The organism is Homoserinimonas aerilata (assembly GCF_006716125.1).
GTDB lineage: Bacteria > Actinomycetota > Actinomycetes > Actinomycetales > Microbacteriaceae > Homoserinimonas > Homoserinimonas aerilata.
In genome coordinates this window covers 169774-631146 of the sequence record NZ_VFOM01000001.1, presented here as the reverse complement: position 1 = coordinate 631146, position 461373 = coordinate 169774, and the positions used below count along the sequence as shown (strand labels likewise).

Below are 461373 nucleotides of genomic sequence, written 5' to 3'. Positions count from 1 at the left end.
GTTGGAGCGGCCCCGCACCTCGAAGGGGGTGTGGCCGGCCAGCAGCGTGTAGAGGGTCGCGGCGAGCGAGAACACGTCCGCCCGAACATCCGGATTCGGGTCGTCTTCGAACATCTCCGGCGGAGACCACGGCACCGACATGCCCACAGAAGCGCTGCCCGTCGTGCCCGAGGTGTCTTCTCCGCGCAGCGAGCTGAGGCTCGACGTCTGCAGCGGAACCTCATCATCGACTGTCGACGAGATGCCGAAATCGGTGAGGGCCGGCCAGCCGTAGTCATTCGTGAGGATGTTCGCCGGTTTGATGTCACGGTGCAGGATGCCCGCCGCATGAGCGGTTGCCACAGCGCCCGACACGCGCACGCCCGTGCGCAGAACATCGACGACCGACATCGGCTCGCGCTTGTACCGCTCGGCGAGGCTCGGCCCGGAGCAGTACTCCATGACGAAATAGGGGCGGTCGTCGGCCGCGACATCGGCGTGGAAGATCGAGACGATGTACGGATGCGCAGAAAGCTGCGCCATCAGGTTCGCCTCCGCCACGAAGGCGGCCCGGTTGGCGTCGGTGAGCTCCTCGGTGAGCAGCACCTTCACCGCCACCCGGCGCTTCGGCAGATGCTGCTCATACAGAAAGACATCGCTGAAACCGCCCGAGCCGAGCAACCTCACGTGGGTGTAGCCGGGCAGCTCCGGCGACACCGACGTCACTCGGCGCATCAAGCCTCCTCGCGGACGGTCAGGGTGACGCCGCCGCCAAGATCAACGACCGTGCCCACGATCACCGTCGTCGGCTCGCCCTGGCGCAGCTGCTGGGGCGACTTGCCCGGCAGAACGACCTGAGTGCCATTGCGGGAGTGCAGATCGGTGACCACAACCGAATCGCCCTCCACCGCGAGCTGCACATGATTGCGCGAGATGTCCTTGTCACCGGGAATCGTGACAAGCGCCGGCAGCGCACCCCCCGCGACCTTGGTGGCCGTCGGGGCGCGGCCCACCAGCACCGGCTGGCTCCCCAGCTCCTGGCGGCCACCCGTCGACAGTTCGAGGAACAGCGACGACTGCTTCGGCGCGGCGGGCGCAGGGGCGGCCGACTTCTCGCCGCGACGGGCCCGCATCTTCTTCAGGTCGCTCGTCACGATCGTCATGCCGTCGTGGTCGCCCTCCGGAACATCCGAAACCTCATCTTCTTCACCTTCGGCCGCCTCACGTACCGCAGCGCTCGACACGGTGCGGTACATGGTCTCGCCGAAGAGATAGTCGTAGCCCTCATCGGTCGGCAGCACCACGTCACCGCCGTGCGCCTGCACCGTGTCGGAGGAGACCACCGTGTCGACCGCGACAGCGGCGGGAGCGGCCGGCTTCTGGGCGGGCTTCTGCTGTGCTTTCTGCGCTGCCTTCTCTGCTGGGGGCTGCTTCTGTTCGGCGGGCTGCTTCTGTTCGGCGGGCTGCTTCGCGGCGGGATCCTCGGCGGGCTTGCCGGCCGACGCGGCTGACTTCTTGACCGTCTTCTCCGGGGCGGATGCGCCCCTCTCCCCCGCCGCGACGCGCGACACGAACGCCGCGCCCCGCTCCAACGGCAACCACGGCTCCGCTTCAGACCCGGATGCCGAACCGACGACGAGATCGAAGCCCGAAGCATCCGGAACCACCTGCTCAGACCAGGTCGTCACGCCGGCGCCCTCGACACGGCGGTCGCCTGCCGCAGAAGACACCGACACGGACACATCGCCGCGCACGATCACCCTCAGGGTCTCGCCATCGCCCGACCACTCGATCAGCGCGAACGACGGAGCCGCCGAAACACCGCCCCGCGTCAGCTCGTCGAGCGCAGCACCGAAGCCGCCACCTAGCGACGGCCACGACGCCGCCACCGCCTCCGCGGCAGGCCGATGAACCACCTGAAGAAGACTGGCGTTGGCAAGGGCAAGCCAGCCGGAATCACCGGCCGGGGAATAGCTCAGCAGTGTCACAGGGGCTACTTTCTGGGTCGAGTCTCTTCGAGATGGCCAGGCATCCCGCGGTCGTTCGTGTCTTCATCGGCGCTGTGGGCGGTGTCCGCGAGCTCGGCCTCGACCACGATCACCGTCACATTGTCGGAACCGCCCGCCGCGAGCGCCGCCTGCACGAGCCTGTCGGCAACCGACTGCCCCTCCGGCAGCGAGAAGCGGTCGGCGAGGATGCTCGCAATCTGGTCGTCGTCGAGCTCCTTTGTGAGCCCATCGGAGCACACCAGGAACAGCTGGTGGCCGCCCACCGGCAGCAGCCAGACATCCGGCTCAACCGAATCGTCGATGCCGATCGCCCGCGTCACCACATTGCGGTACGGATGATCGATGGCCTCCAGCGCGGAGATCTGGCCCAGATCGAGCATCTCCTGCACCGCCGAGTGGTCGACGGTGACCTGCTCGAGCGCGCGGCCGTCCCAACTGTAGACGCGGCTGTCGCCGACGTTGAAAGCCATCCAGTGATAGGACGAATGGGCCGCCACCAGCGCCAGTCCCGACAGGGTCGTGCCCGAGACGGTCTCCTCATCGGAGAGGGCCACGACGGCCTCATTGGCGGCGCGGATCGTCTCCACCACAAGCTCGGGGCTCGGCAACCCATCGGTGCCCACCGCGGCCGAGAACGCCTCCACGACCGCGCGACTCGCCCTGTCACCGAAGGAATGGCCGCCCATCCCATCGGCCACCAGGAACAGGGGCGGCTCGGCCAGAAAGCTGTCTTCATTGACGCGGCGCACGCGGCCGAGATCGGTGCAGGCGGCCACGGCCAGCCTCAACGGACCCTCGGGGAGCGTCACCTCAAGCTCCATACGGTCCACCCGCCGCCCTCTCGAACCACTCCGCCGCTGCCCCCCGAACGGGTAGCGATCACTGCAGATTAGCAATCATTGCAGCACGGCGTGTACGCGGGCGTCTACTGGCGCGTGCCGTCGCGCCCCTCGGCATCCGCATCGCCCGCAGCGAGCGTCGTGTCGGCATCCGTCTCATGGGCAGCAGGCTCGACCACATCATCGTGCTCGTAGCGCGGCGCTCCGATCGGCATCTCCAGCGGGCTGCGGTGCAGCTTCACGAGACTCGCAATCGTGGCAACAGCCATGGCCGCGACAATCACGCCCAGCGACATCCACGTGTTGAACACCGGGATCCACTCGACCGGGTTGCCGCCGTTGATGAAGAACACCTCGTTCTCGTGCAGAGCATGGAACACCAGCTTCACGCCGATGAACGCCAGGATGAACGCAATGCCGTACTTGAGGTACACGAGGCGGTCGATCAGGTCGCCGAGCAGGAAGTACAGCTGACGCAGGCCCATGAGCGCGAACACGTTCGCCGCGAACACGATGAACGGGCTCTGCGTGATGCCGAAGATCGCCGGAATCGAATCGATCGCGAACACCAGATCGGTCGTGCCCAGGGCGAGGATGACCACCAGGATCGGTGTGAACGTCTTGCGTCCGTCGACCATCGTGCGCAGCTTGCCGCCGTCGAACTCCTCGGTGATGTGGATGCGCTTGCGCAGGAAGCCGATGATGCGGTTCTCCGACTCCTCCTCATCGTCATGCGAGGTGAAGGCCTGATTCCACGCCGTGTACAGCAGGAACAGCCCGAAGATGTAGAAGATCCAGCTGAGGTTCTCGATCAGCGCGGCACCGATCAGGATGAAGATCGCGCGAAGCACCAGCGCGATGATGATGCCGATCATCAGCACCTCCTGCTGGTACTTCTTCGGCACCTTGAAGCGCGCCATGATGATGATGAACACGAACAGGTTGTCGATGCTGAGGCTGTACTCGGTCAGCCAGCCGGCGATGAACTGCCCGCCGTGCTCCGCATCGCCCAGAAGGAACATGAGCCCCGCGAAGACCAGCGCGAGCGTCACATAGAAGCCGATCCACAGGCTCGACTCCTTCACGGAGGGGATGTGCGGGCGCCGGTACGCGATGATCAGGTCGAAGACGATGATCAGCGTCAGCACGACAAGCGAGCCGATCTCGAACCAGACGGGAAGAGCGAGTTCCATGGAAATCCATTCGTGGGGAGGGTACGACAAGGCCCGAAAGTCTCTCCCGCACCGATCTGAACTCGGCACCACCGCATCCGGGACATCGATCTCGACATCCGTACTGACGACTGCGGCATGGGGCGCACCACAGCACAACCCCTAGGGATACTCCCCTTCGCGGAGTTAATGGTAGTCGATCATCGGACTTCGCCTCACAGAAACGGCAACCGGATGCCCCGGCCGGGTGCGAAGACCCTGCGGCGATCATCATTTTCAGAATGACCCGCACCCTCGATCTCGAAGCCGCGACGAGGGCTGCGCTGGCGCTCCTGCTGCCGATGCTCGTGCTGCTCGCCGTCGGCCGCATCGAGCTGGCCGTGTACGCATCCTTCGGCGCCTTCACCGCCCTGTTCGGGCGCAGTGAGCCCTACCGCGTGCGCCTGCTCTCGGTGAGTGCGGCGGCCATCGCGCTCACCGCCAGCATCAGCGCGGGCGTCGTGATCGCCTGCCTCGGCACACCGCTGCCCCTCCTCACTGTCGCGCTCGTCGTCGTCATCGTGCTCGGGGTCATGGCGACCGCCGTCATCGGCTGGATCCCCGGGCAGCCCGTGTTCTTCGTGTTCGCCCTGCTCGTCTGCGCGGTCGTTCCCACGACCTGGCAACAGGCGCCGCTCGCCATCGGGGTCGCCGCGTCATCCGCCGTTCTCGCCTGGCTCATCTGCATGAGCGGTTGGATGCTGCGCCGCCTCGCAGGAACACGGCATGCGCACAGATTCCGCAACCTGCAGCGCCGGCCCACCCGCACCATCGCCGCCGCGTTCGACTCCCAGGTGCTGCAGACAGCGACCATGACCACAATCGCCGCCCTCGCCTCCGGCGCCATCGCACTCAGCCTCGGAATCGGCCGCCCCTACTGGGCGGCGCTCCTCATGATCACCCCGCTCGCGCTCAGCATGAGCAGCCTGAGCATCCCCATGCCCATCGGCCCCATGCTGGTCGACCGCCTCATCGAGACCTTCATCGGCTGCGCGGTCGCCGTGGCCGCGCTGCTGCTTCGCCGGTGGTGGGCGGCGCGGCGCCAGGCCGCCTGAAGCCCGGGCTGTCGGAAGCCTCGGCTTTCTGAAACTCGGGTTTCTGAAACTCGGCTTCCTGAAACGAAGAAACCCGCTCGCGATTGCGAGCGGGTTTCGTGTGGTGACCCCAACCGGATTCGAACCGGTGTTACCGCCGTGAGAGGGCAGCGTACTAGGCCGCTATACGATGGGGCCGCACCTGGCTGCGCAGCGTGCTGCGCAACTCAGAAAGTATGTCATATGGAACAGGACTTGCCAAAACGGAGCAGCCCTCACGCATCCGTTCTCCCCCGTCAGAGGATCGGTGCGAGCAGCCGCAGCGCCCCCGGAACGACCTCGACATCAAGCGGAAGCGGCCCGACTCTTTCGCCGTCCGCGTAGGCGACCACAGCATCCGCCTCCACCCGGATGCTCCTGCCGCGCACAATCGACACGGCAGGGTGCCCCAGATGCCGACCGGCGAAGACGGAGGGGAAGATGCGGATGAACTCCAGCCGCGACAGAGACCCCACCACGAAAACGTCAAGCAGCCCGTCATCGAAACGCGCATCAGGGGTGATCAGCATGCCGCCGCCGATGGAGGTTCCGTTCGCGACCGAAACCAGCATTCCGCGCGTCTCGCGCACGACCCCGTCGACCGTGAGCCGGTACGAGATGGGCTTGAACCGCAGCAGCTCCGCCACCATCGCCAGCGTGTAGCGGCGCGGGCCCCGCGGCCACCGCATCCGGTTCGCCCGATCATTGACGATCGCGTCGAAGCCTGCCGACAGCACGCCCGCGAACCAGACGGTCGACCCGTCGGCACGCGTGACGCGGCCCGCATCGATCACGCGGGGGCCGTGATCGAGGGCGGCCAACAGCATCCGCAACGCCGCCTCCGTGTTGCCCACCGGGATGCCGAGCCCGCGAGCGACATCATTGCCTGTGCCGGAGGGCACGATCCCGAGCGGTGTGGGCGTGCCGGCCAGCAGGTTCGCGCCCAGGCTGGCCATGCCGTCGCCGCCGACGACGATGAGCGCGTCGGCACCGCGCGCGAGCTCTGCCGCGGATGCCGCGCGCAGCTCGTCGAAACCCGATTCGCTCAGCGTGACCACATCGTGCCCGGCCGCCGCGAGCGCCCCGGCGACCTCGTCGCCCGTGCCGCCGCCCGCCCCGAACGATGCGCTCGGGTTGACGGCCACGACGAGTCGCTGGGGCCGGGTCGTCATCATCCCCCGATTATGGCGGAGCCGCGCCACGCACCCCGCGCGACACCCGCCCGAGCGCCCGCCGAAAACGAAGGACGAACGGATGCGATCTGCCGCATCCGGCGCATTCGGGGCACGGATGCGCAGAATCTCCTTCGTTTTCAGCGAGCCGTTTCGCGAGCCGTTTCGGGCTCGGCTGCGGCAGAGCCCAACCGGGGGGTCAGCGGGGCTCGAAGCGCAGCAGCCGCAGCAGCTGCGCGTTGAGCGCGACCACGATCGTCGACACCGCCATGAGCGCGGCACCCACCGCGGGCGGCATGACGAAGCCGACCCCATACAGCACGCCCGCCGCCAGCGGGATGCCCACGATGTTGTAGCCGGCCGCCCACCACAGGTTCTGCAGCTCCTTGCGATATGTCGCCTGCGAGAGCCGGATGATGTCATCCACGCCGCGCGGATCGCTCGAGGCCAACACGATACCGGCCGACTCGATGGCGACATCCGTGCCCGCGCCGATCGCGATGCCCACATCGGCGCTCGCCAGGGCGGGGGCGTCGTTCACGCCGTCGCCGACCATCGCCACCCGGCTGCCGTCCGCCTGGAGGCGTGCCACAGCATCCGCCTTCTGACCCGGAAGCACCTCGGCGAAGACCTCGTCGATGCCGAGCTGCTTCGCCACCCAGTGCGCGACCTCATGCGAGTCGCCCGTGAGCATGGCGACGCGAACGCCGCGACGCCGCAGCGCCGAGACGGCCTGCGCCGACTCGGGACGCACCACATCGGCGAGCGCCACCAGCCCCAGCACCTGCTCGCCGTCGATGACGAAGACGATGCCCTTGCCCTCCGCCGCGTGGTCACGGGCGGCATGCACCAGCTCGACCTCGAGATTCAGCCCGCGCTCCGTGACGGTGCGCCTGCTGGCGACCGTCACCTCGCGCCCGCCGATCCGTGCGGTCACCCCACGCCCGGAGAGGGCCTCGAAGTCGCTCGCCCGCTCGACCGTCAGCCCGCGCTGCTCCGCCTCGGCGACGATGGCCCGGCCGATCGGATGCTCCGCACGAGCCTCCACGGATGCCGCGACCGCGAGCACCTCGTCAGCGTCGTGGCCTCCCGACGGCACAACCGCTACGACGCCCTGGCGGCCCTCCGTGAGGGTTCCCGTCTTGTCGAACAGCACGACGTCGATGCGCCGCGCATCCTCCAACGCCTGCCGGCGGCGGAACAGCAGCCCGCGGCGGGCGCCCAACGCCGTCGAGATCTGCGCGACCAGCGGGATGGCGAGGCCGAGCGCGTGCGGGCACGCGATGACGAGCACCGTGACGACGCGTTCGAGCACGAAGGTGGGGTCATCAGGTTTGATGAACCACCACACCGCGAGGGTGATCAGCGCCGCCGCCACCGACACGTAGAAGAGCAGCGCGGCCGCCCGGTCGGCGAGTAGCTGTGCGCCAGACCTGCCCTGCTGCGCCTCCGCGACGAGCTTCATGATGCCGGCGATCGCCGTCTCACCGCCCGTCTTCGTCACGCGCACCGTCAGCGCCCCCGCAGCCGAGTTGATGCTGCCCGCGATGACCTGATCGCCGGGGCTCTTCGCCACCGACGTCGACTCCCCCGTGAGCAGCGCCTCGTTGACCTCCGATTCGCCCTCCGTGACCTCACCGTCGACAGGAACGGATGCGCCCGGCCGCACCAGCACGAGGTCGCCGAGCTTCAGATGGTCGACAGGATGCGTCATGGTGCTGTCACCATGGACGACCTCGGCCTCATCTGGCAGCAGCTTCGCCAACTCGCCCAGAGCATCCTGCGCACCGCCCACCGCGGCCATCTCGATCCAGTGGCCCAGCAGCATGATCGTGATGAGGGTCGCCAGCTCCCACCAGAAGTCCATGCCGGGCAGGCCCAGCGTGACGGCGAGGCTGTACAGCAGCGACACGATGATCGCGAGCGAGATGAGGGTCATCATGCCCGGCTGCTTCGCCCGCAGCTCCTGCAGGCCGCCCTTCAAAAACACCATGCCGCCGTAGAAGAACAGCGCGATGCCGAAGGCGGCGGGAATGAACTCGCTGCCCGCGAAACGCGGCCCGTCGAGCCCCAGGATCTCCTGCAACCCGTGCGAGAACACGAGCGTCGGGATCGTCAACACGAGGCTCAGCCAGAACTTGCGCTTGAACATGTCAGGGTCGTGGTGGGAGTGGTCGTGGCCTTCGTGACCGGCGTGGCCTTCGTGACCGGCGTGGCCTTCGTGACCGGCGTGGCCTTCGTGACCGGTGTGCTCGGCGTGCTCGTGCTCGCCGTGACCCTCGTGACCGTGCGGCTGCTCGGGCGCAGCAGGCTCGTGGCCGTGGTGCTCGTGGCCGCTCATGCGCGATCCGCCCTGTTCTTGGTCAGCTCGTACACCTTGAGCAGTTCTTCGATGGCCTGCTCGCGCTGCTCTCCGCCCGCTTCGTACATGTGGGTGACGTGGGTGCGCAGGTGATTTTCGACGAGCAGCTTGTTGAGCGAGCCAAGTGATTTCTGGATCGACAGCGACTGCGTGATGATGTCCATGCAGTAGTCCTCGTTGTCGATCATCTTCTCGAGGCCGCGCAGTTGTCCTTCGAGGATGCGTGCGCGGTGCAGTGCCCGTTTCTTGATGTCTGCGATCATGCCTCGATAGTACCCCCCGGGGGTACTCAAGCCAAGTGTCGTGGTTCTAGTCTTGACGCATGCTGATCACCAAGCACGAACACGCCTGCCTCGTCATCGAGAAGAACGGCGAGCACCTCGTCATCGATCCGGGCAACTTCACGACCCCCCTCGGCGGTCTCTCCTCTGTTGTCGGCGTCGTGATCACCCATGAGCATCCGGATCATTGGACGCCCGAGCATCTCGCCCGCCTACTCGACCTGAGCCCGGATGCGCGCATCTATGGCCCCGCGGGCGTCGTCGCGGCGGCATCCGACTTCGAGGTGACCGAGGTGTCGGAGGGTGACCGCGTGGCTGCGGGCGGCTTCACGCTCGAGTTCTTCGGCAGCACGCATGCCGTCATCCACTCCTCCATCCCCGTGATCGACAACGTCGGCGTTCTGGTCGACGAGACCCTCTACTACCCGGGCGACTCCTTCACGGTGCCGACCGTGCCCGTCAACACGCTCGCGGTTCCGGCCGGGGCGCCGTGGTTGAAGCTCAGCGAGGCCATGGATTTCGTGACCGCCATCGCACCGCAGCACGCGTTCCCCACGCACCAGATGGTGCTGTCCAAGATCGGCCAGGGCATGGTGAATGGGCGGCTCGGCGCAATGACGCAGGCCGGCGGCGGCGAGTTCCACGCGCTCGAACCGGGCGACACCCTCGAGGTCTGAAGCTCAGGAGCGGATGCTGCGGCGCTGCAGGCCGAAGCTGACCGTCGCGATGGCGAGGCCCACGATGGCGAGCAGCAGCCCTGCCCACGCGGGCGAGAGGTAGCCGAAACCGGCCGCGATGGTCGCGCCGCCGATGAACGCTCCCAGGCTGTTGCCGATGTTCAGGGCCGAGTGGTTCAGCGCCGCCGCAAGCGACTTGGCCTCCCCCGCGATATCCATGAGTCGCGACTGCACGGTCGGCGAGATCGCCGAGGATGACAGCCCGACGAGCGCGGAGAACAGAACCAGGCCGACGACCGTGTGGGCGGTCAGAGCGAAGCCCAGCAGCGACAGGATCAGCACGGCGAAGCCCGAATAGAGGGTGAGCCGCACGTCGACATCCGTCAGCCAGCCGCCGAGCAGGTTGCCGATGGTCATGCCGATTCCGATACCTGCGAGAACCCACGGCACGACGCCCTCGCCGAGCCCGGCGACATGCGTGACGGCGGGCGCGATGTAGGAGTAGACGGCGAAGAAGCCGCCGAATCCGATTGCCGCGAGCGCGATCGTCAGCCACAGCTGCGGCCGACGGAACGCCGTCAGCTCACGCCGGAACGAACCCGTGTGGTCGCCCGGCTGCAACGGAACGGTCGCCGCCACCGCGGCAAAGGTCGCCGCGAAGATGAGGGCCACCACGACGTACGCCGCACGCCACCCGGCCACCTGCCCCAGCCAGGTGATCGACGGCACGCCCACGACGTTCGCGATCGTGAGCCCGCTCAGCACGAGCGCGACACCCTTGCCGCGGTTGCCCGGGCCCATGATGTCGGCCGCCACGATCGAGGCGATGCCGAAGTAGGCGCCGTGCGGCAGAGCGGCAACGAAGCGGGCGACGAGCACGAGCCCGAAGCTCGGCAGCAGGGCGGATGCGATGGTTCCGACGGTGAAGGCGGCCAGCAGCCACAGCAGCAGTCGCTTGCGGGGCAGATGCGTCGTGGCCGCCGCGATGGTCGGCGCGCCCACGACGACGCCGAGCGCGTAGGCGCTGATCAGCCAGCCGGCCTGCGCGATGCCCTCCTCCGGCGATGCCGTGTAGAGCCCCGGCAGCAGCTCTGCCGCGAGATTCGGCAGCAGACCCATTGCGACGAATTCGGTCGCGCCGATGCCGAAACCGCCGAGGGCGAGCGACAGCAGCGCCAGACGGCGACGAGAGGGGGAGAGCTCAGACACGTACGGCCGTTCATGATCGAGGGCGAGGATGCTCACCGTCGAGCAGCAGGAGGAAGACCCCTCAAGCCTAGATCCCTGAGGGTGCTCGCGCTGCCGCGATCAGGCGCCCGTGCCCTTCGGCTCGTCACCGTCGTGCTCACTGACCTCCGGAGGCCCGGCAGGGTCGAAGGCGCCGCCCTCGTTCACCCAGTCGGCGAGATCCTCCGCCTCCTGAGGCGTGACCGGCTTGCGTCGCCTGAACATGCCCTTGACGGCATCCGTGAACCTGCCCATAGCCGCACCATAGCCCGCTTCAGCGCAGAACTCGACCCGCAGACAAGTGCCCGTGCGCCGCCGTCACCGAGAACGAGCCGCGGGCACAGCGGCGACGAGCTCCTCAGCGCCCTCGTCACCGAACGTCATCTGCAGAAGGAGGCGAAGGCGGATGCGATCTGCTTCTTCGATTCGACCGTAAGCGAAGCGTTCGGCCCCGGTCGTGGCTTCGCGCGCCTGCTCGAACAGGGCGCGGCCGCTGGGCGTGGCCACCACGATCTTGACCCGGCGGTCCGACGAGTCGGGCTGCCGCTCCACGAGCCCTTTCTCCTCCAGGGCATCGACCAGGGCAACGACCTGACTCGGATCAAGCTCGAGCAGGGAGGCGAGCTCCCGCTGCGAAGCGGGAATCGTCGAGGCCGCAATCGCCAGCACGGAGTACGAACGCACCTTCAGATCGAGTGGCGCCAGGGCCCGGTTCGCTGCGGCGTTTGCTCGGGCGCTTGCACGCGCAAGCAGGAACCCGATGTCGGTGTGGAGCTCGGTGGCGCGCAGTCGGTCGCTGGTCATAACGTGATGCTATCAATAGATAGCTATTTCAATAGTTGACATTTTCAATGAACGAGTGTTCTATGTCGACTAACAGAAGGAGCTATCCCATGTCTCTCGACGGCAAAGTAGCCATCGTCACAGGTTCGGGCCGCGGTCTCGGGCTCGCCTACGCTCAGGAGCTCGCCAGACTCGGCGCCTCCGTCGTGATCAACGATGTGGATGCCACCATCGCCGACGAAGCGGTCGCTTCGATTCGCGCAGCAGGCGGCACAGCGATATCGGTCGTCGCCCCGGTCGGGCCGACCGAGACCGCCCGTGAACTCGTGAAAGCCGCGGTCGACACCTTCGGCCGCCTCGACATCCTGGTCACCAACGCCGGCGTTCTGCGCGACACCGTGCTCTGGAAGATGAGCGACGACGACTTCGACACGGTCATAGGCGTTCACCTTCGCGGCACCTTCACCTGCGTGCGGGAGGCGGCGACGCACATGCGCGAGACCGGCACCGCGGGGCGCATCATCTGCATCGGTTCACCCACCGGCCAGCGTGGCAACTTCGGCCAGACCAACTATGCCGCCGCGAAGGCCGGCATCGTCGGAATGGTGCGCACCTGGGCCCTAGAACTCAAGAAGGCCGCGATCACCGTCAACGCCGTCGTGCCCGTGGCAGCGACGGCGATGACCGCCACCGTGCCGTACTTCGCGGCCGCGGTCGAGGCCGACAATGCCGGCGAGCCCATGCCCTCCTTCTTCCGTCACGATCTCGGCTTCGGAACATCCGCCGATGTCGCCGGCATGGTCGCCTACCTCGCCTCCGATGCCGCAGCGGATGTCTCCGGCCAGGTCATCGGGGTCGGCGGCGACCGACTCCAGATCTGGTCGCATCCCGAAGCGGTCGTCTCCGAATATCACGAGGGCGGTTGGTCGTACGAGGCGCTTGGCGCCGACTTCGCCGAGATCATCGCCGGCAATCGGCAGTCGATCGGCGAGAAGTTCCCTCCGCTGCCCGAAGACCTCCAGCGCCCGGCACCCACTGCCTGAGCTCACGACGCCATGACCCGCTACGAAGCAGCACTCGATGTCGCATCGCTCACCGCGATCGACATGCACGTTCACATTGAGGTGAGCCACGACGGGCACGCCTCGCTGCCCGACGATCTGGGTGAGGCCGCGTCGCGCTACTTCAGCACCGACGGGCCGCGGCCCGATCTTGATTCCGTGGCTGCCCACTACCGCGAGCGGCGGATGGCTGCGGTCGTCTTCACGGTCGACGCCGAGACGAATCTGGGGCACCCGCCCCTCTCCAGTGCGGAGATCGCCGAGGGTGCGGCGCGCAACAACGATGTGCTCATCCCGTTCGGCTCGGTGGACCCGCATCGGCCCACCGCGGTCGACGACATTTGGCGTCTCGTCGAGGAGAGCGGCGTGCGGGGCTTCAAGTTCCACCCGACCGTTCAGGGCTTCGACCCGAGTGAGGAGCGGTGGCATCCGCTCTATGAGGCCATTCAGGATGCGGGGGTGCCGGCCCTGTTCCACACGGGGCAGACGGGCATCGGCGCCGGCCTTCCCGGGGGTCGTGGTCTTCGACTCGCCCTCTCGAACCCGATGCTGCTCGACCCCGTGGCGGCGCTCTTTCCTGAGCTGCAGATCATCATGGCCCACCCCTCCGTGCCGTGGCAGGACGAGGCTCTCTCCGTCGCCACCCACAAGCACAACACCTGGATTGACCTCTCGGGCTGGAGCCCGAAGTACTTTCCGACTGAGCTCGTGCGCTACGCCAACACGATTCTGAAGGATCGCGTGCTGTTCGGCTCCGACTTCCCCATGCTGACGCCCGATCGGTGGCTCGACGACGCGGCCATGACCGCGCTGAAGCCCGAGCGCATGCCTGCGATCCTCAAGGGCAATGCCATCCGACTGCTCGGGTTGGAGTGACGTGATGCCTGCCATCGACAGCACCTCACTCATCGGCATCGACCCGTTCGGGTTCGCGGAGACCCATCTGAGCGAAGCCGCAATGAAGGCCCTCCGTGCCCTCACCGTGACGCTCGAGCGAGACATCCGCCCGCTGATGACGGATGCCTGGGAGACCGCGACAATGCCCGATGCGGTACTCGAGGCGCTTGTGCCGCTGCAGCTCATGTCACCGGAGGGTGTGTCCGAGGTCGAGGCCGCATCGAGCATGTTCTCCGGCTTCCGCAACTACCTACTGGCCCGCACCGACGTCTCCGTCGCGACGCTCTACAACGGGCAGTCCGGGCTCTTCCGCACCGCGGTGCGGCTCGGCGGCTCATCGGAGCAGGCGGCGCGACTCGACCCTCTTGTGCGGGACTTCTCGCTCAGCGGCGTGTTCGCTCTCACCGAGCCAGAGCACGGCTCCGACATCGCCCGCGGGCTCGCGACGACCGCTCGGCGCGACGGCGACCAATGGGTGATCGACGGCGCGAAGCACTGGATCGGCGGGGCCGCGAGCGCCGATGTGCTCGCCGTCTTCGCGCGCGATGTCGACGACGCCAATGTGAAGGCGTTCCTCGTGCCGCGCGACGCATCCGGCGTCTCCCTCACGACGATGACGGGCAAGATCTCGCTGCGCCCCATGCAGAATGCGAGCATCACGCTCGACGGGGTGCGCGTTCACGAGAACGACAGGCTGCAGGGAGTCGACAGCTGGCGCGACGTGACGCGGTTGCTCCGCGCCATGCGCTCAGACGTCGCGTGGATCGCCACGGGTCTTCAGGCCGGCGCGCTCGAGGCGACGCTGCGATATGTGCGCCAGCGTGAGCAGTTCGGCCGACCGATCGCCGGATTCCAACTCGTCCAGGAGAAGCTGGCCCGGATGCTCGGAAACGTCACGGCGTCGCTCGGCATGGTCGTGCAGCTCTCCGCCCGCCAAGATGCTGGCGACATCCGCGACGAGAACTCCTCGCTCGCCAAGATGCACACGGCCCGCATGGCGCGGGAGACCGCCGCACTCGGGCGGGAGCTGCTCGGCGGCAACGGAATCCTCCTCGACAACGACGTCGCACGCTTCTTCGCGGATGCCGAAGCCGTCTACTCCTACGAGGGCACCCACGAAGTCAACTCCCTCATCGTCGGTCGCGCGTTGACCGGCACATCCGCTTTCGTCTGAACAAAGGAAAAGGCCCCTATGAGCACAACCGTCAGCTACGACGCCATCGCCGACCTTGCCGGCACCGACCTCGGCTACACCGAGTGGCTCGAGATCACGCAGGACCGCATCAACCTGTTCGCCGACGCGACGGATGACCACCAGTGGATCCATGTCGACCCCGAGCGTGCCGCCGACGGCCCCTTCGGAGATGCCATCGCGCACGGATTCCTCAGCCTCTCGCTCGCCGTGAAGTTCTGGTCGGAGCTGCTCGAAACCGAGGGCGTGACCACCAAGGTGAACTACGGCCTCGACAAGGTGCGCTTCGTCTCACCCGTGAAGGTGGGAGCGCGCGTTCGCATGAACGCTGTCATCGTCGAGGTCACCGAGGTGAAGGGCGGCTACCAGCTCCACGTCGACCAGACCATCGAGATCGAGGGCGCCCCGAAGCCGGCGGTGGTCGCCCGCGGACTCTACCGTTTCTACGCCTGACCCAGTTCTACCCGCATTACCCGCACCCTGCATCACCCGCCTCGGCGGTCCATTCAAATAACAAAGGAGTCATTTCCATGGAACGTATCGCTAAATTCAGTTCACTTGCAGCGCTGGCGGCGATCACGCTCGCGCTCACCGGCTGCGCGAGCGGCTCCCCCAGCGGTGAGACCGCCACACCCGGCGCAGACTCGGGTGACCTCATCCCGATCACCGTCGGGCTGCTGCCCATCGCGCCTGCCGCGATGGTGCAGTACGGAATCGACCAGGGCATCTTCGAAGAGCACGGACTCGACGTCACCACCCAGATCGCACAGGGCGGTGCAGCCATGCTGCCGGCGGTCTCGACGGGCCAGCTCGACTTCGGAGTCGGCAACCCGCTCTCCGTTCTCGTCGCGGCCGGCCAGGGCGTCGACGTGCGCGTTGCGAGCGGTTACTCGTTCTCGCTCGCAGACGGCGTCGACATCAACGCGGTCGTCACGCGAGCCGGCGACGGCATCGATTCGTGGGCCGATCTGGAGGGCAAGCGCGTGTCGGTGAACGCCGTCAACACGCAGGGTGACCTCACGATCAAGGACGCCATCGACGGCGACGGCGGAGACTCCAGCACGGTCGAGTTCATCGAGATCGCGTTCCCGGATGCTCTCGCCCAGCTCGACAGCAACAACGTCGACGCCGTGTGGATCCCCGAGCCCTTCCTCTCGCGCGCGGTCGCCGCACCCGAGACGTACTCGGTTCTCGGCTACCCGAACCAGGTCGCCATCCCCGGCCTGCCGACAATGGTCACGTTCACCTCTGGCGCGATCGCGGACGAGCAGGTCGAGACGGTACAGAAGTGGCGCGAGGCCATCGATGCCGTCATCGCCGCCGCAGAAGCAGACAAGGACGGCTTCGCTGCGACCATCGCCGAGTTCACCGGCATGCCGCTGGAGGCCGCGCAGTCCCTGCGACTGGAGCGATTCTCTGCAGATCTCGACCCGAAGCTCCTCTCGGATCTGACGGAGATGGCATCCGAGTATGGCTTCATGGACAACGCGCCTGACCTGAAGACCGTTCTCATCCCGTAAGACCGCGGAGGGAGCATCCCGCGGGATGCTCCCTCCCGCCCCGCCTTCCCCCTGACTGCAATGAGGCATCACATGAAGAACTCTGGACTCGGCACCTGGATCTCCAGGCGTCGCGCAAAGTCCCGTGGCGACATCGCGATCATCTCCTCTGGCGGAACCCTTCGCTACGAAGAGTTCTCGGAGCGAATCGCGCGGCTGTCGACAATGCTGCAGAGCCGAGGCGTCACCGCGGGCGACCGCGTCGTGTTCCTCGGCGACAACCATCCAGACTTTCTGACCACCTTCTTCGCGTGCGGAGCCATCGGCGCGATCTTCGTGCCCCTCAACACCCGCCTCGCGCCGCGCGAGCTCGAGTACATGATCGAAGACTCCGGCGCCACCACCCTGATCACCCATCACGCCATGCGCGATCTCGCACGCGCCGCAGCCTGGTCAAGCGGCATCACCCGACGCTTCGTCATCGAGGGCCCGGCCGAACCGCCCACCGTCGAATCCTTTGAGGATGCCCTCGCCGCGGCATCCGCAGAGCAGCCAGAGGTCGAGGTGTCGCTCGATGACCCGGCGATGATCCTCTACACCTCCGGCACCACCGGCCGGCCCAAGGGTGCCGTGCTCACGCACGGAAACCTCACCTGGAACTCGATCAACGCCCTCGTCGACTACGACGTGACCTCAGAGGAGGTCGCGCTGCTGATCGCCCCGATGTTCCATGTCGCGTCGCTGAGCATGGGGGCCCTGCCGACGCTGCTCAAGGGCGGAACAGTCGTGCTGCACCAGAAATTCGACGCCGGCGCTGTGCTCGAAGCGATCGAGACGCACGGCATCACCAGCCTCTCCGGGGTGCCCACCACCTTCCAGATGATCGCCGAACATCCGGCGTGGGCGACAACCGACCTCTCCTCCGTGCGCAAGCTCACCTGCGGCGGATCGAGCGTGCCGCTCCGGGTCATCGAGGCGTACGAGAAGCGCGGTCTGAGCTTCTCATCCGGCTACGGTATGACCGAGACGGCCCCTGGCGCCACCGCGCTGCCGTACCGCAAATCGCGGGAGCATGTCGGCTCATCCGGCATCGCCCACTTCTTCACCGATGTGCGCGTTGTCGGCCCGGACGGCCGCGAGCTGCCCGCCGGCGAGGCAGGCGAGATTCAGATCAGCGGCCCGAACGTCATCACCGAATACTGGAATCGACCAGATGCGATCCGCGAGGCGGTCGACGGCGAATGGTTCCGCTCCGGCGACATCGGCACGCTCGACGAAGACGGGTATCTGGTGGTCAGCGACCGCCTCAAGGACATGGTCATCTCCGGCGGGGAGAACATCTACCCCGCAGAGATCGAACAGTTGATCATGGAGATCGCAGACATCACGTCCGCCGCCGTCATCGGCGTGCCCGACGAGCGATGGGGTGAGGTGCCCATCGCGATCGTCGCCCAGAACAGTGGCGCACACCTCGCCGCCGACGACATCCTGAGCCACCTGAACGGCCGCCTGGCCAAGTACAAGATTCCGCGCGCCGTGATCTTCGTCGACGAGCTGCCGCGCACCGCCACCGGAAAAGTGCGCAAAGCAGAACTGCGAGAGCGCTTCAGCGCCTTACCGGAACCCCACGGAGAGGTGACATCATGAGCACTCCCCCCGCACCCATCGACACGATCACCAGAAGTGTCGCTGTGGCAGAGGCGCGCCAACGCCGGAGGCCGTTCCGCCCCCGCCGCATGCTGCTCGGCCTCGCCGGCGTGCTGACCTTCCTGCTGATCTGGGAGATCGCATCCCGAACAGGCCTCGTCGGCCCCACCTACCTGCCGCCCGCCTCAGTGTCGGTGCTGACGATGTTCACGAACGCGGGCCTCTCAGGCTTCTGGGTGGCCGTCGGGCAGACCATCACATCGTGGGGGCTCGGCATGCTGCTCGCCCTGGCCCTCTCCGTGCCGCTCGGAGTGTTCATCGGGTTGTCGCCGCTGCTGCAGAAGGCGACCCGGTCGACTGTGGAGTTCCTCCGGCCGATCCCCTCCGTCGGCCTCATCCCTCTGGCCGTCCTGCTCTTCGCAGTACCGCTTCAGCAGAGCCTGCTCATTGTCACCTACGGGGCGTTCTGGCAGGTGTTCATCCAGGTTCTCTACGGTGTCGCCGATGTGGACTCCGTCGCGATGAGCACCGCCCGCAGCTTCGGATTCACCCGATGGCAGCGGATTCGGGATGTCGTGTTCCCGACGATGCTCCCGTATCTGCTCACGGGCATCCGCCTCGCCGCCTCTGTCGCGCTCATCCTCGCGATCACCGCAGAACTTGTCATCGGCACACCCGGGCTCGGAAACCAGATTGCGTTGGCGAAGGAAGCAGGCCTCTACGCCTCCACCTATGCCCTCGTGCTCGCCACCGGGCTGCTGGGCATGATCATCAACGTCGGCGTGCGCGCACTCGAACACCGCCTCCTCGGATGGCACCAGTCAGTGCGTGGGGAGGTTGCAGCATGAGAAAGATACTCACCGCGATCGGCTTCGCGCTCGCGCTGCCCGTGATCCTCATCCTGATCTGGTGGCTCATAAGTCTGGGCACGACAAGCATCTTCATGCCGAAGCCTGACCAGCTCCTCCGGGAGTTCTTCGAGACCTGGGTCGGTGACCGCTTCTTCACCGATGTGCTGCCCAGTCTGGCGCGATTCGCGATAGGCACCGGCGTTGCCATCGTGTTCGGAATCCTCATCGGCCTGCTCGTCGGGCTCAGCCGCAACCTTCGCGACTACACGGAGCCCATCTTCGAGTTCTTCCGCGCCATCCCGCCGCCCGTGCTGATCCCCGTGTTCGGTCTCCTGATCGGCGTCAGCGACCAGATGAAGGTCGTCGTCATCGCGGCCGGAGCGATCTGGCCGGTGCTGCTCAACACGATCGAGGGCGTGCGGGGCGTCGACTCCGTGCAGAGCGAGACGTCACGGTCGTACGGGATTCACGGAATCGCGCGCGTGCGCTTCCAGGTTATGCCGGCCGCAGCTCCCAGCATCCTCGCCGGCGTTCGGCAGGCCCTCCCGATCGGCATCATCCTCATGGTGATCAGTGAGATGTTCTTCTCCTCGTCAGGGTTGGGCTTCTCGATCATCCAGTTCCAGCGACGCTTCGCGATCCCCGAGATGTGGTCGGGAATCCTGATGCTGGGGCTGATCGGGTACGCCGTCTCGATGATCTTCAAGGTCGTCGAACGTCGTCTCCTCCACTGGTACTACGGACTGAAGGACATCGAAAATGCAGCATGAGAGCACGCCCGACACCTCCCCCATCCCTCGCGGGCGCAGCCTCCCGCCCGAGCAGACGCTGCTGTCTGTTCGCGGGCTCCAAAAGATCTACAGGACGGATGCGGGTGACATCGAGGCGGTCCGCAACCTGACATTCGACCTCGGCAAGAACGAGCTCACCTGCCTCGTGGGGCCATCCGGCTCAGGAAAGACGACACTGCTCAAGTGCATCGCCGGGCTGCTCGAACCGACCAGCGGAACCGTGATGCTGGACGGCAAGGCGGTCACCGGGCCGCCGAAGAAGATGGCCGTCGTGTTCCAGGAGTACGGTCGCTCGCTCTACCCGTGGCTTCGCGTGGACGCGAACGTCGAGCTTCCCCTTCGAAACGCGGGGGTGCCGAAGGCGGAACGCAGACAACTCGTGGCGGAAGCACTCGAGAGCGTGGGGCTGTCGCATGTGCCGAAGTCGTACCCCTGGCAGCTCTCCGGCGGCATGCAGCAGCGCGTCGCGATCGCGCGCGCCATCGCCTACAAGCCCGAGATCCTCCTCATGGATGAGCCGTTCGCGGCAGTCGACGCGCAGACCCGTGCGGACCTCGAAGACCTGGTGCGCTCGATCCGCAAGCAGCTGGGTGTGACCGTGCTGTTCGTGACCCACGACATCGACGAGTCGGTGTACCTGGCCGAACGCGTGATCATCCTGTCGTCGTCACCGACCGTCGTGCAGGAGGATCTCGTCATCGACCTCCCGGAGCAGCGCGATCAGCTCGAGACGCGCGCCCTGCCGCGGTTCACCGAGCTGCGGCACCACGTCTACGAGCAGATCCAGCTCGCCAAGAAGGGCTTCCGCCCAGACGCGGCACAAGCCCAGGCCCCGGTGCGGTAGCCGCCCGCTGGACGTGCCGCTGCGCCGGACCTGCGTGCGCGCCCGTTCGGGGCATCCGCTACCGCTCGAGCGGGTGCGGACACCCCAAATGGGCGCGCACACCGCTCGAACTCCTCGCCACGAGCGCGGGTCGAGACATCAAGGTCGGAGGTGGCCCGGGTTCCGCGTTCACCCAGCCGCAGCTTGACACCCATCCCGCCCTTGATCGCGACGGCGTCGGGGAGCATCTGTGAAACGACGAGCGTGCACAGCATCACCCGCGCACGGGCGACCGGGATGCCCAGCGCTCCCGCGACCTGCGCGAGGCGATCATTGAGCTGCGGAACATTCAGCGGTGGCATCACACCGGTCACTCCGGGATCTCCTTCAGCACGACAGCATCATGGTCACCGATCAGGTCCCGCCGCATTGCCTCTTCGACCAGAACCTCCCACCGTTCACGGGGCATCCGCTGCTTCATGTCTCGCAGTGCGCGCAGGATCGTCGTCGCCGGGATGCCCTCGTACCGCGTGATATCGCTGTCGGGAACGTCAAACCTGTTCTCCAGGGCCACCCATTCCGGGAGAGCGCGCCGCACCCGCCGACGGGTGCCCACCCGCACCTTCTTCGGGTTGAAATGCCCCACCCCGAGCAGGTCAAACACCGCCTCGCGATGCAGGAACGCGCCCTCACCCGCGAGCGCCACAGCCACCGTCGGCTCCGTCAAAGCCGTTGTCGGTACGTCGCGATGCGTGTAGACGCCCTGCCCATACGCGCGGAGAGCCCCGCGTGCGGCGAGCTTTCGCACCTCCACGGCCGGGGTGCCCACGTCTTCGGCATCGGAGACGGTCACCACGCCGTTGCGGGACGCTGCCACCTCCCATAAATCGTGTCGGTACCCCACAACACCACCTCCTTACTGCCAATACCGTACCACTATTGGTACAGTATTGGCAGAGTGGTGACATGCCCCGCACCAACTGGCGTGCGCGAAAACGCGAAGACAACATGCCTGAATCGACCCGCCGGGCTTACCTAAGTACATCAATAACCCGAAATAGCGAGACCGTTATTCCGAGTTAATTGTTCCGAGTTACGCGCCATCGGCGTGAGATCCCCAAGTTTTTAGCGCCGCACCTGGAGGCGCAGGGCACCGCAACCGCCGGGCCTGCGAAACAAGAAAACCCCCGGATCTCCGGGGGCTTATCGCTGGGGTACCTGGACTCGAACCAAGAACAAAAGAATCAGAATCTTCCGTGTTGCCAATTACACCATACCCCAATGGTTCCGACCGTGATCGGCACCGAGAAACCACTTTACCCTACGCGCCGACGTGGGTCGAACCGGCGCGAGGTGGGCGGGGGCGTCAGCGGCCGTGGGCCGTGGGCACTCCGATGAGGTCGCGGTTGATGGTCGCTGCAACGCGGCCACCCGCGCCCGCCGCGACGATGAGCTGCTGCGGCCCCGGTGACGTGATGTCGCCCGCCGCATAGACGCCCGCGTGGTTGGTGCGGCCGTCGCGGTCGACCGTGAGCAGACCCCAGCCATCCGTGTCGAGACCGAGCGTCGACGCGAACTCCAGCTGCGCGTGCCAGCGCGGCCGCACGAAACCACCCGACACGGGCACGACCTCGCCGTCCTCCAGCCGCACACCGCTGACGCCCTCCCGGGTACCCTCCACATCGGCGATGGGGCGTCGCTCGATGGCGACCCCGCGCTCGACCAACAGCTGCTCCTGGCCGGGAGTCACAGCATCCGACCCATTCGTGAACACCGTCAGGTGGTCACTCCACTGCGCGATCAGCATCGCCCGCCACGCCACATCGGATGTCTCGCCGATGAGCGCGATCGGCCGGTCGCTGTACTCGTAGCCGTCGCACGCGACACAACTGAACAGGCCCATGCCGTAGAACGAACGGATGCTCGGAAACGCCGGCAGCTCCTCCCGCAGGCCCGTCGCCAGCAGCACGGTGCTCGTGGTGACGGTGCGGTCGGGCTGCCCGTTCACGCCCTTCGCGGAGACCTCGAAGAGCCCCGTCGAACCGATCGTGTGCGTCTCGCTCAGATGCACATGCTCGCCCGGCTCCGCCAGCGAGGTGATCGACAGCACCTTCGCCAGCTGGTGCTCCGCCTCCGGGTAGGCGAGATACTCCTCGCGCCCCAGCCTGCGCAGCTCGTGCGGCGGCGTGTTGTCGCGCGTGAGGAAGCCGTGCGAGATGAGCGTCGCCGAATGCCGCGGACGGTTGCTGTCGAGCACCAGAACGCGACGGCGCGCCCGCACCAGATTGAGGGCCGCACTCAGCCCCGCAGGGCCCGCGCCCACCACGACGACGTCGTACTCGGGCGACGCCCCCTCTGCAGTCATAGGCGTTCGGCGAGCCTCTGCAGGCGCGCCAGGGTGCTCGTCTTGCCGAGCAGCTCCATCGACTCGAACAGGGGCGGGCTGATGCGCCGACCGGAGACGGCCGTGCGCAGCGCACCGAAGGCGTTGCGCGGCTTCAGGCCGAGCCCGTCGATGAGAGCCTCGCGCAGTGCCGCCTCGATGGCCTCATGGGTCCAGGCGTCGAGGCCGGCCAGAGCATCCGTCGCCGCCGCAAGCACGGCAGCGCCCTCCTCGCCGGGCATCGCGTTCGCGTCGAACTCGATCGCGTCATTCGCCGTGAACAGGAACGCCAGCAGGCCGCGCGCCTCACCCAGCAGCTGCATGCGCTCCTGCACGAGGGGCGCAGCCTTCGCCAGCAGCACACGGTGCTCGCCGCTGACGACAATGTCGTCGAGGTACGGCAGCAGGCGCTCCGCAAAGTCATTCACCTCGAGCAGGCGGATGTGATCGCCGTTGATCGACTCCGCCTTCTTCTGATCGAAGCGGGCCGGGTTCGGGTTCACATCCGACACCTCGAACGCGGCAACCATCTCATCGATCGAGAACACATCCCGGTCGGCGCTCAGCGACCAGCCGAGCAGCGCCAGATAGTTGATGAGCCCCTCGGGGATGAAACCGCGGTCGCGGTGGTGGAACAGATTCGCCTCGGGGTCGCGCTTGGAGAGCTTCTTGTTGCCCTCCCCCATCACATACGGCAGATGACCGAACTGCGGAATCGCATCCGCAACACCCACCTCGATGAGTGCCGTGTACAGGGCGATCTGGCGCGGCGTGCTGCTCAGCAGGTCCTCACCGCGCAGCACATGCGTGATGCCCATCAGCGCATCATCGACCGGGTTCACGAAGGTGTACAGCGGGATGCCGTTCGGCCGCACCACCACAAAGTCGGTGAAGCTGCCGGCCGGGAACGTGATCTCGCCGCGCACCAGATCGGTGAAGCTGAGATCGGTGTCGGGCACGCGCAGGCGCAGCGCCGGCTGGCGGCCCTCCACCTTGTAGGCCGCGCGCTGCTCCTCGGTGAGGTCACGCTCGAAGTTGTCGTAGCCCTGCTTCGGGTCGCGACCGTTGGCCACATTGCGCGCCTCGATCTCCTCACCCGTCGCAAACGACTCATACAGGTGACCGGATGCCGTCAGCTTCTCGATCACGCCCTGATAGATCTCGCTACGCTGCGACTGGCGGTACGGCCCGTGCGGCCCGCCCACGTCGATGCCCTCATCCCAGTCGATCTTCAGCCACCGCAGCGCCTCGAGCAGTTGCAGGTAGCTCTCCTCGCTGTCGCGCGCAGCATCCGTGTCTTCGATCCTGAAGATCAGTTTGCCGCCCGTGTGCCGCGCATAAGCCCAGTTGAACAGGGCAGTGCGGATCAGCCCGACATGGGGCGTGCCGGTCGGCGACGGGCAGAAGCGGACGCGCACATCGGCGCCGGAAGCAGAAGAGAATGAGGCAGACATTGCTTAGATTCTAGGCCGGATGCCTGCTCCCGCGGCGCAGGGGCGAACGGTCAGACGCGGTTGCGGGCCGGGTTGCTGAGCGTGCCGATGCCCTCGATGGTGATGTCGACCGTCTGGCCGTCCACGAAACCGCCCAGGCCAGCCGGCGTGCCCGTGAGGATGATGTCGCCGGGCAGCAGAGTCCAGACGTCCGAGATGTACTCGATCAGCTCAGGCACCTTGTGCAGCATGTCGCGGGTGTTGCCGTGCCGGCGCGGCTCTCCGTCGACGAAAGTCTGGATCGACAGCTCCGAAACGTCGAGCTCAGTCTCGATCACCGGGCCGATCGGGCAGAACGTGTCGTAGCCCTTCGCGCGCGCCCACTGGCCATCGGCGAACATCTGATCGCGGGCCGAAATGTCGTTCGCGATCGTGTAGCCGAAGATGTAATCGGAGGCGTCCTCCGCCTTCACGCGCTTCGCGATGCGGCCGATCACGATCGCCAACTCGCCCTCATGAACGATGCGCCCCTCCACCGGAGGAATCTGGATCATCTCGTTCGGCCCGATGACAGCCGTGTTCGGCTTCAAGAAGATCAGCGGATTCGTCGGCGCAGCGATCTCCATCTCCGCTTTGTGCTCGGCGTAGTTGAGACCCACGCAGACCACCTTCGAGCGCGGGATGACCGGCGCGAGCAGGCGGGCATCCGCAAGCGGCACACGCTCCCCCGTCGTGTCGAACCCGCTGAACATCGGATCACCCGTCAGCACAACGAGCTCGTCGTCGTCGACGATTCCGAAACGGGGGTCACCACCGGCAGTAGAGAAACGCGCAACCTTCACGGGTTCGAGTCTAGTGCTGCGGCCCGAGCGGGCTCCGCTCCGTCACCCATTCAATGGGCAATGGGTGGTATTGGCGGTGGTCTCGAGACTGTCGCACCAGAGCGCGACACCTCGACCAGCAGATCGAGCTACGCGTCGAGGCGGGTCAGCCAGCCGTGGCGGTCCTCGGAGCGACCGTACTGGATGTCGGTGAGCTCCTTGCGCAGCGACATCGTCAACTCGCCGGCCACAGCATCCGCCGACCCGATCTCGAAGTCCTTCGCCTTCACCAGGCCGATGGGCGTGATCACGGCAGCGGTTCCGCAGGCGAAGACCTCGGCGAGTTCGCCCGACGCCTGAGCCTCACGCCACTCGTCGATGCTCACATGGCGGCGCTCGACCCGGTGCCCGCGGTCCTCCGCGAGCTGCAGCACGCTGTCACGCGTCACACCCTCCAGGATGCTGTCGGATTCTGGGGTGACGAGCGTTCCGTCCTTGTAGACGAGCACGACGTTCATGCCGCCGAGCTCCTCGATGTACTTGCCCTCAGACGAGTCAAGGAACAGAACCTGGTCGCATCCGTTCTCGTAGGCCTCCGCCTGGGCGAGCAGCGATGCGGCGTAGTTGCCGCCCGTCTTCGCCGCACCCGTACCGCCGCGACCCGCACGCGTGTACTCGCTCGACAGCCAGATGCTGATCGGCGACACCCCGCCCGTGAAGTAGGCGCCAGCGGGGCTCGCGATGACATAGAAGGCGACCTTGTTCGCGGGGCGCACGCCCAGGAAGGCCTCCTTCGCGAACATGAACGGCCGGATGTACAGGCAGGTCTCATCGGCGTCGGGCACCCAGTCGGCGTCGACGGCCACGAGCTGCTTCAGCGACTCGATGAAGTACTCGGTGGGTAGCTCGGGCAGGGCCAGCCGGCGCGCGGAACGCTGCATGCGGGCAGCGTTCGCCTCGGGGCGGAACGTCCAGATCGAACCGTCCGCGTGACGGTAGGCCTTCATGCCCTCGAAGATCTCCTGGCCGTAGTGCAACACTGCGGCAGCCGGGTCGAGCTCGATGGGGCCGTACGGCTGCACGCGCGGGCGGTGCCATCCGCCCTTCTCCGACCAGCACAGGTCGACCATGTGGTCGGTGAAGAACTTGCCGAAACCGGGGTTCGCCAGAATCTCCTCGCGCTCCTGCGCGCTGCGGGCCGCATCGTTCCTGGTGACGGCGAAGCTGAGCTCTGTGGGGGCGAGGAGGTTGTTGATCATGGCGAGTCCTTACTGGTGTTGTCTAATTCTGCGCGCGAGACAGCGACGCCGCAATCGCATCGCCGACCTCTGAGGTGGACCTCTTCGCATCGCCGCGGGAGGCGAGGTCGGCCTCAACGGCCGAACGCACGCGGGCCGCGGCATCCGCAAGCTGCAGGTGGTCGAGCAGGAGAGCAGCGGAGAGGATCGCTGCGGTCGGGTCGGCGAGTTGCCGACCAGCGATGTCGGGGGCGGAACCGTGAACCGGCTCGAACATGCTGGGGAAGGTGCCATCCGGGTTGATGTTTGCGGAGGCTGCCAGCCCGATTCCGCCGCTGATCGCGGCCGCCAGGTCGGTGATGATGTCACCGAAGAGGTTGTCCGTGACGATTGTATCGAAGCGCGACGGATTCACGACCATGTGGATGGTGGCGGCGTCGATGTGCTGGTAATCGACCGCAACATCCGGGTATTCGCCACTGACGGCATCCACCGTGCGCTGCCACAGGCCGCCGGCGTGCACGAGCACATTCGTCTTGTGCACGAGCGTGAGCTTCTTCGCAGGGCGCGAATTCGCCGTCTCGAAGCCGAAACGCACAAGTCGCTCCACACCGAACGCCGTGTTGACGCTCACCTCGTTGGCCACCTCATTGACGGTGCCGCGCCGGATGCTGCCGCCGTTGCCGACATACGGCCCCTCTGTGCCCTCCCGCACGACAACGAAGTCGACGTCACCGGGGTTCGCCAGAGGCGAGGCAACCGAGGGGAACAGCTGGGTGGGCCGCAGGTTCACGTAATGGTCGAAGGCGAAACGCAGCTTCAGCAGCAGCCCGCGCTCGATGATGCCACCGGCGAGGCGCGGGTCACGCGGGTCACCGCCGACCGCCCCCAGCAGGATCGCATCGTGCCCAGCGAGCGCCGTCAGGTCGTCGTCACCGAGGATCTCGCCCGTCTCCAGAAAGTGCCCGGCACCGAACGGGAAGGGCGTCGTCTCGAGCTCGACATCACCCGGAAGCACCGCTTTCAGCACCTTCACAGCCTCGGCCGTGACCTCCGGGCCGATGCCATCGCCTGCGATGACTGCGAGCTTGATTCTTCGGGGCATTCGCGCACTCCTGTTGTCTGCCGTGCGGGTGGATGAACCCAGCGTACCGGGTGACGGATGCTCCGAAACTGCTGCCCCGAAAGGGTCACTTTGCTAGCCTGAGAGCGAAATACCGGCATCCGGATCGCCCGGTTCGCCGGCCAGTGGCCTCGCCACTCGACCGAAAGGCAGCACAGAATGGGTATCGGAACAGGAATCTTTCTCTTCGTCGTCGGCGCCATTGTCACGTTCGCGCTGAACTTCGAGGTCGAGTGGGCCAATCTGGACCTCATCGGCTACATCCTCATGGGTGCCGGCTTCATCGTCTTCGTCATCTCCCTCATCCTCGTGATGCGCAAGCGCTCGTCGGTGGAGACAGTGCGCCGGGTCGACGGAGCGGGCGAGCAGGTCGTGGAGCGGGAGACGCGCAGCGACTCGGGCACCACAGAGCTTCACTGACCGCAGGGTCTGACCGACAGCAGGGTTGCTGACTTCTACGTCAGGTAGACTCTCCACATGGAGATCCTGCGCGACGTACTCGTCATCCTTCACTTCATCGGCCTCGCCTCACTGTTGGGCGGCTTCCTCACCCAGATGAAGTCCTTCAAGACGAAGTCGGCGGTGATCAACCCGGCGATCCTGCACGGTGCGCTCACCCAGCTCGTCACCGGCCTGCTCCTCACCGGGCTCGCCGAGATGGGCGACGGCGACGTCAACCACATGAAGATCGGCATCAAGCTCCTCGTTGTGGTTGTCATCTACGTGCTCGCGCTCGTGAACCGCAAGAAGAAGCCGGTCTCCAACGCCGTGCTCGGCATCATCGGGCTTCTCACGATCGTCAACATCGTTGTCGCCGTCGTCGTGCCCGGCATGGTCTAGACCGGCACCCCACCTCAGCCGAAACGGCCCGGACTCCCCCAAGGGGTCCGGGCCGTTTCCGTTGCCGACAGCCGCGGCTGCCGTCAGTCACTGGTGCCGTCAGCCCCCGACGTACGCCGCAAGATGCTTGCCGGTGAGTGTGCTGCGGTCGGCGACGAGTTCGGCGGGCGTTCCCTCGAACACGAGCCTCCCGCCGTCGTGGCCCGCACCAGGGCCGAGATCGATGATCCAGTCGGAGTGGGCCATGACGGCCTGGTGATGCTCGATCACGATCACCGATCTGCCCGAATCGACAAGCCTGTCGAGCAGGGCCAACAGCTGCTCCACATCCGCCAGATGCAGTCCGGTCGTCGGCTCGTCGAGCACATAGACGTCGCCCTTCTCGCCCATGTGCGTCGCCAGCTTGAGCCGCTGCCGCTCACCGCCCGACAGCGTCGTCAGCGGCTGGCCGAGGCTGATGTAGCCGAGCCCGACATCCGCAAGCCTCTCCAGAATGGCGTGCGCTGCGGGGATGCGCGCCTCCCCTGCGGCGAAGAACTCCACAGCCTCCGACACTGGCATCGCGAGGACCTCGCTGATGTCGCGCCCGCCGAAGTGGTAGTCGAGAACGGATGTGTCGAAGCGTTTGCCCTCGCACACCTCGCACACGGTGGAGACACCCGCCATCACGCCCAGGTCGGTGTAGATGACGCCGGCGCCCTTGCAGTTGGGGCAGGCGCCCTCCGAGTTGGCGCTGAACAGGGCCGGCTTCACGCCGTTCGCCTTCGCGAAGGCCTTGCGGATGGGCTCCAGCAGGCCCGTATAGGTGGCCGGATTGCTTCTCCGCGAACCACGGATGGCGCCCTGGTCGATGGAGACGACGCCGTCGCGGCCCGACACCGAGCCGTGGATCAGCGAGCTCTTACCCGAACCGGCGACACCCGTGACCGTGACCAGAACGCCGAGCGGGATGTCGACGTCGACGTCCTGCAGATTGTGGGTGCCGGCTGCCCGCACCTCCAGCTTCGCCGACGGAGTGCGCACCGACGGTTTCAGCGTTGCCCGGTCATCCAGATGCCGCCCAGTGAGCGTGCCGCTGGCGCGCAGCCCCTCCACGGTGCCCTCGAACATCACCTCTCCCCCGCCTGTTCCCGCGCCGGGGCCCAGATCGACGACGCGGTCGGCGATGGTGATCATCTCCGGCTTGTGCTCCACGACGAGAACGGTGTTGCCCTTGTCGCGCAGCTGCAGCAGCAGCTCATTCATGCGCTGGATGTCGTGCGGATGCAGGCCCACCGTCGGCTCGTCGAAGACATACGTCACATCGGTGAGAGACGAGCCCAGATGCCGGATCATCTTGGTGCGTTGCGCCTCGCCGCCGGAGAGCGTGCCCGACGAGCGGTCGAGGCTCAGATATCCGAGGCCGATGTCGACGAAGGAGTCGAGCGTCTCCCTGAGGGAGGTCAGGAGCGGCGCGACAGACGGCTCGTCGAGGCCGCGCACCCACCCGGCGAGGTCGCTGATCTGCATGGCACAGGCATCCGCAATGTTGATGCCGTTGACCTTCGATGAGCGGGCGCCCTCATTGAGGCGGGTTCCGCCGCACTCGGGGCAGGTGGCGAACGTGATCACCCGGTCGACGAAAGCGCGGATGTGCGGCTGCATCGCCTCGCGATCCTTCGACAGGTAGGACTTCTGGATTCGCGGGATCAGGCCCTCATAGGTCAGGTTGATGCCCTCGACCTTGATCTTCGTCGGCTCCTTGTGGAGCAGGTCGGCCAGCTCCTTCTTCGTGAACGCGCTGATCGGCTTGTCCATGTCGAAGAAGCCGCTGCCGCCGAAGATGCGGCCGTACCAGCCCTCCATGCTGTAGCCGGGAACCGTCAGCGCGCCCTCATTCAGCGACTTGCTGTCGTCATACAGCTCGCTCAGGTCGAAATCACTGACCGCGCCCATGCCCTCACAACGCGGGCACATGCCCCCGATCACGCTGAAGTCGCGTCGCTCCTTGACCGTCTCGCCGCCGCGCTCGAACTTGACCGCGCCGGCGCCGCTGATGGATGCCACATTGAACGAGAATGCCTGAGGGGAACCGATATGCGGATGCCCCAGCCGGCTGAACAGGATGCGCAGCATCGCATTCGCATCGGTGGCCGTGCCCACAGTGGAACGCGAATTGGCCCCCATCCGCTCCTGGTCGACGATGATCGCCGTCGTCAGGCCCGAGAGCACATCGACATCGGGCCTGGCGAGCGTCGGCATGAAACCCTGCACGAAGGTGCTGTAGGTCTCATTGATCATCCGCTGCGACTCCGCGGCGATCGTGCCGAACACGAGCGAACTCTTGCCCGAACCGGAGACGCCCGTGAAGACGGTCAGCCTGCGCTTCGGCAGATCGACGCTGACATCCTTGAGGTTGTTCTCCCGCGCACCAATGACCCGGATGACATCGTGGCTGTCTGCGGCGGCACGCCCCGCAGCCGCATTCGTGCCCACATCCGCGCTCGTCGAACCGCTGCCCATGGTGCCTCCCTCAGTCGCGCAGGCCACACCCCCGCAACCGCGGTCGGCATCGCCCGACCCGACAATGTTACGGGCGGGCAGGCATCCGCTACGCCTCCGTGATGTCGATCTCCTGCAGAACCTCGGCGTCGATCGCAGAGCGGACCGCCTCGAGCAGACCGTCAGGTGCCGGCGAGTCGATCGTCAGAACGCTGAGCGCCTGGCCACCGGCCGCACGGCGGCTGATCTGCATGCCCGCGATGTTGATGCCGGCCTCGCCGAACTCCTTACCGAACACCGCCACAATGCCGGGGCGGTCGGTGTAGACCATCACGATGTGGTGCTTCGCGATGGGCAGCTCCACGTCGTAGCCATTGATCTCGACGATCTTCTCGACCTGCTTCGTGCCCGTCAGCGTGCCCGAGACAGACACCTGAGTGCCATCGGTCAGCCCGCCACGGATCGTCAGAAGGTTGCGGTATTCGTCGCTCACGGCATCCGTCACCAGGCGAACCTCGATGCCGCGCTGCTCCGCCAGAAGCGGCGCATTCACATACGACACCGACTCGCTCACGACATTCGTGAAGATGCCCTTGAGCGCCGCAAGCTTGAGAACCTTGACGTCGAGCTCGGCGATCTCGCCGCGGATCTCGATGTCGACACTGCTGACCGGGCCCTGCGCGAGGCCGCTGAAGACCTGGCCCAGCTTCTCCATGAGCGGGATGCCGGGGCGCACCGTCTCGTCGATGACACCACCGGCGACGTTCACCGCGTCGGGGACGAGCTCGCCGTCGAGCGCCAGACGCACAGACTTGGCAACCGAGACGCCCGCCTTCTCCTGCGCCTCATCGGTCGACGCACCCAGGTGCGGGGTCAGAACGATGTTCTCGAGCGTCGACAGAGGAGAATCCTTCGGCGGCTCGTTCACGAACACATCGAGACCGGCCGCCGCAATGCGCTTCGTCGACAGCGCCTCGAACAGCGCCTCCTCGTCGATGATGCCGCCACGGCTGCAGTTGACGATGCGCAGGGTCGGCTTCGCCTTCGCGAACTCGGCCGCGCCGAACAGCCCCGTCGTCTCGGGGGTCTTCGGGATGTGGATCGTGATGAAGTCAGACTGCTCGATGAGCTCGTCGAGGCTCACAACCTGCACACCCAACTGCTGCGCGCGCGTCGGCGTCACATAGGGGTCATAGGCGATGAGGTTCGCGCCGAAGCCCGCCAGACGCTGCGCGACCAGGGTGCCGATGCGGCCCAGACCGACAATGCCGATCGTCTTCTCGAACAACTCGATGCCGGTGTACTTGGAGCGCTTCCACTCCCCCGCCTTCATCGACTGGTTCGCCTCAGGGATGAACCGGGCGAGACTCAGAATGTGACCGACCGCAAGCTCCGCCGCCGAGATCACATTCGAGGTGGGCGCGTTCACGACCATGACGCCAGCCGTGGTCGCCGCCTTGATGTCGACATTGTCGAGCCCCACACCGGCACGGGCGATGACCTTCAACTGCTTGCCCGCAGCGATCGCCTCCTCGTCCATCTTCGTGGCCGAACGGATCAACACGGCGGATGCCTCGGCCAGCGCCGCAAGAAGCGCCGGACGGTCAGTGCCATCCACGGATCGGATGTCGAAATCGGGGCCCAAGGCCTCGACAGTTGCAGGAGAGAGCTCTTCAGCGATCAGCACGACCGGCTTTGCCACGAATCGGATCCATTCGTCGGGGGTGGGGGTGGATGCCGCGGCGCACGCGGGCGCGGTGCCGCCAGTTTAGTGCACCGAATATGCCGCGCCGACGATGTGACGCCAGGACTGCGGATGCTCAGACCAGGGCGGTCAGGGTGAGGCTCAGTGCCGCGACGACGGCCAGCCCGAGCGCGAAGAGCAGCACCTGCATCAGCACGCCCCTGCGACGCCCCAGCAGCCACGCCGCGACATAGGCGATCGGCGGCAACAGCAGATTGGCGACGAGCACAGCCCACGGCACCGGCTGTGGCTCGACATCGTTCTCGATGAGGAACCTGTTGAACTCGGCGATCTGCGCCGGAACCCCGACCACGTTCGACACGGCCTCGAACAGGTCGTAGGCATAGAACAGACCGAAAGCGATCATGATGACGGCGGTGAGCCATCCGGCCCTCCTCGTCACCACCGGCTTCTCCTGCTGCTCGCTCATGATGCGGCCCCCAGAATGAACGGCCACGGCGCGACCAGCACAAGACCGAGCAGCAGCCACAGGATGCGCCACACCGGCCGTGCGCCGCGCGTCAGCAGCAGCACCGTGCCCAGCCAGATCGCGGGCGACGCGATCGCCAGGAACTCGCCGAACTGGTACATGATCTCGAAGAACAGATTGCCGAGCGAGACGCTGCTCTGCCCGACCGCGATGATCCAGCCCACCACGAAGAGCAGGTAGGCGCCCGCGAAGATGCCGTACACGACCAGGAGAGCCGACCCCGTGGCCGGCGCGATCGCATCCGCCGTCGCTGCGGTGGCGGTATCGGGGCGCGCCGCAATGTGATCGACCTCGTCGCCGTCCCAGCGCAGGGCCTCGTCGTCGTCATCCGGATGCCTGCTCACGCCTCGACTCTACCGCCGCCGGGACGGGGCAGACTGTGACGATGCTCGAAACCGTTCAGACGATCATCCGCATCGCCCTCGCCCTCGTGTTCATCGGAATGGGCGCATCCCACTTCGTGCCCACCGTGAAGCGCACCATGGCGGCGATGATCCCGCCGCGGCTGCGCTGGGCCGGGATGCTCAGCCCCCGCAATCTCGTCGTGATCACCGGCGTGCTCGAGATCGCCGGAGGCATCGGCCTACTTATCCCGGCTACGACAGTCACCGCCGGGGTCTGCCTCGCGTTGCTCCTCATCGCTGTGTTCCCCGCCAACTCCTACGCGGCGAGACGCCCCGAGAAGTTCGGCAGAGTCGCTGTGCCACTCGTGCCGCGACTGATCGGCCAGATCGTGCTCATCGCGCTCGTGCTGTTCGCCGTCTGGCCGCTCTGAACGATGTGCAGGTTTTGTGTCAATATGCGTGCCCGTAGGCGCACATCCACATAAAAGCCGCACATTGTCGGCGCGCGTGGGGCGGCGGGGCTCAGCGCACCTTGGTGCGCAGGAACTCGACCGCTCGCGACCAGGCCAGGCTCGCCGCATCCGCGTTGTAGTTGCCTGACGGGTTCGCGTCGTTGTGGAACGCATGCGCGGCGTCATAGTAGAAGAACTCGACCTCGGCGCCCGACTCGTCGCGGATCTGCTGCTCCTGAAGCCGCGCCTTCTCCACCGGATAGCCGCGATCGTGCTCCGCGTAGTGCCCCTGCACGGCCGCCCGCACGCCCTCATATGACGACGGCACACCCTGCCCCACACCGTAGAAGGGAACAGCCGCACCGATGCGCTCGCCCTGCTGCGCCGCCAACGCGAGAACAAAACCGCCGCCCATGCAGAAGCCCGTCGCCCCAACAGTGGCGCTCGTCACAGCATCGGATGCGAGCAGGTAGTCGACCGCACCGGCCAACAACCGTGCGCCCTCCTCCTCGGGCAGCTGCTTCATCATCCGCCCCGCCTCCTCCGCATCGTGCGCGACCCTGCCGCCGTAGAGGTCAGGGGCGAGCGCGACAAAACCCTCCGAAGCGAGCCTGTCGGCGACATCGCGGATGTGCTCGGTCAGCCCCCACCACTCCTGAATGACGATAACGCCGGGGCCGCTGCCCGACTCGGGAAGCGACAGGTACCCGTGAGCCTCGCCGCCCGCCGACTCGAAGGTCACATTCTGGAAAGAGATCTCAGCCATCCGCTCATCCTAGGCACGGCAAAGGGCCGCACGCGCTCGGCGTGCGGCCCTTCGGGTATTGGGTTTCGAGACGGCCGCGGGCGGCCTCCTCAACCCGCGTACAACTAGCGGGCGGCGCTGCCGTCCGTGTAGTCCGCGTCCTGCTGCTTCCAGGCGAAGAGAGCGCGAAGCTCCTTGCCCGTGGCCTCGATCGGGTGCTGGGCACCCTTCTCGCGCAATGCCAGGAACTCGGTACCGCCGTTGTCCTGGTCCTCGATGAAACGCTTCGCGAAGGCACCCGACTGGATGTCCGCGAGAACGGCCTTCATGTTCTCCTTCACGTCGGGCGTGATGACGCGCGGGCCGGAGACGTAGTCGCCGTACTCCGCCGTGTCGGAGACCGACCAGCGCTGCTTGGCGATGCCGCCCTCCCACATGAGGTCGACGATGAGCTTGAGCTCGTGCAGCACCTCGAAGTAGGCGATCTGCGGCTGGTAGCCAGCCTCGATGAGCGTCTCGAAACCGTACTGGACCAGCTGCGAGGTGCCACCACAGAGAACAGCCTGCTCACCGAACAGGTCGGTCTCGGTCTCCTCCGTGAACGTGGTCTTGATGCCGCCGGCGCGCAGGCCGCCGATCGCCTTCGCGTACGACCAGGCGAGAGCCCAGGCGCTGCCCGAAGCATCCGCCTCGACGGCGACGATCACGGGAACACCGCGACCGGCCTCGTACTCGCGGCGCACGGTGTGACCCGGGCCCTTCGGGGCGACCATGATCACGTCGACACCCTCAGGCGCCTCGATGTAGCCGAAACGGATGTTGAAGCCGTGGCCGAACAGGATGGCCTTGCCCGCGGCCAGGTGCGGCTTGATGTCGTCCGCGAAGATGTGGCGCTGGTACTGGTCGGGCGCGAGGATGACGATGACGTCAGCCCACTCCGCGGCCTCAGCCGAACGGAGAACCTTGAAACCGGCCTCCTCCGCCTTCGCGATCGACTTCGAGCCCTCCTTCAGGCCGACGACGACCTCGACGCCCGAGTCGCGCAGGTTCTGCGCGTGGGCGTGGCCCTGCGAGCCATAGCCGATGACAGCGACCTTGCGGCCCTGGATGATCGACAGGTCTGCATCCTTGTCGTAGAAGATTTCGGTCACTTGTGTTTCTCCTTGTTGTTGTCTGTCAGGCAGATCGTTGGTGAAGATTTCGATACGGCCGCGGGCGGCCCACTCAATCCGCGGGGCGGGGCGCCCCTAGCTCTTGAAGACTCTTTCGGTGATGCTCTTGCCGCCGCGCCCGATGGCCAGCAGGCCGGACTGCGCGATCTCCTTGATGCCATACGGCTCAAGCACGCGCAGCAGGGCCTGCGTCTTGGCGGTGTCGCCGGTCACCTCGATGACCACGGCATCCGTGGCCACATCGACGATGCGTGCCCGGAACAGCGTAGCCGCCTCCAGGATCTGGCTGCGGGACGAGTTGTCGACCTTCACCTTGATCAGCATGTGCTCACGCTGCACCGTCTGGCCGGGGTCGAGCTCGACGACCTTGATCACGTTGATCAGCTTGTTGAGCTGCTTGGTGACCTGCTCGAGCGGGGCCTCCTCGACATCCACCACAACGGTGATGCGCGACAGGCCGGGGATCTCGCTCTTGCCGACGGCGAGGCTCTCGATGTTGAACCCGCGACGGGCGAAGAGGCCCGCGACGCGCGTGAGCAGGCCGGGCTTGTCTTCTACGAGAAGTGACAGGACGTGACTCATGGCCTTACTCCTCTTCCCATGCCGGCGCGTTGTCACGCGCATACTGCACCGACGAATTGCCGACGCCCTGCGGCACCATCGGCCACACCATCGCGTCGCGACTGACGATGAAGTCGATCACCACGGGGCGGTCGTTGGTCTCGTTCGCGAGCTTGATCGCCGCGTCGACCTCTTCTTTCTTGGTGACGCGGATGGCTAGGGCACCGTACGCCTCAGCCAGCTTCACGAAGTCGGGCACCATAACGGTGTCATGACCGGTGTTCAGGTCGGTGAAGGAGTGGCGGCCGTTGTAGAACAGCGTCTGCCACTGGCGCACCATGCCCAGCGAGGAGTTGTTGATGATCGCGACCTTGATGGGGATCTCGTTGATCGTGCAGGTCGCAAGCTCCTGATTGGTCATCTGGAAGCATCCGTCGCCGTCGATCGCCCAGACCGTGCGGTCAGGGTTGGCGACCTTCGCACCCATCGCCGCAGGCACGCCGTAGCCCATCGTTCCCGCGCCGCCCGAGTTGAGCCACGCATTCGGCCGCTCGTATTTGATGAACTGCGCGGCCCACATCTGGTGCTGGCCGACACCCGCCGCGTAGATGCCCTCGGGGCCGGTGATGGCACCGACACGCTCGATCACGTACTGCGGAGAGAGCAGGCCGTCCTCCGGCTCGTCATAGCCGAGCGGATACTGCTCCCGCAGCGCATTCAGGCGGGCCCACCATGCCGAGATGTCCGGCGTGGCGGAGGCGCTCGCCTGTGCGAACGCTGCGGTCAGATCGACGATGACATCCTTGGCATCGCCGACGATGGGAACATCCGCCGCACGGATCTTGCCGATCTCTGCGGGGTCGATGTCGACATGCACGATCTTGGCGTGCGGGGCGAACTCGCTCGGCTTGCCGGTGACGCGGTCGTCGAAGCGGGCCCCGAGCGACACGATCAGGTCGGACTCCTGCAGCGCGAGCACCGCCGGAACCGTTCCGTGCATTCCGGGCATACCCAGGTGCTGCTCGTGCGAATCGGGGAACGCGCCGCGAGCCATGAGCGTCGTCACGACGGGCGCGCCCGTCGCCTCCGCAAGAACCTTCAGCTCAGCGGATGCCTCGGCACGGATGACGCCGCCGCCGACATAGAGCACCGGCCGCTTCGCCTCGACGAGCAGTTGTGCCGCCGCCTGGATCTGCTTGCCGTGCGCCTTGCTCACCGGGCGGTAGCCGGGCAGGTCGACCTTCGGCGGCCACACGAAGGGCGCCAGATTCTGCTGGCAGTCCTTGGTGACGTCGATCAGCACAGGGCCGGGGCGGCCCGTCGTGGCGATCTGGTACGCGGCCGCGATCGTCGCCGGCACATCCTCAGGCTTGGACACCAGGAAGGAGTGCTTGGTGATCGGCATGGTGATGCCGACGATGTCGACCTCCTGGAACGCATCCGTGCCCATGAGGGTCGAGAAGACCTGACCCGTGATCGCGAGCAGCGGCACCGAATCCATGTAGGCGTCGGCGATTGCGGTGACCAGGTTGGTCGCACCGGGGCCGGAGGTGGCGATCGCGACGCCGACCCTGCCGGTGGATGATGCGTAACCCTCGGCAGCGTGACCGGCACCCTGCTCGTGGCGGACCAGGATGTGGCGGATGGCGGTGGATGACATCAGCTCGTCGTAGAACGGCATGATGGCGCCCCCCGGGAGGCCGAAGACGTCGGTGACGCCCAGCTTCTCGAGCGAACGGAGGATGGCGCCAGACCCTGTGAGGATCTCAGGCGTCGGTGATGTGGGGGTGGGAATGGGCGGCGAATCCGCTGACATGAGTCGGTTCCTAATGTGTCGGCACGAATGGTTGGAAGCGCGAAGCTACCCCGTGACCGCGCCCTCCGACGCGGAGCGCACGAGCTTGGAATACTTTGCGAGGACGCCACGGGTGTAGCGCGGGGGAAGGGGAGCCCAGCCGTCACGGCGGGCTGCCAGCTCAGCTTCATCGACAAGTAAGTCGAGCGAGCGAGCTGCGATATCGACCCGTATCAGATCACCATCGCGCACGAATGCGATCGGACCTGCGTCGACCGCTTCGGGTGCTATGTGGCCGATGCACAGGCCGGTTGTGCCGCCTGAGAATCTACCGTCTGTCAAGAGTAGTACATCTTGACCGAGCCCTGCGCCCTTGATGGCCGCCGTGATGGCGAGCATCTCGCGCATTCCGGGGCCGCCCTTGGGGCCCTCATAGCGGATGACGACGATGTCGCCCTTGCCGATGCGCCCCTCCGTGAGGGCATCCATGGCGGCGCGCTCGCGCTCGAACACCCGTGCCGGTCCCTCGAAGACGGCGGCGTCGAATCCGGCGGTCTTGACGACGGCACCCTCGGGGGCGAACGAACCCTTGAGCACGGCCAGACCACCCGTCGCGTGGATGGGGTTGTCGAGCGTGCGCAGCACCTCACCGTCGAGCGGGTCGATGTCCATCTCGGCCAGGTTCTCGGCCATCGTCTTGCCCGTCACCGTGAGGGCGTCTCCGTGCATGAGGCCGGCGTCGAGCAGCGCCTTCATGAGAACAGGCAGACCGCCGTGGCGGTCGACGTCGTTCATGACGTACGCGCCGAAGGGCTTGAGATCGCCGATGTGAGGCACCTTGTCGCCGATGCGGTTGAAGTCGTCGAGGGTGAGCTCGACGCCCGCCTCGTTCGCGATAGCGAGCAGGTGCAGGATGATGTTCGTCGAGCCACCGAGGGCCATACCGACCGCGATCGCGTTCTCGAACGCCTTCTTGGTCAGGATGTCGCCCGTCGTGATGCCGAGACGCAGCATGTTGACGACGGCCTCACCACTGCGGTGCGCGTAGTAGTCGCGGCGCCGATCGGCCGCAGCCGGGGATGCAGAACCCGGCAGGCTCATGCCGAGAGCCTCGGCGACGCTCGCCATGGTGTTGGCGGTGTACATGCCACCACACGCACCCTCGCCCGGGGCGAAGGCGCACTCGATGCGCTTGGCGTCGGCCTCGGACATCCGGCCTGCCTTGACCGCGCCGACCGCCTCGAAGGAGTCGATGATCGTGATGTCCTTCTCGGTGCCGTCGCTGAGCTTGACCCAGCCCGGAGCGATCGAACCCGCGTAGAGGAACACGGATGCGAGGTTCAGCCGTGCGGCCGCCATCAGCATTCCGGGGATCGACTTGTCGCATCCGGCAAGCACGACCGAGCCGTCGAGGCGCTCCGCCATCATGACGGTCTCGACCGAGTCGGCGATGACCTCACGGGAGACGAGGGAGAAGTGCATGCCCTCATGGCCCATGGAGATGCCGTCGGAGACGGAGATGGTGCCGAACTGCAGCGGATAGCCACCGCCGCCGTGCACGCCCTCCTTGGCTGCCTGCGCGAGGCGGCCGAGGCTGAGGTTGCACGGCGTGATCTCGTTCCAGGAGCTCGCAATGCCGATCTGAGGCTTATCCCAGTCGGCGTCGCCCATCCCGACGGCGCGGAGCATCCCGCGGGAGGTCATCGCCTCGATTCCGTCGGTGACGGTGCGGCTGCGGGGCTTCATGTCGTTCTCTGGCATGGCCCAAGTTTAGGCCGTAACCGCGAGAGGCATGCCCGCCACCTCACTTCAGTCGTCGCGGCCGCGCTGCTCGCGTTCGGAGAGCTCCCGCTCCTCCTTCTCGCGCTGGTCCTGGGCGCGGTCGATCGCCTCATCGAGCTCATCGGTGAAGAGGTAGCGCTCGTCCACATTCCCGGCACGGTATGCGGCCCGGCCGATCATGTGCGCCGAGACGGGAGCCGTGAGCATCTGGAACAGCAGGATCGGCGCCAGCGTGAGCAGAACCGCCCAGCTGCGCTCACTCAGCGCGATCGCCAGCAGCACCAGGATGAGGCCGAGCACCTGCGGCTTGGTGGCCGCGTGCATCCTGCTGAGAGCATCCGGAAATCTGATCAGTCCGATGCCAGCCGCCAGCGAGAACGCGGCGCCCAGAATCAGACACACGCTGGCGGCGACGTCGAGGATCATGTCGATGCTCACCTCTTCTTCACCCGGCCCTTCGCCTTGGGGCGCTGCCTCGCCTGTGGGCTGCGACCGGCAGGGCGAATATCGGCGGACTGCTTGGAGACGTAACGGGCGACGCTGATACTCGCGAACACGGCGACGAGCGCCAGAACGAGCATGATCGGGATGGTGCGCGTGTGCTCGTTATAGACCATCTCGACCCCAAGCACGCAGATGACCGTGGTCACGAGCATGTCGGAGGCGATCATGCGATCGAGGATGGCCGGACCGCGAACGATGCGGTAGACGGATGCCCCTGCCGCGCCCGTGAAGAGAAGCCCCACAACCGCAATGACGATGTCGTTCATACGTTCCCCCTCGGGGCCTCGCACAGTTGCATGTCCGAGCGCGAGCCGATCACGCGCACGATGCGACGCTCGGCCGTGAACACCGTCTGCCGGAATGCCTCCACATCGGCGTCGCTCTCCGTGTCGAGCGCGTGCACGTACAGCACCGAGCGGAAGCGGTCGGCCTCGACGACGAGCGAGCCGGGGATGAGCGAGATGTTGATGGAGACGAGCAGCATGATCAGATCGGACTTGCTGTGCAGTTGCACGGCGATGACCGAGCTGTGTGGCACCGAGCGAGGGTTGATCGCCTTCCAGGCGACATGCACGGAGCCGCGCAGGATGTCCCAGGCGAAGGTGGCCACGAAGACGAGCGCCCACCAGAGGTTGAAGCGACCCGAGAGCTCCACCGGGGGCAGATAGAAGATGCGGGTGACGGCGAGCGCGATGATGATGCCCGTCAGCAGGTTCAGCCATGAGAGCGACCCCCACAGGAGCATCCAGAGCACGACAAGCCACACCAGCAGGGGCAGCTGGTGGAGGACGCCGACGCGGGGCCGTTCTGAGGTGCCGTCTGGCATCACTCCACCCCCTCGGGGAACACGATCCGCACGTAGTTCTCGGGGCCGCTGAGGTTGTCGCCCGCGCGCGATGCGAGACCGTAGAGCGGCCCGGCGAACAGCGTGAGCCCGACGCTCAGGGCGACCATGCCGGCGGTCGCGCCGATCATGAGCCGAGGCGAGTTGCGGGTCTCCTTGAGGGTGCCGACGGAACCGGGCGCCTCGCTCAGCTGTTCGAGCAGCGCCGACTCGTAGTGCTCGACCTCGGATGCGGGCCGCCAGAACGCCATGTTCCACACGCGGGCGAGGGCGTAGAGGGTGAGCAGCGAGGTCAGCGCACCGGCGCCGATCACGCTGTACACGAGCCAGGAGGGCTGCGCCGCCCCCGCCTCGAACAGTGCCAGCTTGCCGAGGAACCCGGAGAACGGCGGGATGCCGCCCAGGTTGAGCGCGGGGATGAAGAAGAGCACCGCGATGACGGGAGAGGCCTTGAGGAGCCCGCCCAGCCTGTTGATCGACGTCGAGCCCCCCTGACGTTCGATCAGCCCCGTCGTGAGGAACAGCGTCGTCTGCACCGTGATGTGGTGAACGATGTAGTAGATCGTGGCGCTCAGCCCCGCGACGGTGCCGATCGCGATTCCGAAGATCATGTAGCCGATGTGACTGACGAGCGTGAACGAGAGCAGACGTTTGATGTCGGCCTGCGCGACCGCACCGAGGATTCCGACGATCATCGTCAGCAATGCCACGACCATCAGTAGATCGCCGAGCTGGTTGCCCGGGAAGAGGATCGTCTCGGTGCGGATGATCGCGTACACGCCGACCTTCGTCAGCAGGCCGGCGAACACGGCCGTGACCGGTGCGGGTGCCGTCGGATAGGAGTCGGGAAGCCAGAACGACAGCGGGAACACGGCCGCCTTGATGCCGAAGGCGACAAGCAGCATCACATGCAGGATCAGCTGCACATCCGGCGCGATCTCCGCCATGCGCACCGAGATCTGCGCGATGTTCACGGTGCCGAGGGCCCCGTAGATCATGGCGATGGATGCGAGGAACAGAACGGATGAGACGAGGCTCACGACGACATAGGTCACCCCGGCGCGGATGCGGGCGCCCGTGCCCCCGAGCGTGAGCAGCACATAGCTCGCCACCAGAAGGATCTCGAAGCCGACGTAGAGGTTGAACAGATCGCCCGCGATGAAGGCGTTGAAGACGCCGGCCGCGAGGACCATATAAGTCGGATGGTAGATGGAGACGGGGGTCTCGTCGTCACCGTCTGCCATACCCTGGCCGACGGAGAACACGAGGACGGCGAGCAGCACCGCCGCCGAGATGATGAGCATGAGGGCCGAGAGCCGATCGACGACGAGCACGATCCCGAAGGGGGCAGCCCAGCCGCCGACCTCCATGACCAGGGCGCCCCGCGCATCCACTTCAAGAAGAAGCACCACGCTGACCGCCATGACCGCGACCAGAGCCAGAACGGTGACGGCGACCTGAAGCCTCTTGCGGCGACCTGCGATGAGCGCGCCCGCCGCTCCGATGAGCGGCAGCATCACGACGAGGGGAACGAGTTCTTTCATCCTTCCTCCTCCCCTGTCTCGGCCAGTTCGTGCGCTGCGGTCAGCTCGTCGAGGTGATCGACCTCCGGGTCGTGCGGATCGGGGTTCGCGTGCTCCGCATCGAGCTCCGCGTCGCGCTGGGCGATCGCCAGGTCCTCGGCGTCATCCTGCACCTCATCGACCTTCGACAACCGCCAGGAGCGGTAGATGAGCCCCAGCATGAACGCAGAGACGCCGAAGGTGATGACGATCGAGGTGAGGATGAACGCCTGCGGCAGCGGATCGGCGATGTCGTCGACCGAGGTCGAGCCGTCGAGGATCGGGGCCAGACCCTGCCCACCTCCCATGATCAGGATGAGCAGATTGGTCGCGTTGCCGACGAGCATGAAGCCCAGCAGGACCCGCGTGAGGCTCCTCTCGAGCATGAGATAGAAGCCGCAGGCATACAGCACCGCCATCACGGCGACGAGGATGAGGGTCGCACTCATGAAGCCCCCCTCTCGTGCAACTGCTCATTGGGAGTGTTGGGGTCTTCTTCCTCCTGCTGGCGGTCGACCTCTCCTCCGAGGCTGCGCAGCACGTCGAGCACGAGACCGATCACGACCAGATAGACGCCGATGTCGAAGATCGTGGAGGTGACGAACTCGATGTGGCCCAGCACGGGCAGCTCCGTCTCGAACCAGGTCGAGGTGAGAGCATCCGCACCGAACAGCAGCGGGGCTGCGGCCGTGCCGACCGCGAGCACGAGGCCCGTGCCGAGCAGCTTGCCCGCGTCGATCGTGACGGCGGCCGCCAGCTCGTAGCGTCCGCCGGCGAGATAGCGCGCGACGAGGGCCATGCCCGCGACGAGGCCCGCAGCGAAGCCGCCGCCGGGCGCATTGTGCCCGCTGAACAGCACGAACAGCGAGACGACGATGATGCTGTGGAACAGCAGGCGCACCGTCATCTCGAGCAGGATGGACCGGTTCTCAGGCGCGAGCGTACGACCGGCGAGGAGCCAGGAGAGCGTCGTCTCGCCCGTCTCGCGACCCCGAGCCCTGGCCGGTTCGGTCACGGCACGCTGGCCCAGCAGGAAGCCGCGCCTGCCGCGCACGATCTGCGGCCTGTCGAGATCGTCGGTGCGGCGGTCGAGGAAGATGAGACTCGCAACGCCGGTCGCCGCCACGATCACGACCGAGAGCTCCCCCATGGTGTCCCAGCCACGCACATCCACGAGCGCCACATTCACCACATTCGCGCCGTGGCCGCCCTCGACGGCGAGCCTGGCGAACTCGAGATAGATGGGGTCGGCGATGCGGGAACCGAGCGCCACCACGGCGACGATCGCCATCGTGAGACCGACCGCGATCGCCAGCACCGCCCGAAGCGCGCGATAACGCGGCGCTCCGTGGGCGACGCCGATGCGCTGCGGCAGCCGGCGCAGCACCAGCACCACGGCGACGAGCGTGACCGTCTCGATGAGCAGCTGGGTGAACGCCAGATCGGGAGCCCCCTGCAGGGCGAAGAGCATCGCCATGCCATAGCCCGTGACGCCCACGAGCACGACCGCCGTGAAGCGCTTGTCGGCCCGCACCGCGGCGACGGCCGCGATCATCATGATGACGCCGATGACCAGCTGTGCCGGATAATCCCACAGCCTGACCTCATCCGGCCACTGCCTGTTCTGCACGATCGTCACGCCCACGCCCGCGACCATCACGAACAGGATGATGCCGAGATAGAGCGGCAGGGAGCCTCGCTGCGTCGCCGAGGTGACCCTGGCCGCGCTCCGGTCGATGAAGCGCATCACCCGCCAGTAGCCATCGGCCGCGTTGACAACAGGAGGGAGCGCCGCCTGCATCTTCGAGACGCGCTCCTTCTTCCAGAACAGCAGCAAGCCGAGTGCGAGCGTGAGAGCGGAGATGACGAGGGCCGGCTCCACACCGTGCCAGAGAGCCAGATGATAGTCATGCTCGCCCGCGGGGAACAGCTCGGAATAGCCGCTCAGCCAGCCGTCGACGACCGGCGCCATAAGGCCCAGGACGACCCCGGCAAGAGAGAGGAGAACAGGCGAGAACAGGGCATCGGGCCGGTCGTGGCGAACCTCGATCGCCTCGACGCCCTTCTTCGTCGCCAAGGCGCCCCAGACGAAGCGTGCACTGTAGGCGACCGTGAACATCGAGCCGAGGCCCACACCGACGACGGCCACAAGACCCAGCACGCTGCCGTCGGCGAGCAGCGCCGTCAGCACGGCCTCCTTCGCAACGAAACCGAGCGTCGGGGGAAGACCCACCATGGAGGCGATGGCGATCGTCGCCACTGTTGCCAGAACCGGGCGGCTGCGGCCGAGCCCGCTCAGCTTGCGCAGATCGCGGGTGCCCGTCGAATGGTCGATGAGACCGACCACGAGGAACAGCGTCGATTTGAACAGCGCATGAGCCAGAAGCAGAGCCAGAGCCGAAAGCGCCGCATCTCGCGTGCCGAACCCGGCGATGACGGTGAGGAAGCCCAGCTGGCTCACCGTGCCATAGGCCAACAGCAGCTTGATGTCGGTCTGACGGAGGGCGCGCCATCCGCCGACCAACATCGTGGCGACGCCGAGCACGACAAGCGATTCGCGCCAGCCCGGGATGGAGGCGAAGCCGGGAGCGAGGGCTGCGATCAGGTAGATGCCGGCCTTCACCATCGCCGCGGCATGGAGATAGGCGCTGACGGGAGTCGGGGCTGCCATCGCTGCGGGAAGCCAGAAGTGGAACGGCACGAGCGCCGACTTCGACACCGCTCCGATGAGGACCAGGAAGACCGCCACGATCACGAGGCCGCCACCATTGGGCGGATCGGCCATGATCGCGGTGAAACTCGTGGTGCCCGCCGAGGCGGAGAGGATGACGAGGCCCACCAGCATCGCCAGGCCACCGGCCGTCGTGACCAGAAGCGCCTGCAGCGCCGCACCACGGCTCGCCTTGCGATCGGTGTAGTGGCCGATCAGCAGATAGGAGAAGACCGTCGTGGCCTCCCAGAACATGAACATGAGGAAGACGTCGTCGGCGATGACGAGGCCGTACATGGCACCGCTGAACGCCGTGAAGTTGCCGGCGAAGCGCCCCAGCGCCGGCTCATCCGGCCCGAAGTAGCGCTCGCAGTAGATGAGAACGAGGGCGCCGACGCCCAGCACGACCAGACTCATCACCCACGAGAGCGTGTCGAGGCGGAAGCCCAGCTCGAGCCCGATCTCGGGAATCCAGGGCAGGGTCTCCCTCAGCGTTCCGCCACCCAGAACCTGGGGTGCTGCCGAGATCGTGAACACCAACGACCCGATCGGCACCAGCGCGACCATGTAGAAGACACGCGGCCCGAACCAGCGGGTCAAGAGCGGCGCGAGAAAGGCTGCGAGCACGAAAAAGGCCAACGAGAAAAGCACGTGACCTCCGTCTCAATGGGCGGGCGGTGCGCGTACGCCGAGAACGTAGGCAACCAAGATGAACCGATTCTACCGAACGGTACACACTGCCCAACGCCGTTCAGGGCCGCAGAAATTCCGAATCAAGAATATTTCTGCTCGCGAGCATCGGCGAGTTCATGCAGAACCGCCGCGACCGCCGCAGGATCAGCCACAGAGAACTCCGCCGCCGTCGGCCCCGCACCACACTTCAGGCCGAGATCACCCGGCCCCAGCACCGCGAAACCGTCTTCATCCGTCACGTCGTCGCCGGCGAAGAGAACGGATGCCGCCCCGGCGAAATCGCGCAGCATCCGCACCGCATCGCCCTTGGTCGTGGAGCGCACCGAGAACTCGAGAACATTGCTGCCGGAACGGACCGTCAGCCCGTCGATCGCCGCAGTTCCCTCGCGCGCCCGCCGCTGCGCCTCGGCCGCGCCCTCCGGCGCGACCAACCGCGTGTGCAGGGCGAAGCCCGCTGGCTTCACCTCGACGAACGCGTTCTCGACGGAGTCGGCGACACCGTCAAGAACCGCGCGCAACGCATACAGCCGCTGCCGTTCACCATCATCGAGCGTGACCCGCGGTTCCGCGTCGAGCCGTGACTCGACACCGTGCGAGCCGCTCAGCAGAACGGATGCCGGCGGGTCGGCGACATGCACGAGGCTGTCGAGGCTGCGCCCCGAGATGAGCGCGACCCGGGTCTCGGGCAGCCCGGCAAGCCGCAGCATCGCCGCACGCGCCTCCGGGATCGCCCGGGCGTCCTCCGGCCTGTCGACCAGCGGCGCCATCGTGCCATCGAAGTCGAGGGCGACGAGCAGCAGCGGGCTCGCCGCCAGCTCGTGCACCGCAGCCCTGAGATCGCGATCAGCCATCGGCGGCGGCACTCCCCTCGGGCTGCACGCCCTCATCCTGCGCAGCCCCAACATCCGCGGTTTCAAACTGCTTCGTCTTCGAGTGACCGTTCTTGAGCAGCACGTCGATGAACTCCGACGACCACCGCGCCACATCGTGCTCGAACACCCGCTTGCGCAGCGAACGCATGCGCGACATCCGCTCGCTCTTCGGCATCGACACGGCCCGCACGATCGTGGCCTTGAGGCCGTCGATGTCGTGCGGGTTCACCAGCAGCGCCTTCTTCATCTCATCGGATGCGCCCGCGAACTCACTCAGGATGAGCACGCCGTCATTGTCGGTACGGGTGGCCACATACTCCTTCGCGACGAGGTTCATGCCGTCGCGCAATGCCGTGACGAGCATGACGTCGGCCGCCAGGTAGAGCGCCACCATCTCCTCCCGCGGATAACTGGCGTGATGGTAGTTGATGGGGGTGTGGCGGATGGTGCCGTAGTCGCCGTTGATGCGGCCGACCATGAGCTCCACCTCGTCGCGCAACTGCATGTACGCGTCGACGCGTTCGCGGCTCGGGCTGGCCACCTGCACGAGTGTGACATCCTCCACGCTCACCGTGCCGTCGCGCAGCAGCTCGCCGAAGGCCTTCAGCCGGTGCGCGATGCCCTTCGTGTAGTCGAGCCTGTCGACGCCCAGGATGATCGTGCCCGGGTTGCCGAGATCTTCGCGGATCTGCTTCGCCCTGGCCTGGACATCCGCACGCTTCGCCATCTCCTCGAATCCGCGCGAGTCGATCGAGATCGGAAAGTGGCGTGCGATGACGCGGCGGGTGGGCTTGCCGCCCGCGATCGGCGCATGCACCCGAACCCCCGGCGACTCGTCCACGAGCGGCACATCGATGGAGGAGCCCCGCGTCGTGAAGCCCTTGAGGCGTCGCACCGCACGCGAGAAGTTGTTGGCGTCAGCCAGCCGCTGGAAGCCGATCACATCAGCGCCGAGCAGCCCCTCGATGATGGGGGTGCGCCACGGCAGCTGCGAGTAGATGCCATACGGCGGGAACGGGATGTGGTTGAAGAAGCCGATCGTGAGATCGGGGCGCTGCTCACGCAGGAGCTTCGGCACTAACTGCAACTGGTAGTCCTGCACCCACACGACTGCGCCGTCATCGGCGACCGCCGCCGCGGCATCCGCGAATCTCCTGTTGACGCGCACATACGCCTCCCACCACTCACGGTGATAGCCGGGAGGGGCGATCACATCGTGATAGAGCGGCCAGAGCGTGTCATTGGAGAAGCCCTCGTAGTAGCGGGCCACCTCCTCCGTGCTCAACGGAACAGGGACGATTCGGATGCCGTCGCTCTCGAAACGCTCGATGTCGACATCCGGCTGGCCGACCCAGCCCACCCACGCGCCGTCATTGCTGCGCATAACAGGCTCGAGCGCGGTGACGAGCCCGCCCGGCGAATGCCGCCAGACGACCTCGCCGGCGTCATCGATCGTGCGATCCACAGGGAGCCTGTTGGAGACGACGATGAAGGAATGTCGGTCTCCCTGGGGCCCAGATTCGCTGGCTTTACCAGCACTTGCTGTCATGAGTCGCCTACCCGGTTCGTCTTGCATATTCGTCTGTGAAAGCCTCAGAATCAGCGTAGCAGCGGCACATCAGGATGCCCTGTGCATCCGCACGACGACGAACGGCAACCGGGCGTTCACCCCGCAAACGGCGTCGGCTGTCTAGAATCGAGCCGATGATCCGCGTCGGCCTCAGCACCTCCAGTGTCTACCCGCTGTCGCTGGAGCACGCCTTCAGGCTGGCCGGTGTGCTCGGCTACGACGGCGTCGAGGTCATGGTCACCAACGACGAACGCACCCGCGACGCGAGCGAGCTTCTGCGCCTGTCGATGAAGTACGAGCTGCCGATCCTGTCGATCCACGCGCCCGTTCTGCTGCTCACCACCTTCGTGTGGGGCCGCGACCCGCAGGTGAAACTCGAGAAGTCGGCAGAGCTGGCCCGCGCGGTCGGCGCCTCGACCGTCGTCGTGCATCCGCCGTTCCGCTGGCAGGCGGCGTATGCGAAGGACTTTCTGCGCATCGTGCGCAGCACCGCCGCGGAGTACGGGGTCGAGATCGCCGTCGAGAACATGTTCCCGTGGAAGGTCGGCTCGCGCAGCCTCGGCGCCTACTCACCCGGCTACGACCCGACCCTCATGGACTGCGACGCCATGACGCTCGACTTCTCGCACGCCTCACTCTCGGGCCGCGACTCGCTCGAACTCGCGCACGCGATGGGCGGCAGGCTGCGCCACGTGCACCTGTGCGACGGCTCCGGCTCTATGGACGAGGGCAGGGTCTTCGACGAGCACCTGCTGCCGGGCCGCGGCAGTGAGCCGGTCGCCGAAGTGCTGCAGTACCTCTCCGGCCGACATTGGAAGGGCTCCGTCGTCGCCGAGGTCAACACCCGCCGGTGCCGCACAGAGGAGCAGCGGCTCGAGCTTCTGTCCGAGACGCTCGCCTTCGCGCGCAGCGCCCTCGGGCAGCGCGACCGGCGCCCCGTCATGCATCGCCCGCTCGGCACGGTTCTTTCGCGCATCCGCCGCCGTGCCCGCAGGGGTGGCAGGGTCGTCACAGGCTCAACCGAGTAGGCGCCAAACGCAGATGCGCCCGCCCTGTGGGGTGGACGCATCCGTCGTTCCGAGGCCGACCGCTATGCGGTGGCCGGGAGCATGGCCAGTGACCGGATGCGACGAATCCGCCGCAGCGACGCGTAGCCGAGCAGAGCAGCCAGCAGGCCGAAGCCGAGCAGCGCGAATGCCGAGCCGACGGCCACGGAGGGGGCGCCGCCCGCCACGATGGCCTGCATTCCCGAGACCCCGTAGCCGAGCGGCAGCAGAGGGTTGAGCCACTGCAGCGACTCTGACACCAGCTGGATCGGGTAGATGCCGCCCGTCGTGGTCGCCTGCAGCGCCAACAGCAGCAGCGAGACGACGAGGCCGGCACGACCGAACGCCACCGCGAGCAGCTGGTGGATCGCCGTGAACGCGAGTGCCATGAGCACGGCGAAGCCGAGCGTTGCGGGCAGCGCAGACCAGGCGACGCCGAGCGTGAGATGCAGCAGACCGACGAGCAGCAGCGCCTGGCCGACGGTCACCGCGGCGGCCTTCGCGAATGCCGCCGCAAGGAGGCGCCCGTGCGTGGCCGTGGAGGTCAGCGCCCGCCACGAGACGGGGCGCATCACGAGGAACACCGCGAACGCGCCCAGCCACAGCCCGAGGGGCACGAAGAAGGAGGAGACCCCCACCCCGAGATCGGCGATGCGGTTGTCGCGGTCGCTCGTGACGAGAACCGGCTCGGCGATGACCTTCGCCGTCGCATCCGCCGCCCCCGTGTCGACCGCGGGAACCTGCTCTGCGCCGCTGCGCAGGCCGGATGCCAGCTCGCCAGCCCCTGAGGCCAGCTCGCCCGCGCCGCCGGCAGCGCCCGAGGCACCCTCCTGCAGCTGGCCGAGCCCGCCCGCGAGCTGGCTCGCACCGGACCGCAGACCGGCCGAGCCCGCGGCGAGCTGAGCTGCCCCGGATGCGCTCTGCGAGATTCCGCCCTGGATGCCGGCGATGGCGCCGGATGCCTGCTGGCTGAGGGCTGTGCCCCCGGCCGCGGCCCCGCTCAGTTGCTGAGTCAGGTACCCGATCGTGGCGAGGTCGGGAACAGGCTTGGCCATCTCGGCCGAGAGCGCCGCGCTCAACTGCGACACACCACCCGTGTACTGGGCGACCCCGCCGGAGAGGGCGGTGAGCCCGCCGGCGCCCTGGTTGAGCTGGGCGAGGCCCGAACTCAGGGAGTCGACGCCGCCCGTGTACTGGTTCACGCCGCTCGACAGCTTTGTGGCACCCGACTGCGAGGCAGCCAGCCCGTCGGAGAGCTGCGTGAGCCCGCCTCCGAGCGAGGTCGCGCCATCGGAGAGCTTGTCTGCGCCGTCTGCGGCGGTGCCGAGCGAGCCGCCCAGATCGCCGAGGCCCGAGTACAGGCCGGAGACGAACTGCTCGGTGACGTTCTTGCCGAACGTGGCCGCCATGGTGTCGCCGAGCGCCCCCGAGAGCTCACCGGTGAGGTAGCTGTGTGAGTCGTCGGTGCGGATGCTGATCTCGGCAGCCTGCGGATCGTCGCCCTGCAGCGACGACAGTGCCTTCGAGAAGTTCTTGGGGATCGTGACGACCGCGTAGACGTCGCCCGCGGCGAGCGCCTTCTCTGCCGCATCCGAGTTGGTGATGACCCAGTCGAATCCGTCGTCGGCGCCGGTCAGTTCTGTGACGAGCCCGCGGCCGGCGAAGAACGGTGTCTCGGTGCCGTCCTCGGCGGTCTGGTAGAGGAGTTCGTCGTTGTTGACGAGCGCCGCCGGGATGCGGCTCGTGGCCGTGTCGGCGTTCGCCACAGCGGCCACGATGAGACCGGCGAAGGCGAGCGGCACGAGCACGACGGCCGCGATCACGACGGCCTTCAGCCCGCCGCGGGAGGCGATGGAGGTGCGGAGGCGGTTCATGCGAGCACGTCCGTTCTGTCGGTGTCGGTATGGGCGGCATCGTCAGCCGCTGAGGGCTCGGATGCGGTGCCGTAGAGGTCGATCGGCACGATGTGGCGGCCACCCGCCTGCAGCTCGCCCAGGCCGCGCAGCGGGATGGGTGTTCCGATGACGATCGTTGTGGAGCTCGGCGCGAGCCTGCTGACGGCGGCCACGAATGCGGCCTCGTCGCCCGCGTCGGCGAATGCGTCGAACAGGTCGAGCATGACGATGGGGGTGCCCTCCGCGATGGCGACGGTCGACAGCGCGATCCCGCGCTCCAGTTGCGGCAGCTGCCGCACCACCGAGTCGGCGGAGAGGCGCGAGGAGGTGACCGTGTCGCCGGCGCGCGACGCCCAGCGGCGAGCCGTGCGCCGCACCGACGTCGCCCGATACCAGGGCACGGTCACGGTGATGCGCTCACGCAGCAGCTGGCCGAAGGTGACCGCGAGGTCGCCGTCGTCGGCACCCGCGGCATCCGCCATCGCCACGATCCGCGAGACGCTCGGCGCCTCGGAGGGCAGCGGATGCCCCAGCACCTGCGCGCGACCCGAGACCGGCGCGATTCTGCCTGCGAGTGTTGCTGCGAGCATCCGGCGCGCTGCGGGGTCGCCGCTCGCGAGCACGACGGCTCCGCGCGGCACGCTCAGCTGGAACGGCCCGACGGTCGTGCTGTCGACCCCGACCACGAGGCTCTCGGCGCTGATCGCGGCGTCACCCTGGGTGCGGGTCCACTCGATCGCGTCACGGTGGTCGCGCAGGTGAACGCCCTCGATATCGGCGTGCGGCAGGATGCGCGCCAGCCAGGCGGGGAGCCACCAGGCCCTGCGCCCGAGCAGCGTCATGACGGCGGGAACGAGCGTCATGCGTACCAGGAAGGCGTCGAAGGCGATGCCCGTCGCGAGTCCGAGCGCAATCGGTTTGATCATTCCCGCGCCCTCGGGCACGAAGGCGAAGAAGACGAAGAACATGATGAGGGCCGCGGCGGTCACCACACGGGCTCCCCCGGCGAAACCGCGCTCGACGGCACGCCGCGCATTGCCCGTGTGCACGAACTCCTCGCGCATACCCGAGACGAGGAACACCTCGTAGTCCATGGCCAGGCCGAACAGCACCGCCATCACCAGGATGGGCATGAAGCTCAGGATGGGGCCCAGATGGTCGACATGGATGAGCTCGGCACCCCACCCCCACTGGAACACCGCGACCGTGACGCCGAGCGCCGCGAACACCGACAGCAGGAAGCCCAGCGCCGCCTTGATGGGCACCAGAACGGAACGGAACACGATCATGAGCAGCACGATCGACAGCCCGACCACGATGAGCGCGAACGGGATGAGCGCGTCGGTGAGGCGCTGCGAGATGTCGATGCCGATCGCGGTGAAGCCCGTCACCGACACCGCGGTGCCGTATTCGCGCTCGAGCTGCGGGGCCAGATCGCGGATGGCCTGAACGAGCTCCTTGGTACTGGTGGCGGAGGGCTCGCCCGACGGCGTCACCTGCACGATGGCCGTGTCGAGAGTCGCGTCGGGGATGCCCTGGCTGACGTACGCGACATCGTCGAGGCCGCGCAGCTCATCGGCGATGCCCTCGAGGTCGTCGAGCACATCGGTCGTCTGGGTGATGTCGATCGACACGATCAGCGGGCCGTTGAAGCCGGGGCCGAAACCGTCCGCAATCAGGTCGTAGGCCTTGCGCTGCGTGCTGTCGGCCGCCTCCGCGCCGTTGTCGGGCAGGTTCAGTTCGAGACTCAACGCCGGCACCGCGAGCACCCCGAGAAGGCCGACGACGCCGACGGTCGCCAGCACCGGAACCTTCATGACGCCGCGCACCCAGCGCAGCCCCATCGACGGCTTCGCGTTCGGGTCGTTCAGCGCGTTGGCGCGGCGGTGCGAGCGCGAGCCGGGCTTGGGCGCGAGCCGTGCGCCCGCCAGCCCGAGAAGCGCCGGCAACAGGGTCACTGCGACGCCGATCGCCACCAGCACGGCGAAGGCGGCGCCGATGCCCATGATGCTGAGGAACGGGATGTTCACCACGAGCAGGCCGAGCAGCGCGATGATCACGGTGACACCGGCGAACACGACGGCGCTGCCCGCGGTGCCGACGGCCATGCCCGCCGACTCCTCCGGGTCGTCACCGAGAGCCAGCTGGGTCCTGTGGCGCGACAGGATGAACAGGGCGTAGTCGATACCGACAGCCAGACCGATCATGAGGGCGAGCAGGGGCGCCGAGTTCGACACCGTCGTCACCTCTGAGGCGAGCAGGATGCCGCCGATCGTGATGCCGACACCGATGAGGGCACTCAGCAGCGGCATGCCGGCGGCCATCAGCGAGCCGAAGGTGATGAGCAGCACGACCGCGGCGAAGACGACGCCGAAGACCTCCACGATCGTGACGCCGAAGCTGCTCTGCTGGAAGACCTGACCGCCGAACTCGACCTGCATGCCGGCGTCCTCGCCGATCTCGGCCGTCGCGGTCAGCTCGGCGAGCATTGCATCCGTCACCTCTGCCGAGCTGCCGTCGAACTGCACCTGGATGCGCGCCGTGCCCTTGTCATCCGAGACGGCCTCACCCGCATACTCGTCGAACGGGCCCATGACGCTGTCGACGAAACCGAGCCTGCCGATCTCGGCCACCATCTCGTCGATCGCCGCCCTGTTCGCCTCATCGGCGACGGATGTGCCATCCGGGGCCACCACGACGGCCTGCGCGCTCGCACCCGCAACCTGCGGGAACACCGCCTCGAGGTGATCGAGCGCCTCCTGAGACTCGGTGCCGGGGATCGCGAACGACTCCTGCATGTTGCCGCCGAGCGCGAAGCCGCCGCCCAGGATGGCGAGCAGGATGACCGCCCAGGCCGCGATGACGGTCCAGGCGCGCCGGTACGAGAACCGGCCGAGGCGGTAGAGCAGGGTGGCCACAGGTGTACTCCAGTGAGAGGGGTCCGGGTGAGTGCTATTCCGAGATGGGGTCGAGCAGTTCTGTCATGACGGTGATGAGAGCGGCCCTGGTCTCATCGATCGGCAGGGGGTCGGTGTCGAGTTCGAAGCCCGACACGAGCAGGTAGGCGGCACCGCCGAGGGCGATACCGAAGCGCATGTGATCCACGGTGCTGGTCGCGGAGGTGTGGAAGAACGCGGCAATGCGCCCGACGAGCTGGGATGCGCTCACCATTACCGGAACATCCTCAAGCGACTTCGCCTGGTTGATGAACAGGTGCACCTCGAGCCGGTACTGCAGCAGGAAGTCGACGAACTCCTCGATGAAGGCGCGGCGACGAGCCCGGCTGAGAGGACGCCCTGCGACAGAGTCGAGGATGACGGCCATGCGTTCGATCGCGGGGGTCACTGCGGCTTCGAGCAGCAGCTCCTTGCTGGCGTAGTGATACAGCACGCTCGACTTGGAGAGGCCCGCGATCTCGGCGATGCGCGCGATCGAGGTGCCCGTGTATCCGGCTGTGGCGAACTCGGCGAGTGCTATCGCCTGGAGATCGGATGCGCTGGACATGGAATCAGCGTAACTGACCGATCGGTCAGAGATTGACCGATCGGTCAGGATTCCCAGCATTCTTGAAGCTCCCAGCCGGATGTTCCGGCGAACGAGTAGCGTGGAAGCCGACCGTACAGCAGGCACACCCGGGAGACGACAATGCGCAAGTTCATCTTCAGCAGCACCATGCTCAGCGCCATCTTCGGCGGGCTCGGCACAGTGCAGGCCACCGCGCGCGGGCCGCGCGACTGGCGCCTCATACTCATGTGGATCAGCTGGGGACTCACCGTCGCCATCGCCGCAGGAACAGTCATCAAAAACACACAGGAACGCGAAAACGAACTCGGAGAATACTGATCATGGGCTACGGATTCGGCTTCGGCCACGGCTTCCTCGCAACAGGCGCCATCGTGCTGCAACTCTTCATCGCCTTCATCGCATTCGCGGTGGTCGCGGGGCTCGTCTTCCTGCTCGTACGCTTCCTGCTGGTCGCGACCAGGGCGGCACAGATCTACGTGAACAAGAACGACGACGTGCGCCTGCCCGCCGCGCTGGCGGCGCAGCCCGCGCCGCCAGCAGATCTCACGCCGCCTGCGCCGCCCGTCGGGGCGGAAGACATCGTGCCGCCAGCCACGACGAAGCCCGACGAGGAGCCGCCCGCCGCACCCTCAACCACCCGACCCAAGAAGCCCAAGGCCTGATGCCGGCACAGACAGAGGCGGGAGCCCGCCTCGAGCTCGACGCTGTCGGCTACGGCGCCATGTCGCTCAGCGACGCCTACGGGGCCATCGACGACGCATCCGGGCTCGCCGTACTGCGCGCCGCAGTCGACGCCGGAATCACCCACATCGACACCGCCAACATCTACGGCGACGGCCGCAGCGAGACCATCATCGGCCGCTTCATCGCCGAACGCGGGCGCGACGCCATAACCCTCGCCAGCAAGGTCGGAATCATTCGCGGCGCCGACGGCAAGCGAGGCATCCGCGGTGATCGCGAATACATCCACCAGCAGGTGGAGCTGAGCCTCGCCCGGCTCGGAACCGAGCACCTCGACCTGTACTACCAGCACAGGGTCGACCCGGCCATCCCCATCGAGGAGACCGTGGGTGCGCTCGCCGAACTCGTGCAGGCCGGCAAGGTGCTGCACATCGGGCTCTCTGAGGCCACCGGCGAGGAGCTGCGACGAGCCCACGCCGTGCATCCGATCGCCGCCGTGCAATCGGAATGGAACCTGCTCAGCCGCGACGTCGAGACCTACGTCGCCCCGGCCGCCGCCGAGCTGGGCGTCACCTTCGTCGCCTTCTCTCCGCTCTCGCGCGGCCTGCTGACCGATGGTTTCGACGCATCCGTCGTCGGCACCGACCTGCGCCGCACCTTTCCGCGCTTCTGGCCCGAGAACCTGCCCGCCAACATGGCCCTCGCCCGCGAGGTGACGGCTGTCGCCGAGAAGCGCTCCGGCACGACAGAGGAGGTCGCGCTGGCCTGGCTGCGCGAGAGAGCGCGCCGCATCGGGGTCGAACTCTCGGTCATCCCCGGCACGCGCAGCATCGAGCACCTCCTGCGCAATCTGCGCTCCCAGCAGCTGCAGCTCGACGACACCGACATGGACGCCCTCGACGGGGTCGCCGCCCGCGCCGCCGGCTCGAGGTCGGCCGAAGCAGCCTGGGTCTCCGGCTCGCGCGAAGGGCTGCTCTGATCACGGCCCCTCCTATCGCGGCCCGTTTGATTGCCGTCTCACCGTCACAGTGCGCAACAAACTTTGCGGAATACGGCTCCCGAGCGGAGAGTTGCATCCACCGCACAGGAGACGGCGCGGGCACCCAGCACGAGGAAGGCAGCCGATGAGCACGAGCGCAGCACTGCAGCCGCAAGGCCAGCGGATCGACGACAGCATCGAAGAGCCTCAGGATGCGCGCCACCGCTTCGAAGGCCTCACCGCCAGCGAATTCAAGACCGTGTTCCGCAACCACCCCGCCGGCGTCGCCGTGATCACGGCCGACGCAGGAGACGGGCCCGTCGGGCTGACCGCGACCTCCGTGTTCTCGGTGAGCGCCGAGCCGCCGCTGCTCGTCTTCTCGGTGTCATCGCAGTCGTCGAGCGCCCCCACCATCCTCGCCGCCGACACCGTCGTCGTTCACCTCCTCGGCGCCGAGCAGCTCGACATCGCCACACTGTGCGCCACAAGCGACATCGACCGCTTCGCCGACACCACCATCTGGGACACCCTGCCGAGCGGCGAGCCGTACTTCACCGCCTCAGACACCTGGATCCGCGGTCGCGTCGTCTCGCGCATGGAGGCCGGCAACTCGACCGTCGTCGCCGTGCACGCGCTCGAGGCCAGCGTGCCCGACGACCTCAGCGACGCCGACCCGCTCGTCTACCACAACCGCACGTGGCACTCGCTCGGGGAGCATTCGCGCATCTAGCGCGTCCCACTCGGCGCCGCGCCTGCAGCTTGCGCGCAGGGCAGAATGGTCGCATGATCGCCGACACCGCCCGCTGCCCCTGCCTGAGCGGCGACACGTACGGCGACTGCTGCGGGCGCCTCCACCGCGGTGAGGCGCACGCGCCAACAGCGGAGCGACTCATGCGCTCCCGCTTCTCCGCATTCGCGGTCGGTGACGCCGCCTACCTGCTCGCCTCATGGCATCCGTCGACCAGGCCGACCTCGCTCGAACTCGACCCGGGCATCCGCTGGTACCGGCTCGACATCGACGGCACCGAGCGCGGCGGCATGCTCGACAGCAGCGGAACCGTAGAATTCACGGCGCACTACCGATCGGATGCGGGAGCCGGCGAACAGCACGAGACCAGCAACTTCGCGAAGGTCGACGGCCGCTGGTACTACGTCGACGGCGCCTAACCGTCGGAAGAGGCTGCCGCGTGCAGCACATCGAGCGCCACCCGCAGATCGGCTGCGGCCAGCTGACCGGGCGCACTCACGGTGCCGACCGCGCCGAACGTCAGGCATGAGCCGAAGACCTCGCCGGCGACGCGCGAAGCAACACCGAGCGGCCCCATCGACATGGTGATGGCGGGGCGCGCAGCGGTGGCGGTGAACTCCTCCGTCGCATCCAGCAGCGTGACCACGTCGCGCGGGCTGCGCGGCATGACCGCGATCTTCACAACATCGGCGCCGAGCTCCTGCTGGCGGCGCAGCCTGCCCACGATCTCCTCGCGCGGCGGGGTGGCGTCGAAGTCGTGCGACGACATGACGACCGGAACGCCTGCGTCGTGCGCGTGCGCAACGATGCGGCCCAGCGCATCCGCCGGCGTGAACATCTCCACGTCGACGGCATCGACCAGGCCGGAATCGGCGGCGAGCGCGATGAGCGCCTCATAGTCTCCTGTGGCGAGTTCTCGCTGCCCGCCCTCACGCAGCGAACGGAACGTGAACAGCACCGGCACGCCATCGGGCAGCGCCGAGCGCACCCTGCTGAGGGCATCCGTCACCGCGTCGGCATCGCCGATCTCGTCAAAGAAGTCGATGCGCAGCTCGACCAGGTCGAGCACATCGAAGGGCAGAGCGGATGCGGTGGCCGCCAACGCGTCGGCCGTCGCGTCGATGAGCGGCACGCAGATCTTGGGTGCGCCCTCCCCCAGCGTCACGCCCCGCAGCTGTACCGTCGCCGTCGCCATCTCGCCCATGCTCATGTCGCCTCCCGCTCGCATCCGACCTCCCCGAGTCTAGGGCGATCGGGCCCGCCGAAAACGAAGGACATCCGCGCCGATTGTGCCGCTGCGGGCGCGATCGGGGTCGTTATTGCGCGGATGTCCTTCGTTTTGTGCGGCGACGCGCGGGTACGCTGGCTGCATGCCAGAAGAGCTCGCCTTCTCCGCCACGATCGTGAACCCCGAATGGATGCCCGCCTGGTCGGTGATCGAAGTGCCCGGCTCGAAGGAGTTCTTCGGAACCGGCAACTCCGTGAAAGCGGATGCGACAGTCGACGGCGTCGCCGTGACATCCGCGCTCATGCCCACAGGGCAGGGCCACCACTTCATCTCGGTGAGCGCCGCGCTGCGCAAGAAGCTCGGCAAAGGCGTCGGCGACGACGTGCAGGTGCGCATCGCCCGCCGCGGTTGAGAAGGAACACGATGGAACTCGACGATCTTCTCGACGCACTGAACGCCGGCGACACCATCACGGGCGACTCACCCCTGCACGAGATCATGCACCGGATCAGTCAGGATGCCCTGCGCATCACCGGCGAGCTCAACGGCGTTTACCCCAACGCAAACATGACTGGATTCGTCGGAACGTACTAGCGGAATCAGCGTGTGACGTGCCCTCGACAACAACAAGGATCACAGCCGCCACAGGTGCGGCGGCGGCTGTGGTCGTTTACGTCAGTCAATCTTTGCTAGGTGCCCTCACGGCCGGGCCCGAGTATGGTGAGTCCGCCCCCAGCTGGGGTTCACCGTGGTGGATCGGGGCGGCGGGGCTCTTTGGTCTGGCCCTCTTCGTCTGCCTCCGTCGACTCTCCAGCGGCTTGACGATTGCGATCTCGGTGTCCGCTTGGTTATTGCCTCCGATCATCGCCGCATTGCTGATGTCGGGATCTGCGGTGGCGGCCGTCAACGTCGCGACATTGTCGATCCTGTTCGCGTTCACGCTCCACCTCTCGGGGTGGGTGGCGCTAATCGTCGCATCGTGTGCCGTCGTGCTTCGTTTTTGGTTTGGCACCGGATTGCACGTCTATATTCGCCAAATGAAAAAGACCCGGTGAAAACTCTCTTCCGACCAGGTCTTTCTTTGGTACACCCCCCGGGACTTGAACCCGGAACCCACTGATTAAGAGTCAGTTGCTCTGCCAATTGAGCTAGAGGTGCATGGCCGCTGCGGTGAAAGCTGCAGCCGAGGATCAAGATTAGCATGAGATCGAGCCCGTCGAAAACGCGAGGGCCCGACCCGAGGAGAAGCATTGGCAGAGACGACGACCACGCCGGCCGAAGGCAGCGCCGCCCCCGCATTCACGCTGGGCGATCAGGACGGCAAGCAGGTGTCCCTCTCCGATTTTCGCGGCCAGAAGGTCATCGTCTACTTCTACCCGGCGGCCAGCACTCCCGGCTGCACGAAGCAGGCCTGCGACTTCCGCGACAGTCTCGGTTCACTCTCATCCGCCGGCTATCAGGTGATCGGGGTGTCGAAGGACTCCCCCGAGAAGCTGAAGAAGTTCCAGCAGGAGGAGGCCCTCCCCTTCCCGCTGTTGAGCGATGTCAGCCTCGAGGTGCACCGCGCGTACGGCGCCTGGGGTGAGAAGAACAGCTACGGCCGCATCATCGAGGGCACCATCCGCTCCACCTTCGTCATCGATGAGCAGGGTGTGATCGAGCACGCGCTGCACAACGTGAAGGCCACAGGCCACGTGGCACGACTGCGCAAGATGCTCGACGTCGACGCGTAACGGCGCCGCTCAGGAACGGTAGCCGGTGGCCTCACGAACCGGGCGGGTGAACACCAGCACGATCACGACGACCGCAGGAACGATAAGCCCCCAGGCCATGTCCGGGCGCGCGTAGTCACCCTGCAGGAACCCGACGCCGACCGAGATCTGCAGCACCTGCCACACGATCGCCGCACCGCGCACCCACGAGCGCGCCTGCAGGGTCTGCCCCGCGAGCACCGCCAGGAACACGGTCGCCAGAACGCTGATCACCAGAATCGCCACAGCAGAGGCGTACGAGGCGGGCACCTCGACGAACAGTTCGACAGCCAGAAACACGGATGCTGCGGCGAGGAGCGCGCACTCGGCGAAGAGCACAACAGCCAACAGGATCAACAGTGCGGGCCTGCGCGGCGACGGGACCGCATCCGCCGAACCACCCCCATTGGGGTGTAGAACATCATTCACAGCGAGATCCCATACAAAAATCGTTGATTTGGCACAACCGATATGAGAGTCTATTGGAGGTCGATTTAGTTCTCACAAGGCCGTGAGCGAATCCCGAGAAACCCCCACTCTCATTACCTCCCAAGGTATCTCTGCACCCCCTGCGCGGGTATCGTTCCCGCGCGCTCACATAAGGAGTCCTATTTTGGATTGGCGCGATAACGCTGCATGTCTCACGGCCGACCCTGAGCTGTTCTTCCCTGTTGGGAACACCGGCCCGGCTGTCGACCAGATCGAGAAGGCCAAGTCCGTCTGCGGTCGTTGCAATGTGACCGAGATGTGCCTGCAGTACGCGCTCGAGACCAATCAGGACTCCGGCGTCTGGGGCGGCCTCAGCGAAGACGAGCGCCGCGCCCTCAAGCGTCGCGCCGCCCGCGCACGCCGCGCCTCCTGAACCTCTGCAACACGCACACAACAGCAGAACGTAAAACCAGCAGCACCTAGCACCAGGGAACCGGCACCCTCCCAGGCCGGTGACCACAGGCATCCGCCCCGCACATCAGCAGGGCGGATGTTCTGCTTAACGCTCGCAGTGAAGTTAAGTCCGCAACGACGTTACGACTGGCAGCGACAGCGAAGCGAGCCGCCCGTCAGTCGCGGTTGAGCCACACGAGCGGGATCTCGATGGTGACCTCGGTGCCGCTGCCCATGAGCGTGTGCCAGTCGATCGTTCCGCTCAGCTCGCCCTGGATGAGGGTGCGCACGATCTGCGTGCCGAGGCCGGTGCCCACCTTGCCCTCGGGCAGACCGCTGCCGTTGTCGCGCACCTGCACGCGCAGAACCTCGTCGTCGCGCCGCGCCTCGATCTCCACATTGCCTTCGCGGCCGGCGAGCCCATGCTCGACCGCATTCGTCACCAGCTCGGTGAGCGCAAGAGCGAGCGGCGTCGCGTAGGCGCTCGGCAGCGCGCCGAAGCTGCCGGTGAAGGTGGGGTGCACCTTCGTGTTGTGGTTGGAGGCGACCTCGGCGATGAGCAGCAGCACCCGCTCGAACACCACATCGAAGTCGACGTTCTGGCTGAGCCCCTCGCTGAGCGTGTCGTGCACGACCGCGATCGCCTCGACGCGGCGCATCGCCTGGCTGAGTGACTCGCGCGCCTCGTCGGTGTGCGAGCGACGCGCCTGGATGCGCAGAAGCGACGCCACAGTCTGCAGGTTGTTCTTCACCCGGTGGTGGATCTCGCGGATCGTCGCATCCTTCGTGATCAGTTCGCGCTCCTGGTGGCGCAGCTCCGTCACGTCGCGGCACAGCACGATCGCGCCGACCCGCTCGCCGCGCTCCCGGATGGGGATCGCCCGCAGCGTCACCGTCACCCCGCGCGCCTCTATGTCGGTGCGCCACGGCGCGCGACCCGTCACCACAAGCGGCAGCGACTCGTCGATGATGAGCTTGCCGCTGAGCAGCAGCGTGGTCACCTCGGCGAGGGACTCGCCCTCCAGCTCGCCCGAGAACCCCATGCGGTTGAAGGCGGAGAGACCGTTCGGGCTCGCAAAGGTGACGGTGCCGTCGACATCGAGCCGAACAAGACCATCGGATGCGCGGGGCGCGCCACGACGCGGGCCCGTCGGAGCCGCCAGGTCAGGGAAGTCGCCGTCGGCGATCATGCGGAACAGCTCGTTCGCGCACTCGTTGAAGGTGAGCTCCTGCCGGCTCGGTGTGCGCGCCTCGCTGAGGTTCGTGTGCCGCGTGATGACGGCGATCGGATGCTTCGTCGTCGCCGGGCTGTTCACCGCGAGCCGCCGGAACACCGGCACGGCGCGCACGCGCGTTGGCGTCTCCTCGTACCAGTCGGGGGCTGAGGAGTCGACGATCTGGCCGCTCTCGAAGGCATCCGTCACCTGCTTGATCCACTCCGGCTTGACCTCCTGGCCGACGAAGTCACGGTAGAAGAGGGTCGCCGAGCTCGACGGGCGCGCATGCGAGACTGCCACGAAACTGTTCTCGGGGGTCGGAACCCACAGCACGATGTCGGCGAAGGCGAGGTCGGCGAGCAGCTGCCAGTCACCGACGAGCTGATGGAGCCACTCGATGTCGGCCTCGCTGGAGCGGCCCTGGGCGGTTACGAGTTCAGAAAGCGTCGACACGCCTCTTAGATTAGCTCGCACGGATGCGCCTGAGACGCCGCACGACGGCGCGCAGCGGAACCCCCACCAGCCACGCGAGTGAACCACTGATCGAATGGTCGTAGGTGCCGAGCGCCTTGCGCCTGTCCCACGCCCTGCGCAGGCCGCCGCCGACGACCGTCTCCCGCGCCATCCGCCATGGCAGCGTCGCCCGCGCGTTCGCCGCGACCAGCTCGTCGAGCATCCCCACCCAGCTGTCGTGCTCGCGACCGTGCAGATAGTTGTCGTCGCACCACTCCGGGGCAGCCTGGTGGAACTCGCCCGCCATCAGCTGCTCGCTGTCACCGAACAGCCCGCTGCCCTCGAATACCACATTGATCAGGTGCGGGGAGACGCCGAAATCGTTGGGCAACAGCACCGGGATGCCCGCAGCAACGGCCTCGATGGCCGCCGTCGAACTCACGGTGACGAGCGCACCCGCCCGGGCCAGATGCTGCCCCATGGGCCCGCCCTCGACCACCAGATTGGAGGGTGCCGGCGGGTCGAGCTCGCGCATCAGCTCGGCGAAGTCGTAGGTCTCGGCGTGCGTCTGCGCCTCGCCGCCGACCGCCCGCACCTTCACGACCACGCGACGCTCGGGGCCGCGCCGGGCAAGCTCGGCGAGCCAACCGAGCAGCAGCAGGCGGTCCTCCCGCTCGCGTGGCACGATCGCCTGCGAGGCGAAGATCACATCCGTGCCTGACGGAGCAGAGCCCGATGGCGCAGAACCGGCCGGCGCAGAGCCAGACGCCGCAGGACCGGCCGGATGCGCATCCGCCGGAATGAACGGAAGCGTCGCCAACCCGAACCGCTGCGTCGACCCCATCTCCGCGGCGAGCGCCGAGAACTCGCGCACCTCACGTCTGCTGTGCAGCACCACCATGTCGACATGCGAACGGTAGGTGACAGCCTTGCGCGCGGCGGGGATGGTGATGCCGGGCAGTCCGCTGAGCAGCACCGGGCGGTGGCCGAGCACACCCCTCACGGCTCTGGCGACCACGCGCACGACGGGGCCGCGCAGGGCGGCGAGCACGACATCCGGTCGCTCCTGCTCGATGAGCTGCTGCAGCTCGGCCAGCGGCACCTCGCGCGCATCCGCCGAACAGAAGTCGGTCGCCGCGAGCGCCGCCTCAAGCTGCGCCGGGCTGGGCTTCACCGGGGAGGCGAGCACGACGAGCTGCTTCTGCCATTCGGGGCCGAGCGTCGAGGCGAGTGCCGCACCCCATTTGATGTACGAGTCGGAGTCCCCGACGACGAGGAATCTCACCCCTCAGGCCGTGGGCGCGGGCACCCGGCGCAGCTTCGCCAGAGGTGCCAGCTCGCCCGGGAAGACGCGCTTGACGCCGTCACCCATGGCCTCGCCGATGATGCGGATGTCGCGAACCAGGTGCTCGAAGCCCTGCGGCTCGAGTGACGCGGCGTGATCGGAGCCCCACATGGTGCGGTCGAGCGTGATGTGCCGCTCCACCGCGACAGCGCCCAGCGCGACCGCGGCGAGCGAGATCTGCAGGCCGCGCTCATGACCCGAGTAGCCGATCGGCACATTCCGGTAGCGCTGCTGGAGGGTGAGGATCGTGCGCAGGTTCGCCTCCTCGGGCGGCAGCGGGTACGTCGACGTCGCGTGCAGCATCACGAGCTTCTCGGTGCCGAGCACCTCCACGGCAGCGTCGATCTCCTGCAGGGTCGACATGCCCGTCGACAGGATGATGGTCTTGCCCGTCTGCGCCAGCCGCGCGAGCAGGCCATGGTCGGTGACGGATGCCGAGGCCACCTTGTGCGCGCCGACACCGAGATCCTCCAGAAAGTCGACGGAGGGCTCGTCCCACGGCGAAGCGAACCAGTCCAGGCCGCGGAGGGTCGCGTAGTCGCCGATCTCGACATACTGCTCACGGTCGAACTCGACGCGGTAGCGGTAGTCGAGGTAGCTCATGGTGCCCCACGGCGTCTCACGCGGCACCTGCTTCATGTGCTCCGGCGTGGAGATCTCGGGCGTGCGCTTCTGGAACTTGACCGCCTGGGCGCCCGCCTCAGCAGCCACGTCGATGAGCTTCTTGGCGAGCTCGACGTCACCATTGTGGTTGAGCCCGATCTCCGCGATCACATAGACCGGGTGGCCGGCCCCGATGGGGGTGCCCTGGATCGAAACGGTCATCTGCGTTCTCCTGTCGTGGTGGTGACGTCGTGCGAGGGCACGACGTCGGTGGTGCTGAAGGATGCCCGAGCGGCGAGCACCCGGTCGGCCAGTTCGCGCACGGCACCCGAACCGCCGGGCGTGGCCAGCACGATGCGGGCCGCCGCGAGGGCATCGGGGTGGGCGTCGGGAACGGCGACCGGCCATCCGACTGCTGCGAAGCATCCGAGGTCATTGACGTCATTGCCCAGGTAGGCGACCCGATCGAGCGAGAGTCCTCGGTCGGCAGCCCAGACGCGCAGAGCTGCAGCCTTGTCGTCGGATGCCTGGATGACGTCGACGCCGAGCTTGGCCGCCCGCGCCGTCACCACCGGGTTCGTCTCGGTCGAGAGGATGAGCACGGGCACGCCCGCGCGGCGCAGCAGCGAAACTCCCATGCCGTCGCCGCGGTGCACCGTGACGCGTTCGACGCCGTCGGCGGAGACGGATGCCCGATTGTCGGTGTGCACGCCGTCGAAGTCGGTGACGACGGCGTCGACGTCGAGCTCGACGACCCTCGGGGTTGCCCCGTGGCGTGCGGTCCACAGCGGTTCGATGGCCTCGGCGAGCCGCAGCTCGTCCTCCGTGTCGATCTCGATGGAGCCGAGCTCGTCGACCTCGGCCACGCCCACGCGCCCGAAGAAGCGGTGGCCGGCCTCACGAAAGCCGTCGGCCCGCATCACATAGAAGGCGCCCGTCTCGCGGAAATGCGGTTCGCGGTCCTGCCGACGCGGCCTGAACGTCGGGTCGTGATTGATTCCGGATGCCTCGCCGTCGTTCTGCCCCCACAGGAACTCATACGTCGGCACCGCAGAGAACACCACATCGCATTCGCCCTCATCGACGCGGCGGATGGCCTCATCGAGCACGGTCGGGTCGATGAACGGCGAAGTCGCCTGAATGAAGACGACGATGCGCGGCTGCTCGTCGAGCTGGTCGAGCGCATGCAGCAGCGCCGACTCGGATGACGCGGTCGCGCCAGAAAGCTCGGCCGGCCGGTCGATCACCTCAGCGCCAGCGGAGCGGGCGACCTGTGCGATCTCGACATCATCGGTCGTGACAATCACACGGTCTACGCGCAAACCCCCGTTTGCTGCCCGCACCGCCCGCGCGACGAGCGGAAACCCCCCGATACGTCGCAGGTTCTTTCCCGGTACCCCCTGGGAACCGCCACGGGCAGGTACCAGCGCCACAACAGTCACAGCCGGTACCTCCTCCGCTCGACTCAGCGAAGGTAACTTTCGGATTCGACCGGCAGGTGGAGAGCAGGTTAACGACAGACGACGAGCGGGAAGACGGCTTCTCTCCTAGCCGCGAAGCCTGCTCACGGTGGGTGCTGCGGGCACCTCGGCAGCCCTCATGGTGTTTCGAGCCCGCGATGGCCAGCGGATGCCGCGACGGCGGTCTGGCAGCGCAGCTGCCGGCGGCAGGATGCGCTGGGTGACGAGGGCTCCGATGGCCACCCGCGCAGGAGACTTCGCCGCGACGTCGTACAGTGTCGCGCCGGTCAGCACCGCGGCATCCGTCGCCTGCCTGTCGTACGGCACCATCACCGGCGCGGTGATGCCGCCGAAACGCTCGAGGGACTGCGTGACCTGAGCCGCCGGGGACGAACCGATCGCCGAAGAGCGCAACCTGTTCATGACAACGAGGATGCGCTCGGTGACGATCGTCTCGAGCAGATCGACGTGGGCGCGCAGGAAGCGCGACAGCCCGACCGGGTCAGCCGAACCCACTGCGACGACCTGATCGGCCTCCCGGAGCGCGGCGATCGTCGCTGCATTGCGGCGCGGCGCGGCCAGATCGCTCACGATCTCCTCGTCACCCTCAAGGTTGAAACCCGTGTCGACGACGGTGTAGTCGACCCACTTGCGGCACTCCGCGAGCGTCGCCACAACCCTCTCCGCGGAGAGCTCGGGCCACCTGCTCGGCCTGCCGATTCCGGTGAGCACCCAGAAACTGCCATGCGGTGAGGAATAACGCTGGCCTATGCGCTCCAGCTCGGCGCGCGTGAGGGCGCCGCTGCCTGCGAGCCTGCAGGCGGCCGCGAAGCCGGGCGCCTCGTCGAGCAACCCCAGCGTGGGAGCGACGGAACCGCTGTGCGTGTCGACATCGGCGAGCGCGACCGTGTGCCCTGCCGACGCCAGCTCGGCGGCGATGTTGATGGCGAGCGTCGTACGGCCGGGAGCCCCGGCAGGCCCCCAGACGGCGATGACATTGCCACGCCCGCCGGTGGGGCCCGGCAGCGCCTCCGCCCGGAGCGGGGCGCCGAGCAGCACGGCCTCGATGCGAGCCCAGTCGGCGTCGCCCTCGACGACCTCATGCAGACCGATGTTCGCCGCATGCCGGCGCCCCGCATCCGTCTCGGCAATGGCGACGATGCGCACGCCCGCGGCATCCGCCTCGGCGACCAGGCGCGGGTTGAGGTAGCGCTCGACGGAGGAGACGATGGCGAAGTCGCTGCGGGATGCCGCGAGCACGGATGCCAGTTCGTCGGCACTCGAGCAGCGGGCCGTCACGTCGTAGCCGTGGGCTGCGACATCGTCGATGAGCCCGCCCTCACGCCCCGGCACGACCGCGAGGGCGATGCGGCCGACGCCGCTCATTCGCTCGCCTGGCCGCTCGAGGCGATGATCGAGAGCACATCGCCGTCGGCCTTCGCCTCGAGGATGCGCGCCGTCAGACCGCGCGGCACCATGAGTTCGACCATCACCGAGGCTCCGCCCGAGACGATGCCCTCCTGCTCCGCGATGCGCACCACGGTCGCCGCGGAGGCCACAAGAACGGGCGTCTCGTACTCGCCGCGCTCCCCCGCGCCGGCCGCCCACAGGTCGACGAGCGAGCCCTCTCCCACCGAGCGTGGCAACTGCCCCAGCACGGGCACGACGATGGATGCGGAGGTCACGTCGTCGGCGCTGCCCACGGCGGAGATCGGCACGAGCTCGCCCTTCACGACCGTGCGGGTGATGACGACGCCGTCGTCCACGACGCCGCCCGGCGCAAGATAACTGCCGGTGAGCTCACCCAGACGCACCCTGCGCTCGACCAGATCACCCGACGTCACCACATCCCCTGCCGCAAGCGTGCCATCAGCCGCGTAGACGGTGACGGTGTCGTCGGCCGCAGTGACGATCGCCATGACGCCGACGACGGATGCGACGACCAGGCCGAGACCGATGGCCAGGCGTGGGTCGAACCACCGCGAACGGGTGCGACGGCCACTCGGCTGCCTGTCGTGGGCTGTCAGCGAGCTCATGGGTCTCCTCGGGGGTCACGGATGTGCGGTGCCAAACTCAATAGTGGAGACATTCCGCCACAGGCCTCGAAAGTTATCCACAGGCCCGTTCGACGGCTCTGTCTGCGTCCATAATCGAACTATGACTGGCACCGACCACACCCCGGACTCGACCCCGCTGGGCCGTTTCCTGACGCTGGCCGACGTGGCCGAGGTCCTGAACATCTCGGCGAGTCAGGCCTATGCGCTCGTGCGCAGCGCGGAGCTTCCGGCGATCAAGGTCGGGGCGGGAGGGCACTGGCGCGTCGAGCGATCCGTGCTCGAGTCGTACATCGAGGCGAAGTATGAAGAGGCGCGGCGCATGAACCTGTGGAACCAGGCCGAGTTCGCCGACATCCCCGAGCTGACGATCGCACCGCGCGGGCAGTGACCCCGACAGGGACGTGCGCTAGATCCTGACGAGCTCGATCGCCTCGAAGGGGATGACCCTGTACTGGGTCACATCGCGCTCCCGGCGGGCGACGCCCGCATCGTGCAGCGCCATGTCGAAATGGTCACGCCCGACCCGATCGATCGTGCCCTGCAGCCGCATGCCCGTGGCGAGATGCAGCTCGATGGCACGGCGGCGGCGACACAGGTCTCGCAGAACATAACCGAGCCCGAGGCGGGCCGACAGAGAACTGCCGGCCCCCGCATCCGGAACCCCCACGGGTCGCACCGGCACGACTTCGGAGCCGGCGACGGGGCGCAGGCTCAGTTCGACCTGCTGACGGGTGAGCACGAGCCCCGCGACGGCGGCGAGCGGCACGACGCACTGCGAGCGCCTGCCCGAGAGTTCGACCAGCTCTGCGGCGAACCAGTCGCGGCCGAATGTGATCGCCCGCACATCGATCATGCGCTCGCCGGCCAGAAGCAGGCGCAGGAGAGGAACGGATGCCTCACCCCTGGCCTCCTGCACGGCAAGGATGCGATCGCGGAGGGATAGCCGTGCGAGCCTCAGCCGCTCCTCTTCGGCGCGCAGATCGATCTCTTCGGCGGTCAGCTCGTGTTCGAGCTGACTTTCGAGATCGTCGAAGAGATTGTCCCAGCGCATGGGGAGACGTTACGGCGAATCGTCTTCTCCGCGTGGAAGTTTTCCACAGCCCCGAATCGGGGGCGTGGACTATTTCTCGGATCAATGGTTTAGTCACTCGAGGCACCCCCCATTACGGGGGTAGACGGTCCCCCCGAATCGTCAGCCGAAAATCCCGAACCGTTACCCCACGGAGCCCCCATGAGCACAGCCCTGGCCGCATCCGGCCCCCAGCAGGCGCATCCCCCGCATCGACGCCCCCTCACCCTCGCAGCGCAGACGCTTCCGAGCAAGGTGATCCGCGCCCCCTACGAGCCCGACGCCTACTTCGGCAAGCAGCCCGCAGCATCCGCGGCCCTTCCCGACCCGCGCCCGCTGCTCGAGAACCTCACCCGCTGTGTCATCGAGATCCTTGCGGGAGCGCGTGACCTGCAGCAGATCGCCCGCTGGGTCGACGATGGCGTCTACAAGAACCTGCTCAAGCGGGTCGTGCTCTCCGACAGGGCGCGCCGGGCCAAGGGTCAGGCTGCGACCCGGCCCAGCTTCTCCATCGGCTCCGTCACGATCGACGAGCCCCGCGATGGGGCCGTCGAGGCGGTCGTGATCGTGCGCGGCAGGGCCCGTACGCGCGCCGTCGCCATCAGGCTGGAGGGCTTCGACAACAGATGGCGTGCCGTCGCCATCAACGTGCTCTGAGTCGGACATGCGCGACATCGCCGCCGCTTGCTGACGGCAGCGTCGGCAAATGTTCCTGACACTTGTGTCAGTATAATAGACTGGGCTCATGCCCCGCATTTCCGCACCCACCGTCGCCGAGCATCGCAGGCACCAACGCGAGGCACTCCTCGCCGCCGCGACCGAGCTGCTCGTCGAAGGGGGCGTCTCGGCAGTCACCCCGGGTGCCGTCGGTGCGGCCGCCGGGCTCTCCCGCCCGGCCGTCTACCAATACTTCGCGTCGGGGCCGGCCATCCTGGGCGCCATCATCGAAGACGCCTTCCCCAAAGCCAACGCGGCACTGCTCGAGGTGCTCGATTCGGATGCTCCGCCAGCGGAACGCATCGACACCTACCTTCGTGAGACGCTCCGCCTGGCCGCCGACGGCGCACACCGTGCCGCCGCCGCGCTCTCGGGCGCGCAACTCCCCGAGGAGTTCCGCGGCCGGCTGCGCGAACTGCACCGCGAACAGGCGGCACCTCTGATGTCCGCGCTGCGCGAACTCGCGGCAGAGAACCCGTCGGCGATCGGCAATGTGGATCTCACCGCCATGCTGCTCGGCGGCGTGGTCGAGGCGGCGATGCGCGCCCTCGAGCACGGGGCGCCGCTCGCCGCCGTGACTCGGCACACCATCGCGCATGTGCGCGGATCCCTGCACCTCTGACGCCTGCCCGGCCGCCCGCATCCGCCGCTCTGGTTAGACTGGTCACCGCTCGCGGGAGTGGTGAAATTGGTATACACGCCAGATTTAGGTTCTGGTGCCGAAAGGCGTGAGGGTTCAAGTCCCTTCTCCCGTACTTTTTTCGGGGTCGATTCGGGGGTTAACCCTGAGGGTTCCTGTGAGCGGCGCGCGGTACTCTGTGTGAGTGCCGCTCGGCGCATCCACCAGGCCTGATCGACTGGAGTCACCCGCTTTTGCTTCCCCTCGCACTCATCCCGTGGCTCGACCCTGAGACCATCATCCAGTCCGCAGGCCCGTGGGCCCTGCTCATCGTGTGCCTCATCGTCTTCTCCGAGACCGGGCTGCTCGTGGGCTTCCTGCTGCCCGGCGACACGCTGCTCGTCATCTCCGGCCTGCTCACGCACACCTCGCTCGTCTTCGGGCTCGAGATCTGGTGGGTGGGCATCCTGATCGGGGTCGCCGCATTCGCGGGCGGTGAGGTCGGCTACCTGATCGGCCACAGGTTCGGCCCGAGCGTGTTCGAGCGCAAGGAGAGCGGGCTGTTCAGTCGCGAGAACGTCGAACGCACCAACCGCTTCTTCGAGCGCTTCGGCGGCATCTCGGTCATCCTCGCCCGCTTCGTGCCCATCCTGCGCACCTTCGTGCCGGTCGCCGCAGGCGTCGGCCACATGAACTACAAGAAGTACTCGCTGTACAACCTCATCGGCGCCGTGCTCTGGGGCTTCGGGCTCACCTTCTTCGGGTACCTCATCGGTTACATCCCGCCCGTCGCCGACTTCGTCAAGGAGTACATCGACGTCATCCTCATCGGCGCCGTCACCATCACCGCCATCCCGACCGTGTGGCACTACCTGCAGTCGAGCAGCAAGGCGCGCAAGGCCCGCCTGGCAGGGGTTCCGCCGCTCACGGCCGACGAGGCCGTCGTCGACCCGGCCTACTTCGATCAGGACCCCAGCAACGACCCCAAATAGTCATCGGGCTGCGATTCAGAGCGGCGACACCCAGACGGATGCCGCGGCAGCGTCACCGAGATCGTGTTCAGTGGCGCCGACCCGCACCGTGAGCGCGCCGCCGAACGGCCGCCGCCCGACCACCGCGATGGGGGCATCCAGCTCCACCGCCTCCGCCGTGAGGTAGCGCAGCAGCATCGGATCGCTGTCGCTGATCCGCGCAATGCGGCCCTCGAAGCCGTCGGGGGCCTCCGACAGGAGCACGGCATCCGGCCTCTGCACTGTGCCATCCGCCGAGGGGATCGGGTCGCCGTGCGGGTCACGGCTCGGCTGCCCGAGCTGCTCCGCGATCGCCTCCAACAGGCGGTCGGAGAGGCTGTGCTCGAGCACCTCCGCCTCATCGTGAACCTCATCCCAGCCGTAACCGAAGGAGCTCACCAACCAGGTCTCGATCAGCCGGTGCCGGCGCACCATGCGCAGGGCGAGCATCCGCCCCTCCTCGGTCAGCGTCACCGCGCCATACGGAACATGCGTCACCAGGCCGGCCACCGCAAGCTTCTTGACCATCTCGGTGACCGTCGACGCGGCCAGACCCAGCTTCGCGGCGAGCACCGACGGCGTCACCGGCACCGGCTGCCACTCGGTATGCGCATAGATGACCTTCACGTAGTCCTCGACGACGGATGTCGGGGCGCCGGGTTTCTTCACGACTCTCCTCCCGCCAGCGTCAACACGATCAGTGCCAGATTCAGCGCCACCACCAGCAGTACGACGATACCGAGCGCCCAGCTCACCCAGCGACGATTCACCGCCTCGCCCATCAGCGAGCGATCATTCGTGAGGCGCAGCAGCGGCACAAGCGCGAACGGGATGCCGAAACTGAGAAACACCTGGCTCACCACGAGCGCCCAGGTGGGGCTCACGCCCAGCCCCAAAACGATGAGCGCAGGAATCATGGTCACCACCCGACGCACGAAGATGGGGATGCGCCTGTGCAGCAGGCCCTCCATGATGGTGGCGCCCGCATAGCTGCCGACGGCGGTCGACGCGAGGCCGGATGCGAGCAGGCCGATCGCGAAGACAAGCGCCACCCCCGGGCCGAGCGCGCCCTCAATGGCGGCATGCGCGCCGTCGATCGTGTCGGTGCCGTCGATGTCACGCAGGTTCACTGCGGCGAGCAGCAGCATGCCGATGTTCACGACACCCGCCACACCCAGCGCTATGACGACGTCCCAGCGGGTGGCCTTCAGAAGGCGAGCGCGATCATCCGCCCCCTTCGCCTTTCCGTGGCGGTCGCGGGCGAGCGCCGAGTGCACGTAGATGGCGTGCGGCATGACCGTCGCGCCGAGCATGCTGGCCGCCAGCAGCACCGATTCGGTTCCGTCGAAACGGGGCAGCAACCCGTCGAGCACGGCGCCGCCATCGGGTGGGCGCACGACGAGCCCGGCGAGGAAGCCGATGGCGACCACCGCGAGCATGCCCACGATCACGAACTCGAACGGGCGCTGACCGTAGCGGCTCTGCAGACCCAGCATGATCATGGAGACGGCGCCGACGATGACGCCGCCGAGCACGAGCGGGAGCCCGAACAGCAGCTGCAACGCGATCGCACCGCCGATGACCTCTGCGACATCGGTGGCGACGGCGACAAGCTCGGCCTGCGCCCAGAACAGGCGCCGCGGATGCTTCGAGAGCCGCTCCCCCAGCAGCTGCGGCATGGTGCGCCCCGTGACGATGCCGAGCTTCGCCGACTGGTACTGCACGAGCGCGGCCATGAGGTTGGCGGCGACGAGCACCCACACGAGCAGGTAGCCGAATTTGGCGCCGCCGGTGAGATTCGCGGCGACGTTGCCGGGGTCGACGTAGGCGATCGCGGCGACGAATGCGGGGCCGAGGAGGAACATCCCTCGACGGATGCGACCCTTTCGAATCACCGGCTGATCAAATTTCGGCATACCGAAACTATAGCCGGATGCGAAACCACAGCCCCTCACTCAGGGCCGGGTCGACCTACGCCAGAAGGCGCCCGCGCACGACAGGCATGAGCGCCGCGAACGCGCGCGACCGATGGCTGATCGCGTTCTTCTCATCGGCGCTCAGCTCGGCCGACGCCACCTCGAGCCCCTCCGGCCGGAAGATCGGGTCATAGCCGAAGCCGCCCGCGCCGACCGGCTGCTGCAGGATCGTGCCCTTCCAGACGCCAAGCTCCGCATGCTCAAAATCGCCATCGACGAACGCCGCAGCGCACATGAAGTCGGCTCTGCGATCCGTCGCATCGCCCAGGTTCTTCAGCAACAGACGGTAGTTGTCGACATCATCGCGAGTGCCGGCATAGCGAGCCGAATGGATGCCGGGCGCGCCAGCGAGCGCCAGCACACTGATGCCAGAATCGTCGGCGATGGCGGGCAGCCCGGTGTGAGCATGCGCCGCCCGCGCCTTGATCAGCGCGTTCGCCTCGAAGGTGTCGCCATCCTCAACCGGCTCCGGCCCGTCGTAGCCGAGCAGTTCGATGCCGTCGAGCTGCGGGCCCAGGATGCGGCGCAGCTCGGCAACCTTGTGGTCGTTGTGCGTCGCCAGAACGAGAGTGCGGGTCATCGAGCGAGGGCCTGCCGCTGCAGCTCCGTCAGCGAGTTCGTGCCCGCAATTGCGAGATCGAGCAGCCCGTCAAGCTCAGCGCGATCGAACGGGGCGCCCTCCGCAGTGCCCTGTACCTCCACGAAGGTGCCCGACCCTGTGGCGACGACGTTCATGTCCGTGCCGGCACGGACATCCTCGGTGTAAGCCAGATCGAGCATCGGAACACCATCGATGATTCCCACAGAAACGGCCGCCAGACTGTCGAGCAGCGGGGTCGCCTTCTGCGCGATGAACTTGCGCTCACGGCCCCACTCCAGCGCCTCGGCGAGCGCCAGATAGGCGCCCGTGATCGCCGCCGTGCGGGTGCCACCATCGGCCTGCAGCACATCGCAGTCGATCACGATCGTGTTCTCGCCAAGCGCTTTCATGTCGACGACGGCCCGCAGACTGCGGCCGATCAGGCGCGAGATCTCGTGCGTGCGACCGCCGACCTTGCCCTTCACCGACTCGCGGTCGGTGCGGCTGTTCGTCGCGCGCGGCAGCATCGAGTACTCGGCGGTCACCCACCCCTTGCCCTTGCCTGCCATCCAGCGCGGCACGCCATTCGTGAACGACGCCGTGCACAGCACCTTCGTGTCGCCGAAGCTCACCAGGCAGCTGCCCTCAGCCTGCTTGCTCCAGCCACGCTCGAACGTGACGGGGCGGAGCTTGTCGGGGGTGCGGCCATCGATGCGAAGTTCAGTCATGTGACCATCCTTCCATGCCTCCACCCTCGAACGAGGGCCGCGGCGCGCGGAACGCCGGAGCGGGGCGAGTCGCGAGTGCCTCCACCTCCGGATGCGCTCACCCGACACTTCGCGACACAGCTGCACACGTCTGAGTGGCAGGTGTGTCGCGAAGTGTCCGATGAGCGAGGTCAGGAGCGGAGGGAGGGCCGAGGCGCGCGGGGCTCGAGACGATCGCGCTGGGGCGCGACCCCGCGACCAGCGGGACCCTCCAGTTCGAGCATCCCGCGACCCCGAGACCAGCGGGTCGCGAGTGGTCACTTGTGGCCCCAAGCACAGACACGTGGGGCGAACTTTGACCCCTCACGGTTCGGCGGGCAGATCACTCTGACCCCATGCCCTGTCGGGAGTGGTCAATTCTGATCCCTACGACGAATTCTTGGGGCCGAATGTGGCCTCTCGCGACGAGCTACGAGCTACGAGCACGAGCTACGAGCCACGAGCCACGAGCGCGAGCCATCCCGCGAGGATGCTCCGTCAGGGCGCGGTCGCGGCGATCGCGGCGCGGAAGTCTGCTGCACGCTCCGCATAGTTGTTGTAGAGGCCGTAGCTGGGGGCGGCCGGCGACAACAGCACGCATCCACCGGCCGGGGTCATCCTGCGGGCGGCGGCCACCGCATCCGCCATCGACGCAGCGACCGCGTGCGGCTGGCCCGCGGGCAGCGCCTCCACGATGTGCGCGCCACTGCCGGGAAGGCCGATGACGGCGGCGATCGGATGCTCCGCCAGGTAGTCGCCGAGGGGCGCGTAGTCGACGCCACGATCCTGGCCGCCGACGAGCAGCGCGAGCGGGGCACCCTCGTAAGCGCGGAGGGCCTCCACCGCGGCGTAGGGACTGGTCGACAGGGAGTCGTCGACGAAGGTGAGGCCCGAAGCATCCGGGATCTCCTCAAGCCTGTGCTCGAGGGCGTGGAACGATGCGAGCGCCTCAGCCACCTCGGCAGCGTGCTCGGCGATCTGGTACCCGTCGGACTGGATCGCGGCGAGCGCGAGGCACGCATTCACCCCGTTGTGCTCACCGCGCAGCGCGAGCGTGGTGCGCGGGAACAGCCGGGCGGGGCCGTGCATGAACCAGCCGTCGGCGACATGAAAACCGTCGGGCCCACCGACCCGCTCGACCTCGAGGCGCGGAAAGCGGGCGGCGAGCTCCGCCATGAGTCGCGGGTCGAGCGCGTTCACGATCACGCGCTCGGGCCCGTGCGCGACGATGTTCAGTTTGTCGGAGAAATAGTCGCCCTCGCTGCCGTGCCAGTCGAGATGCTCCGGAAACAGCGAGGTCAGCACGACCGTTCCGGGCGACACCGTCAGCCCGGAGCACTGATAGCTCGACAGCTCGACCACGTAGCGTGGCGCCTCCGGCAGCGACAGCAGCGGGATGCCGATGTTGCCACCCAGCACCGCCTCACCGCGCAGCGCCGAGAACAGGTGCTGGATGATGCTGCTCGTCGTCGATTTGCCCTTGCTGCCCGTCACCGCGATGGTGTGCGCTGCATGCCCGGCCATCCACAGGCTGGTGCCGCTCGTGACGGCGACGCCCGCAGACCTCAGCGCGCGCACGAGCGGGTGATTCTTGCTGACGCCGGGCGACACGACGGCGACGTCCACATCGAGTTCGTCCGCCGAACCGCCGACGACCACGGGGGCGCGGTCACCCCACTCCTCGCGCCACTGCGTGACGGCGGGGCCATCGGCGTCTGTGAATGCGGTGACGGATGCTGCGGCCGGCACCGCGAGATCGGCGATCGAGTGCCCCTCCCGGCCGATGCCGACGACGAGCACGCGACGGCCACCCAAAGCCTCGGCGACGGAGGCCGCGGTGCGAGCGTCAGTCGAAGGCACGACGGGCTTCCTCATACACGGCAGGCACCTGCGGGGCGGGCCTCGTCTCGAACAGCTCCCCGGTCATCCGCTCGTCGCCGACCGCCAGCTCGGGGGCGAGCTCGAGCATCCGCCTGACCACCGCCGTGTCGCGCCACTCGGGTGAGCGCACGGCGAGACTCATGGCGACGGTCGACTCCGCCTCCTCACCCACGCACTCCCACGGCTTGTGCGCATCGAGGCCGAGCAGCGAGCGGAAGCCTTCGACGAGAGCCTCATTCTCGAACATGTTCGTTCCGACGATGCCCACCAGACGCTCGCGGCTCATGAACGGCGAGAAGGCGAGAAAGACGAACTGGCACTTCGCGCACTCCCCGCACCAGCCGGGGTCGGCGCCGCTGATGCGGAACGCCCTGTTGCAACTGACGATCGCGTGATCGTAGCCGATGGTCTGTGCGAATTTGCGGGCGATGCGCAGTTCGGTGAACGGCCGCAGAAGCGAGAAATAGCCGCCACGGATGCCCGTCTGCGCCTCGATCGCCGACGCCAGCAGCACCTCCGCCTCGAGACTCTTCGACCACTGGTGGTTGACGGGCAGGCCATCCCACACGAGCGTCGGCTCGGCAGCCGAATTCTCGTTCGACATGACGACAGTGCCCAGCCCGAGCAGCCGCGCCTGCGCGACCGCGATGAGCGAGTTCATGGCCGTCACGGGCACATGCCCGTTGCGGGCACCGCGCGAGTTCAGGGCGATCAGCAGCGGGTCGATCGTGCGGCGCGCCTCCACGAACGGCACCCCCGCGGCCTCCGCGACACGACGCATGATCGCGTTCGGGTTCACCGAGAACTGGGTGACCTCGAGCCCGGCAGCCTTGAGAGACTCGACCGTCACAACCGAATCCTTGCCACCGCCGACAGGAGCGAGCGGGCGACGCAGCCTCTCCTCACCCAGGTCGTGCGGCTCGGCACGCTGCGCGAGCGGCCGCAGCGGCACGATCTCCGTGTCGAGCAGGCCCGGCAGCCCAGCGCGGTACGCGAACTCGCCCAGGCCATGCCGCAGCGCATCCTCCAAGAACGCGACAGCGGATGCGGTGACGCCGTCGACATCGAGTTCATAGCGAGGCGGGGCGGCAGCCTTGTAATAGCTGAGCCCGATCACAGCGCCCAGCAGCGGCAGAACCGGGCGGACGGCAACCCAGTCGCCGGATGCGCCATCCTGCGGCAACGCCAACGTCACCGTCTCGACAAAGTCGACCGGTGCGACCGAGCCGGCCCCGAGCATCCGAAATTCAAAATCGATGATGCCCGTCGCCTCATCAAGCTCGAAACCGACGAAACGGAACGCCACAAAATCGGAGGGAACGAACACCGACGGCTCGGACTCGTCAGGCAGGAGTTGGTTCGACACGGCACCCTTCTGGCGGCCGAGACATGCCCGTCACCGCCCAGAAATTCTAACGCACGAGGCCCGACGAATCATTTGAGCAGAAACGGAGAAGCGCCCCGCCGCCGTCATGAATAGCCTTGACTCACACACACGGAGGAAAACCATGGCAGACAAGAAATCAGACGGACTGAGCGCCGACGAACGCGAAGCCGTCAAGCAGCGCGCGAAAGAACTGCGCGAGCAGGAGAAGGCCGGCAAGAACCGCGCCGCCGGCGAGAAGTCAGTGCAGGATGCCATCGCCGCACTCGAACCCGAAGACAAGGTGCTCGCGGACGGTTTCTACAAGGTCGTCAGCACCGTCGCACCCGAGCTCGTGCCCAAGACGTACTACGGGATGCCCGGCTTCGCCAACGCGGACGGCAAGATCGTCGTCTTCATGCAGGCGTCCCAGAAGTTCAAGACGCGCTACTCGACCATCGGCTTCGAAGGCACCGCGAATCTCGACGATGGCGACATGTGGCCCACCTCGTTCGCCGTGCTCGCCTGGACGCCCGCCGTCGAGAAGAAGGTCACCGAGCTGGTCGCCCAGGCCGCCAGCTGAGCCGCGAAAACCGGGTTGCACGTAGGTGAGGTTTCGAGACGGCCGCGGGCGGCCTCCTCAACCCGCAGGTTCGTGCGGGCATTAACCTCCTCAACCCGCGAGTTGCCCGCGGTCGCTAGGCTGTCGCCATGCGGAGCACCAGCACGGCCCTGTTCACCGATCGCTACGAGCTGACCATGCTCGACGCCGCCATGAAGGCGGGCACGCACGACCGCCCCTGCGTGTTCGAGGCGTTCGCCCGCAGGCTGCCCGGCGCCCGCCGCTACGGCATCGTCGCCGGAACCGGCCGGCTTCTGCAGGAGATCGCCGACTTCAGATTCACGGATGCCGAACTCGGCTGGCTGAGTGACGAGAACGTCGTCAGCAAAGCCACCCTCGAATGGCTGGCCGACTACCGCTTCACGGGGAGCATCCACGGCTATCGGGAAGGCGAGGTCTACTTTCCCGGCTCGCCGCTGCTCGTCGTCGAAGGCAGCTTCGCGGAGGCCGTCATCCTCGAGACGCTCATCCTCAGCGTGCTCAACTACGACTCCGCCGTCGCCACGGCCGCCTCCCGCATGGTGAGCGCCGCGAACGGCCGGCCACTCGCCGAGATGGGCTCACGCCGCGTCGGTGAGCACAGCGCCGTCGCTGCCGCCCGCGCCGCCTACATCGCAGGCTTCGCAGCGACAAGCAACCTTGAGGCGGGTCGCAGCTGGGGCGTGCCCACGATGGGCACCGCCGCGCACTCGTTCACGCTGCTGCACGACACGGAAGAGCAGGCGTTCCGCGCCCAGGTCGACGCGCTCGGCCCGGAGACGACGCTACTCGTCGACACCTACGACGTGCACACCGCCGTCGCACTGGCCGTGAAAGTGGCCGGCCCGAAACTCGGCGCGGTGCGCATCGACAGCGGCGACCTGCCAGAACTCGTCGCCGCCGTGCGCCGCCAGCTCGACGACCTCGGCGCCACCGAAACGAAGATCACCGTCACCAACGACCTCGACGAATTCACCATCGCCGCCCTGCGCGCGGTGCCCGTCGACTCGTATGGGGTGGGCACCTCCGTCGTGACCGGCTCCGGCTCACCCGCCTCCGGCATGGTCTACAAACTCGTCTCCCGGCAGGATGCCGACGGCGAATGGGTGGCCGTCGCCAAGACATCCGTCGGCAAAGCCAGCCCGGGTGGTCGCAAGTTCCCCCTTCGCGTGCTCGACGCATCCGGAACCGCCGTCGAAGAGCGCATCCACGTCGAAAGCACCGAAGCGGACGGGCGGGCGCTTCACGTTGCGCTCATGACCGACGGCGTCACCGGCGCAGCACACCTCGGGGCCGCCGGCACGAAGGCGGCACGCGACCACCGGGAGGCCGCCGTCGCCGAACTGCCGGCCGAAGCATTCCGGCTCAGCCGCGGAGACCCGGCGCTGCCGACGGTATTCGCGTAGCGCGGGGGCCGGTCTCGAGACTGGCGCGGCAGACCGCACCACCTCGACCAGCAGAAGAAGCACGGGGGCCGGTCTCGAGACGGCACTCCGTGCCCCTCGACCAGCAGAATCGAGGCGCGGCACTCCGTGCCTCTCGACCAGCAGAATCGAGGCGCGGCAGACCGCATCACCTCGACCGGCAGAATCGGGGCGCGGCAGACCGCACCATCTCGACCAGCAGAGACGACCGTGGTCAGCTCGGGGCGTGCGCCTCCAGGAAGCCGTACACCTCGGTCTGGTCGATGCCCGTGAACGACCCCGTCGGCACGGCCGACAGCAGTGACGACTGCAGCCGGGCGCTCGGCAGCGAGTTGTGCGCCCACCGCTCCGCGAGCGCCTGCGGTGGCCTGCGGCAGCACTCCGGGTCGGGGCATCCTGACACCTGCCGGTTCGGGGTGTCGCGCCCCCTGAACCACTTCACGTGCGCGAACGGCGTGCCGACGCTGACCGAGAATGCGCCCTGCGCGGTCGACTGGATGCTCGAGGTGCACCAGTAGGTTCCGCCCGGTTTGTCGGTGTACTGGTGGTACGGGCTGAAGCGGTCCTCGACCTCGAACACCTGTCTGGCGCTCCAGAAGCGGCATACCATCTGCCCTTCGACCGCGCCCAGAACATCCGTCGGGAATGCGGCGTTGTCGTTCTCGTAGGCCTTCGAGATGGTGCCCGATTCGTGCACCTTCAGAAAGTGCACGGGCACGCCCAGATGCTCGGTGGCCAGGTTCGTGAAGCGGTGCGCGGCCGTCTCGTAGCTGACCGCAAAGGCGTCGCGCAGGTCCTCGACGGACAGCTCTCGCGCATCCTTCGCCTGCGTCAGAAATTCGACCGCGCCCTGCTGCGGCACCATGAGCGCCGCCGCCAGATAGTTCGTCTCGACGCGCTGACGCAGGAACTCGCCGTAATCCTTCGGCTCGGCGACACCGAGAACATGCCCGGCGAGCGCCTGCAGCAACGCGGTGCGCGGGTCGCCGCCCGCGTTCAGGCGCAGGTAGATGCGCCCGTTCTCGAGGTCGGTGACGGAGCGGGTGGATGCGGGCAGGTCTTTTGTGTAGTGCAGCGAGAACCCGAGATGGCTGGCCAGGTCGGATGCGACCCGCTGCGACAGCGGGCCGCCCGCATGCCCGACAGTGGCGAGCAGTTTCGCCGCCGTCTCCTCCAGTTCGGGAAAGTGGTTGTTCTGTTTGCGCATCTGCCGGCGCAGCTCGGTGTTGGCGCGGCGCAGCTCCTCCGGTGTGGCCGCCCGCTCGCGGTGCAGGCGCTCCAGTTCGGCGTGCAGGCCCAGGATCGTCTCGATCGCCTCATCGCTGAGCGTCTTGCGGATGGGAAGCGCCGGCAGCCCCAACGCACCGAACAGAGGGCCGCGCTGGGCACGCTCGAGCGCGATCTCGAGGCCCGCCCGCTGCGACGGCGCTTCTGCGGCGAGCAGTTGCTCGAGCGGCACGCCGAGTGCCTTCGCTAGCGTCTGCAGGTCACTGAGCCGAGGCTCGCGTTTGCCGTTCTCAAGCACGCTCACCTGTGACGGCGCGCGCCCGATGGCCGCGCCGAGGGCGTCGAGGGTCATGCCGCGGTCGGTGCGCAGCTGTCGGATGCGTTTGCCGATGGTGAGTGAGTCGAGCATGTCTTCATCGTCGGTCGCGGCAGGCAGGTGCGGGGTCATCCCGACAGGCTTGCACATCCGCTTCTTCTGAACAACAGAAGAATCAGAAAACTTCTGCCCACTTTGCCACTGAAGAGCCGCCGAAGTTGCAAGAGAGTGGGTTCCACGCATCCGATTCACCGGAGAACGACCAGAAGAAAGGCGACACCATGAACGCACGCATCGAGATCACCGGCCCTCTCGCCGAGCGCTTCGACGAGATCCTCAGCGACGACGCGCTCGAGTTCGTCGCCGAGCTGCACGCCCGCTTCAGCGGCCTGCGCCACGACCGCCTCGCCGAGCGCATGCAGCGCCGCTTCGACCTGGGCAACGGGCGCGACCTGGGCTTTCTGCCCGAGACGGAGCACATCCGCTCGGATGCCACCTGGCGCGTCGCCGGCGCCGGCCCCGGCCTCGAGAACCGCCGCGTCGAGATCACAGGCCCGACCGACCGCAAGATGGCCATCAACGCGCTCAACTCGGGAGCCAATGTGTGGCTCGCCGACCAGGAGGACGCCACGAGCCCCACCTGGGCGAACGTCATCGGCGGCCAACTGAGCCTGTTCGACGCAGTGCGCGGGCAGCTCGACTTCACGAGCCCCGAGGGCAGGACATATTCGGTGACCGCCGAGCGCACCCCCACCATCGTGATGCGCCCGCGCGGCTGGCACCTCGTCGAGAAGCACCTGCGCTACATCGACCGCACGGGCACGAGCATGGCGGCATCCGGCAGTCTCGTCGACTTCGGTCTCTACTTCTTCCACAACGCGAAGAAGCTCATCGAGCAGGGCCGCGGGCCCTACTTCTACCTGCCGAAACTCGAGTCGGCGAGCGAGGCGCGCCTGTGGGATGACGTCTTCAGCTTCTCCGAGGAGTTCATCGGCATCCCGCACGGCACCATCCGCGCGACCGTGCTGATCGAGACGATCGGCGCCGCCTTCGAGATGGACGAGATCCTCTACGAGCTGCGCGATCACTGCGCCGGCCTCAACGCGGGCCGCTGGGACTACATCTTCTCCATCATCAAGAACTACCGCGGCCGCGGCCAGTGGTTCGTCATGCCCGACCGCAAGCAGATCACGATGACGGTGCCGTTCATGCGGGCCTACACCGAGCTGCTCGTGAGCACCTGCCACAAGCGTGGTGCCTTCGCGATCGGCGGCATGAGCGCGTTCATCCCGAACCGCCGCGACCCCGAGGTCACGGCCCGCGCCCTCGAGCAGGTCGCCGCCGACAAGCGCCGCGAGGCCACCGACGGCTTCGACGGCACCTGGGTCGCGCATCCCGACCTGATCCCCACGGCCCGCGCCGAGTTCGACGCGGTGCTCGGCGAGCGCCCCAACCAGCTCGACCGCCTGCGCGACGATGTGCACGTCACGCGCGACCAGCTGCTCGACATCCGATCGATCGGGGGGACGGTGACGGATGCGGGGCTGCGCGACAACGTGGCCATCGGCATCCGCTACATCGAGTCATGGCTGCGAGGTGTCGGCGCCGCCGCGATCGACAACCTCATGGAGGACGCCGCCACCGCGGAGATCAGCCGCTCGCAGATCTGGCAGTGGATCCACCAGGGCACCGTCACGGAGCAGGGCACCGTGATCTCGGTCGAGGTCGTGGAGGGCATCATCGAGCGCCTCGGCCTGGAGCGCTTCGAGGGCGACCGCTTCGACGACGCCACCGAGGTGTTCCGCGAGGTTGCCCTGCGCGAGGAGTACCCCACCTTCCTCACGATCTGCGCCTACACGCGCTACCTCGTCGAAGAGCCGACGCCGGCCGCCGCCTGAACCCGACCACCCGACCTTCGTAAAGGACTCAGAACAATGACCACCTACAGCAACGACATCGACGCCATCGAAACCCTGAAACAGCAGTTCGGCAGCAGCTGGGATGCGATCAATCCCGAATCCGTCGCCCGGATGCGCACCCAGAACCGGTTCAGGACCGGCCTGGAGATCGCTCAGTACACCGCCGACATCATGCGGCGCGACATGGCCGAATACGACGCGGATTCCTCGGTCTACACGCAGTCGCTCGGCGTGTGGCACGGCTTCATCGGCCAGCAGAAGCTCATCTCCATCAAGAAGCATCTCAAGACGACCAACAAGCGCTACCTCTACCTCTCCGGCTGGATGGTCGCCGCGCTGCGCTCCGAGTTCGGGCCGCTGCCCGACCAGTCGATGCACGAGAAGACGGTCGTGCCCGCGCTGATCCAGGAGCTCTACACGTTCCTGCGGCAGGCCGACGCCCGCGAACTCGACCTGCTCTTCACGCGGCTGGATGCGGCGCGCCTCGCCGGCGACGAAACATCCGTCGAGCTCATCCAGAACCAGATCGACAACTTTGAGACGCACGTCGTGCCGATCATCGCCGACATCGACGCCGGCTTCGGCAACCCCGAGGCCACATACCTGCTGGCGAAGAAGATGATCGAGGCGGGCGCGTGCGCCATCCAGATCGAGAACCAGGTGTCGGATGAGAAGCAGTGCGGCCATCAGGACGGCAAGGTGACGGTGCCCCACGAGGATTTCATCGCCAAGCTGAACGCGGTGCGTTACGCGTTCCTTGAACTCGGCATCGACAACGGCGTCATCGTCTCGCGCACCGACTCGCTCGGCGCCGGCCTCACCCAGAAGATCGCGGTCAGCCAGACGCCCGGCGACCTCGGCGACCAGTACAACTCCTTCCTCGATGTGGAGGAGATCACCGAGGGTGCTCTGGGCAACGGCGACGTCGTCATCAAGCGCGACGGCAAGCTGGTGCGCCCCAAGCGTCTCGCCAGCAACCTGTACCGGTTCCGCCAGGGCACGGGCGAGGACCGCTGCGTGCTCGACAGCATCACCTCGCTGCAGAACGGCGCCGACCTGCTGTGGATCGAGACCGAGAAGCCGCACATCGGCCAGATCGCGGGCATGATGAACCGGGTTCGCGAGGTCATCCCGAACGCGAAGCTCGTCTACAACAACAGCCCGTCGTTCAACTGGACCCAGAATTTCAGGCAGCAGGCCTACGACATCCTGCTGGCTGAGGGGTCGGATGTCTCGGCCTACGACCGCACAAAGCTCATGAGCGTCGAATACGACGACACCGAGCTCGGGCGTCTCGCCGACGAGAAGATCCGCACCTTCCAGCGCGACAGCTCTGCCGAGGCGGGAATCTTCCACCACCTCATCACCCTGCCCACCTACCACACGGCCGCGCTGTCGACGGATGATCTGGCGAAGGACTACTTCGCCGAGGAGGGCATGCTCGCCTACGTGAAGGGCGTGCAGCGTCGCGAGATCCGTGAAGGCATCGCCACCGTCAAGCACCAGAACATGGCCGGCTCCGATATCGGCGACAACCACAAGGAGTACTTCGCGGGCGACGCCGCCCTCAAGGCCGGCGGCAAGGACAACACGATGAACCAGTTCTGAGGCCCACCCCTCCGAACCCTGTTTCGCGGCGTGCGCGCCCGCTCGGGACGTGAGTGCCTGCTCGAGCGGGCACGCACGTCCCGAGCGGGCGCGCACATCCGATCGCGGGGCGGTGTGCACGTCTACTGCGCGACGACCGCCTGCCAGAACTCGAGCGCGACACCGGTGACTGCGCCATCCGCAGTGACAATGCTGAGCGTTCCAGACAAGACGGCGTCGTTGAGCCAGGCGTAGTCCCCGTCGGGCGCTTCGATCTGCGGCCGGGTGATGCCGGAGAAGGAACCGCCGACACCACACAAGACGCCCTCGTTGTAGATGCTCAGCAGGGCTCCATCGGTCGTGCGCACAACGTAGCGGGCACTGGCCGTCTCGCGTCCATCGTGCGCGCGAAGGTTCCAGTCGGCGCCGAGCGGGAGCACATCCCCGGTGATCCGCGGCCCCGACGCCACCCCGCCGCTGATGGGGATGATCCGACGGTGGCCACCGATCACCTCCCCCGCCTCGATCGGTTCTGTGATGTCCACACGGATCCTCGCGATCAGCTCAAGACCCAGGCGCGGGTTCGATGTCACGATGCCGCCTCCTCATCTGTCGCACCAGGCTGGCCCTGATGCAGGTGCAGCGCTCGATACTGTCTAGGGGATGATCCGAATTGGCGGCGGAACGCCCGGCTGAATGACGCAGGGTCGGCGAGCCCCCAGCGCTCGGCGACTGAGCTGATCGAGTGCCGAGCCATGCGCGGGTCAAGAAGTTCGTCGCGCACACGCTCAAGTCGTCGCTGTCGCACCATCGCGGTGATCGTGGTGCCGTTGGCGGCAAAAATGCGTCGAACGTAGCGAGTGGACAAGAAGTGCACAGCGGCAATGCGGTCGGCAGAGAGATCAGGGTCGGCGAGGTTGTCTTCGATCCAGAGCACGAAGGTCGTGAACAGCGATATCGATTCGGCTGAGCCGGCGGGCCTAGCATCGGCGATCACGGCGTGAGCGGCAGCAAGCACGGCGTCGCCGACGTGCACGCTCGCCGCAAGCGACGGAACAGAATCTGGTCGGCTCAGGCCCGCAAGAATGCCGCGAAGCACCGCGGCAGACGGAAGACGCGAAAGATCGGTGGCAACCACATCAGAGAACGCGCTGTAGCGCAGGGCAATCGAGGCGATCGGGATGCGCACAACAAGGTACTCGTGATACCCGGGAGAAGTGATTCTGTAGCGCTGCGCAGGGGTATAGAACACGAAGTCGCCCACCCCGAGCTGCACGGTCTGCTCACCCTGGCTCACCGACAGATGCCCTGCCGTGACAAAACCGAGCACGACCCCCTTCCACCGGCGTGCCGTCAGCAACGGTTCGACATCGACACGATCGCCAGAAATGTGGGCAACGTCGAGGGTGCCGATGCGAAAATGCCGGGTGACGCGGGGGTTGGCTCCGTCTGTGCGCACGACCACAGCATCCGAGGTGTGCTGCGGGCGGTCCTCGCCCAGACTTTCGGTCTCGAGCCACCCGTAGAGCAGCATCTCGTGTTCTGCCCCGCGCATCTCTACCGACTTCTCCATCGAACCCCTGTCTCTGTGCCCATCCTGCCCGAGTTCAGGCACGGCGGGGAGCCGTGCCTGTGCGCTGCTTGGCCAGCCGGGCCACCCCCACAGCGATGAGCAGGGCGGCGCCATTGAACATCTGGTTGACCCACGACGGCGTTCCGATGAGCGTCAGGCCGCTCACCGTGATGGCGATGAACAGGATCGCGATGACAACCCCCGGCACCGAGGGGCGCCCGATGTCGATGACGATGGTGCTGAGCAGCACTGCTGTGAGCGCGGGGAACAGCATCATCATTCCGTTGTCTGAGGTGGCGCCGCCGTTGCGCGCCAGCAGGAGAACCCCGCCGATTCCGGCGAGCGTGCCCGAGGCCACGAATGCGAGCAACTGGATGCGCTTGACGTCGGCCCCGAGAAGCTGCGTTGCGCGCGCGTTAGACCCGATGGCGAACAGGCGACGACCGAAGACCGTCTGCGAGAGAAGCCACCAGGCGACGAACGCGATGACACCCGCCACGATGACGATGCGTGGGATGCCGAACCAGTCACGCGATCCCAGATCCGTCCACTCAGGCGGGATGCCTGTGATGCGCAACCCGCCGGTGTAAGCGAAAATCCCGCCGCCGATCAGGGTTGCCACGCCGAGCGTCGCGATGAATGGGTTCACACCGCCGTAGGCGATCATCAGCCCGAGCAGGCACCCGACGATGCTGCCGAACACAACACCGAGCGCGACCGCCACGGGCACCGGGAGCCCGAAGTTCACGATCGCAGCGCCAGCGACGACGGATGACGACGCGGCTACGGCACCAACAGAGAAGTCAAAGATTCCTGCAGCGAGCGGGAACACGAGTGCGACCGCGATCATGAGCGCAACGCCCTGGTTCGCTATGAGGGTGCGCAGGTTGAGAGCGCTGACGAAGATGTCGCCAGAGACCGGGTTGAGAGCAAACACCAGAAATTCTGCGATGACGAGCGCGAGGAGCGCATAGCGTTCGATGATCGAACGCCACGCGAGGGGCTGGCGCGCGAGGGCAGATTCGGACGACTTCACGATGGGACTCCTGTTTCGTGCATGGCTGTGGTGATCAGGCCGCGGTTGACGTCGCTGCCGGTGAGTTCGCGGGCGATGCGCCCGTCGACGAGCACGAGCACTCGATCGCTCAACTCTTCGAGCTCATCCAGGTCGCTCGACACCACGACAACGGCGGTGCCCCGCCGGGCGGCGGCGCGCACCAACTCATGGATCTCGTCACGGGCGACAGCGTCGACGCCCTGGGTGGGTTCATCCAGCAGCAGCACTCTGGGGTCGGCGCTCATCCACCGGGCGACGATGACTTTCTGCTGGTTGCCGCCCGAGAGTGCCGCGAGCGATATGGCTGGCGATGGAGCTCGCACCCGGTACTCGTGCATGATCGCCGGGGCGTCACTGCGCTCCTGCCGCGCTGAGAGGCGACCCCATCGGCGGTAGCGCGTGAGCACCGCAGCGCTCAGGTTCTCCCATACGGGGCGGTCGAGAAACGCGGCGTCCCGTTGGCGATCTTCTGGCACGAGGGCGATGCGGGCGCGCACCGCGTCACCGGTCGATCGAATGCTGGTGGGCACGCCATCCACAGCGATTGCGCCGGCGCCGTCGAGATCGCCGAAGATCGCTCGAAGCAGAGAGGAGCGCCCCGAGCCGACCAGCCCGGCAAGTCCGACGATCTCGCCGGATCGCACCGTAATATCGACGCCCTTCAGCGGGCCGGCGAGAATGTCTGTGGCCACGAGAGCTGCGTGCCCATCGTTGCGCGCGTGACCAAGGTGCGTTGTGCGCTCCCCGCGAACATGCCCCGCGATCAGTTCGACGATGCGGGATTCGCTGAACTCGGCGATCGGCCCGCGACCCACAACCCTGCCGTCACGGAGGATCGTGACATCGTCGGCAATCTCAGCAACCTCCGACAGCCGGTGGCTGACAAAGACGACACTGTGCCCGCCGTCACGCAGTGCACGAATCGAATCGAACAGCCGCACCACCTCATCGATCGGCAGGCTCGCTGTCGGTTCGTCGAGCACGAGGGTGGTCGGGCCGTCACCGATTCCGTCGAGAGCCCGGGCGATGGCGACAAGCGTGCGGTCTGCCGATCGCAGTGAAGCGACCGGAAGCCGAGGGTCGAGGTCAAGCCCGCGCTTGGCGAGCTCGGATGCGACATGGGTGACGAGCGCACGATCGTCGATGCGCCCCAGCCGCGAGCGTGGAAACTCTCGTGCAAGCCCGAAGTTGTCGGCGATCGACAGGTCGTCGACCAGGGCGAGATCCTGATGCACGAAGCGAAGCGCACGCGAGGCGTGCGGCCCGTACTTCTCACTGTCGTAGCGCTGGCCGAGCAGTTCGATCTCGCCGCCAGGATCGGCGGGCACCACCCCGGCGATCATCTTCAGAAGTGTCGACTTGCCCGAACCGTTGCCGCCGAGGAGCGCATGGACTCGCCCAGCCTCGAGCTGCCAGTCAACCGAATTCACCACGGTCGTGCTGTACGTCTTGGAGAGTCGGGTGACCCGGAGCACAGGCTCCGGGCCCCCCGTTGTTGTTGTCACTGGTCAGACACCCCAGTCAGCCCGCTGCAGTCCACAGGGCCGAGTAGCCCTTGCTGTAGTCGATGGGGCCCTCAAAGGGCTCACCCTCAGCCGGCCAGACCTCGGGATTGGTGGCATCCATGAGCTGCCAACCAATCGTCGACACCGCAGGGGCGTCTCCATTGCGGAACCGGTTGATCCCGTCGAGGAGAGACCACGCGGTGCGGCCGTTCGAGAAGCCGATGCACGAGTTCGCGCCTCCACCCGAGCGCATGAACGCAATGGTGTCGACGGTGCACTCTCCGCCGAGAACAACGGTGTCACTGCTGATTCCGGCCGCTTCGAGGGCAGGCTGCACACCGAGGGCGAGCATGAAGTCGAGATCCGCGACAATCACGTTGGCCTTCGCCGACTTGAGCAGCCCGGTCTCGAACATCTGTCGGAGGTTCGGCACGTCGGCCGGCCCGACGGCCACGGTCTCGACAATCTCGCATCCGGAGCAGCTCGCAAGCTGATCGACGAAGCCCTTCGCCAGGTAGTCCCCGATCGAAACGCCTTGGAACGCCACATGGAGAACCTTGGCGTTACCGTTCGTCGTCGAGATGATGTAGTCGGCCCGAAGCTCACCCAGGCGGGTGAAGAAATCAGCGGTTGTGGCGAAATCCTCGCTATAGCTGGGCTCAACATCGAACAGCGACGCCGAACCTCCCTGAGTCGGGTCGTCGCAGTCGAATGCCGAGATTCCCGCGATCACGACGCCGGCTTCTTTGGCCTCGGTCACAGCCTGGGCGACAGGCGCGCAGTCGACCCCGGCGAGGATGATCGTGTCTGCGCCTGCTGCAGTCGCCTGGCGTACACACGTCGCCCACACGTTCGGGTCATTCTGGCCGTCGCACACTGACGACTTCCAGCCGAGAACATCCGCCCCCTTCTCAACCTCGGATGCGATCTTTGCCAGCCCGCTGATCTGCTGGAAGGCCGACACGACCCACACATTGTGATCGGGCGAGATCACCGTGGGCGTTTCGGGAAGGGGGCCGGATGTTCCGGCATACGCGGCATCCACGGCTGCCTGAACCTCGGTGGAGATCCCGGCGGTGCCGGACTCTGACGGGTCAGTCGGGGCGCCCGCCGTACATCCGGCCAGCAGAAGGGCCGCTGCGGCAAGCGCGATGATCCGCCACGGGGCGCGGGGCGCCCCACGAAGAGCAGTTGTCTTCATTGACTTCTTCTTTCTCTTGGGTTGGGTAAGGGCTACTGAAAACCATCAGGGAACCGAGTGGTCCACCCGAAGTACTCCTCGACGGAGGAGGCGACACGAATCAGCTCGGCCTCGCCGAACGGGCGGCCGATCAGCTGCGCTCCGACCGGCAGACCGAGCTGCGAGGTGTGAACGGGCAGCGATATGGCAGGCAGCCCCGCGATGTTGCAGAACGCAGTGAATGCGACCATCTGGTTCTCGGTCACGCGCGGCCCCGAGAAATCACGGTTCGCCTCGTCGAGCACCGTGCCGGCCAACGGTGGTGTCGTCGCCATGGTCGGAGTCAACAACAGGTCGAAATCGCGGCCCCACTGCACCGTGATCGATGCGGACTCCGCGTAGAGGCGAGCCGCAGCGATCGCGTACTGCCCGGCATGAAACTCGGTCGCCTTGTGGCGGCGCTCCCTGATGTATTTCTCCGCAAGCTCGGGATTGTCGTACGGGTTCGCCCACAGCCACGAGTTGATGATGATGTCGAGGAACCCGGTGATCGCCTCAAAGCTGAACAGGGTCGGGTTAACGGTCTCCACCCTGTGGCCGAGCTTCTCGAGTTGCGCCGCAAGTTTCTCTGCCGCAACGACACACTCCGGGTCGACGGCATGCCCGGTCGGGGATTCCAGCATGAGCCCGATCCGACGAGCAGGACCCGCAGCCCCAACCTCATCGGCAAACGGCCGCTCGGGCTCTGGCGCCGTGTACGGCGCAGACGAGTGAGTACCGGCGATGACATCGAGAATTGCCGCCGTGTCGATCATGTGTCGGGTGATGACCCCATCGATGATCGAATGCTCCCAGGTGGGCACGTACGAAGGGACTCGCCCTCGCGCCGGCTTCAGACCAAGCAGTCCGGTAGCGGACGCCGGCATGCGAATCGAGCCTCCACCGTCAGTGGCCTGGGCTACCGGCGTGATTCCTGCCGCAACCGCCACCGCCGCGCCGCCCGAAGACCCCGCAGGCGAAAAATCGGGGTTCCAAGGGTTGCGGGTGATACCGAAACGCTGATTCTCGGTGACCGACATCGGCCCGGCCTCCGGCGAATTGCTGCGACCGAACAGAACGAAGCCCGCATCGACAAGTCGCTCGACGATGATCTCGCTGTGCTCGCGGGGCGCGTCAGAGATGCCCAGCGAGCCGAGCGTGGCCGGCTGACCTGCCACCATGGTGAGCTCTTTGATCGGGATGGGCACTCCCGCGAACGGCCCGACATCGTCACCCCGAGCGATCGCGTCGTCAACCTCACGAGCCCTCGCGAGCGCATCCAAATCGTTGCGCCAGATGATCGCGTTGAGCTCCTGTGCCGCATCTGTGGCGCGGATTGCTTCGGTCACGAGCTCGACCGAGGAGACCTCACCCTCACGGATGGCTGCGGCAAGCGAAACCGCGGAACGGTGCATCAGCGTCACGGACAACTCCTTTGTTCGTGACGACCTTCCCAAGCAAAGAGCCCCACCACTTGACCACGACGGCCCCAATGTTGATGCAGACGGCACGCGCAGCCCGGCAGTTGCGCGTGCGCGCACATCCGATCGCGGGGCGGGCGCGGATGTCAGGGGCGCAGCGCGGCACGCACCCACTCGAGTGCAGCATCCGAGTCCACGCCGAGGCTGCGGATGCGGTCGACGTAGTCGCGCGCGGCCTGTTGCGCCCCGCGCTCAGCCGGGTCACCCTGCGCGGCAACGAAGGTTCCGGCCCGGCCGCGGGTCTCGATGATGCCGAGGGTCTCGAGCTCACGGTAGGTGCGCGCGACGGTACCGGGAGCCAGCCCGAGGTCCTCCGCCAACTTGCGCACGGTCGGCAGTTTTGCGCCGGCCGCAAGATGGCCCGACTGCACCTGCTCGAGCAGCTGCACCCGCAACTGCTCGAACGGCGGCACAGCCGACGCCGGATCGATGCGAAGCATCATGCGGATGCGCCCCTCACGACCCCGGTCTCGAAGTCGGTGTCAGGCCACAGACGCAGCAGGAAGTGTCGCCGCGCCCCGACAAGCTGCGCATCCAAACTGACGATGATCAGCCCCCACGTGAACAGGAGATTCACGATGGTGTCGGGCCACGTGACATCCGGATCGGAGAACGTGACGGAAAGCATGAGGTGCAGGGATGCGACGAGCGACACCCAGCAGAGCATGGTCATCGCCGACGTGAGCCGGAGCAGCGTGTCAGCCCGCAGTGCATCATCCCAGGCGAGCTCGCCCGGGCCGCCCGCTGGCTGGCCCCGAGAGAGTACACGACGACTGAGCATCCGTGCGGCGACCCAGCCGACGACGGCGACGACGAAGACCGGCAGCGCGGGAGCGGTCACGAGAGCTGCCGCGTCAGTCCGCCCCAGGATGACGAGAACCACGGCGATTCCGGTGGCGGCAGCAGCAAAGAGCAGCAGGATGCTCGGCGTCATTCGACGACGAGCGTCCACATAGTCGGCCTCTGTCGGCGAGATCGCCCTCGCGATGCGCGAGGCATCCGCATCCTGCTGAAAGAGTGACTCGTGCAGCGTCACGACCACCCCGCCACCGATGAGGCCGAGCAGCAGGAGCGGCGTGACCACCAGAAAGACCGTGGTGGACGACTGCCATTCCGGGACGAGAAGAAGCACCCCCACTGCCGCCCCGAACCCGACAGCGGCTCCGAGTACTGCCGCGATACTCACCCTGCTCGTGCGACGCTCGACGGCCGCCCGGATCTTCGCGTCACCCGGGTCGAGTCGCACCTTGCGCACGAAGTCGTCGACGGCACGCATCCGAGAACGCGGCGTCGCCGCGAAGATGATCACGACCACGAGCATCAGCGCGATGAAACCCATGAACCCCCACGCCAGCATCCGCTCGAAGTCCATGCGCCCCACCTTTCGATCTTCTGTTCAAGCTATGCATGATTGTATCAATACATAACTCTGAGATCAACAGGCCAGAGCTACTGCTTCATCTTCTCGTAGATCTCCTTGCAGGTGGGGCAGACAGGGAACTTCTCGGGGTCACGACCCGGGGTCCACTTCTTGCCGCACAGCGCGATGACAGGCTTGCCACTGAGCGCCGACTTGAGGATCTTGTCCTTCTGCACATAGTGCGAGAAGCGCTCGTGGTCGCCATCCTCGAGCTGCTCCTGCTGAAGCAGTTCCTCGAGTTCGCGATCCAGGACATCCGTACCGCCGCCGCTGTGTTCAGTGTCACTCATGCGTTCAATGGTAGGCGCTCAGCGTCAATTGCGCAGAGTGAAAGCGAGCAGCTCCGGAGCCTGCCGCGTGAACACACGGCCGCCAGCCCACACGCCCAGCAGCAGCACAAGCAGCCCCAGCACGAGGCCGCCCAGCAGGGTCAGCATGGGCCAATCGCCGCCCTCCGCGAGGCCCAGACCGGCCAGCCACAGCACCGGCAACGAGACGACGATGGTTCCGAAGAATGCGACAGCCTGACCACTCGAACCGGATGACGACTGCGGCTGCGAGAACGGGCTCGCCCCCGGCCGCACAGCCGCATACGGCATACGGGCGGAGGTGTAACTGGAGATGCCGATACCGGAGAGGAGCACGCACACGCTCACCCCGAACACCGACGGCAGCACCGACCAATCGCCGTACCCCCACGCGCTCAGGGGCGCGAACACCGCGATCATCGGAACGCCGAGCACGAGCACAGGCACGATTCGGCCGATGCGATCCGCCCAGCCCGGAGTGTCCGCCGCGACATGCAACCACAACGCCGTGTTGTCGTGCGCGAGATCGTTGTGCAGCAACCAGCCCAAGAACAGACACATGACCGGCAGCGGGATGAGCGCCAGATTCTGCCACCACACGCCGACCACGGCGAACGGCACCACCACCAGCACGGCAACCACCGGGATGACGGCAAGCGCGAACTTGTAGCGACCATCGCGCATCCAGTAACTGAAGCTGCGCCCCGCGATCGCCCCCACCAGAGTCGCCGGCATCACATCGAACCAGCCCAGGCCGGCCTCGCGGGCCGGAGAACCGTCGAGCCGCGGCGCCGGCATGCGCTGCATGCGGAGCGCCAGCAGATGCCATGCGACCGCCACGACACCGAGCACCAGCGCAGCCATGCCCAGACGCTGCCACGCCACATCCGAGTCACCCGCGGCCGCAGCCACAGGCGCCGCCCACGCGAACCCGAGCGGAGAGTCAGAGAGCCCCGCCGCCCACTCACCCAGCCGAGACTGCAACTGAGGGTCGTCGCCCCCCAGCAGCAACATGAGCACGAAAGGTGTCGCCGCCAGAAGCACCAGCAGCAGCACGATGCCGGCAGCCTCACGCAGGCCGCGCGTCATGAGCACGACGGCGCCGAAGGAACGAGCGAGCCGCGCACCCAGCACACCGGTCAGCACAATCAGGACAGCCGCGAGAGAAGCGATGGGCGCAGCATCCGGATTCCATGCCCAGGAATGCGCGAAGCCCGCAGCGACGACGATCAGCAGAATCGTCGGAACGCCGATGACGGCCGCGAGCGCCAAGCCCCAGACCACGCCGGCACGAGGGCGACCGAGGGGGGTGAAGGAGCGAGCATCGAGAGGATCATCGCCCGGAAGGAGCAACGGAACCAGCACGAAGCCGAGCGTGACCACCGAACCGATCAGAACCGTTCCCGTTGCCGCATCCGCCGCGGAAGCCGACGCGAGGGCGCCGAACGCGTCGAGCAGATAGCCGGTGAGCGCAACGCCGAACGCCAGCAGAACGACGAGACCGAGCAGTTGCACACCGCCGCGACGCAGCCCGTTGGAGAGCTGGGCGAGCCTCAGTCGGAGAACGAGCGCAACCACTCCATGTCCTCCCCCGGTCGCACGTCGCCGATAAGGTCGATGAACCGCTCCTCCAGGGAGGCGTCGCCGCGCACCTCCTCGGTGGTGCCGACGGTGAGGATGCGACCCTCCGCGATCACGGCGACCGAGTCACAGAAGTGCTCGATCAGGTCCATGCTGTGGCTCGACAGCACGACCGTGCCGCCCGCGGCCGCGTACCGGCGCAGCACCGCGAGCACTGCCTCCACCGACACCATGTCGACGGACTCGAAAGGCTCGTCGAGGATGAGCAGGCGCGGCGAATGGATCATGGCTGCGGCGAGTGCGACCTTGCGCGTCATACCCGCCGAATAGTCGGTGACGAGGCGATCCTGGGCATCCTCGAGCCCGAACGCGGCGATGAGATCAGCACTGCGCGACTTGACCGTCTGACGGTCGAGGCCCCGCAGCAGGCCCGAGTAGAACAGCAACTGGCGACCCGTCAGGCGATCGAAGAGCATGAGACGGTCAGGCAGGATGCCCATGGCACGCTTCGCCTGGGCGGGGCTGCTCCAGACATCGGCACCACCGACCGTCACCACGCCGTCATCCGGCCGCAGCACGCCCGTGACCATCGACAGTGTCGTCGTCTTGCCCGCACCGTTCGGCCCGACGATCCCGAAGATCTGCCCCGCACGCACGGAGAGATCGATGCCGTCGACAGCGGCCACATCGCCGAAGCGCTTCACGAGGCCGGCGATCTCGAGGATGACGGGGGCGTCATCCGGAACACGGGGCGCGGAACGCTTCACCGCAGGAGCCCTCTTCGGTTTGGCCTTCGCCCGGGGGGCGGCCTTGGTCGTCGGCCTGGCCTTCGTCGTTGCGGTGACCGTCGCCACAGAACTCGCCGCAAAGGCGGGCTCGAGCGCGGGCTCCGGCTCGGGCTCGGGCTCCGGCTCCGGCTCGACGACGACCTCGGAGGCGTCCGTTGCTGTCACGCCATCGTCCGGATCGGCCGCGACATCCACCGCCGTTTCGACCTCGTCAGGCGCAGGGGTAGACAGCTCCGCAGGCTCGGGAGTAGACAGATCGGCCTCGGTGAGCCTGTCGATGAGCACGTCGAAGCGCGAAAGGGCCTTCTCGATCGAGAAATCGCCTGATCCGGTCGCCTGCTTGTGTGTCACCGATCAACCGTACCAATGCGCGGTGGGTGCCGCAGCCGCATGTCGCCCCGCATCACGAATTGGACACAGACTGCTGAGAGAGCACGACAAAAGGTCGACCCACAGGCGCAGCTGTAGTTAGCTTGTATGTAATCACAAAGAGGTGACTTGCCAATGCTCGTCGGGTGAACAGTCAGTGAACGCTGATCCGACGACCCTAGACTCATAGCAAGGAGAACTCTCGTGAGCACACAGATCGTCATTCTGGCCGCCGGAATGGGCAGCCGACTCGGCCGAAGCCTGCCGAAGTCCCTCACCGAACTCAGCGATGGCCGCACCATCATGCAGCAGCAGTTCGACAACATCCACCAGGCGTTCGGCAAGGACGCGAAGGTCACCATCGTCGTCGGCTACAAGCTCGAGTACATCATCGACGCGTTCCCCGAGGCGTCGTTCGTGTACAACGAGCAGTACGACCAGACCAACACCTCCAAGAGCCTGATGCGCGCCCTCCGCGCCTCCTCCTCCGGTGGCGTGCTGTGGATGAACGGCGACGTCGTCTTCGACCCGGTGGCCCTCGAGCGCGCCGCGAAGGTGGTCGCCCGCGACCAGTCGTTCGTCTCCGTCAACACCGCGAAGGTGTCGGATGAAGAGGTCAAGTACACGACGGACGCCGAAGGTTACATCCGTGAGCTGTCGAAGACGGTCAAGGGTGGTCTCGGCGAGGCCGTCGGCATCAACTACGTCTCCAGCCGCGACAAGGCCGCGCTGGTGCGCCAGCTGGCCCGCGTCGACGACCAGGACTACTTCGAGCGCGGCATCGAGCTGGCCATCGAGCAGAACGGCCTTCTCGTCGAGCCGATCGACATCTCTGACCTGTACGCGGTCGAGGTCGACTTCGCCGAGGACCTCGAGCGGGCGAACCTGCTCTTCAGCTAGCGCCACCTGCTCGTCAGTTGGCGCCGCCGACGGCGGCGTTCCGCAGCTTTGCAGCCGCTGACCCGTACGATGGTGCTCGTGTCAGTTTCCGTTCCGTTGCGCCCTGCGCGGTCGCCATTCGAGCGGTACCGCAGCTCGCTCTGGTTGCTGACGCTGCGCGATCTGCGCGTGCGGTACTCGACGTCGGCCCTCGGCTATGTGTGGTCGATCCTCGACCCGCTGGTGATGGCATCCATCTACTGGTTCGTCTTCACGCAGGTGTTCGACCGCTCGGTCGGCTCGACTCCGTACATCGTGTTCCTGCTGGCGGCGCTGCTGCCATGGATGTGGTTCAACGGCGCGGTCAGCGACAGCACTCGGGCGTTCATCCGCGAGGCGAAGCTGGTGCGCTCGACGAAGATTCCGCGCACCATCTGGGTGAACCGCATCGCGCTCTCGAAGGGCATTGAGTTCCTCGCGAGCATCCCGGTGATCGCCGTGTTCGCGATCGCCACAGGTGCCCAGCTGCAGTGGCAGGTCGTGTTCTTCCCGCTCGCGGTGCTGCTGCAGGCCATCCTGGTCGTCGGGGTGAGCCTCATCGTTGCGCCGCTCGTCGTGTTCTTCAGAGACCTGGAACGCGCCACCAAGCTCGCCCTGCGCTTTCTCTTCTACGCCTCCCCCATCATCTACGGCATCACCGACCTGCCGGAGGGGCTGCACCTGTGGGCGTCGTTCAACCCACTCGCGGGCATCTTCTCGCTGTACCGTGCCGCATTCTTCCCTGAGCAACTCGACTGGATGGCCGTCGGCATCGGCGCTGGCGTGAGCGTTCTCCTGCTCGGGCTCGGGATGCTCGTCTTCCGGCGCACCATCCGCGCCGTGCTGAAGGAGATCTGATGACAGCCGCAGCAGTCGCCCCCCGGCCCGTCGATGCAGGCACCGTGATCTCGGTACGGGATGCGGGCATCCGATTCAAACGCAACCGCCGTTCGCGCCGCTCCTTCAAAGACCTCTTCGCCGGCAGCCGCCGCCGCACCCGGCCCGGCGAATTCTGGGCGCTGCGCGGTGTCAGCTTCGACGTCATCTCCGGCGAAGCCATCGGCGTCGTCGGCCGCAATGGACAGGGCAAGTCGACACTGCTGAAACTCGTCGCAGAGGTCATCCTGCCCGACGAGGGAACCGTCGGCGTCCACGCCGGGGTGGCCCCGCTCATCGAGATCACAGGCGGCTTCGTCGACGAGCTCTCCGTGCGCGACAACGTCTTTCTCACGGCGGGGCTGCACGGGATGAAGCGCACCGAGATCGAGGAACGCTTCGACGAGATCATCGACTTCGCCGAAATCGGCGACTTTCTCGACACCCCCTACAAGCACCTGTCGAGCGGGATGCGCGTGCGCATCGCCTTCGCCGTGATCTCCCGCCTCGAAGAGCCCGTCATCCTCGTCGACGAGGTGCTCGCCGTCGGCGACAAGGCCTTCCGCGAGAAATGCTACCGACGCATCGAGGAGCTACTCGCCGGCGGCCGCACCCTGTTCTTCGTGTCACACAACGAGAAGGACCTGCGCCGCTTCTGCACGCGCGGCCTGTACCTCGACAAAGGCGAACTCGTGCTCGACTCCACCATCGACGAGGTGCTCGACCGCTACAACGCCGACTACGGGGTCTAGGAGACCTCGCGGGGCGGGTCTCGAGACGGCACTCCGTGCCCCTCGACCAGCAGGCAGGGCAGGCACCTCGTGCCGCTCGACCCGCAGAGCAAGGCAGGCACTTCGTGCCCCTCGACCAGAGGGAAGGGCAGGCACTTCGTGCCCCTCTGCCGGCGGGGTTCTCGCTACATGTCGCGGTAGCGCTTCGCCTGCGCGACGGCATCCGCAAGCCCGTCACGGTCAAAACGCTTGACGTACCCGGCGGTGTCACGCTGGATGCGCCAGCCCTCCGCGAGAACGCCCAGGTCGAGCGTGTCGAAGCCGATCGCGTCGATGAAGGCGGCCACAGCATCCTTCGCCGTCTGGTCGTCGCCTGCGATGGCGAGCGCACGACGCCCCGCCTGACCGGAGGCGAGCGCATCCTCGACGATCTGCTTCGCGCCGATGTGATTGAACGCCTTCACGACCTTCGAGTCAGGTAAGCGCCGCTGCAGCAGCTCCGCCGTGGTGGTCGACTCGTCGTCCAGTTCGGCGATGTGGCCGTCGCGCTGCGGGTAGTAGTTGTTCGCGTCGATGACGGTCTTGCCCGCCAGCGGAGCCGGGTCGATGTCGCCGATCGCCTTCAGCGGGATGGCGACGAGTACCAGCTCACCGCGCTCCGACGCCTCTGCGACGGTGCCAGCAGTCGCGCCGTCGCCCAGTTCGGCGACGAGCTCCGAGAGCGTCTCCGGGCCCCGCGAGTTGGAGATCACCACCTCGTAGCCGTGGGCGAGAGCCGCCTTGGCCACGTTGCTGCCGATGTTTCCTGCTCCGATGATTCCGATGGTTGTCATGACTGTCAGAACCGGATGCCCGGCAACACTATTCCTGTGTGACGCGAAACGTGCGCGGGGTGCACAGCGGGTGCGCACGAGCATGCGCCTACACTTGTACTCCCCGACAGGCCAGCAGACATAGGAGCCCGGATGAGCGCATCGCCAAGCCAGGATGAGGAGATCACACCGCACCCCATGATGGTGCGCGGCTTCGACCGGCTGCTGACGACGCAACGACCCGCCGTGCTCGACCATGTGCGCAATGTGCGCCGCAGGCATCCGGGGGCCAGCCCTGAACAGGTGATCCGCATCCTCGAACGGCACTACCTGACCGCCGTCACCACGGGTGGGGCAGGGGTCGGGGCCGCCGCCATCATTCCGGGCGTCGGCACGGGCATCAGCCTCGCGCTCACAGGGGTGGAGACGGCCGTGTTCCTCGAGGCGAGTGCCCTGTTCGCACAGTCGATCACCGAGATCCACGGCATCGCCGTCACCGACCCCGACAGGGCCCGAACCATCGTGATGGCGATGATGCTGGGCAATTCGGGTGCCGAGCTCGTGCGCAGCCTCGCCGCGCAGGCCACCGGCCAGGCGGTGCCCCGCACTCGTTTCTGGGGCGACGTCATCGGCCGCAACGTTCCGCAGGCCTTCATGGGCCCCATCGCCGACAGGGTCAAGAGGGCGTTCCTGCAGCGCTTCGCCCGCAACACCACGACGGGCGCCATCGGTCGCATCCTTCCGTTCGGCATCGGCGCCGTCGTCGGCGGCACCGCGAGTCACATCCTCGGCCGCCGCATCGTCGCCGCGTCGAAGGATGCGTTCGGGCCGGCACCCGAGTACTTTCCGGCGAACCTCGAGCAGCTCAAGCCGCCGCGCACACCCCTTGTCGCCTATGTGTCACGCGGGGGCGCAGCGCTGCGCGATGGCGCGCGACGCCTCCCCGTGCCGCTCCGCAAGCAGCTACCGGCTGGCCCGTCCGCTGCCGCGCCGGGCGACGCATCCGCGCCGCCTGCCCCTACGACACTGCCGATGACGCCGCCGAGTGGTCAATAGCCGCCCCACGGATGCCACCTTCGGGCACGAAGTGACCAGTCACGGCGCTCCGGCGCCACTCACTCGGTCGTCGGATCCTCGTCATCGTCGTCGACGAAGGGGTCGGCCTCGCTCATCTGGCGATCGCCCAGATGGATCGCCGCATGCTCGTGCCACACTCCCACAAGACGTTCGACGGCGTCATGGAATCGCGCCGTCGCAGCACCCGGCGAGGTGTCACCGAAGTGCCGTTCCACCCAGTAGTGCAGGCGATCGAGCGCTTCGACGTCACCGCGCACCCGCTCGACCTGCGCGATGATGTCGCCCGCCGCATCCGCCGTCAGCCATTCGGCAGCGCCCAGGAAGCCCGCCTCGTCGACGTCGGTCAGCGGAGAGACAGGCCTGGTCACGATGAGCGGTTTGCCCGTCGCGAGCCTGTCGTAGACCATCGCCGAGACATCCGTCACCGCGACATCCGCCGCGGCGAGCTGCCAGCCGAGCGAAGGGCCGTCGTCATAGACGTGCTGGGCCGACGGATCAGCCTGGTTCGCCGCCGCGATCTCGGCGATGATCGACTCATTGGCGCGCTTGAAATCAGGATCGATGACACCGCTGCGGGGGTGCGGCCGGTAGATGAGGCGAAAACGGCGGTCGGCCAGCAGGGCCGAACTGAGCGCAACCCCGTGCGATGCGACAGAACCGTAGGCGGCAGCCGCCCTGTCGCCCTCCCAAGTGGGCGAATACAGCACCACGACCCGATCATCGGGCGTGTACGGCAGCTCGCCGGCGAAATGGTCGGCCTGGGGGCGCCCGATCTGAATGGTGCGGTTGTCGACGTCGAAGTTCCACAGCTTCTGGCGAAGCCTGTCGTAGGCTGCACGACCCGCGATGAAACTGTAGTCGTAGGCCTTGAACTGGTTGGTCGTCATGTACATCTTGTCGCTCTCACCGTGGTTGATGAAAACATGCCACATGCGGCCGTAGCGGAACATCTGGAAGTTGCGCGCGTTCTGGTTGACGTAGAACACGATCTTGATGTCCTGCTGCTCGACGAAATGCTCCAGATCGGCCACCTTGCGCAGGTACTGCACCGGAACAGGCGCCTCGTCGGCGAGCTTCAGCATCGCGCTGGGCGAGCGCGAGATGATCGCGACCGGCCACTTCTTCGCCAACGCCGCCAGAGGGCCATACCACTGCCGGATCTGGTACAGATTGACGCGCGAATCCGCGAAATACACGGCGATCTGGATGCTCCGCGGCGGCGGCGACGCGACCCCCGGCAGTCGGCGGGCCAACTCATGGCGCGTGCGACGCGAACGGAGGAGGCTCGTGACCAGTCGCCGGGCCGTCTTGAGGTCTTTGATCACGGGCATCAACCCATTAAATCAGCCTCAGACGATGGGCGGCCGCCCTGAACGCGTCATGCGCCAAACCGTTACCCAGCCGATAGGGCGGCGCTCGCCCGCAGGCTCACGCCAGCCCTCGCGCCAGCCCGCGAACCAGGCGGCGAGCAGCCGGGGCTGCCGCGCCCAGCGCAGCAGTTGGATGCCCGTCCACGAGCCCACATACAGAACGGCGAACACCCACGGCAGATTGCGCTTCGCCAACCACACGCGGTTGCGGGCGTTGAGCCGGTAGTAGTAGTCGTGCCTGCTCGGTTCGATCGCAGGATGATGGGCCACGAGCTCGCCCGCGTACCAGCTGCGCAGGCCCTGATCCCACACCCGCCAGGCCAGCTCGATTCCCTCGTGCGCGTAGAAGAACGGCTCCGCCCATCCGCCCGTCCTGTCGAACACGGCACGCGGCATGACGAGCGCCCCCTCCCAGACGGAGAAGACCGGGCTCGACTCGGTGGGGTCACCCTTGCGGATGCGCGGAACCCAGCGACGGGGGTTCGTCACGCCAGAGGGGTCGACGACACGCGGCTGGACGAGGCCGATCGTGGGGTCCGCGACCATCAGGCGGATCGCATCCGTCACAAAATCTGGCGACGGCACGCTCGCGTCGTCGTCGAGGAAGAACAGCCACTCCCCCGACACCTGCTCGACGCCACGATTGCGGCCCGCCGGGATGCCGAGATTCTCGGGCAGGCCGTGAGCCCGCACACCCTCGGGGAGCCCTGTGGGCTGCCAGCCGTTGCCGACGACGACGACATCGAGCGCGACGCCCTGCTGCGCGAGCACGCTCTCGAGCCCGCGCATGAGGTCGTCGGGTCTGGTGCCCTGCGTGAGCACCACCACGCCGACGGTCGGCAGCTTCTGCACGACTATGCCCGCACCCGCTTGGACGCCATGATCGCCACGAAGTGGCCCGCGAGGGCAAGCGCGGCAAGGGGAACGAGCGCAACGAGGAGCACCCTGTCGGCGAGTTCCGAACCGATGGCGAGGCCGACGATCGCGGCCGCGAAGGCGAGCATGGTCAGCTCGACCGAGTGGTACAGGCGGTGGAACGGCACGAAACGGGCCGCCCTGCGCAGCTTCGCGACGAGGCGACGGTCGGGCTCCAACTCGCCCTTGCGGTCGGCGAGCTTCGGCAGCCCCGCGTTGGCCCGCGCCACATGCACCATGTCGTTGAGGGCCTTGTTGAGGATGATGAGCACGGCGAGCAGGCACCCGAGCGTCGTCCAGAAGAAGTCCTCGGGAACGTCGAACGGGAAGCCGGCGGCACGGATGCCCAGCACGATCGGGATCAGCCCCTCCGTCGTGTAATGCCCCACCTTGTCGAGAAAGACACCTGCGGGCGAGCTCGTTCCGCGCCAGCGCGCGACCTCACCGTCGCAGCAGTCGACGAGCATCTGCAGCTGCCCCATGACGAGCGCGAGCGCCGCACCCGCGAGACCGGGAACCAGCAGGCTGAACGCCGTGCACCAGCCGACGAGGATCATGAGCCCTGTGACGCCATTGGCGGAGACGCTCGTCTTGAGCAGCATCCACGTGAGATACGGCGAGAGATTGCGCAGATAGAGCGATGCCGTCCAGTGCTCGGCGTTGGCACGCAGCCGAACCTCGGGCGGCTGCGCGACGGCGCGCAGCTCAGCGATGGAGGAGGGCCGCCCTCGTGGTGCTTCGGTGCTCATGGTCATCTTCCGATCTGGGCCGTGATGTTGCGGCTGAGCTTGAGGAAGCCGAGCACGAAGCCCGCGCCCCACCCGAAATGGATGCACGGCAGCACGAGCAGATACCAGAGGGCGCTGCGCGGCCCCTCCGATCGCAGCACCGGGACGGCCGCGCCGAGCACGAAGAGCGCATACACGGCGGGCACGGCGAAAGCCCACACGAGCCAGCTCGCGGTGACCGCCCCGATGACGCCCAGCACGATGCCGAGAAGGATGCCGAGAACGGCGACAGGAGGAACGAAATAGCGGATGCCGTTCTCCCGCGTGAAGCGCCGGGCCAGTTCGCCGCGCCAGATGCCGGTGGCGACGAACTGCCGCACGAGTTTGACCACGCTGGAGCGCGGTCGGTAGACGACGGTGAGTTCCGGCGTGAACCACACGGTTCCGCCGGTTGCCCGCAGCCGCCTGTTGAGCTCCCAGTCCTGACCGCGCTTGATGCCCTCGTCGAAGAGGCCGACCTCGAGCAGGCGGTGCCGCTGGAAGGTGCCGAGGTAGGCGGTGTCGGTGGGGCCCTCCTGCCCTCCCACGTGGTGCGGCGTGCCGCCGAGACCGGCGCGGGCCCCATAGGCGTGGGCGACGGCCCGCTCGAAGGCGGTAACGCCCTCAGCCTTCATGATGCCGCCGACATTGTCGGCCCCCGTGCGCAGCAGCGTCTCGACGGCGATGCGCGTGTAGTCGACAGGCAGGACCGAGTGGGCGTCGACGCGCACCACGATCGGAAAGTGCGACGCCCTGATCGCCGCATTCAGCCCTCCCGGTGTTGAACCGAGCTCATTGGGGATGCTGCGGATGCGCGGATCGGCCTCGGCGAGCTGCTCGATGACCCTGTTGGTGCCGTCGACGCTCGGGCCCAGCGCGAGCACGATCTCGCATTCGCCCGGATAGTCCTGGGCGGTGAGGCTGAGCACCGCGGCCTCGATGTGATCCACCTCGTTGAGCACGGGCATGACATACGAGACACCGGGGTACTCTGAGGTCTCTCGCGCCATGCTGTCCAGTCGTCGAATCGGCGAATCCAAGGCCCTCCAGACTAGCGGAGAGCTCGGCTGAGCCTAGCAGCCCACGACTGTGCGCATCCGGAGCACGCATGCGAAAAGCCCCGACGATCATCGTGACCGTCGGGGCTTTTCGGTGCTTCGCTAGAGCGAACCCAGCGTGACGCTCTCGGTGTAGCTCTTGCCTCCGCGCACGTAGACGATCTCGGCCTTGTCGCCGCCCGCGAGCACGCGGACCTGAGCCGTCAGATCGGTCTTGCCGGTGATGGGCAGGCCGTTGAATGAGGTGACGACGTCGCCCTTCTTGAGCCCTGCGGCCGCTGCGGCCCCGCCGGAGGAGACGCTGTCGATCGCCGCACCGACGACCGAGCTGTCGGCGAGCTCCTGCACCTCGGTGACATCCGCCACCGTCGCGCCGAGCAGGCCGTGTGTCGCCGTGCCGCTGTCGATGATCTCGAACGCGACACGCTTGGCGTAGTTCGCCGGGATGGCGAAGCCGACGCCGATGTTGCCGGCGCCCGACGAGGAACTGCTGCCCGTGCTCGCGATGGCCACGTTGATGCCAATGACCTTGCCATCGTCGTTGAGCAGCGCGCCGCCCGAGTTGCCGGGGTTGATGGCGGCATCCGTCTGGATCACCGGAAGAGAGATCACCGAGGAGACGGGCGCGCTGCTGCCGCTGTCGCCCTGACCGTTGTCGAAGCGCCACGGGCCGAACGGGTCATAGCCATTGCCGTCGGGTGCCGTCGTGTCACCCTCAGCTGCCTTGTCTGGCACCGCAGAGGAAGCCACCGTGATGCTGCGGTTGAGGGCGCTCACGACGCCGCTCGTCACCGTGTTGCTCAGCCCGAGGGGGGCGCCGATGGCGATCGCCGTGTCGCCGACGTTCAACTTGCCGGAGTTGGCGAAATCGGCAGGCTGGAACACGACATCGCTGTCGATCTTGACAACTGCGAGATCGGCGATGGGGTCGCTGCCCACAAGCTTCGCGTCGAAGAGCCGCCCATCATAGGTCTGCACCTTGATGGTGGGTTCGGATGTCGCCCCCTCGAGGGTGGCCACATGGGCGTTGGTGAGAATGTAGCCGTCCTCGCTCAGCACGACGCCCGAGCCGGTGCCCGCCGCCGTGCCGCCGGTGACCGACAGCGTCACAACAGAGGGGGCGACGGATGCGGCGACGCCGGTGACCACGGTGGCCGTGTCGACGTCATTGACCATCAGATTGGTGCCCACCGTGCCGGAGCCGGCGACCGGGGTGCCGCCGTCGTTTCCGACGAGCGCGTACACCCCGATGCCGCCGACCGCTCCCCCGACGAGAGCGGCGATGGCGACAGCGGCGACCAAGCCGACACCCGCAGTGCGGCGCTTCGGTGCGGCCTCAGGCCTCACGAACGCGGCGCCGGCCTCAGCAGCGGGAACACCCTCGGCCGCGGTGGCGGACGGGACGGGCTCGGATGCGACAGAGGCGGATGCGAGGGGCTCAGGTGACGCGGGGGTTGCGCTCTCGGGGACCACGGTCGTGTCCTTGTCTGCGTCATCGGCGGGCTTCGGGGCCTCAGTGGGGTTGTCGGTCATGGGATGCTCCTTCCAAAGCGAAGCCAGCATCCATCCCGAAGCTGTGCGATTTCTATGCGCTGGCTTCGAGCCTGCCGACCCTTGTTCCTGACGTGGGGTGTAACGCCGCAACCGGCCGAAGATTCCCCCGCAGTACCCTGTCAAGTATGGCGAAGGCGGCGACATCATGACGGCCACGGGCAGCAGGGTCAGCGGCGCGTGGGCGCGCACCGCGGAGGGCGCCATGCTGCTCTCGGACGACGGAACACTGAATCAGACCGTCTTCGCCGAGATGACAGCACTCGCCACGCGCACCGGCGCGATCAACCTGGGCCAGGGCTTTCCCGACGGCGACGGCCCCGCAGAGGTTCTCGCCGCCGCCAAACGTGCCATCGGCGACGGCACCAACCAGTACCCGCCCGGAATCGGCAACCCCGTGCTGAGGGCCGCGATCGCCGCCCACCAGGAGCGCTTCTACGGCATCGAGCTCGACCCCGACACGGAGGTGCTCGTGACCGCGGGCGCCACAGAGGCCCTCGCCGCCACCATCCTCGCGCTCACCGACGACGGCGACGAGGTCGTCACCTTCGAACCGTTCTACGACTCCTACGCCGCAGCCATCGCGCTCGGCAGGGCCATCCACCGCACGGTGCCGCTGCGCGCACCCGACTTCCAGCCCGATCTGGACGAGCTGCGGGCGGCCGTCACCGATCGCACCCGCATCATCCTCATCAACGACCCGCACAATCCCACCGGTGCCACCTTCAGCCGCGAGACGCTCGAACTGATCGTCGAGCTCGCCCATGAGCACGACGCCGTCATCGTCACCGACGAGGTGTACGAGCACCTCACCTTCGACGCGCCGCACACACCCATCGCCTCACTGCCGGGCGCCCGCGAGCGCACGATCAGCATTTCGAGCGGCGGCAAGACGTTCAGCACCACCGGCTGGAAGGTCGGCTGGGCGACAGGCCCCCGCGAACTGCTGAGCGCCGTGCTCGCCGTCAAGCAGTACCTCACGTACAGCAACGCCGCGCCCTTCCAACCGGCCATCGCCGCCGGACTCGGGCTCGGCGACGACTTCTTCACCGACCTCAGGGAGGGGCTGCGCGCCAAACGCGACATCCTCGCTGACGGTCTCAGAGCATCCGGATTCACGGTCATGACGCCCAGCGCAGGCTACTTCATCGTCGCGGATGCCTCGCCTCTCGGCTTCGACGATGCCCAGGAACTCTGCCTCCGCATGCCGGAGCTCGTGGGGGTCGCCGCTGTGCCCATCACCGCGTTCGTGCGCCCCCAGAACCGTGCAGGCCACGAATCGCTCGTGCGCTTCGCGTTCTGCAAGCAGAAGGAGGTGCTGCGCAGGGCATCCGCCCAGCTGCAGCAGCTGCGCCGAGCCTGAGCCCCGGCACCGACATCCGGTCAGGACGCCTCGTGCACCTGCCTGCCATCGGACTCGGTCTCGCCGACCCGCAGCAGCGGAAGCGTGAACGCGAACGTCGTGCCGACGCCCACCTCACTGTCGGCCGACAGCTCGCCGCCATGGGCCGTCACGATCGCCTTCGTGATGCTGAGGCCGAGCCCCACCCCCTGCACCGCGCTGCGCGTGGCAGTGGATGCGCGGAAGAAGCGCGTCGACAGCTGGGCGATCTCATCGGGCGGGATGCCCATGCCCGTGTCGCGCACCGCGACCCTCGCGAATGAACCCTCCGCCCCTGAGGTCACAGAGACCGAGACCGTCACGGTGCCGCCGCGCGGCGTGAACTTGATGGCGTTCGACAGCAGGTTGTCGCAGGCCTGCGCGATGCGGGTCGCGTCGCCGTGCACGATCGGCGCGGCGGCGGCAGGCTTCGACAGCAGAAGGACATTACCGCGCTTCGACACTGGCCTGGCCGATTCCACTGCGGCCTCGACGAGCGCGTTCACGTCGACCTCGGCCGCCTCGATCGGGAACTTGTGGGCCGTCACCTGTGCTGTGAACAGCAGGTCACCGACGAGCCTCAGAAGCCTGTGCGCGTTGCGTTCCGCAACGCCGAGATAGTGCCGCTGCTCGTCCGAGAGGGGCGCATCCGTGTCGTCGCGCATCAACTCGAGATAACCGAGAATCGAACTGATCGGGGTACGCAGCTCATGCGACACCAGACCCACGAACTCGTCCTGCAGACGCGACAGCTCCTTGCGTTCGCTGATGTCGGTTCCGACGAAGATGTACCCCACCGTACGGCCGTTCTCATCGACGCGCGGCGTGACCGTCACATGCACGGGGGTGGCCGAGCCGTCGTCGCGCACATAGTGCCAGTCGCGATCCTCCGAACCGCCCAGCCGCGCATACTCGACCAGCGCGGAGAAGCCGGGATTCAGCACGGTCGCACCCGCCGGGTAGCCGAGCTCGCGGGCCCTGTCGTCGAGCTCCTCGCCGCGATGAAACTCGTGAATGTGCCGCCAGCCGACAGCCTCCTTCGCGCGCAGGCCGAGGATCGTCTCGGCGCCCGTGTTCCACACATCGATGAGGCCCGTCAGATCGGTGCCGATCACCGACTGGCGACTCACCGAGTCGAGCACGCTGCGCAACAGATGCCCTGAGGCCTGCAGACGACCCTCGTTCTCCTTCAGCTGCGCCTCGTTCGCGCGCAGCTGCCCGACCAGGTCGACCGCCTCATCCAGCATCGACTCGCGCTGCCGCGTCAACTGCTCATTGACCGAGGCGCTGCGCCTGTTCTCCCCCGCGATACGGTTCACGGTCGCGGCCACGATCATCAGCGCCAGCGGCGTGAACACGACCGAAAGCATCCCCTCGATGGAGCCGACGGATGCCCCTGGCCAGGTGAATTCCAGCGCGAGCGCCCCCACAGCAGCCAGCCCCGCCACGACGACCCAGCGCACGCCCTCCGACGTCGCCAACCAGATGATCGGAAGCACCAGAACGGGCGTCATGAAGGAGCCGATGCCCACCCGCGCCACCGCGATCGCGAGCATCGCCACCAGCGGCACCAACTGCACCCAGTGCATGTTCGGGCGCAGCGAGTAGAGCACGGCCAGCACGACGGCGAGCGCCATGAACACGCAGGAGAGCCAGACGGCCAGCCCGTCGAGCAGCTCGAACTCGGGTACGACCACCGCGACGACGAGCGCCACCACGAACAGCAGCGCCGTCGGCAGCAGGCGCACCAGCACGGAGTCAAAGGTGACCGCGCGCAGGGTACGCAGGAGGATCATCAGCCGCTTCATCACGACACGAAAATCGCCCAGCTACTGCGCGAGCTGGCGCGCACGCTGCTCGCGGTGGGCGCGCAACGCCTGCGCCACATCCACGGGGGCGTTCGACACATCGCCGGAGTCGCGCACGATCTCAAGCGGCTCAGCAGCCGCGCCGTCACCGAAGCGCGACCAGTATCGGGCCGTCGCCGCCAGGAAGTCCGGCGCGTGGTAGCGGCTGGCGGAGAGCTGCGAGCGGTGCGTCTGCACGAGCGCGAGCTTGCCCTCCAGGTAGCCGTCGATGTTCACGAAGCGGTTGGGGCGGAAGTCCACCGTCGCCGAAGCGCTCTGGTAGCAGCTGACCGATCGCACCGCACGGGTCGCCACCAGGGCGGCCTTGTGCACGGCCCTGTGGTCCTGGTGCATGTCGTGGTCGCTGTGCACGTAGACGATCGACGGCCGAACCTCGTCGACGACCTTCTGGATGAGCGCCTGCGTGGGGTCGACCTCGGGGATCTCCGTGTCGGGCAGGTCCTCCAGGTGCAGCGTCGCGTCCAGCAGCCGTGCCGCCTCGAATGCCTCGCCCTGCCGCTCCGTCACATGGCCACCACGGCCGCCGCGCGAGAGGGTGAGGATGTGCACGGCGTCGCCTGCCGCGCGGTGGGCGAGCAGGATGCCGCCGACCCCGATCTCGACATCGTCCGGGTGGGCGCCGATCGCGAGAACAACCTCGCGCTCGCGCACATTCGCCTTCGCATTGCGGAACTCGTTGGCCAGCCTCGTCACGATGCTGATCAGGTCGGCGGATGCGATGGGCTTGGTCAGGAACTCGTCGGCGTTGTGACGCAGAGCCTCCACCGCGTAGTCGACCGAGACGTGCGCCGTCATGACCACGACGGGCGTTCCCGGGCGCACCGCCCGCACCTGGTCGATCAGTTCGATTCCGGTGATGCCGGGCATCTCGATGTCGGTGATGACGACATCCGGTTCATACAGGAGCATCGCCTGACGCGCGAACGACGGGTCGGTGAACGTCTGAACGATGCACCCCTGCTTCGTCAGAACCGTCTTGATGTAGAAGGCGACGTCCTCGTCGTCCTCGACGACGATGACACGATATGGCTCCGCCATGATGATGCTCCCCCCGAACTGCTGTACAGGGATACTCTACGTTCCCGGGAGCACTTCTCCTAGCGCTCCTGTACCCCGAATCTGCGCAGCTGAAGTGCCGGATTCACGGCCCGCACGTCAAGTACCCGCTGTCTTGTCACCCAATTGAGGGTGACGCCGCTGCCATCGCCGATCGCCGCGACGACAACTCCCATGGGGTCCACGATCATGCTGTTGCCGACGCCGACGGGTGGCGCATGGTCGGCCGCCGCGACGAACAGCGTGTTCTCGAGCGCCCGGGCGGTGACGAGGGTGCGCCAGTGGTGCTCCTTCAGCGGGCCGCGCACCCACTCGCTGGGGCAGGCGACGATATCGGCCCCCGCATCCGCCAGACGCCTCGTCATCTCAGGGAAGCGCAGGTCGTAGCAGGTCTGCAGGGCGACCGTCAGGCCATCCACGACGAAGGTCTCGGGCGGCTCGACCGCGCCAGGCACGACCCAGTCGGACTCCTTCTGGCCGAAGGCGTCATAGAGGTGCAGCTTGCGGTATACGGCGAGCCGCTCGCCCGCCGGCCCCACCGCGACGACCGTGTTGTAGACGCGGTCGCCGCCCATCGTCTGCTCGACCATGCCCGCGACGATGAACACCCCGAGCACCTTCGCGAGGGCGGCGACACTCACGCCGAAATGCCCGTCGAGCGGCTCGGCGGCCGCGACGGTCGACTCCCCCAGCTCCGGCACGAAGAATGACGAGTACTCGGGGAACACGATCAGCCGGGCACCCCGAGCGGCAGCGGCCGTGGCAAGGGTGCGGATGCTCGCCAGATTCGCGTCGACGTCGTCACCCGGCGCGAACTGTGCGACGGCGACACCCACCCCAGCGTCGGCGCCCCGCTCGATGTCATGGCTCATGCGGCCAGCCTACGACCCCTGGACTGCGGTTCTCCAACCTCGCCGAATTGCCCACTTTCGCCCTGAATCGATGGAATCTGGGGCGAAAGTGGGCAATTCGGCGACACGGATGCGTCGAATCACTCAGCGCAGCGCCGTCACCTCAGGCGCGCGCCGGCTGAGCACCAGCATTGGGATCGCGAACACCAGACCAAGGATGACCGGCACGATGGATGCCTCCAGCCCGAAGTCGCCGCCTGTCAGCAGCGCAGGGCCGGCGACGTCGACAGTGAACAGGCCACCGGCGGCGTGCCCCGAGACGGACACACCCAGCAGCGCGAGGCCGACATTCCACGCGAAGTGGATTCCCACGGCAAACCAGAGGTTGCGGCGCCAGAGGAATGCGGCGCCCAGCAGAACCCCGGCCTGGATGGCGATGGCCACACCACTCCAGAGAGTCGCACCGGGGTTGCCGAGGTGGATGATCCCGAAGAGCGCCGAGGTGATGGCGAGGGCGACCCAGCGACCACCGAGCTGCTCGACCGCCTGCAGCACGAGCCCCCGGAACACGAACTCCTCCACGATGGCTGCGCCCAGATTCACCACGATGATCGGCACCACCACCCCCAGCACGTCGTCCGGTGACCAGTGGAAGGAGAATCCGCCCAGCGCCACGACGATGAGCACCGAAATCCCTATGAACGCGGTGCCGATCGCGATACCGAATGCGGCCTCGCCGGCGAGTCGACGAACCGCCATCTCGGGCACCGCACGGCGGGCGAGCATCCGCATCACGACGCGGTAGATAAAGGGGGCAGCCAGCGAACCGAGCAGCCCCAGGGCGAGTGCCCAGGGCACCGGCCCTGCCGCTTTGCTCGGGGCGAGAAGGAGTGCGTTGACGACGACGATGCTCGCGGCGCCCACCACCATCCAGGTGAGGGGGAATCGCGCGATGCGGGAGATCAGGGACGGACGGGTTGGAGCCGCGGTTGCGGAGATGTTGTGTTCAGTCATGCTCCAACGCTACGAACGCCGGCGATCGGGGTCGTCACCCGCGCGGGGTGAATCCGTGTAGCTCGCTCGGGGGATCTCGGAGCCCTGCGCGGGGCTGACCAGACCGGACTCATGCGCGAAGACGACCGCGTGCACCCGATCGCGCAGACCCAGTTTTGTGAGCACCCGAGACACATGCGTTTTGACGGTCTCGGGGCTCAGAGTGAACGCGGATGCGATCTCGCCGTTGGAAAGACCCCGGCTGAGCGCCGAGAACACCTCACGCTCGCGTGGCGTCAACGCGCTCAGCGCATCCGACACTCGCCGCTCGTCGAGTTTCTGGGCTGCGGGGGTGACGCGTTGCGCAAAACTGCCGATGAGGCGCGCGGTGACCGCCGGATCGACGATGGAATCCCCCGCGGCGACAACCCGCACCGAGCGGATGAGATCGGCCGGGGTGGCATCCTTGAGCAGATAGCCGCTGGCACCCGCCCTGAGCGACTCGTAGACGTACTCATCCGCACTGAACGTGGTGAGCACCAGAACCTTGAGCGCGCCATCACTGCCCGGCCCGACGAGCGCACGCGTCGCCTCGATTCCATCCAGAAGAGGCATCCTGATATCCATCAGGACTACGTCGGGCCGAAGCCGTTGCGCGAGTGCCACGGCTTCTCGCCCATTCGCCGCCTCGCCCACGACCTCGATGTCAGGCTGTGCCGACAGGATCGTCGCAAACCCCGAGCGCACCAATTCCTGGTCGTCGGCCAGAACCACGCGGATCACGCTCATTGCTCACTCCTCGTCGGGATGTGCGCGGTGACACGGAACCCGCCATCCGTGCCGGGCCCGGCATACAGCTCGCCACCCAGCAGGCCGACACGCGCCTCAAGACCGCGGATGCCCCGCCCGGCACGGAATCGGCCCGGCACCGGCGACGAAGCCGGTGCTGTCATCACCTCGACCGTGATCGCATCCGTACCATGGTGGATGTTCACAGTGCTGAGCGAGCCGGGTGCGTGCTTCCGAGCATTGGTGAGCGACTCCTGCACGACGCGGTACATCGCCAGGCGCACAGACCCGGCCAGCTCGCGCGGCTCACCTGTCTCGACCAGACTCACCGGCATCCCCAGCGAGGATGCCGTGGCCACGATCTCCTCGACGCTGCCTGCGAGAGGAAGCGACACCGGCTCCCCGGGGTCGATCGTGCCGAGCAGGTACCGCAGCTCACCCAGCGCACGCCGACCGGTGCCACTGATCGCGGCGAGGCTCTCGCCGAGCCGACCGGATGGCGGCGGCGCGATGAACTGTGCCGCATCCGCTTGGACCACCATCGCCGTGACGTGATGCGTGACAATGTCGTGCAGCTCGCGGGCGATGCGGGCCCGCTCCTCGGAGAGGGCCGCCTCGGCGAGGAGTCGTTGCTGGGCGAGCCGAGAAACCGCCAACGCCCGAGCCCCGGCACCCACCGCCCAGGCGGCAGCGACGACCACAAAGAAGGTCGCGAAATCGAACGGCTGATCCGGTGAGCCGGAAAGGGACATCGCGACCGCGAGCCCGACATACCCGACGATGCCCAGCCCAGCGACGACCGCGCGCCACTCCCGCTGGTGTCGGCCCACGGAGTAGACCGCCACGAAGAGCCCGAGCCCGGCAATGGTCGGCGGGTACCCGAGCAGCTGATGAGCGGCGAACGCGCTGCTGACGAGCACCAGGCTGATGCCCGGCCGATTCACGCGCATCGCCAGGGGGAGGCATTGCGCAAGGGTCAGAAGCACCGCGAACAGGTCGCTCGGACGCGGGGGCATGTCGCCGAACTCGACCCCGTACGCCCCCAACGCAGGGATGAGCGCCACTGCGGCGAACAACACCGCGCCGACGATGTTCTTCTGAAGAGAACCGGCGGCCCGCCACGGATCGAAGATCGACGCATCGGCGACCCTTCGAGCCCCGCTAAGCATCCGCACGGCACCGAGTCTAGAACGTCCCGCGCGGCAGCCGTACGGAGTGTGCGCGCACGCGCAGGACGCGGCGGGCCGGGCCTCCGCAGCGGATGCGGAAACGAAAAAGTCCCCGGAATCCGTGAGGATTCCGGGGACATCGGTGGGTGGTTCCGGATATCCCAGAACGCTCGAGAACATTGGCCACTTCTACGGTGGCCGGATGGCCGTTCCAGGCTAAGCACGATAATTTTCCAGCGTGGTCCAGGCTGCTGGATGGCACTCGGAGTTCACCGTCGCAGGCTGGTCCGTGTGGAGGTCGGATCCTCGACGATTAGGAACCACGCGACGGCATCGGACAGGCAACATTCCGTCGGGACCGGAGCTTCTACTCACGTGGACGATGAGTTGCCAGGAGTTATACAGTTCCTCAACCCCGAACCTCGAATTGGTATCGAAGGTAACTCGGTGAACTCCGCCCGCTGGGAGTTAATACAGCCCGTGATGTATAGTCAGCGAATGCTGACCATTACCAACCGTCTCGACGTGATGAACAGGCTTGGCCGTGCGATGGCTGACCCGACACGTTCTCGCATCCTCATGACCCTGCTCGAGAGCCCGAACTACCCCGCCGTGCTCTCACGCGACCTGGGCCTCAGCCGCTCGAACGTCTCCAACCACCTAACCTGCCTGCGCGACTGCGGCATCGTCGTGGCCGAACCGGAAGGCCGCCAGACGCGCTACGAGATCGCGGATCCGCACCTGGCGAACGCACTCACGGCGCTGATCGATGTCACCCTGGCCGTCGACGAGAGCGTGCCATGTCTCGACGACGCATGCACGGTGCCCGGCTGCTGCGAGGAGGTAGCCTCATGACCGCCGCCCTCACCGACACGCGCCGCGCCACTCTGCACCGCCGGGTTCGCTTCATCGTCGGCTTCACGATCAGCTACAACGTCATCGAAGCCATCGTCGCGATCTGGGCCGGCACCATGGCCTCCTCCGCCGCGCTCATCGGCTTCGGCCTCGACTCCATCGTCGAGGTGCTCTCAGCCCTCGCCGTGGCCTGGCAGTTCACGCGGAAGGATCCCGAACGCTGGGAGAAGGTCACCGTGCGGGCGATCGGTATCGCCTTCTTCGCTCTGGCCGCCTACGTCATCATCGACTCGGTACTCTCGCTCACCGGGGCCGTCGAGGTCGACCACAGCCCGCTGGGCATCGGCATCGCAACCCTGAGTCTGCTCGTCATGCCGCTGCTGGCCTGGTTTGAGTTCCGCACCGGGAGAGAACTGGGCTCCAAGAGCGTCATGGCTGACGCCAAGCAACTCCTGCTGTGCATCTACCTCTCCGGGACCGTCCTCATCGGACTGCTGCTCAACAGCTTGTTCGGGTGGGCGTGGGCCGATTCCGTCGCGGCACTCGTCGTCGCGGTGCTCGCCATCCGCGAAGGCATCGAGGCATGGCGCGGTGACGTCGAATCGCCCTTCGGAGTACTAGGCGAAATGGGTAAGGAGGAGCAGTCTCCCTCATCCCCGGCTGACGGACGAGAAGCTATACGGCCGGTACAGTCGAGAGGTCCTGCGTCATTCTGAGGCGTACCGGTCGAGGATTGTTTCCATCTGGCTGATCTCTTCCTGCTGTGTCTCCACGATGGTCTCGCACAGTTCGATGATCTCTGGGTCCGTGATGTTTGACTCTTCGCACACCAGGATCGCTCGCGAGTGGTGGGGGATCATCGACTGCAAGAATTGTTCGTTGCCCACGAAGGTCTCGGTTCTCCCAAGCGCGAAGACTCCCACAGCCAGCACCGCAAATCCGGCTAGCAGGGCGATGTTCGTCTTCGTGCTTTTGAACATGGTCCACATGCCGATCAGCATCACGATTGCCATTGCGGCCACCATGAGAAGCGCCATCCAGAAGTTGCTCAAATTGAAGTAGAAATGGTCGATCGAGCGCACCATCGACATGGAGAGCACCCACATCAGCCCGAGGCTCACGAGGAGTATTGCGCCGAACTTCAGGTACATCTTGGCTGAGCCACCGTGCCCAGGATGTTTTCCGTCGCCATGATCCGATTTGGCCTTAGCACTGCCCGTGGCGCTCTCGGGGGTGTTGGTGCCGTCGTGTGATGTGGTGTTCCTGCCGTCGTTTCGTTCTTCGTGTTCCGAGGCGGTCATCTGGAGCTCCTTTCGTTGAGGTGCTTAGCCCAGCGAGGAGAGCAGGTCTGCGCAGGCTTTCTCGCAGCGGCGGCAGGCTTCCGCGCAGACGCGGCAGTGCTCGTGCATCTCGGCGTGGCGCTCACATTCGTCGGCGCAGGCCGCACAGGCGGTACGGCACGCCTCGAGCGCTGCGCGGGTGACGTTCGCGTCGTAGCCGGTGTGACGGGAAAGGATCGCCCCCGTGGTGGCGCAGAGATCGGCGCAGTCCAGGTTGGTGCGGATGCACTTGGTGAGTTCCGCGACCATGTCCTCGCTCAGGCACGCATCGGCACACGCGGTGCACGCTTGCGCGCACTCCAAGCAGGCAGCGATGCACTCCGCGAGCTTGGCGCGGTCTACTCCGCCCAGATCCTTGGGGTACGTGTTCAGCACTTCTTCGATGACGGGCATTTTCTGTCTCCTTGTTCGGTCGTCCCTGTCACCGCCTCGTCTGCGACGCTACGTCGGGATGCAGAAGATGAGAAGGGCATCCCGAAGTGCACTGGAAACGCGGAGGTTCGAGCAGGACTGCTGCGGAGGAATGGAGGGGCCGCCGCGTCGAGGCGGTGGATGACGCGACGACCCCAGTCGTGGGGCAGCTTCCCCGAGGTGCAGCTGCCAAAGTTTCAGCTCGGCTTACTCCGCCGGCCGCAGGACCTCCCAGGTGTCTCCGTAGTCGTCGGTGGCGACGATGCCGCGGTCATCCGCGATGATCACTCGGCCGTTGGCAGCATCGACGGTCATGGCTTGCGGCACCCCGTCTGTGACCCCTCCCTGAGACCATGGCCCGCCTTCGAGCGGCTGGTACCAGAGGGTCCCGTCGACATCGATGCCCACAAGCCAGTCGTCCCCGCCGGATGCAATGAGGTAAAGAAGTGGGGCGAGCCGATCCAAAATGAACGACTCTCCACCATCCGTGCTGACAGAAAGCCCCTCCTCTGTTGTGGCGTAGAGCAGGTCAGGGTTCTCATCGGGAGCGAGTATGTCGCGGGCGGCAAGGGCTGCTCCGTCGGTCCACGTCTGGCCGTCGTCGGTTTTTCGCACAGTTCCAGAGCTGGAATCCAGCCCGTAGATACGCTTGTGGTGGCCCAGAGAGATGGTCAGATCGTGGAAGTCGGTCGTGCCGGTCAGTGAGACGTTCACCCAGCTTCGGCCCAGGTCCGGGCTTCTAATCAGTCCGAGATGGGGTGAGCCGAATGTGTCGGGCGTGCCCGGTCCTGGGTGACCCGACGCGTAGGCCACTCCATTGTTCAGAGTGAAGCCCATTGCGTCGATGTCGAGGCCGCCGAGAGGGCCGCTCAATTCAGTACCGTCGGCGGCCTCGGTCAGCTGGAATATTCCCCCGTGTGTAGCGACCAGAAGAGCGCCGCTTTCGGGGTCGACCTCGAGGCCGTGGATGTGCTCGAATGCTGCCGCCACGTCCGCAGGTGCCGGAACAGGTTCTGTCGCGGCGGTAGAACAGCCGCTCAGTAACGCTGCCGCAGCGGCCCCGGCGAGCACCGACACTCCGATGCGCGAGCGGCCGCTCATCGGACACTCATCAGGTACAGCGCGATCACGGTGGCGCCAAGCAGGACGGCCAACAGCACGGCGGCCGCCAAGAGGAGAAATGTGTTTCGTGTGCTCATCGAACACCAATCGTTGAATAGGTAGCCGCCACGGTGAGACGGCACGGAAAACGAGGAAGTCGGTGTGCTGCAGCGGTAAACGTCGGCTCCAGCACGTGACCGGCCGCTACAGGGTGTCGAGCAGCTGCTGCATCTCAGTGATCTCGGCGTTCTGGTCGTCGACGATCTTCTGAGCCAAGTCGAGCGCGTCGGCGTTCGTGCCGGTGTCCAACTCGTCCTGTGCCATTTGGATCGCACCCTCGTGGTGTTCGATCATCTGCTCGAGGAAGAGGCTTGATGCCTCGGGCCCTGTCGCCTGTTCGAGTGCGGCCATGTCGTCTTCCGACATCATGCCGCCGTGATCCATGCCGCCCATCTCGGTGTCGGCACCCCACTCTTCGAGCCAGGTGTTCATGGTCTGAATCTCGGGCGCCTGGGCCGCTTTGATGTCTTCGGCGAGGGCGGCGACACGTTCATCGACGCCGTCCTTCGCCAGCAGGGTTTCGGACATTTCGATGGCCTGCTCATGGTGGACCGCCATGCCCATGGCGAAGTTCACATCGGCATCGTTGAACTCGGCGTTGCTGGAGTCGTCTGCAGGTGAGGTGCTCGACCCGTGGTCCATGCCCTCCATCCCGGTGTCGCCGGTGGTGGAGCAGCCTGCGAGCACGAGTGCTGCGGCGAGCACGCCGGTTGCGAGGGTCAGTGTACGAATTTTCATGATCGTCTTTCGGTCAATAGGAAGGTTGATTGAGCCGCTTGGAGGCGGCAGGGCTGTGCCGGCATTGCCGGCGCGGCCGCAATCAGGTCCTACTGATCGAAAGAACGTGGAGAGAAGGCGGGACTGCTGGAGCGAGGGTCGCTTTGAGCTCCAGTACAGGGGAAAGCAGCCGCAGGATGCCGGCGCTGATGGATGTCGCGCGAGAGGCCCCGAGAACGATCAGCGTGACCATCAGGGCCAGGATGCAGGCCATGACGGTCATTGAGTGTTCACAGTCGCTATCGCACCCGGCGGGGCTGGCCAGCGGGTCAACCGCTGCGGCGTCTGCGGCACCCGCATCCGCATGGTGATCTGCGGATGCGGCGACAGGGCTGCTTGCCGCGTGCCCCGAGTGTCCTCCCTCGATATTGAGGGAGTGCATGGCCACCAGCCCAACGAGAATCGCACCGATCGCAGCCAGGGAGAAGACCAGAGTGCGCCACAGGCTGCGGCGTGGACGAAGGGCGCGACCTACATCGATCATGCTCATAGCCGCTCCTCCTCCCGTCCCACAGTAGCTCCCTAAGGCTGCACGCCTGCAGGCAGCTTCGCAGCTCGACTGTCCGAGGGCTGCTGCTCGCTGAGCCTACGGGCGCTGGCCTCAGGCCGCAGGTCGAGGCGACGCAGAAGTTGAGCGTTGAGGGCGACCACCAGGGTGGAGATCGACATCAGGATCGCTCCAACCGACATGGGGAGCACGAAGCCGATGGGGGCCAGCACGCCGGCCGCCAGAGGCACGGAGATGAGGTTGTACCCGGCCGCCCACCACAGGTTCTGCTTCATCTTGCGGTAGCTGGCGCGGGACAGTTCGATGATCGAGAGCACCGAGCGCGGGTCGTCGCTGGCGAGGATCACCCCGGCCGAGGCGATCGCCACGTCGGTGCCGGCCCCGATCGCGATGCCGACGTCCGCCTGGGCGAGGGCGGGTGCGTCATTGACGCCGTCACCGACCATCGCCACAGTGCGACCTTCGTCCTGCAGCTGCTTGATGGTGGCCGCCTTGTCTTCGGGTCGCACCCCCGCGAAATACCGCTCGATGCCGAGTTCGTCTGCGACCGACTTGGCGACAGCGTCCGCGTCCCCTGTGATCATGACCGTCTGCACACCAATCGCCCGCAGGGCGTCGACAGCTTCGCGGGATTCGGGTCTGATCTCATCGGCGAGCTTGAGCGCGCCGACGACCTCGCCGTCGATCAGCACGTGGAGGATGATCGCTCCGTCCGCGCGCCACCGGTCCGCGACCGGCAACTCGCTCCCGTGCTCCTGCTCGAGTAGGTACGGGCCGCCGACCTGCACATGCTGCGCCCCGACCTGGGCGGAGACGCCCACCGCTGGCGACGACTCGAAGGCACTCGTCTTCTCGAGGGCGAGCTGCCGTTCGGTGGCGGCGTTGACGATCGCACGGGCGAGAGGATGCTCGGAGTCGGCTTCGGCGGATGCCGCGAGCCTGAGGAGCTGCGACTCGTCCATGCCCGCAGTGGCGTGAATCTCGGTGACCGTCGGAGCGCCCTTGGTCAGCGTTCCGGTCTTGTCGAACAGTACGGCGCTGACCGTGCGCATGCTCTCCAGTGCCAGCCGGTCCTTGATGAGCACTCCCCCGCGCGCGGCCCTCTCGGTGGCGATCGAGACGACGAGCGGGATTGCCAGGCCGAGCGCATGGGGGCAGGCGATCACCAGCACGGTGATGGTGCGCACGACGGCGGCATCCGGAAGCCCCAGGAGCGTCCACACCACCGCCGTGATAACGCCGGCACCGAGGGCGAACCAGAACAGCCAACCGGCTGCGGTGTCGGCGATCCGCTGCGCACGGGAAGAGGAGTTCTGGGCATCGGCCACCAGGCGCTGGATGCCCGCGAGGGCCGTGTCATCGCCCGTGGCCGAGATCTCGATGCGGATGCCCGAGTCAGTCGCCACCGTTCCGGCCACGACCTGCTCGCCTGCGCCGCGCCGCACGGCCTGCGACTCCCCTGTGATCATCGCCTCGTTCATGCTGGCCGAGCCGTCGACGATCCGGCCGTCGGCCGGCACTCGACCGCCGGGTCGCACGACGACGAGGTCGCCGACACGAAGCTCGGAAGGATGGACGGTGACGGTGAGATCACCCTCGATTCGCTCGGCTTCATCCGGGAGCAGAGCGGCGAGAGAGTCGAGAGCCGAAGTCGTCTGCGCCAGCGAACGCATCTCGATCCAATGCCCCAACAGCATGATGACGATCAGAAGCGCCAACTCCCACCAGAAGTCCAGCTCATGGTCGAGAAGACCGAGAGTTGCCCCCCAGGATGCGAAGAACGCCACCGTAATCGCCAGGCCGATGAGAAGCATCATCCCGGGCTTGCGCGCCTTGATTTCACCGATCGCGCCGGTGAGGAACGGTGCACCGCCCCAGACATACATGACGGTACCGAGCAACGGCGAGATCCACCCGGCCCAGGCGGCATCCGGGAGCGAGTAGCCAAGGATCATGGCAAACATTCCCGAGAAGCCCACCACGGGCACGGAGAGCACGAGCATGATCCAGAACAACCGCCGGAACTGACCCACGTGATCGCCATGCCCGGAATGCCCGCCGCCGTGGCCGCCATGAGAGCCGTGGCCATCGTGCACGGGGGCCGAGGCATGGCCTTCGTGAGCCGACACCGCAGTGTGGTCATCGTGTCCGGCGTGTGCCTCGGGGCTCGGCCGAGCCGCACCGTGTACCTGGTCGCCGCGGTCGTGGTGATGGGTGTGCTCATCATCGCGACGGGCGGGTGTACTGGACGGGTGGTGATGCTCAGCCATTCGTTCCTCCTTGAAGCAAACCAAGCGGCGCGCTGTGCGGGCCTACCGGCACTGGTCGTGGATTGATTATGGGTCTACACGCATGTGCCTGATGCGCAGCGCGCATGAGGAGCACGTCACGCCCTCACCCGCCGCCGCTTCCATCAGGCCCCGACGAGTGAGTACCCTGCCTCGTCCAGTGCCGAGCGCACGGTGGTGGGGTCGAGCATCGAGTCGCTGGCGACGCTCACAGAAGAGACTCCGCCGGCGTTGAGCTGCACGTTGACCGACTGAACCCCGTCGATCGCGCTGAGTTCCTCCGTGACGGTGGACACACAGTGTCCACAGGTCATCCCGGAGACGGCGAGCGTGGTCGTCACCGCCTTCTCGGAAAGAGCGGTCTCAACAGGGGTGGAGTGACCGGCGCCACACGCACAGCCGCTGCTCCCCTTTTCGGCCAGGCCGAGATCGTTGACAATGTGAATGCTGCACATAGCTTGCTCCTTGCGATTGATAGTGAACGGTCTAGTCAGGAACGAACGAGCCGCGCGATGGCGGCCGAGACTTCGCGGATCTTCTCGTCGGCTACAGCACCGCCTTGGCGCGTAGCGTCTGCCACGCAGTGGCTGAGGTGATCCTCGAGCAGAAGAAGGGCAACAGACTCCAACGCCTTGGTCGTTGCGGAGACCTGCGTGAGGATGTCCATGCAGTAGGTGTCGTCTTCCACCATCCTCTGAATACCGCGCACTTGACCCTCCGTGCGGCGCAACCGCTTGACCAGCGCATCCTTGTTGCCGACGTATCCATGGGTCGTAACGTTGTGCTCCATCGTTCCTCCGCTCGCAGACAACACTATACCCCCCAGGGGTATAGCGCCAAGAGACTCACCAATGACCTTCGGATCTTGCGGCGCCAGTTGCCGAGAGCCACATGCCCGCCCCCTGCACGGTAGATGGCGCGGTTTTCACAAGGCAGGCTCGCCCAAGTCACCCGTCACCTCTGAAGGGTCACCGGCTCGTAAACTCGGAGTGCACCCTGAGCCGCCGCGAACCCCGCGTCGCGCCGATTCACCCTTGGAGCTTGTAAACCAATGTCGCAGTCCCCGCGTGGTGAACGTTTTTTCGGTCTGTTCCTCTCAGTCGCAGGCTCGCTGGGCCTGATCGCATCGCTCGCGTTGGCGATCGAGAAGATCGAGGCGCTGATCAACCCGGCCGAGGCTCTGAGCTGTGACATCTCCGTCCTCGTGCAGTGCTCGGCGAATCTCGAGAGCGCACAGGGCGCCGTCTTGGGGTTCCCGAATCCATTTCTCGGCTTGGCGGGCTTCTCCCTCGTCCTCTGCGTGGGCGTCTCCGTGTGGGCGGTACCCCGCTTCGCCCGATGGTTCTGGATTCTGTTCAACCTCGGGGTTGGGGCAGCTTTCGTCCTAGTCGTGTGGCTCATCCACCAGAGCATCTATGCGCTCGGCACACTGTGCCCATGGTGTCTCGTGGTGTGGGTGACGACGATTCCACTCTTCCTCTTCGTGACCGGCCGAAACGCGCGAGCGGGTGTCTTCGGGCCTGTCGCCGCACGAATCGGTGCCGCGGTGTGGCCTTGGCTGACACTGGCGACCGTCTGTGCGTACGTCGCCGTCGCAGTGCTTGCACAGTTGCGCCTGAATGTGCTCGCCACCATCGTCTAACGAGCCGATGCAAGGTGGCTGGTGGATCTACTCCGCCGACCGCTCCGACACTTCGGCACGCTGTTGTGGTTGCTCGCTGCGCATCGAGAGGAGGATGCCGAGTCCGACACCGACTCCGAGGGCGATGTCGGCGAGGTTGCCAATGAAGAGGTTTGCGTATGCGAGGAAGTCAGTGACGTGCCCTCGACCAAATCCAGGGGCAGCGAGCAGACGATCGGTCAGGTTCCCAACCGCTCCGCCCCACACGAACCCGATGGCGACGGCCCACGGAGTAGAAGGTGCCCGCGCAGCGGCGACGAATAGTGCAATCGAAGCGAGGATCCCGAGGAGCGTGAAGACCCACGTCGTGTTCGATCCGAGCGACATGACAGTCCCGGGGTTGAAGGCGAGCTGCAAGCCGAGGAGGTCACCAAGAAGGGGAATGCGTTCGTTCTCACTGAGATACATGAGTGCGGCTGCCTTGGTGGCTTGATCAATCAGGGCTATTGCGACCGCGACGAGAGAGGCGATCGCAAATCGTCGTCGACGGCCACCTGAACGCGACATTCCGTGGGCTGACATCTGGGACCCGGCCGAACTCCAGCGCCCGAGGAAACGACGTGTGGATTCCAGGGGCATAACTCTCCTTGGGGACGGGTGATGCGAACAAGCAGACGGGGCCGAGTTCAGAATCGCCCCCCGGAACGAAAAAACGTTCCGGAAGACGGTTGTGTCAGGTGTAGCTTTCGGCGGCTATCGAGAGCGATCCTCGCCGTCCTCGACCATCTCTTCGAGGACTTCGAAGGGTGACTCGATGTCGCCGCGCCATGCTTCGATGCCCTCGCGGATAGCGAATATCGCGACGACGAGGGCTGCGATGGGGTCGGCCCAGGCCCACCCGAACAGGACGGTGCCCGAAATGCGATGCGATGACTATACATCATTCGCTGTACCATTATCTCGTTGCCGCGCTGAAGTTCTTCGAGCGGCGGGTGGAGACTGCACAGCACACTGCTGGGGTCAGGTACCATTTTTGCGGAAGAGCGTTCGCTGTTTCCGTCGTCTTAGGAGAGGAGAGCCGCGTCCTCATGCGCTACGCCGCTGCGCTCCTTTTGCTCCTCGTCACACTCGTGGCCACGCTTGCCACGCATCATGCGCAAGACGGCGTTGAGGTCGCTTCCGTCTCGCCCACGGACGCCGTTTCGGTGATGGACGACACGGTTTCATTCTCTGCAGACATTTCGCGCGCAGACGCAGCTACGGGTCTCGTCGGATTTGAAGCAGCGACGACGATCGATATTTTGGTCGGGGTGTGCGCCGCAATTCTTGTCTGTTGCATGATCGCGCTTCTCGCGTTTCGTCTCCGCATGAGGATCGGCCGTTCTCTTGGACTGAGCGAGCGTCTAATGCTGCCCCGTCTCGACGCTGCAGGCACTCTCCGCATGAGTGCTACGCCGTCGCTCATAGTTCTCTCAATCAGTCGAATCTGAAGCCCACTCGCCCCAGCTGATCGCTCTCTAGGCGACCTTGGTGCGCGACCGTTTCAACACGACCTGCGCCGTCCCGGCGCTCTATTTCATCGACCCCCGCCGAGTGCGCGGTCGAGTTTTTGGAGAACCCCTGTGAACACAAACGCCAAGATTTCCGGCATCATCACGATCCTGGCCCTGCTCGTCATCGTCATCATCATTGCCGCGATCGCCCTCACGCAGAACACCTCGAACGACGTTCAGAACAGCGATGAAGCGTTCCCGTCCGCGATCCGCAAGGATACCCACCGGCTCACCACAGCCGAGAACGAAGAAGTTGTGGTGGTCGAGTTTCTCGATTTCGAGTGCGAGTCCTGTGGGGCCGCGCATCCCTATGTGGAAGACCTGCGGGAGCGGTATGGGGACCGTGTCACTTTCGCACTTCGCTACTTTCCGCTCCCCGGCCACTTCAATTCCAAGAATGCCGCTGTCGCCGCTGAAGCTGCCGCCCAGCAGGGAGAACTGGAAGCCATGTACAACCGGCTCTTCTCGACTCAGCTCGAGTGGGGCGAGGCAAGCGAATCCCACGCACCGCTGTTCCGCACTTTCGCCGAGGACCTAGGCCTCGATATGGACCAGTATGACGAGGCGGTGGCTGACCCCGAGACCTTAGAACGGGTTGAGAGCGACTTCAACGACGGCCGTCAGCTCGGGGTTGAATCCACACCCACATTCTTCGTAAACGATACGAAGGTCGAATTGAGGTCGTTTGAGGACCTGGAAGCGGCTATTCGTGCGGAGCTCCAGTGACCTCGCTGACGGTGAATGCTGGCTCCGTGTGGCAAGGAGGGCTGCGGAAGAGAACGTTCATGGCGGTCGTTGGGCTGCTGACTGTCGCGCTCTTCGTGTCTGCATGCTCCTCAGGCCCTACCGGCGACACCGTCGCCGGGATGAGTTCGACCTACACCTCCTCAGACAAGACCGTCTCAGAGTATGCGCCCGCCGACCGCGGCGAGCCGGTGGAGTTCGAAGGGACCACTGACACCGGCATTGTCGTGTCCAATGAGGACTATGCGGGCCAAGTGCTCGTTGTCAACTTCTGGTATGCCGCGTGCGGTCCTTGCCGCGCGGAGGCGCCGGATCTTCGCGAACTCCACGAGGAGTACCAAGACAAGGGCGTGAAATTCCTTGGTGTGAACGTCTATGACGAACCGGAGACGGCGCTTGCGTTCGCCCGGAAATACGGCATTACCTACCCATCGGTCATTGACAAAGACGACGGAGACGTAAGGCTTGCATTCGCCGGGCACGCTCCGCCGAGTGCCGTGCCAACCACTCTGGTGCTTGACAAGGCCGGCCGAGTTGCAGCCCGCTTCGTTGGACAGATTCAAGCCCCATCAAGCCTTGCAGCAATCATCCGCAAGCTCACCGAGGAGGCCTAGTGGAATCCATCGGTGATGTGATCATCGGCGGCAGCCTTCTGGCCGCAATGCCGCTTGCGCTCCTGGCCGGGCTGGTGTCGTTCGCATCGCCCTGTGTTCTCCCGCTGATCCCCGGGTATCTCGGATACATCGGTGGACTCACCGATGGCGGCGACAGTCGCCGTCGAATGATGATCGGCGTCACACTCTTCATCCTGGGCTTCAGTACCATCTTCGTCACCCTGGGGTTACTGTTCGGGGTCGCGGGGCTGCTCCTGGTGCGCTGGATGGATGTGATCACGGCAGTTGCAGGAGTGATCATCATCCTGATGGGACTTGTCTTCATCGGAAAAGTTACCCCTCTGCAGCGCACGATCAAGCCGCGCTGGCAGGCAACGACCGGTCTCGCGGGCGCCCCGTTCCTCGGCATCGTCTTCGGCCTCGGCTGGGCACCCTGCATCGGCCCCACCCTCGCCGCAGTCCTCGCTCTGAGCCTCAACGGCGGGTCACCCGCCCGCGGAGCGCTGCTCGGGGCCGCCTACTGCCTCGGCCTGGGCATCCCCTTCGTGCTCGTCGCCCTCGGCTTCGGCTGGGCAACCGGCTCGGTCGCGTGGCTCAAGCGCAACATCCGCATCGTCAACCTCGTGGGCGGTGGCATGCTCGTGCTCATCGGCGTCGCGATGGTGACGGGGCTCTGGACGGCGTTCATCTCGAGCCTCGGGGCGGTGATCGGCAGTTTTGTCCCGGCCATCTGATCATTTTGACTCGCCGCCGCCGAAGCCTTCTGACACCTCGCAGCCTGCGCTGGGCTTCATTGGCTACCTGCGGTTCTTCTGGCGGCAGATCACGAGCATGCGCACGGCAATCGTGTTGCTGTTGCTCCTCGCACTTGCGGCGATCCCTGGGTCCCTCATGCCCCAGCGCTCCGCCGACCCGAACGGGGTCACCCAGTACTTCGACAAGAATCCTGATCTTGCGCCGGTTCTCGACGGCCTGCAGCTGTTCGACGTGTTCGGTTCGGTGTGGTTCTCGGCCATCTACCTCCTTCTGTTCGTGTCGCTCGTTGGCTGCGTCATCCCGCGGACCACGCACCACCTGAAGGCGTTGCGCACCCCGCCGCCGAGGACGCCGGCACGACTTGCGCGGCTTGAAGCGTATCGGCGCGTTGACGCCCCCGAGAGGGTGTCCGCGGCATCCGCCGTCGAGTCGGCGCGGTCGCTGCTGCGCCGCTCCGGCTACCGGGTGCAAGTGTTCCATCGCCCTCGTGAACTCTCGGTCTCCGCCGAGCGTGGTTACCTGCGCGAGACCGGAAACCTGGTGTTCCACACGGCGCTCATCGGCGTGCTCGTGTCGGTGGGGATAATCGGCGGAGGATTCTCCCACTATGGGCAGAAAGCCATTGTGGAAGGGCAACCGTTCGTCAACGTGCTCAGTGACTACGACAGCTTCACGCCTGGCCGTTTCTTTGACGAGACGACCCTGCCGTCGTATCGCCTTGTGCTCGATGAGTTCTCCGCGAAGTACGAGACGGAGAACGTGGACGCGTTCGGCTTCGGCACCGACTATCTCGCGGAGGTCACGGTGTACGAGGACGGTGCTGAGCCCTACGAGGCCGAGGTCCGCGTCAATGAGCCGCTCAACATCATGGGGCTTGACACCTACCTACTCGGCAACGGTTATGCGCCCCACATCACTGTGACGGATGCGGATGGCAACACCGCATTCACCGGTGCAGTGCCATTCCTGCCACAGGACAACAACCTCACCTCTCTCGGCGTCATCAAAGTTCCGGATGCCCTGCCCGAGCAGATCGGCATGCGCGGCTTCTTCTACCCTTCTGCGGCGGAACTGGAGTCGGGGGCGCTCACATCGACGTTCCCGGACCTGCTCAACCCGGTGCTGACCTTGAATGTGTATACCGGCGACCTGGGCATCGACGACGGCACGCCGCGATCGGTGTACTCGCTCAACGTGGACGGTATGGAGGAGGTTGTCGGCGGCGATTCGGGGCTGGAGGCGATCACGCTGCGTCCGGGCGAGACCTATGAGTTGCCGGATGGTCTCGGCACGGTCACGTTCGATGATGTCTCAGAGGCGGGCCCGGCGGACGAGAGCGTTGCCCGTTTCGCCTCCTTCGACGTGCACTACGATCCGAGCGGTGGGTGGGTACTCGGCTTCGTCATCCTCGTCATCCTCGGCCTGATGGCCGGCCTGTTCGTGCCGCGGCGCAGGCTGTGGGTGAAAGCAGTGGAGACCGACGAGGGGCTGCAGATCGAGTACGCAGGTCTGGCCCGCGGTGACGATCCCCGCCTCGACACTGCGATCGACGACTTCGTCGGACGCCATCAGATTGCAATGCAAGAGAGGCACACACCGTGACTGCAACACTCGACTCCTACTCGCTCGTCGCGATCTACTCCGCCATGGCGATATATGTGCTCGCCTTCGTCCTGTTCGCGGTGGATCTGGCGAAGCGCTCGGCCAACTCGCACGTTTCCTCCGACCAACTCGGCATGTCGGAGAAACAGCTTGCCGCCGCCAGCGGTTCCGTCGCCACGCTCGAGAGGACGCGGGTCGCAGCATCCGTGCCCAGCTACGGACTCGAGCGCATTGCGTTCGCGCTCACGGTGCTCGCCACCGTGCTGCACGTCGCCGCAGTCGTGCTCCGCGGTGTCGCCCAGGGCTTCGTGCCGTGGGCCAACATGTTCGAGTTCTCGCTCACCTCCTCCGCCATCGTGGCGGTCGTGTTCGTGCTGCTGCAGTTCTGGCAAGACCTACGGTTCCTGGGCGCATACATCGTCGGTGGCCTGCTCATCACGCTCGGTGTCGCCACTGTCAACTTCTACGTGCCCGTCAAGCCGCTGCCCGATGCGCTCGACTCCTACTGGCTCGTCATCCACGTCTTCGTCGCGGCGAGCGGCACCGCACTCTTCGCGATCGGCGCTGCGCTCTCCCTCCTGCAGTTACTGCAGGCCCGTCGCGAGTCGTCGGGCAAGGGCATCGGCTTCCTGCGCACCCTGCCCAGGGCGGTGCGCCTCGAGAACTCCGCCTACCTCGTCACGGTCGTGGGCTTCGTCTTCTGGACCTTCACCCTCGTCGCTGGTGCCATCTGGGCCGAACGTGCCTGGGGCCGCTACTGGGGTTGGGATACCAAGGAGGTGTGGACGTTCATCATCTGGGTCGTCTACGCCGGCTACATCCACGCCCGGGCGACCCGTGGCTGGCGCGGCACCCGCTCCGCCTGGCTGGCGCTCATCGGCTTCGCCTCGGTTCTCTTCAACTACATCGTCGTCAATCAGTTCTTCAAGGGACTGCACAGCTACAGCGGGCTGTAGACCTTCAGTTACTGACGACTGTCGTGGTGGAGGAGACGGTCACCCCATTCCATGCAGGGAAAAACCAACCGTTAGGCCCGATCTTCCTCACCGTCGGTCGCGCGCTGTTCGGCCTCATCACCCTCTACCTCGATCTTGACCTCGAAACTGGTCGGAACGTGGGCTGATGACTGTCGCCGCGGGCCGGTTATGACGCGAATCAGGCTACGCAGCGCTCGTCCACTTCGTGCCCGTGGAGCCATAGACACAGCTGAGAATGCGGGCGAGGCTTACGCGTACACGCTCGTATTCGCGTAAGCCGCCGCATCAGAGACCGAATGCTCCGCCGCTGACCAGAATGAAGATGCCGAGGCCTATAAGGACGATGGGGAACAGGATGTGTTCCCAGCGCTCGAGACGTTCGGCGATCGGCTGGCGCGTGGCGACGAACTTAGCCAGCACGACCAGAACCACGACGAGCGCGAGAAAGACGATGCAGTACGCCACCACGGCTGCGGGCTCCAAGCTGAGGAAGACGGGGACGTAAACGCCGATGTTGTCCCCACCATTGGCGAAGGTCACTCCGGCGACAGTCCAAACCCCGACCCTCTTGCCCGCGATCTTGGCATCATCGTCATCGTCGTCATCTCCGCGCCACGCCTGCCAGGCGGCCCACAGCCCCAGAGCCAGCGGGATAAGCCCGAAGTACGGAATGACTTCCGATGGAAGAAACGCTCCGGCACCCAGGGTGACGAGCACGGCCGCGCCGAGAATGGCCGCGAATCCCAGGTACTGGCCGGCGGTGATCCGTGCCGTCGTCCCACGCTGCCCCGCACCGCGGGCGAAGAACAGCGAGAGCACGATGATGTCGTCAATGTTGGTGGCGATGAACAGGCCAATCGCCTGCAGGACCGAAGACAGGATCACGCGACCACCTCTGCGTTGTAGCATCCAGAAACCGAGCAGGCAGGATCAATGCACCGAGCGTTCTCGTCGACTGCGAGGGTCACGTCGACCAGCGCGGTGAGCGCCTGCGCCAGGTGCGGATCCGCGATCTCATAGCGCACTTGGCGCCCCTCGGGTTCGGCGACCACGATGCCGCAGTCACGCAGACACGCCAGATGGTTCGACACGTTCGAGCGCGTCAATTCCAGGTCGCGAGCAAGCTCCGCAGGGTAAGCCGGTCGATCCAGCAACATCAGAAGAAGTCGCGATCTGGTCGGGTCGGCGATCGCCCGGCCCACCCGGTTCATGACGTCCAAACGAGAAGTAGTATTCAGCATGCACTGAACAATACAGTATTGACTGAACCTTTTTCGGCACGCCTAAAACGCACCGCGGCATCGTTCGCGAGGCGACAACGAGCGCTCAACCCGTCCGAGACACAGCCGGGCCGACCGCGTCCATCACGAATCCACTCTCCGGCAGGGCGGGGAAGCGCCGGAGGCTCACCCGGAGGTCCTGCGGCGGGACTGCGTAATGCGTCGCCCTGCTCAACAGGTGGACCGCCTCCTCCATCAGTTCAATGGTCGCCCGCTCACCGGGGCAACGGTGTCCATCGATCAGATCGCCGCCACCCTGCGGGATCAGCGTGTTGGGGTCGCCCGTCCAGTCCCGGAATCGCTCGGGCTGGAACCGCCCGGGATCCGACCAGCTGCGCTCATCACGGTTCGTCGCGAAGAGGTCGAGCAACACCCAGTCTCCAATCTCGAACCGATGCCCGTGCCACTCAAATCCGTGCTGAGCGCGCCCGCCGATCACAGGAAAGAACGGGTAGTAACGGCGGACTTCCTGAACGAAGTTGCCGACGTCAGCGGTGTCACCGCTGGCGAAGACCCTCCTCCAAGAAGGCCACACGTGCAACGCCAGCGCGGCGAAGACGATGAACCGGCCAACGGCCACGATGGGGCGCAGCAGATTGATGAGTTCGACCGCGGCGGCCGCCTGATCCAGCCGGGAACCGTCGAGCTCGGTGTGGTGCGCGAGCTGCGCGAGCGGAGAGCCAGGGTCAACGAGGACGTCTCCGTTCCAGATGCCGGCGATCAACTCGCCCGCCCACCGTTCGGTTCTGTGTCGCCGTTGCCGAGCAAGCCAATTGGGCGGACCGAACTTGCCCGCGTTCTCGATCATCCCGGCGAGTTCACCAGCGCGCGCCGGAATGTCCACCGTGTCGGGGTTGATGCCCACCCAGCGGACGGCGACTCGTGTCAGCACAGTGATGAGCTTCTCGTGGAGGATGACCGCAGCTGACCAGTCCGCCATCGCGCGGAACCATTCGTCGGCATAGAGTTCGCGCAGGCGGCGGAGCGCGTCGTCATCTGTGAGCATCCGAGCGAACAGGGACTTCCGGTGATGATGCACCGCGCCGGCGAGTGACTGGACGCTGCCTTCGTCCTGAAGCAGGTGAAGGACCGAGGTCGGCATGGCTCGGTCCCGAGTGAACCGGTCCCCTTCATAGAAGATCCGGGCCGCTTCCGAACCGTGCATGACGACCGCCGGGCGGCCCATGATCCGGGTCCGGAACGCGTCGCTTCGCATACGGAGGAAACGCCGGTGGCCGAACAGGTACCCATCAGCAAGGAAGGCGATGGAGCTGTCCGGCGTCGGCAACCTCGGAACTCCTCGGCCCGTGGAGTCCGCTGTGGATGACATTCGCCCTCTTTCGTCGGCCTGACCGCTCAACGGCAAGCCTGCCACCCGTCACCGGTGTGCGCCACATTCAGACCCAAGAAGCCGGAAGACGCACAACAACCCCAGTTCGCATACCTCGGTACCGAAGAGCAGCGCTACCCACGGTGAGGCAGCCCGGTAGCCGATATCATCGATGGATGACTGCCAAAGAGAGCGCGCGCTTCTCCCGCGAAGCCGCGGACCGCGCGGCAGCGGACGCCGCTTCCGGCGCGACCGGCGAATGTACACCAGTCGGCGTAACGTCACTCGCCGTGTGAGCATCGCGGATACGGCGTCCGGGCGTTCCCGCCGCACGCTGCTCGTCAGCGCACTCGGTGTGTTCGCTGCTGGTTTCGCCTTTGACCAGTTGACCAAGTTGTGGGCGCTCTCCGCCCTAGCCGACGGCACCGAGATTCCACTGCTGCCATCCGCCTCATTCAGCCTGGCCTTCAACCCTGGCGTCGCGTTCAGTCTGGGCGCGGAGTACGGTGCCGTAACGGCCTCCGTGGTGCTGATTCTCCTGACCGGCCTGACGGTCTGGATCGCGACGAAGATCGCCAGGAGGCATCGCCTGGCCGAAATCGCGCTCCTCACGCTGGTTGCCGCCGGCGGCTGGGGCAACATGTACGACCGAATCACCCGCGCGAACGACGGCGCCCTGACCGGGCACGTCGTCGACATGATCGCCGTTGACTGGTTCGCCATCTTCAATTTCGGCGACGTGCTCGTCGTCTGCGGAATGATCGCCTGGCTCGCCTGCAATCTCTTCAGCGACAGCGGGGAGCACCGGAAGGCGGAATAGTCCAGCCTCCGGTTGCGCCCGCCGGGCGCTGGCCGAGAGGCGAACAGAATCGGCTCCGCGAACGACAGGTCGACCCCGCCACCACACCGGTCAGCGGCCAAGTGAGCCTGCCGGGTGCGACTGGGCACTGTCGGCGAAGGCAGGGACCGCGCCGGGCCACGCGACCGGATGTCAATTCAGCACGCCGGTAAGGCGAAGCACCACGCCGGACACGATGATGAAGTAAGGGATGAGCCAGTGCTCCACTCGTTCTCCAGCGTCTCGGTCCCCTTTGAATGGGTTCCGATCGCCTCGCCGACAACGCCCCAGGGTGAGTTCCGACACTGACCGGCAAGCTGAATCCAACGGATACAGTCGGGATATGGCCACAGGGTGCCCGCCTTTTGCGGCGGAGCTAATCGGAATCGATGCGCTCGTTACGGCGATGCCCACATGAGCGGGCCGAGAATGCCGATCCGAGAGCGCCTGGAGCGGCATCAGATCCCGCTCTACCTCGCAGCGATCGTTCTGGGCTTCGCAGTCGGTATCGCGCTGCCAGGCGCACAAGTTCTGGAAGCCGCGATTAACCCCGTGATCGCGGTGCTGCTCTACGTCACCTTCCTCGGAGTGCCGTTCACTCGGCTCGGCACAGCATTCCGTGACGCACGCTTCCTCGTCACCCTCTTCGTCTTGAATTTCGTCCTGGTTCCGGGGATCGTGTTCGGCCTGTCGCGGTTCGTCGCACACGATGCCGGGCTGTTCATCGGGGTCTTACTGGTGTTACTGACTCCCTGCATTGACTACGTCATCGTGTTCTCAGCCCTGGCCGGTGCCGCCCACGAGAAGCTGCTTGCGGCCGCACCGTTGCTGATGATCGCGCAACTCCTCCTCCTGCCGGTCTACCTCTTCGCCTTCGCTGGCCCCTCCACGCTCGGGATCATCGACATAGAACCATTCATCGAGGCGTTCCTCCTGCTGATCGTGGCCTCACTAGCGGCCGCCGCAGTGACCCAATGGGCCAGCCCAGGAGCGCGGCCGTTCCGGGCGATAGCCAGCACGGGAGCGACCTCGATGGTTCCGCTGATGATGCTGGTGCTGTTCATCGTCGTCGCCTCTCAAGCACACCGGATCGCCGTCAACGCGGCCGCGCTCATCGGGCTCCTGCCCCTCTATGCCGGCTTCCTCGTCCTCATGGCGCTGGTGGGAACTGCAACGTCGCGCGTCGCTCGCCTCGACACCAAGAGCGCACGGGCACTCACCTTCAGCGGCGCGACGCGCAACTCCCTCGTCGTGCTCCCCCTCGCACTCGCGCTTCCGGCCACTCTCGCGATCGCCCCAGTAGTAGTGGTAACACAAACCCTCGTCGAACTGATCGGCATGGTCATCTACGTGCGACTTGTCCCCCGCCTTGTACCCGACCGGCAATCGCTCACGTACCGCACCGGAAACTAGGCGCCGCAAGATCCCCGGAGCACACTCGACCGACCTGCGACTCCAGACGAGCCTGCCGCCGGAAACGATCAACTGCGCTCTGGCGAGGTGAGTTGTGCGATCTCGATGCGGGACGTCGGGCCTGTACCTCCTCAGGGGCGCGTGGGAGGATCGGGCCGTGAGCAAGGACTCGAGAGCATGCTTGTGCTGCAGGCGCAGTAAGCCACGCCGCGCGCTGCACGCGCTGGACGACGGCACAGCGTACATCTGTCGCCCTTGTGGGATTTTGGGTGGCGCTGAGGTTGAGGGGCGACCCCGTCCACGGTGACTCCACTCAGCCATGACGTGCTAGCTGCGCGACACTTAGGCGCAGCAGCTTGTGGGCAGGGCGGAACGAAATAGGCCGGCCGCGATGCGCAGGGCCTCGCTCATCGTCAGGTAGGGGGCCCACGTGTCGGCGATGTCGTCGACGGTAAGGCCGAACTTGATCGCGTAGGTCGCTGCGAGCATCAGCTCGCCTGCACCGTCCAAAGCGGCGTGCGCGCCGAGGATCTTGCGGGTGTTGGCGTCGATGACCAGCTTGAGGACACCGCGGGTGTCCTGGTTGACCAGTGCCCGTGGGATGTCCTGTGCGCCTAGGACGCGGCATTCGCAGGTGTGCCCAGCGGCAACGGCTTGGTCCTCGGTCAGTCCGGCGGTGGCGATCTGTGGAGTGGTGAAAGTGACGCCGGGGAGCCCCCGGTAGTCCACTGCTGACGGCTGGCCGAGCGCACCAGCTGCGGCGACACGTCCTGTCTGGGCGGCGACGTAGACGTATTGTGGCACGCCGGCGACGTCTCCGGCGGCGAAGATCCGAGGATTGGTGGTCCGCTGGTTCTCGTCGACAACGATGAACCCCCGTGCGTCGGTGGTGACGCCAGCGATGCCCAGACCCAGGTCGGACGTGTCAGGGAATCGGCCGGTCGCAACGAGCAGTCGCTCGCCCGTCGCGTACTTCTCGCTCCGGGTTCTCACCTCGACGCCGTCTCTGGTGGCCCGCACCTCGGTGGCGCGCTCCTGAATCACGGTGATGCCCTCGTCTTGGAATACTCCGAGCAGCACTGCGGCGACCTCTGGTTCAGCGTGTGGTGCGAAACGACCGACGAGCGTGACTTTCACCCCAAGGTGCGCCCACAGCTGGGCTTGCTCCAGTCCGACGTACCCGGCTCCCACCACCACCATCGAGGCCGGCAGGTCTTGCTGCTCCATCGCCGTGGTCGAGGTCAGGTAGGCCACCTCGCGCAGGCCCGGCAGATCGGGGGCATGCGGCGCAGCCCCGGTCGCCACGACGTACCCCCGCTCGGCGCGGAAGGTTTGGTCGTCCACCTGCAGGGTGTGCTCGTCGATGAAGCGTGCGTGCCCGCGCAGGATGGGGAAGCCGTGGGCTTCGGCAACGTCGGTGTACTTGGCCTGACGCAGGTGGTCGATTAGCGACTGCTTCTGCTCCATCAAGGTGTTCAGCGCGACCGTGCCGGCACTCGTCGAAATGCCCTCGAACGGGCTACTGGCCGCACGGTGGCGTTGTCCTGCAGCGGCCAGCAGGTTCTTGCTGGGCACGCAGCCGATGTTCAGGCATGTCCCGCCGACCGGGCCGTGCTCGAGGAGCAGGACGCTGTTGCCGCGGGAGCGCGCCTCTATGCCCGCGGCCATGGCCGCGCCGCCGGTCCCGATGACAATCAGGTCGTGCTTGTCCATGGTGCTCTCCTTTGTACGCAGGTCCGTCGTCATCGAACGGTAGACGTTCCAGCGCAGGGGAAGGTCAAGGCTATGGTGGAGCATGCTTATCGGAGATCTGGCCGCCGCGGCCGGCGTGACGGCCAAGACGATCCGCTTCTACGAGAGCGCTGGCGTGTTGCCGATGCCGGCTCGCCAGGCGTCGGGCTACCGGGAGTACGACCACCGTGCGGTCGACCGGTTGGCGTTCGTGAAGGCTGCGCAGGCTGCCGGGCTGACCTTGGCCGAAGTCGTCGAGGTCGTCTCGGCCCGCGAGAGCAGCGGTGCACCGTGCGAGCATGTCGCCGCAGTGCTCGCACAGCATGCCTCCGAGCTGGAGCAACGCATCGCCGAGCTCACCGCTCTCCTTGCCCAGGTACGCCAGCTCGGCGACCGCGCGAAGACTCTGAATCCCAGCGAGTGCACACCCTCCCAGGTCTGTCACCTCATCCCTGTGCCTTGAGCATCGCGGCGGGCAGGTCAGAACCTCGAAACGACCGCAGCCCGACCGAAACCAGTTTCGAAACGGTCACGGACCTGGCGCTCCTTTGATCATCGCTGGTAGCCGAAAACCATCCCGCTAGGTTTCGGCGCCGTTTGTTTTCGGCGATGAGTTTCGAGCACATCGCTCCCCCGGATCTCCGGCGTGGGCTCGCAGCCGCAAGAACCGGCTCGAAAACGATCGTTTATGAGCAGGTCGCGGGCAGAGGGGACTGCTGAAGGTTTAGGTGACTCCTGATCTGGGGCGAGATGCTCGCCTCTGGAAGGATGTTTGCCATGCCGAGAGCGTTTCCGAAGGAGTTCCGTGACGATGTCGTCGCGATCGCGCGGCGCCGTGAGGCGTCGTTCGCTCAGATCGCGAAAGACTTCGGGATCTCCGAGTCCTGCGTCCAGCGGTGGGTCAAGATCGCCGAAGTCGACGACGGCATCAAGCCCGGGGTGAGCTCGACCGAACATGCCGAGCTGCGGGAAGCGAAGAAACGCATCCGGTTGCTGGAGCAGGAGAACGAGGTGCTGCGGCGGGCGGCAGCGTATTTGTCGCAAGGGGTCCTGCGCAGCCCAAAATGATCTACCCGCTCGTCCGCGAGCTGGCCGCGACCGGCGCCCCAATCAGGGTGCCGGTCGCGGTGACGTGCCGGGTATTGAAGATCGCCAAGCAACCGTTCTATCGATGGTTGCGCAGGCCTGTGGCGGATCGGGACTGGGACGAGGCCCAGCTGATCAACGCGGCAATCGATGTGCATCGGGACGATCCGGTGTTCGGGTATCGGTTCATCGCCGACGAGCTGGCCGACCTCGGCTTTGAAGCGTCGGAGCGGCGGGTGTGGCGGGTGTGCTCGCAACAACGGATCTGGAGCGTGTTCGTCAAGAAGAAGGGCGGCAAGAGCCGTAGGGCCGGCCCTCCGGTCCATGACGACCTGGTGCGCCGCCGGTTCGCCGCGGCCGGACCGAACCAGCTGTGGTTGACCGACATCACCGAGCACTGGACCGCCGAGGGAAAGGTGTATCTGTGCGCGATCAAGGACGTGTTCTCGAACCGGATCGTAGGTTACTCGATCGATGACAATATGGCCTCGCAACTGGCGGTGAATGCGCTGCGGATGGCGATCCAACGTCGACGACCGGTCGGCACGATCGTTCACTCGGACCGCGGCAGCCAGTTCCGCTCCCGGCGCTTCGTCCATGAACTCAGCGTCGCCGGGCTGACCGGATCGATGGGCCGGGTCGGTGCCGCCGGAGACAACGCCGCGATGGAGTCCTTCTTCGCGCTCCTGCAGAAGAACCTCCTGAATCAGTACCGATGGGCAACCCGGCAACAGTTGCGCCTGGCGATCGTGTCCTGGATCGAGGCGACCTATCACCGCCGTCGACGACAACGAGCTTTGGGCCGTTTGACGCCGATCGAATTCGAGACCATCATGACCACACCGGCCGCACTCGCGGCCTAACCCAAAGAGTCACCAAGACCTTCAGCAGTCCCCGTCCCTTCGTCGACGAGTTGGTTCGTCGCGGGTACTGCAGGATGGCCACCTGACGGAGCTCGCCTCCGAAGACCTGACCGTCGCCTATGGAATGAGTCATTGAGCACTGACTCGTTTGACGCCGACCAAACTCGGGACCATGATGTCCACAGGCGGCAGTCGCGGCCTGAACCGAAGAGCCATCTCAGCCTTCGGTAGTTCACACCCGAACGGATCGTCGATGACCGCTACAGCCGATTCGAATCCTCGTTCCGACTCTCTCCCGACTGTCCGAGGAGCTCGGGATGACGAACCCGGACTATTCGTCTTTGGTGGCATACCGTATGACACGGGAAGACACACAGGAATGCTCATTGTTCGCCGAGCCGACCTCGCACGATGTCTCGCGTCCGATCTAGATAGTTCGCTCAGGCTCGATGGCGGCCCTGAATCGGTGCATATCACTGACGATTCCGAAACCGACTATCGCGACGAAGAGTCTCCCGTCCTTGACGTGTGGTTCGAAGCAGCCGACGAGCATTTCTCGCTGATGATCGACTTTCGAGCTCCGCAATGGTTGTGGGACGCCGACTCAAGTACCGATACGGATGACCAGCTCATGATGGAAGAGCTCCTCCGCCCCATACTCGATCGACGCAACCTAACTTTTGTTGAACATGACCTGTATGGGTCAACCTCGGCTCTGGGGGCCCATCTCCAACTCACGTACAACCCCGCAGACAGGACTCTCGGCGATCTCGTCAGCGCTGGCGAAGACATCATTGCCCTTCTGGAGGCAACTCGAGGCGGGGCACTCTCGCTGACTACAACTTCTGCGCTGGCACGCTCCGGGCGACTCGGTGCGCTACTTGGCCAGCCCGAAGGAAAATGGTTCGATGCGAAGACGACGCACTACGACTTGGCTACAGCACGCGGCAAGATCTCGCTCGCTCAGAGCGTCGCCCGCTTTTGCAACGGCGACGACGGAGGGCTGGTCGTCGTGGGTCTCGAATGCTCAGTCGAGGAGGGCGTCGAAGCTGTTTCCAAGCTCACGCCAGTGCCTTTTGATCCGTCCCAGGCGACTCGATACCGCAAGATTATCGATCAACTGCTCTATCCGTTCCCAGTCGGCCTTGATGTCACGGTTGTTCCGACAGCCGATAAGCGCGGGATGTTCGTGTTGATCGAGTTGCCGCCACAACCGGAGCACAACAAGCCATACCTTGTTTCCGGTGCGATCATTGACGAGAAAGTGCAAGGCGAGTTCATTAGCGTGGTTCAACGCCGCGACGACGGATCCGAACCTCTCAAGGCCTCAATGATTCACGCATGGATAGTAACTGGACGCGCGTTGATCCAACGCGGCCAGATCCCTGGTGATGCTAATCCTGGATAGCGCTCAAGCCGAGGCAGTCATCGAGCGATCGTCATCGGCGCATAGCTGACCTCACCCCCTAACGGCACTCAGCCGGTGTCTTCCTACCCCGTCTTGGCCGCTCGCTGCACTGTGCTCAGAGCCTTGGCGGCGTCGTCGACAAGCACCGAGAGATTTGCGGTGTCAATCTCCGCTGAGTGTTTAGCCGCGTCGCGATGTGCGAACCTCGACAACACATTCTTGACGAGGACAGCGTCTCCGACCTGCACACGGGCAGCGATTCGCACCGAATCATCGGAACCCGCATAGAACGGAGCAAGTGCCTTCAGCGAGAGGGCAACGTCCTCCGCAGTGTCGGCCTCTCGGAAATGCCGACCGGATTCCCTCAATAGAAGTGCACCAAACGCACCAACCACGAGCGCTACAGATGCTCGGAGAATTCCGTCGCCCACAGTCAGGTCAAAATTGCTGCGAACCGCCTCCGTGACGATGAAGAAGCCGATAGCCCCGGCGAACACGAAGGCCGCCGCGGCGCCGGCCCGCATCCACTGCGCCGCCCTGCGCTCGCGCTTTGCACGCCCGTTCCAGTCGGTCGCACTGAGGCTGCCGGCGGCGTGCTCGGCGAGCGCTTCGCCAGCGCGAGCGGTCGCTGCGAGCGTTGCGACATGTTCGAGCGCAGCTGCGTTGTTCTTAGAGTTGATGGCCTCTTGATCGGAATGCCACTCAGCCAGCGCTTCGCCCCAGTCCCTATCAATCTGATCCCGCGCGGACTGGCTCACCTCCGCTATAGCCTCACGCTCCGATTCGATGCGCTTGGACAGCGATTCGACGTTCTTCGCAATGTTGTCGAGTTCCTTCTGGCGGGAGGCGAGAGCCGCTTCGGTCTCCGAGATCCGGGACTGAAGCTCACTCAACCTTGTCGTCCGAGCCTCGACTTCACTGTCGAGTAGCGCAATGTATGAAGCGTTGAGCTCCTTCGGCGCAGGCAGAGGTAGCTTCCTTAGCGCCGCCTCAAGTATGTCCACCCCCTGCTTGCGGCCATAGCCGTCCGCGACATACTGTGCGAACTCCGCTGTGGTCACGGGCAGTGCGTTGAGGGCTGTGCCAAGTGAGTCCAAAACGCCGAGATATAGAGCAGGCTGCCGCGTTAGCTTTGTTTTCAGCGCTTCGCTCAGCCACTCCACGATGTCTGTTCGCCACTCCTCGGTGTCAGCATCGCCGAAGCGAGCTGCCGCTAGCGACTCCTGTTTCAACCGAAGTGTCTCCCACACGGAATGTGTTCTGTAGCGCTCGCTGCCCGTCGCCATTGGTCGTCCCCTCATCGTTCGCCCGCAATCAAAGAGTGGTCCCCCTCATGGCCGCAGACTATCGGGCTTCCCGCCGTCTCACGAGAATCCGATCAACCGAAACCTACGGTTCAGCCCATAGGGCGGCCGAAGAAGTGCACGGTTCGCTGGATGGGGCATCGGCTAGCCACCATCGGACGCTTTCCTGCCCCGACATTCGCGAAGGGGGAAAGCTGTGGTGACGTTCCTACTCGAGGAACGGAATGGCTAGGTCTTACTCGACTCCGCCACGAACTGACGACGAATCCATGAAAAAAGCCTCGATAGGGCAGCCACTTCCGAAGAACGCATGACGCCCTCAACCGACACAGGATCTACCTCGCCGATCTTCTGACGGAGACTGCGCACGCGGTCGCGCCGCAATAGAGCCCGAGTTCCACTCCATAGGAGCACTACAGTCACAATTCCAGGCACCAGCGCGAGAGATGTCACCGCCAATGCCGGCTGCCCCGAGAGTTGCCTAATTACATCCCCCGTTAAGAGCGCCATCAGCAGCGCATAGAACAGTGAGAAGCTACTCCAGAAATATGATCCGGCCTTCTTCAATGACGCGCCCGATGACACGAACATTGCAGCGTTCGCGCGTGCTTCCCGCTCGTACTCAAGTAGCAGCTTGTCATGCGCCAAAGATGAGGTCGATGAGGCACCTGGACCCTCCATCGGTCCGAGGTCGATGAGTCGCATGCGGAGGTCGAGTAGGCGAATCGATCGCTCGAAGAACCGCCGAGTACGGTGCTGCCCCACTACCGATACGACGTTGGCGACTGCAACGATCGTACCGATTGCTGTCGCTACGTACTGAAAAGCGTTCCAGCCCATCGGGCCTCCAAGTGGGTTAGTCGTCTCTGGCACCTACGGACATCCTCCGACATCGAAGCGATGTGCGACTACATTCATGGCGAGTTGAGAATGACTGCGACGCCATCTATAGCTCCAGCCAGATCGCTACGCCGGCTCAAAATCTCCTAGACCTTCAGGAGTGCTTACGCACCGTGTTGTCCAGCGTGCCGCCTCAGCACAGCTTCACCATTCGGCGCGTGCCACGTCCGCCCGGTGGCGTGCTTACAAGGTCGGCGTCTCTCAGCAGCTTGAGCACCTCATTCGTCGAATCGGTCTTTGCGATCTCGAACTCGTGATTAGCACTCTGCGAAAAGCCTTCATAGTCACCGCCAAGCAGGCTGAGAATGTGCATCGCTGCAGGGCCGTCGAATCCGTCATCCGTCCTGGCGAGTTGCCAGACCACATCCTCCGGGTCCGAGGCGTGCTTTGAGATCAACTCGAGTTGGGCCATCGTGAGCCGAATGTGCCAGGTCCTCGCCTTGGCTGCCGCCGCCCGAAGGAATGCTACGCCGTTCGCTTCAGCGAAGTCCTCCAGACGAACGATAAGCACCTTCTGAAGCACCGAAGGAACGAGCGGGTCCTCAAGCAAGTCCGCAGCGTGGCCGCCGACAAGCTCAGAATTGATGAAGTTATGCGCTTCGGCCGAGATTCTAAAGGCCGCGGCAATTGCTTCCCAGCCGGCTGTGGCGAAGTGCTTAAATGTCTCGAAGGTGTCTGCAACTAGCTCGGCCTCGAGCAACTTCGCGAGGAGATTGTCCCCGGTCGACGTAATCGCGCTTACATCGAGCTGTTCCTCCGTGTAGCCGTCTACGAGTTTCAGCACGAGCCATACCCGCTGTGTAGGAGTGAGCTGCTCGGATGCGTTGAGGATAGCTATCGTCAACGCGTCGCGGGTTCCGGCTTTGCTCTTCACGTCGATGATCTCTGCGGCATGACCGTCTTCGGTGATGAGAACGCCCGCGAGCGAATCATCGACACGAAATACTGCCGTGTAGGCGTGGAGGTTCTCTACACTCGGGACCATCCGCCGCGCCTTCGCGATCGATTGCCAAGCCATCTTGGGCAGGAGCGTGAGATCGGGCAGCGCAGCTTTCGGGGAACTCCAGCGAAGAAGTGTGTCGAGCTGCGCCTGCGACCACCTGTCATGCACATCATCGACGACGCCTCTGAGGACTTCGGGATCTGCCACGACGTGAGGTGTGTGCTTGTCCTCTGCTACAACGCGAAGGAAGGTATCGGGAGCGCTCGCGCAGTGATCCCAGACGACTTCTCTCTGGCGAATGCGTTCCAGCGTCACCGGCGTTTCTGCCCCTAGACCAATGGCGGCGCGGAGATTATCCGCGGTGAGGGCGTACCGGCGCTCTTCGGTGACCCGTTCGCGGAGCCCTTCGGACAACACCTTCAGCGAGGGCACGATCATTTCCGCGCGGACGATGAAGGAGTAGAGATCCTTCATCTTTGCGGACTGCTGCTTTTTTGTGAATGCCGGAAGGCGTGAGTGTAGATCAACTACCAGACTCTGTACGGCGCTGCTCCAGTCATACTTCGCAGCGTTCTTTCCGCTGAGTAACGCGGCATTGAGAAGAGAACCGACAACGTCCGCGTCAGTATCGGATTCTCCAGGATTCGGATCACGAAACAGTCCACGGTCTGGGTGTTTCGCGAGGTATTCGTACAGGCCGCGCCAAGGATGCTCTGCCAGAAGTGCAACAAGGGCCTTCCTCTGAAGGCCCTTCTCGCCCAGGAAGGCCTCCAGGAAGGTGTCCCGTTCTTCACCCGCCTCCGTGACAAGATAGCGAACGACCTGCATCGCAAGATCCCGGCGGTGCTGCAGCAAGTAGTCGACGACCTCAAGGTTGAGCGCACTGCGTGAGCTGGTGAACCCGTCAGGTGCCTGTTCCAGTAGATTTTTGATCGCCCCCTCTGTCGCAAACTTGAAATGAATGTCCATTTCGTTTGGCCAGACGCTGTTGCGGAAAAAGTGTGCGACGTCGACACCTAAGAATTTCCCGTAGAACACCGACGAGTACTCCGCGTAGTAGCGGTTCAAGAAACCCTGGCGTACCAAATCCCTCGCGAGCTCTGAGCTTAATGTCGCGTTGATGTGATCGGAGAATGTCAGACTGTTGACGGTGTAGTGCGGTTGATGCGCGAGTGTTGTGAAGTCAGCGCCTCGAAGAGACGCGATCTTCGCGTCGCTCTCTCGGCGTTTTGCGGAAGCGGTCTCGGTGTCATAATCGCCCCAGCTCTCTGGGTTGATACCGTCGGGGAATAACTTAGCGAGTTGAGTTCGATCCAAGGCCACATTGGTGCGGTAACCGCCAGGGTGTTTGAAGTCAAGTGTCAACTCACCCTCTGTGGCAATTGTGCTCCAGAACGCGGGCCGTTGGGTCATAGTCTTGTCAAGGACTTTTGCACCAACCGTTGCGCTGACAAGCGTGGAGCCTGTTGCGTTGAGAAAAGTATCCAGTCGGCTACCGAGCTTTGCGGCAAGATCCGCCTGCTCACGCTTCAGCGCCTCGCCCCGAGAAATCGATTCCCGCTTCGCTTGAAGCGCCTTGATGGACTCTTGCACGAAGTCCCGGCGACGACGCTCGAGAGTGTCTAAAGCGCTCTCGCGCTGCGGAAGAGCCTCAAAGTCAGTTACGTGGAAGTTCTTATATACGACGATGGCGAACAGGTCGTCTGGGGTCATACCGGGCACTGGGTTAGCGCTCCAAAGCAGTTTCTCGGCGTAGACCACGAACTCGTTGCAGATATTGGTCATCAACCGCATATCTGTGGTGTGTCGGCCAACGAGGCTGAGTAGTTTGCGTTCCACTCTGACGCCGTCGGGCAGGTCAAGCTCGGGACTGCTGCACGGATAGGTGACAGTTATAGTCACGCCACCAGTGCGACGGTCGTGTTCATGATGGTCTCGAATTCGACGGGCGTCAAACGCCCCAGAGCGGCTTGCCGTCGGCGTCGGTGATAGGTGCGTTCGATCCAGGTCACGATCGCGATGCGCAGCTGCTCGCGGGTTGTCCAGGAGCGATGGTCGAGGACGTTCTTTTGCAGCAGCGCAAAGAACGATTCCATCGCGGCGTTGTCTCCGCATGATGCAACCCGGCCCATTGATCCGACCAGGCGGTTGCGGGATAGAGCACGCAGGAATTTTCGGCTTCGAAATTGCGATCCGCGGTCGGAGTGGACCACGCACCCGGCGACGTCACCGCGCATCTGGACGGCGTTCTCCAGCGCGCGGACAGCGAGACTCGACTTCATCCGCGAGTCGATCGAGTACCCGACGATCTTGTTCCCGAACACGTCTTTAATCGCGCAGAGGTAGAGCTTGCCCTCTGCGGTCTTGTGTTCGGTGATGTCGGTCAGCCAGAGCTGGTTCGGACCCTCGGCGGTGAACTCGTGCCGGACCCGCCCGCTCTCATCGGTGACCGTGCAGAGGTCGTCGTGAACGGCAGGGCCGGGTTTCTTGCCGTTCTTGCCCCGTTTCTTCCCGAACACACTCCACCAGCCGTTCGCGGCCGTGATGCGCCACGCGGTCCGGTCCGCCATTGATTCCCCGGCGTCGCGGGCCTCGTCTGCGAGCAACCGGTGACCGAACTCGGGGTCGTCCTTGTGCGCGTCGAACAACGCGTTCGCACGATATGCCTGCACTACCTCGCTGGTCGTGATGGGGTCAGCCAGCCACCGGTAGTAAGGCTGGCGAGCAAGCTTCAATACCCGACACGTCACCGTCACGGGGATCCCCGCAGCGGCGAGCTCTGTCACGAGCGGGTAGAACCTTTTCCCGGCAGATTCGCCTGCGACAGATACGCCGCCGCACGGCGGAGCACCTCATTCTCTTGCTCGAGCAGACGAATCCTCTGACGCGCTTCCCGCAACTCCGCGGCCTCACCACGGCTTTCGCCGGGCTTGACCCCGTCGTCGACCGCCGCGCGCTGCAACCACTTATGCAACGTCACCGCATGGACACCGAAATCTTTCGCGACCTGCTTGATCGTCACACCAGGCTCACGGCCCCGCGCGACGCGCACGACGTCATCACGGAACTCTCGCGGATAGGGCTTAGGCATGATGCCATCCTTCCAGGCCAACCCTCCGGGCTAGCCAGATCAGATGTCACCTATTCGTGCAGCAGTCCCCTCCTCCAAACAATCGCTAAGCAGGTCCCGTGAGTTGTTGTGAGAAAGGAATGGCACGATGGGCACGACTATCTCGAAGAACTTGGTCCTGTTGGCGCGCTCGGTTTCCGCAGCGGCGATGTCGGAGGTGCGGTACCACTGGGAGTTCTGCTGTGCGTCTGCGGGTCTGGCGAGCTCAGCGGCGAGTGCACCTTCGCCGGGCGTGCCCGACTCGCCCGCGCGATCCTTCTCTGCCTGTGGCTTGCCAATCTTCTCGAAGATGCTGTCCTTGATCGCGTAGATGAAGCGGAGAGGGCGATCCTTGCGCTTCGACCAGTGTGCCGACGCGTTGAGTAGGGTGTTGAGCTCTCGCAATGAGTCGAAAATCCGCGCGTCATCGAATCGGTCCAGATCCTCGAAGACAACGATGTCCGGATTCGTTGTCTCGAAGAACGCCACAATCTCATCCAAGTACGCGTCGAAATACGAGTCCGCCTTCTTCTCGAGCTGGATCGACAGGCCCGCTGTCGAGACTTTAGAGACGAGGCGATCCCCCAGAAGCCACCGCACCGACCAAACGACACCGAGCACCAGCAGCACGAACGTCACCGTAAACAACATCGCGGCCACTAGCGTCGGGTCAGAAACACCGAGGACCTCCTGTACTGGCCACAACCCGAAGAGCCAGAGAAGCCCCACAATCGCCGCGGTAGCGCCTGCAGACTCGAGCAGCGCCCGCCACCATGTCAGCGGCTTGGGGCGGGCAAAGCGCGAACGTCTGATCTCGCCAGGCTTAGCTCGGTAGAGAAGCTGCTTGACCAGTTCCTTCTGGATCCGGTTAGTGAGGTCCTCGTCGTTGTCGGGACCGAGCGTGCTGATGCTGATGCGCAGGACATTTTTGTCAAGCTTGTTTTGATCAGCAACAAAGCGGTCTAGGACACTCGATTTTCCGGCACCATACCGCCCTGTGAGTGCGATGTTCCTGTTCCGAGAGTCCTCCAGCGCTTCGGTGAGATGACGCACGTATGAGGCATGTTGGGTATCTCTGTAGTCGGGCGCGAGTGAGCGCAAAGTTGTCTCCGCCAAAGGGTCTCGCTCTCTCGGTGTGACGCTGTCGCTCGCTAATAGCGTCCGTGAGAGGAACCCTAGCGGTCTGGCACGAGCCCACGCCCCTTCGCAGCTCCGGCTGGCGTCTCGGATTTACTCACCTCATGGTGATGCGCGATCTCTCTCGTCGGGGGACGTTCAGGCCACACGCCCCAGCGGAGTGTGGCCTCAGGCGCGTCTGCAGACCTATAGGCTCGCACCAGATTCATCTATCTGCACCGACCGAACTAGATCGAAAGCCGACGGAATGGGCGAACTCGACGGAGCAGTTCTCGCTGTGGGCGGAACGCTGCTGGGAGTCCTGGTCTCTGGAGGTTTGGCGATGCTCGGCACCGTTCTGGCCAACTCCGGAGCGCGTAAGACGAAGCAACTCGAGCTGGAGCACTCAGCGCGAGAGTCCGACCGAGCTGAAAAGCGTCGCGTCTACGCAGAATACATTGACTGTATGGACCAGTGGCGACTGCTCGCACCCGACATTGGACTTATCCATTGCGAGTTCGATCCTCCGGCGGGTGTGGAGGCCGACGCCGGCGGCAAGTTTTTTCTGATGGTTGCCGATATTCCGTCGTCACACCCCAAGCGGGATGAGTTGGCCGCTCTGGAGCGTATGCGAGACGACCTCTGGGAGCGATGGCGGACGTGCCTCGGGGCACTCAAGCTCATCGGTGATGCGGAGGTTGCTGACAGGGCTGAGCGTCTTTTCTGGAACTATCAGAGTCGGATGAACGACGCGTGGTCGGGGGAACTCAGCCCCCAATTTGATGACGATCTGCCTCTCGCCAGCGAGCTGGTTGGGATGATGCGCTTCGATCTCGGACTGGACGACGGGTACGAAGAGACGGTTGCGGTCTAACGCATTCGATACTCCGCGGACGCATACGTCTGTCGTACAGGCGTGTATGCCTAGTAAAAAGCATCGCTCTGCGTCAGGGCCACGCGGACCTTTCCGGTGATCGACTCGTCGAGTCATTCGGCACGGAGGGAAACCAGTCCAGAAGCACGGAGTTCAGCTATTGGGCTCGTCGGCCACGAGGTCGCTCCGAGGTAGTGGGCACCTGTCGATCGACATCGGTGCTGGTACAAGCATTGCCACGAACCATGCCGCGAACTTCCTCAGGGCTGAGCACAGGCCCGGCGATCTCCTCGCGAGCCTTGGCTCGGATCTCGGACAGTCTTTGGGCTCGTTCGGACGGAGTCTTCGGAGTGCTTGGGCTCGTTGTCATCGCGTCTCCCCTTCTCTATGTCGATCGCATCGCGTGCGTACTTCACCTACACGTACCACTGCTCGTTGCCGTCGGAACGCATCAGAAGTGAAGGGTCAACTACACGATTCCTGTACGCAGCGCCTTGCGAGGCGTAGCCTCCCCACATGACACCGGTGCATGGCAAGCCGAGGTCGTTCTGTGACCGGCCGGCCGAGTTCGGCAAGTCCGAGAACGCGGCCTTCATCGAGGCGCCATTTCCTGATCCGGATACGACGATGCCCGAGAACGCTCGGGCGTGGATGGCAGAGTTTGCCGGTGAGGCCCAGGCGGCCGCGATTCAACATGAGGTTGCCCTCGCGATCAACAGGATCTTGACAATCGACCACATCACACACGCGGCGTACGGAAGGCTGGTCGGGCTCGATGAGCGCCGGATCGGGGCGATTCTGCGTGGTGATCTTGGGATGTATCTGCACGAGTTCGAGATAGCCAAGCGATGTCTCCCAGGGCTCGAGACCGTGCTGCGGGTGAGATTCCGGCGCGCCCAGCTTGCGAGAACCTACTCGAGCAAGATCCAACCGGTCGCACCTCTGGACGGGTATCGCTACATCACTTTGACTGCGGACGAAGACTAGGTACGGCCACTCGCGCGGCAGCCGGGCCATTGTCTTAGTGCCGCTTTCGCAGTTCGGCCAGGAGACCGCGCATCAGAGCAGTGGACTCCAACCATTTGTGGGCATCGACGGGCACGGCAACGCCTCTGTATTGACAGTGGTAGGCCTGACAGAAGTCGACCTTCCCGCGCCGGAGAGAGTCAATGACGTTCGCCAGATACTCGCCGCTCATGTCAGCAACCCTGTGCGGTCGGCGCACCACATCGACCCACCAGAGATCCTGATCGAACACTCGCAGGTCGAGCAGCCCCGGCGGCGTGGCCTCCCAACTGGTGAAGTCCGGCAACACTGAGTCTGCGAGACGATTGCGAAGCTCGGCCGCACGGGACAGCCCCTCGCCAACAACTTCGAGAGAGACCCCGTCGGCGTCAGCTCGGCGCCTGACCTCGGACCCGCTGCCCCCGTAGGCGTCAATGGCGGCGAGTAGTTCAGTCCAGTCCGACCACGTGCCGATCCGCTCGGATCCTGACATCGCTGCCTCCTCGTTGGGCGGACAGAATCCGACGCACTCCGCAACCGGCGACCGCAGTCCATCGTTGCAGCCCGCGCGGTCCAGTTAGATGCGTTCGCATCCAGTGGCACATACAGATTTCTTGTAATTTCGGCCGCTTGCGTACCGCGCGAAGATCAGCGCATGGATTCCCTCGATGGACGCAGCACCGGCCTCTACCTCGTGGTTACCGAGTCGGCCAGCTACCGCATCGACTTCACCCGGATGCTCCTGAACCGGACACCCGACGCCCTCGATGACGCGATACGGCGCATGCGCAACGACACCTCGCCAGTCCAGCTGGTGAGGGTCCTGCGATGCCACGTCGGCGAGCCCATGATCCTGGACATCAATCTCGGCATCCCTGGCGTCCTTCTGACCCGCCGCTCCTCTACCACCGTCACCAGCATCGAGCCGCTCACTCCGACACACCTCAACCTCGGGAAGGACCTACCATGACTGCGACAACCCCACCCACGAGCCTCGAGAACGAGGTCTATATCGGCATCCTCAGCGATATCAACGGCGACCTCGATCACCTGGAAATCGTCTCGGAGACGATGTGGAAGCGCGGAGTCGAAGCACTCGTCATCCTCGGCCGCCTGGGACTCTCCGCAGCAGACCGCACGTGGGAGGCCACTCTAGATCGGATCAACGAGCGGCTGCGTGCCCGCGAGCAAACACTGTTCATCCGTGATGCCACCACAGCCGCCATCGAGCACGGGCACCTCGCGGAGGACGGGTTGTGCTGGCTGCGCACCAACATCGCCCAACTTCCCCGCGGATTCCGCGCCACGCTTCGCTTCCATGCGACCTTGGCCACTCTTGATGAGGCCCACTCCCCCGGTCCAGTCCCAGAGGCTGGCACCGATATCCTCATCGGTCCTGCCGGCTACAACCCGCTCCTGCCTCCAGCGCGGCCACCGCTGGACGCCCAGTCCACGGGCCGCAGCGGCCCACTCAGCGAGAATGCCACGGAACCGACCGATCCGATCGCTCGAATCCACCCAAAGCTCTACCTGGGTACTCACGACGACGTCACTGTCGAGGAGACGGTCAGTACTGGCGAGGGGCCAGACGCCTCCGACACCAAAGTGATCCTTCTTGCTCAGGACGACCCGATGGAATTGAGCCAGGGCATCCTGTTCTCGCGCACCAGTGCGCTCACGCTTTTCCCACGCGACGACGACACGGTGACAGAGCTCACCGGAGGAGAGGCCGGACTCTGGGTCGTACGAACCTGGAGCAGCCACTACTTCTTCGACCTCGACCGGCGCACCGTCGCGAGACAGCCGGGAACGATGGCCTCGCTCACCATCAATGACACCACACGTCGACTGCGCACCATCGAAGCATGCCGAGTCGGGCAATCCGGCTACTGGACAATGAAGTCCGACGGCGGCTACAACGACCCGACGGACTTCTTCTGGGCAGTGTCGACCGAGATTCGCTGGATCAAGCGAGTGGCAGCCTTCGATGCCTAACGCAGAGGATCCCCCACCGAGCGCCGCCTACTACAGCTATCGAGTGCACTGGTCCGCTGTCGACGAGACATTCATCGGAACGGTCACCGAGTTCCCATCGCTGGCGTGGGCTGCCAACCAAGAATGCCAGGCGCTCTCCGGGATTCAGTCCTTGGTGGCGTCCGCCCTCCGTGACATGCTGGACGACGGCGAGGTCGCACCGTCAGCCCAGCCTCCAATCTCGCCACACGTCGACTGCGCACATTGAGGCATGCTGAGTCGGTCAATTCGGCTACTGGACCATGAAGTCCGACGGCGCCCACGGACTCCGCACGGATGCTTGTTAGCCAGATATGTGTTGTCGATATGCGAGAGCAGACATCCAGCGAGGATGCCGCAGGGCCTGGCTGCTTAACAGGTTTCGGCAATTGCCCGTCTTGGGGTCCCCAAATGCACTAGACGCTGTGTTCAACCCGAGACTTCGGGCTCATCGATGGCTACACCGTCAGGCCAGGTGCTCGAGTCAGTCAGAAGAGAACGGACCGCTTCGAATCGCCTTGCCCACGCCACCAGATCGGCGAACTGCATGAGCGTGTCGCCGCGTTGAATGCGAACCAGTCGCTCGTAGGTCATTCCGGGCACACCGTCGAGAAGGTTCACATAGCTTCGGAGCGAGTGTCCCTCGGCAAGCATTGACTCCCTGACGGCGTTGGCGATCAGATGTTGGAGCTGTGCTGCCCCAAATCTTGGATCGTCCCGCTCGACCCCGTCGCGCGGCTTGAGGGTCAACCCAGACTTCCCGAACTGTTTCGGTGACTGCACAACGTCCCGGGGTTTGAACTTGAACGCGCGGAGATCGCCTACTGGGTCCATAGTCTCGGCCTACTTTCTAACCTTATAGAGGCGGTACAGCTAAAGGTATGGCAAGATTTAGCTACTCTGGGCATCCTATTGCTAATTGCACAGTGAAAGGACGACCGGCTCGTTTTTCGTGCCCGCACAGAGAGGGGGCATGACAACAAGAAAGCTTTCCCATTCCCCCCGCCCGATCGCATCAGAGGGCGACAACCCGAACCTGATAGTTGACATTTCCCTTATCATCCCTGTCGCGGCGATACTCGACGGACGTCACATCCGCAGACTTCCGAAGGAGGTGGTCGCTCCGCTGATGCGGTACTCGCCGAGAATCCCAGCCAGTGACTGGGCGGCGATCCGTGTGTTCGTGCTGGACGCCGTGGGCGCGGCGTCCGAGGGTACGACGCTCGACACTAATCGAGCTCTCAAGATCGCTGCGCATTTCGTGCAGTGGGCCGTCAACCTTCAGGGCCTGCCGCAGGAGCCGGGTGCTGTCTTCAACAGGCGCGTCATCGACAACTACTGCGAATCGCTGACACTCGAGGAAGGTTCTAGAGCGAGCTATCGCTCTGTGTTGGTGGCGCTTGCCGACCGGGTTGCGCCGGCGGATAATCCAGAGCCGATGCAGCCGATCAGGCGCAGGACGATAAAGGATCCGTACACAGCCGAGGAAGCCAATGGCTTTCGCAGCTGGGCGAACGGCCAGCGGACGGTGGAGCGGACACGGAAGGCGAAACTCCTCCTCGCTGGCGCAGCGGGTGCTGGCCTCTGGCCTGGCGAGCTCGGGGAACTGTTCCCGGAGGATGTCACAGCCAGCGAGTCTGGCGTCACCGTCGCCATCCGGGGACGATGCCCCCGGGAGGTCGCGGTCCGTGCTGAATGGGAGGAGATGTTTCTCGAAGCCGTCTCTGGCTGTGAGCCGGGGAAGCCGATGTGGGGTCCCGAGCGCACGACTCGGGAGCCGAAGAACCTGGTCTCGGACTTCACTAGCCGAAGCGACGGAACGGCCCCGAAGGCGTCGCGGCTGCGGGGAACTTGGCTGGTGCAACTCCTCGACGAGAGGGTGCACATCTCGGTGGTGTTCAAGGCGTCCGGATTCAAGCAGTTCAACAACCTGCACAACTACCTCCCCTACCTCACGCTGCCGAGCGTCCAGGATGCCCGGAGCCAGCTTCGTGGAGGTGAAAGGTCATGACGAGGATCACCGACTCGAAGGCTGTCGACCACCTCGAGGAGCGTATGGTGTCCACGTTCGGGGTGGGCTCCCGGGAATACGACGCGGGCATCGCGATGCACCCCGTGCCGAAAGCGCACCTGAACACCGCGACCCGAGTTGCCGACACGTCTGGCATCCCAGAGATGCTCAGCAAGTGGGATTCAGACAGGCGAAAGAGCAACGCTGGCAAGAAGGCGATCATCCCCCTCCGCGCCCTCGTCGTGCTGTACCTAATGAACGCACAGATGGGGGTCGGCGTCAGCTACATGGAGTTGGCTCGCACCCTGGCGTACCGCTTCTCAACGGAGCACTTCGCCGCACTCGGCATTCGCACCACCCTGGGCGACACCCAACACTGGTACAAGCGAGTCTCCGACACCACATATCGGCTCATCGCGCTCATGGATCCGACACCGACCCCGCTGCGCAAAATCATGAACGCCGACCAGTTCGACAAGCTGCTTCAATCGATGGAAGCGCCGGATGCAAAAGCGCTACAGACTCGGAACCAGGAACGACTCGACGACTTCTGCAACGGGCTTGTGCATGCCTCCTATCGAATGCTGCCAGCTGACTTGCGCGACAAGTACAAAGGCAACACGGCAATCGATGCGACGAAGGCGCCCATCCGAGGTTCGCGAAACAGCGCGAGCAAAGCAGGATCGCGAAGCAATCCGGATCCGTTGGCCGGTCGCTACAGGCGGGAAGGAAGTCACGGCGGCATTGGTGCCGCCACTGACGAGGCAGCGTATGAGCTTGAGACGGCGGTCATGATCTGGAATAGGCCGGGAGAGAGCTCCGCCTTCCCATCGCTCCTCACCGAGATCGGATGCCACGCTCCAGGAAGGCTCGTGGGTCACGCGGCTGCGATGACGGCCCGGCACATGAAGCTCGGATTCGTCCGTCCCGTGCTCGTCGTTGACCGCGCGTACAACTACGAGAGAATCCAAACATTCCACGAGCCTCTGATCAGACTCGGGGTCGACACTGTGTTCGACTACCAAGTGGACGATCTCGGCGTCCAGAGCCACTTTGCGGACCTGCAGCTGGTGGACGGCAGTTGGTACGTCGAGTGGATGCCGGAAAACCTCGTCAACGCAACGAGAGAACGCGCCAAAGTAGAGGAGGCGGTAGCTGACGCCGAGGTAGTCGTCTATCAGTCCCAACATCCCACCGGGAGAAAGGGCCCGACCGACACCGAAGTGTCAGCAGCGAAGAAGACGATCGCTGATGCCCGCGATGGCGAAAGTAGTCTTCGGCATCGCATCGCCAACCGCGACGCCTATCGCATGATCCCAAAGGGCAAGCGAGACAAGGACGGCTTTCAGCGTTTCTCCTATCCCCCCTTCGACAAAATGCTGGTGCGTCCGAAAGCCCTGCCGAACGTTACGAGCATCACAGTCCCGCCGGTCCTTCCTGAAACCGAAGGCATCGCATCTGGCACGACGTCGCGGCGGAAGCCGAAGTCGGAACAGTCAAAGAACACCCGCGGGAAATCCCATCCAGTCAAGTTCGCGCAGCATCTCCCCTACGAGAGCGACGAGTGGCGTGCCTGGTTTGGCATGCGAAACCTCGTTGAGACCTCGAACAAACTGCTGAAGACACCCCTCCACGGAGACATCGAGAACGTAAACAAGCGAAGCGGGCGAGGCTATGCCGCTACCTACATGACTCTCGCGTTCGCCGCCGTTTGCTCGAATATGCGACGCATTGCCACGTTCTTTCACAGCGAAGCCGAGCGTATTCAGCGAGCGGCGACTCTCACGAGAACGAGACGCAGACGAGATGAACGGGGCATGCCGCTCGCTAGGGTCCCGCACATGGCCCTGGCAGAACCTCGAGCCTGACCGAATTCAGACCCTACTTCGCAAGACCGGACGATCCGGCCTGCCCAAAAGGCAGGCCTTTCGTCATTTAACGCGCCCGGGCGCCAGACGCCACCTGCCAGCAAGGCACTCCTGCCAAAAAGAAAGGACCGGGATGGTTTCTCAACCATCCCGGTCCTTCCTTCACTCAATATCCGGATAATCTTTCGATCATTTCCGGAATGAGCCTCGGTTGCGGGGGCAGGATTTGAACCTACGACCTCTGGGTTATGAGCCCAGCGAGCTACCGAACTGCTCCACCCCGCGGCACAAGAGTCAACTTTAGCACAGCCTGTACCGCGGGGTTACCAACCGGTGAACTCCCAGCTCTTCCCCTACTTCGACTCAGCGAAGAGCGTCTCGAGCGCCTTCTGCAGCTTCTCATCGGCCTGGGCCGCTGCCACGAGGTCGTTGGCGGCGTAGGCTGCCTCGCGCTCCTGCAGGGCGTCCCGCGCGTCAGCGAGGGCCTGCGTGAAGGCGCTGCTGTCACCGGCACCCGGAGTGGTCGGAGTGGTCGGAGTCTCGGGCGTCTCCGGGGCGTCCGGGTCCGTCGGCACGGTCGGCGCATCCGGCACGTTCTCGTCGCCGGCCACGGCTCCGGAGTCGCCTCCGAAGATGACGTCGAGCGCGGCATCCAGGCTGCTCTCGAACGCGATCTCGTCACCGAACGACACCAGGACCTTCTGCAGGATCGGGTAGCTCGTCTCACCCGTCGACTGCACATAGACCGGCTGCACGTAGAGGAGGCCTCCACCAACGGGCAGCGTCAGCAGGTTTCCCTTGCGAACGGATGTCGCACCCTGGTCGAGCAGGTTCAGCTCGGTCGACACGGCAGTATCCGAGTTGAAGTTGTTCTGCACCTGGCCGGGGCCGGCGACGGTGGTGTCCTTAGGCAGTGCCAGCAGTGTGAACTTGCCGTAGTTCTCCCCTGCATCGGCGTTCACCGAAAGATAGCCGGTGAGGATGCTCCTTGTGCCCTCCCCCGAAGAACGCGGGATGTAGGTGGAGTACAGCGAGAACGCCGCCGAGTCGGCGCCCGGCATCTTCATCGTCATGTAGTACGGCGGCTGCGCCTTCGCGGTCGCTGCCGACGAAGTCGGGTCATCCGGCGTCACCCATGCGTCGTCGCCCGAGTAGAACGAGTTCGTGTCGGTGACGTGGTACGTGCCCAGGATGGTTCGCTGCACCTTGAACAGATCGGCCGGGTAGCGCACGTGCTCGCTGAGCTGCTCGGTCATCTCACTGGCCGACTTGAGGGTGCTGGGGAAGATCTTCTGCCAGGTCTTGAGGATCGGATCCTCGTCATCCCAGGCGTACAGCGTGACCTCACCCGAGTAGGCGTCGACCGTGGCCTTCACCGAGTTGCGGATGTAGTTGATCTGGTCGAGAGCAACGAGCGGCGCCGGCGTGTAGGTGTCGACGATGGCGGTGCTCAGCGACTGCTTCTCCGAGTACGGGTACTGCGCGCTCGTCGTGTAGCCGTCGACGATCCAGACGACCTTGCCGTCGACGACGGCCGGGTACGCGTCACTGTCGAGCGTCAGATACGGGGCGACCTTCTGCACGCGCTCGCGCGGGTCACGGTCGAACAGGATCTGCGAGTCCGAGTTCACGGCGTCGGAGAGCACGATCTGCTCGGACTGGAACTTGATCGCGTAGATCAGCTGCTTGAAGATGTTGTCGAGCTTCGGCCCACCGTCACCCTTGTAGGTGGTCGTGGCGTTCGTGTCGCTGTCCTCGCCGTTGGCGGGGTAGTCGAGCTCGATCGGCTTCGCGCCCTCCGGCGCGCCCACGATCGAGTAGTCGGGTGAGTTCTCACCGAAGTAGACGCGAGGCTCGTACTCACCCAGCACACCAGTGCTCGGGATGCCCGACTCGATGAACGACGGCATGCCGTCGGCCGTGCGCTCGTTGCCGGCCGCCGCGACGACACCGTAGCCGTGCGTGTACACGAAGGTGTCGTTGTAGGCACTGTTCGTGCCACCCGTGTTGGTGGTGTCGATCTCGCGCACCGCGATGACGGTGTCCTGGCTCTTGCCGTCGACCTCGTAGCGGTCGACGTCGAGGTGCTGCGGGAACTTGTAGTACTGCTTGATCTGCTCGAGCTGCGCGAACGACAGCGTCACGAGTGCGGGGTCGAGGATTCGGATGCTCGCCGTGGTCTCGGCATCATCTCTCAGCTGGCCGGGTTCGGCATCCGTCGTCGCCGAGTATGGCGTCTCGGTGACATCCGTCACCCCGTACGCGGTGCGGGTGGCGTCGATATTGCGTTGAATGTATTCGGCCTCGAGGCTTCGAACGCTCGGCTCGACCTGGAAGCGCTGGATGATCCACGGGTAGACGGAGCCGGCGATGATCGCCGTGACGATGAGCAGTGCCGTTCCGACGATCGGCAGGCGCCAGCGGCCGACGATGGCCGTCACGATGAACAGAATGGCGACGACCGCAGCAGCGCCGGCGATGATCGCCTTGCCCGGGATGGTCGCATTGACGTCGGTGAACGAGGCGCCATAGATGAGCCCGCTGCTCGTGTCGGAGAGCGTGCGGTACTGGTCGAGCCAGAACGACACCGCCTGCAGCGCCAGATAGATGGCGCCCGTGATGGCCAGCTGGATGCGCGCGGTCTTGGAGATGCGCACCTCGCGGCCGGTGACCCGCAGCGCGCCGTACAGGTAGCTGGTGGCGAGCGCCGCGAGCGCCGAGATGATGACGACGGCGGATGCGAAGGCCAGCACCGAGGAGTAGAACGGCAGCTCGAAGAGATAGAAGGAGATGTCGAGCCCGAACTGCGGGTCGACCTCACCCGTGGTGGTGCGGTTGAGCCACATGAGCGCGAGCTCCCAGCGGCTGGCCGCTGCGATGCCGGCGAAGAAGCCGAGAACGATCGGGATGCCCAAGGTCGCGAGGCGGCGCAGCGGCTCGACGACCTCCTGGTAGCGGTCGAGCTGCGCGTTGAGCTTGGCGTAGACGGGCCTGCGCCGGAAGGCGATCTCGATGCTCACCCAGACGGGCACCGCCATGCCGACGAAGCCGATGAGGAACATGACCGCGGCGGCGAGCCACTGCGTGGTGAGCACGTTCTGGAAGCCGAGCTGCTGGAACCACAGCCAGTCGGCGTAGAGCCCCGCGAAGATGAAGAAGGCGACGACCACCGCCGCGATGATCACTATCGTGATGACGAGAGTGCCCCGGTTCTTGGAGGCGGGCTGCTGGGTTGTTGCGGAACTCAAGCGTGTACTCCTGGCTCACGGCGCGATTGCCGATGGGGGGACGGGGTACGACCCAGCTTAACCGGCCAGCGCACCCTCGCGGACCCGCGTTCGCTCAGCGCGCAGCAATCTCGCAGCCTCGCAGGCCCGTGGTGTCTCCCTCGCCGATCGCCTCGACCGCGTCGAGCGCCTCCTCGAGGGTGGAGACGGAGAACACCGTGAGCCCGTCGGGCACGTGCCCGACCACCTCGTCGCAGTTGGATGCGGGCGCCAGGAACCACTCGGCCCCGGCATCCAGTGCCCCATACAGCTTCTGCCGGATACCGCCGATCGCGCCGACCGTGCCGTCGCGGTCGATCGTGCCCGTCCCGGCGATGTCCTCGCCGCCCGTGGCCTCGCCCGGGGTGAGCGTGTCGATGATCCCGAGGGCGAACATCATGCCCGCAGAGGGGCCGCCGACATTCTCCAACTGGATGCTCACATCCACCGGGAAGTCGTAGTCGACGCTGATTCCGACCCCGATGATCGGCGCGGGCACCGCCTCGGCGCTCAGGGCGGGAACGATCTCCAGCTCGAGCTGCTCGTCGCCGCGCAGCACAGACAGCGTCACGGGCGAGGTCGTGCCGTGCTTGTCGAGCGCCTCGCGGAGTGCGGGGACATCCGCGTAGGCGATGCCGTTCATGGCCACGATCACGTCGCCGGGTTCGACCACCCCCTCCGCCGGGGAACCCGCGGTGAGGCTCTCGACGGTGAGCGTGCTGGGAACCTCGTAGCCGAGCTGCAGCAGGGCAGCGGCCACTGCATCCTTCTGCGAATTCTGCATCTGGATGCGGCTCGCCTCCTCCGACTGCTGGAAGGTCGTGCCCTCCGGGTACACCTCGTCGAGTGGCAGCACCGCCATGCTGGGGTCGAACCAGGCGCTCACGACGCTCAGCCAGCTGGGCCGCGTCGCCCTGCTGCCGACGATGCTGGCCGTGAGCAGGTCGAGCGATCCGCTCGTGGCGTAGGTCGTGGCATCCGCCTCGATGAGCGGCACCTCCTCACCGTCGACCTCGACCGTTCCGAGCGTGTTGAAGACGGGGCCGGGCTTCTGGATGACGTAGGGCGCGGGCACGAACGACAGCGCCACGACCGCGGCGAGGGCGAGCAGCAGAAGGGTCCATCCCGTGCGGAGCCCGCGCGATGGCGGCACCTCGTCGTGGATGGCAGGGCGGGCGAAGAGCGACACCGTGGTCCTTTCACATCCGTGTTCGCCACGGGCGCACAGTCGAGGCCTTCGCCCCGGGTCAAAACACAGCCTTCACAACCGTGCAGCGGCTAGCGTAGTTGCTATGGCTGACGATTCCCAGCGGGACCCGGACGACGACTTCAGGGACATGCTGCGCGAGCTGCTCTCGGGCAACTCAGAGATCGACCCGCGCCGTCTCGCGGGCGCCGCAGGCCTGCCCGACGACCCCGCCCTCATCTCGCAGATGATCAGCCAGCTGCAGAATGCCCTCCAGAACAGCGGGGACGGCATCAACTGGGATCTCGCCCGCGACCAGGCCCGCGCGATAGCCGGCCAGGCCAGCCACGATGTCGACGCAGCGCAGCGTGAGGTGCAGCAGCAGGCGCTCGGCGTGGCCGCGCTCTGGCTCGACGAGGTCACCTCGGTCTCGGAGCTCACCGCGACGCCGCAGCTGCTCAGCCGCAGCGAATGGGTCACGCAGACCATGCCCGTGTGGACCCAGCTGGCCGAGCCCGTCGCCGACAGCATCGCGGATGCCCTCACGAACGTCCTGCAGGAGCAGGCGCCTGAGGAGATGGCCGGCATGCTGGCCAATGCGGGCAAGCTCATGCGCAATGTCGGCGGCACCCTCTTCGCGATGCAGCTCGGCCAGGTGGTGGGCCAGCTCTCGGCGGAGGTCGTCTCGGGCGGTGACATCGGCATCCCGCTGCTGGGCAGCGACAACGGCGATCACCAGGCGGCCCTTCTGCCGCAGAACGTGGCCGCGTTCGGCGAGGGGCTCGACGTGCCCGTCGACCAGGTTCAGCTCTATCTGGCCGTGCGCGAGCTCGCTCACGCCCGGCTGTTCCGCCACGCCAAGTGGTTGCGGCTGCAGCTGCTCACCTCGATCACCGAGTTCGCGCGCGGCATCCGCATCGACACGGAACCGCTCGAACAGCTCGCTGCCGAGTTCGACCCGAGCGACCCCGAAGCCCTGCGCGACGCCCTCGCCAGCGGCGCCCTCATCCCGCCGAAGAGTGAAGCCCAGCTGGCCGCGCTCGCCCGGCTCGAGACCACGCTCGCCCTCATCGACGGCTGGGTCGACGTCGTCACGGCCCGCGCCACGGTCAGGCTGCCCAAGGCGGATGCGATCGCCGAGATGGTGCGCCGCCGCCGGGCATCCGGTGGGCCTGCAGAGTCGGCATTCGCGACGCTCGTCGGGCTCGACCTGAGGCCGCGCCGCCTGCGCGAAGCCGCAGCCATGTGGCAGGCGGTGACGGATGCTGTGGGCGCCGAGAAGCGCGACTCGCTCTGGTCGCACCCCGATCTGGTGCCGGAGGCCTCCGACATCGACGACCCCGCTGCCCTCATCGCCCGGCTCAGTAACCCGGAGCCGGAGCTCGACGACGTCGACCGCGCGCTCGAGGATCTGCTCGGCGACGACAGCGGAGACCGGCCACACGAGGAATAGCGGGCGGCGCATCCACCCCTGATGCAGGGCTGTGGATAACTTGCGCGGGCCCATGGCCATGTGGGCGATCATTACCGCATGCCCCCGACACGGACCCTGCAGATCGACCCCCGACTGTCTGTCGTCTGGCGCAGCCCCGACTGCATGCAGATCGGCGTCGACCAGCCGGCCGCCGTGCTGTACGGGCTGAGCGCCCTCGAGGAGCGGCTCGTCTCCGCACTCCTCATCGGCGTCACCGGGCCCGGGCTGGCGATGCTCGCCGTGGAGGCCGGCGGCGAAGAGCACACCGCCTGGTCACTGGTGGAACGCATCCGGCCCGCCCTGCGAACGCAGACGGCACGAACCGTCAGCGGGGCGAACGTCGCCGTCATCGGCGAAAGCCTCACCGCGAGGCGCATCCGCCACGAACTGGGCACCGCAGGAATCGAGGCGAGGCCGGCCCTCGCGCACGGCGCGACAGCATCCGAGCATCCGGATCTCGTCGTACTGGTGGACCACTTCGTGCCCGACCCCGACGAGCACGCCCGCTGGCTGCGGCGAGACGTGCCGCACCTGCCCGTCGTGCTCGGCGACCTCGGCGCCACCGTCGGTCCGCTCGTCGAACCCGGGCGCGGCCCCTGCCTGCACTGCGTGCAACGCCACAGGGCCGACGTCGATCCGCTCTGGGCGACCATCGCCGCACAGCTGTGGGGCCGACGGAGCCCCACAGAGACGCCCGGCTTCGCCGCAGAGCTCGCCGCGATCACCGCCCGGGCGGTGCTGCGCCGCCTGCAGGACGGCGCCTCGGAGGCGGCGGCGTCAGTGACGATCGACGCCGACAGCGGCGAACGGGTCAGCCGTCGCTGGGAGCAGCACCCGGAATGCGGCTGCGCATCTCTGCCAGAAATCGGCTCGGCTCCCGCGAGCCGGGCCCGCCCGATCCGGAGCGCTGCTGCGATGACTGCGCCCACGACAGGTGCAGCGATCGCCGCGCCCGCGTGACGCCCACATACAGAAGGCGACGCTCCTCATCCACGCCGGCCTCCGTCGTCGCGTAGCTGATCGGCACAAGCCCCTCGCTGAGCCCCACCACGTAGACGACAGGCCACTCGAGCCCCTTCGCGGCGTGCAGCGTCGACAGGGTCACGGCGTTCATCGTCGGGTCGTGCTGGCCCGCCACTCGCTCGGCCAATTCGTCACTGAACTGGCGCAGTGTCGTGCCGCGCGGCGCATCCTCGGCCAGACCCATGAGCGTGTTCAGCGACTCCCAGCGGTCACGCACGGCGCCCCGCATCTCGGGCGCATGCTGGGTCCAGCCCAGCGAGCGCAGCACATCACTCACCGTCTTGAAGAGAGGCTCCGCGACACCCTCGGATGCGCCGACAGCGGCACCCTTGAGCATCATGAGCGCCTGCTTCACCTCCGGCAGCTCGAAGAACCTCGTGCCACCGCGCAGCTGCACGCTCACACCCGCATCGCCGAGCGCCGCCTCGAGGGCCGCCGCCTGCACGTTCACCCGGTACAGCACGGCGATGTCCTGCGCTCGGGTTCCGGATGCGATGCGTCCGGCGATCGCATCGGCGACGGCACGCGCCTCCGCCATGTCGCTGCGGTACGCCGTCACCGTCGGCTCCTCCCGCGAGACGGGCTCCGGCTCTGCGTGCAGCGTGAGCGCGCCGGGCCTGCCCTTCATGAGCCGGTTGGCGGTCTCCACGATGGGCGGGGACGAACGGTAGTTGCGTTCGAGACGCACCACCGTCGCATCCGGATAGTGGGAGGAGAAGCCGAGCAGATACTTCGAGGAGGCCCCCGCGAAGGAGTAGATGGTCTGGCTGGCGTCGCCGACGACGCAGAGATCTTGCCGCTCGCCGAGCCACAGCTCGAGCAGGTGCTGCTGCAGCGGGGAGACATCCTGATATTCGTCGACAACGAAGAAGCGGTACTGCTCGCGCACCTGTTGGGCGACGCGCGGCTCCATCTCGATCATGCCCGCCGTCGCCAGCAGCACATCCTCGAAGTCCAGCTGGCGGCGCTCGTCTTTGACATCCTCGTAGGCGCGGTGCAGCGCCACCATGATGTCGATGTCCAGCCGGGTCGGCAGCGGTCGCCCCGCCGCCGCATACTGCTCGTAGCTGAGCCGGGAGACCTTGCGCCACTCGATCTCGGCGGCCAGGTCACGCAGCGTGGCCGTGTCGAGTTTGAGGCGCAGCGTCTCGGCCGCATGCGCGATCAGTCGGCCCTTGCTGTCGACGATGCGGGGCATGACCCCGCCGATCACCTGCGGCCAGAAGAAACCCAGCTGCGACAGCGCCGAGGCGTGGAAGGTGCGGGCGGAGACGCCCGTCGTGCCCAGCCGCTTGAGCCGGGCGCGCAGCTCGGCGGCCGCGCGCGCCGTGAAGGTGAGGGCCATGACCCGGTTCGGCGCGTAAACACCCGTCGCAACCCCGTAGGCGATGCGATGCGTGATGGCCGTCGTCTTGCCGGTACCGGCGCCGGCAAGCAGGCAGACCGGCCCGTGGGTGGCCCGCGCCGCCACACGCTGGTCGTCGTCGAGGCCCGCCAGCAGCTCATCCGCCCCCACGGCGGAACTCATCGGCTGCGGCCCGTGGCCGAACCGTCGACGATCTCGCCGCCGTACCAGAGCTCGATGATGGCGCGCGCGATGGAGGAGTGGCCCGGCAGGATGATGTCGTCGAGCGCGTCCCGAAGCTCGTCACGCGAGAACCAGCGCAACTCCAGGATCTCCTCGCCGTCGGGCGTCAGCGTCGACAGCCGCTCCGGGTCGACCCTGGCGCTGAATCCCAGCATCAACGACAGCGGGAACGGCCACGGCTGCGAGCCCAGATACTGCGCATCCGTCACATGGATGCCCGACTCCTCGAACACCTCCCGCTCGACAGCGCCCTCCAGCGACTCGCCCGGCTCGACGAAACCGGCCAGCAGCGAGAACCGGTTCTTCTCCCACAGGGCATTCGAGCCGAGCAGGATGCGGTCGTGCTCATCGAGTACCGCGACGATCACCGACGGGTCCGTGCGGGGGTAGAGATCATGCGCAGGGTTCGTGCCGCGGCGCACCCAGCCGGCGTCCTCACTCGTCGACGGCTCCCCCGTGAGCGGCGAGAAACCATGCGAGGCATGCCAGTTGACGAGCGCAAGGGCCGTCGCAAGAAGCTCGAAATCGCGGATGCTCGGCCGCGCGTCAGCGCCCAGCGCAAGGCTGCGCAGGCTCACCCACTCGGCCCCGGCGATCGCGGCCGCCATCTCATCCGTCACCGCGAGCGCGAGCACAGGGGTGCCGACCGGCTCGGCCGCGCTCTCGGCGAGACTCCTGCCCAGGTAGACCACAGCATCCGCCGAATCGAACGCCCCCGGCGGCAGCTCGTGCGCCGGAAGCAGGCGCAGCACACCACCCCCGGCGAGCGCGGAGCGACCATTCAGCACCAGAACCCTGCTCGCCCCATCCGCGGCAAGCTCGGCGATGGCACCCGGCCGGATGCGCGTCGGCGCATCACGATCGAGCACGCTTCGACGCGGCGGCAGGCGCATCCCGGGGGCAATAGACATCTCACAGCCATTCTGAACGGTGCAGCGGCCGGCACAAAACCTGGGGGCTTCCCCACCGGCAGGCGTGGCGTTCGGCCCCGGGCGGCAATTGTCGACCTAGCCTGTTGTGCATGGCCAGATCTCATCTCACCTTAGCCGCGTTGGCGACCTCAGCCGTCGACGGCCTCGAGGTCCGCCAGGCCGCCCCCTTCGGCTCCGGCACGCACGGCGACTACGACTCCGCCGTCATCACCAGCACCGACGGGCGACACTTCATCGTGCGCGTTCCCACCTCGGAGCGCGCCGAAGCCGAACAGTCATCCGACCTGGTGTCGCTGCGGGCACTCAGTGTGGGCATCCGGGGCCGCCTGCCGTTCGAGGTTTCGCGCTTCGCCGGCCAGACCCCCGTCGACGGAACCCGCGCCGTCGTCTACGAGTTCGTGTACGGCGACCCCGTGCAGCTGGGCGCCATCCCCGCGGGGGAAGGCCTCGCCACCTCCATCGGGCGCGCCATCGCCGCCATCCACACCCTGCCGACCAGCTTCATCGTCGACGCCGGGCTCCCCCAGCACTCACCGCACGACACGCTGCGCGCCTCCGTGACCATCATGGATCGCGCATCCGCCACCAACCTCGTACCGGCAGCGCTGCTCGGCCGCTGGGAGAGGGCATCGGAGGACAGCGCGCTCTGGCAGTTCGTGCCCACCGTCGTCAACGGCGGGCTCACCGCCGAATCGTTCCTGCAGTCCGGCGGCAGCGTCTCCGCCGTCGTCGGCTGGCAGGGACTCAGCGTCGACGACCCCGCGCGCGACCTGTTCTGGCTGCTCGGCGCCCCCAGCGACGCCGTCGCCGAGAGTGCACTGGATGCCTACCAGCTGGCCCGCGGGTCCGTCGACCGGCAGATCGCGCAGCGCGCCCGCCTCTACTCCGAACTCGAACTCGCGAAATGGCTGCTGCACGGTGCGCAGGAGCGCAACACCGAGATCGTCGACGACGCCGTCGCCCTGCTGCACGGGCTCGTCGACAAGGTCGAGAACGACATGAACCAGAACCTCAGCCACAACACCATGCCCGTCATGGCCGTCGACGAGGTCGAGGCGATGCTCGACGAGCGCGATCGCCGCGACGACGCCTGACCGCTGCTGGCCTGCGGGGTTTCGATACGCTCGCTACTCAACCAGCAGCGCTGACCGCTACCTCAGCTGGTTGAGGAGGCCGCCCGCGGCCGTCTCGAAACCTCACCCGCGAACGACTCGGCTGTCGCTCCAGAGCCGCTCGAGTTCTTTGCGGTCGAAGAGCCGTTCCGGGCGGATGATGGCGTCGTCGGCGACGAAGTAGAAGACGGCGTCGATCTGCTGCGGGTCGACGCCCTTCCATTCGGCGTACGCCTGCCGGTACAGCGCCAACTGGAGTTGTTTGTCTTCGAGGTCCTGCGCATCCCTCGGCGCTTTTCCGGTCTTCCAGTCGACCACCTGGTACCGGGGCGTGCCGTCGGCGGCATCGTCTAGCTGGTACACGGCGTCGAGCTTGCAGATGATGACGCGGTCGGCGAGCGGCAGGTGGATCTCACGTTCGACGTCGATGGGGCTGAGCGTCGCCCAGGGCGATCGTTCGAAGGTGGCCTGCAGTTCGAGCAGGCGGTCCTGCTCGAGAGGAACAGTGTCGGTGTCGAGCTCACCGTCGAAGGCGTCGAGCATCTCGGTTGCGCCGTGCATGCCGTAGCGGTCCTCCACCCATTCGTGGAAGAGCGTGCCGAGCCGGGTCGCCCTGTACGGCTTCTCGGGCATGGGCCGCCGCAGCGCGGCGAGCACCGCCTGCGGGTCGGTGACGTAGTCCTTGAATCGGGATGCGGGCACACGGCTGGGAACGATGGTGTCGTCGACGCGGGCGAGCCGGCGCCGGCGCTCCTCCAGCAGCAGCTCGATGTCGGTCTGCCAGCGGCCTGCTGACTCCGGGTCGGCCTCAACGCTCGCTGCACGCACGAGTGATGCGGCGCGCTCGACGCGGGCGCGCCGGCCTCCGAGCGGGTCGAGCGGCCACAGGAACACGTCTTCTGCTCCGCCGTCGGGCGCCTCCTCGTGCTCGCTCTCCTCCGGCAGCGGCGTGATGACGCCGGCGTCGACGAGTGCGCGCAGGTACGGGCTGGGTCGCCGCGCCTTGTTCTGACCGGCCCAGAAGGATGCGGTGAGCAGCAGCTCGTGTCTGGCGCGCGTGACCGCGACGTAGGCGAGGCGGCGCTCCTCCTTCTCGTGGTGCGCGGTGACATCCGCCTTGAACTGGGCAAGCCTGTCGATCACGTCTTTTCGGGTCTCGGCGGCCCGCCATTCGAAGTCGGGCAGTTCGGCGGCGTCACCCCGGAACTGGTACGGCAGCTGCCCGAAGCCCAGCCAGGCCTTCGCATCGCGTGTCTTGCCCGGCAGTTCGTCTTCGACCATCCGTGGCACAACGACGACATCCCATTCGAGGCCCTTGGAGCCGTGGATGGTGAGGATCTGCACCGTGCCCTCTTCGGCATCCTCGGGCCGCGGGCCCAGCCCGTCGCGCCAATCTGCCTCGCGCAGCCAGGAGAGGAAGCCGCCGAGGCTGGCGGTGTCGTCGATGGCGAGATAGCCGCTGAGCGCGTCGAGGAACGCCTCCATGCCGGCCCTTCCGGGCGGGCGGCTGTCGTTGGCAGCGGTCTCGATGTCGAGCATCAGCTCCTGCTCGACGAGGGTGACGAAGTCGAGCAGGTCGAGGCCCGCCCGCGAGCGCAGCCTCGCGAACAGCGCACCGGCATCCGCAAGCCGTTCGAGCCCCGTCTCGGTGAACAGCTCGCGAGTGCCGAACAGCCCGTGCTCGCCCTTCACCGTCGCAAGGAAGTCGAGGGCGTCGACGATGGAGCCGCCCTCGCCGTCGGCGACAGAGTCGCGCAACTTCTGCCTGACCTCATCGCTGAGCGGCTGCTGTGCGAGGTCGCGGTCGCGCAGCCTCGCGGCGAGCCGTTCGAGCGCCTTCAGGTCGCGCACGCCGATGCTCCAGCGGGAGCCTGCGAGCAGCCTCACGAGCTCGGACCCGGCAGACGGGTCGCCGATGACGGAGAGCGCACTCACAAGGTCGGCGATCTCGGGCTCGGCCATGAGCCCGCTGATGCCGAGAACATGGAACGGCACCTCGTGGCGGCGCAGGGCCTCGATGAAGGCCGCCTGCGTGCGGCGCGCCCGGAACAACATGGCAGCGGTGGGCGGATGCGCGACGCCGTCGTCATCGACCGTCACATCGGCGAGGCGTGCCTTCAGCCACAGCGCCGCCGCATCCGCCTCCTCCGCGAGGGTCTCGTGCACCGTGACGGTGACAGGCACAGCGGATGCCGCGGGGCCGGCCCGCAGCTTCTCGACGTGAACGCGCGTCTCGGGCAGCAGCGGCTCGACGAGCGTGTTGGCGACGCTGAGGATGTCGTGCCCGTTGCGCCAGGAGGTGGAGAGCGCGAAGTCGAGCACCCTCCCACCACCGAACTGGGCCGCGTACTCCTCGAGGTTGGCCGCGCTGGCACCGCGCCATCCGTAGATGGACTGATTGGGATCGCCGACGGCCATGACGGGGTGGCCGGCGAACATCTCGGAGAGCAGCCAGGTCTGCACGACGCTCGTGTCCTGGTATTCGTCGAGCAGCACGACGCGGTACCGCTCGCGGTACTCGGCGGCGACCTTCGGAACCCTGCGGATGATCTCGAGGGCGAGCGTGACCTGGTCAGAGTATTCGACGAAGCCGCGCGCGAGCTTGGCCTGCGCGTACCGTTCGGCGAGCCCGAGCAGCACGGGCAGCGCGCCGACCGCGCCGGCAAGCCCGTCGACCTCCGCATAGGCACCACGGCCTCCCGGCGGCAGCTCCGCAATGGCCGCGAACTCCTCGACCATGGCGTCGAGCGCGCCCGTATCTACGACGTTCTCGCTGAGCGCGTGGCTGAGCGAGAGCACCGCCTTGGTGACGCTGTCGACGCTCTTGTCGAGCTGCGGCAGGCGTTCGTCTCCGCTCGACAGAACAACAGAGCGGGCGAGCTGCCAGGCGGATGCCTCGCCCAGCACCGCCCCGTCACCCTCCCGCCCGAGCAGCATGGCGTTGTCACGGAAGATGGCGTTCGCGAAGGAGTTGTAGGTGGAGACGGCCGGCGGGTCGAACTCGTCGTAGGCGGCCGTGCCGTCGGCAGCGGCCGGCATGAGCCCTGCCGCGGCGAGCTGCCGGATGCGGTGCCGGATGCGTTCGGCCAGTTCGCCCGCAGCCTTGCGCGTGAAGGTGAGGCCGAGGATCTCGCCCGGTTTCGCGTGGCCGTTGGCGAGCAGCCACAGCACCCTGTTGGCCATCGTCTCGGTCTTGCCGCTGCCAGCGCCCGCGACGACGAGTGCCGGTTCGAGCGGGGACTCGATGACGGCCTTCTGCTGCGGTGTGGGCCGGAACATCCCGAGCGCGTCGGCGATGTCGTCTGCGCCGATCATGCGCCTGCCCCTTCTTCGTGCTGTTCTTCTGCCTGCCCTGCGGTGCGGTGCGCGCCGTCGACGGCGCTGACGGGGCTGACCCTGTGCAGCTTGCGGGTGGCGGTGCCGAACCCGCCCCACTGGTCGATGTCGATGCGCCCCTCGTAGGCGGCGGCGGCCATGCCGGTCGCCGCGGCCCGGATGCGGTCGCGGAAGCCGTCGAGCTGTTCCGGAGTGAGCGGCGCCTGCACGCCCTCCCGGTAGGACTTGCCCCGGATGCCCTCCTTCACGAACACGAGCTTGGCGCCGCCCGGGCGGTGCTCGCCGAGCTCCGCGAGCACCTCGTCGAGGATGCCCTGTGCGTAGGCGAGCTGGTAGACGCCGAGCTGCGGATGCGCGTCGATCTCCTTCGCCGCCGTGATCGGCCTGCCCGTCTTGAGGTCGACGATGACGATGCTGCCGTCGGGCGCGCGCTCGACACGGTCGATGGAGCCGTTCACGCGGGCCCGCTCGATGTCGAGGCTGAAGCGGCTCTCCGCCCCGACGAGCGTCTTGCCGTCGCGTTCGAAGTCGCCCAGATATTCGGCGACCGCGGCCGCGAGCCGTCGCGCGATCACCTTCTGATGCTCCGCCACCCAGGGCGCCTCGAACAGCAGCTCCTGCCAGCGGCTCTCGATGGCCCGCCAGACGGTGTCGACGCTGGGGTCCGTGGCCGTCTCCATGGCCCAGTGGATGATGGTGCCCAGCCCCATGGCGGTGCTCGGCTCGGTGCCCGCGATCGATTCGATGAACCAGTCGACGGGCGAATCCTCGAAGGCCTCCAGCTTCGACGGCGAGACGGGAACCTGCTCGTCGTCGCCGAACAGCGGCCCTGTGCTCGAGGGTTCGAGCAGGCCGTGCCAGTCGTCGGGGTCGGCGCCGGGCACGCGCTCCGCGGCGAGGTGGGCGAGACCGGATGCCGCGGCCACCTCCTCCTCGCGGGCCCAGCCCTCATGGCTGCCGGCCGCCCGAGCGAGCTCACGTCGCAGCCTCCCGGTGAGTCCCCGCAGGGAGAGGGGTGCGAGCGTGGAGGTGTCGGTGGGTGCCACGTCGCCCGGCACAAGTTCGAAGAGCACGCTCGCCGCCTCGTCGTCGTTGTCTGCGGCTGTGAGGATGACCTGCGTGCGGGCCCTCGACACGGCGAGCGCGAACATCCGCAGCTCGTCGTCGCGCACGAGCCGCCGCTCGTCGAGGGTCTCTGTGTCGATGCCGGTGACGGCGCGCACGAGCTGCTGCGGGCCGAGCAGGCTGCCCCGGATGCGCATGTTCGGCCAGGCGCCCTCCTGCAGCGCTGCAACGGCGACAACGGCGAACTCGAGCCCGACGACGCCCGACGGGGTGGTGACGAGCACCGCGTCGCCGTGTGACTGCGGCGACAGGCTGTCTTCTGGCACGTCGGCCTCGAGCACCTCCTCGAGGAAGACGCGGGCAGCCGAGCCGGGCAGCCGCTCGACGAAGCGCTTGGCGGAGGAGAAGAGCGCGACGATGCCATCGAGGTTGCGGTTCGCCTCGGCCGCGGCGATGCCGGCACTCAGCGACTGCTCCGACCACTCCTTGGCAAGGCCGCTGCTGTCCCAGGCGAGCCACAGCAGCTCCTCGATCGTGCCGCCCTCGTCGGCCAGCCGCCGTACGGCAGCGAGCGTCGTCGCCAGCCGCTCGGCCCTGCGCGCCACACGGTGATCGATGGTTGCGAATCGACCGGGGGCGGCGAGCGCCTCGACCACAAGCTCGTCGGCCGAGCGGTTGCCGTCGCCCGCGAACTCCTCGGCCCGGAGCGCGAGCCGCAGCCGGCGCAGGGTGAGCCTGTCGAGCCCGCCGAAGGGGCCGAGCAGCAACTGCGTGGCGAGCTCCGCGCTGAGGTCGGTGCGCCCCATACCGACGTCGACGACCGTGAGCAGGGCGCGGGCGGCATGGTCCTCTCTAAGCGCACGACGGCCGGCGGATGTTCGGGTCGGCACCTCCGCGAGGGCGAGCGCCCGCGCAAGGCCGGGAACCTGTGCACCGCTGCGCACCACCACGGCCATATCGCCGAACGGAACGCCACCCGAGAGGTGGTGCTTGCGCAGCATCCGGGCCAGCGACGCCCACTCGCGGGCAGGGCTGTGCGCCTTGACCAGAACGATGGGCTCTTCCGCATCGGCCGCGCCTGCGGCCGCCCTGCGCTGCGAGCCCGCAGCCGCCGTTCCGACGCGCTCGGTGACGCGCGAGGTGAACTGCCGCAGCGCCGGCCCCTGCCGATGCGCGGTCGACAGCGTCACCGTCTGCACGCCGGGGACGCCCAGCTGGATGGCGAGCGTGCCCAGGGCATCCGGCTCCCCTCCCCTGAACGCGTTCGCGGCGATGTCGGGATCGCCGAAGGCCACGACGGCGACGCCCCTGGCCGCCAGGGCGCGCAGCAGCGACACGACCGACTCGGTGGCCTCCTGGAAGTCATCGACGACGACGAGTCGGAGCCGCGACACCAGCTCGCCGGCCTCATCACGCCCGAGCAGCGCGAGCGCCCGCGCCACCAGCTCGGCCGAATCGAGCTGGCTCGGCCTGGAGAGCCCCAGCACATCGTCGTACTCGGCCATGAAATCGCCCGCAGCGACCCACTCCGGCCGATCATGGGCGACCCCGAGCTCGCGCAGCCGCTCAGGTGCGACCCCGTACTCGGTGGCTCGCATCATGAGCTCGCGCAGCTCCGTGCGGAACCCCCGCAGCCGCCGCACCTCGGGACCCAGATGCTCAGGCCAGAGCGGCCCGGAGCCATCCTCCTCATGCCCGGCGAGCAGGCCGGCCAGATCGGCATCCTGCTCGCCGCCCGTGATGAGGCGCGGAGACGGAACGCCCGCAGCCCGGGCTGCGCGCCCCACGATGTCGAAGGCGAGCGAGTTGACCGTGCGCGCGAGCGGCCCCGTCGTCGGGCGGGCCAGCCGCAGGGCGAGACGATCGCGCAGGCGCGTGGCCGTCACCCGGCTCGTCGTCAGCACGAGAACCTCATCGGTCGACCAGCCCTGACGCAGAACCCTGTCGGCGAGCAGCTCGACCAGCGTCGTCGTCTTGCCCGTGCCGGGGGCGCCCAGAACAGCAGCGGATGCCCCGGCAGGCAACTCGAGGACGGCCCGCTGCGAAGGGTCGAGCGTCACCGCCACCCCGCCGCTCGGCCCGATCCCGCCTTCGTCTGTCATGCCCACCAAGCTAGCGGCAGGCACCGACATCGCACCCGCGCCGCCCCGGCCGCCACCCGGCCGAATTCTGCCGTGAACGAACGGGCCGGGCGGGGCATCCGTTCTGTCGTAATCTTGGCGTGTGGACATTCGAATCGGCATCACCAACAGCTCCCGCGAGATCACCTTCGAGTCGAACCAGACGGCGGATCAGATCCGCGCGGTCGTCGCAGAGGCGCTCGACGGCGACGCGAAGTACTTCACCCTCTCCGACGAGAAGGGCAGCCTGTTCATCGTGCCAGTCGCCACCTTCGGCTACCTCGAACTCGGCGCCGAGAACCCGCGCCGGGTCGGCTTCGTCGCGTGACCCAGCCCGGCTTCTGACTAGGCTCGCCTCATGACTAGGCTCCTCTCGTGAACATGGAGATGCTGTTCGCCGTGCTCGGCGGGCTGTTCATCTCGCTCGCCCTGCACTGGGCGCTCCCGCACCGTGACACGCGCGGTACTGCGCTCCTCGGGGCCATCGGCGCCGCGGTCACCGCGGTCGTGTGGTCGGCGCTCACCTGGCTCGGCTGGCCGTTCGACGGCGGCTGGATCTGGGTGGTCGCGATCGCTGCGGGGCCGCTCGTCGCCATCGCGGTGGGCCTGTGGCTTCCGCGTCGACGCCTGCAGCACGACGAGGAGCTCTTCGCGACGCTCGCCAAGGGCTAGCCTCTCCCCCGCCGTTCAGGGGCATTTGCTACCCTGAGGGCAGGGCCTTCACCCGGCCCCCGGACGAGGGATCAGTACCCGGAACGCGACAAGACTGGCCATGGAGGCCGTCATGGCGTGGGTTGTTCTTGTGATCTCGGGAGTCCTCGAAGCGGTGTGGGCGACCGCACTCGGCAGGTCGGAGGGCTTCACGAAGCTCTGGCCGAGCGTGACCTTCGTGGGGGCACTGATCCTCAGCATGGGTGGTCTCGCCATCGCGATGCGTGACATCCCCACCGGCACGGCGTACGCCGTCTGGGTCGGCATCGGCGCAAGCCTCACCGTCATCTACGCGATGGCGTTCGGCGGCGAGCCCGCATCCATCGTCAAGGTTCTGCTCATCCTGGGCCTCGTGGGCTGCATCATCGGTCTCAAGCTGGTCGACGGATGATCACCGGATGATCGCAGGCACCGCATCCGATACCGAGCCGTTTTCGGCGGTGTGAGGGTGCCGCCGCGGGCTCGATCCGCCGATAACGGCTCGCAACCGGCGGCGCGGAGGCCGAGTTGCCTCAGGCGCGCAGCTCTGCCCGGCGCAGCGCCCGCGCCTTCGGCCAGGTGAGCACGAGCGCCGCCAGCACTCCGACGAACCCGCCGATCGAGTTGGCGACGAGGTCACGCGCATCCGGCACCCGGTCGCGCAGGAACAGCTGCGTCGTCTCGATGCCGACGGTCAGCACGACGGCGAGCAGCACCGCAAGCCACCACCGGCCGCGGCCGAGCAGCAGCACGAGCATGAGCCCGATCGGCACGAACATGAGCACATTCGCCGTGAACTCGACCCCGTCGTAGGTGACCCACTCGGTGGCGGCGCGGTCCTGCAGCCAGCGGATGGCCGTCCACAGGAACCGGCGCCCGTCGCCGTCGAGCGGCTGCGGCCCGAGCGTGACCCAGCCGATCACGGCGAGGTAGCCGAAGGTCGCGAGTGACAGGACGGGGTGACGGCGGAGCATCCGACAATCGTCCCGCACCTCCGCTGGGAATAGACCTGCCCGCAACAGATCGGTGAGCATCCGTCGTCGGATATCCTCGACTCGGCGCCGCGACGCCGCCCGGTACCGACCCAACCCCGAGGGGGCCCCATGCTCGACACCGCCGCACTGCCCGACGTTGCCGCATTCGCCTCCGCGAACGGCCTCCGCCACGAGGCGAGCGCTCCGAAGCCCGCGTATGGCGGTGCCGTCTTCGAGTACCTGCAGAGCGCATCCGTCACCGACCGCTTCACGAGCACCGACGGCACCTTCGAGGTCGGCAACCTCTCGGGAACGGTGGGCGGCTCGCAGAGGAGCGACGCCGGCGGCTTCACCATCACGACCTCGTACAGCAGCACGTCGAGGCGCAGCTACGGGTACCTGGCGATGCGTCTCGAGCGTGCGCTGCCCCACCTGGTGCTCGATGCGACGCGCAACGATCGCACCTTCGGCTCGAGCATCCCCATGCCGATCGCCGACGGTCAGACCCTGTCGCTCGAGGGCGACTTCAACACCTATTTCACCCTGCACTGCCCGAACGGCTACGAGCGCGACGCACTCTACGTCTTCGCCCCCGACCTGATGGCGCTCCTCATCGACGAGACCGGCGACTTCGATGTGGAGATCGTCGACGACATGCTGTTCGTCTACTCGAACACGCCATTCGATGTGTCGGATGCCGCGCTGTGGCAGCGACTGGATCGCATCCGCGAGGTGGTCGGCGCGAAGGCGCTCCGGCAGACCGGCCGCTACTCGGACGACCGCGTCACGGCAGGAACGACCGTGGCAGGAGCCACGGCGAGCGCGACGGGCGCCCCGAACGCCGTCGGCGAGGACGGCCGCCGACTCTCCCAGGGCTTTCTCGGAACAGACCCGAAGAAGAACCCGAAGCGGATGCTGTGGGTCGTCGGCGGCGTCATCATCGGCGTGGTCGTGATCATCGGCGTCGTCGGCACCATCATCGTCACGACGGTGCTGTCGGGGCTCCGCGGCGCGCTTTAGGAGCGGCGCGCTTCAGGAGCAGCGCTTCAGGAGCGGCGCACTCCCGGAGCGGCGCGCCTAGAACTCCTCGTGCGTGTCGGGGTCGCCGTCCCACAGTCGGCCCGACTCGAGGGCGCTGATCGCGGTGATCTCCGCATCCGTCAGTTCGAAGCCGAACACGTCGAGGTTCTCGCGCTGCCGGCCCGCATCCCCCGAGCGCGGGATCGGCACCGAGCCGAGCTGGATGTGCCAGCGCAGCACCGCCTGCGACGGCGTCACCCCGTGCGCGGCGGCCACGTCGACGATCGTGGGAACGGTCGTGAAGTCGGCGTGCCGTGACCCGAGCGGGCTCCAGCTCTGGGTGCGGATGCCGTGCGCGGCATGGAACTCGCGCAGCTCGCCCTGCGGAAAGTTCGGGTGCAGTTCGACCTGGTTGACGGCGGGGGTCACACCCGTCTCGTCGATGAGACGCTGCAGCTGCGTTGGCGTGAAGTTGCTGACGCCGATCGAGCGGGTCAGGCCGCGCTCGCGCAGCTCGATGAGGGCACGCCACGTGTCGACGTACTTGTCGACCTTCGGCAGCGGCCAGTGGATGAGGTACAGCTCGACGTGGTCGAGGCCGAGGTTGCCGAGCGACTCCTCGAGGCTCGCGATTGCGCTGTCGTAGCCGTGGTGGCGACCGGGCAGCTTGGTCGTGACGAACAGCTCGTCACGCGACACGGACGACGCCCGGATGCCCTCCCCCACATCGCCCTCGTTCTTGTAGTTGAGGGCGGTGTCGAGCAGCCGGTAGCCGGAGTCGATGGCCCGCGAGATGGAGGCGTCGCCCTCCGATCCGAGCAGGTTGTAGGTTCCGAGCCCGATCGCGGGGATCGTGGTGCCGTCGTTGAGCGTGTGGGAGGGAATCGTCATCTCCCCAGTCTGCCCCGTGCTCGCCCAGCCCGCAGCCTGCGTTACGAGGCTGAGACCGAGCCGAAATCACTCCTCGATCTCGGCGCGGCCAGGGTGCATGATGGGCATCAGGGCCACAGGAACGACCCCGAGGGAGTGACGGCAGATGCCTCTCGCCATCGAGACCACACGACTCGCCAAGCGCTTCGGCAGGACCACCGCGCTGCACGGCATCGATCTGGCGGTGGAGCAGGGCGCTGTCTTCGGGCTCATCGGCCCGAACGGGGCGGGCAAGACGACGCTCATGCGTGTTCTGCTTGACCTCATCCGCCCCAGCTCCGGCCGGGCCGCAGTTCTGGGGCGCGAGCCTCGCGGGGCGGGGCCCGCCCTTCGCCGCGAGATCGGCTTCCTCCCCGGCGAGCTGCGGCTGGAGGGGCGCATCAGCGGGCACGAGCTGCTGCGCCACTACGCCCGCATCAGCGGCCGTGTCGCGCCGGCGGCCGTCGACGTGCTCGCCGAACGACTGGGCCTCGATCTGGGCCGTCAGGTGCGCACGCTCTCGAAGGGCAACAAGCAGAAGCTCGGGCTCGTACAGGCCTTCATGCATCGCCCCCGTCTGCTCGTGCTCGATGAGCCGACGAGCGGGCTCGATCCGCTCGTGCAGCAGGAGTTCCTCGCGATGGTGCGGGAGGCGAGGGAGCTCGGCCAGACGGTGTTCCTCAGCTCACACGTGCTGAGCGAGATCCAGCAGGCCGCCGACACCGTCGCCATCCTGCGCGCGGGCCGCGTCGTCACCGTGAGCGACGTCGAATCGCTGCGGCTGACGGCCATCCGCCGGGTGCGGGTGGGGATTGCGGATGCCACGGCACAGCAGTTGCAGACGGCGCTGGCCGCGATCCCCAACGTCACCGAGCTGGCCTTCACCGAACTCGGCGGCTCCGACGGAGACGGAACGCGGATGACCGCCAGGGTCGAGGGCGGCATCGACCCGTTTCTGAAGGCCATCGCCCGTTTCACGGTGAACGATCTCGTCGCTGAGGAGCCCGATCTCGAGGAGTCGGTGCTTCGCCTCTACAACACGGATGCTTCGGACGGCGACGAGGCAGGGGCACGATGATGCGGCTCCCCCTCTTCAGGCGTGCCCTCAGCGATTCCTGGCGTTCGCTCCTCGGCTGGAGCATCGGCATCCTCGCGGCACTGCTCCTCTATCTGCCGCTGTTCCCCGCAATAGGCGGCAACGCCGACATGAGGAAACTGCTCGACAGTCTGCCCCCTGAACTCGTGAAGACGATCGGCTACGAGCAGATCGCGACGGGAACCGGCTACACCCAGTCCACCTTCTTCGGCCTCATGGGCTTCGTGCTGTTCACGATCGCCGCTACTGCCTGGGGCACGGCCGCCATCGCCGGCGACGAGGAGTCGGGCTCGCTCGAACTCACCCTCGCGCACGGCGTCGGCCGCACGCAGCTGGTGCTCGAGCGCGCGGCGGCCCTCCTGACTCGGCTCGGCGCCCTCGCCGTCGTCGCCACCATCGCCATCCTGGCCCTCAACGGCCCCTCAGGGTTGGACATCCACCCCGCCCATATTCCGGCCGCGGCCGCCGCCCTGCTGGGGCTCACGCTCCTCTCCGGCATGGCCGCCCTCTGCGTCGGGGCGCTCACGGGTCGGCGCAGCCATGCGACGGTTGCGGGCGCCGGCATCGCGGTGGTCTCCTACGCGCTCAACGCCGTCGCCAATCAGGGGCAGGATCTCGGCTGGCTTCACGGCTGGTCGCCCTACCACTGGGCCTTCGGCGGCTCCCCGCTCGTGAACGGTGTCGGCGGAGCGGGCGGCTCCCTCTGGCTGAACTACGCCGTCTCGGCGGTGCTGCTCGTCATCGCGGTCATCGCGTTGAACCGGCGAGACCTGAAGAACTAGGCGGTGAGGCCGAGGGCATCCATGCGGCGTGTGTGCGCCGCGATCAGCTCTGTGAAGACGGGCTCCAGCCGGGCCTCATCCGGCGCACGACCGCCCGGGGCAGCCAGCGCGGACCTCGCCACGAGCAGCGTGTCACCCACAAGGCGACGACCCCACAGGGCGAGACGCGATGCGATCAGTGGCTGCGCGTCGATCTCGGAGCGCAGCAGTTCCACGAGCAGCGGGGCGGGATCGTTCTGGATGAGCAGGGTCGTGATGCGTTCGCGGGGGCCGTCGTGCAGGCCCTCGGCGAGCGAGGCGAAGAAGTCGGTGAGCATGCCCGCGGTGATGTAGGCGGTGACGACGGTCTCGTACCAGTCCGCTCCGCGGGTCTCCGCGCGGAACCGGTCGATGGGCGCCGCGAAGTACTCCATCAGCTCCGATGGCGTGTCGCCGCCGCGCGTGATCTCGGCGAGCAGGCCGTCGAGCTTCGCCTGCGAGATCTTCGCCACACTGCTCAGCGCGACCTTGGCAGCCGTGCTCGGCGCGGATGCGATGGCACCGGTGATCGTCTCGAAGTTCGACAACTGCAGGTAGGCGGCCTGCCCGAGGTAGCGGGGCAGATCGGGGGTGAGCTCGGCAACGCTCACCTTGTTGACCGTGCGGCCCGACCCGTCGGAACGCGACTTCAACTTGGGCGCGACGACGGCCTTGCTGCGGCGGGCGAAGAGCTTGAACACGGGGACAAGACTACCGGCGCGCACCGTATTCGCCGTGCCAGGACGCGCAATCGGGGCCCGCACAGGCGCCATCCCCTAAACTGGTCGCAATGCCTCCCGCTTCTGGTGGAGGTTCCTACGCCCCATGTCAAACCGGGCGTACTCGCTTCGGACAGGGCCCACACAACGTGACTTCCATCGTTTCAACCGATTCAGACCAGCCGACAGAACCCGTTGTGGAGCCTGTCGCAGAGCAGACATTCGCCGATCTCGGCATCGAGCAGGACATGTGCGATGCTCTCGCGACGAAGGGCATCCTGCACCCCTTCCCCATCCAGGTGCAGACGATCCCGATGGGCCTGGGCGGCCAGGACATCATCGGCCAGGCCAAGACGGGAACCGGCAAGACGCTCGGCTTCGGCCTTCCGCTGCTGCAGGAGCTCGGCCCGAACCCGGAGCCCGGAGTGAAGGCGCTCGTCGTCGTGCCGACCCGCGAGCTCTGCGTCCAGGTCGCAGAAGACCTCACCCTCGCCGCATCGAACCGCGGCACGCAGGTCGCCGCCATCTACGGCGGCAAGGCCTACGAAGGCCAGGTGGAGCAGCTGAAGGCAGGCGCGCAGGTCGTCGTCGGCACACCGGGCCGCCTCCTCGACCTTGCCAACCAGCGGATGCTGTCACTTGCAGCGGTCAAGGTCATGGTCCTCGACGAGGCCGACAAGATGCTCGACCTCGGCTTCCTCGCCGATATCGAGAAGCTGTTCGCGCAGACCTCACCCACCCGCCACACCATGCTGTTCTCGGCGACGATGCCCGGCCCGATCGTGGCCCTCGCCCGTCGCTTCATGAACAAGCCCATCCACATCCGCGCCACCGACCCGGATGAGGGGCTCACGCAGGCGAACATCAAGCACGTCGTCTACCGCGCACACAACCTCGACAAAGACGAGGTCATCTCCCGCATCCTGCAGGCCGAGGGCCGCGGCAAGACCGTCATCTTCACCCGCACGAAGCGCGCCGCCGCGAAGCTCGTGGAGGAGCTCAACGACCGCGGCTTCAACGCTGCGGCCGTGCACGGCGACCTCAACCAGGATCAGCGCGAGCGCGCCATGGCCGCCTTCAAGGCCGGCAAGAAGGACATCCTGATCGCAACGGATGTCGCGGCGCGCGGAATCGACGTCAACGACGTCACGCACGTCATCAACCACACGGTGCCCGACGACCACGACACCTACCTTCACCGCGCCGGCCGCACCGGTCGCGCGGGCAAGACGGGCATCGCCGTCACCTTCGTCGACTGGGACGACCTCCACAAGTGGGCGCTCATCAACCGCGCCCTCGACATGGGCGTTCCGGAGCCCGTCGAGACGTACTCGTCGTCGCCGCACCTGTTCACCGACCTGGACATCCCGGAGGGCACCAAGGGTCGCCTCAAGACCGCAGGCCCCGCGCGCGAACGCGAGCCGCGCTCGGCCACGGCCGGCGCATCACGCAACAGGCGCGACGGCGGCCGCGACGGCTCAGGTCGCAGCGAGGGCGGGCGCAGTGAGGGCGGTTCGTCCGAGGGCGACCGCCAGCGTTCGCGGCGCCGCACGCGCACCGGCAGCGGCGAGACCCCGCGCTCCGAGAGCGGCGAGCAGCGCCCCGAGGGCGCCGGAACGCACGACGGCGCCGGCCCCACGCGTCGCCGCCGCAACCGCACCCGTCGGCCCAGCACGGGCAGCACGCCGCCGCCCGCCGCCTGATCCCACCCCCGCCGGTCGAGGTGGTGCCGTCCACGGCGCCAGTCTCGAGACCGGCGGCACGAGCAACCAGCAGCACCGCTACGGCAGGTACGGCTCCGCGCCGCTCGCCTCGGTGATGATCCGTTCGAGCACTTCGGGCGTTGTGGTGTTCTCGGCGAGCCGGTTCGGTTTGCCCGCCCCGTGGTAGTCGCTCGATCCGGTGACGACGAGGTCGAAACGACGCGCCAGTTCGTGCAGCCGCTCTTTGCCGTCCGGTGTGTTCTCGCGGTGGTCGATCTCGAGCCCGAAGAGTCCGGCCTCGACCATGAGCCGCATGGTCTTCTCGTCGGCGACGGAGTCCCGGCCCCGCGTTCCGGGGTGCGCGAGCACGGGCACCCCACCTGCGGCCCGCACGAGTCGGATGGCCGCGATGGGGTCGGGCGCGTAGTGCGGCTGCGAGTAGCCGTGCCGCGGGTGCAGGATGCCTTCGAAGGCTTCACTTCTGGTGGTGGCGTGGCCGCGGGCGACGAGAGCATCGGCAATGTGGGGTCGCCCGACTGTCGCGCCTTCTGCGGTCTGCTCCAGAACATCCGCCCAGCTGAGTTCGAAGTCGTTCGACAGTCTTTCGACGATCGCTTCGGCCCTCGTGAGCCGTGCGGCGCGGATGCGGGCGGTCTCGGCGACGATGCCCGCATCCGTCGGGTCGAACAGGTAGGCGAGCAGGTGCACACTCTTCCAGCCGAGGCGGGTGCTGAATTCCATGCCGGGCACGACGGTGAGGCCGGTTCCGGATGCTGCGGCCTTCGCCTCGAGCCAGCCGGCGGTCGAGTCGTGGTCGGTGAGGGCGATGGTGTCGAGCCCTTCCCGCACGGCCGCGGCGATCAGCTGCGCGGGCGTCTCGGTGCCGTCGGACACGCTGGAGTGCGTGTGCAGGTCGATGAGGCGGGGCATGGCCCAACTCTATTCCGCGGGCGTTGCGGGGCCGGCCGTTTCCGCTGACGGCGTGAGCGCATCCGCACCCCGCAGGTGCCGCCGCGGCGCAGCGGATAGGGTTGCATCGCCATGTTCCGTCGTCTTGCCGCCGCCGCGCTGATCCTCGTCACCATCGCGGTGCTGCTGCTGTGTGCGTGGCCTCAGCTGTTCGGCCTGCAGCGCACCGAGTTCGTCGCCCAGATCGTGTCGCTGCGGGGTTCGGCGGTGGCGGTCGCCGTCGTGCTGTTGGTTGTTCTTCTACTGCTGGCGCTGCTCATCGGCCCGTTCCGCCGGCTGGGCGCGTCTCTGGCCGTTCTGCTGCTCGCCTTCGCCGCGGTGAACACGGTGGTGCTGGTGAGTCGCGGCGCTGGCGCACTCCTGCCGTCGGATGATGCGACGACGTCGGCCACCTCCGATGGCATCACGGTGCTGTCGTGGAACACCCTCGGCCCGGCGACCACTCCCCAGCAGGTGGCCGATCTGGCGGTCGAACAGCAGGCTGATGTCGTCGTGCTGCCGGAGACACGCGGTGAGGATGCGATCGCTGCGGCGGTCGCCATGCGCGAGGCCGGTAGGCCCATGTGGGTGTCGACGCGCGCCTACGATCTGGTGTCGCCGGCGCGCTCCACGTCACTGCTCGTGAGCGCCGAGCTCGGCGAGTACACCTTCGATGTGGATGCCGTGTCGACGTCGGTGCTGCCGACGATCGTCGCGAGCCCGGTCGACGGCTCCGGCCCCACGATCATCGCGGTGCACGCTGTCGCGCCGATCCCGGGCCAGATGGACAACTGGCGGGCCGATCTGGCCATGCTGGCCGACATGTGCGCCGGCGACGACATCCTCATGGCCGGCGACTTCAATGCGACCATCGACCACTTCCAGGGCCTGGGCAGGCCGGGGGCGGGCGGTCGCCCGGCCGGCACGGTCGCGGCGGGCGCCAGGCTCGGCGACTGCGCCGATGCGGCAGCGCTCACGAACTCCGCGGCACTCGGCACCTGGCCGACCGCGCTGCCGTCGCTCCTCGGAGCCCCCATCGACCACGTCATGGTGACCGACGACTGGGAGGTAACCGCGTTCTCGGTGATCGAGGATCGCGACAGGTCCGGCAGCGACCACAGACCTGTCGTCGCCCGCCTGCTTCCGCGAGGCTGAGCATCCGGAGCTGACGTCTTTCGCCGGCGCGACTTTCTGCAGCGCGAAGGGAGACAATGGATGCATGGCCACAAGCAGCGAATCCTCCGAACCCGACAGCAGCGCACTCGACGGCAGCACACTCGACAGCAGCGACACCGCACTCGACACCATCGAGACGGTCCACCCCGAGAGCACGCGCCCCGACGCTGCGGGCACGGCGCCCGCCGTGGTGCCGCGCGCGACCGGCAACAGGTCGACGACCCCGGCATCCGAGGCGTTCACGACGTTCATCTCCTCCGGCTGGGCGGACCGTACGGATGCGATTCCTGCGCCGCGTGAGCAGGCCGCGTTCGCCGCAGCCCGCCGGCAGCGCGTCTCCGCGATGCACCCCGGCAAGCGGCTCATCATCCCCGCGGGGGCGGCGAAGGTGCGCTCCAACGACACCGACTATCCGTTCCGGGCGCATTCGGCGTTCTCACATCTGACCGGGTGGGGCAGCGACAGCGAGCCCGGCGCCGTGCTCGTCATGGAGCCGAGCGGTTCGGGTCACGAGGCGACCGTGTTCTTCCGGGAGCGCGCGGGTCGCGACTCGAGCGAGTTCTACGCGAACCCCGAGATCGGCGAGTTCTGGATCGGCCCGAGGCCGTCACTCGCGCAGGTCGCCGGAGACCTGGGCTTGGCCACGCGCGGCATCGCCGAGTTCGAGGCCGTGCTCGACTCCGTTGACGCCGACACCCTCCTGGTGCGCGACGCCGACCGCGACACGACCGAGCAGGTGGATGGCCGCCGGCTGCTCGCCATCGACGTCGAGCCGGGCGACGACGAGGCCGAGAACGGCGACGCCACCCTCGCGCGGGACGTGTCGGAGCTGCGACTCGTGAAGGACTCCTACGAGGTCGAGCAGATGCGCCTCGCCGTCGACGCCACGAAGCGCGGCTTCGACGACGTCATCGCCGACCGGGCCGAGATCGTGGCGCACCCCCGCGGCGAGCGCCTCGTCGAGGGCACCTTCAACAGGCGCGCCCGCGCCGACGGCAACACCGTCGGTTACGACACGATCGCCGCATCCGGCCCCCACGCCTGCGTGCTGCACTGGACCCGCAACGACGGCCCCGTCAACGAGGGCGACCTCATCCTGCTCGACGCGGGCATCGAGCTCGACAGCCTGTACACGGCTGACATCACCCGCACCCTGCCGATCTCCGGCATCTTCAGCCCCGTTCAGCGCCGCGTGTACGAGGCCGTTCTGGAGGCGGCGGATGCGGCGTTCGCGATCGTGCGCCCGGGCATCCGTTTCAGGGAGATCCATGCAGAGGCGATGAAGGTCATAGCGCGCAAGACGGCCGAGTGGGGTCTGCTGCCGGTCAGCGCGGAGGAGTCACTGGAGCCGGCGCGGCAGTTCCACCGCCGCTACATGGTGCACGGCACCAGCCACCATCTGGGCATCGACGTGCACGACTGCGCGCAGGCCCGCAGGGAGCTCTACATGGACGGTGTGCTCGAGGAGGGCATGGTGTTCACGATCGAGCCGGGCCTGTACTTCCAGCCCGATGACCTGACCGTTCCGGAGGAGTTCCGGGGTATCGGCGTGCGCATCGAGGACGACATCCTGGTGACGGCGGATGGCGCCGAGAACCTGTCGGCCGGCATCCCGCGCACGGTCGACGATGTGGAGGCCTGGCTGCGCTAGCAGCCACGACCACCTCAGACGGAGGGCGCTCAGGCGACAGGGGTACTCAGGCCGGGTCGCACGGCGCGGGGGCGACGGCGGCCAGCACCTTGTCGGAGACGCTGAGGAGCGCCGCCAGTTCACGCTCGTCGAGCACGTCGAAGAAGAACTCTCTGATGGCTCTGGTGTGCCCTCGCATGGCACCCAGTGTGGCGCGGCGACCCTCGGCCGTGATCTCGACCCAGGTGCCCCGCAGGTCGTCTTCGCATTCGGTGCGGTTGAGGAGGCCTCTGGCCGTCATGCGGCTCACCTGGTGCGAGATGCGGCTCTTCTCCCACCCGATGCGCTCGGCCAGGTCGCGACTGCGCAGGCGCTTCTCGGTGGATTCGAAGATGGCGAGCAGGATCTCGTAATCGGCGCTGGATATCGCGGAGTCTGTCTGCAGTTGGTTCTCGAGGGCACGGTCGAGCTGGCGGCGCATGGCATAGAAGCTGCGCCAGACCCGCCATTGCTCGGCGCTGACCTCGGACACTTCGGACATGCCATCCATTCTATCAGTTGGTTGACACGTCACCCAGATAAGATAAGATGACACGTCACCAAAACAGGGTGGCCTCTGAAGAATTCTGCGAAAGGTACGTCTCTTGTCAGACCTCAAGATTGGCATCATCGTCGGCAGCACCCGCCCGGGCCGTAACGGCATCCAGGTGGGCCAGTGGGTCAAGGAGAACGCCTCGGCAGACGGAGTCGAGTTCGAACTCGTCGACCTGCACGACTTCAAGCTCCCCCTTCTCGAGGAGCCCTTCCCCGCGGGCGCCGGAAACTACCTCGGCGACGAGGCCAACGCCTGGGCGTCGAAGGTCGCCGAATTCGACGGCTTCATCTTCGTCTCCGCCGAGTACAACCACTCCGTTCCCGCCGCGCTCAAGAATGCGCTCGACTACGTGAACGCCGAATGGAACAACAAGGCCGCCGCCATCGTCAGCTACGGCTCCATGGGCGGCGTTCGCGCCGGAGAGCACCTGCGTCAGATCTTCGGCGAACTGCAGATGGCAGACGTGCGCACCCACGTCATGTTCTCGCTGTTCACCGACTTCACCTACGGCGAGAACGGCGAGTCGACCTTCACCCCGGCCGCCCTGAAGGCCGGAGAACTCGAAGGTCAGATCTCGCAGCTCGCCGCCTGGGCCCGTGCCCTGCAGCCGCTGCGCGCCGAGGCAGACGAACTCGCGGCGTAATCAGCCCCTGGCGTGACGCCTGATCGCCCGCCGAACATCGACCGGTGTGCCCCGCTTCGCGCGGGGCACACCGCGTCAAGCGCCGACGCAACGATCAGCGGAATCGATCGAGTGGATCGACCCGCGGGGTCGGTTAGTGCTCGTGCGGTGCCGAGGCCTTGAACGCGAGGCGGCCATGCGTGTACGCGGCGCCCGAGCCGATCGCTGCGGCGACCCAGACGGCCTCGGCGATCTCAGCATCCGTCGCCCCCGCCCTGACGGCGTCCTTCGTGTGGGCCTCGATGCAGTACGGGCACTGTTTGGAGATGGCGACGGCCACAGCCATCAGCTCGCGGTACTTCTTGGGGATCTCACGGCCCTCAGCGGCGAACACGGCACCGCTGAAGTCGGCGTACGCCTTCAACAGATCGGGGCTGGCCGTCTTGTAGTTGCGCATGTACTCGCGGTCGTCATCACTCATGGGGGTCTGTCCTTTCGAGGAGCTGCTGGGCACGCAGGCTCAGCGCGGGGTCGACGATGATCTGATAACTGCTGGCCAACACCTGGTGGGTCGAGGTGAAGTCGCGGCGTCGACGATTCAGCGTGTACGAGACGATGCCGAAGATCATGCCGAATCCGGCGCCGATGAGAAGAGCAGCGCCGACGAAGGCGAGGGATGCGGGGTCGCCCGAGAACAGGAACATGATGAGCCCGAAGAACAGCCCGAACCAGGCACCGCTGGCCGCCCCCGTCAGAGCGGAGCGCCCGTAGGTGAGCTTGCCGGTGACTCTCTCGACCGTCTTCAGGTCGCTGCCGATGATCGACAGCTTGGCGACCGGGAACTCGCGCTTCGCCAGCGTGTCGACGACGGCCTGCGCCTCCGGGTAGCTTTCGTAGCTGCCCAGCAGATCACCTCGCGGCAGTGTCGGAAAGGCCTGACCGCGACGCGAAAACGGGCTTTGGTTGCTCACCCGGCCATTCTCCCATGCGGCGGCTAGGGTTAAGCCGTGAGCCCCACAAGAGTCTTCGTAGCGCGCCTGGCCGGGTGCTCCGTCTTCGACCCCGCGGGCGACAAGGTGGGCCGCGTCCGCGACGTGCTCATCGTGTACCGCAGCGACAATTCGCCTCGCGTGGTCGGCTTCGTCGTCGAGGTTCCGGGCCGCAGGCGTGTGTTCCTCTCGATCGGGCGCATCACGAGCATCGGCTCCGGCCAGATCATCACGACAGGGCTCATCAACCTGCGTCGCTTCGAGCAGCGCGGCGGCGAGGTTCAGGTGATCGCCGAGGTTCTGGGCCGCAAGGTCGTGTTCGTCAACGGCAGCGGCGACGCCACGATCGAGGATGTCGCGATCGAGGAGACCGACCAGGGAGAGTGGGAGGTCACCGAGCTCTTCCTGCGTCGCCCGCGCACGAGCGCCTCCCCCTTCGCGAAGGGCCACACGACGTTCGCCCGCTGGGAGGAGGTGCGCGACAACGAGATCGACGGTGAGGCGCAGTCGGCGACGCACCTGCTGGCCACCTATGAAGACCTGCTGCCGGCCGACCTCGCGAACGCCCTCCTCGACCTGCCTGAGCAGCGGATGCTCGAGGTCGCCGGGGAACTCAGTGACGCCCGCCTCGCCGATGTGCTCGAGGAGATGCCCGAGAGCGAACAGGTGGGCATCCTGAACAAGCTCGGCGACGACCGCGCCGCCGACGTTCTCGACCAGATGCAGCCGGATGACGCGGCCGACCTGATCGCGCAGCTCGACGACGAGCGCGGCGAGGCCCTCCTCGACCTGATGCAGCCCGAAGAGGCCGAAGATGTGCGCATGCTGCTGCTGTACGCGCCCGACACGGCCGGCGGCCTCATGACGACGGAGCCGATCATCGTCTCCTCCGATGCGACCGTCGCGGAGGGGCTCGCCCTCATCCGCCGCCACGAACTCGCCCCGGCGCTCGGCGCCGCCATCTGCGTGACCCTGCCCCCGTACGAGCCGCCGACGGGGCGCTTCCTCGGCATGGTCCACTTCCAGCGGATGCTGCGCTACCCGCCCGGAGAACGCCTCGGCACCATCCTCGACCAGCAGTTGGAGCCCGTGCACGCGAGCGCCTCGGCCGCCGAGGTGGCACGCATCCTCGCCAGCTACGATCTGGTGTCGGTGCCCGTCGTCGACGACAACCGCCGACTTGTCGGGGTGGTGACCATTGACGATGTCCTCGACTACCTGCTGCCGGATGACTGGCGAAGCCATGACGACGAACCCGCAACCGCGCCGTACATCACGACCGACACGCGACCCCAGCAGGTAGTCGCCCCGAGCGCAACACACCGAGGAAGGAGGCACGCCAATGGCACGTCGCGCTGACAACAGCAACCTCGACTCCCCCAAGGGACTGCGCCAGAACATCGTGCCCGGCTTCGGCGGCGGGCGCGATCGCGACCGCATGGGCCGCTTCTCGGAGTCGTTCGCCCGCGCCATGGGCACGCCGTGGTTCCTCGTCGGCATGACCCTCTTCTGTGTCGCCTGGATCGCCTACAACACGTGGGCGCCCGAGGAGGCACAGTTCGACCCGCGCGCGCTCAACTACACGCTGCTCACCCTCATCCTGTCGCTGCAGGCCTCCTATGCCGCGCCCATGATCCTGCTCGCGCAGAACCGTCAGGACGACCGCGACCGCGTGCAGATCGAGCAGGACCGCCAGCGTGCCGAGCGCAACCTCAACGACACCGAGTACCTGGCCCGCGAGGTGGTCGCCCTGCGGCTGGCCATGCAGGACGTCGCCAGCAAGGACTTCATCCGTGCCGAGCTGCGCTCCCTGCTCGAAGAACTCGAGAAGGACAAGGAAGAGCCGCAGATTGAGTGAGCCCGCGGATGCTGCCGTGACGTCTGAGGCTGCCGTCCGTGAGGCGCTCACCCGCGTCATCGACCCCGAGATCCGTCGGCCCATAACCGAACTCGACATGGTCGGTGACGTCACCGTCGACGGCGGGCGGGCATCCGTCACCATCAAACTGACGATCGTCGGATGCCCCGCCGCCGACCGCATCGAGAGTGACGTGCGTGAGGCGGTCGCCTCCGTGCCCGGCGTCTCGGAGGCTCTCGTCGACGTGACCGTCATGACTCCGACGGAGCGCCGCGCGCTCACGGAACGCCTCCAGGGTGGCCGGCAGCGCACCGTGCAGTTCGGCCCCGACTCGCTCACCCGCATCTACGCGATCACGAGCGGCAAGGGCGGCGTCGGCAAGTCAACACTCACCGCGAACCTCGCCGTCGCGCTGGCAGGCCGCGGCCTCAAGGTGGGCCTCGTCGACGCGGACGTCTTCGGATTCTCCATCCCCGGCATCCTGGGAATCCCGGATGCGAAACCCACCCGCGTGGGCGACATGATCCTGCCGCCCATCGCGCACGGCGTGAAGGTCATCTCGATCGGCATGTTCGTCGAAGGCTCCACCGCCGTGTCGTGGCGCGGGCCCATGCTGCACCGCACCATCCAGCAGTTCCTCACCGACGTCTTCTTCGGCGACATCGACGTTCTGCTGCTCGACCTGCCACCCGGAACGGGCGACGTGGCCATCTCGGTGGGGCAGCTGCTGCCGCAGGCGGACGTCATCGTCGTCACGACCCCGCAGGCGGCGGCCGCCGAGGTCGCCGAGCGCAGCGGGCTCGCCGCCCGGCAGACCGGCCAGAAGGTGTTCGGGGTGATCGAGAACATGGCGGGCCTCCCCCAGCCCGACGGCAGCGTGCTCGAACTGTTCGGCTCCGGCGGAGGCGCCGAGGTCGCCGCACGGCTCGGCGTTGACGTGCTGGCGAGCATCCCGCTCAGCATGGCGCTGCGCGAAGGCGGCGACGCCGGCATGCCCGTTGTGCTGTCGCATCCGGATAACCCTGCCGCCGCCGCGATCGACGCCGTCGCCACGCTGATCGCCGGCCGCGGCCACGGGCTCGCCGGCCGCAAGCTGGGCCTCACGGTCACGTAGCGCGGGCGGAGGGCCGAGACATCCGCAGCGCTCCCCGATGAGTCCACTGCGCTGGAGCGCATCGCCCGAGTTGCTCAGCAGGAAGAACTCAGGAACACACCGACGACAAGCGGCCGACCGCGGGGTGTCGGCACCTTTCTCCTGTCGAGCCCACAGACGGAGGACTCAGGCGGCCTGCTCAACCCGCGGGCCCGCCGGGCTCAGCGGCCGGGCGGCGTGATGCGGTTCGTGCGGTGCGCCCAGATGGCGATCTCGACCCTGTTGCGTACACCGAGCTTCGTCATGAGGCTCGCGAGGTGCGTCTTGACGGTGCTGAGGGTGATGAAGAGTTCGCCCGCGATCTCGTTGTTGCTGAGCCCTGTCGCGACCTTCGCGAGCACCTGCTCCTCCCGCTCGGTGAGCGGTTCGATCGGCTGCGCCACGGCATCCGCAGGTGATGCCCCCGCAAAGGCCTCGAGCAGTCGGACGGTCACGCTGGGCGCGATGAGGGCGTCGCCGCGGGCGGCCGCATGCACGGCTTCGGAGAGCAGCGCCGCCCCCGCATCCTTGAGAAGGAAGCCCCGGGCTCCCGCACGCAACGCGGCGTACACGTACTCGTCGAGGTCGAATGTCGTGATGATGACGACGGCCATCGGCTCCTCGACGCCGGGGCCCGCCAGAACGCGGGTCGCCTCGATGCCGTCGAGAATGGGCATCCGGATGTCGAACAGGCAGACGTCGGGCCGCAGGCTGCGGGCGAGCGCCACCGCTTCGGCCCCGTCGGAGGCCGCACCCACGACCTCGATGTCGGGTTGGGCGTCGAGGATCATCCCGAGGCCTGTGCGCACGAGCTCTTGGTCGTCGGCGATGAGTACCCGGATGGTCATATCGTCCATCCAACACGAGGCAGCACCGCGGTGACCACCCAGCCGCCACCGGCGGCTCGGCCCGCGTGGAGCGTTCCGCCGAGCAACGCCGCCCGCTCACCCATACCGGTGATGCCGAAGCCGGGTGTGCCCGCCGAGGTGGGCTCGCCGTCGTCGGTCACGCTCAGCCGTACGCCTTCGTGGTGCACCTCGACGAGCACGTCGATGCGGCTCGCGCCTCGCGCATGGCGCCGGGCGTTGGTGACGGATTCCTGCACGAGTCGGTAGACGGCGGCCGCGACGGTGGGCGGCACGGCGTCGGCGTCCCCTGTGATCTGGGCCGTGATCTGTGGCCCGTCCCGCTGCTCGGCCACAATCTGCTGGATGTCGGCGATCGTCGCGCCGGGGGCGAGCTCTGCAGCCTCCCCCTGTCGCAGTACGCGCACCATCGATCGCATCTCGGTCAGTGTCTTGGAGGCCTCCGCCTCGATCACGCGGAGAGCATCCGCCGCCGCATCCGGGTTGCGTTCGGCCACCGCGAGCCCCGCCTGCGCGCGGATGGCGATCGCGGAGACATGATGCGCGACCGTGTCGTGCAGGTCGCGTGCCAGCTGCTCCCGCTCGCGGAGCCTGACCGTGTCGAGCTCACGGAATCGCGAACCTGCGCGATTACGGAAGATGAGCGCGATGACGACCAGCAGGAGAACGAAGGCCACACCGCCGAGGGCGTCACCCCAGTTCGACCCCCAGAGGGCTGAGACGGCCAGACCGGCGACGACGATGGCGACACCCAGTATGAGATCCCGGCCGCCGCCCCAGCGGAACAGCGCGTACGGCAGCACGACCAGCAGCGCACCGGAGACCAGCTGGAGCTCCTGCCCCATGACGATGCTGAACCCGGTGATGATCGCGAAATCGATCGCCAGCATGAGCGACGGGCGCGTTCGACGCCACAACACGGTGGGAGCCACCGCGACCATGGCCACGACGGAGAGCAGCGGCCAGGAGAGATCGGTGCGGAGCAGGCCCTCGATCACGGAGAACACCACGATGACCGCCAGGAGTGCCCAGTCTCGCCACACCCGGCGGGGCGGGGCGGGAACCGCACGCGGCGAGTTCCACATCGAGCGCAGCAGGCGGGTCATCCCCTCATGATATGAGCGCTTCACGCTGCAACGGATCGGCACGACGGACGAGGAGGAGACCGTACTTTCGGCCGACCCGATTCGGGCCGATCTCCCGATGCCCTGGTCTGCTCCCGGCACCGAGTATCGAGTCATGACAGATCAGCCCTCCCCCAGCGCTTCGATGCGTGCGGCCGTGTACCGCAGATTCGGCACCCCGGATGTCGTGCGAGTCGAACAGCTCCCCCGGCCGGTTCCGCGCCGAGGCGAGGTCCTCGTGCGAGTCCATGCGAGCACCGTCAGCGTCGCCGATCATCGGGCCCGCAGCCTCGACATCCCGAGCGGGCTGCGGATTCCTGCAGCCCCCAGCATCGGTGTGTTCCGGCCCCGCCACCGGGTGCTCGGCATGGATGTCGCCGGCGTCGTGGCGGCGATCGGAGCCGACGTGAGCAGGTTCGCCGTCGGCGATGAGGTGATCGCCATGATGGGCGCCAGGTTCGGCGGCCACGCGGAGTACGCCGTCGTGTCGCAGGACGGCGCGATCACCGCAAAACCGCGCACCATGAGCTTCGAGGAGGCCGTGACACTCGTCTTCGGCGGCGTGACCGCCCGCGGATTCCTGAAGCAGGTCACCATCACAGCCGGAGACACCGTACTGGTCAACGGCGCATCCGGTGCCGTCGGAACAGCCGCAGTGCAGCTGGCCAAGGAGCTCGGCGCAGACGTCACCGGCGTGACCAGCTTCGTCAACCGTGAGCTCGTCAGCTCACTGGGAGCGGATCACATCATCGACTACACGACGGATGACTTCACCGCCCAGAACAGGCGGTACAACGTCATCATCGACTGCGTCGGCAACGCCCCCTTCGAGAAGGTCACCGACCTCATCACACCGGGCGGCGCACTGCTGCTGGTGATCTCCGACCTGCGCAGCCTCCTCGGCTCGCGTCGACAGAGCCGCCGCAGCGGAAAGATCGTCACGGCCGACGTCGGCCCGGCCCGCGCAGAAGACCTCGCCCACCTCGTCGGCCTCGCCGAAGCAGGCCGCTACACGGCGGTCATCGACCGCAGCTACGACCTCGCCGACATCGTCGAAGCGCACCGCTACGTCGACACCGGGCGCAAGAAGGGCAACGTCGTTCTGCGCCTCACCACCCCCACACCGCACCACCTCAACGAAGGACCCACCTCATGACCACAACACCTGAGATCGTCGAAACCCCGCGCCAACGGATGAGCGGGCTGCACCTGGCCCTGCTCGTCATCGGCGTGCTCCTGAGCGGAGGCATGTCCCAGCTGTTCCGCGAACCCGACCACTTCTGGTTGGCACTCGCCGGCGTCGTCGTCGCGACCCCCCTGATCCTGTTCGGGGCCCACGGACTGGGCAGGAGCATCCGCCTGGACAGCCCCGGGGCTGCCACCGACGCGAGCTATCCCGCTCGTCTGGAGGGCCAGCTCGACCCGGCGCTCTCCCGCGGCCTCTGGCTGGTCAAGTGGCTGCTCGCCATCCCGCACTACATCGTGCTCGCCATCCTCTGGACGGCGTTCCCCGTCGTGGTGCTCGCCTCCGCGATCATGATCCTGTTCACCGGCCGCTACCCGAGGGGATTCTTCGAATACGTCGTCGGGGTGCTCCGCTGGAGTTGGCGCGTGACGTTCTATGCCACCGGCGTGCTGGCCACCGACAAGTACCCGCCGTTCACCCTCGCCCGCACCGACTTCGCTGCGACGTTCGACGTCGACTACCCCGAACGACTCAACCGCGGCCTGGTGCTCGTGAAGTCGTGGCTGCTCGCGCTGCCGCACCTCCTCATCATCGGCCTCCTCAGCGGAAGCTTCTGGTTCGCGAGCGACGGCCCCGCCTCCGCCGGACTCGTCGGCCTGCTCGTCTTCATCGCCGCCATCGGCCTGCTCTTCACCGGCGCCTACCTGCGCGGTCTGTTCGACCTCGTGATGGGCATCCACCGCTGGGTGTACCGGGTCTTCGCCTACACCTCGCTGCTGCGCGACGAGTACCCGCCGTTCAGGCTCGACCAGGGCGCCGCCGAACAACTCGCTGATTGAGCGAGCAAACCGCGCCGACCGTAGGATGTGCACATGGCAGGGAAAATGCTCAGCCGGTCGGTCGCCGATGACCTCGACCGTGACATCCGTTCGAGTTCCGGCGAGCGCGAGGCGGTGCTCGCCCCGTTCACGGGCGAGGTGCTGCACGAGCTGCCGCTGAGCACGCCAGAGGACGTCGTGGCCGCCGCCGCGCACGCCCGCCTCGCGCAGCTGGCCTGGTGGGGTGCCGGATTCGCGCACCGCCGCAGGGTTCTGCTCAGGGCTCACGATCTGCTGTTGGAGCGGCGCGAGCTGCTGCTCGACGCCGTGCAGAGCGAGACGGGCAAGACGCGGGGGCAGGCCTTCGAGGAGGTCTTCCAGGCGGCGACGGTGACGCGCTATCACGCGGTCGCCGCGGAGTCGATCCTGCGCCCGCAGCGTCGGCGTTCCGGCATTCCGCTCGTGCTGCGCACCACCGTCGATGCCCGACCGAAGGGCGTCATCGGCGTCATCACTCCCTGGAACTTTCCGCTCAGCCTCGCTGCGATGGATGTCATCCCGGCCCTCGCCGCCGGCAATGGCGTCGTGCAGAAGGCCGACAATCAGGGCGCCCTCAGCATCCTGGCCCTGCGCCGCGCCTTCATCGACGCGGGTGTGCCCGCCGAGCTGTGGCAGGTGGTGACGGGTGCCGGCGCGGTCGTGGGCACCGCGGTGACCGACAACTGCGACCATGTGTGCTTCACGGGCTCGACGGCGACAGGCCGCACTGTCGCAGTGCGCGCCGCCGAACGCCTCATCGGCGCCTCCCTCGAGTTGGGCGGCAAGAACCCGCTTGTGGTGCTCGACGATGTCGATCCGAAGAAGGCCGCCGCGGATGCCGCCTACGCCTGCTTCTCATCGATGGGGCAGCTGTGCGTGTCGATCGAGCGCGTGATCGTGCAGCGTGGCGTCGCCGATGAGTTCATCGAGGAGTTCGCCAGCCGCGTGCGGTCGCTCACGCTGGGTGCGGCCTTCGACTACACGAGTGACGCCGGTTCGCTCACCCTGCCGTCGCAGCTCGAGAACACGCGGCGGCATGTTGCGGATGCTGTGGCGAAGGGCGCGACGCTGCTCACCGGCGGCAGGCCCCGCCCCGAGCTGGGCCCGCTGTTCTACGAGCCGACGGTGTTGACGGATGTGACGCCCGATATGGCCTGCCATTCGCAGGAGACCTTCGGCCCGGTAGTGAGTGTGAGCATCGTCGAGGACGATGAGGAGGCCATCGTCGCGGCCAACTCCTCGGAGTATGGGCTGAACGCATCCGTCTTCGGGCGAAGCCTGCGGCGTGCACGGCGCATCGCCGACGGGATCGACGCGGGGAGCGTCAACATCAACGAGGGCTATCGGGCGACGTTCTCGGCGGTCGATGCGCCCATGGGCGGCGTGAAGAACTCGGGCCTCGGTCGACGCAACGGGCCGGAGGGGCTCATGCGTTTCGTGCAGCAGCGCACCACCGCGCATGCGACGGGCCTGCTTCAGCTGCCCCGCACGGGCGGGGAGTTCGCCCCCATGGCGGGCCTCATGGTCACGCTGCTGGTCGCGCTCCGGACCCTGCGCATCCGCTAGCCCTTCTGCCGGTGCGCCGCGCGCTCAGGTGGCTTCGGCGTCGAAGGGGGCCGGGGTGCCGGAGTCGGCGAGTTGGCGGCGGCGTTCTGCTGCCGACTCGACCGGGCGCTTGTGCGTGGGCGGCTTGATGACGGGAGGCTCCGGCGCGTCGGTGAGGGCCTCGCGGATGATTCGGCGCGGGTCGTACTGCCGCGGGTCGAGCTTCTTCCAGTCGACCTCGTCGAACTCGGGGCCCATCTCGTCGCGCAGGCGATCCTTGGCACCGTCGGCCATCTCCTTGAGCGATCTGACCAGCCGGCCCAGCTGCGCCGCATAGTACGGGAGCCGTTCGGGGCCCAGCACGAACACCGCTATCACCCCGATGAGGAGCAGCTTGTCGAAGGTGAGGCCGAACATCCATTCAGACTAACCCGTGCGCCCTCGCCAGAAGCCGCCGAGCGGGGCCATATCCTTGGAACGAGCAAGGAGTAGCAGTGTCAGACAAAGTAGCCAGCTGGAAGTTCGCCGAGGAGCTCGTCACCGAGCCCGCCGTCGCAGCGCACGCGAGGCAGGCGTCCCTCGAACTCGGCATCGACACGGTGTCACCCGCGACGGGCGCTCAGATCGCCCTCGTCGCGGCAGCATCATCCGCCCGCACGATCATCGAGATCGGCACAGGCGTCGGCGTCAGCGGTCTCTGGATGCTGCATGGCGCACCCGAGGCGACTCTCACCTCGATCGACATCGAGGCTGACCACCAGCAGACCGCCCGGGGTTTCTTCTCTGAGGCCGAGGTTCCGGCCAATCGCGTGCGCCTCATCACGGGCCGCGCGCGCGACGTGCTGCCGCGCATGAACGAGCAGTCGTACGACATCGTTCTGGTGGATGCCGACCCGCAGTCGGTCATCGAGTATGTCGAGCACGGTCTGCACCTGGTTCGCCCGGGCGGCACCGTGCTCGTGCCGCACGCCCTGTGGCGCGACCGGGTCGCCGATCCGGCGAAGCGCGACGACACGACCACCGCATTCAGGGCACTGTTGAAGGAGACCTCGGAGTCGACCGCCGTGCTCAGCGCACTCACGCCCGTCGGTGACGGCCTGCTGCAGCTGACGCGCCTCGACGCCTGAGCTTTCGCCCAGGCGCCGAGCCCGTCGACTCCCGGAGGCTACCTCTCGTAGACCTCGATGTCGCCCGCCGTCGTGCTGATCCTGTAGACGCGGTCGGCTTTGGCGTCGCTTGAGACGTCGCTGCTGATGTCCCCCGCCGTGCTGTTGGCGTCGATCCTGTACCGGCCGTCGGGCAGCCCGATGCGCACATTGCCGGCCGTCGATTCCACGTCGATGCTGCTCGGCAGCTCTGCGAACGCGAAGTCCATGTCGCCCGCGGTCGTCTCGCTGCGGAACGCGCCTCTCACCGCGAGGTCGTCCAGTTCGGCGGTGCCGGCTGTTGACTCCAGTCTCAGGTCGTTCACGCTGCCGGAGAGTGTGATGTCGCCCGCCGTGGACCGCACCGAGACATCCGCGTAGTCGCCGTCGACGCGCACGTCGCCGGCGGTGGTCTCGAGATTGACGTCGAGCCGCCCCTCGGTCTCCGGCAGCAGCAGGGTGAGCTTCGCCGATTCCGCGCTCCAGTCACCGAACACCCCTCCCCCGAACCATCCGAACCAGCCGTCGTTTCCGATGGAGACCACGAGCGTGTCATCTCGCACCGAATAGTCGAACTGCAGGTTCGTATCGCCCTGGTCGTATCGGAGTTCGGGCACATCGGCCCTCGGATCCATCACGATGTCGACATCGGCGGCGCTCGTCTTCACCTCGACCGTCTCGAACGATTCTGAGACGGAGAAGGTGCCGGATGTGTCGTGTCGGTTCTGTGATCGCACGATCCCGATGACCGTGAAGGCCAGGATCATGACGAGCACGATCGAGCCGAGCACGAGCAGCACGGTGCGGAGGGTGTTCGAGCGCGGGGCGGGTGACCCGCTGGGTACTGTCGTCGGATTCTGTGATGTCATGGTGCTGCCTCCTGGGCTTCGCGTGGGTCAGTTTCGTTCTGGACGGCTGTTCAGATAGCGGAGCACGGCGAGTACGCGCCGGTTTCCGCTGTCCTCGATGGGCAGTCCGAGCTTCTGGAAGATGGATGAGATGTGCTTCTCGACGGAGCCCTCCACGATGAAGAGCTCCTTCGCGATGGCGATGTTCGAGCGGCCCTCCGCCATGAGTTGCAGCACCCCGCGTTCCCGCGTGGTGAGGGCGTCGAGGTCGCTGCCGCGCCGCGAGCGGATCACGATCTGCGCGACCACCTCCGGGTCGAGAACGGTTCCGCCCTCCCCCACCTCGGCGACGGCGGCGAGGAACTCCTCGACGTCGGCGACCCTGTCCTTGAGCAGGTAGCCGAGGCCGTTCGAGTTGTCGGCGATGAGCTCGCCGGCGTAGCGCTCTTCCACATACTGCGAGAGCACCAGCACCGACACCTCCGGGTTCTGCGCCCTGATGAGCACGGCTGCCCGGATGCCCTCATCCGTGTATGTCGGCGGCATCCGCACGTCGACGACGGCGAGGTCGGGGCTGTGCTCGCTGACCGCCTTGAGCAGGTCTTCGGCGTTCTCGACGGCGGCGAGCACGGTGTGCCCGGCATCGTTGAGAAGGCGCTCCAGCCCCGCTTTGAGCAGCACGGAGTCTTCGGCGATTACGATGCGCATGGCACCTCCACGGTGATGTGAGTGGGCCCGCCAGTCGGGCTCTCGATGAGAAGTGTTCCGCCTGCGGCCCGCACGCGTTCGCGCATTCCTGCGAGCCCGCCCTGGCCGAGGCCTTCGCCTATGTGGGCGCCGCCGGTGCCGTTGTCGCGGACTGTCGCGACGAGCCGGCATCCGTCACCGCTGCCCGAGGACACCACTGTCACGGTGCACTCGGATGCCCCGGAATGCTTGGCAACATTGGTGAGCGCCTCCGAGACGGCGAAGTAGATGACCGCCTCGGCCTCCGCAGCCGCCGGCCCCGGCACGTCGACCGTGATCGTCGTGGGCACGGAGCAGCGGGATGCGACGGCCGAGAGGGCGGCGTCGAGGCCGCGGTCGGTGAGCACGGCCGGGTGGATGCCCCGGGCGAGCTGCCTGAGTTCCGTTATCGACGATTTCGTCTCGGTGTGAGCCTGCTCCAGGAGCGCGAATGCCGCATCCGGGTCGCTCGCGAACTTGGACTTCGCCATGCCCAGGGTGAGCGCGACAGACACCAGCTGCGGTTGCACCCCGTCGTGGAGGTTGCGCTCGATGCGCTGACGTTCGAGGCTGGCCGCGTCGACGGCGCCCTGCCGCGCATCCGAGAGGGTGTCGACCTTCTCGAGCAGTTGTGCGGTCGTGCCGCGCCCGAGCAGTTCGATCGAGAGCCGACGGTCGAGTATGCCGGCGAAGTAGATGTAGGCGACGAGCACGGGCAGACCGATGAGGAGTGCCAGCCATCCGAGGCCTGTGCCCCATTGCCTCAGCACGATGCCGCCCAGCAGGCTCCACAGCCCGACCATGACACTGCCGAGGATCATGCTCAGCAGGTGGTGAAGGATGGTGCGCCAGGTGACCGGGTCGATGAGATCGACGAACGTCTGGGCGACCCAGCGGAACGCCCCCGTGCTCTTGGTGCGGCGCCGAACGAGGGGCGTGATCTGCACCTGGTACAGCGCCATCGCCCTGTGGCGTTCGACCCAGCCGCTCAGACGGGTGAGCCCACCCGCGAGCACGAGCAGCAGCACGCCCACCCCGAAGACGGGAAGAGTGCCGATGCCGGTCGCCATGAGCGTCACGATCGTGACGAACCAGATCGTCGCCAGGATCGAGTCGAGCAGCAGGTCGATGGCCGAAGCCCATGCAAAACCTGCATGTCGGAGGAGAGGCTTTATGTTCACACGTTCACCGTACGGGCAGGGACGCCTCCGCGGTCATCCGGGCAGCAGACCGAAGCGATGGGGGTTAACCCCACCACCGGAGGCCGTCGACGTGTGAAGTGACGTCGTTACTGCGCGGCGACGACTCCTGCGAGCGCGTCGTGCAGCTCCTTCGCCTCGGCGTCGTTGACCGACACCACGAGGCGACCTCCGCCTTCGAGCGGGACGCGCACGATGATGAGACGACCCTCCTTAACAGCCTCCATTGGTCCGTCGCCGGTCCTCGGTTTCATGGCCGCCATGAGTGGTCCCCTTTCGTGGATGTACACCCATTATCTCGTACTCGGGGCGATCCGAAAAATCTGAGAATCCTTGCCACAACCCCGGATGCCTGCTATGAGCCGGCGAGCCAGGCTCTCAGTCCCCGTTCGCAGGAGACGATCTGTGACAGCTCCACGCGCTCGTCGTCGGCGTGGGCCTTGAGCGGATCGCCCGGCCCGTAGTTGACGGCGGGAACGCCGAGCGCAGAGAAGCGGGCGACATCCGTCCAGCCGTACTTGGGCGCGGCCTCGCCGCCGACCGCGGCGAGGAATCCGGCCGAGAGCGGCGAGTCGAGTCCCGGCCTGGCACCCTCGGCGCTGTCGACGACCACCAGCTCGAGACCGTCGAACAGTTCGCGCAGGTGCTGTTCGGCCTCGGCCGCGCTGCGGCTGGGCGCGAAACGGTAGTTGACCTCGATGACGCACTCGTCGGGGATCACATTGCCGGCGATGCCGCCCGAGATGCGCACGGCGTTGAGGCCCTCCCGGTAGACGAGGCCCTCGACCTCGACCTCGCGGGGCACATAGGCCGCGAGCGTCGCCAGAACGGTGCCGGCATCGTGGATGGCGTTGTGGCCGACCCAGGCTCTGGCCGAATGCGCCCGCAGGCCCCTCGTGCGGATCTCCGCGCGCATCGTGCCGTTGCAGCCGCCCTCGACCTCGGCCCGCGTGGGCTCGCCGAGGATGGCGAAGTCGCCGACGATGAGCTCCGGATGATTGCGGGCGAGACGACCGAGCCCGTTCAGGTCGCTCGACACCTCCTCGTTGTCGTACCAGATCCAGGTCACGTCGACGGGTGGTTCCGTGAGCTCGACCGCGAGCTTCAGCTGCACCGCGACGCCGGCCTTCATGTCGACGGTGCCGCGCCCCCACAGGTAGTCGATGCCGTCGATCGTCTCGAAGCGGGTCGGCAGGTTGTCGTTCAGCGGAACGGTGTCGATGTGCCCGGCGATGATGACGCGCTTCTCGCGACCCAGGCGCGTACGGGCGACGACGGTGTCGCCGTCACGTTCGACCTCGAGATGTGCACAGGCGCGCATGGCCGCTTCTATGGCATCCGCCACTGCCTTCTCGTTGCCCGAGACGGATTCGATGTCGCACAGCTGGCGGGTTATCGAGATCGAGTCGGCGGAGAGGTCGAGCACGGGAACTGCTGTCGGATCCGGGAGCATCGTTCCAGCATATGGGGCCGACGGATGCCCCCGCCCGGCCCGGTAATCTTGAGCACATGACGACACCAGCCTGGGGATACGGACTCGCCACGATCAGCGCCGACGGGACCGTGCTCGACACGTGGTTCCGCGCGCCCGAGCTGGGCGCTCGCCCCGCCCACATCGACCCCCACATCGCGCCCACCGAATTCGAGGAGCTCACGGGCGAAGACGAGCGCCGGGCCGTGCGGCTCGAATTCGTCACCGTCGAGATCGACCTCGACGCCGCGCCGGCCTCGACATCGGATGCCTACCTGCGCCTCCACCTGCTCAGCCACCTTCTCGTCGCACCCAACAGCATCAACCTCGACGGCATCTTCGGCCAGCTGCCGAACGTCGTGTGGACGAACGCGGGCCCCGTGCATCCGGACGACTTCGAGCGTCTCCGCCCCCTGCTGCAGCGCCACGGAATCGCCGCCCACAGCATCGACAAGTTCCCGCGCCTGCTCGACTACGTCTCCCCCGTCGGCGTGCGCATCGGCGACGCCTCCCGGGTGCGCCTGGGCGCCCACCTCTCCCCCGGCACGACCGTCATGCACGAGGGCTTCGTCAACTTCAACGCAGGAACCCTCGGCACCTCCATGGTCGAGGGGCGCATCTCGCAGGGAGTCGTCGTCGGCGACGGCAGCGACATCGGCGGCGGCGCATCCATCATGGGCACCCTCAGCGGCGGCGGCACGCAGCGCATCACGGTCGGCGCACGCGCACTGTTGGGCGCCAACTCCGGCATCGGCATCTCGATCGGCGACGACAGCGTCGTCGAGGCGGGGCTCTATGTGACCGCCGGCACGAAGCTCGTGGTCGTGGACGGCTCCGGGGAGGCGCGCACGACCAAGGCTGGGGCCCTCTCGGGTGTTCCCAATCTGCTGTTCCGCCGCAACTCCATGAGCGGGGCCGTCGAGGTGCTGCCCCGCAGCGGCTCCGGCATCCAGCTCAACGCGGCATTGCACGCCTGAGGCCGGGCGGCCCCGCAGAAAATGTAGAAGGGTGGCACCCCGCGACCCGAACGCGGGGTGCCACCTTCTTCAGCGCGCTCGGCCGCGGGGGGGGCTGGGCCGGGAGCGCACTCCGCGGTGACGGCGGAGGTCAGGCGCGTCGACGAGTCGACGCGAACACGGTGAGTCCTATGGCGATTGCCAGGACGAGGGCTATCAGCGACCACAGCAGCCAGCCCGGCATGAGCTGCGAGGAGTCTCCTTCCGGTGCGGTTGTCACGGCGTTGCCCTCAGCTGCTGCGGCAGGCGGCACCGCAGACTCGGTGGGCGTGGCGACGGAGATCGCCGCGACCTGATCGGTTCCGGATGTCTGCCCCACCATCACGAGGTGGTGGTCGCCAGCCCCGAGGGCCGAGAGGTCGGCTCCCGTGATCTGCAGCACACCGTCGATGACGGGGAATGTTCCGATGAACACCGGGGACGAGTACGCCCACACGTCGACCCACTGGTCTCCGCTGGCATCCGACCATGGCACGCTCGCCGTGAAGGCCTTGTCGTTCAGGAAGGCACCATCCGACTCGGGTTCGCTGCCCGCCGCGAAGGTGAACACCTGAGCTGCCGGCGGCGGGGTGGCCCCGCCGTTCGCTGCGGCGTAACGCTCCAGAAGGTCCACCGTCGTCGCGCCGATCTCGGTGAGCACCGTCTGCTCCGTCGTCTGGGCGGGTGGCGGCGTGTCGACCGTCACAGGGGGGACGACGGCTTCCACGACCGGCAGCACGGGCGACGGCGTGACCGGCGGAGTCGGGGTGGGTGTGGGAGTCGGGGCCGGAGTGGGCTGGATCACAGGCGGCGTGACCGGAGGCACCACTGGCGGGATGACCACCGGGGGCGGGCCTGACCTGCGGACTCCGAGCTCAAAGGTGTCGCTGTAGCTCGCACCGGCGATCGTGAGGGTCGCCACGAAGCGCACCGTGTTGTTGCCGATCGCCAGGGCGTTCGCGCCCGTGACCGTCACCGTCACCCCTGCGGGGTTGACGAGCTGGTACGAGGTGGCGACGCTCGTGACCGTGTTGGCGACGTCGTTGCTCGTCACACTTGCGGAGGCGATCTTCGGGGTGAGGTATCCGGTGGTGTTCACCGCGCCCGCGGTCTTGCCCGCAGATCCGGCCTTGTCGTTCCACCAGTTGCCCGTCGCGGCGAATGCGGGGGTGGCCAGGTTGCGCACCGAGATTCCGGTGCCCGTGAAGCTGTTGCCTGTCGCCGACGAGGCGCCGCTCATGCCCTGCCGCGCATCGGCATCCGCGTCGATCAGGATGGCGTCCCCGGCACCCGAGAAGACGTTGCCGGTGATGACCGCACCGCGCGCGTCGTGCGTTGAGCTGGCAACCAGACGGATGCCCGCCTCTGCCGCCGAGGCGACGGCGAATGTGTTGCCGCTGATGACGGCATCCGAACCGTAGATTCCGAGCGCGCGCCCGGTGAACTCGGAGAAGGAGTTACCGGTGACCGTCGTCTTCGTCGCCGCCGACGACACACCGTTGAGGACCCCGCGGAAGGTGTTCCCGGTGACCGCCATGCCCGTCGTGGCCGTGTCGATGGCCGAACGGTCGAGCACGATGCCGCGGGTGACACCGGCGAAGAGGTTGCCGTGCACCGTCGCGCCGGATGCCCCGATGTACTCACTGATGCCATGCGTGCCCGCTGTGAAGCGGCTGTTCAGAATCTTCACCGAACTGCTCGTGCCCATCAGCTGCACGTTCTGCCCTCCGGCGTTCGCGAACTCGAGGCCGTCGAACGTGACTCCTGCCGACGTGACCCTGACGATGGCCGCCAGCACCGACTCACCGCTCGATGCGGCCGAACTGCGCGGCCCCGTTGCGGCGGCGACTCCGGCCTTCGCACCCTTCAGGGTGACATTCGGAACCGACACCGTCACGGTCGTGCCCGTCGCCACAGCACCGGCGGGCAGGGTTATCGTGCCGCCTGCCGCGATCTCGGCCAGAGCATCCGCCAGCGTTGTATACCCGCCGGAGCCCACCGTGATCGCTGTCGGCGCGGTGACCGTGAGGGTCGAGGCGTCAGAGACGGATCCGGCGTAGTCGCCCGGTTCTGTCGGCGCGAAGGTGGCCGTCACGGAGTAGTCGCCGGGGGCATCCGCGAATGTCGCCGAGAGGCTGGCCTGCCCGGCCGCGACCGCGCTCGTGCCGAGCTCGACCCCACCGCGGCGGAATGTCACAGTGCCTGCGGCCGCGGGGCTCACCGTCGCGACGAGGTTCGCCGAACTGCGCCGCACCACCGAAGACGAGGAGAGGTTCACCGTCGTCGTGGTCGAGATCAGCGGAACGACGTCGACCGCGCCCTCGAAGTCCGCGGCGACGACCTGGCGGCCCTCGATCGTCGAGGCCCTGTCGATCTTGATGTCGCTCATCGTCATCGCGAACAGGTTCCAGGAGTTGCTGCCGAAGACGACCGTGCCCACCGAGACGAAATCGCCGCTCGTGCCCGTGACCGCGGGCTCGTCGGCGTTGTCTCCGAACTGGATGCCGACACGGTTGCCGGTGACCGTCGTCGTACCGGCGAACTGAACGCCCGTCATGGCCGCATCGAGGGTGCCCGCGTTGTTGCGCGTGTAGAGGGCGATGCCGGCCCAACCGTTGCCGCTGGCGGTCACATTCTGGAGCGTGACATCCTGGGTCGTCGCCGCAGAGTCGACGGCCGACCAGTCTCCGGTCAGGGCGACACCGTTCTTCTTGTGCCCTTCGGCGGTGACATGGTCGAGCGTCACACGCTGGGCACTGTTGATGTCGATTCCGGTCGCGGCCGTCGCATTGCCCGCATCCGCCCGCACCGTCAGGGTGCTCAACGTCACATCGGTGACGCCGTAGATGTCGATGATCTTGTTCGCACCGCCGCTCGCGCGCTGCTGGATGATCGTTCCCGGCTCGCCCTGAAGCGTCACAGGCTTACGAATGCTCAGACTCTCTACATAGACACCGGCGGGGATCGTCACAACCCCGCCCGGTGCGATGGCCGTGAGCGCAGCCGCGATCGTCGTGTACCCGCCCGCGCCGACCGTGATCGCTCGCGGGGGCACAACGACGGTGCCGGATGCTGCGGATGCAGCGGATGTTCCGACCGCGTTGACAGCCTGAACGGTCGCGTAGAGGGTGCCGGATGGGTCACCCGTGAAAATGTGCGAAGTGGTCGCCGCGTCGACGGTCGCGCTGTCGACAAGAACGTCGCCCGCGGAGTCGTAGAGGTTGACCTGGTATCCGGTGACCGCTGAGCCTCCGTCCGAGGTCGGCGCCGACCAGCTCGCCGTGAAGTTGCGGCCGTCACTGAGCGAGGCCGTGCCGATCGTCGGGGCGGCGGGGCTCGTCGCGAATGAATAGACGGTGCCGCCGAAAGTCACATCACGCACCCAGCCCGTCACCGGTCCTGCAGTGCCGGACCCCGTGCCGATAACGAATGCGGTGACCTGGTACGACTCGATCTGGTCGAGATACTGCGAGAACGTACCGCTACCGGAGAAGCTCCCAGCTTTGCCCCAGATGCCGATGCGCTTGTTCGTACGCCAGCCGCCTGTCCCGGTGCCGCTGTCGACAGCCGTATCTGCGGCGAGGTCGACGGTCGTCCATGAGCCGACGCTCGTGTTCAGCGGCTCCCACTTGATCGAGGTGTAGCACCAGTCCGCGGGCACATCTGTGAATCCCCAGCGGTTGGCCGAGTCGCAATAGGTCTCGCCGGGTGACGACGCGTCGTCAGGGTTCGGACCGTAGGCGGGGTCGACAGGCTTGAACACCATCTCGATCTGGAAGTTCACGTTCGTGCCCGCGTAGGTGTAGCTGGCGCCGGAGCGCAGCGGCGCAACATCGGTTGGGCGAGCACCGGCGGGATAGTTGTTGTAGACGTAGGCCTTGGAACTCGTGTCTGCGATGTGAAGTCCCAGCGCCGGCGCGCCGCCGGGGCCACCCGTCCCCACAGAGAGGCTGCCACTCATCGAGGAGTCGTAGTCGGCCCACCATCCCGCGCTGCCCGTTCGGCCGGTCGATGCAAGATCAGCGGCGGTGACGGTCACCCCGGGGGATGCGCTGGCCGGAGCGGCTACGAGCGCGCTGGCGACGACTGCCAGGGCGGCACCCAAAGCTGCCAATCTGAGGAACACTTGGGGAGACTTGGCCGGGGGGATTTGCTTCCCCGGGGCCACGTCCCGCGAGCGCCGAACAGTTGACTCAGCATTCCCGAACAGCATGGTCTGGACCTCCCGCTGCACCGATATATTGCAAGACGCTGGACCACGCCGTGTTCCCATATCGGGGTACGGCCACTATCACCCGGACCGCAAGAAACACCAAGAAGAAACCACGAAATTGCCCCACAACTGGGGGCAGAAAGAACGCAGAAGGGTTACAGGGAACCCCAAGGTTCTGCTAACGGGCGGAGGGCCACTCTCGGGCCGGCTCACCAATGTACAGCTGCTGTGGGCGGCCGATCTTCGTCTTCGGGTCGTCGTTCATCTCACGCCAATGTGCGATCCACCCCGGCAGACGGCCGATCGCGAACAGCACCGTGAACATCCGCGTGGGGAAGCCCATGGCCTTGTAGATGACCCCCGTGTAGAAGTCGACATTGGGGTACAGTTTGCGTTCGATGAAATAGTCATCGGCGAGCGCCACAGACTCCAGTTCCATCGCGATGTCGAGCAGATCGTCCTTCACGCCGAGCGAGTCGAGCACCTCGTGAGCGCTCTCCTTCACGAGCCGTGCGCGGGGGTCGAAATTCTTGTAGACGCGGTGCCCGAAGCCCATCAGGCGCACCCCGTCTTCCTTGTTCTTGACCCGTTCGACATACTTCTCCACGCCCTCGCCCGAGCGCTTGATCTCACCCAGCATCTTGAGCACGGCCTCGTTGGCACCCCCGTGCAGCGGCCCGTAGAGCGCATTGATGCCCGCGGAAATGGAGGCGAAGATGTTCGCCTCCGTCGACCCCACCAGGCGCACCGTCGACGTGGAGGCGTTCTGCTCGTGGTCTTCGTGCAGGATCAGCAGGCGGTCGAGCGCCTTGCTGACGACAGGGTTGACCTCGTACTCCTCGGCCATGTTGCCGAAGTTCATCTTGAGGAAGTTGTCGACGAAGCTCAGGCTGTTGTCGGGATAGAGGAACGCCTGGCCGAGGCTCTTCTTGTGCGCATAGGCGGCGATCGTCGGAAGCTTCGCGAGCAGACGGATCGTCGAGATCTCGACCTGCTCAGGGTCGTGCACGTCGAGCGAGTCCTCGTAGTACGTCGACAGCGCAGACACCGCACTCGACAGCACCGACATGGGGTGCGCATCCTTCGGCAGCGCCGAGAAGAAGCTGCGCAGGTCTTCATGCAGAAGCGTGTGGCGGCGGATCTTCTCCTCGAACTCTCCCAGCTGGTCAGCGGTGGGGAGACTGCCGTGGATCAACATCCAGGCGACCTCGAGATAGGTCGAGTTCTTGGCGACGTCCTCGATCGCATACCCGCGATAGCGCAGGATGCCCTCATCGCCATCGATGTACGTTATGGCGCTCTTCGTCGAGGCGGTGTTCACGAAGCCCTGGTCGAGCGTCGTATACCCCGTCTGCTTCGTCAGAGAGGAGATGTCGATGCTCTGCGCCCCATCCACACTCGGAAGGATCGGGAATTCGGCGGAGCCTCCGGGGTAATGGAGAGTGGCCTTCTCGGCGTTGATGTTGGCAGCGTCGTTCACACATACAGCCTAGAGGGCACCGGGCGCTTGGGGCGCAACCGATAAGGGAAGCGCTCCACGTTTGGTGCTTCCCTATAAAAACCGCTACTGCGCTGCCGTCACCTGCGGAGGAAGCGCGGCGACGAGCGGGTGGTCCTTGTGGATGACGCCCACCTTGGCGGCGCCACCCGGCGATCCGATGTCGTCGAAGAACTCGACATTGGCCTTGTAGTAGTCGGCCCACACCTCGGGGGTGTCGTCCTCGTAGTAGATCGCCTCGACGGGGCACACCGGTTCGCATGCGCCGCAGTCGACGCATTCATCGGGGTGGATGTAGAGCATCCGGTCGCCCTCATAGATACAGTCGACCGGGCATTCATCGACGCAGGCACGATCCTTGACGTCGACGCACGGGAGGGCGATGACATAGGTCACGGCGGCGATCCTTTCGGCGAAGTGCTGGAATCCAATCCTACCGCTCACCGGCGGGGCGAAGCCGGGGCCACGCCAACACGAGCAGGCTCACCACGACCGGCCCGTAGGCCCACACGTAACCGGCCTCATTTGCGGGGACCATCACGCTGCCGCCCGGCCCGCGCTGCGCGAGGACATAGGAGATGACGAGGATGCCGAGGGCCGCGCAGGCCGCAACGCCCCGATTGTCGAAGACGATGCGGATGCCCGCAAGCAGTGCCGCGACGACCGCCAGACCCACGATCACCCCGGCGGGCACGGCCACGCCGGCGAGCATCAGGGACTGCTGGTGGTGCACCGTCAGTAGCGCTCCGACTACCACGCCGATAACAGATGCGACAACACAGGAGGCCACGAGGGTCGCGATGCCCTGCTTCGCAACCGGCGCACGCCCGACCGTCACAGGTACGAAGCGGAACCGCTCGCTCACGGCGATAGTGCGCTCCGGGCCGCTCGACAGCGCGAAAGCAGTGCCATCGTCGCTCACCGTGACCTGCGTCGTGTGCGCCCGAAGTGCCGCACGCTTCTGCGGCAGGCGCTCCCCCACATCGACCACCACGTCGTCGATGTCGGGGTCGCCGCCCGGCTCGACGATCTCATAGAAGGGAAGCCCTGCGCGCGCCGCCGCGAGCCTGGCGGCCTCGGCCGCTCTGACATGATCCGGATGCCCGTACCCGCCGTGTGCGTCATAGCTGACGACGGCATCCGCACCCGCATCCTCGATGACGGCAAGGATGTCGTTGATGACCTCGTCGAGCGGCGCAGAACAGAGCGAACGGGCATCGACATCGGGAAGGGGCTTCGGCTTACCATCGTCACCCCACACCATTCCGGAGTCGAGGTAGCGCCGAGGCTCCCGCCTGATGTCCCGGGCACCGGCCGTGCCCAGAAAGCGCTGATCGGAGACCCCTAGCGCCTGCATGGCAGAAGCCAGCTCGGCCTCGCGGAGTTCGCTGAGGCGCTCCCCATCACCCTCGAGGTGCCGCAGTTCGGCGGGGATGACCTCACCCCGCTCGCCCCGGGTGCAGCTGAGCACCGTCACGCCCGAGCCCCGCGCCACGAGCTCGGCGATCGTGCCGCCTGTGGAGATCGTCTCGTCGTCGGGGTGGGCGTGCACGAACACAATGTGCTCGCCATGTACTTGCATTGCACCCCTTCTATTAGGTTAGGCTTACCTTCGCCTCCCGGAGATCGGTGTAGGACATCCGTAGCAAAGTCAGGCGAAACCGTGCTTGCAAACTATCTCATCGGCCTCCGTGAAGGCCTTGAAGCCGCGCTCATCGTCGGCGTTCTCGTTGCCTACGTAGTGAAGATCGACCGGCGCGACGTGCTGCCACGAATCTGGCTGGGCGTGGGCATCGCCGTGCTCGTCTCGCTCGGCCTCGGCGCCATACTCAGCTTCGGAGCCTACGGGCTCTCGTTCGAAGCCCAAGAGCTCATCGGTGGCACACTGTCGATCATCGCGACCGCCTTCGTCACCTGGATGATCTTCTGGATGCTCCGCACAGCCCACGGCATGAACCGGCGGCTACGCGGCGAGGTCGACACCCACCTCGACGGCGCCGGCTGGGGGCTTGTTCTGGTCGCATTCCTCGCCGTCGGCCGCGAAGGGATCGAGACAGCCCTGTTCATCTGGGCCGCGGTACAGGCGACCGGTGAGACCACCTACCCCGCCCTCGGGGCCGCCCTCGGCATCCTCACTGCGGTCATACTCGGCTGGCTCATCTACCGAGGGGTGGTCACCATCCACCTCGGCCGTTTCTTCACCGTCACAGGGGGCTTCCTCATCATCGTCGCGGCGGGCGTGCTCTCCTATGGTGTGCATGATCTGCAGGAGGCGGGCGTACTGCCCGGACTGCGCTCCCTCGCATTCGATGTCAGCGCCATCATCCCCCCAGACAGTTGGTACGGAACACTCCTCAAGGGCACCGTCAACTTCTCCCCTGCCACCACGTGGCTCGAGGCCGCCGTCTGGCTCGCCTATGTCATCCCCGTCTTCATCCTCTTCGTGGCCAGCGTCCGCCGGCACTCCGGGGGTGCCGCCCGCAGCCGAAAGCTGCAGGACGACGGCGCTCTGCTCGCCACGACCCCGTCGCCGCTCCGCTGACACGCCCCCGTCTCGACCATTCGACTGCCAACCCACCGCCGCCCATCCAGCATCAGGAAGCCCATGACGACCTTGACCTCATCTCACCCGCTCGCGCGCCCCCTTGCCATCCTGGGAGCAGGCTCCGCCGCTCTTCTTCTGCTGAGCGGATGCGTGGCGAATGACCCGACCGCACCGGGCGCGACCGCGATCACCGTCTCAAGCACCGCAGACGCCTGCGACGTCTCGACGGTCGAGGCCCCGAGTGGCAGTGTCGTGTTCACCGTGAAGAACGACGGCAACCAGGTCACCGAGTTCTATCTGCTCGCCGAAGACGGCCTCCGCATCGTCGGCGAGGTCGAGAACATCGGGCCCGGCATCAGCCGCGACCTCGTCGTGCAGGCCCGCCCCGGCAGCTACACGACCGTGTGCAAGCCCGGCATGATCGGCGACGGCGTCGGCGCCACCGCGTTCACCGTGACCGATTCTGGCGCGAGTTTCGCGGTTGCCGGGGATGCCGGCGAGCAGGTCGCCGCCGCAGCCGACAACTACAAGGCCTACGTGAAGGACCAGATCGAGTCGCTCGTGACCGGCACCGAGAACTTCGCCGAGGCCTACATCTCCGGAGACGACGACGCGGCGCGGGCCCTCTACGCGCCGACCCGCGTGCACTGGGAGCGTGTCGAGACCGTCGCCGAGTCGTTCGGCGATCTCGACCCGCGCATGGACCTGCGGGAGGCAGACCTGGAGGAGGGCCAGGAGTGGACCGGATGGCACGCCATGGAGAAGGACCTGTGGCCCGCCGATGCGGAGCCCGGCTTCGAGGCTTACGACCAGAACAGGCGAGAGGCCCTCGCCACCCAACTCGTCGATGACACCCACACCCTGTACGACAAGGTCCAGGACCTTGAGTTCACGCTCGACCAGCAGACCAACGGCGCCATCGGTCTACTCGACGAGGTCGCGTCAGGCAAGGTGACGGGCGAGGAGGAGTTCTGGTCGCACACGGATCTGTGGGACTTCCAGGCCAACATTGATGGCGCCCGCGTCGCATACGAGGGCGTACGCGACATCCTCGTCGCACGCGACTCCACGCTGGCCGATCGTCTCGACACGGAATTCGACGCACTCCAGTCGCTGCTCGACGTGCAGAAGGTCGCCGACGGTTTCTCTCTTTACACCGAGCTCACCCCTGATGAGATTCGTGCCTTCTCCGATCAGGTCAACGCCCTCGCCGAGCCTCTCTCGATGCTGACCGCATCCCTCGTCCTGTAGCGTCGGCCCATGCGCAATCACCCCTTGCACCGTGAGCACTGACGGCCCCGAAACGGTCGGCGGCATCTCCCGCCGCGGGCTCCTCGGCCTTGCCGGAGCGGCCGCAGCAGGAGCAGTCGTGGGCGGTGGGGCCACCTGGGCCGGCACCCGGATGCTCGAAGCGCAGCAGCAGGCGGGCGCCGCGTCCGTCCACCCGTTCCATGGTGAGCACCAGGCCGGCATCATCACCCCCGCGCAGGACCGCCTGCACTTCGCAGCCTTCGACGTCGCCGACATCACACGAAGCGAACTGGCCGAGCTGCTCGCCGACTGGACCTTCGCCGCCGCCCGCATGACCGCGGGGCTCGGAGCAGGCAGCTACGGGCCCACGTCAGGGCCCTACGACGCCCCACCCGACGACACCGGGGAGGCCCTCGACCTGCCCCCTGCCGGGCTCACCATCACCTTCGGCTTCGGCCCATCACTGTTCGACGACCGCTTCGGGCTCGGTGGGCGTCGACCCGACGCTCTCATCGATCTGCCACACTTCGCCGGAGACGCGCTCGTCGAGTCGATGACGGGCGGCGACCTCTGCGTTCAGGCCTGCAGCGACGACCCCCAGGTGGCCGTTCACGCCATCCGCAACCTCTCCCGCATGGCATTCGGCCGGGCGAGCCTGCGATGGTCCCAGCTCGGCTTCGGGCGCACCTCCTCCACGACGCGCGGACAGACCACACCGCGCAACCTCTTCGGCTTCAAGGACGGCACAGCCAACCCGCGCGCCGAAGACAGCACAACGGGCGCAGCAGTCTGGGCGGAGAAGGGTGACGGCCCTGCGTGGATGGCGGGCGGCTCATACATGGTGGCCCGCCGGATGCGCATGACGATCGAGACCTGGGACCGGGCTTCCCTGCGCGAGCAGGAGACCGTCTTCGGTCGCACCAAGGGCGAGGGCGCCCCGCTCAGCGGCGGCACCGAGTTCAGCGAGCCGGACTTCGCGCTCACCGGGCGCGGCGACAGCCCCCTGATCGCACCGGATTCGCATGTCGCCCTCGCGCATCCGTCGAACAACGGCGGAGTCGTCATGTTGCGCCGCGGCTACAACTTCGTCGATGGCAACGACGAACTGGGCCGCCTCAATGCGGGCCTCTTCTTCATCTGCTTCCAACGCGACCCGCGCACCCAGTTCGTTCCCGTGCAGCTCAGCCTGGCCAGAGACGACCGCATGAACGAATACGTGCGGCACGTCGGCTCGGGCATCTTCGCCGTGCCACCCGGCTGCCGTGAGGGCGAGTCCATCGGAGATGGGCTGTTCGGGCACTGAGCCCCGGCGTGAACGACGGAGGGGGCGTGGCCACCGGCCACACCCCCTCACACTGTTCGACTTCTCAGGCGTTGGCCGAGAAACGACGACGTGCGAACAACAGGCCCGCACCGCGCAGCAGCAGGATCGACGCGATCGTCACCGGCAGGGTGACGTCGGCGCCGGTCACCGGCAGGCCGAGGTGGATGCGGTCAGCACGGTACCGACAACGGGGTCGCCCGAGATGGTGACGGTCCCAGGCACCATGAGCGGAAAGAGGGTGACGGGTGCGAGCGTCACATTCTGGTCGACGATCACGGCGGGGACAGACACGGTGCAATAGCCCTCGAGGGCGAACTCGACGGTGTACCCACCGGCCGGGAAGCTGTTGCCCACACTGGTGAACTCGAATGTGCCGTCGGCAACGCTCGTGGTGCTGTAACGGCTTCCGCTCGACCCCGGCTCCGTGAAGCTGACAGATGCCTCCACGCCGTCCAGCGGAACGAAAGCGCCGGTTCCATCCGGTGTGTTGACGGTGCCGGCGATCACATATCGTTCACCGGCGGCTACGGCCGGTGCTGCGCCCACGAGTGCGAGCGCACTCATCATCGCCGCGCTGAGTCCGAGAGCGAGCACTCGGCCGATTCGTGCCTTAAGGGATTTTTCACGCGCTTACAACCTCGTTCGCATAGGGGCATTGTCTGATGACGAAGCAAGGCCAGCGTGACGGTGACCGTGGGCAACCGATGTCGAGAGTTCCTCCGCGGGAAAATATAAGTGCCCAGCTCGAGCCTCCGGCCGCCAAGAAGTGGCCGGGGACTCGAACTGGGGAGACTACGCGTTCTGCTTCTTGAGGCGCGAGGTCTTGCGGGCGCGCGCGTTGGCATCGAGCTCGACCTTGCGGATGCGCACGAACTCGGGCGTCACCTCGACACACTCGTCCTCGCGGGCGAACTCGAGGCACTCCTCGAGCGTCAGCTTGCGCGACGGCGTCATGCGCTCGAAGACGTCAGACGTCGACTGGCGCATGTTGGTGAGCTGCTTCTCCTTGGTGATGTTGACGTCCATGTCATCGGCGCGCGAGTTCTCGCCGACGACCATGCCCTCGTAGACCTCCTGCGTCGGCTCGACGAAGAACGACATGCGCTCCTGGAGAGCCGTCATCGCGAACGGGGTTGCGACACCGGCGCGGTCGGCGACGATGGAGCCGTTGACGCGGGTCGTGATCTCGCCGGCCCAGGGCTCGTAGCCGTGCGAGACGGCGTTGGCGATGCCCTCACCGCGGGTGGTGGTCATGAACTCGGAGCGGAAGCCGATGAGGCCGCGGGACGGGACGATGAACTCCATGCGAACCCAGCCGGTGCCGTGGTTCGCCATGGCCTCCATGCGGCCCTTGCGGGCGGCAAGCAGCTGGGTGATCGCGCCGAGGTGCTCATCGGGGCTGTCGATGGTGAGGTGCTCGAAGGGCTCGTGCACCTTGCCGTCGATCTGCTTGACGACCACCTGAGGCTTGCCGACGGTCAGCTCGAAACCCTCGCGACGCATCTGCTCGACGAGGATGGCGAGCGCGAGCTCTCCACGGCCCTGGACCTCCCACGCGTCGGGGCGGCCGATGTCGACGAGCTTGAGCGAGACGTTGCCGACAAGCTCACGGTCGAGACGGTCCTTGACCATGCGGGCGGTGAGCTTGTGGCCCTTGATCTTGCCGATGAGCGGCGAGGTGTTGGTGCCGATCGTCATCGAGATGGCGGGGTCGTCGACCGTGATGGTCGGCAGCGGGCGCACATCATCCGGGTCGGCGAGGGTCTCACCGATGAAGATGTCGGCGAATCCTGCGACGGCGACGATGTCACCGGGGCCGGCGCTCTCGGCCGGGTAGCGGTCGAGGGCCTTCGTGATCAGGAGCTCGGTCACACGCACATTCGAGACGGTGCCGTCCTTCTTGACCCAGGCGACCGTCTGGCCCTTCTTGATCGTGCCCTGGAAGACGCGCAGCAGCGCAAGGCGGCCGAGGAACGGCGAGGAGTCGAGGTTGGTGACCCAGGCCTGCAGCGGGTGCTCATCGTCGTACACGGGGGCGGGAACGTGCTTGAGGATGGCGTCGAACAGCGGCTCGAGGTCTTCGTTGTCGGGGAGCTCGCCGTTCGCGGGCTTGTTCCAGCTCGCGGCGCCGTTGCGTCCGGATGCGTAGACGACGGGAACGTTGAGGATCGCGTCGAGATCGAGGTCGGGGTGCTCGTCGGCCATGTCGCTCGCCAGACCCAGGAGGAGATCCTGCGACTCGCTGACGACCTCGTCGATGCGGGCATCCGGTCGGTCCGTCTTGTTGACGGCCAGGATTACGGGCAGATTCGCCTCGAGCGCCTTGCGCAGCACGAAACGGGTCTGCGGCAGCGGGCCCTCGCTGGAGTCGACGAGCAGAACGACGCCGTCGACCATGCTCAGGCCTCGCTCGACCTCACCACCGAAGTCGGCGTGGCCGGGGGTGTCGATGACATTGATGGTGACGGGGCCGTCGGTGGCGTGCTTGCCCTTGTACGAGATCGCCGTGTTCTTGGCGAGGATCGTGATGCCCTTCTCGCGCTCGAGCTCGTTCGAGTCCATCGCGCGCTCCTCGAGGTGCGCGTGGTCGGCGAAGGAGTTCGTCTGGCGCAGCATTGCGTCGACCAGGGTGGTCTTGCCGTGGTCGACGTGGGCGACGATCGCGACGTTTCGCAGGTCGGAGCGGGTGGCAATTGCCATAGAAGTAGTGTCCTCGAAGAGAGAGTTGGGAAGAGGGAATCGGGCGCCGTCAAGGGTGCCCTACACGGCAAGTGTACGCTGCAATGCAATACCGCCTCGACTATTCGGCTGTGGCGGGCTCCCATTCCCACGGATTCCACAGCACGGTCGGGGCGAACGGCGAGCGCTCGACCCCTGCCACGCGGTCACTCACAGCCGTCACTGTGGGGAACTGGTAGAGCGGCATCCCGTAGCCCTCAGCCCACAGCAGGGCGTCGATCTCCAGCAGGATTCCGGTGCGCGCAGCCCCCTCGGCAACGAGCAGCCCGTCGAGCAGTTCGTCGAGCTCTGGGTCTGCGATGTGGCTGCTGTTGATGGACGAGTCTGAGCGCAGGCGCGCGTCGACGGACTCTCCGGAGAGGTTGTCGACGTGCAGCCCGTACAGCGCCGCGTCGTAGGCGCCGGGGTTGCCGAGCAGGTTGCGCCAGTCGGGGCTCGCGCAGTCGCTCACCCTGATGCCGGCGAGCGCGGCGGACTCCCGGATGAGCCCGAACTCGGCGCTGCGGCGCGGATTGGCTGGGTCGTACAGAACGCACACAACAGGATTCGCGAGAGCCGGGTCGTCGGCGGCGGCCTCCGCCAGCAGCTTCTTCGCCGCCCGCACGTCTACCGTGTCGTAGGCGGCCGGCCCCTCGGCATCTGCCGCATCCTCGTAGCCATCCTGGCCGGGCATCAGAACATGCGAGAGCCGCGGGCGGGCGTCCGGCTGCAGGGGGCGCACCAGTTCGTCGACGATGTCTGCCCTCGGAACCGTGAGCAGCAGCGCCTGCCGCACCCGCGCATCCTCGATGGCCCCGTTCATGCTCTTGTCGTGCTGCAGTTCGAGCTGCTCGAATGAGCCGTCGTCGCCGTGCGAGATGCGGATGCCCGACTGCGCGTCGAGCGCGCTGATCACGTCGACGGTCGGCTGCGGCCCCACGATGTCGACGGCCCCGCTGCCGAGCTGGCCGACCGCCTCGAGCGGGTCGGCGATGAAGCGCACCGTCACCTCGGCGATCGTCGGCCTGTGCGCTCCCCGATATTCGGGGTTCGCGGTGAGCACGAGGTGGTCGCCCGCGACGATCTCGGTGACCGTGTACGGCCCGTTCCCCACCAGCAGTGCCGGATCATCCGGGGTCTCGGTGAAGTTGAACGCCGAGTTCCAGACGCGCGAGAGCGGGGCGAGGCGCTTCTTGTCGCGCTGTGTCACCGCCGTGATGAGGGCCTGCTTCGCCTCGCCAGGATCGTCGATACCGAGCGCCTTGGCCGCCACCACGTGCGCGGGCAGGCCGACGTCGAACATGAGCTGCCAGTCGGGCACGAAGCGGTCGAACACGAGCGTGATCGAACGGCCCGAGATCTTCGGAACGGCGGTGGCATGCTGCAGTCCGCCCGCCGTGTACCCGTCGAACCAGACGACGTCAGCAGGGAACTCATCGGTGAACTCGCCCGTACGCGCGTCGATGTACTCGGATGCGTCGAAGTCGGATGCGTTGAGCACGGTCGAGTTCGCCGCCCACGACAGCAGCAGGTCGGCCCCGTCGACCTCCACTCCGTCGGACCAGCGCACACCGTCGGCGATCGTGTACCGCACGGCGAACGGCTCCTGCGAGACGACCTCGTAGCTGCCGAAGGACTCGTCGGGCACGAGTTCGGGCGTGGCGTCGTAGGAGACGAACGAGGAGTTCGTCGCCGCGACGACGCTCGCATTGCTCGGCACGGCGCTTCCGTAGCCCGTATTGGGGTTGTAGGAGGTGAAACCATCGCTGACGGCGACCGTCACCGAGCTGCCTTCGACGACGAGGGAACCGGCCTCGCATCCCGAGAGCAGCAGAAGAAGTGCCGCGGCCGCGGCAATCGCACCTGACCGCCTCAGAACATCCTCCTTCGATCTGCCCATCCGACCCACCATGGTACCGGCGCGCTCCTGAACGCCGTGTGAACGGCATCCGGCACACAGCCCCCGTGCGGTGGGCACGAGGGCTGTGCGTTCAGCGGCTGCGAACTGCGGATGACGCCGGAGCGCCGACTGCTCAGATGCCGAGCTTGATCCCGGCGCCGGGGATGGCGTCGAGAAGCTCGCGCGTGTACTGCTCGCGCGGGTTGTCGAAGACCTCGTCGGTCGTTGCGGACTCGACGATGCGGCCCTTCGACATGACGCTGACATGGTCGGCGATGACGCGCACCACCGCGAGGTCGTGCGTGATGAACAGATAGGTGAGGTTCAACTCCGACTGCAGCTCGGCGAGCAGCTGCAGGATCTGCGCCTGCACGAGCACGTCGAGCGCCGAGACGGCCTCATCCAGGATGACGATCTCGGGCTTGAGCGCGAGCGCCCGCGCCACGGCCACGCGCTGCCGCTGGCCTCCCGAGAGCTCGTTGGGGTAGCGCGAGATGAGCGTCGAGGGCAGGGCGACCTGCTCGAGAAGCTCCAGCACACGCGCCTTGCGCGAGGCGTGATCTCCCACCTTGTGCGTCACCAGCGGCTCGGCGATGGTGCTGCCGATGCTGCGCAGCGGGTCGAGCGAACCGTACGGGTCCTGGAAGACGGGCTGCATGCGGCTGCGCAGCGAGAACAGCTGGCGTCGGTTCATGCCGGCGATGTCGGTTCCGCCGATGCGGATGGACCCGCTCGTGACCGTCTCCAGCTTGAGCAGCATGCGGGCGACCGTGGACTTGCCGGAACCCGACTCCCCCACGAGCGCCATCGTCGTGCCGCGCGGGATCGAGAACGAGACCTCGTCGACGGCCCGCAACTCCTTCGCGCCGCCCTTGCCCCCACGGATCTTGAACACCTTGGTGAGCTTGTCTACGACGATCGCCGGCTCGGCATCCGTCTGCGCCACCTGATGCTGCGCGCGCTCCTCGCCCGCCGCGATCAGATCGGAACCCTCCGTCGCACCCGTCGCGTGGTAGTCCAGCGTGGCGAGGTCGTGCGACGACGCCTGGATGCGACGTGAGGCGAGGCTCGGCGCTGCGGCCACAAGGCGCTGCGTGTAGGGGTGCTGCGGGTTCTGCAGCAGCTCCACCGAGGGGCCGGCCTCGACGATCTTGCCCTTGTACATGACGATGAGCTTCTCGGCGCGCTCCGCGGCGAGGCCCAGGTCGTGCGTGATGAACAGCACGGCGGTGCCCGCGTCGCCTGTGAGCGTGCCCAGGTGATCGAGGATCTGCCGCTGCACCGTCACGTCGAGAGCCGAGGTCGGCTCGTCGGCGATCAGGAGCTTCGGATGCGACGACAGGCCGATTCCGATGAGCACACGCTGGCGCATCCCGCCCGAGAACTGGTGCGGGAACTGCTTCATGCGTGTCTCGGCGTCGGCGAGCCCGGCCTCCTTGAGCACGCGGATGGCGTGCTCCTTGACCTCCTTGCGGCCCGTGGCGATGCCGTTGGCACGGATGGTCTCCTCGACCTGGAACCCGACGCTCCACACGGGGTTCAGGTTCGACATCGGGTCCTGGGGCACGATGCCGATCAGGCGGCCCCGAACATCCTCGATCTCGCGCCGCCCCAGCGTGGTGAGATCGCGGCCCTCGAAGAGCACCTGGCCGCCGGTGATGCGGCCGGAGCCGGGCAGCAGGTTGATGATGGCGTGCGCCGTCGTCGACTTGCCGGAGCCGGACTCCCCCACGATGGCGACGGTCTCGCCGGGCATGATCGTGAAGTCGATTCCGTTGACGGCGGGGACGAGGCCGTCTGCGGTCTGGAATCCGACGTGCAGATCCTTGACCTCGAGCAGTGGTTCGGTCGCGCTCATCGCTGGGCCCTCGCCTTCGGATCGAGGGCGTCGCGCAGCAACTCTCCCAGCATGATGAAGGCGAACACCGTGACGGACAGGGCGATCGACGGATAGATCAACGTCATCGGGTTGGTTCGCAGATCGTTCTGCGCCGCGCTGATGTCAAGACCCCAGGACATGGTCGAGCTGCCGAGGCCGACACCGAGGAACGACAGGGTCGCCTCGGCGACGATCGCACCGGCGAGCGACAGGGTCGTGATGACGATGACGGGGGCGATCGAGTTCGGCAGCACATGCTTGAGCAGGATGCGGAAGCGCGAGACGCCGAGCGCCTCCGCCGCCATCACGAAGTCCGACTGCTTGACCCTCAGGATCTCCGACCTCAGCACGCGCGCGACGACGGGCCAGGCGAACAGGCCGATCGCGAGCGAGAGGACCCACACGCTGCGGTACCTGCTCAGCACCGACATGACGACGACGGCCGCGAGGATGTACGGGATCGAGAAGAAGATGTCACCGACGCGAGAGATGACCGCGTCGATCCAACCGCCGTAGAAGCCGCTGATCGCACCCGCCAGGAGGCCCAGTGTGGTGGTGATCAGAATGACGATCATCCCGACCGAGATCGACGTCGAGGCGCCGAAGACGATGCGGGCGAAGACGTCGCAGCCACGCTTCGTGAAGCCGAGCGGATGCCCCGCCGTGGGGCCGTCGTTGCTGACGGCCAGAAAACAGTTGCTGTTCGGAGCCAGCTGGGTGAACCAGCTGGGGAAGAGCGCGACGATGACGATGAGCAGGATGAGCGCGGAGGAGATCCAGAACATCGGGCGCTTGCGCAGGTCGCGCCAGGCGTCCAGCCAGAGGTTGCTGCGCTTCTCGTCGATGTTGACGCTGTCGATCGCGACGAGCGGCGTCTCCTCGAGGGGGGCGACGAAATGACCGGGCCGACGCCCGGATGGCGTGTTACTTGACATAGCGGATCCTGGGGTCGAGTACGGCGTACAGCAGGTCGACGACGAGGTTGACGAGCAGATAGATGAGCACCATGACGGTCACGAACGACACGACCGTCGGGCCCTCGCCGCGGATGATTGCCTGGTACAGCGTGCGGCCGACGCCGGGCACGTTGAAGATGCCCTCCGTGACGGTCGCGCCGACGAGCAGAACACCGAAGTCCGTGCCGATGTAGGTCGTCACGGGGATGAGCGAGTTGCGCAGGATGTGCACAGGAATGACCCGGCCGCGGCTGAGGCCCTTGCCGTATGCGGTGCGCACGAAGTCGAGCTGCTGCGTCTCGATCACGGAGGAACGGGTGAGACGCACGATCTGCGCGAAGCTCACCGTCGCGAGCACGATGGCGGGCATGATGAGGTCCTGCAGCGGGGCCCCCGATCCCACGGTCGTACGGGCCCAGCCGAGTTGGATGCCGAATACGAACTGGGCGACGAAGGCGATCACGAAGATCGGCAGCGAGAGGAACACGAGGCTGATGATGAGGAAGCTCGAGTCGAAGATTCCGCCCTTGCGCAGCCCGGAGACGAGGCCGACGGCAATTCCGGCGACCGACTGGAAGATGAGCGCGAGGACCGCGAGCCTGATCGTGACTGGGAAGGTGCGGGCCAGGATCTCGGTGGTCGGTTCACCCGAGTACGCCGTGCCGAAGTCGCCCTGGAACAGACCCGTCATGTAGTACCAGTACTGCACGATGAAGGGCTCGTTGAGGTGGTACTGCTCGCGGAGCTGCTCCAGCACCGCCGGGTTGGGGGTCTTGTCACCAAAGAGCGCCAGCAGGGGGTCGCCTGGCATGGCGAAGACCATGAAGTAGATGAGGAACGTTGTTCCGAGGAAGACTGGGATGGCCTGCAGGAAGCGCCACATGATGTATCTGGGCATCCCTACACCTCCCGAGCTTCATTGCTGAGTCGTGTGTCTGTACGTGTCATTGATGTATTGCCATCCGTGCGCGCTCGTGCATGGGGGCGGTGGCGAAACGCCACCGCCCCCATGTTACGGCGTGCTAACCCTTGGTGATCTCGTAGTAGAGCGGCACCGAGTTCCAGCCGAAGGTAACGCCTTCGACATCCTTGTCCCAGCCGCCGTTGACGTTGGAGTACCAGAGCGGGATGGCCGGGAGGTCCTGCAACAGGATCTCCTGCGCCTGCTGGAACAGCCCGTTCGCCTCAGCGATGTCCGTCGTCGTCGAGCCCTGCTTGAGCAGCGCGTCGAACTCGGCGTTCGAGTAGTCGCCGTCGTTCGAGCCGGCGTTGGTCGCGTAGAGCGGGCCGAGGAAGTTGAACAGACCCGGGTAGTCGGCCTGCCATCCGGTGCGGAACGCGGTCTGGATCTCACGGCTCGTGATGAGCGTGCGAGCCTCGGCGAAGGTCGGGTAGGGAGCACCCGACGCCTCGATGCCCAGCGTGTTCTTGACGCTGTCGGTCACCGCGTCGACCCATTCGGCGTGGCCGCCGTCTGCGTTGTACGCGATCTGGAACTCGCCCTCCCACGGGGAGATGGCGTCGGCCTCGGCCCACAGCTTCACGGCCTCCTCGGGGTTGTACGCCAGAACCTCGGCGCCCTTGAGCGAGTCACTCCATCCGTCGATCACCGGGGAGGTGAAGTCGGATGCCGGGGTGCGGGTGTCCTGGAAGATCACCTCGGTGATCTCGGCACGGTTGATGGCCATCGACAGTGCGGCACGGCGCAGCTTGCCCTCTTCGCCGCCCCAGTGCGCGAGGCGCTCCGGGATGGTGAACGACTGGAAGATCGCGGCGGGCTGGTTGACCCAGCGGTCGCCGAGGTCACTCTGGTACGTACCGAGTGCAGCCGAGGGGATCGCGTCGAGCACGTCGAGGTTCTCACCCTGCAGGTCGGCGTATGCCGCGTCCTGGCTCGCGTAGAAGACGATCGAGAGGCCGTCGTTCTTGGCCTTGCGTCCGCCGTCGTAGTCGGGGTTGACCGCGAGGTCGATCTTCTCGTCGTGCTTCCAGGCGCCCTCACCGTCGAGCATGTACGGGCCGTTGCCGACGGGGTTGGCGCCGAAGGCATCCATGTCGTCGAACGCCGAAGCGGGCAGCGGGAAGAAGGCCGAGTAGCCGAGGCGCAGCGGGAAGTCCGCGAGCGGCTGGGTCAGCGTGATCGTGAACTCGGTGTCGCTGACCTTCTTGAGGCCCGTGAGCTCGCTGTCCTCGTCCCAGCTGAAGCCCTCGATGTCCTCGAAGAAGTAGCTGGAGTTGTGGGCGTTGCTCAGCAGCGCGCCATAGTTCCACGCGTCGATGAAGGAGTCCGAGGTGACGGGCTCGTCGTTGGTGAACTTCAGGCCATCCTTGATGGTGACCGTGTAGGTCTGGGCGTCATCCGTCTCGATGGACTCGGCGACGTCGTTGTGCGGGGCACCCTCGCCGTCGTAGTAGACCAGGCCGGCGAAGATCGCGTCGAGGATCTTGCCACCACCAGTCTCGTTGGTGTTGGTGGGGATCAGCGGGTTCTGCGGCTCGCTGCCGTTCGTGGTGATGACACCACTCTCAGCTCCGCCGCCGCTGCCACCGCTCGCGCAGCCGGTGAGCACCAGTGCTCCCGCCGCGAGGAGCGCAGTCGCGCCCAGCCCAATACGTCTGATCTTCAATTTTTACCTCCAGTGCAAAAGTGACCTGTCCGCCATCGTCGATGATGTCCGCCGAGGCAGGCTTCAACCAGTCTGCTTGTGAGCATCCCGGTGTTCTGTGTTCTGTACCCTAAGCACCAATTCGGCTCAGAGTGAAACCCAAGACAAAAAACTTACATGACTGCAACATAAACAGAGCTTAGGTGGTGTCCTCGACATGCCTACGCGAGATCATTGCGTCGGATGCAATAAAGCTGCGTGAAAGCCGGGCTCACCATGGGTCTCGTGCAAGAAACACCGCGTAGCATCGGAGCATGGCGCGGAGCGATTTGTCGACAACCACCAAGGGTTCCCTCCTGATCTTCGACGGAGACTGTGGATTCTGCACCTCCGCGGTGCGGTGGCTCGAAAAGAACCTCCCCGCGATGCCGGAAGCCACCCCCTGGCAGTTCCTCGAGCTCGAGCAGTACGGTCTGACGCCCGCCGAAGCATCCGAGCGGGTCTGGCTCATCACGCCCGGTCGCGGCGGAATCGGGCGGCAATACGGTGGCCACCTCGCCGTGTCCGCACTGCTGCGTCACCAGCCATCGTTCGCCCTGCGGCTGCTCGGCTGGATGCTACGCACCCCGCCGTTCTCCCTCGCCGCCGCCGGAGGTTACGCCCTCGTCGCCCGCTACCGGCACCGACTGCCCGGCGGCACCCCCGCCTGCGCGGTACGACGCCCCCTGGCCGAGTGAGCGGCCACGAGCCAACGCCCCGACCGGGCGCGTCCGGCGACCTCGCCTTCGTCGCAGGCCGTGGCCGGCGGCGACTGTGGGCGGAGATCGGAATCGTGCTCGGGCTCTCACTCGGGGCATCCGCCGTCTACTCGATCGTCGCCATCGTCAACCGGCTCACCCGCGAAGAAACGCTCTCGCAACAGACCGCAACGCTGAACACCTCGCTCAGCCCGCGGCCACTGTTCGACCTCGTGTACCAGGTTCTCGGCGTGTTCTTCGACCTCATGCCCGTGGCGCTCGTCGTATTCCTGTTATGGAATGCAAGCCGCCCGCACCTCGGCAGACTCGGCCTCGACCTGCGCCGGCCATGGCATGACACACTCGGCGGAGTCGGCCTCGCCCTCGCCATCGGCGTGCCCGGGCTCGCCCTCTACTTCGCCGGCAAAGCCCTCGACCTCACCGTCACCGTCGTACCCACCGCCCTCGACGCGCACTGGTGGACCGTGCTCGTACTGCTGCTCTCCGCCATCCGTGCCGGCGTCGTCGAAGAATTCATAGCGGTCGGCTACCTCTTCGCGCGGCTCGGCGACCTGCGCTGGGGGCGCTGGCAGATCATCCTCGGCAGCGCGCTGCTCCGCGGCAGCTACCACCTGTACCAAGGCATCGGGGCCTTCGTCGGCAACGTGGCCATGGGCATCCTGTTCGGCTGGCTGTTCAGCAGATACGGACGCCTGCTGCCACTCATCGTCGCGCACGTCGCCATCGACGCAGCCGTGTTCATCGGCTACCCGTGGGCGGCCGGGGCGTTCCCCGAACTGTTCGCGCTGCCGGCGGGGTAGGGCGGGGGCAGGTCTCGAGACGGGCGCCGTAGACGGCACCCCCTCGACCAGCAAGCACGCTCAAACCGGAATATCGGTGCGCAGACCACAAAATACTTGACACTCGTTCGGGGGTCGCCCTTAGAGTGTCCCCCAGCGTGCAATGACGCACGCCGTGCCGCAGCCCCACAGGATGCGACTCCCGCCGAAGGCAAGGGACCCTGATGAGCAACGAAGCCCCAGACCACGGAAACCCAGACCACGGAACTATAAATCCGACGCATCCGACCGGCACCACCGACTTCATCGAAGTGGAGAACTCTCCACGCTTCGTGCAACTCAAGCGGCAACACAGAAGCTTCGTGTTCCCGCTCGCCATCGCCTTTCTCATCTGGTACTTCGCCTACGTACTCCTCGCCGACTACGCACACGACTTCATGTCAACCAGAGTGTGGGGCAACATCAACATCGGCCTGCTACTCGGCCTCGGACAGTTCGTGACCACCTTCGCGATCACCACCTGGTACGTCTCGTACGCCAACCGCAAGCTCGACCCCATCGCCACAGAGATCCGTGAAGGACTCGAAGAAGCCGAGGAGGCACGCCGATGAGCGCCACCGACCTGATCGCATCCGTCGTCACCGCCGCCGAAAGCACCAGCATCGGCGAACCCATCCTGAACATCTCCATCTTCGTCGGCTTCGTCGCCGTGACCCTCGTCATCGTGCTGAGGGCCAGCCGCAACAACCGCACAGCAGCCGACTACTACGCCGCCGGGCGCTCGTTCACGGGCCCCCAGAACGGCACAGCCATCGCCGGTGACTACCTCTCGGCCGCATCATTCCTCGGAATCTGCGGGGCCATCGCCGTCAACGGCTACGACGGATTCCTGTACTCGATCGGGTTCCTCGTCGCCTGGCTCGTCGCGCTGTTGCTCGTTGCCGAGCTCATGCGCAACACCGGCAAGTTCACGATGGCCGACGTGCTGTCATTCCGGCTCAAGCAGCGCCCCGTGCGCCTCGCCGCCGCCGCAACCACCCTCGTCGTGTGCCTGTTCTACCTGCTCGCACAGATGGCCGGAGCCGGCGGACTCGTCTCGTTGCTGCTCGGCATCAACGACGAACTCGGGCAGTCGCTCGTCATCGCCGTCGTCGGTGCCCTCATGATCATCTACGTGCTCGTCGGCGGCATGAAAGGCACCACCTGGGTGCAGATCATCAAAGCCTGCCTGCTCATCGCCGGCGCCTTCGTCATGACCATCTGGGTGCTCGCCATGCACGGCTTCAACCTCTCCGAACTGCTCGGCGCCGCCGCAGCGGTCGGAGGAGAAGCCGTGCTCGACCCGGGCCTGCAATACGGCATCAACGAGCTCACACGGCTCGACTTCGTGTCCCTCGCGCTCGCGCTCGTGCTCGGCACCGCCGGGCTTCCCCACGTGCTCATGCGCTTCTACACGGTGCCCACAGCCCGCGAAGCCCGCCGCTCGGTCGTGTGGGCCATCTGGCTCATCGGCGCGTTCTACCTGTTCACCCTCGTGCTCGGATACGGCGCCAGCGCCCTCATCGGAGCGGATGCCATCAAGGCAGCACCCGGAGGCGTCAACTCCGCCGCCCCGCTGCTCGCATTCGAACTGGGCGGGCCCATACTGCTCGGGCTCATCTCCGCAGTCGCCTTCGCCACCATCCTCGCCGTCGTCGCAGGCCTCACCATCACGGCCGCAGCATCCTTCTCACACGACGTGTACGCCAGCGTCATGAAGAAGGGCAAGCCGGGACCGGGAACAGAGGTGAAGGTGGCGCGCATCACCGTCGTCATCATCGGCATCCTCGCCATCGTCGGCGGCATCGGAGTACAGGGGCAGAACATCGCGTTCCTCGTCGCACTCGCCTTCGCGGTGGCCGCCTCAGCCAACCTGCCGACCATCCTGTACTCGCTGTTCTGGCGACGCTTCAACACCCGCGGCGCCCTGTGGAGCATGTACGGCGGGCTCAGCTCGGCCATCCTGCTGATCGTCTTCTCACCGGTCGTATCCGGCGGCGAGACATCCATGTTCAGCGGGGTCGACTTCTCCTGGTTCCCGCTCAACAACCCCGGAATCATCTCCATCCCGCTCGGCTTCATCCTCGGCTGGCTGGGCACCATCACCAGCAGCCGGCGCGAAGACCCCGCCGTCGCCGCCGAAATGGAGGTGCGCTCGCTCACCGGGCACGGAGCAGAGAAAGCCACATCGCACTGAGGAAGGATGTCTCTCGTGCGGCCGGTCTCGAGACGATCGCCGTAGACGGCGATCCCTCGACCAGCGGGGTTTGAGTCCGAAGAGGCGATCCCTCGACCAGCAGGATTGTTGCTGCTGGTCGAGGTGCCGCGCTCCAGCGCGGCAGTCTCGAGACCGCCCGCGCTACTCGAAGGCGCTCGGCGGCGGGCACGCGCAGACCAGGTTGCGGTCACCGTACGCGTTGTCGATGCGACGCACCGGCGGCCAATACTTGCCGTGCACGGCCCGCACCCGCTCCACACCAGACAGGCCGAACGTCGCCGGGTACACCGCAACCTCACGCGAATACGGGTGCGCCCACTCGCCCACCAAGGCGGACTCGGCGCTGTGCGGCGCCCCCCGCAGCGGGTTGTCGTCGGCCGGCCATTCGCCGCGACCCACAGCATCCGCCTCCGCCCTGATCGCAATCATCGCGTCGATGAAGCGGTCGATCTCGGCGAGGTCCTCGCTCTCGGTCGGCTCCACCATGAGGGTGCCCGGAACCGGGAAACTCATCGTGGGGGCATGGAAGCCGTAGTCGATGAGCCGCTTCGCGACATCGTCGACCGTGACGCCCGTCTCGGCCGTGAGCGGCCGCAGGTCGAGGATGCACTCGTGGGCGACAAGACCGTTGTCGCCCGAATACAGAACAGGGAAGTGCGCGCGAAGCCGCGCCGCCACATAGTTCGCGGCGAGCACCGCAGCGCCGGTGGCCTGCTTGAGGCCCTCAGCTCCCATCATCCGCACGTACGCCCAACTGATGGGCAGGATGCTCGGGCTTCCGTACGGCGCGGCGCTCACCGGTCCGCCACCGTGCACGAACTCCCCCTGCGCTCCGGTGCCGACATCGAAGGCGGGATGCTGCGCTGACTGGGCCATCGGATGCCCGGGAAGGAACGCTGCCAGGTGCGCCTTCGCTGCGACCGGACCCACACCGGGGCCGCCGCCGCCATGCGGAATACAGAACGTCTTGTGCAGGTTCAGGTGGCTGACGTCGCCGCCGAAGTCTCCGAAGCGCGCATAGCCGAGCAGCGCGTTCAGGTTCGCGCCATCGACGTAGACCTGCCCGCCCGCCTCATGCACCGCATCCGTGATCGCCCGAATCTCGTGCTCGTACACACCGTGCGTGGACGGATAGGTGACCATGAGCGCACTCAGCTGCTCGCGGTGCTCGTCGATCTTGGCGTGAAGATCGGCGAGGTCGACATTGCCGAGCTCATCGCAGGCGACGACAACAACGCGCATACCCGCGAGCACAGCGCTGGCCGCGTTCGTGCCGTGCGCGCTCGACGGGATGAGGCAGACCGTGCGTTCGAGGTCGCCGTTGGCGCGGTGGTAGCCACGGATGGCGAGAAGGCCGGCGAGCTCGCCCTGGCTGCCCGCGTTCGGCTGCAGCGAGACCGTGTCATAGCCGGTGACCTCGGCCAGCCACGACTCGAGATGCCCCGTGAGAACGAGGTAGCCCTGCACGTCACCGACCGGCGCGAACGGGTGGATGTTCGCGAACTCGGGCCACGTGATGGACTCCATCTCGGTGGCCGCATTGAGCTTCATGGTGCACGAGCCGAGCGGAATCATGCCCCGGTCGAGCGCGTAATCCTTGTCGGCCAGGTACTTGAGGTACCGCATCATGCTGGTCTCGGAGCGGTGCGTGTTGAACACCGGATGCGTCAGATAGTCGACCTCGCGCTGCAGCTCTGCGGGTACGGCACTCCCCCGGGCCGAGCCCGCGGCCCGCTCGATGCCGAACACCGCGCGCAGCTCGGCCACGAGGTCCGTTCCGGGCATGCGGTCGAGACTCGCCTCGTCGAAGCTCAGCCCGACCGTGTCGGCGTCGACCCTCAGCAGCAGGATGTCCCGCTCCAGCGCGGCGGCCACGATCTCGTCGGCGCGGCCGGGCACGCGCACGCGCACGGTGTCGAAGAAGTGCTCGCCCGCGAGCTCGAAGCCCGCCCCGGTGAGCGCCTCCGCGAAGCCCCGCGCTGTCTCGTGCACGCGCTCTGCGATGCGCCTGAGCCCGTGCGGCCCGTGGTAGATGGCATACATGGAGGCCATGACGGCGAGCAGCACCTGTGCGGTACAGATGTTGGAGGTCGCCTTCTCGCGGCGGATGTGCTGCTCGCGCACCTGAAGCGTGAGGCGGTAGGCCGGATGCCCGTCCGCGTCCTTCGAGACGCCCACGAGGCGACCCGGCAGTTGGCGTTCGAGCCCCTTGCGCACCGCCATGTAGCCGGCGTGTGGGCCGCCGAAGCCCATGGGCACGCCGAAACGCTGGCTCGTGCCCACCGCAACATCCGCGCCGAGCTCACCCGGGCTCGTCACGAGGGTCAGCGCGAGCAGATCGGCGGCGACAACGGCGAGCGCGCCCCGCTCCTTCGCTGCGGCGATGACGGATGCGGGATTCCAGACGCGACCGGATGCCCCGGGGTACTGCACGAAGACACCGAACGCCTCGGGAAGTTCCGCGCCATCGCTGAGGGCGAGCTCGACCAGCTCGATACCGACGGCCTCTGCACGGTTCGCGAGCAGCGCCTTCGTCTGCGGCAACGCATCCGCATCCACGACCAAGACATTCGACGCCGACTTCGACGCGCGACGCGCCAACAGCATCCCCTCGACCACGGCCGTGCCCTCGTCGAGCATGGACGCGTTCGCGGTGTCGAGTCCGGTGAGATCGCAGACCATCGTCTGGAAGTTGATGAGCGCCTCGAGGCGGCCCTGCGAGATCTCCGGCTGGTACGGCGTGTACGCGGTGTACCAGCTGGGGTTCTCGAGCACATTGCGCTTGATCACGGCCGGCGTCACCGTGTCGTGATAGCCGAGACCGATCATCGAGCGACGCACCCGGTTGTAGCCGGCGATGACGCGCAGCTCGGCGAGCGCCTCACGTTCGCTCGCGGCCGGCGGGATCGTGGAGTTCGCGATCGGGTCGACATGGATCGACTGCGGCACCGCCGCCTGCACGAGCGCCTCGACGCTCTCATAGCCGACCGCCGCGAGCATGACCTGCTCGTCGTCGACGCCCGTGGTTCCGATGTGACGGGACGCGAACGCGCCGTGGGTCTCGAAGCCCATCCGTCTACGCCTCGGTCAGGGCGGCGTAGGCTTCGGCGTCCATGAAACCGGCGGCCGCGATGGCGTCATCACCGGCAACACGCACCGTGAACAGCCACCCGTCGCCCTGCGGGGAGTCGTTGATGAGTTCGGGGCTGTCTACGACGGCGCTGTTCACCTCGACGATCGTGCCATCGACGGGGGCGAAGATCTCGCCCACCGACTTGGTCGACTCGACCTCGGCAATGACGGCACCGCGCGCAACCGTCGCACCCGCCTCGGGCAGGTCCACGTAGACGACCTCGCCCAGCTTGTCGGCCGCGTAGACGGTGATGCCGACCGTGAGCAGGTCGCCGTCGATGCGGGCCCACTCGTGCTCGGCGGTGAACTGCACATTCTCGGGGGTGTTGCTCATGATGCGTCTCCTGTCGCGGTGTTCCTGCTGGGGGTGTCGGGCTTGGCGGTGTCGGGGTTCGGGGCGCCCGGCTTCGGGCGCCTGTAGAAGGGGAGCTCGGTGACGGATGCGGGCATCGCCTTGCCGCGCACATCGATCGCCAGCTCAGTGCCCGGCTGTGCGCTGCCGGCCTCCACGAAGGCCATCGCGATCGGGTGGCCGAGAGTGGGGCTGAGCGCGCCGCTCGTCACCTCACCGACCACGCGGTCGCCGTCGAGCACCGCATAGCCGGCACGGCCAGCCCTGCGCCCCTCGGAACGCAGGCCGACGAGGACGCGGCCCAGAGCATCCGGAGTCTGTTCCGCCGCCTCGAGAGCCTCACGGCCCACGAAGTCACCCTTGCTGCCGTCGAGCGTGACGACGCGGCCCAGACCGGCCTCGGCAGGGCGCACATCGAGGCCCAGCTCGTGCCCGTACAGCGGCATGCCCGCCTCCAGGCGCAGCGTGTCGCGGCAGGCGAGACCCGCAGGGACGAGCCCGTGCGGGGCACCCGCCTCGATCAGCTCACGCCACAGCCGCGGCGCCACCGCGTTGACCACATAGAGCTCGAAACCGTCCTCGCCCGTGTAGCCGGTGCGCGCGAGCAGCACCTCGTTGCCCGCCCACTGTGCGACCGTCGAACGGTAGTAGCGCAACTCACCGAGAGGCAGATCGAGTTCGAGCCCGGCAAGATCCTGAAGAACCCGCAACGCTGCGGGCCCCTGCACGGCGATGAGGGCCAACGAATCGCTCTCGTCGACAACCGTCGTGTCGAAACCGCTCGCCCGTGCCGAGAGTGCCCCCGCTGCTGCGGCACGGTTGCCCGCATTGGCGACAATGCCGAAACGATTCTCGTGGGTGCGGTACACGATCACATCGTCGACGATGCCGCCCTCAGCCGACAGCAGCAGACTGTACTTCGCCTGCCCGACGGCGGTGGCCGAGACGCGGTTCGAGAGAGCGAAATCGAGCGCCGCACCCGCCTCCGGCCCTGCGACGATGATCTCCGCCATATGAGACAGATCGAAAAGCCCCGCCGCAGTGCGCACGGCATGATGCTCCTCGAGCTCACTCGAATAGCGCACCGGCATCTGCCAGCCAGCGAAATCAGTGAACGAGGCGCCCGCCTCCACATGGATGTCATGCAGCGGGCTGAGCCGAGAAGTGTCGGCGGATGAGACGGCGGTGCGATCGGTCATGAGTTCTCCAAAACCAGGCGGCTGAGGCGCGAGAACTCTCCCTCTGTCATCCGGCCTGAGAGTTTCACCGGCCTGTGGGCCGGCTTTCACCGTGGGCGGGACTGCTCGTTCCAGATTTCGAGACGGCCGCGATACTGGTGGCATCGCTGCGCGATCTCTTCTCAAGCAATGCCGCTGCGCGCCATTGCTCCTCAATCCGGATTGCGAAGCAATCCACTTTTCAGAGTGGCCTGGGCGATGCGGTACGGGAACCTGAGAGATTTGCGGAGAGGCTTGCTCCTTCGGTGCCGGCGGCGGATGCCCCGGACTCTCCCGCATCGTGTACGGCCGATCTTCACTTGTGGGGACAGCATAGCAAGGGCGGCCGCCCGAAGAACCAGCGCCGACAGGGCCGACCGCTAGATCAGGCCGGCCTCCGTCAGCCAGTCCTTCGCCGCGACATCCGCCTGCGCCTTCTCGCTGCCCTCGACCCGCTCGCGCAGGGCGATCAGGTCATCCGTCGTCAGCTTGGCCGAAACCGCGTCAAGCACCTGCTCCAGCTTCGCGCTGTAGGCGGAGCGGTTGATCAGCGGAACAACGTTCTGCGCCGCGATGATGTGCTCAGGGTCGTCAAGAACGACGAGATCCTTCGCAACAAGATCGGGTGAGGTCGTGTAGATGTCGGCAACCTGAACCGCGTCATCGACGAGCGCCTTCACCGTGTCGGCACCGCCGAAGTCCTCGATGGGCTGGAAGGCGACATCCGCGATGCCGTAGACGTCAGCCAGACCCGGAAGTCCGTAGCTGAACTCTGTGAACTGTGGATTCGCGCCCAGCGTGAACGGCTCGATCTTCGCCAGATCGGCGATCGACGACAGCCCGAACTCCTCGGCCTTCGCCCGCGTCACCACATAGGCGTCCTTGTCCTCCGCAGGAGAAGAAGCCAACAACTGGAACTCCTCAGGGATCACCGAAGCCGCCGCCGTGTCGACCTCCTCCGTCGTGCGAGCCGCGTTGGCGTCATCGTAGAAGCTCAGCAGATTGCCGTTGTACTCGGGGATCAGGTCGATCGAGCCATCCTCGAGCGCCGGGATCGTCGTCTGGCGCGGGCCCAGATTGAGCGAACGCTCCACCGTGAAACCCTCCGCCTCGAGCGCCTGCGCGTAGATCTCAGCGAGGATCTCGCTCTCGGAGAAAGCGAACGAACCGATCGTGATCGACTCCCCCGCATCACCCCCGGAGCCGGTCGGATCAGACGTGGCGCAGCCAGCGAGGCCCAACGCCACCACTGCCGCAGCAGCCCCAGCGATCAGTGTGGTCGAGCGTGTTCTCATCATCTCTCATCCTCATTCATCATCGTCTTCACCGCCGCCGCACCGCAGATCACCGGCGTACGCGGCCCATTGTGGTCTCCGCCACTGACATTTCACTGGCAGCGCCGAGACAGCAGGCGCGCCCGCTAAACGGCAACACGCGCCTGCTCCGAGATATTTCGCTCCCGCCGCATCCGGCCCGCACCAACCGCGCCAGGCCCCCGCAGCAGCCTCTGCACGAGCGCGAACACGCCGTCCACGACAAGCGCGAGCGCCGTCACCAGAATCGCCCCGCCCAGGATGCGGTCATTGTCGTTCAGCCCGATACCGCTCGAGATGATGCGGCCGATACCGCCCAGACCGATATAGGAAGCGATGACCGTCGTCGCGATCACCTGCAGAACCGACGCCCGCAGGCCTCCCACAATGAGCGGAAGCGCCAGCGGAACCTCCACCCTCGTCAGGATCTGCCACTCCGTCATGCCGTTCGCGCGCGCCGCATCCACCGTCACCGGGTCGACCGCCTCCACACCCGAATACGCGCCGGCCAACGTCGACGGCACCGCCAACACCGCCAACGACACGATCGACGCGACGACCCCCGTGATCGTGAACGGCGCCCACATGCCGATGATCACGAACAACGCCATCAGCAGACCCAGCGTCGGAAGAGCGCGCATGCCACCCGTGAAAGCGATCACGAACTGGCGGCCCCGACCCGTGTGACCGATGAACAAACCCAGAGGAAGAGCGACGACGGATGCGAGCAGCACAGCAACCAAGGTGTACAGCAGATGCTCGCCGATGCGGTCACCGATGGGCAGCGGGCTCAGCGAGCCGGCCGCATAGTTGGCCGGGTCGAAGATCCAGGCGATCGCGCTGAGAAAGAACTCCATGTCAGGCCGCCTTCCCGACAGCCACGACGCCGCGCTGCGCGGCGACCACCGCCTGCCACGGCATCAGGATGCGCCCCAACAGCACCAACACCACATCGAAGACGACCGCGATCACCAGCGTCGCCACAATGCCCACCAGGATCTCCTCCAGGAAGTCGCGCTGCTTGCCATTCGTGAACAGGTAGCCGAGATTGCGCGAACCGACCAGCGCGCCCACCGACACAAGAGCGATCGTGCTCACCGAGACGACGCGCAGACCCGCCAACAGCACCGGGCCGGCCAAGGGCAGCTCCGTCGACCAGAACCTCATCCACGGAGAGAACCCCATCGCAGAGGCCGACTGCAGAACCGACACGGGCACCGCAGCCAGAGCATCCGCCGCCGACCGCACCATCACCGCGACCGCATAGATCGTCAACGCCACAATCACATTCGTCTCATCGGTCACCCGCGTGCCCAGAACATACGGCAGGATCACGAACAACGGCAGCGACGGAATCGTGAACAGCAGGCTCCCACCCGAGATCGTGATCACCCGCAGCGCGGCATTGCGGTTCGCCAGCCAGCCGAGCGGCACCGCGATCAGCAGCCCCAACACGATCGGGATGACACTCAGCCGAACGTGATTGAGCGTCAGCTCCCAGATGAGGCCGAAATTCGCGATCGTCCACTCCATCAGACGCCCTGCGGGTCGTCGACCAGCAGACCGGCCGGGCGGCCGTCACCATCGACAACGATCGTCGCGCCATCCGGCCGCTCCTCCAGATGCAGCCGCCGCGCATCCCTGTCGGCCCCAATGAACGTGGCCACGAAGTCGTCAGCCGGCGCCGCCAGAATCTCCGCGGGGGTACCCACCTGGGCGATCCGACCGCCCTGCCTCATGATGACCACCTGATCGGCGATCGCAAACGCCTCCGACACATCATGCGTCACAAAGACCGTCGTCTTGCCGAGCTCATCGTGCAGGCGATTCAGCTCCACCTGCAACTCGGCCCGCACAATCGGGTCGACCGCGCCGAAAGGCTCATCCATGAGCAGGATGTTCGGATCACTCGCAAGCGCACGCGCCACCCCCACCCGCTGCTGCTGGCCGCCCGAAAGCTGGCTCGGGTAGCGCTCGGCCAGCTCGCGGTCCAGACCCACCGTGTCGAGCAGGAGCAGAGCATCCGCCCTCGCCTTCGAGCGCTTCACACCATTCAATATGGGCACCGTCGCGATGTTGTCGACAACCCTGCGATGCGGGAGCAGCCCGCCCGCCTGCAGCACATAGCCGATGCTGCGCCGCAGCTTCACACGATCCAGCTCGGCGACATCCACATCATCGATGAGCACCTGACCCGACGTCGGCTCGACCATCCGATTGACCATGCGCAGCAGCGTCGTCTTGCCCGAACCCGACGAACCCACGAACACCGTCGTCATGTGCGACGGCAGCACCAGCGAGAAGTCCTCGACCGCCAGCGTGCCATCGGCGAAGCGTTTGGACACGTTGCGGAACTCGATCATCTGCTGTGCTCATTCCCCGACAACGGCTGCCGAAGCACCCAGTCAAACAAGGTTTTGCGCCACAGCCAAGCCAAACTGCCGACCGCACGGCTATCCGTGCGGTCGGCAGTCACAGTCCCGGGGGCTAGCAGTTGGGGCGGCAACCGCGCTGAGAGAGGGCGTCGACGAGCACGCGACCCAGATCATCCGGCTGGTTCGCCGAATAGGCGGCGCCGCCCGTCGCCGTCGCGATCTGCGTCATCGAATCGATGTCGGCATCCGGCCCGAACCCGATCAGGATGACCGGAACCGGCTTCAGCGGGTCGGCCTCCGCCGCCAACTGCGCGAGCAACGTCTGCAGGTCGATCGTGACCTTGTCATCGTTCTTGCCGTCCGTGAACAACAGCACCGAGTTCACCTTCGACGGGTCGTAACCGTCACGCACCCGCTGCACCGCCGCCAGCACCGTGTCGTAGAGACCCGTATCGCCCCGGATGTACTGCGGCAGCGACTGGATGATGCCCGCGATATGCGCGGTGTGCTCCGGGTTGCCGAGCGGCTCGATCGGAGAGAGATCCTCCCAATCCTGATTGCCGACACGGTTCGTGGAGAACACCCACACACCCATCTCGACCTCGCCCGAGAACTTCTGCATGGCCCCCACCGCGGCACGCTGGAAGACATCGATGCGACGCAACCCGCCACCCGCCGGCTCCAACATGGAACCCGACACGTCGATGACCGCGAGCATGCGCGAGCGCAGATTGAGCACACCCCACGAGCGCAGCAACTCCACCTGCTGCGTACTGTCGGCCGCCGGTGACGTCTCGGCAGGCCACGCGAGCACACCACTGACGGCGAGCTCACCACCGCCTGAACCATCCCGGAACCCCTGAGCAGCGAGCGTGTCACTCGCCGCCCGCACCGCCTCCGCGAAATCCGCGAGATGCTGACCGCGATCGAACGGTTCAACGCTCGGCTCCTGCGTGGCCTTCACAACACCACCCGCGGCATCCAACACCACGAACGGGTAGTGCAGCGACTTCGTGCCATCGCTCGGATACAGCGCCACCAGAGGAGTGGCCGGCTCGGCACCATTGTGGGCGGCCACCTGCCGCTCCGTCGTGACAACAACCGTCGGCGCCGGTGCGCTCGCCGCCGAATCGAACGCGCTCTCCGCCGACTCCGGGATGCTGCGCCCCAGCGCAATCAGGGTGCCCGCCAACTGGCGCGGGTCCTCCTGAGACGCACGCTCACTCAACGCGACCAACGCCGACAGGCTCGCCGCCGAACCCTCCGGGTCGGGCAGCAGAGCAGAGACAGTGCCCGCGATCACCGCAGTCCAGCTCGGCGGCTGCGACGCGAAATCCAACGCCCGAGCCGCAGGCGCGGCCAACACCACCGGCGTACTCGCAACAGGGTCGCCCACCTGCACGGAGGGCGCCGAACGGCCCAACGACGCGGCGGTGCTCTCCATGCGCTGCAGCCACATCTCAGAATCAGGCACCCAGGCATCCGCCCCCGACGCCGCATTCGAGGCGAGCATCGCGGCCGTGTCAGCCGAATCCTGCGAACGCACCTCAGTCACAACACACGACTCAGACGCCACATCGAACTCCGCGGCAACAGCAGTCAACGTGGGCGCAATCGACGGATCGGCAACAACCACAACCGACTCGGCGTTGTCGCGACAACCCGCCCCCTCAGCGAACATGCCACCGAAGCCAGCCTGCGACCAGGCGGCGCCGACACCACCGATCAGCACCAACACGGCGACGGACGCGGTGATGGGCAGCGCAAGACGGCGCGGCGGACGACCGTTCCTGCCAGGCGCAATATGCCGCCGGCGATCACGGGAATAGGGACGGGTATCTCCCACGGGAAAACTCCATTGCTGACGAGCGGCGCCTCGGGTAACGCTGGAGCCGACAACAAGACCTCCCCCATACGGGGGGACCTGCCACAGTGTAGGGCACACAGCAGCAGAACAGAAAGCCCGGGTGGTGCCCGAGAAGCCTCAGCCCTTCGCCGTCTCCCCCGCCAGGCGAGCCAGATCTTCGGAAACAAGCAGGGCCATCCGCTGCTCCCGCTGCCTCTCATAGTCGGCATCCACCACAATGTTGGAGCGGTCGAGAGACTCCTCCACAGCCCGCGCGACATCATGCCAAGCGTCCTCACGCGCATGCTCTATGAGCCCCAGAAGATACTCGTCGTCGCTGCGCCGCTCCCCCAACCGCTTCGCCAACGCCAACGCGACCGCCTCGCGGCGCTTCAGATTGCTCGCATCCGCCGACTGGTAATCATGGGCATGCTCAGCGCTGCCATACATCTGCTGAGCAGCACGCAGCTCGCGGGCCAGACGCTCCGCCGCGAGAGTCGACTCAGCCGAAAGCGACGCCAACACCGAACGCGCATCATCCAGATAGTTCGACGGATCGAACGTCTCAGCCGAAGTGATCGCGCCCACCACGATGTGATTCTTCACACGCATACGGCTCGCATACTCGGCCAGCATGAGACCCTCCTCGACCGCACCCTCAAAACTGAGAGGAGTGCGCTCAGGCAGCATCGAAGCGTCGAACGGTGTCATCGTGACCCGTCGCCGACGACGAAACCATTTCACTGCGCTCTCTCAACTACTCGCCAACACGGATGCCGCAGGGCCACACAAAGCTTACCCGTGGCATCCGACGGGTGCACGGCCCGTGGGCCGCTGCGACTCCTCAGGAGGCGTCGTCAGGAACCCACGCGAGCACGTCGCGAGTCACCGGATGCGCTGCGCAGAAAACGAGGAGAATCTGCCTTTCTCCGCGGCAGCACTCCTCGATCCCGCGTCGATCGCAGAAAAGCTCCTCGTTTTTCGCGGGGCCAGACGCTCAGCCCTTGAGGCGTGCTCCTGCGCCGATCAGCTCGATGCTCTTCGCGATGCGGCGAGCGCGCGTCTCCTCGCGCTTCGCCCCGACGATCCACTGCTGGTATTCGCGCTGATGCGAATACGACATCGCACGGAAAGCATCCGTGACACCCGCCGCGGTGAAGGCGGCGGCGACATCCTCATCGAGTTCGATGAGTCGAGGCTCCTCATCGAGCGCGATCGTCACATGCACGGTGTCACCGGGCTCCTTGCCGATCGACTCCCGGATGCTCGCCAACACCAGAATCAGGTGCGGCCCGCCATAGGTGACCAGCGAGCCGCGATAGGGCACCCCGTCGAATGTGGCGACCACCGGGACCCGACCACCCGTGCCGAACAGCTCGCGCACGTCGTGAGGAAAAGCGACATAGGCGGAAGAGCCACGAGCATCCGACCGCTCGAGGACGGCATCGAACTCGACGACTCCGGGGTTGCTGTAGCGGCTCATGTGACGAGGGTAATCGGAATGCTCAGGCAGACACTGCGCCTGATCAGTCGCCGAGCGACGGATGCAGGTGGTCCGTCGACAGCGCGACCACGGCCTGTTCTGCGCCCGCGAGCAGGCACCGCTCGGTGTCGGCACCCTCCAGCGACGCCTTCAGAAAACCTGCGGCGAAGGCGTCGCCCGCGCCGTTCGTGTCGACCACCGTGCAGGCGACGGCCGGCGCCTGTGCCCGGCGGCCCATCGCATCCAGTGCGATGGCCCCGCGTGCGCCCAGCGTGCACACGGCCAGGCGCGGCCCCTTCGAAATGCACTCCCGCATGAGAGACCACGGGTCGTCCGTCTTGTCGTCGTTCATGAACACCACATCGGCGGCGCGAAGGAACGGCTCATGGAACTCAGCGACCCCGTCATAGTCGTGGAGGTCGGTCCACACCGGGGTGCTCCAACCGTCCGGCTCATCACGGCCGGCGAGGAGCAACGCCCCCAGCTCGCTCAGGTCGACTATCGCAAGGTCGGCCTCGCGAAGGTGGCCGTGCATCCGGGCCACCGCATCCGGTGTCGGAGTCGACGGCGTCGACACGTAGAGGGAGACACGCCCGCCGGCCTCCGTCATGAGGTTGACGTGGCGCTCCGTCTCAGTCGAGTGGTGGCGCACCAGCCGCACGCCACTGTCGCGAAGGGCGCGCTCGATACTCCCGGCGTCACCGTCACTCCCCAGAAGCGCGTGCAGCTCGACGTCGACACCCAGCGTGGCAAGATGCAGCGCCTTGCCCGCCGAGGTACCGCCGACCGTGTGCACCGAGCGTGTCGCGAACTGCATGTGCGGAACCGGCTCCGGCAGGCGATCGAGGTGAATCAGGTGGTTCCACGACGCGGGGCCACACACCGCGACCCTCGAAGAGCTATCGACCATGAGCCAATTGTGGCGGTACGGGCGATATCGTGCTCACACCGGCCCGCACCAGTGGTTGAACCAGACGACAGGGGCCACACGAACATCGTGATGATGAACGCGATCGGCCACGCGGCGAGTCATTCCGTGGACGTGTTCATTGTCGATTCCCAGTTCCGGATGCGCGCGCACAGGAAGACTCGGCGCTGCCGTCCTCGACACGCAGCCTCGCGACTGGCACCGTGACGAGGCGTTTTCGGCGAAATGAGCCCGCAGCGGCGACCTCATTTCGCCGAAAACGCCTCGCGGTTGGGGATGCTGGGGCAAGGCCCGCCTTGGTACGGTGGCGGAGGTCACGAGCACCACGGATGCCGCCGCAGTATGCGAGGACCCTTCCCTTCTGAGGCGTCCCCGGCACATGACGAGCTGGCGCTCTCCGCTCGAACCGTCAACCGTTGCCAGGCACGATCAACGCGGTCGAAGGCTCTCCACGATGACGCGCGCGCCCTGTTCGCCCGCCCGCGTCGGCAGCAGCGCATACACGTGCAGCTGCCCCTCCGCCTCGTGCCATGCCACCGGCACACCGGCATCCTGCGCCTTCTCTCGCAACACGTGGGCATCCGGATTCAGTACGTCGCGCGTGCCCGAGAGGATCGTCAGCGGCCCCAGCCCGGCCATGCTCCCGAACAGCGGGCTGACCGCAGGGTCGTCCAGCTCGTCCTCGCCCCGCCACGCCTGCGCCAGCACCCTCCCGCCGGGCCGACCCAGCCACGGATCGCTGGGCTGCACCGCATCGATCCGCGGGTTGCTCCATGTCAGATCCAGTGCCGGTGACAACAGCGTCGTGGATGCGATGGTCACCCCGTCATCGCGAAGCTTCAGCGCCGCAGAAAGCGCGATCTGGCCGCCGGAGGAGTCGCCAGCCAGCCGCACCTCGCGGCCAGCATCACGTTCGACGCGGGCCAGTTCGGCAACACCGTCGCGCACCTGCCGCGCGGCGCCGAGAGGGAGGAGCGGATGGACGGGCACGACGACGCGCTGGCCCGTCTCACGCGCGATGCGGGCGATCAACCGCCAATGCTGACCGGTGATCTCATTGACCCAACCCCCACCGTGCACATACACGGCGACGGATGCACGTGGCGCAGCGCCGATCGGCTCCACGTCATAGACGGGCCACCCGGACGGGTCGGACATCCTGCGGTCGACACGCACACCATCCAGACGCGCCGGTGGGCTATACGGCACGGGGCGCAGAAAGCGCTCGCGAATGCGTTGGTGGGCTCCCGCCTCAGTCACGAACGGCTGGTTCGCACGTCGGGCTTTGAGTACCACCGGAATGAGCGCTTCAGGCAGATGGATGGGCACAGAGTTCCTTCCGCCTGCTCAACGATGACCTGCGGTCAGGATATCGCCATCGCATCCGGATCAGACTCACCCGTGCACGCCCTCGACAGGCGAGCCTTGGTCATTGAGCCGGTCTCGTCGAGGTCATAGACTCAGCAAATTCTGCCCGCCGGAACAAATGCGTCGCCCGCGCTTCACCACCTGGAGTCCGCCCATGTGCGCCACGCTCAATCTTGCCTACCCCTTCAGGGGGCGGTGGATGACCCAGAACAGTCCCGCAAACCGGGTACCCAGCCACGGAACGGCGCTCTACGGCACATCCCACGCGATTGACTTCGTGCCCGTGAATGACCAGGGTCGCACCGCGCCGTTCACCTTCGCAGCGCTGCTCCGAACCGAACCGGCGTCGAATTTCCCCGGTTTCGGTCGCCCCATTCTGGCTCCGGTGGCGGGCACAATCGTCGCCATCCTCGACTCCGAACCAGACCACGACGCCTTCCGGGGGCTCCCGTCGGTGCGCTACGCCGTGACCCAACGGCAGAGAGCGTCCGAGGGCTGGACGTCGTTGAGCGGCAACCACGTGATGATCGAAACCGACGGCGGGCCAGTGGTCGTGTTGTGCCACCTGCAGCAGGGCAGCATCACCGTCGCTCGAGGACAACGCGTCAAGCAGGCGGATGCGCTGGGCCGTTGCGGCAACTCTGGCAACAGCACAGAACCCCACCTGCACCTGCAGGTCATCGACCGACTGGATGCGCAGAGCGCGCAGGCGGTGCCGTTCACCATCGACGGTGGGCTCCCTCGAAACGGTCAGATCATTAGCGTGGAATGAGCATCCGGTGGGCCTGCTCAGCCGGCTGCTGCGATGCGTTGCACGAAGTCGGCATGACAGGATTGGCGCCATGAGTGTGACGATCGAACAGTGGGAAGCATCGATCGCCGATCTCTGGATGCGTTTCGACTCGTTTGATCGCAATGACGGCGTCACAGCAATGCGCGAACTGACCGAGGTATGCCCTGCCACCGATGGCAGGGCGGCGTTCGAACTCGCCGGCATGTACGACTCAATGGGATTCGAAACCGAGGCCGGCGCAGAGTACGAGCGCTCTCTCGAGCTCGGCCTCGACGAAGCTCGGCATGCGCAGCTCGCCGTCCAGTACGGATCGACACTGCGCAATCTCGGTCGCCTCGAAGAGGCAATCGCTGTGCTGCGAGCCGCCCCGACTCACGAATCGACCGGCTCCGCACCCCGCATCGTGTTGGCCCTGGCCCTCCACAGTGCCGGGCACAAGGACGAAGCCCTACAGGTCGCCATCGAAGCGCAGCTAGAAACGTTGCCCCGCTACCAGCGCTCGATGCGCAACTACGCCGCCGCGCTCACCGAGCCGGCATAGACGCCGCCTACGAATGCTGTGTCGCATCCATGCGTTGGTGCAGGATGCAGGTCACATCGACGCTGTCGATTCTCTCGAGATAGAAAACCAGACGACTTCCGGCTACACGTTGAAACGGAACTCCACCGAGTTACCGAGTTCCGGTGATTTCGGAACCTTAGGTGCTAAGGCTGGCCCATGATCGATCACAGGGAGTCTGACCTGGAGTCTTAGTGTGAGGAGCACCAAGCAGTGGGTAGATCTGTGCGAGGTGGAGAGCCTGAGACCAGGCTAACAGTTGAGCTCGGCGAGGTCATCCACAGGGCTGATCGACGCTGAAGTAGACAGGGTGGGGAGCTCACCCCGACCCTTTGACCAAGGGCGCGCAGCTGGCCTCCCGCTGATGCAGCGCGAAGTGAAGCCGGAGTCGCTATGGCTATGCCATCGAGGCCGTCGTCGCGTGTTGCGATGCGGCGGGCTCGATGGATCTGGTCGCGATATTCATCCCGACTACGAGGCGTCCGAGTGCGTCGCCCGAAAGCTCAGACTCGCGACAGGCTAGTCGCATCTCGGAGTCGAGACACTCGTGCAACCGAGGATCCCGCGGCGCATGGGTCTTCCTTAGTAGCCTGGAGCCATGTTTCGAATGCCGTCCTGGCGCAGTAGACGACGGTCCACCGAGGGCCATCCGCACGGCTTACCCATGTCCGTCAGCCCTCCCGAGCCGAACCCGGACCATGCGTGGAAGACACTCGCGTTGATGAACGAATGGATCCGCCACTCGGACGCGAAGGCCGGTGTGACACTGGCCTTCACTGGAGTGATGGCGACGATGACGTTCAACCTCACAAAGGACTTCACTCATCGGGCTACGGCGTTCGACAGTCTGGTTGTCATCGCGTGTCTCTTGCTCATCATCACGGGCGCTTTGTGTGGATGGACGCTGACACCGCGGGTGAAGGATAAAGATGCAGATCGGGACGCGATCAACAGACTATTCTTCGCCAGCATCGATCGAAATTATCGGGGCAAGCGGCAGGAGTACAGCGAAGTGCTCCACACCCTGACCTCCGACCCTGTCGAGCTGACGAAGGATCTTGCAGATCAGATCCATGTCAATGCGCGCATTGCCACAGTGAAGGCGGCCGCCGCAAAGTGGGCCATCCGGTGCGCACTCGCGGCAGGTGCCGCGATCGCGGCCCTGACCCTCGTTATCGGAACCACGAACAGCTGAGACGCAGATGGACGGCAACTACAGACCATACGACTGGACCGCCAGCTCGGCCCGAATCAAAGCGATCCTGGATCAGCCGGCGGGAGCATACGAGGAGGTGGACGGACTCCCCGACCGGGACAAGCTCACATTCGCGAACGGCTTCTACGGAATGTGCTCGGCAATCTTCATTGACATTCGAGACTCTTCCGGACTGACCTCGAAGCACAAGCGGCCCGTTCTTGCGAAGATCTATCGGTCGTTCATCTCGGAGATGGTCGCAGTCCTGAACTCCGATCTCTACGTGCGCGAAGTGAATATCGTCGGCGACTGCGTGTGGGCCTCCTACAAGACGACCCAGGTCAACCACATCGACGATGTTTTCGCTATCGCGGCGCAGGCCAATACCCTCCTGAAGCTCCTCAACCACCACTACGAGAAGGCGGGGATCACCCAGCTCAGCATCGGCATCGGCGTTGAGTACGGGCGCGTCCTCATGATCAAGGCGGGTTACATCGGCAGCACGATCAACGATGTGGTGTACATGGGGGACGTCGTCAACAGGGCGGCCCATCTGGCGCACCTGGCAGGGCGTGGCTGGGGATCGAGCCCGATCGTCGTCGGCGACGTTTTCTACTCAAATCTCAACGAGAACAACAAGGGCCTACTCCAGCCGAAGTGGACGTCCGGCGTCGGAACTGTGTACCAGGGGAATCCCATCATCCCGCCGATGGACGAGTGGATCAGCGACCTCGGCTGAAGTCAGGCGTTAGACCGACCACCAGAACGTCGACCCGTAGATCTGATAGCCCATGGCGGTGGCACCCAGGTCGGTCCACATGTTCCGCTTCGGGTCGCCCCCGAGTTTCGAGGTCTCGCTCAGCCTGCTGTAGACATCGGCCGTGATGTAGGTCGGGTAACGAGGATCGAGCGCGGCCAGCTTCGCCGCATTGTTTGCCGCGTTCCCGACCCACACCAAGTCGTTACTACCTCGGATGCCTGTTCGAGCGACGAAAAGCTTCGAGGTGTCGATACCAACTCGCTGCTTGAGCACGAAGGTGCTCTTCGGATACTTCTCGGCGATCTTCGCTGCCACGATGTTCTTGGATGCCCAGTTGATCTGCAGCCCGCACTTAGCGGCTTCAGAGTTCTTTGAATCACCGATGAACACGCCCATGACACGGTCCCCGTCGTAGGCAGTAACGGTGCCACCCCTCGACCGAATGATCTTCGCAGCACAGTAGAGGTAGCTCTTATAGATCTCTGCGGCGAACCAGTCTTTGTAACCCTTGACCATCTTCGTCGACGACGCAAGATCCGCGTAGAGGACCGTTGCGTCGAGCTCCACGGCAAGGTTCTTTAGGGGGAGGTCATCGGTGTCGGGCACCTTCTGACCTGCGCGACGCACCCACTGCTCGTCGACGGTCTTCTGGACGTACGCATCCAGTTCATCCTTCAGGCTCATGACGAGACTCCTCTTTGACGCGCGGCTCGTACGATGGCCAACCTAGCCACTGCTTCGAGCGGCGTTCCCACTGACGACTGGCTTCACCCTGTCCTGCACTGCTGTCAGACTTTTGGAGAAGTTATGCCGCGAAGCTGACAAGAATACCGATCTGCCAGGCGCTTTTTGCATACTGACGCGAACTTCGACCGCGTTCCGGCACAGACCAACCTGCGGCAGCCTGAGTGTCACGCGTGGGTGGCGTTGAGCTTCTGCGCCAGCGCTTCGAAGTTGGCCAACGAAACTTCGGAGAGCTTCTCTACACGGGCGGGGTCTCGCAAGAGGACCTCTGCGGGACGCCAATGGTCGAACTTCGGCTCGCCAGAGTTCTCTAAACGCTTCAAGATGCGCTCATGGTGGTTGGACAAGTCCTTGGCATTGAGCTGCTTGCCGAACGCCGCGTTGTAGAGCTCGATGTAGTCATCGGCGGAGAAAAGGTCCTCGATGTCGGCGTGCTTCTGCTCGAGGACAGAACTGACGAGAACGATGCGATCGCTGTCGATCTTGTTCGCATTCATGGCGGCTTCGACCTTCCCGCCGCCTTCTGTCCCGGAGTCCAGCAGCACGGTGACAGACACTTTGCGGCCGAGGAGCGAGACGAACGCCGGCACGTTGGACGATCCACCTGCCGGCAGGATGCGCCACCGCTCGTCCACGCCCTCGCGTCCGAGATCGCGCAACCGACGACTGATCAAGTCCAAGAACGCCAGATCAGATGGCCCCTCGACGAGCAGGTTCCGTTCACCAATAAAGAGGTTCTGCGTCAGGTCGTAGCCGAGGGCTGCCTGGAGCGGGAACGCACTGTCATCCCCGACTTCTAGGGCCTCGGACGTGGTCACGGAGCCGATGTCCTCGCCGCGGTCCTCGACAACGCGAACTCGCTCAATCTGGTCGACCATGAACGGCGAGTGTGTGGTGTAGAGCACCTGGCCTGCGGGCGCGAGCCGCGCGTTGATGAAGCGCAGAAAGTCTCGCTGGGCCTTTGCGTGCAACGTGAGACCCGGCTCATCGAGCAGGATGACGACGTTGCTCTCACGGGTCTCGAACTCGCTGAACGCGGCAAGGAACGAGAAGAACCACCGATAGCCCGACGAGCGGCGCGAGAAGTTGTTGGTGAAATCATGCTTCCGGTCCTCGACACGGAAGTTCAGGTACCGTACGACGCTGTGTTGACCTTGCTGATTAGAGACCGTCTCCGGCTCGGTCATGATCTTGATGCGCAACTCCGGGTTTGTGCTCCAGTACTCCTTCATCTCCCGGGACAGGTCATTGGAGACCGACTCGAGCTCTGCCGTGCTCGACTCGAAGTTCGAGTCAGTCATAGCGTTCACGTCGGTGTTCGCGAGCTTCAGCAGCGCGCGAGCGGTCTGCTTCGGCGAGGCACCCGGACGCTCATCTGACTGCGTCTTCAGCTCAGACACGTCTACCCGGCCCTCGAGGCTCTGGTAGTCGGTGAACAGAAAGAACTTCGGCAGTCTCGACCAGATCGCAGATTGCGCCACCGATCCAGGACTTCCGTCAGCGCCAAGGGAATCAGTGATGCGATCAAGCACGTCGCGGGTGGGAGTGCCAGGAACTTTCTCCGCCGGGCTTGGTTCTTCCTCTGAAGCTTCGGCGGCGGCTGTGGCAGCCGCTGCCGCCTCCTCCTTGACGAGAGCTGTGAGAGCCGCCTTGAGTGACGCGACAGTTTCATGCGTCTCGGTAAGAGCCTCGACATCGCGATGTCCGTCGAGCACATTGCGTATGAAACGCAGTTCATCAACCTCGACGCTCACCCAATGACTGTCGTTGTAGCGTCGACCGACCTGAACTGCCCCGGGTGTAATGACGCCCTCCCCTAGCGCCTCCTCCAACGCTTCAAGGTCCTCCTGGTCCAGCTCAAAGGTCGCATCGATCGGTGAGAGCTCCTGCAGGTCTTCGTTGCGGCTATCGCGGCTACGTCGCCAGCGCGGGTAGTCGTCGAGCTCGACGAACTTGTCGCCGTAGACCGGATTGAGCCGATAGAGGGCGTCGAGCATCGTGGACTTGCCCGACTCATTCATGCCGACCAGGGTGGTGACGTCACCTTCCACCAGCACTTCACCCGAGTCCAGCACGTTCCTATACCGGGACACCCGGAACGACTTCAGCTTCACTATGCGACCTCTTTCTCACGCCTGTGTGAACGCTCCCGAGCCTACTTGGCGGCACCGACACTCGAGCCTGCAACGAGCTCAACTCACGCGTTCTTTCGCCCCGCTCGTTGGTGAAGGGGCGGACGCAGTGTTCATTGTCGGCGTCGCGCAGTGCCGGGGCTCTACGGAAACGCACGGACGTCGGTCGACTCCCGAAGGATGTCGTTGAAAAATCCGGTGTTGCCACATACTTGACGTTCGTCGCTAGGAGACAAGCAACAGAGACTGCGTCTCGATCCCCAGCTGTTTCGCCAAGGCATCGACGGAGTCCAGGGTGAGGTTCCGTTCCCCGCGCTCGATGCCCGCAAGGTAGCGAGGTGTGACACCCAGCTGTTCTGCGAGAACCTCCTGCGTCAGCCCTCGGGAGAGTCGCACCTTCCGCACTTGCGTGCCGAGAGTCGATTTGAGGGAAGTAGCCACACTTCAAGGCTCCCTACAGGAACCGATCCGTTCCAGGTACTTATCGCTTCCTGTTGCGCCGCCAAAGCCGACTAAACTCAACGCACAGAGTGCAACGACCCCAATGGTCCGGATGGTGTGCCGTTGCGCGCGCCGAAGGGCCGGGCACATAGGACGTGCTCCGAGTGCGGCAGTGACTGCCGCTCGACACCAACGTCGGCGCGGCCAGCCTCGGAATGCATATCGTTTTCGTCCGCATAGTGCATGCCGCACAGAGCGCAATCGACCCGTTCGAGGAGGCAAGGAAACAATGATCGGCCCGTTCTTCAGCATCAACGAGAGCAACATCGGCCACGCGGCGATGCGTGCTGCCAGCAGGCCCATCCCCCAGGACGCGCCCGCTGAGATGAAGCTAGGCCTGCGAACAGATGACTCCGGCCACGAAGAGGCCTACATCGAGGTCAGCACCCCTCAAGGCTTCTCTCGCGGCATCCGCATTGGCAAGCCCAGGGTTGTCGAAATCCTTGAGATCCAGGATGACGAGGACTGCCGGACTGCCTGCCAGCGCTACATCGACGACCTTGCACAGCAGGCACGCCAAGCAGTACTCGATGCTCAGGCGCATTCCGAGCACTTCGGCGACTCCAACCTGGATGCAGGCGACGAGCCATACGTCGCAGGCCCTGCCGACTAATCCTCGAGGTCCGACCTCGACACTCCGAGCTGTTCGGCAAGACCCTCCAGCGACAGCCCATACGCAAGACCTGCGCTCCGAGCACCATCTTCAGCGGTTCCGTCACACATCACATCCCAGATCTGGTAGTCATGACTTCCAGGAAGTGATCGCTTCCGATTGCGGTCAGGGTAAGTTGAGCGCGACTCACGCAGCGACCGCATCAGATCTCGAAGGAGAGCGTGACGATGCCCGATTCGCAACCGTTTCCTGAGGACAGCCCGACAGCCCTCCCCCGCGTCCTGCACACACCGCGCAGTAGGGCACTGCTCTCGGAATCGTGGGCCCAAGCAGAGGAGGCAAAGCGGAGGGAATGGGCAGGAATCGACCCCCAACTGACGTACGAAGGCTATGCAGCGGGCGAGCCATGCCGCGCCTGTGGGCGCGCCCTTCTCGGTGAGGCAGACCTGGGGACTGATGAAGAGAGCCTTGCACTGATCGACGCCGACAATGCCGAGTTCCGAGCCGAGCACGCGGCATGCAACATGGGTGTTTGGCGTCTCCAGGACAACAGGGTGGAGCACTGCCACCTGTGTTGCCCGTTCCCGCCGCTTTCGCCAGCTCAGCGCGATGAGCTCCGACAGCTCCTATACCCATCCTCATTGAATATCGACCGCAGCGCCACCTGGCGCGTGGAACTGACCTGCCAGCACGTCGAGACCTTGGCCGGGCACTCCCCTCGCTATGTTGAACCAACCGTCCAATGCACCGAATGCGCTGTCATCCGCGGCGTGGTCAAAGCCGTGCGAATCGATGATCAGGCGAAGGATGGTGACGACAGCAGCGACACCGAAGGTCTCCACCCTGAGTATCAACGACTTACAGATGATCAATGGAGCTGGATCAAGCACATCGTTCACGCAGAAGAGGGTCCTCGCCGCGGGCGGCCACGCGCTGACGTACGTACGATCGTCGACGCGGCTCTCTACAAGATCCGCACTGGCATCACGTGGCGCGAGCTCCCAGCAGAGTTCGGGTCATGGCAGACCGCCTTGCGCAGGCACCGCCAATTGATCGCGAGCTCCCAGTGGGACGAGATCACTCGCACTCTGGCAGAACGAGACCTGCCAGAGTGAACCCCAGCGTTGTTGAGGCAATCGATTAGGATCGAATGCCAACGTCGGCACGCTATGGCGGGTCAATCTACGCCGGGGCTTCGCTAGTTACGGTCGCATCCAGAGCCTCAACATCAGCGATCAGCTCCATCACCGACTGGTAGCGCCGCTCAGGCCGAGAATCGACGCACTTGTGGATGATCTGCTCGATCGGAGTTGCATCGTTCCGCCCCATGTTTTTCCGCCCAGTGAAGATGTACTGCAGTACGAAGCCAGCCGCGAAGATGTCATGGACCGCAGCGAAGTCCTTGAACGAGCCGAGAGCTGGATCGATCTTCGTACCCTTGAGTTCGGTCTCAGTCATTGTGAACTCGGAGCCCTTGAGCTTGGCCAGGCCGAAGTCGGACAGCTTAACCAGCACAGCTGAACCGCCGAAGGTGCGGAGCAGGACGTTTCTGGTGCTCAGATCCCGGTGGAAGTGCCCCTTGGAGTGGATGAAATTAACGCCGTAGAGGAACTGCAGCGCGATTCGCTTGCGGGTGGTCGGGCCGAAGCTTGGCTGGTTGTTGCGTTTCGCGACGTAGTCCTCCAGCGAGGTGTCGCAGTGTTCCATGGTGTACGACCAGTCCGACTCCTTGAAGTTGTAGACCTCAAGGACATACGGGAACTGAAGCTCTTTCATCAGCTCGAACTCCCGGCGGAAGCGCTCCTTCTCCCGATCATCAGCACCGGGTTTGAGCTTCTTCCTCGCCAGGGTCATGCCGTAGTTCGGATCAGTGAACCGATGAACCAAGGCGAATGCACCTTCACCGATGGGCGTCAGCTTCACCATGCGGGAATCGGACACTGGTACGGCTTGGTCACCAAGGCTGAAGACTGGCGAGTAGCTTTCGACCTCGACGGGAGTGAAGCCTTCAGGGATGGGGCTCCCTCCGCTGTCAACGAGCCACGCCGGCGCGTTCTCGATGACCCGCTGGTACTCGGGAGACATGGTCAGCGAGTGACCGGCCTTGTTGAGAATCGTGCGGGCTTCGGTCAAAAGGTCGATGAGACCTAGCAAGCTCCTCGAGTTGTCAGCATTGAAGTGTCCGCTGCTACCGCCACGGGCCTTGTAGTTCATGTGCTTGAACTCGACGTCGAGGCCAGCGTGGATGTAGGCAAAGGCGCGGGGCAGGACCTCCTCCCGGCGGTATAACTCGAGGTAGGTCGAGTCGATGTCTCTCTCATAGAACGTGCGCTCAAAGCGCTCCATCCGCTGCTGCTCCATGGTCTTCACAGCTCGAGGCTATCGACGACCTGCGAAGGAGTCTCCGAGCTGCTCCATATGGCGCATCCCGAGGAGCCGCAGGAGCCGCAGGAGCCGGTGTGACCTGACCACCTATGGCATCTAGCCCCGGTCACGGCTCGCTCTCGCAGTCGCCAGCATCTCCACCAGGCACCCGGAGACACTGGCGACTCAGCCAGTAACTGCGGCCTCCGCTGGTTGCACTCGGAAGCATGGACGGTATGTCAAGAAAGGCTGATGTCCCAAGCACTGAATATTGAGTCGGAGCGATTTTTGAGTCAGCGCTCGGACCGAGGGACCGCCCGTCGAACGACTCGAACCCGATCCAGAACAGGCCCTCCGAGGCCACTTACCATCGACGCTCATGCACCCACGCAAAGAGAATCGTCCCCTGCGGAGCTTCCGCAGGGGACGATCAAAAGAGCAGGCCAGCGCCACAAACGCGTAGCACATGATGGTAAAGCGGAACCTGTTCATCGAGCCCAACCAGAGGCCAAAAATATAAAATCCCTGGTCAGAGGCCCTTTTTAGACATTGAACCTGAACTCGACCACGTCGCCGTCCTGCATCGTGTAGTCCTTGCCTTCGACGCGGGCTTTGCCCTTCGCACGGGCCTCCGCGATTGAGCCGGTCTCGACAAGGTCGTCGAAGCCGATGACCTCCGCCTTGATGAAGCCCTTCTCGAAGTCGGTGTGGATGACGCCGGCCGCCTGCGGCGCCTTCGCGCCCTTCGGGATCGTCCAGGCGCGCGTCTCCTTCGGGCCGGCCGTCAGATACGTCTGCAGGCCGAGCGTGTCGAAGCCGATACGCGCCAGCTGGTCGAGGCCGCTCTCCTCCTGGCCGGTGCTGGCCAGCAGCTCCGCAGCATCCGCCTCATCCAGTTCGATCAGTTCGGACTCGAGCTTCGCATCCAGGAACACCGCCTTCGCCGGGGCGACCAGCGCGGCCAACTCGTCGAGCTTCGCGCTGTCACCGAGGATGCCCTCATCCACGTTGAACACGTAGATGAACGGCTTGGCCGTGAGCAGGCCCAGCTCGCGGATGGGCTCCAGGTCGAGCTTCGCGTCGCTCGACAGCGGCTTGCCCTCATTGAGCAGCGCGACGGCCGCCTTCGCCGTCTCGAGCACGATCGGCTCGGCACGCTTCGTCTTGACCTCTTTCTCGTACCGCTCCAGCGCCTTCTCAAGTGTCTGCAGGTCGGCGAGGATGAGCTCCGTGTTGATGGTCTCCATGTCGCTGGCCGGGTTGACCTTGCCGTCGACGTGCACGACATCCGAATCGCTGAAGCCGCGGATGACCTGGGCGATCGCATCCGCCTCACGAATGTTCGCGAGGAACTTGTTGCCGAGCCCCTCCCCCACACTGGCGCCCTTCACAATGCCGGCGATGTCAACGAACGACACAGGCGCGGGCAGGATGCGCTCACTGCCGAAGATGCCGGCAAGAACCGCGAGGCGCGAATCGGGCAGATTGACGATGCCCACATTCGGCTCGATCGTCGCGAACGGGTAGTTCGCGGCGAGCACCGAGTTCTTGGTCAGAGCATTGAAGAGAGTGGACTTGCCCACATTGGGGAGTCCGACGATTGCAATAGTGAGGGCCACGAGAGTCAAGGGTATCGTGCGCGGTGAAGCCATGAAGATCGCGCCAGCGATCTGCGACCTCAGCGCCGAGAGAGCCTGCGAGCGAGGCAGTCACCTCTCGATCTACTCGAAAACGTAGAGGTGCGAGGTGAGCTCGATCATGCTCTCGGTGGGGGCCGGCGGCGGCCCATCAACGTACAGGTGCACTGTGGGGAACCCCAGACCGGAGACCCCGACCTCCCCGCTGCCGCACCCAGCCAGGGACCCGTCGACGTCACCGCCCTTGACCAAGATCAGGCAGGTGCCATCCGCCGACTGCGCCGCATAGAAGTCGACTCCGTCACGCTCGGCGAGCCAGCGGGTCGAATCCGAGTCGACCTGCACGTCGTCATACCGTGACGGAAGATCGAGCTTGTCTGCGGCACGCTGCTCCCGGTCGAACTCCGAGATCCCCGAGGCTGCGCACCCGGTCAGGAGCACCAGGACGGCCATGGCCACGACTGCAGCAAGCTTGCGCACGGTCTCCACTTTCGACGGTGCCCCACCGTATCGTGACTCCGCGCGATCGCAACAGACCGGCAAGGCTCAGAGGAGGGTCGGATGCCTGTGAGAGCATCGAGGAGTGCCGCTGAACTTCACCGCAATCGACTTCGAGACCGCCAACTCATCAGGGGCATCCGCCTGCTCCGTGGGGCTGGTGAAGGTGCACGACGGCCGCGTCGTCGACAAGCAGTGGTGGTACATCAAACCACCGGCCGGGCACGACACCTTTCTCGAATGGAACACCCGCATCCACGGAATAGTGGCGGCGGATGTCGTGGGCGCGGCCAGCTGGGCCGAACAACTACCCGAGCTGGTCGCGTTCGCAGGCGGCGACCACCTCGTCGCCCACAACGCCGGATTCGACATGGGCGTCATCCGTGCCGCCTGCGAGGCGACGCAACTGGAGACGCCCGCATTCACCTACCTGTGCAGCCTGCAGGTGGCCCGCAAGACCTACAACCTCGACTCGTACCGTCTGCCCGTCGCCGCGATGGCCGCCGGATTCGAGGACTTCAAGCACCACGACGCGCTCGCGGATGCTGAGGCGTGCGCCGCCATAATCGTGCACGCGGCGAAACGGCACGACGCCGAAGACATCCCGCACCTGGCGACCATCGCCGGCACGCGCCTCGGCGCCATCGGGCCGGCGAAGGTCGACCACGCGCCGATGGTGCTCGGCTAGCCGCACGCCCCAGCGGCTGGTCGCTCAACAGGAGATTTCTCGCAACACACCGGGCTTGCCGGCCACCGGGCGGCGTGTCGGAGAAGAACTCCTGCTGAGTTCGAGTGCCGGGCGTCGAATGGCGAGCCCCGGGCATCCGCGAGTCGTCGCCACCGTGCCGACACTGTCGGAGGGCGCTGGCAGACTGGGCGCATGGACGTTCTCTCGCTGCTCATCGGCCTCATCGTCGGCATCCTCCTCGGGGCCGTCGCCGCGCTGCTGATCACCCGCAACCGCCGCAGCGCCCCCGGCGTCGACCCCGCCATGCTCGAGGCCCAGCACCAGCTCGCCCTCGGTGCGTTGCGCGAGCAGGAGCAGGCGGCGCAGGCATCCCTGTCGAGCGAACTGGCATCGGTGAAGGCGACGGCGGATGCGCTGCGCGAGCAGGTGGGCACGCTGCGGCAGCAGCAGACCGAGTCGGCAGAGCGCCACCGCAGCGAGCAGGCCGCCCAGACCGAGCGCGAGCGCGCCGAGAGCAAGGTCCTGCAGGCGCTCACCCCCGTGCAGGAGAGCCTGCGCACCATGCAGCAGAAGGTGACCGAGCTGGAACGCGAGCGATCGACCCAGTACGGCACCATCGCCGAGCAGCTCAAGCAGGCGCAGATGTCCGACGAGCAGCTGCGTGCCACGACCGAATCCCTCGCGAGCGCGCTGCGCTCCAACAGCACACGAGGGGTGTGGGGTGAGACGCAGCTCAAACGCATCGTCGAATCGGCGGGGCTCACCCAGTACGTCGACTTCTTCACTCAGCACAGCGTGGCGACGGATGCCGGTGCCGGGCGCCCCGACATGGTCGTGCGCCTGCCCGGCAACAAGTCGATCGCGATCGACTCGAAGGTGCCGCTGGAACACTACATCGAGGCAAGCCAGATCCCGCTCTCGGCAATCGGTGAGGAGGGTGCGCGCCGCGTGCAGCTCATCGACAGGCATGTGAAGGCGGTGCGCACACACATCGACGCGCTCGCGAAGAAGACCTATTGGGAGGGTCTGGATGCGAGTCCCGAGTTCGTGATCGCGTTCATCCCCAGCGAATCCCTGCTCTCCTCGGCGCTCGAGGCCGACCCGTCGCTCCTCGAGTACGCGTTCGGCAAGCGGGTCGCGCTTGCCTCCCCCGTGAACCTCTGGGCTGTGCTCAAGACGGTCGCGTTCACCTGGCAGCAGCAGGCCGTCTCGGATGAGGCGAAGAAACTGTTCGACCTGGGCAACCAGCTCTACCAGCGGCTCGGCACGCTCGCCGGACACGCCGACAGCATGCGCAAAGCCATCGAGCGCACCGTCGACAGCTACAACAAGTTCGCGAGCTCCCTGGAGACACGGGTGCTCGTCACGGCGCGACAGTTCCCCGGAATCGACGAGACGAAGCTCGACCTCACCGCCGAACCTCAGGCCATCCACACGGCCCCGCAGAAGCTGACGGCGGCCGAACTCACCACACTCGACGAGCCGAACCCAGGCGCTGGCACCGCCGCCGAAGTGGCTGACGCGGCTGACGCGGCTGATGCCGCTGACGCCGCTGACGCCACCGAAGCTGCCGTCACCACAAGCGAGTGAGTTTCCTCGAAACGCTCCTCCGAGCGACCAAGAGCAGCACTCAGCGGCAACTCAGTCTCTGCCCCGCCTCACAGCGGAGACCGGGTGTCAGTCGTCGAGCCACTTCTCCACGAGGTGGTCCGCGATGACGCGGCGGATGGTGCCCGAGTGCGACCGCAGCACGACGCTCTCCGTGCGGATGATGGGCCCCTTGCGGCGCACGCCCGCGACCAGCTCGCCATCCGTCACCCCCGTCGCAACAAAGAAGGTGTTGTCGCCGCGAACCAGATCGTCGGCCTCATACACGTGGTCGAAGCGGAGCCCCGCATCGATGCCCCGCTGGCGCTCCTCATCGGTGCCGGGAACAAGGCGACCCTGGATGAAGCCGCCCAGCGCCTTGATGGCGGCCGCCGTCGCGACACCCTCCGGGCTGCCACCCACGCCCACGCACATGTCGATGCGGCTCTCGTAGCGCGCAGCGTTGATGCCACCGGCCACATCGCCATCCAACATGAGGCGGGTGCCGGCGCCGGCCTCGCGGATCTCGTTGATCAGCTGCTCGTGGCGCGGGCGGTCAAGAACGGCCACCCGCAGGTCTGCGACATCCTTGCCGAGTACCTTCGCGAGGGCGCGCACGTTCTCGCCGATGGGCTTGCGGATGTCGACGACACCACGACCCGCCGCCCCCGTGACCAACTTGTCCATATAGAAGACGGATGACGCATCCAGCATCGTGCCGCGGTCACTGACGGCGATCATCGAGATCGCGTTCTGGCGACCCGCGGCCGTCAGTGAGGTGCCGTCGATGGGGTCGACGGCGATGTCGCAGGCCGGCCCGTGACCGTTGCCGACATGCTCGCCGTTGAAGAGCATGGGCGCCTTGTCCTTCTCGCCCTCGCCGATGACGATGACACCGTCGAAGTCGACGGTGCCGAGGAACTTGCGCATGGCGTCGACCGCCGCACCGTCGGCCTTGTTCTTGTCTCCGTGCCCGATCCACGGGTACGCCCTGATGGCCGCAGCCTCCGTCGCGCGAACCAGCTCCATGGCGAGGTTGCGGTCGGGATGGTTGATCATTGTGCCGGTCTCGGTGCTCACCACAGGTTCCTTCGTTGGAGGGGGAAAAAAGACGGATGCTGCCAGACCACATTCTATCGACGGCCCGACAGCGCAGGGGCCCGGCCATGATCGCTAGACTTCAAGCGATTCCGCACCTCGTTCAAGGAGACGCCATGCCCATCGCAACCCCCGATCAGTACGCCGACATGCTCGCCCGCGCGAAGGCGCAGGGCTTCGCCTATCCGGCCATCAACGTGTCGTCGTCCCAGACGGTGAACGCGGTGCTGCAGGGCCTCGCCGAGGCCGGCTCCGACGGCATCCTGCAGGTCTCGACGGGAGGCGCCGACTATTGGGCCGGCCACTCGATCAAGAACCGCGCATCCGGTGCCCTCGCCTTCGCCGCGTTCGCGCGCGAGGCCGCGAAGAACTACCCCATCACGGTTGCGCTGCACACCGACCACTGCCCGAAGGATGCGCTCGACGGCTTCGTGCTGCCGCTCATCGAGGCGAGTGAGGAGTCGGTGAAGGCCGGCGGCGAGCCCATCTTCCAGTCGCACATGTGGGACGGCTCGGCTGTTCCTCTCGCGGAGAACCTGGAGATCGCGAAGACGCTCCTGCCGCGCATGAAGAACATCAACTCCATTCTGGAGGTCGAGATCGGCGTCGTCGGCGGTGAGGAGGACGGCGTCAGCCACGACATCAACGAGCACCTGTACACGACCCTCGAGGATGCCATCGCCACGGTGGAGGCACTCGGTTTCGGCGAGCAGGGCCGCTACATGGCCGCTCTCACCTTCGGCAACGTGCACGGCGTGTACAAGCCGGGCAACGTCAAGCTGAAGCCCGAGCTGCTGCGCGAGATCCAGGATGGCCTCAGCAAGAAGTACGGCAAGGACGCGCTGCCCCTCGACCTGGTCTTCCACGGCGGATCGGGTTCGAGCGACGAGGAGATCGCGACGGCTGTCGCCAACGGCGTCATCAAGATGAACGTCGACACCGACACCCAGTACGCGTTCAGCCGCTCGATCGCCGACACCGTGCTGAAGAACTACGACGGATTCCTGAAGGTCGACGGCGAGGTCGGCAACAAGAAGATCTACGACCCGCGCTCCTGGGGCAAGAAGGCGGAGACGGCGATGGCCGCCCGCGTCGTCGAGGCTGCCACGCAGCTCGGCTCGGCCGGCAGGTCCGGCAAGTAGGGGTTACTGCTCGGCGGCGGGCAGCTGGAAGCGCATGCTCAGCTGCTCGCCGCCACTCCAGTGCACCCGGTCGACGCTCGCCCTGAGCGTGACGAAGTAGGGCGCCAGCATCATGATGCGCTTGCCCTCCGGCAGCGTCACATCCATACTCAACGCGACCGCGGTGGTGCCGTCGTCGTGACCGCGCAGTTCGATGCGCAACGTCTCCTGCGCGAGCGCCGGCGAGTCGAGGATCGTCGTGATGAGCCCGTGGATGGCGGAGCGCTGCGCCGGGGTCATCGTCGCCGCCATCCGGCCCGGGTCGATCACATGCAGTGATCGTTCCATCGCCATGGTGTCGAGCCAGCTGCGGTTGAGCACGGAGACCAGGTCGGTGCGGATGCTCCGCGCCAGCACGAGGGCACGCTCGCGGTCGCGCCCGGAGACGCGCCCGCCGTCGGCGACGGATTCGAGCAGCCGCACGATCTCCTTGCTGATGACGAGCGGTGAGCCGTGCTCCCGCACCCTGTCTTCGAAGCGTCTGCTCGCATCCGGCTGCTGTTCGTCGTCGAAGGGCAACGCCCGCCACCGCAGCACCCCCGCAGCGATGTACCAGCTGAAGACGGCGCCGGCGATTCCCGCCTGCAGCGGGAGGGCGGCCGCCCCGACGGCGCTGCCGAATGCGGTGTCGTCGACGTGGTCGAAGAAGAGCAGCGCGAGCACCGCGCTGACGGCTGACCCTGCGACGCCGTAGACGACGAGGAGGGCGGCGGAGCTGTACGGAACGAGCGCCACGATGACGCTGCCGATGCCGAGCGGGCCCGCCCAGTCCCGCATCGGCAGTCCTCCTTCGCCGGTCGGAGCAGCGCTGAGGAGCGCCGCAGTCCAGCTGAGGAGTAGCGGCAGGATGCTCTGGCGTACCCCGAGCAGCGGCCGGTGCGGCAGCGACTCCAGAAACACGAGCATGCAGGCGAGCACGACGCACAGCCCGCTGGCGATGATGATGCCCGGGTTGGTGATGCTGGGCCCCGCGCGGAGCAGCACGACGACGATGACGAGCGCGCTGGTGATGGCCAGGATGAGCGGCATCGTGAACCTGAGTATCCAGCTGAGGGGGTCGGCGCGCTGGGGTGAGGTGAAGAGTGCCTTATGCGCGAGCATCCGAACCGTTCTCCGTTGTTCGAGCCTGCGGCGCAGCTGGCGTCTCGGTGCCGACGACGATGACGTCCCCGGCGTCGCCGACGGGCAGCGAGATGACAACGGATGTTCCGGCACCGTGCGCCGACCAGACCGTCACCGAACCGCCGCAGTCCTCGATGCGCCGGATGATGGACATCCGCAGGCCGAGGCGATCGTCGGCGATCTTCTCGAATTCGAAGCCGCGGCCCTCGTCGACGATCATGACGGTGAGGCGGTCGATGGCCTGGTCGATGAAGATCTCGACCGAATCCTCTCCCGAGTGGGCACGCACGTTCTCGAGGGCCGCCCTGATCGCGCCCATGAGCGCTTCGCGCTCCGGCAGGGAGAGCAGCTCGAGGCAGCTGCTGTCGCCCCCGATGTCGATCGTGAGACCGCGCCACTGGAATTCGCTGACGATCTCGTACAGGTCGTTGCGCAGCATGGCGACGACGGCGGTGTGGTGGGAGTGATCGACCCTCGCCCGGCCGACGAGTTCAAGGTTGCGCCTGAGGCGGGCCCGCTCGGCCTCGCCCAGCTGCACGGAGCCGTGCGCCACGAGGGCGAGGTCGCTGAGGATGGTCTCGTGCACGATCACGGCGGCCCGATTGGACTGCCGCCTCTCCTCCTCATGTCGCTCGAATTCGGCTTCGACGGTGTCGTCCTCGGGCAGGATGCGGGCCTCGATGCGGCGCGTGCGCTTCATGATGAGGAGCACACAGCTGAAGCAGATGAATACGACGGTCGCGAGGCTGTTGAAGCGCAGCGGCTGGCCTGAGAGCGCCTCGCCGAGCAGCAGTGTGCCCTGCCCGGTGAGGTAGCCGGCGGCGTTCCAGGCCATCGCACCGAGCTCGCGGCCGGTCGCCGGGCCGATGAGGCAGAGGGCAACCACGATCCCCCCTGCTGCGTAGCTGTCGACGTCAAGCCCGGCTGCGGCGACGGAGTGGGCGTGCACGAGCATGGCGGATGCCCCGACGGTCAGGAACAGCACACCGGTGAGCGTGCTGGGGGCGCGGATGAGCACCCAGAGCGCGGCAAGAACAGCGGCGATCGCAAGAAGCGGCAGGGCGAGCTCGGCACCGCGCCCCGCATCCACCATGCGACTGATGGTGAGCGCGGCAAGGATGACGAGGGCGGTCGCGGCGAGGGCCCACCCGGCGCGAATGGTGGCGTCGAGTCTCATCTGGGCCGCGACTCGCCGCGGCGGCACACGAAGCCGCATGCTGTCAGGCTACGGGCGTAAGCCGACCTCCGAAAGGTCCCTAATCAGGGGGTGAGCCGAGGGTGAGCGATGGGGTGAGACCCCTGTCTTCATCAGCCCTGTACCGCCACCTGCGAATCCACATAGGCCATGAACGTCGGGTCGGCGAGGATGGCGATCGTGAACACCACCGCGACGACGATGAAGGCCACAGCCGCGCCAACGAGCGGAACCCACCAGGCCAACCGGCCGCGCTTCATCCGCTGGAGCGAGCCCCACGCGGTGGCCGCCCAGATCACGAGCTGCGACACGATCGCGACAACACCCATCGTGCCCGCAAGCCCGGCCGCGCCGTACTGACCGACGCCCATCTGGTCGTAGGCGAGCTGAAGGGTGTTCGCGAGCGAGAGGAAGCCGGGGATGCCCCACAGCACGTTGAGCAGGCCCAGCGAGAGCAGCACGATCGTGACGATGCGGTCGGCCTTGCGCGGGGCGGGCTGCTGCCCGGACTCCGCACGCGGCGCGGCGGCGGATGCCGGGGCGGAGGCGGGCCAGGCCGGCACCGACCAGGCGGGCACCGAGTCTCGCGACCCATCCGGCGTCACGCGCGACCCCGTGGCATCCGGAATCACGGCACTCGGCTCGCCTGCGGCCGGGGCCGCGAAACCGCGAGCCTTCGCCTGCTCCTCCGGTGTTGCACGCTCGCCGTAGGCGGGACGGCCGGCGCTGTCGCGGTAGCCGGGACGAGGCACGCTGTCGCCGGTGGCGGTCTCATCCATGCTGTTCTCCCCCGCGGTTCCGCTCACAACGTCTTCCTTTTCGATCTCTTCGTCGGGCTGCGCGCTCTATTGGGTCTGCCAGTCGAGCTTGCGGGTGCGGCCTCCGAGGCCGCGGCTGTCCTGGTTGCCGTTGAGGTCGCGGCGCAGTTCCTTGGGCAGCGAGAACATGAGGTCCTCTTCTGCCGTGACGACCTGCTTGACGTCGCCGTAGCCGGCGTCGGCGAGGTCGTCGATGACCTGCTGCACGAGAACCTCGGGAACGGAGGCGCCCGAGGTGACGCCGACGGTGGAGGCTCCGTCGAGCCATTCCTGGCGGATCTCGCTCGCGTAGTCGACCCGGTAGGCGGCCTTGGCACCGTATTCGAGCGCGACCTCGACGAGGCGCACGCTGTTGGAACTGTTGGCGGATCCGACGACGATGACGAGGTCGGCGCCTTCTGCGATCTTGCGCACGGCGACCTGGCGGTTCTGGGTGGCGTAGCAGATGTCGTCGCTGGGCGGATCCTGCAGATGCGGGAAGCGTTCGCGCAGCCGGCGCACCGTCTCCATGGTCTCGTCGACGCTCAGTGTGGTCTGCGACAGCCAGACGAGCCGCTCCGTCTCGGGCACGTCGATCGTGTCGACGTCGTCGGGGCTGTTGACGAGGGTTGTGCGCTCGGGCGCGTGGCCCATGGTGCCTTCGACCTCCTCGTGGCCTTCGTGACCGATGAGCAGGATGTGGAAGTCGTCGCGCGAGAAGCGGGTCGCCTCGCGGTGCACCTTGGTGACGAGGGGGCAGGTGGCGTCGATGGCCTGCAGGTCGCGGTCGGCGGCGCCCTGCACGACGGCGGGCGAGACTCCGTGAGCGCTGAAGACGAGGTGTGATCCGCGGGGTACTTCGCCGACCTCGTCGACGAAGATGGCGCCCTTCTTCTCGAGCGTGGACACGACGTGGACGTTGTGCACGATCTGTTTGCGCACGTAGACGGGCGAGCCGTAGCGTTCGAGCGCCTTCTCGACGGCGACGACGGCCCGGTCGACGCCGGCGCAGTAGCCGCGGGGGGCGGCGAGCAGCACTCTCTTGTCGCCTGCGACGGGTTCGTCGCGCAGGCGTTCGCGCCGCTCGGGTACGGGCGGCACGGCGAGGAGGTGCAGACTGCCGTTCGAGATTGTGCTCACGCCTTCGATTGTAGGCCGTGCATGTCACGACAGTCTGGGTGAGTGGCCCGGCGAGCGCGGGCGCCTGCCCGCCTGTGGACAGTCGAGCGGCCGTGTCGTCGGCATCCCGTAGCCTGTGGGGATGACGACTCCGGATGCCTCTCCCACAGTCGATACCCCGTGGCCTGTGAGCGTGCTCTCCGGCAAGATCAAGGGCTGGATCGACCGCCTCGGCACCGCCTGGGTTGAGGGCGAGGTGACGCAGTGGGGCGTCTCCGGTGGCAATGTGTACGGCAAGCTCAAGGACCTCGACGTCGATGCCACTCTCGGTTTCACCATCTGGTCGTCGGTGCGGTCGAAGCTTCCGGATGATCTGAAGCAGGGCGACAGGGTCGTCGCGTTGGTCAAGCCCAACTACTGGGTCAAGGGTGGCACGCTGAGCATGCAGGTGCTCGAGATGCGGCATGTGGGGCTCGGTGATCTGCTCGAGCGGCTTGAGCGGCTGCGGCAGAAGCTCCGCGCTGAGGGGCTGTTCGATCCGAGCCGCAAGCGCCCGCTGCCGTTCCTGCCGGGTGTGGTCGGCCTGGTCACGGGCCGCGACTCGGATGCGGAGAAGGATGTTCTGCGCAACGCGCAGTTACGTTGGCCTGCCGTCGAGTTTCGGGTCGCCCATGCGGCAGTGCAGGGTGACCGCGCGGTCTCTGAGGTGATCGCCGCCATCCAGCGTCTCGATGCCGACCCTGAGGTCGAGGTGATCATCGTCGCGCGCGGCGGCGGCGACTTCCAGAACCTCCTCGTGTTCAGTGACGAGGCGCTCGTGCGGGCCGCGGCATCCGCCACAACCCCTCTGGTGAGCGCCATCGGGCATGAGAATGACCGTCCGCTGCTTGACGATGTCGCCGATCTGCGGGCGTCGACGCCGACGGATGCCGCGAAGCGTGTTGTTCCGGATGTCGCGGAGGAGCTCAGTAGGGTGCAGCAGGCCCGCGCCCGCATCGGAATGAGGCTGACCTCTCTCATCAGGGGTGAGGTCGACCGCCTGGAGCAGTTCCGTTCGCGCCCCGTGCTCATGTCGGCCGACTGGATCGTGGATTCCCGCGCGGACGAGCTCTCGCGCTACACAAGCCGCAGCCACGAGCTGCTCGAGCTGCGCATCGAGCGTTCGCGTTCCTCCGTCGGCGAGCTGCGTTCGCAGTTGCGCGCCCTCTCCCCGCAGGCAACTCTCGATCGGGGTTACGCGATTGCGCAGCTCGCTGAAGGCGGCGTGCTGAGAGCTGCGACGGATGCCCCGGCCGGCACGAGACTGCTGCTCACGCTCGCCGATGGCTCGCTCGGCGCGACCGTCGATGCGGGCGCTGCCGGAGCATCCGGAGCCGGCCCCAAGAAAGCCAGAAGATAGGATCGACACGTGACGAATTCCCCCTCCCCCGCCGCCTCGGAGCAGCCTGACGTGGCAGAACTCAGCTACGAGCAGGCACGCGACGAACTGGTGCGTGTGGTCTCCGAGCTCGAGCAGGGCTCTTCGACGCTCGAGCAGTCGCTGGCGCTGTGGGAGCGTGGCGAGGCGCTCGCGAAGCGCTGCGAGGAGTGGCTTGTCGGGGCGAAGGCTCGCCTCGATGCGGCCCGCGCCTCATCGACGGCCACCGAGTAACGGCATGGCGCGCCAGGTCCACCCCGGTAAAACCGCCGACGGAGTCCCCGTCGTCGCAGAGCTCGGTCGACCCGAGACGGCCCAGGAGACCGCCGACCGCAAGGCCGCGTCGTCGCGGACGCACCGCGAGAACCAGACCTCCCTCAACCTGATCGCAGCGCTGCTCGTCTCGCTCGCGGTCGTCGCTGTCATCGTCGTCATGGTCGTGCGCCCCGATCCTGAGCCGCGCGAGCCTGTCGACTACGACACGATCGCCTCTCAGTTGCAGCCCGGCTTTGAGACCACGATCGTCAGCCCCACGCTTCCGCCCGGCTGGGAGGCGAACTCGGCCCGCACCGAGAAGGGTGCCGACGGCGTCGCATCCTGGTACATCGGTTTTGTGACGCCCGGCAGCGAGTTCGTCGCCATGACGCAGGGCATCGATGCGAACCCGACCTGGCTCGCCGCGCAGCTCGACGGCGCACGTATGACCGGCAGTGAGACCGTCGATGGTGTGCGCTGGGATGTCTACGACCAGCGCGGAGCAGAAGACGTCGGCAACCTTGAATACGTGATGACCGCGACATTCCCGGGCGAGGCAACGGGCAGCACGCCGGAGGAGAGCACAATGGTGTTGTACGGATCCGCCTCACCCGAGCAGTTCCGCACGCTCGCCGCCGCCGTCGCCGCCGAGCTGCCCACACCTTCCGGCTAGCCCTGCGCTCTCCGGACCGTCACGCCAACAACAGACAACGAGGAGACCCGACCATGGGCGAAAGCGACGCGCGCACACCTGCCAAGGCGTGGGAGGAGATGGTGCGGGGCAATGAGCGCTTCGTGGCCGGAACCCCGCGGCATCCGAGGCAGGATGTTGACCGACGTGCCGAGCTCGGCAGCGATCAGTTCCCGCATGCGGCGCTCTTCGGTTGCAGCGACTCGCGCCTCGCCGCCGAGATCATCTTCGACAAGGGCCTCGGTGACCTGTTCGTCGTGCGCAACGCCGGCCAGGTGATCAGCGACTCCGTTGTCGGAACGCTCGAATACGCGGTCGCCATCCTTCACGTTCCGCTCATCGTGGTGCTCGGCCACGACGAGTGCGGAGCGGTCGCCGCGGCCATCGACTCCCAGGAGGCACGGCCGCCGCTGCTGCCCCCGCACATCCACTCCCTGATCGAGAAGATCGTGCCCGCGGTGCTGCGCGTGCGGCGCAGCCTCGGCAGGGAAGAGCGCCCGGATGCCACGGAGGTCGGCCGCGAACACCTGCGCGACACCGTGCGCGAACTGCTCGAGGCATCCGAGTTGATCAGTGACGCCGTCGCCGCGGGTACGCTGGCTATTGTGGGCGCCAACTACCGCCTGCTCGAGGGCACGGCGATGCAGGACATCACCGTCGGCGCCGTCTAGGCGCGTACCCCACCCGCACGAACGCCCCGTCAGACAAGAGAAAGTGATTCCAGCGCCGTGAGCACGTCATCTGAGTTCCGTATCGAGCACGACACCATGGGAGAGGTCCGGGTTCCCGTGAACGCCCTGTACGGCGCGCAGACGCAGCGGGCCGTGGAGAACTTCCCGATCTCAGGCAAAGGCCTTGAGTCGAGCCAGATCGCGGCGCTCGCCCGCATCAAGAAGTCTGCGGCGATCGCCAACCGCGAGCTCGGCGTGCTCGATGCCGCCATCGCCGACGCTATCGTCGCCGCAGCCGACGAGGTCGTCACGGGGCAGCACGACGAGCACTTCCCTGTCGACACCTACCAGACAGGTTCGGGCACATCCTCGAACATGAACATGAACGAGGTGCTTGCGACCCTCGCGACGCGTCACCTCGGCTCGGCCGTGCACCCCAACGACCACGTCAACGCCTCGCAGTCGTCGAATGATGTGTTCCCCACCTCGGTGCATGTCGCCGTCACGCAGGCCCTCATCGAGGACCTCGTGCCCGCGCTCGACCACCTGGCGCTCGCCTTCGAGGAGAAGGCCGTGCTGTGGAAGGATGCCGTCAAGTCGGGCCGCACCCACCTCATGGATGCGACGCCCGTCACCCTCGGCCAGGAGTTCGGTGGCTACGCCCGCCAGATGCGCCTCGGCATCGAGCGCGTGCAGGCCGCCCTCCCCCGTGTGGCCGAGGTGCCGCTCGGCGGCACGGCCGTCGGCACCGGCATCAACACCCCTGCAGGCTTCCCGCAGAAGGTCATCGCGCTGCTTGCCGCCGAGACCGGGCTGCCCATCGTCGAGGCGAAGGACCACTTCGAGGCGCAGGCCAACCGCGACGGCCTTGTCGAGGCATCCGGCGCCCTGCGCACCATCGCCGTCTCGCTCACCAAGATCAACAACGACCTGCGCTGGATGGGCTCCGGCCCCAACACGGGCCTCGGAGAACTGCACATCCCCGACCTCCAGCCCGGCTCGTCGATCATGCCGGGCAAGGTCAACCCCGTCGTACCGGAGGCCGTTCTCATGGTCGCCGCGCGTGTCATCGGCAACGACGCCACCGTGGCCTGGGCCGGAGCATCCGGCTCGTTCGAGCTGAACGTCGCCATCCCCGTCATGGGCACCGCCGTTCTCGAGTCGATCCGCCTGCTCTCGAACGCGAGCCGCGTGCTCGCCGACAAGACGGTGAGCGGGCTGGAGGCGAACCTCGAGCGCGCCGCAGCCTTCGCCGGTATGTCTCCGTCGATCGTCACGCCCCTGAACAAGGTCATCGGCTACGAGGCTGCAGCCAAGATCGCCAAGCACGCCGTCGCCAAGGGCGTGACTGTGCGCGAGGCCGTCATCGACCTCGGCTACGTCGAGCGCGGCGAGATCAGCCTCGAGCTGCTCGACGAGAAGCTCGACCTGCTCTCGATGACGGTTCCGCCGACCGCCTGAGCGGCACGACGAGGCGCTATTCGGCCGGCGGCACCTCGAGAATCGGGGTGCCGTCGAGCATCTGCACCTGCCTGTCACCGAGCGGCGCAGAGAGGTTCAATGGCAGCAGCAGCGACGGCCCCACAATCGAGCCGCCCGCGCAGAAGGCGTTGTCGGCGGTGGCCCCGCCGAGCTGGCCGGGCAGGCCACTCACGACGCCGATCTGCACCGCAGTCTCCGTCTCGATGACCGTCGCCTGCATGGGCACGCACTGCGTCTTCGGCCGGAGATTGATGACCAGCTCGGCACTGTCGAGCGCCGCGAACCCGGTGCCCGGCGTCGAGCCGATGTAGCCACGATCAGGCGGCCCCGGCGGCTGATACACACTGAGGAATGCCAGATACCGCGGGGTGTGGGCCGTGCTGTCGACCGCCTGATAGGCCAGGATCGGCTCCGCCGCGAACGACGGATCGGTCTCGCCGCTCGGGTTCACCACCCGATCGACGATGAGCGGGGCCGGGGCGCTCCCCCACATCGCCTGCAGCGCGGTCGGCTTGGGTTCGGGCTGCGGCAGCGACTGCACGTAGTCGACGGCGAGAAAGACGCCGACCGCGGCGAAGGAGGCCAGGCCGATGGCCGAGACCACCCGCTGCAGCCCATAGCTGACAGGCCCGGGCTCGGACGCCTGTGGGTTGCGTCGCGACCACGACGCCATCACCCGCCACAGCGAGCGGGGCCAGAACAGCCCCCACACGAAGAGGAGCGCGAGCAGGGCCGCGATGAAGAACACGAAGGTCACATAACGACCCTAAGCCGTGCCGGAGTCACCCGGTGACGGCATTGCGGCCAGACGTGCGGTGAGCGGAGCCGCGGTGGGCAGAGCCTCGACACCGATGGCGCGGACTCCGGACCCCGCCGACGCCGCCGACCACGGACATCCGCCCACCCGACCCTGCTCAGGCCAGCTCGTTTGACTCCAGCATCTCGGTGACAAGTGCGGCGATCGCGCTGCGCTCCGACTTGGTGAGCGTGATGTGCCCGAAGAGCGACTGCCCCTTCAACGCCTCGATGACGGATGCTACGCCGTCGTGGCGCCCCACCCTCAGGTTGTCGCGCTGGGCGACGTCATGCGTGAGTACGACCCGCGAGTTCTGCCCGATGCGGCTCAGCACCGTCAGCAGCACATTGCGTTCGAGCGACTGTGCCTCGTCGACGATCACGAAGGCATCATGCAGCGAACGACCCCGGATGTGCGTGAGCGGCAGAACCTCCAGCAGGCCGCGCTCGAGCACCTCATCGAGCACATTCTGCGACACGACCGAACCCAGGGTGTCGAACACGGCTTGCGCCCACGGGTTCATCTTCTCGCCGGAATCGCCGGGCAGGAAGCCGAGATCCTGGCCGCCCACCGCATACAGCGGGCGGAAGACCATGATCTTGCGGTGCTGCTGGCGCTCGAGCACCGCCTCGAGGCCCGCACAGAGCGCGAGCGCCGACTTGCCGGTGCCCGCGCGGCCGCCGAGCGAGATGATGCCCATCTCCGGGTCGAGCAGCATGTCGATGGCGAGGCGCTGCTCGGCCGAATGCCCGTGCAGGCCGAAGATGTCGCGGTCGCCGCGCACGAGCCGCATCTGGCCGCGCTCGGAGACACGAGCGAGCGCGGAGCCGCGGTCGGAGTGCACGACGAGGCCCGTGTTGATGGGCATGTCGGCGACCAGCCGACTGCTGAGCGACTCGTCCTCATACAGCTTCGCCATCTGCTCGGAGCCAAGGTCTATCTCGGCCATTCCCGACCATCCGGAATCCACCGCCATCTCGGCGCGGTACTCGTCGGCGGCGAGGCCGACGGATGCCGCCTTCACCCGGAGAGGCAGATCCTTCGAGACGACCGTTACGTTGAGCCCCTCCGCGGCGAGGTTCATGGCCACCGCCAGGATGCGCGAATCGTTGTCGCCGAGCTTCAGGCCCGACGGCAGCGCATCCATGCTGGAATGGTTCAGCTCCACCCGGAGCGAGCCGCCATCGCCGACCTCGATCGGAAAGTCGAGGCGCTCATGCTTCACGCGAAGCTCATCGAGATTGCGCAGCGCCTGCCGGGCGAAATAGCCGATCTCAGGGTCGTGCCGCTTCGCCTCCAACTCGGCGATGACCACCACCGGCAGCACAACCGAATGTTCGGCGAACCGGAAGATCGCCCGCGGGTCCGACAACAGAACAGAAGTGTCGAGCACATAGGTGCGCTCAGCCTGCCGCTGCGCCCCCGCGACGGCCGCCGTGGGCGCCTGCCTCGGGGTCGACCGCTTCTCGGTCGGCTGCTGGGCGATGGACGAAGTTGCCTGGGCCACGTGCGCTCCATTCCCGGGCTCTGGGAACCCGGATCCTGTCAGCAAAACGGCCACTGCCCGATCTCCCGGGCGATGCTCGAAACGAACTTACGTGGCCGTCTCGATCAGGCGCCATACCTGATGACACTGACGCTACGTCCGTCGCGGCGCCGCAGCCGCACCGACACGCCCCGCGCCCCGTTACGGGAAGGTGAACAGTGCGGGAAGATGAACGGATGCCTCAGGGGCGAGTCAGGCTCGCGTCAGGCGCGCGTCGCGCTCGCGAAGCCCAGCAGCGCCGACCGGAGAAGCTCGAAGGTCTCCTCGCTCGTCGACACATGAACGCTGATGCGGATGCTGCCGTCGCGCTGCGAGACCGTGATTCCGTGGTTGTACAGGGCCGCCGACAGAACCGTGAACTGATCGGGGGCGGGCGTCAACACGATGATGCCGGCCCGCTCCGCCTCACTGCGCGGGGATGTCACAGGGATGCCGAACTCGTCGACGAGCGCGAGCACGCGATCCACATTGGCTGAGATCGCCGCCTGTACCCGGTCGATTCCGGCGAGCGAGATCGCCTCCATCGCCGCACCCATCCGAGCCTGGGCTATCGGATTCGGGTGGGTGATGCGGAACGCGCCCGCGCCGGCCACAGCATCCGCAACATCCTCGCCCTCCTGCACATCCGGCCCCGCCATCCAGCCAGACAGCATCGGCACCAGGCGCTCGGCGGCACGATCGCTCAGCGCCAGGATGCCCGTGCCCATACCGGCGCGCACCCACTTCTGGCCACCGCTCGCCACAACATCCGCAAGCTCCCACGGGGCGTCGACGACGCCGAAACCCTGCACCGCATCCACGATCAGCAGCCTGTCGCCGATGACCTGCCGGATGCCGTCAAGATCGGCGAGATAACCGGTGCGGTAGTCGACCAGGCTGACCGCGACAGCCGTGACCTCCGGGGTGAGCTGCTCGCGCAGCGTGCCCGGCGTGACCCTGTTGTGCTCCGCCTCCAGCCAGACGGGTGAGAGCAGGCCGAGGGCCTGCTGGGCGCGCACAACCGCGTAGCGCAGGCTCGGGAACTCGGCCGGCGAGAGCGCCACCTGACCGGTGAGGCCGAACATGGCGTGCATGAGCCCCGTGCTCGTATCCGGCTGGAACACGATCTGCTCCGGCGCGAAACCCGTCAGGACCGATGCCGCCTCGCGCACGCGGACATCCTGCCCCAGCAGCTGGTCGAGGCTGCCGAAGCGGGCCCGCCTGAGGAACTCGGCGTGCATCCGCTCCTCCTCGACAACGGCAAGGCCGAGAGGGCCGAGCCGTGCAAAATCCAGGTAGCCGGGCTCCTCGTCGAACTGCGCCGCGAACTCCTCGACCGTGCCGGCGCGCGCTTCGCTCACGAACCGAACCGCCGGTTGCGGGTCGCGTAGTCACGCAGCGCGCGCAGGAAGTCCACCTCGCGCAGATCCGGCCCGAGCGCCTCAACGAAATAGAACTCGCTGTGCGCGCTCTGCCACAGCATGAAATCACTCAGCCGCTGCTCACCCGACGTGCGGATGACCAGATCCGGGTCAGGCTGCCCGCCCGTGTACAGGTGGTTGCCGATCAACTCGGGGGTGAGGATCTCAGCGAGCGTGTCGATCGTGCCGCCGCTCGCGATGTGATCCCTGACGACGCTGCGCATCGCATCCGCAATCTCCCGCCGACCGCCATAGCCGACCGCCAGATTGATGTGCAGACCCTTGTTGCCCTCCGTGCGCGTCTCCGCCGCATGCAGCGCGTGCACGAGCGGCTCAGGCAGGCCATCCGCCGAACCCACATGCTGCACCCGCCAGTCGCGGTAGTGCGAAAGGTCCTCCGCCAGGTCGGCGATGATCTCGAAAAGACCATCAAGCTCCTCGGATGCGCGACCAGACAGATTGTCGGTCGACAGCAGGTAGAGGGTCGCCACCTGGATGTCGAGGTCATCACACCACACCAGGAACTCGCGGAACTTGGCCGCGCCAGCCCGATGCCCGTAGGCGGCGGCGCCAAGGGAACGCTGCCGCGCCCAACGGCGGTTGCCGTCGAGGATCATCGCCACATGCTTCGGCAACTCCTGCGTGCTGAGCCAGCGCCGGATGCGGTTCTGGTAGAGACCGTAGAGAATGCCTCGCCCGATCGGTACGTCCCGTTTCTGCACGGGTCTACGCTAGCCCACGGCACGGCGGGCGGATCGACTTTCAGCCCACCGATTTCGGTGCCGCGATCCGGATGCTCCGTCCGTCACAGGGTGCGCCGATGTCGCACCCCTAGAATTTTCTGCATGACGACACCGGCGCAGCCCGAGCGCGACACCACAGCATCCGTCGACCGCGAACCGGGCGCAGAACTGCCGAACATCCCCCTGCTCGACGACGAACTCGAACGCCACCCGGTCGCCGCCGACGTGAAGCCGAGCTGGCGCGGATGGATACACGCCGCAACCTTCCCCGTGGCGATCGTGCTCGGGATCATCCTCATCGTGCTCGCCGACGGCACCGCCGCCAAATGGTCATCCGCCGTGTTCATGGCCTCATCACTCATGCTGTTCGGCGTCTCAGCCCTCTACCACCGCTTCAACTGGCGCGAGAAGACCAAGCGCATGCTCAAGCGCTTCGACCACGCCAACATCTTCCTGCTCATCGCAGGCTCATACACGCCCATCACCGTGCTCGCGCTTCCACCCGAGAAATCATGGATGCTGCTGGCACTCGTCTGGGGCGGCGCACTGCTCGGCATCGGCTTCAGGGTGTTCTGGGTGGGCGCACCCCGCTGGCTGTACGTGCCGCTGTACGTGCTGCTCGGATGGGCGGCCGTCATGTTCATCGTCGACTTCTTCACCGCGAACGCCGCCATGATGACGCTCATCGTCATCGGCGGGCTCTGCTACACGATCGGCGCCGTCGCCTACGGAACCAAGCGGCCGAACCCGTTCCCCGGGCACTTCGGCTTCCACGAGATCTTCCACGCGCTCACACTCGCGGCGTTCCTGTGCCACTGGGTAGCGATCCTGCTCATCGCGGCGAACCCGGTGTACGGGGGCTGAGCTCCCGCCCCTGCTCTCTGCTCTCAGCGCCTGCTCGCGCTCCCGCTTCTGCTCTCTGCTTTCTGCTCTCAGCTCTCTGCTCTCTGCTCTCTGCTCTCTGCTCTCTGCTCTCTGCTCTCACTCAACAGGAGATCTTCGCCGCCACGCCGCACCCGCAGCCGCATCAGCGGCGCGTCGCGCAGAATCTCCTGCCGAAGCATCCGGCGGCGCGGACCGCGAGCTTAGGAGATGGAGGTGGGGTTGGCGGATGCTTCAGGAGCGGATGCTTCAGGAGCTTAGGGGGTGAGGTCGGCCGGGTCGGTGGGGTCGGCAGGTGCTTAGGGGGTGGGGTCGGCCGGGTCGGTGGGGTTGGTGGGTGCCTCGGGAGCGGGTGCCTCGGTCTCAGCGGTGCCCTGCTCGCCGACTTCGCGCTCTGCCGCGAGCCGCTCGCGGATCTCGGTGCGGTAGCGCGTGCGGCGCACCCTGCGGTTCATGTCGATGAGCAGCAGGACCGTGACTGCGGCGATGAGGAATGTCGCGAAGAAGCCGACCACTCCCGGGGTCACCGAGTCGAGGTCGAAACCCTCGTCCTTGTCTGCGAGCCGCACGACGGCATCGATGACGAACGGGGCCGCCGCGAATGGGGCGATGACTGCAGGGCTCACGCCTGGGCCTCCTGAGCTGATTCTGTGACGACTCCGGCGAAGAGGTCGCTCTCCGGCAGCGTCGACTCGACGAGCGAACGCACAAGTTCGTAGTCTTCATACGGCCACGCCTGCTGCTGCAGCTCGATCGGCCAGAAGAAGAAACTGCTGTCGGGCGGCACCTGGCTCGCGTGCGCCCGCAGGGCGTCGTCGCGCACCGCGAAGAACTCGCCACAGGGCACATGCGTCGTCGACGTGTCTGGCCGCTCACCCATCCAGCCGCGCATCCGCTCGATCTCTTCGAGCAGCGGCGAGTCGGCGTCGGCGGCGACCAGCGCATCCGCGAGCGCACCGATGCGGCTCGAGTTGAAGCCCCTGTCGTAGTAGACCTTCGACACCTGCCAGGCCTCGCCCGCCTCCGGATAGCGCGAAGGGTCGGCCGCAGCGTCGACCGCGAACATCGACACCTCGTGCGTCCTGATGTGATCAGGATGCGGGTAGCCGCCGTTCTCGTCGTAGGTCACGAGCACCTGCGGCCGGAACTCGCGGATGAGCTTCACGAGCGGGGCGGCCGAATGCTCGAGCGGGATGACGGCGAAGCAGTTCGCGGGCAGCGGCTCACCCTCGGGCGGCAGGCCGGAGTCGGTGTAACCGAGCCAGCGGTGCTGCACGCCCAGCACCTGCTGCGCGCGCGCCATCTCGTAGCGGCGGTGGCCGGCCATGTCGCGATCGGCCATGGCGCGCGGGTCGAGGCCCGGCCACAGCACGTCGCCGCGCTCGCCCCCCGTGCAGCTGACGACCATGACCTCGGCGCCCTGCGCCAGGTAGAAGGCAGAGGTGGCTGCGCCCTTGCTCGACTCGTCGTCGGGATGGGCGTGCACCGCAAGTAAGCGCCGGGTCACCGTGCTCCTTCAATTCGAATAGCCTTGTACCCAAGCGTAAGGGGAACAGGTGACAGACGCGGACCAGCCGGGCCGGAACCACAACACTGCCACTCCGACAGGAGAGCAGACGGCGGATGCCCCCTCCCGCGCCGAACTCGACGCCCGCACCGAAATAGAGGCGCGATACGGTCGCACCCCCGCCCGCGCGGCACGCACCCGGCTGGTGGCCTGGATCGTGGGCCTCGGCTTCGTCGCCGTCTTCGCCGCCTGGGTCGTCTGGGTCGCCTTCGACGGCACGAGTGCAACGATCGATGCCCGCGACATCGGTCACAGCATCATCGACGACAGCACCGTCACGGTGTCGTTCGAGGTGTCGATGGCGGCTGGCACCAGGGCCGAATGTGCCCTGCAGGTGCAGAACGAACAGCACGCCATCGTCGGCTGGAAGATCGTCGACATCCCCGCATCCGAGAAGTACACGCAGAGCATGACAGAGACGGTGCGCAGCACCGAGCTGGGCGTAACAGGCTTGCTCTATCGCTGCTGGCCCGCCTAAAATGGTGTATTCGATCCAGAGATCGGCCTGACGGGCCGGTCTCATTCGTTTATACGACTCCTGCCACGGTCCGCCGAGAGGGAGACGTATACAGCCATGGACCGTTCCTTCCCACCCAGCACCCCTCCGGGGATCGCCACGGCCGGGAGGCGGACGGTTCCCTTTTTTTAGGAGTACATCGTGTCCGGGCAGATCACCGAAACCTGGTTGACCCAAGAGGCATTCGACCGCCGCGCCGCCGAGCTGGCACAGCTCGAGGGTGAGGGCCGTTCCGAGATCGCGAAGCGCATCGAGGCGGCACGCGAAGAGGGCGACCTCAAGGAGAACGGCGGCTACCATGCCGCCAAGGAGGAGCAGGGCAAGATCGAGGCGCGCATCCGCGTGCTCACCGAGCTGCTGCGCCACGCGAAGGTGGGCGAGCCCGCAGAAGACGGCGTCATCGCATCCGGAACCGTCGTCACCGCCCAGGTCATGGGCGACGAGGAGGTGTTCCTGCTCGGCAGCCGCGAGATCGTCGACGAGGACGCCGCCGACGACCTCGACGTCTACAGCGAGGGCAGCCCGCTCGGCGAGGCCATCCTGGGTCTCAGGGCCGGCGACAAGACCAGCTACATCGCGCCCAACGGCCGCGAGATCACGGTGAAGATCGACAAGGTCGAGACCTACCGCCCGTAGCTCCCACACCACAGCGTTCAGCGGGTCGGGGATTCCCGGCCCGCTGAACGCTTTAAGCGGTGAGCCTAGAAGTCGATGCGCGGGTCGTAGTCTGCCTCGCGCAGACGCTCCAGAACCCGCTGCACATGCTCGGGCCCGCGCGTCTCCACGCTCAGCTCGATACCGACCTGACCCATGAGCGCGTTGCGGCCGTGCCGCGTGTGCAGCACCTCCACGACGTTGGCGTTCGCCTCGCTGATGAGCTCGGCGATGCGCGCAAGCTGGCCGGGGCGGTCGGGCAGCATGAGCCTGATCTTGAGATAGCGGTCGGATGCGACGAGGCCGCGAGAGATGATGCGCTCCATGACCTGCGGGTCGATGTTGCCGCCGCTCAGGATCGCGACCGTCACGCCGGTGCCGACGACCTGCCCGGTGAGGATCGCGGCGACCGCGGCCGCGCCGGCCGGCTCCACCACAAGCTTGGCCCTCTCGAGCAGCACCAGAAGCGCCCGCGCGATGTCGTCATCCGTCACCACGACGACCTCGTCGACGACCTCGCGGATGATCTCGAAGTTGAGCAGGCCCGGCTTGGCGACGGCGATACCGTCGGCGATCGTCGGCTCGACCACCACGGGGGTCGGCTCGCCCAGGCGCAGCGACTCCGGGTAGGGGGCCGCACCGGATGCCTGCACGCCGATGACCCGGATGCGCCGCCCCATGGTGGCCAGCTTCTGGGTGAGAGCACTCGCGACGCCCGCAGCGAGGCCTCCCCCGCCGATCGGGACGATGACGGTCTCCACATCGGGAACCTGATCGAGGATCTCCAGGCCCAACGTTCCCTGGCCGGCCACGACATCCGCATGGTCGAAGGGAGGGATGAGCACGGCACCCGTCGTCTCGGCGTAGTCGGCAGCGGCCCGCAGCGGCTCCTCGACGGTGTGACCGCGCAGGATGACCTCCGCACCGTAGTTGCGCGTCGCCTGCAGCTTGGGCAGGGCCACGCCGACGGGCATGAAGATGGTCGCCTTGATGCCGAGCTCGCGCGCCGCGAAGGCCACACCCTGCGCGTGGTTGCCGGCGGAGGCGGCGACGACACCGCGGGCACGCTCCTCCTCGCTCAGCTGAGACAGGCGGTTGTAGGCACCACGGATCTTGTAGGAGCCTGTGCGCTGCAGTGACTCACATTTGAGGTGCACGGGGCCGCCGACGAGGTCGCTGAGATAGCGCGAACTCTCCATCGGCGTGAGCTGAGCGACCCTGTCGACGCGCCCACGCGCCGCCTCGAAATCGGCCAGCGTGGGGCCGGGCACAGGACGCCCGGGGGCGACGGCCGCGGCCTCAGTCATCGAACACGCTCTCCGAGGCGGGCGACGATGCGGCAGGTGAGGAGCCGCGCCGCGCCTTGACGATCGCGGGAAGCCCGGGAGAAGCATCCGCACGCCATCTGCCCCGCGCGATGTAGGAGATCATCGTGTTGAGTGTCGCGACCACGGGCACCGCGAACAGCGCCCCGGGGATGCCCGCCAGGTAGCCGCCCCCGGCGACCGCGAAGACGACGGCCAGCGGATGAACCTTCACGGCGTTGCCCATGATGAGCGGCTGCAGGATGTGGCTCTCGACCTGCTGCACGAGAAGCACGATGGCGAGCATGATGATCGCGATCACGACGTCTTTGAAGACGAGCGCGACGAAGACGGCGAGGGCGCCCGTGAGCACCGCTCCGACGATCGGCACGAAGGAGCCGAGGAACACGGCGACCGCGATCGGGATGACGAGGGGAAGCTGCAGGATGGCCGCGCCCAGGCCGATGCCGACGGCATCGATCGCCGCCACGAAGATCTGCACCTTCACGAACTCGGTCAGGGTGCCCCAGCCGGCCCTGCCGGAACCGTCGACGGCGGCGCGGGCGCGGCGCGGGAAGATGCGCACGATCCAGGCCCAGATGCCCTTGCCGTCGATGAGGATGATGATGCTGGCGAAGATCACCAGGAACAGCCCGGCGATCAAGTGCCCTGCGGAGGAGCCGATCGACGCCGCCCCGCTGATCCAGACCGCGCTGTCACGCTGCACGGTCTCCCACAGCTGCATGCCGTACTGGCTGATCTGCGCGTCGGTGAGATGCAGCGGCGAGTCGAGCAGGAACTGCTTGAACTCGTCCCATGCCTCAAGCGACTGCGCCTGCAGCTCGGGAAGCCCCGCGCGCACCTGCCAGATGATGAGCCAGACGAGCCCCGTGATGACCGCGATCGTGGCGACCAGAGCGGTGACGATCGCCAACCACTTGGGCCAGCCGTGCCGCTGCAGGAAGTGGGAGAACGGCACCAGCAGCGCGCTCACCAGGATGGAGACCATGAGCGGGATGACGATGACCCGCAGCTCCATGATCAGGAAGATCAGAAGGGCGACGACGCCGGCGATGACGAGGATGCGCCACGACCAGGCCCCGGCGATTCGCATGCCGGGGGGAACAGCCTCCTCGATGCGAGCGCGTTCGATGGCGGATGATGTGGGCTTGCTCCTGCCGAATATCACCGACTCAGTCTAAATGCGCATCCCTGGGCGTTCGTACTATATGCCGAAGGTGGAATCCTTGTGCTCTCTCGCCCGAGATCAGGCGGCGGATGCGGCCACCGGCCTGCCCAGGAAGCGCACGCGCACGGCATCGCCGGGCTGCGGCACGATGTCGACGCCGTGCTGGGCCGACAGCAGCGAGCCGTCTGCGAGGCGCAGCTGCGTGCGACGCAGAGAGCCGAGGAAGCTGCTGGCGACGACCGTGGCCGGCTCGCCCGAAGCATCCTCCCCGATGCCGCTCTGCTCGATGAGCACGTCCTCCGGACGGATGTACGCCGTGACCGGCCCGTCGGGCAGCGGCTCACCCAGCTGTTCGAACCACTGGCCGTGCGCCGTGACCCGCCCCGACTCGGCGCGCGCCGCGACCCGGTTGCTCAGCCCCACGAACTCGGCCACGAATGACGAAGCCGGGGTCGTGTAGAGCTGCTCCGGCGTGCCGATCTGCTCGATGTCGCCCTCGCGCATCACGGCGACCCGGTCGGCGACGGCGAGCGCCTCCTCCTGGTCGTGGGTGACGAAGAGGGTTGTGATGCCCAGCTCACCCTGGATTCGCTTGATCTCGTCGCGCAGCTGCACCCGCACCTTCGCATCCAGCGCCGAGAGCGGCTCGTCGAGCAGCAGCACGCGCGGCTTCGTCACGAGGGCACGGGCCAGCGCCACGCGCTGCTGCTGCCCTCCGGAGAGCTGGTGCGCGTACCGGGAGCCGAGGTGCCCGAGCCCGACGAGGGCGAGCGATTCGTGCGCCCTCTCGAGGCGTTCTGCGGCGGCGACCCTGCGCATCCGGAGCCCGAATTCGATGTTCTCGACGACCGTCAGATGTGGGAACAGCGAATACGACTGGAACACCATGCCGATGTCGCGCCTGTTCGTGGGCAGGCCCGCCACGTCGACGCCGTCGAGCAGGATGCTGCCCGAGGTGAGGCTCTCGAGGCCGGCGACACTGCGCAGCGCCGTGGTCTTGCCGCAGCCGGACGGGCCCAGCAGGGCGACGAACTCGCCCGGTTCGAGCGTGAGGTTCACGCCCGCGAGCGCGCGATGCCCCGAATAGTCCTTGACGACGTCGCGGAGTTCCACACGGGTTCCCTGCGAGACGAGCGTGGGCGCCTCCGCGGGTGAGGATGCTGGCATGGTCATGGGTCCTTCCTGGCGCGGCGCGAGGCTCCCCCGCGACCGATGGCGAAGAGCAGCACGAACGCGAAGGCGAGCGCGAGCAGGGCGAAGATCGTGGCGACGTAGGCGTCGGTGCGCGACACCTGCACGAGCGCCGTCTGCAGGTTGAGACGGTTCAGCAGCGACGCGATCGTGAACTCGCCGAGCACGACGGCGACCGAGATGACGGATGCCGACAGGATGCCGCGACGGATGTTCGGCACGATGACGCGCACGAGAACGGTTCCCCAGCCGGCGCCGAGCGAGCGGGCCGCCTCGCTGAGCGTCGTGACGTCGACGGCGCCCAGATTGGACTGCACCGCCCGGTACGCATAGGGCAGCACGGTGATGCCGTAGGCGAAGGCGAGAGTCCAGGCAGAGCTGCCGAACACGCGCGACACGACCGCATAGACGGGCGCGAGGCCCACCACCAGCACGATCGCCGGCACCGTGATCGGCACGAGGCACAGCAGCTCGAGCGGGCGCACCAGCTTGGGGAAGCGCAGCGTGACGAGCACCATCGTCGGCACGAGCAGCAGCACGACGATGCCCACCGTCACGAGCGCAAGGACGAGCGAGTTCAGGATGCCCGTGAACAGCACGCGATACCTGCGCTCGTTCTCGGGGTCGATCACGTCGAGCCAATGGCGCAGATCGTAGCCGCCGTCGAGCCCCGCGCGGAGCGTGAACTCGAGCATGGCCACGATCGGGATCGCGAAGACCAGCCCGACGACGACGAGGATGATCGTGCGGGTCAGTCGGGATGGAGCCGCCGACACCGGCCGGCCGCTCACCGCTGCCACCGCTCGGTGCGTCGCTGCAACAGCGAATAGCCGACCATGACCACGATCATCACGATGATCATGCCGAGCGCGAGCGCACCGGCCATGTTCTCGCGCCCCAGCACCGTCTCGCTGATGAGCGCACCGCGGATCTGCAACGGCACGATCTGCGAACCCTGGCTGATGAGGGCGGCCGCCGTGGCGTAGGAGGAGAACGCGTTCGCGAACAACAGCAGCAGGCTGCCGAAGAAGGAGGGGGCCAGGATGGGGGCGGCGATGCGCGCCCAGAAACTGAACCGGGTGCCGCCGAGCGTGGCTGTGGCCTCCGCCCACTGCGGCTTGAGGCCCTCCATCGCCGGCATGAACGTGATCACCATGAGCGGCACCTGAAAGTAGATGTACACCGGCAGGAGGCCCGGAACCTGGTACAGCCAGACGCCGTTCTCGAAGATATCGATACCGAAGGCATCCATCAGCCACCGCGTGACGAGGCCCTGCGTGCCGATCGCCGCGATGAAGGCGAAGGCGAGCATGACGCCGCCGAACTGGGCCAGCACACCGCTCAGTCCATCGACGACGGTGCGAAGCAGGCCATCGGGTCGGGCCGCCAACAGCGCGTAACAGACGAGGGCACCCACGACGGCGCCGATGATGGCAGTCACCGCCGACACCCAGAACGAGCTCACGAAGGTGTCAAGGATGACCGGGCTGCCCAGCGCAATGATGTTGTCGAGGGTGAAGAGACCCTCCCCATCGAAGAAGCCCGTCGCCAGGGCCAACACGGTGGGGATGGCAAGGAAGAGCAGAACGTACACCGCGAACGGGGCGAGCCCGAGAAGGGCCCACCCCGAACGCCGTGCCGGAGCAGCAGTCGTCATGAACGGATGCCGTCGCCGCAGACTGTCAGTTGACCGCCGCAGCCCACTTCTCGGCGAGGAGAGCCGAAGCCGCCTCCGTCTGCGCGCCCGTGAACTGCACCATGTCGGCAGGAGCCTCACCGACAGCCTTCAGCGCCTTCTCATCGACGGTTCCGACCTCGACCATGGCCGCAAGGCGGACCGGGTAGGCGCCGGCGGCGAGGTACAGGTTCTGCGCCTCATCCGAGAAGATGAACTCCTGCCACAGGCGGGCGGCCGCCGGGTGCGGGGCATCCTTGTTGATGGCCTGGTTGTAGTAGCTGCCGACGGCGACGCCGGGGAGCACGGTGACCTTCCAGTCGCGCTGGCCCTTGTTGGCCTCCGCCTCGGCGAGGTTGTTGTAGCTCCAGTCGAAGACGACAGGCGTCTCGCCGGAGGCGATCGTCGCCGGGGTCGGGTCGAGCGGCAGGAAGTTGCCGGCCGCGTTCAGCTCGGCGAAGAAATCGATGCCGGACTGGATGTCATCCGCCGAGCCGCCGTTCTGCAGCGCGACCAGGTTGACGGCCGCCGCAGCTGCACCAGCCTGGGTGGGGTCGCCGTTGATCGCGACCTTGCCCTTGTACTCGGCGCCCAGCAGGTCATCGATGCTCGTCGGAGCCGAGACGGCACCCGCGTCATAGCCGATCGACATGAGGCCCGTGTAGTCGTAGACCCAGAGACCCGTCGACTCCTTGTAATCGGCCGGGATGTCATCCCACGTCTCGACCTGGTACGGCGCGAAGTGGTCGAGGCTGTCGAGGGCGACAGCGCTGCCGAGGTCGAACACGTCAGGGGCAGTGTCCTGGCCCTTGAGGTTCTCGGCGGCCTGGATCTCCTCGGCGCTCGAGACATCCGGGTCGGCCGAGTTCACGGTGATGCCGTACTTCTTCTCGAACGCGGCAATGATCTTGCCGTAGTTGGCCCAGTTCTCGGGAAGCGCGATGACGTTGAGCTCACCCTCCGCCTTCGCCGCCTCGATGAGGGCGTCGAGGCCCCCGAGGTCAGCCGCGCTGGTGGCGGCGGCAGCATCCGAGGCGTTCGCCTCAGTGCTTGCGCAACCGCTGAGCGTGATGGCGGCCGCCGAGATCAGGGCGACAGTCGCAAGACCCTTCTTGAATGTGCGTGACGTGTTCACAGGACTCCTCTATGGGCGTCGCCGGCCGCTCGCGCTGTGTGCGAACAGTGGGTAACCGGGTGGGCCTCCGCCGAGGCTAGAACTCGCCTCTGTACTGGTGGCGGCACCCCGGTGAACGGAAGGTGAACTCGATGCGCCCGTATCGATGCGGATGCCGGGGGCACGGATGTCGGCGGCGCTCAGTAGTCTCGAACAGTGGCAACGACCCCCTCCGCCCCCGGGCACCACCCCGTCCGCACCCTGAGCAGCGCGCAGGCCAGACGCATCGCACTTGCCGCGCAGGGCTTCGACAGACCCGCTCCCGCCTCTGTCGGAAGCAGGCAGCTGCGCTCACTCATCGGGCGACTCGGCCTACTGCAACTCGACTCCGTCAACGTCTTCGAACGCAGCCACTACCTGCCCGCCTTCGCCAGGCTCGGACCCTACGACAAGACCCAACTCGACCGGCTCACCTTCAGCCGACGCAGCGACCACATCGAATACTGGGCGCACGAGGCCGCTGTCATCCCGATCGAGAGCTGGCCGCTCATGCGCTGGCGCATGCAGCGCTACCGCGACGACGCCATGCGACGAGACGACCACTGGGCGCACACGAACGGCCCCATGATGGAGTGGCTTCGCGCCGAACTCGCCGACAAGGGCCCCCTGCCCGCCAGTGCCATAGAACACGACGCCAACAAGCGCAGCGGGCCATGGTGGGGATGGTCCGACGTCAAACGCGGCCTCGAGACCATGTTCCGCTGGGGCGAACTCGTCACAGCAGGGCGCACACGCTTCGAACGCAGCTACGCCCTGCCCGAGCAGATACTCGCACCCGACATCCTCCGTCGCGAGGTGACAGAAGCAGAAGCGCACCGGCAACTCATCGAACAATCCGCCCGCGCCCACGGGGTCGGAACCGCGAGCGACCTCGCCGACTACTACCGCCTCAAGGCGAACGACGCCCTGCCCGCCATCCGCAGCCTCGTCGACGAAGGCGTGCTCGTGCCCGTCACCGTCGAAAGCTGGCAGCGCGGCAACCGGGCCGTTCCCGCCTGGATGCACCGCGACGCCCGCCTGCCCCGCCGCATCGAGACGACGGCGCTGCTGTCCCCCTTCGACCCCGTCGTCTGGGAACGGGCACGAGCAGAACGCCTCTTCGACTTCCACTACAGGATCGAGATCTACACGCCGGCACCCCAGCGGGTGTACGGCTACTACAGCCTTCCTCTGCTCATCGACGACGACATCGTCGGAAGAGTGGACCTCAAAAGCGACCGACAGAACCGCGTACTGCGCGTGCAATCAGCCTGGGCCGAACCGGGAGCGCCAGAAGAGGCCGCCGCCCGGCTCGCACCACTGCTCGAACGCACCGCCCAGTGGCAGGGGCTCGAACGTGTCGAAGTCATGCGGCGCGGCACGCTCGCCGAGGCCGTCGCGTCAGAGCTGGGGCTGCAGGCGCAGACGCCGACGCCGACGCCGACGCCGACGGGGTGAGGTTACTCGCGGACGAGGTTTCGAGACGCTCGTTCCTCGCTCCTCAACCAGCGAAATCACCCGCGGGTTGAGGGACCGAGGAACGAGGTCGTCTCGAAACCCAGGCCGATCGCAGCAGGTTTCGAGACGGCACTTCGTGCCCCTCAACCCACCGGGTTTCGAGACGCTCGTTCCTCGCTCCTCAACCAGCGGGTGGCGTCAGGGGGTGCGCTTGCGCGGCTTCTGGTTCTCCGCGCTGACCATCCAGGCGTACTGCTCGAGCTGCTCGATGATCGCATGAAGGATGTCCGCACTCGTCGGGTCGGCCTCATCGACATCGTCATGCACGCGACGGCAGGTCGCAGCAGCAGCCTCCAGCCGCTCCGTCACCAGGTTCGTCACCGTCGAGGTGTCGACCTGGTCATCCGGGAACTTCGGCAGCGTCGTCGTCTTGGTGACCGTCTCAGAACGGCCATCCGGCAGGGCGTGGAGGGCGCGCATCCGCTCGGCCACCGTGTCGGACGAGCTGCGGGCGACCGCGATGATCTCGTCGAGCTGCAGATGCATGTCCCTGAAGTTCTTGCCGACCACATTCCAGTGCGCCTGCTTGCCCTGGATGCCCAGCTCGATCAGATCGACCAGCACGGCCTGCAGGCTGTCGGACAGTTTCTTCGATGCCTTCATCGTGATTCTCTCCCTCCGCGTCGCGGCGGTGTGCCGCAGCGCATGCACACACCACGCTAGCCGCGTGCTGCGGAGGAATCACTCAGCGGGCTCCCAGCCACGAGGCTTCAGCCAGAAGCGAAACCGCTAGAAGCTCGTGCCGATCCTGCCGAGGCGGGCGATGCGCTCCTCCAGCGGCGGATGCGTCGAGAAGAGGCGGCTCATGGCGCTCGGCTTGGCCGGGTTACTGATCCACAGGTGCGCCATCGACGTGTTCTGTCGCTTCATGGGGCGGCCGTACTCGCCCAGCTTCTGCAGGGCGCTCGCGAGCGCATCCGGGTGCCGCGTCGTCATCGCACCCGTCGCATCCGCCAGATATTCGCGCTCACGCGACACCGCGGCCTGCACGAGCGAGGCCGCGAGCGGCGCGATGATCATCGCCGCGAGCCCCAGGATGAGCATGATCGGGTTGCCGCCGTTGTTGTTGTTGCGGTTGCCGCCGCCGAAGAACGACATACGCAGCAGGATGTCAGCGATGAAGCCGATCGCGACGACCAGGCCGAACACGATCGTCGAGACGCGGATGTCGTAGTTCTTGACGTGACCCAACTCGTGCGCCATCACGCCCTCAAGTTCGGCGTTGTCCATGATCGCGAGCAGGCCCGTCGTCGCCGCCACGATCGCATGGTCGGGGTCGCGGCCCGTCGCGAAGGCGTTCGGCGCGGGGTCGTCGATGATGTACACCTTCGGCATCGGCATGCCGTTCGTGATCGCCAGATTCTCGACCGTGCGGTACAGCCTCGGGTCATCCGCCTTCGTGATCTGCCGCCCGCCGGCGAGTGCGACCGCCTGGCTGCTCGCAGCGAAGTACTGGATCGCCACGTAGATGAGCGAGCCCACTATCGTGCCGATGAAGATGCCCCAGCTGCCGCCGCCCCAGATGTAGCTCGCCACGAAGCCGAGACCCGCGATGATGATCAGGAACAGCAGGATGATGAAGACTGTGTTTCGTTTGTTCTTCGCTATCGCCCTGTACATGTGACCCCGCTACTGCTGCGAGATCAGAACTGGACGCGCGGCGGCTCGGCGATGGCCGCCGAGTCGGAGACCTCGAAGAACTCGCGCTCACTGAAGCCGAGCCCGCGCACGAAGAGCGTGTTCGGGAAGATCTTGATCTTCGTGTTCAGCTCGCGCACGCCACCGTTGTAGAAGCGACGGCTGGCCTGGATCTTGTCTTCGGTGTCGACAAGCTCGCCCTGCAACTGCAGGTAGTTCTGGCTCGCCTGAAGCTGCGGGTACGCCTCGGCGACCGCGAAGATGCTCTTGAGCGCCGACTGCATGTGGTTCTCGGCGACAGCCGCCTCGGCCGGGCTGCCCGCGCTGAGCGACTCTGCGCGCGCCTTCGTGACCGCCTCGAACACGCCCTTCTCATGGGCCGCATAGCCCTTCACCGTCTCGATGAGGTTCGGGATGAGGTCGGCACGCCGCTTGAGCTGCACCGTGATGTCGCTCCACGCCTCGTCGACGCGCACATTCAGCGTCACAAGACCGTTGTAGGTGGACCACAGGTAGATACCGACGATCACGGCCAGCAGGACGATGATGCCGATGACGATCAGGAATTCCATCTGTTGCTCCTCATGTGCTGTGCTCCCCCGCGCCGCGTCGCTTGACCGGGTGAGGCGCGGACAGTGCTGCTGCACCGGGAACAACTATAGCCAAGGCTGCTGAGGAGTCGATGGGAATCGGATGCGGGGTGGCCGTGCGAAAGCCGAGAGCGATAGTGCGCAATCACCCCGAAAGGCGAATACTTCATCACATGACGAACACGTCACCGGGCACCGCGGAGACGGCGACCATCGACATCCGCGGCCTCCGTGTGAAACGCGGCCACTCCGAGGTGCTGCACGGCGTCGACGTGCTCGTGCCGCGCGGGCGGCTCGTCGGCCTGCTCGGGCCCAGCGGCAGCGGCAAGACCACCCTCATGCGCAGCATCATGGGTGTACAGCTCGGCGTGACCGGAACCATCGACGTTCTCGGTCTGCCCGCCGGCAGTGCCGCTCTGCGCCGCCGCGTCGGCTACGTCACCCAATCACCCAGCCAATACGACGACATCACCGTGCGCCAGAACCTCGCCTACTTCGCGTCCGTCGTCGGAGCACCGCGCGGCGACGTCGACAGGGTGCTCGACGCCGTCGAACTGCGCCCCCAGGCCAGACAGCTCACCGGATCACTCTCCGGCGGCCAACGCAGCCGCGTCTCACTCGCCGCCGCCCTCCTCGGCGCACCAGAACTGCTCGTGCTCGACGAACCCACCGTCGGCCTCGACCCCGTGCTCCGCGTGCAACTGTGGGGCCTGTTCCACACCCTCGCCCGCGACGGCGTCACCGTGCTCGTCTCCAGCCACGTCATGGACGAGGCCACCCGCTGCGACCGCCTCCTGCTGCTGCGCGAAGGAGAAGTGCTCACCGACGACACCCCCGACGGGCTGCTCGCGGCCACAGGGGCAGAAGACGCCGAGGAGGCCTTCCTCAAGCTCATCGCCGCGGCGGACGAGCAGCAAGCGCCCGGCCATGCCAGCCATGGGCATCCGCAGCATCGCGCGAAGGAGGCGCCATGAGCATCCGGCTGACCCTCGCCACCACAGGCCGCGTGCTCGCACAGCTTCGACACGACCCGCGCAGCATCATGCTGCTGATGCTCATGCCGAGCGTGCTCATCGGGCTGCTCGCCTGGGTCTTCGACGACACCCCCGTGTTCGACACGATCGGGCCGGCACTCATCGCGCTGTTCCCCTTCATCCTCATGTTCGTGATCACCAGCATCACCACGCTGCGCGAACGCCGCTCCGGCACGCTCGAACGCCTGCTGACCCTGCCCATGGGCAAACTCGACTTCATCCTCGGCTACGCGATCGCCTTCAGCCTCGTCGCCGTCGTGCAGGCCGCCGTCACAGTCTCCTTCGCCGTCTGGGTGTGCGGGCTGCAGATAGAAGGATCGCTCTGGATGCTTCTGGCCATCGCCGTCGTCGACGCCATCCTGGGAACGACCCTCGGCCTTCTGGCGAGCGCATTCGCCCGCACCGAATTCCAGGTCGTGCAGTTCATGCCGGCATTCGTGTTTCCGCAGATCCTGCTCGGAGGGGTGCTGCTGCCGCGCGACCAGATGCCCGACGTGCTGCACGCCATAAGCGACTGGCTTCCGCTCTCACACGCGATCGACGCGCTCAACGCCGTCGCGCGCGACGACCACGACGCCGAATACATCGGCATGAAACTGCTCATCATCGGCGCGTTCTGCGTCGGCGCCATCGCGCTCGGGGCGGCGACACTGCGGCGGCGCACGCCATAAGGGTGAGTGGGGTTGCACGCGGGTTGGGTTTCGAGACGGCGCTGGCGCGCCTCCTCAACCAGCAAGTGGCCCCGCGGGCAGCGATTCAGGGGCCGAGGACGCGGCCGAGATAGGGGTTGCCGAAGACCCGCTCGGGGTCGAGCCTGTCCCGCACGGCCGTGAAATCTGCGAAACGCGGGTACAGGGCAGACAACTCCGGAGCATCCCGGTAATGCAGCTTGCCCCAGTGCGGCCGCCCGTCGTGGGCGCGCATGATCTGCTCGACCGCGCGGAAGTACTCGCTGTGATCCTCACGGAAATACCTGTGCACGGCGATGTAGCCGCTCTCCCGCCCGTACGCCGTCGACAGCCAGTTCTCGTCGGCCGCCGCAACCCGCACCTCGATGGGGAAGGAAATCCTCCACCCGCGCGTGCGGATGAGCGCACGGATCTGCCGCAGCGCCTCGGGCACGGCGGCCCTCGGCAGCGCGTACTCCATCTCGCGGAACCGCACCGAGCGCTCGGTCACGAAGACATCCGGCGACCAGTCGGTGAAACTCCTGTCGCCCGTGAGGCGAGCGGCAACGCTGTTGATGCCGGGCACCGCGGCGGGTGCCATGCGTCCGAGGCCGCAGGTGAGCGCGAAGACACCGTTCGCCATCACAGAATCATCGACCCAGCGACGGATGCGACCCAGCGGCTTTGGCGAGGCATCCGATGGCAGTCTCGTGTTCGTCTTCGTGAGCGCCGTCGTCGTGTGCGGAAACCAGTAGAACTCGAAATGGTCGACCGCACTCGCGCGCTGCTCGAAGGTGTCGACGACGGCGTCGAACGGTTCCGGCTTCTCCACCGCCTGCAACAGGAAGGCGGGAACGCACTGGATCGTCACATCGACGATGACGCCCAGCGCGCCCAGCCCGAGCCGGGCGGCCGGCAGCAGCTCGGCGTTCTCGTACTCGCTGACGGTGAGCACCGAGCCGTCGGCCGTGACGAGCGTGAGGGCGACGATCTGGGTGGCGAGCCCGCCGAACGTGGCCCCCGTTCCGTGGGTGCCCGTGGAGGTCGCGCCGGCGATCGTCTGCCGGTCGATGTCTCCCATGTTCTCGAGCGCCAGGCCGAGGGGCCGCAGCAGTGCCGGCAGCTCGTGCAGGTGGGTACCGGCCCCCAGACGTACCCTCCCGGTGCTCGCATCGGCCTCGATGATCCCCGACAGCGCGGAGAGCTCGAGCTGCACGCCCGGAGCCACCGCGATCGCCGTGAAACTGTGCCCCGCGCCGATCGCCTTCACGGGCAGCCCCCGCTCGCGCGCAAAGGCGACAGCGGAGACGACCTCGTCGACACTGCGCGGGCTCCCGGTGAACTGCGGGCGCACCGACACGGCACGGCTCCAGTTGGCCCACGGCCTGCCCGGGGTGAGACCCCCAGTACGCGACCGATCGCCCTGCACCGCATCATCCTGTCGCTGCGTCACAGGAAAGCCTTCCCCTCGCCCCGATAGGTCGGGGCCTCCCCCACCACCGCGCGGCCGTCGACAATCGCGAAACCGTTCAGGTGCTCGCTCAGCTCACCCGCCTTCGTGTGCCTCAGCCACACCCGGTCACCCGTGCGCAGCCGGGCCGCCGCCGCGCCCGTGAGCGGTGTCTGGACCTCTCCTGCCATCTCGCGCGGAATCATCCGCAGCCCCTCGGGCCACACCGGCAGGGGCAGACGATCGGATGCCGCGGGGCCGGATGCGACCCAGCCGCCACCCAGCAGGGTCGCCTTGCCGGCATCCGGTCTGCGCACGACAGAGAGGGCGAACGCGGCCGCCGGCGCCGGGCTGAAGTGCCGATAGTGGTCGAAGAGGTGCGGGCCGAACAGCCCGCTACCGGCCGCTATCTCAGTGACGCTCGACTCAGCCGATGTCGACTCGAGCGAGCCGGTGCCGCCGCCGTTCACGAACTCCAGCTCAGCGACCTGTCGCACCGCCTGCACGGCGCGTGCACGGCGCTCCGCCAGTTCAGCGGCTGAGCGGCCCTGGATCCAGCGCACCGCAATACCGCGCAGGGCATTCGCAGGCGCGTTGACGAGACCAGCGATCTGCCCCTCGTAGGCCATCATCCCGACGAGCGCAAAGCCCGGCCTGGCCGCAATCGTCTCGGCGAGCGCCCGGGCGTCATCAACAGAGTGCACGGGTGAGCGCCACGTGCCGATGTGGCCGAGCAGCCGCGAATTCCAGGAGGCGTCGAGTTCGAGGCACACCCGCACCGTCTCCCGGCGGGACGGCGGCAGCACGGCGTCGACAAGGTCGAGGTGTTCGATCGAGTCGACCATGATCGTCACCCGTGAGGCGAGTTCGGCGCTCGTGGCGAGGGCTCGCAGCGCATCCCGGTCGACACTCGGATAACCGACAACGACGTCATTCACGGACTCGGCCAGCCACAGCGCCTCCGGCAGCGTATAGGCGAGCACACCCCCGAAACCGGGGCGGGCAAGCACCGCGTCGATCACCGAACGCACCCGGATCGACTTACTGGCGACCCGGATGCGTGTTCCGGCCGCCCGTTGCGCCATCGAGTCCGCGTTGAAGGCGAGCGCCTGCAGGGAGATCGCGCCGAGCGGCGTCTCCAGCGCACGCGTCGCCTCCGTGAGTGACTCCCAGTACTCGGGGCCTCCCGGTCTGGCCGTCACAACACCCGGCGCTGGCAGCACAATCGACATCAACGAACCCCTTTCACGAACAGAACAGCGAGCGCCCCCAGCAGCCCCGCGGCCGCCGCCAGCAGGAAGAGACCCTGAAACCCGGCCAGCCACGCCACAACCCACGCGCCCAGAAGAGGAGAGATCGCCTGCGGAACAGCCCAGGCAATGTTCATGATGCCCAAGTCCTTACCGCGGCTCTGGGCATCCGGAAGCACCTGCGTGGCGAGCGCCTGATCAACCGACAGGAACGTGCCGTAGCCGAGGCCCAGAATCGCGGCCGCGACCATCGCCACGGACAGTTCCGGGATGAGCGCGAGCATGAGTGCTGCGATCGCCTGCAGCGCCCCCGCGATGAAGACGAACAGCCGGCGCCGCCCCACCCGGTCACTGAGCCGCCCGAACACGAGCGAGGCGACGATCACGAACACCATGTAGACGAGCGTGAGCACGATGAGGCTGCCCTCCGCCTCGACGATGCCCAGACCGAGCCCGAAGGCCAGGAAGTACAGCAGCATGGAGGTGCCCAGCGCGTTGCCCACATTGATGAGCACCCGGCTGAGGAGGGTCCAGCCGAAATCGGGAAAGAGGGTCGGGCTGATCCAGAAGCCCTGCACGAGGCCGCGCAGGGTCAGCGGCGGACGGTCGGCCGCCGGCAGCACCTCGTCGCCCACACGCAGCAGGAACGGCAGCACGAGCAGCACGAGCAGTGCCGACATGACGGCGTAACCGACGAACTGGCCCACGAAGAGCTCCGTCACGAGGATGAGGCCCAGGATCGTGCCGACCGCCTGCGGCGCCGAGATCCAGCCCGAGACGAAACCACGCTGGCCGACCGGAACCTGGTCGGAGATGGTGGCTGTCAGGGCAGCCGTCAGCATGCAGAAGCCGACCAGGGCGAGCGACCAGAACACCCCGATGCCGATCATCGACTCCTGCGCACCGAGCAGCAGAAGCGACCCCGAGAAGAGGAGCGCCCCCGCCGCGACCCAGGGCCGCCGCCGCCCGAAGCGCGACACGGTGCGATCGGAGAGCGCCCCCGTCACCGGATACGCGACAACAGCGCAGAGACCGGCGATGCCGGAGACGATCCCGAACGCGACAACATTGTCGATCCAGCTGCTCGCCCCCAGCTGCGCCTCGATCTGCACGGGCAGCAGCAACTGGATCGGCGTCAACTGCGCCATCCACACGCCCAGCCAGGCGGTCGCGAACAGCGCGATCCATGCCCCCGTCACCGCCTTCGTCGGCTCGGCGAAGGGAGACGGAGTCGCGAGCCCCTCCGTCGCGTCGCCTGCGGCTTCGATACCATCCGGGTCTGCTCTATCGATCGACGATGTCATGCGGCGGGAACCTCTCCTGGGATGCGGATGCCGGCGCCCCGGCAGGTAATCCTGCGGGATCGAGCGGATGGGCGAAAGCGGCGATCATGTCGGCTGCGGCGTCGATCATGCGGGACGCGGCTTCAGCATCGCGATCGGCGAGCCACGACAGGCTGAAGCCATCGACGAAGGCGACCGCGAGCCGGGCGAGCTCGTCGAGTGGCAGGGCCCACCGCACGGCAGCGCGCTCGGCGGCGAGAGCCAGGAGCCGTCCGGCGAAGGCGCGGTAGCTCTCGTATTGGCTCGCCGCGAGTCTCTCCATGCCGGGCGTACGCAGCGCGTAGTGGAAGAGCTCGAAGACGGCCTGCTCATGGCCGGGCCGGGCACTCAGGTGCGAGAAATACCCCTCGAGTCCGGCACGGACCAGATCGCGGATACCCGGGGTCGCGTCGCCCTCGGCCGGCGCCTCCCGCATGGCGGCGAAGGCGTGCTCGTCCTCTTCGGCGATGACATGCGCGATGACGGCGCTGATGAGCTCGTCGCGCGAACGGAAGGCGTAGTGGAAGCTGGCCAGGGCCATGCCCGCCTCGCTCACGATCGCACGCGTCGTGGCCCCGCTCACGCCGCCGCGATCGATGACGCGCAGGGCGGCGAGCACGAGCGCCTCACGCCGCTCGTCAACCGAGAATCGCGCCACAGAGAAGCCCCTTCGCCTCGCCCCGCCTCGTCGCGGGAGAACCGCCGGAAGCCAGAAGTGGGTCATCCGTCCCAGACGATTGACTAACGATCCACCGCGGCGAGCAGGATGTCAAGAGGTACGCCGACACCCCGTCACGTCCATCGCCTTCCCAGCAGCGTGACGTATATTGACAGCAGACCAAGCTGTCCACCCGTCCCCGCCGAACCGCACCGCACGGCTGGCCCGAGAAGAGTGACTGTGCCCCCTGCCCCCGCGCAACAGCCCCCTGCCCGCCAGGGCAGGCGGCGTGACAGCGCGACCGGGCGCACCCAGTGGGCGGGCGTACTCGGCGTGGCGGCTGCCCTCATGGTGCTCGCGCTGGCCTCCCCCACGACACCCGCCGCGGCATCCGCATCGATCGCCGTCATCGCGCCCGACGACGAGCTGCAGTCCCCCAGCGCCACCCCACCGCCATCCTTCGCCCCGCCTGCCGTGGCCCCGCCCGCCCTCACACCATCGAACACAGCGGAACTCATCACCTCGCCCGCCGACGGCACCTTCATCGGGCGCAACACCGTCACCGTGTCCGGCTCCGCGAGCGAGAAGGGCAGCACCATTCGGGTGAGCCTCGGCGACGCCACCTGCGAGGTGAAGGCGAACGAAATGCCGAGCCCCTCCCCGTCTCCGTCGCCGAGCCCGAGTCCGAGCCCGGTCTACGCCTGGTCCTGCGACCTGGCCGGGATGCCCAACGGGGCAGGCCAACAGATCACCGCCATCGAAACCCTCGCCGACGGCAGCTCCCTCACCGACACGACCACCGTGCACGTGCTCGGCCCCCCGAGCATCGACGGGCACAGCCCCACCATCAGCGTCATGTCGGGAACCGGCCAGCCGCAGGCACGACTCACCGTCACCCTCAGCGGAAGCACCGCAAGCTGCATCACCACGGTGATCGCCAGCGGCTACTGGTCGTGCGACCCGCGGATGCCCGACGGCAGCATGCCCGCATCCCGCAGCTACCGGGTCAGCGCCACACAGAACCACCCCGCCATCGGTGCCGCCGCCGACCGCTCGGATGCCGCGGGGCGCCAGATCGAGATCGACAATGTGCAGCCAGGCCCGCCGACGATCACCGTACCCGCCGGCGACTACGGCCTCGTGCCGTCGCCCACCACATTCTCGGGCAGTTCCGCGGAACCGGCCGGCGTGGTCAGCGTGTACATCGACGACGCACCCGTGCCCTCCTGCGAGGCCACCATCTCGGCCGGGGCCTGGGCATGCGTCGGCGGCGCGGACCTCCCCCGCGGCGCCCACTGGGTCCAGGCCCGCCAGCAGGACGTCGCCGGCAACATCGGCGGATTCTCCGAACAGCGGCGCTTCTTCGTCGGAACATTTGTAGCCGTTCCGCCCGCGACAGTGCCGCCCGTCGCCGGCGCGCCCAGTTCGACGCCCACCCCGACCCCCACCCCGACGCCCTCGCAGAACGCCGTGACGCCCGCACCCAGCACGCCCGACGCGAGCTCCTCCCCACCGCCCCTGTTCCCTCGCGCCGACGGCACCGCCCCCAGCCTCGAGGAGGCGCTCACCAACTGGGGCAGCAGCACCGGCTTCGGCGCCGCACTCCCCACGCTCGCCGAGAGCATCGAACGCGGCAACTGGGCGCGCGCACCGATGCTCGCGCTCGGAGCGATCCTGCTCATCGGGCTGCCGCTGCGACTGCTCGCCTCGAGCCTGCGCGGGCGCATCCGCTCGCCCTTCGGCCAACTCACCGGCCGCAACCGCGCCGAGCCGACACCGGAGCAGGAACACACAGCCGGCCCCAACCCCTGGCTCGCCGGCCTCGTGCCACTCGCCGCTGCCACCGCATTCATCGCCATCTCGGGCGGCATCAGCGGGGAGGTCCGCTACCTGCGCCTCACCTTCGCCGTCGGGGTCGCCCTCGCCGTGCTCAACCTCGTCGGCGTCGCCCTCATCGCGCGGCTCGGCTACCGATGGCAGGGCGTCGACGGGCGCCTCCGCTTCATTCCCCTCCTGCTCGTCGCCGCGGCCGTCACAGGCCTGCTCTCCCGCATGACCGGCCTCGTGCCGCCCATCGTGACAGGCGTGCTCATCGGCGTGCGCTTCGCCCACGACACCCCCGTGCGCAAACGCGCTCTCGTGAACCTGCTGCAAGCCGTCGCCGTGCTGCTGCTCGGCGTGGCCGCCTGGATCGGGCACGGGATGCTCGGGCCGGTGCTCGGATTCTGGCCGTCCCTGCTCAGCGAGACACTCGCCACCGCCTGCCTCGCCGGCATCGGCTCGGCCTTCATCATGATGCTGCCGCTCGGGCCGCTGCCGGGCCGCATCATCCTCGAGTGGTCACCGTGGGCATGGTTCGGCATCGCCCTCGTCGGTGCGACCGTCGGCTTCGGAATCCTGCTCGGCGGGGCGAGCGCCCACTTCCCGCTCGCCGCGACCGTGCTCATCGCGATCGGCTTCGCGGCCGCCTGCGTCGCCATCTGGGCGTGGCTGCGATTCGTGCGGCCGGTCGAGTCGGCACTGCGCTGAGGCCGTTCACTGTCAGCCGGCGGAGGAGTGCCCCCCGGGTTGCACAGAACGAAGGTGCCCCTACAGGGACTCGAACCCTGACTCTGACGATTTTAAGTCGTCTGCCTCTGCCAATTGGGCTATAGGGGCGATGCGGTGCCATCCGGAACCGCGAAAGACAACTCTATCGACGCAGAAGCGACACCCGTTCGGAAGACCGCGAATACGGCGCGGCTAACGGATGCGGGCCCCGGTCGAAACCGGGGCCCGCATCTGAATACAGTCAGTGACTACTGGGAGGCGGTCGTCGCCTCGCTCTGAGCAGGCTCAGCAGCGGCCTTCTCCGTAGTCTTGGCAGCAGGCGCCTTGGCAGTGCCCGTCTTGGCTGCGGTCGACTTGGCAGCGCCCGTCTTGGCAGTGCCGGTCTTGACTGCGGTCGACTTCGGAGCCGTCGACTTGGCAGCAGCCTTCGGTGCAGCCTTCGCTGCGGACTTCGCCTCGGTACCCGCAGCAGCCGGAGCCGCCGGAGCCTGGCGCGGCGTCGTCTTGGGGCGGGCCGCGTACTGCTCGAACACCGCGCGCGGCTCGTTGCGCGCCTCGATGCCGACAATGTCACGACCGGTGATGGCCTGCACGAACCAGCCCGCGAAGACGCGGATCTTGCGCTCCCACATCGGCATCGCGAGACCGTGGTAGCCGCGGTGCATGCCCCAGGCGACGAAGCCCTTGACGGCGATGCGGCCGGCCTGGAACACGCCAGTGCCGAGACCGATGCCGGCAACAGCGCCCGCGTTCTTGTGGAAGTAGTCCCTCGGCTCATCACCGCGGAGGCTGCCGACCAGGTTCTTGGCGAGAAGCTTGCCCTGGCGGACCGCGTGCTGCGCGTTCGGCACGCAGAAGCCTGCCACGCCGCCGCCGCTCAGATCGGGAACCGCGCTGACATCGCCGGCGCCCCAGGCATCCGCGACGACATCGCCGTCTTCGGTGCGGGCCCGCAGGTCGGCGCCGAGGCGCAGACGGCCACGCTCCTCGATCGGAAGGTCGGTGTTGCGCAGCACGGGGTGCGCCATGACGCCCGCCGTCCAGATGATCGTGTCGCTCTCGAAGACGAGGCCGGTCGACGTCTCGATCTTGCCATCGACAGCCGAGCTGAGCTGCGTGTCGAGGTGGATCTGCGCGCCGCGCTGCGCAAGGTTCTTGATGACCCACTGGCTCGTCTTGAGCGAGACCTCGGGCATGATGCGGCCCATGGCCTCGATGAGGTGGAAGTGCACATCCTCGAAGCCGAGCTGCGGGTAGTGCTTGAGCAGCGAGCTCGCGAGGCTGCGCAACTCACCGAAGACCTCGATGCCGGCGAAGCCGCCACCGACAACCGTGAAGGTGAGCAGACGGTCGCGCTCCGGGCCGGCCGGCAACGCGGAGGCACGCTCGAAGTTGGCGGTGACCCGGTCGCGGATCGCAGTCGCCTCCTCGATGGTCTTGAGACCGTAGGCGTTCTCGGCGATGCCCGGGATGGGGAAGGTGCGGGTGATCGCGCCAGCAGTGACCACGACGATGTCGTACTCGAACTGCCACGGCTCGCCCAGCTCCGGCGTGATCGTCGCCGTCTTCGTGGCGTGATCGATGGCCGTCACGCGAGCCGAGATGACCTCGGTCGACTTCAGGTGCTTGCGGATCGACACAACCGCATGGCGCGGCTCCACGGAACCCGCCGCCACCTCAGGGAGGAACGGCTGGTACGTCATGTAAGGCAGAGGGTCGACCACTGTGACCTCGGCTTCACCCCGCCTGAGATGCTTCTCGAGCTTCAGAGCAGTGTAGAAACCGGCATAGCCGCCGCCGACGATAAGGATTTTTGGCACGACCTTCATGTTAGTACCTTCTCCGGTTCCTCCCGAACTGACGTAACGCGGCAAACCCCACAGCGGCCACTGCGCCGCCGAACAGCACGAAGACGAGAAGAGGGATGCCGAACTCGCGCAGATCCGACACCGTCGGCAGCACCGTGCCGAGCGGACTCGCCACCTGCGTCACCGGCTCCGCAATGGGCGTCGGAGTCGGAAGCGCGGGCGTCGGGGTCGGCAGCGGCGGCGCATCCGCCCTGCGATACACGCGGATCCAATCGCTCAACTGCTTCGCCGGGTCATCGTCGACCCCCGGCACGGACGCCGAAACGGCGAGCGCCGCATTGATGCGCCCGTGCCCGTAGATGGGGCTCTGCGCCGACGCGCCCACCTGCGTGGCCGTCTCCGTGATTCGGTTGATGACATTGCCCGCATCCAGATTCGGATACGCCGAACGCACAAGTGCGACCAGGCCGGCGACGATCGGCGTCGCCCCGCTGGTGCCGCCCCAGGTCGAATACCCGCCAGACGGCGTCGCCCCCACAAGCTCCTCGCTGGGAGCGGCCACCGAGATGGTGATGCCCTGCGAGGACGCGTCGAAACTGGCGCCGCCCTGCCGGTCGACGCCGGCGACCGTGAGCACGCCGGGCATCGTCGCGGGCGCACCCACCTGCGTTGTACCGCTGCCCCGGTTACCCGCCGCCGCAACGATCACCACATCGTTCTGCATGGCGTACAGGAAGGCGTCGTCCCAACTCTCGGGCCACTCGAGCGTGTTGCGGGTGAGCGACATGTTGATCACATCCGCCCCATTGTCGACCGCCCAGGTCACCGCCTCGGCGATCTGATCATCCGAGCTGATCGTGCCCACACCGAAGCCGACAGAGATCGACAGCAGCCGCGCCTCCGGCGCCACCCCCATCACGCCGTCCTCGCCATTCTCACCGTGACCGCGACCGGCCAGCAGCGACGCCACCATCGTGCCGTGCTCCCTGCTCGAGGCACCCACCGGGGTCTGGCCATTCGACGCACCGACACCCGAGACATCCGTGCCCCCGACGACAGCGCCGAGCAGATCAGGATGCGTACCGTCGACACCCGTGTCGATGACGGCGACCGTGACACCGGCGCCGCGACTCTTCGCCCACGCCTCCGTCACACCGTACTGCTGCAGCCAGTACTCGCGGTCGCGGATGCTGTCAGCCGCAGCCGGAGACGCCACCAGGAGCGTGGCCAGCACGGCGAACAGCACCGAGATGGCCGCAGCTGTCACAGCACGCGGAACGCGAGTCATTCGTTCGGGACCGCGTCTCCGGATGCCTCGGCACCGGTCGAACCTTCATGGCCCGAATCCGAATAGCCCGAATCTGAATAGTCGGGGCACTCACACACTGTGGGCGACCAGGCGGCGCGCTCCAGAGCGAGATCGCCGATCGGATTCACGCCAGGACCTGCCGCAAGCGAATGGCCGACCAGCGCATGCAGGCACTTGACGCGCGTGGGCATGCCGCCCGCCGAGACGCCGTGGATCTCGGGCACATGCTCGATGCCCTCCCTGTCGGCCAGATATGCCTCATGGGCGGCGCTGTAGGCATCCGCCGTCTCCCCCTCGAGAAGGGCAGCCAGCTCGACCATCACGCCGTTCGCCTCCAGCGTGGACACAGCAGCGGTCGCCGCAGGGTGGCTCAGGTAGTAGAGCGTGGGGAACGGCGTGCCATCGGCCAGCCGCGGACTCGTCGACACGACGGTCGGCGCACCGCAGACACAGCGCGCGGCGATGCCGATCACGTCACGGGCGGGGCGACCCAACTGGAGCGAGACGATGCGAACATCCTCAGCCGTGGGCGGATCAAAAGGAGGGGTCGTCATTGTGAACCTTGCTGTGGAGCGGTCTGAAATTCGGGGGCGACGATCTCATCGGGGGCGGCATCCGTCAACCCGGCCGTCAACACGGATGACAGCAGCGTCGTCACCCAGTCGACCTCGGTCGTCTGCAGCCGGTCACTGATCGGAACGCCATTCGCCGCCGTCGCCGCCGTCGCGCCGTCATCGATCACGAGATAGCTGAACTCGCCCGGCTTCACATAGTAGAGACGCTCGCGGGCCTGCGCCTCGACATAGCTGGGGTCATCCCACCGCGCCACATCCTGCTTGAGCGAGTCGACCTCATCCTGCTGCGTCGCCACCTCGGCCGCCAGCGCGGCGCGCTCCTGCTGCTGCTCCACATACACGCGCAGCGACGGCGCCAACACGACGACGAACAGCACCAGCATTCCGAGAGTCAACATCGTGAAACCAGAGAAGCGGATGCCGCGCAGCCAGTTCGCCGGAGCACCCTGCGCGGGCAGCGTCACAGGGACGCGCTTCACACGGGGAGATCTGGGCATGCCAAAAGCCTAACCGCGGCAGGCTGGGCGGACGGCCAGCGAAATGCGCGAAGGCCGTGGCGGACCACCGCGCGGGCGTCTTGTCGTGTGGCCGGCGGCCGAGTTGCCCACTTCGGCCCTCTTTTCGCCCAAATCAGGGGCCGAAGTGGGCAACTCACAGGCATCCGGGGCAGTGGGTAAGCGCCGCCGGATACGACGAAACCCTCGCCGCGCAGAGGCGACGAGGGTTTCGGTACGGCTTTGGCCGGATGCTACGCCGTGAAGCGCGGGAAGGCGCTGCGGCCCGCGTAGACGGCGGCGTCGCCCAGCTCCTCCTCGATGCGGAGCAGCTGGTTGTACTTGGCGACCCGCTCCGAACGTGCCGGTGCGCCCGTCTTGATCTGGCCGCTGTCGGTCGCGACGGCGAGATCGGCGATCGTCGTGTCCTCGGTCTCGCCCGAACGGTGCGAGAGAACAGCGGTGTAGCCGCTCCGCTGCGCCAGCGACACGGCGTCGAGGGTCTCCGTGAGCGTGCCGATCTGGTTCACCTTGACGAGGATCGAGTTGGCCGTGCCGAGCTCGATGCCCTTCGCGAGACGCGCCGGGTTGGTGACGAACAGGTCGTCGCCGACGATCTGCGTCTTCGAACCCAGCTCGGAGGTGAGCTGAGCCCAGCCCTCCCAGTCGTCCTCCGCCAGCGGGTCCTCGATGGTGACGAGCGGGTACGCGGCGACAAGCTCCGCGTAGTAGGCGCCCAGGTCGCCCGCCGTGATCTGCTTGCCCTCGAAGTTGTATTTGCCGTTCTCGAAGAACTCGGTCGCGGCGACATCGAGGCCGAGCGCGATGTCCTTGCCGGGCGTGAAGCCCGCCTTGGTGATGGCCTCGATGAGCAGGTCGAGCGCGTCGCGGTTGCTGTCGAGGTTCGGCGCGAAGCCGCCCTCGTCGCCGAGGCCCGTGCTCAGGCCCTTGCCGTGCAGGATGCTCTTGAGCGCGTGGTAGGTCTCGACGCCCCAGCGCAGACCCTCGCTGAAGGTGTCGGCGCCGACGGGCAGGATCATGAACTCCTGGATGTCGACATTGCTGTCTGCGTGCGAGCCGCCGTTGATGACGTTCAGCATCGGCACCGGAAGGGTGTGCGCGTTGGGGCCGCCCAGGTAGCGGAACAGCGGCAGGTCAGCCGAATCTGCGGCGGCCTTCGCCACGGCGAGGCTCACACCGAGGATCGCGTTCGCGCCCAGCTTCTTCTTGTTGTCGGTGCCGTCGAGCTCGATGAGCGCAGCATCCACCAGGCGCTGGTCGGTCGCGTCGAAGCCCTCGAGCTCCGGGCCGATGACGTCGAGAACAGCGTCGACGGCCTTCAGCACGCCCTTGCCCAGGTAGCGCTCCTTGTCGCCATCGCGCAGCTCATACGCCTCGAATGCACCCGTCGATGCACCGGACGGAACGGCGGCACGCGAAACGGTGCCATCTTCGAGCAGAACCTCGACCTCAACGGTCGGGTTGCCCCGGGAGTCCAGAATTTCGCGGGCGCCAACGGCCTCGATCAACGACACGGGAGATCTCCTTCGAGAAATGGTTGTGGGGTGGATGGCCACTGCCTGCAACACGGCGGCGTGGCTGCTGCCAATACTACTCACCCACTCACTCGCCGAGCGTGATCGCCTCCGCCTCCACCTCCGGGCTCTCCGGGCCCGCCGAGTCGATCCGCGCCACCACGGGGGCGAACACCGCGATCAGCACGGCCGCCACGACGACGGATGCGGCGCCGAACACGAACGGAGCCCCCGGCGTCGACACCGCGGCGATCGATGCGGCGATCGGAGGCGCGCACGCCCCGCCCAGAAAGCGGATGCCCGAATAGGCGGACGAGGCGACCGACCGCGGCAGATCGCTCGCCTCCATGACGCTCTCCGTGAGCACGGTGTTGAGCACGCCCAGCACGAGCCCGCCGCCGATCACGCAGGCGATCAGTGCGGCCTGCTGCTGCACGAGGAACGCGGCCGCCACCAGAATCGCGGCCAGAAGGAGGAAGGCGCCCAGCAGAATTCTGGTGCGGCGCATCCGGGCAGTGAGGATCGGCGCCAGCCACACACTCGTCACCGCCACCGCCAGACCCCAGCCGAAGAACACGAGGCCGATGCCCATCGCGTCGAGGCCCAGGGGGAATGGCGTGTAGGCGAGCAGCACGAAGAATCCGACGTTGTAGAACAACGCAACGGCGCCGAGCACCAGGATCTGCGGCACCCGCAGGGCACGGAACGCGGCAGTGAACGGAACATGCACCGGCCGCTGCGCCGGCTTCTCCAGCAGCACCAGGATCGCCACGAACGCGCCCGCCATGAGCACCGCGGTGCCGAAGAACGGGCCACGCCAGCTGATCGAGCCGAGCAGCCCGCCCAGCAGCGGCCCCGTCGCGAGCCCCACGCCCAGCGCGGCCTCGTACAGCACGATCGCGGCCGAGCTGCCACCGCTGGCCGCCCCCACGATCGCGGCGAGCGCCGTCGAGATGAACAGCGCGTTGCCGAGCCCCCAGCCGGCGCGGAAGCCGATGACCTGGCCCACATCGCCTGCGAGGCCCGCGAGCGCCGCGAACACGACGATCACCGCGAGGCCCGCCAGAAGGGTCGTGCGCACGCCGATGCGCGACGACAGCCAGCTCGTGAACAGCATCGCCGCACCCGTGATCACCAGGTAGCTGGTGAACAGCAGAGACGTCTCCGTCGGTGACGCCTCCAGGCTCTCGGCGATCGCCGGGAGGATCGGGTCGACGAGCCCGATTCCCATGAAGGCGATCGTCGCCGCGACCGCGACGGCCCAGACCGACTTCGGCTGCTTCAGGATGGAGGGGGACGCGGCTGTGCTCACGCGGGCGGCTTTCTGTTTGAGATTTTGGCTGAAGGAATGGGAGCTGCGGGAGATCGCGGCCGTCAGCCCGATCGTGCGGAATCGCCGCGTTCAGCGAGGATGCGGGCGGCACGCTCCAGCGCGGCCCGGTCGGCCGGATCGAGCCCCTCGAAGTACGGCCCGATCGCGGCGCCGATGCGGGCAAGCCTCTCGCTGCGGGCGACACGCCCCGCATCCGTGATCGAGATGACGGATGCCCTGGCATCAAGCGGGTCGGTGACGCGTTCGACCCACGCGCCCTCCTCGAGGGCGGTGACGACCTTGGTCATGCCGGGCTGGCTGACACGGCAGAGGGACGCGAGCTCCCCCACCCGCAGCGGGCCGTTCTCGATGAGCGTGCTCAGCGCGCTGTAGGCGAGGGCGGATGTCGTCTCACCGGTCGCGCGGGCTGCCACACGGGACAGGCGGTAGGCAGCGCCGACGAGCTCGCCGAGGGTTTCGCGGATGTCGTTGCTCACCGAGATAACATAACATGGTTATATAAATTGGTTATGCATCTGCGGTCTGGTCTCGAGACTGTCGCCGTGGACGGCGACACCTCGACCAGCGAGTTACTCGTAGACGGCGACACCTCGACCAGCGGGCTACCCGTCGACCAGCGGGTTACCCGCACGCGGCAGATCGTTACGCGAGGGGGCGCAGCTGCGGCTCCGTCGTGGCCGCGTCGACGAACGCGAAACGCGAGAAGCCGTCCGCCGCGAGCCGCTCCAGCGTCGCCTTCGTGTTCTTCGGGCGCCGCTCCAGCCGCACCCTGTGCCCCTGCGCGACGAGCGCGGACTTGAGCTCGACAAGCCTGGCTGCGGGAACGTCCGCATCATGCAGAAGCGCCACAGCATCCGCCGACTCGTCGTCGCCCAGCTCGACCAGATCGACGAGCCGCTCGAAGCCGAGCGAGAAACCGCAGGCCGGGACATCCGCCCCCAGGAATCGGCCGATCATGCCGTCATAGCGGCCGCCGCCGCCCAGCGAATAGCCGAGCGAAGGATGCGCGACCTCGAAGATGGTGCCCGTGTAGTAGCCCATGCCGCGCACGAGCGTCGGGTCGAAGACGAGCTCCGCCGAGGGCACTGCGGCGCGCAGATCGAGCAGCGCCCGGTAGGCGTCCGTGTCGAGCCAGGCGGGGGCATCCGCCAGCAGATCCCAGCCGCCGACCTCGAGCGCCGCAGCAAGGCCGTCGGTCGCGATGCCCGACTCGGCCAGCTCCGCGGCGACGCCATCGGCACCGATCTTGTCGAGCTTGTCGATCGTGATGAGCGCGCGCTCGTGCAGCTCGGTCGGCACATTCCAGTGATTCAGCAGCCCCACCAGGATGCGGCGGTCATTGATACGGATCGTGCAGCCGACGAGCCCCAGGGCATCCAGCGCCGCCGACGTCGCCGTGATCAGCTCGACCTCGGCGAGCGGGCCCGCCTCACCGATCACATCGATGTCGCACTGCACGAACTGCCGGAAGCGGCCCTTCTGCGGGCGCTCCGCACGCCACACCGGCGCGATCTGGATGGCACGGAACACGGGCGGCAGCGCACCGCGGTGCGTCGCATAGAAACGCGCAAGCGGCACCGTCAGGTCGAATCGCAGCCCCAGATCGGCCAGATCGAGAGCATCCGTCGCCGCCGCGAAGTCATCACGCGTGAGACCCCGCTTCAGGATGCCGAAGGCGAGCTTCTCATTGTCGCCACCCAGGCCCGCATGCAGCCGGGAGCTGTCCTCCACGACGGGCGTCTCGATCTCATCGAAACCATGCGAGCGATAGACGCCGCGGATGACCGACAGCACCCGCTCACGGCGAGCCTTGTCGGCAGGAAGGAAATCGCGCATACCGCGGGGAGGATTGACAGGAGAAGCCATCCCCCTATTCTGGCAGGCCGGCCGGCCCGGCACGGCTGCTCGAGGTCAGGCGTGGGCGAGCAGGCGCTCGAGACGCTCCCGGCGCACCTCGATCGAGCGGTGGAATGCCGCCGTCGCACGCTCGACATCCTCATTCACGACGAGGTCATACTGCAGGCCGAAGAAAGTGTCGACGGCGAGACGCGCCTCCACCGTGGCCTCCTCCTGGCTTAGCCCGAGATCGACAAGCGCCTCGCACCCCATCTCATACCAGCGCGTGTACAGCGTGCGCGTGAACTCGTGAGCCTCACGGTCGTGCGCCTCCAGCAGGGCGGCCTCGAACTCGAGGCACTGCAGACGGATGTTGCGGGGCTGAACCGACCACTCCCACGACTTGATCTGCCCCAGAAGGTAGGAGTCGATCGTCGTCGGCGACTGCATCAGCTCATCCTCGACATCCTCCGCCCGCATCGAGATCGCCGAAACGATGTCGCTCACCAGCTCGGCGCGCGTGCCGAAATGGTAGACGAGCGTGAACGTGCTCACCTCGAGCGCCTTCGCGAGAGTACGGAACGACAGGCTCGACAAAGGCTTGTCAAGCAGATAGTCGAGGATCTGCTCGATCAGCGCGGGCTTGCGCTCCAGGTCAGGCTGCCGAGTCACGACGCCAGCATACAGCTTTCGGCTAACGATCGTTATTCTGAATCGAACTTAGCTCCCCGCCACATAACGCAGCGCCGCATGCCGCGGTGCAGGATGCGCCGAAACTAGACCGCGCCGCCCGCCGCCTGAGGGGCATTCGCGTCATGGCCGCCATCGCCGATCGACTCGCGCACGAGATAGTTCTCGACGTCGAACAGGTTCTCGGCGCGCTCGACGATCGTCAGCAGAGTGGACATCGACGCCACCTCCTCGACCTGCTCCTTCAGGAACCACAACATGAACTGCTCACCCAGAGCATCCGTCTCAGAGCGCGCCGCGGCGAAGAGCGCCTCGATCTGCTCCGTGACGCGCTTCTCCTGCGCGAGGGCCAGCACGATCGGCTCGCGCTCGTCGGCGAACTCGCTCTGCACAGTCGGCACGCCCGGGATGACGACGCCGAGGTCGCGGTCGAGGCGGTACTGCACGAGCATCATGGCGTGATTGCGCTCCTCGAGAGACTGCGCATAGAAGTGCTTGGCCAACTGGGGAAGATCGCGATTGTCGTACCAGACGGCGATGGCGATGTACTGCTGGGCCGCCTCGAACTCGTGGCCGATCTGCTCGGCGAGCAATGTGTCGAACGATGCCTGTGTCATACAGGAGAAGCTACTCTGCGGGGCGACGAAGCGCACCCAAGGATAGGCACGCATAAAGCGAGGCGAGCCTTGCCAACGGCCGCGGAGCATCCGGAACAATCAATACATAACGACTGTTGTGCTAACGAGTGTTATTGTGTACTGTGATTGACGACGCAAACGACGTCGCCCGCCGATCACAAGCATGACGGCCTGGGCCCACAGTTTTGCGCAGCGAGAGGCAACGGGTGCCTCTCACCTCAAAAAACATGGCCGCCGATCGGGTAAGTCGACGGCCAGTGTCCGGAGCCTCGTGTTGCGCTGTGAAATTTCCAGCGAAACGCTGCCCGGGCTGGGTGCCCTCTCCGTTCGGGTCGGGGAGGGCACCGCCTCACTCCTCTGAGATCTCCGAGCCCTCAGCCTCCCGGATCTCACCCTGCAGGCTCCTGAGCGTCGACCGCAGCGCACGCTCCGAATCGAGACCGCGCGCCTTCGCCGAAGAGACGATCGCCAACAGCAGGCCGCCCAGCTCCTCCTCCGTCTCCAACGGGACGCCGCCCACGGCATCCGCGTCGAGCACGCCCACCTTCTGCGCCCGCCCCAACAGCTTGTCGGCAAGCGCCAGCGCCGGCATCCCCTGCGGGATGCCATCGAGCACGCTCGTGCGGTGAGGCTTCTCGAGCCTCTTGAACTCATCCCAATTGGCCACCACGTCGTCAGCCGACGTGATGCCGAGCGCGGCCCGCGCCTCCTCATCGCCGAAGACATGCGGATGGCGGCCCACCATCTTGCGCGTCATATGCGCCGCGACATCCTCGAGCGTGAACTCCTCGCCCGGCGTGTGCGCCGCGATATCGGCATGGAACACCACCTGGTAGAGCACATCGCCGAGCTCCTCGATGAGCTCCTCGCGCGAACCCGACTCGATCGCATCGATCAGCTCATACGTCTCCTCGACCAGATACTGCACCAGCGACTCATGGGTCTGCTCGGCATCCCACGCGCATCCGCCCGGTGCACGCAGACGGGCCAGCACCGCAACCAACTCGTCGAACCTCGGATGCTCACCCCGCAGTGGCGTATCGGTCACGAACCGCAGCTGCGCAAGTTCAGGGCTGTCAGGCTGTTCGCTCATGGCACCATCCTGTCACCCCCAGCCGACGGCGCCGGCTTGGGAGAATGGAACATGCTCTCGCCCAGCCAGCCGCTCTCCCCCGCCGTGCTGGTCGTCGTGCTCGTCGCGCTGCTGCTCGGGCTCATACTGCGCACGCTGCGCAAGGACCGCCGCGAATACGGGCGCTTCAAGCGCCTCCGCAGCACGGCCCGCCGGCAGAAGTTCTTCGCCAAATGGCTGCGCGAATCGTTCCTCCTGTTCGGCGGCGCCTCGCTCGTGATCCTCGCACTCGCCTGGCAGTACGTGCCGCTCATGCTCGGCGACATCGAACGGCTGCCCGCCATGCAGTGGCTGCGTCAGCTCATGGTCGACGGCGCCGGCGTGACCACCGCCATCATCTGGGGCGGCGGTGCCATCCTGCTGCTCGGCCCGGCGATCGCCATCTGGGCTGCGCGCCACAGCGACGAGGTGCCGTCCATCGGCGACATCGCCGCACTGCTGCCGCGCAACCGACAGGAACTCGGCTGGGGCGCAGCGATGTCGGTCAACGCGGGCATCGTCGAGGAACTCATGTTCCGACTCGCACTGCCCACCCTCGTCTACGCCGTGTCAGGGAATGCCGTCATCGCCGTCGTCGGCAGCGTTCTCCTGTTCGGGCTGCTGCACCTCTACCAGGGGGTGCCCGGCATCGTCGGCTCCATCGCGATAGGCGCCCTGCTCATGGCGCTGTTCCTCGTGAGCGGCAGCATCCTGCTCGCCATCGTCGCGCACGCGCTCATCGACCTGCGCTCGCTCGTGCTCATCCCCGTGGTCGTGTACGAGGTGCACAAGCCGAAGGGGCAGCGACGGGCGGCCCTCGCACAAGCCACCGGGACGGCGCCCACGGCAACGCCTGCCGGCACCTCCCCCGATCCTCGACGCTGAGTTGCCCACTTCTGCCCCTTTTTTCGCCCCGGGAGGGGCGAAAGTGGGCAACTCGCGGGATGGCCGGCGAGCGAACCCCGACACGAGCCACCTCTACCTCAGGGGGCCGGCGTCTCCTCCACCGGCGCGACAGGGTCAGGCAGCAGGGCGTCGAACAGCGACGCCACCCACTCGACGAGGCCGTCATCACTGAGCGGCTCGCCGCCGACCTTCGGCAGAGGCACAACCACGGCGCCGTTCTGCGGGAAATACCGACCACCCGGGTACATGCGCTGCAGGCGCACCTGACGTGAATCCGGCAACTCCAGCGGGGCCACGCGCAGGTTCGGCCCCATCACCACGACCTCGCTCAGGCCCGCCGCCTGCGCGCGCCTCCTCAGGCGCGACACGGCGATGAGCTGCGCGACCGCCGCAGGAGGCTCGCCGTAGCGGTCGACCAACTCCTCGCGCACGCTGTCGATCGCATCCGGAGTGGCAGCAGGCGACGCCGCGGTCGACAGCTTCTGGTACGCCTCCAACCGCAGCCGCTCGCTCTCGACATACTCCTCAGGAATGCGCGCATCCACCGGCAGCTCGAGACGCAGCTCGGCCTGCCCCGACGTGTCCTCGCCACGGAACGTCGACACCGCCTCGCCGATCATCCGCAGATACAGATCGAAACCCACCCCCGCGATATGACCCGACTGTTCGCCGCCCAGCAGGTTGCCGGCGCCGCGGATCTCCAGATCCTTCAACGCGACCTGCATGCCCGCACCCAGCTCGTTGTTCGCCGCGATCGTCGCCAAGCGGTCATGGGCGACCTCGCCGAGCGGCTTCTCGCCGTCGTACAGGAAGTAGGCGTACGCGCGCTCCCGGCCACGCCCCACCCGGCCTCGCAACTGGTGCAGCTGGCTGAGGCCGTACTTGTCGGCGCGGTCGATGATGAGCGTGTTCGCATTCGTCACATCCAGACCGGTCTCGATGATCGTCGTCGACACGAGCACATCGAAGCGGCGCTCCCAGAAGTCCACCATCACCTGCTCCAACACAGACTCGGGCAGCTGCCCGTGCGCAACCGCGATGCGGGCCTCCGGCACCAGCTCCGCCAGCTGCGCCGCCACCCGGTTGATGCTCGAAACCCGGTTGTGCACGAAGAACACCTGGCCCTCGCGCAGCAGCTCACGCCGGATCGCCGCCGCCACCTGCCTGTCGTTGTACGGGCCGACGAACGTGAGAATCGGATGCCTGTCCTCCGGCGGCGTCGCCAGCGTCGACATCTCGCGGATGCCCGTCACCGCCATCTCCAGTGTGCGCGGGATGGGCGTCGCACTCATCGCCAGGATGTCGACATTCGTCTTCAACTTCTTGAGCGCATCCTTGTGCTCGACACCGAAGCGCTGCTCCTCATCGATGATGACGAGCCCCAGATCCTTGAAGGAGACGCTCTTCGACAGCAGCCGGTGAGTTCCGATGACGACATCGACGGTGCCATCGGTGAGGCCCTCAAGGATCTCCTTCGACTCCTTCTCCGTGTTGAAGCGACTCAGCCCGCGCAGGTGCACCGGGAACCCGGCGAAACGCTCCGCGAAGGTCTCCAGATGCTGCTTCACCAGGAGCGTCGTCGGCACCAGCATGACCACCTGCTTGCCATCCTGCACCGCCTTGAACGCGGCCCGCACCGCCACCTCGGTCTTGCCGTAGCCGACATCGCCCGACACGAGACGGTCCATGGGGACCTCACGCTCCATGTCGGCCTTCACCTCGTCGATCGTGGTGAGCTGATCCGGGGTCTCCGCGAAAGGGAACGCCTCCTCGAACTCGCGCTGCCACGGGCTGTCAGGGCTGAAGGCGTGCCCGCGGCTCGCCATGCGCGCCGAATACAGCTTCACCAGCTCCACCGCGATGTCGCGCACCGCCTTGCGCGCGCGACCCTTCGCCGCCGACCAATCGCTGCCGCCCATCTTGCTGAGCGCCGGCGCCTCGCCGCCCACATACCGCGACACGAGGTCGAGCTGGTCGGTCGGCACATACAGTTTGTCGCCCGGGTAGCCGCGCTTCGACGGCGCGTACTCGATCAGCAGGAACTCGCGCGTCGTCTTCACCGCGTTGCGCCCACCACTCGACACCTCGCGGTTGACCAGCTCCAGAAAACGGCCGATGCCGTGCGTCTGATGCACCACGAAGTCGCCCGCCTTCAACTGCAGAGGGTCGACCACATTACGGCGCCGCGTCGCCAACTTCTTCACCTGCCGCGACTCGTAGCCGACCGCGCGGCCGAAGAACTCGGCCTCACTGAGCACCGCCAGCCGAGCATCCGGAACCTCGAAGCCGTGCTCGACGGATGCGGTGAGAAGGTACGCGACGCCGCTGTCGAGATCTGCGGGCAACTCCTCGACCACACGCGCCGCGAGGCCGTGCTCGCCGAGCGCCTCCGCCGCCCTCTCCACGAGGCCGTGACCCTGCGCGACAACTGCAAGCGACCATCCGGAGCGCAGCAGCTCGCCGACATGCGCGATCGCCCCCTCGGCCTGACCGGTGAAACTGGGCACCGCATCCGCGTCGATGCGCACATAGTCGCCAGCCTCGGCGACAAGATCTTCCACAGAAACGGGCTCGGATGCGCCGCTGTCGAACGAGCTGAGGGTCCACCAGGAGCGGGCGCCGGCCGCATCGCGCAGCCCCTGCAGGCTGAGGAAGTCACCCGCATCCAGATCGATGGGGGCCTCCGCGCCGGCCGTCGCCGCATTCCAGGCAGCAGACAGGAACTCGCGATTCGTCTCGATCAGCGACACCGCGCGGGTCGCCACACGCTCCGGCGACAGCACGGCGATCGCCGCATCCGCAGGCAGATAGTGGGTCAACGGCACCAGGCGGTCGACGAGCGCCGGCGCGAGCGACTCCATGCCATCGACCGGGATGCCATCGGCGATCTTCGCCAGCATCGTGCTCAGGCTCGGGAACTCATGCTGCATCTCGCGGGCACGCTGCCGCACCGGCTCACTCAGCAGCAGCTCCCGGCACGGCGGCAGGCTCACGGATGCGACGGGCGCGTCAAGCGAACGCTGATCGGCCACCGAGAACTGCCGCAACTGCTCCGCCTCATCGCCGAAGAACTCGACGCGAACCGGATGCTCCGCAGCAGGAGGGAAGACATCCAGAATTCCGCCGCGCACCGCGAACTCGCCGCGACGCGTCACCATGTCGACACGCGAATAGGCCAGATCGACGAGCCGGCCCTGCAACCCCGCGAGGTCATAACCGCGGCCGCCCGCCATGATCTCGATCGCCTCGAAACTCGTCAGATTGTCGGCCACCGGCTGCAGCGCAGCACGCACACTCGCCACCACGACAAGCGGTGCCACATCAGGCTCGGTGGCCGCACGCCTCGACCAGGCGGCGACCCGCTGCAGCGCATCGATGCGCTTGCCCACCGTCTCCGTGCTCGGGCTCAGCCGCTCATGCGGCAGCGTCTCCCACGCAGGGAACTCGATGATCTCGGCACGCGGCGCAACACTCGCCAACGCCTGCCGCAGCGACTCCGACTCGCGGCCGGTCGCCACAACCGCCAACAGAGAAGCCGGGCCGTCGCGACGGGCCAACAGCCCCGCAAGCAGCGGAGCCCGGAGCCCCTCCACAAGCGAGAAGTCGGCATCGCGCGAGGCGAAGCGGAGTGCATCCTCGAACGTCTGGGCGCGCGAAAGCGCCGGAATCAATCCCTCGAGTATCACCGAGCAAGTCTAAACGCGGCCACCGACAGCGCAGTCGCGGGGTTGATCGCGGGCGGCTTCGAGACGATCGCCGCAGACGGCGACCCCTCAGCCCGCAGAGCTACTCGGCGGGGTTGCGCGGCAGCGGCTTCGAGACGATCGCCGCAGACGGCGACCCCTCAGCCCGCAGAGCTACTCGCTCAGGCGGGACCGTGGAAGCGCTGCTGCGCGGCAGTGAGACCCTCGCGAGCCAACAGCTCGACCGCATCCGCGGCATCCGTCAGCAGATTCGGGAGCACCTCACGCTCGGCCGACGCGAAATCGCGCAAGACGAAATCGGCGGCCGGCTGGCGACCCGGAGGGCGGCCGATGCCGACCCTCACCCGCAGAAAATCGGGGGTGCCGATGGCGGAGATGATGTCACGAAGGCCGTTGTGCCCACCGTGACCGCCCCCACGCTTCAACCGCACCGAGTCGAAGGGGATATCGAGCTCGTCGTGCACCACGATGAGTTGCTCGGCAGGGATCTTGAAGAACCGCACCAACCCCGCGACAGGGCCACCGGAGAGGTTCATGAAACTGTTCGGCTTCGCCAACACCAGGCGTGGGCCCTCGATGCCGGTGCGCCCCTCGGCCACCATGGCGTTCGCCTTGTGGGACCGGAACGAAGCGGATGCGCGATCCGCCAACTCGGCCAGAACCATCTGACCGACATTGTGTCGATTGCTCGCGTAGTCGGGCCCGGGGTTGCCGAGCCCGACTACGAGCCACTGATTGGTATCCAGCGGAACTCTCTTCGAGAAGAGGGAGAGGAAGTCGACTATTCCGCAGCCTCCGCAGCGGGGGCAGCCGCAGCAGCAGGCGCCTCGGTCTCCTCAGGCTCAGGAGCGACCGTCGGAACAACAACGCTGACAACGAGAGTCTCGGGATCAGAGACGAGAAGGACACCCTCGGGCAGCTCGATCTGCGACGCGTACAGGTGAGTGATGGCCTCAAGGCCCTCAACACTGACAGACAGGTTCTCGGGGATGCTGATCGCGGGAGCCTCGACGAGGAGCGAGTGCGCCTCCTGCTCGAGCGCGGTGCCGGGGGCGGCCTCACCGGTGACGTGAACAGAAACGTCAACCTGGACCTTCTCACCCTTGCGGATGACAACGAGGTCGATGTGCTCGATGATCTGACGCACCGGGTCCTTCTGGACATCCTTGACAAGAGCGAGCTGCGACTTGCCGGCGATGTCGAGCTCAAGCATGGCGTTCGCCTTGCGGAGCAGAAGAGACGTCTCGTGGCCCGGCAGCGCAAGGTGCTGCGGGTCGGTGCCGTGGCCGTACAGCACAGCCGGGATCTTGCCCGTGGCGCGGAGGCGACGAGCGAAGCCCTTGCCGAAGTTCTCGCGAACCTCAGCGACGATGTTGTTCGACGGCTCGGTGGTGCTCGCTACGGACGGTCGCCCTGCGCGGCTGGTCTTCTCACCCATGGTGTTGTCTCCCTTTGCAGCGCAACGGCTGCGGTCAAATGATTGTCAACTCGAACGCATCGGCAGTTCAAACAGCAACTGCAGCGTGAGGAAAGCCCGAAGCCTGCTCGCCGCGTCGATAACGGATGCCATAGGAGCATCCCTCGCCGAAGTTCAGAACAAGAGTCTACCGTAAGGATCATGAAGGTTCTCATCCCCACCAGTGTCGCCCTCAGCCTCAGCCCCATCAACGACGTCGAGTACATCGAGTACGACCCGGTGAAGCTCATCCCCGCAGAACACGACGACGCCGACGTGCTCGTCTCGTGGGCCAACCCGAGTGCCGTACTCGAAGACGCGGCAACCCGACTGACCCGGCTGCGGCTCGTGCAGACCCTCTCCGCCGGAGTCGACCAGGCGCTTGCCGCGGGATTCGACGCAATGCTGCCCATCGCATCCGGAACAGGCCTGCACGACAGGCCCGTCGCCGAACACGCCCTCGCCCTCGTGCTCGCCGCCGCACGGCGGCTGCACGTGACATTCCGCGCGCAGCTCGACCACCGTTGGGCCGCCGAAGTGGGCGGCGTGCAGCCCGAACCGAGCCCCGGCCTCTTCAGCACACTGCGCGGCGCGCGAGTGCTCGTGTGGGGCTTCGGCGGGATCGCCCGCGAACTCACCCCGCACCTCGTCTCCCTCGGTGCGACCGTGACCGGGGTGGCCACCAGCGCCCGCACCACCGACGGCCACCGTGTGATCGCCACCGAAGACGTGGCATCCGAACTACCGACAACGGATGTTCTGATCAACATCCTGCCGGCGACGGATGCGACGCAGAACATCGTCGACGCGGCCGTGCTCGCGCAGCTGCCCGCGCACGCCTGGCTCGTGAACGTGGGCCGCGGGGCGACCGTCGACGAAGGAGCACTACTCGACGCCATCCGCGCCGGGCGGCTCGGAGGAGCCGCACTCGACGTGACCGCGCAGGAGCCGCTGCCCGCCGACTCGCCACTCTGGGACGAAACGAACATCATCATCACGCCGCACGCCGCCGGCGGGCGACCGCTCGGTGCGGAACAGCTCATCGAACACAATGTGCGGGTGCTGCTCGACGGTGGAGAGCTGCGCAACCGGGTGCGGTGAGGTGTGCGCGGGGCTCGGTCTCGAGACTGTCGCCGTAGACGGCGACACCTCGACCAGCGAGGTGCCTCGCGGCGACACCTCGACCAGCGGCGTTACGGGCGGATGCGGGCCACCGCGTCGGCCACGACGTCGGCCACGGGCGGTGCGATGTCGACGACGATGCCGGGCTCGTCCGGCTGCAGCTGCTCCAGCGTCGCCAACTGCGAGTCGAGCAGGCTCGCCGGCATGAAATGCCCGCTGCGACCCGTCGTACGGTGCGAGAGCACCTCGCGGTCACCGCTGAGGTGAACGAAATGCAGGGCCGGGGCCTCCGCCCTGATCGCATCCCGGTAGACGCGTTTCAGCGCCGAGCATGCCATGACGAGGCCCGTTTCCGCTGACGCCGCACGCGCGAGCTCGCCGCCCACGCGGGCAAGCCACGGCCAGCGGTCGTCGTCGTCGAGCGGTGTTCCGGATGCCATCTTGGCGACATTCGAGGCAGGGTGCAGCGAGTCGGCGTCGACGAAGGGCACTCCGAGTTCGTCGGCGATGAGCGCCCCGATCGTGGTCTTGCCGGAGCCGGAGACTCCGAGAACCACGATCAGGGGCGCATCCGCCGCCATCTCTGACTCGGTCACCAGTCGTGGACGGTGCCGTCGGCGAGCCGGTTGTAGGGCAGGTAGGCCTGCTCGTACGGGTACTTGCCGGCTTCGTCGACGTTGAGCTCGACGCCGATGCCGGGCTTGTCGCCGGGGTGCAGCAGCCCGTTGTTCCAGGTGTACGACTGCTCGAAGACGGCGTTCGTCTTCTCGCCGTGCTTCATGTACTCCTGGATTCCGAAGTTGTGGATGGCCATGCCGAGGTGCATGGCTGCGGCCATTCCGACGGGCGAGATGTCGGTCGGCCCGTGCATGCCCGACTTGATCTGGTACTGGCCGGCGAAGTCGAGGATCTTCTTGAGGTGCGAGATTCCGCCGGTGTGCGTGACCGCGCTGCGAACGTAGTCGATGAGCTGCTCGCGGATGATCTGCTGGTAGTCGTAGACGGTGTTGAAGATCTCGCCGATCGCCAGCGGCGTTGTGGTGTGCTGGCGCACGAGCCGCAGCGCCTCCTGGTTCTCGGCGGGGGTGCAGTCCTCCAGCCAGAACAGGTCGTAGGGTTCGAGCGACTTACCCAGCTTGGCGGCCTGAATGGGCGTCATCCGGTGGTGGCCGTCGTGCAGCAGCGGAACCTCGGGGCCGAACTCGTTGCGCACCGCCTCGAAGACGGTGGGCACGTGGCGCAGGTAGGCGCGCGTGTCCCAGTCCTCCTCGGCCGGGAACGCGCCGCGCTGCGCGGGCTCGTAGTCGTAGCGCTTGCCCTCGTTGCCCGGCAGCGGCTCGTTGGCGGCGATGCCGTAGATGGCGCGCAGGCCGGGCACGCCCGTCTGGATGCGGATGGCCTGGTAGCCCTGCTCCTGGTAGTCGCGCACGCTGTCGAACAGCTCGGGCATGGACTTGCCGGATGCGTGGCCGTAGGCGAGCAGGCCGGTGCGGGATGCGCCGCCCAGCAGCTGGTAGAGCGGCATGCCGGCGGCCTTCGCCTTGATGTCCCACAGGGCGACGTCGACGGCGGCGATCGCGGCCATGGTGACGGGGCCGCGACGCCAGTAGGCGCTGCGGTACAGGAACTGCCAGGTGTCTTCGATGCGGTGCGCGTCGCGGCCGAGCAGCAGCGGCACGACATGCTCGCTGAGGTAGCTGACGACAGCCATCTCGCGGCCGTTCAGGGTGGCGTCGCCGAGGCCCGTGATGCCGTCATCCGTCGTCAGCTTGAGGGTGACGAAGTTGCGGTCGGGGCTGGTGACGATGACTTCAGCGCGTTCAATCTTCATTGTGTGTTCCTTTGCTGACGGGTGGGGTTCTCAGGATGCGATGCGGCTGACGAAGTCGCGGGCCCGGGCGCGCAACGCATCGAGGTCTCCCCCGGATGCGGCGTCGCCGATGAGCGGGCCGCCGACGCCGACAGCGAAGGCGCCCACGGCGAGGTACTGTTCTGCGGCTGCGGCGTCGACGCCGCCGACGGGCAGGAACGGGATCTGCGGGAACGGCTCGCGCAGCGCCTTCAGATAGCCGGGGCCTCCCTGCGCCGCGGGGAACAGCTTGACGGCCGTGGCCCCCTGCCGCATGGCGGCGAGCGCCTCGGAGGGCGTGAAGACGCCCGCGATGATGGGCACGCCCCGGGCGACCGCGAAGGGCACGCTCTCGGCGAGCGCGGGCGTCAGCAGGAAGGATGCTCCGGCGGCCACCGACTCCGTCACGTCGCCCTCCGTGAGGACGGTTCCGGCGCCGATGTGGGCGCGACCGTCTGCCGCCAGCGCGGAGATCACGCGCAGAGCATCCGGGGTCGTCAGCGAGACCTCGATGTAGCGCACGCCCTCATCGATGAGCGCCAGGCCTGTCGCCACGGCGTCGTCGGCATTGCTGCCGCGGATGATCGCGAGGAGGCGCGCAGCACGCAGCCCGCCAATGAAGTCGCCAGAGGAGTCGCCCATACCCATCACCATTCAGCCAGGGAGCCGTCGTCGTGCCGCCAGATCGGCGACCGCCATTCGTGCCCGATCTTGTCGGCCGCGCGTACGGCGACCTCGTCGATCTCGATTCCGAGACCCGGCCCCGTCAGACGCTCGATGGAGCCGTTGACAAACTTCAGCGGCTCCTTGTCGAGCACGTAGTCGAGAACCTCAGCGCCCTGGTTGTAGTGGATGCCGATGCTCTGCTCCTGGATGAGATAGTTCGGAGTCGCGAAACCCACCTGCAGGCAGGCGGCCAGCGCGAGCGGGCCGAGCGGGCAGTGCGGTGCGAGCTGCACGTCGTAGGCCTCGGCGAGGGATGCGATGCGCCGCACCTCGCTGATTCCTCCGGCGTGCGACAGGTCGGGCTGGGCGATCGCGATGCCCGCCGCGAGCACCGGCAGGAACTCCTGCCGGCTGTACAGCCTCTCGCCTGTCGCGACCGGGGTGGTGGTCGCGTCGACGAGCGCCCCGATCATGTGCGAGTTCTCGGGCACGACCGGCTCCTCCAGGAAGAAGGGGTGGAAGGGCTCGAGCAACGGAGCGATACGCCGGGCGGTCGCGATCGTGAAGCGACCGTGGAAGTCGACGGCGACGTCACGGTCAGGGCCGAGAACATCGCGGGCAGCGGCGACCCTCTTGACGACGGCGTCCAGCTCGGCGACGGAGCCGTTGCGGCTCATCCGGCCGCTCGCATTCATCTTGACAGCGGTGAGCCCCACATCGAGCTGGGCCTGAATGCTGTCGGCGATCTCGGACGGGTCGTCGCCGCCGACCCAGCCGTAGGCCCGGATGCGATCGCGAACGGCCCCACCGAGCAGCTGGTGCACGGGAACCCCGAGGTGGCGACCGGCGATGTCCCACAGCGCCTGGTCGATGCCGGAGACGGCGCTCGCCAGAACGGCACCGCCCCGGTAGAAGCCGGACTTGCTCAGAACCTGCCAGTGGTCCTCGATCGTGAGCGGGTCGCGCCCCACGAGGTACTCGGCGAACTGCTCGACGGCCGTTCGCACTGTGGCCGAATGGCCCTCAAGAGAGGCCTCACCCCAGCCGACGACGCCCTCATCGGTTTCGATGCGAACGAACAGCCAGCGGGGCGCGACCATGAAGGTCTCAACGCGGTCGATCAGCACAGCGGATCAGCCCTTCGTCGCGCCGGCGGTGAGGCCGGACACGATGTACTTCTGCGTGAACAGGGCGATGACCATGATGGGCACGGTCACGACGACGGCGGCCGCCATGAGGCCGCCCCAGTCGATGCTCGCGTACGACACGAAGTTGAATATCGCCACCGGGAGCGTCTTCGTGTTGGCACCCGAGAGAACGAGCGCGAACATGAAGTTGTTCCACGAGAAGATGATCGACAGGATGCCCGCCGTCGCGATACCCGGCGTCGACAGCGGCAGCGTGATGCGCAGGAACGCGCCGATGGGCGTGAGCCCGTCGACCTGCGCCGACTCCTCGAGATCCTCCGGAAGCGAGTCGAAGAACGACATCATGATGTACACGATGAGCGGCAGCGCCACGAACATGTGCGACAGGATCAGCACGCTGTAGTCGCCCACCATGCGCAGATTCGCGAAGATGAAGTACCACGGCACGAGCAGGCTGACGCCCGGGATGATGCGCGCCAGCAGCACGACCGCCGCCGACTTGCCCATCGAGAAGCGGCTCATCACGTAGGCGGCCGGAACCCCCACCAGCAGGGAGAGCGCCGTCGAGGCGAACGCGATCCAGGCACTGTTGAAGATGAACTGGAAGTAGTTGTCGCGGCCCAGCACATTGGCGAAGTTGTCGAAGGTGGGCGTGAACACGAGCGTCTTGGCGACATCGTAGATGTCGACGTTCGTCTTGAACGACGACAGCAGCATCCAGGCCAGCGGCAGGATGAAGACGAGAACGATCAGGACGAGCGCGGCCGCGCGGAACCAGCTGTATGCACGCGAGCGCAGCGGCTTGCGCCGGCGGGTCGGACGCGGGGCGGGAAGGGTCGCGGAGGGTGACAGTGTCGTGGTCATTTGGACGCCTTCTCCTTTCTTCTGAACGTGATGGCCCACATGATCGCGATGATCAGCAGGAAGAAGATGATGAGAACGGCGGATGCGACACCGTAGTCGTTGTAGTCGAAGCTGAGCCCGTAGGCGTAGACGTTGAGCGTCTCCACCTCGTGGAACGAGCCGCCGCCCTTGCCCTTCGTCGCGTACAGGATGTCGAAGGTCTTGAGGGCGTCGATGCTGCGGAGCAGGATGGCGACGATGACGGTCGACCGCATGAGCGGCAGCGTCACGAACCAGAAGCGCTGCCACGAGTTGGCGCCGTCGATGCGGGCCGCCTCGTCGGGCTCGTCCGAGAGGGAGGTGAGGCCGGCCAGGAGGATGAGCACGACCATCGGCGTCCACTGCCAGATGTCGACGAACATGAGCGTCGGCAGCGCCGTCAGCTCACCGGAGAGCCACGGCTGCGCGGGGATGCCGAAGAACGCGAGCATCTGGTTGGCGAAGCCGATGTTGGGGTCGAAGATGAGCTTCCACATCATGCCGACCGCGACGGGGGTCGCCACGAGGGGAAGCAGGATGGCGACGCGCACCCAGCGCTCACCGCGGAACGGCCGCCACAGGAGCAGGGCGATGGCCATGCCCAGCACGAGCTCGACGATGAGCACGCCGCCCGTGAACAGGAAGGTGCGCCAGACTGCTGGCCAGAAGCGGTCGAAGTCGGCGAAGACCTCGGCGTAGTTGTCGAAGCCGATGAAGTCGTGCTCTGACCGCACCGAACCCTCGGAGTTGGTGAGGCTCAGGTAGATCGTCCAGACGAGCGGGATGGCGATGAGCAGGCCGACGATGATCATCGCCGGCGAGGCGAACAGCCACTTGCGGTGGCGATTGGCCCAGTCAGAGAACGTCTTCTGGGGCGATGTGCGGATGCTGGTCGTCGCAGTCATCGTTCACCTCCTTGTGAGTGTGGGGGCCCGCGGGCGGCAAGGCCGGTGCGGGGAGGGGCAGGTACTGGGGCGAGACAGGCTGGCCCGTCTCGAAGACTGTGCGCCCGCGGCGGCCGGAGCGCAACCCCTCGGGGTCGGCTCCGGCCGTCGCAGGCTGGGTGGTGCTGTTACTGCGTGTGGTGCTGAACTACTTGTTCTCGTCGTCCAGGAGCGCCTGGAATGCCTTGTTCGCGGCATCCGCGGCGGCATCCGAATCTCCGCCGGTGATGGCGACGACGATGGGCTCGCCGACGATCTCACGGGCCTCAGGAACCTTGATGACGAGCGGGCGGTCGTGACCGATACCGTTCTTCGTGCTGATGGCGATCGCCTCGGCGAGGTCGGCCGGGTAGGTCGAGATGCCCTCAGGGTCATCCCACACCGAGGTGCGGGCTCCGGGGACGCCGGCCTTCTGGATCTCGAGCGTCATGTCCTGGCTGGTGGCCCACTCGATGAACTTCCACGCGTTGTCCTGGTTGCCCGATGCCTCGTTCACGCCGAGCGCCCACGAGGGAACGTTGTACGCCTTCGAACCGTCAGGGCCGGCCGGGATCGGCGCGAAGCCGACCGTGTCGGAGACCTTCGAGTTGGCCGGGTCGGTCGCGTTCTTGTAGAGGCTGTCGGCCTCCGTGTAGAACGCCGCGCCACCCTGCGTGAAGATGGCCATCGCCTCAGACCAGCTCATGTCAGTGCTGACATTGTCGGGTCCGAAGTCGTGGATCAGCTTGCCGTAGGTGGCGTACGCTTCCTTGGCCTCAGGGGTGTTGACGCTGGCCTTGCCGTCCTTGTCGATGAAGTCACCGCCGTAGCTGAACAGGAAGCTCGAGAACTGGGTCACCGCAGCGGACTTGCCGGTGCGGGCGACGAAGCCGGCAACACCCGGGTTCTCGTTCTTGATCTGCTCTGCCGCCGCGAGGAGGTCATCCATCGTCTTGGGCACCTCGAGGCCGGCAGCCTCCAGCAGGTCCTTGCGGTAGTAGAGCACCTCCTGCTCGGTGATGATCGGCACACCGACGACATTGCCGTCGTAGGTGGTCGAGTTGACGGGGCCCTCCTGGTAGTCGGCCCAGTCCCAGTCGGCGTTCTCGGAGACGCGGTCGCTCAGGTCGGCCATGTAGCCGTTCTTCGCGAAGAGCTTGCCCTCCTGGAGCGGGCGGTACATCATGACGTCGATCTCGTCGCTACCCGCGTTGAGCTTCACGTTGTACTGGTCGGAGAGCTGGTCTTCGCCGAACTGCGCGACCTCGACCTTGATGCCGGATTCCTTCTCGAACTCCGGGATCTTCTCCTTGATGATGTCGGTCCACACGTGGTTCACGAGCGTCACGCGGAGGGTCTCAGAGCCCCCGCCACCTCCGTCGCCCGAGCTGCAGGCCGCGAGGCCGCTTCCCAGGAGCAGGGCTGCTGTCGCAATCCCGGTGATTCGGATTACAGATCGCTTCATTACGACTTCCTCTGTGTCTTGGTGATGATGCGCTCCTCTGCGCACCAAGGTTTCGCAGTCAGGGATGGCTACGTCACCTCATTGGAGGCAACATAACAAATAAAGTCATACTTATTCAACACGTATGCGAAAACGATATGATTTATCCGTGAGCAATGATGCCAAAGAGATGACCGCCGATGCCGGCGACGAACTCTCCTCCCGCCTGATGGGCCTCCACGCGCATGTCCTCGACCGTCTCGGTCTGGCGCTGTGTTCCGGCGAACTGTCTGCGGGGTCGATCATGCGCATCGACGAACTCGAGCAGCGCTACGACGTGTCGCGCTCCGTCGTGCGCGAAGCCCTGCGCGTGCTCGCCTCCATGGGGATGATCTCCTCGCGGCGCCGGGTGGGAGTGAAGGTGCTCCCCCAGTCCGAATGGAATCTCTACGACCCGCAGCTGATCCGCTGGCGCCTCGCATCCCCCGGCCGCATCGCGCAGCTGCGCTCGCTCACCGAACTGCGCACCGCGGTCGAACCAGAGGCCGCACGGCTTGCCGCCATCCGCGCCCCCCTCACCGGGGCGAGCGAACTCATGGGCCTCGCCGGCAAACTGTGGGCGGCAGGGCAGGAGGGCGACCGCGAGCGTTTTCTCGAACTCGATGTCGAATTCCACCGGCTCGTGCTCACCAACTCGGGCAACGAGATGTTCGGCAAACTGCACACCCTCGTCGAAGAGGTGCTCGTGGGCCGCACCCATTACGGCCTCATGCCCACGCATCCGCACGTCGAGGCGCTGCAGTTCCATGTCGACGTGGCCAGCGCCATCCAGCGCGGCAACCCGGACGACGCCCAGGCCTCGATGCTGCGGATCATGCAGCGCACCTTCCTCGAGATGAGCTCCATCTGGGAGGGCGGAGAGGCAGATGCCGTCTCCGGCACCGCAGGCCCCCTCATCAGGGGCGGGCCGAAGGAGACGGCCTAGCGCTGTCGGGTTTGTCACCGCCACCCGCTGCCAGCGGGTTGCCATGCATGAGGTCAGTGCCGAGTCGGTACCAGCGTGAGTCGTTACCACAGCAGGGTGGCTGCGGTGGCCGCGCCAAGCTCTGCACGCTCATTCTTGTCTCCGTAGGGGGCTAGGATGAATGTAACCGGTTTCATTCCCGGTCTCCATTATTCGCCCTGCAGCGCGGAAGGTCAAGATGGCAACAACCATCCGGCAGATCGCCTCCGCCGCCGGCGTCTCCGTCGCCACCGCATCCCGCGCCCTCAACGGCGCCCCCTCCGTCGTCGACCGGACCCGCGAACGGGTGCTCGCCGCGGCAGCCCTGCTCGACTACACCCCCAGCCGGCTCGGCCGCAGCCTCGCGACCGGCTCCACCGGCAACGTCGGCGTCATCCTGCCCGACGTCACCAACCCCTTCTACACCTCCTTCCTGGCGGAACTCGAGTCGGTGCTCGGCGCCCACGACCGCGGCATCCTCGTCGGCGACAGCCACGAGAGCAGCGAGCAGGAGCGTGCGCTCATCCGCCGCATGTCCGGCCAGGTCGACGCACTCGTGCTCGCCTCCAGCCGGCTGCCCGACGCCGACATCGTCGCGGCGGCCGCCCGCCTGCCCGTCGTGCTCGCCAACCGCCTGCTCGACGGCGACGCGGGCGACCGGCTCGAACTCCCCGAGCGTCTCGCGCAGATCACGCTCGACATCGAACCCGCATTCGCCGAGGCGGTGCGCCACCTGCACGCGCTCGGGCACCGCTCCGTCGCCTACCTCGACGGGCCGCCGCAGTCATGGTCGGGCCGGCAGAAGATGCGCAGCCTCGAACGCGCCTGCAGAGAGCTGCGGATGCCCCTGGCCGTCGCCGCAACCGCGACACCCGATTTCGTGGGCGGCAGACGCGCGCTGGCCTCGATCGACCTGACGCACACGACCGCGATCATCGCCTTCAACGACGAGATCGCGCTCGGGCTGCTCTCGGCGCTGCGCGACGCCGGCGTCGAGGTGCCGGCGCGAATGAGCGTGATCGGATGCGACGACTCGCTTCCCGAGGGCCTCGCCTGGCCGTCGCTGACCACCGTCGACAGCTCCGCACGCACGCTCGGGGCGCTGACGGCCGCCGCCATCGTCGAGCCGAAACCCCACCACACCGCGACGGTGCCCACCCGGCTGGTCGTGCGCGACTCGACCGCCGAGGCATCCGTACTCTCGTAGAAGAACGAAGAAAGAAGGACCATGACCGAGACACCGACCACCACGGCGGGCCCGACCCGCGCCACGCCGTCGACGCTGCTGCGCGAGAGCCGCGTGATCGCGGTGCTGCGCGCGAACGAGCCCCGCGACTACGACGCCGTCGTCGACGTTCTCGTCGAGAACGGCGTGCGCTCGATCGAACTGACGCTGACCACCCCCGGCACGATCGAGCACCTGCCGTCGCTGCTCGCCAGGGTCGCCGGCGCGGCCGAGATCGGCATCGGCACTGTGACCTCCACCGGCCAGGCGGCGCGCGCCATCGACGCCGGAGCCCAGTACCTGGTCACCCCCATCGTGCGGGAGGACGTCATCGCGGCAGCCGTCGCGGCCGGGGTCCCCGTGTTCCCGGGCGGCCTCACCCCCGGCGAGCTGTTCAGCGCGTGGGAGGCGGGGGCGACCGCGGTGAAGGTGTTCCCGGCCGAAACCGTCGGCCCGCAGTTCGGCGGGCACCTGCGCGGGCCGTTCCCCGACATCCAGTTCGTACCCTCCGGCGGGGTCGGCCTGGCCGACATCCCCGCGTGGCTGAAGGCCGGCGCACTCGCCGTCAGCCTCGGAGGACCGCTCGTCGGCGATGCGCTCAAGGGCGGGTCACTGGATGCTCTGGCACGGCGCGCGCAGGAAGCCGTCGCAATCGCGGGGTCGGCACGATGAGCGGCGTCGTCACCATCGGCGAGACCATGGCCCTCCTCGGAGCCCCGAACGTCGGGCCACTGCAGCACGAGCACAGCCTCGACCTCAGCCACGGCGGGGCCGAAAGCAATGTCGCCGTCGCGCTCGCCCGACTCGGAACCGAAGTCACCTGGATCGGCAAGGTCGGCGCCGACCCGCTCGGCGAACTCATCGTGCGCGAACTGCGCGCGGAGGGCGTGCGCGTCGAGGCGGTGCGCGACTCGGAGGCACCCACCTCGCTCATGATCAAAGAGCACCGCACCGGTTCGGGCACGCAGGTCTACTACTACCGCCGCGGCAACGCCGGCGGGCGGCTGCGCAGCGACGAGATCGACCTCGCGCTCGTGCGCGGCGCGACCCTGCTGCACGTGACAGGGATCTCACCGGCGCTCTCGGAGACCATGCGGCAGACGATCTTCGACGCCGTCACCGCCGCATCCGAAGCCGGTGTGCCCATCTCGATGGACCTCAACTACCGCAGCAAACTCTGGACGCGCGAAGAGGCCGCCGCGGAGTATGCGCGGCTGCTCCCCCACATCGACATCGTGTTCGCCGGCGACGACGAAGCCGCGATCGTGGTCGGCGAGGCGGATGACCCGCTCGAGCTGGCGCACAGGCTCATCGCGGCCGGTGCGAAGCATGCCGTGATCAAGCTGGGCGAGCACGGGGCCGTCGCCGTCATCGACGGGGCCGAACACCGGCGCGACGCCGTACCGGTGAACCCCGTCGACACGGTCGGGGCCGGCGACGCCTTCGTGGGCGCATTCCTGGCGGAACGACTGAACGGTGAGGATGTCGCCACCTGCCTGACGACGGCCGTCACCGCCGGCGCGCTCGCCTGCCTGGTGCGCGGCGACTGGCAGGGCAGCCCGCGCCGCAGCGAACTCGGGCTGCTCGGAGGAGGCGACCCCGTCTCGCGGTGAGGCGATCGCGGGGGCAGGTCTCGAGACCGCCTCGTCCCTCGGCACCTCGACCAGCGGTTAAGTCAGACCGCGCAGCGGTTCAACTGGTCAGTGCGCGCGGGGCGACCACGGCCAGCACCTGGTCTACTACTGCGGTGATGGGCGCGGCGATGTCGACGATGATGCCCCGCTCATCCGGCGCCAACTGTTCGAGCGTGTCGTACTGCGACTGCAGCAGGGCGGGCGGCATGTATTCGTGCTGCCGTGCGCTGATGCGCGCCGCGACGAGTTCCATCGTCCCTTCCGGGTCCACCGTGAACAGCTCGGGCACGAAGCCGCGCAGCAGGTCGCGGTAGCGCCGCGACGCCTGCCCGCCGCCATCGCCGCCGGCTGCGACATGTTCCTGTTCTTCCGCAACACCGACGAAGACTTCGACTACATGCTCGACGGCTACCGCAACGGCGTCATCACCGAGGAGCGCCTGCAGGAGGCACTCGAGCGCATCCGGCTGTACGGCATCAGCGGTGAGTCCGACTTCACCGGCACCGACCCGAACGGCTACCTCGAGATCGCGCGCGAAGAACTCGAGAAGGCCGGATTCGATGTGCACGTCTTCAAGAACGCCAAGCAGCGAAAGGCCGAAGGCGAAGAGGGCGTGTACTTCCACACCGTCATGGCCGACGAGGCGAACGAGCAGTACCCGGAGAAGTACGACGCGGCCATCGTGTTCGCGAACGTCTCCGGCTTCGCGCAGGAGGCGAGCATCCGCATCCGCTGGTCGACCCCCATGGCCGCCGAGATCCCCTGGTACGTCACCGAGGTGCCCACCGTGTTCGTCTCGCTCTGCCAGCCGAACCACCTCATCGACGTGCCCATGGTGAAGACCATGATCCACGCGCACGCGCCCAGCCGTGAAGCCATCCACGCGACCGTGCAGAAGATCACGGGCGCATCCGCGTTCCAGGGCACCTTCAACGAGAACGTGTGGTGCGACACCTTCGGAACGCGGCTGTAGCCCGCAGCCGACCCCGCCGCCCCGGCACCCGTCGGCGCGGTACTCTGGAATCTGAACAACACCCCCAATCCTGAGGAGCACAACCGTGGCCGAAACCGGCGCAGCACAGGCAAACATCGGTGTAGTCGGGATGGCGGTGATGGGCTCCAACCTGGCCCGCAACCTCGCCAGCCGCGAAGGCAACACGGTCGCCATCTACAACCGCTCGTGGGAGAAGACCCAGACGGTGCTCGACGAGCACCCCGAGGCCGGCTTCGTCGCCGCCCACGACTACGCCGAGTTCGCCGCCGCACTGCAGAAGCCGCGCGCGGCCATCATCATGGTCAAGGCCGGCGGGCCCACGGATGCCGTCATCGACGAGCTCGTGAAGGTCTTCGAGCCGGGCGACATCATCGTCGACGGCGGCAACGCGCTCTTCACCGACACCATCCGCCGCGAGAAGGCCGTTCGCGAGACGGGCATCAACTTCGTCGGCGCCGGCATCTCCGGTGGCGAGGAGGGCGCGCTGCTCGGCCCGTCGATCATGCCCGGCGGCAGCGACGAGTCGTGGGTCACCCTCGGCCCCATCCTCAGGTCCATCGCCGCGGTCGCCGACGGCGAGCCCTGCGTCACCCACGTCGGCCATGACGGCGCCGGCCACTTCGTCAAGATGGTGCACAACGGCATCGAGTACGCCGACATGCAGCTCATCGCCGAGGCCTACGACCTCATCCGCCGCGGCACAGGCAAGAGCCCCTCCGAGATCGCGGATGTCTTCGCCGAGTGGAACAAGGGCGAGCTCGAGAGCTACCTCATCGAGATCACGGCAGAGGTCCTCCGCCAGGTCGACGCGAAGACGGGCACACCGCTCGTCGACGTCATCCTCGACCAGGCCGCAGCCAAGGGAACCGGCGCCTGGACGGTGCAGACCGCACTCGACCTGGGCATCCCCGTCTCCGGCATCGCCGAAGCCGTCTTCGCCCGCTCGCTGTCGTCGAAGCCGGCCCAGCGCGCCGCGGCATCCGCCCTCCCCGGCCCGTCGTCCGACGAGTTCCAGGTCGACGACGTCGACGGCTTCATCGAAGACGTGCGCCAGGCGCTGTACGCCTCCAAGATCATCGCCTACAGCCAGGGCTTCGACGAGATCGTCGCCGGCGCCGAACAGTACGGCTGGGACATCAAGAAGGGCGAGATCGCCAAGATCTGGCGCGCCGGATGCATCATCCGCGCCCGCTTCCTCAACCGCATCACGGAGGCCTACGCCGAGAACCCGGGCCTCGTCGCCCTCGTCACGGCGCCGTTCTTCACCGACGTCGTCTCGAAGGCGCAGGACTCGTGGCGCCGCGTCGTCGTCGCAGCGACGCAGGCCGGCATCCCCTCGCCCGCGTTCTCCTCGTCGCTCGCCTACTACGACGGCCTGCGCGCCGACCGCCTGCCCGCAGCCCTCGTGCAGGGGCAGCGCGACTTCTTCGGCGCCCACACCTACAAGCGAGTGGATGCCGAAGGCACCTTCCACACGCTGTGGTCGGGCGACCGCACCGAGATCGAAGCAGAAGACACGCACTGACGCTCGTTTGTGCAAGACAGCCCCGGCCGACTCCTCGCGAGGCGGCCGGGGCTTTCTCGTTGCCGCTGGCGTTGGCTGCTGGCGTTGGCTGCTGGCGTTGGCTGCTGGCGTTGGCTCGCCGCCGCCGATGTGCGCAGGAATGAAGGAGAAGTCGACCCGGGCTGCCCCAGACCTCCTCGATTCCGCGCTGAAAGCAGAGAACCTCCTTCATTTCGGCTCGGGAAGGCGAGGGGAGGCGAGCGGAGGCTACCGGCGGGAGGGGCTCGGGGGAGAGGCGCGCGGAGGGCGACCGACGGGGGCGCGGGGAGCGGGGAGGCGCGCGGAGGGCTACCGGCGGGGCTCGGGGAGGCGAGCGGAGGCTACCGGCGGGAGGGAGAGGGCTAGCGGCGGGAGGCGCGGCGCTGGCGCAGTGCCCTGAGGGCGAAGCCGAGGGCCAGCACGGCCGCCGTCACCACGATCGCCGTGAGCGGCAGCGAGAACGCAAGCAGGAGGCATCCGGCGACCCCCAGCACCTGCAGCGTGCGAGGCAGCCAGCGCTCCCCCGCAGGCTGGCGCAGAGCCGACAGGTGCGCGATCGCGTAATAGGCGAGCACGGCGCACGACGAGAACCCGACCAGGCGGGCGGGGTCGAGAAACAGGATGCCCGCAACAGCGATCACCGCGAGGGTCGCCTCCGCGACGATGGGCGCGTGTGTGCGCTCCGAAACCCGGGCGAGCGGCCCGGGCAGATCGCCGCCGTCGGCCATCGCGAGGGCTGTGCGGCTGAGACCCGCGAGGATGCCCGCAAGCGACCCCAGGCAGGCCACGCCGGCGACCACCCGGATGAGCAGCTGCCATCCGGATCCGCCACCCACGGCATCCGCAAGCGGCGAGACGCTGCCCGCCAGCCCCTGCGGGCCGAGCACCGACATGAGCGTGCCGCCCACAACGAAATAGATGACGAGCGCCACAGCGAGCCCGGCGATGATCGCGCGCGGCAGGGTGCGTCGCGGATCACGCACCTCACCCCCGAGCGTCGCCATGCGCGCATAGCCGGCGAAACAGAAGAACAGCAGCGCCGCAGCCTGCAGGATGCCCCACGGCCCCGCATCCGACGGCGCCGACACGATGGGGGCCAGCTGCTGCGGCACCGCCTGCGCCGCAATCATGAGCAGCGTCACGGCGAGACCCGCCAGCACGACCACGACGATCACCGTGCTCACCGTCGCAGTGCTGCGGATGCCCGCCGCATTGATCGAGGCAAGCACCAGAACCGCCACCACGGCGACGAGGCGCGCCTGCTCCGGCCACAGATACGACCCGGCGATGAGCGCGATCGCACCGGCGGACGCCGTCTTGCCACACAGGAACAACCAGCCCGCCGCGAAACCCGTCCACGGGCCGACCGTCGCCCGAGCGTAGGCATAGGAGCCACCCGAAACGGGGTGCGCCATGGCGAGCTGCGCCGTGCTGAGCGCGTTGAGCACGGCAACAACCGCCGCGACCAGCAGCGCCACCAGGAGCAGCCCGCCCGCCGCCTCCGCCGCAGGCGCCCACGCGAAGAACACGCCCGCGCCGATCATCGACGCGAGCCCGACCATCACCGCGCCGCCCACACCGAGCTGCCGCTTCACCTCACCCATGGCGCACACCCTAGCCCTCCCATGTGAACTCGGCGCGCGCCGCGCATCCGCCCACCCCACACCGCGGCGGTAGTGTTCAGCCATGCGATTGGGAGTGCTCGACGTCGGATCCAACACGGTTCACCTGCTGGTGGTGGATGCCCACCCCGGCGCGCGCCCCGTGCCCATGTCATCCGACAAGGCGGTGCTGCGCCTCATGCGCTACCTCGAGGCAGACGGCTCCATCAACGACGACGGTGTGACCGCCATCATCGACGCCGTGAAAGCGGCGGCGCAGATCGCCGAACGCAGCGCACTGGACGAATTCCTGCCCATGGCGACGTCCGCCATCCGCGAGGCGACCAACGGCCCAGAGGTGCTCGACCGTGTCGCCGCCGAGACAGGCGTCACCCTGCGTGTTCTCACCGGCGAAGACGAGGCCCGCCTGACCTTCCTGGCGGTGCGCCGCTGGTACGGCTGGTCAGCCGGCAGCATCCTGCTCTTCGACATCGGCGGCGGCTCACTCGAGATCTCACTCGGCGCCGACGAATACCCGGACCTCGGCCTGTCACTGCCCCTCGGGGCTGGACGCTCCACGATCGAATACCTGCACGACGACCCTCCCACCCAGAAGCAGCAGGATGCGCTGCGACGCCACGCACGCAGAATACTGGAAGAGGCGCGCAGCCGCTTCGACGGGCTCCCCTCCCCCTCCCACCATGTGGGCTCCTCCAAGACCATCCGCTCGCTGGCAAGACTCGGCGGGATGGTCGCGCCCGGCATCGGAGACACCGAACGCAGCCTGCTGCGCCGCACCCAACTCGACGACTGGGTGCCGCGCCTCGCCCGCCTCAACGCGGCATCCCGGCCCGAACTGCCCGGTATCACCACCGACCGCACCTTCCAGATCGTCGCCGGCGGCATCGTGCTGCGAGAAGCGATGTCCGTGTTCGGCGTCAAACAGCTCGACGTGTCGCCCTGGGCGATGCGCGAAGGCGTCATCCTGCGGTACCTCGACCAGCTGGAGTGACGCGGGGCGCCGGTCTCGAGACTGTCGCGCCAGATTACTGGTCGACTCGCTCCGCGAGATTCCTCATGCACTGCCGCTACGCGCCACTGCACCTCGACCAGCGGGAAAGGCCAGCCACCGGTGAGAGGATGGGGGCGTGAGCGATGACAGCACCCCGCGCGAACTCGACGAGTTCGAGCCCTTCCAGCCGCGGCCGATGCGCAGCCGCACGCGCACATGGGTGCTGCGCACCGTCGTGCTGCTTGCCGTGCTCGCCCTCGTTCTGCCCGGCGTGATCACCACCATCAGCATCGCCGGCAGCAACGCCGCCCGGGCGTGCGCGTATCTGGTGTCCATTGCCGAGCCGAGCGCCCACGCAACCGAAGTGCACTTCGAAGCATTCGGGCCGGGCGGCCTCGGCTGGGAATGCTACGCCGTCGACCCATTCGACGCCGACCACCACATCGCATCGCTCGGGCTCATCCCGGTAGCCCCGGGCATGCGACAGGTGCCGACCTCAAACAGCTGAGGCGCCGCAGACGGGTTGCACGCACGGCAGGTCTCGAGACTGTCGCGCCAGAGCGCGACACCTCGACCAGCGGGTGGGCGCTACGCGGCTCCGTCGAACATGCTCGTCACGGAGCCGTCCTCGAACACCTCGTGGATGGCGCGCGCGATCAGCGGGGCGATCGGCAGAACCGTCAGGCGATCCCAGCGCTTCTCCTCCGGCACCGGCAGGGTGTCGGTGACGACGACCTCGTCGATGAAGTCGCTCTGCAGCACCTCCGTCGCCGGGTCGGAGAACACGGCGTGCGTCGCCGCAACCACCACATTCTTTGCACCGTTGGCCTTGAGCGCCTCCGCAGCCTTCGCGATCGTGCGGCCCGTGTCGATCAGGTCGTCGACGAGCAGGCAGGTGCGCCCCTCAACCTGGCCGACGATCTCATGCACCGACACCTGGTTCGGCACGAGCGGGTCGCGGCGCTTGTGGATGATCGCCAGCGGCGCGCCCAGTTTGTCGCTCCAGATGTCGGCAACACGCACGCGGCCCATGTCGGGCGAGACCACGGTGAGGCTCACCGGTTCGAGCTTCTCCTTGAAGTATTTCAGCAGCACCGGCATGGCGAACAGGTGGTCGACGGGGCCGTCGAAGAAGCCCTGGATCTGTGCCGCGTGCAGGTCGACGCTCATGATGCGGTCGGCGCCGGCCGCCTTGAACAGGTCGGCGACCAGTCGGGCCGAGATCGGCTCACGCCCGCGGCCCTTCTTGTCCTGCCGCGCGTACGGGTAGAAGGGGGCGACGACGGTGATGCGCTTAGCGGACGCGCGCTTGAGCGCATCCACCATGATCAGCTGCTCCATGAGCCATTCGTTGATCGGCGTCGTGTGCGACTGCAGCACGAAGGCGTCGCAGCCTCGCACGCTCTCGTCGTATCTGGCGTAGATCTCGCCGTTCGCGAAGGTGCGGGCATCCGTGTGCACCAGTTCGGTGTCGAGTTCGGCCGCGACGTCGACGGCCAGCTGCGGATGGGCGCGGCCCGTGACCAGCACGAGTCGCTTCTGTCCGTTGACGGTGATTTCGGACAAGTGCCGCTCGCTCTCTGCCGGGGACCGACGTCTAGGCTTCGCTCGGGCTGTCGTCGGTGGCCGCAGCAGCAGCATCCGCCGCCGCCGTGCCCGGACGATTCGCCTCGACCCAGCCTTCCATGTTGCGCTGTGAAGCCGCAGTGATCGCGAGCGCACCGGCGGGCACATCCTTGCGGACGACCGTTCCGGCGCCCGTGTAGGCTCCGTCACCGATTCTAACGGGCGCGACGAACACGTTGTGCGACCCCGTCCTCGCATGCGAGCCGACAACGGTGCGGTGCTTGTTCACACCGTCATAGTTGGCGGTGATCGTGCCGGCGCCCACATTCGATCCGACGCCGACCTCGGTGTCGCCGATGTAGCTCAGGTGCGGCACCTTGCTGCCCTCGCCGATCTGCGCGTTCTTCGTCTCCACGAAGGTTCCGATCTTGCCGTCGGCGCCCAGATGGGTGCCCGGTCGCAGGTAGGCGAAAGGCCCCACGGATGCGCCGGCGCCGATCACCGCGAGCGTCGCGTCGGTGCGCTTCACGACGGCGCGCTCCCCCACCTCGCAGTCGAGAAGGGTCGTGTCGGGGCCGATGATGGCGCCACGCTCGATGGTGGTCGCACCCTTCACCTGTGTGCCCGGCAGCAGCTCCACATCCTCCGCCAGCGTCGCCTTCACATCGATCCACGTGCTCGCCGGATCCAGAATGGTCACCCCGGCCAGCTGCCAGCGGCGCACGATGCGCGCATTCAGCTCGCGGGCCGCAGCCGCCAACTGCGAGCGGTCATTGATGCCCGCCACAAGCCAGGGGTCGTTCACCGCCATCGCCTCGATACGGCCACCCGACGCGCGGATGCCCGCCGCGGCATCCGTCAGATACATCTCCCGCTGCGCGTTGTCGGTGCCGATACCCGCAAGCGCCGACCGCAGCCGCGCAGCATCGAACACATACACGCCCGCATTCACCTCGGTGACGGCCAGCTGCTCCTGCGTCGCATCCTTGTGCTCCACGATCGCCTCGAACAGGCCATCGGATGACCGCACGATGCGACCGAAACCGCTCGGGTCATCCAGATGCGCCGACAGCATCGTCAACGCGTTGCCCTCATGCTGGTGCGCCGACACGAGCGACCGCAGCGTCGCCGCATCCAGCAGCGGAACATCCGCGCTCAGAACCACCACGCGGCCCTCGAAGCCCTCCGGCAGCGCCGCCAGCGCCACCTCGACCGCGCGGCCCGTGCCCGGAACCTCATCCTGATCGACGATCACCGCATCCGGAGACAGCTCCAGAACGGCGGCAGACACCGCATCCCGCTCATGCCGCACGACCGCAAGAACATGCGCCGCACCCAACTCCTGGGCCGTCGACAGCACATGCCCCACCAGCGAAACGCCCGCCAGAGAATGCAACACCTTCGCCTTCGACGACCTCATGCGGGTGCCCTGGCCCGCCGCCAGGATGATCACGGCAAGAGACTGGTCAGTCATGGGGGCTCCTTAGGGAAGCAACGAAACGGATGCCTTAACGCTAGCGGCGACATGGCGGGTTGAGTAACGAGCGCCAGCGAGTGGATCGAATCGAGGTCGATCACGAGTGAGGTTTCGAGACGGCCTCGCCGAAGGTCCTCCTTCGCAGGCTCAGTCGGCGCTGGGGTCGCGCAGCCGCTCCGCGCCTGCCCATAGCTCCACCGCGCTCCTCAACCAGCAGGTTGCGATCGACCCGCAGCTCCGCCTCCAGGATTCGAACCTGGTCCTAACAGTTCCAAAGACTGTCGTGCTGCCGTTACACCAAGGCGGAAAACGCCCACCTCACGGGCGGCGCGGTAAACAAGTCTGCCAGATGCGACACGGTGCGACCGCAAGGGAACCCGACCGCGATAATGGTGGGATGCCCGAACATGACGAAGTCGACCGCATCGTCGGCGCGTGGGAGCGCGAACGCCCCGACCTCGACTTCGCCCCCATGCAGGTACTCAGCAGGGTCGGCCGGCTCTCACGCCACCTCGACCGTGCCCGCCGGGCCGCATTCACCGCATCCGAACTCGAATCGTGGGAGTTCGACGTGCTGTCCGCTCTCCGCCGCGCCGGAGACCCCTACCAGCTGAGCCCCAAAGCCCTGCTGCAGCAGACCCTCGTCTCATCGGGCACCATGACGAACCGCATCGACAGGCTTGTGCAGCGCGGCCTCGTCACCCGCCGCACCGACCCCAACGACGGTCGCGGCATCCTCGTGTCGATGACAGCGCAGGGGCAGGCGCGCGTCGACGCGGCCATCAGCGAACTCATGCAAGCCGAGCGCGCCATCCTCGGGCACCTCGCGCCCGCAGAGCAGGAACGTCTGGCCGGCCTGCTGCGCAAACTCAGCCTCGACTTCGACTGAGGCGCGCCGGTTTCGAGACGGTGCGGAGTCACCCGCTGGTCGAGGTGGTGCGGTCTACCGCGCCAGTCTCGAGACCAGCCCGCCCGCGTCACCCCACCAGCGACGCGCAGTCGATGCAGAGCCGCGCATACGGGCGCGCCTCCAGCCTGGCCTCCGCGATCGGGCGGCCGCAGCGCTCGCACACGCCGAAGCTGCCGTCGTCGAGGCGGCCCAGCGCTGCGTCGATGTCGGCCAGCCGCTGCCTCGACTGCTGCAGCAGCGCATCCGACTGCGAACGCTCGAACGCCAGGGTCGACCCCTCCGGGTCGTGCTCGTCGTCGCTGTTCGAATCCTGCCGCGCGTCGACGATGAGCCGGATGTCGTCACCCAGCCCCGCCATGAGCCGCACCGTATCGTCGCGCGCCTGCGACAGGGAGACCCGGAACCGGGCGAGCGCAGCATCCGTCAAGGGCATGGCTCCAGTATCGCCCGAGCGGCTGGGGTTGCTCGCGGGCGCGGTTTCGAGACGGCACTTCGTGCCCCTCAACCCGCGGGTTTACCGCCGCAGCGCCTTGCGCGCGAGCGTGTTGCCCAGCCACTGCACGAGCTGCACCAGCACGATGATGATGAGCACCGCGGCCCACGTCACGGCCGGGTTGAACAGCCGGTAGCCGTACTGGATGGCGAAGTTTCCGAGGCCGCCGCCACCCACGTACCCGGCCACCGCCGACATATCGACGAGCGCCACGAAGATGAACGTGTAGCCGAGGATGAGCGGGCCGAGCGCCTCAGGGATGAGCACCGTGAAGATGATGCGCAGCGGCCCCGCCCCCACCGAGCGGGCCGCCTCGATGACGCCCGGCTGCACGGTGAGCAGGTTCTGCTCCACGATGCGGCTGATGCCGAACGCGGCCGCCAGCGACAGGGTGAAGATGATCGCGTTGTTGCCGATCCCGGTGCCCACGACGACGCGGGCCAGCGGTTGCGCCGCCGCCAGGAAGATGATGAACGGGATCGGCCGAAACACGTTCACGAGCACATTCAGGATGCTGAAAACGGCCCGGTTCTGCAGGATGCTGCCCTGCCGGGTCGTGTACAGCCCGAGGCCGATCAGCAGCCCGCCGATGCCACCGAACAGCAGCGACAGGCCCACGATGAACAGCGTCTCGTAGCTGGACTTCCACAGCAGCGGCAGCAGATTCACGAGCTCATCCATCAGCGCACCTCCGTCACGGTCACGAGATCTCGCACAGCCGACAGCGCCGACTCGACCGACGCATCCGGGCCCGTCAGGCTCACCGTCAGATGCCCGAAGGTGCGGCCCTGGATGTCGTTGATGCCGCCGTATATGAGTTCGAAGCCGACACCGCCGCTGCTGAGCGCCTGGAAGACCTGCGACTGCGAAACGGCGGCGCCGGCATCCGCGTCACTGAACGACAGCGTCACGATGCGGCCCGGATGCTTCGCCCGCAGAACCTCCAACTCGTCAGCTTCGGGTACCGCCCGCACGACCGTCGAGACGAACCTCTTCGTCGCATCCGACTGCGGCTTCGAGAAGATGTCGAACACGTTGCCCTGCTCGATGACGCGCCCCGAGTCCATGACGGCGACCCTGTGCGCGATCGAACGGATCACCTCCATCTCGTGCGTGATGACGACGATCGTGATGCCGAGCTCCTCGTTGACCCTCTTCAACAGTTCGAGCACCTCGCGCGTCGTCTCCGGGTCGAGCGCGCTCGTCGCCTCATCGGCGAGCAGGATGCTGGGATTCGTGGCGAGCGCCCGCGCGATACCGACGCGCTGCTTCTGCCCGCCCGAAAGCTGATCGGGGTAGCTGTGCGCCTTGTCGGCGAGCCCCACGAAGTGCAGCAGCTCCGAGATGCGCTGCTGATGCTGCGCCTTCGGCACACCCGCAACCGTCAGCGGGTACTCGACATTGCCCCACACGGTGCGCGAATTGAACAGGTTGAACTGCTGGAACACCATGCCGATTCCGAGCCGGATGCCGCGCAGCTGCTTCTCGCGCAGCCGCGTTAGATCCTGCCCCGCGACGACGACACTGCCCGAACTCGTGCGCTCGAGCGCGTTGATCAGACGCACGAGCGTGGACTTGCCCGCACCCGAGTAGCCGATGATGCCGAAGATGTCGCCCTCCTCGATGTCGAGGCTGACGCCGTCAAGCGCGAGGAGCGGCTGCTCGCCGCGCGTTCGGGGAGGGAACGACTTGCTGACGTCGCTCAACTGGATGATCGGCATGGCTACTCGAGATCTCTCATTGCGAAGGCCCAGAGGCACCGGCGGTGGTCTGCCGGCGCCCCTGGGCGCGGGGATGCGTCAGCGCAGGTCAGCCCTGCGCTGCGACGTCCGACTGCACCTTCGCCAGCGAGGCGACGAGGTCAGCCACGGGCGTCTTCAGCGTCACCGCGGTGTCACCGGAGACCTCGATCAGGCCATCCTGCACCGACTTCGTGTCCTGGAAGATCTGCACAAGCTTCAGGTACAGCTCGTTGTCCTTGTCATCGGCACGCGCCGCGAACACGTTCACATACGGCAGTGCGTTGGGGTCGGTGGGGTCGTCCTTCGCGATCGCGTCCGAGAACTCGAGACCGGCATCCGCAACGAAGTCGTTGTTGAGGATTGCGGCGGCGACATCGGGCAGCGAGGTTGCGGTCAGCGCCGCCTCCAGGGCAGTCACCTTCACCTTCGAGTTCGCCTCGTCGATGTCAGCGAGCGACGAGAAGATGCTGCCGCCACCCTTCAACTCGACCAGCCCCGCCGACTGCAGCACAAGAAGCGAGCGCGCGAGGTTGCTCGGGTCATTCGGAACGGCCACCGTGGAACCCTCAGGGATATCATCCACCGAGTCATACTGGGTCGAGTAGAGCGCGAGCGGGTAGATGGCGGTCGCACCGATCGGCGTCAGATCCTCACCGGCATCCTCGTTGTACTGCGCCAGATAGACGATGTGCTGGAACTGGTTCAGATCCAGCTCACCCTCCGTCAGCGCCGGGTTCGGCAGCGGGTACTCACTGAAGTTCACCAGCTCGATACTGATGCCCTCATCGGCGGCCGCGTCCTTGTACAGCTCCCAGTACGGGTCGGATGCGCCGACAACGCCGATCTTGACAGGATCAGCAGCAGAACCCTTGCCCTCGGTGATGGCATTGTCGCCGGCACCGCCGCCATCCGCGTTCGACGAGTTCGCGCCGTTCACGGCGACAACGATGCCGACGACAACCGCGATGACAACGACAACGGCCGCCGCGATGAGCGCATACAGGCCGCCGCGCTTCTTGGGCGCCTCAATGAGGGGAGTGTTTCCGGACATGGTGAAACTGCCTTTCGGATGCTGTGGTGGGGTGCGAAGAACGCGTGCAACAAGCTTGAACTCCGCAACGCCGCAACCGAAATCGCATGACGGTGTGTGACTTCACGCAGCGTCACAGTTGCTCGCGGGCGCGGTTTCGAGACGACCTCGTACCTCGACCTCCTCAACCGGCGGGACCATCCGCTGGTCGAGGTGCAATGGCGCGAAGCGGCATTGCATGGGGACAGCTCGCGCAGCGAGTCAGCCAGCGGTCTACGGCGCCAGCCTCGAGACCAATGCGCCCCGCTACCCCTCGAGCAGGTCCGTGAGTTCCAGCCAGCGGGTCTCCAGCTCGGCCGCCTGGCCGTCGAGCTCCGTGAGCTCCTTCGACAGCTCGCCGAGCCCCACATAGTCGTCCTGGTCGTGGCTGGCCATCTTGGCGTGCACGGCCGCGATCTTCTCGCCCGACTTCTCCAGCCGGCGGCCCACCGAGGCGAGCTCCTTCTGCGCGTTGCGCAGCTCCGCACCGGACAGGCCGGCAGGCTTCGCGGGGGCCGCAGAGCCTGCAGCCTTCGTGGCCGCGGAGCCCGCAGCATCCGTCGACTGCCGCACCTTCAGGTACTCGTCGACGCCGCCCGGCAGATGCCTGAAGTGCCCGCCGAGCACCGCGTACTGCTGGTCGGTGACCCGCTCAAGCAGGTACCGGTCGTGGCTGACGACGAGCAGCGTGCCCGGGAACGAGTCGAGCAGGTCCTCCATGGCGGCGAGCATGTCCGTGTCGAGGTCGTTCGTCGGCTCATCGAGGATGAGCACATTCGGCTCGTCGAGCAGGATGAGCAGAAGCTGCAGGCGGCGCTTCTGGCCACCGCTCAAATCTTTGATGGGCGTGCTCAGTTGCGCACTGTCGAAGCCGAGCCGCTCCAGCAGCTGGCCCGGCGTGACCTCCTTGCCGCCCGCAACATATGAGCTCTTCTGACGCCCGATGACCACGCGAACCGGCTCGTGAGCAATCGCGGTGAGATCGTTCAGCTGCTGGTCGAGGATGGAGATCTTCACCGTCTTGCCGCGCTTCACCCGGCCCGTGGTCGGCTGCACGCTGCCGGCGACAAGCCCCAACAGCGTCGACTTTCCCGCGCCGTTGACGCCCAGGATGCCGGTGCGCTCGCCCGGTGCGATGCGCCACTCCACATCGCGCAGCACCTGCTTCTCGCCGTACGAGACGCCCACCTCGAGCAGGTCCACGACATCTTTGCCGAGCCGCTGCATCGCCATCGACTGCAGGCTGATCTTGTCGCGCACGGGCGGCTCATTCGCGATCAACTCGTTGGCCGCGTCGATCCGGAACTTCGGCTTCGCCGTACGCGCGGGCGCACCGCGCCGCAGCCACGCCAACTCCTTCTTCATCAGATTCTGGCGCTTCGCCTCGGTGACGGATGACATCCGGTCGCGCTCGACACGCTGCAGAATGTAGGCCGCATAGCCGCCCTCGAAGGGCTCGATGATGCGGTCGTGCACCTCCCACGTCGTATTGCAGACCTCATCGAGGAACCACCTGTCGTGGGTGACGACCAGAAGGCCGCCCTGCCCCGCCGGCCAGCGCCGCTTCAGATGCTCGGCCAGCCAGGCGATGCCCTCCACGTCGAGGTGGTTGGTGGGCTCATCCAGGAACACCACGTCCCAGTCGCCGACGAGCAGCTTCGCGAGCGCCACACGCCTGCGCTGGCCACCGCTCAACTCACCAAGTTTCGCCTCCCACGGGATGCCGCCCAGCAGGCCCTCGATGACGTCACGGATGCGCGCATCCGACGCCCACTCGTACTCCTGCTTGTCGCCCACAATGGACTCGCTGACGACAATCGAATCGTCCAGCTCATCGGCCTGATCGAGCATGCCGATCTCGACGCCCCTGCGCACGGTGACGCGGCCATCATCCGGCTGGATGCGCCCCGCCAGCAACCGCATGAGGGTCGACTTGCCGTCGCCGTTGCGGCCGACGATGCCGACCCTGTCGCCCTCGTCAAGCCCGATCGTCACAGAATCGAAGATGACGCGCGTCGGATATTCGAGGTGAAGGGACTCTGCCCCGAGAAGATGTGCCACGTATGACGACACTACCCGCTCGGGCGGGCCGGCCCCTGTGCGCCCGATCCCGGGCCGGGCCTCCCGGCACGCTCCTCCCCTCCCACTCTGGCTCGCGCACCCTCCCCACCCGCTCCCACCCACTCACTCTGACTCGCGCACCCTCCCCACCCGCTCCCACCCACTCACTCTGACTCGCGCACCCTCCCCACCCGCTCCCACCCACTCCTCTTCGCCGAGACTGCACGTATCGCACGCTTCCGCGCCCAAACCGTACGATTCGCGTACTCTCGCCGAGCATCCGGCTCACCCGACACACCCGCCACCCGCCCCGCACCTCCCGCGCGGGACGGCCTCCACCCCCCTCTTCGCCGAGACTGCACGTATCGCACGCTTCCGCGCCCAAACCGTACGATTCACGTACTCTCGCCGCGCATCCGCCCCACCCGCACTCTCACCGAGCATCCGCCCCACCCGCACTCTCTCCTCTTCGCCGAGACTGCACGAATCGCACGCTTTCGCGCGCAAACCGTACGATTCGCGTACTCTCGCCGAGCATCCGCGGGGCCTGTGGATAACCTTCCCGGGCGGATGCCGAACTCCGCAACCATGGGGGCATGTCGAAGCCCCCTACTGCTGCCCACACCCCTGCGCGGGCGCGCGTTCACCCGCCGCGAAGCCCGCGAGGCCGGCCTCAGCGAGCGACGCATCCGCTCACCGCAACTCGTGCGGCCATTCCACGGCGTGCATGTCGACGGCGAGGCCAGCGAACCACGGCACAGGATCAACGCCTACAGACGACGGATGCTCGAAGCGCAGCACTTCAGTCACACAACGGCGGCCACCATCCACGGAATGCCGTTACCGCTTGCGCACGACAACGCGCCGGCGCTGCATGTGAGCGCTGACCCGGGTGCGGGGTTTCCGCGGGCGGGCGGCGTGATCGGCCACCACGCGAGTGACCTCGCAACGGTCGTGACGGTCGACGGCATCCCCGTCACATCGGCGGTCGACACGTGGTGCGAGCTGTCGACGATCCTCGACGTCGACGACCTGATCGCGATCGGCGACTTCCTCATCACCGGCGACGAGCCGTACTCGGGCATTCCGCCGCTGGTGACGGTCGGCGAGCTCGAGGCGGCTGTGCTTGCGAGGGCGGGGCGCCGCGGCATCCGGCGACTCATCGAAGCCTTCGAGCAGGTCTGCTACGGGGCCATGTCGCGGATGGAAACACTCACCCGGCTGCTCCTCGAGCGTGGTGGCCTGCCGCGGCCCGCCCTGAATCATCGAATCTTCGGACCGCACGGCGCGCTCATCGCGATGGTCGACCTGGCGTACGTCGAGCAGAAGATCGCGGTCGAATATCAGGGCGAACACCACCGGGAGAAGGAGCGCTTTCGGCTCGACATCACCCGGCGAGAACGCATCGAGGATGAGGGCTGGACGGTCGTTTTTGTCTCAGCCGACGACATCCTGCGCGCGCAGCACGAGACGCTGGTGCGCATCCGGTCTCGCCTGCGCTCTCGCGGCGCACAGCTCTGAGCAGTTCTCGCGCCGAACACCCCGCCGAAAGTACGCGAATCGCACGGTTTGAGCGCGAAAGCGTACAATACGTGCAGTCTCGACGAGATGGGGAAGGCTCGCGCGTGTGGAGGGGCGGGTGGCGGCAGCGTCTGGTGGGCCGGATACTCCGCGAGAGTACGCGAATCGCACGGTTTGCGCGCGAAAGCGTGCGATACGTACAGTCTCGACGAAGGAGAGAGTGCGGGTGGGCCGGATGCGCGGCGAGAGTACGCGAATCGTACGGTTTAGGCGAGAAAGCGTGCGATACGTACAGTCTCGACGAAGGAGAGAGTGCGGGTGAGCCGGATGCGCGGCGAGAGTACGCGAATCGTACGGTTTGCGCGAGAAAGCGTGCAATACGTGCAGTCTCGACGAAGAAGAGAGTGCGGGTGAGCCGGATGCTCGGCGAGAGTACGCGAATCGCACGGTTTGCGCGCGAAAGCGTGCAATACGTGCAGTCTCGGCGAAGAAGAGAGGGTGGGCGCCGGGTGGGCGCGAGGGGCGAAGGCAGGGCGGTCCGGCGCGCGGGGCCGGCGCGCGGGGCCGGCGCGCGGGGCCGGCGCGCGGGGCCGGCGCGCGGGGCCGGCGCGCGGGGCCGGCGCGCGGGGCGGCGCGCGGGGCCGGCGCGCGGGGCGGCGCGCGGGGCGGCGCGCGGGGCGGCGCGCGGGGCGGGCCCCGGCGGCGCTCAGTCGGCGATGAGGCGGGCGCCGTGCACGGGGCCCGTGGCCCGCAGCACTTTGAGGCGGGCCGCGCTGAGCGCCACCTGCAGTTCGAGCGCACTGTCGAGGTCAGCCGCGAGGAATGCGACGGTCGGGCCTGAGCCGGAGATCATGCCGGCGAGCGCGCCGTTCTCCTCGCCCAGTTCGATGATCGATGACAGCCCCGGTTCGAGGTGCAGGGCGGGCGCCTGGAGGTCGTTGTGCAGCACGGAGGCGAGCATGACGGGGTCGCCGGCTCGCAACGCCTGTAGCACCGCCATGTCGACGTGCGGCTGCACTTCTGCCGGAAAGATGTCCTGCGCGTGCCGTTCGCGGTGCCGGTCGAGTTCGCTGTACACGCCGGGGGTGCTCATGCCGAAGTCGGCGAGCGCGAGCACCCAGTGGAACTGCCCCTTCGCGAGGGCGGGGCTCAGCTGGTCGCCGCGGCCGGTGCCGATGGCTGTTCCGCCGGTGAAGGCGAAGGGGACATCCGCGCCCAGCTGGGATGCCAGCGAGAGCAGCTCTTCGCGGCCCAGCTCGGTGCCCCACAGGGCGTCGCAGGCGACGAGTGTGGCCGCAGCATCCGCCGATCCGCCGCCCATGCCGCCGGCGATGGGCACGTTCTTGTCGATCTCGAGCCGCACCCCGCCGCGGAAGTCGGCGACCCGCGCCAGCAGCCGTGCCGCCTTGATGGCCAGGTTGGAGCCGTCGGTGGCGAGCCCGGAGGTGTCGATCGATCCGCCGAATGCGACAGAGAAGTCGTCTGCCGGGTACGCCCGAACATCCTCGTACAGCGATACGGCCTGGTAGGCGGTGGCGAGGTCGTGGTAGCCGTCGTCGAGGAGTGCCCCCACTTTGAGGAACACGTTCAACTTGCCTGGCGCACGAGCGTGCGTCATTCGGGGCGAGCCGGACGTCGTCATGGAATAAACCTATCCGAACGCCCTGTCTGCGGATGACGCAGCCGCTACTCCCCGAAGCGCTGCAGCACGGTGGCGAGTTCCGTCTTGGCGCCGTCGAGCGCATCCTCTGTCGCCAGTCTGGTGCGGGTCGCGGCAACTCGCGCCCTGCCGACGGTTCCGATGGCGGCGGGGCTCACGGTGACGAGCACGCCTGTTCCGTCGGGCAGTGACCAGCGGGCGGTCGGATGCTTCGCGGCCCTGCTGATGCTGACGGGGGAGCTGCCCAGATGGTCACTGAATATTGTGATGGCTTTCTCGAGCACGCTCTGCAGTTCGCCGTCGACGGTCGTGCTGGAGCCGGCCACGAAGGTTCCGTCGGCTTGTTGGCCGGGGGCGCGAATCCCGCGTGCCTGCTCGTAGCCGACGGTTATTCCCTGCGCCCACCACGCGTCGACGCCGTGTTCACGGTGGAGCCATTTAGCGATGTCTGGGTGTGGCCAGGTGGCGGCATTCTCGGCGTCGAGGAGCGCGTGCCATTCGCCACGGGTCTTGCCCGTGGCCGCGATCAGCCTGGTGTCTGAAACGTTGCTTCCCGAAACAGCGGCCATAGGGTCACCATACGCGCGCTTGCGACGCCGGTCGAGGCTTCAGGCGCTGCGGGCGATGCGCAGGAAGTCGTGCACGGTGAGCTGTTCGCCGCGCTGCGTGGGGGCGACGCCTGCCGCCTCGAGCCGGGCGGATGCTTCGGCCGAGCTTCCGAGGACTCCGGAGAGCGATTGGCGCAGCATTTTGCGCCGCTGTCCGAACGCCGCATCGACGAGGGCGAACACGGCGACGCGTTCCTCCTCCGTGCCGAGCTCCTGCTCGCGCCGCGTGAAGCCGACGAGGATGGAGTCCACGTTGGGCACCGGCCAGAACACCTGCCGGCTGACGAGCCCTGAGGTGCGCCAGTGCCCATACCAGGCGGCTTTCACGCTGGGGCTGCCGTAGATCTTGCTGCCCGGTTCGGCGGCGATGCGCTGGCCGACTTCCGCCTGCACCATGACGAGGCCGGATGTGATGAACGGGAAGTGTTCGAGAAAGTGCAGCAGCACGGGCACGGACACGTTGTATGGCAGGTTCGCGACGAGGGTGGTGGGTTCGCCGGGAAGTTCGGTTATCGTCATCGCGTCGTGCAGAACGACCGTGAGGTGAGCATCCGGCTGCAGGGCGTCGACGGTGAGCGGCAGCTGGCGGGCCAACCGCGGGTCGATCTCGACGGCGGTGACGGCCGCGCCTGTCTCGAGCAGCCCGAGGGTGAGCGAGCCGAGCCCCGGCCCGACCTCGACGACGGGGTGCTCGCCGGTGACGCCGGCGGCCTTGACGATGCGCCGCACCGTGTTGGCGTCGATGACGAAGTTCTGCCCCAGCTTCTTGGTCGGCTGAAGGTCGAGCAGTTCGGCCAGGTCGCGGATCTCGGCGGGGCCCAGGAGGCCGGACGAGGTTACGGGTTTCTGCTCGCCGCTCATGCGATTGGGTGCGGCGGCAGGCTGCTGACGGGCGGCGTGCTCACAAGGTCGGTGTCCCAGCTGCCGTAGACGGCCTCCGTGTTGGATGCGATCTGCGCGGCCAGCAGCGACGGCTCCGTGCCGATGTGCTCGGCCATGAAGCGCAGCGTCACCGGGATCAGGTACGAGGCGTTGGTCCTGCCGCGGTGCGGCGCAGGGGTCAGGTAGGGGGCATCCGTCTCGATCAGGATGCGATCCCGCGGCGCCGCCTCGAGCGCCTCGCGCAGATTGGGCGCGTTCTTGAAGGTGACCGTTCCGGCGAACGACAGGTACCAGCCGTTGTCGGTGCACAGCCGCGCCATGTCGGCATCGCCGGAGAAGCAGTGGAAGACGGTGCGCTCCGGTGCACCGACACGCAGCAGCGTCTCGATGACGGCGTCGTGCGCGTCACGGTCGTGGATCTGCAGCGCCAGGCCGTGCCGTTTCGCGATCTCGATGTGCGCCTCGAAGGAGCGGAACTGGGCGGCACGCCCCTCCTCCCCCGTGCGGAAGAAGTCGAGCCCCGTCTCACCGACGGCGCGCACACGCGGGCGGCCCGCCAGCTCGTCGATCTCGGCCAGTGATGCGTCGAGGGTGCCCGCTGCCTCAAGCTCGGGAGCATCGTTCGGGTGGATGGCGACGGCGGCGAGCATCCGCGGCTCCCGTGCCGCCATCTCGGCCGACCATCGCGAGCTGGCGACATCCGTGCCCACCTGCACGACGCCGCGCACGCCGACGCTGCCGGCCAGGTCGAGGGCCTCGGAGTAGTCGAGGCGCGAGCCGTCGCCGCCCATCTCCAGGTGGGTGTGGTTGTCGTAGACGGGCACGGTGAGTGCCTCGGGCGGCGCCGGGTAGCTCATCCTGCGGCGGTCTCCTGCGCCGGGGCGTCCTGCTCGATGCGCGGGAAGAGCGCGGCGAGCGTGCCCATCTTCTGGCCGGGCTGCAGGATGCCCCAGCCACCGGCATCCGTGATCTTCTGTTCGTCGACGGCCGTGTCGAAGCCGAGCGCCGCCCACAGTTTGGCGGTCGCCTCCGGGATCACCGGCGACAGCAGAACGGCGAGCGCGCGCAGGCCCTCCGCCGTCGTGTACAGCACGGTGCCGAGGCGTTCGCGGGTCTCCTCCGACTTGGCGAGCACCCACGGCTCCTGCAGGGTGATGTAGCCGTTGAGCTCGTCGACGATGGTCCAGATCGCCTCGATGGCTTCATGGATGGCGAGGCGCTCGATGGCGGCATCGGCTGTTGTGGCGGCATCCGCGACGGTCTTCTGGATGCCCAGCTCGGCATCCGTGTAGCTGCCGGGGGCGGGCACGACGCCGTCGAAGTACTTGTTGATCATGGCGATGACGCGGGATGCGAGGTTGCCGAAACCGTTGGCCAGCTCGGACTGGTAGCGCGCCGAGAGGTCCTCCCAGCTGAAGGAGCCGTCCTGCCCGAAGTGGATGGCGCTCATGAAGTAGTAGCGGAACGCGTCGACGCCGAATGTGTCGGTAATGTCGCTGGGCGCGATACCCGTGAGCTTCGACTTGGACATCTTCTCGCCGCCGACGAGCAGCCAGCCGTGGCCGAACACGCGCTTCGGCACGGGCAGCCCGGCCGCCATGAGCATGGCCGGCCAGATGACGGCGTGGAAGCGGGCGATGTCCTTGCCCACGAGCTGCACGGCGGGCCAGCGGCGCCGGAAGTTCTCGTCGTCGGTGCCGTAGCCGATGGCGGTGATGTAGTTGAGCAGCGCGTCGAACCACACGTACAGAACGTGGCTGTCATCCCACGGCAGCTTGACGCCCCAGTCGAAGCTGGAGCGCGAGATCGACAGGTCGCGCAGCCCCTGGCTGACGAACTGCACGATCTCGTTGCGCACCGACTCGGGCTGGATGAAGTTGGGGTTGCTGCGGTACAGCTCGAGCAGCGGCTGCTCGAAGTCGCTCATCCTGAAGAAGTAGTTGGTCTCCTTGAGCACCTCGACGGGCTTGGAGTGGATGGCGCAGACCAGCTGCCCCTCGTACTCGCCCGTGCCCGGCACGAGGTCGCCCGGCTGCTTGTACTCCTCGCAGCCGACGCAGTAGTGGCCCTCGAATTCGCCCTGGTAGATGAAGCCGTCGGCGTAGAGGCGCTGCAGGAACAGCTTGACGCCGTCTTCGTGCCGCTGGTCGGTGGTGCGGATGAAGTCGTCGTTGGAGATGTTGATGGTCTCCAGCAGCGGCTTCCACGCCTCCTCGACGAGCTTGTCGGCCCATTCCTTGGGGCTGACGTCGTTGGCAACGGCGGTGCGCAGGATCTTCTGACCGTGCTCGTCGGTGCCGGTGAGCAGCCACGTGTCGTCACCCGACTGGCGGTGCCAGCGTGCCAAAACGTCGGCCGCGACCTCCGTGTAGGCGTGCCCGATGTGGGGCACATCGTTCACATAGAAGATGGGCGTGGCGATATAGAACGGCGTGCCGGAGGACATGGTGTCCATCCTACGATTCACGGCGGTGCATTACGGATGCCTCGGCGCCGCGATGTGGGAATGTGTGGCATTTACTTGCAAAGCCACAGAAGCGGGCGTACTCTCTCATAAACGCAGGCTCGGGATCACAGAACCCGGCACGGATGTCGAAGGAGACGCGATGTACGCAGAGGAGCGCCAGCAGCTCATCGTCACCCGCCTCGAGGCCGCCGGCCGCGTCTCCGTGGCCCCCCTCGCATCCGAATTCGACGTCTCGAACGAGACCATCCGGCGCGACCTCGACCAGTTGGAGGCCAAAGGCCTCGCCCGCCGGGTGCACGGCGGTGCGGTGCCCGTGAGTCGCATCAGCCTCGCCGAGGAGAGCATCGACAGCCGCCGGATGCTCAACACGGGCGCGAAGGAACGAATCGCCCGCGCCGCGATGGCATTCATCCCGGGCTCGTTCAGCGGCGCCGTCGCCATCGACGCCGGCAGCACGACGGGGCTGTTCGCGCACACGCTCTCGCAGTGGACCCCGGATGCCCCGCAGCAGTCGATCGTGGTCATCACCAATTCGATTCTGATCGCCCAGGCCGTCAACACGAACCCGCATGTGGAGGTGCAGCTGATCGGCGGCCGCCTGCGCACCATCACGAGCGCGGCCGTGGGGCCGACGGCGCTCGCCCAGCTTGCCGGGCTGCGCCCCGATGTGGCGTTCATCGGCGCGAACGGGGTGCATGCAGAGTTCGGCTTCAGCACGCCCGACGCCGATGAGGCCGCCGTCAAGTCGGCCCTCACACACGGTGCGCGCCGCGCGGTCGCGCTCGTCGACGCCTCCAAGCTGGGTGGCGAGACGCTCGTCTCCTTCGCCGCGCTCGGCGACGTCGACACGCTCGTGACCGATGGTGCCCCGGATGCGGAACTCACTCAGGCACTGCAGGAATCCGACGTCGAGACGGTGATCGCATGATCGTCACCGTCACCGCGAACCCGAGTCTCGACCGCACGATCGAGCTCGGCTCGGCCCTCGCCCGCGGCGAGGTGCAGCGGGCTGTTGCCTCGCACGAGCAGCCCGGCGGCAAGGGCGTGAACGTGTCACGGGCGCTCATCGCGAGCGGCCTCGACACGGTCGCCGTGCTGCCCGGCGACGCCTCCGACCCGATGCTGGTCGCGTTGCGCGCCGAACGCATCCCCATCGCCAATGTGACGATCGCCGGCCGGGTGCGCTCCAACGTGACCGTCACCGAGCCGGACGGCACGACGACGAAACTCAACGAGCCCGGCCCGACGCTGGGCCCCGCGGATGAGGCGGCCCTCATCGACGTGATCGTCTCGCAGGCGAAGCGCGCGGAATGGCTCGTGCTGGCCGGCTCGCTGCCGCCCGGTCTCTCCCCCGACTTCTACGCACGGGTGGTGACCGCCGTGCGCGCGGCATCCGACGGTACCCCTCCTCTCATCGCGGTCGACTCCTCGGGCGCGCCCATGCTGGCCCTCGTGGAGTCGGGCGTCGGCGTCGACCTGGTGAAGCCGAACGGCGAGGAACTGGCGGAACTCGTCGGCGGCGATGCCGACGCGATCGAGGCGGACCCGCGACTGGCAGCATCCGCGGCCCGCCTGCTCGTCGAACGCGGCTGCCGTGCCGTGCTCGCGACACTCGGCGGCAACGGCGCGGTGCTGGTCACCGCTGACGACGCCTGGCACGCCACCATGCCGCCCATCGTGGTGCGCAGCACCGTCGGCGCGGGCGACTCCTCGCTCGCCGGCTACCTGTATGCGCAGCAGCGCGGCGCCTCGCCCGAGGGCAGGCTCGCGCAGGCGGTCGCCCACGGCGCCGCGGCAGCAGCGCTCGCCGGCAGCACGGTGCCGACTCCGGGGCAGACGCGACCCCACGACGCGAGCGTCGCCCCTCTCACCTCTCCCAGCTCGCTCACCTCTCGCAGCACGACCACCCCCACCCCTTCCACCGACACCAAGGAGTAGCAATGACGTCACTCATCACCCCGCAGCTCGTACTGCTCGACACCGACCTCGGAACCGAACGCGAAGGCGTCATCCGCGCGCTCACCTCGCTCGTCGCAGAACAGGGCAGAGCCACGGATGCCGCGGCGCTGTTCGCGGATGCGTGGGCGCGCGAGCAGAAGACCGACACCGGCGTGCCCGGTGGCATCGCCATCCCGCACTGCCGCTCGGAGGCCGTCACCGAGGCGACACTCGTGTTCGCCCGGCCGCGGCCCGCCGTCGACTTCGGCGCATCCGACGCCCCCGCCGACCTCATATTCCTCATCGCGGCACCCGCCGGCGCCGACCAGCAGCACCTCGTGCTGCTGTCGACGCTCGCCCGCTCGCTCGTCGTCCCCGAGTTCGTGGCCTCGCTGCGGGCCGCGGGCAGCGCAGAGGAGGTCGTCGCCATCGTCGACGGGGCGCTCGCACCGGCGCCCGCCGAATCGGGCCAGCCCGAAGCATCCGCTCAATCTGAGGCATCCGCCTCACCCGCAGCCCCGGATGCCCAGGGTCGCCCCAGCATCGTCGCCGTCACCGCGTGCCCCACCGGCATCGCGCACACCTACATGGCAGCCGACGCCCTTGCCGCCGCCGCCAAGCGCGCCGGGGTCACCCTGCACGTCGAGACGCAGGGGTCCGCCGGCGCGAAGCCGCTCGACCCCGCCGTGATCGCCGCAGCATCCGCCGTGATCTTCGCCGTCGACGTCGACGTGCGCGACCGCGACCGCTTCGCCGGCAAACCCCTCGTGCAGGCACCCGTCAAACGAGGAATCGACGCGCCCGACGCCATGATCGAGGAGGCCGTCGCCGCAGCATCCGACCCGAACGCGGCGCGCGTGAAGGGCAGCAGCGGCTCCGGTGCCGCCAAAGAGCCGACGAACAAGGACGAGCACATCGGCCAGACGCTCAAGCGTTCGCTGCTCACCGGCGTCAGCTACATGATCCCCTTCGTCGCCGGCGGCGGACTGCTCATCGCGCTCGGCTTCCTCATGGGCGGCTACGACATCACGGATGTCGCAGGCAAGGTCATCCTCGAGAACAGCCTGTGGAACCTGCCCGACGGCGGCGTGCTCGCCTACCTGGGCTCGGCCGCATTCAGCATCGGCGCCGCATCGATGGGCTTCCTCGTACCCGCGCTCGCCGGCTACATCGCCTACGGCATCGCCGACAGGCCCGGAATCGCGCCCGGCTTCACCGCCGGCGCCGTCGCCGGACTCATGGGTGCCGGCTTCATCGGCGGCATCATCGGCGGCCTGCTCGCCGGACTCGCCGCCTGGTGGCTGGGCAGGCTCGACACCCCCAACTGGCTGCGCGGGCTCATGCCGGTCGCCGTCATCCCGCTGCTCGCATCCATCTTCGCCTCAGGCCTCATGGTCGTACTGCTCGGCGGGCCCATCGCGGCGCTCAGCACCGGACTCTCCGACTTCCTCAGCGGGCTGACCGGGGCATCCGCCATCGCGCTCGGCCTCATCCTGGGCGCCATGATGGGCTTCGACCTGGGCGGCCCCGTCAACAAGGTCGCCTACTCCTTCGCCGTCGCCGGCCTCGGGGCGGGCACCATCGCCAACCAGTCACCGTGGATGATCATGGCCGCCGTCATGGCCAGTGGCATGGTCGCACCACTCGCCATGGCACTCGCCTCAACCGTGCTCGCCCGCCGCCGATTCACCCCCGTCGAGCGCGAGAACGGCAAAGCCGCCTGGCTGCTCGGCGCATCCTTCATCTCGGAGGGCGCCATCCCGTTCGCCGCCGCCGACCCGCTGCGCGTCATCCCGGCGAGCGCCATCGGCAGCGCCATCACAGGCGGCATCATCATGGCCGCCGGAGTCACCTCACAGGCACCACACGGCGGCATCTTCGTGTTCTTCGCCATCAACAACATCGCCATGTTCGTGGTCGCCATCGCCGCAGGAGCCGTCGTCATGGCGCTGCTCGTGATCGCGCTCAAGCGCTGGGTGGTGCGCCGGCCCGTCGAGGCGCCCGCCTCGGCGCCCGCCTCGGCACAACCCGCCACAGTCTGACCCCTCACACCCCGCGACAACCCCCAGAAGAAGGAACCGTCATGCCGGAACGCACCGCAGTCATCGCCAGCAGCGTCGGGCTACACGCCCGCCCCGCCACCCTGTTCGTGAACGCCGTCACAGAGCAGGCGGTGCCCGTCACCATTCGCAAAGGCGACGGACCCGCCGGCAACGCGGCGAGCATCCTCACCGTCATGGCGCTCGGCGCAGCGAAGGGCGAGACGGTGACGCTCGCGGCCGAAGGCGACGGCGCAGACCAGGCGCTCGACACGCTCGTGGCGCTGCTCGAGACAGACCTCGACGCGAGCTGACGGCGCGGAGGGTTTCGATACACTCCTTCGTCGTTACTCAACCCGCCGAGCCGACCTCGCGGGTTGAGTAGCGAGCGCCAGCGAGGATACCCGCGGGTTGAGTAGCGAGCGCCAGCGAGCGTATCGAAACCAAGGCGCCGATCAACGTCAGTTTCGCCGAGCAGCCAGCGCCCCTTCATACAGCTCGCGCCGGCTGAGCCCTGTCGCTTCGGCGACCTCTGTGGCGGCCTCTTTGAGGCGGATGCCTTCGGCCACGAGTGCGAGCACCTGCGCGACGCCGTCGACCAGCGATGCGGTGACGGGTTCCGCGCCCGCGACGACCACGACGATCTCGCCCTTAACCCCGCCGGCGGCCCATTCGGCCAGCTCGGCGGCCGTGCCGTGTTTGACCTCTTCGAACAGTTTGGTGAGCTCACGCGCGACGACGACCCGACGCCCTTCCCCGAACACGACGGCCACATCGGCAAGCGCTTCCGCCAGGCGGTTCGGTGATTCGAAGAACACCATGGTGCGCTCTTCGCGCACGAGCGCGGCGAGCGCCCGCCGCCGGTCGCCGCCTTTGCGCGGCAGGAACCCTTCGAAGCAGAAGCGGTCCGTCGGCAGGCCCGACACGGCGAGCGCTGTCAGAACGGCGGACGGCCCGGGCAGCGCCGTGACGGTCACACCGGCGGCGGCCGCGGCGGCCACGAGCGCGAAGCCGGGGTCGCTGATGGCGGGCATGCCGGCATCCGACAGCACGAGAACATCCGAATTGCGGGCGAGCTCCACCAGTTCGGCGGCTTTGGCGACCTCGTTGTGTTCGTGCAGCGGCACCAGCCGGGGCCTGTTCTCGATGCCGAGCGCGCGCATCAGGTGCACGGTGACGCGCGTGTCTTCGGCGGCGATGACCTCGGCTGTACCGAGCGCCTCAACGAGCCGGGCGGATGCGTCGCCCAGGTTTCCGATGGGCGTCGCCGCAAGAATGATCACCCGCCCATCCTGCCACTCGGGGTTGTTCACACCGCCCCTTCGCCGAGACTGCACGAATCGCACGCAATCTCGCCACAAGCGTGCGATCTGCGTACTCTCGCGGAGCATCCGCGCCAGCCACACACACACACACACACACACACACACACACACACACACACACACACACACACACACACCCCTCTTCGCCGAGACTGCACAAAGTGCACGGTTTCGCGCCATAAACGTGCGATTCGTGCAGTCTCGGCGAGGTGGCAGCGAGGGGGCGGAGGCAGGGCGACACGGAGGCACGAGGCGGCGGATGCGCGAGCCCGCGTCCGTGGCCTCGAGACGGCACTCCGTGCCCCTCGACCCGCGAGGTCACCCGCGCTGGCTAGCATGGGCGGGTGAGCAGCACTGTCGACACCCGCTGGGATGCGCTGCTGTCCACCCCGCGGGCGCGTCGCGTCGCCGAGTGGGCGGGCCTGCTGGGGGTGACGCTGCTCGCCGCCGTGCTGCGGCTGTGGAATCTGGGCCAGCCGCATTCGCTTGTCTTCGACGAGACCTACTACGTGAAGGACGCGTACACGCTGCTGAACCTCGGCTATGAGGGCAGCTGGCCGGATGACCCGAATCCGGCATTCGAGGCGGGCAACGTAGACAGTTACCTCGATGCGGGCTCATTCATTGTGCATCCGCCCCTCGGCAAGTGGCTGATCGCGCTCGGCCTGGCCGTGTTCGGCGCGGAATCGAGCGTCGGATGGCGCGTGTCGGTGGCGCTGACCGGCATCCTGGCGGTGGCGCTGCTGTGGGTGGTGGCGCGACTGCTGCTGCGGTCGGCGCTGCTGGCGACGGTCGCGGGCGGGCTGTTCGCGATCGACGGGCAGGCGATCGTGCTGTCGCGGGTGGCACTGCTCGACAACTTCCTGATGTTCTTCGGCCTGCTGGGCGCACTGTTCGTGCTGCTCGACCGCCGACCATCGCGCGAGCGGCTGCGCTGGTGGGTGGCCCGACGCACCGCCGCCGACCGGCCGATCGACTGGGGCCCGGCGCTGTGGGCGCGCCCGTGGCTGCTCGCGGCGGGTGTCGCGTTCGGCGCGGCGAGCGCCGTCAAGTGGAGCGGCCTGTACCTGTTGGCGTTCTTTGCGATCTACACGCTGGCGGTGGATGCTCTGGCTCGCCGCCGCGCCGGCGTCGAGTTCTGGGCGAGTGGCACCCTGCTGCGGCAGGCCCCCGCCAGTTTTGTGCTGATGGTGCCCATCGCGCTCGCCGTGCACATCGCATCCTGGGCCGGCTGGTTCGCCACGGCGGGCGGCTACTACCGGCGCTGGGCGGAGGCGCCCGGCAACGCGTGGGAGGGCGCGCTCGCCTGGGTTCCGCTCGACTGGCAGAGCTGGTGGCACTACCAGACGTCCGCCTACAACTTCCATGTGGGGCTGACCTCCGATCACGGCTGGCAGTCGCCGGCCTGGCAGTGGCTGCCGATGCTGCGCCCGACAGCCCTGTACCGTCTCTCCACGGCGAACGGCGAGGGCGGATGCGACGCCGCGGCCTGTGAGAGCTTCATTACGACGCTGCCGAATCCGATCATCTGGTGGCTGGCCGTCGCATCCCTCGCCTACCTGGTGGTGCGCCTCATCCGTCACCGCGACTGGCGCGCCGGCTTCGTGCTCACGGGCGTCGCCGCGGGTTTCGTGCCGTGGCTGCTGTACCCGAACCGCACCACTTTCGAGTTCTATTCGATCGTGTTCGAGCCGTTCCTCATCCTGGGGCTGGTGCTCACGCTGGGCGTGATCCTGGGTCGGCCGACGGATGCCCCGTGGCGGCGAAAGCAGGGCGTGGGCATCGTCGTCGTGGTGTTGGTGATGTGCGTGCTGGTGTCGGCGTTCTTCTACCCGCTGGCGACAGGAATGCAGACGCCGGAGTTGTTCACCCGCAGCCACTACTGGCTGCCCGGCTGGCGCTGAGCCACCTACCTCGCTGGCCCGGGAGCAACGGGGCGTAATACGCCGCGGCCCGCGTGCGACACTCGGATAGCCTGTGCCTCATGGCTGAACGCGACACCACGGACCGCGACTGGGGCTTCAGAACCCGGTCGATCCATGCAGGCAACATCCCCGATGCGGTGACCGGCGCACGCGCCCTCCCCATCTACCGTTCGACCGCTTTCGTGTTCGATGACACCGCGGATGCCGCCACCCGCTTCGCCCTGCAGAAGTACGGCAACATCTACAGCCGGGTGTCGAACCCGACCGTCGCTTCCTTCGAGGAGCGCATCGCCAGTCTGGAGGGCGGCCTGGGCGCTGTCGCGACGGCGAGTGGCCTGAGCGCACAGTTTCTGACTTTCGCGTCGCTGGCCGGCGCGGGCGACCACATCGTCGCATCCGCAAATCTGTATGGCGGTTCGGTCACGCAGCTCGACGTGACATTGCGGCGTTTCGGTGTGGAGACGACCTTCGTGCGGAGCGCCGACGCCGCCGACTATGCGGCTGCGATCACCGACCGCACGAAGCTGATCTTTGTGGAGACGATCGCGAACCCGTCGGGCGAGATCGCCGACATCGAGGCGCTCGCGGAGGTCGCGCACGCGCACGGCGTTCCGCTCATCGTGGATTCGACGATCGCGACGCCGTACCTTCTGCGGCCCATCGAGTGGGGTGCGGATGTCGTGGTGCATTCCGCGACGAAGTTTTTGGGCGGGCACGGCACAACACTCGGCGGTGCCGTCGTAGAGTCGGGGCGCTTCGACTGGTCGAGCTCCAAGTTCCCGCATTTCGACGAGCCTGTGCCGTCGTATGGCGGCCTCAACTGGTACGGAAACTTCGGCGAGTACGCGTTCCTCACCCGGCTGCGCGCGGAGCAGCTGCGTGACATCGGGCCGGTTCTGTCGGCGGATGCTGCGGCTCTCCTTGCGCAGGGCGTCGAGACGCTCCCCTACCGGGTGCAGGCGCACGTCGACAACGCGCGCAGGGTTGCGGAGTGGCTCGAAGCCGACCCGCGCATCGAATACGTGAACTGGGCGGGCCTCCCATCGCATCCGCACCATGACCGCGCAGCCAAGTATCTGCCGATCGGGCCGGGCTCGGTCTTCGGCTTCGGCGTGAAGGGCGGACGCGAGGTGGGGCAGCGTTTCATCGAGTCGGTCGAGCTGGCCAGCCATGTGGCGAACATCGGCGACACGAAGACGCTCGTCATCCACCCCGCGTCGACGACGCACGCGCAGCTGAGCGAGCAGCAGCTCGTCGATGCGGGCGTCGGCGCCGGCCTGGTGCGACTCAGCGTCGGCATCGAAGACGTCGACGACATCATCTACGACATCGACCAGGCACTCGACGCCGCCACGAAGGGAGCCAAGTGATGGCCACCACAGGTGACACCGGCACCGTGACGCACGAGACGGTTCAGCTGGCGAATGGGCTCAGCTGCTCGCTCCCCTCGTCGTCGCCGCTCGCGAAGCTGCTCAAGTCGCAGCGCACCTGGGTGGGGCCGTCCGCGAAGGAGCGCCTGGGCATCCTGCGTCGCGCGAAGACTGTCGCGATCGTCGGGGCGTCGCCGAATCCGGCGCGGTCCAGCTATTTCGTGGGCACCTACCTGCAGCAGTCGAGCGACTACACGGTGTATTTCGTGAACCCGAACGCCGACACGATCCTCGGCCAGAAGGCGTACCCCGATCTGGCGTCGCTGCCGGTGGTGCCCGACATTGTGGATGTCTTCCGCAAGGCGAGCGACATCCCGGCGGTCGTCGACGATGTGCTGGCGATCGGCGCGAAGACGATCTGGGTGCAGCTGGGCATCTGGAACGAGGATGCCGCCCGCCACGCGGAGGAGAACGGCCTCACCGTCGTCATGGACCGCTGCATCAAGGTCGAGCACGCCCGCTTCCACGGCGGGCTGCACCTGCTCGGCTTCGACACCGGGGTCATCAGCTCGCGCCGCACGCTGCGCTGAACTCGCCGCGGCCGCCCGCTCCGCAGGAGAATCTGCCCGCCACGCCGCCCGCGAGCGCGGAGCCTGCGGCGTTTCGCAGATTTCTCCTGCGGAGCATCCGAAGCCGACCACCAGGAGCTGATGCCGGCAGACCGGTCACGCGCTCAGACTCCGGATGCGCCCAGCAGCGCGTCCGCAGACATGACCGGCAGGCGGCACACGAAATCGCGGCACAGGTACGCCGTCGGCTGGCCGTCGACAGAGGCGCGCCCCGCGAACAGTTCGAAGCCCGCCGCAGCGAAGGCGGATGCCTGGGGCTGCGACACGAGCGCCGTCACCGACGCCGGGATGCTGCGGGCTGCAGCGACGAGCTCTCCGGCCGGGGCATCCGACACCACCACCAGCTGCACGGCGTCGCCCGCCAGGCGCGCCAACAGCTCGAGGGTGCCGCCGAAGGCGATCGGATGCTCCGCGGCGCGCTCACCCAGCAGCGTCGCGACAGTCTCGGCCGCCACCCGGTAGTGCTGCTCGCCTGACAGCAGGAACAGGGTGTGCGCGGCCAGAGCGCACGCGCTCAGACCGGACGGGTAGGCGCCCTCCGACGGGTCGACCGCGAGCGCCAGCCCCTGCGCGGCGAGCACAGGGTCGGCGCCGCCCGGTGCAGCGAACGGGATGACGGGGGCGGGATTGCTCGCGGGTGCGGTCTCGAGACTGGCGCGGTAGACCGCACCACCTCGACCGGCGACAGCACTCTGCGGGTCGAGGGAGCGCCCGCCAGGGCGCTCGTCTCGAGACCCCACCCCAGTGCCTAACGTCGCGTCGATGAGCCCGCGCCCGGCCTCCGCGTAGCGCGGCTCGCCTGTCGCGAGCGCCAGCTGCAGCAGGCCGCCGGCGAGCATGCCGTGGTCCTCGAGCGTGGCCACCGCATCCGACATCCGTTCGCCCAGCGACACCCGCACCAGCCGTCCGCCCACAAGGTGCCGGTCGAGCAGGTGGTCTGCGGCGCGCCGCCCGGCCGACACCCACTCCTCCCGGGCGAAGCGGAATCCTGCCCGCGCGAGCGCCGCGATCGCGAGCCCGTTCCATCCGCTGAGCACCTTCTCGTCGAGTCGCGGCGGCACAAGGCGCGCCCGCGCATCCGCGTCGAGGCGGTAGTAGCCGCCCTCCGACCAGCTGCCGTCGACGTCGCTCTCGCTGTCCTGCGCGGATGCGAATCCGCCCGACGGCAGCTGCATCACGTCGATCAGGAACCCGGCGACACCCGCCGCGACCTCCTCGTCGCCGGCGCCCACGCACGCGTCGAGCAGCAGCGCGTTGTCGTACAGCATGCGTTCGTAGTGCGGCTCAGACCAGTCGCGCATCGTCGAGTAGCGGAAGAAGCCGCCCTCGACGGCGTCCCGAAGCGGCGAGGCGGACATCCGCTGCAGGGTGCGCCGCGCCAGGCCGACACCGTCAGAGTCTCCGGATGCGAGCAGAAAGTTCAGCACGGGAGCTGACGGAAACTTGGGGGCCGAGCCGAAGCCCCCGTACAGCGCATCCTCCTGCGCGAGCAGCCGCTCCACGGCGGGCCGCAGCTCGACGACCGCGGCACCGACCTGCGGTGCGGCCGCGGCGGCGAGCGCCTCCGTCACCGCGTCGGTGCTCGCCTCGAGCTGCCCGCGGCGGTTCGCCCACGCATCCTGAACCGCCTCCAGCACCTGCCGGAACGACGGATGCCCGCGCAACGGCAACGGCGGCGAGTACGTGCCCGCGAAGAAGGCGCGACCCTTCGGCGTCACGAACACGTTCAGCGGCCACCCCAGCCCACCCGTGAAGGCGCCCGCCGCCGCCATGTAGGTCGCGTCGACATCCGGATGCTCCTCCCTGTCGACCTTGACGCTCACGAAATGCGCGTTCAGGTAGGAGGCGAGGGCCTCATCGCTGAAACTCTCCCGCGCCATCACATGGCACCAGTGGCAGGTGGCGTAGCCGATCGACACCAGCACGGGGACGTCGCGGCGGGCAGCCTCCTCGAAGGCGTCGGCACCCCACGGCCACCAGTCGACCGGGTTGTCGGCGTGCCCGCGCAGGTAGGGGCTGACGGCGTCGGCGAGACGATTGGGCATGCCCCCACGCTACGCCCGCCCACCGCTGGTCGAGGTGTCGCCGTCCACGGCGACAGTCCCGAGACCGGACGCATATCCTGTTCGGGTGACCGCACAGCGCAGACCACCGCACCTCGACACGATCAGCGGAACCATCGACCTCGAGCTTCCCGAGTTCGACGCCCCGCCCTCAGACCCGTTCGCTGTGCTGCGCGACTGGGTGGCCGCTGCCGTGCGGGTCGGCGTCGCCGAGCCTTTCGCCGTATCACTCGCCACCGCTGATGCTCACGGCAGACCCTCGAACCGCACCGTGCTGGCGAAGTCGCTCGACGCATCCGGCCTGCTGTTCGTGAGCAGCGGCGGCAGTGCGAAGGGTTCCGAGCTGGCCGCGAACCCGTACGCCGCAGCGCTCATGTATTGGAAGGAGACGCGGCAGCAGTTGCGGCTGAGCGGGCGGGTCACCCCCATCGCCGCCGCCGAATCGGATGCGATGTTCGCCGCCAGGCCGATCGCGGCGCAGGCTTCCGCGGTCGCATCGCATCAGAGCGAGCCGCTCGCCGACCCCGCGGGGTTGCGCGCCGAGGCCGACAGCCTGGCTGCTGCTGGGCTTGCGCTCACCCGGCCCGCCGACTGGGGCGGTTACCTGCTGCGGCCCGACACGATCGAGTTCTGGCACGGCAGCGTCGACCGGCTGCACCGCCGGCTGCGCTACGAGCTCACGCCCGCCGGGTGGACGCACACGCGCCTCTACCCGTAGCGGGTTACCCGCGAGGCTGGTCTCGAGACTGGCGCGGCAGACCGCACCACCTCGACCAACCAGAAACCCCGACCAGCGGGTGCGGGCTACTCGCGGCGGCGCTCCCGCAGCGCCGTCCAGGTGAGCTGGCCGATGCTGTACGCGAGCAGCAGCGCGAACAGGATGCTGCCCAGCTGCGGCGGGATGATCGCCGCCACTGCGACCCCGCCGAATGATGCGGGGATCGCGAGCAGTCCGATGATGGCGGATGTTCGCAGGTCGACGTTGCCGCGCCGCGCGTTGGCCAGCGTGCCGGTGATGGCGGTGGGGATCATCATGAGCAGCGATGTGCCCTTCGCGACCAGGTCGCCGACGCCGAAGAGCAGCATGAGCGCCGGCACGACGACGACGCCCCCTCCGATGCCGAGAAGGCCGGAGAGGATGCCGGTGACGAGCCCCAGCAGGAGCAGCCCGCCGATGATCAGCGGCGTGAATTCGAGCTCAGCGCCGCGGTCGGGAACCAGGAACAGCATCCGGATGGCGACGGCGATGAGGAAGACGATGAACATCCAGCGCAGCAGCTTCTGCGGCAGCCGGTGCAGCAGCCAGGTGCCGAGCAGCGAACCGCAGACGGCTCCCGCGGCGAGCACAAGCCCGGCCACCCAGTCGACCTCGCCGCGGCTGGCGTAGCCGATCATGCCGGCGACGGCGCTGGGCAGAACGGCGGCGAGCGACACCCCGCTCGCCTGCCGCTGCTGGTAGTGCAGCGACAGTACCAACAGCGGCACCAGGATGATGCCCCCACCGACCCCGAAGAGGCCTGAGAAGAATCCGACAATCAGCCCGATGAGGCCGAGTATGACGATGCGGCGGTTCATCCGCCGATCAGTTCACGTCGTTCGGGTGGCTGCCGCCACGGGCGTCGCGCTCCAGCCCGGTGATGGCGGCCATCTCCTCGGCGCTCAGCTCGAAGTCGAAGAGTCGCAGGTTCTCGGCGAGACGCTCGCGACGGGTCGACTTGGGGAACACGATGTTGCCCTGCTGGATGTGCCAGCGCAGCACGACCTGCGCGGGCGTCCGCTCGTGCGCCGCCGCGGCATCCGCAATCGGCTTCTCTGCTGCGAGGTCGTAACGGCCCTGCCCGAGCGGCCCCCACGCCTCCACGGCGATGCCGTTCTGGCGGCTGAAGTCGGCGGCCTCCCGCTGCTGCAGCGCCGGGTGCAGCTCGATCTGGTTGACGGCCGGCACCGTGCCGGTCTCCTCGATGATGCGCTGCAACTGCGGCACCAAGAAGTTGGAGACACCGATGGAGACGGCGAGCCCGTCCTCGGCGAACTCGGCCAGCGAATGCCACGCCTCTACATACCTGTCGTTGCGGGGCGCCGGCCAGTGGATGAGATACAGGTCGACACGCTCGAGGCCCAACTTCTCGAGGCTCGCCTCGATCGCGGGGCGCGTCTTCGCCGTCTCCTGCTCGGTGATCCACTGCTTCGTGGTGATGAACAGTTCGCTGCGCGGAATTCCGGATGCGGCGATCGCCCTGCCCACACCCTCCTCATTGCCGTAGATGGCGGCCGTGTCGATGTGCCGGTAGCCCAGCTCGAAGGCCTCGGTGACGACCCGCTCCGTGTCGGCGGGATCCACCTTGAATACGCCCAGACCGAGCTGGGGGATGGTGCGGCCAGAATTGAGGGTGATCGTGGGAATCGTCATCCCCCTATCGTGCCACCTCGTTGTTACCGTCACCGTCACCCGACACTTGGCGACACAACCGCCGCATCCTCACGTACGAGTGTGTCGTGAAGTGTCGGGTGAGGGCTGTGGCGGCTAGACGTGCCGCTCGTCTGGCCCGTTGTATGCGCTGAGCGGGCGGATGAGCGCGTTCGATTCGAGCTGCTCCATGATGTGCGCCGTCCAGCCGACGATGCGGCTCGCCACGAACAGCGGCGTGAACGTGAGCGTGTCGAAGCCGATCAGGTTGTAGGCCGGCCCGCTCGGGTAGTCGAGGTTCGGCTTGATGCCCTTGCGAGCATCCATCGCCGCCTCCAGCGTTTCGTACAGTTCGGCCATGTCGGGCCTGTTGTATTCGGCGACGAGCGTGTCGAGCGCAGCCTTCATGGTGGGCACGCGCGAGTCGCCGTTCTTGTAGACACGGTGGCCGAAGCCCATGATCTTGCGCTTCTCGGCGAGCGCCGCATCCAGCCAGGCCTCTGCCTTGTCGGCTGTTCCGATCTCGTCGAACACGTGCATGACGGCTTCGTTGGCACCGCCGTGCAGCGGGCCTTTGAGCGCGCCGATCGCCGCGGTGACGGCGCTGTACAGGTCGCTGAGCGTGGAGGTGACGACGCGGGCGGTGAAGGTGGATGCGTTGAAGCTGTGCTCCGCGTACAGGATCATCGACACGTCGAAGGCGTTGACGACGACCAGGTCGGGCACCTCGCCGAAGGTCATGTGCAGGAAGTTGGCGCTGTAGCCGAGGTCGTCGCGCGGCTCCACGAGTTCCTGCTCGCGGCGGCGGCGCTGGTCGTAGGCGATGATGGCGGGCAGCTGCGCGAACAGGCGGACCGCTTTCGTGAGGTTCGATGCGGGGTCGGATGCGGCAGCATCCGGGTCGACCGCTCCGATGACGCTGACGGCGGTGCGCACGACGTCCATCGGATGCGCGGTCGTCGGCAGTTCGTCGATGATCCGCTTCGTGCGCGCATCCAGTCGACGCAGTGAGCGCTCCAACTGCTGGAACTCCTCCAACTGCACAGGCGTGGGCAGTTCGCCGTGCCAGAGCAGATAGGCGACCTCCTCGAAGGTGCATTTCTCTGCGAGCTCCTGAACGGGGTATCCGCGGTACAGCAGCGAGTTGGTGTCGGGGTTGACCTTGGAGATGGCCGTCGTGTCGACGACGACGCCCGCGAGGCCCTTACGGATTTCTTCGGTCATGATCTAGCCCTTTCGTCCCGGTACCTCAAAGTTGAACACACTCGAGTCGAATGTGTTGTACCCCTCGTAATCGAGCAGTTCGTACAGTCGTGCACGGGTGAGCATCTCACCGACGGCCGACTGCTGGGTGCGCTCGGCCACGATCGTGTCGAGCACCCGCTCTGCCGCCCCCATGGCACTGCGCAGCAGGGTAACCGGGTAGATGACGATGTTCACGCCGACACTCGCCAGATCTGTCGTGGTGAAGAGTTCGCTCTTGCCGAACTCGGTCATGTTGGCGAGGATCGGCACGTCGACGGCCTTGCGCACCGCCTCGAACTCGGCGAGGTCCTTCATCGCCTCGGGGAAGATCGCATCCGCGCCCGCATCGACGAGCGCCTTGGCACGGTCGACCGCTGCGGGCAGGCCTTCGACGCCCCGGATGTCCGTGCGCGCCATGATCAGCAGGTTCGGGTCGCGCCTCGCGCTCGCGGCCGCCCGGATGCGCTTGAGTGCCGTGTCCTGGTCGACGACCTGCTTGCCGTCGAGGTGGCCGCAGCGCTTCGGGTTCACCTGGTCTTCGATGTGCAGGCCGGCGACACCGGCGTCCTCGAGCACCTGCACGGTTCGTGCCACATTCATGGGCTCGCCGAAGCCGGTGTCGGCATCGACGAGCGTGGGCAGATCGGTCATGCGCGCGATCTGGTTCGACCGCATCGCCACCTCCGTGAGGGTGGTGAGGCCGATGTCGGGCAGGCCGAGTTCCGCGCTGAGCACGGCGCCCGAGATGTAGACGCCCTCGAAACCCTTCTCCTCGATGAGGCGCGCGCTGAGCGGCGTGAAGGAGCCCGGGAAGCGCAGCAGCTCGCCCGTGGCGAGCCTCTCGCGCAGCAGCTGCCGCTTCGTGGCGGCGGTGACGGTGGAGTGCAGCATCAGAAGATCCCCTTCGAGGTGTGGGTGGTGATGGCGGCGGTGACGTTGAGGCCGGCGAGCTCGCCGGCGGTGAGCTCGGGCAGGCGCTGTGCCGTGTCGAGGAATCGCTCGATCTCTGCCGGCGTGAGCACCGCATCCGCCAGCATCCGGAATTTGGCGACATAGTCGGCCCGGGCGAAGGGTCTCGCTCCCAGCGGGTGCGCGTCGGCGACGGCGATCTCGTCGACGATGCGCGTGCCGTCGGCGAGGTCGATCTCGACCCTGCCGCCGAACGCCTTCTCTGCGATGTCGTTGGAGTGGTAACGGCGAGTCCATTCGGCGTCCTCGACGGTGGTCACCTTGTTCCACAGGGCGACCGTGTCTGCCCGGCCTGCGCGCTCCGGCGCATACGAGTCGACGTGGTGCCACGAACAGTCCTGCAGGGCGACCGTGAAGATGTACGGGATCGAATGGTCGAGCGTCTCGCGGCTGGCCGTCGGGTCGTACTTCTGCGGGTCGTTCGCGCCGGAACCGATGACGTAGTGCGTGTGGTGGCTCGTGTGCAGCACGGCCCTCACGATGTTCTGCGGGTCTTTGAGCTGCGGATGCTCACCGCCCAGCCTGCGGGCGAGGTCGATCCAGGCCTGTGCCTGGTATTCGGCCGAATGCTCCTTCGTGTAGCTGTCGAGGATGGCGCGGCGTGCCTCACCGCGCTCCGGCAGCGACACCTCGTAGTGGGCGTCGGGGCCGTCGAGCAGCCACGCGATGACGCCGTCCTCACCCTCGTAGATGGGGGTGGGGCTGGTCTGGCCGCGCATGGCCCGGTCGACGGCTTCGACCGCCATCTTGCCGGCGAATGCGGGTGCGTGCGCCTTCCATGTGGAGATCTCGCCCTTGCGCGACTGCCTCGTCGCGGTGGTCGTGTGCAGCGCCTGGCCGATGGCCTGGAAGATGGTCTCCGTGCCGAGGCCGAGCAGCGTGCCGATGCCGGCGGCGGCGCTCGGGCCGAGGTGGGCGACGTGGTCGATCTTGTGCTTGTGCAGGCTGATCGCCTTCGCCAGCTCGATCTGGATCTCGTAGCCGGTGACGATGCCCTTCAGGAGTTCCGCCCCGCTGCGGCCGGCGTGCTGCGCGACGGCGAGGATGGGCGGAACATTGTCGCCCGGGTGCGAATACTCGGCCGCCAAAAAGGTGTCGTGGTAGTCGAGCTCACGCACGGCCACCCCGTTCGCCCACGCCGCCCACTCGGGGCTCGTCGGCTCCCCCACGCCGAACACGGTCGAGCCGGCTCCGCCGCGGGAGACCGGATGCTGCAGCGCCTGCGCCCGGGCCGCCACGACGGGGCCACGTTCGAGCGATGCGACCGCGACGGCCGCGTTGTCGATGACGCGGTTCACGACCATGTCGGCCACAGCATCCGTCACCTGCACCTGTTCGGATGCGACTTCGGCGATCTTCCAGGCGAGCTGCGCTTCGCGGGGCAGATTGTCTGAGCTGGGGTGCACGCGCACATCGTGGGACTTCATGCGGTCTCCTTCGTGAGGTTCTTGAGTGGAGTGGTCTGGGCTGGAGTGCTCTGGGTTTGAGCGGTCTGGGTTCGGGTGGCCTGGGTTCGACTGCTCGGGGTTCGCAGCGTCGCATCCGAGACGGTGGCCAGGATGTTCTGCAGGCTGCGATGCAGATGCACATGGGTTGCGTGGGCGGCCAGGTCGGAGTCGCCGTCGACGATCGCGTCGATGATCAGCTGGTGCTCTGCTGCTGCTGCGGCGAGTCTCTCCGGGTTGTCGCGGGCGATGCGGCGGATGCGCACGAGGTGCGTGCGCAGGCCTCCGAGCGCGGCGCTGAGGTAGCCGTTGGTGGCGGCCGCGTCGATGGCGTCGTCGAAGCGCGCGACGAGCGCGTAGTAGGCCGCGGGGTCGGCGGTGAGGCCGGCTGCGTCACGGAACTCCTCCTGCAGTCCTTCGAAGACTGAGCGGTCGCGCCGGCGGGCAGCGAGTCGCGCCGCGAGTTCCTCGAGCGCCTGGCGGGTCTCGAAGAGTTCGCGGATGTCGTCGGTCGAGAGTTCGGCGACGACGAGGCCGCGCCCGCCCTGCGCTTCGACGAGTCCTTCCGCCGCGAGCCGCCCTAGGGCCTCCCGCAGCGGGGTTCGACTGACTCCGAGTCGCGCGGCCTGTTCGACTTCGCCGAGCACCGTTCCGGGCGCGAGTCGCCAGTCGACGATCTCGTCGCGCAGCGCGGCATAGGCCCTGTCACTCGCCCTCATGCCGTCTCCGCTCTCCCCGCCTCCGTCCACTGTATACACAGAACGGATGTTCGGCCAGAGCAAGCGCGAATTTAGCCGCTCATGTATACATACGACTCAGGAGTCGAGCCCGACCCTCTGCCCGATGACGACGGTGCCGTCGAGCTCCTCATCCCGCACGACCCGACTGAGCAGCCCGGCGCGCTCGAACAGCGCGGCCGTTCGGGGCGCCTGCTGCTCGCTGGACTCGATGAGCAGCCAGCCGCCCGGCGCCAGCCATTCGGGCGCGCCCGCGGCGATACGCCGGTGCAGTTCGAGGCCATCCCCTCCCCCATCGAGTGCGACGCGCGCCTCATGCAGGCGCGCCTCGGGCGGCATGAACGCGATCGCCTCCGTCGGAACATAGGGCGCGTTGGCCACCAGCACATCGACACGACCCCGGATGCTCTCAGGCAGCGGCGCAAACAGGTCACCGTCGAGCACGACCCCGCGCTCTCCCACATTCGCCCTCGCGAAGCGGGTCGCCTCGGGGTCGATGTCGGCCGCGTACAGTTCGATCCCCTCAATGCGCGCGAGCAGCGCGGCGCTGATCGCGGCGACCCCGCAGCACAGCTCCACGACGACCGATCCGGGCGCCGCATGAGTGGCCGCTTCGTTCGCGAGCAGTTCGGTGCGGCGGCGCGGCACGAACACCCCCGGCCCGACGGCGACGCGCAGTCCGCAGAATTCCGCCCAACCGAGGATGTGCTCCAGCGGGAGACCTGCCACGCGTTCGGCGACCATCTGCTCCAGCTCGCGCCCGCCCTGCGCGGCTTCGCGGAGCATCCGCGCCTCGTCCTCGGCGAAGACGCAGCCGGCCGCCCGCAGTCGGGCGACCAGGTCGTCACGCTCGCTCGCCATCACCGTTCGCCCAACAGCGTGCGAAGGCTGTCGGTGTAGTCCTCGAACGCGCGGCGACCGCGGGTCGTGAGGGCCAGATAGGTGACGGGGGTGCGCCCGGAGTGGGTTTTCGTGACTTCGACGTAGGCGGCGTCCTCGAGCTTGCGCAGATGCGTCGACAGGTTGCCTGCCGTCATGTCGAGCAGCTCCTGCGCCCGCGGGAACGTGACGCTCTCCCCCGCATCGAGTGCCGCAAGGACAGCCACGATACGCAGACGCGACTGCGCGTGGATGACCGGATCGAGCTCGTCCATCGTCAGAGCCCCTTCAGCACGATCGTGCGCGAATACACGGCCGTCACGACCGCCCCGGCGAGGAACACCCCGCCGCCAAGGATCGCGTACACGAGATAGTGCGTCGGGTACCCGAAGAACGACCCGATCACGGCGATGGCGACGATCGCGCCACCCATCCAGATAGACGGGATCGCATGCCAGATCGCCCCCGCGATGATGTACATGACGCCGACGAAGACGAGCGACACGGCCGGGTAGAAGATGTTCATGACCTCCGGCGACGCCCCGTTGTGGGTGAGCGAAGCGCCGAGCGCGAACAGTGCAACCAACCCGACGCTCCATGTGACGCCGTACGTTGTGCCCGTGAACTCCGCCGCCTTCGATGAGCGGATGCCGCGCCCGCTTCTCGCGCCCAGCACGCCCGAGGTGACCCCCGCGCCGACCAGGAGCACACCGAAGACCGGCCCCGCCACGGCGAGAGGAACCGAGAACCCCGGCCTCGCCCCGTCGACGAGCCACAGCATCCCGAAGCCGACGCCCCAGGCGAGCGCCCACGACAGCAGAATCCAGGGAACGTAGCGGGCCATCCTGCGCTGCATGTCGCCCTGCTGGCGCTGCACGAGGGCGAGCATCTCGGCCGGGTCGAGCGGGGTGTCGTCGTCATGTGCTGTGTTTGTCATGAGCACTTTGTAACACAAAGCACTTTGTGGAGTCAATGACTTTGTGGCATCCGGCTCACTTGTCGAGCATCACCACGGATGCCGCATCACTCAGAATTTGCTTGATTTCTCAGGGCATGAAGCGCTCAATGGCATGAGATCAAAGGAGACGCCATGCCGACCGAAATCTTCGTCAACCTGACGACCAGCGACCTTCCCCGCGCCAAGGAGTTCTTCCAGGGCCTCGGCTGGAAGATCAACCCCCTCTTCACCGACGACAACGCCGCCTGCGTCATCATCGACGAACACGTCTACCTCATGGTGCTGACCCGCGAATTCTTCGCAACCTTCACCCAGAAGGAGATCGCCGACCCGCACACGCATGTGCTCTGCCAGACCGCGCTCAGCGCAGACAGCCGCGAAGCCGTCGACGCGCTGCTCGAGAAGGCCCTCGCCGCCGGAGCCACTGAACCGAAGGAAGCCCAGGACTACGGCTTCATGTATTCGCGCGACTTCGAAGACCCCGACGGCAACGAGTTCAGCATCCTGTGGATGGACCCGAAGGCGGCCGAGGCCGGACCGGAGGCGTTCATGGCCGAGCAGGGCGAGCAGCCGCCGGCATAAACGGCCGTGCCGGTCACTGCCGGCCATTGAGTTGCCGCTAACTGCTGTTCGCGGGTCGCACGAAGAGCACTTAGAGGCAACTGACGGATAGGCGACAGCTGGCGGCCACAGATCAGGCTCGCGCGGGCACCAGATGCTCGACGTCACCTCTGTCGCGGACGTCGCCCCCTACGACCGCGAGGATGATTCCCACCAGCGCCCCCTGACCAACGAGCGCAAACCAGTGCCCGAACGGGGACATGCCGCCCGATGCGCCGGGCACTGTGTCGGCAACGCCCATACCCATCGAGAAGGTCGCCCACCACTGGAAGAAAATGAGCGTGGCCAGAATTCCGAGGCCAAGGAGCACGATCGTGCGCACGCGAACCCGCTTCCGCGCAACGGCGAGCGCTGCGGGCAGGAGTGATGCAATCGCCCAGAAGACGACCCAGATCACGATCATCACGTCCGCGCTGTTGAGTTCATTCGCGGCGACCATCATCGCCCGCAGCTCATCCAGCGGCATTCCCCCGCTCAGCGCCACAGGCATCCACACGAACCCGTCGAGCGCTCCCAGCGCTACGGCACCCACCAAGACGAGAGATACTGCGACACCGGCAACGATGCGGGCCGCGGGAGACGACGTGCCTCGTCCAGAAGGAGCCATCCGAACGGGTCCCGAGACGAGAAACAGGATCAGCCCCGCCAGGGTCGCAAAGAGGCCGAGCACCGCCAGAAGGCGGATCTGCGTCAAGGACAGTACCCCCAACCCGAGTCCGATCACCACAAGCCCGAAGGCAAGCCACGTGTATCCGCCACGGAATCGCGCAACGAGGCCGAGCTGTGCCAACGCGGCAACGACGAACATCAGGGCGATAGCGACGGTCACCTCCGGTACCGTACTGCCTGCGCCGACCCAGGAACCGAACCCGATTACCCCGGATGCGAGCAGCAGCGCGGTGCCCCAGCGCACCCTTCTGAAAGTGGCGATGAGTGCGGTGTCATCGTCCGGCGCAGCCAAACGGTTCACCCGAACGGCCATCGCCGCAGCACCCAGCAAGACCGATCCCTGCGTGACGCCCGCTTCTCCCGCCCCTTCGGCATCCGCCAGCCATTCCTCGCGGTAGCGTTCGCGGGTCGCCCACGGCAGTGTCGAGGCGAGCACCATGATCAGCGCGCGCGCGACCCCGCTCATGCGAAGGCCGTTCCGGGCGTGATCGACGGGCGGGCGGGCCTCGCCTTCAAGTGGGCGATCGCCGAACGGACTGCCGGCGCGGCGTCGGCTTCGAGACGGTAGAGGCGCCGGCGCGGCCCGCTTCGCTCGGTGTCCGCCTCCCACTCCGAGACCACCCAGCCTGCCGTCTCGAGCCGCTCCAGGATCGGATAGATGCTGCCCGCCGGCCGACCGGTCGCCTTCACGATCGCAAGCCCCCACAGGGCATCGGATGTGGTGAGCAGCGCATCGAGCACGTCTACAGTCGCAGGCGTGATCCTCTTCAACGGCGTGATGGTCATGCGCCAACTCTAGCTATATAGAGATAGCAGGACAACAGCCCTCACGAAGGGTCCACCCGCCATAGGATGGAGGGCTCATGATTCCCGCCATCCACTACCCCGCCGACCTACCGGTCAGCCAGCGGCGCGACGACATCTCGGCGGCCATCCGCGACAACCAGGTCGTCATCGTGGCCGGCGCGACGGGGTCCGGCAAGACGACACAGCTGCCCAAGATGCTGCTCGAGCTCGGCTACGAGAGCATCGGGCACACGCAGCCGCGCCGCATCGCCGCACGCACGATCGCCGAACGCATCGCTGAAGAACTCGGCGACGAGGTCGGCGGCATCGTCGGCTACCAGGTGCGCTTCACCGATCGCACCGCCAAGGGCACCCGCATCAAGCTGATGACCGACGGCATCCTGCTCAACGAGATCCACCGCGACCGGATGCTCCGCAAATACGACGCCATCATCATCGACGAGGCCCACGAGCGCAGCCTCACCATCGACTTCCTGCTCGGCTACCTCAAGCAGCTGCTGCCGCAGCGCCCGGAGCTGAAGCTCATCATCACCTCGGCGACCATTGACCCCGAGAGCTTCGCGAAGCACTTCGCCTCCGCGGACGGCGAGCCCGCACCCATCGTGGAGGTCAGCGGGCGCACCTACCCCGTCGAGATCAGGTACCGGCCGTTGGCCCCGGATGCCATGACAGACGACCCCGACGATGATGGCGACGCCCCCGACCCCCAACCCCTCAACGCTCAACCCCTCAATGCTCAACAGGAGAAAACGCGCGAAACACCGCGCGGCGGCCGCAACACACCGGGCGCGCGCTCAGATCTCCTGTCGAACACCAGAACTGCGGCGGCCGAGCCCATCGATCTGTTCGACGGCATCAACTCGGCCATCGACGAGCTCGGCAGAGAGGGCTCGGGCGACATCCTCGTGTTTCTCAGCGGTGAGAACGAGATCCGCGATGCCGAGGACGCCATCCGTGCACGGAATCTGCCCGGCGTCGAGGTGCTCCCCCTCTACGGGCGACTGAGCGCGGCAGACCAGCATCGCGTGTTCCAGCCTTCGGCGACTGCGGGCATCCGCCGTCGCATCGTGCTGGCGACGAATGTCGCCGAGACCAGCCTGACGGTGCCCGGTATCAAGTATGTGATCGACGCCGGCACCGCCCGCATCAGCCGCTACAGTGCCCGCGCGAAGATCCAGCGGCTGCCGATCGAGGCCATCTCGCAGGCATCCGCCAATCAGCGCTCGGGTCGTTCCGGCCGCACGAGCGACGGCATAGCGATCCGCCTGTACTCGGAGCAGGATTTCGAGAAGAGGCCCGAGTTCACCGACCCGGAGATCCTGCGCACCAACCTGGCGGCGGTCATCCTGCAGATGATCTCGCTCGGGCTGGGCGCCATCGAGGACTTCCCGTTCCTGCAGCCACCCGATTCGCGCGGCATCAAGGATGGCCTCGACCTGCTCGCCGAGCTCGGCGCGGTCACGAAGGACACGAAGATCACGAAGGTCGGCAGGCAGCTGTCGCAGCTGCCGATCGACCCTCGACTTGCCCGCATGGTCATCGAGTCGGCCAAGTACGGCACGACCCGCGAGGTGATGGCGATCGTTGCCGGGCTGAGCGTGCAGGACCCGCGCGAGCGGCCACTCGAGAAGCGCCCGCAGGCTGACCAGTCGCATGCACGTTTCACCGACAGGACGAGCGACTTCCTCACCCTCCTGAATCTCTGGAATCATCTCCGCGAGAAGGAGAAGGAACTCTCCGGCAATCAGTTCAGGCGCCTCTGCAAGGCCGAATACCTCAACTATCTGCGCATCAGGGAGTGGGCGGATGTCTTCCGTCAGCTGGAACGGATGGCGAAGCCGCTGGGGCTCACCGTCGGCGAGCCCGGCAACGACGGGGTGGGCATCCACCGTTCGATCCTCGCCGGACTGCTCAGCCAGATCGGCGTGCGCGACGACACGAAGGATGCCAAGAAGGACCGCGGGCGCGGCGACTACGTGGGTGCCCGCCAGGTGCGTTTCTCGGTGTTCCCGGGCTCGGCGCTGGCGAAGAAGCAGCCCTCCGAGATCATGAGTGCCGAGCTCGTGGAGACGAGTCGACTGTTCGCGAGGATGAACGCCGCGATCGATCTCTCGTGGGCCGAGCCGATCGCCGGCGATCTTGTGAAGCGCAGCTACGGCGAGCCGCACTGGGAGAAGAAGCAGGGTGCGGCCGTCGCCTACGAGCGGGTGACCCTGTATGGGGTGCCGATCGTGGCCCGGCGGCGCGTGCAGTTCTCCCGCATCGATCCCGCCCATGCGCGGGAGCTGTTCATCAGGCACGCGCTGGTCGACGGCGAGTGGGACATCGAGCGACTCGACCGGCGCATGACGGCGTTCGATCGCGCCAATCGCACGCTGCGACGGCAGCTCTCCGAGGTGGAGGAGCGCACCCGCCGCCGCGACATCCTGCTCGACGACGAGGCCGTCTTCGAGTTCTACGACAGACGCATTCCCGAAACGGTATGCACGGTCCGCGATTTCGAGTCGTGGTGGAAGACGGCCCGCCAGGGCGACGATGGGCTGCTCACGATGACCCGCGAGGATCTGCTCGACGAGCAGACCTCCGCCCCCGAGCTTGTCGAATCCGACTACCCGAAGTGGTGGCATCAGGGCGATCAGCGCCTCAAACTCAGCTACCGATTCGAGCCGGGCAGCCCGGAGGACGGCGTCACCGTTCACGTGCCCATCGCACTTCTCGCCCGGCTCTCCCCCGCCGGATTCGACTGGCAGGTTCCGGGCCTGCGCGAACAGCTCGTCGCCGCCCTCATCAAGGCGCTGCCCAAGGCCATCCGCCGCAATGTGGTTCCCGCGGCAGACTGGGCCCGTCGGTTGCTCGAGGAGATTCCGGATGACCATGATCCGGCAGAGATGCCGCTCACGGAATATCTCGCGCGGCAGATTCAGCGCATGACCTACACACCGACGACCCCCGATGATTTCGAGCTGGAGCGCGTGCCGGAGCATCTGCTGGTCACCTTCGCCGTCGTGTCGGAGCACGGTCGCGAGCTCGCCCGTTCCAAGGATCTGCCCGGGCTGCAGCAGAAGCTGAAGAACCGGGCCAGGGAGTCCATCGCCCAGGTGCACGCCCGCGCGACCCCCGCATCCGCCCCGACCACACCGTCACTCGGCGCCGCCCCGAACCGTGCCGCCTCGCTCGAACGCGAGGGCCTCACCTCGTGGGATTTCGACGCGCTGCCGCGACTGCTCGACACGAGGCTCGCCGGCAATGTGGTGCGCGCCTATCCTGCGCTCGTCGACTCGGGGGCATCCGTCTCGATCCGGCTCATGAGCACACCCGCTGAGCAGCTGCGCGAACACCGCAGGGGCGTGCGCCGGATGCTTCAGCTGGCGATCCCCGCACCGACCACGTACGTGCAGCAGCACCTCACCGGGCCTGAGAAGATGAGTCTCGCCGCGAGCCCCTACCGCTCGACGCAGGCCCTCTTCGACGACGCGATGGCAGCAACACTCGATGCTGCGCTCGGCCACGATGCGGATGCCCTGCCCTGGTCCCGCGCGGACTTCGAGGCTCTCCGAGACCGCGCCTCCTCCGGGCTCGTCGATGCCCTGTTCACGACCGTGTCCCTCACCGCGCGCACCCTTGCGGCCGCCCGGGAGGCGGAGAAAGCCATCAAGGCGGCCACCAGCATGGCCCTGCTCTCGCCGCTCGCCGACGCCCGCGAACAGGTGGAGGCGCTCGTGCATCCGGGTTTTGTGGGCATCGCCGGGGTCGACCAGCTGAGGCGGCTGCCCGTCTACCTCGACGGCGTGACGCATCGCCTCTCGCGCCTCGCCGAGAATCTGGGCCGCGACCGCGTGTGGATGACCGAGGTGCAGAAGGCGCGCGACCTCTACGACGCCGCCGGCGGGGTGCTCCCGCTCACGACCGCCGTCGTGGACGACCCCGCGCAGGCGCGACTGGTGCGTGCGCGCTGGATGCTCGAGGAGTTGCGCATCAGCCTCTTCGCCCAGCATCTCGGCACGGCAGGCCCCGTCAGCCTCCAGCGCATCCAGAAGGCCCTCGCGTAACACCCGCGGGTTGAGGTGTTGCGCTCTAGCGCGACAGTCTCGAAACCCGACCCCCGTGCCCTCTCCAACACCCGCGGGTTGAGGTGTTGCGCTCTAGCGCGACAGTCTCGAAACCCGACCCCCGATCCCTCCTACAGCACCTTCGACAGGAATGCTTTCGTGCGCTGGTGCTGCGGGTTCGACAGCACTTCGACGGGGTCTCCTGCCTCGACGACGACGCCTCCGTCCATGAAGACGAGCGAGTCGGCGACTTCGCGCGCGAAGCCCATCTCGTGGGTGACGACGATCATGGTCATGCCGGATGCGGCGAGCGCTTTCATGACGTCGAGAACTTCACCGACAAGCTCTGGGTCGAGCGCCGAGGTGGGCTCGTCGAAGAGCATCAGTTTGGGGTCCATGGCGAGCGCCCTGGCGATGGCGACCCGCTGCTGCTGGCCGCCGCTCAGGTGCGCTGGGTAGGCATCCGCTTTGTGTCCGAGGCCGACGCGCTCGAGCAGTTCACGCCCGCGCGCGGCGGCCTTCGCCTTGTTCGCGCCTTTGACGAGCACGGGCGCTTCCATGACGTTCTCGAGGGCCGTCATGTGCGGGAACAGGTTGAAGCGCTGGAACACCATGCCGATGTCGCGCCGCTGCGCCGCCGCGACCTTGGGCCGCAATTCGTACAGTTTGTCGCCGCGCTCCTCGTAGCCGACGAGCACGCCGTCGACGGTGAGCCGGCCCGCGTCGACGCGCTCCAGGTGGTTGATGCAGCGCAGGAAGGTGCTCTTGCCCGATCCGCTCGGCCCGACCAGGCACATGACCTCGCCGCGTTTCACTTCGAGCGAGATGCTCTTGAGCACCTGGTTGGAGCCGAAGCTCTTGGAGACGCGCTCGGCACGCACCATGGGAACGGTGGCGGTTGCTCCGGATGCTGTGGGCACCGTTTCGGGACTCATCCTGCGTCCTTCCCTGTCGTGGGGGCATCCGTTGTGGCGGAGCCTGTCGGCACGGCGCCGGTGACTGCGGGGATCGCACCTGTCTCGGTTCCGGGCTTCTTGTCGATGCGGGCCTGACCGACGCCGCGCGAGAATCGCCGCTCCAGGAAGAACTGGCCGACCATCAGCACCGAGGTGAAGAAGAGGTACCAGGCGCAGGCGACGAGCAGCATGGGGATGGGGTCGAAGATGACGGCCGAGATGTCGCGCTGTCTGCCGTACAGGTCGAAGGCGTACGGGATGGCGGCGACGAGCGATGTCGTCTTCAGCATCGAGATGACTTCGTTGCCGGTCGGCGGGATGATGATGCGCATCGCCTGCGGGATGACGACGCGACGCATCGTCTGCAGCCACGACATGCCGAGGGCGGTCGCCGCCTCATCCTGGCCTTTGTCGACGGAGAGGATGCCGGCGCGCACGATCTCCGCCATGTAGGCGGATTCGTTGAGGGCGAGCCCGATGACGGCGATCCAGAACACGTCGAGCACGTCGGCGGTCTGGAACACCAGCCACGGCTCAGTGAACGGGATACCGATCTCGATGCTGCGGTAGATGGTCGAGATGAGGCCCCAGAAGACGAGCTGCACGTAGACGGGGGTTCCGCGGAACACCCACAGGTACAGCCAGGCGACACCCTTGACGACGGGGTTCTCACTGAGGCGCATGACGGCGAGCGTCACGCCCAGCACGATCGCGATGACCATCGAGTAGACGGTCAGCAGCAGCGTGTTGAGGGCCGCCTGCGAGATGCGCTGGTCGAAGAGGTATTTGGCGAAGACGTCCCAGCTGTAGGCGGGGCGGTTGGCCGCGTCGATGATGAACAGCGCGAGCGCGAGCACCAGGATGACGGCCACGACCGTGCGCCACGGGTGGCGCAGGCGGATGGCTTTGATGACCTCCGCCTGCTCCTCGGCGACGGTGGTCGTGCCGGTGTCCGCTGCCGACCGTCCGGTGGTCGGCGGGGTCGCCCCGCCCTCGGGGCGACCCGTGCCTGACGAACTCATGACTGCTAGCTGCCTGCCGCGTTGATCGTGATGGTGTCGAGGCCGCCGACGTCGACGCCCCACTTCTTGAGGATCTCGTTGTAGCTGCCGTCGTCGATCATCGACTGCAGGGCGGCCTTGATGGCATCCCGCAGCTCGGTGTTGCCCTTGTCGACGGCGATGCCGTACGGCGCGACGTCGAAGGGGTCGCCGGCGAGTTCGATCTTGTCGCTGACCTGCGAGACCGCGTACTGCGTGATGGGCGAGTCGGCGCTCATGGCGTCGACCTTGCCGAGCGCGAGGGCATTGGTGGCCTCATCCTGCGTCTCGTAGCCCTCGATGGTGATGGGCTCCTTGCCGGCGTCGACGCAGGCCTGCGACTTGGCGGGCAGTTCGTCGGTCTCTTCGTAGGTGGTGCGCTGAACCGAGACGGTCAGGCCGCAGCCGTTGTCGGGGTCGACGCTCTTGCCGAGCTGCTGCGCCCACTGGATGCCGGCTCCGTAGTAGTTGACGAAGTCGACCGACTTCTCGCGCTCCACATTGTCGGTGAAGGAGGAGTAGCCGATGTCGTAGGTGCCACCGAGGATGCTGGGGATGATCTTGTCGAAGCCGGAGCTGCGGTAGTCCATGGTGAGGCCCAGCTTGGCGGCCATCGCGTCACCGAGGTCGACGGCCCATCCGATGGGGTTACCGGCGTCGTCCTTGTATTCGTTGGGCGCGTAGTTGGGGTCCATTCCGACAATGATCTTGCCGGCCTCGCGGATGCTGTCGGGCAGCATGGCCTCGGCTGCTTTGTCGACCGTCACCGTGACCTTGTCGCCGCCGCCTGTGGGCGCCGTGCTGTTGTCGACGCAGCCGGTGAGGGCGAGGAGTGTGATCGCTGCGATCGCGGTTGCCGTGTATCTCATGCGCATGGGATGCCATTCCTTCTACTGTGTCGCGACGCCGTCGTCGCGCTGACAATCGGAGCCTACCGCAGGCCCGACGCAACAAACCGTCGGCAGCGTCACGATTTCGGGCGCATTGCGCGCGCCCGCGCAGACAACGAAGGCCCGGACGATTGCCATCTTCGATATCGGCCAGCTTCAGCCAGCGTTGCAGACAGGACTCGGAGATTCCGAAGCCCTTCGCCACCCGCGAAATCAGGGCGTCGTTCTTCCGGGCGACGGCAATAACGCCACGGCGGAACTCAAGGGGAGAAGCTTTCGGAACGACGAACATCCTTCCGCGAGAACCGAAATCCTCACAAGCATAGGAGTCAATCACACCGACAGCGTTCCCAAGATCTCGTTGCAGATGCTGAGGGTTGGCTGGTTGGACGCTCAATGAGGAACGACGATACCACTCTGGGCGAAGCAGTCAGACGCATACTGGTGGAGTATCCCACCGAACAGCTAAGGATTCGAGCATTCCTGCAGTTCCGCTTCGGGGTTAGTCCTGCAGCAAAACTGACCAGTGGAATTAAATCCATCTTTGCTGCAGGCTGGCCGTGGCCGGAAATGCCACGAGATGAGTTCATGGACTATCAAGGTGTCGACGCCACGCTACCTACACAAACAGAGTTGGATGCCTTTGCTTCTGGATGCGTTACCAAACTCCTCTCTGTTGCGGGCTTGTAGATGACGACCCCAGTTGAATTGACTCAGCATCAGTGGGCAGCTCGCGCATGGGTACGCCATTCAGCGGGTGCCGTGTCGATCGCTGCGTGGGTCAGCCTCGTGATGGCCGTCGGGAACCTCGGCATTTTCTCACGGCTCCCGAACGCCGCCATGATCGACGCAATATCGTGGGCGGCATTGGGAGCGGTAGGTTTCGGACTCGTTGGGTGCTTCATGCTCGCCCGGCCGAACTCGCGAGTTTCCTTGGTCCCCGGATGGAGTCTGACAGTGATCGGCCTTGCGGCGTTCTTAGGATTCGCCCTCACTGTCATCGTTTTCTCCGGCAACACCCATGGGCCCGACGCGTTCATCGCGAGCATCCATCAGCATCCAGGGCGCTGGCCGTCATATCTCTCCTTCCCTGTCACGCTTGCGATGCTCGCCACCGCCTCCGTCTACCGATACGTTCGCCGGTTCAGGGTCATCTCGGGCACCGCCACGGTACTCATCGGAGTTCTCCCCTGGCCACTGCTGCTCCTCGCAGTCGTCGGCGCTGGACGCTGAGCAACTTTCTGGCGCTTCGAGCATCCGCGCGCAGTACCCAGATCCGAGAAGGGGCGGTGGTCGCTCTCGCGACCACCGCCCCTTCTATTCGTGCTTCCGAAATGCGCTATTCGGCCTTCGCTGTGCTGTGCGCCTTCGCGTTCGTCTCGTAGGAGGTGTTGGTCGACTCGAAGAAGTTGACCAGCTCGAGCGTGTCGTTCGCGGTTGCCATCCACTTGGCCGGGTTCGACACCTTGTAGTGGGCCTCGAAGCCGAGCTCCTCCAGCCTGCGGTCGGCCAGATACTTCACGTACTGGTTGATGTAGCTGGCGTTGAGGCCGAGGATGCCGCCGGGAAGGAGGTCGTTGTTGTACTCCTCTTCCATCTCCACAGCATCCAGGATCATCTGCCGGATCTCGTCGGCGAACTCGGCCGTCTGCAGCTCCGGGTTCTCCTCGAGCACCGTGAGGATGAGGTTGATGCCGAACTTGAGGTGCAGGCTCTCGTCGCGCACCACCCAGTCCATGAGCGAGCCGAAGTTGCGCAGCAGGTTGCGCTGACGGAACGACAGGGCGACCATGAAGCCCGAGTAGAACCAGATGCCCTCAAGGATGACGTTGTACGCAACGAGGTTGCGCACGAAGTCCTGCTTGCCCTCCACCGAGGTGATGTCGAGGGTCTCCTCGGTCATCCGCCTGATGAACTTGACCTGGAACTCCTCCTTCTTCGCCATGGAGGGGATGTCGACGTGCGCGGCGTAGGCGGCCTCGCGGTCGATCGGGAAGGTCTCGAGCACGTACTCGAACGACATGGAGTGGTTGGCCTCCTCCCACATCTGCTTGGCGAGGTACATGTGCGCCTCTGCCGCATTCAGATAGGGGTAGACGCCGAAGGCCAGCGCCTTGTTCACGAGCAGCTCGTTCGGGTTGAAGTAACTCATCAGGAAGGTGACCGCGTGACGCTCCTCGTCGGTCATCTTCTTGAAGTCGGCGATGTCCTCGCCGAGCTGGATCTCGTTCGGGAACCACGTGTTCGCGACCGCCTGGTCGTACAGGTCCATCGCCCACTTGTACCGAATCGGCTTGAGGAGGAGACCTTCCTGAATTCCTGTTCCAAGGATGCCCATGGCTGCTACGTCATCTTCTTTCTGTGTCTTGTGGTTCTGTGTGGTCTATCGCGCGTCGACGACTACTGGCAGCTGTCGCACTGCAGTTCGTCCATCGGGTCGATGGGAACGAAGTACTCCTCATCCATGCTCTACTCACCAGCCTTCGGGGCGAGTCCGCCGAAGCCACGACGGGCCTGGCCGGATGCTGCTGCCGGCGCTCCCGCAGGAACGGCGGCGGGGGCCGCAGCGCCGAAGCCGCGGCGGGTTCCTCCGTTGATCTCCTCGGCCTTGTTCACCTTGACGGTGGACTGCTCGGCCTGGTGACGCGGCTTCATGTGCAGGTAGTAGGTCGTCTTGACGCCCCGCTCCCATGCGGCGTAGTAGATGTCCATCATCTCGCCGAGGTCGCGCGTCTCAAGGTACATGTTGCGGCTGATGGCCTGGTCGATCCACTTCTGGGCGCGCGCCGCGACCTCAAGGAAGGAGTACGGCGAGAGTTGGAAGCTCGTCTTGAACGTGTCCTTCACCTCATCCGGGATGGAGGAGATGTTCTGTATGTCGCCCTGGCTGCGCAGCACATCCTCACGCACCGACTCCCACAGGCCGCGCTTCTGCAGCTCGGTGACAAGGTTGCGGTTGACCTCGAGGAACTTGCCGTTCGAGGTGGAGCGGCTGAAGATCTGCGAGAACTGCGGGTCGAGGCCGGGCGTGGTGCCCGCGACGAGGCCGATGGATGCGGTGGGCGCGATGGCCATGAGGGTCGCGTTGCGCATGCCGCCCTTGACCTTCTCCCGCAGCACGTCCCAGTCGAGGCGCGTCGTGCGGTTGACCTTGATCTCGAGGCCGCGATCCTGCTCGGTCAGCGCGATGCTGTCGAGCGGAACGAGGCCCTCCGACCAGCGCGAGCCCTCGAAGTTCGGGTACGCACCGCGCACCTTGGCGAGCTCGGCGCTCTCGTCGATGGCCGCATAGGAGACGTGCTCCATGATCTCGTCGATGAGGTCGTACGCCTCTTCGCTCTCGTAGCTGAAGCCCATCTTCTCGGTGACATCGGTGAAGCCCATGACGCCGAGACCGACTGCGCGGTTCTGCTGGTTCGAGAAGTCGGCCTCCTTCACCGACGACTTGGTGATGTCGATGAGGTTGTCGAGCTGGCGCACGGCGAGGCGGGCGCTCTCCTCGATCTTGGCGAAGTCGATGGTGGTGACCCCGGTCGCCTCGTTGACGAGCAGGTGACGGCTCAGGTTGATCGAGGCGAGGTTGCAGACGGCCACATTGTCGACATCCTGCGGGAGGGTGATCTCGGTGCAGAGGTTCGACAGGTGGATGGTGCCCGTGTTGTTGTTGAGGGCACGGTTGTTGATCGTGTCCTTCCAGGTGAGCCACGGGTGGCTGGAGCCCTGCAGCGAGATCAGGATCGCCTTGAACTGCTCGCGCGCCTTGATCTTCTTGTGCATCCGCAGCTCGCCGGCATCCGCCTTCGCCGCGTACTCGTTGTACTTGGCCGAGAACTCGGCGCCGTAGAGCTCGTTGAGGTCGGAGACCTCGAGTGGGTCGAAGAGGTACCAGTCGTCGTCGTTCTGAACGCGCTTCATGAACTCGTCGCTGATCCAGACGGCCGTGTTGGCCGTGCGGGTGCGGCGGTACGGGTCGCCGGAGTTCTGGCGCAGGTCGATGAACTCGGGGAAGTCGAGGTGCCAGTTCTCCATGTAGAAGCAGAGCGCACCGAACTTCTTGCCGCCGCGGCTGACCGCGCGCAGGATCGAGTCGATCGTGTGCATGAACGGGATGGGGCCCGTCGAGGTGGTGTTGTTGGAGCGGATGGGCGAGCCCTGCGCGCGCAGCTTGGTCACTGAGAGGCCGATGCCGCCGGTTCCCTTCGTGAGCCACATGACATCGCGCGTCGTCTTGGCGATGTGCTCCATGTCATCCTGCATCTCCATCACGAAGCAGTTCGCGAGCTGCGGGTAGATGGTGCCGGCGTTGACGAGCGTGGAGCCCGCGGCCAGGTATTCGAGCTTCGACATCTTGTCGTAGAAGGCGATGGCCGTGGCGTCGGGATCTGCCTCGTTGAGCGACAGGCCCATGGCGATGCGCATCCAGAAGTACTGCGGAACCTCGAGGGCGTCACCGTTGCGGCCCTTGATGCCGTAGCGGTTGTTGAGCGTGACGACGCCGATGTACTTGAGCAGGCCGTCGTGCGTGGGGTCGAGGGCCTTCGCGAGGCGGTCGAGGTCGAAGAGCTCGGTGAGGCGGGGGTCGAGCAGACCCTCGTCGACACCGCGCGTGATGTTCTGGGCGAAGTGCTCGACGTGCAGCTGACGAAGCTGCTCGTCGCTCTCGTAGTCACCGAGCACGCGCTTGTAGATGGTCTTGAGCAGGAGCCGGGCAGCGACGGTGTCGAACTCGGGGTCGTCCTTCACGTTCTGCAGGGCGACCTGGATTACAGCCTCGTCGAGCTGCTGCGTGGTGATGCCGTCGAACAGCGTCAGCTCGAGCTCGCTCGCGATCTGGGTGACCCAGGTGATGTTCTCGTCGAGGCCCTTGCTGGCCTCTTCGATCGCGAGGTTGATCTTGTTGGCGTCATACTGCTCGCGCTGCCCATTGCGCTTGACTACGGTGATTCCCACGATGCTCCCTTGTGCCCCTTGTTACCCTTCGGCGCGCTCACGCCGTTCTTCGTTTCTGATCCCGGTTGCCCGGCTTCGCAGCCGCGTACGGCCTGCGTTCTCCCACTTTTCACGGAGGATCGCCCCGACCGGCGACCGTTTCTCCCTGCGCGGTCACACCACTATATAGCGGGTGAAACCCTCGCACTACATCCCACATATAGTGGGCGTGTCATCCACAGATGTGGATAAGTTGTGCGAGTTCTGCACAGGGTGTGCACTCATCCTGCGGCAGACCACCGACATTCCGGATGCCCCGGCACGGCAGCCCCGCAGGTCCGGCCCAGCAGCCCCCGGGTACCCCGCAACGCTGCCCGAATCCCGTGTCTCCCGGTTAGACTTGAGCTCTCGTGAAAAGCTACCTGGACCTCCTCAAGACACGCGGCGTCGGCCGCATCATGGCGGCTCAGCTGACGGCCAGATTCCCGTTCGGGATGCTCTCCCTCGCGTTCCTGCTGCACATCGAGCGGGTGCACGACTCGTACGGTGCGGCCGGGCTCGTGCTCGCCGCGCTCAGCGTCGGGCAGGCCATCGCCGGCCCGCTCACGAGCCGCTGGATGGGCGTCTGGGGGATGCGACCGGTCATCCTCCTCACCGGCATCGCCGCCGCCATCAGCATGGGAACGATCGCCTTCATCGAGATGTCCGTGATCGGCTACATGGCCGTCGGTTTCATCGGCGGCCTCAGCACCCCGCCCGTTCAGCCCGCCGTGCGCACCATCTACCCCAAGATGGTCAACTCGCAGCAGCTCACCCCGCTCTTCTCGCTCGACGCCTCCCTCCAGGAGATCATCTGGGTCATCGGCCCCGTCGTGACCACCTTCGTGGCGACGCAGATCGGCACGGTTCAGGCCATCGGCGTCGCCCTCGTGTTCCTCGTCGGCGGCACCGCCTGGTTCCTCGCATCCCCTGAGCTCGGCCGGGTGCGCATCCCCCGCAGCAAGCGCAAGATGGGCACCGTGCTGCGCAAGCCGCCCGTGCTGCTGGCCACGGCGGTCGGCTTCCTGCTGGTGGGCGCCTGCGCCGCCGTCGAGGCCGGAGTCGTCGCAACCTTCGGCCACGGTGGCCCGGCCGCAGGACTCGTGCTCGCCATCTTCTCCATCGGCTCGCTCGTCGGCGGCCTCGCCCTCGGCCATATCGGCATCAGCCCGTGGGCGCTCGCCCGCCGCATGCTCATCGTCTTCGTCGGGATGGCCCTCGCGACGCTGTTCCTCGACTTCTGGTGGCTGTCGGCGATGCTGTTCATCGCGGGCATCGGCCTCGCGCCCGCTCTTGCCGTCATGTTCTCGATCGTGTCGGCCAGCGTCAAGTTCAGCGACACCGCTGAGGCCTACGGCTGGGTCGGCACGGGTCAGCTGATCGGTGCGGCCCTCGGTTCCGCCCTCGCCGGCTTCCTCATCGACGCCTACGACGCGCCGGGCGCGTTCTGGGTCGCGGCCGCGTTCGCCTTCCTCGGCTTTGTCGTCGCGGCAGTGTTCCACCGCGCCAGCCCCGACCTGCGGGGACGAGACGCGAGCCCCATCCCCGACACGGAGCCGATCAGCACGCTCGCGTGAGCGGGCCCGCTACCAGCGCGGTCGCGCCGCCCTGCACCCGGTGGACCCCCGCCGTGCGTGAACGGCCGACCACCAGCATCCGCAGCCTTCCCTGCGCATCTCACCCGACACTTCGCGACACATCCGCCCGTCAGAGCAGTACAGCCGTGTCGCGAAGTGTCGGGTGAAGACAGCGGATGCAGCGGTCGAAGCCGGACTGCGGGCCCGCTACCAGCGCGGGTGCACCGCGGCGCGGAAGCGGCGATCGTAGATGTCGCGCACGCCCGCGGTGAAACCCTCGCTCAGCTGCGGCACATCGCCGGCCCTCGAGTTCGAGCGGGCCTGCTCCACATTGCGGGCGCCCGGGATGACCGAGCTGACGCCGTCGAGCTGCGACACCCAGGCGAGCGCGAGCTGAGCGGTCGAGAAATGCGCCGCCACGACATCGGAGCCTTCAGGCTCCGCCGCGACCAGCGCCGCAAACTCCTGCGCCGCCGCGACGCCCTCCTCGAAGTCCACACCCGAGAAGGTCTCCCCCACATCGAATGACTCGCCGTGCCTGTTGAAGGTGCGGTGGTCATCCGCGGCGAAGGTGGTCTGTGCCGTGTAGCGGCCGCTCAGGAGGCCGGATGCGAGCGGCACCCGCGCGATGATGCCGACACCGGCATCCCTCGCCGCAGGCAGCACCGCGTCGAGCGGCTTCAGACGGAACGCGTTCAGGATGATCTGCACCGTCGCCGTGCCGGGCCGGGCGATCGCGGCGAGCGCCTCGTCGACCGTCTCGACGCTGACGCCGTAGTTCGCGATCGCGCCCTCCTCGACGAGCATGTCGAGGGCGTCATAGACGGCACCGGATGAGAACACGGGCGTGGGCGGGCAGTGCAACTGCACGAGGTCAAGCATGTCGGTGCGGAGGTTGCGGCGCGAGCGGTCAGTCCACTCGCGGAACTTCGCGAGCGTGAAATTGGCCGGGTCCTGCTCCTCACGGCGACCCATCTTCGTGGCGACCGTGATCTCCAGGTCGGGGCGCTCCGCCAGGTAGCCGCCGATGATCGACTCGCTGCGGCCGTCGCCATACACATCCGCGGTGTCGAAGAAGGTGACGCCCCCTTCGACGGCCGCGTCGAGCACGCCGCGGGCATCCGCCTCACTGACGTCGCCCCAGTCGGCACCCAGCTGCCAGGTGCCCAGGCCGATGACGGAAACGGTGCGGCCCGTGCGGCCGAGAATACGAGTCTGCATGCCACGACGCTACCGGAGTTGCCCGGCGGTGAGGTTTCGAGACGGCCGCGGGCGGCCTCCTCAACCCGCAGGAGGACCTGCGGACAATCTCAGCCGATCGCCGCGTCGACCGCCCGGGCGAGCCGTTTGCGCACGATGTGGTCATTGAGGTCGACCCTGTGCACGGTGACGTGCGGCATGTGCTTCACCAGGTTCATGCTGCCGGGTGCGATGAACTGGTCGAGCGCGCCGTAGACGATCTCGACGGGCGCGGTGACACCCGCGATGTCTTCGACGGTGGTCTGCAGTTCGATGCTGTTCTGCAGTGACAGCCTGAAGGCATTCCAGTTGCGTTCGCTCACTTCGAAGACGTTCCTGATGGGCAGCATCCGGGCTATCAGCGCCGCCCGGCGGATGGTGAACTCCTTGTTGAGGCGCAGGTATTCGTACGCTTTCAGGTAGGCGCTCACGGCGGCGCGCTCGATGCGGTCGCCGATCTGCTGCGGGTTCAGGTAGATGGGCGGGCTCACGAGCACGACTTTGGCGATGCGCTCCGGGTGCACGCGCGCGTAGCGGGCGACGATGAGTGCGCCGAGCGAGTGGCCGACGATGACGATGTCGCCACGGATCTTCAGTGAGCGGATGGTGCGGTACAGCCATTCGACGTGTTCCTCGACCCGGTAGGTGGCGTTCTTTGGTGCGGGCGAGCCGCCGTGGCCGAGGATGTCGAGCGATATGACGCGGTGGCGCGGGCTGAGCAGCGGCACCAGGTTCTGGAAGGTCACCGATGAGGATGCGATGCCGTGCACGAGGATGACGGCGGGCCCCTCGCCGGTGTCGCCGGCGACGTTCAACAGCGGGCGCGGGCCGAGCCCGAGTCGTGCCAGCAGCTTCCGGATCCACACCATGGCCCGATTATCGCAGGGGCTCTCCGGCGTCGTGCTGGGGCCGACGTTCGAATCGTCGCAAACGTTGGGTGGCGGCTCGCCGAGCGCCGACGCTAGCGTTGGCCGCATGAGGCGATCACCTGTTCTTGGCCGACCGTTCGCGATCGGCGCCGCAGCCCTGAGCTGCATTCTTCTGCTGGGCGGATGCTCGAGCGCCATGAACGAGGCCTCCCAGACCTCGATGCCGGATTTCGGCACCCCTGTGCAGCCCATGCAGGACATGGGCGGCGCCGCCGAGAGCTCCGCCGGCAGGGCGGCGGACGGGCAGCTGCAACTGGTCGCCCCTTCCGATCGCCAGGTCATCGCCACCGGCTACATGAACATCACGGTGAAGACGCCGCGGGATGCCGCCGATGACGCAACCCGCATCGTGAATCAGGCGGGCGGGCATGTCGACGGTCGCACCGAGACGGCCCCGCGGGGCGGCGACCGCGGGCGCGCCGATCTGACCCTGCGCATCCCCTCGGATGCGCTCGATGCGACGATCGAGAAGCTGGCCGCTCTGGGCACCCTCGAGGAGACGAACGTGTCGAAGCAGGATGTGACGAGCGTCGCCCAGGATCTGGATGCGCGCATCACCGCACTGCAGGCATCCGTCGACAGGCTTCTCGCCCTCATGGCGGATGCGACGTCGACGACCGACCTCATCACGATCGAGTCGGCGCTGTCGGAGCGGCAGGCGAACCTTGAGTCGTTGCAGTCGCAGCGGCGTTCGCTCGCCGATCAGGTCGAGCTGTCGACGATCACCGTCTACTTCGGCAGCGAGGCGGATGCCCCGGTACACGAACCTGACACCTTCTGGAGCGGGCTTCTCGCCGGCTGGGCTGCGTTCGTGGGCTTCCTCTCCTTCCTGCTGGTGGCGTTCGGCGTGGTGCTGCCGTGGCTCATCGTTCCGGCGATCGCGCTCGCGCTCGTCTGGTGGCTGCTGCGCCGCAGGCGCCGTGCGAGGGGCGAGACGGATGCCCCGGCCGCGGCAGGCGAGACGATGGCAGACCCCGCGGCTGCCGCAACTGAGGCGCCCGAGGAGACCCCTCCCGCCAAGTAGGCTTGATCGGTGCCAGACTCCGAGACCCCGTCGACGGCGGGGCGTCGCGGGCACCTCATCGATCTGACCCCGCTGCGGGTGAGCCCGGCCTTCGCGAGGCTGTGGGCGGGCAATGCGATCGCCGGTATCGGCGGGCAGATGACGATCGTCGCCGTCGGCCTGCACCTGTATGCCATCACCGGTTCCACCTTCGCCGTCGCCATGGTGGGCACGATCGCACTTCTGCCGATGATTCTCGCCGGCCTGTACGGCGGCATGCTGGCGGATGCCTTCGACCGGCGCGCGGTGGCGCTCGGTTCTGCGATCGCGGCCTGGCTCTCCACTGTCGGCATCGCCCTCGTGGCCTGGTTCGAGGTGGAGCAGCTGTGGCCGTTCTATATGCTCACCACGATCAATTCGATCGCCGCCACTGTCATCGGCACCTCGCGGGCCGCGATCATTCCGCGTCTGGTGCCGCGGGAGCTGCTTCCGGCGGCGTCCGCGCTCAGCGGCGTCAGCATGGGCGTCATGGTGACCGTCGGGCCTGCGCTCGCCGGCATTCTCGTCGCGACGGTCGGTTTCGGGTGGACGTACACGATCGACGTGATCATGTTCTCGGCCGCTTTCATGGGCATTCTGACGCTGCCGTCGATCAGGCCTGAGGCGGGGGCGCATCCGCCCGGCCTGAAGTCGGTCGTGCAGGGCATCGCGTTTCTGAGGCGGGCCCCGAACATCCGCATGTCATTCATCGTGGACATCGTGGCGATGACGTTCGGCCGGCCGCACGCGCTGTTCCCCGCGGTGGGCGCTCTCGTCATCGGCGGTGGCGCAGTCACGGTCGGCATCCTGACTGCGGCGGGGGCTGTCGGCACGCTGCTGTGCAGTCTGCTCTCGGGTCGCCTTGGCACGGTGCGTCGACACGGTGTCGCGATTGGCTGGGCCATCGCCGTCTACGGCGTCTTCGTGGCGGGTTTCGGTGTGGTGCTGGCGGTGCTCTCACTGGGCGGCTTCGAGCGGGCGACGGAGTCGATCGCTGGAGCCAATGTTCTAGCGCTGGTGCTCGCGGCCGTCATGATGGCCGGCACGGGCGCCTCCGACAATGTGAGCGCCATCTTCCGGAGCACGATGATGCAGACTGCGGTGCCCGACAATATGCGCGGTCGTCTGCAGGGCATCTTCACTGTCGTCGTCACGGGCGGGCCGCGGCTCGGCGACCTCTATGTGGGCGCGATCTCGCTTGCTGCCGGGCTGTGGTTTCCGCCGTTGCTCGGCGGCCTGCTCATCATTGCGCTCATCGCGCTGTGCATGCGGGCGACGCCGTCGTTCCGGGCGTATGACGCCCTCAACCCGACCCCGTAGCGGGCGGCGGCCCCCTCACCTCCGCTCAGGGCGCATAGGCGGCGTTCGTCCACAGCTGCAGCAGGGCATGAGCACGGTAGGGGCGCCAGGCCTCGGATGCGGCTTCTGCCTCCTGTGCGGTGATCTCGCGACCCAGCCGCGCGCCAAGCGCCTTGCGCAGCACGAGGTCGCCGGGCACGAAGCCGTCGCGGTCGCCGAGCACGCGCACGCCCAGATAGTCGGCCGTCCACGGGCCGATCCCGGGCAGAGCCAGCAGCGAGGAGCGGAATTCGGATGCACCACCGCTGCCATCGAGCGGCATCCCGTCGGCGACGGCCGCGGCGAGGGAGTGAAGGCTGCGGGCGCGGGCTCCCGTGAGTCCGACGGCCTGCCGGATGGCGTCGGGCCCTGCTGCGGCGAGGACGCCGGGCTCGGGGAACACCGTGAGGCCGCCCGGCCCGGGCACCCCGAAGGCGGCGAGCAGCCTGCCGCCGAAGGTACGGGCTGCGGCGAGCGACACCTGCTGCCCAAGCACCGTCATCGTGGCCGTCTCGAAGGGGTCGATCGAGCCGAGCACGCGCAGCCCGGGGCGCGCGCGCACGAGTGAGCCGACCACGGGGTCATCGCCGAGGGCGGCGACGATGGCGGCCGGGTCCTGGTCGAGGTCGAGCCAGCGGCGCAGGAGCTGCAGGAGAGGCTCGCCCGAGGGGGTAACGGTTGCCGGGCCGTCGATGCCGGCACCATCGCCGTCGCCGGCACCATCGCCGTCGATCGTAGCGAGCACGGCATCCGATGTCACTTCTATGGTGACGAGTGCGGGCCCCGAGGCGGTGGCCACGAGCCGCATGTGCCGCTCTCCGTCGACGATCTCGGCGCCCGGGATGGCATGGGCGCGCAGATTGCCGAGCACGGCTGCAGCGTCAAGCGGCGCGGTGAAGGCGAGCGTCGCGGTGAATGCGAGCGGCGCGGTGAAGGCGAGCGTCGTCGGGACGGCGGGCGGGGCATCGCTCATCGCGGCCAGACGCCGGAGCTGCCTCGGCGGTGACTGTCGACGAGGTGGGTGTCGATGATGCCGATGGCCTCCATGAGGGCGAACATTGTGGTCGGGCCGACAAAAGCGAAGCCCTTGCGGCGCAGTGCCTTCGACAGCGCGACGGACTCGGGCGATGTGCTCGGAACATCCGCGAAGGTCACAGGTTCGGGCGTCTCGCTCGGCGCGAACGACCAGACGAAGTCGACGAGACCGCCCTCTTCTCTCAGGGCGATGGTGGCCCGCGCGTTCGCGATCGCCGCATTCACTTTGAGGCGGTTGCGCACGATTCCGGCGTCGGCCATGAGGCGCTCGATGTCGCCGTCGCCGAAGAGCGCGACAGCATCCGGGTCGAATCCGGCGAAGGCCTGCCGAAAGGCTGGGCGCTTGCGCAGGATGGTCGCCCACGACAGGCCCGCCTGAAAACCTTCGAGGCAGATGCGTTCGTAGAGGCCCTGCTCATCGCGCACAGGCATGCCCCATTCGGTGTCGTAGTACTCCTTCATGAGGGGGTCGGTGGCGGCCCAGGAGGGGCGCGCCAGTCGGTCGTCGCCGACGACAATGGAGCTCATACGGTTCTGCTTTCTCGGGTGAGGAGGCGGGGCGGATCAGAAGAGTTTCTGCGCCGCACGCTCGGGTGGCTCCTCATGGTCAAGGAGGTAGATCTTGCGTTCGATGCCGCCCGCGTAGCCGGTGAGCCTGCCGTCGCTGCCGACGACCCTGTGGCACGGGATGACGATGCTGAGGGGGTTGCGCCCGACCGCGCCGCCGACGGCCTGGGCGAGGCCGGGGTCTCCCAGCTCGGTGGCGATCGCGCCATAGCTGGTGGTCTCGCCGTACGGGATGTCGAGCAGCAGGCGCCACACCCGCTGCTGGAACTCCTCGCCGCGGGGAGCCAGCTCGAGGTCGAATTCGTGCCGGGTGCCGGCGAAATACTCGCCGAGCTGCTGCGCGGCACGGGAGAGAACAGAATCGTCGGCGAGCGTGACGGCAGCGCCGAAGCCGCCGACCGGCTGCTTCTCGTGCTTCGGAAAGTAGACGGCAACGAGGGCATTCCCCTCGGCCGCGTACATGAGCTCGCCGAGGGGCGACGGGGCGAAACCGTGCCGTGTGGTCATCTCGAGGCCGGCCGCTCGGGGAACACCCTCTTGTATTTGCGCCCGTCGGGCAGTTCGATCGTCTCGGCGCGAAGCCTGCCTCGGGCGACCTGCTGGTAGATGGCGTTCGCCGACACGCCCAGTTGCGCCGCGGCATCCGCCACCGACATGCCGGGAAGCTCGGTGGGCACACTGCTCGGTCGCGACGAGCGTTTGCGCCCCGCCTCATGCCGGGCGACGATCTCCTCATCGCTGCCACGCCAGCGCCACTTGGCGGCCGTCTCGCCGAGCCCCGCAGCATCCGCGATCTGCTCCCAACTCGCACCCGCGTCGCGCGCGTCACGCACCGCCTGCAGCGTGGCGGAATCGGCCTCGAGCTCGGCGATGAGCGAGCGGATGCCATGCAGCCGTTCGAGCGGAGCCGGCGGTTCTGCGGCAGTGTCGCCGCCGCTGAGTCGGCCCAGCGCGGCCCGTGAATTCTCGGAGAGGAAGCCCATGATGTGCCATGCTAACCGGCGGCCCGCCCTAGGACGGGGCGAGGCCGCGAACGGCGAAGAACCGTCGCGACCTCGCCCGGGGAAGGAGGAGCCTCAGCCGCGGGCGGGCGGGCCTCCCCTGTCGCCACCCGGCATCCCGCCGCCTCCGGCCATGCCGCCGGCGGGGGCCTCGCCTGCCACCGCGGTCGCGGCGACGGTCGAGCCGGCCGTGCCGGAGCTCGCATACCCGGCGGTGTCCGCGCCGGATGTCGCGCCGCCGGTCGTCGCGGTGTAGCTCTCGCCGTCGGCGAGGCCGAGGACGCTGAAGACGATCGACTGCGTCGCCTTCTGGGTCGTGTAGGCGCCGAGGACCGTGCCGGATGCATCCGTGATCGTCGCCGTCTCGCCCGCCGCGAGGCTGTCTGCGAATGAGAACGCGACCCAGCCCTGTGTGGAGTCCTCCGACGGGGCGACGACCATGCCCGAGCTGCCGGCCGCGACGAGGGTGCCGCCCGAGATGACGAAGGTCCCATCGACGTCGAGCGCACCGTTTCCGTTGTCCGTCGGACCTGCAACGACGATCGTGCCGCCCGTGACCTCGGCGCTGCCGTTCACGTCGATACCGTCACCCGACGCGTCCACGATGATCGTTCCACCGTCGACCCGCAGAAATGCATCCGTGCTCGACGCGGCCTGCTCGCCCGGCCCCTGCATCCCGGACCCATCCGCACCGCCGGAGACATTGATGCCATCGTCGGATGCCGTCACGTCGAGCGAGCCCGCCGTGATGATGATCGCACCGCCCTCGAGTCCCTCGTAGGAGCCGATGATGGTCGTGTCGCCGCCGTCGACGAGCACGGTGCCGTCGGCGTGGACGCCGTCGTCGCCGCTCGCGAGCAGGGCCTCCCCGTCGGAGATGTGCACGACCCCGTTCGAGTGCACGGCGTCGTCACTCGCGTCGATGTCGACGGTGCCGCCTTCGAGCACGAGGTGGGCACCGGCTTTGAGTCCCTTCGCGGAAGTCTCGTCGGTCGGCGCGGTGTCGCTGCCGCTCGCGGTCGTCACGGCGAGGGTCCCTCCTGTGACGACGAGGTCCGTCTCCGCCTGCAGACCGTCGCCGCCGGCGTCGACGGTGAGCGTTCCGCCGGTGACTGAGATGTATCCGCGGTCCTCGTCTTCGTCGTTGTCGGCCTTGATTCCATCGCCGCCAGCCTCAACCGTGACCTCGCCTCCGTTGACGATGACGTAGTCCTTGCCGCGGATGCCGTCGTCGACGGCCGTCACCGTGACAGTGCCGGACTCGATGACGAGCCCGTCCTTGCTCGCGATCCCGTCGTTGCCGTTGCCACTCACCTCGAGCGAGCCGTCTCCGGCGATCGTCAGGTCCGCGGCGCTGAACAGTGCCGCGTTGACGTCGGCGCCCTCCGCGTAGGAAGAGGTGTCGCCAAGGCTGTTGCTCGAGCCGTCGGCGAGCAGCACGACGACCTTCTCCGCGGCGGTCACGGCGATTGCCGCGCCCTCCTGGCTGCTGATGTCGACGCCGTCGAGCACGAGGCGCACGAGCGCCGTGTCTGCGGCGTCGACGACAACCCGGCCGTCGAGTTCTCCGCCGAGCACATACGTTCCGCCCGTCGTGATCGTGACGGTGCTTCCCGAGACAGTGACGCCGTCGCCATCGGCGGATGCCGTGTCACCGTCCAGCGAGACGGTGACGGCATCCGCCGAGTCGTAGTCGAGGTCGGAGGCGTCGGCGTGGCTCTCCTGGTCGAGGGCAAGCACCTCGGATGCGCTGAGGCTCGCGTCGAGGCCGAGCGCGCTGACGGTCGAGACCGTCGTTCCGGCATCGCCTGTTGCGACCGCGGTGCAACCTGCGAGGGCCGCCACGAGCACGAGGGCGGGCACCGCCGCGGCGAGATACCGTCTTCCTGCCCTGTTGTCTGGTCGGTTCATGGTTCTGTCCTTGTCATCGTGAAGTCTGATGCGAAGTGTTCGCGGATGACCCGCGACCACCGGTTGGAGGGGAGGTTCGGGCGGAGGGCGGCCAGCCCCGTGCCGAATTTGGAGATGCCGAGCGGCCTGTGTCCGTGGGCCCACAGCATCCGGTCAACTCCCGAGGGCGCCGAGCCCGACTTGGTCTCGACGATGACGGACGCGGGAAGCAGCAGACTGCGCGGTCCGTCGTGCCAGCCGAGGCCTGTGTCGATCGTCGCCCTGCTGAGCGAGTCGGGCACGAAGAGCGTGGTGCGGTCGTAGGCGGTCATCAGCACGGGGCGCAGAAGCTGCGACTCGATGCCGCGGATCCCAGCGGCGGCGAGAACGCAGCCGATGTGCTCGTGCCCTGCCGGGTCGAGCCTGTCGCGGTGCCCGAAGTCGTGCTCGGCACGGTCCTTGACGGTCATGTCTCGGCCGCCGCGCGTCTTCACCTCGAGCCAGGCCTCGCCGGAGTCCAGGTAGCCGCGGGTACGGATCTTGAAACGCCGTCGCCTGGGCTGCGCCGCCGACAGGTAGCTGTCGAGGGCGGGGGTGTCGAAGTACACGGACTCGTAGCCGAAGGCGCGCCGGCCATCGATCTCGAGCACCCGGATGGCGGGGTCCAGGTCGGCGAGCACCGAATCGAGCTCGTGCCGCAGCAGCAGGTACTTGCGGTCGACGCGTATCTGCAGCGACGCCTCCTCGAGCAGTTCGTCGAGGCCGATCGGGGCGTGGGCGGCGAGCACCGGGGCACCGGGTGCGGATGTCGTGGCGCTCATCGGAGCACCTCCTCTGCGACGGCGGCGTAGGCGGGCGCCTGCACCGTAGGAGCGAGGGTTGCGGATGCGGGGGCCCGCACGATCTCGTAGCGCACGTCGACGACGGTGGTGTCGTTGACGAGGTCGAGTCTCTGCACCGTGGCGACGTGCACGCGCGCGCCGAGCAGCTCTTCGAGCCGTTCGCGCAGCTGCGTCTCGTCGGCGTAGGCTGCGTCGAGGGTGATGGTCTGCTGTCGGTGACGGCGGAACAGCACCCGGCTGTCACCGACGAGCATGGTCACGACGACGAGGGCCATGAGCGCGGGTGCGACCCAGTCGCCGCCGACGCCGAGCCCGGCGAGCAGGCCGAGGGCGAGTGCGGCGAAGTAGTAGCCGACCTCGTGCTGGGCGATCTCGCTCGAGCGCAGGCGAATGATCGAGAGCACCCCGAACAGTCCGAGGCCGAGGCCTGCGCCGACGGCGCTCGAGCTGAGAAGCATGGCGACCGCCATGACCCCGATGTTGACGATGAGGTAGGCGACGAGAAGGTCACGTCGGCGGTGCCGCGCGAAGTAGATGCCGAAGACGAGGATTCCGACGGCGAGCAGGTCGAGGAGGATCATGGCGAGCTGGGTCACGGTGTCTCTTTCTTCGGGCCGCGGTGGCGGCGATCTGAACTGTCGGTTACCATTCGGCGACATCCGCCTATGCGCTTTCTATGAGTCGCATTGGAGCGCCGTGCGGATTCCGCGACGTTGCCCGCTCGCTACGATTGACGGATGACGATCACGGCTGCAGCGGACGGTTCCGCCCTCGGAAACCCCGGCCCGGCCGGCTGGGCCTGGTATGTGGACGACGGATGCTGGGGCGCCGGCGGCTGGAAGCATGCCACCAACAACCAGGGCGAGCTGAAGGCCGTGCTCGAGCTGTTTCGCGCGACCGCCCACATCGACGACGATCTGCTGGTGCTGTGCGACAGCCAGTACGTGATCAACTCCGTCACCAAGTGGATGCCCGGCTGGAAGCGCAAGGGCTGGCGCAAGGGCGACGGCAAACCGGTGATGAACGTCGAGCTGCTCAAGGAGATCGACGACGCCATCCGCGGGCGCCGCTACCGCTTCGAGTGGGTGCGCGGCCATGTCGGCCACGAGCTGAACGAGGCTGCGGATGTTCGGGCGCGCGCGGTCGCAGAGGCCTACCAGCGAGGAACGGCCATTCCTGTGGGCCCCGGCTTCCCCGGCGCGGCCGCCACGATTCTCGACTCTGGTACTCCCGGCAGCGCTCCTGCCGACGATGCCCTCTTCAGCCTGGACTGAGCCGGGCAGCCTGCACGACGCCATGGCGTGACGGCCGTGGCACGGCAGCCATTCAGCTGTTCGCGGCCACCCAGCCGGCAGGGTCGTCGAGCAGCGCCTCGAAGGCGAGCTCTGCCGCGCCGATCATGAGAATGCTCGAGCCGAGCTTCGCCGAGCTGATCTGCAGCCCGTCGAAGTTGGGGCCGAGTGTGAGCCCGCCGACGGCGGCGAGCAGGCGCTCCGGGTCGGCGGCGTGAATGGCGGCGAGGAAGCCGCCGAGCACGACCAGTTGCGGGTTGAGCATGTTGGCGGCACCGGCGAGGGCGACGGCGAGGTGGTCGAGCTGCCGGCCGATCTCCTCCTGCACGGCCGACGAGTTCGATGCGAGCAGCGCCTGCTCCACCTCGTCGGGGGTGGGGCTGTGCAGCTCGAGCCCGTCGTGCTGGTGCAGCGCGTCGAGCAGCCGCTGGCGGGTGACAACGGATTCGAGGGTCCCCGGGATGCCGGCGGTGTCAGGCATGCCGTCACCTCCGACGCGCACATGGCCGAACTCCCCCGCGTAGCCGGCGTGGCCACCCACGAGCTGGCCACCGACGATGATGCCGCCGCCGATTCCACTCGACCCACCGTTGAGGTAGACGAGGTCGTTGAGCCCACGGCCCGCGCCGAAGAAGCGCTCGGCCATGGCACCGAGGCTGGCGTCGTTGGCGGCCTGCACCGCGCATCCGGTGGCTTTCGCCAGCAGTTCTGCGAGCGGCTCATCGACCCACTGCAGGTGCGGGGCGTGCCGCACGACGCCGTCTTCTGTGCGTACGAGGCCGGGCACGGCGACGCCCGCCCCCACGACGATGGCATCCGCGTCGAGTCCGGCGCGCAGCTGCCCGATGAGTTTGGTGGCTGTCGCGACGGCCTCTTCTGCGCTCGGCGAGGCGTCGGTGACGTGACGGATGGTGCGCCGTACGTCGCCGTCGAGGCCCACAATGGCGACGGTGATGGCGTCGATCTCGGGGTTGACGGCGAAGGCGACCGGTCGCCGGCCTGCGGCGACGATGGGACTCGGTCGCCCGACCGTTCTGCTCGCATCCGGTTCGCGCTCGACGACGAGGCCCAGCTCGGCGAGGGTTGCGACGAGCGCGGCGATGGTGGAACGGTTGAGCCCGGTGATGCGCGTCAGCTCCGAGCGTGAGGTCGCACCCGCCCGGTGCACATGGCGGAGGATCGCCGAGAGGTTGCGCCGCCTGACGTCGTCATGATTGCTGACCTGCACCGCGACCCCCTCCTTTGAGTTCCTCAACATTACTGCCCCGCCGGGCGGTGAATCGCCACGCCCATTCAGAGCGTGACGCTCCCCCTTTCCGCCGCGACGGCCTGGCCTCCTGCGCGCCGGGCGGTGAAGTCTCCGCCTGCCGAACTCGTGACGGTCACCCGCTCGCCGTCCGCCGTGACGGTGAAGATGACGGATGCCCCGCCCAGCGGGTTCGAGACGGTCACCTCACGGGTCCCCGCGAAGCCTGGGTAGACGGTGACGAGGGGCGCCTCGGTGTAGTCATAGTCCGGCCGGTCGCTGCGGGAGCCGGTCACGATGACGGACCCCTCCCGCACCCACAGGGGAACGCTGTCGAATGCGTGTGTCTCTCGCCGCCAGCATCCGCCCTGCACTGTCTCGCCGGTGAGGTGGTTGCTCCAGACGCCGGCGGGCAGGTAGTACTGCACGTCGCCGTCCGTGCTGAACACGGGGGCGACGAGCAGCTCCGAGCCGAGCATGTACTGCCGGTCGAGGTGGTCGATGGCGGGGTCGCCGGCGAACTCGAGCTGCATGGGCCGCATCACGGGGATGCCGCGCTCGTGCGCCTCGATGCCCGCCTGGAAAAGGTAGGGCATGAGTTCCAGCTTGAGCCGGGTGAAGCGTCGCGTCACCTCGACGGCGCTCTGGCCGGGCCCCTCACTGCCGTCGTCGAACAGCCACGGCACCCGATAGCTGGTGGAGCCGTGCAGTCGCGAGTGGCTCGACAGCAGGCCGAACGCCAGCCAGCGTTTGAACACGGCCGGGTCGGGGCTGCCCTCGAATCCGCCGATGTCGTGGCTCCAGAAGCCGAAGCCGCTCATCGCGAGCGACAGCCCACCGCGCAGTGTCTCGGCCATCGACTCATAGGAGGAGGAGTTGTCGCCGCCCCAGTGCACGGGCAGCTGTTGGCCGCCGGCCGTCGCGGAGCGGGCGAACAGCACGGCCTCGCCTTCGCCGCGCTCCTCCTCAAGCACCTCGAACACGGCCCTGTTGTACAGCTGCGTGTACCAGTTGTGCATGATGTCGGGCGATGAGCCGTCATGCCACACGACGTCGGTGGGGATGCGCTCCCCGAAGTCGGTCTTGAAGGCGTCGACGCCCTGCGCGATGAGTGTGCGCAGCTTGCCCTGATACCAGGCCGTCGCATCCGGGTTGGTGAAGTCGACGAGGCCCATTCCGGCCTGCCACATGTCCCACTGCCAGACGCTGCCGTCGGCGCGCCGCACAAGGTAGCCGGCGTGTGCGGCCTCGTCGAACATCGGCGAGCGCTGCGCGATGTACGGGTTCAGCCAGACGCAGACCCGCAGGTCCTTCTCATGTAGTCGGGCGAGCATGCCGTCGGGGTCAGGAAAGACGCGGGCGTCCCATTCGAAGTCGGTCCAGTTGAATTCGCGCATCCAGAAGCAGTCGAAGTGAAAGACGCTGAGGGGGAGGTCGCGCTGCATCATGCCGTCGATGAAGCTGTTGACGGTCGCCTCGTCATAGTCGGTCGTGAAGCTCGTCGACAGCCAGAGCCCGTATGACCAGGCGGGCACCTTCGCGGGGCGCCCGGTGAGCGCCGTGTACCGTTCGAGTACGTCCTTTGGGGTGGGCCCGTCGAAGACCAGGTATTCGAGTGCCTCCCCGGCCACAGAGAACTGCACCTGCTCGACGGCTTCGCTGCCGATCTCGAATGAGACGTGCTCCGGGTGGTTGACGAGCACGCCGTAACCGCGGTTGCTCAGGTAGAAGGGCACGTTCTTGTAGGCCTGCTCGCTGGAGGTTCCGCCGTCGGCGTTCCAGATGTCGATCGTCTGGCCGTTCTTCACGAAGGGCCCGAAGCGCTCGCCCAGGCCGTACACGTATTCGCCGACGCCGAGCGAGAGCTGGTTGTGAAGATAGACGGATGCCTCGGCGCGGCCGGTCGCGGTCACACCGGAGACCCCGGCGGGCTCCGTGGTGACGGGTGCGCCCTCCCCGAGCACCATGGCGGCCACGGATTTGTGCCCGCTGGTGGTGAGCACGCGCGATCCACCACCGTGCGCACCGCGGTCGGATGAGAAGGAGAGGTTCCACGGCGCCCCCTTCGTCACAGTCGCGCTGAGCGAGCCCGAGCTGATGGCCCCGCTGGTGACCGCCGTGCCGTCGCCGGCGATCGTGATCACCGCATCCGTCTCCTTCGCTCCGACGAGGTCGAAGCCGGGGCCGGTGTGTGCGCCGCGGTGGCGTTCGATACGCACCCGGATGACGCCCTCGAGCGGGCTGCCGAGGGTCACCGTGAGCACGGGTCGGTTGAGGGTGTCGCCTCGACCGGCGATCACTCGGGTGGGTGCGGTCACCCGCAGCTCCCCTTTGTGCTCTTCGATGTCGTAGGCCTCGGCGGCGTACTGCGCGTCGACGCCGGGGCGTGCGTGCCAGAATCCGTCGGTGAACTTCATGCTCTGTCCTCGGTTCGTGTGTCGTGGTGGTGAGCCGTCATTTGACGGCGCCTGCGGTGATGCCCCTGGTGAGGGTGCGTTGGAAGATGAGGAAGAAGATGAGCGTCGGGATGAGACCGAGGAGCGCGGAGGCGCTCGTCGTGGTGACGTCCATCAGCCGGTCGCCCTGGAGCACGGCGACCGCGACCGGAACGGTCTGGTTGGCGTTACTCACGAGGAAGGTCAGCGGGATGAGGAACTCGTTCCAGGTCCAGATGAAGAAGAAGATGATCAGCACGCTCAGCGTGGGTCGCGTGATGGGGAACACGACCCGCCACAGGATCGTCCACCGGTTGGCGCCGTCAAGCGATGCAGCCTCGAGGATCTCCTTCGGGAAGGTGCCGTACACGGAGGCCAGCAGGTAGGTGCCGAAGGCGCTCTGGATGACCACGAAGATGATGATCACGGCCCACTGGTTGTCGTACAGTCCCACCTGCTTGAACATGAAGTACAGCGGGTAGAGCAGCACCTCCTGCGGAAGCATGTTGGCGAGCAGGATGATCACGACGATCCAGGTGCGACCCTTCACTCTGCCGATTCCCAGCGCGAACGCGTTCAGCATGGAGATGAGTACGGCACCGATGGCGACGATCCCGCTGATGTAGAAGCTGTTCCACAGTTTCTCGGGAAAGTCGACGCGCTCCCAGAAGGCGACGAGGCCGTCGAAGTACAGCTCGCTCGGCAGTGACAGTGGGCCGGTGTTGGCGTAGTCGGTGGGCGATTTGAAGGAGTTGACCAAGATCATGAAGAACGGCACGGCGATGAGCAGGCCGATGAGCACGGCGACGCCGAGAACAGCCCAGTCACCGAGTGTCTTGCGCCTCCTGCCGCCGCGCCGCCGCGGCGTGGCCGGGCGTGCGACCTCGACGGCCGGCTCCTGCTCGAGGGGTGCGATGGCGCTCACTGGGTGACCTCCTCGTCGCGGCGTTCGAGCCTCGTCTGTACGAGGATGAACACGATGGACACCGCGGCGATAACCACGGTGAGAGCGGTCGCGATGGTGGCGCCGTAGCCGACCTGCTGCGATTGGAAGAACTCGCTGTACGCGTAGTAGGCGGGCACGATCGTCGACGTGCCCGGCCCACCTCCGGTGAGCGTGTAGATGGGGCCGAAGACCTTGAGCGCCGCGATCGTGCAGGTGAGGGTGACGACGAAGATCTCGGGCCGGATGATGCTGGCGGTGATCGAGCGGAAGCGCTGGAACCAGTTGGCCCCGTCGAGCTCTGCGGCTTCGTACAACTCGGGGTCGACCCGCTGCAGCGCTGCCATGAAGATGACGATCGGGTAGCCGAGCTGTACCCAGATCATGATGACCATGATGCTCGGCAGCGCGGTGTCGGGGCTGCCCAGCCAGTTGTGCTGCAGATCACCGAGGCCCACTGCCGCGAGAACCTGGTTGAGCGCGCCGTTCTGCGGGCGCAGGATCCAGCCGATCACGATGGCGGCGATGACGGCGGGCAGAATCTGGGGCAGGTAGTAGGTGGCGCGAAGGAAGCTCGCGATGCGCCCACCGAACTTCTTGCCGATGAGGTCGAAGAGCATGGCGGCGAGCACCAGCCCGAGCAGGGTGGGCACGACGACCATGGCGGCGATCATGGCGATCGAGTTACCGAAGGAGGTCCAGAAGGTGGCGTCGGAGAAGAGCTTCTCCCAGTTGTCGAGGCCGGTCCATTCTGGCGGGCGGATGCCCCGATAGTCGGTGAAGGTCAGGTAGATGTTCCAGAGCAGCGGCACGATGATGATCACCGTGAGCAGCGCGAGGCCGGGGATGAGGTAGGGCCAGAATGCGCGCGAGTCGCTGCCCGGCACGAGGCTCTTCGCCGCCCGCTTGCGCGTGGGCGTTGTCGTGGTCATGTGCTCGGCCTTTCGAATGGTGTGGTCGGATGCCGGGGCCGGCAGGGCTGTCGGCCCCGGCATCCGCTTGTCTGTCGTCAGCCGACGATGTCGTCGACGCCGGACTGGTACTGCTCACCCAGCTGGGTCTGCACATCCTTCGGCGACTTGGTGTCGTTGATGAGCTCCTGCAGGCCGGCGTTGAGCTGGTCGTAGAAGGTCGGGGTGGGCCAGTCAGGGTAGAACGCGATGCCGTCCTTGTCGGTCAGCTCGTTGAACGCCGCGATGAGTTCCTGGCTCTTCGGGTCGGTGATGTCGGCTTCGTCTGCGGCGACGGGCACGCCGCCGTTGTTGCCGATGAGCGCCTGGATCTCGGGGCGCATCGTCACGTCGATGAACTTGTAGGCGAGCTCCTTGTTCTTGGCGTTCTCAGGCACGACCCACATGTTGCCGGCGGAACCGGGCGAGAACTTGGCCTCGGGGAACAGGAAGGTACCCCAGTCGAATCCGGTCGCCTCGGTCGTGAAGCGGTTGTACCACCAGCTGCCGGAGAAGAAGATCGGGTAGGTGCCGTTGATGAAGGCGGTGCCGGCATCCTCTGCCTTGAATCCGCTCGCATCCTGGCTGATGTAGCCCTTGTCGGTCCAATCTTTGATGGTTTCGGTCGCGTACGAGACCTCGGGGCCCTGCCAGTCGACGTCGCCCGTGTAGAGCTGGTAGTCGTCGATCCAGCCGCGGTCGGCCTTGCTCAGTGCGAGCTGATACCAGAGCTGCCCGAGCGGGTATTCGGCGGCGGATTCTGCGAGTGGCGTCACACCCTTGTCGACGAAGGCCTGCATGACGTCTTCGAGTTCGGCGAGCGTGGTCGGAACCTCGAGGCCGTTCGCGGCGAACATGTCCTTGTTGTAGTAGACCTCGACGAATTCGCCGTAGTTCGGCACGCCGTACCATGAGCCGCTGCCCATGATGCCCTTGTCGTCGTATCGGGCGGTCGTCTGCAGCGAGGGGGCGAGCTTGTCGTCCCAGCCGTATTCTGCGACGGCGTCGTCGAGGCTGCTGAGCAGCCCCTGGCTGGCGAGCAGCCCCGCGGTCGCATTGCCCTTGTTGTATTCGAGGATGTCTGGTGCCTCGTTGGAGTTGAGCACCTGGCTTGCGGTTGAGCGGATCTGTTCGAAGCTCTTCTCCTCGAATTCGACGGTCGCGCCGGTCTCCTTCTCGAAGACCTTGATGGCCTCGCCCCAGGCGATGCCCATTGCGCTGGTCTCGCTCTCGAAGTGCCAGAGCTTGAGGGTCGTGCCGTCGCCTTCGTCTGCTCCGCCGCTTGCGCAGCCGGAGAGGATGAGTGCTCCTGCGCCCAGCAGGGCGAGTCCTGTCAGCAGTTTCTTCTGTCGTCTCACGGGTCTTCTACCTCCTTGTAGCCCCGGCCCGGGTGGCCGGCTTTTCTGTGATTCGGATGTTTTCTGTCTCGATGATCGCAGGCCTCCTGCGGAGTCGAAACGTTTCGATAGTCGTGCTGCAAGGTCCCTTCTCTGTGATGGTGCGGGATGTTTCGGTCTTGAGATGCGGTAGGGAATCAGGCGGGCGTGCGAGACGCCGTCGACCCGAGCTCGATGTACTCGGGCTCGATCAGTTCGACATGGGGAACGGCGTCGCTGGGCGCCGAACGCGTACCCAGCTGCGCCATGGTCAGTTCGATCGCGCGGGTGCAGGATCGGTCGGCCGGCAGCGGCACGACATCAAGCGCCGGATGCAGGTGGTCGGTGTCGAAGCTCGAGCAGGCCGAGATGACCGACAGATCCTGGGGCACTCGGATGCCCCGCTGCCGCAGCAGGTCGAGCACCATCGACTGCACGGGTTCATTGGCGTGCATGACGAGTGCGTCGAGGCCCGGCAGGGCACCGTCGATGGCCGCGAGCGCCTCGGCGACGCTTGCCGTGTCCTCTTTCGCCGGAGTGAAGAAGGTGCCCACGCCGAGACGATCCGCCTCCGCAAGGAAGGCGTCGCGAAAGCGCGGTGGAAAGTTCGACCGGCGCTCATACACCGCCGGGTCCTGCCCGAGAAGGGCGATCTGCCGGTGGCCCTGGCCAACGAGGCGCGTGACGCACATCTGCGCGGCCTTCTCGAAATCGAGGTCAACGCAGGTGAGCCCTGTCACATCATCCGGTATGCCGATGACGGCCGCGGGCAGACCCAGCTCGCGCAGCAGCGGGGCGCGCTCGTCATCGGAGGAGACATCGAGCAGCAGGATGCCGTCGACGAGCGAGCTGCGGGCGACGCGCCGGATGCCACTGGTCGCTTCATCCTGCGTGAGCAGCAGGATGTCGAAGTCGTAGGCGCGGGCGGCCCTCGCCACCGCGAGCACGAATGTCATGTGCGCCGGCGCGTGCGTCGCGGCGTGCAGCGGTGCGCTCAGCGCGAGGATGTTGGTGCGGGCGCCCTTGAGCATCCGGGCTCCCGCGTTGGGCCGGTAGTCGAGCTGGCGCACGGCATCCTCGACCCGGCGACGGGTGCTCTCCGCGATGGAACGTTTGCCGCTGAGGGCGTAGGAGACGGTGCTGATGGAGACACCGGCGACGCGGGCAACGTCGTGGATGCTCGCCATGGTGACTCCGTCGTCTCGTTGTTCGCCTGTGCTGCCGTCGTTGTTCGACTGCACTGTCATTGTCGCCGCCGTCGCACCGTTGTGACTTTGTCTAAACGTTTCGACAGTTGGCGTGTCAGGAGCATAAGCCCGCTTCCGGCGCCAGCGCAAGAGATTTGTGGTCTATTGCCACAAATTGACCTGAGGCATAGAGTGGGATATGTTCCAGCAGTCAACAAATACCGGGGTTCTGCCCCGAACTGCCACGCGCTGGGCGTTCTGGCAGATCCACTCACCACCGCCGCTGAATCGGAGCAGACCATGAGCATCACCCCCACCCGCGACGACAAGTTCTCGTTCGGCCTCTGGACCGTCGGCTACAACGGTACGGACCCGTTCGGCGGCCCCACCCGGCCCGCGCTCGACGTCGTCGAGGCCGTCACCCGCCTCAGCGACCTCGGCGCCTACGGCCTCACCTTCCACGACGACGACCTGTTCGCCTTCGGATCGACGGATGCCGAGCGCCAGAAACAGATCGACCGCCTGAAGCAGGTGCTCGCCGACACCGGCGTGATCGTGCCCATGGTCACCACCAACCTCTTCAGCGCCCCCGTCTTCAAGGATGGCGGCTTCACCTCCAACGACCGGGCCGTGCGCCGCTTCGCGCTGCGCAAGGTGCTGCGCAACCTCGACCTCGCGGCCGAGCTGGGCGCCAAGACGTTCGTCATGTGGGGCGGCCGCGAAGGCGCCGAGTATGACGCGGCCAAAGACATCCGCTCGGCCCTCGAGCGCTACCGTGAGGCCGTCGACCTGCTCGGCCAGTACGTGACCGACAAGGGCTACGACATCCGCTTCGCCATCGAGCCGAAGCCGAACGAGCCCCGCGGCGACATCCTGCTGCCCACCGTCGGCCACGCGCTCGCCTTCATCGAGACGCTCGAGCGCCCCGAATTGGTCGGCGTCAACCCGGAGGTCGGGCACGAACAGATGGCGGGCCTCAACTTCACGGCTGGCATCGCGCAGGCGCTGTACCAGGGCAAGCTGTTCCACATCGACCTCAACGGCCAGCGTGGAATCAAGTATGACCAGGATCTCGTCTTCGGCCACGGCGATCTGCAGAACGCGTTCTCGCTCGTCGACCTGCTCGAGAACGGCGGCCCCGATGGTGGCCCCGCCTACGACGGCCCCCGCCACTTCGACTACAAGCCCTCGCGCACCGAGGACTCGACGGGCGTCTGGGATTCCGCCGCCGCGAACATGCGCACCTACCTGCTGCTCAAGGAGCGCGCCGCCGCCTTCCGCGCGGACCCGGAGGTGCAGGAGGCGCTCGCTGCGTCGCGCGTCGACGAGCTCGCCCAGCCGACGCTGGGCGACGGTGAGTCGCATGACGCGCTGATCGCCGACCGTGCTTCATACGAGGACTTCGACGCCGACGCCTACTTCGGCGGCAAGGGCTTCGGCTTCGTGCGCCTGCAGCAGCTCGCCGTCGAGCACCTGCTCGGCGCCCGCTGACCCCCGCCCGCGCGCAAGCACTCGCACTCGCACTTGTGCCCGCGGTAGCGCCCACACTCGCATGAAGTACGCCGATCGGCTGCTCCGGAACCCCGACAGCAGCCGATTGGCGTACTCGAGCGCGATATCGTCTCAGATGATCGAATGGATGCCATGACCCTCGTCGCCGGGATCGACTCCTCCACGCAGAGCTGCAAGATCGTGATTCGGGATGCCACGAGCGGCGCCCTCGTGCGCTCGGGTCGCGCCGCGCATCCCGATGGCACCGAGGTCGACCCGCAGGCCTGGTGGCTCGCCCTTTTCGAGGCGATCGCCGACGCGGGCGGCCTCGACGACGTCGCCGCGATCTCCGTCGCCGCGCAGCAACACGGAATGGTGGTGCTGGATGCCGGCGGTCGCGTCATCCGCCCCGCCCTGCTCTGGAACGACACCCGCAGTGCCCCCGCCGCCCTCGCCCTGATCGAGGAGTTCGGCGCCGACGAGCTCGCCCGGCGCACCGGAACCGTTCCCGTCGCGTCGATGACCTCCACGAAGCTGCGCTGGCTGCGGGATGCCGAACCCGAGAACGCGGCGGCGGTCGAGGCTGTCGCGCTCCCCCACGACTGGCTCAGCTGGCGGTTGCGCGGCTACGGCCCCGACACCGCACTCGGCCCGCAGCTCGATCAGCTCAGCACGGATCGATCGGATGCGAGCGGCACCGGCTACTGGTCGCCCACGAGCGGTGAATACGATCGGCAGATCCTGCTGAGTTCGCTCGGCCACGACGCCGTGCTCCCCCGCGTGCTCGCCCCGGGCGAGGCCGCCGGCACGACCGCCGTGGAGGGGCTGCCCACAGGAATCGTCGTCGGCCCGGGCGCCGGCGACAACGCCGGCGCCGCCCTCGGCCTCGGAGCACGGCCCGGCGACATCGTCGCGTCGATCGGCACGAGCGGCACGGTCTTCGCCGTCACCGAGCAGTCAACGACGGATGCGACGGGCACGGTTGCCGGGTTCGCCGACGCATCCGGTGCCTTCCTCCCGCTTGTCGCAACCCTCAACGCTGCCCGCGTGCTCGACTCGATCGCTGGCCTTCTCGGCGTCGACCATGCCGAGCTGGGGCGGCTGGCGCTCACCGCCGAGCCGGGCTCGGGCGGGCTCGTTCTGCAGCCCTATTTCGAGGGCGAGCGCACACCGAATCTGCCGGATGCCACGGCTTCGCTTTTCGGCATGACTCTCGCGTCGACGACCCGCGCCGGTCTGGCACGCGCTGCGATCGAGGGGATGCTGTGCGGCCTGGCCGACGGGCTCGATGCCGTGCGCGGCCTCGGCGTCGCTGCGAACAGGCTGCTGCTCATCGGCGGTGCGGCCCAGAGCCCCGCCGTCCGCGAGATCGCAGCGCAGGTGTTCGGTCTTCCGGTGGATGTTCCGACGCCGGGCGAGTATGTCGCCGACGGTGCCGCGGTGCAGGCCGCGTGGGCGCTCCAGGGCACGCGCCCGTCGTGGGCGGTGTCGACTGAGGCGAGTCTTCCTGCCGATCCCCGTCCGATCATCCGCTCGCAGTACGCCGCCCGCCGCTGACGCGCGGCCCAGCCTGCGACCGTCGCAGCACTGGCGGTTGGCCGCGCACAGGCGGATGATGGGGTCACACGGCGGCTTTCGTGACCGCAGCTTGTGCGGGCCGCGGATGCCGCGTCGCCGGCGCGAGGAGTGACGATGCGGTTCATGATCATGGTGTTCGGCGAGGAGCAGGATGTCCATGCCAGGCCTCCCGAGTGGGCGGAGCGGCTGGCAGCGTTCATGGTCCAGCTGGAAGACGAGCTGGCCTTCAGCGGTGAGCTGGTGTCGAGCGAGGTGCTCGAGTTCGGCGAGTCGGCGACCCTGGTGGATCGGCATGGCGGGCGGCATCGCGGTTCGTTCACCGGTAACAAGGCGCCGCTCACGCGCTTCTGGTTGGTGAAGGTTCCGGATGCGGAGCGCGCGTTTGTCATCGCCGGCCGTGTCGCCGAGGTGGTCGGCGGCGCCGTGGAGGTCCGTCGCGCTCAGGAGGAGACACACCGCCCCTGATGGACGTTCGCCGCAATGCCCACTTAACGCAAAGTAGCCACCCCTGATTCAGGGGTGGCTACTTTCCAAAAGGAGTCCGGCGGTGTCCTACTCTCCCACAGGGTCCCCCCTGCAGTACCATCGGCGCAGAGAGTCTTAGCTTCCGGGTTCGGAATGTAACCGGGCGTTTCCCTCTCGCTATGGCCGCCGAAACACTATTGATTTATGTATCGAATCTGTGGCCAGAATCCACCCGCCTCCCCCACAACATGGGGTCGACCAGGTGTTAGCTGGACGCAGTTCCCGACCGTAAATCGGGAACCACAAAGTGGACGCAAGCAACGCAAATCGTTCGTATTCCAAAAGGAATAAGGTGTTATCAAGTTATCGGCTTATTAGTACGGGTCAGCTCCATGCGTCGTTAGTCCGCACTTCCACATCCCGCCTATCAACCCAGTAGTCTAGCTGGGAGCCTCTCGACCTAAGTCATGGAAATCTCATCTTGAAGCTGGCTTCCCGCTTAGATGCTTTCAGCGGTTATCCATTCCGAACGTAGCTAATCAGCGGTGCTCCTGGCGGAACAACTGACACACCAGAGGTTCGTCCATCCCGGTCCTCTCGTACTAGGGATAGATCTTCTCAAATTTCCTGCGCGCGCAGAGGATAGGGACCGAACTGTCTCACGACGTTCTAAACCCAGCTCGCGTACCGCTTTAATGGGCGAACAGCCCAACCCTTGGGACCTACTCCAGCCCCAGGATGCGACGAGCCGACATCGAGGTGCCAAACCATGCCGTCGATATGGACTCTTGGGCAAGATCAGCCTGTTATCCCCGAGGTACCTTTTATCCGTTGAGCGACAGCGCTTCCACAAGCCACTGCCGGATCACTAGTCCCGACTTTCGTCCCTGCTCGACTTGTCAGTCTCACAGTCAAGCTCCCTTGTGCACTTACACTCGACACCTGATTGCCAACCAGGTTGAGGGAACCTTTGGGCGCCTCCGTTACTTTTTAGGAGGCAACCGCCCCAGTTAAACTACCCACCAGGCACTGTCCCAGAACCGGATCACGGTTCGTAGTTAGATATCCAATATGACCAGAGTGGTATTTCAACAATGACTCCACCAACACTAGCGTGCCAGCTTCACAGTCTCCCACCTATCCTACACAAGCCACACCGAACACCAATACCAAGCTGTAGTAAAGGTCACGGGGTCTTTCCGTCCTTCTGCGCGTAACGAGCATCTTTACTCGTAGTGCAATTTCGCCGAGTTCGCGGTTGAGACAGCTGGGAAGTCGTTACGCCATTCGTGCAGGTCGGAACTTACCCGACAAGGAATTTCGCTACCTTAGGATGGTTATAGTTACCACCGCCGTTTACTGGGGCTTAAATTCTCAGCTTCGCACTTGCGTGCTAACCGTTCCTCTTAACCTTCCAGCACCGGGCAGGCGTCAGTCCGTATACATCGTCTTGCGACTTGGCACGGACCTGTGTTTTTAGTAAACAGTCGCTTCCCACTGGTCTCTGCGGCCCTACAGCGCTCCCGGAGTAAATCCGTTCACGCCTCAGGCCCCCCTTCTCCCGAAGTTACGGGGGCATTTTGCCGAGTTCCTTAACCACGATTCTCTCGATCTCCTTAGTATTCTCTACCTGAACACCTGAGTCGGTTTGGGGTACGGGTGACTAGAACCTCGCGTCGATGCTTTTCTTGGCAGCATAGGATCACTGATTTCGCCCCTACGGGCTACCCATCGGGTCTCAGCCTTATATGAGAGACGGATTTGCCTATCTCTCGGCCTACATCCTTAGACCGGGACAACCATCGCCCGGCTCAGCTACCTTCCTGCGTCACACCTGTTAATACGCTAGCCGCACCAGAACGGGGTCGAGCGTTAGACCGCACCGTCTCACCCCGAAGGGATCAACTGGATACGGGTTAGGACTCTTAGCACTACTGGATTAGCTCGGGCGGTTCTTCGTCAGTACGGGAATATCAACCCGTTGTCCATCGACTACGCCTGTCGGCCTCGCCTTAGGTCCCGACTTACCCAGGGCGGATTAACCTGGCCCTGGAACCCTTGTTCTTTCGGAGGACGGGTTTCTCACCCGTCTTTCGCTACTCATGCCTGCATTCTCACTCGTGTAGGCTCCACGGCTGGTTTACACCGCCGCTTCACTGCCCACACGACGCTCTCCTACCACTCCGTACGGCTGAACCACGAAGGCTTACCTAATATACGAAATCTACAACTTCGGTGGTGTGCTTGAGCCCCGTTACATTGTCGGCGCGGAATCACTTGACCAGTGAGCTATTACGCACTCTTTCAAGGGTGGCTGCTTCTAAGCCAACCTCCTGGTTGTCTCTGCAACTCCACATCCTTTTCCACTTAGCACACGCTTGGGGACCTTAGTTGGTAGTCTGGGTTGTTTCCCTCTCGACGATGAAGCTTATCCCCCACCGTCTCACTGCTGCGCTCTCACTTACCGGCATTCGGAGTTTGGCTGACGTCAGTAACCTTGTAGGGCCCATCGGCCATCCAGTAGCTCTACCTCCGGCAAGAAACACGCAACGCTGCACCTAAATGCATTTCGGAGAGAACCAGCTATCACGAAGTTTGATTGGCCTTTCACCCCTATCCACAGCTCATCCCCTCCATTTTCAACTGAAGTGGGTTCGGTCCTCCACGCGCTCTTACACGCGCTTCAACCTGGCCATGGATAGATCACTTCGCTTCGGGTCTAGGACATGCGACTGAATCGCCCTATTCAGACTCGCTTTCGCTACGGCTTCCCCACTCGGGTTAACCTCGCCACATATCGCTAACTCGCAGGCTCATTCTTCAAAAGGCACGCTGTCACCCCTACAAAGGAGGCTCCAACGGTTTGTATGCAAACGGTTTCAGGTACTATTTCACTCCCCTCCCGGGGTACTTTTCACCTTTCCCTCACGGTACTTGTCCGCTATCGGTCTTCTGGGAGTATTTAGGCTTACCAGGTGGTCCTGGCAGATTCACACGGGATTTCTCGGGCCCCGTGATACTTGGGATACTTCTCGCGTCAGAACAAAACATTTCGACTACGGGGCTGGCACCCGCTATGGCCAGGCTTTCAAACCTGTTCGTCTATATTCCTCTGTAACGCTGCAGCAACGGCAGTCACTGCTGAAAAGTCCCGCAACCCCGACCATGCAACGCCTGCCGGCTATCACACATGATCGGTTTGGCCTCTTCCGATTTCGCTCGCCACTACTCACGGAATCACTGTTGTTTTCTCTTCCTGTGGGTACTGAGATGTTTCACTTCCCCACGTTCCCTCTACCCGCCCTATATATTCAGGCGGGAGTCACCAGGTCGTATTGCTACGCCTGGCGGGGTTTCCCCATTCGGAAATCCTCGGATCACAGCTCGATTATCAGCTCCCCGAGGCTTATCGCAGATTTCTACGTCCTTCTTCGGCTCCAGAAGCCAAGGCATTCACCGTTTGCACTTAAAAACTTGATGACAAAATTTGCACAAAGAACCAGCAAAATAAATTGCTGATCTTTGAATAGACACCACATCATCTCTCCCAGAACAAGTCTGGAATCCATGACGCACTGTCTAAGATGCTCGCGTCCACTGTGTAGTTCTCAAAATACGGGCGGTACCCCCTCATCCTGGCAAAAACGCCAGTCCGACAGAGGTCCAGAGGAGTTCGATACGACCAGAAAAGGTAACCCTTCCCCGACCGATCCGGTCCCTCAGGACCCAACAGCGTGCAACAGACCAGCCCTCACACCCCGAATCGTTCCTTCCGACACAAGTGCCGACGTACTAAACCCAGAGCCTTCGATCTGGTCACCATGTCAATGTTCCACCCATGAGCGTCACCGGAGAACATGTGTCTCCGAAATGACTTGGCAGCTGTAATCGGACTGTATACAGATCCGAGCTGCACATGCTCCTTAGAAAGGAGGTGATCCAGCCGCACCTTCCGGTACGGCTACCTTGTTACGACTTAGTCCTAATTACCGATCCCACCTTCGACAGCTCCCCCCTTACGGTTGGGCCACTGGCTTCGGGTGTTACCGACTTTCATGACTTGACGGGCGGTGTGTACAAGGCCCGGGAACGTATTCACCGCAGCGTTGCTGATCTGCGATTACTAGCGACTCCGACTTCATGAGGTCGAGTTGCAGACCTCAATCCGAACTGAGACCGGCTTTTTGGGATTCGCTCCACCTTACGGTATCGCTGCCCTTTGTACCGGCCATTGTAGCATGCGTGAAGCCCAAGACATAAGGGGCATGATGATTTGACGTCATCCCCACCTTCCTCCGAGTTGACCCCGGCAGTCTCCTATGAGTTCCCACCATTACGTGCTGGCAACATAGAACGAGGGTTGCGCTCGTTGCGGGACTTAACCCAACATCTCACGACACGAGCTGACGACAACCATGCACCACCTGTTTACGAGTGTCCAAAGAGTTGACCATTTCTGGCCCGTTCTCGTATATGTCAAGCCTTGGTAAGGTTCTTCGCGTTGCATCGAATTAATCCGCATGCTCCGCCGCTTGTGCGGGCCCCCGTCAATTCCTTTGAGTTTTAGCCTTGCGGCCGTACTCCCCAGGCGGGGAACTTAATGCGTTAGCTGCGACACAGAATCCGTGGAATGGACCCTACATCTAGTTCCCAACGTTTACGGCATGGACTACCAGGGTATCTAATCCTGTTCGCTACCCATGCTTTCGCTCCTCAGCGTCAGTTACGGCCCAGAGATCTGCCTTCGCCATCGGTGTTCCTCCTGATATCTGCGCATTCCACCGCTACACCAGGAATTCCAATCTCCCCTACCGCACTCTAGTCTGCCCGTACCCACTGCAGGCTGGGGGTTGAGCCCCCAGATTTCACAGCAGACGCGACAAACCGCCTACGAGCTCTTTACGCCCAATAATTCCGGATAACGCTTGCACCCTACGTATTACCGCGGCTGCTGGCACGTAGTTAGCCGGTGCTTTTTCTGCAGGTACCGTCACTTTCGCTTCTTCCCTACTAAAAGAGGTTTACAACCCGAAGGCCGTCGTCCCTCACGCGGCGTTGCTGCATCAGGCTTGCGCCCATTGTGCAATATTCCCCACTGCTGCCTCCCGTAGGAGTCTGGGCCGTGTCTCAGTCCCAGTGTGGCCGGTCACCCTCTCAGGCCGGCTACCCGTCGTCGGCTTGGTGAGCCGTTACCTCACCAACTACCTGATAGGCCGCGAGTCCATCCCAGACCGAAATTCTTTCCACCCCCTGACCATGCGGCCGAGGATCGTATCCGGTATTAGACACCGTTTCCAGTGCTTATCCCAGAGTCTGGGGCAGGTTACTCACGTGTTACTCACCCGTTCGCCACTAATCCAGCCAGAGCAAGCTCCAGCCTTCATCGTTCGACTTGCATGTGTTAAGCACGCCGCCAGCGTTCATCCTGAGCCAGGATCAAACTCTCCGTAAATGTTTGATAGCACGAACGACCTAAGCCGAACGGCACATCTAGTGTGTCCCACCACCGGAAATAGGCAGACAAGACACAAGTTTGAAACTGACAAGAACAAATCATTACTGACTTGCTTTGTTGTTTAAATGTTTTTCCAAAGGAATCTCCACATCAAACCAAAAGATTCGATGCCGAGGTTTTTGGCATTTGACATAGTGCACGCTGTTGAGTTCTCAAGGATCGGACGCTCCGAATGCTCAGCCTCTCGGCCTTGCTGTTCGGGCATGTTGCCCTGATTCATTTGCATGCCCCAGAAGGGACATGTTCGTGAATGTGTTTTCATCACGAGTCTTACGACTCAGTGACTACTAACGGGAGTGGCCCCCGCTTGAGGCCGGCTAGCTCTTCCGCTTGCCGCACCTTTGGGGTGACAAGGGATTACTTTACGTGGAGATCGGCCCGTACGCGAAATCGGTGTAATCCCGGGCGTGTCGCGATTTATCCTCGTGACAGAAACGGCGGAACCCGCCCGCTCGAAAGCGGACGGGTTCCCTCCGCGAGGCCAGGCATCCGGCCGATGCGACACCGCGTGGAAGCGTGCCTACTTGAACGCGTCCTTCACATTCTCGCCAGCCTGCTTCAAGTTGGCCTTAGCCTGATCGGTCTTACCCTCCGCCTCTAGGCGCTCGTTGTCGGTGACCTTGCCGGTCGCCTCCTTGGCCTTGCCCTTCATGTCTTCTGCCGCATTCTCAATCTTGTCGGAGCCACTCATGGTGATCCTCTCCTTCGTTTCGAGTCGGTCATATGTTCCCTTTCGACGCTACCCGCGGCATCCGGAACCTGCGGGTAATCCCACGAAGCTCACAGACAGCCGGGCCGCTCGAGCGCGCTCAGCGCACGCCGGCCGGCTCGGCCAGTCGGGCCACCTCGCCGCGCACCCGGTCGAGTTCGAGCTGGAGTCGCTCGACCTCGGCACGCACGCGCACCAACTCCGAATCGACGAGAGCCTCGAACGCCTCATCGCGGGGCGGCAGGATGGCGCGGATGTTGTTGCGGTAGCCGGCATCAAGCGCAAGCCAGTCGCCGACAGCGATCGGCAGGCGGCGCGCATTGCGCAGGGACAGCGGCCCGTCGCCGGTGATGACGCGCAGGATCACGCCATCAACACGCAGCACCCGGGCCGGGATGGATAAGGGTGGAAGTTCGTTCTCGCTCCAGCCGGAAGGCTGCAGCAGGGTCTGACTGGACAATCGAATACCTCATCGTGTGGACGCCGCAGCGCCGGATGAGGCGAGCGACTAGCGGGAAGGAGTGGCGGGGAGGGCACAGAAATCGTTCTTCGCATCAATGTTCTTCACATCAGTAACCATTTCTCATCCCTCCTTCTCTACTTCTCATGCGGCCATGGGGAATGGCCGGCTTCGCGATGTATCTGACTGTGCGCTCGCGACGAACGCGAACCTGTTAAAGATAGTTCCAACCGCCGGGCTCGCGCAAGGGTTTTCTGGGGCGTAGTCGGGGCGCGCGCAGGCGCGACGGCGGGCCCGCGAGCGCGGCACGACGCTCATGAACGTGGTGCTCAACGGCTCCGACTCGACGCTGCGTGCGGTCGTCGCCGAGGTGGACCTCGCCGGGGATTCCCGGGAACACGATGTCGCGGTGCAGCTGCGGCGCATCGAGCAGGAGATCGAACAGCACGAGTTCATCGAGACCGCCGTGCTCGGCCTGTCGGTGCGCGACGAGGCGTCGCTGGAGTTCTAGCCCCGGAACATCCGCCAACCTCCGAGCTTCGTGGGACTTCGCCCGCCTCACCGGAATGCCGCCGTAGCGTGGACGAAAACGAGCAAAGGAGATGTCATGGCAACCCTCACCGGCAAGAAGATCGCGTTCCTCGCAACGAACGGATTCGAGGACTCCGAGTTGACCAGCCCGTGGAAGGCGGTGACGGATGCCGGCGCCACAGCGGTTCTCGTCGCCCCCGGTTCGGGATCCATCGAGGGCAAGAACGGCCACAGCCAGCCGGTGGATGCGGTGTCGGGTGACGCCGAGGCATCCGACTTCGACGGTCTGGTGTTGCCGGGTGGCGTCGTCAACGCTGACCATCTGCGAATGGATGACGCATCCGTCGCCTTCGTGCGCGACGTCTTCGCCCAGCACAAGCCGGTCGGCGTCATCTGCCACGGTGCGTGGATTCTCACGGAGGCGGATTTGGTGCGGGACCGCACCCTCACGTCGTACCCGAGCCTGAAGACGGACTTGCGCAACGCGGGCGCCGAGTGGGTGGACAAGGAGGTCGTCGTCGACCAGGGGCTCGTCTCGAGCCGCACCCCGGACGACCTTGCGGCGTTCAACGCGAAGATCGTGGAGGAGTTCGCGGAGGGCCGGCACGCGGGGCAGACGGCCTAGGCGGGCAGCAGCCGGTGATCCCCCGGTCTGGGGCTGATGGGTGGGCCCAGCGGTTCTCTAAGCTGCCGACTGTGAAAAGGCGCGCCATCCGCAAGGACCATACGATAATCGTGCTGTCGCTGCTGCTGTTCGGGGCCGGCCTCATCGCCATCAACGTGGTGTGGCCCGCCATCTTCGGGGTCGCCATCGCCCTGGCCGGTGTCGTGGGTGCGCTCATGGTGCTGTACGAGGTCAGGCTGACGAAGCGCATCGCGCAGGCGGAGTTCATCCGGGATCTGCAGACCGGTTTCGCGTCTGACCCGAACATCAGCGAGATCTGGAGGAGGGTGCTCCTCGGCGAGGAGATCACGCACGAGCACCGCCCGCTGGTGAGCAGCTTTCTCACCTTCTTCGAGACCCTGCACCTGCTACTCCGGCGTGGCGCCCTCGAGTTGAAGCTCGTCGACGAGCTCTTTCGCAACCGGTTCTTTCTCGCGGTCGGCAACCCGGGCATCCTCGACACCGCCCTACTGAAGCACGCTGCTTCTTTCACGAACATCCATCGCCTGATTCATGACTGGCATGCCTACTGGATTGAGAACGGTGTACCGGTGCATGCCGGCTACTACTCGTACATTCGGGCGCTGACCGAGGCGAAGGGGTATGAGGTCGTTCGACTCCAGACGGAGGACCTGCCCGCCCTGCTCGAGCTCCAACAGCAGGTGCTGGATGGCTTGGGCACCAAACCGTGGTTGCGCCGCAACTCGGAGGAGATGCTGGCGGAATGCCTGACCGGTCAGGTGTCGCTGGGCGCGCGCCGCGACGGCAGGCTCGTCGCCGCAGCCATCCTCTATGACGGCGGCACCAGTGAAGAGAACATCAGAAAGTACTTCACCGATGACGAAGACGAGCTGGGCCGGGCGATTAACCTCAAGCTGGTGCTCGTCGCCCCCGGCGAGGTTCGCTCAGGCCTCGGCCGAACCCTCGTCGAGCTACTTGAGGCGGAGGCTGCCGCTTTGGGCAAGAGGGAGATTCTCTGCACGATCCACCCGAAGAACTCGCCCAGCCTTTCGCTGTTCGGCAAGCTCGGCCACCTGCGTCTGCGCACCGTGAACACCGCATACGGCAGGCGTCACGTCTTCGGGCGCACACTTGCCGCGCCGAACCAGCACTGGTTCAGGTAGCCTCCCCCAGCTGCAGGGCAGACGGCGTAGCCCTGGGGCGGTTTTTTACTCCCCCGCCGCGATCTTCTCCGCCGCAACCGGATCGGAGTCGCTCAGGAACTTCGCCAGTCGCTCGACCTCGTCTTCTTCGCCGATAGCATCCGCGGCACGGTGGAGCGTGTAGAGAGCGCGCAGCACGCCGCGGTTCGGCTCGTGCGCCCACGGGATGGGCCCGTGCCCCTTCCAACCGGCACGCCGAAGTGCGTCGAGCCCACGGTGGTAGCCGACACGCGCGAAGGCATACGACTCGAGGGTCTTGCCCGCCGCGAACGCCTCATCGGCGAGGAGCGCCCAGGCGAGAGAAGAGGTCGGATGCCCGACCACCACGTCTGCCGCAGTGTGCTCGGGGTCGGCAACCTCCGCGAGCACATCGGGTTCTTCAGGCAGGAGGGTCGGCTCGGGGCCGAGGAGGTTGGTAGACATGTGACCACGCTAGCCGGGGCGACAACCGCTGTGGTGCACGGTGAACTGCATCCGCAAGGGGTCGTCTGGTGCTGGGTGTGCTGAATGCAGCGGGAGCTACGCGGCAGGCGGCCTGTAGCACTCAGAGTCGCCGATGATCTTTGGCGATGGAATCCGCGTGGCCTACCTCCAGGCTGGCCCTGTCAGCGAACTCAGACCAGTTGTCGACGGCGTCGTTGACATCCTCGATGAGCGCCTTGGAATGAAGTACGTCGTGCCGCTCGGCGAACTCGAGCAGGTGCGATCGAGTCGGGTTCATGAAGACCCCACCGATGCCCATCAGGTGCTGGTGGGTCCATTCGCCTTCGGGGTTGTATGCGTGGGTGATGTCGTATGCGGGCGCCAGCGACCACTGGCCTGCAGCATCCATGAGGAAGCTGTGGTTTTTTGCGTGGTCGTCGCAGTTGGCTGCCGCATAGTTGAACACCATCCGCCGGAACGCCTGTGCGCGCGCTTCAGCGCCGAGCCCGAGGGCGGCGATCGTGGTGAACAGTTGGGCGTAGTCGTTGACACCGACCGCGTTGAAGTCGATGCCGGCGATGCCGGTGAGGGTCTGTGCGTGAAGTTTGGCACCGTCGCCGGGCCGATCGAAGCGTCGCGTCATGAAGTGCGCTCGACCGTTCTCTTCGAGAAGTCGGGTCTCCGGCGTCTGGATGCCGGCAGCGGCAGCCATGAGCGAGTAGGCGTACTCGACACGGCCATACGCCTGGGTATGCCCCAACTGCCGGTCGAGCCCCATGCCGTCGAATTTCAGCAGCCAGGCCTCGAATCCGTGCTCCGGCATGATGTGGCCTGCGGTGATCGCTGAGGTGACCGGGTTGAAGTTCACAACGGCTTTGGCGCGCGCGCCGCCAGCCGAGGTACCGACGCTGATGATCTGCCGGAGGGCGCGTTCGGAGGTTGCATCATCTTTGAGTGTGCCGTGCACAACATCGCGTGCGGCAGTGACCAGCTGCGCCATGTCGAGTGCACTGGCTGGCGCATCCACTGGCCCTCGGGCAGGTAGGTATTCGAGGGCGCCGAGCCCTCTCGAGCCCAGGTAGGTGAGTCGGTCGAGTGCGGTGACGTCACCCGCGGCGACACCCTGGGTTGCAAGCCACGAGTCGGTGATCGCATTGCCGAATTTGTCTGGCAGGGAGTCTGCGATCATGGGCGGCAACCGATGAAAGGTGGCTTCAGGCAGCCCGGGGAAGATGAACGGACGGCTGCGGCTGGTCGCGGGCATGAGAATGGGGGCGAGCTGGATGCCGCGGCGCACCCACTGCGGGTCGAATTCGAACGCGTAGGCACCCGCCCTGCTGGCAGAGACAGCTCCGACGGTGTGGCCGAATGCCCTGACCTCGATGACATTAACGTGGGTGAAGACCATCATCGCTCGCCTTCGTCGGGCTTCATAGACGAGCGGACCCTGGTGGCACGCTTGGTCTGCTCTCGCTCCCGACGGAGGAGCTCCATCGGACTGGGATCCTCCGCTGTCTCGTGGAGGGTTCCCAACCAGTCGAGGGAGTGCAGTGCACGCAGCACTTTTATCAGGGTGGTGAGGCTTGTACCTTTGCCCGCTTCGAGACTGTGCAGCGCCGGGCGACTGACGGATGCCCTGCTCGCCACCTCAGACTGGTCAAGTTGCATATCGATGCGGAGGTCGCGAATCTGCCCACCGAGGCGCACAGCCCACTCTTCCGTGGTCATCGGTGCTGTCATCAGCCGCTCCTAACTTCTTTTGCAGAGTAGCAAATGTGTAAGACTTCCCTTACGACAGTTCTAAAATAGAGCATATCGTAAACAAATCTTTACACGGATAGGTTGCGGAACAGCTCTCGGGGCCGCAGGCCCGATGCGAGCGTGCGACGCGTTCGACGATTAAGCGGGCGGATGCGTCGGCATCCTTGGCCTTATTGATCGACGATCTGCTTGCCGAGCGGCATGAGGGCGACGGGCACCATCTTGAAGTTGGCGATGCCGAACGGGATGCCGATGATGGTGATGCAGAGGGCGACGCCGCTGAGGATGTGCCCGATGGCGATCCAGAAGCCGGCCAACACCACCCAGACAACGTTGCCGATCGCCGCGCCCACACCCGAGCCCGGCTTCTCCACGACGGTCTTGCCGAACGGCCACAACGAGTAAACGCCGATGCGCCAGGAGGCGATTCCCCACGGGATCGTCACAATCAGCACGCACATGATGACCGCCGCGAGCGCGTAGCCGAGGAACAGCCAGAAGCCCGAGAGCACAAGCCAGATGACGTTGAGGAGAGTTTTCATGGTGGGGTCAAGTGTGGCAGGTGGCTCTGGAGGCTGGCAGGACCGCATTCCGGAACCCAACGCTTCCGGGCATGCGGCATGTTCGAGTTCAACACGAAGATCGTGGAGGAGTTCGCGGAGGGCCGGCACGCAGGACTGACGGAGTAGCCCTAGCGATGGGGAGCCGCGGCAGCACGGTGGAGGGCGTAGAGGGCGCGCAGCACGCCGCGGTTCGGATGCTTGTCGATCGAGGTCGCGTTGCCATTTCTAAGCACGGCGACTCGCATGCTGCGGCGCCGGGCGAGTCCACGTCCGCGAGTTCCTCGCCGCGGGAGTCCCCCAACGCCACCCCGTCGCCCAATGCTGAAACGCCCAACTCCGACTGCCTTCGCATTTCGCAATCCGATGGGCGCCGAGAACCACGGCTAGCTGTACAGCTAGTTCGTCTTACTATTCGTCAAGTGTCGCCCCATATAGCCGACGTAGATCTTGCCCGTGTTCGCCGTATCGTCGAAGTAGTGCATTCGCGGCGCGAAGGTGTCGGAATGGGTGGGCTTAAAATGGGCAAGCATTGCAACCTTCCCGTCAGGATGCACCGCGACGGGAACGGTGAAGATGCGTTCGCTCATCATCTTGGCGTTCGTCGTCACTGCCTCGCTTTCACCCGCCGCATGGCGATGAACTGGACATTTGCGACTAGTAATTTCTGGATCGCTCAGGTAATGGTGCAATGAACCTTGATAGCCGTTCTCTCGAGTTTGCGCGTAGTCATGAAGGACTAATACGTAGTCCCACATCTTGTTGACGACGCGGCCAAACGGGTCTCTTTTCGCTATCTCCATAGCATCGGACTCGCTTCCCGTGAAAATCACACGCGAAACCACGGGGCTATCTGACACATCGGGATCCAACCGGAGCAAGAGTTCTTCAATATCCGAAGGTGTTTCAAAAGCCTGAAGCTCAGGCTCCACGAGTGCATCGGCGTGGCGCTCGGCGTCCCTCAGCCGTGACCGCAAAATGCGAGCCTCTCGGGTCGAACTCCTCGCTGACTCACTTTCGATGCTTGCCGTGAGCTCGGCTTCTTCAACTTGATCACGAAGCTGCTGGATCTCGTCGTTGAGCCTGACGCGTGCTTCCAGAAGCCCGTCGATCTGTTCTCGAGCTACCTGATACCCGTCGGCACTCGCGGCAATAAACTGGTCCAGCGCATCGACAGCGTCAGGCGTGACCTGATCAATTTGCAGCCATCGCTGAAGCATCGTCGAGAAACGTTGACGAAGCCAATCCCGTAATACAACAGCTGCCTTCGGCTGCTTAGCCGCCACATTTGGCGCAGAGTTATGCTCCTGTTGCGCTGTTGTGGCCATCCGACCCACCTGGGCCTCGCGAGAGATCCGTGCTTCCTCTCGGATGAGGAGATCGGCAGCCCGACGAACATCCGAGGGCAATTCGGCTTCAACCATGCGCCGCCGTGCGAGTTGAGCATGAACGGTAAGGAGCGGCCCACCAACTCGGCCATTTTTTATCGCTCGAGCAAATGAGTTTGCACCGAGCACTCGATGCCTAATTGCGTCTGCAGGGTCACCCACGTTTACGCGCGGAGCGAAGGTTCGCACGCTTCCGCGTGGCACCGAGTGCGATTCGGGAAGACGGGCGGCGAATACATCTACAACGCTCTCGGATATTGCGAAAGCCGTTGCAACTCCTACGCTCTCCCTGGTCAGTTGGCCTACCGTTCGTTGCCAAACCTCATCAGAGACACCGCCCGGCGGCACAGCAACGACAACGGAGACCATACGACGGTCGTCGTGAATAGCGTCAAAAACATCCTCAATGTTGTCAGCACGTACGATGATTGGCGCCGACGTTAGGGGTGTCTCGTTATCTAAAACAGTTGCACTATCGAGCAAATGCATCACGAGTCTTGGGGGTTTCGCAGCAGCAAGCGCTTCTTCCACGGTGGCGCCAAATTTGTCGAGTTCGACATGCAGGACTTGTTTGTCCCCACGAGCATTCGGAAGTGAAGAAGCGACCACGGTCACGATCCACCGGCCCATGGCGTTGGTCTCATCGAACCTAAGTAATTGCCGGTGGCTGCCGTCACGATCATCCGAAAGCGAAGCAACAGTAAGTATTGCGCCTGGACCAAGCTCATGGACTCCAGGCCCATCCCAGTCAGTAGCGTTCAGCTGATCGCGACCTCTGGCCTTCCGCTTCTTATCCCGCAACCAACTTCTGACTTGGTCCTCTGCCACCTTCACAGCATTGTCATCATCAGAAAGCCGAAACACTGCTCTATAACCAATTGCCACAGGATTCCTCCGGAAGGCGTGGCCCAACGCGGAGTCGCAGCAGGCCACGAGAATTTGTTATGACAAAAATATGGTCGACCATGTCATATCTGACTTCCCTAGGCCGTATCTCTATCAACGCTTACATCAACGATGGTCGGCTCGTGAGTCTATGTCTAGCCCCACTATGAGGAATGCCCACGCTCTCCCGCATACCGCGGCGCCATCGATTCCATCTGCTCCATCACGAGTTTGATCGCTTCGGGCTGCCGGTCCGGCGGATACCCGTTGATGACGAGCAACCTCTTGATCGAAGATCGAAGCTTCGCCCGCACATCGTCGCGTACAGTCCAGTCGGTGCGCACGTCGCGACGCATGACCTCCACGAGGCCGCGCGCGATCTCCGCCAGCACACCTGAACCTTGCAATTCGACGGCCGACTCGTTCTGCGCGACGGCGTCGTAGAACGCCAACTCGTCCGAGGAGAGCGGCGGAGCAAACGACTCGCCACGCTGCCCTTCAGCCGCAACCTCTCGCGCCAGCGCCACCAGCTCGGCGATGACCTCCGCCGAGGTGAGCTGCTGGTTGGTGTATTTGTTCATCAGCTCGGTGATCCGCTTCGAGAATGCGCGCTGCCTAACTACATTGCTGCGAGTGACCGCCGCAGATTCCTCGGTCAGCAGCTTGCGCAGCGCCTCAATCGCCAGGTGAGGGTTGCGCGCGTTCTGCGTCTTTGCCACGAACTCGGGGGTGAGGTCGCCCAGCGACGGCTTGGGCATGCCCGCCGCGTCGTAGATGTCGTACACCTCGCCGGCATCCGTCGCTTGGGCGATGAGCTGCCCGAGCAGGCGCTGAATGTCTTCGGGCACGGGCTCGCCACTGGCCTGCCGTGCCATGGCGTCGAACTTGGCCATCCAGACGCGCACCTCTTCATAGAATGCGATCTCCGGATGCAATGCCGCCAGGTTTGTCCGCCCGCTCGAGAGCGCCCATGCTCGGGCCAGTTGGCCAGATAGTCTGCGGTACCGGGCCGCCAGCGTGTCGTCCCCCAGCGCCGGATCGTTGCCCGGCGTGGTGACGCTGCGCAGGTAGTTGGCTGCTCCACTTGCCGCGTTCAGGTAGGCCTTAGGCCCGCCCTTGCCGAGCACGGCCTTCCAGTTGTGACCTACAAGGAGCCCGCGCAGTTGTTCGACGAGCTGCTGCGTCAGCGCTACCGCTTCTTCGACGGAGCGGCCGATGGGCTTGTTTTCTTGGTCGCTGCTCGTGTACTCGGCGAGTGCTTTGCCCAGGTTGTCGACGAGCGGCGCGTAGGCGACGAGCAGCCCATCCTGCTTGCCGCGAAAAGTGCGGTTCACCCGGGCGAGCGTCTGCATGAGCAGCGCGCCCTTCAGCGGGCGGTCGAGGTAGAGGGTGTGTAGCGGCGGCGCATCGAAGCCGGTGAGCATCATGTCTTTGACGATGACGATCTCGAGCTCATCGTCGACGTCTTTCAACCGTGTCTTGATAGCGTCGTTCTGCGAGGGGCGGCGCACGTGTTCGACGATCGGTGACGGGTCGGAGGGCACCCCCGAGTAGACGACTTTGATTTTGCCGGTGCTCAGGTCGTCCGAGTGCCAGTCGGGTCGCAGGGCGACGATCTCGGCGTAGAGGCGGGCACAGATTTCGCGTGTGGCGCCCACGATGAGCGCCTTGCCGGGCGCCTCGATGAAGGGCAGCATCCGCTGTCGTCGCTCTTCCCAGTGCGCGACGATGTCGGCGGCGAGGGCTTCGATGCGTTCGGGTGCCCCGTAGATGGCGTTGACGACGGCGACGGATGCTTCGATGCGGGCCCGCTCAGTGTCGTCGAGTGTGAGCGTGGCGTCGTCGGCCGCGGCGTCCAGCTGCTCTTCTGTTACATCTTCGGCGAGGCCGACTTTGATGAGCCGCGGCTCGAAGTAGACGGGCACGGTGGCTTTGTCGTCGACCGCGCGCGTGAGGTCGTAGACGTCGATGTAGGGGCCGAAGACTTCGCGCGTGTTGCGGTCGTCGAATGAGATGGGGGTTCCGGTGAATGCGATGAGGGTGGCGTTGGGCAGGGCGTCGCGCAGGTGTCGGGCGTAGCCGTCGAGGTCGTCGTAGTGGCTGCGGTGCGCCTCGTCGACGACAACGATGACGTTGCGGCGGTCGGAGAGCAGCGGATGCTCGGTGCCGGCGTGGCGCTCGGCGTCGGTGCGCCCAAATTTTTGCAGGGTGGTGAAGTAGATTCCGCCGGTGGTGCGGTTGCCGATCTCGGTGCGCAGCTCACTGCGGCGTTTGATCTGTTTCGGTTTTTCGGCCAGCAGCAGGCTCTGGTTGAAGGTGGTGAAGAGTTGGCCGTCGAGTTCGTTGCGGTCGGTGATGACGACGATGGTGGGGTTTTTGAGCTTCGGATGCCGCGACACCAGGTTGGCGTACAGCTCCATCTCCATGGACTTGCCGGAGCCCTGCGTGTGCCACACGACGCCGGCCTTGCCGTCGGATTCGACCGCCTGCACGGTGCTGCCGACCGCTTTGGCGACCGCGAAGTACTGGTGCGGTTTGGCGATGCGCTTGGTGAGGCCGTCGCTGTTCTCGTCGAACGCGGTGTAGTCGCGCAGCAACTGAAGAAAGCGCTCCTGGTTGTAGAGGCCGTCGATGGCGTCTTCGAGAGCGGGGGCCATCTCGCCGTCGACAATTCGGTTGGGCTCAATAGGTTCGCCATCTTCGTCGACGTTCCAGGGCGAGAAGTGGTTAAGCGGGGTGAAGGGGGTGCCGTACTTGGCGTCGAGCCCGTCGCTCGCGAGTGTGAACACGCAGAAGCGGAACGCGAGCGGAAACTCGCGCAGATAGGTCTGCAGCTGTGCGTGGGCGGAGGCGACATCCGCGGTCTTGCTGCCCGCCTTCTTCAGCTCGATGAGGCTAATGGGCATGCCGTTGCAGTAGAGCACCAGGTCGAAGCGCCGCTTGTGGTCGCCCTGCACGAGGGTGACTTGGTTGACGGCGAGCCAGTCGTTCTGGTCGGGGTCGGCGGAGAGCAGCGTGATCGTCGGGTTTGCTTCGGTGCCGTCCGAGTCGATGTAGCTCAGCCGGAATCCGTCGACGAGGTACTGGTGGATGCGCTGGTTTTCGGCGATCGCATCCTGCGACTTGGGCAGGGCGATCTCGGCCGCGGCCTGCGCGAGGTATTGTGCGGGCACGGTCGGGTTGAACTTTTGCAGCGCCGCCAGCAGTCGCGGGCGGATGAGCAGCTCGTCCCAGCCCTCGCGCTCCCCAGAGCCGGGCGCAATCTTCTCGCCAGTGAGTGGATGCCACCCCAGCTCCCCGAGTTCCTCGCGTGCCAACTGCTCCCACTCCGCCTCCGAGTACCCGCTCATCAGACGACCTCCTCCGCAAGCACAACTGCTCCATCATCGTTTCCAACAACGGCATCGCCGCTGGGTAGCGGACTACCGCTATCGCCCGAGCTCGCTCGCGGCGATTCGTTGGCCACGCCGTACGGAATGTGGACGCTGGAGGCGTAGGCCGAAGTTGACTCGAGATGGCCCTTCTGATCGTCAAAAAAGATGTGCGGCTTCAATACTTTCAAAACCTTCCCCTTGTCAATCCCGCCAAGGAAGAACGCGTCGTTCGCAGTGACACCCCACTGCTGAAGAGTGCGAATCGCACGCTCATGTGCAGGCGCGTTTCTTGCAGTGACGATCGAGACTCGCAAACGAGGCTGATAGTCAGGTTCGATCAAACGCCGGTCTTCCTCAACTGTCTGAATCAGGTTAAGGTCACGCAAGAACTCGCGAAGCGGTCCACGGTCCAGCGGAACACTTCGATTTGCTACCTCGTGGTCACGGAATGCAACCATCCCACCTGGCCCTTGATAGACACGCTCCGCCTCGTCATCAGCGACGACTCCATCAAAGTCGAAGGCAACGCGAAGTGCCCCGCCGTCGTCATCATCGACTGAGGCGGATTCCAGTACCAAACCCGCGGGAAATCCAAGTGCCATCGCGCTTCTCACATCCCCGTCATTTCCAGAGAGGAACAGAGACATATCGAGTGCATCGATGTACTCGTATGGAGATTTACCCTGCATGAATAACGCGCGGGAAATGCTGAGTCCGTGAGTCTGTATGGAACGCATGACTCGAAGCCCGGTTGAGGGATCGTTCTTCGACAACACGATCACCTCAACGAGCGGGTTGGCCGCGTCTCGAAGGTCATTTAGCCCCAGAAGTCTTCGTATGAAGGAAAAAGCGACACCCGGGCCAAGAACATCATCTAGGTGTTCCTCTTGGTACTCCCGGTATGCTTGCTCGCCATTCGCGAGAAAGTATGCGTCAGAGACTGCGAGGTCAAATAGTGCGCTAGAAGCGACCCCCACCACGAGCCGATTGCTTAGTTCGTATGGCATTCTTCAATTTCCCCCTTCATCTTGAACACTTCGATCAGTCATGAGACGTCAGCAATCGCTGTATGGGCGTCCTGCACCCGAAGCCTGCCCGACATGAGTTCAGGGAGCAACGTGTCGCGCAGTTCGGCTAGCGCGCGGTTCTCTCGCAGGGCCTGCCTCGCGGAATCGTGAAGTGTCGCTGCCTGCCTCCCAAAGCTCCGCATTACTTCTGAGTCTGCTAACCGCACCTGGAACTTCTTGAAGTTGCCGCGGCTCAGCTCAAGGAACGTCGCCCCATTCGCCATCGCGATGAACTCATCGACACGACGACGCATATCGTGAAGAATCCAGTACCGAAGATCCTCATCATGAGGCTCGACAACGATGAACCCCTGGTTTACTGCGGTGGGAACTTGAGCAACCGCGAATGCGCCAATGGTCGCCCGCGATGTCATCAGGATTGCTCCGGGAGCAAATAGCTCCGACGAGCAAGCCCCCAAGCCTTCCTCAGTGATCGTTCGCGAAGTCGATTCCAAGTAGGGCCCCACGAGAGCGGTTATGTCAGTTGGCGTAGCCCACGGAATATCTCCGCCCCAATATTCCGGCACCTTTGTGCTCGGCGTCCCCCCACCACTTACTTTCGCGACATCAGCGAAGGTGTCCCCTATATATGCCGCGCCTCTAGCTGCATGGTGGAAGCTTGCTACGGCAAGATCATCTGCCGTGTGCGCAAGCTTGGTGTTGGCGGCGATCTTGTCGTCGAGCGCCCCCAGCACCTCCGCAATCGCCCGCTGCTCAGCGCGAGAAGGGATTCTACACATGGCCGCGTCCAGTACAGACTGTTTCAAGTAGGGAAGCGCAGTGCCCTCCGTGAACTGAGCGATGCCTATGTACCTCAATAGAAAGTACAGAAACCCTGGTTCGGCCATTCCCGGCCGCGCTGTAGCCGCCATGAGATTGTTGTCGTACGCAGTCGGCTGAGTAGCGATACGTACGCGTTCCGCCTTTAGCCCCTCGCCGATCTTGGCAAACAGCGACGCGCCCTTCGGCGCAAGAACCGGACGTAATCGCGCAATCTGTTCCTCACTGAGCCAATTGTTGGCAACCGTCACGTACTTCTGGTTACCGGGCAAACTGAAGTCGCTGACCTTGATAAACGGAACACTCCCGCCCGGAGAGCCCTGTTCAACCTGGGGAAATGCGGACCCTGCTCGGAAGCTACAAAGGCTCCCGAGATTTGTGGTCACCCAATCAGACATTGACTCTCCCTAGCTGCTCCTGGACAAGTCTCGCCGTGCGCTCAGACTCATCGAACTGCGTGAGAAGCTCCGCGCTCAACCGTTCGATTTTCAGTCGAACGTCCTCGCCGTCTCCGGCGACATCCGCGGTGCCGACGTAACGGCCGGGCGTCAGCGCGTAGTCAGCAGCCTGAACTTCAGCGAGCGTCGCGGAGTAGCTAAAGCCGGCCTCGTCTGCGTAGCTGAGCCCAGCATCCGTCGCCGACTTTGTGCCGCGCCATGCCCTAAAGGTGTTGGCGATTTTGGCGATGTCGTCGTCGCTGAACGCGCGCTCGGCACGGTCCACCATGTGGCCGAGGTTGCGGGCGTCGATGAACAACACTTGGCCGGTGCGGTCGATGCTGCCCCCGGCACCCGCTGTCTTGTCTTTGGCGAAGAACCACGTGCACACCGGGATCGCAGTGCTGCGGAACAGCTGTGTCGGCAGCGCGACCATGCACGAAACGAGGTCTGCCTCGACGAGCTGGGCACGAATCTGTCCCTCGCCCCCGGAATTCGACGACATCGAGCCGTTCGCCATGACGATGCCGGCGCTGCCCCCCGGAGCTAGCTTAGAGATGATGTGCTGGATCCACGCATAATTGGCGTTGCCCGCGGGCGGAACGCCGTAACGCCAGCGCGGGTCGCTCTCGTTGCGCGCCCAGTCCTTGATGTTGAAGGGCGGGTTCGCCATCACAAAGTCGGCCAGCATGTCGGGGTGCTGGTCGCGGGCGAACGTGTCACCCCAGCGGCTGGCAAGGTTGCCGTTGAGGCCGTGGATGGCGAGGTTCATCTTGGCCAGACGCCAGGTGCGCTCGTTGAGCTCCTGCCCGAAGACAGAAATGTCGCTGCCCTCCTTCTTGTGCGACTCAAGAAACTTCTCCGCCTGCACGAACATGCCGCCCGACCCACAGCACGGGTCGTAGACGCGACCATGATCGGGTTCGAGCACCTCAACCAGCACGCGCACGACGCCGGCCGGCGTGTAGAACTCGCCGCCGCGCTTGCCCTCCGCCGCCGCGAACTTCTCCAAAAAGTACTCGTAAACCTCGCCGAGCAGGTCGCGGGCGCGCGTCGACCCTTGCCCAGCGAAGCGCGCCGAGTTGAAGAGGTCCACCAGCTCACCCAGCCTGCGCTGGTCGATGTTGTCGCGGTTATAGAGACGTGGGAGGGTCGCCGCGAGCGTCGGGTTGGCCGCCATGATGTCTTCCATCGACTCGTCGATGAGCAGGCCGATCGACTTGGCCGGCTCCCCCATCGACGCCCCGACGCCCTTCGCGTTCTCGGAGAGAAAGCCCCAGCGAGCGTTGGCGGGAACCCAGAAGACGCCATGCCCCGTGTACTCGTCGCCGTCGTCGATCAGTTGCGCGATCTGATCCTCGCTGTGGCCCGCCGTCTCGAGCTCCGTCGCGATCTGCGCGCGACGCTCCTCAAACGCATCCGACACGTACTTGAGGAACACGAGCCCCAAAATCACGTCCTTGTACTGCGACGCATCCATCGAGCCGCGCAGCTTGTCGGCCGCCTTCCAGAGCGTGTCCTTCAGCTCCTTCATGGTCGACGGCGCGGCATCCGTCTTCGCCTTAGTGCGAGGGGGCATTACATGGTTCCTTTCGATAGGGCAAGAATCTCGGCATCGCTGCCGGCGGTAGTCAGCGCGCCGACGGCAACACCGTCGACAAGTACATTCGCCAATTCGTCGAGGCGGCGCATCCGCTCGGCCAACGCGGCCCGCTCGGAACTGACATTTGCGAGCACATCGACCAACCCGGCACGCTCGGTCGGCACGATTCGACGGGCGACCCAGCGCTTCCAGTCGCGAGACGTGTGGCGCTCGATATCTGCCGCCAGCACCTCGGGGACGAGACCCGCCGGGTCCGACGTGTCAATGCGCAGGATGCGCGCGGGATAGACAACCACGGAGAATCCCGCCGCGTCGACCCACGCCCTGGGCTGCGGGCTCACGCAGAACACGACATCACCCGGGGCCGTAAGACGGGCGGCCGGATATGCGGCCTCCAACAGCAGGCGGTCAATCGTGCGACTGCCAACTAAGCTCGCACCGGTCAACTCGTCGACCCCGATCACGGGGTAGCCCGCCGCAGTGCCGATGTCGTCGTGCCTGATGCGGGCGCCGGGAAGGCAGCGAACGTGGCGCGCACTGGCAAGAGAGCCCAGCGCGGCCTGGGGCAAGAACCTCGGTGACGCAGCGACTGTAACGTGCCGAACCGTGACCGGGGCACCGTCACCGAGACCAGCTATCACCGCATCGAGTTGGGCGGGCAAGCCGGCGGAGGCGCGTCGCGCTGCAGCCGCCTCGACCGGAACCATCGCGACAGGCTTCTCTGCGGCGATGAGCGAGCCCGACCCGGCCAGAATCACGCTGGTTGGCAACCGCCGGGCAAACCGAAAGGCGTGCGCGCGAATGAATGACTCGTCGCCCATAGCCGCGGCCAGATCGCTCACCAGATCACTCCGAGTCGCCGGCACCAGCGGCTCCTCGATGAGGTCGGCGACGAGAGTCCACTTGTCTGCGAGAGACACCGCGGCATGCGCCGGGCCGAACACCCACAGCGCCAGCGCCTGCCTCGGGTTGCCGATCACCAGCCCCCTGGGCAAACGAACCACCGCCCGGAGTCTGCCGGAACGCAGAATCTCCGAGCGAATCGCCTCGGCGTCGGGCGAGAGGTCACCGTCGATCAATATCGCCGCCGGCGCGAGCACGACACCGCGCTGGGCGTCATCCATCTGAAGCGCAATATTCTCGATCGACGCGAGAATCTGACCCGCCGTCATCGTCGGCCTGTCGGGGGTCGGAAACTGCGCCACGTGCACGAGAGCGCCCTCGGCGGCGAACTCGCCCGTAGCCGAAACCGTCAGCGGCGCATGCGGCATACCGTGCGCGAGCAGGCGGCGGCGCAGCAGCCGGCCGGCGAATCCCCCGGACTCTGCCGTCATTACGCCAACGTCCACACCCTCGGCTACCGAGCGCAACACACCGACGAGCAGATCGCCGCACGCTCCCGTCGGGTCGACGAACAGCGGATGCTCGGGGTCGGCGAAAGGGTTACTTCGAGCCAGCTCCACCGCGAGCTCGTTGACCAGCTCGCTCGCCTCCGCGCCTAGAGCGGTGCGGGTGAGGGCACGGCGGCCGTCTCTGAAGCGATCACCGAGCAGAGACTCGAATGCCGCGGACGCGCTGTAGGCCCCGTCGACGAGAACCTCGACGAACCTCGCCATCGATACGACATCGTCGCCCAGCCCGTCGACCTCGCCCGCGACACAGACATCATCGGGGTCGAGCTCATCCGCTAGATCGAGAAGCTGATCACGATCTAGAGCGCCGATCGGCGCACCGGCGGCGCGCACGGCGACCAGCGCGGTGAGCGCATGGAACGACTCCTCGTCTCCACGGCCTGTGGCATCGAACCTGGCATACGCCGGGGCATCCGCCAGCACATGCGGATTGTTTCCGCGCCCGGTTTGCGCCAACCATTCCGCGACCTGTCGTGCGTCGAACACCTCGCTGCCGCGATCATCGGCGACAGGGGGCGGGAACGGCGACTCGGAGCTGGCGGCGCGAGTGCGCCACACCGACACCACCGGGCGCTGCACGTGCGCCAGCCGGGCAATGCCGGAGAGCGAGATGAAGAGGCTCGGTGCAGCGATGGTCACGATTCTCCCCTTGGCTTCGGTGCACGGCTGTGGCACGAGATGAGCATAGTGGGATTGGTCACCGACATCCGAACGGAAGCCTGATAAGCCCTCTTATCAGTACATTATCGCTCTAGGCGGTATTGGTGGCAGACGATTCAGGGAGTCGCGGCAAGCGCCCTGACAACCAGACATAAGGAGCACCCAATGCTGTACATCCGACAGGTCCGCGTCGAGGCGCCGGGCACCCTGAACCAGCACATCACCGACGTCAAGTACTCGGCAACGACAGGCGGCCCGCTTACGACCGTGAGCCGTGCTGCCGTGGTCAGCGTCATCGACGGCGGCGGGATCGTCTTCACCCACAACGACCACAACCGCGCACAGGCCCGAGTCGTCACACGGGTCGGTACCAACGGCCGCAAGCACATCACCACGATCGCCGACAGCGGGAAGAGCAACAACCTGCTCGAACTGCCCCGGTTCTGATCAGTCGCGAATCACCCAAGCCAAGTGTGGCACCACGCAATCACCCGACAAGGAACACCATGACCACCGACACAGAACACGCCTCTGCGGAACTTCCGCCGCCGATCCCGGCCGTACCCGCGGCATCCGAATCTCGCAAGACGTTTCTCGCCACCTGGCTGCTCTCCCTGCTGCTCGGCATTCTCGCGGTCGATCGTTTCTACCTGGGCAAGGTGGGCACGGGAATCCTGAAGCTCATCACGTTCGGCGGCGGAGGCATCTGGTACCTAATCGACCTGATCCTTACCCTCGCCGGATCGCAAAAAGACAAGCAGGGGCTGCGTCTCGCCGGCTACGCGCAGCACAAGAAGATCGCCTGGATCGTCACCGGCATCGTGCTCGCACTATCAATCATCACGGGGGCGGTCAACGGAGGCAACGCCGGTCAGCAGGTGGCCGATGCGCCGCGCACGACCAACGAGCAGACGACGGATGCCGTCGCACAGCCGGCTGCAGAAGCACCCGTCGAAGAAACCGAGAACGTGCACAGCTGGGCGGATGAAGCCTTCGGCACGTTCGAACCCATCACGCAGTCGGGCGCAGGAGACAACCTAGTAACACTGCCCGAGGGCGCCACGATCGGCATCGTCACGGCGACGCATGATGGTGCACGGAACTTCATCATCAACGTGCTCGACGCCGCCAACGGGCCGACCGGTGATCTACTCATCAACACCATCGGCCCCTACTCTGGGGTGACCGCCTTCGGCTTCAACACATTGAGCGAGGGAACCACCCTCGAGATCAACGCGGATGGCAACTGGAGCATCACCATCTCGCCCATCTCCGCAGCACCCGCGCTCGCTGCATCCGGAGTCGGCGACGCCGTCTACCTGTTCGACGGTTCATCCGGCAAGCTCACGGCGAGTCATGCAGGCTCGCGCAACTTCATCGTGGCTGAAGAGACGGGCAAGGCATTCTCGCCGGGACTGCTCATCAACGACATCGGAACATACTCTGGCACCGTGCCGCTGAGCTCAGGCCCTTCTGTGATCAGCGTCAAGGCTGACGGCGGCTGGACGATGCTCGCCGAGTGAGACCACACGGGGTGAGGCTGTCGCGGTCTCACCCCAGGAGTCCACGGCCCCAACTCAACAAGTCACCGCGGGCTGACGCCGCTACCTCACGGAGCATCGGAGCGCACATGGATGTACATCTTTATGGGCATCTTTTACGTTGCTCAGTACGGTTAAGCCATGACAGCTCCGCAACCGATTACCGTCACCACGGTCGCCGACGCGCGTTCGGGCCTGTCGCAGATCCTTCGAACATTCCGGCTCGCGCCAAGATCAGCTTCCCCCGTGACCATCGGCTCGCATCGGCGGCCCGAGTCCGTGCTCGTGCCATTCGAGCAGTTTCGCAGCCTCGCCAGAGGTAGTGCCACTGCGGCAGGAACACTGTTGGACGAGCTCCAGGCCCGCGGCAAGCTGATCCGCCGCCTCGCCGCACTCAACAACATCACGGAGGTCTCCGTCTTCGGTTCCGTTGCCCGGCGCGCCGAGAACGAGTTGAGTGATGTCGACCTGCTCGTCACGCCCTCGACGAACGCCAGCCTCTTCGATCTCGCCCAGTTCGAGATCGACATGGAGCAGTTGATCGGGCGCGACGTCGATGTCGTCTCGCGGCACCCACTAGACCCCGTGCGGGACAGCACGATCCTCAACGAAGCCGTGCCGCTGTGAGCGTCACCCCAGCCGAGCGCGCCCTGTGGGTCACAGTCAGCCGGAGTTTTCCTGCCCTGCGAGGGATTGTCCAAGCGCACCAAGCCGTCTGACGCCCGCCTGCCGACGAAACATACGAGCATCCGCCACAACTGAACCTCGTGCGCGTTGCGGCGCGCTACTCAACCGGCTTGGGTGCGGCGAGCGGCCACACCACCTCGAAGCGCTCAAAGATCACCTCGATGTCGTCCGACCACCGGATGCCCCGGGCATCCGTCACCCGCCGCCAGTACCGCAGATGGTCGGCCAGCCAACTGTCGCGCGTGCGATCGCCCTCGCCCTCATCCCGCGCGAAAGCATCATCGACACTCTCCACAGTGCCCAGCCGCAGCTCCGTCGATCGCAACACCACCTGCGGCGCGCCGCGGCCATCGCAGGCGATCCAGTACCCGCCGATCCGCGGAAGCGGCTGCTCATCCGCCGCGAACTCGGCCACCAGAGTGGCGGTCGCCGTCTTGCGGCCCTCCACCACCAGCGCCAGCAACTCATCGGCAAGTTCAGCCGAATCGCCGAAACCCTCCACCGACGGATGCTCGTCGCCAACCCCCGGAACCGCCTCGCAGTAGGCGCGCCACAGCTCGGCGGCAGCAGCCATATCGGGCTCGGCGAGAGGTGTTGGAGTCATCAGGCCATCCTGAATCACGACCAATGAAATCGCCAGTACGCTACGCCCCGTTTCGCTGCGCCCCGTTTCGCCGCGGACAAAGTACACGGCCCACGCGTGGCTCGCCCCGTAGGCTGACGGCATGACGGACACCGCACTCATCGGCCCCGTCGAGGCGCCAGACCTGCACGTCATGAGCTTCAACATCCGCCGGCGCCTGCCGCACCTCATGCCGCGCAGCCCCGACCGGTGGGTGCACCGCCAACCGCTGCTCAAACGACTACTCGCGGCGGAACAGCCCGCGCTGCTCGGCGTGCAGGAAGCACTGTTCGACCAGGCGAACTTCGTGCGGCACGCGCTCGGCGAGCACTACCGCTCAGTCGGCTACGGGCGCGAGAAAAACAAGGGCGGCGAAGGCTGCCCCATCCTCTACGACACCCGGCGGCTTCGCCTGCTCGACTGGCGGCAGACCGCGCTCTCCGACACCCCGGACGTGCCAGGCTCCACCACCTGGGGCAACCGCACCCCGCGGCTCGTGGTCGATGCGGTGTTCCACGACCTCGCGACAGGCACCGAATTCCAGGCCGTGAACACGCACCTCGACAACCGCTCGCGCATCTCGCGACTGAGATCCGCCGACGTACTGCGACAGATCGTGAAGTCCTCGCCGCTGCCCACCATCATGACCGGCGACTTCAACACGGATGCCGACACCGACCCGTACGACGCCCTCACCGGGCAGGGCCTGCTGCTGGATGCCTGGGATGCCGCCGAGACGCGCCTCAGCGAAGCATGGGGCACATTCCCGAACTACCGAGCGCCCCGGCACGACCGCAAGCGCATCGACTGGATCCTCGTCACACCCGGCATCGCCGTGCTGCAAGCCGCCGTCAACGTGACGCGGTACGAAGGCGGCTGGCCGTCGGACCATGCGCCCGTGCAGGCCGTTGTGGAGCTTGCCTGACCGCAGGCGGCGTCACCCGCCAACGTCGTGCTGCCCGCAGAATGCGGGGTGACGATGCTCGGGGGTGCGGTTTCGATGCGCTCGCTGGCGTAACCTCCTTCGCAGGCTCAGTCGGCGCTGGGGTCGCACAGCCGCTTCGCGCCTGTCCCAAGCTCCACCGCGCTACTCAACCAGCAGGGATGCGGGGGCGCACCAGCGCGTGGCTGGCACGGATCAGCTGCTCGACGAGCTCATCGGGCACACCGCCATCGAGCGCGACCGTCACCCAGTGCTTCTTGTTGAGGTGATACCCGGGCGTGATCTGCGCAAACTCCGCCCGCAAAGCCAGACTCTCTTCGGGGTCGCACTTCAGCGAGACGCTGAACGGCTCGGCGTCGAGGGCGCTGAGCGCGAAGATCTTGCCGTTACCACTCGTCTTGAAGACACTTAGCTCCTCGCCGAACGGGAACGTCTCCACCGCCTGCGGCAACGACAGACACAACTCGAGCAACTCATCGCGTGTCATCCGGCGAGCATACTCGGGGTGCGTCGATACGGCCGCGGGGCGAAGATAGAGGGGACGGAAAGGGGGCAGGATGCGTGAGACCGAATGGCGCGAACGCGAGCAGGCGCACCAGCAGCGGGCCGACGCGTTCACCGCCGGGTGGCGCGCGCGCCAGCAGGCCGGCACCACACACCCCGTCGAAGACTTTCTGTTCACCTACTACCCGCTGCGACCCTCACTGCTGCGTCGCTGGCATCCGGGCGCCGGCGTCACGCTCGAGGGTGCCGCGGGCAAAGAACGCGCCGGATGGAAGTGGTACCGCCGAGCAGACGAAGGCGACAGCCTGGTCGTCGACACAGAAGCCCTGCTGCAGGCGAGAGGCCGAAGCATCCGCTTCATCGCAACACTCCTGGGGCGCACCGCAGCGAGACCCGCAAACTTCGGATGCTTCGGCCTGCACGAATGGGCGATGGCCTACAGGTCCGACAGCACACGACACGAGGTACCACTGCGACTCGGCCCCGACGGCACCGACGCCGTCGTCGAAACCAGCCGCATCACCTGCAGCCACTTCGACGCCTACCGGTTCTTCACCCCCGACGCGCTCCCCCTCAACAAGCTGCGCCCCACCCGCGACAACCAGCCCGAACTGGAACAACCCGGATGCCTGCACGCCGGCATGGACGTATACAAATGGGCCGCCAAGCTGGGGCCACTCGTGCCCGGCGAACTGCTGCTCGACAGCTTCGAACTGGCCCGGGACATCCGCACCCTCGACATGGAGGCGTCGCCATACGACCTGCGCGACTGGGGCTACACACCCGTCGCCATCGAAACGCCCGACGGCAAAGCCGAATACGTGCAGCGGCAACGCGGATTCGCCGAACGCTCGAACGCGCTGCGCCGGCGCGTGCTGGCGGCGATCGAACCTGAGGGGGCGGCGGAATTCCTGCCCACGCTCGCACGTTCCCCCTCAGCATGAGCCAGAAGATCACCATGTACGGCGCCGAATGGTGCGGAGACTGCCGCCGCTCCAAGAAACTTCTCGACGAGCTCGGCACCGACTACACATACATCGACCTCGAAGCGGACGTCGACGCAGCGCAGGTGGCGCAGTCCATCAGCGGACGCACCAACATCCCCGTGATCGTGTTCCCCGACGCCAGCCACCTGGTGGAGCCGAGCGACGCCGAACTGCGCAGCAAGGTCGAAGCGCTCGCCTGAAGGTGCACCTCATCTGAGGCCCGCGGCGCGCATCCCGTGACGATGCCGGGAAAGCGAGCCCCAAGCCTGTACGGCGCACCCCCGCAGGTCTAGCGTGATGAGCAGTCGGCGGGCCGACCCGCCGGCGTTCTGAGCGAGCGAGAGGAACGCATCATGGCTGAGGTCCACCACCACGAACCGCCCTACACGGTCGGATATTTTGTCGGAAGCCTGGCGAAGGCATCCGTCAACCGGCGCCTCGCGAAGGCGCTCATCAGGCTCGCGCCAGACGGCCTCGAATTCGTCGAGATCCCCATCCGCGACCTGCCGCTGTACAGCTACGACTACGACGCCGACTACCCACCGGAGGGCCGCGCGCTGAAGGATGCCATCGCATCCGTCGACGCCCTGCTGTTCGTGACCCCCGAATACAACCGGGCCATCCCGGGCGGGCTGAAGAACGCCATCGACTGGGCGAGCCGCCCGTGGGGGCAGAACTCGTTCGCAGGCAAACCATCCGCCGTGATCGGCGGCTCGATCGGCCAGATCGGCACCGCCGTCGCCCAGCAGAACCTGCGCAGCGTGCTCAGCTTCTGCAACTCACCGCAGATGAACTCTCCTGAGGCGTACATCCACATCACCGAGGGGCTCATCGCCGACGACGGCGAAGTCAGCAACGACGGAACCGCCGCGTTCCTCGGAGGCTTCATGGAGTCGTACTACGAGTTCGTGACCCGCGTGCTGACGGTCGTGCCGCAACGCTGAGCCGGCATGCCTCAGTGCTGAGCCGGCGCGCCTCGAGCGGCCGGCCTCAGTCGAGGACGAACTCGTCGTCATCCTCATTGACGGGCTCGCGAGTGTCATTATGGGCGAAGACGAGCGTGAAGACGGATGCCGTGATGCAGACGATCCCGAGCGGATTCGCCAACCCCACAGCGATACTCAGCCCGGGCTCCTCGCCGCCCGAAAGAATCGTCTGCAGGCCCGACGGTGTCACGTCGGGAATCATGAAGCCGAACAGGATGCCGCAGAACCACGACAGGCCGAGCGTCACATAGGTCTGCACCCGCGTGTGCCTGCCGAGTCGCGCCGTGCGCATGATCGCCTTGCCGCCGAAGAAGTGCAGCGCGCCGATCGCAAAACCGATCGTGATCGCGAACACCGGGGTGAGCTCACCGGCCACCCCGAACAGCGCCCGCCCGAACGACACCCAGAGCGCCATCACGATACCGGCGACAATGACGAACACCCCGAAGCCGCCGAAGCGACGTGCGGGCTCTGCACCACTCACTGCTGACACTGCCTGACCCTTTCGACCTCTCAACCGTAACGAACATCCGCCCGCCGCATTTCACGCAGCGCATGAGGGCCAGATGTCAGCCCCGGCCCACCTGACAACGCCAATAGGCTGGCGTCATGACGCATCCGGTGGACCTCATCAGGGCGGTTCCGCTGGGGACCCGGATGACCGTGCGGCGGCGCATCCCCGGAGGCTTCAGCGATGCGCTCGGTGAACTCATCGCTCGCAGCGACGACGACTGCACCGTGGAGACCCGGCGCGGGCCCGTGACCATCCCGCTCTCCGAAGTCAGCGCGGCGAAGCAGGTGCCGCCTCCCCCACCGCGACGCGCACCACGGCGGCCGCCCGCCTGAACCTGCTGCTGCCGTCACGCTGCTGTCGTCACGCTGCTGTCGTCCTGCTGCCGTCGTCAGGGGGCGAGCAGCTCGGGGTGCACCCGCCCGTCGAGGAGCCACTCGCGCATGACCGCGTTGAACAGCTCTGGGTTCTCGGCATTCCACGCGTGATGCATGCCCGGCACGACGCGGGCCGTCACCAGCTCTGAGCGCGACACCAGCTCGGCGAGGTCGTTGTGAGCGAGGCGTGGCTCGCGTTCGCCGGCGAGCGCCAGTATCGGCATACGCACGCCACGCAGGCCGTCGAGTTCGCTCGCGGCCACCCCGTCGTAGAGTTCGCGCATCATGGCCTCCGCGGTCGCCCTGCGGATTCCCATCCCCGTCTCGATGAACACGTCGACAGTGTCAGCCGGCATCTGGAACGTGCGGGCCTGCGCCGCCCAGTACCAGCGCTTCTCCCACACCTTCAGCTGCAGGAGGCCGAAGGTGCGCGTCGCCCCGGTGACCCCGGTCAGGGTCGCCCCCGTGAGCATGGCCGAGCGCACGACATCCGGATGCCGTGCCGTGAGCACCGTGCCGATCACCGCGCCCAGGGAGAGCCCCACGATGTGCGCCCTCCCGCCGCGCGCCCGCCGCCGCACGAGCTCGGCGAGCCGGTCGGCGACGTCGGCGAGCGAAGTCCAGTCGAGGTCGGCGGATGCCCCGAAGCCGGGCAGGTCGGGAACCAGACAGTGATGCTCGGGCAGGCCGCTGACCTGTTCCGTCCACATCCAGCCGGCGACATTGCCGCCGTGCAGGAAGAGTGTGCTCGTGTCGGCATCGTCATGCGCTTCGAGGACATGCATCAGGAGAGTTCCTTCTCGATCTCGTCAAGCCAGCCCAGTTCGGCCCTGCCGTGCGCGATCCCGTTGCGGAGGGTCGCCAGGCGCAGGCGCTCCTCTCGGCTCGACGGTTCGCCCTCCTCCTCGGAGAGCGCGGTGAGCATCCCCAGCGACCCCTCGACTGCGGTACGACGCGCAGCCAGCATCCGGCGCACCCCGTCATCGTCGAGGCGTGGCGAGAAGAAGACCTTGGCGAGAAAGCCGTTGCGGGCGACCGCCGGCTCTGGGTCGGCCTGCAACCAGCGGTCGAGCTCGGCGCGGCCCGCCTCGGTGACGTGGTGCACCTTGCGGCTCGGTCGCCCGTCGCCTTCGATGACCTCGATGGCGGCGAGCTCGGCATCGACGAGCGCGGTCAGGGTGCGGTAGATCTGCGCCTGGTCGGCTGACCAGAAGTGCGCGACTGTGCCGTCGAATGCCTTCTTGAGGTCGTAGCCGCTCAGCGGCGAGAGGTCGAGGAGGCCGAGGACCGCGTGTTTCAAGCTCATGGTGATATGAGATCACACATATATAGGACTATGCAAGTACTAAGTCGTGCAAACACTACGTCGATGCTTTGTGCGGGATGAGGCCGTCTACGCGTGATCGCGGTTGCGGCGACGGATCAGCTTCGGCGCGCGCCCCGCCAGAAACGACCTGCCCGGATGCACCACGAAACCCTGCCTCAGCGCCTGACGGCCAATGAGCATCCGGAACCCCATCTGGTCGCGATTGCTCAGCGTCGTCTCGGCCGTCACCGTGCGACCGAAGATCTCGACATCGAGCAGCACCACGAAGCGCTCCTCACTGTGCCCCGACGAACTGCGCACCCTTCGGCGGTCGTGCACCGCGCACTCCACCTGCACCACATCCTCGACAGAACGCTGCCACGGGCGCACCCAGAAGCGCACCCGCTCACCGCCATCGAGCTCCTCGATATCGAAGGCGTGCAACGCAGAACTGCGCGCACCCGTGTCGATCTTCGCCTTCACCCACGGCACGCCGATATCGGGCAGGCTCACCCATTCGCGCCATCCCACGATGGTGCTTGAATGGAGGTCGTCTCTCACAAACACCATCTTGGCAGGGGTTCACGATGAAACTTGCAATACTCTCGCGTGCCCCACAGGCGTACTCGACGCAGCGGCTGCGCGCGGCAGCCGTGCAGCGCGGCCACAACGTGAAAGTGCTCAACACACTGCGCTTCGCGATCGACCTCTCCGGTGACGAACCCGACCTGCAGTACCGCGGCCGGCTGCTCTCCGACTACGACGCCGTACTGCCCCGCATCGGCAACTCCATCACCTACTTCGGCACCGCCGTCGTGCGCCAGTTCGAACAGATGGACGTGTACACGCCCAACACCGCCAACGGCATCACCAACTCACGCGACAAACTGCGCGCAACCCAGATCCTCTCGCGCCACAACATCGGCATGCCCGCCACCGCCTTCGTGCACAGCAGAGCGGATGTTCGACTCGCCATCGAACGCGTCGGCGGCGCGCCCGTCGTCATCAAGCTGCTCGAAGGCACTCAGGGCATCGGGGTCATCCTCGCCCCCGAAGTGAAGATCGCCGAAGCCATCATCGAGACACTGCACTCCACCAAACAGAACGTGCTCATCCAGAGCTTCATCTCGGAGAGCCGCGGGAGGGACATCCGGGCCCTCGTCGTCGGTGACCGTGTTGTCGCGGCCATGCGGCGCGTCGCAGTCGGTGACGAGTTCCGGTCGAATGTGCACCGCGGCGGCACCGTCGAGCCGGTCGAACTGACGCCCGCATACGAGCAGGCGGCCGTGCGGGCCGCTCAGATCATGGGTCTGCGCGTCGCGGGCGTCGACATGCTCGAAGGCAACGACGGGCCGCTCGTCATGGAGGTCAACTCTTCGCCCGGCCTTCAGGGCATCGAGACGGCCACCGGGCTCGACGTGGCCGGCGCCATCATCGACTTCATCGCCAACCAGGTCGCCTTCCCCGAGATCGACGTGCGCCAGAGGCTCAGCGTCTCAACCGGCTACGGCGTCGCCGAACTGCTCGTGCACACCAACGCCGACCTGGTGGGCAAGACTCTCGGCGAATCGGGGCTGTGGGAGCGAGACATCACCGTGCTCACCCTCCACCGCGGCACCCAGGTCATCCCGAACCCCCGCAAGAACGTACTGCTCGAGGCGGGCGACCGGATGCTGTGCTTCGGCCGACTCGAGGAGATGCGCTCCATGATCCCCGAGCGGCGACGGCGGCGTGCGCGCGTGCGCAAGCTGCCGAAGGAGCCCATCCCGGAGAGTTGAGGCGCGCCGCTCGAGCCGCGAGCTGTTTTCGGCGGTTCGAGGCGACAACCGCCGCGGTGGGTTCAAGCGCCTCGAACCGCAGAAAACGCCTCAGCCCGGGCGGAGTCCAGCTACTTCAGCGACGCGATGGTGACGCCGAAGCCGGCGATGTACTCGGGGATCGGCCGATAGAAGGAGTAGTCGACCGTGTATTCGCCGACGACACCGAGGGCCGCGTAGGCGGCGATCCACGTGCGAACCTCATGCGAGGAGTTGCCTGCGACCTCGGTCATCTCATCGGGGCTCCACTCGTCGATGGGCGAGAGGTCGCCCGTCGCGAGAATGCGCATGAGCTCCCGATCCCATTCGGGGGCGAGCGGCTTGACCACGTTGATTCCGGCGGCGAAGTCCTTCGCTGCGCTGATCACGCGCTGCTGCCGCGCATCCCGCGCCTCGGGCGTGAGGTGGCGGCCACCTCCGAGAAGCGACTGGCGCACCTCGGGGGTCGCCGTGGCGATCTGCGGCACGGGGGGTTCGTGCGAAAGCCCACCCGACCCGATGATGAGCACCTTCTTGTCGGCGAGGTGCTCCTTGACGAAAGCACCGATGCCTTCACCGAGCTGCCGGATGCGTCGAAGCGGCGTGAAGGGAGGCGCCACCGAGTTGACGAAGATCGGCAGTATCGGCTTTGCCGTGATGTCGCCGTAGATGATCTCCATCGGCTGCACGGCACCGTGGTCGACCTCCATGCGCAGAGACACTGTCATGTCGATGTCGCGGTGCATGAGGTAATCGGTGAGTTCTGCTGCGAGCTCCTTGGGAACATCCAGAGCGCCGGCCTGCGTGCCGAAATCGCCGATCGCGACCGCTTCATAGCCGATGCAGAACGGCGGCATGATGTCGTAGAAGAACCCGTTGTAGTGGTCTGGCCCGATGTTGATCACCAGGTCGGGGTCGTAGTCCTTCACGAATGCCCGCGCGGCCTCGAAGGCCACCTCGACCTGCGCCTTGACCTCGGCGGGCGGGTCGACGAACTCCAGCAGGGGGCTGTGCGACATCGTCACCAGCGCGAGCGTCATGAGGCACCACCCTCGATGGGATTCTTCACCTGCGGGTCGTCGTTGCCGAGGAGGAAGTTCAGGTGCAGACGGTTGAACGTCTCGGCGTCTTCATACTGCGGCCAGTGACCGCACTCCTCCATCACCGCGAGCTTGCCGCCGGGGATGAGCGACGCGATGCGGCGGCCCTCATCGACGGGGCCTGACGGGTCTTTTGTGGTCCACAGCACCATGGCCGGCACGGAGACGGCCCGCAGGTCGTCATCCGAGATCATGTTGCGCTTGCGCGTCTCCAGGTCCTGCAGCGCCATGTTCATCTCGCACGCCATCTTCCAGTCAGGCTGCTGGAAGATCGCCTGCCGGGTCTTGATGAGGTCATCCGTCACCATGCTCGGGTCGGCCATCAGCCACTCCAGCCGCGCCTTCACCCGCTCCCACGAGGGGTCTTCTGCGGCAGCCATCGAGAGCGTGTAGAGGCGCTCCATCACCTGCGGGTTCGCCATCGTGCCCCCCATCGTGTTGAGCACGACTCGCTCGACCCGCTCAGGGTAGAGCTGGGCGATCTTCGCGGCCACCCAGCCGCCAAGGGATTCGCCCGAGAAGTAGGCCTTCTCAACGCCGATCGCATCCATGAACGACAGCACCTGGTCGATGTAGTGCTTGATCTCCAGCGGATGCTCGGGCTTGGACGAGTACCCGTGACCGATGAAGTCGATCGCCCAGCACGAGAAGTGCTCAGAGTGCGAACGGAGGTTGCGCGAGTACGCCTCAGCGTGTCCGGTGATGCCGTGCATCATGATGAGGGTCGGCTTGGAGGTGTCGCCCGCGTGCAGGTACCGGGTGCGGTAGCCGCCGGCCTCCTTGTAGCCCTGGCTGTATTCGACTGCGGCGAGATCCGACCAGACGGATGTGAATGGCTGCTGGGTCATGAGTTTTCTCCGTTCCCCTCGGGCGTGCCGAGGACTTTCGAAAGCGCTGCCGTGAGCTGCCGGTACGCCTCTTCTGCGTCGAGCACGGCTGCGGGCTGCCGCCATGCGATGTAACCGTCGGGGCGCACCAGAATAGCCCCCGCCTCATCAATCTCGCTGACCGCATTCCAGTCACCGTAGAGGTCTGCGTGTTCGGGTTCTCCGACCACGACCGTGCGCAGGTAGGGGGCCCGGATGCGGTGGGCGGCTTCTGCCCAGGCCGCGCCGGAGATTCCGGTGACGAGCGACATGAGGCCGTGGCCCGTGACGTCGAGGGTGGAGACGCGCACGCCCTTCTCGTTGACGAGCCACGCGTGAGGAAGCTTGGCCCCCGGCCGCGTTGTGGCCTGCAGGTGGAGCTGACGGTCGCGCTGCCACTCCTCGTCGCCGAGGGTGGGGTCGGGGATGACGGCGCTCGATTCGTAGCGCTGGTTCAGTTCGACACCCTGCGCGTTGAACTCGGTGTTCTTGAGTTCGAGCGCCGCGTGGAGGGCCTTGCGGGCGGCCACACCTTCGGGCGTTGCGGAGCGCAGCCGTTTGAGCCCCGCCGCGAGCGGGTCGCTGGCCTCGGAGTCGGAGATCGCGGCGCGCACGGGGGCGTAATCCTTGCGGGACTGGTTGGCGCGGGCCACGATCTGCCGCCCGACGGGCACCCGCTCGTCGGAGTAGCTGGCAGGCAGCGTCTCGTCAGCCCAGCCCTTGACGGCGAACGCGAGCTTCCAGGCGAGATTGAACGCATCCTGCATGCAGGTGTTGGAGCCGAGTCCTGAGCTCGGTGGATGCCTGTGCACGGCATCCCCGGCACAGAACACGCGGCCGCGGTGGTACAGCTCGGCGTGCTGCTGGTTGACGTACCAGATCATCTTGCGCTCGATGTCGACCTCAAGGTCGGCAATCCCGGTGAGGGTGCGGATCTGGCTGAGAAGGAACTCGTCGCTGAGGTCGGGTTCGCCGGCGTCGATGTCGAAGCCCCACCCGAGAATCCACTGATCCCAGGGCCGGATCGCGCGGAACGTGGCCATGCCGATCTCGCCGATCGACGCGGCGGGGTTCATGATCCAGTGCAGGATGCTGGGGCGGTGCTCGACGTGTTGGCGCAGGTCGGCGTTGAAGAGGATGTAGACGGTGCCGGCGCGGGCGACTTCGCCTTCGAAGGGCAGGCCGAGCTCTTCGGCAACCTTCGACTTGGCTCCGTCGGCACCGACAAGGTAGCGGGCGCGCTGCGTGTATTCCTGGCCACTCTGCTTGTTGAGCAGCCGCACCGTCACACCGGTCTCATCCTGCTCGTGCGACAGATATTCGGTGTTGAACGAGACATCCGCCCCACGGGCTGCCGCATTCTTGACGAGCACGGGCTCCATGAGGGTCTGCGGGATGTCGAGCATGGTGCAGGGGCTGCCCTGCAGGTAGTCGCCGTAGCGTTTGTCGCCGGTGCCCCAGGTGCGGATGCGCGCAATCTCGTCACCGACGAGGCTGGTGGTGAACATGGTGTCACCCATGTGCTCCCACGGGGTGGCGAGTCGGGTGACCTCGTCTTCTATGCCGAGGTCGCGCAGTACTTCCATCGCACGCTGGTTGGTGATGTGCGCGCGGGGCGTGTTGGCGAGCCAGTTCCATTTGGACACCACGTGGGTCTTCACGCCGTAGTCGGCGAGCGCCAGAGCGGTGGCCGCACCCGCAGGCCCGGTTCCCACGACGATGACGTCGGTGTCGAATTCAGTGGATGCTGTCATTCGCTCTCTCCTTCGAGATGTGGGTCGCTGACCCCGGTGGAACAATCTCCGTGTTGCATACTAGCATGCAAGACGCGCATCGCCATGGGTCGAGACGGGGATCAATTATCTGGTGGGTTGCGCATCGCGCTCCGGCGGGCCTATTCTTTCCTAACTAACCCGCTAGCATGCGAGTGAGTTTTCAGAGAGGAAAACCCATGACAACGACGACACCGGTCGCAGCAAAGAAAGCTGGCGGTACGTCACCGCTGAAGGTCGCCAGCGCAAGCTTCATCGGCACAACAGTCGAATACTTCGACTTCTTCATCTACGGCACCGCCGCGGCTCTGGTCTTCCCCCAGATCTTCTTTCCCGACTCCACCCCGCTCATGGGCACGCTGCTCTCCTTCGCCACCTTCGGCGTGGGCTTCCTGGCGCGCCCCCTCGGCGGAATCATCTTCGGCCACTTCGGTGACCGCGTCGGTCGCAAGAAGATGCTCGTCATCTCGCTCCTCGGCATGGGGCTGGCCACCCTCCTCATGGGCCTCCTCCCCGGCCACGCGCAGATCGGCATCCTGGCCCCCATCCTCCTCACGGTGCTTCGCCTGTTCCAGGGCCTCATGGTCGGCGGCGAATGGGGCGGCGCGACCCTCATGGCCGTGGAGCACGCACCTCTCGGCAAGCGCGGCTTCTACGGGGCGTTCCCGCAGATGGGCGCCCCGGCCGGCACGTTCCTCGCGACGCTCGCGTTCCTCCTGGTCGCGCAGCTGCCCGATGAAGACTTCTTCTCGTGGGGTTGGCGCGTGCCGTTCATCCTCAGCATCCTTCTGGTGGCGGTCGGCCTGTTCATCCGCTTGTCGCTCAGCGAAAGCCCGGCGTTCGCTGCGGCGCGCGAGAAGTCAGAGATTGTCAAGGTTCCCCTCGTCGTGGCCTTCCGTCGACACTGGCGCGAAATCCTCCTTGTTGCCGGCACCTATCTCAGCCAGGGCGTGCTCGCGTACATCACGATGGCGTTCCTCGTGAACTACAGCGGCGGCGTCGGAATCGACCGCACCGCGGCGCTGGCAGGCGTCTGTTTCGCCGCCATCGTGGCCGTGATCCTGTACCCGGTGTTCGGCTCGCTCTCTGACAGGTACGGCCGCAAGACCATGTACTTCCTTGGCGCCGTACTCATGCTCATCGCCACACCGATCGGCTTCGTGCTCATCAACACGGGCAACCCGTGGGCCTTCGCCCTCGCGGTCACGCTGATCTTCGGTATCGCCATGGCACCGTCGGCGGGAGTCACCGGTTCGCTCTTCGCGATGATCTTCACGCGAGAGGTGCGCTACACGGGCGCCTCGGTCGGGTACACGATCTCGCAGATCGCGGGCCCCGCCTTCGCTCCCACGATCGCCGTCGCGCTCCTCGCCGCAGGCGGCTGGCAGGCGGTGGTCGTGTACCTCATGATCGTCTGCGCCATCTCGGTCGTTTCCGTCGCCCTCATCCCCGGCGGCTGGGGCCGCAAGGAGGCGGCGTTCCGCAACAGCGCAGACAACCCGCTCGAGAACTGAGCGCATCCGGCAGCCAACTCACAAAGGCAGCGTCTCGGGCTTCGGCTCGGGCGCTGCCTTTTATGTTAAGGACTTATGTTCAGGACGCGGATGCTGCGGATGCGGTCGTCGCGCCGCCCGCGATGTGCTTGGGCGTCTCGCGGATGTGCGCCTCCATGAGAGCACGAGCCTTGCCCGCATCGCCGTCGGCAATGGCCTTCACGATCTCTCCGTGCTCGCGATGCCGCTCCGACGTCACATAGCTGAGAGGCAGCGGCGTGCCCGTCGTGTTGATGAGGAAGTCGCTCAGATCCCACAGCCGGCGGCTCGAATCGGCCATGATCGGCGAGGCGACGATGCGGTGGATGGCCGCGTGGAATTCCCTGTTCTCGCGACGGTAGGTCGCGGACTCATCGTGGCCGGCGCGGTTGCTTCTCGCGGTGACGGAGTCAAGCACACGCTGGAGGCCCTCGACGTCGCGAGGGGTTCGACGCTGGGCTGCGGCGCCCGCCAGTGCTCCCTCGAATGCGGCAAAGATCTCGAAGAAGTCCTCCACGTCACGCGGCGAATAGCCGACCACGACGCATCCGATCTGGGGAAGAATCTCGACGATGCCGTCCGCCGCCAGCTGACGCAGGGCCTCCATGATGGGCTGCTTGCTCACAGTGAACTCGGCGCGCAGCGCCTCAACCGACACCCGGGACCCCGCGGGGTAGTCGCCATCGAGAAGTCGCTCCTTGATGCTGTCGTAAACGTGCCCCGACAACCGCCCTCGGTTGCGCTGGCTCTCTCGCTCCATAGCTACAGTATGGACGAGACTTGCATGCCAGGTCATCTCCCCGGCCAGGACATCCGGAGCACTGAGGCGCCTCTCTTGAAACCGCGGCTGCACTTTGTCGCGACGGCTGCAGAACGTTTCACCGCCGTCGCGACAAAGCACAGCCGTCGCCACGCGCACGTGCCCACAACGCAGCAAACCCCCGGCCGAAGACCGAGGGTTTGCTGGCTGACACTGGTGGACCCTAGGAGATTCGAACTCCTGACCTCCTCGATGCGAACGAGGCGCGCTACCAACTGCGCCAAGGGCCCTAGTGCGGTAACTACGATAACACCTCGCACCAGCCGCCCCGAACACGGCCGTCCGCCCGTGAGTTGCCCCTAACTGCTGGCGAACGGGCGCACGAAGAGCACCTGGAGGCAACTCAGTGAAAGCGGATGCTCAGACCGCGCGACGACGGCGCAGCGCCTCATCGAGGGCCACAGGGGCCAGCTCCGCGTCGTCGATGATGCCCATCCGAGCGAAGCGGCTCGTCTCCGCGGGGACCTCCACGGCGGGTGCGGGCGCGATGCGTGTCGTCTGCTGCTGTGCGTCCCGCAGCGCCTGCTCGGAGCGCGCCGCAGCATCCCGCAGCTCCGCCGCATGATCGGGAACAGCATCCGGGGTCACCGTCGACGCGGCAGGCCTCGCCAGGCGAGCCGCAGCATCCGCGAACGTCACACGCGGGGCAGCCGGAGCCTCCGGCCGCGACAGATACAGCGGCTTCGGGACCGGCACGGGCGTCCACTCGCCACCCGCAGCCAGCGCCTGCTGCTGCGGGAACATGTCACGCAGAGGCGACGCCACCGGGGCCGAACGCTCAAGGCCCTGCGCCAACTGCGCGCGCGCCCGCGACACGGCAGCCAACTGCGCCAACAACACCACGGCACCCACAGCGACCACAACAGAACCAGCCAGCAGCACCCACCCGGTGCCCGCCGCCAACTGAGCCACGCCGACAACAACACCCACCAGCGCCGCGATCAGCGCCAATGTCGACACCAGACGCGAACGCCTGAGCCTGCGCGACGACTGCGACGAACGCGCCACATCGGCGGCAATCGCAGGCCGCGACTCCGCCAACTGACGCGCAGCCGCCCGGGCCGCCGCCGCATCCTGAGCCTTCTGAATCGCCCTCGTACGCTGCATCTCGCGCTGCATGATCTTCTCCTGCACGGCGGCACTGCGCGCCGAACTCTCCACCCGAACCTGATCGGGGACCTCGGCCGTCTCAGCCATGATGCGCAGCGTCTGCTGCAGGCGCACCGCATTGCGCTCCGTCGACAGATACTCGCGCCGTTTGAACCACGTGGGAAGCAGATACGCCAACCAGAGCACAGCCGCGAGCGCGATCACCACACTCGAACTGAGCCCATCCATTCCCATGAGACAACGGTACGAGGGGCAAGCGGATGCGCGGCACAGGCGGGCAGGTGTGTCACGGGCGATCGGGGGCCGGGTTGTTCGTTGGTGAGGTTTCGAGACGCTCCTTCGTCGCTCCTCAACCGGCGAGGGGGCTAGGGGCGGAGGCCTGCCGCCCGCAGGTCGCCTTCGGGGATGCGGGCGTTCGCCGCCGGAACGGCGCCGTCGCGCCAGCGCCGCAGCACACCCGTGCGCACCTCCTCGGCGACGAGCGCGAAGCAGAAGTGGTCGCGCCAGTCACCGTCGATGTGGATGTACCGCCGCCGCAGCCCCTCGTAGCGGAACCCCAGCTTCTCCACCACGCGCAGGCTCGGCCCGTTCTCCGGCCGGATGCAGATCTCCATGCGGTGCAGGCCCAGGCCGAAGAAGCAGTGGTCCGTCGCGAGGGCCACCGCGGCCGGCGTCACCCCTTTGCCCGCGAAACGTTCCGACACCCAGTAGCCGAGCGTCGCGGATGCCAGCGAGCCGTAGGTGATGCCCGACACGTTCAGCTGCCCCGCGAACTGCCCCTCATGTTCGATCACGAACGGCAGCCCATGCCCGGCGCGTGCGTGCGCCTGCAGACTCCGGATGCTGAAGCGCGCGTCGAACTCGGTCGGCCCGTACGGACTGGTCGCCTCCCACTTGCTCAACCATGAACGGTTGTCGAGCAGCTCACGCTCGAGCGCGCGCGCATCCCTCACCCTGATCGGGCGAATCGTGACGGCACCATCGGAGAGCGTCGGCGTTCCTGCGGCCATGGGTTAAGTGTGCGCCTCAGTCGAGGGTCGCCACGAAGCTCTTCAGCCAGGGGCGCAACTCCTGGCCCAGATCCTCACGGTCGACGGCGAGCTGCACGATCGCCTTGATGTAGTCGGCGCGGTCGCCCGTGTCATAGCGGCGGCCGCGGAACACGACACCGAAAACCCCGCCCGTCACATCCGGCGCCTCAGCCATCGTCTGCAGCGCATCCGTCAACTGGATCTCGCCGCCCTTGCCCGGCTTGGTGCGCTCCAGGATGCGGAACACATCAGGCGTGAGAACGTAGCGGCCGATGATGGCCAGATTCGAGGGCGCCTCCCCCGGCGGCGGCTTCTCCACCATGCCGGTGATGCGCACCACATCATCCTCATCGGTCTGCTCGACCGTGGCGATGCCATACAGGTGCGTCTGCGACGGGTCTACCTCCAACAGCGCCACAACACTCGCCTCACGCTGCCCCTGGACCTCGATCATGCGCGTCAGCAGCACATCACGCGCGTCGATGATGTCGTCACCCAGCAGCACCGCGAACGGCTCGTTGCCGACATGCATCTTCGCGCGCAGCACCGCATGCCCCAGACCGAGCGGGTTGCCCTGCCGCACATAGTGCATGTCCGCGAGCTCTGAAGAGAAGTTGACCTTCTCCAGACGCTCAGTGTCGCCCTTGCGCTCCAGCGTCGCCTCAAGCTCGCCCACATGGTCGAAATGGTTCTCGAGCGCATTCTTGTTGCGGCCCGTGATCATCAGCACATCGGTGAGGCCGGCATCGACCGCCTCCTCCACCACATACTGGATGGCAGGCTTGTCGACGACAGGCAGCATCTCCTTCGGCATCGCTTTGGTGGCGGGAAGAAACCTGGTGCCGAGCCCCGCAGCGGGGATGACGGCTTTGGTGATCGTGAAGGCCATACGTGTCAGGGTACCGTTCCGTAGGATGGCTGTCATGAACGACGACCTGCCAAACCGCAAGCGTGCGCTGCGGGCCGAACTTCGCGAACGCCGCCGCATCCGCACCGCCACCGAACGCGACACCGCCACAGCCGACCTCACCGAGCACCTCAGCGAACTCACCACGCGACTCGGCGCGCGATCCATCGCCGCCTACCTGCCCGCATCCGACGAGCCGAACATCCGGCCCTACCTCAACTGGGCCAACGGTGAAGGCATCCGCGTACTGCTGCCCGTCTCCCGCGACGACGGCCTGCTCGACTGGGTCGTCGACGACGGCGAAAGCGAAACAGAAGGCCCCTACGGAATGCCCGAAGCCGTCGGAGACGTGCTCGGCCCCATCGCCATCAACGATGTCGACCTCATCATCGTGCCCGCCGCATCCGTCGACCGCAGCGGGATGCGCATGGGCTGGGGCCGCGGATACTACGACCGGATGCTCGGATCAATGGAGCAGTGCCCGCCGGTCTATGCTGTTGTGTTCGACAACGAGGTCGTCGACGAAGTACCCGCCGAGATCCACGACAAAAGCGTGAACGGGGCAGTCACCCCCGGCGGAATCACCACATTCTGAGCAACACAACCCCCAACGCTAGGACGACCGTGCCCACCTACAGCTACCGATGCGCCGCCTGTGGCCACGACTTCACCCAGTACCAGGCATTCACCGACGACGCCCTCACCGAATGCCCAAACTGCGGTAAGCCAGAGTTGCTCAAGGTTTTCAGCAACATCGGCGTTACTTTTAAGGGGTCTGGGTTCTACCGCACGGATTCACGGTCGGGCTCGGCGAAGAAGGATGCGCCACAGTCGACGACACCCTCGACGACAAAAGCGGCCTCACCGTCGACCCCCGCGGCTCCCGCAGCCAGCACAAGCAGTTCCTCATAGGCAGTTCCACAAAGTCATAAGGAGATCGGCTCATGCTCAAGGGATTCAAAGAATTCATCATGCGGGGGAACGTCATCGACCTGGCCGTCGCCGTGGTCGTCGGCACCGCATTCACCGCGGTCGTCAACGCGCTCGTCGAGTCGATACTGAACCCGGCACTCGGTGCGCTGTTCAACGCCGAGGACCTCAAGACGGCGTGGATCGTGGAGATCCCGACGACCGCCGGTGGCACCGCAGAGCTCGCCTTCGGAGCGATCGTGGCCGCACTCATCCAGTTCCTGCTCGTCGCCGCAGCCGTCTACTTCGCGCTCGTGATGCCCATCAACAAGCTCAAGGAGCGGGCCGAAGCCAAGCGCAAGGCGGGCGCACCCGAAGAAGAGGTGCCGCCCACCGAGCTCGACCTGCTCGCCGACATCCGCGACCTGCTCGCGCGATCAGAAGCGGCAGGCAACGCAACAGGCAAGCACGCGGAGTAGCGCGGGGTCTGGTTTCGAGACGATCGCCGTAGACGGCGACCCCTCAACCAGCAGAGTAACCCGTAGCGATTCGACTCGCGGGGTGAGGCTCAGCCCCAGTGGGGCGGCACGTCGCGCTTGAGTTGCTCGTCGTTCTCGCCGTCGCGGTGGCGGCGCGGCTCCTGCGCCGGGTTCGGATCCGAACCCGGAACGGGAGGCGTCGTCACCCGGCGGCGCACTCGTGCGCGCGGCCGCGGGGCAGGCTGCTTCTCGGCATCCGGCACCGAAGCATCCGGCTCGTGCTCGGCCATCACGCCGACGCGATCACCGGAATCGGCTCGGTCACCGGGCCGTGGCCTGCACCCAGCAGGCCGACGATCCGGTCGGCCACCGCATCCGGGTTGTTGAACAGTTCGAAGGAGTGCACGCGCAGGTAGTGCCAGCCGAGGCGGCGCAGCAGCTCCGGCCGCAGGCGCAGCGATTCGCGCAGGCTGCCGTTCTGCAGCACGGTGTCGCTCTCGATGGCGAGGCATTTGCCGCCGAATGAGGTGACCAGGCCGAGCTTTCCGCGGTGGCCGAGGGCGACCCGCAGTCCGCGCTTCTCAAGCCGCTTCGCCAGGTCGACCAGCATGGGGTCGCTGTCGTCGGGCATGAATTCGCCGGTGGTGCGGGCGGATGCGTCGGCCAGGATCTCGGCGAGGGCGACGGCGCCGCGCTCCATGCGGCTGTCGTCGATGTCGTCCGGCTCGAAGCAGGTGACGATGACCATGCCGCGGCGGGCGCGGGTCATGGCGACGGCGAGCAGCCGTTCGCCGCCCGGATGTCCGAGCGAGCCGAAGTCGCTGAGCACGCGGCCGTGCGGGGTGCGCCCGTAGCCGATGGAGAAGATGACGCGGTCGCGGCTCAGCGCAACAGCCTGCTCAATGGTCGACACGGTGAACGATTCGGTGCGGTCGCTGAGCACGAACTCGCTCAGCTCGGTGCGGCCCGGCAGCGCGGAGAGCACAGCCTGCTGCACGCGCACGGCGTGCTTCTCGCTGGCCGTGATGACCATGAGCGACTCGGCCGGGCGCGCCTTGGCGTGCTCGATGACGAGCTCGACGACGCGGTCGACTTCGGCGTCGGGGCTTTCGACGGCACCCGAGTCCTCGTCCGGCAGGCCGACGCCGTCGGCGACGTGGTCCATGCGCAGGCTGCCGTGGCCGAGGAAGCTGCCCGCCCACGGGAGCGACTCGATCCTGCCCGCGTAGAAGCGGCGGTTGACGAGCTCGGCGAGGTCTTCGCCGCCGGCGCGGTAGCTGCGGGTGAGCGCGAGCGTCGGCAGCAGCGAGCCGAGCCGGGCGAGCGCCGAGTCGGCGTGCACGGCGTCGAGGTCCTCATCGGCGACTTCGGATGCTTCGGCCGAGATCTCCGCGAGGGTCTCGCCGGTGAGGGCGGTCGTGAAGGTGGTCGGGGTCTGCGTGACGGGGTCGCCGAATGCGACGACCTGCTTGGCGCGGCGGATCGCGGAGACCGTCTCGGCGAGGGTGACCGCCCCGGCGTCGACGATGATGACGGTGTCGAAGGGCATCGCATCCGTGATCTGGTCGACCTCGTACGGTGACGCCAGCCACACGGGGGCGACCGTGCGGGAGAGGTGCGGGGCCGCGTCGTGCAGCTGCTCTGAGCTGATGTGCTCGCGGCGCAGCGACTGCTTCAGCGCGGTGGCCTCCTCCGGCCAGTCGACGAGCCCGATGCTCCAGTTCTCGGCGAGCTGCCAGGCGAGCAGTTGTGCGCTGCCAGCCGCATGTGCCTCGTCGACGAGTCGGAAATCGGCCTCCAGGCGGTCGAGCACGCTCGTATTCGCGCCGAGCAGCGCCCGGTCGGCGTCGAGAAGCGACTCGAGCGCCGACTGCCACCAGGCGAGTTCGAGCTCCGCGGCGACCTGATCGTCTTCGACGTGGCGCTGGGCGAGGTCGGTGAGCAGTGGGTCGAGTTGCAGATCCTGCAGGGTTGAGCGCAACTGGGCCCGCTCCTGCAGGTTCGCCAGGGCATCCGATTCTGCCGCAAGACCGGCGAGCTTCGCGAGGAGATCCGCGATGGGCAGGTTCACGAGCTCCTGATCGACGACGGATGTTCCGAGCGGGCGGTCGAGCGTGCTCAGGTCATGCGCGACCTGCTGGTGCGCGACCTGAACGGAGGCGATGCCAGACGGCACGCGCGGCGGCACCCCGGCCGCAACGTAGCGCTGCCACAGCAGGCGCTGCTGCTGGATGCGCACAAGCGACTCGTGCATGTCTCCGACGGAAACACCCGGACGCAGGTACTCCTTCGCCAGCTTCTTCAGGCGGCGACGGTTCGCGCCCGACATCTCGGGCGAGTCCTTGCGCGCCGAGGTCGCCGCGATCAGTTCGCTCAGCGAGCGGTCGAAGACGACCGGCTGGAACTTGTCGAGCGTGTCGCGGATGTCCGTCAGCAGACGCAGATACACGCCCAGTTCGGTGATCGACTCGAACGGTCGCATGTGCGTGGCGCTGATCAGCTCCGAGCCGCGCTGCAGCAGGTTCGGAACGTCATTCTCACTGAGGCGCTTGGCGAGCATGTGCGCCATGGTGGCCTGCTCGCTCGTGTCGAAACTGGCGCCATACCAGGGCGAGTCGCCGGGGCCGTAACGGAACTCGCCGAGCTCGGCAGCATCCACCATCGCCTTCGCGGCCATGTCGCGGCGCTCGATGAGACGCTCCACCGAGGTGCGCGACAGGCGCGCGACCGTCGACGGCGGGGTCGGCAGCAGCGCCAGACGCGACAACTCGGTGAGGCAGTCGAGCACGGACACGCCCAGCATGGGGTCGCGGCGGGCGATCGCCACCCGGTAGTCGAGCAGCACCTTGCGCAGGCGCACGAGCGCGTCGTCGACCTCGCCCAGCTGCGGCGACTTCGCCTTCTCGTTGCGCGAGATGGAGCGGATCAGATCGCGGCGCAGGGTCGACGGCGAAACGGCGAAACCGGGCAGGCCGATGTCGCCGAGCCGCTGGGAGATGCCCTGCAGGCTGGAACGGCGCGGGCTCACCACAAGCACGCGCTTGTGCTGACCGACAAGACTTCCGAGCGCGTTCACGATCGTCTGCGTGCCGCCCGTGCCGGGCAGCGTCTTGACGACGACAGAGTTGCCGGCCGCGATCTGCGCGATCACCGCATCCTGCTCCGTGTCGGCGTCAAGCAACAGGGTGTCGGTCTCGGGGGCACGGTCATCCGGATGCTGCGGCTCGACAGGCGCATAGCCCTCACCGATGCTCCACTTGGCGCCAGGGTTGCCGGCCAGCGCATCAAGCACCGGATGCTCCAGCTGGGCTGCGTCGTCGACCATGCGACGCCCGACATCCGCGAACGACGACACCACCAGGCGCGGCTGAACGTTGAACCACTGCAGGTGCGAGGTGAGGCCGCGCAGCCGGTCGATGACCGTATTGGGTTTGAAGGAGCCGTCGTGCTCGGCGAGCGCCACGAAGGCCTCCGCATCGAGCGTCACGCCGTGCTGCTCGTGCAGCGCGCGCGCCAGCTCCGGGTTGAGGAACGGCGCCCCCAGCAGCTTCACCTCGAAATCACGGCCATAACGGCGGATGGCGAGAGGGCGCAGCAGAACGGGCGCACAGAACGACTCGTCATCGTGCTGCCATTCGGCGATACCGATGCCCAGATGCACGGCGTCGATGCCGCGACTCGTGGCCAGCTCGGCGCTCTTCGACGCGATCTCGCCTGCCGCGACCTTCGCCGCACGCAGGGCAAGATCGTCACGGATGAGGCTCGACAGCAACGTCTTCTGCCCCGTGATGAACTGGGCGAGCCCACCCGGATGCGTTGTGCTCAGCTCGATGCGAGTGCGCGGGTTGTCAATGAAATGCAGCAACGGCGAACGGCCACCGACAGAGGCAAGCTGCTCACGCCATCCGGCCCAGGTCGGCTCAGCGATATTCGCCGCCGTATACCGCGGGTCACCCAAGCTCAGGGCATGCGGAGCCGTGACCTGCTTCTGCGCAGGAACGGGGTTCTCGTCGACCTCGGTCATGAAGTCGTCATCCTCTGGTTGTCTATTGGCATGCCACACAGGGCCACCTTAAGCGCCAAATGCCCGTATTCACGGTAGGCGGCGCGGGTTTCACAGTACTCCGGCCCCCTGTGGGCGGGCCGGGATAACGACGGATCGCCGCCCTACACTTGTGGTCATGCTCTGCACCGTCGGCACCAGTGCCGCCCAACCTCGCGCCGCCGGTGCCCGCATCCGTCATCTCCATGTCCCTTGCGGGCGTGCGAATGGGTGACGTGGCGAGCGCCGCCTGGACGGCCGGGGCGACACTCATCGCGGTGTTCCTGGCCGCGACCACGGTCGGCTTCTGGCTGCTGTTCCGCCGCACACGCGGAAAGGGAACGGATGCGCAGGCGAAGGAGACGAGGCACGCCAACATCCTTCTGGTGCGGGCGGATGACGCGGTGCGCGACGCCGCCGACGAGCTCGACTTCGCGATCGCCCAGTTCGGCACGGCCAAGACAGGCGACCTCTCCCGCGCCCTCGCCGAAGCACGGCGGCGCGTGCTGGAGGCCTTCGCGCTACAGCAGCGACTCGACGATCACGTGCCCGACACGGGGGCGCAGCGCCGCGACTGGACGGCCCGCATCGTCCACCTGTGCGAGACCGCGCAGTCGACGCTAAACGCTGAGCTCGCCCGCTTCGACGAACTGCGCGAGCTCGACAAGAACGCCCCCGCCAACCTGGCCGAACTGCGCCGGCAGCTCGAACAGCTCAGCCACCGGCAGGAGCAGGAAACCCAGGCCTACGAGCTGCTCACCCGCAGCTACTCCCCCGCCGCGCTCGCCAGCGTCACCGACAACCTCGAGCAGGCCGCCGACGCCAACGCCGCAGCCGTCGACGCAGCAGACACAGCGGATGCCGCACTCACCTCAGCAAGCGTCGCCGACGCGATCGACGCCATCCGCGACGGCCAAGACCACGCCCGGCGGGCCGGCCACCTGCTCGACGCCATCGAATCGCTCGCCGCACAACTCGGCACGGCCTCGGCCGCCATGCAGGAGCTGATCGACTCGACACGCACGAACCTCGACGAGGCGCGCGCCGTACGCGACAGTCCGCCGGATGCCGCGGCAGGGGCATCCGTCATCACCGCCGTCTCACAGGTGGAGACAGTGCTCGCCAGCCTCGACGCATCCGACCCGGTCGCCACGCTCGACCGCCTGCGGGAGGCGAACGCGAGCCTCGACACCAGCCTCGCGGGGGCGCGCAACCAGGCCCGCAGGCTCGAAGGGGCACGCGAGGCACTGGCCGGGGCGCTCGTCTCGGCGAGCAGCCAACTGTCGGCGACGCGCGACTTCATCGCGGCGCGGCGCGGGCAGGTCGGAAGCGCCGCCCGCACCCGACTGGCCGAATCGGAGCGGCTGCTCGCCGTCGCCGAGGCCGAGGCGGACCCCGTGATGGCACTCGACACGGCCCGCAGCGCGGCAACCCACGCCCGCGACGCGGACGCGCTCGCCCGCTACGACCTGCGTCGCTGACTTCGCTCGCTCTCTCTTGCGGATGCGCGAGTGGTCAACATTCGCCCATCACGAACCGCGGATAGGGCGAGTATCGACCACTCACGCAAGAAAACCACCACACAACTGAGTACGGGACATCCTGACTCCACGTGCCTGTAGATGCGCGAGTGGTCAACATCCGCCCGTCACGACCTGTTGAAGGGGCGAGTATCGACCACTCACGCAAGAAAACCACCACACAACTGAGTACGGGACATCCTGACTCCACGTGCCTGTACATGCGCGAGTGGTCAACATCCGCCCGTCACGAACCGCGGAAAAGGCGAGTATCGACCACTCACGCAAGAAAACCACCACACACCACACACCACACACCACACAACTGAGCTCAGCACACCCTGATCCCACCCTCGCGGATGCGCGAGTGGTCAACATCCGCCCGTCACGACCTGTTGAAGGGGCGAGTATCGACCACTCACGCAAGAAAACCACCACACACCACACACCACACACCACACACCACACACCACACAACTGAGCTCAGCACACCCTGATCCCACCCTCGCGGATGCGCGAGTGGTCAACATCCGCCCGTCACGAACCGCGGAAAAGGCGAGTATCGACCTCTCGCGAGGGGCAGCGGAGCGAGGGGGTAGCGGAGCGGGGTCAGGCTCCGATGAGCATCTCGATGGGGCCGCGGGCGAAGTAGACGAGGAAGCCCGCCGCCACCACCCACAGCAGCGGCGAGATCTCGCGCGCCTTGCCCGCGAGGGCGCGCACGATGACCCAGCTGATGAAGCCGACGCCGATGCCGTTCGCGATCGAATAGGTGAGCGGCATGACCACGATCGTGAGGAACACGGGCAGGCCGACGGAGAACTCGGTCCAGTCGATGAAACGGATCTGCGACACCATGAGCACACCCACGACGACGAGCGCAGCACCGGCGACCTCGAGCGGCACCACCTGCGTGAGCGGCGTGAAGAACATGGCCAGCAGGAACAGGATGCCCGTGACCACGTTCGCGAGACCGGTGCGGGCGCCCTCGCCGACACCGGCCGCCGAGTCGATGAAGATCGTGTTCGACGATGAGGAGGTCGCGCCGCCCGCCACCGCACCGACGCCCTCGATGATCAGCGCCGACTTCAGACGCGGGAAGTTGCCCTTGTCATCCTGCAGCCCGGCCTCCTTCGTGAGGCCCGTCAGGGTGCCGACGGCGTCGAAGAAGTTCGTGAAGACGAGAGTGAAGACGAGCATGATGGCGGCGAGCCATCCGATGCGCTCGAATGCGCCGAAGTTGAAGGCGCCGATGAGGCCGAGGTCGGGCAGTGACACGATCGACTCGGGCAGGGTCGGAACGTTGAGGTTCCAGCCGGCCGGGTTGGGGCCGTCCGCGGTGAAAGACGGGCCGATCTTGAAGATCGCCTCCGCGATGACCGCGAGCACGGTGGTGACGAGGATGCCGATGAGCAGCGCCCCGCGCACCTTACGCGCCATGAGCACGCCCATGATGAGCAGCCCCAGGATGAAGATGACGGTCGGGATGGTCGTGACGGATCCGCCGTCGCCGAGCTGCACGGGAGGTGATGCGGCGCCGCTCGACCGCACGAAGCCGGCATCCACCAGGCCGATGAATGCGATGAACAGGCCGATGCCGACGGTGATGGCCGTCTTCAGCGGGGCCGGCACCGCCTTGAAGATCATCTCCCGCAGTTTGGTCGCCGAGAGCAGCACGATGATGAGGCCGTTGATGACGACGAGGCCCATCGCCTCCGCCCACGTGACCTGGCCGACGACGCTGACCGCGAGGAAGGAGTTGATGCCGAGGCCCGCCGCGAGGCCGAACGGCAGGTTCGCGACGAGACCGAAGAGGATCGTCATGACGCCGGCGGTGAGGCCGGTCACTGCGGCGAGCTGCTGCCCGTCGAGCGCACCACCCGTCACGTCGTCGGTTCCGCCCAGGATGAGCGGGTTCAGGATGACGATGTAGGCCATCGTCATGAACGTCACCAGGCCGCCGCGCACCTCACGGCCCGGCGTGGATCCCCGCTCCGTGATCTGGAAGAATCGATCGATGCGGGATCCGAACCCTGGTTTGGTCTGCGTCATGAGGATCACATTAGCGACGGATGCGCGCCCACGGCACCGTCTCGACGCGTCCTCATGAAATGTGAACGCATGGACTATGCTCGGATATACCCGAGGCACCCTTATAGGGGGCTGCCCAGACCGCGATCTGCCAGAGATGATGGATTGCAACGCGGGAGAGCAAATGACGGAAGTTCCTCACAACGTCGCGCCCGCAGGCTGGTACGTCGACCCGATGACGCGCCGTCACCTGCGCTGGTGGAATGGACAGGCCTGGACAGAGAGTGTCGCGCCTCTGCCCGGCGTCGCGCCCACGGCATATGTCGCGCCCGCGCCGCGCGTCAAGCAGAGCTTCGCCCTTCCCGCATCAGACGAGCAGACCCACGCCGCCGTCAACCAGACGGCCGCAACCCACGACCGTGTCGCGCAGCCCTTCGTGACGCAGGTTCCGGAGAGTTCCGCCCAGCCGGCGCAGCCCCGGCCGGCCGTCGCGGAGGAGGTCGACGTCAAGCCGGCCATCCCGTGGCCCGCCATGCAGCAGCAGGAGCCGAACAAGCCGACCATCGACTGGGGCGACACGGCCGGGTCGGGTGCTGCGGCATCCGGAGCCGTCCCTGCCGCCGCAGCCACGCAGCCGTCGCTCACGGGCGGCGTGGCGATTCCGGGCCTGCCGACCGAGGTCGCGGCCGCGATGCTTGCGGCTCAGCAGGCTGGTGGGCAGGCAGCGGATGCCGCGGCAGCGCAGTCACCGTTCGACTTCTCGCAGACCCGCCGGGTGCCCGCGGCCGAGCCCGTGCGCACGGGGGAGATTCCCGCGCAGGATCAGGCACAGGCCCAAGCTCAGCAGGCGCAGACTCAGCAGGCGCAGGCGTTCGCCCAGCAGCAAGCGCAGCAGCAGGCAGCGCAGCAGTATGCGGAACGCCAGCACGCGGAGCAGCAGTATGCAGCGCAGGCCGCCCAGCAGCAGGCATCCGCCCAGCAGGCGTCCTCTCAGCCGGTGTCGGCGTATGCGGCCGCGCAGACCGCCGAGTCGGCGATGCCCGCAGCTGCGGCTGTCGAGCAGCAGTTCGATCGCGGCGAGCTCGACCACCGGGAGGTGGAGCCGACACTGATGACGCGGCGGCAGCAGCGCGAGCGCGGCCTCGACCCGGACGCATCCGCTCCCCCGGCCTCGAACGCGGAGCCGAACGGCCGCGGCGAGGACCGCGACATCTGGGCGGGCCATGACGACCGGCACGCCGACGAGCGCACCGGATTCGCTGACAGCCACAACCGCGGCCACGACGAGGAATGGGACGAACCCGATCGCTGGGGCACCGCATCCGTCTGGCTGGTGGCGGTGACGCCGTGGCTGGGGCTCGCCGCCGCGTATGTTGCACTGTCGTTCTTCGACGCGTGGTCGCTGCCGGCGCTCGGCGTGATGCTGCTTCCGTGGCTGATCGCGTTGCTCTTCGCGCAGCAGGATGCGACGGTGTTGCGCGACTACGGGCACGAGCGACCCGCGAGCGGCCTGTGGGCTCTTGCGACCGCACCCGTCTACCTGCTGGCGCGCGCATCCGCGATCCGTGACGATGTGGGGTTCAGGCTGGCGCCGTTCTGGGTGTGGGCCGCGAACTTCGCCGTCGTGGGCGGGCTGATGCTGGCGCTCGCCCTGCAGCCGGGCATCCTGCCGGAGTTCCTGGTGAACGCGGCCGAGCCGTTGCGCGCGACGGCGGCCGCCTGGTTGGGCAGATAGCGCGCCGATTTTGAGCCGCCCGGCCTACAGTGGGGTCATGGCCGATTACGAGGCGGACTACCATTGGCGGGCGACGGCGCCGGACGGCGCACTCTCGCCCGGTTCGAGCGCGACGCGCAGCCCGCAACGCTTCACGATCACGGATGCGGATGGTCGCATTCTCGAGTTTCCGCACGCCGAGCCGGCGCCCGCGAACCCTGAGGCCCTCATCGAGGGCGGACGCGTGACGGGGCCCCGCGACATGGAATCGGATGACGCCGCCGACTCTGCTGAGACTTCCTAGCTGAGGAGTTGCTGCAGCACCACGGCCTGGTTGTGCTGTTCGTCTTTGGCGCTGTAGACGAGCGTGACGGTGTCATGCTGGCTGACGGCATCCGTGAGCTCTCGCATGGCGTCGCTGTTGGCGAGCTCGGCCCGGTAGCGTTCGGCGAACTCGTCGTAGCGTTCGGGGTCGTGGCCGAACCATTTGCGCAGCTCCGTGCTGGGGCCCACCTCTTTGAGCCACAGCTCGACGGCGGCATGCTCCTTGCTGACGCCGCGCGGCCACACCCGGTCGACGAGGATGCGGTAGCCGTCGGCAGGTTCCGGATGCTCGTACACGCGTTTCACCGTGACGCCCATGCCTCCACGCTACGCCCGAGCGTGCTGCGGGGCCAGCACGGCTTGGCGGCCATGACGACGTGTGGGCGGTCAGGCCCCTTCGGGCGGATCGAGCAGCAGCTGGATGCGCTCGGCGAGGTACGCGTCGAGCGGCGCCGCAGCATCCGGTGCCGCCCCGGCCACCCACCGCACGCGGGCTTCGCCGTCGTGCACGAGCAGCGGCCCGGCCGGGTTGTCGGGGTCGATGGGGGTGGTGTGGAAGTTGACGGTCTCGCCGTCGGGGTAGCCGGCTTTGAGCGCGGCGGCGCGCTGCACCCGGCGCGTCTCGGCGGACACGGACTGGTGGTTGGGTCGGCCGGTGTGCTGCGCGCGCGTGATCGTTCCGACGGTGTGTGCGTTGCCGTCGGCGTCGAGCAGCAGCACTCCGAGCCGCCAGACGCGACCGAGCGGGCGCATGGTGGCCTCGCGCGTGAAGATGAGAGCGACGCGGCGGGCGGGCACGAATTCGGCGAGCGCCTCGTCGGATGCTCCGGCTGCGGTGAGCTGCGCGGCGGCCCGGGCGAGGCTGCCGCGGATGCTCGCGCTCAGCTCTCCGGTGTCGTCGCCCACCGCATCAGCCTATTCGCCCGCCGTTCTCCGCTCGCCGCCTCCCCGCCCTGCTCTTCCCCTCCGCTCCCCTCCCCGAAAACGAGGAGGTTTTCGCGCACCCGCGCGAAATCGAGGAGGCTCTGCCCGCCTGCGAGCTGTTCCTCCTCGTTTTCTGCGCAGAGCGGGTGCCTCGCTGCCGGCGCACCTGCGAGCATCCGCACCCCGCCCGCCGCCTCAGACCGCGCCGATGATCAAGCTGCTCACCGCCGCTCCTGCAGCGCCTCCACGGTGGCCACGGCATCCGTCATCGGCAGGATCAGCGTCTGCTTGTCTCCGTCGAGACGCGTGAATCCGAAGCGTTCATAAAACGGTACGACGGAATCGTCTCGGGTATGCACGACGATTGCGGCACTGCCAACCTGCAGCGAAACCTGCACTGCCCTGAGGGCCGCATCTTGGAGCAGCGATCCCCCGAGGCTGAGGCCGGTGAATCTCCGGTCGACTGCGAGCCTCCCGATGAGCGTCGCCGGTATCGGATCCGGCAGCCCGCCTCCGAGATTGCCGGTGGAGTCGCGGGCAATGGTGAACGACGAGAGGGAGTAGTAGCCGGCCACGGAGCCGTCATCCGCGATTGTGACGAATGTTCTGGATGCTCCGGCTTCTTGGTTCTTCAACGCCAGTGTTCTGAACCAGTTGTTGAGGCCGGCAACTCCGCAGTCGAAGGCGCCCACGCGGTCACCGCGCCGAAGCGCTCGCGGCTGTGCGAAAGCCATCAGTCGTTGCTGAATACCGAGGGGCGGCGGAGCAGCTCAGCGAAACCTTCGACGTACTCCCCAGGGCGATCCACGGCCGCCGTGAATTTTTCCCATGCCTCAGCCCCGAGCTGGATCTGGCGCTCCTGGTGGATGGTCTCCCGCGCCAGCCGCAGTGCGGCGTCTTTCACGAATGCGGATGTCGTGAGGCCGAGCATCGCCGAAGCCGCCTCGATGTCATCCTTGAGATCTGGTGTGATGCGGAACTCGACTCGTTCAGAAGCTGCGGCTGCCATCCAGTCATTGTACGGCAAAACGCCGGATCCGGGGCTGCTGGTCAATCCCGCTGGTTGAGGGCGACGAAGTCGCGTCTCGAAACCTGCCCAGAGTCGTTACCTCGCGCTGATCCCGAACGCCCCGATGCTCATCACCAAGAACGCGACCGGCTCGTGGGCGATATTGAGCAGGGTGAGCGCTTTGGGCAGCTTCTCGAAGGTGTCTCAGCGACGCCGCTTGCCGAGGCGAAGCATCCGCGCACAGAACCCGAATGCGCCCAAGGCCAGCCCCCACGGCAGGAACAGGACCATATTGTTGTGGGCGCCATCCATGGATACTTGTTCTCATGCTGTCCCCGCTATTTGCTGGACTCCGGCTTGGTAGGCGAGCACTCCGATTAGGCCGACCAGGAGGACAAGGCCGACGGCAATCCACATCGGCACCCACCCTTTACCTCGCGCGAGGGCAACAATTCTATCCAGGATGAAGGAAGCGGCGATGGGCAGCACGCCGGCGAGCACAATGGCTCCGCTCTGAAGCGGCAGCGAAGATGTAAAGACGGCGAAGATGTCACCGGTCAAAGAATGTAACCGCCGATGAGTTTGTTGAATGAGCGGATGTCGAAGTTGCCCTTGAACTCGAAGCGAACCTTGCCGAGCCCGGAGAACCACAGCTCCATTTCGCTGTCGAGGTCGAAGGTGCCAGCTGTCTCGACAGAGAACGCCTGAATCTTGCTGTAGGGCAGCGAGGTGAAGTCTTTCTTCTTGCCGGTGAGGCCCTGCACGTTGACAGCGATGACGCGCTTGTTCGTGAATATGACCTGATCGCGGATGCCACGGAATGCAGCAAAGATCGTTTCACCGTCGATGAGCATCGGCTCCACGAGAGCTAGGCCTTCATTCACATTCGCGGGAGAAAGTTTGACGAAGCTGCCATTCTGAAAGTCGATCAAGGGGAACTCCTGGGTCTCGGATAATCGCGTGAAATCATCGTATGGGCCACCCACGACACCCAAGCTCCCCTCTTCAGGGGACGCACCCTATGTGGCGCCGATCCCGAACGCCCCGATGATCAGCGCCATGACCAGGAAGGTGACCAGCTCGTGCGCGATGTTGAGCAGGGTGAGCGCTTTGGGCCGGTTCTCGAACGCATCATGCGTGATGAAGCGTGCCGCGGTGAAGCCCGCCCACAGGATGATTGCGGTCACAACCGTGTTCGCTAGGAAGCTGCCGCCGTAGAAGTGCTGTGCGATGGCGGCTGCCCCGGCGAGCACCCACGCGCTGATGAAACTCACTATGACGGTTAGCACGATGGCGTAGACGGCGTTCGCCGGCTTCTCGACCCGCGCGACCTTCACCCACCAGTTGCCGAAAACTTTCGGCGTGTACCAGATGGAGCCGATCACCATCGTGGACAGCGTGGCGAGGATGACCGCCCACCAGTTGATCTCCGGAACCATGACAGCCACCTCTCCGTTGGGGTTGTCTCGGATGCTACTCCTGCGACGGCGCGAAATGGGGGTGACGGTACCCGGACTGGGACTGGGATCGCATCCGCGTCTCCCCTAGCTTGTAGATCTACCTTGGGGGATGTTGTGGGCAGATCGCGATGGCGGCCGAGGTTTGGCGCGAGCTTCTGGGTGGTGGCACCCGTCGTGGCGCTCTTCACTATTGCGGGTGTCGCATCCGGTGGTGTCGGTGGGCTTCTCGTGACCTGGGGTGCCATCGGGGTGGTCACCGCCCTGTATTCACTCGTAACTGGCCGCGCGGGTTGGGCTTCGCTCGCCGGACGCAAGGTTGCTGCTGTCGTGCTGGCGGCCGCCGTCGTGACGATGGGGGTTGGCGCGCCACTTGTGCCGGAGCGGGACGCCGAGTCGTCGCAGGCGAGCGCCGATTCGACGCCGCCGATCTCTTCGCCGCGTCCGACAGTGACGGATGCCCCGAAGCAGGACGCAGAGGAGCCGGCTAGTGAGGTGAAACCACAGCCTGCTGGGCTTGTGGCCGACCCATCCGGCACGACCGCACTGGCGCTGTTGGCCACACTGCCGGTCAAGGGCAAGGCGCCGATGACCGGCTACGACCGCACCGGCATGTTCGGCAGCGCATGGCTGGACGTGGACCGAAACGGCTGTGACACGCGCAATGACATGTTGCAACGCGACTTCGAATCGACCGTGCGCAGCGGCCCATGCAAGGTGACCAGCGGTGTGCTTGTTTCGCCGTACACGGGCGAGACCATCAACTTCGTGCGCGGCAACAAGACATCGATGGCAGTGCAGATCGACCATGTGGTGGCGCTCGCGAATGCGTGGCAGACGGGTGCACAGCAGCTGACGCAGGAGCAGCGGATCGCGTTGGCCAACGATCCGATGAACCTCTTCGCGGTGGATGGCCCATCGAACTCGCAGAAGGGCGCCGGCGACACCGCGACCTGGCTACCGAAGGCGAAATCGTTCCGCTGCACGTATGTGTCGCATCAGGTTTCGGTGAAGGCCGCCTACGGTCTTTGGGTGACGAAGGCCGAAAGCGAGGCGATGGCACGCGTGCTGGGTTCATGTGCGGATGCGCCGGCGGCCGCTCCGGCGCCTGCCCCGGCTCCTGTTGTTGCGCCGATCCCGGTTCCGGTTCCCGCACCAGCACCAGCTCCTGCTCCGGCGCCCGCGCCAGCTCCGGCGCCCGTTCCTGGCTGCGATCTGAATTATGCAGGCGCTTGTGTGCCGATCGCGAGTGATGTGGATTGCGCGGGTGGCAGTGGCAACGGCCCCGAGTATGTGCGCGGCCCGGTCACCATAATCGGCGTCGACATCTACGACCTCGACCGAGACGGCGACGGGATCGGGTGCTGATGAGGCTAGGACCCTTCTCGAAGTGGGGGTCTCGCGTTTGTCAACCGTTCTGAGAATATGAGCTATGGACGTATTTCTTGGGTTGTTGGGTAGTTACGCGATTGTGGCGTGGGTAGTCGTCCCATGCGCAGTGCTGTTGCTCCTATATGGCGTGATTCGAGTGGGTGTTAGTCGCGGGATGCGTGACCACCAGTTGTGGCTCGAGACGAATAGGCCGGTTGTGACGCCCGTGCCGACGATCGCACAATACGATGCCGAGCTCTAACGTCCTGCGTGGAGGCTCCTCCGCTTTCCCCACCCTGTGAACAAGAGGAGTCGCATGCCTCGCTTTTTTGGCACTCCCGATGGAGTGCACGTTGGACAGCAGTTCATTGACAGGAAGGATCTTCATGAACACGGAGTCCACCGGCCACTCCAAGCGGGAATTTCCGGTACCGGCAAGGAAGGCGCAGATTCGATTGTCGTGTCGGGGGGATATGTTGACGACGAGGACCACGGTGACTTCATCATTTACACCGGGCACGGCGGAAATGACCCAAAGACTCGGCGTCAGGTCGCTGATCAGTCGCCCACAGCCTCGGGCAATGCTGGGCTTATTACTAGCCGCATCCTTGGATTACCTGTCCGAGTAATTCGGGGGGCCCATCGCGGCTCGTCGTTCGCACCCCCGTATGGATACCAGTACGCGGGGTTATACCTAGTGTCGGATGCTTGGGCGAAAGTCGGGCGGGACGGATTCCGTATCTTCCTGTTCCGGCTAGATCGACTCCCGGACCAAGCCGAAATATGGACACGTCGACCTGCGACCTCCGACCCTGCGTTCGGGACTGCCACTATCAGCCGTCGGATCAGAGATACGGCTCTGTCCCGCGAAGTAAAGCAAATGTACAACTTCAGGTGCCAAGTCTGCGGCGGGACAGTTCCAGCGTTCGGTGAGCGGCTCTACGCAGAAGGGGCTCACATCCGCGCTCTCGGACGACCCCATCTCGGTCACGACTCGTTAGACAACATACTTTCTTTGTGCCCCAATCATCATGCGCAGCTTGATCTCGGCGGGATGGTCATACTGGATGACTTTTCTGCAGCGACGACGAGTGACCTGGTCCCATTCGCCGACCTCACCTTTGCGAGCAGCCATAGGGTCACATTGGAAAACGCACGGTATCACCGCCACTTGTGGCTTGCCGTCGCGTGAGAACGAGGATTCATTCCTATCACGAGAGAACCATGCAAACACCACCGGTGCCACGATGCCCTTGTATCGTCTCAGCCCGCGACTATTCGCTTCCTAAAGCGAGGCGGATGGCAGCCAGAATCAGCT

428 protein-coding genes, 8 tRNA genes, 3 rRNA genes, 4 pseudogenes and 2 riboswitches (1 of these 445 only partly in view) are annotated in these 461373 nt (G+C 66.5%); of the genes and pseudogenes, 161 read left to right on the top strand and 282 right to left on the bottom strand.

All coding sequences use genetic code 11. The features are described from left to right. From FB562_RS02995 to FB562_RS02980, 4 genes are all read right to left on the bottom strand, one after another. On the bottom strand, positions 1-714 hold the start of the coding sequence (locus FB562_RS02995; RefSeq protein ID WP_246081319.1) for a serine/threonine-protein kinase. The gene continues 915 nt to the left of window position 1, outside the view; 714 of the gene's 1629 nt are visible here — the first part of the coding sequence; its start codon is at positions 712-714; the stop codon falls past the left edge of the window. After that, positions 714-1967 carry an FHA domain-containing protein gene (locus FB562_RS02990; protein WP_141879780.1) on the bottom strand — a complete coding sequence of 418 codons (1254 nt, stop codon included), beginning with the start codon at positions 1965-1967 and terminating at the stop codon, positions 714-716. The genes FB562_RS02995 and FB562_RS02990 overlap by 1 nt, the downstream gene beginning before the upstream one ends. Positions 1968-1972: 5 nt before the next feature. Then, positions 1973-2797 carry a PP2C family protein-serine/threonine phosphatase gene (locus FB562_RS02985; RefSeq protein WP_246081318.1) on the bottom strand — a complete coding sequence of 275 codons (825 nt, stop codon included), beginning with the start codon at positions 2795-2797 and terminating at the stop codon, positions 1973-1975. A gap of 116 nt (positions 2798-2913) precedes the next feature. Continuing rightward, positions 2914-4020: a TerC family protein gene (locus FB562_RS02980; protein ID WP_141879779.1), complete on the bottom strand. Its 1107-nt coding sequence runs from the start codon at positions 4018-4020 to the stop codon at positions 2914-2916. A gap of 260 nt (positions 4021-4280) precedes the next feature. Between FB562_RS02980 and FB562_RS02975 the strand changes: the two genes are divergently transcribed. After that, positions 4281-5093, top strand: coding sequence for an FUSC family protein (locus tag FB562_RS02975; RefSeq protein WP_141879778.1), 813 nt, complete (start codon positions 4281-4283; stop codon positions 5091-5093). 101 nt (positions 5094-5194) lie between these two features. Here the strand turns inward: FB562_RS02975 and FB562_RS02970 are convergent. The 4 genes from FB562_RS02970 to FB562_RS02955 all read right to left on the bottom strand — a co-directional run bounded on the left by FB562_RS02970 (position 5195) and on the right by FB562_RS02955 (position 8908). Next, positions 5195-5270, bottom strand: a tRNA-Glu gene (locus FB562_RS02970). 98 nt (positions 5271-5368) lie between these two features. Further along, on the bottom strand, positions 5369-6286 hold the full coding sequence (locus FB562_RS02965) for a diacylglycerol kinase family protein (protein WP_342777273.1): 918 nt from the start codon (positions 6284-6286) through the stop codon (positions 5369-5371). A gap of 196 nt (positions 6287-6482) precedes the next feature. After that, positions 6483-8624 (bottom strand): heavy metal translocating P-type ATPase, encoded by a 2142-nt coding sequence (locus FB562_RS02960; RefSeq protein ID WP_141879777.1) that lies wholly within the window; start codon positions 8622-8624, stop codon positions 6483-6485. Further along, entirely contained in the window at positions 8621-8908 is a 288-nt protein-coding gene (locus tag FB562_RS02955) for a metal-sensitive transcriptional regulator (RefSeq protein WP_141879776.1), read from the bottom strand. The genes FB562_RS02960 and FB562_RS02955 overlap by 4 nt, the downstream gene beginning before the upstream one ends. Before the next feature lie 59 nt (positions 8909-8967). Here FB562_RS02955 and FB562_RS02950 point away from each other — a divergent pair, with 59 nt between their 5' ends. Next, positions 8968-9603, top strand: a complete 636-nt coding sequence (locus FB562_RS02950) for an MBL fold metallo-hydrolase (RefSeq protein ID WP_141879775.1) — start codon at positions 8968-8970, stop codon at positions 9601-9603. A 3-nt stretch (positions 9604-9606) separates the two neighbouring features. Here FB562_RS02950 and FB562_RS02945 read toward each other — a convergent pair whose 3' ends face one another. The 3 genes from FB562_RS02945 to FB562_RS02940 form a co-directional block, all read right to left on the bottom strand. Next, positions 9607-10848, bottom strand: a complete 1242-nt coding sequence (locus tag FB562_RS02945) for an MFS transporter (protein ID WP_246081317.1) — start codon at positions 10846-10848, stop codon at positions 9607-9609. 63 nt (positions 10849-10911) lie between these two features. Further along, positions 10912-11085 carry a hypothetical protein gene (locus tag FB562_RS13595; protein ID WP_185740438.1) on the bottom strand — a complete coding sequence of 58 codons (174 nt, stop codon included), beginning with the start codon at positions 11083-11085 and terminating at the stop codon, positions 10912-10914. Between the two features lie 63 nt (positions 11086-11148). Beyond that, the gene (locus tag FB562_RS02940) at positions 11149-11634 is read right to left on the bottom strand and encodes a MarR family winged helix-turn-helix transcriptional regulator (protein WP_141879774.1); all 486 of its coding nucleotides are present in this window, start codon (positions 11632-11634) and stop codon (positions 11149-11151) included. Positions 11635-11723: 89 nt separating this feature from the next. On the opposite strand from FB562_RS02940, the gene FB562_RS02935 reads away from it, so the two are divergent. The 9 genes from FB562_RS02935 (at position 11724) to FB562_RS02895 (ending at position 20395) form a co-directional block, all read left to right on the top strand. Beyond that, positions 11724-12656 (top strand): SDR family oxidoreductase, encoded by a 933-nt coding sequence (locus tag FB562_RS02935; protein WP_141879773.1) that lies wholly within the window; start codon positions 11724-11726, stop codon positions 12654-12656. 12 nt (positions 12657-12668) lie between these two features. Beyond that, the gene (locus FB562_RS02930; RefSeq protein ID WP_141879772.1) at positions 12669-13550 is read left to right on the top strand and encodes an amidohydrolase family protein; all 882 of its coding nucleotides are present in this window, start codon (positions 12669-12671) and stop codon (positions 13548-13550) included. 4 nt (positions 13551-13554) lie between these two features. After that, positions 13555-14745, top strand: coding sequence for an acyl-CoA dehydrogenase family protein (locus FB562_RS02925; RefSeq protein WP_141879771.1), 1191 nt, complete (start codon positions 13555-13557; stop codon positions 14743-14745). A gap of 18 nt (positions 14746-14763) precedes the next feature. Further along, positions 14764-15216 carry a MaoC family dehydratase gene (locus FB562_RS02920; RefSeq protein WP_141879770.1) on the top strand — a complete coding sequence of 151 codons (453 nt, stop codon included), beginning with the start codon at positions 14764-14766 and terminating at the stop codon, positions 15214-15216. Between the two features lie 77 nt (positions 15217-15293). Then, on the top strand, positions 15294-16283 hold the full coding sequence (locus tag FB562_RS02915; protein ID WP_141879769.1) for an ABC transporter substrate-binding protein: 990 nt from the start codon (positions 15294-15296) through the stop codon (positions 16281-16283). Between the two features lie 72 nt (positions 16284-16355). Further along, complete coding sequence (menE, locus tag FB562_RS02910; protein ID WP_141879768.1) at positions 16356-17909, top strand: o-succinylbenzoate--CoA ligase; 1554 nt, start codon at positions 16356-16358, stop codon at positions 17907-17909. Further along, a complete protein-coding gene (locus FB562_RS02905; protein WP_141879767.1) occupies positions 17906-18757 on the top strand; it encodes an ABC transporter permease in 852 nt (283 codons plus the stop codon). The genes menE and FB562_RS02905 overlap by 4 nt, the downstream gene beginning before the upstream one ends. Continuing rightward, entirely contained in the window at positions 18754-19530 is a 777-nt protein-coding gene (locus FB562_RS02900) for an ABC transporter permease (RefSeq protein ID WP_185740437.1), read from the top strand. Before FB562_RS02905 ends, FB562_RS02900 begins: the two co-directional genes overlap by 4 nt. Beyond that, the gene (locus FB562_RS02895) at positions 19520-20395 is read left to right on the top strand and encodes an ABC transporter ATP-binding protein (protein ID WP_141879765.1); all 876 of its coding nucleotides are present in this window, start codon (positions 19520-19522) and stop codon (positions 20393-20395) included. Before FB562_RS02900 ends, FB562_RS02895 begins: the two co-directional genes overlap by 11 nt. 349 nt (positions 20396-20744) lie before the next feature. Here the strand turns inward: FB562_RS02895 and FB562_RS02885 are convergent, their stop codons facing one another. The 7 genes from FB562_RS02885 to FB562_RS02855 form a co-directional block, all read right to left on the bottom strand. Continuing rightward, positions 20745-21251 (bottom strand): type IV toxin-antitoxin system AbiEi family antitoxin domain-containing protein, encoded by a 507-nt coding sequence (locus FB562_RS02885; RefSeq protein WP_246081316.1) that lies wholly within the window; start codon positions 21249-21251, stop codon positions 20745-20747. A 332-nt stretch (positions 21252-21583) separates the two neighbouring features. Next, positions 21584-21655 (bottom strand) — tRNA-Gln (locus FB562_RS02880). Between the two features lie 85 nt (positions 21656-21740). Beyond that, positions 21741-22739 carry an NAD(P)/FAD-dependent oxidoreductase gene (locus tag FB562_RS02875; protein WP_141879762.1) on the bottom strand — a complete coding sequence of 333 codons (999 nt, stop codon included), beginning with the start codon at positions 22737-22739 and terminating at the stop codon, positions 21741-21743. Continuing rightward, complete coding sequence (gltX, locus tag FB562_RS02870) at positions 22736-24211, bottom strand: glutamate--tRNA ligase (protein WP_141879761.1); 1476 nt, start codon at positions 24209-24211, stop codon at positions 22736-22738. The genes FB562_RS02875 and gltX overlap by 4 nt, the downstream gene beginning before the upstream one ends. A 50-nt stretch (positions 24212-24261) precedes the next feature. Further along, a complete protein-coding gene (locus FB562_RS02865; RefSeq protein ID WP_141879760.1) occupies positions 24262-25032 on the bottom strand; it encodes a fumarylacetoacetate hydrolase family protein in 771 nt (256 codons plus the stop codon). 128 nt (positions 25033-25160) lie between these two features. Continuing rightward, positions 25161-26270 carry a branched-chain amino acid aminotransferase gene (locus tag FB562_RS02860; RefSeq protein ID WP_141879759.1) on the bottom strand — a complete coding sequence of 370 codons (1110 nt, stop codon included), beginning with the start codon at positions 26268-26270 and terminating at the stop codon, positions 25161-25163. Positions 26271-26292: 22 nt separating this feature from the next. Further along, positions 26293-27354, bottom strand: a complete 1062-nt coding sequence (locus FB562_RS02855; protein ID WP_141879758.1) for a 3-isopropylmalate dehydrogenase — start codon at positions 27352-27354, stop codon at positions 26293-26295. A gap of 177 nt (positions 27355-27531) precedes the next feature. Between FB562_RS02855 and FB562_RS02850 the strand changes: the two genes are divergently transcribed. Together FB562_RS02850 and FB562_RS02845 are read left to right on the top strand one after the other, a co-directional pair. Continuing rightward, complete coding sequence (locus tag FB562_RS02850; protein WP_141879757.1) at positions 27532-27792, top strand: DUF6458 family protein; 261 nt, start codon at positions 27532-27534, stop codon at positions 27790-27792. A gap of 57 nt (positions 27793-27849) precedes the next feature. Then, positions 27850-28212: a hypothetical protein gene (locus FB562_RS02845; protein WP_141879756.1), complete on the top strand. Its 363-nt coding sequence runs from the start codon at positions 27850-27852 to the stop codon at positions 28210-28212. Between the two features lie 99 nt (positions 28213-28311). Here the strand turns inward: FB562_RS02845 and FB562_RS02840 are convergent, their stop codons facing one another. From FB562_RS02840 to FB562_RS02825, 4 genes are all read right to left on the bottom strand, one after another. Continuing rightward, complete coding sequence (locus tag FB562_RS02840; protein WP_141879755.1) at positions 28312-30714, bottom strand: ATP-binding cassette domain-containing protein; 2403 nt, start codon at positions 30712-30714, stop codon at positions 28312-28314. 88 nt (positions 30715-30802) lie between these two features. Next, positions 30803-32395, bottom strand: coding sequence for a phosphoglycerate dehydrogenase (gene serA, locus FB562_RS02835; RefSeq protein ID WP_141879754.1), 1593 nt, complete (start codon positions 32393-32395; stop codon positions 30803-30805). Positions 32396-32513: 118 nt separating this feature from the next. Continuing rightward, complete coding sequence (locus FB562_RS02830) at positions 32514-32867, bottom strand: hypothetical protein (protein ID WP_141879753.1); 354 nt, start codon at positions 32865-32867, stop codon at positions 32514-32516. Beyond that, on the bottom strand, positions 32864-33271 hold the full coding sequence (locus tag FB562_RS02825) for a hypothetical protein (RefSeq protein WP_141879752.1): 408 nt from the start codon (positions 33269-33271) through the stop codon (positions 32864-32866). Before FB562_RS02825 ends, FB562_RS02830 begins: the two co-directional genes overlap by 4 nt. A 41-nt stretch (positions 33272-33312) precedes the next feature. On the opposite strand from FB562_RS02825, the gene FB562_RS02820 reads away from it, so the two are divergent. Continuing rightward, positions 33313-33702 (top strand): DoxX family protein, encoded by a 390-nt coding sequence (locus FB562_RS02820; protein WP_141879751.1) that lies wholly within the window; start codon positions 33313-33315, stop codon positions 33700-33702. Positions 33703-33793: 91 nt separating this feature from the next. On the opposite strand, the gene FB562_RS02815 is transcribed toward FB562_RS02820, so the two are convergent. The 13 genes from FB562_RS02815 to otsA all read right to left on the bottom strand — a co-directional run bounded on the left by FB562_RS02815 (position 33794) and on the right by otsA (position 48512). Beyond that, complete coding sequence (locus tag FB562_RS02815) at positions 33794-34489, bottom strand: dienelactone hydrolase family protein (protein ID WP_141879750.1); 696 nt, start codon at positions 34487-34489, stop codon at positions 33794-33796. Positions 34490-34593: 104 nt separating this feature from the next. Next, entirely contained in the window at positions 34594-35619 is a 1026-nt protein-coding gene (ilvC, locus tag FB562_RS02810) for a ketol-acid reductoisomerase (RefSeq protein WP_141879749.1), read from the bottom strand. A gap of 96 nt (positions 35620-35715) precedes the next feature. Then, positions 35716-36222 carry an acetolactate synthase small subunit gene (gene ilvN / locus FB562_RS02805; RefSeq protein ID WP_141879748.1) on the bottom strand — a complete coding sequence of 169 codons (507 nt, stop codon included), beginning with the start codon at positions 36220-36222 and terminating at the stop codon, positions 35716-35718. Positions 36223-36226: 4 nt separating this feature from the next. Further along, positions 36227-38017, bottom strand: a complete 1791-nt coding sequence (locus FB562_RS02800) for an acetolactate synthase large subunit (protein WP_141879747.1) — start codon at positions 38015-38017, stop codon at positions 36227-36229. A 45-nt stretch (positions 38018-38062) separates the two neighbouring features. Continuing rightward, positions 38063-39757 carry a dihydroxy-acid dehydratase gene (gene ilvD / locus FB562_RS02795; protein WP_141879746.1) on the bottom strand — a complete coding sequence of 565 codons (1695 nt, stop codon included), beginning with the start codon at positions 39755-39757 and terminating at the stop codon, positions 38063-38065. Between the two features lie 48 nt (positions 39758-39805). Continuing rightward, a complete protein-coding gene (gene mnhG, locus FB562_RS02790; protein ID WP_342777272.1) occupies positions 39806-40216 on the bottom strand; it encodes a monovalent cation/H(+) antiporter subunit G in 411 nt (136 codons plus the stop codon). Then, a complete protein-coding gene (locus FB562_RS02785) occupies positions 40213-40548 on the bottom strand; it encodes an MrpF/PhaF family protein (RefSeq protein ID WP_141879745.1) in 336 nt (111 codons plus the stop codon). The genes mnhG and FB562_RS02785 overlap by 4 nt, the downstream gene beginning before the upstream one ends. After that, positions 40545-41108 carry a Na+/H+ antiporter subunit E gene (locus FB562_RS02780; RefSeq protein ID WP_141879744.1) on the bottom strand — a complete coding sequence of 188 codons (564 nt, stop codon included), beginning with the start codon at positions 41106-41108 and terminating at the stop codon, positions 40545-40547. The genes FB562_RS02785 and FB562_RS02780 overlap by 4 nt, the downstream gene beginning before the upstream one ends. Next, the gene (locus tag FB562_RS02775; RefSeq protein WP_141879743.1) at positions 41108-42670 is read right to left on the bottom strand and encodes a Na+/H+ antiporter subunit D; all 1563 of its coding nucleotides are present in this window, start codon (positions 42668-42670) and stop codon (positions 41108-41110) included. Before FB562_RS02775 ends, FB562_RS02780 begins: the two co-directional genes overlap by 1 nt. Continuing rightward, complete coding sequence (locus tag FB562_RS02770; RefSeq protein ID WP_141879742.1) at positions 42667-43137, bottom strand: Na(+)/H(+) antiporter subunit C; 471 nt, start codon at positions 43135-43137, stop codon at positions 42667-42669. Before FB562_RS02770 ends, FB562_RS02775 begins: the two co-directional genes overlap by 4 nt. Next, positions 43134-46025 (bottom strand): Na+/H+ antiporter subunit A, encoded by a 2892-nt coding sequence (locus FB562_RS02765; protein WP_281284318.1) that lies wholly within the window; start codon positions 46023-46025, stop codon positions 43134-43136. Before FB562_RS02765 ends, FB562_RS02770 begins: the two co-directional genes overlap by 4 nt. 146 nt (positions 46026-46171) lie before the next feature. After that, complete coding sequence (otsB, locus tag FB562_RS02760) at positions 46172-46942, bottom strand: trehalose-phosphatase (RefSeq protein WP_141879740.1); 771 nt, start codon at positions 46940-46942, stop codon at positions 46172-46174. Next, positions 46935-48512 carry an alpha,alpha-trehalose-phosphate synthase (UDP-forming) gene (otsA, locus tag FB562_RS02755; protein WP_246081314.1) on the bottom strand — a complete coding sequence of 526 codons (1578 nt, stop codon included), beginning with the start codon at positions 48510-48512 and terminating at the stop codon, positions 46935-46937. Before otsA ends, otsB begins: the two co-directional genes overlap by 8 nt. 155 nt (positions 48513-48667) lie before the next feature. Between otsA and FB562_RS02750 the strand changes: the two genes are divergently transcribed. Continuing rightward, the gene (locus tag FB562_RS02750) at positions 48668-49561 is read left to right on the top strand and encodes a sugar phosphate isomerase/epimerase family protein (RefSeq protein ID WP_141879738.1); all 894 of its coding nucleotides are present in this window, start codon (positions 48668-48670) and stop codon (positions 49559-49561) included. A gap of 62 nt (positions 49562-49623) precedes the next feature. On the opposite strand, the gene FB562_RS02745 is transcribed toward FB562_RS02750, so the two are convergent. Genes FB562_RS02745 through FB562_RS02735 form a run of 3 tightly spaced genes read right to left on the bottom strand, consistent with a single transcriptional unit; the run spans position 49624 to position 54978 of the window. Beyond that, a complete protein-coding gene (locus tag FB562_RS02745) occupies positions 49624-51453 on the bottom strand; it encodes a YhgE/Pip family protein (protein WP_141879737.1) in 1830 nt (609 codons plus the stop codon). Continuing rightward, positions 51450-54392 carry an MMPL family transporter gene (locus FB562_RS02740; protein ID WP_141879736.1) on the bottom strand — a complete coding sequence of 981 codons (2943 nt, stop codon included), beginning with the start codon at positions 54390-54392 and terminating at the stop codon, positions 51450-51452. The genes FB562_RS02745 and FB562_RS02740 overlap by 4 nt, the downstream gene beginning before the upstream one ends. Before the next feature lie 34 nt (positions 54393-54426). Beyond that, positions 54427-54978, bottom strand: coding sequence for a TetR/AcrR family transcriptional regulator (locus FB562_RS02735; protein ID WP_141879735.1), 552 nt, complete (start codon positions 54976-54978; stop codon positions 54427-54429). A 141-nt stretch (positions 54979-55119) separates the two neighbouring features. Here FB562_RS02735 and FB562_RS02730 point away from each other — a divergent pair, with 141 nt between their 5' ends. The 5 genes from FB562_RS02730 (at position 55120) to FB562_RS02710 (ending at position 57826) form a co-directional block, all read left to right on the top strand. Then, entirely contained in the window at positions 55120-55317 is a 198-nt protein-coding gene (locus FB562_RS02730; protein ID WP_141879734.1) for a hypothetical protein, read from the top strand. A 2-nt stretch (positions 55318-55319) separates the two neighbouring features. Further along, complete coding sequence (locus FB562_RS02725) at positions 55320-55661, top strand: hypothetical protein (RefSeq protein WP_141879733.1); 342 nt, start codon at positions 55320-55322, stop codon at positions 55659-55661. Continuing rightward, complete coding sequence (locus FB562_RS02720; protein ID WP_141879732.1) at positions 55661-56659, top strand: aldo/keto reductase; 999 nt, start codon at positions 55661-55663, stop codon at positions 56657-56659. The genes FB562_RS02725 and FB562_RS02720 overlap by 1 nt, the downstream gene beginning before the upstream one ends. Before the next feature lie 145 nt (positions 56660-56804). After that, a complete protein-coding gene (locus FB562_RS02715) occupies positions 56805-57389 on the top strand; it encodes a flavin reductase family protein (RefSeq protein ID WP_141879731.1) in 585 nt (194 codons plus the stop codon). A 53-nt stretch (positions 57390-57442) separates the two neighbouring features. After that, complete coding sequence (locus FB562_RS02710) at positions 57443-57826, top strand: YchJ family protein (RefSeq protein WP_141879730.1); 384 nt, start codon at positions 57443-57445, stop codon at positions 57824-57826. Here the strand turns inward: FB562_RS02710 and aroD are convergent. After that, the gene (aroD, locus tag FB562_RS02705; protein WP_221625356.1) at positions 57823-58617 is read right to left on the bottom strand and encodes a type I 3-dehydroquinate dehydratase; all 795 of its coding nucleotides are present in this window, start codon (positions 58615-58617) and stop codon (positions 57823-57825) included. The genes FB562_RS02710 and aroD overlap by 4 nt on opposite strands. 160 nt (positions 58618-58777) lie before the next feature. Between aroD and FB562_RS02700 the strand changes: the two genes are divergently transcribed. From FB562_RS02700 to FB562_RS02690, 3 genes are all read left to right on the top strand, one after another. Further along, on the top strand, positions 58778-59047 hold the full coding sequence (locus FB562_RS02700; protein ID WP_141879729.1) for a DUF1905 domain-containing protein: 270 nt from the start codon (positions 58778-58780) through the stop codon (positions 59045-59047). 11 nt (positions 59048-59058) lie between these two features. Then, positions 59059-59229, top strand: a complete 171-nt coding sequence (locus FB562_RS02695; RefSeq protein ID WP_246081313.1) for a hypothetical protein — start codon at positions 59059-59061, stop codon at positions 59227-59229. A gap of 224 nt (positions 59230-59453) precedes the next feature. Further along, positions 59454-59690: a hypothetical protein gene (locus FB562_RS02690; RefSeq protein ID WP_141879728.1), complete on the top strand. Its 237-nt coding sequence runs from the start codon at positions 59454-59456 to the stop codon at positions 59688-59690. A 27-nt stretch (positions 59691-59717) separates the two neighbouring features. On the opposite strand, the gene FB562_RS02685 is transcribed toward FB562_RS02690, so the two are convergent. Next, a tRNA-Lys gene (locus FB562_RS02685) sits at positions 59718-59793 on the bottom strand. A gap of 92 nt (positions 59794-59885) precedes the next feature. On the opposite strand from FB562_RS02685, the gene bcp reads away from it, so the two are divergent. Then, positions 59886-60368: a thioredoxin-dependent thiol peroxidase gene (gene bcp / locus FB562_RS02680; RefSeq protein ID WP_141879727.1), complete on the top strand. Its 483-nt coding sequence runs from the start codon at positions 59886-59888 to the stop codon at positions 60366-60368. Between the two features lie 9 nt (positions 60369-60377). Here bcp and FB562_RS02675 read toward each other — a convergent pair whose 3' ends face one another. Continuing rightward, positions 60378-60815 (bottom strand): hypothetical protein, encoded by a 438-nt coding sequence (locus FB562_RS02675; RefSeq protein ID WP_246081312.1) that lies wholly within the window; start codon positions 60813-60815, stop codon positions 60378-60380. 184 nt (positions 60816-60999) lie between these two features. Here FB562_RS02675 and FB562_RS02670 point away from each other — a divergent pair, with 184 nt between their 5' ends. Beyond that, positions 61000-61248, top strand: a complete 249-nt coding sequence (locus FB562_RS02670; RefSeq protein ID WP_141879726.1) for a WhiB family transcriptional regulator — start codon at positions 61000-61002, stop codon at positions 61246-61248. 196 nt (positions 61249-61444) lie between these two features. Here FB562_RS02670 and FB562_RS02665 read toward each other — a convergent pair whose 3' ends face one another. From FB562_RS02665 to FB562_RS02640, 6 genes are all read right to left on the bottom strand, one after another. Then, positions 61445-62938, bottom strand: coding sequence for a sensor histidine kinase (locus tag FB562_RS02665; RefSeq protein ID WP_141879725.1), 1494 nt, complete (start codon positions 62936-62938; stop codon positions 61445-61447). 10 nt (positions 62939-62948) lie between these two features. After that, on the bottom strand, positions 62949-64223 hold the full coding sequence (locus FB562_RS02660) for a DUF6716 putative glycosyltransferase (protein WP_141879724.1): 1275 nt from the start codon (positions 64221-64223) through the stop codon (positions 62949-62951). 3 nt (positions 64224-64226) lie between these two features. Then, positions 64227-65108: an N-acetylneuraminate synthase family protein gene (locus FB562_RS02655; RefSeq protein WP_141879723.1), complete on the bottom strand. Its 882-nt coding sequence runs from the start codon at positions 65106-65108 to the stop codon at positions 64227-64229. Next, positions 65105-66319, bottom strand: coding sequence for a cytidylyltransferase domain-containing protein (locus FB562_RS02650; RefSeq protein ID WP_342777295.1), 1215 nt, complete (start codon positions 66317-66319; stop codon positions 65105-65107). Before FB562_RS02650 ends, FB562_RS02655 begins: the two co-directional genes overlap by 4 nt. 114 nt (positions 66320-66433) lie before the next feature. Further along, entirely contained in the window at positions 66434-67732 is a 1299-nt protein-coding gene (locus FB562_RS02645; RefSeq protein WP_141879721.1) for a CpaE/TadZ family protein, read from the bottom strand. After that, positions 67729-68382 carry a hypothetical protein gene (locus FB562_RS02640; RefSeq protein WP_141879720.1) on the bottom strand — a complete coding sequence of 218 codons (654 nt, stop codon included), beginning with the start codon at positions 68380-68382 and terminating at the stop codon, positions 67729-67731. Before FB562_RS02640 ends, FB562_RS02645 begins: the two co-directional genes overlap by 4 nt. Positions 68383-68503: 121 nt before the next feature. On the opposite strand from FB562_RS02640, the gene FB562_RS02635 reads away from it, so the two are divergent. Continuing rightward, a complete protein-coding gene (locus FB562_RS02635) occupies positions 68504-68791 on the top strand; it encodes a helix-turn-helix domain-containing protein (protein WP_141879719.1) in 288 nt (95 codons plus the stop codon). 18 nt (positions 68792-68809) lie between these two features. Here FB562_RS02635 and FB562_RS02630 read toward each other — a convergent pair whose 3' ends face one another. Then, positions 68810-69454: a hypothetical protein gene (locus FB562_RS02630; RefSeq protein WP_141879718.1), complete on the bottom strand. Its 645-nt coding sequence runs from the start codon at positions 69452-69454 to the stop codon at positions 68810-68812. A gap of 180 nt (positions 69455-69634) precedes the next feature. Between FB562_RS02630 and FB562_RS02625 the strand changes: the two genes are divergently transcribed. The 4 genes from FB562_RS02625 (at position 69635) to FB562_RS02610 (ending at position 71800) form a co-directional block, all read left to right on the top strand. Further along, on the top strand, positions 69635-70129 hold the full coding sequence (locus FB562_RS02625) for an Rv3235 family protein (protein WP_221625355.1): 495 nt from the start codon (positions 69635-69637) through the stop codon (positions 70127-70129). Between the two features lie 88 nt (positions 70130-70217). Beyond that, on the top strand, positions 70218-70811 hold the full coding sequence (locus FB562_RS02620) for a TetR/AcrR family transcriptional regulator (RefSeq protein ID WP_141879717.1): 594 nt from the start codon (positions 70218-70220) through the stop codon (positions 70809-70811). Positions 70812-70862: 51 nt separating this feature from the next. Beyond that, positions 70863-70944: transfer RNA gene (locus FB562_RS02615), tRNA-Leu, on the top strand. 118 nt (positions 70945-71062) lie between these two features. Continuing rightward, positions 71063-71800: a DedA family protein gene (locus FB562_RS02610; RefSeq protein ID WP_141879716.1), complete on the top strand. Its 738-nt coding sequence runs from the start codon at positions 71063-71065 to the stop codon at positions 71798-71800. A 15-nt stretch (positions 71801-71815) separates the two neighbouring features. Here FB562_RS02610 and FB562_RS02605 read toward each other — a convergent pair whose 3' ends face one another. The 6 genes from FB562_RS02605 to FB562_RS02580 form a co-directional block, all read right to left on the bottom strand. After that, positions 71816-72487 carry a metal-dependent transcriptional regulator gene (locus FB562_RS02605; RefSeq protein ID WP_141879715.1) on the bottom strand — a complete coding sequence of 224 codons (672 nt, stop codon included), beginning with the start codon at positions 72485-72487 and terminating at the stop codon, positions 71816-71818. Beyond that, positions 72484-73734 (bottom strand): Nramp family divalent metal transporter, encoded by a 1251-nt coding sequence (locus tag FB562_RS02600; RefSeq protein WP_141879714.1) that lies wholly within the window; start codon positions 73732-73734, stop codon positions 72484-72486. Before FB562_RS02600 ends, FB562_RS02605 begins: the two co-directional genes overlap by 4 nt. 55 nt (positions 73735-73789) lie before the next feature. Further along, the gene (rdgB, locus tag FB562_RS02595; protein ID WP_141879713.1) at positions 73790-74374 is read right to left on the bottom strand and encodes an RdgB/HAM1 family non-canonical purine NTP pyrophosphatase; all 585 of its coding nucleotides are present in this window, start codon (positions 74372-74374) and stop codon (positions 73790-73792) included. Further along, positions 74371-75102, bottom strand: coding sequence for a ribonuclease PH (gene rph / locus FB562_RS02590; RefSeq protein WP_141879712.1), 732 nt, complete (start codon positions 75100-75102; stop codon positions 74371-74373). Before rph ends, rdgB begins: the two co-directional genes overlap by 4 nt. A gap of 516 nt (positions 75103-75618) precedes the next feature. Then, positions 75619-76980, bottom strand: coding sequence for a UDP-N-acetylmuramoyl-L-alanine--D-glutamate ligase (gene murD, locus FB562_RS02585; RefSeq protein ID WP_221625354.1), 1362 nt, complete (start codon positions 76978-76980; stop codon positions 75619-75621). Further along, a complete protein-coding gene (locus FB562_RS02580; RefSeq protein WP_141879710.1) occupies positions 76967-78367 on the bottom strand; it encodes a MurL-like N-terminal domain-containing in 1401 nt (466 codons plus the stop codon). Before FB562_RS02580 ends, murD begins: the two co-directional genes overlap by 14 nt. 142 nt (positions 78368-78509) lie before the next feature. Between FB562_RS02580 and FB562_RS02575 the strand changes: the two genes are divergently transcribed. Next, positions 78510-78947: a hypothetical protein gene (locus FB562_RS02575; protein WP_141879709.1), complete on the top strand. Its 438-nt coding sequence runs from the start codon at positions 78510-78512 to the stop codon at positions 78945-78947. A 128-nt stretch (positions 78948-79075) separates the two neighbouring features. After that, positions 79076-80371, top strand: coding sequence for a nicotinate phosphoribosyltransferase (locus FB562_RS02570; RefSeq protein ID WP_141879708.1), 1296 nt, complete (start codon positions 79076-79078; stop codon positions 80369-80371). 232 nt (positions 80372-80603) lie between these two features. Here the strand turns inward: FB562_RS02570 and FB562_RS02565 are convergent, their stop codons facing one another. After that, positions 80604-82064 carry a helix-turn-helix transcriptional regulator gene (locus FB562_RS02565; protein WP_185740436.1) on the bottom strand — a complete coding sequence of 487 codons (1461 nt, stop codon included), beginning with the start codon at positions 82062-82064 and terminating at the stop codon, positions 80604-80606. A 149-nt stretch (positions 82065-82213) separates the two neighbouring features. On the opposite strand from FB562_RS02565, the gene aceB reads away from it, so the two are divergent. Both aceB and FB562_RS02555 read left to right on the top strand, forming a co-directional pair. Beyond that, positions 82214-83830 carry a malate synthase A gene (gene aceB, locus FB562_RS02560; protein ID WP_141879706.1) on the top strand — a complete coding sequence of 539 codons (1617 nt, stop codon included), beginning with the start codon at positions 82214-82216 and terminating at the stop codon, positions 83828-83830. A 36-nt stretch (positions 83831-83866) separates the two neighbouring features. Then, on the top strand, positions 83867-85459 hold the full coding sequence (locus FB562_RS02555; RefSeq protein ID WP_141879705.1) for an isocitrate lyase: 1593 nt from the start codon (positions 83867-83869) through the stop codon (positions 85457-85459). Positions 85460-85581: 122 nt separating this feature from the next. Here the strand turns inward: FB562_RS02555 and FB562_RS02550 are convergent, their stop codons facing one another. From FB562_RS02550 to FB562_RS13755, 11 genes are all read right to left on the bottom strand, one after another. Continuing rightward, positions 85582-86031, bottom strand: a complete 450-nt coding sequence (locus FB562_RS02550; protein WP_185740435.1) for a DUF3237 domain-containing protein — start codon at positions 86029-86031, stop codon at positions 85582-85584. Next, a complete protein-coding gene (locus FB562_RS02545) occupies positions 86028-87011 on the bottom strand; it encodes a helix-turn-helix domain-containing protein (protein ID WP_185740434.1) in 984 nt (327 codons plus the stop codon). The genes FB562_RS02550 and FB562_RS02545 overlap by 4 nt, the downstream gene beginning before the upstream one ends. 34 nt (positions 87012-87045) lie before the next feature. Beyond that, complete coding sequence (locus FB562_RS02540) at positions 87046-88047, bottom strand: ABC transporter permease (RefSeq protein ID WP_141879702.1); 1002 nt, start codon at positions 88045-88047, stop codon at positions 87046-87048. Continuing rightward, positions 88044-89573 (bottom strand): sugar ABC transporter ATP-binding protein, encoded by a 1530-nt coding sequence (locus FB562_RS02535; protein WP_141879701.1) that lies wholly within the window; start codon positions 89571-89573, stop codon positions 88044-88046. The genes FB562_RS02540 and FB562_RS02535 overlap by 4 nt, the downstream gene beginning before the upstream one ends. Positions 89574-89589: 16 nt before the next feature. Continuing rightward, positions 89590-90774, bottom strand: a complete 1185-nt coding sequence (locus FB562_RS02530) for a sugar ABC transporter substrate-binding protein (RefSeq protein WP_141879700.1) — start codon at positions 90772-90774, stop codon at positions 89590-89592. Between the two features lie 32 nt (positions 90775-90806). Next, positions 90807-92207 (bottom strand): amidase, encoded by a 1401-nt coding sequence (locus FB562_RS02525; RefSeq protein ID WP_141881051.1) that lies wholly within the window; start codon positions 92205-92207, stop codon positions 90807-90809. 152 nt (positions 92208-92359) lie between these two features. Further along, positions 92360-92716: a GntR family transcriptional regulator gene (locus tag FB562_RS02520; RefSeq protein WP_425459811.1), complete on the bottom strand. Its 357-nt coding sequence runs from the start codon at positions 92714-92716 to the stop codon at positions 92360-92362. Next, entirely contained in the window at positions 92713-93645 is a 933-nt protein-coding gene (locus FB562_RS02515) for a hypothetical protein (RefSeq protein WP_141879699.1), read from the bottom strand. Before FB562_RS02515 ends, FB562_RS02520 begins: the two co-directional genes overlap by 4 nt. A 77-nt stretch (positions 93646-93722) precedes the next feature. Then, positions 93723-93983 (bottom strand): DUF3039 domain-containing protein, encoded by a 261-nt coding sequence (locus FB562_RS02510; RefSeq protein ID WP_141879698.1) that lies wholly within the window; start codon positions 93981-93983, stop codon positions 93723-93725. Positions 93984-94007: 24 nt separating this feature from the next. Continuing rightward, a complete protein-coding gene (locus FB562_RS02505) occupies positions 94008-95579 on the bottom strand; it encodes an ABC transporter permease (protein ID WP_141879697.1) in 1572 nt (523 codons plus the stop codon). After that, complete coding sequence (locus tag FB562_RS13755) at positions 95555-96721, bottom strand: ABC transporter ATP-binding protein (protein ID WP_246081311.1); 1167 nt, start codon at positions 96719-96721, stop codon at positions 95555-95557. The genes FB562_RS02505 and FB562_RS13755 overlap by 25 nt, the downstream gene beginning before the upstream one ends. Before the next feature lie 222 nt (positions 96722-96943). Here FB562_RS13755 and FB562_RS02495 point away from each other — a divergent pair, with 222 nt between their 5' ends. From FB562_RS02495 to FB562_RS02485, 3 genes are all read left to right on the top strand, one after another. Continuing rightward, positions 96944-97639 carry a phosphocholine cytidylyltransferase family protein gene (locus FB562_RS02495; protein ID WP_141879696.1) on the top strand — a complete coding sequence of 232 codons (696 nt, stop codon included), beginning with the start codon at positions 96944-96946 and terminating at the stop codon, positions 97637-97639. 69 nt (positions 97640-97708) lie between these two features. Further along, positions 97709-98515 (top strand): ABC transporter permease, encoded by an 807-nt coding sequence (locus FB562_RS02490; RefSeq protein ID WP_185740433.1) that lies wholly within the window; start codon positions 97709-97711, stop codon positions 98513-98515. Continuing rightward, positions 98515-99285: an ABC transporter ATP-binding protein gene (locus tag FB562_RS02485; RefSeq protein ID WP_141879695.1), complete on the top strand. Its 771-nt coding sequence runs from the start codon at positions 98515-98517 to the stop codon at positions 99283-99285. The genes FB562_RS02490 and FB562_RS02485 overlap by 1 nt, the downstream gene beginning before the upstream one ends. Before the next feature lie 164 nt (positions 99286-99449). On the opposite strand, the gene FB562_RS02480 is transcribed toward FB562_RS02485, so the two are convergent. Next, entirely contained in the window at positions 99450-100097 is a 648-nt protein-coding gene (locus FB562_RS02480; RefSeq protein WP_141879694.1) for an NADPH-dependent F420 reductase, read from the bottom strand. A 132-nt stretch (positions 100098-100229) separates the two neighbouring features. On the opposite strand from FB562_RS02480, the gene FB562_RS02475 reads away from it, so the two are divergent. Then, positions 100230-101132, top strand: coding sequence for a hypothetical protein (locus FB562_RS02475; protein WP_141879693.1), 903 nt, complete (start codon positions 100230-100232; stop codon positions 101130-101132). Between the two features lie 59 nt (positions 101133-101191). Here FB562_RS02475 and FB562_RS02470 read toward each other — a convergent pair whose 3' ends face one another. From FB562_RS02470 to FB562_RS02450, 5 genes are all read right to left on the bottom strand, one after another. Further along, positions 101192-102484, bottom strand: a complete 1293-nt coding sequence (locus FB562_RS02470; protein WP_141879692.1) for a CDP-glycerol glycerophosphotransferase family protein — start codon at positions 102482-102484, stop codon at positions 101192-101194. A gap of 18 nt (positions 102485-102502) precedes the next feature. Next, positions 102503-103375, bottom strand: a complete 873-nt coding sequence (locus tag FB562_RS02465; protein WP_141879691.1) for a glycosyltransferase family 2 protein — start codon at positions 103373-103375, stop codon at positions 102503-102505. A 2-nt stretch (positions 103376-103377) separates the two neighbouring features. Further along, a complete protein-coding gene (locus tag FB562_RS02460; RefSeq protein WP_246081310.1) occupies positions 103378-104187 on the bottom strand; it encodes a CDP-alcohol phosphatidyltransferase family protein in 810 nt (269 codons plus the stop codon). Positions 104188-104189: 2 nt separating this feature from the next. Then, on the bottom strand, positions 104190-105215 hold the full coding sequence (locus FB562_RS02455) for a glycosyltransferase family 2 protein (protein ID WP_141879689.1): 1026 nt from the start codon (positions 105213-105215) through the stop codon (positions 104190-104192). Between the two features lie 150 nt (positions 105216-105365). Then, positions 105366-106796, bottom strand: a complete 1431-nt coding sequence (locus tag FB562_RS02450; RefSeq protein WP_246081309.1) for a S1C family serine protease — start codon at positions 106794-106796, stop codon at positions 105366-105368. Positions 106797-106962: 166 nt separating this feature from the next. Here FB562_RS02450 and FB562_RS02445 point away from each other — a divergent pair, with 166 nt between their 5' ends. Continuing rightward, on the top strand, positions 106963-108177 hold the full coding sequence (locus FB562_RS02445) for a pyridoxal phosphate-dependent aminotransferase (protein ID WP_141879687.1): 1215 nt from the start codon (positions 106963-106965) through the stop codon (positions 108175-108177). A gap of 20 nt (positions 108178-108197) precedes the next feature. Here the strand turns inward: FB562_RS02445 and FB562_RS02440 are convergent, their stop codons facing one another. From FB562_RS02440 to FB562_RS02415, 6 genes are all read right to left on the bottom strand, one after another. Further along, a complete protein-coding gene (locus tag FB562_RS02440; RefSeq protein WP_185740432.1) occupies positions 108198-109991 on the bottom strand; it encodes a PAS domain-containing sensor histidine kinase in 1794 nt (597 codons plus the stop codon). A gap of 33 nt (positions 109992-110024) precedes the next feature. Then, positions 110025-111101 carry a response regulator gene (locus FB562_RS02435; RefSeq protein ID WP_141879685.1) on the bottom strand — a complete coding sequence of 359 codons (1077 nt, stop codon included), beginning with the start codon at positions 111099-111101 and terminating at the stop codon, positions 110025-110027. A gap of 59 nt (positions 111102-111160) precedes the next feature. Next, positions 111161-111991, bottom strand: coding sequence for a carbon-nitrogen hydrolase family protein (locus FB562_RS02430; RefSeq protein WP_141879684.1), 831 nt, complete (start codon positions 111989-111991; stop codon positions 111161-111163). Between the two features lie 123 nt (positions 111992-112114). After that, entirely contained in the window at positions 112115-112984 is an 870-nt protein-coding gene (locus FB562_RS02425) for a CPBP family intramembrane glutamic endopeptidase (RefSeq protein WP_141879683.1), read from the bottom strand. A 9-nt stretch (positions 112985-112993) separates the two neighbouring features. Beyond that, positions 112994-113752, bottom strand: coding sequence for a response regulator (locus tag FB562_RS02420; RefSeq protein WP_141879682.1), 759 nt, complete (start codon positions 113750-113752; stop codon positions 112994-112996). Continuing rightward, positions 113749-114921 (bottom strand): sensor histidine kinase, encoded by a 1173-nt coding sequence (locus tag FB562_RS02415; RefSeq protein ID WP_246081432.1) that lies wholly within the window; start codon positions 114919-114921, stop codon positions 113749-113751. Before FB562_RS02415 ends, FB562_RS02420 begins: the two co-directional genes overlap by 4 nt. A gap of 498 nt (positions 114922-115419) precedes the next feature. Here FB562_RS02415 and cmtR (FB562_RS02410) point away from each other — a divergent pair, with 498 nt between their 5' ends. Together cmtR (FB562_RS02410) and FB562_RS02405 are read left to right on the top strand one after the other, a co-directional pair. Beyond that, the gene (gene cmtR, locus FB562_RS02410) at positions 115420-115776 is read left to right on the top strand and encodes a Cd(II)/Pb(II)-sensing metalloregulatory transcriptional regulator CmtR (protein ID WP_141879680.1); all 357 of its coding nucleotides are present in this window, start codon (positions 115420-115422) and stop codon (positions 115774-115776) included. Beyond that, positions 115773-116492: a cation diffusion facilitator family transporter gene (locus FB562_RS02405; RefSeq protein WP_185740430.1), complete on the top strand. Its 720-nt coding sequence runs from the start codon at positions 115773-115775 to the stop codon at positions 116490-116492. Before cmtR (FB562_RS02410) ends, FB562_RS02405 begins: the two co-directional genes overlap by 4 nt. On the opposite strand, the gene FB562_RS02400 is transcribed toward FB562_RS02405, so the two are convergent. The 6 genes from FB562_RS02400 to FB562_RS02375 all read right to left on the bottom strand — a co-directional run bounded on the left by FB562_RS02400 (position 116484) and on the right by FB562_RS02375 (position 122102). Next, positions 116484-117077 carry a DUF305 domain-containing protein gene (locus tag FB562_RS02400; protein WP_246081308.1) on the bottom strand — a complete coding sequence of 198 codons (594 nt, stop codon included), beginning with the start codon at positions 117075-117077 and terminating at the stop codon, positions 116484-116486. The two genes, FB562_RS02405 and FB562_RS02400, sit on opposite strands and share 9 nt — an antisense overlap. Positions 117078-117101: 24 nt before the next feature. Continuing rightward, positions 117102-117509, bottom strand: a complete 408-nt coding sequence (locus FB562_RS02395) for a four-helix bundle copper-binding protein (RefSeq protein ID WP_141879679.1) — start codon at positions 117507-117509, stop codon at positions 117102-117104. Positions 117510-117734: 225 nt separating this feature from the next. After that, positions 117735-118628, bottom strand: a complete 894-nt coding sequence (locus tag FB562_RS02390) for a F510_1955 family glycosylhydrolase (protein WP_141879678.1) — start codon at positions 118626-118628, stop codon at positions 117735-117737. A 204-nt stretch (positions 118629-118832) separates the two neighbouring features. Next, entirely contained in the window at positions 118833-119426 is a 594-nt protein-coding gene (locus tag FB562_RS02385; protein ID WP_141879677.1) for a DUF305 domain-containing protein, read from the bottom strand. 82 nt (positions 119427-119508) lie between these two features. Beyond that, positions 119509-119955 carry a DUF6153 family protein gene (locus FB562_RS02380; RefSeq protein WP_141879676.1) on the bottom strand — a complete coding sequence of 149 codons (447 nt, stop codon included), beginning with the start codon at positions 119953-119955 and terminating at the stop codon, positions 119509-119511. 32 nt (positions 119956-119987) lie between these two features. After that, on the bottom strand, positions 119988-122102 hold the full coding sequence (locus FB562_RS02375) for a heavy metal translocating P-type ATPase (protein ID WP_141881046.1): 2115 nt from the start codon (positions 122100-122102) through the stop codon (positions 119988-119990). On the opposite strand from FB562_RS02375, the gene FB562_RS13590 reads away from it, so the two are divergent. Next, the gene (locus FB562_RS13590; protein WP_185740534.1) at positions 122016-122309 is read left to right on the top strand and encodes a hypothetical protein; all 294 of its coding nucleotides are present in this window, start codon (positions 122016-122018) and stop codon (positions 122307-122309) included. The two genes, FB562_RS02375 and FB562_RS13590, sit on opposite strands and share 87 nt — an antisense overlap. A gap of 77 nt (positions 122310-122386) precedes the next feature. Here the strand turns inward: FB562_RS13590 and FB562_RS02370 are convergent, their stop codons facing one another. Together FB562_RS02370 and FB562_RS02365 are read right to left on the bottom strand one after the other, a co-directional pair. Next, the gene (locus tag FB562_RS02370) at positions 122387-122716 is read right to left on the bottom strand and encodes a heavy-metal-associated domain-containing protein (protein ID WP_141879675.1); all 330 of its coding nucleotides are present in this window, start codon (positions 122714-122716) and stop codon (positions 122387-122389) included. Between the two features lie 35 nt (positions 122717-122751). Then, on the bottom strand, positions 122752-123051 hold the full coding sequence (locus tag FB562_RS02365; protein ID WP_141879674.1) for a metal-sensitive transcriptional regulator: 300 nt from the start codon (positions 123049-123051) through the stop codon (positions 122752-122754). Positions 123052-123312: 261 nt separating this feature from the next. On the opposite strand from FB562_RS02365, the gene FB562_RS02360 reads away from it, so the two are divergent. Beyond that, positions 123313-123903 (top strand): vitamin K epoxide reductase family protein, encoded by a 591-nt coding sequence (locus tag FB562_RS02360; RefSeq protein WP_141879673.1) that lies wholly within the window; start codon positions 123313-123315, stop codon positions 123901-123903. Positions 123904-123930: 27 nt separating this feature from the next. On the opposite strand, the gene FB562_RS02355 is transcribed toward FB562_RS02360, so the two are convergent. Further along, positions 123931-124521: a signal peptidase II gene (locus tag FB562_RS02355; RefSeq protein ID WP_246081307.1), complete on the bottom strand. Its 591-nt coding sequence runs from the start codon at positions 124519-124521 to the stop codon at positions 123931-123933. Positions 124522-124811: 290 nt separating this feature from the next. On the opposite strand from FB562_RS02355, the gene FB562_RS02350 reads away from it, so the two are divergent. From FB562_RS02350 to FB562_RS13585, 7 genes are all read left to right on the top strand, one after another. After that, positions 124812-125372, top strand: a complete 561-nt coding sequence (locus FB562_RS02350; RefSeq protein WP_141879672.1) for a hypothetical protein — start codon at positions 124812-124814, stop codon at positions 125370-125372. A gap of 132 nt (positions 125373-125504) precedes the next feature. After that, positions 125505-126161, top strand: a complete 657-nt coding sequence (locus tag FB562_RS02345) for a DsbA family protein (RefSeq protein WP_246081306.1) — start codon at positions 125505-125507, stop codon at positions 126159-126161. Beyond that, on the top strand, positions 126158-126793 hold the full coding sequence (locus FB562_RS02340; RefSeq protein WP_246081305.1) for a TlpA family protein disulfide reductase: 636 nt from the start codon (positions 126158-126160) through the stop codon (positions 126791-126793). Before FB562_RS02345 ends, FB562_RS02340 begins: the two co-directional genes overlap by 4 nt. Then, positions 126793-127527 carry a cytochrome c biogenesis CcdA family protein gene (locus tag FB562_RS02335; protein WP_141879671.1) on the top strand — a complete coding sequence of 245 codons (735 nt, stop codon included), beginning with the start codon at positions 126793-126795 and terminating at the stop codon, positions 127525-127527. Before FB562_RS02340 ends, FB562_RS02335 begins: the two co-directional genes overlap by 1 nt. A gap of 97 nt (positions 127528-127624) precedes the next feature. After that, positions 127625-129151: a cytochrome c biogenesis protein ResB gene (resB, locus tag FB562_RS02330; protein ID WP_246081304.1), complete on the top strand. Its 1527-nt coding sequence runs from the start codon at positions 127625-127627 to the stop codon at positions 129149-129151. Next, positions 129148-130107, top strand: coding sequence for a c-type cytochrome biogenesis protein CcsB (gene ccsB / locus FB562_RS02325; RefSeq protein ID WP_246081303.1), 960 nt, complete (start codon positions 129148-129150; stop codon positions 130105-130107). The genes resB and ccsB overlap by 4 nt, the downstream gene beginning before the upstream one ends. 26 nt (positions 130108-130133) lie before the next feature. Beyond that, the gene (locus tag FB562_RS13585) at positions 130134-130274 is read left to right on the top strand and encodes a hypothetical protein (protein ID WP_185740429.1); all 141 of its coding nucleotides are present in this window, start codon (positions 130134-130136) and stop codon (positions 130272-130274) included. Positions 130275-130413: 139 nt separating this feature from the next. On the opposite strand, the gene FB562_RS02320 is transcribed toward FB562_RS13585, so the two are convergent. The 3 genes from FB562_RS02320 to FB562_RS02310 all read right to left on the bottom strand — a co-directional run bounded on the left by FB562_RS02320 (position 130414) and on the right by FB562_RS02310 (position 132696). Beyond that, positions 130414-131013: a cadmium resistance transporter gene (locus tag FB562_RS02320; RefSeq protein ID WP_141879669.1), complete on the bottom strand. Its 600-nt coding sequence runs from the start codon at positions 131011-131013 to the stop codon at positions 130414-130416. After that, on the bottom strand, positions 131010-131369 hold the full coding sequence (cmtR, locus tag FB562_RS02315; RefSeq protein WP_141879668.1) for a Cd(II)/Pb(II)-sensing metalloregulatory transcriptional regulator CmtR: 360 nt from the start codon (positions 131367-131369) through the stop codon (positions 131010-131012). Before cmtR (FB562_RS02315) ends, FB562_RS02320 begins: the two co-directional genes overlap by 4 nt. Positions 131370-131454: 85 nt before the next feature. Beyond that, on the bottom strand, positions 131455-132696 hold the full coding sequence (locus FB562_RS02310; RefSeq protein WP_185740428.1) for a cytochrome P450: 1242 nt from the start codon (positions 132694-132696) through the stop codon (positions 131455-131457). 334 nt (positions 132697-133030) lie between these two features. On the opposite strand from FB562_RS02310, the gene lspA reads away from it, so the two are divergent. Next, positions 133031-133558, top strand: coding sequence for a signal peptidase II (gene lspA, locus FB562_RS02305; RefSeq protein ID WP_185740427.1), 528 nt, complete (start codon positions 133031-133033; stop codon positions 133556-133558). Between the two features lie 432 nt (positions 133559-133990). Continuing rightward, entirely contained in the window at positions 133991-134989 is a 999-nt protein-coding gene (locus FB562_RS02300; protein WP_246081302.1) for an arsenic resistance protein, read from the top strand. Between the two features lie 342 nt (positions 134990-135331). Here FB562_RS02300 and merA read toward each other — a convergent pair whose 3' ends face one another. After that, the gene (gene merA, locus FB562_RS02295) at positions 135332-136702 is read right to left on the bottom strand and encodes a mercury(II) reductase (RefSeq protein WP_141879665.1); all 1371 of its coding nucleotides are present in this window, start codon (positions 136700-136702) and stop codon (positions 135332-135334) included. An 82-nt stretch (positions 136703-136784) separates the two neighbouring features. On the opposite strand from merA, the gene FB562_RS02290 reads away from it, so the two are divergent. The 3 genes and pseudogenes from FB562_RS02290 to FB562_RS02280 all read left to right on the top strand — a co-directional run bounded on the left by FB562_RS02290 (position 136785) and on the right by FB562_RS02280 (position 140077). Next, a complete protein-coding gene (locus FB562_RS02290; protein ID WP_141879664.1) occupies positions 136785-137183 on the top strand; it encodes a heavy metal-responsive transcriptional regulator in 399 nt (132 codons plus the stop codon). Positions 137184-137497: 314 nt separating this feature from the next. After that, a pseudogene (locus FB562_RS02285) lies at positions 137498-138669 on the top strand (IS3 family transposase). 379 nt (positions 138670-139048) lie between these two features. Beyond that, positions 139049-140077: a hypothetical protein gene (locus tag FB562_RS02280; RefSeq protein ID WP_141879663.1), complete on the top strand. Its 1029-nt coding sequence runs from the start codon at positions 139049-139051 to the stop codon at positions 140075-140077. A gap of 83 nt (positions 140078-140160) precedes the next feature. Here FB562_RS02280 and FB562_RS02275 read toward each other — a convergent pair whose 3' ends face one another. The 5 genes from FB562_RS02275 to FB562_RS02255 form a co-directional block, all read right to left on the bottom strand. Next, the gene (locus FB562_RS02275) at positions 140161-141363 is read right to left on the bottom strand and encodes a hypothetical protein (protein WP_141879662.1); all 1203 of its coding nucleotides are present in this window, start codon (positions 141361-141363) and stop codon (positions 140161-140163) included. A gap of 246 nt (positions 141364-141609) precedes the next feature. Then, positions 141610-142221, bottom strand: coding sequence for a hypothetical protein (locus FB562_RS02270; protein ID WP_141879661.1), 612 nt, complete (start codon positions 142219-142221; stop codon positions 141610-141612). Positions 142222-142414: 193 nt separating this feature from the next. Further along, entirely contained in the window at positions 142415-145063 is a 2649-nt protein-coding gene (locus FB562_RS02265; protein ID WP_141879660.1) for a YobI family P-loop NTPase, read from the bottom strand. A 59-nt stretch (positions 145064-145122) separates the two neighbouring features. Then, a protein-coding gene (locus tag FB562_RS02260) for an IS3 family transposase (RefSeq protein ID WP_141879659.1) occupies positions 145123-146315 on the bottom strand; the annotation gives its coding sequence in 2 pieces (ribosomal slippage) (positions 145123-146028 and positions 146031-146315; 1191 coding nt in all). 39 nt (positions 146316-146354) lie between these two features. Further along, the gene (locus FB562_RS02255; protein ID WP_221625353.1) at positions 146355-147449 is read right to left on the bottom strand and encodes a YobI family P-loop NTPase; all 1095 of its coding nucleotides are present in this window, start codon (positions 147447-147449) and stop codon (positions 146355-146357) included. Positions 147450-147717: 268 nt separating this feature from the next. On the opposite strand from FB562_RS02255, the gene FB562_RS02250 reads away from it, so the two are divergent. Together FB562_RS02250 and FB562_RS02245 are read left to right on the top strand one after the other, a co-directional pair. After that, the gene (locus FB562_RS02250) at positions 147718-148323 is read left to right on the top strand and encodes a hypothetical protein (protein WP_141879657.1); all 606 of its coding nucleotides are present in this window, start codon (positions 147718-147720) and stop codon (positions 148321-148323) included. A gap of 516 nt (positions 148324-148839) precedes the next feature. Continuing rightward, positions 148840-149310, top strand: coding sequence for a hypothetical protein (locus FB562_RS02245; protein WP_141879656.1), 471 nt, complete (start codon positions 148840-148842; stop codon positions 149308-149310). A 34-nt stretch (positions 149311-149344) separates the two neighbouring features. On the opposite strand, the gene FB562_RS02240 is transcribed toward FB562_RS02245, so the two are convergent. Continuing rightward, the gene (locus FB562_RS02240; protein WP_141879655.1) at positions 149345-149821 is read right to left on the bottom strand and encodes a hypothetical protein; all 477 of its coding nucleotides are present in this window, start codon (positions 149819-149821) and stop codon (positions 149345-149347) included. A 162-nt stretch (positions 149822-149983) separates the two neighbouring features. Between FB562_RS02240 and FB562_RS02235 the strand changes: the two genes are divergently transcribed. Both FB562_RS02235 and FB562_RS02230 read left to right on the top strand, forming a co-directional pair. Continuing rightward, entirely contained in the window at positions 149984-150298 is a 315-nt protein-coding gene (locus FB562_RS02235; protein WP_141879654.1) for a hypothetical protein, read from the top strand. After that, positions 150295-151323, top strand: coding sequence for a hypothetical protein (locus FB562_RS02230; RefSeq protein WP_141879653.1), 1029 nt, complete (start codon positions 150295-150297; stop codon positions 151321-151323). Before FB562_RS02235 ends, FB562_RS02230 begins: the two co-directional genes overlap by 4 nt. A gap of 447 nt (positions 151324-151770) precedes the next feature. Here FB562_RS02230 and FB562_RS02225 read toward each other — a convergent pair whose 3' ends face one another. Beyond that, the gene (locus FB562_RS02225; RefSeq protein ID WP_141879652.1) at positions 151771-152175 is read right to left on the bottom strand and encodes a hypothetical protein; all 405 of its coding nucleotides are present in this window, start codon (positions 152173-152175) and stop codon (positions 151771-151773) included. 139 nt (positions 152176-152314) lie between these two features. On the opposite strand from FB562_RS02225, the gene FB562_RS02220 reads away from it, so the two are divergent. Both FB562_RS02220 and FB562_RS02215 read left to right on the top strand, forming a co-directional pair. Further along, entirely contained in the window at positions 152315-153352 is a 1038-nt protein-coding gene (locus FB562_RS02220) for a hypothetical protein (protein WP_141879651.1), read from the top strand. Beyond that, complete coding sequence (locus FB562_RS02215) at positions 153349-155220, top strand: hypothetical protein (protein WP_141879650.1); 1872 nt, start codon at positions 153349-153351, stop codon at positions 155218-155220. Before FB562_RS02220 ends, FB562_RS02215 begins: the two co-directional genes overlap by 4 nt. A 211-nt stretch (positions 155221-155431) precedes the next feature. Here the strand turns inward: FB562_RS02215 and FB562_RS02210 are convergent. From FB562_RS02210 to FB562_RS02200, 3 genes are all read right to left on the bottom strand, one after another. Further along, positions 155432-155505: transfer RNA gene (locus FB562_RS02210), tRNA-Met, on the bottom strand. A gap of 68 nt (positions 155506-155573) precedes the next feature. Further along, positions 155574-158468: a UPF0182 family membrane protein gene (locus FB562_RS02205; protein WP_246081300.1), complete on the bottom strand. Its 2895-nt coding sequence runs from the start codon at positions 158466-158468 to the stop codon at positions 155574-155576. A 94-nt stretch (positions 158469-158562) separates the two neighbouring features. Then, on the bottom strand, positions 158563-159675 hold the full coding sequence (locus FB562_RS02200; protein ID WP_141879649.1) for a YlbL family protein: 1113 nt from the start codon (positions 159673-159675) through the stop codon (positions 158563-158565). 103 nt (positions 159676-159778) lie between these two features. Between FB562_RS02200 and FB562_RS02195 the strand changes: the two genes are divergently transcribed. Further along, a complete protein-coding gene (locus FB562_RS02195; protein ID WP_141879648.1) occupies positions 159779-161125 on the top strand; it encodes a zinc-dependent metalloprotease in 1347 nt (448 codons plus the stop codon). A gap of 832 nt (positions 161126-161957) precedes the next feature. Here FB562_RS02195 and FB562_RS02190 read toward each other — a convergent pair. Further along, positions 161958-163697, bottom strand: coding sequence for an ATP-dependent helicase (locus FB562_RS02190; RefSeq protein WP_141879647.1), 1740 nt, complete (start codon positions 163695-163697; stop codon positions 161958-161960). Next, positions 163694-164668, bottom strand: coding sequence for an NAD(+) diphosphatase (gene nudC / locus FB562_RS02185; protein WP_141879646.1), 975 nt, complete (start codon positions 164666-164668; stop codon positions 163694-163696). The genes FB562_RS02190 and nudC overlap by 4 nt, the downstream gene beginning before the upstream one ends. Before the next feature lie 110 nt (positions 164669-164778). On the opposite strand from nudC, the gene FB562_RS02180 reads away from it, so the two are divergent. Then, positions 164779-165783 (top strand): phosphotransferase, encoded by a 1005-nt coding sequence (locus FB562_RS02180; protein ID WP_141879645.1) that lies wholly within the window; start codon positions 164779-164781, stop codon positions 165781-165783. Between the two features lie 102 nt (positions 165784-165885). Here FB562_RS02180 and FB562_RS02175 read toward each other — a convergent pair whose 3' ends face one another. Beyond that, positions 165886-169116 (bottom strand): ATP-dependent helicase, encoded by a 3231-nt coding sequence (locus FB562_RS02175; RefSeq protein ID WP_141879644.1) that lies wholly within the window; start codon positions 169114-169116, stop codon positions 165886-165888. Then, positions 169113-172304, bottom strand: a complete 3192-nt coding sequence (locus FB562_RS02170) for an ATP-dependent helicase (RefSeq protein WP_141879643.1) — start codon at positions 172302-172304, stop codon at positions 169113-169115. The genes FB562_RS02175 and FB562_RS02170 overlap by 4 nt, the downstream gene beginning before the upstream one ends. A 121-nt stretch (positions 172305-172425) precedes the next feature. Between FB562_RS02170 and FB562_RS02165 the strand changes: the two genes are divergently transcribed. The 3 genes from FB562_RS02165 (at position 172426) to FB562_RS02155 (ending at position 173424) form a co-directional block, all read left to right on the top strand. Then, entirely contained in the window at positions 172426-172650 is a 225-nt protein-coding gene (locus FB562_RS02165) for a DUF3107 domain-containing protein (protein WP_141879642.1), read from the top strand. A 47-nt stretch (positions 172651-172697) separates the two neighbouring features. Further along, positions 172698-172994 carry a hypothetical protein gene (locus FB562_RS02160; RefSeq protein WP_141879641.1) on the top strand — a complete coding sequence of 99 codons (297 nt, stop codon included), beginning with the start codon at positions 172698-172700 and terminating at the stop codon, positions 172992-172994. A gap of 39 nt (positions 172995-173033) precedes the next feature. Continuing rightward, positions 173034-173097, top strand: a riboswitch (guanidine-III (ykkC-III) riboswitch). A 9-nt stretch (positions 173098-173106) separates the two neighbouring features. Beyond that, the gene (locus tag FB562_RS02155; protein WP_141879640.1) at positions 173107-173424 is read left to right on the top strand and encodes a DMT family transporter; all 318 of its coding nucleotides are present in this window, start codon (positions 173107-173109) and stop codon (positions 173422-173424) included. Between the two features lie 121 nt (positions 173425-173545). On the opposite strand, the gene FB562_RS02150 is transcribed toward FB562_RS02155, so the two are convergent. Beyond that, complete coding sequence (locus tag FB562_RS02150) at positions 173546-173986, bottom strand: VanZ family protein (RefSeq protein WP_141879639.1); 441 nt, start codon at positions 173984-173986, stop codon at positions 173546-173548. A 129-nt stretch (positions 173987-174115) separates the two neighbouring features. Between FB562_RS02150 and FB562_RS02145 the strand changes: the two genes are divergently transcribed. Further along, positions 174116-175006 (top strand): hypothetical protein, encoded by an 891-nt coding sequence (locus FB562_RS02145; protein ID WP_141879638.1) that lies wholly within the window; start codon positions 174116-174118, stop codon positions 175004-175006. 57 nt (positions 175007-175063) lie between these two features. On the opposite strand, the gene FB562_RS02140 is transcribed toward FB562_RS02145, so the two are convergent. Next, positions 175064-175897, bottom strand: coding sequence for an aldo/keto reductase (locus tag FB562_RS02140; RefSeq protein ID WP_141879637.1), 834 nt, complete (start codon positions 175895-175897; stop codon positions 175064-175066). 145 nt (positions 175898-176042) lie between these two features. Between FB562_RS02140 and FB562_RS02135 the strand changes: the two genes are divergently transcribed. Further along, the gene (locus FB562_RS02135) at positions 176043-176993 is read left to right on the top strand and encodes an ABC transporter ATP-binding protein (protein ID WP_141879636.1); all 951 of its coding nucleotides are present in this window, start codon (positions 176043-176045) and stop codon (positions 176991-176993) included. After that, positions 176990-177793, top strand: coding sequence for an ABC transporter permease subunit (locus FB562_RS02130; RefSeq protein ID WP_141879635.1), 804 nt, complete (start codon positions 176990-176992; stop codon positions 177791-177793). The genes FB562_RS02135 and FB562_RS02130 overlap by 4 nt, the downstream gene beginning before the upstream one ends. On the opposite strand, the gene FB562_RS02125 is transcribed toward FB562_RS02130, so the two are convergent. Further along, on the bottom strand, positions 177790-178512 hold the full coding sequence (locus FB562_RS02125; protein WP_141879634.1) for a ferritin-like fold-containing protein: 723 nt from the start codon (positions 178510-178512) through the stop codon (positions 177790-177792). The two genes, FB562_RS02130 and FB562_RS02125, sit on opposite strands and share 4 nt — an antisense overlap. Before the next feature lie 266 nt (positions 178513-178778). Between FB562_RS02125 and FB562_RS02120 the strand changes: the two genes are divergently transcribed. Beyond that, the gene (locus FB562_RS02120) at positions 178779-180233 is read left to right on the top strand and encodes a DEAD/DEAH box helicase (protein ID WP_141881039.1); all 1455 of its coding nucleotides are present in this window, start codon (positions 178779-178781) and stop codon (positions 180231-180233) included. Positions 180234-180311: 78 nt separating this feature from the next. Here the strand turns inward: FB562_RS02120 and FB562_RS02115 are convergent, their stop codons facing one another. After that, positions 180312-181163, bottom strand: a complete 852-nt coding sequence (locus FB562_RS02115; protein ID WP_141879633.1) for a PHP domain-containing protein — start codon at positions 181161-181163, stop codon at positions 180312-180314. Positions 181164-181274: 111 nt separating this feature from the next. Between FB562_RS02115 and FB562_RS02110 the strand changes: the two genes are divergently transcribed. Beyond that, entirely contained in the window at positions 181275-182336 is a 1062-nt protein-coding gene (locus tag FB562_RS02110; protein WP_141879632.1) for an endonuclease/exonuclease/phosphatase family protein, read from the top strand. Between the two features lie 64 nt (positions 182337-182400). Then, positions 182401-184008, top strand: coding sequence for an aminopeptidase P family protein (locus FB562_RS02105; RefSeq protein ID WP_141879631.1), 1608 nt, complete (start codon positions 182401-182403; stop codon positions 184006-184008). Positions 184009-184054: 46 nt separating this feature from the next. Here FB562_RS02105 and FB562_RS02100 read toward each other — a convergent pair whose 3' ends face one another. Continuing rightward, a complete protein-coding gene (locus tag FB562_RS02100) occupies positions 184055-184528 on the bottom strand; it encodes a MarR family winged helix-turn-helix transcriptional regulator (RefSeq protein ID WP_185740424.1) in 474 nt (157 codons plus the stop codon). Positions 184529-184631: 103 nt separating this feature from the next. Here FB562_RS02100 and FB562_RS02095 point away from each other — a divergent pair, with 103 nt between their 5' ends. Then, the gene (locus FB562_RS02095; protein WP_141879629.1) at positions 184632-185225 is read left to right on the top strand and encodes an NADPH-dependent FMN reductase; all 594 of its coding nucleotides are present in this window, start codon (positions 184632-184634) and stop codon (positions 185223-185225) included. A gap of 133 nt (positions 185226-185358) precedes the next feature. On the opposite strand, the gene FB562_RS02090 is transcribed toward FB562_RS02095, so the two are convergent. Next, positions 185359-185685, bottom strand: a complete 327-nt coding sequence (locus FB562_RS02090; RefSeq protein WP_141879628.1) for a carboxymuconolactone decarboxylase family protein — start codon at positions 185683-185685, stop codon at positions 185359-185361. Further along, positions 185678-186175 (bottom strand): YflT domain-containing protein, encoded by a 498-nt coding sequence (locus tag FB562_RS02085; protein WP_141879627.1) that lies wholly within the window; start codon positions 186173-186175, stop codon positions 185678-185680. The genes FB562_RS02090 and FB562_RS02085 overlap by 8 nt, the downstream gene beginning before the upstream one ends. Positions 186176-186211: 36 nt before the next feature. Between FB562_RS02085 and FB562_RS02080 the strand changes: the two genes are divergently transcribed. Genes FB562_RS02080 through FB562_RS02070 form a run of 3 tightly spaced genes read left to right on the top strand, consistent with a single transcriptional unit; the run spans position 186212 to position 189165 of the window. Further along, a complete protein-coding gene (locus FB562_RS02080) occupies positions 186212-187552 on the top strand; it encodes a magnesium transporter MgtE N-terminal domain-containing protein (RefSeq protein WP_141879626.1) in 1341 nt (446 codons plus the stop codon). After that, positions 187536-188051 carry a DUF1003 domain-containing protein gene (locus FB562_RS02075; protein ID WP_141879625.1) on the top strand — a complete coding sequence of 172 codons (516 nt, stop codon included), beginning with the start codon at positions 187536-187538 and terminating at the stop codon, positions 188049-188051. Before FB562_RS02080 ends, FB562_RS02075 begins: the two co-directional genes overlap by 17 nt. Continuing rightward, positions 188044-189165 (top strand): Mrp/NBP35 family ATP-binding protein, encoded by a 1122-nt coding sequence (locus tag FB562_RS02070; RefSeq protein WP_141879624.1) that lies wholly within the window; start codon positions 188044-188046, stop codon positions 189163-189165. The genes FB562_RS02075 and FB562_RS02070 overlap by 8 nt, the downstream gene beginning before the upstream one ends. A 200-nt stretch (positions 189166-189365) precedes the next feature. On the opposite strand, the gene FB562_RS02065 is transcribed toward FB562_RS02070, so the two are convergent. Both FB562_RS02065 and FB562_RS02060 read right to left on the bottom strand, forming a co-directional pair. Then, positions 189366-190031 (bottom strand): response regulator, encoded by a 666-nt coding sequence (locus FB562_RS02065; RefSeq protein WP_141879623.1) that lies wholly within the window; start codon positions 190029-190031, stop codon positions 189366-189368. After that, on the bottom strand, positions 190028-191155 hold the full coding sequence (locus FB562_RS02060) for a sensor histidine kinase (RefSeq protein WP_141879622.1): 1128 nt from the start codon (positions 191153-191155) through the stop codon (positions 190028-190030). The genes FB562_RS02065 and FB562_RS02060 overlap by 4 nt, the downstream gene beginning before the upstream one ends. A 133-nt stretch (positions 191156-191288) precedes the next feature. Here FB562_RS02060 and FB562_RS02055 point away from each other — a divergent pair, with 133 nt between their 5' ends. From FB562_RS02055 to FB562_RS02045, 3 genes and pseudogenes are all read left to right on the top strand, one after another. Next, positions 191289-192329 (top strand): NAD(P)-dependent alcohol dehydrogenase, encoded by a 1041-nt coding sequence (locus FB562_RS02055; protein WP_221625352.1) that lies wholly within the window; start codon positions 191289-191291, stop codon positions 192327-192329. A 236-nt stretch (positions 192330-192565) separates the two neighbouring features. After that, positions 192566-193198 (top strand): annotated as a pseudogene (locus FB562_RS02050) (DUF4389 domain-containing protein); the annotation flags it as partial. Between the two features lie 33 nt (positions 193199-193231). Further along, positions 193232-194782, top strand: a complete 1551-nt coding sequence (locus FB562_RS02045) for a succinic semialdehyde dehydrogenase (protein ID WP_141879620.1) — start codon at positions 193232-193234, stop codon at positions 194780-194782. Positions 194783-194806: 24 nt separating this feature from the next. Here FB562_RS02045 and FB562_RS02040 read toward each other — a convergent pair whose 3' ends face one another. Further along, positions 194807-195178 (bottom strand): twin-arginine translocase TatA/TatE family subunit, encoded by a 372-nt coding sequence (locus FB562_RS02040; protein WP_141879619.1) that lies wholly within the window; start codon positions 195176-195178, stop codon positions 194807-194809. Positions 195179-195255: 77 nt separating this feature from the next. Here FB562_RS02040 and FB562_RS02035 point away from each other — a divergent pair, with 77 nt between their 5' ends. Beyond that, positions 195256-195888, top strand: a complete 633-nt coding sequence (locus FB562_RS02035; RefSeq protein ID WP_141879618.1) for an O-methyltransferase — start codon at positions 195256-195258, stop codon at positions 195886-195888. A 38-nt stretch (positions 195889-195926) separates the two neighbouring features. On the opposite strand, the gene FB562_RS02030 is transcribed toward FB562_RS02035, so the two are convergent. The 5 genes from FB562_RS02030 to dapE all read right to left on the bottom strand — a co-directional run bounded on the left by FB562_RS02030 (position 195927) and on the right by dapE (position 200132). Further along, the gene (locus FB562_RS02030; RefSeq protein ID WP_141879617.1) at positions 195927-196775 is read right to left on the bottom strand and encodes a DUF4097 family beta strand repeat-containing protein; all 849 of its coding nucleotides are present in this window, start codon (positions 196773-196775) and stop codon (positions 195927-195929) included. Between the two features lie 27 nt (positions 196776-196802). Next, positions 196803-197462, bottom strand: coding sequence for a response regulator transcription factor (locus FB562_RS02025; RefSeq protein WP_141879616.1), 660 nt, complete (start codon positions 197460-197462; stop codon positions 196803-196805). Beyond that, positions 197450-198661 (bottom strand): sensor histidine kinase, encoded by a 1212-nt coding sequence (locus FB562_RS02020; protein ID WP_141879615.1) that lies wholly within the window; start codon positions 198659-198661, stop codon positions 197450-197452. Before FB562_RS02020 ends, FB562_RS02025 begins: the two co-directional genes overlap by 13 nt. 107 nt (positions 198662-198768) lie before the next feature. Further along, the gene (locus tag FB562_RS02015; protein ID WP_141879614.1) at positions 198769-198942 is read right to left on the bottom strand and encodes a DUF3117 domain-containing protein; all 174 of its coding nucleotides are present in this window, start codon (positions 198940-198942) and stop codon (positions 198769-198771) included. A gap of 92 nt (positions 198943-199034) precedes the next feature. Further along, a complete protein-coding gene (dapE, locus tag FB562_RS02010; RefSeq protein ID WP_141879613.1) occupies positions 199035-200132 on the bottom strand; it encodes a succinyl-diaminopimelate desuccinylase in 1098 nt (365 codons plus the stop codon). A gap of 56 nt (positions 200133-200188) precedes the next feature. Between dapE and dapD the strand changes: the two genes are divergently transcribed. Next, complete coding sequence (gene dapD / locus FB562_RS02005; RefSeq protein ID WP_141879612.1) at positions 200189-201127, top strand: 2,3,4,5-tetrahydropyridine-2,6-dicarboxylate N-succinyltransferase; 939 nt, start codon at positions 200189-200191, stop codon at positions 201125-201127. A gap of 130 nt (positions 201128-201257) precedes the next feature. On the opposite strand, the gene FB562_RS02000 is transcribed toward dapD, so the two are convergent. The 4 genes from FB562_RS02000 to FB562_RS01985 all read right to left on the bottom strand — a co-directional run bounded on the left by FB562_RS02000 (position 201258) and on the right by FB562_RS01985 (position 208438). After that, positions 201258-205271: a beta strand repeat-containing protein gene (locus FB562_RS02000; RefSeq protein ID WP_185740423.1), complete on the bottom strand. Its 4014-nt coding sequence runs from the start codon at positions 205269-205271 to the stop codon at positions 201258-201260. A 265-nt stretch (positions 205272-205536) separates the two neighbouring features. After that, complete coding sequence (locus tag FB562_RS01995; RefSeq protein ID WP_141879610.1) at positions 205537-206838, bottom strand: citrate synthase; 1302 nt, start codon at positions 206836-206838, stop codon at positions 205537-205539. Between the two features lie 84 nt (positions 206839-206922). Then, positions 206923-207252: a ferredoxin gene (gene fdxA / locus FB562_RS01990; protein ID WP_141879609.1), complete on the bottom strand. Its 330-nt coding sequence runs from the start codon at positions 207250-207252 to the stop codon at positions 206923-206925. Between the two features lie 37 nt (positions 207253-207289). Continuing rightward, positions 207290-208438 carry a PIG-L family deacetylase gene (locus FB562_RS01985; protein WP_141879608.1) on the bottom strand — a complete coding sequence of 383 codons (1149 nt, stop codon included), beginning with the start codon at positions 208436-208438 and terminating at the stop codon, positions 207290-207292. Positions 208439-208519: 81 nt separating this feature from the next. Between FB562_RS01985 and efeU the strand changes: the two genes are divergently transcribed. From efeU to efeB, 3 genes are all read left to right on the top strand, one after another. Beyond that, the gene (gene efeU, locus FB562_RS01980) at positions 208520-209398 is read left to right on the top strand and encodes an iron uptake transporter permease EfeU (protein WP_141879607.1); all 879 of its coding nucleotides are present in this window, start codon (positions 208520-208522) and stop codon (positions 209396-209398) included. A gap of 63 nt (positions 209399-209461) precedes the next feature. Beyond that, complete coding sequence (efeO, locus tag FB562_RS01975) at positions 209462-210652, top strand: iron uptake system protein EfeO (protein WP_141879606.1); 1191 nt, start codon at positions 209462-209464, stop codon at positions 210650-210652. A 31-nt stretch (positions 210653-210683) separates the two neighbouring features. Next, on the top strand, positions 210684-211955 hold the full coding sequence (gene efeB / locus FB562_RS01970; RefSeq protein ID WP_141879605.1) for an iron uptake transporter deferrochelatase/peroxidase subunit: 1272 nt from the start codon (positions 210684-210686) through the stop codon (positions 211953-211955). 165 nt (positions 211956-212120) lie between these two features. Here the strand turns inward: efeB and FB562_RS01965 are convergent, their stop codons facing one another. The 7 genes from FB562_RS01965 to FB562_RS01935 all read right to left on the bottom strand — a co-directional run bounded on the left by FB562_RS01965 (position 212121) and on the right by FB562_RS01935 (position 222056). Beyond that, entirely contained in the window at positions 212121-212570 is a 450-nt protein-coding gene (locus tag FB562_RS01965; RefSeq protein WP_141879604.1) for a carboxypeptidase-like regulatory domain-containing protein, read from the bottom strand. Positions 212571-212768: 198 nt separating this feature from the next. Further along, positions 212769-214676, bottom strand: coding sequence for a translational GTPase TypA (gene typA / locus FB562_RS01960; RefSeq protein ID WP_141879603.1), 1908 nt, complete (start codon positions 214674-214676; stop codon positions 212769-212771). Positions 214677-214776: 100 nt separating this feature from the next. After that, complete coding sequence (locus tag FB562_RS01955; protein WP_185740422.1) at positions 214777-216594, bottom strand: ABC transporter substrate-binding protein; 1818 nt, start codon at positions 216592-216594, stop codon at positions 214777-214779. A 133-nt stretch (positions 216595-216727) separates the two neighbouring features. Then, positions 216728-218452 (bottom strand): dipeptide ABC transporter ATP-binding protein, encoded by a 1725-nt coding sequence (locus FB562_RS01950; RefSeq protein ID WP_141879601.1) that lies wholly within the window; start codon positions 218450-218452, stop codon positions 216728-216730. Further along, positions 218449-219408 carry an ABC transporter permease gene (locus tag FB562_RS01945; protein ID WP_141879600.1) on the bottom strand — a complete coding sequence of 320 codons (960 nt, stop codon included), beginning with the start codon at positions 219406-219408 and terminating at the stop codon, positions 218449-218451. The genes FB562_RS01950 and FB562_RS01945 overlap by 4 nt, the downstream gene beginning before the upstream one ends. Continuing rightward, positions 219398-220327 carry an ABC transporter permease gene (locus tag FB562_RS01940; protein WP_141879599.1) on the bottom strand — a complete coding sequence of 310 codons (930 nt, stop codon included), beginning with the start codon at positions 220325-220327 and terminating at the stop codon, positions 219398-219400. The genes FB562_RS01945 and FB562_RS01940 overlap by 11 nt, the downstream gene beginning before the upstream one ends. Positions 220328-220451: 124 nt before the next feature. After that, positions 220452-222056: a peptide ABC transporter substrate-binding protein gene (locus tag FB562_RS01935; protein ID WP_141879598.1), complete on the bottom strand. Its 1605-nt coding sequence runs from the start codon at positions 222054-222056 to the stop codon at positions 220452-220454. A 293-nt stretch (positions 222057-222349) separates the two neighbouring features. Between FB562_RS01935 and FB562_RS01930 the strand changes: the two genes are divergently transcribed. From FB562_RS01930 to FB562_RS01915, 4 genes are all read left to right on the top strand, one after another. Next, entirely contained in the window at positions 222350-222772 is a 423-nt protein-coding gene (locus FB562_RS01930) for a thiol-disulfide oxidoreductase DCC family protein (protein ID WP_141879597.1), read from the top strand. A 74-nt stretch (positions 222773-222846) separates the two neighbouring features. Further along, entirely contained in the window at positions 222847-223593 is a 747-nt protein-coding gene (locus tag FB562_RS01925) for a CPBP family intramembrane glutamic endopeptidase (protein WP_425459821.1), read from the top strand. Between the two features lie 203 nt (positions 223594-223796). Next, a complete protein-coding gene (locus tag FB562_RS01920) occupies positions 223797-224183 on the top strand; it encodes a DUF485 domain-containing protein (protein ID WP_141879595.1) in 387 nt (128 codons plus the stop codon). Further along, entirely contained in the window at positions 224180-225808 is a 1629-nt protein-coding gene (locus FB562_RS01915) for a solute symporter family protein (RefSeq protein WP_141879594.1), read from the top strand. Before FB562_RS01920 ends, FB562_RS01915 begins: the two co-directional genes overlap by 4 nt. A gap of 162 nt (positions 225809-225970) precedes the next feature. Here the strand turns inward: FB562_RS01915 and gcvP are convergent, their stop codons facing one another. The 12 genes from gcvP to FB562_RS01855 form a co-directional block, all read right to left on the bottom strand. Beyond that, positions 225971-228901 (bottom strand): aminomethyl-transferring glycine dehydrogenase, encoded by a 2931-nt coding sequence (gene gcvP, locus FB562_RS01910; protein ID WP_141879593.1) that lies wholly within the window; start codon positions 228899-228901, stop codon positions 225971-225973. A gap of 4 nt (positions 228902-228905) precedes the next feature. Then, positions 228906-229295, bottom strand: a complete 390-nt coding sequence (gcvH, locus tag FB562_RS01905) for a glycine cleavage system protein GcvH (RefSeq protein WP_141879592.1) — start codon at positions 229293-229295, stop codon at positions 228906-228908. Continuing rightward, positions 229292-230512 carry a glycine cleavage system aminomethyltransferase GcvT gene (gene gcvT, locus FB562_RS01900; RefSeq protein ID WP_141879591.1) on the bottom strand — a complete coding sequence of 407 codons (1221 nt, stop codon included), beginning with the start codon at positions 230510-230512 and terminating at the stop codon, positions 229292-229294. Before gcvT ends, gcvH begins: the two co-directional genes overlap by 4 nt. 230 nt (positions 230513-230742) lie before the next feature. Next, positions 230743-230837, bottom strand: a riboswitch (glycine riboswitch). A gap of 73 nt (positions 230838-230910) precedes the next feature. Beyond that, positions 230911-231828 (bottom strand): ABC transporter substrate-binding protein, encoded by a 918-nt coding sequence (locus FB562_RS01895; protein ID WP_141879590.1) that lies wholly within the window; start codon positions 231826-231828, stop codon positions 230911-230913. A 122-nt stretch (positions 231829-231950) separates the two neighbouring features. Then, entirely contained in the window at positions 231951-232700 is a 750-nt protein-coding gene (locus FB562_RS01890; RefSeq protein WP_141879589.1) for an ABC transporter permease, read from the bottom strand. 1 nt (position 232701) lies between these two features. After that, a complete protein-coding gene (locus tag FB562_RS01885; RefSeq protein ID WP_141879588.1) occupies positions 232702-233376 on the bottom strand; it encodes an ABC transporter permease in 675 nt (224 codons plus the stop codon). Beyond that, positions 233376-234206 carry an ABC transporter ATP-binding protein gene (locus tag FB562_RS01880; RefSeq protein ID WP_141879587.1) on the bottom strand — a complete coding sequence of 277 codons (831 nt, stop codon included), beginning with the start codon at positions 234204-234206 and terminating at the stop codon, positions 233376-233378. Before FB562_RS01880 ends, FB562_RS01885 begins: the two co-directional genes overlap by 1 nt. A 124-nt stretch (positions 234207-234330) precedes the next feature. Beyond that, positions 234331-236064: a VWA domain-containing protein gene (locus FB562_RS01875; protein ID WP_141879586.1), complete on the bottom strand. Its 1734-nt coding sequence runs from the start codon at positions 236062-236064 to the stop codon at positions 234331-234333. Between the two features lie 138 nt (positions 236065-236202). Then, a complete protein-coding gene (locus tag FB562_RS01870) occupies positions 236203-236775 on the bottom strand; it encodes a hypothetical protein (protein ID WP_141879585.1) in 573 nt (190 codons plus the stop codon). A gap of 286 nt (positions 236776-237061) precedes the next feature. Next, positions 237062-237547 (bottom strand): YdeI/OmpD-associated family protein, encoded by a 486-nt coding sequence (locus FB562_RS01865; RefSeq protein WP_141879584.1) that lies wholly within the window; start codon positions 237545-237547, stop codon positions 237062-237064. Positions 237548-237590: 43 nt separating this feature from the next. Beyond that, positions 237591-238457, bottom strand: a complete 867-nt coding sequence (locus FB562_RS01860) for a carbohydrate kinase family protein (RefSeq protein ID WP_141879583.1) — start codon at positions 238455-238457, stop codon at positions 237591-237593. A gap of 447 nt (positions 238458-238904) precedes the next feature. Beyond that, a complete protein-coding gene (locus tag FB562_RS01855; RefSeq protein WP_246081299.1) occupies positions 238905-239633 on the bottom strand; it encodes an alpha/beta hydrolase fold domain-containing protein in 729 nt (242 codons plus the stop codon). Between the two features lie 409 nt (positions 239634-240042). Here FB562_RS01855 and FB562_RS01850 point away from each other — a divergent pair, with 409 nt between their 5' ends. The 4 genes from FB562_RS01850 to FB562_RS01835 all read left to right on the top strand — a co-directional run bounded on the left by FB562_RS01850 (position 240043) and on the right by FB562_RS01835 (position 243129). Then, positions 240043-240615, top strand: coding sequence for a M23 family metallopeptidase (locus FB562_RS01850; RefSeq protein ID WP_246081298.1), 573 nt, complete (start codon positions 240043-240045; stop codon positions 240613-240615). A gap of 7 nt (positions 240616-240622) precedes the next feature. Next, on the top strand, positions 240623-241177 hold the full coding sequence (locus FB562_RS01845; protein ID WP_246081297.1) for a tetratricopeptide repeat protein: 555 nt from the start codon (positions 240623-240625) through the stop codon (positions 241175-241177). Between the two features lie 616 nt (positions 241178-241793). Beyond that, entirely contained in the window at positions 241794-242390 is a 597-nt protein-coding gene (locus tag FB562_RS01840; RefSeq protein ID WP_484133344.1) for a Pycsar system effector family protein, read from the top strand. A 7-nt stretch (positions 242391-242397) separates the two neighbouring features. Beyond that, the gene (locus FB562_RS01835) at positions 242398-243129 is read left to right on the top strand and encodes an adenylate/guanylate cyclase domain-containing protein (RefSeq protein ID WP_141879579.1); all 732 of its coding nucleotides are present in this window, start codon (positions 242398-242400) and stop codon (positions 243127-243129) included. Between the two features lie 9 nt (positions 243130-243138). On the opposite strand, the gene FB562_RS01830 is transcribed toward FB562_RS01835, so the two are convergent. The 3 genes from FB562_RS01830 to FB562_RS01820 all read right to left on the bottom strand — a co-directional run bounded on the left by FB562_RS01830 (position 243139) and on the right by FB562_RS01820 (position 246431). Further along, positions 243139-243834 carry an adenylate/guanylate cyclase domain-containing protein gene (locus FB562_RS01830; RefSeq protein WP_141879578.1) on the bottom strand — a complete coding sequence of 232 codons (696 nt, stop codon included), beginning with the start codon at positions 243832-243834 and terminating at the stop codon, positions 243139-243141. A 227-nt stretch (positions 243835-244061) separates the two neighbouring features. Beyond that, positions 244062-246008, bottom strand: a complete 1947-nt coding sequence (locus tag FB562_RS01825; protein WP_141879577.1) for an AAA family ATPase — start codon at positions 246006-246008, stop codon at positions 244062-244064. A 243-nt stretch (positions 246009-246251) separates the two neighbouring features. Then, positions 246252-246431, bottom strand: coding sequence for a helix-turn-helix domain-containing protein (locus FB562_RS01820; RefSeq protein WP_281284317.1), 180 nt, complete (start codon positions 246429-246431; stop codon positions 246252-246254). A 325-nt stretch (positions 246432-246756) separates the two neighbouring features. Between FB562_RS01820 and FB562_RS01815 the strand changes: the two genes are divergently transcribed. Beyond that, positions 246757-247140, top strand: a complete 384-nt coding sequence (locus FB562_RS01815) for a hypothetical protein (protein WP_141879575.1) — start codon at positions 246757-246759, stop codon at positions 247138-247140. A 638-nt stretch (positions 247141-247778) separates the two neighbouring features. Here FB562_RS01815 and FB562_RS13750 read toward each other — a convergent pair. Further along, the gene (locus FB562_RS13750; RefSeq protein WP_246081453.1) at positions 247779-248039 is read right to left on the bottom strand and encodes a hypothetical protein; all 261 of its coding nucleotides are present in this window, start codon (positions 248037-248039) and stop codon (positions 247779-247781) included. On the opposite strand from FB562_RS13750, the gene FB562_RS01810 reads away from it, so the two are divergent. Then, positions 247923-248255, top strand: a complete 333-nt coding sequence (locus FB562_RS01810) for a transposase (protein WP_246081430.1) — start codon at positions 247923-247925, stop codon at positions 248253-248255. The two genes, FB562_RS13750 and FB562_RS01810, sit on opposite strands and share 117 nt — an antisense overlap. Before the next feature lie 67 nt (positions 248256-248322). On the opposite strand, the gene FB562_RS01805 is transcribed toward FB562_RS01810, so the two are convergent. From FB562_RS01805 to FB562_RS01795, 3 genes are all read right to left on the bottom strand, one after another. Continuing rightward, on the bottom strand, positions 248323-249501 hold the full coding sequence (locus tag FB562_RS01805; RefSeq protein WP_246081429.1) for a protein kinase domain-containing protein: 1179 nt from the start codon (positions 249499-249501) through the stop codon (positions 248323-248325). Positions 249502-250046: 545 nt separating this feature from the next. After that, the gene (ychF, locus tag FB562_RS01800; RefSeq protein ID WP_141879573.1) at positions 250047-251123 is read right to left on the bottom strand and encodes a redox-regulated ATPase YchF; all 1077 of its coding nucleotides are present in this window, start codon (positions 251121-251123) and stop codon (positions 250047-250049) included. 102 nt (positions 251124-251225) lie between these two features. Continuing rightward, positions 251226-251621, bottom strand: a complete 396-nt coding sequence (locus FB562_RS01795) for a hypothetical protein (protein WP_141879572.1) — start codon at positions 251619-251621, stop codon at positions 251226-251228. 103 nt (positions 251622-251724) lie between these two features. On the opposite strand from FB562_RS01795, the gene FB562_RS01790 reads away from it, so the two are divergent. Next, positions 251725-252327, top strand: coding sequence for an exonuclease domain-containing protein (locus tag FB562_RS01790; protein WP_141879571.1), 603 nt, complete (start codon positions 251725-251727; stop codon positions 252325-252327). A 192-nt stretch (positions 252328-252519) separates the two neighbouring features. Continuing rightward, positions 252520-253917 (top strand): DNA recombination protein RmuC, encoded by a 1398-nt coding sequence (locus FB562_RS01785; RefSeq protein ID WP_141879570.1) that lies wholly within the window; start codon positions 252520-252522, stop codon positions 253915-253917. A gap of 87 nt (positions 253918-254004) precedes the next feature. On the opposite strand, the gene glpX is transcribed toward FB562_RS01785, so the two are convergent. Then, on the bottom strand, positions 254005-254973 hold the full coding sequence (glpX, locus tag FB562_RS01780; protein ID WP_141881035.1) for a class II fructose-bisphosphatase: 969 nt from the start codon (positions 254971-254973) through the stop codon (positions 254005-254007). A gap of 155 nt (positions 254974-255128) precedes the next feature. Between glpX and fbaA the strand changes: the two genes are divergently transcribed. Then, a complete protein-coding gene (gene fbaA / locus FB562_RS01775) occupies positions 255129-256154 on the top strand; it encodes a class II fructose-bisphosphate aldolase (protein WP_141879569.1) in 1026 nt (341 codons plus the stop codon). 3 nt (positions 256155-256157) lie between these two features. On the opposite strand, the gene FB562_RS01770 is transcribed toward fbaA, so the two are convergent. From FB562_RS01770 to FB562_RS01755, 4 genes are all read right to left on the bottom strand, one after another. Continuing rightward, entirely contained in the window at positions 256158-257294 is a 1137-nt protein-coding gene (locus FB562_RS01770; protein ID WP_141879568.1) for a hypothetical protein, read from the bottom strand. Continuing rightward, positions 257281-258531, bottom strand: a complete 1251-nt coding sequence (locus FB562_RS01765; RefSeq protein WP_141879567.1) for an ATP-binding protein — start codon at positions 258529-258531, stop codon at positions 257281-257283. Before FB562_RS01765 ends, FB562_RS01770 begins: the two co-directional genes overlap by 14 nt. A 92-nt stretch (positions 258532-258623) precedes the next feature. Continuing rightward, the gene (locus FB562_RS01760) at positions 258624-259289 is read right to left on the bottom strand and encodes a DUF6264 family protein (RefSeq protein WP_141879566.1); all 666 of its coding nucleotides are present in this window, start codon (positions 259287-259289) and stop codon (positions 258624-258626) included. 66 nt (positions 259290-259355) lie between these two features. Beyond that, positions 259356-260447 carry a 4-hydroxy-3-methylbut-2-enyl diphosphate reductase gene (locus FB562_RS01755; RefSeq protein WP_425459810.1) on the bottom strand — a complete coding sequence of 364 codons (1092 nt, stop codon included), beginning with the start codon at positions 260445-260447 and terminating at the stop codon, positions 259356-259358. 121 nt (positions 260448-260568) lie between these two features. On the opposite strand from FB562_RS01755, the gene xseA reads away from it, so the two are divergent. From xseA to FB562_RS01730, 5 genes are read left to right on the top strand one after another with little or no spacing between them, the layout of a single operon-like run. Next, positions 260569-261825, top strand: a complete 1257-nt coding sequence (gene xseA, locus FB562_RS01750; protein WP_141879565.1) for an exodeoxyribonuclease VII large subunit — start codon at positions 260569-260571, stop codon at positions 261823-261825. Positions 261826-261834: 9 nt separating this feature from the next. Next, complete coding sequence (locus tag FB562_RS01745; RefSeq protein ID WP_141879564.1) at positions 261835-262077, top strand: exodeoxyribonuclease VII small subunit; 243 nt, start codon at positions 261835-261837, stop codon at positions 262075-262077. Positions 262078-262081: 4 nt separating this feature from the next. Continuing rightward, on the top strand, positions 262082-262771 hold the full coding sequence (locus FB562_RS01740; protein ID WP_141879563.1) for a DUF4245 domain-containing protein: 690 nt from the start codon (positions 262082-262084) through the stop codon (positions 262769-262771). Between the two features lie 53 nt (positions 262772-262824). Beyond that, positions 262825-263460 (top strand): carbonic anhydrase, encoded by a 636-nt coding sequence (locus FB562_RS01735; protein ID WP_221625351.1) that lies wholly within the window; start codon positions 262825-262827, stop codon positions 263458-263460. A 57-nt stretch (positions 263461-263517) separates the two neighbouring features. Then, positions 263518-264921, top strand: coding sequence for a class II fumarate hydratase (locus FB562_RS01730; protein ID WP_141879562.1), 1404 nt, complete (start codon positions 263518-263520; stop codon positions 264919-264921). Positions 264922-264937: 16 nt separating this feature from the next. Here the strand turns inward: FB562_RS01730 and FB562_RS01725 are convergent, their stop codons facing one another. From FB562_RS01725 to FB562_RS01710, 4 genes are all read right to left on the bottom strand, one after another. Further along, on the bottom strand, positions 264938-265699 hold the full coding sequence (locus tag FB562_RS01725; protein WP_141879561.1) for a DUF6199 family natural product biosynthesis protein: 762 nt from the start codon (positions 265697-265699) through the stop codon (positions 264938-264940). A gap of 157 nt (positions 265700-265856) precedes the next feature. Continuing rightward, a complete protein-coding gene (gene phoH2 / locus FB562_RS01720; RefSeq protein ID WP_141881032.1) occupies positions 265857-267224 on the bottom strand; it encodes an RNA 5'-3' helicase PhoH2 in 1368 nt (455 codons plus the stop codon). A gap of 263 nt (positions 267225-267487) precedes the next feature. After that, on the bottom strand, positions 267488-268624 hold the full coding sequence (locus tag FB562_RS01715; RefSeq protein WP_141879560.1) for an aminotransferase class V-fold PLP-dependent enzyme: 1137 nt from the start codon (positions 268622-268624) through the stop codon (positions 267488-267490). Further along, complete coding sequence (locus tag FB562_RS01710; protein ID WP_141879559.1) at positions 268621-269406, bottom strand: isoprenyl transferase; 786 nt, start codon at positions 269404-269406, stop codon at positions 268621-268623. The genes FB562_RS01715 and FB562_RS01710 overlap by 4 nt, the downstream gene beginning before the upstream one ends. 123 nt (positions 269407-269529) lie before the next feature. On the opposite strand from FB562_RS01710, the gene trhA reads away from it, so the two are divergent. Next, positions 269530-270291 carry a PAQR family membrane homeostasis protein TrhA gene (gene trhA / locus FB562_RS01705; protein ID WP_141879558.1) on the top strand — a complete coding sequence of 254 codons (762 nt, stop codon included), beginning with the start codon at positions 269530-269532 and terminating at the stop codon, positions 270289-270291. A 317-nt stretch (positions 270292-270608) separates the two neighbouring features. Here trhA and FB562_RS13580 read toward each other — a convergent pair whose 3' ends face one another. Further along, on the bottom strand, positions 270609-270935 hold the full coding sequence (locus FB562_RS13580) for a hypothetical protein (RefSeq protein WP_185740421.1): 327 nt from the start codon (positions 270933-270935) through the stop codon (positions 270609-270611). Continuing rightward, positions 270932-271816: a mycothiol conjugate amidase Mca gene (mca, locus tag FB562_RS01695; RefSeq protein WP_141879557.1), complete on the bottom strand. Its 885-nt coding sequence runs from the start codon at positions 271814-271816 to the stop codon at positions 270932-270934. Before mca ends, FB562_RS13580 begins: the two co-directional genes overlap by 4 nt. Before the next feature lie 49 nt (positions 271817-271865). On the opposite strand from mca, the gene FB562_RS01690 reads away from it, so the two are divergent. After that, a complete protein-coding gene (locus FB562_RS01690) occupies positions 271866-272354 on the top strand; it encodes a DUF4307 domain-containing protein (RefSeq protein WP_141879556.1) in 489 nt (162 codons plus the stop codon). Positions 272355-272534: 180 nt separating this feature from the next. Next, on the top strand, positions 272535-273029 hold the full coding sequence (gene greA / locus FB562_RS01685) for a transcription elongation factor GreA (RefSeq protein ID WP_246081296.1): 495 nt from the start codon (positions 272535-272537) through the stop codon (positions 273027-273029). A gap of 65 nt (positions 273030-273094) precedes the next feature. On the opposite strand, the gene ilvA is transcribed toward greA, so the two are convergent. The 6 genes from ilvA to FB562_RS01655 form a co-directional block, all read right to left on the bottom strand. Continuing rightward, on the bottom strand, positions 273095-274354 hold the full coding sequence (gene ilvA / locus FB562_RS01680) for a threonine ammonia-lyase (RefSeq protein WP_141879555.1): 1260 nt from the start codon (positions 274352-274354) through the stop codon (positions 273095-273097). Further along, complete coding sequence (locus FB562_RS01675) at positions 274347-275540, bottom strand: AI-2E family transporter (RefSeq protein ID WP_246081295.1); 1194 nt, start codon at positions 275538-275540, stop codon at positions 274347-274349. The genes ilvA and FB562_RS01675 overlap by 8 nt, the downstream gene beginning before the upstream one ends. 78 nt (positions 275541-275618) lie before the next feature. Beyond that, the gene (locus tag FB562_RS01670; RefSeq protein WP_425459809.1) at positions 275619-276713 is read right to left on the bottom strand and encodes an ABC transporter ATP-binding protein; all 1095 of its coding nucleotides are present in this window, start codon (positions 276711-276713) and stop codon (positions 275619-275621) included. Beyond that, entirely contained in the window at positions 276710-277531 is an 822-nt protein-coding gene (locus tag FB562_RS01665; protein ID WP_342777270.1) for an ABC transporter permease, read from the bottom strand. Before FB562_RS01665 ends, FB562_RS01670 begins: the two co-directional genes overlap by 4 nt. Next, the gene (locus FB562_RS01660; RefSeq protein ID WP_141879554.1) at positions 277519-278388 is read right to left on the bottom strand and encodes an ABC transporter permease; all 870 of its coding nucleotides are present in this window, start codon (positions 278386-278388) and stop codon (positions 277519-277521) included. Before FB562_RS01660 ends, FB562_RS01665 begins: the two co-directional genes overlap by 13 nt. A 25-nt stretch (positions 278389-278413) precedes the next feature. Next, on the bottom strand, positions 278414-279541 hold the full coding sequence (locus FB562_RS01655) for an ABC transporter substrate-binding protein (RefSeq protein ID WP_141879553.1): 1128 nt from the start codon (positions 279539-279541) through the stop codon (positions 278414-278416). Between the two features lie 195 nt (positions 279542-279736). Here FB562_RS01655 and FB562_RS01650 point away from each other — a divergent pair, with 195 nt between their 5' ends. After that, complete coding sequence (locus FB562_RS01650; protein ID WP_246081294.1) at positions 279737-281017, top strand: winged helix-turn-helix domain-containing protein; 1281 nt, start codon at positions 279737-279739, stop codon at positions 281015-281017. Between the two features lie 198 nt (positions 281018-281215). Here FB562_RS01650 and FB562_RS01645 read toward each other — a convergent pair whose 3' ends face one another. From FB562_RS01645 to FB562_RS01635, 3 genes are all read right to left on the bottom strand, one after another. Beyond that, positions 281216-281680, bottom strand: coding sequence for a Dps family protein (locus tag FB562_RS01645; protein ID WP_141879552.1), 465 nt, complete (start codon positions 281678-281680; stop codon positions 281216-281218). Between the two features lie 126 nt (positions 281681-281806). Then, a complete protein-coding gene (locus FB562_RS01640) occupies positions 281807-282697 on the bottom strand; it encodes a M48 family metallopeptidase (protein ID WP_141879551.1) in 891 nt (296 codons plus the stop codon). Between the two features lie 23 nt (positions 282698-282720). Continuing rightward, on the bottom strand, positions 282721-283287 hold the full coding sequence (locus tag FB562_RS01635) for a LemA family protein (RefSeq protein ID WP_141879550.1): 567 nt from the start codon (positions 283285-283287) through the stop codon (positions 282721-282723). 191 nt (positions 283288-283478) lie between these two features. Here FB562_RS01635 and FB562_RS01630 point away from each other — a divergent pair, with 191 nt between their 5' ends. Both FB562_RS01630 and FB562_RS01625 read left to right on the top strand, forming a co-directional pair. Further along, positions 283479-284279, top strand: a complete 801-nt coding sequence (locus FB562_RS01630) for an ABC transporter ATP-binding protein (protein WP_141879549.1) — start codon at positions 283479-283481, stop codon at positions 284277-284279. Next, complete coding sequence (locus FB562_RS01625; RefSeq protein ID WP_141879548.1) at positions 284276-285010, top strand: ABC transporter permease; 735 nt, start codon at positions 284276-284278, stop codon at positions 285008-285010. The genes FB562_RS01630 and FB562_RS01625 overlap by 4 nt, the downstream gene beginning before the upstream one ends. Positions 285011-285095: 85 nt before the next feature. Here the strand turns inward: FB562_RS01625 and FB562_RS01620 are convergent, their stop codons facing one another. Genes FB562_RS01620 through FB562_RS01605 form a run of 4 tightly spaced genes read right to left on the bottom strand, consistent with a single transcriptional unit; the run spans position 285096 to position 289687 of the window. Further along, positions 285096-286436 (bottom strand): D-arabinono-1,4-lactone oxidase, encoded by a 1341-nt coding sequence (locus FB562_RS01620; protein WP_141881026.1) that lies wholly within the window; start codon positions 286434-286436, stop codon positions 285096-285098. Positions 286437-286456: 20 nt separating this feature from the next. Then, on the bottom strand, positions 286457-287689 hold the full coding sequence (locus tag FB562_RS01615) for an alanine racemase (RefSeq protein WP_141879547.1): 1233 nt from the start codon (positions 287687-287689) through the stop codon (positions 286457-286459). After that, positions 287689-289011 carry an MFS transporter gene (locus tag FB562_RS01610; RefSeq protein ID WP_141879546.1) on the bottom strand — a complete coding sequence of 441 codons (1323 nt, stop codon included), beginning with the start codon at positions 289009-289011 and terminating at the stop codon, positions 287689-287691. The genes FB562_RS01615 and FB562_RS01610 overlap by 1 nt, the downstream gene beginning before the upstream one ends. After that, the gene (locus tag FB562_RS01605) at positions 288992-289687 is read right to left on the bottom strand and encodes a TetR/AcrR family transcriptional regulator (protein ID WP_185740420.1); all 696 of its coding nucleotides are present in this window, start codon (positions 289685-289687) and stop codon (positions 288992-288994) included. Before FB562_RS01605 ends, FB562_RS01610 begins: the two co-directional genes overlap by 20 nt. A gap of 240 nt (positions 289688-289927) precedes the next feature. On the opposite strand from FB562_RS01605, the gene FB562_RS01600 reads away from it, so the two are divergent. After that, positions 289928-292216 carry an Ig-like domain-containing protein gene (locus tag FB562_RS01600; protein ID WP_141879544.1) on the top strand — a complete coding sequence of 763 codons (2289 nt, stop codon included), beginning with the start codon at positions 289928-289930 and terminating at the stop codon, positions 292214-292216. Positions 292217-292271: 55 nt separating this feature from the next. Here the strand turns inward: FB562_RS01600 and FB562_RS01595 are convergent. The 12 genes from FB562_RS01595 to FB562_RS01540 all read right to left on the bottom strand — a co-directional run bounded on the left by FB562_RS01595 (position 292272) and on the right by FB562_RS01540 (position 303548). Continuing rightward, a tRNA-Leu gene (locus FB562_RS01595) sits at positions 292272-292345 on the bottom strand. Positions 292346-292485: 140 nt separating this feature from the next. Further along, positions 292486-294057 carry an NAD(P)/FAD-dependent oxidoreductase gene (locus FB562_RS01590; protein WP_141879543.1) on the bottom strand — a complete coding sequence of 524 codons (1572 nt, stop codon included), beginning with the start codon at positions 294055-294057 and terminating at the stop codon, positions 292486-292488. A gap of 10 nt (positions 294058-294067) precedes the next feature. After that, positions 294068-295333, bottom strand: coding sequence for a S8 family peptidase (locus FB562_RS01585; RefSeq protein WP_141879542.1), 1266 nt, complete (start codon positions 295331-295333; stop codon positions 294068-294070). After that, positions 295330-295908: a DUF501 domain-containing protein gene (locus FB562_RS01580; protein WP_141879541.1), complete on the bottom strand. Its 579-nt coding sequence runs from the start codon at positions 295906-295908 to the stop codon at positions 295330-295332. The genes FB562_RS01585 and FB562_RS01580 overlap by 4 nt, the downstream gene beginning before the upstream one ends. Then, on the bottom strand, positions 295905-296426 hold the full coding sequence (locus FB562_RS01575; RefSeq protein WP_141879540.1) for an FtsB family cell division protein: 522 nt from the start codon (positions 296424-296426) through the stop codon (positions 295905-295907). Before FB562_RS01575 ends, FB562_RS01580 begins: the two co-directional genes overlap by 4 nt. 251 nt (positions 296427-296677) lie before the next feature. Further along, positions 296678-297958, bottom strand: a complete 1281-nt coding sequence (gene eno / locus FB562_RS01570) for a phosphopyruvate hydratase (protein WP_141879539.1) — start codon at positions 297956-297958, stop codon at positions 296678-296680. An 88-nt stretch (positions 297959-298046) separates the two neighbouring features. Beyond that, positions 298047-299270, bottom strand: coding sequence for an MFS transporter (locus FB562_RS01565; RefSeq protein WP_246081292.1), 1224 nt, complete (start codon positions 299268-299270; stop codon positions 298047-298049). Between the two features lie 62 nt (positions 299271-299332). Next, positions 299333-299767 carry a MarR family winged helix-turn-helix transcriptional regulator gene (locus tag FB562_RS01560; protein ID WP_185740419.1) on the bottom strand — a complete coding sequence of 145 codons (435 nt, stop codon included), beginning with the start codon at positions 299765-299767 and terminating at the stop codon, positions 299333-299335. Between the two features lie 166 nt (positions 299768-299933). Continuing rightward, positions 299934-301157: a histidine--tRNA ligase gene (gene hisS / locus FB562_RS01555; protein WP_141879537.1), complete on the bottom strand. Its 1224-nt coding sequence runs from the start codon at positions 301155-301157 to the stop codon at positions 299934-299936. Positions 301158-301202: 45 nt separating this feature from the next. Continuing rightward, positions 301203-301799 carry a TetR/AcrR family transcriptional regulator gene (locus FB562_RS01550; protein WP_141879536.1) on the bottom strand — a complete coding sequence of 199 codons (597 nt, stop codon included), beginning with the start codon at positions 301797-301799 and terminating at the stop codon, positions 301203-301205. A gap of 104 nt (positions 301800-301903) precedes the next feature. Beyond that, a complete protein-coding gene (locus FB562_RS01545) occupies positions 301904-302434 on the bottom strand; it encodes a ferritin (RefSeq protein WP_141879535.1) in 531 nt (176 codons plus the stop codon). A gap of 370 nt (positions 302435-302804) precedes the next feature. Further along, positions 302805-303548, bottom strand: a complete 744-nt coding sequence (locus tag FB562_RS01540) for a nucleoside triphosphate pyrophosphohydrolase (protein ID WP_141879534.1) — start codon at positions 303546-303548, stop codon at positions 302805-302807. 51 nt (positions 303549-303599) lie between these two features. Here FB562_RS01540 and FB562_RS01535 point away from each other — a divergent pair, with 51 nt between their 5' ends. Further along, positions 303600-304451, top strand: a complete 852-nt coding sequence (locus FB562_RS01535) for a CPBP family intramembrane glutamic endopeptidase (protein ID WP_185740418.1) — start codon at positions 303600-303602, stop codon at positions 304449-304451. A 98-nt stretch (positions 304452-304549) separates the two neighbouring features. On the opposite strand, the gene mfd is transcribed toward FB562_RS01535, so the two are convergent. The 3 genes from mfd to FB562_RS01520 all read right to left on the bottom strand — a co-directional run bounded on the left by mfd (position 304550) and on the right by FB562_RS01520 (position 309614). Further along, entirely contained in the window at positions 304550-308158 is a 3609-nt protein-coding gene (mfd, locus tag FB562_RS01530; RefSeq protein ID WP_141879532.1) for a transcription-repair coupling factor, read from the bottom strand. A gap of 179 nt (positions 308159-308337) precedes the next feature. Continuing rightward, on the bottom strand, positions 308338-308922 hold the full coding sequence (gene pth / locus FB562_RS01525) for an aminoacyl-tRNA hydrolase (protein WP_141879531.1): 585 nt from the start codon (positions 308920-308922) through the stop codon (positions 308338-308340). A gap of 35 nt (positions 308923-308957) precedes the next feature. Then, positions 308958-309614 (bottom strand): 50S ribosomal protein L25/general stress protein Ctc, encoded by a 657-nt coding sequence (locus FB562_RS01520; RefSeq protein ID WP_141879530.1) that lies wholly within the window; start codon positions 309612-309614, stop codon positions 308958-308960. A 180-nt stretch (positions 309615-309794) separates the two neighbouring features. Here FB562_RS01520 and FB562_RS01515 point away from each other — a divergent pair, with 180 nt between their 5' ends. Beyond that, a complete protein-coding gene (locus FB562_RS01515; RefSeq protein WP_141879529.1) occupies positions 309795-310733 on the top strand; it encodes an NAD(P)-dependent oxidoreductase in 939 nt (312 codons plus the stop codon). A gap of 92 nt (positions 310734-310825) precedes the next feature. Here the strand turns inward: FB562_RS01515 and FB562_RS01510 are convergent, their stop codons facing one another. From FB562_RS01510 to FB562_RS01480, 7 genes are all read right to left on the bottom strand, one after another. Further along, positions 310826-311350, bottom strand: coding sequence for a gluconokinase (locus FB562_RS01510; RefSeq protein ID WP_246081291.1), 525 nt, complete (start codon positions 311348-311350; stop codon positions 310826-310828). Beyond that, on the bottom strand, positions 311347-312585 hold the full coding sequence (gene manD, locus FB562_RS01505) for a D-mannonate dehydratase ManD (protein WP_141879528.1): 1239 nt from the start codon (positions 312583-312585) through the stop codon (positions 311347-311349). The genes FB562_RS01510 and manD overlap by 4 nt, the downstream gene beginning before the upstream one ends. 30 nt (positions 312586-312615) lie before the next feature. Next, a complete protein-coding gene (locus tag FB562_RS01500) occupies positions 312616-313245 on the bottom strand; it encodes a bifunctional 4-hydroxy-2-oxoglutarate aldolase/2-dehydro-3-deoxy-phosphogluconate aldolase (RefSeq protein WP_141879527.1) in 630 nt (209 codons plus the stop codon). Between the two features lie 5 nt (positions 313246-313250). Then, a complete protein-coding gene (dgoD, locus tag FB562_RS01495; protein ID WP_141879526.1) occupies positions 313251-314396 on the bottom strand; it encodes a galactonate dehydratase in 1146 nt (381 codons plus the stop codon). Positions 314397-314402: 6 nt separating this feature from the next. Next, complete coding sequence (locus FB562_RS01490) at positions 314403-315281, bottom strand: carbohydrate ABC transporter permease (protein WP_141879525.1); 879 nt, start codon at positions 315279-315281, stop codon at positions 314403-314405. Further along, entirely contained in the window at positions 315278-316204 is a 927-nt protein-coding gene (locus tag FB562_RS01485; protein WP_246081290.1) for a carbohydrate ABC transporter permease, read from the bottom strand. Before FB562_RS01485 ends, FB562_RS01490 begins: the two co-directional genes overlap by 4 nt. A gap of 187 nt (positions 316205-316391) precedes the next feature. After that, positions 316392-317687: an ABC transporter substrate-binding protein gene (locus FB562_RS01480; RefSeq protein ID WP_141879524.1), complete on the bottom strand. Its 1296-nt coding sequence runs from the start codon at positions 317685-317687 to the stop codon at positions 316392-316394. 148 nt (positions 317688-317835) lie between these two features. On the opposite strand from FB562_RS01480, the gene FB562_RS01475 reads away from it, so the two are divergent. The 4 genes from FB562_RS01475 (at position 317836) to FB562_RS01460 (ending at position 321507) form a co-directional block, all read left to right on the top strand. Beyond that, positions 317836-318651 carry a FadR/GntR family transcriptional regulator gene (locus FB562_RS01475; RefSeq protein WP_342777269.1) on the top strand — a complete coding sequence of 272 codons (816 nt, stop codon included), beginning with the start codon at positions 317836-317838 and terminating at the stop codon, positions 318649-318651. Between the two features lie 217 nt (positions 318652-318868). Beyond that, positions 318869-319876, top strand: a complete 1008-nt coding sequence (locus tag FB562_RS01470) for a LacI family DNA-binding transcriptional regulator (RefSeq protein ID WP_141879523.1) — start codon at positions 318869-318871, stop codon at positions 319874-319876. Positions 319877-319897: 21 nt separating this feature from the next. Next, positions 319898-320566 carry a bifunctional 4-hydroxy-2-oxoglutarate aldolase/2-dehydro-3-deoxy-phosphogluconate aldolase gene (locus FB562_RS01465; protein ID WP_141879522.1) on the top strand — a complete coding sequence of 223 codons (669 nt, stop codon included), beginning with the start codon at positions 319898-319900 and terminating at the stop codon, positions 320564-320566. Next, positions 320563-321507, top strand: a complete 945-nt coding sequence (locus tag FB562_RS01460; protein ID WP_141879521.1) for a sugar kinase — start codon at positions 320563-320565, stop codon at positions 321505-321507. Before FB562_RS01465 ends, FB562_RS01460 begins: the two co-directional genes overlap by 4 nt. A gap of 79 nt (positions 321508-321586) precedes the next feature. Here the strand turns inward: FB562_RS01460 and FB562_RS13575 are convergent, their stop codons facing one another. Then, complete coding sequence (locus FB562_RS13575; protein ID WP_221625403.1) at positions 321587-321781, bottom strand: hypothetical protein; 195 nt, start codon at positions 321779-321781, stop codon at positions 321587-321589. A gap of 102 nt (positions 321782-321883) precedes the next feature. Here FB562_RS13575 and FB562_RS01455 point away from each other — a divergent pair, with 102 nt between their 5' ends. Together FB562_RS01455 and gndA are read left to right on the top strand one after the other, a co-directional pair. Next, positions 321884-322501, top strand: a complete 618-nt coding sequence (locus tag FB562_RS01455) for a hypothetical protein (protein ID WP_342777268.1) — start codon at positions 321884-321886, stop codon at positions 322499-322501. Positions 322502-322571: 70 nt separating this feature from the next. Then, positions 322572-324047, top strand: a complete 1476-nt coding sequence (gene gndA, locus FB562_RS01450; RefSeq protein WP_281284316.1) for an NADP-dependent phosphogluconate dehydrogenase — start codon at positions 322572-322574, stop codon at positions 324045-324047. A gap of 380 nt (positions 324048-324427) precedes the next feature. On the opposite strand, the gene FB562_RS01445 is transcribed toward gndA, so the two are convergent. Continuing rightward, positions 324428-325669 (bottom strand): APC family permease, encoded by a 1242-nt coding sequence (locus FB562_RS01445; protein WP_141879519.1) that lies wholly within the window; start codon positions 325667-325669, stop codon positions 324428-324430. Between the two features lie 82 nt (positions 325670-325751). Here FB562_RS01445 and FB562_RS01440 point away from each other — a divergent pair, with 82 nt between their 5' ends. Together FB562_RS01440 and FB562_RS01435 are read left to right on the top strand one after the other, a co-directional pair. After that, positions 325752-326678, top strand: coding sequence for a Ppx/GppA family phosphatase (locus FB562_RS01440; RefSeq protein ID WP_141879518.1), 927 nt, complete (start codon positions 325752-325754; stop codon positions 326676-326678). A gap of 136 nt (positions 326679-326814) precedes the next feature. Further along, positions 326815-327186, top strand: coding sequence for a hypothetical protein (locus FB562_RS01435; protein ID WP_141879517.1), 372 nt, complete (start codon positions 326815-326817; stop codon positions 327184-327186). Positions 327187-327266: 80 nt separating this feature from the next. Here the strand turns inward: FB562_RS01435 and FB562_RS01430 are convergent, their stop codons facing one another. The 3 genes from FB562_RS01430 to FB562_RS01420 all read right to left on the bottom strand — a co-directional run bounded on the left by FB562_RS01430 (position 327267) and on the right by FB562_RS01420 (position 330028). Beyond that, positions 327267-328244: a ribose-phosphate diphosphokinase gene (locus tag FB562_RS01430; protein ID WP_141879516.1), complete on the bottom strand. Its 978-nt coding sequence runs from the start codon at positions 328242-328244 to the stop codon at positions 327267-327269. Between the two features lie 31 nt (positions 328245-328275). Continuing rightward, on the bottom strand, positions 328276-329718 hold the full coding sequence (glmU, locus tag FB562_RS01425) for a bifunctional UDP-N-acetylglucosamine diphosphorylase/glucosamine-1-phosphate N-acetyltransferase GlmU (RefSeq protein ID WP_141879515.1): 1443 nt from the start codon (positions 329716-329718) through the stop codon (positions 328276-328278). Between the two features lie 238 nt (positions 329719-329956). Continuing rightward, a tRNA-Gln gene (locus FB562_RS01420) sits at positions 329957-330028 on the bottom strand. Positions 330029-330118: 90 nt separating this feature from the next. Between FB562_RS01420 and FB562_RS01415 the strand changes: the two genes are divergently transcribed. After that, positions 330119-330610, top strand: coding sequence for a MarR family winged helix-turn-helix transcriptional regulator (locus tag FB562_RS01415; RefSeq protein ID WP_141879514.1), 492 nt, complete (start codon positions 330119-330121; stop codon positions 330608-330610). Positions 330611-330698: 88 nt separating this feature from the next. Here the strand turns inward: FB562_RS01415 and FB562_RS01410 are convergent, their stop codons facing one another. The 5 genes from FB562_RS01410 to FB562_RS01390 all read right to left on the bottom strand — a co-directional run bounded on the left by FB562_RS01410 (position 330699) and on the right by FB562_RS01390 (position 335996). After that, positions 330699-331064, bottom strand: coding sequence for a TraR/DksA family transcriptional regulator (locus FB562_RS01410; RefSeq protein WP_141879513.1), 366 nt, complete (start codon positions 331062-331064; stop codon positions 330699-330701). 81 nt (positions 331065-331145) lie between these two features. After that, positions 331146-331805 carry a methionine ABC transporter permease gene (locus FB562_RS01405; protein ID WP_141879512.1) on the bottom strand — a complete coding sequence of 220 codons (660 nt, stop codon included), beginning with the start codon at positions 331803-331805 and terminating at the stop codon, positions 331146-331148. Next, positions 331805-332845, bottom strand: a complete 1041-nt coding sequence (locus FB562_RS01400; protein WP_141879511.1) for a methionine ABC transporter ATP-binding protein — start codon at positions 332843-332845, stop codon at positions 331805-331807. Before FB562_RS01400 ends, FB562_RS01405 begins: the two co-directional genes overlap by 1 nt. An 88-nt stretch (positions 332846-332933) precedes the next feature. Further along, a complete protein-coding gene (locus FB562_RS01395; RefSeq protein WP_141879510.1) occupies positions 332934-333917 on the bottom strand; it encodes a MetQ/NlpA family ABC transporter substrate-binding protein in 984 nt (327 codons plus the stop codon). A gap of 285 nt (positions 333918-334202) precedes the next feature. Further along, a complete protein-coding gene (locus FB562_RS01390) occupies positions 334203-335996 on the bottom strand; it encodes an ABC-F family ATP-binding cassette domain-containing protein (protein WP_141879509.1) in 1794 nt (597 codons plus the stop codon). A gap of 570 nt (positions 335997-336566) precedes the next feature. Here FB562_RS01390 and FB562_RS01385 point away from each other — a divergent pair. Further along, a complete protein-coding gene (locus tag FB562_RS01385) occupies positions 336567-337517 on the top strand; it encodes a DUF559 domain-containing protein (RefSeq protein ID WP_141879508.1) in 951 nt (316 codons plus the stop codon). A 706-nt stretch (positions 337518-338223) separates the two neighbouring features. On the opposite strand, the gene FB562_RS01380 is transcribed toward FB562_RS01385, so the two are convergent. Genes FB562_RS01380 through metG form a run of 5 tightly spaced genes read right to left on the bottom strand, consistent with a single transcriptional unit; the run spans position 338224 to position 343113 of the window. After that, positions 338224-339159 (bottom strand): 4-(cytidine 5'-diphospho)-2-C-methyl-D-erythritol kinase, encoded by a 936-nt coding sequence (locus FB562_RS01380; RefSeq protein WP_141879507.1) that lies wholly within the window; start codon positions 339157-339159, stop codon positions 338224-338226. A 44-nt stretch (positions 339160-339203) separates the two neighbouring features. Beyond that, complete coding sequence (locus FB562_RS01375) at positions 339204-339746, bottom strand: hypothetical protein (RefSeq protein WP_141879506.1); 543 nt, start codon at positions 339744-339746, stop codon at positions 339204-339206. A 39-nt stretch (positions 339747-339785) separates the two neighbouring features. Beyond that, a complete protein-coding gene (gene rsmA / locus FB562_RS01370; RefSeq protein WP_141879505.1) occupies positions 339786-340646 on the bottom strand; it encodes a 16S rRNA (adenine(1518)-N(6)/adenine(1519)-N(6))-dimethyltransferase RsmA in 861 nt (286 codons plus the stop codon). Then, complete coding sequence (locus tag FB562_RS01365; RefSeq protein WP_141879504.1) at positions 340643-341524, bottom strand: TatD family hydrolase; 882 nt, start codon at positions 341522-341524, stop codon at positions 340643-340645. Before FB562_RS01365 ends, rsmA begins: the two co-directional genes overlap by 4 nt. Beyond that, on the bottom strand, positions 341521-343113 hold the full coding sequence (gene metG / locus FB562_RS01360) for a methionine--tRNA ligase (protein WP_141879503.1): 1593 nt from the start codon (positions 343111-343113) through the stop codon (positions 341521-341523). The genes FB562_RS01365 and metG overlap by 4 nt, the downstream gene beginning before the upstream one ends. A 160-nt stretch (positions 343114-343273) precedes the next feature. Between metG and FB562_RS01355 the strand changes: the two genes are divergently transcribed. The 4 genes from FB562_RS01355 to FB562_RS01340 are packed head-to-tail and all read left to right on the top strand — an operon-like array spanning position 343274 to position 347425. Beyond that, on the top strand, positions 343274-344062 hold the full coding sequence (locus FB562_RS01355; protein WP_141879502.1) for a DeoR/GlpR family DNA-binding transcription regulator: 789 nt from the start codon (positions 343274-343276) through the stop codon (positions 344060-344062). Further along, entirely contained in the window at positions 344059-345072 is a 1014-nt protein-coding gene (locus FB562_RS01350; RefSeq protein WP_141879501.1) for a 1-phosphofructokinase family hexose kinase, read from the top strand. The genes FB562_RS01355 and FB562_RS01350 overlap by 4 nt, the downstream gene beginning before the upstream one ends. A gap of 2 nt (positions 345073-345074) precedes the next feature. Then, entirely contained in the window at positions 345075-347114 is a 2040-nt protein-coding gene (locus FB562_RS01345) for a PTS fructose transporter subunit IIABC (RefSeq protein ID WP_141879500.1), read from the top strand. A 41-nt stretch (positions 347115-347155) separates the two neighbouring features. Further along, a complete protein-coding gene (locus FB562_RS01340) occupies positions 347156-347425 on the top strand; it encodes an HPr family phosphocarrier protein (RefSeq protein ID WP_141879499.1) in 270 nt (89 codons plus the stop codon). 147 nt (positions 347426-347572) lie between these two features. Here the strand turns inward: FB562_RS01340 and rsmI are convergent, their stop codons facing one another. Continuing rightward, on the bottom strand, positions 347573-348394 hold the full coding sequence (gene rsmI, locus FB562_RS01335) for a 16S rRNA (cytidine(1402)-2'-O)-methyltransferase (RefSeq protein WP_141881021.1): 822 nt from the start codon (positions 348392-348394) through the stop codon (positions 347573-347575). 386 nt (positions 348395-348780) lie between these two features. Between rsmI and FB562_RS01330 the strand changes: the two genes are divergently transcribed. The 3 genes from FB562_RS01330 to FB562_RS01320 all read left to right on the top strand — a co-directional run bounded on the left by FB562_RS01330 (position 348781) and on the right by FB562_RS01320 (position 352321). Next, the gene (locus tag FB562_RS01330; protein ID WP_141879498.1) at positions 348781-350340 is read left to right on the top strand and encodes a dolichyl-phosphate-mannose--protein mannosyltransferase; all 1560 of its coding nucleotides are present in this window, start codon (positions 348781-348783) and stop codon (positions 350338-350340) included. 80 nt (positions 350341-350420) lie between these two features. Then, positions 350421-351731, top strand: a complete 1311-nt coding sequence (locus tag FB562_RS01325) for an O-acetylhomoserine aminocarboxypropyltransferase/cysteine synthase family protein (RefSeq protein WP_141879497.1) — start codon at positions 350421-350423, stop codon at positions 351729-351731. After that, positions 351731-352321 carry a CoA-binding protein gene (locus FB562_RS01320; protein WP_141879496.1) on the top strand — a complete coding sequence of 197 codons (591 nt, stop codon included), beginning with the start codon at positions 351731-351733 and terminating at the stop codon, positions 352319-352321. Before FB562_RS01325 ends, FB562_RS01320 begins: the two co-directional genes overlap by 1 nt. A gap of 143 nt (positions 352322-352464) precedes the next feature. Here the strand turns inward: FB562_RS01320 and FB562_RS01315 are convergent, their stop codons facing one another. Continuing rightward, the gene (locus FB562_RS01315; protein ID WP_141879495.1) at positions 352465-354405 is read right to left on the bottom strand and encodes a thioredoxin domain-containing protein; all 1941 of its coding nucleotides are present in this window, start codon (positions 354403-354405) and stop codon (positions 352465-352467) included. Positions 354406-354490: 85 nt separating this feature from the next. Between FB562_RS01315 and FB562_RS01310 the strand changes: the two genes are divergently transcribed. Next, positions 354491-355141, top strand: a complete 651-nt coding sequence (locus FB562_RS01310; protein ID WP_221625350.1) for a pyridoxal 5'-phosphate synthase — start codon at positions 354491-354493, stop codon at positions 355139-355141. Between the two features lie 86 nt (positions 355142-355227). Here the strand turns inward: FB562_RS01310 and FB562_RS01305 are convergent, their stop codons facing one another. The 9 genes from FB562_RS01305 to FB562_RS01265 all read right to left on the bottom strand — a co-directional run bounded on the left by FB562_RS01305 (position 355228) and on the right by FB562_RS01265 (position 363042). Beyond that, entirely contained in the window at positions 355228-355998 is a 771-nt protein-coding gene (locus FB562_RS01305) for a sulfite exporter TauE/SafE family protein (protein ID WP_141879493.1), read from the bottom strand. A gap of 7 nt (positions 355999-356005) precedes the next feature. Then, positions 356006-356833, bottom strand: a complete 828-nt coding sequence (locus tag FB562_RS01300) for an aldo/keto reductase (protein WP_141879492.1) — start codon at positions 356831-356833, stop codon at positions 356006-356008. Positions 356834-356947: 114 nt separating this feature from the next. Next, positions 356948-358054, bottom strand: a complete 1107-nt coding sequence (locus FB562_RS01295) for a bifunctional 2-methylcitrate synthase/citrate synthase (RefSeq protein WP_141879491.1) — start codon at positions 358052-358054, stop codon at positions 356948-356950. A gap of 3 nt (positions 358055-358057) precedes the next feature. Then, a complete protein-coding gene (gene prpB / locus FB562_RS01290) occupies positions 358058-358966 on the bottom strand; it encodes a methylisocitrate lyase (RefSeq protein WP_141879490.1) in 909 nt (302 codons plus the stop codon). Then, complete coding sequence (locus tag FB562_RS01285; RefSeq protein ID WP_141879489.1) at positions 358966-360471, bottom strand: MmgE/PrpD family protein; 1506 nt, start codon at positions 360469-360471, stop codon at positions 358966-358968. Before FB562_RS01285 ends, prpB begins: the two co-directional genes overlap by 1 nt. Next, positions 360468-361208 carry a GntR family transcriptional regulator gene (locus tag FB562_RS01280; RefSeq protein ID WP_141879488.1) on the bottom strand — a complete coding sequence of 247 codons (741 nt, stop codon included), beginning with the start codon at positions 361206-361208 and terminating at the stop codon, positions 360468-360470. The genes FB562_RS01285 and FB562_RS01280 overlap by 4 nt, the downstream gene beginning before the upstream one ends. 96 nt (positions 361209-361304) lie before the next feature. Then, on the bottom strand, positions 361305-362087 hold the full coding sequence (locus FB562_RS01275; RefSeq protein ID WP_141879487.1) for a putative protein N(5)-glutamine methyltransferase: 783 nt from the start codon (positions 362085-362087) through the stop codon (positions 361305-361307). After that, positions 362087-362380 (bottom strand): transcriptional regulator, encoded by a 294-nt coding sequence (locus tag FB562_RS01270; protein ID WP_141879486.1) that lies wholly within the window; start codon positions 362378-362380, stop codon positions 362087-362089. Before FB562_RS01270 ends, FB562_RS01275 begins: the two co-directional genes overlap by 1 nt. Before the next feature lie 2 nt (positions 362381-362382). Then, entirely contained in the window at positions 362383-363042 is a 660-nt protein-coding gene (locus tag FB562_RS01265; RefSeq protein ID WP_141879485.1) for a hypothetical protein, read from the bottom strand. A 153-nt stretch (positions 363043-363195) separates the two neighbouring features. Between FB562_RS01265 and FB562_RS01260 the strand changes: the two genes are divergently transcribed. Further along, the gene (locus FB562_RS01260) at positions 363196-363645 is read left to right on the top strand and encodes a VOC family protein (protein WP_141879484.1); all 450 of its coding nucleotides are present in this window, start codon (positions 363196-363198) and stop codon (positions 363643-363645) included. 112 nt (positions 363646-363757) lie between these two features. Here FB562_RS01260 and FB562_RS01255 read toward each other — a convergent pair whose 3' ends face one another. Next, positions 363758-364819 (bottom strand): hypothetical protein, encoded by a 1062-nt coding sequence (locus FB562_RS01255; RefSeq protein ID WP_141879483.1) that lies wholly within the window; start codon positions 364817-364819, stop codon positions 363758-363760. Continuing rightward, positions 364816-365139: a PadR family transcriptional regulator gene (locus FB562_RS01250; RefSeq protein WP_246081289.1), complete on the bottom strand. Its 324-nt coding sequence runs from the start codon at positions 365137-365139 to the stop codon at positions 364816-364818. The genes FB562_RS01255 and FB562_RS01250 overlap by 4 nt, the downstream gene beginning before the upstream one ends. 77 nt (positions 365140-365216) lie before the next feature. Between FB562_RS01250 and hrpA the strand changes: the two genes are divergently transcribed. Further along, complete coding sequence (hrpA, locus tag FB562_RS01245; protein ID WP_141879482.1) at positions 365217-369209, top strand: ATP-dependent RNA helicase HrpA; 3993 nt, start codon at positions 365217-365219, stop codon at positions 369207-369209. A 131-nt stretch (positions 369210-369340) separates the two neighbouring features. Here hrpA and FB562_RS01240 read toward each other — a convergent pair whose 3' ends face one another. The 3 genes from FB562_RS01240 to FB562_RS01230 are packed head-to-tail and all read right to left on the bottom strand — an operon-like array spanning position 369341 to position 372080. After that, positions 369341-370144, bottom strand: a complete 804-nt coding sequence (locus FB562_RS01240) for an amino acid ABC transporter ATP-binding protein (RefSeq protein WP_281284302.1) — start codon at positions 370142-370144, stop codon at positions 369341-369343. Further along, positions 370141-371187 carry an amino acid ABC transporter permease gene (locus FB562_RS01235; protein ID WP_141879481.1) on the bottom strand — a complete coding sequence of 349 codons (1047 nt, stop codon included), beginning with the start codon at positions 371185-371187 and terminating at the stop codon, positions 370141-370143. The genes FB562_RS01240 and FB562_RS01235 overlap by 4 nt, the downstream gene beginning before the upstream one ends. A 5-nt stretch (positions 371188-371192) precedes the next feature. After that, a complete protein-coding gene (locus tag FB562_RS01230; RefSeq protein WP_141879480.1) occupies positions 371193-372080 on the bottom strand; it encodes an ABC transporter substrate-binding protein in 888 nt (295 codons plus the stop codon). Positions 372081-372539: 459 nt separating this feature from the next. Here FB562_RS01230 and FB562_RS01225 point away from each other — a divergent pair, with 459 nt between their 5' ends. Then, positions 372540-372785 (top strand): hypothetical protein, encoded by a 246-nt coding sequence (locus tag FB562_RS01225; protein WP_141879479.1) that lies wholly within the window; start codon positions 372540-372542, stop codon positions 372783-372785. 267 nt (positions 372786-373052) lie between these two features. Beyond that, positions 373053-373328 (top strand): hypothetical protein, encoded by a 276-nt coding sequence (locus FB562_RS01220; protein WP_141879478.1) that lies wholly within the window; start codon positions 373053-373055, stop codon positions 373326-373328. 106 nt (positions 373329-373434) lie between these two features. Here FB562_RS01220 and FB562_RS01215 read toward each other — a convergent pair whose 3' ends face one another. Further along, positions 373435-374433, bottom strand: a complete 999-nt coding sequence (locus FB562_RS01215) for a ribonucleotide-diphosphate reductase subunit beta (protein ID WP_141879477.1) — start codon at positions 374431-374433, stop codon at positions 373435-373437. Between the two features lie 131 nt (positions 374434-374564). Beyond that, complete coding sequence (locus FB562_RS01205) at positions 374565-377045, bottom strand: ribonucleoside-diphosphate reductase subunit alpha (RefSeq protein WP_141879476.1); 2481 nt, start codon at positions 377043-377045, stop codon at positions 374565-374567. A gap of 389 nt (positions 377046-377434) precedes the next feature. On the opposite strand from FB562_RS01205, the gene FB562_RS01200 reads away from it, so the two are divergent. Continuing rightward, the gene (locus FB562_RS01200) at positions 377435-378640 is read left to right on the top strand and encodes an MFS transporter (protein WP_141879475.1); all 1206 of its coding nucleotides are present in this window, start codon (positions 377435-377437) and stop codon (positions 378638-378640) included. A 207-nt stretch (positions 378641-378847) separates the two neighbouring features. Here the strand turns inward: FB562_RS01200 and FB562_RS01195 are convergent, their stop codons facing one another. Both FB562_RS01195 and FB562_RS01190 read right to left on the bottom strand, forming a co-directional pair. After that, on the bottom strand, positions 378848-379861 hold the full coding sequence (locus tag FB562_RS01195) for an aldo/keto reductase (protein WP_141879474.1): 1014 nt from the start codon (positions 379859-379861) through the stop codon (positions 378848-378850). 89 nt (positions 379862-379950) lie between these two features. After that, on the bottom strand, positions 379951-380748 hold the full coding sequence (locus FB562_RS01190; protein WP_141879473.1) for an alpha/beta fold hydrolase: 798 nt from the start codon (positions 380746-380748) through the stop codon (positions 379951-379953). A gap of 106 nt (positions 380749-380854) precedes the next feature. Here FB562_RS01190 and FB562_RS01185 point away from each other — a divergent pair, with 106 nt between their 5' ends. Further along, positions 380855-381832: a DUF4349 domain-containing protein gene (locus FB562_RS01185; RefSeq protein ID WP_185740415.1), complete on the top strand. Its 978-nt coding sequence runs from the start codon at positions 380855-380857 to the stop codon at positions 381830-381832. A gap of 9 nt (positions 381833-381841) precedes the next feature. Then, a complete protein-coding gene (locus FB562_RS01180) occupies positions 381842-383170 on the top strand; it encodes an MFS transporter (protein ID WP_185740414.1) in 1329 nt (442 codons plus the stop codon). Between the two features lie 25 nt (positions 383171-383195). Here FB562_RS01180 and FB562_RS01175 read toward each other — a convergent pair whose 3' ends face one another. From FB562_RS01175 to FB562_RS01145, 7 genes are all read right to left on the bottom strand, one after another. Next, positions 383196-384161, bottom strand: coding sequence for a DNA-3-methyladenine glycosylase 2 (locus FB562_RS01175; protein WP_141879471.1), 966 nt, complete (start codon positions 384159-384161; stop codon positions 383196-383198). After that, positions 384158-384751: a DNA-3-methyladenine glycosylase I gene (locus tag FB562_RS01170; RefSeq protein WP_141879470.1), complete on the bottom strand. Its 594-nt coding sequence runs from the start codon at positions 384749-384751 to the stop codon at positions 384158-384160. Before FB562_RS01170 ends, FB562_RS01175 begins: the two co-directional genes overlap by 4 nt. Before the next feature lie 36 nt (positions 384752-384787). Further along, positions 384788-385297 carry a methylated-DNA--[protein]-cysteine S-methyltransferase gene (locus FB562_RS01165; RefSeq protein ID WP_141879469.1) on the bottom strand — a complete coding sequence of 170 codons (510 nt, stop codon included), beginning with the start codon at positions 385295-385297 and terminating at the stop codon, positions 384788-384790. Then, positions 385294-385773: a hypothetical protein gene (locus FB562_RS01160; RefSeq protein ID WP_141879468.1), complete on the bottom strand. Its 480-nt coding sequence runs from the start codon at positions 385771-385773 to the stop codon at positions 385294-385296. Before FB562_RS01160 ends, FB562_RS01165 begins: the two co-directional genes overlap by 4 nt. Positions 385774-385866: 93 nt before the next feature. Further along, positions 385867-387702 (bottom strand): carbohydrate-binding domain-containing protein, encoded by a 1836-nt coding sequence (locus FB562_RS01155; RefSeq protein ID WP_141879467.1) that lies wholly within the window; start codon positions 387700-387702, stop codon positions 385867-385869. Continuing rightward, entirely contained in the window at positions 387699-388502 is an 804-nt protein-coding gene (locus tag FB562_RS01150) for a polyphosphate polymerase domain-containing protein (protein ID WP_141879466.1), read from the bottom strand. Before FB562_RS01150 ends, FB562_RS01155 begins: the two co-directional genes overlap by 4 nt. Beyond that, positions 388499-389119, bottom strand: a complete 621-nt coding sequence (locus tag FB562_RS01145; RefSeq protein ID WP_141879465.1) for a DUF4956 domain-containing protein — start codon at positions 389117-389119, stop codon at positions 388499-388501. Before FB562_RS01145 ends, FB562_RS01150 begins: the two co-directional genes overlap by 4 nt. A gap of 141 nt (positions 389120-389260) precedes the next feature. Here FB562_RS01145 and FB562_RS01140 point away from each other — a divergent pair. Then, positions 389261-389767, top strand: a pseudogene (locus FB562_RS01140) (RNase H family protein); the annotation flags it as partial. A gap of 82 nt (positions 389768-389849) precedes the next feature. Here the strand turns inward: FB562_RS01140 and FB562_RS01135 are convergent. From FB562_RS01135 to FB562_RS01110, 6 genes are all read right to left on the bottom strand, one after another. After that, positions 389850-391073: an ROK family transcriptional regulator gene (locus tag FB562_RS01135; protein ID WP_141879463.1), complete on the bottom strand. Its 1224-nt coding sequence runs from the start codon at positions 391071-391073 to the stop codon at positions 389850-389852. Between the two features lie 35 nt (positions 391074-391108). Further along, on the bottom strand, positions 391109-393478 hold the full coding sequence (gene yicI / locus FB562_RS01130; protein WP_141879462.1) for an alpha-xylosidase: 2370 nt from the start codon (positions 393476-393478) through the stop codon (positions 391109-391111). A gap of 37 nt (positions 393479-393515) precedes the next feature. Beyond that, positions 393516-394412 (bottom strand): carbohydrate ABC transporter permease, encoded by an 897-nt coding sequence (locus FB562_RS01125; protein ID WP_246081424.1) that lies wholly within the window; start codon positions 394410-394412, stop codon positions 393516-393518. A gap of 5 nt (positions 394413-394417) precedes the next feature. Continuing rightward, positions 394418-395371 carry a carbohydrate ABC transporter permease gene (locus FB562_RS01120; RefSeq protein WP_141879461.1) on the bottom strand — a complete coding sequence of 318 codons (954 nt, stop codon included), beginning with the start codon at positions 395369-395371 and terminating at the stop codon, positions 394418-394420. Positions 395372-395448: 77 nt separating this feature from the next. Then, a complete protein-coding gene (locus FB562_RS01115) occupies positions 395449-396747 on the bottom strand; it encodes an ABC transporter substrate-binding protein (RefSeq protein ID WP_141879460.1) in 1299 nt (432 codons plus the stop codon). Between the two features lie 176 nt (positions 396748-396923). After that, the gene (locus FB562_RS01110; RefSeq protein WP_141879459.1) at positions 396924-398012 is read right to left on the bottom strand and encodes a LacI family DNA-binding transcriptional regulator; all 1089 of its coding nucleotides are present in this window, start codon (positions 398010-398012) and stop codon (positions 396924-396926) included. A gap of 240 nt (positions 398013-398252) precedes the next feature. Between FB562_RS01110 and xylA the strand changes: the two genes are divergently transcribed. The 3 genes from xylA (at position 398253) to FB562_RS01095 (ending at position 401486) form a co-directional block, all read left to right on the top strand. After that, on the top strand, positions 398253-399443 hold the full coding sequence (gene xylA / locus FB562_RS01105; RefSeq protein ID WP_141879458.1) for a xylose isomerase: 1191 nt from the start codon (positions 398253-398255) through the stop codon (positions 399441-399443). 153 nt (positions 399444-399596) lie between these two features. After that, a complete protein-coding gene (xylB, locus tag FB562_RS01100; protein ID WP_141879457.1) occupies positions 399597-401000 on the top strand; it encodes a xylulokinase in 1404 nt (467 codons plus the stop codon). A gap of 135 nt (positions 401001-401135) precedes the next feature. Next, positions 401136-401486, top strand: coding sequence for a YciI family protein (locus FB562_RS01095; protein ID WP_141879456.1), 351 nt, complete (start codon positions 401136-401138; stop codon positions 401484-401486). Positions 401487-401560: 74 nt separating this feature from the next. Here FB562_RS01095 and rrf read toward each other — a convergent pair. The 5 genes from rrf to FB562_RS01070 form a co-directional block, all read right to left on the bottom strand. Next, positions 401561-401677 (bottom strand): 5S ribosomal RNA (gene rrf, locus FB562_RS01090). A 163-nt stretch (positions 401678-401840) separates the two neighbouring features. Next, positions 401841-404966 (bottom strand): 23S ribosomal RNA (locus FB562_RS01085). A 447-nt stretch (positions 404967-405413) separates the two neighbouring features. Then, positions 405414-406938, bottom strand: a 16S ribosomal RNA gene (locus tag FB562_RS01080). Together the 16S, 23S and 5S rRNA genes form the textbook arrangement of a ribosomal RNA operon. A gap of 583 nt (positions 406939-407521) precedes the next feature. Then, a complete protein-coding gene (locus tag FB562_RS01075) occupies positions 407522-407692 on the bottom strand; it encodes a CsbD family protein (RefSeq protein WP_141879455.1) in 171 nt (56 codons plus the stop codon). A gap of 118 nt (positions 407693-407810) precedes the next feature. Then, positions 407811-408170: a ribosome small subunit-dependent GTPase A gene (locus FB562_RS01070; protein WP_141879454.1), complete on the bottom strand. Its 360-nt coding sequence runs from the start codon at positions 408168-408170 to the stop codon at positions 407811-407813. 316 nt (positions 408171-408486) lie between these two features. On the opposite strand from FB562_RS01070, the gene FB562_RS01065 reads away from it, so the two are divergent. The 3 genes from FB562_RS01065 to FB562_RS01055 all read left to right on the top strand — a co-directional run bounded on the left by FB562_RS01065 (position 408487) and on the right by FB562_RS01055 (position 410489). Beyond that, entirely contained in the window at positions 408487-408681 is a 195-nt protein-coding gene (locus FB562_RS01065; RefSeq protein WP_185740413.1) for a hypothetical protein, read from the top strand. Positions 408682-408777: 96 nt separating this feature from the next. Next, positions 408778-409326 (top strand): type 1 glutamine amidotransferase domain-containing protein, encoded by a 549-nt coding sequence (locus FB562_RS01060; protein WP_141879453.1) that lies wholly within the window; start codon positions 408778-408780, stop codon positions 409324-409326. Between the two features lie 71 nt (positions 409327-409397). After that, on the top strand, positions 409398-410489 hold the full coding sequence (locus tag FB562_RS01055; protein ID WP_141879452.1) for a GNAT family N-acetyltransferase: 1092 nt from the start codon (positions 409398-409400) through the stop codon (positions 410487-410489). 45 nt (positions 410490-410534) lie between these two features. On the opposite strand, the gene FB562_RS01050 is transcribed toward FB562_RS01055, so the two are convergent. The 10 genes from FB562_RS01050 to FB562_RS01005 all read right to left on the bottom strand — a co-directional run bounded on the left by FB562_RS01050 (position 410535) and on the right by FB562_RS01005 (position 424857). After that, positions 410535-410951 carry a DUF3151 domain-containing protein gene (locus tag FB562_RS01050; protein WP_141879451.1) on the bottom strand — a complete coding sequence of 139 codons (417 nt, stop codon included), beginning with the start codon at positions 410949-410951 and terminating at the stop codon, positions 410535-410537. A gap of 121 nt (positions 410952-411072) precedes the next feature. Then, the gene (locus tag FB562_RS01045; RefSeq protein ID WP_221625349.1) at positions 411073-412362 is read right to left on the bottom strand and encodes a type II toxin-antitoxin system HipA family toxin; all 1290 of its coding nucleotides are present in this window, start codon (positions 412360-412362) and stop codon (positions 411073-411075) included. Further along, positions 412359-412691 (bottom strand): helix-turn-helix transcriptional regulator, encoded by a 333-nt coding sequence (locus FB562_RS01040; protein ID WP_141879450.1) that lies wholly within the window; start codon positions 412689-412691, stop codon positions 412359-412361. The genes FB562_RS01045 and FB562_RS01040 overlap by 4 nt, the downstream gene beginning before the upstream one ends. A gap of 191 nt (positions 412692-412882) precedes the next feature. Beyond that, positions 412883-413254 carry a YccF domain-containing protein gene (locus tag FB562_RS01035; RefSeq protein WP_141879449.1) on the bottom strand — a complete coding sequence of 124 codons (372 nt, stop codon included), beginning with the start codon at positions 413252-413254 and terminating at the stop codon, positions 412883-412885. Between the two features lie 416 nt (positions 413255-413670). Continuing rightward, positions 413671-415488 (bottom strand): hypothetical protein, encoded by a 1818-nt coding sequence (locus FB562_RS01030; RefSeq protein ID WP_185740412.1) that lies wholly within the window; start codon positions 415486-415488, stop codon positions 413671-413673. 221 nt (positions 415489-415709) lie between these two features. After that, positions 415710-418895, bottom strand: a complete 3186-nt coding sequence (locus tag FB562_RS01025) for a type I restriction endonuclease subunit R (RefSeq protein WP_141879447.1) — start codon at positions 418893-418895, stop codon at positions 415710-415712. Continuing rightward, complete coding sequence (locus tag FB562_RS01020; RefSeq protein ID WP_141879446.1) at positions 418895-419926, bottom strand: 5'-nucleotidase; 1032 nt, start codon at positions 419924-419926, stop codon at positions 418895-418897. Before FB562_RS01020 ends, FB562_RS01025 begins: the two co-directional genes overlap by 1 nt. A 38-nt stretch (positions 419927-419964) precedes the next feature. After that, positions 419965-421164, bottom strand: a complete 1200-nt coding sequence (locus FB562_RS01015) for a restriction endonuclease subunit S (RefSeq protein ID WP_141879445.1) — start codon at positions 421162-421164, stop codon at positions 419965-419967. Next, positions 421157-422782, bottom strand: a complete 1626-nt coding sequence (locus FB562_RS01010) for a class I SAM-dependent DNA methyltransferase (protein ID WP_141879444.1) — start codon at positions 422780-422782, stop codon at positions 421157-421159. Before FB562_RS01010 ends, FB562_RS01015 begins: the two co-directional genes overlap by 8 nt. After that, on the bottom strand, positions 422782-424857 hold the full coding sequence (locus FB562_RS01005) for a hypothetical protein (protein WP_141879443.1): 2076 nt from the start codon (positions 424855-424857) through the stop codon (positions 422782-422784). Before FB562_RS01005 ends, FB562_RS01010 begins: the two co-directional genes overlap by 1 nt. Positions 424858-425043: 186 nt before the next feature. Between FB562_RS01005 and FB562_RS01000 the strand changes: the two genes are divergently transcribed. From FB562_RS01000 to FB562_RS00990, 3 genes are all read left to right on the top strand, one after another. Beyond that, a complete protein-coding gene (locus tag FB562_RS01000) occupies positions 425044-425325 on the top strand; it encodes a DUF3892 domain-containing protein (protein ID WP_141879442.1) in 282 nt (93 codons plus the stop codon). Between the two features lie 59 nt (positions 425326-425384). Then, a complete protein-coding gene (locus FB562_RS00995) occupies positions 425385-426401 on the top strand; it encodes a TM2 domain-containing protein (RefSeq protein ID WP_141879441.1) in 1017 nt (338 codons plus the stop codon). 159 nt (positions 426402-426560) lie between these two features. After that, entirely contained in the window at positions 426561-427046 is a 486-nt protein-coding gene (locus FB562_RS00990; protein WP_141879440.1) for a nucleotidyltransferase family protein, read from the top strand. A 157-nt stretch (positions 427047-427203) separates the two neighbouring features. On the opposite strand, the gene FB562_RS00985 is transcribed toward FB562_RS00990, so the two are convergent. Continuing rightward, positions 427204-427710 carry an ASCH domain-containing protein gene (locus FB562_RS00985; RefSeq protein WP_141879439.1) on the bottom strand — a complete coding sequence of 169 codons (507 nt, stop codon included), beginning with the start codon at positions 427708-427710 and terminating at the stop codon, positions 427204-427206. A 121-nt stretch (positions 427711-427831) separates the two neighbouring features. Here FB562_RS00985 and FB562_RS00980 point away from each other — a divergent pair, with 121 nt between their 5' ends. Next, positions 427832-428653 (top strand): endonuclease/exonuclease/phosphatase family protein, encoded by an 822-nt coding sequence (locus tag FB562_RS00980; protein WP_141879438.1) that lies wholly within the window; start codon positions 427832-427834, stop codon positions 428651-428653. 166 nt (positions 428654-428819) lie between these two features. On the opposite strand, the gene FB562_RS00975 is transcribed toward FB562_RS00980, so the two are convergent. Further along, positions 428820-429158 (bottom strand): MmcQ/YjbR family DNA-binding protein, encoded by a 339-nt coding sequence (locus tag FB562_RS00975; protein WP_141879437.1) that lies wholly within the window; start codon positions 429156-429158, stop codon positions 428820-428822. A 70-nt stretch (positions 429159-429228) separates the two neighbouring features. On the opposite strand from FB562_RS00975, the gene FB562_RS00970 reads away from it, so the two are divergent. The 3 genes from FB562_RS00970 (at position 429229) to FB562_RS00960 (ending at position 431105) form a co-directional block, all read left to right on the top strand. Further along, entirely contained in the window at positions 429229-430119 is an 891-nt protein-coding gene (locus tag FB562_RS00970) for a 3-methyladenine DNA glycosylase (protein ID WP_141879436.1), read from the top strand. Next, positions 430116-430361 carry a glutaredoxin family protein gene (locus FB562_RS00965; RefSeq protein ID WP_141879435.1) on the top strand — a complete coding sequence of 82 codons (246 nt, stop codon included), beginning with the start codon at positions 430116-430118 and terminating at the stop codon, positions 430359-430361. Before FB562_RS00970 ends, FB562_RS00965 begins: the two co-directional genes overlap by 4 nt. A 153-nt stretch (positions 430362-430514) precedes the next feature. After that, positions 430515-431105 carry an NADPH-dependent FMN reductase gene (locus FB562_RS00960; protein WP_141879434.1) on the top strand — a complete coding sequence of 197 codons (591 nt, stop codon included), beginning with the start codon at positions 430515-430517 and terminating at the stop codon, positions 431103-431105. 46 nt (positions 431106-431151) lie between these two features. On the opposite strand, the gene FB562_RS00955 is transcribed toward FB562_RS00960, so the two are convergent. Then, positions 431152-431640 carry a hypothetical protein gene (locus tag FB562_RS00955; protein ID WP_141879433.1) on the bottom strand — a complete coding sequence of 163 codons (489 nt, stop codon included), beginning with the start codon at positions 431638-431640 and terminating at the stop codon, positions 431152-431154. A 116-nt stretch (positions 431641-431756) separates the two neighbouring features. Here FB562_RS00955 and FB562_RS00950 point away from each other — a divergent pair, with 116 nt between their 5' ends. Beyond that, a complete protein-coding gene (locus tag FB562_RS00950; RefSeq protein ID WP_141879432.1) occupies positions 431757-431993 on the top strand; it encodes a ferrous iron transport protein A in 237 nt (78 codons plus the stop codon). A 56-nt stretch (positions 431994-432049) separates the two neighbouring features. On the opposite strand, the gene FB562_RS00945 is transcribed toward FB562_RS00950, so the two are convergent. The 3 genes from FB562_RS00945 to FB562_RS00935 form a co-directional block, all read right to left on the bottom strand. Further along, positions 432050-432820, bottom strand: coding sequence for an alpha/beta fold hydrolase (locus FB562_RS00945; RefSeq protein WP_141879431.1), 771 nt, complete (start codon positions 432818-432820; stop codon positions 432050-432052). Then, positions 432820-433341, bottom strand: coding sequence for a PadR family transcriptional regulator (locus tag FB562_RS00940; RefSeq protein ID WP_141879430.1), 522 nt, complete (start codon positions 433339-433341; stop codon positions 432820-432822). The genes FB562_RS00945 and FB562_RS00940 overlap by 1 nt, the downstream gene beginning before the upstream one ends. An 87-nt stretch (positions 433342-433428) precedes the next feature. Continuing rightward, positions 433429-433911, bottom strand: coding sequence for an ATP-dependent zinc protease family protein (locus FB562_RS00935; protein ID WP_141879429.1), 483 nt, complete (start codon positions 433909-433911; stop codon positions 433429-433431). A gap of 17 nt (positions 433912-433928) precedes the next feature. Here FB562_RS00935 and rimK point away from each other — a divergent pair, with 17 nt between their 5' ends. After that, positions 433929-435119, top strand: coding sequence for a 30S ribosomal protein S6--L-glutamate ligase (gene rimK / locus FB562_RS00930; protein WP_141879428.1), 1191 nt, complete (start codon positions 433929-433931; stop codon positions 435117-435119). 110 nt (positions 435120-435229) lie between these two features. Here the strand turns inward: rimK and FB562_RS00925 are convergent, their stop codons facing one another. Genes FB562_RS00925 through FB562_RS00915 form a run of 3 tightly spaced genes read right to left on the bottom strand, consistent with a single transcriptional unit; the run spans position 435230 to position 438857 of the window. Further along, entirely contained in the window at positions 435230-436177 is a 948-nt protein-coding gene (locus FB562_RS00925; protein ID WP_141879427.1) for a 3-carboxyethylcatechol 2,3-dioxygenase, read from the bottom strand. Continuing rightward, positions 436174-437085, bottom strand: a complete 912-nt coding sequence (locus tag FB562_RS00920; protein WP_141879426.1) for an alpha/beta fold hydrolase — start codon at positions 437083-437085, stop codon at positions 436174-436176. Before FB562_RS00920 ends, FB562_RS00925 begins: the two co-directional genes overlap by 4 nt. Next, entirely contained in the window at positions 437082-438857 is a 1776-nt protein-coding gene (locus FB562_RS00915) for an FAD-dependent monooxygenase (protein WP_141879425.1), read from the bottom strand. Before FB562_RS00915 ends, FB562_RS00920 begins: the two co-directional genes overlap by 4 nt. Positions 438858-439054: 197 nt before the next feature. Between FB562_RS00915 and FB562_RS00910 the strand changes: the two genes are divergently transcribed. Beyond that, on the top strand, positions 439055-440389 hold the full coding sequence (locus tag FB562_RS00910; protein WP_141879424.1) for an MFS transporter: 1335 nt from the start codon (positions 439055-439057) through the stop codon (positions 440387-440389). Positions 440390-440468: 79 nt separating this feature from the next. Here FB562_RS00910 and FB562_RS00905 read toward each other — a convergent pair whose 3' ends face one another. From FB562_RS00905 to galU, 5 genes are all read right to left on the bottom strand, one after another. After that, positions 440469-441167: a GntR family transcriptional regulator gene (locus FB562_RS00905; RefSeq protein ID WP_221625348.1), complete on the bottom strand. Its 699-nt coding sequence runs from the start codon at positions 441165-441167 to the stop codon at positions 440469-440471. 214 nt (positions 441168-441381) lie between these two features. Continuing rightward, positions 441382-441457 (bottom strand) — tRNA-Ala (locus FB562_RS00900). A 130-nt stretch (positions 441458-441587) separates the two neighbouring features. Beyond that, complete coding sequence (locus FB562_RS00895; RefSeq protein WP_141879422.1) at positions 441588-442565, bottom strand: DUF3040 domain-containing protein; 978 nt, start codon at positions 442563-442565, stop codon at positions 441588-441590. Between the two features lie 137 nt (positions 442566-442702). Continuing rightward, positions 442703-443347, bottom strand: a complete 645-nt coding sequence (locus FB562_RS00890; RefSeq protein WP_141879421.1) for a GNAT family N-acetyltransferase — start codon at positions 443345-443347, stop codon at positions 442703-442705. Between the two features lie 16 nt (positions 443348-443363). Then, positions 443364-444257 (bottom strand): UTP--glucose-1-phosphate uridylyltransferase GalU, encoded by an 894-nt coding sequence (gene galU, locus FB562_RS00885; RefSeq protein ID WP_141879420.1) that lies wholly within the window; start codon positions 444255-444257, stop codon positions 443364-443366. A 34-nt stretch (positions 444258-444291) separates the two neighbouring features. Between galU and FB562_RS00880 the strand changes: the two genes are divergently transcribed. The 3 genes and pseudogenes from FB562_RS00880 (at position 444292) to mscL (ending at position 445663) form a co-directional block, all read left to right on the top strand. Then, the gene (locus FB562_RS00880; RefSeq protein WP_141879419.1) at positions 444292-444870 is read left to right on the top strand and encodes a 5-formyltetrahydrofolate cyclo-ligase; all 579 of its coding nucleotides are present in this window, start codon (positions 444292-444294) and stop codon (positions 444868-444870) included. Then, positions 444753-444995: pseudogene (locus FB562_RS13930) on the top strand (FmdB family zinc ribbon protein); the annotation flags it as partial. The gene FB562_RS00880 and the pseudogene FB562_RS13930, both read left to right, overlap by 118 nt. A gap of 224 nt (positions 444996-445219) precedes the next feature. Then, complete coding sequence (gene mscL, locus FB562_RS00870; RefSeq protein WP_141879417.1) at positions 445220-445663, top strand: large conductance mechanosensitive channel protein MscL; 444 nt, start codon at positions 445220-445222, stop codon at positions 445661-445663. Positions 445664-445752: 89 nt separating this feature from the next. Here the strand turns inward: mscL and FB562_RS00865 are convergent, their stop codons facing one another. Then, the gene (locus FB562_RS00865) at positions 445753-445953 is read right to left on the bottom strand and encodes a hypothetical protein (RefSeq protein WP_141879416.1); all 201 of its coding nucleotides are present in this window, start codon (positions 445951-445953) and stop codon (positions 445753-445755) included. Continuing rightward, positions 445953-449687: a DEAD/DEAH box helicase gene (locus FB562_RS00860; RefSeq protein WP_246081288.1), complete on the bottom strand. Its 3735-nt coding sequence runs from the start codon at positions 449685-449687 to the stop codon at positions 445953-445955. The genes FB562_RS00865 and FB562_RS00860 overlap by 1 nt, the downstream gene beginning before the upstream one ends. Positions 449688-449866: 179 nt before the next feature. On the opposite strand from FB562_RS00860, the gene FB562_RS00855 reads away from it, so the two are divergent. Further along, positions 449867-451186 (top strand): hypothetical protein, encoded by a 1320-nt coding sequence (locus FB562_RS00855; RefSeq protein WP_141879414.1) that lies wholly within the window; start codon positions 449867-449869, stop codon positions 451184-451186. A 648-nt stretch (positions 451187-451834) separates the two neighbouring features. On the opposite strand, the gene FB562_RS00850 is transcribed toward FB562_RS00855, so the two are convergent. Further along, entirely contained in the window at positions 451835-453277 is a 1443-nt protein-coding gene (locus tag FB562_RS00850; protein ID WP_141879413.1) for an NCS2 family permease, read from the bottom strand. A gap of 163 nt (positions 453278-453440) precedes the next feature. Here FB562_RS00850 and FB562_RS00845 point away from each other — a divergent pair, with 163 nt between their 5' ends. Together FB562_RS00845 and FB562_RS00840 are read left to right on the top strand one after the other, a co-directional pair. After that, a complete protein-coding gene (locus FB562_RS00845; protein ID WP_185740411.1) occupies positions 453441-454991 on the top strand; it encodes a DUF2510 domain-containing protein in 1551 nt (516 codons plus the stop codon). A 37-nt stretch (positions 454992-455028) separates the two neighbouring features. Continuing rightward, complete coding sequence (locus tag FB562_RS00840) at positions 455029-455274, top strand: hypothetical protein (RefSeq protein ID WP_141879411.1); 246 nt, start codon at positions 455029-455031, stop codon at positions 455272-455274. On the opposite strand, the gene FB562_RS00835 is transcribed toward FB562_RS00840, so the two are convergent. The 6 genes from FB562_RS00835 to FB562_RS00810 form a co-directional block, all read right to left on the bottom strand. Then, positions 455271-455612: a DUF488 domain-containing protein gene (locus tag FB562_RS00835; protein ID WP_141879410.1), complete on the bottom strand. Its 342-nt coding sequence runs from the start codon at positions 455610-455612 to the stop codon at positions 455271-455273. The two genes, FB562_RS00840 and FB562_RS00835, sit on opposite strands and share 4 nt — an antisense overlap. Before the next feature lie 69 nt (positions 455613-455681). Continuing rightward, positions 455682-456200: a hypothetical protein gene (locus tag FB562_RS00830; RefSeq protein WP_141879409.1), complete on the bottom strand. Its 519-nt coding sequence runs from the start codon at positions 456198-456200 to the stop codon at positions 455682-455684. Positions 456201-456439: 239 nt separating this feature from the next. Beyond that, positions 456440-456952, bottom strand: a complete 513-nt coding sequence (locus FB562_RS00825) for a GNAT family N-acetyltransferase (RefSeq protein WP_141879408.1) — start codon at positions 456950-456952, stop codon at positions 456440-456442. Beyond that, entirely contained in the window at positions 456952-457227 is a 276-nt protein-coding gene (locus tag FB562_RS00820; protein ID WP_141879407.1) for a type II toxin-antitoxin system TacA family antitoxin, read from the bottom strand. The genes FB562_RS00825 and FB562_RS00820 overlap by 1 nt, the downstream gene beginning before the upstream one ends. Before the next feature lie 557 nt (positions 457228-457784). Further along, positions 457785-458159: a PH domain-containing protein gene (locus FB562_RS00815; RefSeq protein ID WP_141879406.1), complete on the bottom strand. Its 375-nt coding sequence runs from the start codon at positions 458157-458159 to the stop codon at positions 457785-457787. 87 nt (positions 458160-458246) lie between these two features. Beyond that, positions 458247-458666, bottom strand: coding sequence for a DUF1761 domain-containing protein (locus FB562_RS00810; RefSeq protein WP_141879405.1), 420 nt, complete (start codon positions 458664-458666; stop codon positions 458247-458249). 183 nt (positions 458667-458849) lie between these two features. Here FB562_RS00810 and FB562_RS00805 point away from each other — a divergent pair, with 183 nt between their 5' ends. Both FB562_RS00805 and FB562_RS13950 read left to right on the top strand, forming a co-directional pair. Beyond that, positions 458850-460052, top strand: coding sequence for an HNH endonuclease family protein (locus tag FB562_RS00805; protein ID WP_246081287.1), 1203 nt, complete (start codon positions 458850-458852; stop codon positions 460050-460052). A 319-nt stretch (positions 460053-460371) separates the two neighbouring features. After that, on the top strand, positions 460372-461247 hold the full coding sequence (locus FB562_RS13950; RefSeq protein WP_141879404.1) for a YDG/SRA domain-containing protein: 876 nt from the start codon (positions 460372-460374) through the stop codon (positions 461245-461247). Positions 461248-461373: the final 126 nt, after the last annotated feature.

Excerpts from the sequence above, each read along its gene's own strand:
- FB562_RS02980 (WP_141879779.1), bottom strand. The coding sequence starts at position 4,020 with ATGGAACTCGCTCTTCCCGTCTGGTTCGAGATCGGCTCGCTTGTCGTG.
- FB562_RS02975 (WP_141879778.1), top strand. The coding sequence starts at position 4,281 with ATGACCCGCACCCTCGATCTCGAAGCCGCGACGAGGGCTGCGCTGGCG.
- FB562_RS02965 (WP_342777273.1), bottom strand. The coding sequence starts at position 6,286 with ATGATGACGACCCGGCCCCAGCGACTCGTCGTGGCCGTCAACCCGAGC.
- FB562_RS02960 (WP_141879777.1), bottom strand. The coding sequence starts at position 8,624 with ATGAGCGGCCACGAGCACCACGGCCACGAGCCTGCTGCGCCCGAGCAG.
- FB562_RS02955 (WP_141879776.1), bottom strand. The coding sequence starts at position 8,908 with ATGATCGCAGACATCAAGAAACGGGCACTGCACCGCGCACGCATCCTC.
- FB562_RS02950 (WP_141879775.1), top strand. The coding sequence starts at position 8,968 with ATGCTGATCACCAAGCACGAACACGCCTGCCTCGTCATCGAGAAGAAC.
- FB562_RS13595 (WP_185740438.1), bottom strand. The coding sequence starts at position 11,085 with ATGGGCAGGTTCACGGATGCCGTCAAGGGCATGTTCAGGCGACGCAAG.
- FB562_RS02940 (WP_141879774.1), bottom strand. The coding sequence starts at position 11,634 with ATGACCAGCGACCGACTGCGCGCCACCGAGCTCCACACCGACATCGGG.
- FB562_RS02935 (WP_141879773.1), top strand. The coding sequence starts at position 11,724 with ATGTCTCTCGACGGCAAAGTAGCCATCGTCACAGGTTCGGGCCGCGGT.
- FB562_RS02930 (WP_141879772.1), top strand. The coding sequence starts at position 12,669 with ATGACCCGCTACGAAGCAGCACTCGATGTCGCATCGCTCACCGCGATC.
- FB562_RS02925 (WP_141879771.1), top strand. The coding sequence starts at position 13,555 with ATGCCTGCCATCGACAGCACCTCACTCATCGGCATCGACCCGTTCGGG.
- FB562_RS02920 (WP_141879770.1), top strand. The coding sequence starts at position 14,764 with ATGAGCACAACCGTCAGCTACGACGCCATCGCCGACCTTGCCGGCACC.
- FB562_RS02915 (WP_141879769.1), top strand. The coding sequence starts at position 15,294 with ATGGAACGTATCGCTAAATTCAGTTCACTTGCAGCGCTGGCGGCGATC.
- menE (WP_141879768.1), top strand. The coding sequence starts at position 16,356 with ATGAAGAACTCTGGACTCGGCACCTGGATCTCCAGGCGTCGCGCAAAG.
- FB562_RS02905 (WP_141879767.1), top strand. The coding sequence starts at position 17,906 with ATGAGCACTCCCCCCGCACCCATCGACACGATCACCAGAAGTGTCGCT.
- FB562_RS02900 (WP_185740437.1), top strand. The coding sequence starts at position 18,754 with ATGAGAAAGATACTCACCGCGATCGGCTTCGCGCTCGCGCTGCCCGTG.
- FB562_RS02895 (WP_141879765.1), top strand. The coding sequence starts at position 19,520 with ATGCAGCATGAGAGCACGCCCGACACCTCCCCCATCCCTCGCGGGCGC.
- FB562_RS02875 (WP_141879762.1), bottom strand. The coding sequence starts at position 22,739 with ATGACTGCAGAGGGGGCGTCGCCCGAGTACGACGTCGTCGTGGTGGGC.
- gltX (WP_141879761.1), bottom strand. The coding sequence starts at position 24,211 with ATGTCTGCCTCATTCTCTTCTGCTTCCGGCGCCGATGTGCGCGTCCGC.
- FB562_RS02860 (WP_141879759.1), bottom strand. The coding sequence starts at position 26,270 with ATGATCAACAACCTCCTCGCCCCCACAGAGCTCAGCTTCGCCGTCACC.
- FB562_RS02855 (WP_141879758.1), bottom strand. The coding sequence starts at position 27,354 with ATGCCCCGAAGAATCAAGCTCGCAGTCATCGCAGGCGATGGCATCGGC.
- FB562_RS02850 (WP_141879757.1), top strand. The coding sequence starts at position 27,532 with ATGGGTATCGGAACAGGAATCTTTCTCTTCGTCGTCGGCGCCATTGTC.
- FB562_RS02845 (WP_141879756.1), top strand. The coding sequence starts at position 27,850 with ATGGAGATCCTGCGCGACGTACTCGTCATCCTTCACTTCATCGGCCTC.
- FB562_RS02840 (WP_141879755.1), bottom strand. The coding sequence starts at position 30,714 with ATGGGCAGCGGTTCGACGAGCGCGGATGTGGGCACGAATGCGGCTGCG.
- FB562_RS02830 (WP_141879753.1), bottom strand. The coding sequence starts at position 32,867 with ATGAGCGAGCAGCAGGAGAAGCCGGTGGTGACGAGGAGGGCCGGATGG.
- FB562_RS02820 (WP_141879751.1), top strand. The coding sequence starts at position 33,313 with ATGCTCGAAACCGTTCAGACGATCATCCGCATCGCCCTCGCCCTCGTG.
- FB562_RS02815 (WP_141879750.1), bottom strand. The coding sequence starts at position 34,489 with ATGGCTGAGATCTCTTTCCAGAATGTGACCTTCGAGTCGGCGGGCGGC.
- ilvN (WP_141879748.1), bottom strand. The coding sequence starts at position 36,222 with ATGAGTCACGTCCTGTCACTTCTCGTAGAAGACAAGCCCGGCCTGCTC.
- FB562_RS02800 (WP_141879747.1), bottom strand. The coding sequence starts at position 38,017 with ATGTCAGCGGATTCGCCGCCCATTCCCACCCCCACATCACCGACGCCT.
- ilvD (WP_141879746.1), bottom strand. The coding sequence starts at position 39,757 with ATGCCAGAGAACGACATGAAGCCCCGCAGCCGCACCGTCACCGACGGA.
- FB562_RS02785 (WP_141879745.1), bottom strand. The coding sequence starts at position 40,548 with ATGAACGACATCGTCATTGCGGTTGTGGGGCTTCTCTTCACGGGCGCG.
- FB562_RS02780 (WP_141879744.1), bottom strand. The coding sequence starts at position 41,108 with ATGCCAGACGGCACCTCAGAACGGCCCCGCGTCGGCGTCCTCCACCAG.
- FB562_RS02775 (WP_141879743.1), bottom strand. The coding sequence starts at position 42,670 with ATGAAAGAACTCGTTCCCCTCGTCGTGATGCTGCCGCTCATCGGAGCG.
- FB562_RS02770 (WP_141879742.1), bottom strand. The coding sequence starts at position 43,137 with ATGAGTGCGACCCTCATCCTCGTCGCCGTGATGGCGGTGCTGTATGCC.
- otsB (WP_141879740.1), bottom strand. The coding sequence starts at position 46,942 with ATGGCTGATCGCGATCTCAGGGCTGCGGTGCACGAGCTGGCGGCGAGC.
- otsA (WP_246081314.1), bottom strand. The coding sequence starts at position 48,512 with ATGACAGCAAGTGCTGGTAAAGCCAGCGAATCTGGGCCCCAGGGAGAC.
- FB562_RS02750 (WP_141879738.1), top strand. The coding sequence starts at position 48,668 with ATGATCCGCGTCGGCCTCAGCACCTCCAGTGTCTACCCGCTGTCGCTG.
- FB562_RS02745 (WP_141879737.1), bottom strand. The coding sequence starts at position 51,453 with ATGAACCGCCTCCGCACCTCCATCGCCTCCCGCGGCGGGCTGAAGGCC.
- FB562_RS02735 (WP_141879735.1), bottom strand. The coding sequence starts at position 54,978 with ATGTCCAGCGCATCCGATCTCCAGGCGATAGCACTCGCCGAGTTCGCC.
- FB562_RS02730 (WP_141879734.1), top strand. The coding sequence starts at position 55,120 with ATGCGCAAGTTCATCTTCAGCAGCACCATGCTCAGCGCCATCTTCGGC.
- FB562_RS02725 (WP_141879733.1), top strand. The coding sequence starts at position 55,320 with ATGGGCTACGGATTCGGCTTCGGCCACGGCTTCCTCGCAACAGGCGCC.
- FB562_RS02720 (WP_141879732.1), top strand. The coding sequence starts at position 55,661 with ATGCCGGCACAGACAGAGGCGGGAGCCCGCCTCGAGCTCGACGCTGTC.
- FB562_RS02715 (WP_141879731.1), top strand. The coding sequence starts at position 56,805 with ATGAGCACGAGCGCAGCACTGCAGCCGCAAGGCCAGCGGATCGACGAC.
- FB562_RS02710 (WP_141879730.1), top strand. The coding sequence starts at position 57,443 with ATGATCGCCGACACCGCCCGCTGCCCCTGCCTGAGCGGCGACACGTAC.
- aroD (WP_221625356.1), bottom strand. The coding sequence starts at position 58,617 with ATGAGCATGGGCGAGATGGCGACGGCGACGGTACAGCTGCGGGGCGTG.
- FB562_RS02700 (WP_141879729.1), top strand. The coding sequence starts at position 58,778 with ATGCCAGAAGAGCTCGCCTTCTCCGCCACGATCGTGAACCCCGAATGG.
- FB562_RS02695 (WP_246081313.1), top strand. The coding sequence starts at position 59,059 with ATGGAACTCGACGATCTTCTCGACGCACTGAACGCCGGCGACACCATC.
- FB562_RS02655 (WP_141879723.1), bottom strand. The coding sequence starts at position 65,108 with ATGACCGTTTCGATCCAGGGCACCCCCATCGGGGCCGGCCACCCGGTC.
- FB562_RS02645 (WP_141879721.1), bottom strand. The coding sequence starts at position 67,732 with ATGAGCGGCGTCGGCCGCATCGCCCTCGCGGTCGTGCCGGGGCGTGAG.
- FB562_RS02640 (WP_141879720.1), bottom strand. The coding sequence starts at position 68,382 with ATGAGCTCGCTGACAGCCCACGACAGGCAGCCGAGTGGCCGTCGCACC.
- FB562_RS02635 (WP_141879719.1), top strand. The coding sequence starts at position 68,504 with ATGACTGGCACCGACCACACCCCGGACTCGACCCCGCTGGGCCGTTTC.
- FB562_RS02630 (WP_141879718.1), bottom strand. The coding sequence starts at position 69,454 with ATGCGCTGGGACAATCTCTTCGACGATCTCGAAAGTCAGCTCGAACAC.
- FB562_RS02625 (WP_221625355.1), top strand. The coding sequence starts at position 69,635 with ATGAGCACAGCCCTGGCCGCATCCGGCCCCCAGCAGGCGCATCCCCCG.
- FB562_RS02620 (WP_141879717.1), top strand. The coding sequence starts at position 70,218 with ATGCCCCGCATTTCCGCACCCACCGTCGCCGAGCATCGCAGGCACCAA.
- FB562_RS02600 (WP_141879714.1), bottom strand. The coding sequence starts at position 73,734 with ATGCCGAAATTTGATCAGCCGGTGATTCGAAAGGGTCGCATCCGTCGA.
- rdgB (WP_141879713.1), bottom strand. The coding sequence starts at position 74,374 with ATGACCCGCACTCTCGTTCTGGCGACGCACAACGACCACAAGGTTGCC.
- rph (WP_141879712.1), bottom strand. The coding sequence starts at position 75,102 with ATGACTGAACTTCGCATCGATGGCCGCACCCCCGACAAGCTCCGCCCC.
- FB562_RS02575 (WP_141879709.1), top strand. The coding sequence starts at position 78,510 with ATGGCAGACAAGAAATCAGACGGACTGAGCGCCGACGAACGCGAAGCC.
- FB562_RS02570 (WP_141879708.1), top strand. The coding sequence starts at position 79,076 with ATGCGGAGCACCAGCACGGCCCTGTTCACCGATCGCTACGAGCTGACC.
- FB562_RS02565 (WP_185740436.1), bottom strand. The coding sequence starts at position 82,064 with ATGACCCCGCACCTGCCTGCCGCGACCGACGATGAAGACATGCTCGAC.
- aceB (WP_141879706.1), top strand. The coding sequence starts at position 82,214 with ATGAACGCACGCATCGAGATCACCGGCCCTCTCGCCGAGCGCTTCGAC.
- FB562_RS02555 (WP_141879705.1), top strand. The coding sequence starts at position 83,867 with ATGACCACCTACAGCAACGACATCGACGCCATCGAAACCCTGAAACAG.
- FB562_RS02545 (WP_185740434.1), bottom strand. The coding sequence starts at position 87,011 with ATGGAGAAGTCGGTAGAGATGCGCGGGGCAGAACACGAGATGCTGCTC.
- FB562_RS02530 (WP_141879700.1), bottom strand. The coding sequence starts at position 90,774 with ATGAAGACAACTGCTCTTCGTGGGGCGCCCCGCGCCCCGTGGCGGATC.
- FB562_RS02525 (WP_141881051.1), bottom strand. The coding sequence starts at position 92,207 with ATGCACCGTTCCGCGGTTTCGCTTGCCGCAGCCATCCGTGAGGGTGAG.
- FB562_RS02520 (WP_425459811.1), bottom strand. The coding sequence starts at position 92,716 with ATGATGCTTCGCATCGATCCGGCGTCGGCTGTGCCGCCGTTCGAGCAG.
- FB562_RS02515 (WP_141879699.1), bottom strand. The coding sequence starts at position 93,645 with ATGGACTTCGAGCGGATGCTGGCGTGGGGGTTCATGGGTTTCATCGCG.
- FB562_RS02510 (WP_141879698.1), bottom strand. The coding sequence starts at position 93,983 with ATGAGTGACACTGAACACAGCGGCGGCGGTACGGATGTCCTGGATCGC.
- FB562_RS02490 (WP_185740433.1), top strand. The coding sequence starts at position 97,709 with ATGGTGCTCGTGTCAGTTTCCGTTCCGTTGCGCCCTGCGCGGTCGCCA.
- FB562_RS02485 (WP_141879695.1), top strand. The coding sequence starts at position 98,515 with ATGACAGCCGCAGCAGTCGCCCCCCGGCCCGTCGATGCAGGCACCGTG.
- FB562_RS02480 (WP_141879694.1), bottom strand. The coding sequence starts at position 100,097 with ATGACAACCATCGGAATCATCGGAGCAGGAAACATCGGCAGCAACGTG.
- FB562_RS02475 (WP_141879693.1), top strand. The coding sequence starts at position 100,230 with ATGAGCGCATCGCCAAGCCAGGATGAGGAGATCACACCGCACCCCATG.
- FB562_RS02470 (WP_141879692.1), bottom strand. The coding sequence starts at position 102,484 with ATGCCCGTGATCAAAGACCTCAAGACGGCCCGGCGACTGGTCACGAGC.
- FB562_RS02460 (WP_246081310.1), bottom strand. The coding sequence starts at position 104,187 with ATGAGCACCGAAGCACCACGAGGGCGGCCCTCCTCCATCGCTGAGCTG.
- FB562_RS02455 (WP_141879689.1), bottom strand. The coding sequence starts at position 105,215 with ATGGCGCGAGAGACCTCAGAGTACCCCGGTGTCTCGTATGTCATGCCC.
- FB562_RS02450 (WP_246081309.1), bottom strand. The coding sequence starts at position 106,796 with ATGACCGACAACCCCACTGAGGCCCCGAAGCCCGCCGATGACGCAGAC.
- FB562_RS02445 (WP_141879687.1), top strand. The coding sequence starts at position 106,963 with ATGACGGCCACGGGCAGCAGGGTCAGCGGCGCGTGGGCGCGCACCGCG.
- FB562_RS02440 (WP_185740432.1), bottom strand. The coding sequence starts at position 109,991 with ATGATCCTCCTGCGTACCCTGCGCGCGGTCACCTTTGACTCCGTGCTG.
- FB562_RS02435 (WP_141879685.1), bottom strand. The coding sequence starts at position 111,101 with ATGGCGGAGCCATATCGTGTCATCGTCGTCGAGGACGACGAGGACGTC.
- FB562_RS02430 (WP_141879684.1), bottom strand. The coding sequence starts at position 111,991 with ATGAGCCATGACATCGAGCGGGGCGCCGACGCTGGGGTGGGTGTCGCC.
- FB562_RS02425 (WP_141879683.1), bottom strand. The coding sequence starts at position 112,984 with ATGACTGAACACAACATCTCCGCAACCGCGGCTCCAACCCGTCCGTCC.
- FB562_RS02420 (WP_141879682.1), bottom strand. The coding sequence starts at position 113,752 with ATGAGCGTGATCCGCGTGGTTCTGGCCGACGACCAGGAATTGGTGCGC.
- FB562_RS02415 (WP_246081432.1), bottom strand. The coding sequence starts at position 114,921 with ATGCTTAGCGGGGCTCGAAGGGTCGCCGATGCGTCGATCTTCGATCCG.
- cmtR (WP_141879680.1), top strand. The coding sequence starts at position 115,420 with ATGCTGACCATTACCAACCGTCTCGACGTGATGAACAGGCTTGGCCGT.
- FB562_RS02405 (WP_185740430.1), top strand. The coding sequence starts at position 115,773 with ATGACCGCCGCCCTCACCGACACGCGCCGCGCCACTCTGCACCGCCGG.
- FB562_RS02400 (WP_246081308.1), bottom strand. The coding sequence starts at position 117,077 with ATGACCGCCTCGGAACACGAAGAACGAAACGACGGCAGGAACACCACA.
- FB562_RS02395 (WP_141879679.1), bottom strand. The coding sequence starts at position 117,509 with ATGCCCGTCATCGAAGAAGTGCTGAACACGTACCCCAAGGATCTGGGC.
- FB562_RS02390 (WP_141879678.1), bottom strand. The coding sequence starts at position 118,628 with ATGAGCGGCCGCTCGCGCATCGGAGTGTCGGTGCTCGCCGGGGCCGCT.
- FB562_RS02385 (WP_141879677.1), bottom strand. The coding sequence starts at position 119,426 with ATGAAAATTCGTACACTGACCCTCGCAACCGGCGTGCTCGCCGCAGCA.
- FB562_RS02380 (WP_141879676.1), bottom strand. The coding sequence starts at position 119,955 with ATGAGCATGATCGATGTAGGTCGCGCCCTTCGTCCACGCCGCAGCCTG.
- FB562_RS13590 (WP_185740534.1), top strand. The coding sequence starts at position 122,016 with ATGCCCGGAATGCCCGCCGCCGTGGCCGCCATGAGAGCCGTGGCCATC.
- FB562_RS02370 (WP_141879675.1), bottom strand. The coding sequence starts at position 122,716 with ATGTGCAGCATTCACATTGTCAACGATCTCGGCCTGGCCGAAAAGGGG.
- FB562_RS02365 (WP_141879674.1), bottom strand. The coding sequence starts at position 123,051 with ATGGAGCACAACGTTACGACCCATGGATACGTCGGCAACAAGGATGCG.
- FB562_RS02360 (WP_141879673.1), top strand. The coding sequence starts at position 123,313 with ATGTCGCAGTCCCCGCGTGGTGAACGTTTTTTCGGTCTGTTCCTCTCA.
- FB562_RS02355 (WP_246081307.1), bottom strand. The coding sequence starts at position 124,521 with ATGCCCCTGGAATCCACACGTCGTTTCCTCGGGCGCTGGAGTTCGGCC.
- FB562_RS02350 (WP_141879672.1), top strand. The coding sequence starts at position 124,812 with ATGACTATACATCATTCGCTGTACCATTATCTCGTTGCCGCGCTGAAG.
- resB (WP_246081304.1), top strand. The coding sequence starts at position 127,625 with ATGCGCACGGCAATCGTGTTGCTGTTGCTCCTCGCACTTGCGGCGATC.
- cmtR (WP_141879668.1), bottom strand. The coding sequence starts at position 131,369 with ATGCTGAATACTACTTCTCGTTTGGACGTCATGAACCGGGTGGGCCGG.
- FB562_RS02300 (WP_246081302.1), top strand. The coding sequence starts at position 133,991 with ATGAGCGGGCCGAGAATGCCGATCCGAGAGCGCCTGGAGCGGCATCAG.
- merA (WP_141879665.1), bottom strand. The coding sequence starts at position 136,702 with ATGGACAAGCACGACCTGATTGTCATCGGGACCGGCGGCGCGGCCATG.
- FB562_RS02290 (WP_141879664.1), top strand. The coding sequence starts at position 136,785 with ATGCTTATCGGAGATCTGGCCGCCGCGGCCGGCGTGACGGCCAAGACG.
- FB562_RS02280 (WP_141879663.1), top strand. The coding sequence starts at position 139,049 with ATGCTCATTGTTCGCCGAGCCGACCTCGCACGATGTCTCGCGTCCGAT.
- FB562_RS02275 (WP_141879662.1), bottom strand. The coding sequence starts at position 141,363 with ATGGCGACGGGCAGCGAGCGCTACAGAACACATTCCGTGTGGGAGACA.
- FB562_RS02270 (WP_141879661.1), bottom strand. The coding sequence starts at position 142,221 with ATGGGCTGGAACGCTTTTCAGTACGTAGCGACAGCAATCGGTACGATC.
- FB562_RS02250 (WP_141879657.1), top strand. The coding sequence starts at position 147,718 with ATGGGCGAACTCGACGGAGCAGTTCTCGCTGTGGGCGGAACGCTGCTG.
- FB562_RS02245 (WP_141879656.1), top strand. The coding sequence starts at position 148,840 with ATGACACCGGTGCATGGCAAGCCGAGGTCGTTCTGTGACCGGCCGGCC.
- FB562_RS02240 (WP_141879655.1), bottom strand. The coding sequence starts at position 149,821 with ATGTCAGGATCCGAGCGGATCGGCACGTGGTCGGACTGGACTGAACTA.
- FB562_RS02235 (WP_141879654.1), top strand. The coding sequence starts at position 149,984 with ATGGATTCCCTCGATGGACGCAGCACCGGCCTCTACCTCGTGGTTACC.
- FB562_RS02230 (WP_141879653.1), top strand. The coding sequence starts at position 150,295 with ATGACTGCGACAACCCCACCCACGAGCCTCGAGAACGAGGTCTATATC.
- FB562_RS02225 (WP_141879652.1), bottom strand. The coding sequence starts at position 152,175 with ATGGACCCAGTAGGCGATCTCCGCGCGTTCAAGTTCAAACCCCGGGAC.
- FB562_RS02220 (WP_141879651.1), top strand. The coding sequence starts at position 152,315 with ATGACAACAAGAAAGCTTTCCCATTCCCCCCGCCCGATCGCATCAGAG.
- FB562_RS02215 (WP_141879650.1), top strand. The coding sequence starts at position 153,349 with ATGACGAGGATCACCGACTCGAAGGCTGTCGACCACCTCGAGGAGCGT.
- FB562_RS02195 (WP_141879648.1), top strand. The coding sequence starts at position 159,779 with ATGGCTGACGATTCCCAGCGGGACCCGGACGACGACTTCAGGGACATG.
- FB562_RS02190 (WP_141879647.1), bottom strand. The coding sequence starts at position 163,697 with ATGAGTTCCGCCGTGGGGGCGGATGAGCTGCTGGCGGGCCTCGACGAC.
- nudC (WP_141879646.1), bottom strand. The coding sequence starts at position 164,668 with ATGTCTATTGCCCCCGGGATGCGCCTGCCGCCGCGTCGAAGCGTGCTC.
- FB562_RS02180 (WP_141879645.1), top strand. The coding sequence starts at position 164,779 with ATGGCCAGATCTCATCTCACCTTAGCCGCGTTGGCGACCTCAGCCGTC.
- FB562_RS02175 (WP_141879644.1), bottom strand. The coding sequence starts at position 169,116 with ATGATCGGCGCAGACGACATCGCCGACGCGCTCGGGATGTTCCGGCCC.
- FB562_RS02170 (WP_141879643.1), bottom strand. The coding sequence starts at position 172,304 with ATGACAGACGAAGGCGGGATCGGGCCGAGCGGCGGGGTGGCGGTGACG.
- FB562_RS02155 (WP_141879640.1), top strand. The coding sequence starts at position 173,107 with ATGGCGTGGGTTGTTCTTGTGATCTCGGGAGTCCTCGAAGCGGTGTGG.
- FB562_RS02150 (WP_141879639.1), bottom strand. The coding sequence starts at position 173,986 with ATGCTCCGCCGTCACCCCGTCCTGTCACTCGCGACCTTCGGCTACCTC.
- FB562_RS02145 (WP_141879638.1), top strand. The coding sequence starts at position 174,116 with ATGCTCGACACCGCCGCACTGCCCGACGTTGCCGCATTCGCCTCCGCG.
- FB562_RS02140 (WP_141879637.1), bottom strand. The coding sequence starts at position 175,897 with ATGACGATTCCCTCCCACACGCTCAACGACGGCACCACGATCCCCGCG.
- FB562_RS02135 (WP_141879636.1), top strand. The coding sequence starts at position 176,043 with ATGCCTCTCGCCATCGAGACCACACGACTCGCCAAGCGCTTCGGCAGG.
- FB562_RS02130 (WP_141879635.1), top strand. The coding sequence starts at position 176,990 with ATGATGCGGCTCCCCCTCTTCAGGCGTGCCCTCAGCGATTCCTGGCGT.
- FB562_RS02120 (WP_141881039.1), top strand. The coding sequence starts at position 178,779 with ATGTGCGATGCTCTCGCGACGAAGGGCATCCTGCACCCCTTCCCCATC.
- FB562_RS02115 (WP_141879633.1), bottom strand. The coding sequence starts at position 181,163 with ATGCCCCGCCTCATCGACCTGCACACGCACTCCAGCGTGTCCGACGGC.
- FB562_RS02110 (WP_141879632.1), top strand. The coding sequence starts at position 181,275 with ATGTTCCGTCGTCTTGCCGCCGCCGCGCTGATCCTCGTCACCATCGCG.
- FB562_RS02105 (WP_141879631.1), top strand. The coding sequence starts at position 182,401 with ATGGCCACAAGCAGCGAATCCTCCGAACCCGACAGCAGCGCACTCGAC.
- FB562_RS02100 (WP_185740424.1), bottom strand. The coding sequence starts at position 184,528 with ATGTCCGAAGTGTCCGAGGTCAGCGCCGAGCAATGGCGGGTCTGGCGC.
- FB562_RS02090 (WP_141879628.1), bottom strand. The coding sequence starts at position 185,685 with ATGAGTGATGACGACCGCGAGTACATGCGCAACTACAAGACGGCCAGC.
- FB562_RS02075 (WP_141879625.1), top strand. The coding sequence starts at position 187,536 with ATGGCACGTCGCGCTGACAACAGCAACCTCGACTCCCCCAAGGGACTG.
- FB562_RS02065 (WP_141879623.1), bottom strand. The coding sequence starts at position 190,031 with ATGACCATCCGGGTACTCATCGCCGACGACCAAGAGCTCGTGCGCACA.
- FB562_RS02060 (WP_141879622.1), bottom strand. The coding sequence starts at position 191,155 with ATGACCCGCCTGCTGCGCTCGATGTGGAACTCGCCGCGTGCGGTTCCC.
- FB562_RS02055 (WP_221625352.1), top strand. The coding sequence starts at position 191,289 with ATGACAGATCAGCCCTCCCCCAGCGCTTCGATGCGTGCGGCCGTGTAC.
- FB562_RS02045 (WP_141879620.1), top strand. The coding sequence starts at position 193,232 with ATGGCAGGGAAAATGCTCAGCCGGTCGGTCGCCGATGACCTCGACCGT.
- FB562_RS02040 (WP_141879619.1), bottom strand. The coding sequence starts at position 195,178 with ATGTTCGGCCTCACCTTCGACAAGCTGCTCCTCATCGGGGTGATAGCG.
- FB562_RS02030 (WP_141879617.1), bottom strand. The coding sequence starts at position 196,775 with ATGACATCACAGAATCCGACGACAGTACCCAGCGGGTCACCCGCCCCG.
- FB562_RS02025 (WP_141879616.1), bottom strand. The coding sequence starts at position 197,462 with ATGCGCATCGTAATCGCCGAAGACTCCGTGCTGCTCAAAGCGGGGCTG.
- FB562_RS02015 (WP_141879614.1), bottom strand. The coding sequence starts at position 198,942 with ATGGCGGCCATGAAACCGAGGACCGGCGACGGACCAATGGAGGCTGTT.
- dapE (WP_141879613.1), bottom strand. The coding sequence starts at position 200,132 with ATGCTCCCGGATCCGACAGCAGTTCCCGTGCTCGACCTCTCCGCCGAC.
- dapD (WP_141879612.1), top strand. The coding sequence starts at position 200,189 with ATGACGACACCAGCCTGGGGATACGGACTCGCCACGATCAGCGCCGAC.
- FB562_RS01985 (WP_141879608.1), bottom strand. The coding sequence starts at position 208,438 with ATGCAAGTACATGGCGAGCACATTGTGTTCGTGCACGCCCACCCCGAC.
- efeO (WP_141879606.1), top strand. The coding sequence starts at position 209,462 with ATGACGACCTTGACCTCATCTCACCCGCTCGCGCGCCCCCTTGCCATC.
- typA (WP_141879603.1), bottom strand. The coding sequence starts at position 214,676 with ATGGCAATTGCCACCCGCTCCGACCTGCGAAACGTCGCGATCGTCGCC.
- FB562_RS01955 (WP_185740422.1), bottom strand. The coding sequence starts at position 216,594 with ATGGGCAGATCGAAGGAGGATGTTCTGAGGCGGTCAGGTGCGATTGCC.
- FB562_RS01950 (WP_141879601.1), bottom strand. The coding sequence starts at position 218,452 with ATGAGCGCGACCGAACCACTGCTCGAGGTCAAGGATCTGCACGTCGGA.
- FB562_RS01945 (WP_141879600.1), bottom strand. The coding sequence starts at position 219,408 with ATGTCAAGTAACACGCCATCCGGGCGTCGGCCCGGTCATTTCGTCGCC.
- FB562_RS01940 (WP_141879599.1), bottom strand. The coding sequence starts at position 220,327 with ATGCCCAGATACATCATGTGGCGCTTCCTGCAGGCCATCCCAGTCTTC.
- FB562_RS01930 (WP_141879597.1), top strand. The coding sequence starts at position 222,350 with ATGGCGCGGAGCGATTTGTCGACAACCACCAAGGGTTCCCTCCTGATC.
- FB562_RS01920 (WP_141879595.1), top strand. The coding sequence starts at position 223,797 with ATGAGCAACGAAGCCCCAGACCACGGAAACCCAGACCACGGAACTATA.
- FB562_RS01915 (WP_141879594.1), top strand. The coding sequence starts at position 224,180 with ATGAGCGCCACCGACCTGATCGCATCCGTCGTCACCGCCGCCGAAAGC.
- gcvP (WP_141879593.1), bottom strand. The coding sequence starts at position 228,901 with ATGGGCTTCGAGACCCACGGCGCGTTCGCGTCCCGTCACATCGGAACC.
- gcvH (WP_141879592.1), bottom strand. The coding sequence starts at position 229,295 with ATGAGCAACACCCCCGAGAATGTGCAGTTCACCGCCGAGCACGAGTGG.
- gcvT (WP_141879591.1), bottom strand. The coding sequence starts at position 230,512 with ATGACCGATCGCACCGCCGTCTCATCCGCCGACACTTCTCGGCTCAGC.
- FB562_RS01895 (WP_141879590.1), bottom strand. The coding sequence starts at position 231,828 with ATGATGAGAACACGCTCGACCACACTGATCGCTGGGGCTGCTGCGGCA.
- FB562_RS01890 (WP_141879589.1), bottom strand. The coding sequence starts at position 232,700 with ATGGAGTTCTTTCTCAGCGCGATCGCCTGGATCTTCGACCCGGCCAAC.
- FB562_RS01885 (WP_141879588.1), bottom strand. The coding sequence starts at position 233,376 with ATGGAGTGGACGATCGCGAATTTCGGCCTCATCTGGGAGCTGACGCTC.
- FB562_RS01880 (WP_141879587.1), bottom strand. The coding sequence starts at position 234,206 with ATGATCGAGTTCCGCAACGTGTCCAAACGCTTCGCCGATGGCACGCTG.
- FB562_RS01870 (WP_141879585.1), bottom strand. The coding sequence starts at position 236,775 with ATGACACCGTTCGACGCTTCGATGCTGCCTGAGCGCACTCCTCTCAGT.
- FB562_RS01865 (WP_141879584.1), bottom strand. The coding sequence starts at position 237,547 with ATGAGCCGCTACAGCAACCCCGGAGTCGTCGAGTTCGATGCCGTCCTC.
- FB562_RS01860 (WP_141879583.1), bottom strand. The coding sequence starts at position 238,457 with ATGGTCGATAGCTCTTCGAGGGTCGCGGTGTGTGGCCCCGCGTCGTGG.
- FB562_RS01855 (WP_246081299.1), bottom strand. The coding sequence starts at position 239,633 with ATGTCCGACCCGTCCGGGTGGCCCGTCTATGACGTGGAGCCGATCGGC.
- FB562_RS01850 (WP_246081298.1), top strand. The coding sequence starts at position 240,043 with ATGACCCAGAACAGTCCCGCAAACCGGGTACCCAGCCACGGAACGGCG.
- FB562_RS01840 (WP_484133344.1), top strand. The coding sequence starts at position 241,794 with ATGTTTCGAATGCCGTCCTGGCGCAGTAGACGACGGTCCACCGAGGGC.
- FB562_RS01835 (WP_141879579.1), top strand. The coding sequence starts at position 242,398 with ATGGACGGCAACTACAGACCATACGACTGGACCGCCAGCTCGGCCCGA.
- FB562_RS01830 (WP_141879578.1), bottom strand. The coding sequence starts at position 243,834 with ATGAGCCTGAAGGATGAACTGGATGCGTACGTCCAGAAGACCGTCGAC.
- FB562_RS01815 (WP_141879575.1), top strand. The coding sequence starts at position 246,757 with ATGATCGGCCCGTTCTTCAGCATCAACGAGAGCAACATCGGCCACGCG.
- FB562_RS01805 (WP_246081429.1), bottom strand. The coding sequence starts at position 249,501 with ATGGAGCAGCAGCGGATGGAGCGCTTTGAGCGCACGTTCTATGAGAGA.
- FB562_RS01785 (WP_141879570.1), top strand. The coding sequence starts at position 252,520 with ATGGACGTTCTCTCGCTGCTCATCGGCCTCATCGTCGGCATCCTCCTC.
- glpX (WP_141881035.1), bottom strand. The coding sequence starts at position 254,973 with ATGATCAACCATCCCGACCGCAACCTCGCCATGGAGCTGGTTCGCGCG.
- fbaA (WP_141879569.1), top strand. The coding sequence starts at position 255,129 with ATGCCCATCGCAACCCCCGATCAGTACGCCGACATGCTCGCCCGCGCG.
- FB562_RS01770 (WP_141879568.1), bottom strand. The coding sequence starts at position 257,294 with ATGCTCGCGCATAAGGCACTCTTCACCTCACCCCAGCGCGCCGACCCC.
- FB562_RS01765 (WP_141879567.1), bottom strand. The coding sequence starts at position 258,531 with ATGCGGCTTCGTGTGCCGCCGCGGCGAGTCGCGGCCCAGATGAGACTC.
- FB562_RS01760 (WP_141879566.1), bottom strand. The coding sequence starts at position 259,289 with ATGGATGAGACCGCCACCGGCGACAGCGTGCCTCGTCCCGGCTACCGC.
- xseA (WP_141879565.1), top strand. The coding sequence starts at position 260,569 with ATGACGACTCCGGATGCCTCTCCCACAGTCGATACCCCGTGGCCTGTG.
- FB562_RS01740 (WP_141879563.1), top strand. The coding sequence starts at position 262,082 with ATGGCGCGCCAGGTCCACCCCGGTAAAACCGCCGACGGAGTCCCCGTC.
- FB562_RS01735 (WP_221625351.1), top strand. The coding sequence starts at position 262,825 with ATGGGCGAAAGCGACGCGCGCACACCTGCCAAGGCGTGGGAGGAGATG.
- trhA (WP_141879558.1), top strand. The coding sequence starts at position 269,530 with ATGACGACACCGGCGCAGCCCGAGCGCGACACCACAGCATCCGTCGAC.
- ilvA (WP_141879555.1), bottom strand. The coding sequence starts at position 274,354 with ATGACTGAGGCCGCGGCCGTCGCCCCCGGGCGTCCTGTGCCCGGCCCC.
- FB562_RS01670 (WP_425459809.1), bottom strand. The coding sequence starts at position 276,713 with ATGACCATGCCAGCATCCTCACCCGCGGAGGCGCCCACGCTCGTCTCG.
- FB562_RS01660 (WP_141879554.1), bottom strand. The coding sequence starts at position 278,388 with ATGACGACTGCTGCTCCGGCACGGCGTTCGGGGTGGGCCCTTCTCGGG.
- FB562_RS01645 (WP_141879552.1), bottom strand. The coding sequence starts at position 281,680 with ATGAAGGCATCGAAGAAACTGTCCGACAGCCTGCAGGCCGTGCTGGTC.
- FB562_RS01640 (WP_141879551.1), bottom strand. The coding sequence starts at position 282,697 with ATGTACAGGGCGATAGCGAAGAACAAACGAAACACAGTCTTCATCATC.
- FB562_RS01635 (WP_141879550.1), bottom strand. The coding sequence starts at position 283,287 with ATGGAATTCCTGATCGTCATCGGCATCATCGTCCTGCTGGCCGTGATC.
- FB562_RS01630 (WP_141879549.1), top strand. The coding sequence starts at position 283,479 with ATGACGAACACGTCACCGGGCACCGCGGAGACGGCGACCATCGACATC.
- FB562_RS01625 (WP_141879548.1), top strand. The coding sequence starts at position 284,276 with ATGAGCATCCGGCTGACCCTCGCCACCACAGGCCGCGTGCTCGCACAG.
- FB562_RS01615 (WP_141879547.1), bottom strand. The coding sequence starts at position 287,689 with ATGTCGATTGTGCTGCCAGCGCCGGGTGTTGTGACGGCCAGACCGGGA.
- FB562_RS01610 (WP_141879546.1), bottom strand. The coding sequence starts at position 289,011 with ATGACATCGTCGATCGATAGAGCAGACCCGGATGGTATCGAAGCCGCA.
- FB562_RS01585 (WP_141879542.1), bottom strand. The coding sequence starts at position 295,333 with ATGACTCGCGTTCCGCGTGCTGTGACAGCTGCGGCCATCTCGGTGCTG.
- FB562_RS01580 (WP_141879541.1), bottom strand. The coding sequence starts at position 295,908 with ATGACGACCCCTCCTTTTGATCCGCCCACGGCTGAGGATGTTCGCATC.
- FB562_RS01575 (WP_141879540.1), bottom strand. The coding sequence starts at position 296,426 with ATGCCCAGATCTCCCCGTGTGAAGCGCGTCCCTGTGACGCTGCCCGCG.
- hisS (WP_141879537.1), bottom strand. The coding sequence starts at position 301,157 with ATGGCTTCTCCTGTCAATCCTCCCCGCGGTATGCGCGATTTCCTTCCT.
- FB562_RS01545 (WP_141879535.1), bottom strand. The coding sequence starts at position 302,434 with ATGACACAGGCATCGTTCGACACATTGCTCGCCGAGCAGATCGGCCAC.
- FB562_RS01540 (WP_141879534.1), bottom strand. The coding sequence starts at position 303,548 with ATGAGCGAACAGCCTGACAGCCCTGAACTTGCGCAGCTGCGGTTCGTG.
- FB562_RS01535 (WP_185740418.1), top strand. The coding sequence starts at position 303,600 with ATGCTCTCGCCCAGCCAGCCGCTCTCCCCCGCCGTGCTGGTCGTCGTG.
- FB562_RS01520 (WP_141879530.1), bottom strand. The coding sequence starts at position 309,614 with ATGGGTGAGAAGACCAGCCGCGCAGGGCGACCGTCCGTAGCGAGCACC.
- FB562_RS01515 (WP_141879529.1), top strand. The coding sequence starts at position 309,795 with ATGAAGGTTCTCATCCCCACCAGTGTCGCCCTCAGCCTCAGCCCCATC.
- manD (WP_141879528.1), bottom strand. The coding sequence starts at position 312,585 with ATGAAGATTGAACGCGCTGAAGTCATCGTCACCAGCCCCGACCGCAAC.
- FB562_RS01500 (WP_141879527.1), bottom strand. The coding sequence starts at position 313,245 with ATGGGCGACTCCTCTGGCGACTTCATTGGCGGGCTGCGTGCTGCGCGC.
- FB562_RS01490 (WP_141879525.1), bottom strand. The coding sequence starts at position 315,281 with ATGACCACGACACTGTCACCCTCCGCGACCCTTCCCGCCCCGCGTCCG.
- FB562_RS01485 (WP_246081290.1), bottom strand. The coding sequence starts at position 316,204 with ATGACTGCGACGACCAGCATCCGCACATCGCCCCAGAAGACGTTCTCT.
- FB562_RS01480 (WP_141879524.1), bottom strand. The coding sequence starts at position 317,687 with ATGAAGCGATCTGTAATCCGAATCACCGGGATTGCGACAGCAGCCCTG.
- FB562_RS01470 (WP_141879523.1), top strand. The coding sequence starts at position 318,869 with ATGGCAACAACCATCCGGCAGATCGCCTCCGCCGCCGGCGTCTCCGTC.
- FB562_RS01465 (WP_141879522.1), top strand. The coding sequence starts at position 319,898 with ATGACCGAGACACCGACCACCACGGCGGGCCCGACCCGCGCCACGCCG.
- FB562_RS01460 (WP_141879521.1), top strand. The coding sequence starts at position 320,563 with ATGAGCGGCGTCGTCACCATCGGCGAGACCATGGCCCTCCTCGGAGCC.
- FB562_RS13575 (WP_221625403.1), bottom strand. The coding sequence starts at position 321,781 with ATGGAACTCGTCGCGGCGCGCATCAGCGCACGGCAGCACGAATACATG.
- FB562_RS01455 (WP_342777268.1), top strand. The coding sequence starts at position 321,884 with ATGTTCCTGTTCTTCCGCAACACCGACGAAGACTTCGACTACATGCTC.
- FB562_RS01445 (WP_141879519.1), bottom strand. The coding sequence starts at position 325,669 with ATGGGTGAGGTGAAGCGGCAGCTCGGTGTGGGCGGCGCGGTGATGGTC.
- FB562_RS01440 (WP_141879518.1), top strand. The coding sequence starts at position 325,752 with ATGCGATTGGGAGTGCTCGACGTCGGATCCAACACGGTTCACCTGCTG.
- glmU (WP_141879515.1), bottom strand. The coding sequence starts at position 329,718 with ATGACTGACCAGTCTCTTGCCGTGATCATCCTGGCGGCGGGCCAGGGC.
- FB562_RS01415 (WP_141879514.1), top strand. The coding sequence starts at position 330,119 with ATGCCCGAACATGACGAAGTCGACCGCATCGTCGGCGCGTGGGAGCGC.
- FB562_RS01410 (WP_141879513.1), bottom strand. The coding sequence starts at position 331,064 with ATGCCCTTGACGGATGCTGCGCTCGCCCGGTTCCGGGTCTCCCTGTCG.
- FB562_RS01405 (WP_141879512.1), bottom strand. The coding sequence starts at position 331,805 with ATGGATGAGCTCGTGAATCTGCTGCCGCTGCTGTGGAAGTCCAGCTAC.
- FB562_RS01400 (WP_141879511.1), bottom strand. The coding sequence starts at position 332,845 with ATGCCGATCATCCAGTTGAGCGACGTCAGCAAGTCGTTCCCTCCCCGA.
- FB562_RS01395 (WP_141879510.1), bottom strand. The coding sequence starts at position 333,917 with ATGTCCGGAAACACTCCCCTCATTGAGGCGCCCAAGAAGCGCGGCGGC.
- FB562_RS01385 (WP_141879508.1), top strand. The coding sequence starts at position 336,567 with ATGCCGAACTCCGCAACCATGGGGGCATGTCGAAGCCCCCTACTGCTG.
- FB562_RS01380 (WP_141879507.1), bottom strand. The coding sequence starts at position 339,159 with ATGACGACGTCCGGCTCGCCCCGAATGACGCACGCTCGTGCGCCAGGC.
- FB562_RS01375 (WP_141879506.1), bottom strand. The coding sequence starts at position 339,746 with ATGGCCGCTGTTTCGGGAAGCAACGTTTCAGACACCAGGCTGATCGCG.
- rsmA (WP_141879505.1), bottom strand. The coding sequence starts at position 340,646 with ATGAGCGGCGAGCAGAAACCCGTAACCTCGTCCGGCCTCCTGGGCCCC.
- FB562_RS01365 (WP_141879504.1), bottom strand. The coding sequence starts at position 341,524 with ATGAGCTACCCGGCGCCGCCCGAGGCACTCACCGTGCCCGTCTACGAC.
- metG (WP_141879503.1), bottom strand. The coding sequence starts at position 343,113 with ATGTCCTCCGGCACGCCGTTCTATATCGCCACGCCCATCTTCTATGTG.
- FB562_RS01355 (WP_141879502.1), top strand. The coding sequence starts at position 343,274 with ATGTACGCAGAGGAGCGCCAGCAGCTCATCGTCACCCGCCTCGAGGCC.
- FB562_RS01350 (WP_141879501.1), top strand. The coding sequence starts at position 344,059 with ATGATCGTCACCGTCACCGCGAACCCGAGTCTCGACCGCACGATCGAG.
- FB562_RS01345 (WP_141879500.1), top strand. The coding sequence starts at position 345,075 with ATGACGTCACTCATCACCCCGCAGCTCGTACTGCTCGACACCGACCTC.
- FB562_RS01340 (WP_141879499.1), top strand. The coding sequence starts at position 347,156 with ATGCCGGAACGCACCGCAGTCATCGCCAGCAGCGTCGGGCTACACGCC.
- FB562_RS01325 (WP_141879497.1), top strand. The coding sequence starts at position 350,421 with ATGGCTGAACGCGACACCACGGACCGCGACTGGGGCTTCAGAACCCGG.
- FB562_RS01320 (WP_141879496.1), top strand. The coding sequence starts at position 351,731 with ATGGCCACCACAGGTGACACCGGCACCGTGACGCACGAGACGGTTCAG.
- FB562_RS01315 (WP_141879495.1), bottom strand. The coding sequence starts at position 354,405 with ATGCCCAATCGTCTCGCCGACGCCGTCAGCCCCTACCTGCGCGGGCAC.
- FB562_RS01305 (WP_141879493.1), bottom strand. The coding sequence starts at position 355,998 with ATGAACCGCCGCATCGTCATACTCGGCCTCATCGGGCTGATTGTCGGA.
- FB562_RS01300 (WP_141879492.1), bottom strand. The coding sequence starts at position 356,833 with ATGACGATTCCCACGATCACCCTCAATTCTGGCCGCACCATCCCCCAG.
- FB562_RS01295 (WP_141879491.1), bottom strand. The coding sequence starts at position 358,054 with ATGACCGAAGAAATCCGTAAGGGCCTCGCGGGCGTCGTCGTCGACACG.
- prpB (WP_141879490.1), bottom strand. The coding sequence starts at position 358,966 with ATGCTGCACTCCACCGTCACCGCCGCCACGAAGCGGCAGCTGCTGCGC.
- FB562_RS01285 (WP_141879489.1), bottom strand. The coding sequence starts at position 360,471 with ATGAAGTCCCACGATGTGCGCGTGCACCCCAGCTCAGACAATCTGCCC.
- FB562_RS01280 (WP_141879488.1), bottom strand. The coding sequence starts at position 361,208 with ATGAGGGCGAGTGACAGGGCCTATGCCGCGCTGCGCGACGAGATCGTC.
- FB562_RS01275 (WP_141879487.1), bottom strand. The coding sequence starts at position 362,087 with ATGGCGAGCGAGCGTGACGACCTGGTCGCCCGACTGCGGGCGGCCGGC.
- FB562_RS01270 (WP_141879486.1), bottom strand. The coding sequence starts at position 362,380 with ATGGACGAGCTCGATCCGGTCATCCACGCGCAGTCGCGTCTGCGTATC.
- FB562_RS01265 (WP_141879485.1), bottom strand. The coding sequence starts at position 363,042 with ATGACAAACACAGCACATGACGACGACACCCCGCTCGACCCGGCCGAG.
- FB562_RS01260 (WP_141879484.1), top strand. The coding sequence starts at position 363,196 with ATGCCGACCGAAATCTTCGTCAACCTGACGACCAGCGACCTTCCCCGC.
- FB562_RS01255 (WP_141879483.1), bottom strand. The coding sequence starts at position 364,819 with ATGAGCGGGGTCGCGCGCGCGCTGATCATGGTGCTCGCCTCGACACTG.
- FB562_RS01250 (WP_246081289.1), bottom strand. The coding sequence starts at position 365,139 with ATGACCATCACGCCGTTGAAGAGGATCACGCCTGCGACTGTAGACGTG.
- hrpA (WP_141879482.1), top strand. The coding sequence starts at position 365,217 with ATGATTCCCGCCATCCACTACCCCGCCGACCTACCGGTCAGCCAGCGG.
- FB562_RS01240 (WP_281284302.1), bottom strand. The coding sequence starts at position 370,144 with ATGAGTCCCGAAACGGTGCCCACAGCATCCGGAGCAACCGCCACCGTT.
- FB562_RS01235 (WP_141879481.1), bottom strand. The coding sequence starts at position 371,187 with ATGAGTTCGTCAGGCACGGGTCGCCCCGAGGGCGGGGCGACCCCGCCG.
- FB562_RS01230 (WP_141879480.1), bottom strand. The coding sequence starts at position 372,080 with ATGCGCATGAGATACACGGCAACCGCGATCGCAGCGATCACACTCCTC.
- FB562_RS01215 (WP_141879477.1), bottom strand. The coding sequence starts at position 374,433 with ATGGGCATCCTTGGAACAGGAATTCAGGAAGGTCTCCTCCTCAAGCCG.
- FB562_RS01195 (WP_141879474.1), bottom strand. The coding sequence starts at position 379,861 with ATGCAGACTCGTATTCTCGGCCGCACGGGCCGCACCGTTTCCGTCATC.
- FB562_RS01190 (WP_141879473.1), bottom strand. The coding sequence starts at position 380,748 with ATGGTGTGGATCCGGAAGCTGCTGGCACGACTCGGGCTCGGCCCGCGC.
- FB562_RS01185 (WP_185740415.1), top strand. The coding sequence starts at position 380,855 with ATGAGGCGATCACCTGTTCTTGGCCGACCGTTCGCGATCGGCGCCGCA.
- FB562_RS01175 (WP_141879471.1), bottom strand. The coding sequence starts at position 384,161 with ATGAGCGATGCCCCGCCCGCCGTCCCGACGACGCTCGCCTTCACCGCG.
- FB562_RS01170 (WP_141879470.1), bottom strand. The coding sequence starts at position 384,751 with ATGAGCTCCATTGTCGTCGGCGACGACCGACTGGCGCGCCCCTCCTGG.
- FB562_RS01165 (WP_141879469.1), bottom strand. The coding sequence starts at position 385,297 with ATGACCACACGGCACGGTTTCGCCCCGTCGCCCCTCGGCGAGCTCATG.
- FB562_RS01160 (WP_141879468.1), bottom strand. The coding sequence starts at position 385,773 with ATGGGCTTCCTCTCCGAGAATTCACGGGCCGCGCTGGGCCGACTCAGC.
- FB562_RS01155 (WP_141879467.1), bottom strand. The coding sequence starts at position 387,702 with ATGAACCGACCAGACAACAGGGCAGGAAGACGGTATCTCGCCGCGGCG.
- FB562_RS01150 (WP_141879466.1), bottom strand. The coding sequence starts at position 388,502 with ATGAGCGCCACGACATCCGCACCCGGTGCCCCGGTGCTCGCCGCCCAC.
- FB562_RS01135 (WP_141879463.1), bottom strand. The coding sequence starts at position 391,073 with ATGTTGAGGAACTCAAAGGAGGGGGTCGCGGTGCAGGTCAGCAATCAT.
- yicI (WP_141879462.1), bottom strand. The coding sequence starts at position 393,478 with ATGAAGTTCACCGACGGATTCTGGCACGCACGCCCCGGCGTCGACGCG.
- FB562_RS01120 (WP_141879461.1), bottom strand. The coding sequence starts at position 395,371 with ATGACCACGACAACGCCCACGCGCAAGCGGGCGGCGAAGAGCCTCGTG.
- FB562_RS01110 (WP_141879459.1), bottom strand. The coding sequence starts at position 398,012 with ATGACAGTGCAGTCGAACAACGACGGCAGCACAGGCGAACAACGAGAC.
- xylA (WP_141879458.1), top strand. The coding sequence starts at position 398,253 with ATGAGCATCACCCCCACCCGCGACGACAAGTTCTCGTTCGGCCTCTGG.
- xylB (WP_141879457.1), top strand. The coding sequence starts at position 399,597 with ATGACCCTCGTCGCCGGGATCGACTCCTCCACGCAGAGCTGCAAGATC.
- FB562_RS01095 (WP_141879456.1), top strand. The coding sequence starts at position 401,136 with ATGCGGTTCATGATCATGGTGTTCGGCGAGGAGCAGGATGTCCATGCC.
- FB562_RS01075 (WP_141879455.1), bottom strand. The coding sequence starts at position 407,692 with ATGAGTGGCTCCGACAAGATTGAGAATGCGGCAGAAGACATGAAGGGC.
- FB562_RS01065 (WP_185740413.1), top strand. The coding sequence starts at position 408,487 with ATGAACGTGGTGCTCAACGGCTCCGACTCGACGCTGCGTGCGGTCGTC.
- FB562_RS01060 (WP_141879453.1), top strand. The coding sequence starts at position 408,778 with ATGGCAACCCTCACCGGCAAGAAGATCGCGTTCCTCGCAACGAACGGA.
- FB562_RS01050 (WP_141879451.1), bottom strand. The coding sequence starts at position 410,951 with ATGTCTACCAACCTCCTCGGCCCCGAGCCGACCCTCCTGCCTGAAGAA.
- FB562_RS01045 (WP_221625349.1), bottom strand. The coding sequence starts at position 412,362 with ATGATGGTCTTCACCCACGTTAATGTCATCGAGGTCAGGGCATTCGGC.
- FB562_RS01040 (WP_141879450.1), bottom strand. The coding sequence starts at position 412,691 with ATGACAGCACCGATGACCACGGAAGAGTGGGCTGTGCGCCTCGGTGGG.
- FB562_RS01035 (WP_141879449.1), bottom strand. The coding sequence starts at position 413,254 with ATGAAAACTCTCCTCAACGTCATCTGGCTTGTGCTCTCGGGCTTCTGG.
- FB562_RS01025 (WP_141879447.1), bottom strand. The coding sequence starts at position 418,895 with ATGAGCGGGTACTCGGAGGCGGAGTGGGAGCAGTTGGCACGCGAGGAA.
- FB562_RS01020 (WP_141879446.1), bottom strand. The coding sequence starts at position 419,926 with ATGCCATACGAACTAAGCAATCGGCTCGTGGTGGGGGTCGCTTCTAGC.
- FB562_RS01015 (WP_141879445.1), bottom strand. The coding sequence starts at position 421,164 with ATGTCTGATTGGGTGACCACAAATCTCGGGAGCCTTTGTAGCTTCCGA.
- FB562_RS01010 (WP_141879444.1), bottom strand. The coding sequence starts at position 422,782 with ATGCCCCCTCGCACTAAGGCGAAGACGGATGCCGCGCCGTCGACCATG.
- FB562_RS01000 (WP_141879442.1), top strand. The coding sequence starts at position 425,044 with ATGCTGTACATCCGACAGGTCCGCGTCGAGGCGCCGGGCACCCTGAAC.
- FB562_RS00995 (WP_141879441.1), top strand. The coding sequence starts at position 425,385 with ATGACCACCGACACAGAACACGCCTCTGCGGAACTTCCGCCGCCGATC.
- FB562_RS00990 (WP_141879440.1), top strand. The coding sequence starts at position 426,561 with ATGACAGCTCCGCAACCGATTACCGTCACCACGGTCGCCGACGCGCGT.
- FB562_RS00985 (WP_141879439.1), bottom strand. The coding sequence starts at position 427,710 with ATGACTCCAACACCTCTCGCCGAGCCCGATATGGCTGCTGCCGCCGAG.
- FB562_RS00980 (WP_141879438.1), top strand. The coding sequence starts at position 427,832 with ATGACGGACACCGCACTCATCGGCCCCGTCGAGGCGCCAGACCTGCAC.
- FB562_RS00975 (WP_141879437.1), bottom strand. The coding sequence starts at position 429,158 with ATGACACGCGATGAGTTGCTCGAGTTGTGTCTGTCGTTGCCGCAGGCG.
- FB562_RS00970 (WP_141879436.1), top strand. The coding sequence starts at position 429,229 with ATGCGTGAGACCGAATGGCGCGAACGCGAGCAGGCGCACCAGCAGCGG.
- FB562_RS00965 (WP_141879435.1), top strand. The coding sequence starts at position 430,116 with ATGAGCCAGAAGATCACCATGTACGGCGCCGAATGGTGCGGAGACTGC.
- FB562_RS00960 (WP_141879434.1), top strand. The coding sequence starts at position 430,515 with ATGGCTGAGGTCCACCACCACGAACCGCCCTACACGGTCGGATATTTT.
- FB562_RS00950 (WP_141879432.1), top strand. The coding sequence starts at position 431,757 with ATGACGCATCCGGTGGACCTCATCAGGGCGGTTCCGCTGGGGACCCGG.
- FB562_RS00945 (WP_141879431.1), bottom strand. The coding sequence starts at position 432,820 with ATGCATGTCCTCGAAGCGCATGACGATGCCGACACGAGCACACTCTTC.
- FB562_RS00940 (WP_141879430.1), bottom strand. The coding sequence starts at position 433,341 with ATGAGCTTGAAACACGCGGTCCTCGGCCTCCTCGACCTCTCGCCGCTG.
- FB562_RS00935 (WP_141879429.1), bottom strand. The coding sequence starts at position 433,911 with ATGGTGTTTGTGAGAGACGACCTCCATTCAAGCACCATCGTGGGATGG.
- rimK (WP_141879428.1), top strand. The coding sequence starts at position 433,929 with ATGAAACTTGCAATACTCTCGCGTGCCCCACAGGCGTACTCGACGCAG.
- FB562_RS00925 (WP_141879427.1), bottom strand. The coding sequence starts at position 436,177 with ATGACGCTCGCGCTGGTGACGATGTCGCACAGCCCCCTGCTGGAGTTC.
- FB562_RS00920 (WP_141879426.1), bottom strand. The coding sequence starts at position 437,085 with ATGACCCAGCAGCCATTCACATCCGTCTGGTCGGATCTCGCCGCAGTC.
- FB562_RS00915 (WP_141879425.1), bottom strand. The coding sequence starts at position 438,857 with ATGACAGCATCCACTGAATTCGACACCGACGTCATCGTCGTGGGAACC.
- FB562_RS00910 (WP_141879424.1), top strand. The coding sequence starts at position 439,055 with ATGACAACGACGACACCGGTCGCAGCAAAGAAAGCTGGCGGTACGTCA.
- FB562_RS00905 (WP_221625348.1), bottom strand. The coding sequence starts at position 441,167 with ATGGAGCGAGAGAGCCAGCGCAACCGAGGGCGGTTGTCGGGGCACGTT.
- FB562_RS00895 (WP_141879422.1), bottom strand. The coding sequence starts at position 442,565 with ATGGATGGGCTCAGTTCGAGTGTGGTGATCGCGCTCGCGGCTGTGCTC.
- FB562_RS00890 (WP_141879421.1), bottom strand. The coding sequence starts at position 443,347 with ATGGCCGCAGGAACGCCGACGCTCTCCGATGGTGCCGTCACGATTCGC.
- galU (WP_141879420.1), bottom strand. The coding sequence starts at position 444,257 with ATGGCCTTCACGATCACCAAAGCCGTCATCCCCGCTGCGGGGCTCGGC.
- FB562_RS00880 (WP_141879419.1), top strand. The coding sequence starts at position 444,292 with ATGAACGACGACCTGCCAAACCGCAAGCGTGCGCTGCGGGCCGAACTT.
- mscL (WP_141879417.1), top strand. The coding sequence starts at position 445,220 with ATGCTCAAGGGATTCAAAGAATTCATCATGCGGGGGAACGTCATCGAC.
- FB562_RS00865 (WP_141879416.1), bottom strand. The coding sequence starts at position 445,953 with ATGGCCGAGCACGAGCCGGATGCTTCGGTGCCGGATGCCGAGAAGCAG.
- FB562_RS00860 (WP_246081288.1), bottom strand. The coding sequence starts at position 449,687 with ATGACCGAGGTCGACGAGAACCCCGTTCCTGCGCAGAAGCAGGTCACG.
- FB562_RS00850 (WP_141879413.1), bottom strand. The coding sequence starts at position 453,277 with ATGACGCAGACCAAACCAGGGTTCGGATCCCGCATCGATCGATTCTTC.
- FB562_RS00845 (WP_185740411.1), top strand. The coding sequence starts at position 453,441 with ATGACGGAAGTTCCTCACAACGTCGCGCCCGCAGGCTGGTACGTCGAC.
- FB562_RS00840 (WP_141879411.1), top strand. The coding sequence starts at position 455,029 with ATGGCCGATTACGAGGCGGACTACCATTGGCGGGCGACGGCGCCGGAC.
- FB562_RS00835 (WP_141879410.1), bottom strand. The coding sequence starts at position 455,612 with ATGGGCGTCACGGTGAAACGCGTGTACGAGCATCCGGAACCTGCCGAC.
- FB562_RS00825 (WP_141879408.1), bottom strand. The coding sequence starts at position 456,952 with ATGGCTTTCGCACAGCCGCGAGCGCTTCGGCGCGGTGACCGCGTGGGC.
- FB562_RS00820 (WP_141879407.1), bottom strand. The coding sequence starts at position 457,227 with ATGGCAGCCGCAGCTTCTGAACGAGTCGAGTTCCGCATCACACCAGAT.
- FB562_RS00810 (WP_141879405.1), bottom strand. The coding sequence starts at position 458,666 with ATGGTTCCGGAGATCAACTGGTGGGCGGTCATCCTCGCCACGCTGTCC.
- FB562_RS13950 (WP_141879404.1), top strand. The coding sequence starts at position 460,372 with ATGCCTCGCTTTTTTGGCACTCCCGATGGAGTGCACGTTGGACAGCAG.